A 450,932-nucleotide genomic window follows, 5' to 3' on the forward strand; every position below is an offset into this window, starting at 1 on the left:
CATCGAAACCGTTGCGCGCTTCTCGGGCGGCGATGTGATCAACCTGCTCGGCGTTCCCTTCGTCGCCACGGCGCCGACGACCTGGGCGGCCGCGGCGGTCCTGCTCGTCGGCGGCTTCCTGGTCGCGCGCATCACCTGGCGGCGCGTTGCGGAAGCCTGGGACCGCGCCGCGACGGTGGCCCGTGACCGGGGGTATCTCGCATGACCGCTGCCATCCAAGTCAACGCCGTCGAGAAGAGCTTCGGCAATGTCGCCATCATCCGCGATCTCAACCTGAGCGTCGCCAAGGGCGAGCGTCACGCCATCATCGGCCCGAACGGCGCCGGCAAGTCGACGACGTTCAACCTGATCAGCGGCCACATCAAGCCGACCTCCGGCGAGATCCGCCTCAACGGCGAGGTGACCTCGGGCTTGCGGCCCTTCGAGATCAACCGGCGCGGGCTGTCGCGCTCGTTCCAGGTCACCAACGTGTTCGCCCGCATGACGGTGTGGGAGAACGTCCGCTGCGCCGTGCTGTGGGCGACCGGCCACCGCTACGCGTTCTGGAAGAACGTCGACAATCTGCCCGAGGTGAAGCAGCGCACCGCGCAGATCCTCGACGACATCCATCTCAGCCACCGCCGCGACGTGCCGGCGGGCCTCTTGACCTATGCCGAGCAGCGCGAGCTCGAGATCGGCATCACGATCGCGGGCGGCGCCAGCGTCATCATGCTGGACGAACCGACCGCGGGCATGAGCCACGCCGAGACCGAGCGCGCCGTCGCGCTGATCCGCCGCCTCACCGAGGGACGCACGCTCGTCATCGTCGAGCACGACATGAGCGTGGTGTTCGGCCTCGCCGACCGCATCTCGGTCTTGGTCTACGGCCACATCATCGCCTCCGGCACACCGGAGGAGATCCGCGGCAACCCGAAGGTCAAGGAAGCCTATCTCGGCGAGGAGGTCGACTGATGCTCGAGGTCAGGAATCTTCACGCCTATTACGGCAAGAGCCACATCCTGCAGGGCGTCGATCTCGACATCGCGGCCGGCGAGGTGGTGAGCCTATTGGGGCGCAACGGCGTCGGCCGCTCGACCACCGTCAAGGCGATCATGGGCGAGGTGCCGCCGCAGGGCACCATCCGCTTCAAGGGCCAGGATATCGCGGGCCTGCCGAGCCACAAGATCGCACGCCTCGGGCTCGGCTATGTGCCGGAGCATCGCGACATCTTCCCGAGCCTGACGGTTCGCCAGAACCTGATCCTCGGCATCAAGGACCCGCGCCGCCCCGGCAAGTGGCGGCTGCAGGAGATGCTCGACATGTTCCCGAACCTCGCCGCGCGCGCCGACACGCCGGCGGGCGTGCTGTCAGGCGGCGAGAAGCAGATGCTGACCACCTGCCGCACGCTGCTCGGCGACCCCGAATTGATGATGATCGACGAGCCGACCGAAGGCCTGGCGCCACTGATCGTGCAGCAGGTCGGCGAGCTGATCGCGCGGATCGCGAAAGCCGGCGTCGCGATTCTCCTCGTCGAGCAGAAGCTGTCGATCGCGATGAAGATCTCCAACCGGGTCTACATCATGGGCCACGGCCGCGTGGTGTTCGAAGGCACCCCCGACCAGCTCAAGAGCAACGCCGCCGTTCGCGAGGAATGGCTCGAGGTGTAAGGCGGGTGACGGCGGATCGACGAAGCAATCGAACGTCGACGTAGCAGAGCCATCAGTCAGTTCGCGAACACGACCCAGACCAGCGCGACCAAGAGACTGTGGAAACAAATTATCGAAGCCAGGAATAGCCAGTCGTCCCCGGTCATGGGGCCGAAAACCACGGCCGAAGCGCGGCGACAGCGACACGCGAGCTGGGACAAGAGGTTCGACTGCATCGGACTGCCCTAGCGGAGTACACTCCGCCAGGTCTTGCTAGTCTGTGCCAGCTAGTTGAGAGCTGGTGTCAGCCCATCACCGATCGCCATTCGAGCTGCGATAGGCCCTCGGCGTGAGGCCGGTCCAGCGGACGAACGCATGCGTGAAGGAAGAGACCTCGCTGTAGCCCAATAGCCATGCGATCTTGGAAATCGGCAGCTCCTCATCTTCGAGGTAATGGCGGGCAAGGGCAATTCGAAACGCCTTGAGAACGTCTGAGAAGTCCACCCCCTCCGACGACAATGCGCGAGCGAGAGTTCTCCGGCTCATGCCAAGACGACGCGCGACCGCCTCGGCATTGGCTTTGCCGTGCGGAAGCAACTGGGCGATGTGTCCTTCGACGCGTGACTGCACGCTGCTTCGTCTCGGTGCCCGGTTACGAAGCGCTTCGTCGGCATATTGAAGCAGCATCCTGTTGAGATGCAAATCGGCCCCCACGACAGGCAATGCGCCGATCCGGGACGGAAACAAGAGCTCGTCGCTGTCCGCTGCAAATTCGATCTCGCATCCAAGAAGAGATCGCACATCCGACGGCGTTTCTCGTCTGGAGTGCTTCAACTTGATTTGCTTTGGGACCAGCCTGCCGTCAGTCAGTGCGCGGCAAATACGGATCAGCGCAACCAGCCAGAATTCCGCATGGTGACGATCCGACGACCGATCGATGTTGACATATTCGAACCCGATGGCGAAGCCGCGATCCAGAGAGCTTCGCAACCGCACACCCTCGTTGTTGATCGCGCAGTAGCGTCCGCCGATTTGCAAGGCGTCAACGAGATGCTCCGATGAAGCCATGACGTAGTACAGAAGCCCGATCTCGCCCAGCTCGAAGCCTTGAGCCAGATGGAGTCCGAAGCAGTCGTCCTGCAATTCCCTTGCGGCGAGTTCGAGCAGCCTGACCTGCGCTCGTGCATCGATGCGGCGCTTGTGGTCCTCGACGTCGTCGATTTCCAGGCCTGCAGCCGACACGATCGGGGCCGGATCAACCTGCGCATCGCGCAGCCGGGCACATGCGAGACGCGCGATTCCCCCGGCAGAGCTCGGTATCGACGGCAAGGCGCTAGCAACGCGTGTGGCGGCTTTCATTCGGCACCGAACTGTGTTCGTGGCTCAACGTCGGGAGCTTCCGGGATTGTATTTTGACCTATGTCAAACGAGCTCATGGGTACGAGGCATCCGGTCTGACACCATCTCGCAATTTAACGACCCAGGATCACAAGACGCAACGGGCGCAAATCGTCTAGCCGATTGCTCCGCGGCCACTCCATTTCTGCCTTGAAACGACGGCAGTCAGCTTCCAATGGGCCCGCGCAGGGGCGAACGCGTCATGGGCTTGGTCAACCATGCAAATTCGCTGGGGCAGGCGATTGGCGCCGAAGCGAACAGCTGTATGAGCTAGGTCGTGGTTGGACAAACACCTGCCCAGCATAGCGGCATTCATCGTTCAATTCATTACACGATCATTGAAGGCGAGACCGCCGGCACCTGGCGTTACTCGTTCTCCATCGGCGATCGCAACTATTCGGGAACGGTTCAGGCGGTCCTGGGATTGCTGGCGGCACGCCGCGTGAGGATGAAGATCGATCGGATGTTAAGGCAAAACGCGTCAATTGATCATCAAGGCCGGCAGCGGGTGGAGAAAGAAGTCGAGACGCCCACTCCGCTCGTCCCACCGGCCGATCCCAAGGACTAAGCGCGGCTGTAGCCGCGCTAGCCCGGCCGGAGCAACGCCACCACGTCGCCCGCGCGCAGCGTCTGGCCGGGCTTCACCGGCACCGAGGCGATGCGGCCCGCCGCGGGTGCGTGCACGGAGATCTCCATCTTCATGGACTCGATGATGGCCAGCACGTCGCCGGCCGCGACCTTGGCGCCTTCCTCGACCAGCACCTTCCAGATGTTGCCGGGCACTTCGGAGAACGCGCCGATCTGACCGTCGGGAATCCCCGTCGCGGCGGCTGCCGCATCGATCGTTTCAGCCGGCGCCTCGTCGAGCTTCATCTCGCGCCAGCGCTGGCGCTCGGCGTCGAACGCAGCCTGCTGCGTTGCCTTGAACGTGGCGATTGACGGCTTGGCGTCGGCCAGTGTCCTGGCGTAGTCGGCGTAGGAGAACTCGCCCTCTTCGATCATGATGTCATACTGCCCGTGCGGGAACGCGGCGCGGGCGTCGAGCAGTTCATCGGCGTCGACCGGGAAGAAGCGGATCTTGTCGAAGAACCGCAGCAGCCAGGGATGGCCCGGCTCGAACACCCGCGTGGTGCGCCAGGTGTTCCAGACCTGGATGGTACGGCCGAACAGCTGGTAGCCGCCCGGCCCTTCCATGCCGTAGATGCACATATAGGCGCCGCCGATGCCGACCGCGTTCTCCGGCGTCCAAGTCCGCGCCGGGTTGTACTTCGTGGTCACCAGCCGATGCCGCGGGTCGAGCGGCGTCGCCACCGGTGCGCCGAGATAGACGTCGCCGAGGCCGAGCACGAAATAATCCGCGTCGAACACGATGCGGCGGACATCGTCCTCGCTCGCAAGTCCATTGATGCGCCGGATGAACTCGACATTCGACGGACACCATGGCGCATCGGCGCGCACCAACTCCTGATATTTGCGCATCGCAAGCTCAGCCTCCGGATCGCGCCACGACAGCGGCAGATGCACGGTGCGGCTCGGCACCCGCATCGCGTCGACCGGCGGCAATTCGCGCTCGATCCGCCTGAGCACGTCGAGCAGCTTCGTTCGCGACAACGCCGTGCCGTCATAATGGATCTGCAGCGAGCGGATGCCGGGCGTCAGATCGATCAGGCCACTGAGCTTCGCCTCTTCCAGCGCCTGCGCCAGCACATGCACGCGCAGCCGCAGCGCGATGTCGAGCTCCATCGGACCATACTCGACCAGCAGATTGTCGTCGCCGGCGCGGCGATAGACCACCGGAATCGGGCCGTCGTCATTCCGACCGACGATCGCCGATCCGAGCTCAGGCGCGCGCAGCACCGTGGGGCCGGCCACCGGATCGTCGCGTTTGACCGGCACGAAGCGGACGGTGTCGCCCGGCCGGAGCTGGCCGACCTTCCATAGCTCGTCGCGGGCGACCACGGCCGGACAGACGAAGCCGCCGAGGCTCGGTCCGTCGGGCCCGAGAATGATCGGCATGTCGCCGGTGAAGTCGATCGAGCCGACCGCATAGGCGTTGTCATGGATGTTCGACGGATGCAGCCCGGCCTCGCCGCCGTCGGCGCGCGCCCAGCGCGGCTTCGGCCCGATCAGCCGCACGCCGGTGCGGGCGCTGTTGAAATGCACCTCGTAGCTCGCCGCGAACAGCGTCTCGATATCCTCGTCGAGGAAGAAATCCGGCGCGCCGTGCGGGCCGTAGACGACGCCGATCTGCCACGCCGATGTGAGTTGCGGCCGCTCGTGTTCCGTGGCGCGCCGCGGCGCCGCAAGGCCCGATGGCTCGGCACCGATATGCAAGACGTCGCCGGCCTTCAGCGATCCCGTCGCATGGCCGCCGAACGCGCCGAGCGCAAACACGGCACGCGACCCGAGAGTTTCGGGCACGTCGATGCCGCCGCGCACGGCGAGATAGGTGCGCTGGCCCGGGCCCTTGATGCTGCCGATCGCGAGCGTCTGGCCGGCGCGTACCGCGAGCGGCTGATCGTAGGCGACATCAGCGCCGTCGAGCGATGCCTTCATCTGCGCGCCCGACAGCGCGACGATCGTATCGGTGTTGAAGCGCAAGGTCGGCCCGTTGACCGTCAGCTCCAGTGCGGTCGTTACTTCCGGATTGCCGACCAGGCGATTGGCGAGGCGGAACGACCGCTCATCCATCGGGCCGCTCGGCGGTACGCCGACATGCCAGAGATGCAGCCGGCCGGGCAATTCCTGCACTCCGCTTTGCGCGCCCGGCGCGACAACGTCGATGGTGCGGGGGCGATAGCCGAATTCGCCAAGCACACTCGTCGCCACTTGCCCGCTGCGGAACACGTCGGACGCCGCGATCGCACGCAGATAGTCCAGATTGGTCTCGATGCCGGCGACGACCGTATCGTCCAGCGCTTTCGAAAGCCGGGCGATCGCGGCCTCGCGCGTCTCGGCTGAAACGATGATCTTGGCCAGCATCGGATCGTAGAACGGCGACACCTCGGTGCCGGTCTCGATCCAGCCGTCGATCCGCGCATCCGGCGAAAAGCTGACCTGCGTCAGGCGGCCCGCGCTCGGGCGAAAGCCCGCGCCCGGATTCTCGGCATAGAGCCGCACCTCGATCGCAGCTCCCTTTGGCGTGAGCGCGCCCGCCTGGCCGAGCACGTCCTCGCCGGCCGCCTGCCGGATCATCCATTCGACGAGGTCGACGCCGGTGACCTGCTCGGTGACGGGATGCTCGACCTGCAGGCGGGTGTTCACCTCGAGGAAATAGAAATCGTCGCGCTCGACGTCGTAGATGAACTCCACCGTGCCGGCAGATTCATAAGACACGGCCTTGCCGAGCGACACCGCGGCCGCATGCAGCCGCCGGCGGATGTCGGCGGACAGCCCCGGCGCGGGCGTCTCCTCAAAGACCTTCTGGTTGCGCCGCTGCAGCGAGCAATCGCGTTCGCCGAGGGCCACCACGCCGCCCTTGCCGTTGCCGAAGATCTGCACCTCGATATGGCGGGCACTGGCGACGAACCGCTCGAGATAGACCCGGGCATCGCCGAAGCTGGCCCGCGCCGTGCGCTGCACTGATTCGAAGCGCTCGCGCAGTGTCGCCATGTCGTGGCACAGCTGCATCCCGATGCCGCCGCCGCCCGCCGTGCTCTTCAGCATCACCGGGAAGCCGATCGTTTCGGCCTGCTGCACCGCCTCGTCGATGGTCTCCAGCAGGCCCGAGCCCGGCAGCAGCGGCACGCCGCTGCGCTCGGCGATCTCCCGCGCCTTGTGCTTGAGACCGAAGGCGTCGAGATGCTCAGGCCGCGGCCCGATGAATTTGATGCCGTGCCCGGCGAGCCGCTCGGCAAAGCGGCGGTTCTCCGACAGGAAGCCGTAGCCGGGATGCACCGCCTGCGCGCCGGTGGCAAGGCACGCCGCCATGATCGCATCGACATTGAGGTAGCTCTCCGCGGCGGGCGCAGGACCGATCCGCACCGCCTCGTCGGCGTCGAGCACCGGCCGGGTGAAACGGTCGGCGTCGGAATAGACCGCGACCGAAGAGATGCCCATGCGACGCAATGTTCTGCCGATCCGCCCGGCGATCTCGCCGCGGTTGGCAATCAGGACCTTGCTGAACATGCCTCACGCCTCCGGCTCGAAGATCGTCACCTGAACCGGCGTCGGAAAGAATCCGTTGCAGGGGTTGTTGATCTGCGGACAGTTCGAGATCAGGCACAGCACGTCCATCTCGGCGACCAGCTCGATGGCGTCGCGCGGCTTGGAGACGCCATCGACCACGGTGAAATTGCCGGCGGGATCGATCGGCACGTTCATGAAGAAGTTGAGATTCGGCACGATGTCGCGCTTCGACATGCCGTATTTCGCGGCCTCGATCACGAAATTCTCGCGGCAGGCGTGCTGGTAGCGGGTCTGGTGCCCGAACCGCACGGTGTTGCTTTCGCACGAGCAGGCGCCCGCCGAGGTGTCGTGCAGGCCGCAGCTGTCGGCCGTCACACGCAGCATCACGCGGCCTTCGTTGGACATGATCCTGGTGCCCAGCCCGACATAGGCCGAGCCCTGCGCGCGCAGGGTATCCTGGCCGCTGTAGCGCTCGCCGAAATCACTGGCGCAATAGAACAGCGTGTCGACCGCCTGCTGGCCATGGCTATCGGTGATCCGCAGCGTCTGCCCCTTGCGGATGATCGCCGACCACGGCTTGCGCGCGGGAATTTCGACATCGAGAACGATGCGGCCGGCGGTGCGAACAGGTTGCATGGTCATCGCACGGCTCCTTCCAGGGCTTCGCCGAGATACAGCGCATTGTTCTCGTAGGCGCGGGCCGCTTCCGCGGTCGCAGTCCGGCACAGATCGTCGGCCGCCGGCGCGGCCGCGCGGTAGCGCACGATCTCCACGCTCGCCTGCGGATAGGCTTTCGCGGGATCGAGCGGATGCGGGCAGTTCGACAGCGCGATCAGAAGCTCCATCTCCGCGCGCAGATCGACGAAATCGCCCTGCTGCCGCCGCTGCTCCGACCAGACAAACTTGCCGTCGGCGTCGATCGCGACCGGTGCGAAGAAGCTGACGCAGGGATGCACGTCGCGGCGATCAAGGCCAAGCTTGGCTGCGGCGAGAATGAAATTGTCGCGCGTGTTGCGGAAATTCCCGTCGCCGTATTTGGCCACGTTGGTCGCCGCGGTCGAGCCGCCGACCACGGCATCATGTGCAGCGCTGCTGTCCTCGGTGATCCCGAGCAGCGCGCGCCCCATGTCGGACAACAGCACCCGCCCCTTCTGCAACCGCGCCGCCCACTGCACCTTGATGGTGTCGGCGTGGTTGAGCCGCTCGGTTGTGTCGGCACTGTTCCAGGCGAGCAGGCTGACGGTCGACGTCCCCGACGTGTTGACGATGCGCAGCGTGTCGCCGCGATTCAGCCGCGTGGTCCAGTACCAGCCGGATGGGATCGTCTCGCGGTGAATGACCGTGTCGGCATCGATCGACGCGGCGTCGCGCGCAGTCGGCGCCGGCAGTGCCCGCGGCGCGTGCTCCTGCCCCGCCGCCTTCAGCTCGTTATACCGCCGGGTATGCGCCGCGATCTCGGCCTTTTGTTCCTCTGACAGGATCATGGTTGCTCCTTCAAGACGAGAGCGCCGGGCCGTCCCGGCTGATGCTCCTTGCCTGACCGGGTCGTCCCGGTCGGAGCTGGTTGAACTGACGACCGCAGCTCCGCACTGCGGCGCGGAAAGATCTCGAGGTCGCGCGACACCGTGGCGCCGTAGCGCTCGCGCTCCTCGGGGCGGTTGCGCTGCCGCTCCAGCGCGATCACGCGCGTCGCGAGTCCGAAGGCCTCGCTGAGGTCATGCGTCACCATCACGACCGTCAGATGGGTCTCGTTCCAGAGCCGCTTCATCAGGAGGTGAATGTCGGCGCGGATTCCGGGATCGAGCGCACCGAACGGCTCGTCGAGCAGCAGGATCTTCGGGCCGCGCATGATCGCCTGTGCCAGCGCGAGCCGCTGCTGCATGCCGCCCGACAGCGCCGACGGATATTTGCTCTCCTGGCCGGCGAGCCCGACCTCGGCGAGCAGCTTCATCGCTTCGTCGGCGGCGGCGCGGCGCGCGGCGCCGAACAGCCGGCCGGTGAATTTGGCGTCGCGCAGTTCGCGCCCGAGCATGACGTTCTGCAAAACCGTCAGATGCGGAAACACCGAGTAGCGCTGGAACACCACGCCGCGGTCAGCGTCCGGCTCGCCAGGCAACGGCTTGCCGTCGACCAGGATCTGGCCGCGGGTCGGCTGCTCCTCGCCGAGCAGCATACGCAGCAGCGTGGTCTTGCCGCAGCCGGACGGGCCGACCAGCGCAATGAAGGCGCGCGGCTCGACCTCCATCGTGATGCGCTCGAGCACGATGTGGTCGCCATATTCCTTCCAGACGTCGTCGAAGCGGATCGCGCTCATTCCGCCCTCACCGAGGCAAACCAGGGAAACAGTTTTCGCTGCGTGACGCGTAGGCCGACATCGATCAGGAACGCCAGCAGCGTGATCCAGGCGACGTAGGGAATGATGACGTCCATCGCGAGATAGCGGCGCACCAGGAAGATCCGGTAGCCGAGCCCGGAATCGGAGGCGATCGCCTCCGCCGCGATCAGGAACAGCCACGCCGGCCCGAGCTGCAGGCGCAGCACGTCGATCAGCCGCGGCAGGGTTTGCGGCATCGCGACGCGCAGCGCGATCTGCCAAGTCGAGGCGCCGAGCGTCTGTGCCTTGACGATCTGCTCGCGCGGCAGCTCCTGCACCTTCATGGCGAGATCGCGGATCATGCAAGGCAGCGTCCCGATCACGATCAGCGCAATCTTGGAATTCTCCCCGAGCCCCATCACGATGAACAGGATCGGCAACAGCGCCAGCGGCGGCACCATCGAGGTGACAGACACGAACGGCCCGAGCAGGGCGTTGGCGCCCGGCAACAGCCCGATCACGATCCCGAGCACCAGCGCAGCCGCCGTCGAGATCGCCAGCGCCGAGCCCAGTCGCCCCAGGCTGGCGACGGTGTCGGAGGCCATCAGATAGCCGCCGGTGCGCGGGTCGACCTCGAACGCCATCTGCTTGACGGCCTGCACCATGCTCGGCAGCGCCGGCAGCAGCTTGTCGTTCGGGTTCTGCGCGAGCCGCGCGCTGGAGCCGGCGAAGTAGGCGATTGCGACCAATACGAACGGCAGCGCGAGCAGATAGAATCGCGTCTGCCGTCCCGGCCGTATGTTCACAAGTCGCATGGGCAGCTCCTGCTTGGGGCGACGCGCTGCGCGTCAGAGCTTGGCGTCAGAGCTTGCCCTTGGCGGCCTCGTCCATGTAGGTCGGGTCGAAGCGCAGCTTGACGTTCGACTTGTCGCCCAGCACCGATTTGTCGGCGAGCTCGATGCCGACGGCGTCGGCCGACTTCGCGCCCTTGCCGAGCAGGTCCTTCTCGAACAGGAACTTGCGCACGCGATCCATGGTCGCGCCGACGGTCTGGCTGCGCGTGAAGGCTTCGGCGTCGGTTGCCTTGTCGAACAGTTTTGTGGTCGAGAGCTGGCTGTCGAAGCCGGCGAGGTCGGTGCCGGAGGCCTTGGCCATCGCCTCCTTGGCGGCCTTCGCCGCGGCATCGTTCGCCGTCATCTTGGACAGCGTCTCGTACCAGATGCCGACCAGCGCCTTGGCGAAATCCGGATTGTCCTTGGCGACTGCGGTGTTCACCACCATCAGGTCCATGATCTCGCCGGGGATCTGCGAGGAATCGAACACCTTCTTCGCATCGGGCGAGCCGAGGATTTCGGTTACGATCGGATTCCAGGTCACCACCGCGCTGACGTCAGGCGTCTTGTAGGCGGCCGCGATATCGGCGTCGGAGGTGTTGATGACCTTGACGTCCTTCTCGCTCAGCTTGCTGGTCTCGAGCGCGCGCGCCAGCAGATAATGCGACACCGAGAACTCGACCAGATTGACGGTCTGACCCTTGATCGCGGCGAGATCAGACTTGTTCTTCAGGATCACCGCGTCGTTGCCGTTGGAGAAATCGCCCATCACGACCGCGGTGGTGTCGACGCCGCCGGCTGCCGGAATCGACAGTGCGTCCATGTTGGTGATGGTGACGGCGTCATAGCCGCCGGCGGTGTACTGGTTGATCGATTCGACGTAGTCGTTGAACTGCTTGACCTCGATCGCGATGCCGTATTTGTCGGCCCATTTCTTGACGATGCCGGTGTCGGCCGCATAGCCCCACGGCATCCATCCGACATAGATCGACCAGGCGACCTTGAAGCTTTTCTTCGGCGCGGCGTCGGCCGCAGGCGCAGCCGCCAGCACGACCGCGCAGCCGATGACAACAGAGCGAAGGAAGAAAACGAATTTGTTCATTGCCGATCCCTCTTGCGAAATTTCACAAAAAGGGACTGGCGAAAAGACCATCGCTCCGCCAATCCCTTGGCTGACGAGGTCTCCCGGGCTTTTATCCCGCCGTGCACCTGCGGGGATGTCTCCCCCGCAAGCGGCTGCTCTCGGACCAGCACCTTGCTTCGCAAGATCGGAACCCTAGCGGCCAACTCGACGCCATTGATGCACGAGGCGTGCCAGCGGGCCGGCAATTGAATCTCATGAGATTTTTCCGCGCGCGCGGCGCGGCCACGACAGTGTCTTGCTTAAAGATTGCGCAGATCTGCTCAGAATTGGCTCTGTCCTTTCGCCACCGGCATCAGCAGGATCGCACGATGGCTGATGTCGAGGGAGTTCGATGCGCAAGCTTCTGAGCGTTCTGTGCGCCGGCCTCTGGCGCGGATTGCACGGCCGGTTCGGCCTGGTGCCGAATTCCGAACTAAAAGACTGATCGCAAGATCGCAAAAAAAGGAGCCCCGCTCTGCAGCGGGGCTCCTGCACAGAGATCCTATTTCCGATCGGAGTTTTGCGCCGGCGTCTGCGGGCTCTGGCCTGAGCCTGACGACGGCGGGTTGTTGTTCTGGTTGGGCTGGCTGGACTGCGTGTCCCGGCCGGCATTTGACTGATTGCCGCTACCCTGACCGACGGTCGACTGGTTCTGCGGTGCAGCCTGGCCCGTCGTATTCTGCTGCGGGGCCTGCTGCTGAGCGGACGGCTGATTTCCGCTCTGGCCGGTTGTCGACTGGTTCTGCGGCGAGTTCGCCTGACCCGTGGTCTGCCCGGTCGTGTTCTGCTGGGCAGGCTGCTGAGTGCCGGTCTGGCCGGTCGACTGGTTCTGCGGCGCGTTGGTCTGACCGGTCGTCTGTCCAGTCGTGTTCTGCTGGGTGCGGCTCTGGCCGACCGTCGACGATGCGCCCGCGCCCTGACCGATCCGATCCGACAGGCCGAGTGCGGTCACCGTGCGCGTGTCGACGCTGCCGCTGGTCGTGATGCCCTCCTGACGCTGGAAGGTGATCAGCGCCTCGCGGGTCCGCGATCCCAATACACCGTCAGCCTCGCCGACCAGCAGGCCGCGGTCGATCAGCACCTGCTGCACCTCGCGGATCTGCTGCGGGTTCAGGTCCATCATCGCAACGCTACCGCCACCACCGCCACCGCCGCGATGGCTGAAGCGCGTCCGCGGTCCGACCGGGACGACGTCGACGACACGGCGCTCGCGATCGAGGAACACGACTTCATCCTCGACGACGAAGAAGCTGTCGTCGCGATAATACGGGAACGCATCGATCAGCGCCGGGAAGGCGGCAACCGACACCGCGTTGAACCTCCGCGGCACCACCACGCCCGGATTGACCGCGAAGTTGATCGTACTGACATTGACACGCGGTGCGTTATGCGCCGACAGCACCGAGCGCTGGATCGTGCTCTGCTGCTGCGCGGTCACGGTGCGCCCGGCCTCGGTCTGGACCGTGGCGTTCGACTGCGCCTGGGTCTGAGCGGTTGTCCCGGCTTGTCCCTGAGCCTGACCGGTGGTCTGTCCGGAGTTCATCCGGTTTTGCGTCGTACCGGACTGCGGAGCGGCCGCGCCCGTGGTCTGGCCGGCTCGCGTATTCGGGGCTGCCGTTGTGCCCTGGCCGGTGGTCGTGTTCGCGCCCTTTGCCTGGCCCGTGGTCGTGCTCTGGCCGGTCGTCATGCCCGGCTTGCCTTGAGTCTTGCCTTGAGCCTTGTCCTGAGCCGTCCCCTGGCCGGTCGTGGTGCCCTGGCCGCGGTTCGCGGTGTTGGCGCGATTCTCCTGCTGCTGCTGGCTTTGCCGCGTCGTGGCGCTGCCGCGTTCGCGGGATTCAGATCGCCCCATCTGCTCGCGCTGGTCTCGGCCCTGGCCGACGGTCTGCTCTTGCTTGCTCTGGCTGCGCTGACCCTGCTCGGCGCGGCCGCTCTCGCGGGCCTGGCCGGTGGTCTGGCTGCGCTCGGCGGCACCGCGGCCCATCTGTCCTTCAGCCCTGCCGGTTTCTCGTGCGCCGCCCTGGCCGCGACCGACCGTCATGCCTTCGCTTCGCGATGCCCCGGGACTGCCATGCATTGCGCCGCCGGAACTGCCGGCCGACGAGCCTGCGGAGCGGCCGTGTTCACCACCGCCGCCACCGCCCGCACCGACGCTTCCGCCGCCGCCCGGGCCGCCACCACCCATGCCGCCCCCGCCACCCTCGCGCATGCCCTGCGCCGATGCGAGGCTGACGCCTGCCAACAGCACGGCCGTCGTCAGCAGAAATTTGCTCTTCATCATCTTGCTCTGCATTACCGATTCCTCCTGCAGTTTGGCGGCTATCCGGATCGCGAAGCTGGCGCCGATGGCTGGCACGCTCCGCGCCGGGGCCGCGTTCCAACAAAGCCGGCGAGCGACGCGACGCAACGGTACGCGCGTCTCGCCGGTGAACTCTGAGAAAACAGCGGCGCCGCCCGCACCGTTCCTAGACACCGCCGCGACGCGACATTTCGCGCCAAGGGAACAGCACACGTTCATCTTGAGTTCATCTTGAGCCAGCGGCCTGATGTCTGGTCACGCTTCAGGAACCGATGGCCACGCTTTCCCGTTTTCAATCGAAGTGTGCGTTCGTCGTCATGACGATGCTCAGCGAGCTCACGCGGATCATCGTCCGCTGCGACTGGCGGTGGATCGAAACAGGCTCCGTTCGGCTTTGAACATTTGCTTCGCCGTCAACGGCAGCACCACTGCGCCCACCTCGCCGCCGGGCCCGGATCCCTTGCAGGCGCGCGGCCATTCGCAACCAATGCCACTCTCCTCCGTTGACCGGCTGGGCATCATCATCGAGGAGGATCACATGCGGAAAACAGGGCTTGTTCTTGCAACCGTCGGTACGCTTGGGGTGAGCGCCATCGCGGCCCCGGCGCCCGCCGAAGCACGGTGGGGACACGGAGGGTGGGGGTGGGGTCCGGCGGTCGCGGGCGGATTGATTGCCGGCGCAGTCGTCGGCGGCCTCGCCTCGTCAGCCTACGGCTATCCCGGCTATTCCTATGGTTACGGCTACCCCGGCTACGGCTACGGCTACGGTTATGGCTATTCGCCCGCCTATTACGGCAGCTATGCCTATGACGACGGCTATTACGCTGCGCCGTATCGTTGGGGCGGCGGCTACACGACGACATATTATAGCGGATACCGGCCGGCCTATTACGGCTACGGCTACCGCTATCGTCACGTGGTGCGGCCGGCATACGCCTATTATCGCGGCGGCTATCCGCGCTGGCGTCATTGGTGAGATCGGCCAGAGCAACCCGGCGCGGCCAGCCGAGCTGACTGGCGCCGGCAAGAGGCCGACAAGGGTCGACCGGGTTGAGCGGCAGCGTTACCCGGCGACCCGCAGCGCGGTCACGGCGACGCAGGCGTTGCCTAACGGAATCAGCACCACCTGCGCGCCGTTCGGCAGCGCCATCGTCGCGAGATCACCGAGCGTGCCGGTCTGTCCGTTGAGCTTGGCGAGTTCGGCGGCCGGTGCTCAAGCCTGCACGCGCGCGGACTTCCTGTACTGCGCGGTTTCGGCGCGCAGCAGATCGCAGAATTGAAGTGCGAGACGGCTTCGCGGCCGCTGCGAAGGAAGCAGCAACATGGTGGCGATCTCCAGCCGTGGCACGAACGGCTTGAGTACAATTTTGGAGCTTGCAAAATCCCGGGCCACGATCGGGTCGACGATGGAGAAACCCAGTCCCTGCGCAACCAGGGCACAACGCTGCATGCTGTACTGGATCTCCGCGACCGTCTTGATCTCGACCTTGGCCTCATCGAGGACGCGCTCAAAGCGGGATCGATGCGGTGCGCTCGGGGAAGCTGCGATCATGGGCTCTCCCCGCAGATCTTGCGCTGCGATGGATCGCTTCGAGCGTAACCGGTGCTGGCGGGGCAGGACGCAGACCGCCTCCGTTGTCATGAGGAGCTCGTCGTCGACCGCGGCAAACCCCGCCTGCGGCCGCGCCAGCCCGACGTCGCATTGTCCCGAGGCCACCAGGCTCCAGACGCGCTCGGGGCTGTGGACGGCCACCGATACGACGATGTCGGGATTCTTCCTCAGGAAGCTGCTGACGATCTGCGGCATCAAGGAATAGGTGAACGCCGGAAGACATGCGATCCTGAGCGTCCCGCTGCCGCGCTCGCGAATGCCGCGCGCGGCGCGCGCCAGATACTCGAGGCCGGCCTGGTTTCTCTCGACCTCGCGCAGGAATATCTCGCCTTCCGGAGTCAGCGTGACGCCGCCTCGCCCGCGTTCGAACAACGCAAAGCCGATCTCGCGCTCGAGACGTGCGATCGCGCGGCTGATGAAAGGCTGTCCCACCCGAAGGCTCAAGGCGGCCTTGGTGATTCCGTTGTGGCGCACGACCTCTCGAAACAGGTCAACATGTCTTGGATTCAAGGGCATGACTAATTTGCATATGAACTGGCTTTCCGGTCATTTGACGGCATGCGCATCGGGTGCGTCAATACGGCATGTACCCGTCGAGCAACCATGCAGGCTTCGCCACCGACCGCATCCTGTTGACCAGGATCACCGGCCCGGAGTCTTCGCGCGCACAGCAGCTTCGCGAGGCAGCGATGCTGCGGCGGCTCGATCGCGGCACATCGGATCGGCCGAATGCCGCACGCCCGGCGGCGGCACGGGACCAGGTCGACACCGCGGCCGCGTTCGCAATCGAGGCCGCGGGATCGGGAGACCTGCTCGGCGTGTCCGGGTTCGGCACGATCGACCGGCACGAGAAGCGGGCTACGTTCGCTCCAATCTGGAGCATCGGACGACTGGACGAGGCCGTGCTCGTCAGTCACGTTGCGCATCTGATGACGCGGTATGCGTTCGAAGTGCTCATGGTCGAGCGGGCCGAGGTGCATCTGGACTGGCGCCTGAGGCACGTGCTTGATCTCTACGCCGACCTCGGTTTCCGCCGCGAAGGCAGGCTTCGCGCATATTTCGCTGCCGATGAAGAGCCGTCCGCCGATGCTGCGGTCCTCAGCGTGGTTCGCTCCGAATGGCCCTCCGTTGTGCGTCGGCAGCGCGGGGTTCTCGCCGGCGAAACGTGGCGCTACCGGCTTCCATCCGACCGCCCTCCATAGCGGCGGCCAAGCTCGGACAAAACGATGTCACGAGAATGCGGGCGTATGACTCAACGGTCGAGCCACCCACTCAGTGTCGTCCCCGCGAAAGCAGGGACCCATAACCACGAATGGTCATTGTTGCCCGATGGCTGAACGACGAATCCCTTCAACAGCATCCGCCGCGGAGTATGGGTCCCTGCTTTCGCGGGGACGACGTGTGGAGGGAGCCGCGGTCCCTCGGTTCAAACACTGCTGTCTCTGGAATACTGGGTCACCCGCATGCGACGGGTGATGACACCAACAAGACAGGAAACCAACCACGTCATTGCGAGCGAAGCGAAGCTATCCATCCCACCCGCATATGCCGAGCGATGGATTGCTCGTCGCTTCGCTTTTCGCAATGACGGGTCGAAAGATTTATGGAGGTATCAAGAAACGGCTTGCCGAGCCGCAGCTCGCGGCCAAGGGCCCGCCTCCGCCCATTGGGCTTCGGCGCGGCATCCTTCTCTCGCTGCGCGAGCGAAGGATGGTGGGTGCGACAGGGATCGAACCTGTGACCCCTACCATGTCAAGGTAGTGCTCTCCCGCTGAGCTACGCACCCAAAGCGTATTTGGATCGGGTCCCTATAACGGACGGCGGCGGGGCAGGCAAGGATACAAAGTGAAGGTTTTTTGGCGAATCAGGCCGCCAGCAACTTGTTCACTTCGCTGACCAATTCCCTGAGGTGCACGGGCTTGGCCAGCACTTTGGCGTTTTTCGGCGCCTCCGAATCGGAATTGAGGGCCACCGCGGCGAAGCCGGTGATGAACATGATCTTGATATCGGGATCGAGTTCCGAGGCACGGCGCGCCAGCTCGATACCGTCCATCTCGGGCATCACGATGTCGGTGAGCAGCATTTCGAACGGCTCCTCGCGCAGCCGCTGGTAGGCCGACATGCCGTTGTCGTGCGGCGAGACCTTGAAACCCGCGTTTTCGAGCGCCTTGACCAGGAAGCGGCGCATATCGGTGTCGTCTTCGGCGAGAAGTATTTTCGGCATGGCAGGAATCGTCGAATCCGGCTTGAGGAGCAGTCCGAACAGTAAGCCCGACAGACGGTAAATTTCGGGTGAAATTTGCGTCAAGCCAGCGGCAAATGCGCGCCACCCATTTGTGGACCGGACCGGACATCGAATCAACCGGGTGCCGCATTTGCTGCTTTTAAGACGCATTCCAGCTGAAACCACGCTCTTTTCACTTGGCAGAATGATCGCGATTACCGACAATGCGTGCCCATAAATCTCCGCTTTTCCGGCAGACTCAGTTGCTGCGGGGCGAGGCGGACGCAAGGGACGGCGCCAAGGGAATGACCGAATTTGCTGGCGAGTTGTCGCCCCCGTTCGAGATCGTTGAGCCGCAGGCCTGGCGCGCGCCGATCATCTTCAATTCCCCGCATTCGGGCTCGGTCTATCCGGCCGAATTCCTCGACGCGTCGCGAATCGATGTGGTGTCGCTGCGGCGCTCCGAAGACTCTTTCATGGACGAGCTGATCGCGGGCCTCAGCGATCGCGGCTTTCCGATCGTGCGGGTCAACTTCCCGCGCTCCTATGTCGACGTGAACCGCGAGCCCTACGAGCTCGACCCGCGCATGTTCACCGGGCGGCTGCCGAGCTTTGCCAATACGCGTTCGATGCGGGTGGCCGGCGGGCTCGGCACCATCCCGCGCGTGGTCGGCGACGGCCAGGAGATCTATCGCGAGCGGCTCGACGTCGACGAGGCGCTGCGCCGGATCGAGGTGCTCTACAAGCCCTATCACCGCGCGCTGCGCCGGCTGATCAACAAGGCGCACCAGGCGTTCGGCGCCGTGATCGTGGTCGACTGCCATTCAATGCCGTCGGTCGGCGTGTCGCGCGACGAGCCGCGCCGGCCCGACGTCGTGATCGGCGACCGCTACGGCACGAGCTGTGCGGCGCTATTGCCCGACCTCGTCGAGGAGATCATGAGCTCGCTCGGCTATTCGATCGGCCGCAACAAGCCCTATGCCGGCGGCTTCATCACCGAGCATTACGGCAATCCGGCGAGCGGCCTGCACACCGTGCAGATCGAGCTCAACCGCGCGGTCTATATGGATGAGCGCCGCCGCGAGCGCGGCCCTCGCTTCGCGCAGGTGACCGCCGACTTTGCGACCCTGGCGGATGCGCTCGCGAAAATCCCGTTCGGCGATCTCGGCCCGTTCCAGGCGGCGGCGGAGTAATCAATCCTTCGTCGGGCACTGCGATCCCGACGAAGTCATGAACCAGGAATTCAAGTTGGCGGCGCGATAAGCGCCGAACTGAATTCTCAGTTCACTTGCGGAAACGACGGCCCAAGAAAAAAGGGCCGCTTGAATGAACAAGCGGCCCAAGTCTAGGGAGGAAACGCCCAAGGAGGGCAGCGATAGCGCGAGGCGCTACCGCACCGCAACAATATGCGACCGCGCTGCACAAAACGCAAGAACTTTCGAAACATTTCTTGGGTAATGTTGGAAAGTCTGGCGAAACTGCAACAGGCCGGCAGGAGCGGCTTTCCGTATGTAGGATCAATATCTTACAAGGAAAGCCCCCGGGCGGGCAGCGCTCTGCGCATAGCTTGTATACCAGAATTCGCAACTTCGTGATCGAGACCGGGACCCGGGGCGCTTTCGAATCCGAAGCCAAATCGAAAGTCCGGAACCGCGTCATCGGGTTGGATAACACTCCGTTAATCGTGCGCGCCGCGCCGGATTGAGCTAGGCAAGACCGCATCCGATTTCTACCGCGTCGTTTGCGCAGTTCAGGGACATGCCGTGACGGTCATCGACTTTACCGCCTTCATCGGCCGCCTTGCGACCGCATCCGGCGAAACCATCCTGCCCTTCTTCCGCACCTCGCTCTCGGTCGACAACAAGAGCTCGAACGATTTCGATCCGGTCACCGAGGCCGACCGGGCGGCGGAAGCCGTGATGCGGCGGCTGATCAAGTCGAACTTCCCCCAACACGGCATCGTCGGCGAGGAGTTCGGCAATGAGCGCGAGGACGCCGACTATGTCTGGGTGCTCGATCCGATCGACGGCACGAAATCCTTCATCGCCGGCTTTCCGATCTGGGGCACGCTGATCGCGCTGCTGCACAAAGGTACGCCGGTATTCGGCATGATGCACCAGCCCTATATCGGCGAGCGCTTCTCCGGCGACAACGGCTCGGCGCATTACTCCGGCCCGTCGGGCGAACGGCGGCTCTCGGTACGGCGCTGCGCCTCGCTGAAGGAGGCGACCGTCTTCACCACGAGCCCGCTGCTGATGAATCCGGATGACCGCGCCCGCTTCGGCCGCATCGAGAATGCAGCGCGCCTGTCGCGCTATGGCGGCGACTGCTACTCCTATTGCATGCTCGCCGCCGGTCATCTCGACCTCGTGGTCGAGACCGAGCTGAAGCCTTACGACATTGCCGGCCTGATCCCGATCATCACCGGCGCCGGCGGCGTCGTCACCACCTGGGACGGCAAGCCGGCGCAAAGCGGCGGCCGAATCATCGCGGCCGGCGACCCGCGCGTGCACGAAGCGGCGATGAAGCTTTTGAACGCCTGAGTTCCCTGCCTGATTCTTGAGTTGCCGGGCGTCTGATCTGCGCCCATCCTGACCGCAACCAGAAAAGCCAGGGATGGGCGACATGACGATGCGCGGCAGGCTGCTGGCAGCCCTTCTCCTGCTTCTCGCGCCCGTCACGGCTTTCGCCCAGGATTTCCCGACCAAGCCGCTCCGGCTGATCGTGCCGTTCCCGCCCGGCGGGCCGAACGACATCATCGCGCGGGTGATCGGGCAGAAGATCTCGGAGCTCGCAAGGCAGCCCGTGATCGTCGACAACCGCGCCGGCCAGGGCGGCGTGCTCGGCACCGACGCGGTCGCGAAGGCGGCGCCCGACGGCTACACGGTGGCGATCGCGAGCGCCGGCGCGCTGGCGATCAGCCCCAGCATGGAGAGGGTTGCCTACGACACGCTGACGGATCTCGCGCCGGTGACGCTGGTCGCGACCGTGCCGGAGATGCTGGTGGTCGCCGCCAACGTGCCGGCGAGGAACATGAACGAACTGGTCGCGCTCGCCAGGGCGCAGCCGGGTAAGCTCAACTTCGCCTCCTCCGGCCCCGGCAGCCTGCCGCATCTCGCCTGCGAATTGTTCAAGCTGACGGCCAAGATCGACATCGTGCACGTGCCCTATCGCGGCGCCGCGCCGGCGGTGAACGACATGTTGGGTCAGCAGGTGCAGGACCTTCCTCGACCTGCCGCAGATCAAGGCGGGCGCGCTGCGGCCAATCGCGCTCGGTGGGCGCGAACGCGCGCCGACCGCACCCGACGTGCCGACCACCGCCGAGGCCGGCATGCCCGAACTGGTCATCGAGAACTGGTACGGCGTGGTCGCGCCCGCACGCACGCCGCCCGCGATCGTCGCAAGGCTGAACCAGCTCGCCACCGCGGCGATGGCCGATCCGATGGTCAAGCAGAAGCTCGCCGAGCAAGGCCTGACGCTGGCCGGCGACACGCCGGAGCATTTCCGCGACTTCATCGCCGCCGACATCAGGAAATGGGCGAAGGTGATCCAGGACGCCGGCGTGGTGACGACGAAATGAGCCAGCCGTCAGCGCTGCGCTTCGGCGCGCAGATAGTCCACAAGTTGCTTGGCCGCCCGCGGCAGCGCCTTGAAGCTGCGCGCGCAGATCGTCAGCCGGCGGTTGGCCCAGGCGTCGCGGATCCTTATCGTCGTGATCGGCATCGACGCCGCGCAGCGCCGCGCCGCGGTCTCCGGGATCACGGCGATGCCGACATCGGCGGCGACCATCTGGCAGATCGCGTCGAAGCCGCGCAGGCGGGCGCGGAAGCGCAGCCGCGCCCCGAGCTTTGCGGCATGCCGCGAGATATGAACCTGCAGCGCGGATGTTGCCGTGAGGCCGACGAAATCGCGGCCGACCACTTCCTGGAAGTCTATCTGGCGGCGGCCGCCGAGATCGCCGCGCCGCGACGCCACCAGCATCAAGCGGTCCTCGCTGAACAGGAAGCGCTCGACGCTGTCGGGCAGCGCGTGCTCCGCGGCGAAGCCGAGATCGGCGGCGCCGCTGGCGATCGCGGTCGCGATATCGGTGCTCTCGCGCTCCTCGACATCGACGCTGATATCGGGATGCTCGTGCAGGAAGGCCGCGAGCGCGCGCGGCAGATGCTCCGACAGGCCCGAGGTGTTGGCGAGCAGCAGCACGTTGGCGCGCACGCCGCTGGCATAGGCGGCGAGATCGCTTTGCAGCGCCTCGACATTGTGGATCACGATGCGGGCGTGGCCGAGCAAGCTCTCGCCCGCCGCAGTAAGTTCGACGCCGCGGCGGCCGCGCTTGAGCAGCGCGACGCCGAGCGCTTCCTCGAGGCCCTTGATCCGCTCGCTGGCCGAAGCCAGCGCAAGGTTCGCGCGCGCCGCGCCCTGGGTGATGCTGCGCGCATCGGAAACCGCGATGAACAATTGCAAATCGGTCAGGTCGAACCGCATGACGTTTCCCACCCCATACCTTCGGGTCGTCCGAAGGCTAACTCCGTAACCTCCAGATTGTGCCGTTCGCATCGATCGGTCAATGTGCCGCCATGGTCGACCATCTCCTGATCTTCATCGCTTTCGCCTTCCTGCTCGCCGGCTTCGTCAAGGGGACGCTCGGCCTCGGCCTGCCGACGGTCGCGATGGGGCTGCTCGCAACCACGATGGCGCCGGGCCAGGCGATTGCTATCGTGATCGTGCCGGCGATCGTCACCAATATCTGGCAGACCTTCGTCGGCCCCTATCTGCGCGACATCATCAAGCGGCTGTGGCCGTTGATGCTCGGCACCGTGGCGGGCATCTGGATCAATGCCGGGCTGCTGACCGGGCCTTACGCGGCCTACGGCACCGTCGTGCTGGGCGTGCTGCTGGTGATCTACGCGATCGTCGGCCTGAGCAGGTTCAGCTTCAAGATCGCGCAGCGCGACGAGAAATGGATCGGCGGCATCGTCGGCGTCATCACCGGGCTGATCTCGGCGGCGACCGGCGTTCAGGTCATCCCCTCGATGCCGTTCATGCAGGCGATCGGCATGGAGAAGGACGAACTGGTGCAGGCGCTCGGCGTGTTCTTCACCACTGCGACCGTGGCGCTCGCGTTCAACCTCACGGCATCGGGCCTGCTGACGGCAGCCACCGCACTGCCCGGCGCGGTCGCGATGGCGGCGTCGTTCACCGGCATGTTCATCGGCCAGGCGGTTCGCACACGGATGCACCCCGAGGTGTTCCGCCGCTGGTTCCTGATCGCGATGATCCTGCTCGGCATCTATCTCGCCGGCAGCGCACTGCTCAAGATCCACGGCTAGAGCGGCAAAGCGAGAGCCTCAAGGCGCGAGCTAGCGCGCCTCCAGCGTCGCGACGCGGACGCCGAGATAGATGAAGAGCGCGCCGAGCGAGCGGTTGATCCACGCGATTACGCCGGCCGATTGCCTGATACGGCCGGCAGCCCGCGCCGCGAAGGCCGCAAGACCAAGGCACCACAGCGTGCCGCCGGTGATGAAGATCAGCCCGAGCACCAGGAAGGCGAGCGTCTTGTGCGGCGAATCGGCCGCCACGAATTGCGGCAGGAAAGCCAGGAAGAACAGCGCCACCTTGGGGTTGAGGATATTGGTCAGCGCCCCCTGCCAGAACACACGCGAGATCGAGGTCTCGCCGCCCTGCCCCGTGATGTCAGCGACTGGCCTGGCGCGCGCCAGCAGCATCTGCAGACCGGTCAGCACCAGATAGGCCGCGCCGACCAGCTTGACGGCCAGGAACGCGGTCGACGACGCCATCAGCAGCGCCGACAGCCCGATCGCCGCACCCAGCACATGAACCAGGCAGCCGCAGCTGATTCCCATCGCCGCAGCGGCTCCGCCGCGCCATCCGAGCTGAATCGTGCGCCCGATGATATAGGCGGTATCCGGCCCCGGTGTGACGTTGAGCAGCAGGCCGGACAGGACAAACAGCCAAAGTTCGTGAATTCCCAGCATGGCAGTGAGATTAACCTATGCAAGTAACCGCCCGGAAAGGATGATCAGCCAGCCGGCGCCATCCCAGCGACACACGAATTCAGTAGAGAAACCACTGTACGATCCGTTGGTCGCATGCCAATTCCTGCTACTATGCATTATAGGTGCCTGCAAACCGGGCTTCCGCCGGACCCGGCCTGTCTTGTAAGTATCGGATTCGGTCACCTCGGCTAAGTGGCCATTCCAGGGCACAGGAGACATGGAAAGACGGCTCGCTGCCATTCTTTGCGCTGACATCGCCGGCTATTCCCGCATGATGGGTGCCGACGAGGCGGGGACGCATGCCTCGTTCAAGGCGCACCGCAGCGCGATTTACCCGATCATCCTCAACCATGGCGGCCGAATCGTCAAAAACACCGGCGATGGCTTCCTCTTGGAATTTCCGAGCATCATCGGCGCGATCGAGGCCGCCGTCGCGATGCAGACCCTGATGGCCGAGCGCAACGAACATTTGCCGGCCGACCGCGCCATGCACTTCCGGATGGGCGTCCACATGGGCGACGTGATGGCCGACGAGGACGAGGTGTTCGGCGACGACGTCAACATCGCAGTCCGTCTCGAGACGGTCGCAACGCCCGGCGGCATCGCGGTGTCGGACAAGGCCCGCACCGAAGCGGGACGGCGGCTTGCCGTCACCCTCGTCGACGCCGGCCCGCACCGCTTCAAGAACATCGCCGAGCCGGTCAATGTCTGGACCTGGGCGCCGGCCGGATCCGATGCCCAGGAGCAGGTTCCGGACGACGGCCCGCATCTGCCGGGGCAATACCGGACCGCAATCGTCGGCGTGCTGCCGTTCGACAATCTGAGCGGCGGCGCCGACGAATATTTCTCGGACGGCCTGACCGAGGACCTGATCCACGCGCTGTCGCTGCAATCCTTCTACCGCGTGCTGAGCCGCAACTCGACCTTCGCCTACAAGGGCAAGAACGTCTCGACGCGGCTGATCGCGCGCGAGATCGACGCGACCTATCTGATCCAGGGTTCGGTACGGCGCGCCGGCAACAAGATCCGCGTCTCCGCCGAGCTGATCGCGCCCGAGAAGGGCGAGCAGCTGTGGACCGGCCGCTATGACCGCGACATGGGCGACCTGTTCGCGATGCAGGACGAGATCACCGCGAATCTCTCCGCCGCCGTCGCGCAGGAGATCTATCGCGCCGAAGCATCGGCACCGGCGCGCTCGCCGAACGCCGAACTGACGGCGTGGGATCGCTTCCTGAAGGGGCTGTCGCACTACTACCAGCAGACCAAGGACGATTGCGAAACCGCGATCGCGCTGTTCAAGGAAGCGATCGAGCTCGACCCCGCGCTGTCGATCGCGCGCGCCTATCTGGCGCTGATTCAGATCCAGAGCATCCAGTTCGGCTGGATTCCGAGCACGCGCGAATTGTGGGCCTCGTCGGTCAGCCTGGCCGAGAGCAGCGTGCGGCTCGACCCGCGCTCCTCGTTCGCGTTTTCGCTGCTGGCCTATCTGCACGCGATGCAGGGCCATTACGAAGCCGCGATGGACGCCATCAAGCGGGCGATCGAGCTCAACCCCTACGACATGGGCGCGCGCGGCGTGCTGGGAATCTGCCACATGGTGATCGGCGATCATCGCAAGGCGGTCGATCTGTTCTCGACGGCGGTCCAGCGCGGCAACAGCGACCCGCGCTACCAATGGGCCGCGCTGAACGCATTCAGCCATTATCTGCTCGGGCAATATGACGCGTCGCTGTCGTGGTCGCGCGAGGGGCTGTATCTGAACCCGAACCATCTGCAGTGCCTTGCGGTGCGCACCGCAGCGCTCGCCCAGCTCGGCCGCGCCGACGAGGCCGCGCAGGCGGCCGAGGCCCTGCTCGCCAACCATCCCGAGCTGACGGTCGAGCGTCACTTGCGCAATTTCCACTGGAAGAACCCGGCCGACATCGCGCATTATCGCGACGGCCTCTTGAAAGCCGGGCTGCCGTTCGGCAAACTCGCTCTGGTTGCATCCACCTCGAAATTCGCCATCGACTCCTGAGCGAATTCATCCACCGGTAATGGATGCTTTTTAAGCTGACGCTTTTCAGGATGTGGTTTGATGTCCGATACGGCTGCAAGCGCGGCGCCCGCCCCGCAGATTTCTCCTGACAATCCCTGCCCGTTCCTGCGGGCGCTCGTCGCCGGCAACTATGTCGGCGGCCATATCGTGCCGCTGCCTGAACTGACCGGGACCATCGGGCGCGCAACCGGCAAGACCGGGTTCGAGGGATTCACCGCGCGGGCGAAGATCTTCATGGTGGCGCAGATCGCCAACGGCCTCGGTCCTTTCAGCCAGCTGCGCAGCCTGTTCCAGGGCGCCATTCTCGACGCGTTACGCAACGGCCCGCTCGACAAGCACGGCGCCGGCTCGCGCATCCTCGACCAGCACGCGGTGGTCCATGAGGACGAGATCGCGCGGCTCGCGACCTTCGGCAGCGACCACAAGGCACCCGACGGCAGCGTCGAACGCGGGCTGTCGGCCGCCGAGATCAAGACCTTCATGGCGGCGAACTTCCAGCGCGCCAAGGACGAGCATCCGCCGTCCTACGGCATCCTGCACTGCTACTATCCGCTCCTGATGCTAGGCGAGTGGCCGGTGCTGCTCGACATCATGGGCAAGGGCGAAGGCAAGGACCGCTATCTCAGCGTCGCCGAGGTCAGGACGCTGTTCGTGGACAAGCGCTTTCCTGACCGGATCGTCGCGCTGCTACAACGCTAGATTTTTGTTGGACGCGTTTTCTTCACGCGAACCGGTTTCCCCTTCGCTCGAAACGCCATGTTTCACTTGAACAGCGGCGTGCCCGGCACGAACGCATCGAACGCCGCCCAGAATTGGCCGCGGTAGCGGTCCTGCTCCTGCAGGATTTCGTGCTTGGAGCCGGCGATCACGAGATGCGAGCCGGCGCGCAAGTGATAGGCGAACTCCTCGATCGCGGCCGTCGACACCACCTCGTCATTGCTCGCCGCCAGCATCAGAATCGGCTGGCGGATTTCGGACGGATACGAAGTGCCGCGGAAGGTGCGCATCGCGGTGAACGCGGTGTCGGCCCAAGCGATCGTCGGCGCCGCGATGCCGAGCGTCGGGTCTTCTTCCAGGATCGCGGCGTTGCGGGCATGGCGCACCGGATCGCTGGTGACGGGATTGCCGATGAAGGGCGCGAGGCCGACCAGTTCGTCGCTGCCGCCGGGAACATAGCGGCCGCCCTGCCCGGCCAGCCGCATGATCCGAAGCAGCGCGCTCGGGAAGAACGACACGCGGCGGCGCGGCAGGTCGATCATCGGCGCCGACAGCACCATGCGGTCGAACCAGCGCTTGCCGGCATGCGCGAGGCGCAGCATCACCGCACCGCCCATCGAATGCGCCAGCGCGAAATAGGGCGGCGGGCAATCCGGCAGCACCACCTGCTGCACGAAGGTCTCGACGTCGACCTCGTAGTCGGCGAAGTCGCGCACATAGCCCTTGCGGGGATCGCGCAGCCGGCGCGACGAGTGGCCCTGCCCGCGCCAGTCGATCATCGCCACCGCAAAGCCACGGTCGCGCAGATCGCGCACGGTCTCGAAATATTTTTCGATCATCTCGCCGCGCCCGCCGAACACGCAGACCGTGCCCTTGCGGCCGGGCGGCGGCGCCCAGCGCGCAAAGCGCAGCTCGGCCCCGTCTGGTGTCTTGATGGTACCACTGACAACGTCGTCCGGAACCGGGTTGGCGGGAATCGAGACGAGCGTCATGAAGGGGACCGGAGTGGTGAGACAGGGTGGAGATCAAGGACGCCGGCGCCGAAAAATGCGACGCGGTTTCCGCCTCTTGAACGCGACGTGACCCCTCCCATATCATTTCCGTGCAGGCCGCTACCAGTGCTTCGGAACCGAAACATCAGGCTGCACACATCTAAGCCCGGCCCGATGGCGGGCGGGTAACTGAAACAGTCGCTCAATGGAGGACTATTCCTATGCGTAGCTACGACCTCACTCCGTTCTATCGTTCCACCGTCGGCTTCGACCGCCTCTTCAACCTGCTCGATCAGGTGACCTCGGACGGCAGCCCCGGCTATCCCCCCTACAACATCGAGCGCACCGGCGAGAATGCTTACCGGATCAGCGTTGCGGTCTCCGGCTTCTCGCAGGCCGAGCTTTCGATCGTCGCGAAGGAGAACACGCTGACGATCAAGGGCGAGAAAACCGCCAACGAGAACTCCGGCAACGGCGCCGAAGTGCTCTATCGCGGCATCGCCTCCCGCGCCTTCGAGCGCGTCTTCCAGCTTGCCGACTTCGTGCAGGTGAAGAACGCTTCACTCGAGAACGGTCTGCTCCACGTCGATCTCGTCCGCGAGATTCCCGAGGCCAAGAAGCCCCGCAGCATTCCGATCGGCGGCGGCGAGAAGGCTCCGCAGGTCGTTGACGGCTCGGCCGGCAAGGTCGCCGCCTAAGCAACAAACCCCGCGTCAGCAGATATTGGCTGATCGCGAAAACGCCCCGGGAAACCGGGGCGTTTTTTGTTGCCGGTAACCGCTACTCCAATCCCTGCACCTTGGGCATTGCCTGGGTCGGCAGGATCGCGGGAGCGGGCGCCGGCGGCGGCGCACCCTGACCGACGGTCGGAGCCTCGGCTTGCTGGACGGCTTGCTGCGCAGCCTGGGCCTCGGCCGGCTTCGGGGCTGCGGCCTGCTCGGCCGTCGCGGGTGCAGCTGCCTGGGCAGGCTGCGGCGTGGCCGCCTGCGGGACGGCGACCTGGGCCGCCGGGGCGGGAGCCTGGGCTGCCGCCGGCGCTTGGGCTGCCGCCGGAGCCTGGGTCGCCGGAACCTGAGCCGCCGGAATATGGGCTTTGGCCCCCAGCGGGTTCCGCTTCGGCACCGGCACGCGGCTGGCGACATGCGGGATGGGGAGTGGCGGGCGCGGCACCCGGGCCTGGATCGGCCGCGGCATCGGCCCGACGGGACCGTCGGTCGCGCTCATTTCCTCTTCGTAATTGTCGCCGAGCCGGGAGGCCGGCGTGAAGCGGATGATGTGGCCGTCGCGGGCATCGATCACCAGCCTGCCGTCGTCGCCGCCCTGGTCGATCACCGAGATCGTGTAGACGAACCCGCGCTGTCGGGGCGCGCCAAGCGGCAGATAGCCGTTCTCGCGGAGCACGGTATAGACCTCGACCGGCGGCAACAGGCTCGGGACCCGGCCAAAGCGCGGCGGCGGCGGAACCTCGGGCATGGCGGCATAGGGCCCGTCCATGTCGGATACCCTGACCAGAAGCGGGCTGCCGATCCGGGCGGACGTCGCCAGCTGGGCCTCGGCCGAGGCTGCGCTGAGCGCGAGGGCGGCGGCAGCAACCGAACCTGTGAACAACTTCATCGCCGTAACTCCTGTCTGCCCCGCCCTGGAGCGTTTCCGCTCTCTTGCCGGCTTGCCCGGGGCAAAACTTCAGTTTCAAATTCGGCGGTCCTTGGTCCCTCCTTGGGCCAGATCACGGCGTGTTTGCTTCGAATCGGGGGCGCCCCATGCCCGCCGAGCCGTTCGATCCGAGCATGCGGGCGAGGACTTCCTCGCGCTTGTGTGATAGACAAAAATTTGGCAAGGTCTAAGTTAGGACAGTAAAGCTGTCTCAATTTCGAGGCCATCCCGGCATAGGGATTGCAACGAGACCTCGGCGCCCCGAGCTCCGAGAATGCTGCAGGCAGGGCCGTCCCTCAGGGGACGTTGAAACGCCCGTCGTCTGAATTTAGGAAAATGCGGCTCGCGGCGGACGAGCGGTGGCCCGGTGGGTGCCGCAACGTCCAAGGTGCGCCAAATACGGTGGGGCCCTTACGAAAGGGAGAGGACACATGAGCGGGTCGGAATTCGAGCGCGAAAACATCGTGGCAGGAACGCTGTCGGCGACCGCGGACTCGAAAGCCGCCGAGCCCGCGCGTGAGTTGCATACTTGGCGCCCCGAAGCCGAGGGCCTGTACGATCCCAGCTTGGAAAAGGACTCCTGCGGCGTCGGCTTCATCGCCAACATCAAGGGCCAGAAGTCGCACCAGATCGTCTCCGACGCGCTAAACATCCTGTGCAACCTCGAGCATCGCGGCGCCGTCGGCGCCGACCCGCGCGCCGGTGACGGCGCCGGCATCCTGGTGCAGATCCCGCACGCCTTCTTCGCGCGCAAGACCGCGGAGCTCGGCTTCAAGCTGCCGCAGCCCGGCGAATACGCCATCGGCGCGCTGTTCATGCCGCGCGATGCCGCGTGGCGGAACGTGATCAAGAGCATCATCGCCGACGAGATCAAGAACGAGGGCTTCAAGCTGCTCGGCTGGCGCGATGTGCCCAGTGACAATTCATCGCTCGGCGTCACCGTGAAGCCGACCGAGCCCTACCACATGCAGGTCTTCATCGGCCGCAATGGTGCGGCCAAGACCGAGGACGATTTCGAGCGCCACCTCTACATCCTGCGCAAGTCGATCTCGCAGGCGATCTATCAGCGCCGCGACCGCGGCATGGCGGGCTACTATCCGTGCTCGCTGTCGTGCCGCACCGTGATCTACAAGGGCATGTTCCTCGCCGACCAGCTCGGCAAGTACTATCCCGACCTGCATGAGGCCGACTTCGACAGCGCGCTGGCGCTGGTGCATCAACGCTTCTCGACCAACACCTTCCCGACCTGGTCGCTGGCGCATCCCTACCGGATGATCGCCCATAACGGCGAGATCAACACGCTGCGCGGCAACGTCAACTGGATGGCGGCGCGGCAGGCTTCGGTGCATTCGGAGCTCTACGGCAAGGACATCAGCCGCCTGTGGCCGATCTCCTATGAAGGCCAGAGCGACACCGCCTGCTTCGACAACGCGCTCGAATTCCTGGTGCAGGGCGGCTACTCGCTGCCGCACGCCGTGATGATGATGATTCCGGAAGCGTGGGCCGGCAATCCCCTGATGGATGAGCAACGCCGCGCGTTCTACGAATATCATGCCGCGCTGATGGAGCCGTGGGACGGCCCGGCCGCAATCGCCTTCACCGACGGCCGCAAGATCGGCGCCACGCTCGATCGCAACGGCCTGCGCCCGGCGCGCTACCTCGTCACCAAGGACGACCGCATCGTGATGGCGTCCGAAATGGGCGTGCTGAAGATTCCGGAGGACCAGATCGTCACCAAGTGGCGGCTGCAACCCGGCAAGATGCTGCTCGTCGACCTCGAGCAGGGCCGCCTGATTCCCGACGACGAGATCAAGGCCGACCTCGCCAAGAGCCATCCCTACAGCGACTGGCTGCATCGCACCCAGATCCAGCTCGAGGAGCTGCCGGATGCGCCGGCCAAGGGCGTGCGCTCCAACCTGCCGCTGCTCGATCGGCAGCAGGCGTTCGGCTACAGCCAGGAAGACATCGCGATCCTGATGACGCCGATGGCGGCCACCGGCGAGGAAGCCGCCGGCTCGATGGGCAACGACACGCCGATCTCGGCGCTGTCGGACAGGCCGAAGCAGTTGTTCACCTACTTCAAGCAGAACTTCGCGCAGGTGACGAACCCGCCGATCGACCCGATCCGCGAGGAAATCGTCATGAGCCTCGTCTCGATCATCGGGCCGCGGCCGAACCTGTTCGACCTGCAGGGCGTCGCCTCGACCAAGCGCCTCGAGGTGCGGCAGCCGATCCTGACCGACGCGGATCTCGAAAAGATCCGTTCGATCTCCGACGTCGCCGAGACCCACTTCAAGTCGCGCACGCTCGACACCACCTTCCACGCCGGCTTCGGCGCGGCGGGCATGGAGCAGGTGCTCGACGAGCTCTGCGCACGCGCCGAGGGCGCGGTGCGCGAGGGCATCAACATCATCATCCTGTCGGACCGCATGACCGGCACCGACCGGATTCCGATCCCGTCGCTGCTGGCCTGCGCCGCCGTGCATCATCACCTGATCCGCACCGGCCTGCGCACCTCGGTCGGCCTCGTCGTGGAATCCGGTGAGCCGCGCGAGGTGCATCACTTCGCCTGCCTCGCCGGCTACGGCGCCGAAGCGATCAACCCCTATCTCGCGTTCGAAACCATCCTCGCGATGAAGGACCGGCTGCCCGGCGCGCTCGACGATTACGAGATCGTCAAGCGCTACATCAAGTCGATCGGCAAGGGCCTGCTCAAGGTGATGTCCAAGATGGGCATCTCGACCTACCAGTCCTATTGCGGCGCGCAGATTTTCGACGCGGTCGGCCTGAAGGCGGACTTCGTCGCCAAGTATTTCGCCGGCACCCACACCCGAATCGAGGGCGTCGGCCTCGGCGAAATCGCCGAGGAGACCGTGCGGCGTCATACCGACGCGTTCGGCGACGGCCAGATCTACAAAAGCGCGCTCGATGTCGGCGGCGAATATGCCTACCGCACCCGTGGCGAGGACCACGCCTGGACCGCGGAATCGGTCTCGACGCTGCAGCATGCCGTGCGTGGCAATTCGCAGGAGCGCTACCGGGCGTTCGCCAAGATCCTCAACGAGCAGTCCGAGCGTCTCTTGACGCTGCGCGGCCTGTTCCGGATCAAGAGCGCCGAGGACGACAAGCGCAAGCCGGTCAAGCTCGAGGACGTCGAGCCGGCCAAGGACATCGTCAAGCGGTTCTCGACCGGCGCGATGTCGTTCGGCTCGATCTCGCGCGAGGCGCACACCACGCTCGCGATCGCGATGAACCGGATCGGCGGCAAGTCGAACACCGGCGAAGGCGGCGAGGAGTCCGACCGCTTCAAGCCGATGCCCAACGGCGACAGCATGCGCTCGGCGATCAAGCAGGTCGCCTCGGGCCGGTTCGGCGTGACGACGGAATACCTCGTCAACTCCGACATGATGCAGATCAAGATGGCGCAGGGCGCGAAGCCCGGCGAAGGCGGCCAGTTGCCCGGCCACAAGGTCGACGCGACGATCGCCCGCGTCCGGCATTCGACGCCGGGCGTCGGCCTGATCTCGCCGCCGCCGCATCACGACATCTACTCGATCGAAGACCTCGCCCAGCTGATCTACGACCTCAAGAACGTCAATCCGGACGGCCAGGTCTCGGTGAAGCTGGTGTCCGAGGTCGGCGTCGGCACGGTTGCCGCCGGTGTCGCCAAGGCGCGCGCCGACCATGTCACGATCGCGGGCTTCGAGGGCGGCACCGGTGCCTCGCCGCTGACCTCGATCAAGCATGCCGGCTCGCCGTGGGAGATCGGTCTTGCCGAGACCCATCAGACGCTGGTGCGCCAGCAGCTGCGCAGCCGCATCGCGGTCCAGGTCGATGGCGGCTTCCGCACCGGCCGTGACGTCGTGATCGGCGCGCTGCTCGGGGCCGACGAGTTCGGCTTCGCCACCGCCCCCCTGATCGCGGCGGGCTGCATCATGATGCGCAAGTGCCACCTCAACACCTGCCCGGTCGGCGTCGCGACCCAGGATCCGGTGCTGCGCAAGCGCTTCACCGGCCAGCCCGAGCACGTCATCAACTACTTCTTCTTCGTCGCCGAGGAAGTCCGCGAGATCATGGCGCAGCTCGGCTACAAGACGTTCGACGAGATGGTCGGCCAGGTCCAGATGCTGGACCAGACCGCGCTGGTCTCGCATTGGAAGGCCAAGGGCCTCGATTTCTCCAAGCTGTTCGTGCGGCAGAAGGAGGAGAAGGGCCAGACGATCTATCACTCGGAGAGCCAGAACCATCATCTGGAAGCCGTGCTCGACCGCCGGCTGATCGAGAAGGCGCAGGCCGCGCTCGATCGCGGCGCCCCGGTCAAGATCGAGGAAGAGATCAACAACACCGACCGTTCCGCCGGCGCGATGCTGTCGGGCGCGGTGGCCAAGATCTACGGCCATGCCGGCCTGCCGCTCGACACCATCCATGTCGGCCTGAAGGGCACGGCGGGACAGGCGTTCGGCGCCTGGCTCGCCAAGGGCGTCACCTTCGAGCTCGAGGGTGAAGGCAACGACTATGTCGGCAAGGGCCTCTCGGGCGGCTGCATCATCGTCAAGCCGCCGAAGATCTCCGGCATCGTGCCGGAAGAGTCGATCATCGTCGGCAACACCGTGATGTACGGCGCGATCGCGGGCGAGTGCTACTTCCGCGGCATCGCCGGCGAGCGCTTCGCGGTGCGCAACTCCGGCGCGGTCGCGGTCGTCGAGGGCGCCGGCGATCATTGCTGCGAATACATGACCGGCGGCATCGTCGTGGTGCTCGGCAAGACCGGACGCAACTTCGCGGCCGGCATGTCCGGCGGCATCGCCTATGTGCTGGACGAGGCCGGCGACTTCGACAAGCTGTGCAATCTTTCGATGGTCGAACTCGAGCCGGTGCTGTCGGAGGAGATGATCAACGCCGACACCTACCACCACTCCGGCGATCTCGAGGCGCATGGCCGGGTCGACGTGTTCCAGAACCTGCTCGACTCCGACGTGGAGCGGCTGCACGTCCTGATCACGCGTCACGCCAAGCTGACGGGTTCGAAGAAGGCGGCGGAGATCCTCGCCGACTGGAAGAGCTGGCTGCCGAAATTCCGCAAGGTGATGCCGGTGGAGTACCGCCGCGCGCTGAAGGAAATGAAGGCGAACGCCGACGCCGAGCCGAAGATCGCGATCGGCGCGTAGGGTTCATCACGCGTCATTCCGGGGCGCGCAAGGCGCGAACCCGGAATCTCGCAAGGCAACTTCAAGGTTCCGGGTCTGCGCCTTCGGCGCAGCCCGGAATGACGGAACAACTGAGATGCAGGGGCATCGGGTTTCAATGGGTAAGATCACAGGTTTTCTCGAGATCGAGCGGCATGACCGCAAGTACGAGCCGGTCGCCGATCGACTCAAGAACTTCAGGGAATTCGTCATTCCGCTGAGCGAGAAGGACACGCGCGACCAGGCTGCGCGCTGCATGAATTGCGGCATCCCCTATTGCCACGGCACCGGCTCGACCGCGCCGGGCACGCCGGGCTGCCCGGTCAACAACCAGATCCCCGATTTCAACGATCTCGTCTATCAGGGCAACTGGGAAGAAGCCTCGCGCAACCTGCACTCGACCAACAATTTCCCCGAATTCACCGGCCGCATCTGCCCGGCGCCGTGCGAGGCGTCCTGCACGCTCAACATCGACGACAACCCAGTCACCATCAAGACCATCGAATGCGCGATCGTCGACCGCGCCTGGGACAATGGCTGGCTGAAGCCGGAGATCGCTGCCGTTAAGACTGGCAAGAAGGTCGCCGTGATCGGCTCGGGTCCCGCCGGCATGGCCGCCGCGCAGCAGCTCGCGCGCGCCGGCCACGAGGTGCATGTCTACGAGAAGTTCGCCAAGGCCGGCGGCCTGCTGCGCTACGGCATTCCCGACTTCAAGATGGAGAAGGGCATCATCGATCGCCGCGTGGCGCAGATGGAAGCCGAGGGCGTCACCTTCCACTACGGCAAGGCCGTGGGCGGCTCGACGCCCGGTGCGATCGATCCGCAAGAGCTCGCCAAGCAGTATGACGCCGTGGCGCTGACCGGCGGCGCGGAAGCTCCGCGCGACCTGCCGATTCCCGGCCGCGAGCTTTCCGGCATCCACTTCGCGATGGACTTCCTGCCGCAGCAGAACCGCCGCGTCTCCGGCGAGCCGCTGAACGGTGCCGCCGACATCCTCGCCGGCGGCAAGCATGTCGTCGTGATCGGCGGCGGCGATACCGGCTCGGACTGCATCGGCACCTCCTTCCGGCAAGGCGCAAAGTCGGTGACCCAGCTCGAGATCATGCCGGCGCCGCCCGAGCACGAGAACAAGGGCGTGACCTGGCCGAACTGGCCGCTGAAGATGCGCACGTCGTCGAGCCAGGCCGAAGGCGCGGTGCGCGAATTCGCCGTGCTGACGACCAAGTTCGAAGGCGTCGACGGCAAGGTGACGAAGCTGCATTGCGTCAAGGTCGACGATAAGTTCAAGCCGCTGCCCGGCACCGAGTTCACGCTCGACGCCGAGCTCGTGCTGCTGGCGATGGGCTTCGTCCATCCGGTGCACGAAGGGCTGCTCAAGACGCTGGGCGTCGAGCTCGATCAGCGAGGCAACGTCCGCGCCTCTCTGCACGACTACCAGACCTCGCGCGCGAAGATCTTCTCAGCCGGCGACATGCGCCGCGGCCAGTCGCTGGTGGTCTGGGCGATCCGCGAAGGCCGCCTGTGCGCGCGCTCGATCGACACCTTCCTGATGGGGAAGACCGATCTGCCGGGGTAAGCGCGTCAACCGCCACGCCACTGCACCCACACACTGAACTGTCATCGCCCGCGAAAGCGGGCGATCCAGTATTCCAGAGACGTCAAGGCTTGAACGGACAGGCCGCGGCGTACTGGGTGCCCCGCGTTCGCGGAGCACGACACCTCATTTGAGATGCGACTCGCGCATCCTCACCGCTAATTCTGCACCCGCACGCCGAGCATCACCACCGTCGACGCCGAGCTCTGTCCCGGCTGATTGGAATCCAGCCAGTTCCGGCTCAGCGTGCCCTTGATCCATAGGCTGCGGCTCAGCTTGTAGATCAGGTCGCCCGACAACGCGTAGATCTTGTCGGTGCGGTTATCGCCCTGGTAATCGAGCGTGCCGTAGGTGAACTTGCCGATGCCGGTCAGCCAGCGGCGGAAGTCGTGATCGACCTCGACGGTGTAGGTGCGTGACAGCACGCCCGAGGTGCCGGGCAGCGTGGTCTCGCCGATCTGGGTGTCGGAATAGAACTTTGCCGTGGTCAGCGGCGTCGCGGTCCAGGTCAGCGAGGCCGTTGTGAGCAGGCCTTCGAGTCGGCTAAGCCGCGGGTCGACATAGTCGCGCATGGCATAGCCGATCGAGATCTCACCGAACAACAGCCGGGTGAACTCAAACGACGTACCGACCTTCGCGTAACCGCCCGACGAATTGCGCGCGTAACCGTTGCGGTCGAGATAGAGATCGTGGAAGCGGCTGTCGCCCTCGACTTCGACAAAGGGCTTCACGGCCGGATTGAGCTCATAGCTGACGCGGCCGACGCCACCGTATTGGGTGAAGTTGCGGTCGTCGTTCGACGAAGAGGTGCCGTCGGTGAGCTTCGACCATTGGTAGTCGGTGCGGTCGACGGTGCCGCCGAGCGAAACCTGCATGCGGTTGAAATGCTGGTCGATGCCGAAGGTGCCGCCGACCGTGGTGTAGATCGGATATCTGGCGAGGCCGGCCTGCACGTTCGGGCTGCCGGGATTGTCGGTCGAGACCAGCAGGCGGGCCTGCCCCAGCAGATGCGTGTCCTTGGTGACGTCGAGACGGCCGTCGATATGGCCGGTGAAGTTCGGACGGTCGATGTCGAGCGGCGCCGACAGCGGCGTGCCGTCGGCGTTCGGCGTCAGCCCGGAGCCATAGCCGTTGAAGGAGCCGCGCAAATCGGCGACGACGGCGTGACGCTCCCAGTCGGAGACCGCGAGGAATTCCGGCGCGACCATGTAGAACGCCCTGCCCTGCGGCGAGTAGAGCCGGCCCGGATTGGTGTCGTAGCCGGCCATCGCCTCGACCGCGGTCTTGACCATGAACGAGCCGGCGTAGTCGCCGACCGCGCCGAACGGATCGTCGTCGATCTTGAGCCGCTTGCGCGGCGGCTGGCCGACGATGGTGCCGGCCATCGCCGGCGGCAGCGGCGTCTTGTTGGCGGTCTCCGAGGGCGGGATCGACAGCCGCAGCTGCCCCGTGGCGTTCAATGGCACCGGCGTCGGCGGCGGCGAGCCGGGTCCCGCCGGCGGCTTCGGTTTGGCCTGACCCGGGTAGTATTTCGGCTTCTGGCGTTTGCGGTTGAGCGAGTCATAGCCCGACGTCGAGGCGCCGTTCGCCGCGGGGAGCCCGTAGGTCGGGACCTGCCCGATCCGCGTCGTCGATGTTGATGTCGATGAGGACGAGGAGGAACGGCGTTCGCGATCGGCGTCGGGCAGCCTCAGGCCGTTGAGCGGATCCATGGCGTCGGCCGTGGTCCGGCGCAGCGGCGAATCCTGCGTGATCACCTGGCTCTGGCGATTGGGGCTGAACAGATCGGGCGTCACGGTCTGGGCCGCGGCGAACCCGGTGGTCACGGTCAGCGCCAGGACGGTCACGGCAGGGCATGGCAAAACCGCGCGGACGAGGCGTCCACGCCGGTCTTGGCCGCTTGCTGGCCGCCGCAACACGATGGAAAAACTCCAACGAATTCACATACTTGTCGGACGAACTCCACCGGGCGGCGGAAAACGTCGTTAATGGAGTTAAAACAATTATGGTTAATGAGCCGTTGAGGATCGGCCGCCGCGCGTCGCATCGCGGAATCGAACGTGCTAAGGGAGACGCCCGGGTGCAAAACCCTCCCTTGGAATCCTAAATGGCCAAACCGAAACCGCTGATGACCAAATCATCCGGCCCCGATGACGGCGCCGCTCAATCGGCGCTCCGCACCCTTGATGCCGAAGCAAGCGGCGTCGCAGCCCTCTCCGCGGCACTGAAGTCCGACCTCGGCGCGCCGTTCGCCGCCGCGTCCGAGTTGATCGGCAATGCCAAGGGACGGCTGATCGTCACCGGGCTCGGCAAGTCCGGCCATATCGGGCGCAAGATCGCCGCGACCTTTGCCTCGACCGGCACGCCGGCGTTCTTCGTGCACGCCGCCGAAGCGAGTCATGGCGATCTCGGCATGATCACGATCGATGACGTGATCCTGGCGCTGTCATGGTCCGGCGAGCAGCCGGAGATGCGCAACCTGATCGCCTATGCCGCCCGCTTCGGCATTCCGCTGATCGCGATGACGGCCGACAAGGACTCGACGCTGAGCAAGGCCGCCGACGTGCAGCTGACGCTGCCGAAGGCCCGCGAGGCCTGCCCGCACAATCTGGCGCCGACCACGTCCTCGCTGATGATGCTGGCGCTCGGCGATGCGCTGGCGATCGCGCTGCTCGAGGGCCGCGGCTTCACCTCGACCGATTTCAGCGTGCTGCATCCGGGCGGCAAGCTCGGCGCGCTCCTGAAATATGCCCGCGACCTGATGCATGGCGGCGACGCGCTGCCGCTGAAGCCGCTCGGCACCAAGATGTCGGATGCGCTGGTCGAGATGACCTCCAAGGGTTTTGGCTGCGTCGGCATCGTCGACCGCCACGGCCATCTCGTCGGCATCGTCACCGACGGCGATCTGCGCCGGCAGATGCGCCCCGACCTTTTGACGCTGTCGGTCGACGAGGTCATGACGAGGACGCCGAAGACGATCAGCCGCGACACGCTGGCCGGCGAAGTGCTGGAACTGCTCAACGCCTCGAAGATCACGACGCTGATCGTGACCGATGCGAAGAAGCCGGTCGGCATCATCCATCTGCACGATCTGCTGCGGGCGGGCGTGGCGTAGAGCCGCGCTTTCTTCCGTCATTGCGAGCGAAGCGAAGCAATCCATCTCTCCTCGCGCGGAGACATGGATTGCTTCGTCGCTTTGCTCCTCGCAATGACAACTATGCTGGAAATCTTGCCGCGGTTTCCTCCAGCGGCAGGGCCAGCGCGTTGCCGAGGTAGGAGACCGTGCGGTAGAAGCCGCACAAGAGGATGATCTCCAGGATCTGGTCCTCATCGTAATGCGCCAACAGCGCCGCGAATTCCGCGTCATCCAGCGTCGCGCGGACATGCAGCGCGTCGACTGCCGCGATCATTGCCTGTTCGGCCTGCGACCAGCAGCCGGCATCGGCCGCACCGCGCACGGTGGCGTGGACCTGCTGCTCCGTCAGTTCGGCGGCCGCGCCGAACGCCGTGACGTGGACGCCCCATTCATATTCGCAGGCATTGAGCGCACAGGTGCGGTCGATCACGATCTCCCGCGCCCGCAAGGGAAGCGGCCCGCGGTCCAATAAGCTGCCGCCGCGAAACTTCTCCCAGGCGCGCGGATGGCCGGCCATCACGCGGAACAGTACCAGCGGTGGCTTGCCGCGCATGATGCGATCGAAATGCTGTTGAACGTCCACCGGATAGGGCGGATCGAGCGGCGCGAGGCGTGACATGGGCTGATCCCGTTGCTACATTTAATGTAGCGACATGCTACAATATCTGTAGCGATTCGCAAGAGGAATTCGAAAGGAATTCGCGACATGCCGAAGCAGGGCCCAGTCACAAGACCCGGCGTCCGCGGCTCGCGGACCGGCCGCCCGATCATGGCGCTGCTCGATCTATTGGGACGGCGCTGGACCTTGCGCATCATCTGGGAGCTGCGCGAGGGCGCGCTGACCTCGCGCGCGCTGCGCACGGCCTGCGACGAGGCCTCGCCGACGATCCTGCAGACGCGATTGACGGAGCTGCGCGAGGCCGGCTTCGTCGAGCTGACGGAGGATGGTTACGGCCTCACCGCGCTCGGCCGCGAGCTATTTGCGACATTCACGCCGCTCAACCGCTTCGCCGAGCGCTGGAGCAAGCAGGGCGGCAGCTAGACCTCGGCGGCCGTCAGTGTGTAGCCCGCATGAGCGGAGCGACATGCGGGACCGGTTTCCCCGGGTATCGCGGAGCCTGTCATCGGGCGCGCATGCGCGCGACCCGTTGGCTCACCCGGGCTACGGATTACTCGCCCGAAGCAGCATCCGACGCTCGGGGCCGAGTCGTCGTCGATGGCTCAGGCCAGACTAAGCGATCGCCACCGTCAGGCTGGCGCCGTCGGCGCGGACGACCTTCACCCGGCTGCCGGCCGGCGCATCGGGGCCGGCGACGCGCCACACCGTATCGTCGATCCGCACCGTGCCTGAACCGTCAACGATCGGCTTCTCCAGCGTGAATTCGCGGCCGACCAGGGCTTCGTTGCGGCGGTTGAGGAAGGGATTGGTCTTGCTTGCCGCCGTCGCGCCCTTCGCGAAATGCCGCCATGCCGGCACCGCCAGGGCGGCAAACACTGCGAACATCAAGAGCTGTATCTGCCAGGACGGCGTGAAGGCGAACGACAGCAGGCCGACCAGCAGTGCCGCGAGCCCGAGCCAGAACAGGAACACCCCGGGCGCCACAAGCTCCAGCGCCATCAGGATGAAGCCGAAGATCAGCCAGTTCCAGGTACCCAATGTCGAAAACATCTCGGCCATGACGTGACCTCTACCATTGCGGGCGCGACGCCGTCACGCCCTCACCGCTGCGGCGGCACCGGAGGCGGCGCCGTCGGGCCGGCCGGCGGCACCGAACCGCCGCGCCGTGCTGCGGCCGTAGCGGACGCCGCGCTCTCGCCGAAGGTGGCGCGGGCGATCTCGCCGATGCCAGCCAGAGAGCCGAGCACACTCGAGGTCTCGATCGGCAGCATGAGGACCTTCTGGTTCGGCGATTCCGCGAGCTGGCCGAACGCCTTGATATACTTGTCGGCGATGAAATAGTTCAGCGCGGCGACGTCGCCCTTGGCGATCGATTCCGACACCATCTGGGTCGCCTTGGCCTCGGCCTCGGCAAGCCGTTCGCGCGCCTCGGCGTCGCGGAAGGCGGCCTCGCGGCGGCCCTCGGCCTGCAGGATCTGACCCTGCTTGGCGCCCTCGGCGCGCAGGATTTCGGATTGCCGCTGGCCCTCGGCCTGCAAAATGTCGGCGCGCTTGACGCGCTCGGCCTTCATCTGCCGGCCCATCGCCTCGACGAGGTCGGCCGGCGGCACGATGTCCTTGATCTCGATGCGGTTGACCTTGACGCCCCACGGCGACACCGCGGCGTCGACCACGCGCAGCAGCCGCTCGTTGATCTCGTCGCGATGCGACAGCACCTGATCGAGATCCATCGAGCCCATCACCGAGCGGATATTGGTCATGGTCAGGACGGTGATCGCCTGGTTGAGATTGGCGACCTCGTAGCTCGCCTTGGCGGCATCGAACACCTGGTAGAACGCGACACCGTCCACCGTCACGGTGGCGTTGTCCTTGGTGATCACCTCCTGCTCGGGGATGTCGATCACCTGCTCCATCATGTTGATCTTGCGCCCGATGCGATCGAAATAGGGCACGATCAGATTGAGGCCGGGCGACAGCGTGCGGGTGTATTTGCCGAACCGCTCGATGGTCCAGTCAAAACCCTGCGGAACGGTCTTGATCCCGGCGAACAGCGTAACGATGACGAGAAGAACAAACGCGATCGCGAAAACGTCGAAGCCAGTCATAAAGTCCTCCAGGGCCGGCGAGACCGTCGCCAGTCACGGCGTGCATTGGTCGGCAGGACCGCTCCGCCGGTTCAGCCGGCTGTTGTTCTCCCTAGCACATAGGAAGCTGCTGTCGGATGACCAGATGCCAACGAATGCCCGTGCCCGGTGTCACGGATCGTTAACAATCAGATCCAGCCTTGTTAAATTCAGCCTTGTTAGATCCAACCTTGCAGCTCGCGCAGCACGAGCTGGCGGATCACGTCCATGCCGCCGTCGCTGTCGTTGAGGCAGGGGATTGCCGCAAACTGCTCGCCGCCATTGTGCCGGAAGATCTCGGCATTCTCCTGCGCGATCTCCTCTAGGGTCTCCAGGCAATCGGCGGAGAAGCCGGGCGTGACCACGGCAATGCGCCGCACGCCGTCCCTGGCCAGCTTCTCGACCGTCTTGTCGGTATAGGGCTGCAGCCACTCGGCCTTGCCGAAGCGTGACTGGAAGGTGAGGATCAGCTTGTCGGCATCGAGCCCGAGCCGCTTGCGCAGCGCATTGGTCGTGGCGATGCATTGCGCCTGATACGGATCGCCCTTGTCGACATACTCCTTCGGCATGCCGTGGAACGACGCGACGATGATCTCGGGGTGGAACGGCAATGTCGCGAGGTGCGCATTGATCGAGACCGCAAGCGCCTCGATGTAGTCGGGATCGTCGTAGTAAGGCGGCGTCACCCGCAGGATCGGCTGCGCGCGCATGCCGGCCAGCACGCGAAACGCCTCATCGCAGACCGTCGCCGACGTCGCGGCGGAATATTGCGGATAGAGCGGCACCACCAGCAGCCGGCCGCAGCCCTGCGCCGCCAGCGCCTCGATGCGCTGCTTGATCGAGGGGTTGCCGTAGCGCATCGCCCAGTCGACCACGACGTGGTCGTGATCGGCGATCGCCTCCGCCAGCTTGTCGGCCTGCGAGCGCGTGATGGTCTTCAGCGGCGACTCGTTCTTCTCGGTGTTCCAGATCTTCAGATAGTCGCGCGCCTTGCGGGCCGGACGGACCCGCAGGATGATGCCGTTGAGGATCAGCTTCCAGAGCAGGCCCTGATCCTCGATCACCCGCGGATCGGACAGAAATTCCTTGAGATAGACCCGCACGCCGGCGGCATCCGCCGTATCGGGCGTGCCGAGATTGACCAGCAGCACGCCGACGCGTTCCGGCTTCGGCGCCGCGGCAGACTTCGCGCTCTCGAAGGGGATCACCGTGCTCATGATGGCCTTGCGCTTGATATCCTTCGCCTGGGAGCTTTGGGCTTCGCGCGTTGCTCCAACCTTGTCAAGCCGAGTGCGGGTTGGCTACGTTCCCCTGCGGAATAAGGGGGAACCATGACGATCGCCGAATGGTGCGTCTTCGGGACGCTGATGCTCTCGCTGCTGACGATCGTGTCGGTGAAGTGGACCGGCTTCCGCAGCTTCGACAATGCCAGGCCGCGCGATCCCGACTTCTACGACGACCCGATCCGCTCGCGGGCGCTCGGCGCGCACCAGAACGGCATCGAGGCCTTCCCGTTCTTCGCCTTCGCCGTGCTGCTCGCCGAATTCCGCGTCGGCCCGCTGCGACTGATCGACGAGCTCGCCGTGCTGTTCCTGATCGTGCGGATCGCCTACGTCTTCACCTATATTGGCAATCGCCCGACGCTGCGCTCGATCCTCTGGAGCATCGGTTTCGCGATCAACATCGCGATCTTCCTGCTGCCGGCGATCAGGGGCTATCTGACGAGTTGAGCCTGTTTCTTCTCCCTCTCCCCGTTCTTACGGGGAGAGGGCTGGGGTGAGGGACCGTCTCCGCAAATTCGATGGAAGCGAGCGTGCGGAGACTCCCCCTCACCCGAAATTCGCGCACGCGAATTTCGACCTCTCCCCGCAAGCGGACGCAAGCGGGGCGAGGTGACTTCAAAGGCACGTCGCGCGCTCGGCCGCGATGTAGCCGAACAGCAGCCCGAGCCCGAACAGCAGCACAAGGCCCGCGGCGGCGAACTCCAGGCCGCGCATGATGACCATGCCGCCGCCGTCGCGCGCCGCGCTCAGCCGCTCCGCCACGCCGCGCGCCGACACCGCGACCAGCGCGATCGCCGCCACCGTGATGGCGGTGCCGAGCCCCATCACGAAGGTCGCGGCAATGCCGGCCCAGAACAGGCCCTGCGCCAGCGCGAACACCAGCACCAGGATCGCGCCCGAGCAGGGCCGGATCCCGACCGTGAGGATCGCGCCGAGCCCCCGCCGCCAGCCGCCAGGACCGGCGAGCTCGGCCGGCGTCGGCCCGTGCGAATGGCCGCAATGCTCGTCATGGACGTGCTGCGCGTCATGCCCGTGATCGTGACCGTGATCATGATGATGCCCGTGATCGTCATGCGCGTGACGGTGATGGTGATCATGGCGGTGGTCGTGGTGATCGTGATCATGGTGGTCGTGATGATGCGCGCCGGCCATCGCCAGCGCCGGCCGCGGCGCCTGCAGGGCGCGGAAGAAGCTGCCGCCCTTGACCCAGACCAGCCGGGCGCCAAACGCCGCGATCAGCGCGTAGCTTGCGATCTCGATCGCCTTCTCCGCCCCGCACATGGTCTTCGCGGTCGCGTTGAGCAGCCAGGCACAGATGCCCACGATGAGAACGGCGACCACCGACTGCATCAGCGCTGAGGCGAACGACAGCGCGATGCCGCGCCGCGCGGTCTCGCGATTGGCGACCATGTAGGACGAGATCACCGCCTTGCCGTGGCCGGGGCCGGCGGCATGGAAAATCCCGTAGGCAAAGGAGATCGCAAGCAGGGTCCAGACCGCCGAACCGTCGGATTTCGCGGCGCGGATGGTCTGGGAGATCTCACGGTAAAACTCCGACTGTTTCGCCAATAGCCAACCGACCAACCCGCCCTGCGGCTCCGCCGCGCGCGGCGCGCCGAACGGATTCTGTGCCAGCAGCGCATGAACGGCGCCATCGAGCAGCGCAAACGCCGTCAGTACGGCCGCGGCCACGGCGAGGCCGCGCGTCATGCGCGAGACGATCGGCGTCATGGGCACTCCACCGAGACCTTGTTGGCGAACATCATGCCGAAATTGCCGTTGCCGCCGTCGAGAAAGGTCTGCTCGCCGAGCTTCTGCGCGGCGGCGGTGCCGTCGCTATTCGGCCGCTCGAACTGCATCTTGCAGTTCGCCGCGGCGCCGACCAGCTTGACCGGCTCCTTCTCGGCATACTGGAAGTCGATGAAATAGGTCGGGTCGAACACTTCGAGCGAGAGCTGCCTGGCCTTGAACGGCGTCTTCACCGGCAAGGTGAAGTGCAGCGTCAGCGCCGAATCCTTGTATTCGAGGAAATAGTCGACCGGCTCGGTGAACTTCTGCTTCTTGCCGTCGCCCTTGGCGAAGGTGAAGTAGGCGTATTCCTTCAGCGATTCGACATTGGTCTGCGCCAGCGGCGCCAGCTCCTCGCGGCTGTAGGCGCCCTTCACCTTGGTCTCGATGCCCTGCAGCGCGTAGGTCGAGAACATGTCGTCAAACGTCCAGGCGTGCCGGACCCCCGTGATGGTGCCGTCGGGCGCGTAGATCAGCTCGCTCCTGGCGACGATCCAGACATGCGGATGAGCCTCGGCGGCCGCCGTGCCGAGCACGACGGACACCGCGACCACGAGCCAGCCGATCAGCCGGTTCAACGACGGCCGCACCTCAGGCCGCCTCAGGCGTCTCGAGCAGGCCGCGACGGCGCAGCAGCGCGTCCGGCTCGGGCTCGCGGCCACGGAAGGCGACATAGGCCTCCTCCGGATCGCGCGAGCCGCCCGACGAATAGATGTCGTCATGCAGCCGCTTGGCGGTCGCGGGATCGAAGATGTCGCCGGCCTCCTCGAAGGCGCCGAAGGCGTCAGCATCCATCACCTCCGACCACATGTAGCTGTAGTAGCCGGAGGCATAGTGGTCGCCGGAGAAGATGTGGCCGAACTGCGTCGGCCGGTGCCGCAGCGAGATTTCGGCGGGCATGCCGATCTTCTCCAGCTCCTTCTGTTCGAAGGCGCGGACATCCCAGCTCGCCGCTGCCGGCTGGGTGTGGAATTCGAGGTCGATCAGCGCAGAGGAGACGAACTCCACGGTGGCAAAGCCCTGGTTGAACTTGCGCGCGGCAAGGAAGCGCTTGAGCAGGTCGTCCGGCAGTGCCTCCCCGGTCTCGTAGTGGCGGGCGAAGCGCTGCAGCACCTCGGGCCGCTCCTGCCAGTGCTCATAGAGCTGCGAGGGCAGCTCGACGAAGTCGGTGAACACGCTGGTTCCGGACAGTGACGGATAGGTCACGTTGGACAGCATGCCGTGCAGGCCATGGCCGAACTCGTGGAACAGGGTCCGCGCGTCGTCGGGCGACAGCAGCGACGGCGCGCCATCGGCGCCCTTGGCGAAGTTGCAGACATTGATGACCAGCGGCGCGACGTCGCCGTCGAGCTTCTGCTGGTCGCGCAGCGAGGTCATCCAGGCGCCGGAGCGCTTCGAGGGTCGCGCGAAGTAGTCGCCGTAGAACAGCGCCTTGTGCTGGCCGTCGCGGCCCCTGACCTCCCAGACCCGGACGTCCGGATGCCAGACCGGGATATCCTTGCGCTCCTCGAAGGTGACGCCGAACAGGCGGGTGGCGCAGTCGAACGCGGCCTCGATCATGTGGTCGAGCACCAGATAGGGCTTGATCGCGGAATCGTCGAAATTGGCGCGGCGCTGGCGCAGCTTCTCAGCGTAATAGCGCCAGTCCCAGGACGCCAGGGTGAAATTGCCGCCCTCCTCCGCGATCAGCGCCTGCAGCGCGTCGCGGTCGGCGAGCGCCCGGGCCCGCGCCGGCTTCCAGACCCGCTCCAGGAGGCCACGCACGGCCTCCGGCGTCTTCGCCATGGAATCCTCGAGGCGGTAGGCGGCGTAGGTCGGGAAGCCCAGGATCTTGGCGGTCTCCTCGCGCAGCCTGAGGATCTCCACGATGGTCGCGTTGTTGTCGTTGGCGTTGCCATTGTCGCCGCGCGCCGTGAAGGCCTTGTAGACCTTCTCGCGCAGGTCGCGCCGCGACGAGCTCTGCAGGAACGGCTCGACCGAGGAGCGCGACAGCGTCACGATCGCCTTGCCCGGCATGCCGCGCTCTTCCGCCGCAGCCTTGGCGGCCGCCACAAATGTGTCGGAAAGGCCGGCGCGGTCGGCCTCGCCGAGCTCCATGAACCACTCCTGCTCGTCGCCGAGCAGATGATGGCTGAATGAGGTGCCGAGATGGGCGAGGCGCTCGTTAATCTCGGCCATGCGGGCCTTTGCCGCATCGTCGAGGCCGGCGCCGGAGCGGCGGAAGCGGGTGTAGGTGCGTTCCAGCAGCCGCATCTGCTCGCCGGTCAGGCCGAGGGAGGCGCGCTTCTCGTGCAGCATGGCGATGCGGCCAAACAGCACAGCGTTCATCATGATCGGATTCCAGTGCCGCGCCATCCGGGGCGACACCTCCTTGTCGATCTCCAGGATCGCCGGGCTCGAATGCGCCGAGACCAGGTCGTAGAACACCGCCGAGACCTTCGACAGCAGTTTGCCGGAGCGCTCCAGCGCGGTGATGGTGTTGTCGAAGTCGGGCAGCGCCGGATCGTGGGTGATCGCAGTCACTTCCGCGGAATGATCGGCGAAGGCCTGCTCGAAGGCGGGCAGGAAATGCTCCGGCTTGATCTCGGCGAACGGCGGCGTCTCGAGCGGCGTCCGCCATGCCTTCAGGAGGGGGTTGGCAAGAGCCTGAGCCTTGGCGTCTGCGCTGGTTTCTGACATCGAATGTCCCGTTTTTCGCCTTGAAAATGCTGCCCAATCTATATCACGCGATACGGCATTTTTGGGCCTTTTGCGCTTGATAGATGGGCACTTTTCGGAGAGATTGCGCCCCCTGAACAGGACCTATTTCATGACCATGCAGCCCTCCACCTCAGGCAACCGCACCATCGCCTGGCCAAGCGTCATCACCGTGATCTCGGCGGCGATCCTGATCGGCGCGGAAGTGTTCGGCGCGGCGTTCGCCGGCGGCTGGGCGCTCGCGATTCTGCTCGGGCTCGACGACGTCGCCGCACACATCCTGCAGGCGGTGCTGTTCGGCATCGGCGTGCTGATCATGATCGCCTTCATCCGCGCAGCTCAGCGCGTCGAGCCGTTCACGCGTCGCGCGTGAGTTTGAGCGATTCAAGAAAGCACTGCGGCACAAGGCTAAAACGCACACACGCTTCGTTAGTCATTCTTAACAGCCGTTCATCTTCAGCGCGTCCGACGCGTGCTGCGCGCGACATCGCGAGCACGCGTTAGGGAAATTTGCCGCTATCGCAAAAAAATTCTTGCGCCACGAAGTCAAAAGACTTATTTCCTGCCTTGCCCAATTTCGCACGTGCCTGTGGTCGTGTGTCAGTCGGTAGGTATCCGGACAAGAGGCCGGACAGCCGCCAAGGGGTGGAAGAACCGAGGGTCGCTTACGTCCATCAGGACACGAGGCGGCCAGCATCTCTCTCCAGGGATGCCGTTGAAGGTCTCACCACTCTTTGCAACCGTGACTGGCAGCCGGAGGCGAACCGGCGCACCCCGCTCTCAACGGGGGACGCGACTTAAAGCAACGACGGATCGGGCTTTTTTGGTCTCTACCGGCGGTCCAACGCCGGCCCGGGCTACTGAAAAGGCTTGTCCTTCATTGCCAGGTGATCGGGCGGGAAACTCTCCCAACCAATCCACGGCAGCACAGTCTGGTTTGAGTCTCTTGGCCTCAACGCGCCTCCATCGCGCGATGTGGCCGAAGCGCTCTTACCCGACGTCACGTTGATGCGGATCCCGTCGCTGGGGCCGTTGGAGAGTGCCATGACTGAACGTATCCAGGAATTCCTGCGCCACCGCCGCCAGGATGGTCTCGACACCGAGCCGTGCCTCGTCGTCGACCTCGAAGTCGTGCGCGACAACTACCAGACCTTCGCCAAGGCGCTGCCGGACAGCCGCGTGTTCTACGCGGTGAAAGCCAACCCGGCGCCCGAAGTGCTGTCGCTGCTGGCCTCGCTCGGCTCCTGCTTCGACACCGCGACGGTTGCGGAAATCGAGATGGCGCTGGCCGCCGGTGCGACGCCGGACCGCATCTCCTATGGCAACACGATCAAGAAGGAGCGCGACATCGCGCGTGCCTTCGCGCTCGGCATTCGCCTGTTCGCGGTCGATTGCGCCGCCGAGGTCGAGAAGATCGCCCGCGCCGCCCCCGGCGCCAAGGTGTTCTGCCGCATCCTCTATGACTGCGCCGGCGCCGAGTGGCCGCTGTCGCGCAAGTTCGGCTGCGACCCGGAGATGGCGGTCGACGTGCTCGACCTCGCCAAGCGCCTGGGCCTGGAGCCGTGCGGCATCTCGTTCCATGTCGGCTCGCAGCAGCGCAAGGTGAAGGCGTGGGACCGCGCGCTCGCGATGGCGTCGACCGTGTTCCGTGACTGCGCCGAGCGCGGGATCAACCTCACCATGGTCAACATGGGCGGCGGCTTTCCGACCAAGTACCTCAAGGACGTTCCTCCGGTCCTGCAATATGGCCGGTCGATCTTCCGCGCGCTGCGCAAGCATTTCGGCAACCAGATTCCGGAGACGATCATCGAGCCGGGCCGCGGCATGGTCGGCAATGCTGGAATCATCGAGACCGAAGTCGTTCTGATCTCGAAGAAGAGCGACGAGGACGAGGTGCGCTGGGTCTATCTCGACATCGGCAAGTTCGGCGGTCTCGCCGAGACGATGGACGAGTCGATCCGCTACGCCATCCGCACCCCGCATGACGGGGCGGACATGACGCCGTGCGTGCTCGCGGGCCCGACCTGCGACAGCGCCGACGTGCTGTACGAGAAGCTGCCGTATCCGCTCCCGGTGACGCTCGAGATCGGCGACAAGCTGCTGATCGAAGGCACCGGCGCCTATACGTCGACCTACTCGTCGGTGGCGTTCAACGGCATTCCGCCGCTGAAGACCTACCACATCTGACCCGCCTCCTTTTCGAGGCCCGATAAACCGGGAGCCGGCCCCGCCGGCTCCTCCCCGATCATTTTTGATTTTCCTGAACGACGCTTGCCGCGGCGTACGACATGCCGTTGCAAGCGGGGACTGACGTGCCATGACTGCAAAACGGAACACCCCCGTTGCCCTCATCCGAGATGCCGCCCCGTTCGCGATCCGTGCGGAGCGTGGCTCGGACGTCGTCGCACGCGAAGCGCTGCTGGATGCCTGCTTTGGCTGTAATCGCCATACGCGCACCTGCCAGCGCCTGCGCGACGGACGCGCGCCCGCCGAAGGCCTGAGCCTTGCGGCCGTGCGCCAGGACGGCCGGCTGGTTGGAACCGTGCGGTTGTGGCACGTCAGCGCGGGGGGCCGCAGCGCGCTGATGCTGGGGCCGCTGGCAGTCGATGACGACTGCCGCGGCCTCGGCGTCGGCGCCGCGCTGATGCGGCGTGCGCTGGCGGTGGCCAAGGCGCGCGGCCACGGCGCCGTGATCCTGCTTGGCGATGCGCCCTACTACGCCCGCTTCGGCTTCACGGTGGCCAAGACCGGCGAGCTGTCGCTGCCGGGCACGTTCGAGCGCGAGCGGCTGCTCGGCGTCGAGCTTGTCGCAGGCGCGTTGGATGGCGCCTGGGGCATGATCACGCCGACCGGCGCGCCGCTGCCCGAGGCCAAGGCACCGCGGACGCGATCCCGGACCCGGAAGGCACCGCTCGCCGTGCCGCACGCGGCGTAAGGCGGGCCGCCATGTCGGAGCACCTTCCCATCACCGATGGCGCGCGCCCGCGTTGGCGCGGCCTCGTCACCACGGTCATGCTGATTCTGATCTCGGTGATGATCGTCAGGGATATCCTGGGCCGGCGCTGGACCGGCACGCCGCCATCGCCGCCGGACAGCACGCTGCAGTCCCACTAGTGCCGGCCGCACCAGGCCTGAACCAAGGGGTTGCGCGGGCGCCAAAAATGTCCGTAAACCCCGCCAAAGCCATTTTCAGTCGAGGTCCAACATGTCCCGCCGCCTGATTTCTACCGGCTCGCCCTTTGAGAAGACCGCCGGCTACAGCCGTGCCGTGATCGATGGCGACTTCGCCTTCGTCGCAGGAACCACCGGCTATGACTACGCCACGATGACCATGCCGGCAGATGTCACGAGCCAGTCACGGAACTGCTTCAAGACCATCGAGGCCGCCCTCAAAGAGGGAGGCTTTGCGATGGCCGACATCGTCCGCGCGACCTACTACCTCACCGACGCCCGTGACGTGGATGCCCATTTCGCGGTCTGCGGCGAGGTCCTCGGCGACATCCGCCCGGCCGCAACGATGCTGATCGTCGCGGGGCTCTACAAGCCCGAGATGAAGGTCGAGATCGAAGTCACCGCGAAGCGTCGCAACCCCTGATCCACCCTATCCGCCGCTAGGCACTCTCCTGGAGAAAATGATGAGCCCCGCCTCGCAGATCTACGCGAAGATCACAGGTCCCATTGTTATGATCGGCTTCGGCTCGATCGGCAAAGGCACGCTGCCTTTGATCGAGCGGCATCTCGATTACGACAAGTCGCGCGTCACCGTGATCGACCCCAAGGACGAGGGCCGCAAGGCGCATTGCGAGAAGCACAACGTCAAATTCATCCAGAAGGCCGTGACCAAGGACAATTATCGCGACCTGCTGAGCCCGCTGCTCACTGAAGGCGGCGGCCAGGGCTTTTGCGTCAATCTGTCGGTCGATACCGGCTCGACCGACATCATGGAGCTGTGCAACGAACTCGGCGCTCTCTACATCGACACCGTCAACGAGCCCTGGCTCGGCTTCTATTTCGATTCCTCGAAGGGCCCGGAAGCGCGCTCCAACTACGCCCTTCGCGAAGTGACGCTGGCCGCCAAGAAGGCGCGCCCCGCGGGCTCGACGACGGCCGTCTCCTGCTGTGGCGCCAATCCCGGCATGGTCTCGTTCTTCGTCAAGCAGGCGCTGCTCAACGTCGCCGCCGATCTGAAGCTCAATGCCCCGAAGCCGAAGACCAAGGCCGAATGGGCGGACTTGATGCGGCAGGCCGGCGTGAAGGGCATCCACATCGCCGAACGCGACACCCAGCGCTCCAAGTCGCCGAAAGAGCCTGACGTCTTCGTCAACACCTGGTCGGTGGAAGGTTTCCTGTCGGAAGGCGTGCAGCCGTCCGAACTCGGCTGGGGCACCCATGAGAAATGGATGCCCGAGAATGCGCATACCCACGAAGCCGGCTGCGGCGCCGCCATCTATCTGATGCAGCCCGGCGCCAACACGCGCGTACGCACCTGGTGCCCGACCCGCGGCGCGCAGTATGGCTTCCTCGTCACCCACAACGAGTCGATCTCGATCGCCGATTACTTCACGGTGCGTGACGCATCGGGCACGGCGATCTATCGGCCGACCTGCCACTATGCCTATCACCCGGCCGACGACGCCGTGCTGTCGCTGCATGAAATGTTCGGCCGCGCAGCGAAGATGCAGGAAAAGCATCACATCCTCGACGAGAACGAGATCGTCGACGGCATCGACGAGCTCGGCGTGCTGCTGTTCGGCCATGACAACAATGCCTACTGGTACGGCTCGCAGCTCTCCATCGAGGAGACCCGCAAGCTCGCGCCCTATCAGAACGCCACCGGCCTGCAAGTGACCTCCGCCGTGCTCGGCGGCATGGTGTGGGCGCTGGAAAACCCGAACGAAGGCATCGTCGAGGCCGACGAGATGGACTTCGATCGTCTGCTGGAAATCCAGCTACCCTATCTCGGCCCCGTGAAGGGTTTCTACACCGACTGGACCCCGCTGACGGATCGTCCGGGACTGTTTCCGGAAGATATCGACACCAGCGATCCCTGGCAGTTCAAGAATATTCTGGTGCGCTGACAGGGTCATCCCGGGATGCGCACTTAGGCGCGCAGACCCGGGATCTCGAAATCGTGGCGCGAGATTCGCAGGTGCGCGAGTGCGCACCATGGTCCATCGCCGACGCGATGCCCCGGAATGACTTCGTCATCTCGCCATGTAGTCGAACGCGACCGAGCCGAGGCCGAGCGTCAGGTCTGCCTTGAAATGCAGCGCCGAGACCACCTCGCGCACCGGCAGGCGGGCGACGTCGCACAGCGCGTGCGGAAACAGGCCGAGCGCGGCGGGGCCGGTCCAGGCCTCCTTCAGCGTGATGTCTTCCAGATGAAACCGCACCAGCTCGCAGATCCGCGGGCTGCCGTCGACATGCGGGATGATCTTCAGAATGAAGTTCGGCGCCGTCATCGACTTCAAGACGGTGTCGTGGTCGACCTTGCGATGCTTGTAGCCCATGGTGGCGGAGGCGCAGAGCACCGAGCCGTAATGCAGCGAGCCGACCAGCACGTCGCTCTCGACCTCGATCCTGGGCTTTGCCAGCTTCTTCGGAAATCCCCACAGCTCGCGGCCGCCGGCGATCGGGCCTTCATCGTCGAGATACATCGCGTGGGTGTAGGCGCCCTCCTCGCCCCTGAAGCGAACCGGGATCACCTGCCCGGTCTCGGTGTAGTCGCCGAAACCGGTCGAGTCCGGCATGCGGATGAACTCGTACTTCACCACCGGCTCGGCGACCTCGAGCGGCTCCGGCACCACGGCGGCGAGCGCTTCCGGGTCGGTCTTGTAGGTGATGATGAAATATTCGCGGTCGAAGAACCGGTAGGGCCCCGGCGGAAACGACGGGTTGGTGAGCGGCATCGAATAGGCGGTGCGCCGGACGTCCTCGATCTTCATGGCAGGCCCCATCTGTCGTTGGCGAGACGACAGATTATGGAGTGTGCCGGTGGCGGAGGCGAGACCGTATAATCGGCAGCGTCCGTCAAATCCGCGTCACAATGCGGGCCGCGGCGCGCTTACTTTTTCTCGATCGGCGGCGCGGTCTTCTCCGCGGGCGCGGGCGGCAGCACCGGCTTGGCGCCGGCCTTCCGTGCCTCATCGTCGGGACGCGCGGGCTGCGGCGCCGGCGTGGTCGGCCGCTCGCCGCCCGGCTTCGACTCGGCCGGCGGCGCCGTCTGCTGCGGCTCGGGCGTCGGCGTCGGTTGCAGCGGCTGGGTCGCCTGCGCGATCTCCTGCGGCGGAGCGGCATAGATCGCGTGCAGCGAAAGCACCGCGATCGCAACGCCCGCTGCCACCAGCGTCGAGGCGATCAGCATGTCGATTCGCAACCTGGTCCGATCCACAGCCATCTCGTTCACCTGCGCCTTGTCCACGGGGTCAACGATCCCGCCACGGCATGGTTCCGAAGCGGTGCCTGCGGGAACCTCGGCTCAATCCGTGGTGCTGACCTCCCAGGTCGCGTGCCGCACGCCGGGCTGATGCTGCAGGTCGACCACCACGGCGTTCAACTCGTTGGGCTCGACCGCGGTCGAGACCAGCGTCGCCACGATCTCGAGGAAGTCGTCGCCGGCCTCGACCATGTCGACATCGGCAACCGGGTAGTTCGCTGCCTCCAGCTTCTCGACCAGGCGGTCGCGCATGTCGGGCAATGCCTCGGGAGTGACCGCGAGCTTGAAGTAGTAGGTCGCCTCCGAGGCCTTCTCGTTCAGCGGGATGCGGTTGATGGCGTTGACCAGCGGACGCAACAGCGTGTTGCCGGCGATCACGAACACGGTCAGCGCCGCCGCCTGCGCCACGAGGTCGGCACCGGCGCAGGAGCCGACCGCGGCCGAGGCCCACAGCGTGGCCGCGGTGTTGAGGCCGCGCACATCCATGCCCTGCTTCATGATGACGCCGGCGCCGAGGAAGCCGATCCCCGACACCACATAGGCGATCACCCGCACCGCGCCGTCGGCGCCGGCCAGATGCATCGCGAGGTCGACGAAGGCGGCAGCGCCGACCGCGACCAGCACATTGGTGCGCAGACCCGCGGTGCGCTGCCGGTACTGCCGCTCGGCACCGATCAGGGTGCCGAACACAAAGGCCGTGGTCAGGCTGACCAGCGTGTCGATGAAGTCGGCGAGCTGGAACGTGGTGAGAAATCGCATGACGCTGCGGCCCCGGCGCGAGCTTCGTCTTTTGACCGCGTTTTCTTCACGCGAACCGGTACCCACTTCGCTCGAAAACGCTTCGTCTGCCGCGATCTCTTACATTTCCACGATGCCCGCGTCACCATCTTCCGTGCCGAAGGCGAGCAGCGTGCCCTTGGCATTCCATCCGAGCGCCGACACCGCAGTGCCGGCGTTCCGGCGCACCAGGATCTCGGCGCCGTCCTCGAGCCGGACCATCAGCACAGTGCCGTCGGCATAGCCGACCGCCATGATGTCGTTCTTCGGATGGCAGGCGACCACGGCGACCCGCGCCGGCATCGGCGCCAGCATCGCCGGCTCCTTGCCCATCGGGCCGTCCTTGCTGGTGAACGGCCAGACGATCACGGTATCGGCGCCCGAGGTCGCGAGCCCCTTACCGCCGACGCTCCATGACATCGAGCGCACCCGGCCGGGATAGCCGCTCATCCGCATATGCCGGTTGTCGGCGAGCCGCCAGCCATGCATCGCGGGCTCGTGCATCGCGGTGACGAGGAATTTGTTGTCCGGGCTGAACATGACGGCGAGATGCGAGCCGGCCCATTCCAGAAACTCCGGATTGGCCGCCATGTTGGGAAACCACAAGGTCACGCCGTTGTAATGCGCGATCGCAAGCCGCAGGCCCTTCGGCGCAAAAGCAAGCCCGCCGACGGTCGACGGCACCTCGAAGGTTTTCTCCTCGCCCTTGGGATTGCGCACGAAAGCGGTCTTGCCCGCCGACCATGCCAGCGTGCCGTCGCTGTGCAAGGCGACATTGTCGATCCAGCGCCGCTTGGCGTCGGTCGCAATGACAGCGGTCTCGCCCTTGGCGTCGATCGCGACCAGCTTGCCGTCGTCACCGCCGGTGACGAGCCGCTTGCCGTCGGAGGCGGCGCACAGGATGGCGCCGAAATGCGTCTGCGTCCGTGTGATCTCGCCTTCGGCGGTCGCGATCGCAACACCCTCCTCGGCGCCGACGAAGAACGCGCGGTCGCCGAGGAAATGTACCGAGCTCACCGCCGCGCCGAGCGGCAGCGGCTTGACGCGGTCGGTGATCGAAACGATGGAAGAAGGGGCCTCGCCCGGATCGAACTCTTTCATCACGTGGTGATGCACTGCTCGAAGCCGTCGCGGATCGCCTGCTCGGGCAGTTCACGACCGATGAACACGACGCGGCTCTCGCGCTTCTCGCCGTCCTTCCATTTCCGCTGATGGTCGCCCTCCAGCATCATGTGGACGCCCTGGAACACGTAGCGGTCGTCATCGCCGGTGAAAGCGAGGATGCCCTTCGAGCGCAGGATCTTCTGGCCCTCGGTGGCGACGAGCTGCTGCAGCCAGGGCATGAACTTGGTCGGGTCGAGCGGCTTCTCGGAACGCAGCGACAGCGATTGCATGTCCTCGTCGTGATAATGCTTCAACCCGCCATGGCCATGGTCGTGATCATGATGGTGGTGGTGATCATGGTCATGGTGATGATGATCGTGATCGTGATCATGGTCCTGATCGTCGCCGGCCTCGAGGAAATCGGGCTCGATCTCCAGGATGCGGTCGAGATCGAACGCGCCGCGCTCCAGCACGTCGGTCAGCCCGACCTGGCAACGCTCGGTGCGGTGCAGCTTGGCATAGGGATTGATGCCGCGGATGCGGGCTTCGACCTCGGCGAGTTCGGGCTTTGAGACCAGGTCGGTCTTGTTCAGCACGATGACGTCGGCGAACGCGATCTGGTTCTTGGCTTCCGGCGCGTCCTTGAGGCGGTCGCTCAGCCATTTGGCATCGGCGACGGTCACGACCGCGTCGAGCCGGGCGTTCTTCTGCACGTCCTCGTCGACGAAGAAGGTCTGCGCGACCGGCGCCGGATCGGCAAGGCCGGTGGTCTCGACGATGATGGCGTCGAACTTGCCCTTGCGCTTCATCAGGCCGTCCATGATGCGGACGAGGTCGCCGCGCACCGTGCAGCACACGCAGCCATTGTTCATCTCGAACACTTCCTCATCGGCGCCGATGATGAGGTCGTTGTCGATGCCGATCTCGCCGAATTCGTTGACGATGACGGCGTATTTCTTGCCGTGGTTTTCCGACAGGATGCGGTTCAACAGCGTGGTCTTGCCGGCGCCGAGATAGCCCGTCAGCACGGTCACAGGAATTTTTTGCGAAGCTTCAGCCATAACAACTCCGAAGGAACTCTTTGTTTGAACATGATCTTATCGGAAAACCCGACCCCACTTTTCCGGATCATGCTGGTCCGCGCTCAACCCAGACAGGGAGGCCCCTGCCCTACTCGGCGAGCGCGCTGGTCAGGGCCTTTATATTGTGCCTGACCATATCAATGTAAGTGGGTGCATCGCCCTTTTCGGCCGTCAAACCGTCCGAATACAGGGTGCCGCCGACCCGGGCGCCGGTCTCGGCCGCGATCCGCTCGATCAGGCGGGGATCGCTGATATTTTCGAGAAAAACTGCCGGAATTTTCGCAACCTTGATCTGGGCGATGATGGCGGCGATATCGCGCGCGCTGGGCTCGGAATCCGTGGACACGCTGAGCGGCGAGAAGAACGTGACGCCGTAGGCGTCAGCGAAATAGCCGAAGGCGCCATGGGTCGAGATCACCTTGCGCCGCGCCTCCGGCACTTTCGCCACCGCCTCATGCACCTCGCGGTCGAGCGCCTCGAGCTTGGCCAGATAGGCGTCGGCATTGGCCTTGAAGATGGCTGTCTGGTCGGGGGCCGCGGCGATCAGCCCGTCGCGAATATTGACGACGTAGATCTTCGCATTGGCCACGGATTGCCAGGCATGCGGATCGTCATGGCCGCCCATCTTCCGTGGCATGATCCCCTTGGTCGCCACCGCGACCGGTGCCTTGCTGCCCGAGGCCTGCAGCAGCCGCGGCATCCAGCCCTCGAAGCCGAGACCATTAATCACCACGAGCTTGGCGTCGGCGACCTTCTTGGCATCCGCCGGCGTCGGCGCGTAGACATGCGCGTCGCCGTCGGGCCCGACCAGCGCCGTCACGTCGACATTATTGCCGCCGACATTGCGCACCATGTCGGCGAGGATCGAGAAGCTCGCGACGACATTGATGCGTTCGGCGGTGCGCGCCGGTCCACTCGCCAGCAGCAGCGCCAGACCAATCAAACCAAACAATCGCCGCATCGTACTCACGCCTCGAGATGGCGGCCGGGAAACAGCTGCCGCACCAAGCCGCTGACATTGCCGAACAGCAGCGACACAATATAGAGCCCCGCCGCAACCAGGATGATCGCGGGGCCTGAGGGAATCCGGGTCTGGTACGACAGCACGAGTCCGGCATAGCCCGACAGCATCGCGCTCGCCACCGCGATGCAGATCATGGTGGTGATGTCGCGCGACCAGAACCGCGCAATGCCCGCGGGCAGGATCATCAGTCCGACGCCGAGCAGCGTGCCGAGCGCGTGGAAGCCGTTGACGAGGTTGACCACGACCAGCGCGAGGAAGGCGAGATGCGCCGGCGCGCCGGCCCGGCTCACGGTGCGCAAAAACACCGGATCGACGCATTCGATCACCAGCGGGCGATAGATCACCGCGAGCACCAGGAGCGTGAGGGTGGCGTTGAACGCGATCACCAGCAGCGTCTGGTCGTCCATCGCCAGGATGTTGCCGAACAGCACGTGCAGCAGGTCGATATTGGTGCCCTTGATGGACACGATGGTGACGCCGAGCGCGAGCGAGACCAGATAGAAGGTCGCAAGCGAGGCGTCCTCCTTCAATTCGGTGGTGCGGGCGACGAGGCCGGCGAGCAGCGCCACGGCAAAGCCCGCGATCAGGCCGCCGGTCGTCATCGCGAACAGGTTGAGCCCGGACAGCAGGAAGCCGATCGCCGCCCCCGGCAGGATCGCATGCGCCATGGCGTCGCCGACCAGGCTCATCCGCCGCAGCATCAGGAAAACGCCGATCGGCGCACCGCCGAGCGACAGCGCGATCACCGCCGCCAGCGCGCGGCGCATGAATTCGAATTCGGTGAAGGGCGTGACCAGCGCGTCGGATAGCATCGGCGTCAGGCGGCCCGCGAGCGTGGATCGGCGGCGCAGGCCGCGGCGCTATCGTCGAACGCCTCGCACATCCGCATTGCGACCATCAGATTGTCCGCCGTCAGCGCCTCGGCGGTCGGTCCCCATTCGACCGGGCCGCGCGCCAGCAGCAGCGTCTCCGGGAAATTGTTGCGCACCATGTCGAGGTCATGCAGCGCCGCCAGCACGGTGCGCCCCTCGCCGTTCCACCGCTTCACCAGCGCCAGCAGGTCGGCGGTGGTCTTGGCGTCGATGGCGTTGAACGGCTCGTCGAGCACGATCAGCCGGGCGTCCTGCAACAGCACGCGCGCGAACAGCATGCGCTGGGTCTGGCCGCCGGACAGCGTGCCGATCGGGCGGTTCTCGAATCCGTTGAGGCCGACGGCGGCGAGCGCCGCCAAGATCTTCTCGCGCGCGGCCTTGCCGATGCCGCCGAAGAACCCGGTGGAGCGCCACAGCCCGGTGCCGACGAAATCGAACACCGAGATCGGGAAGCTGCGGTCGATGTCGGCAGACTGCGGCAGATAGGCGATGTCGCGATGATCCAGCCCGTCGAGATCGATCACGCCGGACAGCGGCTTGAGCACGCCGGCGATGCCGCGCAGCAGGGTCGACTTGCCGGCGCCGTTCGGGCCGATCACGGCGAGCAGCGCACCGGCCTCGACGGCGCCATTGAGATGATGCACCGCCGGGTGGCGGTCATAGCCGAGCGTGACGTCACGGAAGGTAACAAGAGCAACCACTGGTCTCACCTCATCGCCAGCCAGACGACAGCCCACAGGCAGGCACTGACCGCGAGCGCCGCGAGCAGTCGGCCCGGCACGGGCATGCGCAGGATCGACCAGTGCGCGGCCTGCGCCGGATGCGCGTGCGGGGCGTGGCTGTGCCCGTGGGGGGCGTGGCCGTGATGGTGGTCCTCGTGGGTGTGCGTATGCGCCATGGAACGACTGTTATATTATAACATAACGCGAGTCTACAAAGGAGGAACTCATGGCGGACCCGCAAAACCGGGGAGATTTGAGCCGCGCCGGCAGAGTGACGTCCCGGTCGACAGCTTTGCCGGAAACCTGCCTGGATGGGAACCGTTGGCTACCTGCGCCGGAGCGAAGGCAGACCCGTGCGCAGTTCTCTCCGCGTCGTCCTGGCGAAGGCCGAGACAACGGCGAATCCGTGGTGCAGATTGCGAGGCCCGCCTGCGCGCCTCAAATTCAGTGTCGTCCCGGCGCAGGCCGGGACCCATACGCCGCGGCGGGTGTTGTTGACGGGACTCGTTATTCCAACGGTGCGTAACAATCGGCATTTGTGGTTATGGGTCCCGGCTTTCGCCGGGACGACACTGAGTGTGTGGAGCCGCGAGTAAGACAAACTTCTGCGCTCTCGCGATATGAATTGCCCGAGCTTTGACTTGTCAATCCGCCCTCTCTTGAACTGAGGCCGGGTGTCGATCGCACCCATGGGCTCCGTGCGGGGACTTGACACGTTTTGCTGAGTTGTCCGTCGGCAAATCACCGATTGGCGTGGGGAAAATACCGGCGGAACGCCTTCGGCGACGGAGAGGCTGCCCTATGCGAAGAGGCAGCCCTATGCGACCAGCACATAGACCAGCATGGCAGCGGTGATCGCCATCCAGACGAGCGAGAGGCGGAAATACAGCAGGTCCCAATTCATGGGCGCGAGCGTACACGCCCGCGCTGACGTCAACCTTTCACCAGGTTAAGGCATCGCGGATTTAGTAACTAAGCACGCCAGCGGAATGGATCAGTGGTTGGCGCGCCGAAAGACACAGCCTTGGCCCTCAATTTATGAACATGGCAATCGCCACGAGGATGACCGGGCTTAGCCCCATCAGTACGACAAACACGCTGTAAAGTAGGTTACCCATAACGCCGCCCTACGTTGGAAGGGGAAGCTATGCCGGGCGGAACTCGGCAAGCCAGTGCAGCTTGTGCCAGCGGTGTTCGAGCTTTGGGAATTACCCAGTTATCTCCGGGGCCTAGCTGGACATCCCCGTAACACTACGGGGGCGACACAGCTCAGGCAGAGAAAAGGGCGACGAGCGCCACCACCGCCAAAGCGGTAGCGACGCACCCTGCGATCATGACCCAGTCCTGACGCTTCGCCATGCCGGACACGCTCACCCGGCCAGCGCAGGTCGCGTTGACCTAGGTCAACCGGCCAAAATCATTCATCGGCCGTCGAGGCATCACGCAACGAGGCAGCCTCACGCCTCGCGCGCGTAACTCTTCAACCTTGCCTCGAGCACCGCGATCACTTGGTCGCGGACCGGATCGCGGGAGCCTTTCAGCCAGGCGGCGGCGAGCGGCAGGCGGCCGGCGCTGCTGCCGCGCGTCAGGCGGAGCGGCACAAAGCGAACGCCTGATATCGCCATTCGTGCGGTCCAGCGCGGCACGATGGCGACGCCGAGCCTTGCTGCGACCATGTTGACGATGGTCTGCTTCTCGTCGGCGATCTCCTGGATATGCGGCGTCAGCCCGGCCTCGTCGAACAGCTTTGTCGTCAGATCGTGGCTGTGCGGCCGCGAGCGGCGCTCCGGCACGATCAGGGGCTGATCCGCGATGTCGGGCAGCACGATCTGCTTGCGCCGCGCCAGCGCGTGCTTGTGCGACAGCGCCACCACGGCGGTCTCCTGCAGCAGCGGGACAAACTCGATGCGGCGGTCGGGCCGCTCCGGCGGGCGCACGAACGCAAGGTCGAGCGCGCCCGACAGCAGCTTCGGCAGCAGCCGGATGGTCTTCTCCTCGAGCAGTTGCACGGCAACATCAGGATGGGCGGCGCGGAGGTCGCGCAGCAGCGGCGGCAGCAGGCCGGCCGCCGCGCTGTCGATCGCGCCGATCCGGAAGCGGCGCGCCTGTGGCTTGCGCAGCCGACGGCGAAAGCCGTTCTCGATCGCCAGCAGCTTGATGTGGCGGCCCAGCGCCGAGGGCATCATCTGCAGGCGCAGCGCCGCGCGCCCGAAACGCAGTTCTCAGCAGCCGCCACGAAGCAGCGAAGCTGGTGCAGATCCAAGACGCGGGCTTCCTTTCGGCTCAGCGTTCGTCATGGCCGGGCTCGTCCCGGCCGTCCAGGTCTTCCCTTTATGCAGCCAAGACGTGAATGCCCGGCGCAAGGCCGGGCATAACGCGTTGTGGGGGAAGCGATCGAGCTCGTGTGCTCTCCGGCAAGAGCCGGGCGCATCGTCACAGTGCGGGGGTCCACCTGTTGCGATGACGGTAGAGCTTTGACAGGCTGAAGTTTCCGACCTCTTGTTCGCCCTTGCGGAAAATGGCTATCGCCTTCTGAACGCTCATTTCCGAAATGATATCGGGCCGGCTCCCACAGAGCATGACGAGCTCGAAGATCAGATTGGTGAGGGCGGGCATATCGGTCCATTGCTGCGTCTGATAGGGCTCCTCCCAATGAGCCCAGGCCCAATCTTCGATCAGATAGAGACCATCGCTCTTGAGATAATGGAAGGACGCCTCGAAGCTTGCTCGCGAGAGCTCGTATTGATGCGAGGCGTCGTCGATAATCATATCTATTCGCTGGCCGGGGAATTCCGTCCTGATGATGGTCTGGACGCGCGCGGTGTCGCCTTGCGACGTATTGTAGTATAATTTGACGCGGTCCGTCAGACCGTGGTCGCGGATCAGGCCAAGCACCGCTGGGCTCGCAGGTCTGATATCGATCCCGACGAACTTGATACGTTCCTCGATCGCGGCAAGAAGCAAAGCCGAACCACCTTCGAAGATGCCGAATTCCAGGATATTGGTAACCCCGTTCTCGCGAATGAGGCTTTTGTAGCGATCAATCATCCCGCGGTTCTTGATGATCGCGATGGAATCCTTCGTCGTCCTGGCATCATTGAAGTTCTGCCTGATCAGGCCAAACTTCATGTTGTTGATCACGAAGGTATTCTCATCACTCCAGACTTCATCCATTGGGAACCCCTGTCGATATTGACTCAATTAACTGATCGCTGTTGTTTGCCCTGTGGCGTGCAGAGCCTCTCCTGCCAGATAAGCGGTATTTTTTCTCCATCCTCCGACGGTGCTTGGCGCAATTCCTCGCCTGCAATCTGCATGCCTGGCGGACATGGCCACGCAGTTGTCATCGAGTCACTGGCCGATTTGCATCCGGCGCCAGCCGTTGTAGTTGAGATCGATGACGAACCGACGGCACACGCCTTCGGATCGATCCGCGTCGGCCACACCAGCTTGAACGGCGGAAGTGTCGGGCGTCGGCCCGCCGCGTTGGCGATCACTTTGAGACGCCGCACGCCTTCAGACAGCGTCGGCTGAATCCAGCCGCCTTCGGAGCTCTCGTTCCAGGCATAGATCACAACGCTCTTGAAGCGATCGTTGCGCGGATTGTTGGCCGCCTGACTGATTGCAGCACGGATTTGCCGTGTCCATTCCTCATCGGTGGCAGGTTGACACCAGTCCGGATTCGGCTTGCGAGTTTTCAGTTCCTGAGGATCGCGCAAAGCCGGTCGATAATCCCAGCCAAGCGTCACGGTTGGCAGGAAGCCTCCAGAACCATTCTGGGCTTCGGCTTGCCAGGCTTTCTGTGCAAGAGCCGCGCAACTGGCGTACGGCAGGGATTTTCCATTCGACCCAAGGGCGGTCGCATATGTACTCGCCGCATCAAATCCTATCCTGTGAGCAACGGGCTCCGTCTCGGACAGGTTGAAGAGCAAGGCAACCAGGTAGAGATCTCGGCCGGTCGCGGCCTTGACCCGATCCCTCATATCCTTCAGGGCCGCCTTTGTACCCTCTTCACCCCCAAGCCCCTTTATCCACGGGGTCATCGTACCAAGCAGGAAGAACACAGGCGCCGAGCCGTCGCTCGCCCGCATGTAATCCGGCCCGGCTACCGCTTTGCTGATTGCATCACTCACCATCGGCACATCACGAGGGGGGAATGACAGGTTGAAATTCAGCGCGTATTTGATGCCGAGCTTGTCTGGAAGCCGAAGAAAATTTCCCAACGCCCGATTGAGCGCCACGGCTCGACTGGGATCGCGTCCCCAGGACGAACTCTCCAGGTAGTAGCCGAAGATGAAATAATCCAAGCCTGCGGACTTCGCGTAATGCACGTCCGCATTCAGTGCTCGTTCGGTGTTTCCGGGAAAACCGAGATTTCCGTTCGGCAGACGCTCTGTGTAATACGGAGCGCGCGCGCGCAATCCAGGGTCGGCCAGGACCTGCCCATAGGGACTGTCGAGACTCCAATTGTCCCACCGAATGGCACCTAATGAGACCTTGCTCGACGAGGCCGGTGCCGCAGTTGGTGCGGCGGGCGCTGCGGGTGCCACGGCGGAAGGACTGCCCTTGCTCGCCTGAGCCATGGCTGGGAGTGAGGAGACTGCCGTCGCAAGCACAACAAGCAGACGGATCGAGCAGTGTCGGGCTGTCCACATCATCACTTTCCCTTGGTCCAAAGCCGCCATGATGCGGCTCGGGATTTCGGTTGTTACTCGACATGCATTCAAGAAGTAACAAAGGGCGCTTATGTGGCGGCGCACTGCAATCGTATCCGTTGAAGCGGAACATCGATGCAACAGCGTGAGATCAAACTGCTTTGGTTCTTGCAAGCATCGCGCCGCGATTCACATTAGGTCGAAGCAGAACGGGATCGGTGGAACTTTCCGCACCATGCGTTTCAGTTGATCGAGGAACTTTCTGCCGCCGAAATGGGCACAGGCGTTACCGCGCTCCATGCCTCGCGACGACACGGTTGAAAAATCGAATGATCCTTCCATTGGTTGAAGACAGAGGCTCCGCGTTTTGCAACACAGGTCCCGAATCCATCGATCCGCAAAACGCGTGGTGGAATGGATTCCGAGCTCGCGCTTCGCACGCCCCGGAATGAAGAGAGAGAGAGAGAGAGACGTGTTCACGCCTCGCGCGCGTAACTCTTCAACCGTGCCTCGAGCACCGCGATCACCTGGTCGCGGACCGGATCGCGGGAGCCTTTCAGCCAGGCGGCGGCGAGCGGCAGGCGGCCGGCGCTGCTGCCGCGCTTCAGGCGGAGCGGCACAAAGCGGACGCCGGGGATCGCCATCCGTGCGGTCCAGCGCGGCACGATGGCAACGCCGAGCCTTGCTGCGACCATGTTGACGATGGTCTGCTTCTCGTCGGCGATCTCCTGGATACGCGGCGTCAGCCCGGCCTCGTCGAACAGCTTTGTCGTCAGATCGTGGCTGTGCGGCCGCGAGCGGCGCTCCGGCACGATCAGGGGCTGATCCGCGATGTCGGGCAGCACGATCTGCTTGCGCCGCGCCAGCGCGTGCTTGTGCGACAGCGCCACCACGGCGGTCTCCTGCAGCAGCGGGACAAACTCGATGCGGCGGTCGGGCCGCTCCGGCGGGCGCACGAACGCAAGGTCGAGCGCGCCCGACAGCAGCTTCGGCAGCAACCGGATGGTCTTCTCCTCGAGCAGTTGCACGGCAACATCAGGATGGGCGGCGCGGAGGTCGCGCAGCAGCGGCGGCAGCAGGCCGGCCGCCGCGCTGTCGATCGCGCCGATCCGGAAGCGGCGCGCCTGCGGCTTGCGCAGCCGACGGCGAAAGCCGTTCTCGATCGCCTCAGCGCGGCCGAGCAGCGCGCGGCCCTCGCGCAGCAGCACAGCGCCGTCCTCGGTCAGCGACACCGCGCGCGTGGTGCGCGCGAACAGCCGCACCCCGAGATCCTCTTCCAGCAGCTTGATGTGGCGGCCCAGCGCCGACGGCATCATCTGCAGGCGCTGCGCCGCGCGGCCGAAATGCAGTTCCTCGGCAGCCGCAACGAAGCAGCGAAGCTGGTGCAGTTCCAAGACGTCGCTTCCTTATGCCCCGCGTTCGTCATGGCCGGGCTTGTCCCGGCCATCCACGTCTTTCTTTGCCGCCAAGACGTGGATGCCCCGCACAAGGCCGGGCACGACGCCAAGTGAGACCGGGTCCGATTATATCATTTTTTTGTATAAACCGGCGTGGGTTGAAGCGGAAGGGCGCGAGCTTCTAGGCTTTCCGATGGCGCGCGACAGGCGCCGTCCCAACAAACAAGACGAACCCGGGGGAAGAAGCCCATGGAAAGCCAGCTTGGCGCGCGCGTATTGCGCAAGATCTCACTGCGCATCGTGCCGTTCATCATGCTGCTGTACTTCGTGGCGTTCATCGACCGCGTCAATATCGGCTTCGCCTCGCTGACCATGAACAAGGACATCGGCCTGTCGCCGACCGTCTATGGCTTCGGCGCCGGTATCTTCTTCTGGGGCTACTTCCTGTTCGAAGTGCCCTCCAACATCATCCTGCACAAGATCGGCGCGCGGATCTGGATCGCGCGGGTGATGATCACCTGGGGCCTGGTCTCGGCGGCGATGGCGCTGGTGCAGGGCGCGACTAGCTTCTACGTGCTGCGCTTCCTGCTCGGCGCCGCCGAAGCCGGCTTCTTCCCCGGCATCATCCTCTATCTCTCCTACTGGTTCCCGGCGCGGCAGCGCGCCGCCGTCACCGCGCTGTTCATGGCGGCGGCGCCGCTGTCGACCGTGCTCGGCTCGCCGCTCTCCGGTGCGCTGCTGGAGATGGACGGACTGCTCGGCTTCAAGGGCTGGCAATGGCTGTTCGTGCTGGAGGCCGTGCCCGCCGTGCTGCTCGGCTTCGTCGTGCTGGGCTTCCTGACCGACCGGCCGGAGCGGGCCAGATGGCTGGCCGACGACGAGCGCGCCTGGCTGGTCAAGACCATGAAGGCCGAGAACGACGGCAAGGCCACGACCGCAAGCCACAGCATCTGGCGCGGCCTCGCCGACCCGCGGGTGCTGGCGCTGGCTCTGGTCTATTTCGGCACCTCGGCCGGGCTCTACACACTTGGGGTGTGGGCGCCGCAGATCATCAAGGCGTTCGGCCTGTCGTCGATCCAGGTCGGCTTCCTCAACGCCGTACCGGCGACGGTTGCCGTCATCGCAATGGTGCTATGGGCGCGGCATTCCGACCGCACCGGCGAGCGCACCTGGCACGTGGTGCTGGCCTGCCTGATGGCCGCGGCGGGACTTGCGCTCGCCGGGCTGTGGACCGGCCTTGCCGCCGTGATCGCGGCGCTGACCCTGGTCAATATCGGCATCTCCTCGTCGAAGCCGCCGCTATGGAGCATGCCGACCATGTTCCTGTCCGGCTCGGCCGCCGCGGCCGGGATCGCCACCATCAACTCGATCGGCAATCTCGGCGGCTTCGTCGGGCCGGCGATGATCGGCTGGATCAAGGAACGCACCGGCAGTTTCGACGGCGGTCTTTATTTCGTCGCCGGCCTCCTGGTGCTCTCGGCCGTGCTCACGCTGCTGCTGTCGCGCGCGCAGAGCGCGCCCGCGCAAACCGAACCGCAACCCAATCCCGTGCGAACCCGCTAACCATCGATCGGAGAGATCCCATGCGTGCCCATTCCATCGCCGCCATTCCCGCCGACGGCATCGGCCCCGAAGTGATCTCCGCGGGTGTCCGCGTGCTGGAGGCTCTCGCAAAACGCAGCGGCGACATCAGCTTCAACGTCAAGACCTTCGACTGGGGCTCGGACTATTACAAGAAGCACGGCGTGATGATGCCGGCCGACGGGCTCGCGGAGCTGAAGAAATTCGACGCGATCTATTTCGGCGCGGTCGGCGCACCCGATGTGCCCGACCACATCACGCTGTGGGGCCTGCGGCTGCCGATCTGCCAGGGCTTTGACCAATACGCCAATGTGCGGCCGACCAAGATCCTGCCCGGCGTCGCCTCGCCGCTGCGCAATGTCGGCGTCGGCGATCTCGACTGGGTGATCGTGCGCGAGAATTCCGAAGGCGAATATGCCGGCATGGGCGGCCGCGCACATAAGGGCCTGCCGGAAGAGGTCGGCACCGAAGTCGCTGTCTTCACCCGGGTCGGCGTGACGCGGATCATGCGCTATGCGTTCCTGCTCGCGCAGTCGCGGCCGCGCAAATTCCTCACCGTGGTGACCAAGTCGAACGCGCAGCGCCACGGCATGGTGATGTGGGACGAGATCGCGGCCGAGGTAGCGAAGGACTTCCCCGACGTCACCTGGGACAAGATGCTGGTCGACGCCATGACGGTGCGGATGACGCTCAATCCGAAGAGCCTCGACACCATCGTCGCGACCAATCTGCACGCCGATATCCTCTCCGACCTCGCCGGCGCGCTGGCCGGCAGCCTCGGCGTGGCGCCGACCGGCAACATCGACCCGCAACGCCGCTTCCCCTCGATGTTCGAACCGATCCACGGCTCGGCCTTCGACATCACCGGCAAGGGCATCGCCAACCCGGTCGCGACGTTCTGGACCGGTGCGCAGATGCTGGAGCATCTCGGCGAGAAGGACGCCGCGGCGCGCCTGATGGCCGCGGTCGAGAAGGTGTGCGCGGCCGGCGTGCTGACGCCCGACGTCGGCGGCAAGGCGACGACGAAGGAAGTCACCGATGCGGTGATTGACGCGATCCATGGGTCGAATGTTTAAGGCGGCGACGGTCCCGTCGCATCACGCAGTGAGGCGAGCGCGCTAGTCGGACTCCCTTCCCCCTTGTGGGGGAGGATTGGGGAGAGGGGTACCGCTTGCTCCGCTCTCCATGAGGATTAGCGACTCCCGCTGCGCACGCTGATCAACGATTGCCCTATCTCTCGCCGTCTCGCCCGGGGCCACCCCTCACCCCACCCTCTCCCACAAGGGGAGAGGGTGCCTGAGAGGGGTGCTCACCTCACGAAAGCGTGCCCGCCTCCGCGCAATTGGTCAGCCGCGCGGGCACGCCGATGGCGGTGCAGCCGGCGGGCACATCCGTCGTCACCAGCGCGCCGGCGCCGATCCTGGCGAAATCGCCGATCGAGAGATGTCCGATCACCGTGGCGCCGGCGCTGAGCAGCACGCCGTGGCCGATCTTCGGCGCGCGGCGCGGATCATCCTGATGCCGCGCAATGGTGACGTTCTGCAAAATCGTGACCTCGTCGCCGACCGAGGCCAGCGCGCCGATGATGATGCCGGTGCCGTGATCGAGGAAAACCGCCGTTCCAATCCGGGCCGACGGGTGAATGCTGATCTGCAATTGGTCCGCCGTCGCGCTTTGCATCATGAGCGCAAGGTCGGGGCGGTCCTGGCGCCACAGCCAGTTCGACACCCGCCAGGCCTGCAGCGCGACGAAGCCCTTGAAGTTGAGCAGCGGCGGCAGGAAGCCCGTGATCGCGGGATCACGGCGCACGATGGCCGTGAGATCGGTGGCCGCGGCATCGACCAGCACGGGCTCGGCCGCATAGGCTTCGCGGGCGGTCCGCGCGAACTGTGCGCGATCCTCTTCCGCGCGGCTGATATGCCGGCCGATCAGAAAAGCGAGCGCCCCGCCGAGGTCGCCCTGATCGAGAATGAAGGCGGCCGACGCCTCGAGGAACGGATCGGCAGCGATCGCCGCCTCCGCCTCGCGCCGGATCGCAAGCCAGAGCTCGCCGGCCGTCACTGTCGCTGATCCCGCCATAGTCTTCACCTCATCGTCCGGATCCCAAACGATAGAGTGGGCGTCACCATCCCAAAATGCAAACCGCCCGCTTGCTCATCGCAAACGGGCGGCTCAGGGCCATCAGGTTCTATGGGGGCACATCGCCTGAAGGCTAGCGCTTGCCTCGCGCGATCAGCTCTGCGGCGGCTGGTCGGTCGGCGGGGTCGGACGGGTCTTGTGCTGCGCCATGAAGGCGTCGAACTCTTCCTTGTCCTTGGCGTGGCGCAGGCGATCGAGGAAGTTCTTGAACTCGACCTGCTCCTCCTCGAGACGGCGCAGCGTATCCTGGCGGTACTCGTCGAAGGCGCGGTTGCCGCTGGAGGGCGGACCGAAGCCGCCGAACGGGAAGCCGCGGCGCTCCATGCGGCTCTTCATCCGCTCCATCTTGTCCTGCATCCGCTCCATCTTGTTCTGCCAGCGATCCATGTCGTTGTGACTCCAACAGGCCATCTTTCTGCTCCCGAGTGTGAAAAAGAGAAGGGCGAGGCCGATCGGCCACCAGATCATGAAGCCGAGGATGATCCCGGCGATCTTCAGGGGATGCCACGGCGTCGCGTAGAAGTAGGGACGGTAGGGCTCTTCGACGGGGCCGCGCCAGCGATTGACATCAGCGGTGTAGGCCATTTCCTTCTCCATCACGGCATCACGCGGTTGTGAATGTAAATAACATTTACATAGGTAGCCGATCCCTTGGGAAAGTCAAGCAGCGCGGGTGACGCACCCCTCGGATTATTTTTGGCTTGGCCGTTGAACCTTATTTCGGCTTGCCCCAGGGACCAGACCTTTCGCCGGCCGGCTTGTCGGCGGCGGCCGCGGTTCCAGGCCGGCGGTCGGTCGGGAAGCCGAGGCCGCGCAGATAGATCAGCACTTCGGCCTCGAGCAGATCCTCCGGCGACATCGGCAGCTTGCGCCGCGCGGCATCGCCGCGGCCGAACAGCGAGGCGACGCCGTGCGACATCGCCCAGATGTGCAGCGCCATCATCATCGCCGGCGGACGCGGCATGCCGGGCGGCGCCAGTGCCGCGAGCCGCTCGGCGGCGGCGCGGATGATCGCGAAGGCGCGCTCGCTTGCCGCCATCAAGGTCGGATTGGAATCGACCGGCAGGCCGGATTCGAACATCGCCGAATAGAACGCGGGCTCCTCGCGGGCGAAGGCGAGATAGGCCTTGCCGACCCGCTCGAACGCCGTGACGGTGTCGGGGCGGCCGTCGTTCCAAGCCTGCGTCAGCAGCGATTCGAACTGCTCGAAGCCGCGCTGCGCGATGCTGGCGATCAACTCGTCGCGGTCGCGGAAGTGGCGGTACGGCGCGGCCGGGCTGACGCCGGCCATCCGCGCGGCATCGGCGAAGGTGAAGCCGGCCGGCCCCTTCTTCGAGATCAGGTCGAGCGCGGCCTGCAGCAACGCCTCTTTGAGATTGCCGTGATGATAGCCGCGCTCGGCGCGGCCTTGGTCCTTGCGCCAGCTCATGTGAACGGCTTTTACATGAGCCCGCGGTAAAGGTCACTAGCGGGGCGGCGCCGCGTCAATCAAGATTAACGGGTGTGACGCGGCCTCGCTGCACGCGCTTGACGGCAGTAGCCCGGCTCAAGCATGGATCGATCTTCTCCTTCCCCCTGAAAGGGGGAAGGTCGGGATGGGGGTCAGCCGCAGTCGACGCTGTATGCGGGGAGAGCAGATCCCCACCCGCTTTGCTCTGGCGAGCAAAGCGCCCCCCTTTTCAAGGGGAGGTGAATTCTCCTGCCTTAGCGCCCCGGGATCGGCAGCACCGGCATGATCTCCACGGCTTCGCCCGGAAAGATCGAAAAATGCGGATGGTTCTCGAACAGCTTTGCCGCCGCTTCATGCGAGGGCGCGCGCACCACCGTGAAGCCGGTCATCAGATTGGCGATGTCGGTGACGCCGCCCTGCCCGACCTTCTTGGTCTTGCCGAGCGGTCCGCCCATCTCGACGATCACGTCATGGTGCTTTTCGACCCAGGCGCCCCAGGCTGCCATGCCCTGCTGCTCCTTGGCGCGCCGTTCGGCGTCGGGCAGCGCGTTCCAGGCGGCCATGCGCGAGCCGGTGCTGCCGCCACCGAGATAGACGGCGAGGAAAGTGTTGGTGCTCATCTTGCGTCTCCGTTGTGGTCGTTGCTGGTGGACGATGGTTCGGTGATGCGATGACGCTTTGAAGCGGCATCGCATCTTGTTGAAGGTTCAGCGCAGCGCCTTGCCCCAGCCGCCCTGCGGATGCTCGAAGGTCGCGGCGGCCTGCTGCACCTCCTCGGAGAAATCGGCCATCTCCTGCACCTGGCGGATCTCGATCATCTCGTTGGCGGTGGCCGGGCACTTGCTGGCCCATTCGATGGCCTCGGCGCGCGAGGCGACCTCGATCATCCAGAAGCCGCCGATCACTTCCTTGGCCTCGGTGAACGGGCCGTCGATCACGACCGGCACGCCGGTGTCGAACTTGACGCGCGCGCCGGCAGCCGGCGGATGCAGGCCTTCCAGCGTGATCAGCACGCCGGCGTCCTTCAGCGCCTGATTGTACCGCATCATCGCGGCGACCCGTTCGGGGTCGAGCTCGAGCTTGGCCGGCGCGGACTCGTAGCCGAGCGGGATCATCAGCATCATGAAACGCATTGGTCGGATTTCCTTGCCTGTTGAGTAACTCGCAATCTTCACCCTCGTCATGCCGGGAAGCCCCACGCGGCGCCGGCCCGGAATCCACGACTTGCGACGATGATCATGTATTCCGGGCGCATCGCCGGTGCGATATCGCGGAATGACGTCGGGTGTCATTTCTTGCCCACCTGCGCGCGCAGGCGCTCTCCCCGCTCGCGCAGCTCGGGCGTCAGCGCCTCGCCGAAATCCTCCGCGGCAAACACCTGGCGGATTTCGATCTCGGAGCCGCCGTCGAACGGCGCGCGCTTCATCCAGTCGATCGCTTCATCGAGCGACTTGGTCTCGATCAGCCAGAAGCCGGCGACCAGATCGCTGCTCAGGCCGAACGGGCCGCGCGACACCGTGCTCTGCCCGCCGGCATATTTGACGCGGGCACCCCTGCTGGTCGGATGCAGCCCCTCGCCGGCCTGCATCACGCCGGCCTTGACCATCTCCTCGTTGAACTTGCCCATCGCCGCGAGCAGCTCGGTGCTCGGCATCACGCCGGCCTCGGTGTCCCTGTTCGCCTTCACGATCACCATGAACTTCATCGTCCTGCTCCGTTGTCTTGTTCAGCTGCTTTGCCGGTATCTCCGGTGCTCGTCTCAAGGACGACGCGGGGCTTGCCACGCCGACAGGCCAAGCAAAATTATTTGGGAGGTCATTGCATCGCTCGCCACAGCCCTCAGCGGTCTTGCCTGACAAGTTCGCCGTCCTGGTGCGACGGGCCGAAATAGACGTCGATGCGCGACACCTTGTCGCCGTCGAACACGAAGAACTCGGTGTTGCGAAAGCTCTTGCCGTCGCGGGCGACGCAGCGATAGGTGACGAAGGCCTCGACGCCGTCGACCATGATGCGCTCGATCTCGTGGCGGCCGATCCAGCCGGAGTCGCGCCAGCACTCGGCGAAATAGGTCGGCTTGTCGATGTTCTCGCCATAGGGCGTCGAGAAGCGGAAATCCTCCGCGAACGCCGCCTCGACGCTCGCGCGGTCATTGGCGAGGTAGGCGGCGAAGAGGGAGCGGATGATCTCCGCCCTGTTGCCAGCTGCAGCCATGTCGTCTCCCACACGTATTCGCCCGGGGCCCCGGAGCGACCAGCGCTCCGGAAACCCGGGCCTCAGCGAGATGACGAACGGGGCGGCGCGAAAGCGACATCCCGCCACGATTTATTTTTGGAACCGGGTCGGAGGCCGGCTTGCGTCAGGTTTCCCGCGGGAACATGCCGAAATAGGGCTCGGCCTCCCTCAGCACGCGCGCGAAGGACGGCCGCGCCATCAGCCGCTCGAGATAGGCGGCCAGATGCCGATGGCCATCTCCGAACGGCTCGACCTTGTTGCCGTAGAACATCGTCGGCGCGGCCGCGCAATCGGCCAACGAGAAATGCTCGCCCATCATCCAGCCGCCACGCGCGCGTTGCGGATCGAGCTGCTGATCCAGGATCGCATAGGAGGTGCGGAGTTGCGCCCGCGCCTCGGCGACGCCATGCGGATCCTTGCTGTCCGCAGGCCGCAGCCGGTCGCTGACGACCTTCTGCATCGGCAGGTGGACATAGAGATCGAGGAAGCGATCGCGCAGCCGGATTTGCAGCGCGAGGTCCGGGTCCTCGGGGATCAGCCTGACGGCACCGGGATAATGCCGGTCGAGATATTCGATGACGATGCTCGATTCCGGCACCGTCTCATCCCGCGTCTCGTCGCGGAGCACCGGAAATCGGCCGATCGGCGACAGCGCGAGCAGCGCCGCGCGCTCGGCGGGATCGCCGAGATTGACCATGTGCGGCGTGAACGGCGTGCCGTTCTCATAGAGCGCAATCAGCGCCTTCCAGCAGAACGAGGACAGCGGGTGGTAATGCAGGGTAAGCGACATCGGAACTCCATCATGGAATGAGTGACCGGAGGACGAGCCCGGGACCGCCCTTCCGACATCTCGTGCCGTGATATTTTTATGGCGATTCTTATTGCGGTCGGCGGGCGTGGACCAAGCATCGAACGCGACGCACATTCATCGAGGACGCGAATCACGTCGCGGCATCGATCGGTGAAAAGTGGCCGGCGATATCAGGCTTCGTAATAGGTCCATCAGCATCGCTGAACTAGCCGCGTTTCAATCACCCCGCATCAGACGAAAGTCATCATCGATTTTCGTCCGTATGATTACGGTGAACATCGCGTGCTGCCCGTGGATGATAACGTGCACTCTGAAAAAAACCTTTGCGAATTGAGGCGGATGCATGCGCGGAACTTGGCGTTATGCAGTTCGTGCCAAGCGCGCGCGAGCAACAGGCTTTACCGATGCTAAACGGCTCGCTGCAACCTTTCCGTGAGTTGCCGCGATCCGCTTTTCCCCATCCCTTTTATTTGGACCTTCACGGAGCCCTGATGTTCAGTTTCAGCAACAAGGCCAAGATCGAGAATGCGCTGGCGCAGACTGCCGCGATCGGCAAGTCGCAGGCGGTGATCGAGTTCAAGCTCGACGGCACGATCGTCGACGCCAACGAGAACTTCCTCAATGCGATGGACTACACGCTCGATGAGATCAAGGGCAAGCACCACAGCATGTTCGTCGATCCGGCCACGCGCGACAGCCAGGACTATCGCGCGTTCTGGGCCGACCTGAACCGCGGCGAATTCCAGGCCGCGCAATACAAGCGCATCGCCAAGGGCGGCCGCGAGATCTGGATCCAGGCCTCCTACAACCCGATCCTTGACAAGGGTGGCAAGCCGGTCGGCGTGATCAAGTTCGCCACCGACATCACCGCGCAGAAGATCCACAGCATGGAGGATGCCGGCAAGATCGCCGCGATCGGCCGGGCGCAGGCGGTGATCGAGTTCGACATGGACGGCACCATCGTCAATGCCAACGAGAACTTCCTCGGCGCTATGGGCTATTCGCTCGCCGAGATCCGGGGCAAGCACCACAGCATGTTCGTGCCGCCCGCCGATCGCGACAGCGTGGCCTATCGCGATTTCTGGGCGCGGCTGAACCGGGGCGCGTTCGAGGCCGGCGAATTCAAGCGGCTCGGCAAGGGCGGCAAGGAAATCTGGATCCTCGCCACCTACAACCCGATCCTCGACGACCGCGGCAAGCCGTTCAAGGTCGTCAAGTTCGCCACCGACGTCACGCAGCAGAAGGTGAAAACTGCCGACAATGACGGCCAGATCGATGCGATCGGCAAGTCGCAGGCCGTGATCGAGTTCAACATGGACGGCACGATCCGCACCGCGAATCCGAACTTCCTCGCCGCGATGGGCTATTCGCTTGCCGAGATCCAGGGCAAGCATCACAGCATGTTTGTCGAGCCCACTGAGGCGAGCGCGGCCGGCTACCGCGAGTTCTGGGGGGCGCTGAACCGCGGCGAATTTCAGGCCGCCGAATACAAGCGTATCGCCAAGGGCGGCCGCGAGATCTGGATCCAAGCCTCCTACAACCCGATCCTCGATCTCAACGGCAAGCCCTACAAGGTGGTGAAGTACGCCACCGACATCACCGCGCAGGCGATCGGCCGCAAGAAGGCCGACAGCGCGCGCGGCCTGATCGAGGCGGTCGCCGCCGGCAGCGAGGAGATGAGCGCCTCGATCCGCGAGATCTCGGAAACCATGACCAAGTCGAAGCAGAACGCCGCGGTCGCCACCGGCCGGGTCGAGGCTGCCGACGGACAGGCGCAGAAGCTCAACGCCGCAGCGCAGGCGATGAGCGGCATCGTCGAGATGATCTCGAGCATCACCGGGCAGATCAACCTGCTGGCGCTCAACGCCACGATCGAGTCGGCGCGCGCCGGCGAAGCCGGCCGCGGCTTCGCGGTGGTTGCCTCCGAGGTGAAGAGCCTCGCCAATCAGGCCAAGCAGGCGACCGACACGATCTCCTCGGAAATCGACGCGCTGAACTCGATCGCCGCCGAAGTCGTGAGCTCGCTGTCCGAGATCAAGGCGGCGATCGCCGGCGTCAACGAATACATCACCTCCACCGCCGCCGCGGTCGAGGAGCAGAGCATCGTGACGCAGGACATGTCCACCAACATGCAGCGCGCCTCTGCCGAACTCGCAGCGTAAGCCACGGTGCGATCCTCGAAGGATGGGCGGCCCGGGCTGGGGGCCGTGCATCCTTCGAGACGCGCCGCTTTGCGGGCTCTTCAGGATTGCGGCGAGAGGGTCGGCGTGCCGTAGGAAGCCGATACTCCACACTCCCCGGCTGGTGGGCCGTGCACCCTTCGAGGCTCGCTACGCTCGCGCCTCAGGGTGACGGAGAGACAGAGAGCAGGCCGCGTGTCGCCGTCGGGTTGACACGTCTGAGTAAAGGTCGCAGACGGTCGGGACTTCCTGCCCGGACCGATGGACCATCCGATGAATTCCGCTTCCCCCAAAGTCGCACTCGTGACCGGCGCCGCGCGTGGCATCGGGCTTGCCGCGGCGAAACGCTTTCTCGCCGACGGCTGGCGCGTCGCGCTGCTCGACATCGAGGGTGAATTGCTGCGCGCGGCGGTCGCGGCGCTGAAGCAGCCCGACGACACGCTGGCGCTGACCTGCGACGTATCGGACGCCGCTGGCGTGGCAGCCGCGATCTCTGCGATCACGGACCGGTTCGGCCGGCTCGACGCGCTGGTCAACAATGCCGGCATTGCCGTGTTCACGCCGGTGCTGGAGACCTCGGACGCCGACTGGAGCCGGATCATGGCGGTCAACCTCACCGGCCCGTTCCTGTGCACCAAGGCGGCCGCGCCGTTAATGCGGGAGCATGGCGGCGGTGCAATCGTCAACATCACCTCGATCTCGGCGGTGCGCGCCTCGACGCTGCGCTCGGCTTACGGCACCAGCAAGGCCGGCCTCGCGCATCTCACCAAGCAGCTCGCGGTCGAACTCGCCTCGCTCGGCATCCGCGTCAACGGCGTCGCGCCCGGGCCGGTCGAGACCGCGATGGCCAAGGCCGTCCACACGCCGGAGATCCGCGCCGACTATCATGACGCCATCCCGCTCAACCGCTATGGGCTGGAGGAGGAGCTGGCGGAAGCGATCTTCTTCCTGTGCTCGGATCGCGCCAGCTACATCACCGGACAGATCCTCGCCGTCGACGGCGGCTTCGACGCCGCCGGCATCGGCCTGCCGACCCTGCGCGGCGCGCGACGGAATGGGTAACGGTTGATCGAACGAACTAATGTCACACCGCGACGGGACTGCACTCCCTCGCCCCGTTCTTACGGGGAGAGGGTTGGGGTGAGGGGCCCTCTCCGCGCGCGCAGTACCAGTTAGTCTCGCGGAGACTCCCCCTCGCCCGGAACGCATCTGTCGATGCGTTCCGACCCCGCACGCGGGGCGAGGTAAAGCAGAGTCACTGCGCTATCAGCGCTCGTTCACCGCGACCACGCGCCATGCATTCGGCAGCCGGTCGATCCGCGTCAATGACAGCGGATCGATGACGAAGCGCAGCGCGAGCTCCGGGGCAAGCTCGAGCGCGATCGCAAGGATCGCGCGAATGGTGCCGGAATGCACGACCAGTACGACGTCGCCGGACGGCAGACGCGCGAGCCCTGCCCGCGCCCGCGCGATCTGATCGGCAAAGCTTTCGCCGCGCGGCGGCCGGTTGCTGCCCGGCGATTGCCAGAACGCGCGATAGGCCGCGCCGAGCTCGGCTTCGATCTCGCTGTGACGCCGGCCGGTCCAATCGCCAAAATCCTGCTCGCGAAAGGCGTCGTCCTCCGTTGCCGTGAGACCGAGCTTTGCTGCGGTCTCACGGGTGCGCCGCGCCGGACTGCAGACCGCGCGAGCGTGGGCCGGCAGCCTCGCCTGCAACGACGCGAATGCCGCGGCATCGCCGAGGTCGGCGGGCGCATCCGGCGCGTGGATCACGCCGCGCGGACCGTCCACCGGCGCATGACGGATCAGCCAGAAACGCGTTTCGCGATCCATGTTCCGCTCACGCTTTCATTTTGACGCGTTTTCTTCACGCGAACCGGTCTCCACTTCGCTCGAAAACGCTCTAACCTAACCGCGCCGCGAGCAGTACCAGGATCGTGGTTTCCGCGACCTGCTCCGCACCGCCAAGCACATCGCCGGTCTGGCCGCCGATCTGCCGCTTTGCCACGAGCGCCATGACCAGCGCGCTCACAGCGGCCGCGATCGCCGCCAGCAGCGCGCTGCTGAACGGCAAGGCGAGGATTGCGATCAGCAGCGCGATGCCGGCCGCGACCACGGCAATGGTCCCATCAGGCCTTCCGGCATTGGCGGCGAGCCCGTCCTTGCGCGCGTAAGGCTGGCTGATCGCAATCCATGGCAGCACGCCGCGGCCCAGCGCGTGCGCCGCGATCAGGCTCTGCACCACGAGACCATTCGGAATTGCCGCGAGAGCCGCGAGCTTGGCGGCAAAGCTCACCACCAGCGCCAGCGCGCCGTAAGTGCCAAGCCGGCTGTCACGCATGATCTCGAGCTTGGTCGCGACATCGCGGCCGCCGCCGAACCCGTCGGCGACATCGGCGAGCCCGTCCTCATGCAGCGCGCCGGTGAGCAGCGCACCGCCGCCGAGCGCGAGCGCCGCCGCGGCGAGATCCGGCACACCGATCGCCCGCAGCAGCAGGCAAAACAGGCCGATCGCCGCCCCGATGGCGGCCCCGACCAGGGGAAACAGCCGCTGCGCCCGCGCAAAGCTCTCCGTCCGCGCGCCGTCCGGATGCGGCATCGGCAGGCGGGTCAGGAAGGCGGTCGCGGTCCGGAGATCGTCGAGCCATTGATTCATGGTGAAGGCCTGGAAATTGGGCTAAAGCGCGACGAGATCGGGCTCGATCTGATCGCGCTTTAGCTTCTTGTTAGGGCATGATCTCCGCGCAAATGCTACGCATTTGTCGCGAGGGAAAACCGCTTCACACGTTTCCGGATCATGCATTAGCTTGCGGCCCGCTCGACGAGGGAATCGCATGCAGTTCAGTACTCTAGACGACATCCGCGGCTTTTGTCGCGACCTGCCGCAGGGCGACGAGGCCAGTGCCGCGGCCGCCACGCAGCGCCAGCAGAACCTGACCAAGCCGCCGGGAAGCCTCGGCCGCCTGGAGGAGGTTGCGATCTGGCTGGCGCGCTGGCAGCGGCGTGAGATGCCCCGGCTCGACCACGTCACGATCGCCGTGTTCGCCGGCAATCACGGCATCGCCGAGCGCGGCGTTTCAGCCTATCCCTCCGAGGTCACCGCGCAGATGGTGGCGAACTTCGCCGCCGGCGGCGCTGCGATCAACCAGATCGCCAGGCTTGCCGGCGCCGAGCTGCGCGTCGAGCCGCTCGAGCTGGCGCGCCCGACCCGCGATTTCACGACCGGACCGGCGATGGACGCCGCCGATTTCCTCGTCGCGCTCGATACCGGCTGGCGCACGGTGCCCGAGCAATGCGATCTGCTCGTGGTCGGCGAGATGGGCATCGCCAACACCACGGTCGCCGCGACGCTGTGCGCCGCCTTGATGGGCGGGCGCGGAGTGCGCTGGGCCGGCCGCGGCACCGGCGTCGACGATGCCGGGCTGATACGCAAGCGCACCACGATCGATGCGGCGCTCAAGCTGCATCGCGGCGCGATCGACGATCCGCTCGCCACCGCAATGTCGCTCGGCGGACGCGAGCTGGCGGCGATCGCGGGCGCCGTGCTGGCGGCGCGCGCACGCTGCATTCCGGTGCTGCTCGACGGCTTCGTGGCGACAGCGGCGGTGCTGCCGCTGGCGCGGCTTCAACCCGACAGCCTCGCGCATTGCCGCGCCGGACATGTGTCGGCCGAGCTCGGCCACCGCGAATTGCTGCGCGAGCTCGAGCTCGCCCCCTTGCTCGACCTTAACATGCGGCTCGGCGAAGGCTCCGGCGCGGGGGTTGCGATCCTGCTGTTGCGCGCGGCGCTCGCCTGTCATGGCGGCATGGCGACCTTTGCCGAGGCCGGCGTCTCCGGCGCGGACTGAGGCTCCCGGGAGAGCCGGAGGGTTCCCTCAAAAAAGCCGGTGCATAGCGTCGGCGCGGGTTGACAATCTTCGCGTGTGTAGCATGACCTCTGCGCGTTGGAGGCCTAACCTTCGTGGCGGTGGGACGCCGGCTGGCGTCTCAGCCGTGCTGAACCAGATACCGGGGAGAAATCACCTCATGTCGGGCGTTCTCATCAATCTGATTATTCAGGTCATCAGCGGAGCCGTCGGCGGCAATGTCGCGGCGGGAGCGGCCAAGAACATCGATCTCGGCACGCTCGGTAACACCATCGCAGGCGCCATCGGCGGCGGTGCGGGCGGACAGCTTCTGGGCATGCTGATCCCGCTGCTCGCCAATTCCGGCGCGACGCCTGACATCGGCAGCATCATCGGCCAGGTCGCCGGCGGCGGCGTTGCCGGCGCCGTGCTCACTGCGATCGTGGGGGTCGCTCAAGAACCGCGCGGCCTGAGCCACGTGCTGTCGCGACCGGGACATCGGTCTTGACGATGCCCCATTCCGGCGCGAGCCTTCCAGCTTCAGATGCGGCGGCACCTCGATCGCATCGTGGCAGGGATTGCGCGCATGAAAATACTTGTCGCGGCGGCAGCTCTCTGCGCAACGGTTAGCTGCGCGCAAGCCGATGTTCGTATCCTCGCCAGCCCCGGCGGGCAGGTCGGCCCGTTCATCGAGCTGTTCGACAAGGTGCGCGAGTCGGGCGAGCGCGTCGTGATCGACGGGCCCTGCCTGTCCGCCTGCACCCTGGTACTCTCGATGGTGCCGGGCGACCGCATCTGCGTGACGCGGCGCGCCGTGCTCGGCTTCCACGCCGCGCGCTCGATCGACCAGCGCGGCCGCACCTATGCAGAGCCGGAAGCGTCCGTGGCGGTGCTGCAAGCCTATCCGGCGCCGGTGCGCGGCTGGATCGCCCGCCGCGGCGGCCTGACTTCGCGCCTGCTATTGCTGCGCGGCCGCGAGCTCGCGGCGATCTATCCGCGGTGCAGGTGAGATTTGCAGCCTGTAAAGTGTCGTAGCCCGGATGAAGCGAAGCGCAATCCGGGGGACTGCCGGCGCGGATTGGGTGCCCCGGATTTCGCTGCGCTCCATCCGGGCTACGGCTCCCATCCCGTCATCCTGAGGTGCGAGCCTTGCGGTGCACTTGCACCGCTGGGCGAGCCTCGAAGGATGCACGGCCACAGCCGGGCCGTCGTGCTTCGAGACGGCCGCTACGCGGCCTCCTCAGCATGACGGGTAGGGAATGAGCTCGGCGGAATAAGCCGCCAGCCTACATCCCCTGCGGGCAGTTCACCATCCAGGGGATGCCGAACTGATCGACGCACATGCCGAAGCCGTTGGAGAAGAAGGTCTTGCCGAACGGCATCGTCACCGTGCCGCCCTCGGACAGCGCCTTGAAGCGGCGTTCGGCTTCCGCGGGATCCTCGACCTGCAACGCGACGTGGAAGCCCTGCGGCTTCTGGAAGTGGCCGGGCGGGGCGTCGGAGGCCATGATGATCTCGCCGTCGATCGTGAGGCGGGCGTGCATGATCTTGTCTTTCCAGCCGGGCGGCGTCTGCATCTCCGCACTGCCCTCGCCGTAGGGGAAGGTGTCCTCGATCCGGGCGCCGAGAACCTTCTCGTAGAATTTCAGCGCGGCGCCGCAATTGCCGTCGTAGGAGAGATAGGGGTTGACCTGCATCGCATGCTCCCTTGGGTCATTCGAGCCTCGCCCCGGTGGTACCGGAACGAGGGCTCCGGATTGTCATCTTGACGCGTTTTCCCGACACGAACCGGTAACCACCTCGTTCGAAAACGCGCTACTTCTCAGTCAGTTTCTTCAGATTGGCGAGACCGGCCTCGAAATCCCTGCCGATCATGCGATCCAGGTTCATGAACACCTGCATCACCTTCGACATGAAGACGGCCGGACCATACATGGTCCATGTGACGCTGGTCGCATTTCCCTGCGGCAGCATTGTGAACTCGGCGGTGTTGTGGCCTTCGAACGGCTTGATGAAGTCGAGCTTGATGACGATCTTCGACGGCGCGGAGGATTGCAGGATCTCCATGCGGCCGGCGCCGACATTCTTGTTGCCGTCCCAGGCATAGGCCGCACCCTGCCCGCGCCCGGCGCCGCCATAGATCCGCTTCATGGCCGGATCCCGGTTCTCGTAGGGCGACCACAGCGTCCACTGATGGAAATCGTCGATCAATGGAAATATCCGCTCGGCCGGCGCGTTGATGCTGATCGCACGCGTGACGCGGAGCGTGCCCGGCTTGGTCGCCGCGAGGATGAGGATGACGGCGATCGCGACGCCGAGGACAATCGCGATGATGGCAATGGTCTCCAACATGACAGTCTCCACAAGGATGGATTGAACAATACCTCACCGGCGAAATGGAAGCATTGCGCGCAGATTGCCGTCGCGCAGATAGAGCCCGCCCCACAGCATCAGGCCGAGATAGAGCCCGAACAGCGTGTGGGTGAAAAGCGGGCTGCCGATCCGCACATGCGATGCGATCGCGCCGCCGAGATAGCCGGTGAGCAGGATGGCGCCGAGGATCGAGGTCGGCGGCACCGAGTAGAGCAGCGTGCAGACGATGGTGATGATGCCGAGGCTGCGCGCCAGCGCATCGCTCGCGCCGAAGCCCATCCTGTCCATGGTCTCGGTGACGACCGACAACGGCACCAGCTTGATCGCGCCGTCGAACAGCAGGAACAAGACGACCATGCCGCTCATGACACGGCCGGTGATGCGGGCGGGCTTTGAGACTTCGGTGTCGACGGTCGTCGGCATGACAGGCTCCGTAACGCTTGGTGATGCTCTCTGCCTTCATGACGAACGGCGGAGTACGGGGCCGACAAGGCGGGCGAAGATTTTTTCGGAAGTCAGGCAGAGTCGATTGAGAGCTGCGACAAGCTCCCTCTCCCGAACCAAGACGTGGATACCCGGCACAAGGCCGGGCATGACGAGTTTGTGGAGCTATCGAGCCCATATGCGATTGCCCTGCACTCGCGGGGGAGGCGCGTTGCCAAAATATCGAAAACAACCCCATGCAAAGTAGCCGGCGGTGGCCGGCGGCCGACCGGGCTGCTTGACACGTCGGGCAACTCAGGGATATTTTTCCAATATTCCGAAATCACGCAGACTCGCGCTCGCCCCCGGGGGCATATGGCCTTCGCGCGCTTCTGTACGCGACGTTTCCACGTCGTCATGACCGCCAGCCATATGCGATAGCCCTGCGCTTGCGGGGGAGGTGCAGCGAGTATGCCGGTGCGCTGTTGCTGACCGCTACTTCGCCTTCGCGTTGTGCGGCTGGCTGTCGCGCATCAGGCGGTCGATATGCATGCGGATGTGGGCGGCTTCGGCTGTGGTGTTGGCGAGCGCGATGGCGCGGTCGAAGGCGATGCGGGCGTCCTCGTTGCGGCCGAGCTGCATCAGGAAGGCGCCGCGGACGCCGAAATAGTGGAAGTAGTTGGCAAGCCGCGGCGCCAAGGGCTCGATCATCTCGAGCGCGGCTTCCGGCCCCTTTACCTTGGAGACCGCAACGGCGCGGTTGAGCGTGATCACCGGCGACGGCTGCATGACCTCGAGCGCGCCGTACAGCAGATCGATCTGGGTCCAGTCGGTATCCTCGGGCTTTTCCGCACGGGCGTGCAGCGCTGCGATCGCCGCCTGCACCTGATACGGCCCGCTGCGGCGGTGGCGCATCGCCTTGTCGATCAGCGCGAGGCCCTCGGCAATCTGCTTCTGATTCCACAGGCTGCGGTCCTGGTCGTCGAGCAGGATCACCTGGCCATCGGCATCGAAGCGCGCCTCGGCGCGGGCATGCTGCAGCAACAACAACGCCGTCAGCCCCATGATCTCCGGCTCGCTCTGGAACAGCCGCAGCAGCAGGCGGGCGAGACGAATCGCCTCCTCGCACAGTGGCGCGCGGATTTCGGCGGTGTCGCCGCTCGCCGAATAGCCCTCGTTGAAGATCAGATAGATCATCGCCGCGACCGAGGCGAGCCGCTCGCTGCGCTCGACCGCGCCAGGCGTCTCGAACGGCACGTCGGCATCGGCGACGCGCGCCTTGGCCCGCGTAATGCGCTGCTCCATCGCGGCTTCCGAGACCAGGAAGGCGCGCGCGATCTGCTTCACCGTAAGACCTGAGACGATGCGCAGCGCGAGCGCGATCTGCTGCGTCGCCGGCAGATCCTTGTGACAGCAGATGAACAGCAGCCGCAAGATGTCGTCGCGGTAATGCGAGCCGTCGAGCCGCTCGGCGATCTCGTCCTCTGCGTCGTCGAGGTCGGAGATCGCCTGGTCGTCGTCGGGCAGCGGCTGCTGCTTCTTGTTGCGGCGGACCTCGTCGATCGCGACGTTGCGGCCGACCATGATCAGCCACGCCGCGGGATCGCGCGGCGGGCCGTTCTGCGGCCAGCTCTTGAGCGCCCGCAGGCAGGCGTTCTGGAACGCCTCCTCGGCGGTGTCGAGATTGCGGAAGTAGCGCAGCAGTGCGCCGACCGCCTGGGGACGCGCGGACGTCAACGCAGCATCGATCCAGGCGGTGTCGGTCACGCTCACGCCTTGGTACCTCCCTGATTGAAGTAGCCGACCGGGCGGATCTCATAGGTGCCGCCGGGATTGGCCTCGCCGAGGTCGCGCGCGATGTCGAGCACCTCGTCGAGGTTCTTGCCCTCGACCAGATAGAAGCCGAGCAGCTGTTCCTTGGTTTCGGCGAACGGGCCGTCCAGCACCAGCGGCGGGTTTTCCTTGCGCAGCGTGGTGGCCGCGGTGGTCGGCAACAGCCGCGCCACCGGGCCGAGCTTGCCCTGCTTAGCGAGCTTGTCCTGCACGACGGACAGTTTCTGCATGACGGAGGCGTCGTGTTCCTTGCTCCAGGAGCCGACCATGTCTTCGTCATGATAGCAGAGGATGGCGTACAGCATCGAAAAGGCATCTCCGTTCATTGCAAGAACGAACGATTATGCCCGCTGCCGACAGGGGGCGCGAAAGAAATTTAGGTTCCGGATGCCAACGGTGGATCTTGATCGCGGCTCCATGGCGCGCTTCGACGGACGGGACGTTTGTCGCGGCGGCGATGAACGTGCGGTTGCCGATAGACGCCGTAGCGGGCGGCGATCCAGCGCGCCTTGGCTTCATCGCTCTCGCGATGGCGGACGTGGCTCCTCGTCATCGGACGGGACGCCTGCTGCCGCGGAGACGCCACGGGTTGCGCCTGAGCCTGCGATCGGGCCGACCGGGCCTCGCCCTGCGTTGGAGCAACGGTCGGTTGAGCCTCAGCCGGCGTGTCAGCGTTTACGAGCACGGGCGTGGGCCGTGGCGCCCGGCGGCGCGGATGAAAGCCGACGCCCGGATCAGTTTGCGCATGGAAGTTCTCCCCTGTTGATGGCAGGACATATGAGCGGGCCGGACCCGCTCTGTGACATGCATCACATAGACGTTGGAGGTATCGGGATGGGTAAGGGCGCGCTCGCGCTGCTGATCAATGGCGGCTCGGAAAACTGGTCGTCGGGGCGCTGGAAGGCGCGGTTCGACGCGGTCTGCCCGGACCGCCGCGTGGTGCTGCTGCCGGACGGCGCGCTCGATCCCGCCGAGGTGCATTACGCCGCGGTGTGGAAGCCGAAGCCGGGCGAGCTGGCGGCATTCAAGAACCTGCGCGTCATCTTCAATCTCGGCGCCGGGGTCGACGCGCTGATGGCTGATCGCTCGCTGCCCGACGTGCCGCTGGTGCGGGTCGCGGTCTCCGATCTCACCGACCGCATGACCGAATATGTCGTGCTGCACGTTCTGATGCATCACCGCCAGGAGCTCTATTTGCGCGAGTCGCAGCGGGTGAAGCGCTGGGCGCCGGACTATCAGTGGGCGGCGAGCGCGATCACCGTCGGCATCATGGGGCTCGGCACGCTCGGCGCCGCCGCGGCGCAGGCACTGCGCGCGCTCGGCTTCCGCGTCGTCGGCTGGAGCCGCAGCGAGAAGCGGATCGACGGCATCGCCTGCTATCACGGCGCGGACGGGCTCGACGCATTCCTGCGCGAGACCAACATCCTGGTCTGCCTGCTGCCGCTGACGCCGGACACAAGGCACGTGCTCAACCGCGACGCGTTCGCGAAGCTGAACCGCAACAGCCCGCTCGGCGCGGCCGTCATCATCAATGCCGGCCGCGGCGGCCTGCAGAACGAGGCCGACATCCTGCGCGCGCTCGATGAAGGCACGCTGGGCGCCGCCTCGCTCGACGTCTTCGAGACCGAGCCGCTGCCCGAGGCGAGCCCGTTCTGGAGCCATCCGAAGGTGGTGCTGACGCCGCACAACGCCGCCGACACCGACGCCGACGAGATCTCGAAATATGTCGCGCAGCAGATCGCGCGCTTCGAGGCCGGCGGCGCGCTGGAGAACCTCGTCGATCGCAAGCGGGGGTATTAGCACCGGCGCGTAGCCCGGATGCAGCGAAGCGAAATCCGGGGTTCTTTGCGCCGGACAAACCGCTCCCGGATTGCGCTACGCTCCATCCGGGCTTCTGTAACGGGCCTTGGTTAGTCAATCCCTTTTCGCGTCATCCACTCGCCGGGCACTTGCTTCTGTACGGGATCGGCGCGAAGGCCGTCGCCTGATGGGGTGCATTGAGGAGCCGGCCGGCCAATCTACGGATTGCGTGGTCGTGAGCCACTTCCCGGATGGCGGCCTGACCGGATCCATCGTCCCAGCGGAGGGACTTCGCTCGGGGAGAGCCTGGTGTCGTGGCCCGCCCGGAACCGATTGCTGCTCCTGGCTAGATGGCCTTGGTCATCGGGTTGAACGGTTTGGTGTCGGCGAGCATGCGATGCAGGATCACGGCGAGCTTGCGAGCCAGCGCTACCTTGGCCTTGCGCATGCCTGCGCGCCGGGCGATCCGCATCGCCCAGCTCTTCAATGCCGAGCAATTCTTGACCGGCTTGGTCAGCATGACGTGAGCTGCCTGGTAGAGTGCCTCGCGCACGGAGGCATCCCCGATCTTGCTGATGCGGCCGGTGTAGTCGGTCTCACCGGACTGGTACTTCTTCGGGGTGAGCCCAAAGTGGGCTCCCGTGGCCTTCGAGGAGCGGAAACGCTTCGGGTCGTCGATCGCCGCGGCATAGGTGAGCGCCACGATCGGACCAACGGACGGCGTTGTCATCAGGAGCTTGGCGGATGGATGCGTCCTGGCGAGCTTCTGGGTGTGCTTGTCCAGGCTCTTGAACTCCCGCAGCAGCACCGCATGGGCTTGGAGCAGCGCCGCCGCGACCAACTCCAGTCCGGGATGGCCGGTCACGAGCTCGCGGATGCGTCCGGCGAACGTGCGCTCGGTGGTCGCACCGACCTTCAGGCCAAAACCGCGAAGTATGCCGCGCAGGCTGTTCTCGACATCGCGAAGCTTGGATTGCAGCAGCTTGCGCGCCGTCAGGATGGCGCGGGTCTCCTGCGCCGCGACCGACTTGCAGTGCACCGGCCGGAACCAGCCGAGCCGCATCAACTGCGCGATCCGGCGGGCATCGTTGCGGTCCGTCTTCACCGGCATCGACTTGAAGGCTTCGCGAACGTGCCGCGTTTCCAGCAGCTCGACCGCAAGCCCTGCGTCTCGCAGACCCGCATACAGCCATTGCGACAAGGGGCCTGCCTCCAGCCCGATCCGTTCCAGTACCAGACCCAGCGACCGGAACCAGGCGATCAGCGCCGCCGGCTCGCTCGCAACCTTCGTCTCGCGCAAAATCTTGCCTGTCCCATCGACAAGGCAAACGCTCGAGCATTCCAAAGACACGTCAATTCCTGCATAGTGGTACATGGTCGTCCCTTAATGATGCTTGGAGCGGGCTTGCCCGACTCCGTTGAACACCATCAGTTTGAGGGACGACCGCCTTCCAACCAACAGGCCGCTCGCGAGCGCGCTTCCAAATTGCGCCGTAGCGAGCGGGCGGCCGGCCCGTTACCCCATCTACGAAACCGGCGATGCGGAATCACGCCTGAGCGTCATTGCGAGGAGCGAAGCGACGAAGCAATCCATCCTTCCGCATACGCGGGGACATGGATTGCTTCGCTTCGTTCGCAATGACGGACAAGATGCACGGATGACTAAGACGCCTTGCGCGCGAAGGTGACGTGGGTCGCGTGCGGGCTCGCGACATGCGAGACGACGGCGTAGCCGAGGGCAGGCAGATCGAGGCCCGCGAACAAACTCTCACCGGCGCCGAGCACGACCGGCGGCAGCACCAATTGCAGCTCGTCGAGCAGACGCGCCTGCAGGAATTGATGCACCACCGAGACGCCGCCGCCGACGCGGATGTCCTTGTCACCGGCAACCGCGCGCGCCCGCTCCAGCGCCGCGAGCATGCCGTCGGTCACGAAGTGAAACGTCGTGCCGCCTTCCATCTCGATGTCGGGCCGCGCGTGATGGGTCAGCACGAACACCGGCGTGTGGTACGGCGGATTGTCGCCCCACCAGCCTTTCCAGGCATGATCCGGCCACGGCCCGCGGATCGGGCCGAACATGTTGCGGCCCAGGATCCAGGCGCCGATCCCCTCCATCGACTTGCGCGCGATCTCGTCGTCGAGGCCGGTGGTGCCGCCGTCCTGGCCGAATGTCTGGCGGAACGTCCGTGTCTGGAGGAACCAGCCGGGCAACACCATGCCGCCTTCGCCGAATGGATTTTCGAGACTCTGACGCGGCGCCGCGCCGAATCCGTCGATCGATACCGAGAATGCTGAAGTCCTGACTTTTCCCATGATGTTCCGCTTCCGTGAGTGGGGGGACCTTACGGAAGACGGGCGGGAAAGCCAGCGCCCGACATTTGCCCGGCGAGAAAATTTGGACGGCTATTTCGCGCCGCACAGCACGTCGATGGCGCCCTTCACGATCGCCTCGAGCTCCTTGCGCGGCACGCGGGCGCGGGCGCGGATCGCGATGGTGTGGATGGTGGCGGACGCCAGATGCGCCAGCGACGCCGGATCGGTCTCCTCAGGCAGTTCCCCGCGTTCCCTGGCATGGCGGAAGCAGATGCCGAACGCCTTGTCGAGCTCGGTCAGGCCCTCGACCACCATGGTGCGGATGTCCGGATCCGACACCGCCTCGGACGCCGCCGTCATCACGGTGAAGCAACCGCGCGGGCCGGACTCGCCGGACAGATAGATGTCGAGCGCGATGCGATAGATGCGCTCGAGCCGCTCGCGCAGCGGCGCGTCGGCGCGGAAGATATCGACCATCGCGGCGCGCGCGTCGTCGCGATAGCGCTGGTAGCTCTTGATGTAGAGCTCGCGCTTGTCACCGAACGCGCCATAGAGGCTCGGCCGGTTCATGCCGGTCGCAGCGCTCAGATCATCGAGCGAGGTCGCGGCGAAGCCGTCGCGCCGGAACAGATCGAGCGCCTTGCCGAGCGCGACATCGGGCTCATACGCGCGCGGCCGCCCGCGGCGCTTCGGCGTGACCGGCCCCGCGATTTTGGCAGCAGTTGGCGGCCTCTTACTTTTTTGTACCATTTCGCATTTAATTCCTTGACGCCGCCAATATTATCCAAGACAGTACAAAAATCAACAACGGCCGGACCCCCGCGCCGGACACTGGAGGCACCCATGGACCTTTATTTCTCGCCCCTCGCCTGCTCGATGGCGACCCGCGTCGCGCTCTATGAAGCGGGCCAGCCGGCCAACTATCTCGAGGTCGATCCGAAGACCAAGGCGGTGCGCAACGACGGCTCCGACTTCAACAAGGTTAACCCGCTCGGCCTGGTGCCGACGCTGCGCACCGACGACGGCGTCGTGCTGACCGAGAACGCCGCGATCCTGCAATATGTCGCCGACCAGTTTCCGCGCGCCGGCATCGGCACCGCGTCGAACGCCGAGCGTTCAAAGCTGCATCAATGGCTGTGCTTCATCGGCACCGAGCTGCACAAGGGCCTGTTCCTGCCGCTGCTCGACAAGAAGGCGCCGCCGGAGGCCAAGACCTATGCCGTGGAGAAATACGTCTCGCGGCTCGACTATGTCGAGGAGCACCTGAAGGGCCGCGACTATCTGCTCGATCATTTCAGCGTCGCCGACGCCTATCTCGTCACAGTCATCAACTGGACCATGGCAACGCCGCCGATCGAGCTCGCGAAATGGCCGGCGCTGAAGGCCTATTACGAACGCCTGCGCGCCCGTCCCTCGGTCGCGAAGGCGATCGCGGAGGAGTTCGAACTCTACAAGGCCGAGATCGCGCGGCATAAGGCGGCGGCGTAAGGATTGACGCACAAGGTGTGGCGGCTCCCGGACGGGGGCCGTTCATCCTTCGAGGCTCGCTACGCTCGCACCTCAGGATGACGGGGGCTGCGCTCGCAGCAAGTCGAGCAGCTTGCGTATATCTATCACCGTCATGCTGAGGTGCGAGCGGAGCGAGCCTCGAAGCACGACGGCCCGAGTGTCTCATCATCCACCTAGAACGGGCTGTTCCCCAGGCCTGGCACGTCGGCCGGACGCGGGCCCGGGGCGGGCCAGTGGAAGCGGCGGTCCTTCTCCGAGATCGCGATGTCGTTGATCGAGGCCTCGCGGCGGCGCATCAGGCCGTGCTCGTCGAACTCCCACTGCTCGTTGCCGTAGGAGCGAAACCAGTTGCCGCCGGCATCGTGCCATTCGTACTGGAAGCGCACCGCGATGCGGTTGCCGTCGAATGCCCAGAGATCCTTGATCAGGCGATACTCCTGCTCCTTTTCCCATTTGCGGGTCAGGAAGGCCACGATCGCCTCGCGGCCCTGAAACACCTCGGAGCGGTTACGCCAGCGGCTGTCCTCGGTATAGGCGCCGGCAACCCGAACGGGGTCGCGCGAATTCCAGGCGTCCTCCGCCATGCGCGCCTTCTGCACGGCGGTCTCGCGGATGAAGGGTGGCAGCGGCGGGCGTGACATTGGCGATCCCTCGTTGTTGAAGCATGATCCGGAAAAGTGTGAAGCGGTTTTCCGAAAAGATCATGCTCGAAATGTAAGACAAACGCGATCAATCTGATCGCGCTTTGTCAGCCGCAAATCTATCGCCGCGCCGCGCAGAGTCGATGGGTCGGTTCTTATCGCCCGATAGCTGGAGCCTATTCCGTTCCGATCGCATCGGAACGGGGCTCCAGCTTCTTGTTTTGACGCGTTTTCTTCACGCGAACCGGTGCCCACTTCGCTCGAAAACGCTCTAAGCCAGATCGGCCTTCATCAGCGCGCGAATAGCCTTCGGAATCGGCTGCGCGCGGCCGCCGCTGATGAAGGCGACGCGGACCTCGGCCTTCACAAGCACGTCATCGCCGCGCCGGACTTCCTGAGCGAGCATGATGGAGGCGCCCTTCACAGCGATCGGCCAGGTCACGACGTCGAGCACGTCATCCATCCGCGCCGGCTTGAGGAAGTCGAGCGTCATCGAGCGCACGACAAAGGCGAAGCCGCCGGTCTCCTCCTGCGCTTCATCGAACAGCGCCTGCTGCTCGGCGCCCATCAGGCGGAGATGATTGGTGCGGCCGCGCTCCATGAAGCGCAGGTAATTGGCGTGATAGACGATGCCGGAAAAATCGGTGTCTTCGTAATAGACGCGGACCTGCATATGGTGGCGGCCGTCGCGGATCTGGCCGTCGAGAATGGGTGAGGTCATTTGCAGCCCCCGATTGCGCAAGACTTTGGTTCGTATTGCGCAAAATCGCCGGCCGACGCAAGCACGGTCGGGAAATCTTGGGATCGGCTGGCGATCTGGATCAGGCGACCTTCTGGAATACCTTGTTTCTGACGACCTCTTGGTACCGATGATCTGTTCTGACCAGGTCGTCAACGATCATCTTGACTTGAAAAGCGTCGATCTGCTCATCGGTATATTGATCGCCGATTGCCGGAATTTTCGTCGGATCGAGTGACGATCCCCTCAGACGCCATTCATAGTCGTCGAAATCCATGTAACCGCCAATCTTGAGCAGTTTGTCGCACAAGAAGTAGTTCAAAGCGTCGACTGCGACCGTGTGCGCGCCGTCGAGAAAGCAATAATCATAGATCGGAGCGCCCTCATACTGCCTGATCAGCTTCATGAGAGACCAGTTGTAGGAATCGTTGAACTTCTGGGTGTTGCCGAAATATGAGATCTTGTTGGGGTAGGCGCTGAGCTTTGTCTCCGCGCGCTGGACCGCATCGTTGAAATCGAAAAGATGCAGCTCACACTCGGGAAACAGCTGGCAGACGTTTCTTGCGGTATCCGCCATGTAGATTCCAAATTCGGCGTAACGGAACGGCTGCTCCCGGCCGAAAACGGTTTTCATGAACTCGTAGGTGCCTGTCGTCCCCTGAACGCCGACGACGAGATTCTTGGGATACCAATCCTGCATTTTGCGCAATCCCTCCCGCTACCTTAGGGTGAAGGGTACCGCCCACAGAAATATGCGGCAACTTACCATCCTTCATCGCGGCCATGTCGAAAGGCGCCACTCCGGAACCGGAACGGATACAGCAGTTACTTTCGACGGAACCGCCGTCGGCCCGCATCCGATGCGCAGCTCTCGCCCACGCAAGCGCGCTCAGGACACCACTGGCCCCTTTGCGCCGAGCGTGACCTGCACGATCTCGGGCGGCACGCCGAGGCGGAACGGCATGATGCTGCAGCCGAGGCCGCCGGAGACGACGACGTCGCATTTCAGCTTGATATGGCCATAGGCGAGCCGCATGCCGTGCTTCACCGGCACCGCCGGCGACCAGCCGAGCAACCTGACCTGCCCACCATGGGTGTGGCCGGACAGCTGCAACGCGACGCGCGAGGGCACCCGGAGCGCGACGTCGGGCTCATGCGCGAGCAGGATCACCGGCGCGTCGTCCGTGACCTTGGCAAGCGTCGCGTTGAGATCGTCGACGCCGATGCGCGAGACCTGGCGATAGGGCCGCGCCGCCATGAAGGCGAGCTGGTCGCCGAGACCGGCGAGCCAGAACGGACGACCGTCCTTGGCGAGCCGCACCGCGTCGTTCTCGTAGACCGGAATCCCCGCCCCTTCCAGCGCGCGGCGCGCGAGCGGGATGCCGCGCCCCAGGCGCTGTACCGCCTTGTCTTCCCAGTAGTCGTGGTTGCCGAGCACGGCGTGTACGCCGAGCGGCGCCTTCAGGCCCTTCAGCACCGCGGCCCAGTCGGAGGCCGGAATGAAGCGGGTGACGCGGCGCAGCCCGGCGACATAGTCGCCGAGCAGCACGATGATGTCGGGGTTCAGACCGTTCGTCCGCTCGACGATCTCAGCGATGCGATCGAGCGACATCCAGGGATCGCAGGCGTGGATGTCGGCGAGCGCGGCGATCTTGAGCGGAAAATCCGCCGGCCATTGCCGCGGTGACAGATCGTAGCGCGTGAGCGCGAGGCGGACGACCGGCTCGCTCAAGCCATAGGCCGCGGTCGAAGCGGTGGCGGCGGTCAATCCGCCGAACCCGCGCAGAAAATGACGACGTGAAATCATGGACGTGTGATCGGTGATGCCTGGCGCTTGTCGAAAACACTCTGGGCTATCATAGGCCCTTTGATTGGAGCGAAATTGGGCCGTGCTTGTGCAGACAGCCTGCAGAGATGCCGCAATGGTTAGCAGGCAAGGTTACCGGCGGCGCGACGCGCCGCATCAACACGTCTCTTCACGTCTTCGAGAGCGGAGGGCTTTTGTTCAAGCATGAAAACCGCTTCGCCCTCTTCCGGATCATGCGTCAGTCCTCGTCGCCATTGCTGCCGAACAGGCCGAACTGCGAGGGATCGCGGTTCGGCTCGGCGAGGCCGAGATGGCGGAAGGCGTGCGAGGTCAGAAGCCGGCCACGCGGAGTACGCTGCAGATAGCCGCACTGGATCAGATAGGGCTCGATGATGTCCTCGATCGCATCGCGCGGCTCCGACAACGCCGCCGCCATGGTCTCGACGCCGACCGGCCCGCCGCCATAGTTCAAGGCAATGGTGGTGAGATAGCGCCGGTCCATCGCGTCTAACCCGGCGCTGTCCACCTCGAGCGCGCTCAACGCCCGGTCGGCGATGCCGCGGTCGACGGAATCGGCGTCCGCCGCGGAGGCAAAGTCGCGCACCCGGCGCAGCAGGCGGCCGGCGATGCGCGGCGTGCCGCGGGCGCGGCGCGCGATCTCGTTGGCGCCGTCGGCCGTCATGCCGATGTTGAGCACGCGGGCACCGCGGGTGACGATCTTCTCGAGCTCTTCCTCGGTGTAGAAGTTGAGCCGGATCGGAATGCCGAAGCGGTCGCGCAACGGATTGGTGAGCAGGCCTGCGCGCGTCGTCGCGCCGACCAGCGTGAACTTCGACAATTCGATCTTGACCGAGCGCGCCGCCGGACCCTCGCCGATGATCAGGTCGAGCTGAAAGTCCTCCATCGCGGGATAGAGCACTTCCTCGACCGCTGGGCTGAGGCGATGGATCTCGTCGATGAACAGCACGTCGCGTTCTTCGAGATTGGTCAGCAGCGCCGCGAGATCGCCGGCCTTCGCAATGACAGGGCCGGACGTGGCACGAAAGCCGACGCCGAGCTCACGCGCGACGATCTGCGCCAGCGTGGTCTTGCCGAGGCCGGGGGGACCGACGAACAGCACGTGATCGAGCGCCTCGCCGCGTTTCTTCGCAGCCTCGATGAAGATCGAGAGATTCTTGCGCGCCTGGGCCTGACCGACGAACTCCGTCAGCGACTGCGGCCGCAGCGCGGTGTCACCGACATCGTCGGAGCGGCGTTCAGGCGAGACCATGCGCGAGGGCGTATTCATGATGCGAGACTAACACGAGATTGTTCTCCCTCTCCCCGCTCTTGCGGGGAGAGGGTTGGGGTGAGGGCTGCTTCCGCGAGCGCAATGTGTGTCGAGACCTGTACCCACTCACCCGGATCGCATCTGCGATGCGATCCGACCTCTCCCCGCAAGCGGGGCGAGGTGAAGAACAGAGGCGCTCCAATCCACTGATCACTTCGACAGTTCCTTCAACCCCAGCCGGATCAGCTGCGCGGTCTCGGCCTTCTCACCGGCGCTGCGCGAGGCGGCGGCGATGGCGGCGGCGGCCTGCGGCTGGCCGTAGCCGAGATTGACCAGCGCCGAGATCGCGTCGGTGACCGGACGTGGCGCGCGGTTGTTGTCGATCGCGCCTGACAGTTGCACCACCGCGGGATCGACATCGGCAAAGCCTGGCGCCTTGTCCTTCAATTCGCTGACGATGCGCTCGGCGACCTTCGGCCCGACTCCCGGCGTCCGCGCCACCGCCGCCTTGTCGCGCAGCGCGATGGCGTTGGCGAGATCGGTCGGCGGCAGCGTGCCGAGCACCGCGAGCGCGACCTTGGCGCCGACCCCCTGCACGGTCTGCAGCAGGCGAAACCATTCGCGCTCATGATCGGTGCGAAATCCGAACAGTTTGATCTGATCCTCGCGGACATAGGTCTCGATCGAGAGCACGGCGGCGCCGCCTGGCGACGGCAACGCCTGCAACGTGCGGCCCGCGCAGTGCACCTGATAGCCGACGCCGCCGACGTCGAGGATCACATAGTCCTCGCCATAGGAATCGATCAGGCCCTTCAGCTTGCCGATCATAGGTTCGCCACCCTGAGCCGCAGCGCGGTGCTCTGGCGGTGATGCGCGTGGGTGATCGCGACCGCGAGCGCGTCCGCGGCGTCGGCGGACGGCGGCTCGGCTTTCGGCAGCAGGATCTTCAGCATCACCTGGATCTGGTTCTTCTCGGCATGTCCGGCGCCGACCACCGTCTTCTTGACCTGGTTCGGCGCGTATTCGGCGACCGAGATACCGAACATTGCGGGCGCCAGCATGGCGACGCCGCGCGCCTGGCCGAGCTTCAAGGTGGCAACGCCGTCTTTGTTGACGAAGGTCTGCTCGACGGCCGCCTCCACCGGTCGGTGGTCGGCGAGCACGGCGGCCAGCCCCTCATGGATCGCGAGCAGCCGGTTCGCCAGCGGCAGATCGTCCGGCGGTTCGACCGAACCGCAGGCGATATAGACGAGACGATTGCCTTCGGTCTCGATCACCCCCCAGCCGGTGCGGCGGAGACCCGGATCGATACCGATGATGCGGACGGGAGAGCGAATCGGCTGGGATGTCATGGGCTAGTGATACCGCCTGCGCCGGGAGAACGAAACACAAACGGAGCCTCATACCCGGGAAAGCACAATAGCCGCAATCGTCATGCGCGGGCTTGACCCGCGCATCCATCGATCAGAGAAGCCTTTGCTTTTTGATGGATTGCCGGGTCAAGCCCGGCAATGACAAAGCAAACTACCCGCCCATCTTCGCGATCAGTGCGTCGGACACCTCGAAATTGGCGAACACGTTCTGCACGTCGTCATGCTCGTTGAGCAGGTCCATCAGCTTCAGCAGTTTTTCGCCGGTCTCGTCGTCGACCGCGACGGTGTTCTGCGGCTTCCAGGTCAGCGCCGCCTTGCGCGGCTCGCCGAACTTCGCTTCCAGCGCTTTTGCGACTTCGCGGAAAGTGTCCTGCGAGGCGTAGACCTCGTGGCCGCCTTCGCTGGAGACCACGTCGTCGGCGCCGGCCTCGATCGCGGCGTCCAGCATGGCGTCGTCGGAGGCGACCTTGGCGTCGTATTCGATGATGCCGGTGCGGTCGAACATGAAGGCGACCGAGCCGGTTTCGCCGAGATTGCCGCCCGACTTGGTGAAGAAGGAGCGGATATCGGAAGCGGCGCGGTTGCGGTTGTCGGTCAGCGCCTCGACGATGACGGCGACGCCGCCGGGGCCATAACCCTCGTAGCGGATCTCGTCATAGTTCTCGCCCTCATTGCCCGCGGCCTTCTTGATGGCGCGGTCGATATTGTCCTTGGGCATGTTCTCGGCGCGGGCCGCGACCACGGCGGCGCGCAGCCGCGGATTCATCGCCGGGTCCGGGGTGCCGAGCTTGGCCGCCACGGTGATTTCGCGGGCCAGCTTGCCGAAAAGCTTCGACTTCTGGGCATCCTGCCGGCCCTTGCGGTGCATGATGTTCTTGAATTGGGAATGGCCGGCCATGCGACGTCTCTTCGGAGCTTAGGGTCTGAACAGGGATGGAAAACGCGGCCTTATAGGCCCCTCACGGTCAAAATCAAAGGATCGGCGGGGCCCTCCGGCGGAGGAATACTACCGCAAGCCGGAATATGAGGCACTTGTTAACCATGACTTCATGCCCGGGTGCGAGGATCGCCCCGTCCCGCCGCAACTTTCCACAGCCCCAAAGAGCCCACATGGCGTTCGGTTTGTTTCGAAAGCAAGTGCCGGAGCCGGCTGCGCCGGCCGTCGCGCCGCAGGTTCCAACCGCGGCCGCAGCCCCTGAGGTCTCGACCGAGACTGATTCGGCCAAGGATTCCTCCAAGGAGATCCTGGAATTGCTGGAACTCGAGCTCGGCGCGATGATCCGCCAGCTCGAACGCGCCGCGAGCTCGGTCGCCGACGGCGCCGAGGCAACGGCTGCCAAGCTCGCTACGATCCGCGCCCGCACCGACGCGCTGACCGGCCGCAGCAGCGATGCGCAGAGCACCGCGACGACGTTCTCGCAAGCCGCCGACCGCTTCACCCACTCCGCCGAGGGCATCGGGGCACAGGTGCGCAGCGCGAGCCAGCTCGCCGACGACGCCGCGGCCGCGGCGCGCGAGGCCACCGCCAATGTCGATCGCCTGCGCGAATCCTCGGCCGCGATCGGCAACGTCGTCAATCTGATCGCACAGATCGCGCGGCAGACCACGCTGCTCGCGCTGAACTCGACGATCGAGGCGGCGCGCGCCGGTGCCGCCGGCAAGGGCTTTGCGGTGGTCGCAACCGAGGTCAAGGCGCTGGCGGTGCAGACCCAGAGCGCGACCGAGGAGATCACCCGCAAGATCGAGGCGCTGCAGAAGGACGCCACCGGATCGGCGGACGCGGTGCACCGCATCTCCCAGGCGATCGAAAAGATCCGCCCGGTGTTCGAGAACGTCAACGGCGCGGTCGCCGAGCAGAATGAAATCACCGGCGAGATGGGCCAGAACGCCGCCTCCGCCTCGCACTTCATCGTCTCGGTCGGCACCAGCGCCGGCGAGATCGACAGTGCAACGCGCGAAGCCGCCGCGCATGGCGACAATGTCGCCAGGGCCGGCAAGGCGGTGACCGCCTTCGCCCAGAAGCTGAAAGCGCGCTGCGCGGTGCTGCTGCGCCAGGACGAGCGCGGCGATCCGCGCAAGAACGAGCGCCTGCCCTGCAGCCTCAAGATCGAGATCACGACCGCGCGCGGCATCGTCACCGCACCGGTCTACGAAATCGCGATGGACGGCATCCTGATCGGCGGACCCGATGCCGGGAAGCTGCCGGCGCAGGAGACCCTGAACGCGACATTGCAGGAGATCGGCGCGTGCCGGATCCGGATCGGTGAGCGCTCCAAGGCAGGCAGCCAGGCCCGCTTCGAGGCGGCAACCGCCGAGCTGCGCGAAAAAATCGAAGACCGGATGTGGGCGATCCACGAGGAGAACGCCGAGCTCGTCACCCGCGCGATCGAAGCCGGCAGCACGCTGAGCAAGATGTTCGAGAACGGGCTAGCGAGCGGCGCGATTACGATCGCCGACATGTTCGACACCGACTATGTCGAGATCGCAGGCACCAACCCGGTGCAGTACCGCACCAAAATGCTGGACTGGGCGGAGCGCACGCTGCCGGCGTTCCAGGAGGCGTTCCTCGCCAGGGACAAGCGGATGGCATTCTGCGTGATGATCGACCAGAACGGCTATCTGCCGGTCCACAACAAGCTCTACTCGCAGCCGCAGCGGCCGGGCGACGTGGCTTACAACACCGCCAACAGCCGCAACCGCCGCATCTTCAACGACGCCGCGGGCCTCGCCGCCGGCCGCAACCAGCGCGCCTATCTGATCCAGACCTATGCGCGCGACATGGGAGGCGGCAACACGGTGATGATGCGCGAGATCGACGTACCGATCCGCGTGCGCGGCCGGCACTGGGGCGGGTTCCGCACCGCCTACAAGCTTTGAACGCTTCGTAGCGACAAAAGGCCCGAGTGCGCGCTCAGGCAAGACCGGCAGCGCGAATCACGCTTTAGGGTTGGAATGGGGAATGCTGCGGCGGCCGACGGGCCGCTGTAACGGAGGAAGCGTCGACATGTCGGCCGCGCAGCTTGCAGTTCTGGATACGTCATCGGACCGAACGCTGGCCGAGCGGCTGGTGGACCAGCTCGCCGACCGCATCGGCGGCCTGGGGGTGGAACTCGCCGACATCGCCGGCAACGTCCAGGAGGTCGCGAACCGCGTCAGCAGCCAATCCGAGCGCTTCCATCATTTGCAGACGACGGCCGAGACGATGGTCGCCGCCAATCACGACATCGCCAACGCATCGCAGGCGGTGCAGACGACCGCATCCGCCGCGGTCGGCCAGATCGCGGAGTCGCGTCATGTGGTCGAGACCGCGGTCAGCCATATCGCAGAGCTCGTCGCGGCGGTCGGACGGATCGAGGCGCGGCTCGCCGCGGTCGGCTCCGCGCTGAGCCAGGTCGCCAAGGTTTCCGGTTCGATCGAAGCGATCGCCAAGCAGACCAATCTGCTGGCGCTCAACGCCACCATCGAGGCGGCGCGCGCCGGCAATGCCGGCCGCGGCTTTGCCGTGGTCGCGAGCGAGGTCAAGAACCTTGCGGAAGCAACCCGCCAGGCGACGCATCAGATTTCCGACACCGTGCGCGATCTCGACGGCCAGATCGGCAGCCTGATCGGCGAGAGCAGCGATGCCTCGTTGCGCGCCAAGAGCGCCGGCGAAGGCGCCCAGCAGATTTCGGGCATCATCATGCGCGTGCAGGAAGGCTTCTCATCCGTCGGCGCCGAGATCGGCAGCGTGGCGCGCGCCGCGACCTCCAATCTCGGCCATTGCGACAGCGTGATCGCGGAGCTGAACGAGCTGGCCAAGGGCGTCGATCTCTCCTCGCGCGACCTCAAGCACGCCGACAGCCGCGTCGCGAAACTGCTCGAGCTCTGCGAGAGCCTGATCGTGACCATCGCCGACAGCGGCGTGGAGACCAGCGACACGCCGCTGATCCGCGTCGTGATCGACACCGCAAGGCAGATCTCGGAGCTATTCGAGAATGCCGTGGCGCGCGGCGAGGTCACGCTCGCGCAATTGATGGACGAGAATTATCGCGAGATCGCCGGCACCAATCCGAAGCAGTACCTGACCGACTACGTCGCGTTTACCGACCGCGTGCTGCCCGCGATCCAGGATCCGATCCAGAAGAGCGATCCGCGCATCGTGTTCTGCGTCGCCTGGGCGCGCAGCGGCTATCTGCCGACCCACAATCCGAACTACCGGCAGCCACAGGGGCCGGACCCGGTCTGGAACAACGCCAATTGCCGCAACCGCCGCCTGTTCAACGACCGCGCGGTGAGCAAGGTCGCAGCCAACACAAAACCGTTCCTGCTGCAGACCTATCGCCGCGACATGGGCGGCGGCAATTTCGTGCTGATGAAGGACCTGTCATCGCCGATCGTCGTGAACGGCCGCCACTGGGGCGCATTCCGGATGGGTTTTCGGCAGTCGTAGTTCGTAGCCCGGATGCAGCGAAGCGCAATCCGGATCAATGCGACCGCGGAGAGATTCCCGGATTTCGTTTCGCTGCATCCGGGCTACGGCAACCTCACTTCACCCAAAACCCCGGCACCGCAGGCTCGAGCCGCCCGCCGGCGCGCACCGGCGCGACCTTCACCGCGAGGCCGGTCGCATCGTCGGTCTCGACCGCGATGCCGCTCAGTGTTGCCACGCCGCCCGCCGGCTCGAAACGGCCGGAGGGAATGCCGGTGAGGAAGCGCTGCAGCGGCTCCTCCTTCTGCATGCCGATCACCGAGTCATAGTCGCCGGTCATGCCGGCATCGCTCATATAGGCGGTGCCGCCCGGCAGCACCTGATGATCGGCGGTCGGCACGTGGGTATGGGTACCGACCACGAGGCTGACGCGGCCGTCGCAGAAGAAGCCGACGCCCTGCTTCTCGCTGGTCGCCTCGGCATGGAAATCGAGCACGATGGCATCACAGCCCTCGCGCAGCGGGCAGGCCTCGAGCTCGCGCTCGATGGCGCTGAACGGATCGTTCGAGGACGGCTCCATGAAGACGCGGCCGATCGCGTTGAGGACCAGCGCGCGCTTGCCGCTCTTGGTATCGACCAGCGTGGCGCCGCGGCCGGGCGAATGGCGCGGAAAATTCAGCGGGCGGATCAGGCGCGGCGCGCGCTCGATGAAGACCAGCGCCTCCTTCTGATTCCAGGCGTGGTTGCCGAGCGTGATCGCATCGGCGCCGGCGTCGAGCAGCTCCTGATAGATCGCCTCGGTGATGCCGAAGCCGCCGGCGGAATTCTCGCCATTGACGACCACGAGATCGAGCGACCAGTCCCTGATCATGCCGGGAAGGTGGTCGGCGATGGCGGTGCGGCCGGTCCTGCCGACGACGTCACCAACGAAGAGAATTCGCAAGGCTAGCTACTCCGGAAATCGAACGTCTTGCGCTCCGTTAGCACAAAATCGAGCGGGACGTCGTGCGACAGCGCCGGAATCGCCTTGGTTTCCTGTGCAGCAAAGGCAAGTCCGACCCCGATCACATGCTTGGCCTTGCGCAGATGCGCGAAGGTATAGTCGTAATAACCGGCGCCGTAGCCGATGCGGTGACCGAGCTTGTCGAATGCCGCGAGCGGCACCAGCATCACGTCCGGATGCACCTCGGCGGCGGCCGGCGACGGCTCGGGAATGCCGAGCGGCCCGAGCATCAGCCGGTCCTGCGGCGACCAGCTGCGGAAGGTCAGCGACTGGCCGCGCGCATTGATGCAGGGCAGCGCGAGCCGCGCGCCCCTGTCGGCAAGCTTCTTCATCAACGGCGCCGGATCGAGCTCGCTGCGGATCGGCGCATAGCCCGAGACGATCATGCCCGGCGCGATCTCGAACGGCGCGCCGCGCTTGGCGAGTGCTTCGGCAGCCGTCGCGCGCTGCTCGTCGCTCAGCGCATCGCGCTTGGCGAGAGCAAGTGCCCGGAGCTCGGCCTTCGATGGAGATGCGTGCATGATCCATCTTCCGCTGTCGTCGTCCGCGACAACGGACGATCCATCATCCCAGAGACGCTAGCTTTCGTTAAGGCCAGGCCGCGGCGCGCTGGACGCCCCGTATCGCGGGGCACAACACTGCTAGACAATTCAACCGCCGCAGCGCGACGACAAGGCAACAGCAAAAATCAGTGCGAAGCCGCAGAGGCCGTTGGAGCGCTCGATCCCGGAGTTCCCTACGAAAGTAGGTGGGCACCATATGTCCGGGTCCACGGACCCGGCCAGGGACAGTTCCCTAAAGGATCGATAAGGCCCCGGGGATATATGGCTCCTGACGCACGACGCAGCTTCGCGGGGGCTAATCTAGCCATCGTTGCCCCAATCCGCCAGCGGTAAGGAAGACGCAGCCGAGACTCATGCACTTCTCTCCACCCTCCCCTGGAGGGGGAGGGTCGGTACGCATGAAGCGTAGCGGAATGCGAACCGGGGTGGGGTGATCTCTCAACGCGGGCGCTACACGTGTGGAAAGACCGTCACCCCACCTCGCCGCTCATTTCATGAGCGTCGATCCTCCCCCTCCAGGGGAGGATAAGATCACCCGATGCCGGAAAATATAGATCACCCGATCGCGATGCCGCCGCCGATGGTGCGGTTGAGCACCTGCGTGGTGCGCTCGATCCGCTCCGCGGCGGCGTTGAGCGCGTTGGAGACCGCGGTCTGGGTCGCGCGGGCGCGGTCGATGGCGGCAACGCGCGCGTTGCGCAGCTGCTCGACCTCTTCCTCGAGGCTGCGGATGCGTGCGCTGGCGTCAACCAGTTCGTCGCAGGCGGTGAGCGCCGCCATCACCGTCAGCCGCGCATCGCCGATTTCGCCGAACTTGCCGCGCAGCGATTCCACGCGCTGCTGGAGATTTTCCGCGAGCTTCAGGAGCCGCACCTCCTGGCCCTCCTCGCAGGCCATCCGGTATTGCCGGCCATTGATGGTGACGTTGATGTGGCTCATCTGCTGTCTCCGCCGTCGAGCACGGCGCGAATGCTGCCGATTGCCGCGTCGAGTTTTTCCGCGATCTCGCGATTGGCGCGCTCGAGCTTGCGCGTCTTCACCAGCGATCCGTCGAGTTCGTCGGCAAGCCTGGAGCGATCGGCGCCGAGCGCCTGGATGCGGCTCGCCAATTCGTTCTCGTCGCGGTCGGCCTCGCGGCGCCGCTCCACCGAGCTCTCCAGCGCATCAAGCGCAGCCATCAGCCGCTTTGTCGCAGCATCGATATCGGCAAGCGGTGCCTCGGTATTGCCAGACCCGTTGGCGAGACGATCACTCATGACACGCGGCGTGGACCTTTCAAGTCGGTTGGCTTGGTAGCCTGCGGAAGACAGGCCTGCCGCACGGCAAAACAGGCGGTTCGGCAAGCGTTTACGGGACGAAATTTACGTGGCAAGCGAGCCCAGCGCAACGGCGGCGGAGAACTATGCACCGTTGAATGAAATAGGCGATTTCGGGCAACTTTTCCCCGTTTTGAGGCGTTCCATCGCCTTGGACTTGCGGAATTGAGGTGCTAATCCACCCCCCAACCCGTAAGGCCATCCACGCGCGTATCGCGGCTGCCCGCCCGATGCGTCCAGCATCAGCTCCTCATTTTAGGCGGACTTTTCATCATGACGCAGGTCGATCACACCCGTATGGCCAATGCGATCCGTGGCCTTGCCATGGACGCCGTCGAAAAGGCGAATTCCGGCCATCCCGGCCTGCCGATGGGCGCCGCCGACATCGCGACCGTCCTGTTCAGAAAATTCCTGAAATTCGATGCGGCCGACACGGCGTGGCCCGATCGCGACCGCTTCGTGCTCTCGGCCGGCCATGGCTCGATGCTGCTCTATTCGTTGCTGTACCTCACCGGCAACAAGGACATGACGCTCGACCAGCTCAAGCATTTCCGCCAGCTCGGATCGCTGACGCCGGGACACCCCGAGAACTTCCACACCAAGGGTATCGAGACCACCACCGGTCCGCTCGGCCAGGGCATCGCGACCGCGGTCGGCATGGCGCTCGCCGAGAAGATGCTGGCCGCCGAGTTCGGCAAGAAGATCGTCAACCACCACACCTATGTGCTCGCCTCCGACGGCGACCTGATGGAGGGCATCTCGCAGGAAGCGATCGCGCTCGCCGGTGTCTGGCGGCTCAACAAGATGATCGTGCTGTACGACGACAACGGCATCTCGATCGACGGCCCGACCTCGATCTCCGATTCCGTCGATCAGGTGAAGCGCTTCAAGTCCGCAGGTTGGGCCGCCGAATTGATCGACGGCCAGGATCCGCAGGCGATCGCCGCTGCAATCACCCGCGCGCAGAAATCCAACAAGCCCTCGATGATCGCCTGCAAGACCACGATCGGGTACGGCGCGCCGCACAAGGCCGGCACCGCCAAGGCGCATGGCGAAGCGCTCGGCGCCGACGAGCTCAAGGCGGCAAAGGAGAAGCTCGGCATCTCGCTCGAGCCGTTCTCGGTGCCCGACGACGTGCTGAACGCCTGGCGCGAGGCAGGCGCCCGCGGCGCCGCCGAGCACAAGGCGTGGGACGAGCAGTTCGCGCAGCTCGGCAGCCGCAAGCGCGCCGAGTTCGAACGCCGCATTCGCCACGAGCGGCCGCAGTCGCTCGCCAAGGGGCTGCGCGCCTTCAAGAAGGGGCTCCTGGAAAATCCGCTCAACGTCGCGACCCGCAAATCGTCGGAAGCCGCGATCGAGGTGATTGCGGCCGCGATGCCGATGGAATTCGTCGCCGGCTCCGCCGACCTCACCGGCTCCAACAACAACAAGGCGAAGTCGGCGACGGCGTTCGGCGCCAAGACGCCGAAGGGCCGCTTCATCCATTACGGCGTCCGCGAGCACGGCATGGCGGCGTGCCTCAACGGCATCTTCCTGCATGGCGGCTTCGCGCCGAACGGCGCCACCTTCCTGGTATTCACCGACTACGCGCGCGGCGCGATGCGGCTGTCGGCGCTGATGGGCACCGGCGTCGTCTATGTCATGACCCATGACTCGATCGGCCTCGGCGAGGACGGCCCGACGCACCAGCCGGTCGAGCATCTCTCCGCGCTCCGCGCGATGCCCAACATGCGCGTGTTCCGTCCCTGTGACGCGGTCGAGACCGCCGAGTGCTGGGAACTGGCGCTCAACCGCGTCGACGGACCGACGGTGCTGGCGCTGACTCGCCAGAACCTGCCGCAGCTCCGCACCACGGCGCCGAACGACAACCCGTGCAGCCACGGCGCCTATGAGCTGGTCGCGGCGCAGGGTGACGCAAAAGTGTCATTGTTCGCGTCGGGTTCCGAGGTCCAGATCGCGGTCGAGGCGCAGAAGCAGCTCGCCGGACGCGGCATCGCGACGCGGGTGGTCTCGGTCCCGTCGCTGGAATTGCTGCTGGCACAGCCCGCCGAACGGCAAAATGCCATTATCGGCAACGCCCCGGTCAAGATCGCGATCGAGGCCGCGGTGCGCTGGGGCTGGGACAGCGTGATCGGCCATGACGGCGAATTCATCGGCATGCACGGATTCGGCGCCAGCGCCCCGGCGAAGGACCTTTTCCGGCATTTCGGCATTACTGCTGAAGCCGTCGTTAACGCTGCCACGAAGCGCGTCTGACGCTGGCCTGACACCTGTCGGCCAAGGTTGAGCTTGTCGCAAAAAAGGATTACCTAAGCTCCATCTTTTCCGTACGCGCCCGGCCGAACCGGGCGTTCCGCCGTAAAAACCTCGTGGGAGCGCTCCCGCGGGGCTGACAACAGCATTAGAGGAGACGAGCATGGCAATCCGCGTCGCGATCAACGGGTTTGGGCGTATCGGCCGCAACATTCTGCGCGCCATCGCCGAGTCCGGCCGCAAGGACATCGAGGTGGTCGGCATCAACGACCTCGGCCCGGTCGAGACCAACGCACACCTGCTGCGCTTCGATTCCGTGCACGGCCGCTTCCCCGGCACTGTCACGGTCGACGGCGACACGATCAGCCTCGGCGACAACAAGATCAAGGTTTCGGCCGAGCGCGATCCCTCCAAGCTGCCGTGGAAGGCGCTCGGCGTCGACGTCGCGCTGGAATGCACCGGCATCTTCACCGCGAAGGACAAGGCCTCCGCGCACCTCACAGCCGGCGCCAAGCGCGTGCTGGTCTCGGCGCCCGCCGACGGTGCTGACGCCACCATCGTCTACGGCGTCAACCACGACACGCTGACCAAGGATCACCTGGTGATCTCGAACGGCTCCTGCACCACCAACTGCCTCGCGCCGGTCGCCAAGGTCCTGAACGACACCGTCGGCATCGAGACCGGCTTCATGACCACGATCCATGCCTATACCGGCGACCAGCCGACGCTCGACACCCTGCACAAGGATCTCTATCGCGGCCGCGCTGCGGCGATGTCGATGATCCCGACCTCGACCGGTGCCGCGAAGGCGATCGGCCTCGTGCTGCCCGAGCTGAAGGGCAAGCTCGACGGCGTCTCGGTCCGCGTTCCGACCCCGAACGTTTCCGTGATCGACCTCAAGATCGTCGCCAAGCGCGCGACCGACGTCAAGGAGATCAACGAGGCGATGAAGCGTGCGTCCGAGCAGCAGCTCAAGGGCATCCTCGGCTACACCAACGCGCCGAACGTCTCGATCGACTTCAACCACGATCCGCACTCGTCGACCTTCCACATGGACCAGACCAAGGTGCAGAACGGCAACTTCGTGCGCGTGATGTCCTGGTACGACAATGAGTGGGGCTTCTCGAACCGTATGGCGGACACCGCCGTCGCGATCGGCAAGCTGGTTTAAGTTCGACTGTTCGCGATGCCCGGCTCACCGCCGGGCATCTGCGTGTTTGCCGCTCCGTCATTCCGGGATGGTCCGCAGGACCAGACCCGGAATCTCGAGATTCCCCGATGCGCAATTGCGCATCTGAGGTTCGATGCTCCGCATCGCCCCGGAATGACCCCAGGAGTTCGACACCCCCCATGACAAAATCGTTCCGCACCCTCGACGACGTCAACGTGAAGGGCAAGCGCGTGCTGCTGCGCGTCGACCTCAACGTCCCCATGGAAAATGGCCGCGTCACCGACGCCACCCGGCTCGAGCGCGTGGCCCCCACCATCACCGAAATATCCGACAAGGGCGGCAAGGTGATCCTGCTCGCCCATTTCGGCCGCCCCAAGGGACGCGATCCCAAGGAATCGCTGAAGCCGGTCGCCGAAGCGCTGTCGAAAGTGATCAAGCGCCCGGTCGGCTTCGCCGAGGACTGCATCGGCGAGCCTGCGGCCGCCGCTGTCGCGGCCCTCAAGGACGGCGACATCCTCTGCCTGGAAAACACCCGTTTCCATAAGGAAGAGGAGAAGAACGACGCCGGCTTCGTCGCTGAGCTCGCCAAGCTCGGCGACATCTGGGTCAACGACGCCTTCTCCGCCGCGCATCGCGCCCACGCCTCGACCGAAGGCCTCGGCCACAAGCTGCCCGCCTATGCCGGCCGCACCATGCAGGCCGAGCTCGATGCGCTCGGCAAGGCGCTGGAAGCGCCGACCAAGCCGGTGATCGCGATCATCGGCGGCGCCAAGGTCTCGACCAAGATCGACCTCCTGGAAAATCTCGTGAGCAAGGTCGACGCGCTGGTGATCGGCGGCGGCATGGCCAACACCTTCCTGCACGCGCAGGGCGTCGCCGTCGGCAAGTCGCTCGCCGAAAAGGATCTTGCCCCGACCGCGCTGCGGATCATGGAAAAGGCCAACGCCGCCAACTGCGCCATCATCCTCCCCGTCGACGCTGTCGTCGCCAACCAGTTTGCCGCCAACGCGCCGTCGCATGCCTATGGCCTCGATGCGATCCCGGCCGACGGCATGATCCTCGACGTCGGTCCGCAATCTATCGCGCGCATCCATGCCGCGATCGACGACGCGGCGACGCTGGTCTGGAACGGCCCGCTCGGCGCCTTCGAGCTGACGCCGTTCGACCGCGGCACCGTGGTGTCGGCCAAGCATGCCGCCGAACGCACCAAGGCCAGGAAGCTGATCTCGGTCGCCGGCGGCGGCGACACCGTCGCGGCGCTGAACCAGGCGGGCGTGGGCGGCGATTTTTCCTACGTCTCGACCGCGGGCGGCGCGTTTCTTGAATGGATGGAAGGCAAGCCGCTGCCGGGCGTCGAAGTTCTGAAAAACCGTTGATCCAGAGCATGATCCGGAAAAGTGTGAAGCGGTTTTCCGAAGAGATCATGCTTAAACAAAGAGCAAAAGCGCGATGAAAATGAGCTCATCGCGCTTCACATCCACGAACTTGCACTACAGGGAGAAATGGAATGGCTCGCATAACGTTGCGGCAACTGCTCGACCACGCGGCCGAGCATGATTACGGCGTACCTGCCTTCAACATTAACAACATGGAACAGGCGCTGTCGATCATGGCGGCAGCCTCCGAGGTCGACGCGCCCGTCATCATCCAGGCTTCGCGCGGCGCGCGGTCCTACGCCAACGACGTCATGCTCAAGCACATGATGGACGCCGTCACCGAGATCTACCCGCAGATCCCGGTCTGCGTGCATCTCGACCACGGCAACGAGCCCGCCACCTGCATGACCGCGATCCAGGCCGGCTTCACCTCGGTCATGATGGACGGCTCGCTGAAGGCCGACGGCAAGACCCCCGGCGACTGGGACTACAATGTCGGCGTCACCAAGACCGTGACCGGCATGGCCCATCTCGGCGGCATCTCGGTGGAAGGCGAGCTCGGCGTGCTCGGCTCGCTCGAGACCGGCATGGGCGACAAGGAAGACGGCCATGGCGCCGAGGGCAAGCTGTCGCACGACCAGCTGCTGACCAACCCGGACGAGGCCGTGAAGTTCGTCAAGGAGACCAAGGTCGACGCGTTGGCGATCGCGATGGGCACCTCGCACGGCGCCTACAAGTTCACCCGCAAGCCCGACGGCAACATCCTCGCCATGAACGTGATCGAGGAAATCCATCGCAAGCTGCCGAACACGCATCTGGTGATGCACGGCTCCTCGTCGGTGCCGCAGGAGCTGCAGGAGATCATCAACGCCAATGGCGGCAAGATGAAGCCGACCTGGGGCGTGCCGGTCGCCGAGATCCAGCGCGGCATCAAGAACGGCGTGCGCAAGATCAACATCGACACCGACAACCGGATGGCGATGACCGGCCAGATCCGCAAGGTGCTGAAGGACAATCCGGAAGAGTTCGATCCGCGTAAATACCTCAAGCCCGCAATGGAGGCGATGACCAAGCTGTGCAAGCAGCGCCTGCAGGAGTTCAACACCGCGGGCCAGGCCAGCAAGATCAAGAAGGTGCTGACCACGGCGGAAATGGCCAAGCGCTACGCCGCGGGCCAGCTCGACCCCAAGGTTGCCTGACGTATCTCTCCCTCTCCCCGCCCTTCGCGGGGAGAGGGTTGGGGTGAGGGGCTGCTTCCACGAGCGGCGAATGCGGTTAGACCTGTACCCCCTCACCCGGATTGCATCTAGCGATGCAACATAGCCGAAGCTCGACTTCGGCGTTCTTTGCCGACGGCCGCCGAAGGCGGCCTATGCCTCTCCCCGCAAGCGGGGCGAGGTGAACAGAACAAGCCAAATCTACGCGCGATCTCAGCCGCGACGAACGTTTTCTAGGCATTTGCCCGAGAACCGCCTATTTTGGTTTGCAAAGGCAATGGCTCTGGAGGACGCCCCGATGAACCTCTCCGACCTCAACAAAATCGCACTTGCCATGGTCACCCCGGGCAAGGGCATTCTCGCCGCAGACGAATCCTCCGGCACGATCAAGAAGCGGTTCGACGCCATCAAGGTCGATTCGACCGAGGACAATCGCCGTGACTATCGCGAGATGCTGTTCCGCTCGCAGGAGGCGATGAGCAAGTACATCTCCGGCGTCATCCTTTACGACGAGACGATCTGGCAGAATGCCAAGGACGGCACGCCGCTGGTCAAGCTGATCGAGCAGGCCGGCGCGATCCCCGGCATCAAGGTCGACGAGGGCACGCAGGCGCTGCCGAACTGCCCAGGCGAACTCGTCACCGTCGGCCTCGACAAGCTCGCCGAGCGGCTGAAGAAATATTACGAGCGCGGTGCGCGCTTTGCGAAGTGGCGCGCCGTGATCGATATCGGACCGCGAATCCCGACCCAGACCGCGATCCGTGCCAACGCCCATGCGCTGGCGCGCTACGCCGCGCTGTGCCAGGCCGCGCAGATCGTCCCGATCGTCGAGCCGGAGGTGCTGATGGACGGCGATCATGACATCGACCGCTGCTACGAGGTGACGCAGCGCGTGCTGAACCGCACCTTCCAGGAATTGCGGGTGCAGCGCGTCGCGCTCGAAGGCATGATCCTGAAGCCGAACATGGCGATCTCGGGCAAGAAGTGCCCGAAGCAAGCGCCGGTGCAGGAAGTCGCCGAGAAGACCATCCGCCTGCTCAAGAGCTGCGTGCCGGCCGCGGTGCCCGGCATCGCCTTCCTCTCCGGCGGCCAGAGCGACGAGGAAGCGACCGCGCATCTCGACGCCATGAACAAGATCGGCAATTTGCCCTGGCGGCTGACCTTCTCCTACGGCCGCGCGCTGCAGGCGGCGCCGCAGAAGGCGTGGTCCGGCAAGCCCGACAACGTCCCCGCGGGCCAGCGCGCCTTCTCGCATCGCGCCCGGATGAACGGGCTCGCGAGCACCGGCAATTGGGAAGCCGGCCTCGAGAAACAGGCGGCATAGTTGGCGACCAAGCCCGTTCCGCCGCGGCCGACGCCGCGCCTCTATCTGGCAACGCCGGCGGTCGATGAGCCTGCGCGGCTTGCGGCCGAGCTCACCGAGCTGCTTGCCGCGGCCGATGTCGCGGCCGTGCTGGTGCGGCTGCGCGAGAGCGATATGCGCAGCATGATCTCCACCATCAAGGCGCTGGCGCCCGCGATCCAGAACGCCGGCGCGGCGCTGCTGATCGACGGCTATCCCGATATCGTGGCTCGCGCCGGCGCCGACGGCGCGCATCTGACCGGCGTCGTCGCGATGGAAGAGGCGATGCCGTCGCTGAAACCCGACCGCATTGTCGGCGTCGGCGGGCTCGCGACCCGTCACGATTCCATGGCCGCGGGCGAAGCCGGCGCCGACTATGTACTGTTCGGCGAGCCCGACGCCAACGGACAGCGGCCCTCGCGCGAGGCCATCGCCGAGCGGCTGGAATGGTGGGACGAATTGTTCGAGCCGCCGTGCGTCGGCTTTGCAACCTCGCGCGAGGAAGCCGAGGCGTTTGCGGCGGCCGGTGCGGATTTCGTGCTGGTCGGAGACTCCATCTGGTCCGATCCGCGCAGCGCCAAGGCGGCGCTTGTCGAGATCGGAGAGGCGATTGCGCGGGCGCATGCCGGCACATTCGGCAAGGCCAAGGCCGAGGCCGAGGGATGACGCCGGAATGAAATGCCTGCGTCCGATAGCTGTTGCGCTCGGCTGCACGATGCTGGCGAGCGGCGCGATGGCGCAGCTCTCGATCACGCCGCCGGCACAGACGCCGCCTGCGAAGAAGGAGGCTCCGAAGCCGAAGGTGCATTCGCCGGTCGCGAAGAAGCCGACGCCGAAGCCCGCCGCCTCCGCGACGCCGAAGCCTGCCGCATCTCCGACGCCCTCGCCGACCCCGACCCAGGCCGTCGACGATCCCAATGTCGACCTCGTCTACGGCGCCTATCAGCGCGGCATGTACAAGACCGCGTTCGATCTCGCGACCGCGCGCGCGCAGAACAACAACGATGCCAAGGCCATGACGATGCTGGGCGAGCTCTATGCCAATGGGCTCGGCGTCAAGCGCGACTACGTCAAGGCCGACGAGTGGTACAAGCGCGCCTCCGATGCCGGCGACCGCGAGGCGATGTTCGCGCTCGCCATGATGAAGATCGCCGGCCGCGGCGGCGCCGTGGACAAGGATGCCGCGGTCAAGCTGCTGGCGTCGTCGGCCAAGCTCGGCGAGCCGAAGGCGGCCTATAATCTCGCGCTGCTCTATCTCGACGGCCAGACCCTGCCGCAGGACCTCCGCCGCTCCGCCGAGCTGTTGCGCATGGCCGCCGACGCCGGCAGCCCCGAGGCGCAATACGCGCTCGCGACCTTCTACAAGGAAGGCACCGGCGTGCCGAAGGACCTCGAGAAGGCGGCGCGGCTGCTGCAGGCCGCCTCGCTGGCCGACAATGTCGATGCCGAGGTCGAATATGCCATCGCGCTCTACAACGGCTCCGGCACCCCGCGGAACGTGCCGGCGGCGGTGGCGCTGCTGCGCAAGGCGGCCCGGCAGAACAGCGCGATCGCGCAAAACCGCCTCGCCCATGTGCTGGCGACCGGCGCCGGCGCCCCGGTGGACAAGGTCGAGGCGCTGAAATGGCACACGGTCGCCAAGACCGCCGGCAAGGGCGACCCCGATCTCGACGACATCCTCGCCGATATGAGCCCGGAAGACCGCGCCAAGGCCGAGGCAGCCGCGCGAAAATGGATCGGAAACAACGTCAAATGACGCCTTGACGGCGCCACTTCCAGAGGGCACCCAGTCCGAAACCCAGGGCGCCACAGGCCGTTTCCCGTCATCCTGAGGTGCGAGCGGAGCGAGCCTCGAAGGATGCACGGCCCCGGACCGGGCCGTCGATGCTTCGAGACGCGCGTTCCGCGCTCCTCAGGATGACGGGCAGGGTCTTGCTACGCTGCCCGATCGATTTCCAACGCTCGAAAGCCACCAGCTTCCATCATGCTCTATTCCGCTCTCATCAATGTCATGGTCAAGGCCGCGCGCCGCGCCGGCCGCAGCCTCAAGCGCGACCTCGGCGAGATCGAACATCTCCAGGTGTCGCTGAAGGGGCCGGCAAACTTCGTCTCGCTCGCCGACAAGCGCGCCGAGGAGATGCTCTACACCGACCTCGAGAAGGCCCGGCCCGGCTACGGGTTCGTCGGCGAGGAAGGCGGCAAGCGCGAAGGCTCTGACAAGAGCCACACCTGGATCGTCGATCCCCTGGACGGCACCACCAACTTCCTGCACGGCATCCCGCAATTCGCGATCTCGATCGGGCTGAAGCGCGAGGACACCGTGATCGCCGGCGTGATCTACAATCCCGCCAATGACGAGCTCTACATCGCCGAGCGCGGCAAAGGCGCGTTCCTCAACGACCAGCGCCTGCGCGTCGCCGGCCGCCGCCAGCTCAACGAATGCGTCGTGGCCTGCGGCCTGCCGCATATCGGCCGCGGTAGTCACCAGCTGGCGCTGCAGGAGATGGCGGCGCTGCAGACCAAGGTCGCGGGCTTCCGCCGCTTCGGCGCCGCCTCGCTCGACCTCGCCTTTGTCGCCGCCGGCCGGCTCGACGGCTATTGGGAGCGCAATCTGCAGGCCTGGGACGTCGCGGCCGGCCTGCTGATGGTCCGCGAAGCCGGCGGCACCGTCTCCGGCATCCAGGGCAATGACGACCCGCTGCAGACCGGCCACATCGTCTGCGGCAACGAGTTCGTGCACGGCGAGCTGATCAAGATCCTGAAGCCGCTCGGGCAGTAACGCGACGGCGCGATTTAATCGTCGTCATCCTCATCATCGTCGTCCTGCCCGTCACGAAATTCACCGCCCGCGGTCAGGCCCTCGATGGTGGTGGCGCCCTTCGTCTTGATCACCCGGCGCAGCGGCACCGCGCTCTCGCTGCGCAGCGCTTCCATCAGAGGCTCCGAATGGGTGACGATCCAGATGTCGGCACGGCGCGATGCCTTGGCGATCAGCCGCGCCAATGGCGCCAGCAGCGATGGATGCAGGCTGGTCTCGGGCTCGTTCAGCGCGATGAACGGCGGCAGCCGATAGCCCATGAACACGGCGAGCAGGCAGATATATTTCAGCGTGCCGTCGGATAGTTCGTGCGCCTTGAATGGCCGCGGCATGTCCTCCAGTTGCAACTGGAATTCACATAGCCCATTTTTTTCCCAAGCCCGCAGTTCGGCGCCCGGAAATGCGTCCTCGATCGCATCCTGCAGATCGCCGGCATCCTGCCTGATCGTGAACAGGGTTGCCAACACGGCAGCCAGATCGTGGCCATCGGCGCTCAGCGAAGGTGTCGTGATCGCGAGACACGGCTTTCGTATCGGCGACGCCGGATCGGTCCGGAAGTCGTGATAGAATCGCCAACTCAGCATTGCATTTCGGATCAGGTCGATCTCGGGACTTCCCTTACCATCCGAAAATCCGGCCAGTGCGGTTTCCGACGGCAGCACCGCATCATTGTGCTGGCTCCAGGTGCCGTTCTCATCGCGGACACTGACGAGTGAGTTGGTGCGCTCCAACATCAGTATTGTCTTCTTGCCGTGGGTCGCCTCGATCGTTTCGGACTTGATCATCGGCTCACCGGGAAATGCCGCCACGACCGGGCTCGGGAATCCGAGCTCGATGGAATATCTGACGTGGTCGAGCCTCACGGCCAACCGCAGCCTTGCATCCTCGCCGCGCTTGCGCAGGCCCGACCAATAGACCGAGTTCAGCCCGCCCTCGTCCGCGATCGTGCGGGTGATCCGGCCGGTGGCCGCGTCGCGCAGCAGCGACAGCGACTTGTAGAGGTTGGATTTGCCGACGCCGTTCTCGCCGACGAAGACGGACAGCGGCTGGATGGGCATGAAGAGCCGCCGGATCGAGCGATAATTCGAGATCGCAATATCGCTCGGCCGCATCGCATGCCCTCAATCCCCGGGTTGCCCAAACGCTTCCCGTTCAATCCAGAGCTGCAATCTGGATTGGTCAGCTTGCGAAAGCAAGCTGCTGATCTGAGCAGCACCGGTCCCTGATGTCAGTGACCGATCCTTGCCGGCGCGGGCGGGCCATATACCTCACCCTGCCCCGGCGCCGTTTCGCGATCGCCGGCCAGCACGCGCTGCACGCTGACGAAGAACACCGGCACCAGGAGCAGCGCGAGGATCACGACCGCGATCATGCCGCCCATCACCGATGTGCCGAGCGCCTGTTGGCTGGCGCCGCCGGCGCCGGTCGCGATCGCCATCGGCAGCACGCCGCAGACGAAGGCCAGACCGGTCATCAGGATCGGGCGGAATCTGAGGCTGCAGGCCTCGATTGTCGCCTCGACCAGCGGCTTGCCTTGCGCGCGCAGATCCTTGGCAAACTCGATGATCAGGATCGCGTCCTTGGCGGCAAGACCGATGATGGTGATCAAACCGACGGTGAAATAGACGTCGTTGGAGAGCCCGCGCATCGTCGCCGCCACCACCGCACCGAGAATGCCGAGCGGAATGGTGAGCAGCACCGCGAGCGGAATGGTCCAGCTCTCATAGAGCGCGGCCAGCAAGAGGAACACCACCAGCACCGACAGCGCGAGCAGGAACGGCGCCTGCGAGCCCGACAGCTTCTCCTGCAGCGACTGGCCGGTCCATTCATAGCCGAAGCCGCGCGGCAGCTTGTCGGCGAGCCGCTCCATTTCGGCGATCGCATCGCCCGAGGTGAAGCCCGGCCGCGCCTCGCCGGAGATGCGCACCGCCGGATAGTAGTTGAAGCCCGCGATCTGCGTCGGCCCCTTCGTCCACTCGATGGTGGCGAAGGCCGAGAACGGCACCAGCTGGCCGCGGCTGTTCTTGACGTTGTAGTTGAGGATGTCGTCCGCGTTCATGCGGCTGGTCTTGTCGGCCTGCACGATGACGCGCTGCATGCGCCCGCGGTTCGGGAAGTCGTTGATGTAGTTCGAGCCGAGATTGGTCGAGATCGTGTTGTTGATGTCCTCGAAGGTGAGGCCGAACGCGCCCGCCTTCTCGCGGTCGATCATCAGATTGACCTGCGGCGCGGGCGGCAGGCCTTCGACATAGACCTTCTGCAGGATCGGGCTGGCATTGGCCTCCGCGATCAGGCGATCGGACGCGGCGATCAGCGCCGAATAACCCTTCTGGCCGCGGTCCTGCAGGCGGAACGAGAAGCCCGAGGAATTGCCGAGGTTGTCGATCGGCGGCGGCTGCAACGCCGAGATCCTGGCGTCGCGGATCGACGACAAATCGCGGTTGATGTCGGCAACGATGGCGGCGGCGGAATCCTTCGGGCCGCGCTCCGACCAGTCCTTCAGGGTGATGAAGGCCTGCGCGGTGTTCATGCCCTGGCCGAGGAAGCTGAAGCCGGTGAGGAACGTGACGTTCTCGATGCCGGCGCGGTCCTTGAGGTACTTCTCGACCTGCTCGACCGCGGCTTCGGTCCGGGCATAGGACGACTCCGACGGCGTCTGCACGTCGGTCGTGATGAAGCCCTGGTCGTCGACCGGCAGGAAGCCGCCGGGCAACCGCACGAAGCCGTAGGCGACGCCTGCGAACAGCACCAGATAGATCAGCATCAGGCGGCCGGTGCGCTTCAGCCCGGCCTGCACCGTGCTGACATAGCCGGCGCGGCTGGTGTCGAGCACGCGGTTGAACCAGCCGAACACGCCCTTGCTGGCATGGCTGTGGCCCTTCTTGACCGGCTTGAGCAAGGTCGCGCACAGCGCCGGCGTCAGCGACAGCGCGAGCAGCGCCGAGAACGCGATCGCCGCCACCATGGTGACCGAGAACTGCCGATAGATGATGCCGACCGAGCCGGGGAAGAACGCCATCGGCACGAACACCGCCATCAGCACCAGCGTGATGCCGATGATGGCGCCGGTGATCTGCGACATCGCCTTCTTGGTGGCTTCCTTCGGCGGCAGGCCCTCCTCCGCCATGATGCGCTCGACGTTCTCGACCACGACGATGGCGTCGTCGACGAGGATGCCGACCGCCAGCACCATGCCGAACATCGTCAGCATGTTGATCGAAAAGCCCGCGATCATCAGCGTGGCGCAGGCGCCGAGCAGCGCCACCGGAACCACGATCGTCGGGATGATGGTGTAGCGGATGTTCTGCAGAAACAGGAACATCACGACGAACACCAGCACGACGGCCTCGACCAGCGTCGTCAACACCTTCTTGATCGAAGCCTCGACCACCGGCGTGATGTTGTAGGGGATTTCGTAGGAGATGTTGGCCGGGAAGAAGCGCGACAGCTCCTTCATCTTGGCTTCGACCGCGCTCGCGGTCGCCAGCGCATTGCCCTTCGGCGACAGCAGCACCGAGAGGCCGGCGGTCGGCTTGCCGTCGAGGCGGGTGTTGAACTGGTAGCTGAGGCCGCCGATCTCGATCCGCGCGACGTCGCGCAGGCGGACCGTCGAGCCGTCGGCGTTGGCGCGCAGGATGATGGCGCCGAACTCGTCGGGAGAGGACAGCTGGCCCTTCACCAGCACCTGCGCGGAAATCTTCTGGGTATCTGTGCTCGGCTCGGCGCCGATGCTGCCGGAGGCGACCTGGGCGTTCTGCGCCGTGATCGCCTTGTTGACGTCGTCGGCGGACAGGCCGTAGCCGACCAGCTTGGCCGGATCGATCCAGATCCGCAAGGACCGCTCGGTCGAATACAGCGTGGCGCGGCCGACGCCGGGGATGCGGCGCACCTCGCCCAGCACGTTGCGGATCATGAAGTCGCCGAGGCCCACTTCATCCAGCGAGCCGTCGGTCGAGTTCAGCGTGATGATCTGCAGCACGGCGGACGAGGCTTCCTCGACCAGGATGCCCTGCTGGATCACGGCGCGCGGCAGCCGCGCCTCGACGCGCTTGAGGCGGTTCTGCACCTCGACCGAAGCCTGGCTGGTGTCGGTGCCCGGCTTGAAGTTGGCGATGATCTCGACCTGGCCAAGCGAGTCGGAGGTCGATTCGAAGTTCAGGATGTTGGCGGCGCCGTTGAGCTCCTCCTCGATCAGCCGCGTCACGCTGTTGTAGAGGTTCTCCGGCGACGCGCCGGGATAGCTGGTCGAGATCGAGATCGAGGGCGGCGCGATGATCGGATATTGCGCGACCGCGAGCAGCGGAATCGAGATCGCGCCGATCAGACAGATGAACAGCGCGACGACCCAGGCGAAGATCGGCCTGTCGATGAAGAAGCTAGGCATATCGGATCACCGCACTGCGTGCGCGGTCTGGTGCGAATCCGTCGGTGCTGCAGCTGCGTCGACCTCGCGCCAGGCTTGCGGCCGGACCTTGTCGCCGGCGGCGAATTTCTGGAACCCCTCGACGACGACCTTGTCGCCGGCCTTCAGGCCATCGGTCACGAACCAGGAACCACCCTGCAGCGAGCCGGTGCGCACCGGCTGCACCGCGACGTGATTGTCGGCCTTGACGACGAACACCTCGCTGCCGCCGCCGCCATTGCGCTGGATCGCCTGCTGCGGCACGGCAATCGCATCGCTGTCGATGCCCTGCTCGATCAGCACGCGCACATACATGCCCGGCAGCAGGATGCGATGCGGGTTCGGGAACTCGCCGCGCAACGTCACCTGCCCGGTATAGGCGTCGACCTTGGCGTCGGAGAACAGCAGCTTGCCCGGCAGCGGGTAGATCGAGCCGTCGTCGAGCACGAGGCGCACCTTCATCGCGTCGGGCGCGATGCGGTCGAGATCGCCGCTCTCGAAGGCACGGCGGAGCTGGTTCATCTCGGTCACCGACTGCTGGAAGTCGGCGTAGATCGGATCGAGCTGCTGGATGGTCGCAAGGCTCGCGGCGTCGTTCTGCACGACGAGCGCGCCCTCGCTGACCAGCGCCGCGCCGATGGTGCCGTCGATCGGCGCGCGGATCGTCGCATAATCCAGATTGAGCTTGGCGCGCGCAACTTCGGCCTCGCGTCCCTGCACATCGGCTTCGGCCTGCTTCAGCGTCGCGATCGCCTTTTCGTTCTCGGCTTCCGGCGCCGCGCGCTGGCTGGTCAAGGTGGCGATACGGCGGGCCTGCAGCGCGGCCTGTTCGAGCACGGCCTTGGCGCGCGCCAGCGCCGCCTCGGTCGACTGCAATTCGACTTCGAACGGGCGCGGATCGATCTGGTACAGGGGATCGCCGACCTTCACCTCGCTGCCCTGATGGAACATGCGGTTGACCACGATGCCCGAGACGCGCGGGCGTACCTCGGAAACACGGGTCGGCGCGATGCGGCCCGGCAGCTCGCGCAGCATCGCGCGCGCCTGCGGCTTCACGGTGACGACACTGACGTCCGGCTCGGGTGCTTGCACGGCGGCGGTTGCGGTGTTCGGCTCGTCGCAGCCTGCAAGCAGTGGCGCCGTCACGGCCAGCATCAGAGCAATGCATGCCGATTGCGCGCGAAGTCCAGACATTGAGATAATCGCCCCTGAAAGGTTTGAACAAACGAACGGCGGTGTCACGGCGACACCGCTCGCGTTGCTGCGATGAAAATAAAATCTGCTTGCTGCGACGCAATGCGTTTTTGGGCGGCTCAATGTCACAGAATGCTATCACTCTGATTTCGCGGCATCTTTTGTCTTGTCACCGCATTGTGAGCGGGTTCCATCGCAGGCTGTGGGAATGCATTAAGGTCTGCGTGAGCGGGAACCCCGCCATTTTGCCTGCGCGGAATGCCGCACCTCGCAACACCGAGACCATCGGACCGAATCACCATCGTCGCGTTCGCCTCACCGAACGACGCGTGCAAGCCGACCTCATTTCGCGGTCTGCGGGTGGGGTGTGCAGTTCAGCGGATGGTGATGCGCCGAGCGGTCGGAAAGCCGTGCAAAGCGGCAACGGCCCACGAGATTCCAACTCAAGGTCCTGTTTGCTGCCCCTGGAATCGGCTTTCCTCACTCCGCCGCTGTGCCATATTGCTCGCAGATGCGGCCTCGCGAACGGATGACCCGGCAATGCCTCCTTCCCGCTCCGACATGGAGATCGAATTGAGCAAGCTGTCCTCGCCTCGTATCTTCCTGGTGCGGATGCTGGTGTTCCTGGTGCTCTGCGGCCTGGTCGGGGTCGTGCTGTACAAGCAGATCGTCACCGCCTTCTTTGCCAATCCGGGGCTGAACGCCCTGATCGGGGCGGTGCTGCTGATCGGCATCATCCTGGCGTTCCGCCAGGTGATCCGGCTCTATCCCGAGGTCGCCTGGGTCAACAATTTCCGCATCGCCGATCCCGGCCTTGCGATCGAGCGCCGCCCGACGCTGCTTGCCCCGATGGCCGCGATCCTCGGCGGCGAACGCTCGGGGCGGATGTCGATCTCGCAGCAGACCATGCGACATCTGCTCGATTCGATCGCAACCCGCCTCGATGAAGCCCGCGACATCTCGCGCTACATGACCGGCCTGTTGGTGTTCCTCGGCCTGCTCGGCACCTTCTGGGGCCTGATCGAGACGGTGGGCTCGGTCGGCAAGGTGATCGACGGGCTCAAGGTCGGCGGCGACTCCGGCGCGCTGTTCGATACGCTGAAGGAGGGCCTCGCCGCGCCGCTCGGCGGCATGGGCATCTCGTTCTCGTCCTCGCTGTTCGGCCTCGCCGGCTCGCTGATCCTCGGCTTCCTCGACCTGCAGTCGAGCCAGGCCCAGAACCGCTTCTACACCGACCTCGAGGACTGGCTCGCCGGCACCGTGCGCGGCATTTCCGGCGATGAAGCCGGCGACTCCGGCGACATGCAGGGCGCGATCGATCGGCTCCGCACCGCGCTCGAGGAAGGCGGCGGCGGCCGCAGCACCACGGCCGCGATGGCCAATCTTGCCGAGGCGATCCAGGGACTGGTTGCGCATATGCGCACCGAGCAGCAGATGATCCGGGAATGGGCCGACGGCCAGGGCGAGCAGAACCGCGAGATCAAGCGGCTGCTCGAACGCCTCGCCCGCCAGCCCGAGAAAAGCTAGCCGGGGAGCAAGCCCAAGGAGACACCCATGGCCCTCGCCCGCTCGCGCCGCAGCGAATCCGGCTTCAACTACTGGCCCGGCTTTGTCGACGCATTGTCGACGCTGGTGCTGTCGATCGTGTTCCTGCTGTCGGTGTTCCTCGTCGTGCAGTTCTTCCTGTCGCAGGAGGTCACCGGCAAGGACAAGGCGCTGGAACAGCTCACCGCCAAGATCGCTCAGCTCAACGACCTGCTATCGCTGGAGAAGCTCTCCAAGCTGACGCTCGACGACCAGGTAGCGCAGCTGCGCGCCGGGCTCGCTTCCGCCGAAGGCGAGCGTGACCGCATGAAGGGACTCTATGAGGGGCTCGCGAGTTCCGGCAGCGACGCGCAGGGCCGCGCCAACGAACTCAACAAGGCGCTGGAGTCCGAGAAGGCCGTATCGTCGCGCGCACTTGCGCAGATCGAGCTGCTGAACCAGCAGATCAGCGCGCTGCGCCGCCAGCTCGCCGCGCTCGAGGAGGCGCTCGACGCCTCCGAGAAACGCGACAAGGAATCGCAGAACCGCATCGCCGATCTCGGCCAGCGCCTCAATGTCGCGCTGGCGCAGCGGGTGCAGGAACTGTCGAAATACCGCTCGGAATTCTTCGGCCGGCTGCGTGCGATCCTCGGCAACCGTCCCGATATCCGCGTCGTCGGCGACCGCTTCGTGTTCCAGTCGGAAGTGTTCTTCGACACCGGCCAGGCGACGCTGCTGCCCGAGGGCAAGACCGAACTCGAAACGGTCGCGAGCGCGCTGATCGATCTCGACAAGCAGATTCCGCCCGAGATCGCCTGGGTGCTGCGCGTCGACGGCCACACCGACGTGCGGCCGATCAACAGCCCGCTGTTCAAGTCCAACTGGGAGCTGTCCTCGGCGCGCGCGATCTCGGTGGTGCAGTACCTGGTCTCGCTCGGCGTGCCGGCGCAGCGCCTGGTCGCCGCCGGCTTTGCCGAATTCCAGCCGCTCGACACCGCGCAGACCGAAGAGGCCTACAAGCGCAACCGCCGCATCGAGCTGAAGCTGACGGAACGCTAGGGCGACGGCGCCTGGCCAACCAGTCGTCATTGCCGGGCTCGACTGTGTTTGCGTCAACCCGTGGGACGGGCACACGGCACTATCCGTTCGTCGTCCTGGCGAAAGCCAGGACCTATAACCACCGCACTTGATCCTGGACGGGATCGTGGCCCCAGCATCGCGCAACAATTGAGATTTGGGGTAATGGGTCCGGCTTTCGCCAGGACGACATTGAGTGTGTGGCGAGGTCTGTGAGTCACACATCCGCATTCTCGCGACATGAATGTCCAAACTTCATGTCGAAAGATCCGCAACACCGGCGAGGCGTCGCCGCGATCGGTGGAGACCGTTCATTACACGGATATTTGCTTCGCCCTGGCGAGGCGTCCGGGAACGCATCAAATGCGGCTGACGTTATGTTGGTATCGCAATCTCGCGGGCTTGGCGGATCTCTCGTCTCCGTCGCGGCTGTGCCTGTCGCTCAAGCCTCACCGCGCCATCTCGGACCAGCACATGTTCAAGACCAAATTTGCCATCGTCGTCGCCGCCGGCCTCATCCTCGCACCGGCCCCGCTTCTCGCGCAGAACACCGGCGGCACCCCGCTGCCGCCGAGGCCTGGCGACCGCGCCGCACCGTCGAACGGCGTCGGCGGCACTGCGCTCCCGACCCAGTCCGGCCAGCGCGTCGCACCGTCTTCGGGCACCGGCGGCGGCAGCGCCGCACCGGCGCTTCCGGGAGGCCCGACGGGCACCACCACCGGCAATGCCGACAATCCGCAGCGGCGATGACGCGAGCGACGCTTGCGCGGGAAGTCCTGCGTGAACAATTGAACGCGCGGCCGATGTGATCGGCGATGGCCTGCGCCGAACGTCCATTCGATCATTGATTGATGAACGCCGCGCTAGGTCGCGCCGGCCGGCTCCGCGGCCGGTTCAACCGGCTCGGCTTCGGCCGTCACGAATTTGAGCCCGTAGGTCTTGCCGCGACGCCAGACCACCTCGCACGGATAGCGCTTGGCATGATCAGCGAGTAGCGTCAGCGCGAGGCGGTCATTCACCTCGAACTCGACCTCGGTGGTGATCTTGGCGCCGCCCGGCGAAATGTCGACCACGGCGCATTCGCTCTCGGTCGCGCCGTTGTCGACCGTGATCCAGGCCGCACGATTGTTGAGCTGGCGCCGCGGCTCGCGACTGACCTTGGTCCGTGCTCCATTGCTCGCCATCGTCGCCGTCCTTGAAGCCATTGGTCATTGAAAGACATTGCACGCCGTGCACGTCGCTCGACGCGCCCGGCACAGAACCGCAACGGCCACAATGACGGCCCCCCGTAAAGCCTGGCTTAGCGCGATCGCTTGAACTTTACCGGAATCTTGACGGGGCTTTTAGCGAACAGGGATTCTGCAATTCCATCAGCGGGATACCGGCCGCGTCGGCAGCCATCGGCTTGACACGGAGACCGCACTGTTGGTGAAGTGGCGGCCGTGGTCTTGACCACATCCCTTCAACAAGAGCGCTTCAAGCCGCCTTTTCCGACGGAAACGACCATGCTGATCCCCCTCGCCGACGTGCCGCGCTGGTATGCCGAACGCAAGCCCACGGATGCGATCGCCATCAGTCATGGCGCGGATGCGCTGACCTGGCTCGAGCTCGAGCGCCGCGCCAATGCACGGGCGCGCGCCTTCGCCGCCAAGGGCGTCAAGCCCGGCGACTTCGTCGCGATCGGGCTGCCCAACAGCAACGCGTTCTTCGAGACGACCTTCGCGGTGTGGAAGTGCGGCGCGACGCCGACCTCGCTGTCATGGCGGCTGCCGCGCGGCGAGGCCGCTGCCGTGCTCGAGATTCTGAAACCGTCGCTGGTGGTCGGCGGCGAGGCCGACTGGAATGCGCCGAATTCGCTGCCGGTGAATTTCGTGCCGGACGGATTCTCCGAGGAGCCGCTCGATGCGCCGGTCGCGCGCTACTGGAAGGCGATGACGAGCGGCGGCTCGACCGGGCGGCCGAAGGTGATCCTCGATCACAACCCCGCGGTGATCGAGACCACGGCCGAGGCGACGCTTGGCATTGCGCGCGACACCTCGCTGCTCAATCCGGGGCCGCTCTATCACAATGCGCCATTCATCCTCTCGCACTTTGCGCTGTTCGGGGGCGGAAGGGTCACCGGCATGGTGAAGTTCGACGCCGAGGAGACGCTGCGGCTGATCGAGCGCGAGCGCGTGCAATGGGTGAACTTCGTGCCGACCATGATGCACCGGATCTGGGCGCTGCCCGAGGAGGTGCGCAGCCGCTACGACGTCTCCAGCCTGAAAATCGTGTTTCACATGGCAGCGCCGATGCCGCCCTGGCTGAAGGAGAAATGGATCGAATGGCTCGGCCCCGAGCGGATCTGGGAGCTCTATGGCGGCACCGAGCGGCAGGGCGCCTGCGTAATCTCAGGCACCGAATGGATGGCGCACAAGGGCTCGGTCGGCAAGATCGGCGAGACCGCGAAACTGCGCATCATCGGCGAGGACGGCAACGACGTCGCGCCCGGCGAGACCGGCGAAATCTATTTCCTGCCCAATGACGGCGCCGGCTCGACCTATCACTATCTCGGCGCAACGCCGAAGCGGCGGCCGGATGGCTGGGAGTCGCTCGGCGACATCGGCCGACTCGATGAAGAAGGCTATCTCTATCTCGGCGACCGGCTCGCCGACATGGTTCTGCGCGGCGGCGCCAACATCTATCCGGCCGAGGTCGAGGCCGCGGTCAGCGAGCATCCCGAGGTGCGCTCCTGCGTCGTGGTCGGACTGCCCGATCCGGAATTCGGCCAGCGCGTGCATGCAATCCTCGAGCTCGCCGACAGCGCCGATGCGCAAGCGATCGCCGACGGCATGGGCGATTTCCTGAAGGACCGGCTCAGCCGCTACAAGCATCCGGAAAGTTTCGAGCGCGTCGGCACCGCGCCGCGCGACGATTCCGGAAAGGTTCGCCGCACCATGCTGCGCGACGAGCGCGCCGCGTGGATCAAGGACAACCGTGCCTTCCGCATCATGCCGGCGCGTGCGGCAAAAACCGAATAGGTTCAATTATCTTGCGAGGGGCAGGTCTGCACGCCACATGAGCTGTGCAGGCTGCCCTGCAAGGTATATCATTCCATCTTCCCTGCCGGCAGAACCTCGGTCTACCTTGAGGTTCCAGCGCCCTGCACGCCAGGAGATCCCTTGATGCCCTCCACGACCGAATGGAAAGTGCCCGCGGCCTTTCAGCCTCGCCCCGAAGATTACCGCTACGATCTCGATCGCGCGCTGATGAGTGTGGTCGGGCTGCACTCGATCATTCCGCCGGATGCTTTCAGCGCCGAGACGCTCGGCACCGAGCGCGCCGGCAATGGCGTCCTGATCGACGACGGGCTGGTGCTGACGATCGGCTATCTGATCACTGAAGCCGCCACGGTGTGGCTGCATCTCGGCGACGGCCGCGCGGTCGAGGGCCACGCGCTCGGCTTCGATTTCGAATCCGGCTTCGGCCTGGTGCAGGCGCTCGGCCGGGTCGATCTCGAGCCGCTGCGGATCGGCTCGTCCGCGGCGACGCAGGTCGGCGACAATGTGGTGCTCGGCGGCGCCGGCGGCCGCACGCGCTCGGTCGCAAGCCAGATCGCGGCGAAGCAGGAATTCGCCGGCTACTGGGAGTATCTGCTGGACGAGGCGATCTTCACTTCTCCGTCGCATCCGAACTGGGGCGGCACCGGGCTGATCAACAATGCCGGCGAGCTGATCGGCATCGGCTCGCTGCAGCTCGAACGCGAGCGCTCGGGCCACGCCGAGCATGTCAACATGATCGTGCCGATCGATCTGCTCAATCCGGTGCTGGACGATTTGCGCAAGTTCGGCCGGGTCGACAAGCCGGCGCGGCCGTGGCTCGGCATGTTCACGACCGAGATCGACAACCGCCTCGTGGTGGTCGGCGTCGCCAGCAAGGGACCGGCGGCGCGCGCCGAACTGAAGACCGGCGACGTGATCCTCGCGGTCGACGGCGACAAGGTGACGAGCCAGGCCGGCTTCTACCGCAAGCTCTGGTCGCTCGGCGCGGCCGGCGTCGACGTGCCGCTGACCATCTATCACGAGGGCGTCACCTTCGACGTCACGCTGACCTCGATCGACCGCATAAAGCTGTTGAAGGCGCCGCGGCTTCATTGAGGCAAAGGGAAGAGGCAGCGGCGATGAGCGAGGCGGTGGTTGACGACATCGTGGCCGTGCTGCCGCCGCTGTTGCAGACGCTGGAATCGCTGTCCTTCGTCGCGCGCAACCTCAATCCGCCGGACTTCGATCGCGTGATGCAGATTGCGGGCGAGCCGGAGGAGGCCTTGCAGGCGGTGCGGCCGCGGCTCGCCGACTGGCCGGAGAAATTCGCGCACATCAAGACCGCGCTGGAAGCCGCGATCGAACCAGCGCTCGCCGGCTACGCAGGGCTGCGCGCCGTGCAGAACGGCGAAGGCGATCTGGTCAACGTATTCCGCGCGCTGCGCTATCTGCCGCGGGCGCAGGAGGCGCTCTATCCCTTGACCGAGTTGCCGCCGGTCAGCGGCTTCTTCATCGCGCCCGATCTGCGCGAGGATACCGAGCTGCAGGCGAAGCTCGCGGCCAAGCCCAACGCCGACACCGGCATCTTCCACGAGCGCAACGAGCCGGGCAGCCGCGGCGGCTTCTCGATGTACGTGCCGGAGTATTACACGCCCGACCGCGCCTGGCCGCTGGTGATGGCGCTGCATGGCGGCAGCGGCAATGGCCGCGGCTTCCTGTGGAGCTGGCTGCGCGATGCGCGCAGCCGCGGCGCCATCCTGGTGGCGCCGACCGCGACCGGCCAGACCTGGGCGCTGATGGGCGAGGACACCGACACGCCGAACCTGAACCGCATCATCGACCAGGTGCGCGCGCACTGGACGATCGACGAGACGCGCACGCTGCTCACCGGCATGAGCGACGGCGGCACCTTCAGCTATGTGAGCGGGCTCGACGGCGCCTCGCGCTTCACGCATCTGGCGCCCGTTGCCGCGACCTTCCATCCGCTGATGGCGGAAATCGCCGACGCGGAGCGGCTGCGCGGCTTGCCGATCTTCATCACCCACGGCCGGCTCGACTGGATGTTCCCGGTGCAGACCGCGCGGCAGACCCAAGGCCTGCTGTCGGCCGCCGGCGCGAGGGTGACCTATCGCGAGATCGACGATCTCAGCCACACCTATCCGCGCGAGATCAATGCGGAGATCATGCAGTGGATGAATGGTGAGCGAGCCGACAGCACCTGAGGGATCGTATCCCGTCATTGCGAGCCAAGCGAAGCCATCCATTGTCACCGAGCACGCGGGCAGATGGATTGCTTCGTCGCTGTCGCTCCTCGCAATGACGTTGCGGGGAGAAGATTACCCGTTCACTCGCGGCTTGAGCAGGTCGGAGAAGCCGACCCGGTGCAGCATCTCGTTGCGGACGCGGTCGATCACGCCGAATGCGACTTCGGCGCCATCTTGCGTCGGATCGATGTGGACGCGGAACGGCCGCTTGCCGAACGGCGTATCGACGACCTTGACGATCGCGTCGGCGACCGACGAGGCGTCGGCATCCTCGGGCACGATCGCCGCGAACGCCTTCATGATCTCCTCGCCGAAGCCGGCATAGGGACCAGCCTCATATTCGGCGACGCGGGCCTCGTCGGCGGGACGGCCGGAATGCGCAAAGTGGTTGGTGCCGCCGGTGAAGGCGCCGGGCACGATGATCGAGGTCTCGATGCCCCAGCGCGTAAGCTCCCGGGCATAGATCACGGCCATCGCATCCATGCCGGCCTTGGCCGCGAAATACGGCGCGAGATAGGGCGGCGTGCCGCCGGCCGAAGAGCTGCTCGACACCCAGACCACGAGTCCCCTGCCCTGCTTGCGCAGTTGCGGCAGCGCCGCGCGATTGACGCGCTGTGTCGACAGCACGTTGACGTCGTAGAGCTCGGCAAGCTGCTCGGGCGTGAACGCCTCCGCCGGGCCGAACACCATGTGGCCGGCATTGTGCATCACGACGTCGAGGCGGCCTTCCTCGGCGACGATCTGCGCAATCGCCGCATCGACCGACGCCTGCGAGCCGACATCGAGCTCGAGCGCGCGCAGGTCGACCTTGTTGTCGCGCGCGAACTCCTCGATATCGGCGACCGCGGAGGCGTTGCGGCCGGTGGTGTGGCGCATCGAGGCGTAGACGGTGTGGCCGGCCTTGGCGAGCGCGTTGGCGGTGAGGCGGCCGAAGCCGCTCGAAGCGCCGGTGATGACGATGACCTGTTTCATGACACGTATCCTTGTGAAGTCGGTTGAATGCGAGTTGGGTTGGAGATGTGCGGGTGTCAGACCAGGCCGCCATTGGCGCGGAGCGCCTGGCCGTTGATCCAGGAGCCGTCGGGGCCGGCGAGGAACGACACGACATTGGCGATGTCATCGGGCGTGCCGAGCCGCTCCAGCGGCACCATCTTGGCGAAGCGGTCGATCAATTCGTCCGACTTGCCGTGCAGGAACAGGTCGGTCGCGGTCGGCCCGGGCGCGACCGCATTCACCGTGATGCCGCGGCCGCGCAACTCCTTGGACAGGATCGCGGTCAACGACTCGATCGCGGCCTTGGTCGCGACATAGATGCCGTAGGTCTCGAGCTTGGTGCCGACGACGCTGGTTGAGAAGTTGACGATGCGTCCGCCGTTGCGCAGGCGGCGCGCCGCCTCGCGCATGGTGTTGAAGCTGCCCTTCAAATTGACCGCGACCTGCTGGTCGAACGCGGCATCGTCGCTGTCGGCGATCTTGCCGAGCTTCATGATGCCGGCATTGTTGACCAGCACGTCGACGCCGCCGAAGGCGGCTTCCGCCGCGTCGAACATGCCGCGCACCGCGTGGGCATCGCTGACATCGGCCTTCGCGGTCGGTGCCCGGCCGCCGGCGGCCTCGATCCTGTCGGCCACCGCCTGGGCGGACTTGGCGTCGCCGGAGTAGTTGATGACGACGGTGAAGCCGTCCTTGGCGAGGCGTTCGGCCACCGCCGCGCCGATCCCGCGCGAGGCACCCGTCACCAGAGCTACCTTGTTGGTTTGGTTGGTCATTTTCAGTCTCCCATCAGGTTGTGCGGCCGCGCCGCGTTCGATGGGAGGACACTATGTCTTGGCGTCTTCCGGATAATCATGCATCATCCGACATCACTATTCGTTATTTCCGGACAATAGATGGACCGTTTCGACGCGATGCGCGTGTTCACCCGGGTGGTCGAGCGGCGCAGCTTTTCGCTCGCCGCCGAGGATCTGGGGCTGCCGCGCTCGACGGTGACGGACGCGGTGAAGGGGCTGGAGGCGCGGCTCGGCGTGCGGCTGCTCGAGCGCACCACGCGCACGGTGCGCCCGACGCTCGATGGCGAGGCGCACTACCGCCGCTGCCTGTCGCTGATCGCGGATCTCGAAGACGCCGAGGGCGCGTTCGGCGGCGCGCGGCCGAAGGGGCTGCTGCGGCTCGACGTGCAGGGCACGCTGGCGCGGCACTTCCTGCTGCCGAACCTGCCGGGCTTCCTCGCCGAATATCCTGATATCGAGATCAACATGAGCGAGAGCGACCGCTGGGTCGATCTGATCCGCGAAGGCGTCGACTGCGTGCTGCGCTTCGGCAAGCTGCCCGACAGCGACATGATCGCGCGGCAGGTCACGATGCTGGAGCGGTTGACCTGCGCGACGCCGGATTACCTTGCGCGTTTCGGCACACCGGTCGACCCGTTCGCACTCGATGGCCATCGCATGATCGGCATCCGCTCGCTGACCACCGGACGCCTGCGGCCGATGGAGTTCGTGATCGACGGCGCGCTGAAGCAATTTCCGCTGCCGGCGCCGATGTCGGTGACCGGCCCCGAGAGTTACCTGGCGAGCGCCAAGCTCGGCCTCGGCCTCGTGCAGGTGCCGCGCTTCCATGCCGAAACCGATCTGGCAAACGGAACGCTGGTCGCGGTGCTGCAGCAATGCCCGCCGCCATCGGTGCCGGTAAACCTGCTCTATCCGCGCAACCGCCAGCTCTCGCCGCGCGTGCGCGTGTTCATCGATTACGTGATGCGGGCGTTCGCGCGCAGTTGATCGATCGCCGGAACCACAGCGAGCCCCGCAACGTTATGCTTCCGACACCGGAGGGATTGAGCGATGCGGACCTTTTTCGGCATGATTTTGGGCGCGCTGCTGCTGACATGCGGCGTCTACGTCTACGATTCCATGCGGACATCGAGCGTCGCCAATGGCGAGGTGGCGCAGGACACGCGCACCATCGTCAATTGGGACGTCGCAGCGCGTGACTGGAACCTGCTGAAGACGCGCACCCGCGAGCAGTGGGACAAGATCGCGGCGAAGTAACGAATGTTTTCAAGCCGACATAAAAGCAGATGGCCTCTCCAGCGCCGGAGAGGCCATTTTCGTCACAGGAAGCGCGATCAATTCTGCTCGGTCTTGCGGCCCATATTGGCCTTGCGGGCGTCGGCGATCACCTGCTCGAACTGATCCATGCTGAGCACGCCCGGTACGCGGTACTTGCCGACGATGAATGACGGCGTGCCGTTGAAGCCGAACGCCAGCGCCTGCTCGTTGTTGCGGGAAAGGATCGCATCGATCGCCTTGGCGTTGGCGTCGTGATCCTTCTTCAGGCGGTCCATGTCGAGGCCGGCGCCCGAGAGCAACTCGGCGATGCGCGGCTCGGTGATGCGCGAATTGACCGAGATCATCGCCTCATGCGCGACGTCGAACTTGTTCTGGTACTTCGCCGCCAGCGCCATCCGCGCCGCGACCTTGGAGACCGGCCCGAGGATCGGCCAATCCTTCAGCACGAGGCGGACCTTGCCGTCGTCCTGCACCACCTGGCGCAGCTCCGGCGCGAGCTTGCGGCAATAGGGGCAGTTGTAATCGAACCATTCGACGATGGTGATGTCGCCCTTGGGGTTGCCTATCACCGGAATATCCGGATCGCGCAGCACCTGCTCCTCGGTCAGGACATTGTCGTCCTCGGCGCGCGCGGCGCCCGCGGCCATGAGCGCGATGCCGGCACCGATCAGGCCGAGCGCGCCGCGGCGGGTGGCACCGGCGTTGATCAGGGGCGATTTCGTCATTTGGTTCATGGCTGGCTTTCGCAAGAGCTCTTCGCCCTTCTACGTTCAGGACACATTGATGGTACGCAGCAGCATATAGATCGCCACCACGATAATCACAGTCGCAAACACGATATTAAGCGCGCCGCGCCGTTCCGACAGGTGGCGGGCGCTGCTTGTGCCGAGCAGGCCGCCCGCGATGCCGCCGGCGACGAATAGCCCCGCCAGGCCCCACGACACCAGCCCGGACCACGCATAGCTCAGGGCCGTGGTCATGCCGAAGGCGGTGACGGCAACCAGCGAGGAACTGACCGCGTTCATGATCGGCATCCCGGTCGCCAGCATCAGGGCCGGCACGATCAAAAAGCCGCCGCCGATGCCGAAGAAGCCGGACATGGTTCCGGTGGCAAGTCCGAGGCCGATGATCGCGGGCATGTTGGACATCGAGATCTTGACGTCGGTCAGCCCGACCCGCGCGCGGTTCTTCAGCATCAGGCCCGCGATGACCAGCATCACCAGCGAGAACAGCGCGAGCAGCTTCTGCCCCTCCAGCATCTTGCCGAGGATGGAGCCGCCGAATGCGCCCAGCATGCCCGACAGCGCGAACACCAGCGCGCAGGACCAGATCACGGTGCCGCCGCGGGCGTGGTTGGAGAGATTGACCGCGGCGTTGGCGGCGACCGCGATCGCCGAGGTGCCGATCGCGACATGCGGCTCCGGCACGCCGACCACGTAGACCATCAACGGCACGGCAAGGATCGAGCCGCCGCCGCCGACCAGGCCCAGCGAAAAACCGACCAGCATGCCCGATGCCAGCCCAAGCACGCTTTGAGTTGCGGAGAAGACCAAGGGGAACAGACTCGCGTTTGAGCCGGCGACCCTAGAAGGATTTGCTGCTCAACGCCATACCAATAGCACAAAACTGCCCTGCAGCCGAACTCTCTATATCAGCATGATCTCCACGCAAACGCGTTGCGTTTGTCGCGAGGGAAAACCGGTTCCCACTTTTCCGGATCACGCTCAGCGCAGCAGATATGTCACAGCCAGCGGCACCAGCAGCGAGGTGACCAGCGCATTCAGGCTCATCGCGATCCCGGCGAAGACGCCGGCGACCTCGTCGACCTGGAAGGCGCGCGCGGTGCCGATGCCATGGGCGGCGATGCCCGCCGCAAAGCCACGGGCACGGAAGTCCGTGATGCCGGTGAAGTTCATCAGGGGCGTGACGATGATCGCCCCCATGATGCCGGTGAGGATCACCGACACCGCGGTCAGCGAGGGATCGGCATGCAGGGATTCGCTGATGCCCATCGCGATGCCGGCGGTGACCGATTTCGGCGCCAGCGACAGGATGACGTCGCGCGGCAGCCCGAACGCCTGCGCCAGCAGCACCACCGAGACGATCGCCGTCAGCGAGCCGATCGCGAGCGCAACCAGCATCGGCAGGATCGCCGCCGCGACCCGCCGGCGATTCTCGTAGAGCGGCACCGCGAGCGCCACCGTCGCCGGCCCGAGCAGGAAGTGCACGAACTGCGCACCGGCAAAATAGGTGGTGTAGGAGGTCCCGGTCAGCAGCAGGAATACGCCGATGATCCACACCGAATGCAGCACGGGATTGGCGAGCGGGTGCCGCCTCGTCTTCAGCGACACCGCGTCGGCCGCCGCATAGGTCAACAGCGTCACCGTCAGCCAGAGCAGCGGCGACTGCGAGAGATAGACCCAGAGCGAGAACGAATTGTCGTTCACGGCCTCCCCTCCTCGCTCGAAAGCAGGCTGCTCGCCGCAACGAAGGTCGCAACCGTCGCCAGCAGGGTGACGATGACGGACACCGCGAGAATCACCAGGACCGCGATACCGTGCTCGGCGAGCAGATCGAGCTTCTGCACCACGCCGACGCCGGCCGGAATGAACAGCAGCGAGAGATTGGCAAGCATGCCGCGGCTCGCGCTCTCGACGCCGTCATCGCCGAGCGGCCCGCGCGCCAGCGCCGGAAAGCGGTCGCGCGCCAACAGCAGCAACAGCAGCAGCACGAGGCCAACCACCGGGCCCGGCACCGGTACCGCCAGCGCGCGCACGGCGACCTCGCCGACCAGCTGGCAGAGCAGGATCAGGCTGAGGCTGGCGATCATGGCAGGAAGCTCACGCGAGACATCCGCCTATCAGGTCGGTGTGGCAGGAGCTTGTCAATGCGCGGGTCTTGGATGCGTGCGCAGATCTTGGGCGCCGCCGCTCTCAAATCCGTCACACTTTCTCAGACCGTCAGCCCCGCTTGTCGTCCATGCGAAAGCAGGGACCCATAACCACCGCATTCGGTGACGACCGGGATCGTGGCCCCAGCCAGCGCAACAATTGAGATTCGGGGTAATGGGTCCTGGCTTTCGCCAGGACGACAGGGGGTGTGTGGCGCGGCCTGCATCCACAATCGTCGTCCCTGCGAAAGCAACACGCGCTTCGACCAGCTCTGTCCTCCCGAGGTGTGTGCCTTGCGCCGCAAGGCTCGCACCTCAGGGTGACGGGGAGAGAGTTAGCCTTCTACGACTCCCGCCGTGCCAGCGCCATCAGCGTGCCGCTCATAGTCGCGACCAACGTCTCGGCGCCGTCCTGGATCGCATAGGCGCGGCCGTCGCAGACGGTCAGCGTGCGGCCGGGCTTGACCACGACGCCGCGGAACACGAACCGCTCGCCGCGCGCCGGCGCCAGCAGGTTGGTCTTGAACTCCACGGTGAGGATGTCGGAGCCTTCGGGCATCAGCGTGAAGGCGGCGATGCCGCAGGCATTGTCGAGGCCCGCGGTGATGATTCCGGCATGCACGAAGCCGTTCTGCTGGCAGAATTCCGGCGCGTAGGGCATCGCGAGATCGACCTCGCCGGGCTCCATCCGCGCGATCGAGATACCAAGCGTCTGCATCGCGCGCTGGCGTGCGAATGTATCGGTCGCGACCGCACGGTAATCGGGATTCTTTGGCTCGAAGCGGGGCATGGCGGTTACGCGATTGCGGGCTCGGACGGCACAAGATGCGGCATCGCCGCGTAGCGGATCGCCGGCGCAAACGGCGTCGATCTGCGCGCGGCACGGTCGATATGCACGGCCGCGATCTCGCAGGTCGCTGCGATCTCGCCGGTCTCCGCATTGCGCATCTCGTGCAGGATACGGATCGACTTGTCGCGGAACTCGACCAGCCGGCTCTTGACCTCGACGAGGTCGCCGGCGAGCAGCTCGCGCTTGTAGGAGATGTTCTGCTGCACGGCGGCCATGCCGCGGCCGGACTCGCGCAGATAGCTCGGCGTCAGGCCGAGCCGCGCGAACATGTTCCAGCTCGCCTCGTCGAACTTGCCGACATACCACATGACGTTCATGTGGCCGATATGGTCGCAGTGCCAGGGATAGACCGTGCCGCGATAGGTCGCCTCGCCCTCCATCGGATCCCTCCTTCGATTTTTGATACGGTAGCGTATCAGGGACGAAGCAGGCTAGCAATACGGTACCGTATCAAAGCATGATCCGGAAAAGTGCGAAGCTGTTTTCCCTCGCGACAAACGCAACGCGTTTGCGCGGAGATCATGCACAAACAAGCGATTAATGCGCGATGACGATCCCATCGCGCATTAGGATGCGCGGAGATCGCATGACTGAAAGCAAAGGCGACGTCTGGGTCGCGGCCGGCTTCGCCGAACTCGCGCATAGCGGCGTCGACGGCGTGCGGGTCGAGGTGCTGGCGAAGAATCTCGGCGTCACCAAGGGCGGCTTCTACCGCCGCTTCAGGGATCGCGCCGCGCTCCTCGAGGCCATGCTGACGCGCTGGCGCGACGGCCGCATCGCATCGATCGAGAAGCACACCGCGCTCGACGGCGCCAGCGCGCGCGAGCGGCTGAAGGCGATCATCACGCTGTATTCGGAGCGCATGAACACCGAGGCGATGGCGGTCGAGCTCGCGATCCGGCAATGGGCGCGCACCGATGAGGCCGCTGCCGCCGCCGCCGCGAGCGTCGATGCCGCGCGGCTGAAGAATGTCGCCCAGCTCTATCGCGCCACCGGGCTGCCGACTGAAGAGGCCGATGCGCAGGCCTTCCTGTTCTACTGCTTCATCTTCGGCCAGAGCCTGCTGTTTCTCGAGCGCGGCCCGCGCAAGCGCGCGCAATTGCTGGCGCAGTCGGCGGACAAGCTGCTCACGGAAAACCCGTAGAGAGAGCTGCAGCCAATAGAGCCGGTGCAAACAGAAAGCGGCCGGCTTACGCCGGCCGCTCGCCAAACTCGGTCGGCTCGCTCAGGCGCCCTTCAGGCGCTTGTTGCATTCGCTGTAATAGCCGCCGCCCTTCTGGATCCACTTCAGGCCGCCATTGCCGCCGGTGGCCTTATTGGCGTTGTACTGGTCGACGCAGGTGTGCATGCGTCCCTTGCCTTCGGACTCCTTGGCGTATTTGGGATCGATGGCGTTCGGAAATACGGCGGGTCCTGCCGGCGCCGCCGGTGCCGCGGCGGGCGCCTGCTTGGCTTCTTTCGGCGCGGCCGGAGCGGGCGCGGCGGCTGCCGGCGGCGGAGCGGCGGGCGCCGCAGCCGGGGTCGCGTCGGCGCCGCACTGCGCCTTGCGGAAATCATTCCACTTCTGGCCGCCGAGGGTGCCGGCCGACTTGGCCGCCTGGTACTTGGCGCTGCATTCCTGCGCGGTCAGGGCCTGCGCCGGCGCGCTCGCCGCAAAGGCTGCAAAGCCCGACACCGCAAGCACGCACAACAATCTGGTCTGAATGGTCATCCCTGGTCTCCCGTCATCCCTGGTTTCCCGTTGGTTTCCCGTGGGGAGCATTGGCGTAAGACCATTATCCTAGCTCAACCCCGACTTGCGACAACGCGCCAGCGCGCCTGTGCGTTAAAATATTGTGGCGGCGGGACCGCTGCATGTTCATCCACGGTTCAGCATCGTCGCGCGACGTTTCGGCCCTCTTTCCCTCACGAGGTGCCCCATGAAGACGATTTCCACGCTCGCGTCCGCAACCGCCCTGGCCTCCCTGCTGCTGATGGGCGGAGCTTTCGCGCAAACGGCCGCGCCCGCCGCCAAGGACGCCGCTCCGAAGGCCGAGACCAAGGCGCCGGCCGAGAAGAAGCCGCGCACCGCCCAGTCGCTGGAATGCTCGAAGGAAGCCGACGCCAAGGGGCTGCACGGCAAGGAGCGCAAGAAATTCCGCTCCGAGTGCAAAAAGGAGAAGTCGGACGGCGCCGCCGCTGCGCCCGCGGCGACGAAGTAACGTCCGGACAGGCTTGATGCGATTCGCTCTCCCCATCGGGGAGGGCAGTCGCAACTGCGCTCGATCCCTCGACGAACCCGTGGTGCCCGGCCTTGTGCCGGGCACCTACGTGTTGGATTGCGCGCGGGAAAGGCGTGGATGGCCGGGACACCTGCGCGAAGACGCGCTTCGCGCTTCTGCCCCGTCATGACGAATTTGTGGCGATACTGATCGCAATCCCCGGCCCATTTCGAAGGGTGAAAATCTGTGCGCCGGGCAAGCCGCGGCGCAATGCTGCAATCGCGAGATGCATTTGTCGCGTTCACGCGAATTTGCCATAAGGCGGCGTGACCCTGATCCGCGCTTCGATGGCAACGGCCATTCCCGACCGCAGCAAAGTCCTGAACGGGCTCGAGACCCTCGTCATCGGCACCGTCGGCGGCTTGCTGTTTCTGTGGGCAGAATTGCCGGGCGGCCTGATCTCGGGGGCGATGGTCGCGGTCGCGATCGCCGCATTGGCCGGACGGCCGCTCGCGGTGCCGGCGGTGCTGACGCAATCGGTGCTGCTGTTGCTCGGCATCTCCCTCGGCTCGCTGATGTCGCAGCAATTGCTGCAGCACATGAGCTCCTATCCGCTCACCATCGGCCTGCTGGCGCTGGCGACGTTCTGCTCGACCTTCGGCTCGAGCCTCTATCTGCAACGCATCCATGGCTGGGACCAGACCTCGGCTTTCCTTGCCGGCAGCCCGGGCGCGCTGTCGCAGATCACGATCCTCGCCGCGGAAAAGGGCGCCGACGTCGCGGCGATCGCGGTGGTGCAGACCATGCGCGTGATCATCTTGACCGCGGCGCTGCCGCTGGTGCTGGCGCTGACCGGGGTGACGCATGCAGCGCCGCCGCCATTGCCGACCTCAGTCGCCTCGCCGTTCGGCCTCGTCGCGCTGGTCGCCTTGTCGATCGGCGTCTCGCTGCTGCTGCGCTGGATCAAATTCCCCGCCAGCTGGATGTTCGGCGCGATGCTCGCCTCCAGCCTGCTGCACGGCTCCGGGCTGGTCGATGGCGGGCTGCCGCCCTGGCTCCGCAACGTCGCGCTGGTCGGCATCGGCGCCATCATCGGCACCCGCTTCGCGCGGATGAAGACCTCGACGCTGCTCAGTCACGTCAATGCCGGGCTCGGCTCGTTTGCGATCGCCATCCTGATCTCGGCCGTGTTCGTCGCGGTGATCGGCTTCACCACCCATGTGCGGCTCGCCGACGTCGTGGTCGCCTTCGCGCCGGGCGCGATGGACGCGATGCTGGCGCTGGCGTTGACGCTGCACATCGACCCGATCTTCGTCGGCGCGCATCATCTGTCGCGCTTCCTGTTCGTCACCATCTCGACGCCAGGCATCATCCATCTGTTCGGCCGGCCGCAGGACGACGTCGACGATTAGCTCTACCAACCGTCATCCTGAGGAGCGCCACCGGGTCCGCGCGAAGCGCGGCCCGATGACAGGCTCCGCGCGTCTCGAAGGATGAACGGCCCGGCTGGTGCCCGTCCATGCTTCGAGAGGGCCGCTTCGCGGCCTCCTCCAGCGGCAAAGGCGAAGCCTTTGCGCGGGCATGACGGATAACGCGAAAACCTTATACGGCTCGACTCAGGCCTTCGCGGCTCGCATCACGCCCCAACCGGCGATCGCGGCCATCAGCAGCGAAATCAGCACGTTGTAGCCGGCGAGCGAAATGCCGAGGAAGCGCCACTGCACCTCGTCGCAGCGCACCACCTTGACCTTGTCGAGCTGGTCCAGCAGCGAGCCGGCCTTGCCGAAATCCACCATCGGGCCGGTGCAATCGGTCGGCCCCGGCCAGAACCCCCATTCGACACCGGCGTGATAGGTGCCGAGCCCGGCATTGGCGAGCGCGGCGAGGCCGAGGATCACAAGGCCCGCGAGCAGCACCGGACGCGGCGCGTCGCGGGCGGCCGTGAGCGCCACCACGGCGCCGAGCGGCACCGCGAGGTAATAGGCATAGCGCTGCTCGAGGCAGAGCGGACAGGGCATGATCTCCAGCACGAGCTGGAAGAACCAGGCGCCGGCCAGGGTCGCCGCCGCGATCACGGCAATCGCCAGCGCCGAGGTCAGCGCCGGATTGCCGGCGGCGGAAGCATGCGACGGATGGGCGGTGGCAATCGTCACGTCGGTCCTCCGGGGAGCATCGTTCGGGAGGGTCATGGGCCCTGCTCCAAGGTCGTCGATTGCGGTCGTATCGCGTGAAAATACCGCTGTCGAGGCGCGGGACAATCACATCCGCGCGGGTTGACCGTGACGGCCGCCGTCCGCCGCGGTCAGATCGCGTTCAGTCGGTGATGCGTGGGAACGCGCAGGCCCCACTGGGTCATCGCCGCCTGCAGCTCATCGGAAAAGAAAAGGCTCGGATTGAGCAGCCTGCGTTCATGTACGTCATCGAGATCGACGAACCGGACAATACCGTTACGCTCGCGCCTCCGTCTCGAAGTAGGTTGCCGCAGCCGCGGCCAGGCTTGGGGACGGTGGCAGCGGCTGCCGCCGCCGGGCAAACTCGTCCGTGACCGCCATACGGACGGCAACGGCCTTGCGTCGTCCTCGGGGTCACACCCACCGGAAATTCCGCTGCCGGGGCGCGGGACATCCCGCCCGTGCGGGTTGACCATGACGGGCCGCCCGCTATAGTCCGCCGCGCTTCGCGACCCGGCCTTCCCGGCCGGGACCGTTGCGAATGCCCCTGTGGCGGAACTGGTAGACGCGCTCGACTCAAAATCGAGTTCCGCAAGGAGTGCTGGTTCGATTCCGGCCAGGGGCACCAACTAGGCTGTTCGCTCCCATTCGCAAGCGTTCGCAGCCGTCCGCGCGGCGCTTCAAACCCTTGAAAAATAGGCACTTCTGCATAACTCGGTGATCGTCACCGTTTGTTCTCATCCGATCCCGGCCGTTCGATTTGTTGGTATTTCTGTTGGTATCGGGAGAACAGATGTTCACGGCAACTTCCGTTATTCCTGACTAAAGGAATTGAGCAGATGGCCCGCAAGAGCGACGGCGCGCACGCAAATCCAAAGCAGATCAGGACTGACGTTGACTGCCGAGTTGCCCGCCCGAAATTCGGCGGGGACGCGTGGTAGCGCGCTCCGCGCCGCTTCATCTCGGCCTCAGCATTATAGGGCATGTATTTCGCAACTCCGGCCAGCACTTCTTCGCGCCACGAAAAACCGGTGATGCGCTTGCCGGCGACCAGCAGCTTGCCATCCGAGAGTTTTGTGTTGAGCAGGCCGCAATAGCCGTGGCAGACGGCGGAGACGATGCCGCCACGCTCCCAGATGACGCGAGTGATCTCTTGCAGCCCTTCGCTGTCCGGAAAATCCCACATGACTGCGTGACCGCCGGTGAAATAGATCACATCGTAATCCGCTGGGTCGATCTCATCAGGCCGCGCCGTCGCCGACAGAAGCGCCATGCGGCTCTTGTTCGCCAGCCACGCCTTTCCCGAGGCGTCCAGGAGCGGCCATTTGAGCGCGCGAGGTTCGAGCGGAGACGATCCGCCCTTCGGGCTCACGATCCTCTGTTCGTAACCTTTTTCCGCGAAGACATCGAAGGCGTGCGTCAGTTCGGACAGCCACAACCCGGTCGGGTGCGACCGATCGTCATAGTAGGCGACGTTGCTGACGACATGGAGAACACGCCTACTCATTGTTGCAATACCTTCGAAAAGCCCGAAGAAAGGAGCGCGCCGGAGATAGTCCGGCGCGCGTCATTCATCCACGGATGAACGCGAGAAGATCGGCGTTGATCACATCTGCGTTGACCGTGAGCATCCCGTGCGAGAAACCGGGATAAATGATCAATTTGCTGTTTTGCAGCAGCTTGTCCTGCATGAGCGCTGCCGCCTTGTAGGGGACCATAGGGGACCACCTGGTCGTCGTCGCCCTGCATCACGAGAGTCGGGACGGTGATCGCCTTCAAATCCGCGGTCTGGTCGGTTTCCGAGAACGCCTTGATGCCTTCGTAGTGAGCCTTCGCGCTTCCCATCATGCCTTGCCGCCACCAGTTCTCGATGACCCCCTGCGAGGGCTTGGCGCCCGGCCGGTTATATCCGTAGAAGGGACCGGCGGGCACATCGAGGAAGAACTGAGCGCGGTTGGCGGCAAGCGCCGCGCGGAAACCATCGAACACGGCGATTGGCGTCCCCTCGGGATTCGCGTCGGTTTTGACCATCAGGGGTGGCACTGAGCTGACCAGCACCGCCTTGGCGACGCGCCCTTGTGGTTGGCCATGCTGCGCAACATAGCGCGCAACCTGCCCGCCACCTGTCGAGTGGCCGATATGGATGGCGTTTCGAAGATCAAGATGCTCGGCGACCGCCGACGCATCGGCGGCATAGTGGTCCATGTCGTGGCCTTCGCTGACCTGGCTTGACCGTCCATGGCCGCGCCGGTCGTGCGCGACGACGCGAAAACCCTGCTTGAGAAAGAACAGCATCTGGTTGTCCCAGTCGTCGGCGCTGAGCGGCCAGCCGTGGTGGAAATGGATAGGCTGCGCGTCCTTTGGCCCCCAATCCTTGTAAAAGATGTCGGTCCCGTCCTTTGTTTTAACGAATGCCATGACGACTTCTCCTTTGTTGACAGGCCCAATCCGGTGATGTCGCTTTCAAATCGCGGGCAGAGCGTTCAATGAACGCGGCAGGTACAAGACCATCTGCGCGTCTTTGACGACATCGAACCGCAAGATGGTGCCCACGCCTAACCCGTTCAGCAACTGGCTGATCGGACCGCCGGCGCGCGACAGTTTAACATCGCGCGGAAACAGCGTCTGTGCGAGTTCGATAGGGTTGGTAACAAACTGTGTCTGCCGCCACTCGCCATCCACCAGCCCGATCGAAGTGTTAGTTGAGAGGCGCGACTGCGATGTTATCCGGCGAAGCGTCGGCAGTGGTGCGGTCAACGTCACGTCCGATTTTCCGTCGGTCGCTGCGATGCTGGCCGTGATGCCGTTCGACGAGACATCAAGCCTTATATCGGTCAGCCATTTCGGTAGTTGATAGCCATAGACTCCGCGCACGCGGGCGATCTCGGTATCTACCGGCAACGCCAGCACATGCGCGAAGAAGCTCTGCCGCCGTATCGAATCGAGCAGTTCCAGCACGTGTGGTCCACGCGCGCCTGGCCGGCGGATGACGATGGCGACCGATACCTCGTTATAAGGATCGTTGTCACAGACCGCGTAGGAGAAGAAAGTGAGCGCTACGAGTCCGTATCCGGGCAGCGCATGCAGCGGCTCAAGCGGCGACGGCAACATCGAACGCAGCTTCTTGAGCGGCGCGAGCATCAAAGCCTGCACGTTGCTGGTGCGGTAGTAGAAGTTGGGCGCCCACGTCGGGCCGATCCGCGACGGAACCATCACTTTCGGGATGCGCCGGAAGAAATCGATATTGCCGGCGGTTGGATGCCACCTCGTCGAGCTCGGGATTGGAGCGAAAGCGGTCATAGTAGCCGCCTTTCGGCACCATGACCTTGTGACCGGCGAACTCGACTTCCGTTAGGTCTTTAGCCATGAACGATGACTTTCGTCGATAAGCGAGGCCGGCGGACGGCCCATGGTATGCCGCTCGTCCCGCCAGCGGACGGGATGGTAACGTTGTAGTCCAGTTTAAGCTCAAGCATTAATTGCGGTTCCCTCCGCTGGTTGCGATCCCGGCGATCTGCCATCAAGCCGCCGCCTTTCGTTCCGTCACCCAGCGGCGATATTGGCGCGCGCTGCGCTTTGCCTGCATCTGCGAGGTAAGCAACGCCCAGACCGGCGATACGTTAGGCGCGCTGCGCCGGTTTCGGCTAAGGCGGACTAACTGGTAGCGGACGGCGGCCATATACGCCGAAGACGCGACCGGCTTGTTCTTCCAGGTGATCGGCTTGAGCTTTGGAGCGTCCGATTTGCCGAGCCGCCAGTTGTGCGGCAGGTTCGGCTCGATCGCGAGTGCGGTCGCGATTCCTGCCATGGCCACCCCACTCTTGATCACGTTTTCCGCCACTTCACGGCGCCGGATGCCGCCCGTGACCATCAACGGCATCGTTGCGACCGCGGCGATCTCGCGCGCGAATTCGAGAAAATAGGCTTCGCGCGCCAGTGTGCGTTCGTCGCGCGCCGAGCCTATCATGGCAGGCGCCTCGTAGCTGCCGCCCGATAGCTCCACGAGATCGACGCCGAGCGGCGCAAGCATCGCAACCACGGCCTGAGCATCCTCCGGCGAGAAGCCACCGCGTTGGAAGTCGGCCGAGTTCAACTTGACCGACACCGCAAAGCCAGACGACACCGTCGCCCGCACGCCGCGCACGATATCGAGCAGCAAGCGTGCGCGATTCTCCAGATTGCCGCCCCATTGATCCGTGCGGTGGTTCGCGAGCGGCGACAGGAACTGGCTCAGCAAATAGCCATGCGCCGCGTGGATCTCGACACCGGTGAAGCCCGCGCGTTCCGCGAGGGCTGCGGTGGCCACGAAGCGGCGTTCCACCTCGGCAATGTCGGCCGCTGTCATCGCACGCGGCATCGGGAAGACCTTGGACTGCGCGCCAAGGTCGAGCGGAATCGCGGATGGCGCCAACGTCTCCTGTCCGAGTCCCGCCGGCATCTGGCGGCCGGGATGATTGATCTGCATCCAGACCTGGCCGCCGCCCGAGCGTGCGGTGTTCGCCCACGTCTTGAAGCGATCGAGGAAGCGATCGTCCTCCAGCACGACCCCGGCCGGACCGGTCATCGCGCGCGCATCGACCATCACATTGCCGGTGATGATCAGGCCCGACCCGCCCGCGGCCCAGGCCTGGTACAGGCGGATCAGTTCGGCCGATGGCGCATGATCGGCATCGGCCATGTTCTCTTCCATCGCCGCCTTGGCGACGCGGTTCGGGATCACGGCGCCACTAGGCAGCGCCAGTGGGGAAAACAGCGACATTATGGATCTCCAAGCAGAAAGTTGGACAGACCATAACCTTTAAGTTAAGTTGAAGGTCAACCCTTTTTCGAGGATTGTTCGCGGTGAATATCGGGGAACTGGCGAAGCGAACCGGGCTGACCAACTCGCGGATCCGCTTCTATGAGCGCGCCGGGCTTTTGAAGACGGTCGAACGGCTGCCGAACGGCTATCGGACCTATCCTCCGGAGGCGGTGCTGATGCTCGAATTGATCACAACTGCGCAGAACGCTGGATTCAGCCTCGACGAAATTCGTTCGCTGCTGCCGTCCGATCTCGAGCAGTGGGATCATCCTGTGCTAATCGACACACTCCGTCGCAAGGTGGCGGATATCGGGAGATTGGAGGCGCGGCTCGCGCAGAGCAAGGAGCAACTGGTTGCGCTTATCAAGGACATCGAAGCGAGGCCTGACGACATCGACTGCGCTGCCAACGCACGGCGGGTGCTGTCGCAATTGCTAGGCAAGGAGATGGAGAGACCAACAGTGACGGTCGGTGACGTGAAGCTTTTCGGCAAAACAAGGCGTCGTCGACGTCCCAGAGCCGGCTAAATGCACTGGAATCATCATCGACCGCGCGGGCGGCGATGTGCGCCTTTTTGAACTGAGCTAACATCGTTGGCTGTTGGCCCATCGCGATATTTTCTGCGGTTGCGCAAAGGAGGTCCGTATTGAAGCCACGCGGACTTCGCCGCCGGTTTATGAGTACACGGCCTAGCACTACTTTGGCAGATTGTGTTTTCGCCGCTGTTTTTCACGGATTTGCTTTCGGCAATATGGGCACTGCTGAGACGGCGGCCGAAGGATGAGATCGACGATGGCGTGACGTACGGCTGGCATGGTTGGCTGAGGCGGAGGCCCGTTGATTCTTTTTTTTCCGCCCCGCGTATGCGAGGCGACGATGTTGCAGGAAGGCGTAGGCAATCATTGTCATCAAGGCGTGGCGATGAAGACCTTGCCATGATCGCCCTTCGAAGTGATCAAGTCCAAGTTCCTCCTTCAACTGCTGATGCGCCTGCTCACAAATCCACCGTGCCTTGATGGTGGCGGCCAGCGTGCGCAGATCCGTCGCCGCCGGAAGGTTGGCCAGATAGTATTTCTTCTCCCCGGACGCACGTTGCTCGCCAATGAGCCAGGCTTCGTCGCCTGGGAGATGCTGCTGACCTTTATCCCATATCCGCTGCGGAGAGCCGTCGGCGGTCCGGACACGGAGAGCAGCAAATTGGGCTTTAAGCCGACCTTTCGTCCCGCTACGCCAACTCACGGTTTTCCATTTGGCGCTGGCGAGCATTTGTTCTGCGGCAATCGATAAGATATCGGGCACGTGGTGCTTTCGTGGTTTTCCGCGGACTTTGGTAATCGGCCAAATGAGCTTCACATCGACCGGATACACTTTCTGGTGCCGAGGGATGCCGACAGCCCAGGTCAGCCCGCGCTCTGTTAGCCCTTGTCGAAACGGTGCGCTGAGGCCGTATCCTGCATCCGCCAGCACACATCCAAAGCGCACGTTGGCTGCCATCGCGCGGTCAATCTCGGCTAGAGCAATCTCGGGCTTGGACCGTGCCGTTCGATGTTCGACTGGCACGCGAGCGCGCTTCAAACGAGATATGTCGCTTGTCCAACTGTCAGGCAGAAAGAGACGTAACGCGACCATCACGGGCACTTCGCCGCGAGCAAGCGTCAAAGACACCAGCGTTTGGCAATTTGCCGTTTTACCGAGAGCCGACGCGTATTGAGCCGCAACACCGACCGAGCGCTCACCCTTCTTAGGAAGTGAGGTGTCATCAATAACCAGCACCGCATCCCTGCCGCCGACAAGTCGGTCCGCCTGGTTGAGCAGTTCTGTCTCCAGCGGCGTCGCGTCCCAGACACCGTCCGCAATGAAATGGTGCAACTGGTCGTAGTTGCCCGAGGCAAGGCGTTCCGCCATCGGCTGAACGCTCTTGCGATCGCCCGGACCGATCAATCCCGCAACATACAGAGGACACATCCGCTGCCGGGTCTTATGACCCAGCCGGTCCAAGAACGGCATCAGCCAGCGTTCGAGTTCGTCTTCCCATCCGGGCATGGTCAGCCCTCCCAGAGCCGACCACCCATGAATCATTGAAAAATTGATTCGGGAATCCTATAAAACGCGGCAAAATCAACAATCTGCCAAAGTAGTGCTAGCACTACTTTGGCAGATTGTGTTTTCGCCGCTGTTTTTCACGGATTTGCTTTCGGCAATATGGGCACTGCTGAGACGGCGGCCGAAGGATGAGATCGACGATGGCGTGACGTACGGCTGGCATGGTTGGCTGAGGCGGAGGCCCGTTGATTCTTTTTTTTCCGCCCCGCGTATGCGAGGCGACGATGTTGCAGGAAGGCGTAGGCAATCATTGTCATCAAGGCGTGGCGATGAAGACCTTGCCATGATCGCCCTTCGAAGTGATCAAGTCCAAGTTCCTCCTTCAACTGCTGATGCGCCTGCTCACAAATCCACCGTGCCTTGATGGTGGCGGCCAGCGTGCGCAGATCCGTCGCCGCCGGAAGGTTGGCCAGATAGTATTTCTTCTCCCCGGACGCACGTTGCTCGCCAATGAGCCAGGCTTCGTCGCCTGGGAGATGCTGCTGACCTTTATCCCATATCCGCTGCGGAGAGCCGTCGGCGGTCCGGACACGGAGAGCAGCAAATTGGGCTTTAAGCCGACCTTTCGTCCCGCTACGCCAACTCACGGTTTTCCATTTGGCGCTGGCGAGCATTTGTTCTGCGGCAATCGATAAGATATCGGGCACGTGGTGCTTTCGTGGTTTTCCGCGGACTTTGGTAATCGGCCAAATGAGCTTCACATCGACCGGATACACTTTCTGGTGCCGAGGGATGCCGACAGCCCAGGTCAGCCCGCGCTCTGTTAGCCCTTGTCGAAACGGTGCGCTGAGGCCGTATCCTGCATCCGCCAGCACACATCCAAAGCGCACGTTGGCTGCCATCGCGCGGTCAATCTCGGCTAGAGCAATCTCGGGCTTGGACCGTGCCGTTCGATGTTCGACTGGCACGCGAGCGCGCTTCAAACGAGATATGTCGCTTGTCCAACTGTCAGGCAGAAAGAGACGTAACGCGACCATCACGGGCACTTCGCCGCGAGCAAGCGTCAAAGACACCAGCGTTTGGCAATTTGCCGTTTTACCGAGAGCCGACGCGTATTGAGCCGCAACACCGACCGAGCGCTCACCCTTCTTAGGAAGTGAGGTGTCATCAATAACCAGCACCGCATCCCTGCCGCCGACAAGTCGGTCCGCCTGGTTGAGCAGTTCTGTCTCCAGCGGCGTCGCGTCCCAGACACCGTCCGCAATGAAATGGTGCAACTGGTCGTAGTTGCCCGAGGCAAGGCGTTCCGCCATCGGCTGAACGCTCTTGCGATCGCCCGGACCGATCAATCCCGCAACATACAGAGGACACATCCGCTGCCGGGTCTTATGACCCAGCCGGTCCAAGAACGGCATCAGCCAGCGTTCGAGTTCGTCTTCCCATCCGGGCATGGTCAGCCCTCCCAGAGCCGACCACCCATGAATCATTGAAAAATTGATTCGGGAATCCTATAAAACGCGGCAAAATCAACAATCTGCCAAAGTAGTGCTAGTAGGAGGGGCGCGTCCGATCACGAAGTGCCCAGCCACCCCGGTGACGTGCATCTCCCAGATACCCCACTCACCGATGGAAAGGCTGGATTCCGGAGGGCTGGATGCAACTCTGATACTGTCTCTGTTGTCATCGGGTCACGCCATAAGCGGCGCTGGTCGCGGTTTCGCTCATGGAGATACCATGCCGGCCACTCGCCAAGTTGGTATGCCCAGGATTCGGCACGAGCGTAACACCTACTCGCGATGGCCAAGCATTCTGAAGCGGGTGGAACTGCTATTGAGATACGGAAGTTGGGGCCTGGCTGATCTTCGGGTGGTATGAGATATGCGTAGTTCTTTGTCTGCTTGACCAGCGTCCATCCCCGCCTGGGAAGAACCACGCTTAGCGTGAGGGAAGCTCCGAACCGATAGGCGTTCGGTCCAAATTTCTTTGGCGCCTTTCCACTCGCACTGAACTCGATCACTTCGATCGGCCAGCCTACAGGGGTGTGAGAGCGTGCCCTGGCGCGCGCGAGGGGCAGCGCCCCTGAGATCTCAACTATGAGGATGGCGGGCAGCTTGAGAGAGAAGAATCACAAGGCAACAGTGAGAAAGATCAAGAAGGCAGCCGCCGGGCCAGGTTGTCCATTGATTGCTAACTCCTTGTCTACCTGACATGGCCAGCAGGACTCGTTATTTCAACATTTGCTTCTCGGCTGCGGCGAGTACCACCGAAGCTTCAGTGGTCAGCACCCGGAAGGTAAAAGCCTCCTGGAAATAGAGATCGACCGTTGTGTCGGTGTGGTTGAGGTAGCCGATCGAGAGGTCCTGGCCGATATCCAGTTCGAAATCACCTCCTCGCGTCGTCAGGACAAAGGCGCCGCTGATGGCAGGCGCCCAGACAACGCCGCCGTCGACGATCCGTTCGAGGTGGTGAAAAACGGGGTATCCTTCGTCACTTCCGCCGCTGGCGCCCGTGTACGCCTCTGCCCCAAGGACGAGGGCATATGGCCCATTGCAGCCGGCAAGTCTGAGTTCACTGACCGCTTGCGCGACGGCACTGGGATAGGCTTTCGCATTTGTCGGAAGAATGCATCCTGCATTGCTGCTGGCCTGGCGAATGCCCTCGATCCCTGCAGCCGCATATCCATCGAAAATCGCGCGGTCTTCGGCAAATGCGATTCTGCGGGCAGCATCCTTGACCGGCGTCCAGTCGGCGTCCAGGGCGCCACGCTCAACGTCATCGATCTGCCGACGCGAGAGCTGGAATGGAACGCGCAGTTCGACGAGCGCCCTCGCCTCGCGCTGTTGCGCCATCATTCCCTCGCCTGGAGCCGGAAGTTGTTTGACATGGCCAGTGCCCACCGCCGAGAAGCCACTCCCCTTGGCTTCGGGGACGTCGACCACGCGCCGCCCGGCAAGGTGCCGCTTCAGGGTACGGGAAGCCTCCTCCTCGATTTGAGCCCAGGCCGCGTCGGATATGGGAGCGAGTTGGCGGTGAAGATTATTCATGGTTCGCCTTCTTGTTTTAAAGACCCAATTCCAAGCGACCCGTCGTTGACGGGCGGATATGTGCGAGCTGTATCTGACGAGCCTGCTCCACGCTGCTCAGCGCAAACCGGCGCTTCCCCGCTGGCTGCCGCGGCGTCATTGTCTTCAGGCGAAACGTCGTCAAGAAATGTCGCTGACGGTACGAAGAACAGCGCCCCCGTAACGGCGCGGCTGACATCCAGCAGCCGGTCGTAGTTGCCGGGCGGCCGACCGACAAACATGTTCTCTAGCATCTGCTCGATCCGGTGGGGCGAGCGCGCATAGCCTATGAAGTACGTGCCAAATTCACCCTTGCCGATCTCACCGAAAGGCATGTTGTCGCGCACGATCTCAAGCTGCTCGCCGTCTTCGACGACCGTCGTCAGAACATTATGTGCATAGGGCGCCTTGGCCGCATCGTCCTGCTCGATGTCCGACAGTTTGTGACGACCGATGATATTTTCCTGCTCCGAGGTTGATATCGCATTCCAGCGCTGCAGATCGTGCAGATACTTCTGGGTGATGACGTAGCTTCCGCCGGCGAATGCAGGGTCCTCCTGTCCGATGGTCGTCGCGTCAACCGCGTCCTGATCGGACGGGTTCTCGGTTCCATCGACAAATCCAAGCAAATCGCGATCGTCAAAATATTTGAACCCATGAACCTCGTCGATCGCCGTCACAGCCTTGCCCAGCCGGGACATGATCTGTGAGGCGAGCTCGAAGCATAGATCCATGCGGACAGACCGGATATGAAAAAGGATGTCGCCCGGCGTGGAGACTGCGTGATGCACCCCATGGATTTCCCTGAAAGGATGAAGATACTTGGGCCGCGGATCACCGAACAGTCGGTCCCAGGCATCGGAGCCGAGAGCCATCACACATGATAGCCGCGCTTCCGGATCGCGAAATCCGACGGCTCGCAGGAGTGCCGACAGAAGGGCACATAGACCGCGCACCGCATTCTCGCTGTCCTTTCCGGGATTGATCCGGACGACGAGAAATATCGCGGCACGCGTCAGTCTTGCGACGACGGGTTGTGGGACGACAGCTGACACAATCACTCCTTGGCGGCCTGCTCGGCGCACTTGATGCTCCGGGCTGGCCCGTCCGGCTGAACACGGCCCGCGCGTTCGGCGCGGCCAGCGGTCGTTGGCATCGACGAGCTTCTCGAACGAGGCGTCGTGCGGAAATCACCGGCAGGGCGATCGGGATAACGAACACACAAGGCCGCTGGCATCCCTTGAGATGTTCACTCCGACCAATCAGGCCGAGGGCCGGTCAATCCATGTCCCGAAAGGCATGGCCATCGGCCTTGACACCTTCGATCACGCTCGGCGGCAAAAGATCCTGAGCGGAGGTCCCGTCAAAAACCCAGTCGCCCTTGTCCGCGAGGTCCGGGAGCTGCGCGCCCTTGCGGACGTAGATCCCGATCGCCGGCTTCTTCACATTGATGTAGAGATCGTATTCTTCCATCGCGTCGATGCTTTCCCTCTTGCTCTATCGAGCCATTCATCGGCTACGGAGCAACCGCCATGCCAATTTGGGTGCATCGAGATATCAAGAGCTTACGCCGACCTGACCGACCGGATCTGACAAACTGTCCGATCGAGCATGGACAAATTGTCCACGCTGCGGGCGCAACGGGCTCGCGCAGCGTCGAGCCCGTTGTCGCCTCTGTGAAATCGAAACGTCTTGCCCCAGACAACAGCGGCCGCAGCGGTCCCGCTGCACTATCCCGGCTATCCAAGATCGACAGGACGTCCTGACGGCTCTTCTTCCAGTGTCACCGCAATGTCTGCGTTGGCGGACAAGCGCACCTTGTTACCCTCGACGCCGGCGACGAATCCCAGCTCGATATAGTGCTGATGTCCTTTGTGGTGCCCGAAACTGTCGCTCTTCCTGAGCCTGATACGATCACCTTCGACCTGATCGACCGTGCCGACATGCACTCCGTCAGCGCCGATTACTTCCATACCGCCGTTGATCTTGTTCATGGCCATACCTTTCTCCCTGAAATCCATTGCAGCGGTCACGCGAGCCATAATCCATATCGACTGCGTAACCGCGGACCACGCGCAACCAAATCACTTGACCGGGCGGCCCGACTTTTCTTCCTCAAAGAGTTCGACGATATCGGCGTCAGAGCAGAGCCGCACCTTGTGATCCGTGACGCTGTCGACGAAATCCATGCCGATATAGTGGTGATGTCGTCTGTGCCGGCCGCCGCCAGTTTCGCTTTTCTTCAGCCTGATACGGTCGCCCTCGGTGCTATCGACGACACCGATCTGCACACCGTCAAACCCGACGACCTCCATGCCTTCCTTGATCCGATGCTTCTTCAAGAATTGCACCTGCTCGTTCCATGTCTTTCTCAAGCCTGACGCTCAGATCGCTTCGTCCTCATCCGGAGGCTTCACTGTCTTCCCGTTGAATGTCAGACCGTCTTTCCCCGACGAGATCTGCATGGTCGAGCCGTCGCGGACGTCGCCCGCGAGCAGCATTTCGGCCAGCGGATCCTGTACATATCGCTGGATGACCCGCTTTAATGGCCTGGCGCCATAGGCGGGGTCCCAGCCCTTCTCGGCGAGCCAGGCTTGGGCCTTGGCGTCGAGCGACAGTGTAATTTTGCGATCGTCGAGGAGCTTGCGGAGACGCGCGAACTGAATGTCGACGATTCGGCCCATGTCGTTCTTCTGCAGCCGCTGAAACAAGATGATCGCATCGATGCGGTTGAGAAATTCCGGCCGGAAATGCGCGCGGACCATCTCCATCACCTTGTCGCGAACGGCACTCGTCTTTTCGCCTTCCACCTGATTGACGAGGTATTCCGCTCCGAGGTTTGAGGTCATGATGATGAGCGTGTTGCGGAAATCCACTGTCCGCCCTTGGCCGTCGGTCAGGCGTCCGTCGTCCAGCACCTGCAGCAGCACGTTGAACACATCCGGATGCGCCTTCTCGATCTCGTCGAACAAGACGACCTGATAGGGTCGTCGCCGCACGGCTTCCGTGAGCACGCCGCCCTCGTCATAACCGACATAGCCCGGAGGCGCACCGATGAGCCGTGCGACCGAGTGCTTCTCCATGAACTCCGACATGTCGATGCGAAGGATGGCGTGCTCATCGTCGAACAGGAATTCCGCAAGGGCCTTGGCCAGTTCCGTCTTGCCGACGCCGGTCGGGCCAAGGAACATGAATGAGCCCATCGGCCGGTTCGGGTCCTGCAATCCCGCGCGGGCCCGTCGCACGGCCGTTGACACGGCACGAACCGCTTGTGTCTGTCCGACAACGCGTTTGGCGATCATCTCCTCCATCTGGAGGAGTTTCTCCCGCTCGCCCTCGAGCATCTTGTCGACGGGAACGCCGGTCCAGCGCGAAACTACCTGGGCGATATTGTCGGCCGTGACCGTCTCGCTGATCGAACTGCTCTCGCTGGCCTCGACGGCAGCCAGTTTTTTCTCCAGTTCGGGAATCGTGCTGTAAGACAGCTCGCCTGCCCGCTGGTATTCACCTTTTCGCTGCGCGTTCGCCAGTTCCGTACGAAGCTGCTCGAGTTGCGCTTTCATCTTCTGGGCGTCCGAGAGCTTGCTCTTTTCGGCCTGCCATTTCGTCGTCATGTCGGCGGAGCGCTTCTCGAGATCGACCAGATCCCCGTCGAGCGTCTTCAGACGGCTCTTCGACCCGGCATCGCTTTCCTTCTTGAGTGCCTCCTGCTCGATCCTGAGACGCACGATTTCGCGGTCGAGCGAATCCAGTTCCTCCGGCTTGGAGTCGACCTGCATCTTGAGCCGTGCGGCAGCTTCGTCGACGAGATCGATGGCCTTGTCGGGAAGGAAGCGGTCGGTGATGTAGCGGTTGGATAACGTTGCGGCGGCGACCAGCGCGGCGTCCGAAATCCGTACGCCATGATGCTGCTCGTACTTGTCCTTGAGGCCGCGCAGGATCGAGATCGTGTCCTCCACCGTGGGCTGCGACACGAAGACCGGCTGGAAACGGCGGGCAAGCGCGGCGTCCTTCTCGACATGCTTGCGGTACTCGTCGAGCGTGGTCGCACCCACACAGTGCAACTCGCCGCGAGCCAGCGCGGGTTTGAGGAGATTGGAAGCATCCATCGCACCGTCTGTCTTGCCAGCACCGATGAGCGTGTGCATCTCGTCGATAAAGAGGATGATACCACCATCCGCGGATGTCACCTCGGAGAGCACGGCCTTCAATCGTTCCTCGAACTCGCCGCGATACTTGGCACCGGCAATCAGCGCGCCCATGTCGAGCGCGAGCAGCTTTTTGTCTTGCAGGCTCTCGGGAACATCGCCGTTCACGATCCGCAAGGCGAGCCCCTCGACGATGGCGGTCTTTCCGACACCCGGTTCACCGATCAGGACCGGATTGTTCTTGGTGCGGCGCGACAGCACCTGGATTGTGCGACGTATCTCCTCGTCGCGACCGATCACCGGGTCGAGTTTGCCGTCACGCGCGGCCTGCGTCAGATCGCGGGCGTACTTCTTCAGTGCGTCATATGCATTCTCGGCTGACGCGCTGTCTGCGGTGCGGCCCTTCCGGAGCAAATCGATCGCGGTGCCAAGAGCCTGGGCATTGACGCCGCCTTGCGCCAGGATCTTCGCCGCGTCGCTGCTCTTGTCCGTGGACAAGGCCTGCAGCAGGCGTTCGACGGTGACGAAACTGTCGCCCGCCTTTTCCGCTAGCTCCTCCGCAGCGGTGAACAGGCGCGCGGTGTCGGGCGCCATATAAACTTGTCCCGCACCCGAACCGGACACCTTCGGCAGTTTTGCCAAAGCCGCTTCCGTCGCGTGCAGGATCGCCCGCGAGTTTCCACCCGCCCGATCAATCAGACCGGCGGCCAAGCCTTCGTTGTCGTCGAGCAACACCTTGAGCACATGGAGAGGCGTGAACTGTTGGTTACCCTCCCGTGTTGCCAGAGACTGCGCCGACTGGATAAAGCCCCTCGCGCGGTCGGTATATTTTTCGGAATTCATGGAGCCCCTTTCAAACGCGCGGTCTGTCGTCAATGGTCAGGAACGGAATTACGATCCGGCCGGCGTCGGCGCAGCGTGTTGCGCGCCTGGAAGCTTCTGCCTGATCCCTTCGGCTTTGCCCTCGGTGGGATGGACGATGAGGTCGAACATGGCTATTGCCCATGGTTGATGATCAATTCCGGCTCTGGACGACTGCAGTATGAAGCGCCCCGGTCTCAGCGCGGCGTGGCGCGGGTGGCCGCGGATCGCGCGACCTTTTCGTCAAGGCGTTTTCGCAGTTTGGCGAGCTCAACGACCATCCGCTCGTGAGTCCCCTTGCCAATTTCCTCGATTTCATCGGAGGCGCGGACGGAAAATGCGATCCGGCGGCCGTCGACCGCTGTGACTTCGGCCATGGCGGTAACCGTCTGTCCAACCACAGTCGCAGCAAGATGCTGCACGTTGACCATGGTGCCGACCACGCTCTCGCCCGGCTCGAGATAATCACGAACGGCATTGAGGGCAGCATTCTCCATCGCCATGATCATGACCGGTGTCGCCAACACCGGCGGCAGGATGCTGTCCTTGAACCGGTTGGCCAGATGTTCGGGCTTCACGACGAGCGTGAAGCGTCCGGTTGTGCCAGTCGATATGCGCTTCATCGGTCACGCTGCCCTCTTGAAGAGATCCTCGACATACTCCCAGTTCACGAGGTGCTCGAGAAACGCCCGAATGTAGTCGGCCCTTCGATTGCGGTAATCGATATAGTAGGAGTGTTCCCAAACGTCACAGCCCAGTATGGGCTTTGCACCATAAACGAGCGGATTCTCGCCGTTGGGCGTTCTCATAACAATTATCTTGCCGTTCTGCACTGCAAGCCAACACCAGCCAGAGCCAAACTGCCCGACGCCGGCGGCGATGAACTCCTCTTTCATCTTCTCGATCGAACCGAAGTCCGCCTTGATTTGCCGCTCCAGGATTCCCGGCAGCGCGCTTCCGGCATGCGGCTTCATCCATTTCCAGAAGTAGGTATGGTTCAGGTCCTGGCTCGCATTGTTGAATACAGGAACGTTGCTTCCAAAGGAGCCGATGACGACATCCTCCAGGCTCATTCCCTCCCATTCGGTGCCTTTGATAAGGGCATTGAGCGCATTGACATACGCGGCGTGGTGCTTGTCGTGGTGATATTCCAGCGTTTCCCCGGACATGTAGGGAGCGAGCGCGTCATGCGCGTAGGGCAGATCAGGAAGCGTGAAGGACATGGACATCTCCTCTGGAGAGAACATTCGCGACGGTGCACCGCCTGGTGCTTGCGACAAACGCGCGTCGCCGTGGATCTCGTGGTTCAGATGTCACCGGCTGTTTTCTCTTCGACCTCGGTTCTTCCGAGCAGAATGCAGTCATGCAACGGATGAAACGCCATGGGGTCCTCTCTCGGGGGTGAACGGCGGTGCCAAAATGCGATCCTTGCCGATATCGGGCCGGAGGCCGGCAGTACGTGACGGATAGTCGTTGCCGCTGCGGCCCCCAATCCTGATCCTGAGCAACTCATGTGCCACATCGGAAGCTCTACGATATCAATCAGTTGCGTCGTAGGAGGGAAGCGCTATCGGACAACTTGTCGAAAGCAAAACGGACAAAATGTCCTGCGTGTCGCTTTGGGGCACTACTCACCAAACTGAGGGTGAAAGATTGCCTGTCAAAACTACCGTCCGATATGGTCGAAATCGATGAGGGCGATCGGCGATAACCCTCGAGAACGTCTAGCCTTCCAAGAACCGGCACGCCCAGATCAGGCTGCGTCGATCATTCACCTACGTCAGCCATGGCCGGCTATTTCGCTAGATTGGGCTAAGGGACGCAAAGTTCCGGTATGAGCTCTCTAAGCGAGCTCTGGAAGCGTTTCGGAACAACACATCGAGACGACGGCGCGGCTAGTCGGCCTCATCGAGTGACGGCCGGGCTGCACGAAATCCGTGCGCGTCCGCAAAACGTAGCGCCTCGACGATCATCGTCTTCACGACCTTGGGCTCATCATCGTGATTGAGCTCGTACTCCAACAGCATTGAGGCAAACGCCTCCTCGTCAACCTTTTCCAGCGCATCAGCCAGTTCATTCAGCGTCATCACGCATCCCCTCGTTCGCGATCTCGCCCTGCCGCTGGTACAGCGGGGCGCCCAGCTCGCCTAGTTCCCCTGACCATACATGATCGCGAGGGCGGCAAGGGCAAGCAGGATGTACTCGCCATTGTAGTCGGCGTCATCGTCGGTAGAGAGATCGAATTGCTTCCACACGCCGTCCAGCTTTCCAGCGTCATGCTCAGCAACGACTTTGACGGCGACCTCGCGGATGGCATCGAATTGCGAAAAGTCGAAGTGCAGCCCCTGATCGTCCATGAACAGCCCGTGGTTTTGCAAAAAGGCCGCCATCGGCATCGTCGTCTCACTGATATAAAAGAGCAGGTCGTCCGCTTCCAACGGCCGATCCTGTGCCTGCGGCATGAGACCGACCTGATTGATGAGCAGATGCGCCTTGGCCTGCATATCTTTCGATAGCTGCTGGTTGGACACAACGGTCATTTCTGGAGCTCCTCGCTCTTCACACCAGGCTGGGAGGTGTCACCAACGGCCGGAAAACATCGGCCTGCCTGGCATCATTTGATGCGGCGTCCCTGGAAGTAGCCCTCGTTGGTGGTGTTCTCGCGGATGTTTGCTGTATCACCCTGTTCCGCGTAGTTGTCTTCGCGCTTCTTCGACGACGTATCTTTCTTGACTTCGGGGTCACCGCCGGTGCCCTTCGGGCTACGGTTGGCCGGCGGAACAGGGGGCATCTTCCCATGATGACGTGGCATCGCTGCGTCTCCTTGACCTCAGACTCATTGTTGCACGCGGTTGAAGCTCCTGCCGCCCTTGGCGATTCCAGCAACAGCCATGCCAAGCGAGGCTTCACGCGATATCAATCGCTTGATGACCGCGGCCAGGGGCCGATGGACAATTTGTCTTTGCAGCGGGACGAAATGTCACCGGCTCTTCGGTCGCCATCAGTCCTCCGCAGGCAGCCAGACCGTAAATGTCGTACCCTTGCCGGGTTCGCTCTCAACGGAAATCTTACCACCCTGGCGGGTTACAAGCATCTGGCTGATGGACAGCCCCAAGCCGGTTCCCTCCCGCCTCTTGGTGGTGAAGAATGGATCGAAGATCCGCTGAATTACGTCCGGCGTCATACCGCCGCCGGTGTCCGTCACATCGATCATGACGCCACGGCGCCTGCCCTCATCCCGATCAAAGGTTCGAATCGTCAAACGCCCGCCTCCGGACGTCGCGTGAATTGCGTTGACAAGGAGATTGACCAGCACCTGCTGCAATTCAGTGCGATTCATTGAGACCAGGCGTGAGGCGTGATATTCCGTTTCGATGCTGATCGTTGTCTTGTTCAGCAGATGTTGAACGAGTGGCAACGTGTCGGTGACGACGACGGCTGGATCATATTGATCGGTAAAGCCGGCATACTCCTGCGGCTTGGCGAATTGCAGAAGCCTCGTCACAATTTCACTGACGCGATGCATCTGCTCGTCGATGAGCCGAAACTCCGTTTTTGCTTCGTCGGCCTTGGCGCCCATCATATCCCTGATGATCTCCAGGTTGCCCTGCATCACCGCGATGGGATTGTTGATCTCATGGGCTACACCAGCGGTGATTTCGCCAATTGCAGCGAGCTTTTCGGACATGATCAACTGCCTGGTTGTTGCTTCGAGCTGCTGGTTCGCATGCAGGAGCTTGTTTGTGCGCTCCTCGACGCGCTGGTTGAGCTCCTGGTTCCATTGCCGCAGCTGGGCGTCGCGCTCGTGGATCTGATCGAGCAGTCGATCCAGATGAACCGCAACCTGCTCGATCTCGTCGCGCCCATCGACGGGTCCCGTTCGTGCGCCTAGTTCGCCGCTTTCCACTTTCGAAATCGTCGTCGTCATCCGCTCAAGAGGCCGGAAGATACTTGCCGCCCACGTCAAGAACAGTGGAACAGTCAGTGCAACCGCGACGGCAAATGCCAGCGCGATTTCCAGAACCGTACCGCGCTTCGCTGCGGTGAACGGTTGCCGAAGATAGCCGGCGTAGAGCATTCCGACGCGACGATCATAGCTGTCACGGATCGGCTCATAGGCAGAGATGTACCAGTCGTTGACGACGAATGCGCCATCGAGCCAGGTCTGGCCACGATCGAGAACCGCATCTCGAACTTCCGCAGAGACGCGCGTGCCAATTGCACGCTGCCCCTCGAACATCCTCACATTGGTACTGACACGCACATCATCGAGGAAGAGCGTCACGGTCCCGCGACTGCCTTCCGGCAAACCCGCCCCGAAGTAGATCAGATCATTGATCGTGTCGACAAAGGCGAGGTTCTGATTGAGCAGCATTCCACCGACCAACGCGGCCTTTCGTCCGTTCGGCAGCGAAACCGGCGTCGCCGATTGCAGTACCAGCCCCCGGCTCTCCTGCGTCCGCGTGGTCGGCGCGCTTCCGGGTGTCGCGACGATGTCGATCTGAGCGCGCTTCGCAAGATCGGCGGAGATCGCCGCGAGCTCCATGGATTGAAACACATCAATCGCGGTTCGTGCCCGTCCCTCAAGCGCCGAGCTGATGACGGGCCAATTCCATCGTGGCGCGGCCGCCATCTGATATTCACTCGCGATCACCGCGCCATCGTCAGCGATAATGTAGAGAAAATCGAAGCCGCGCGCCTGTGCGATGTCCTTGAGATAATCGCTCAGGGCACCACGCTCATAGCCCGGGGTTTGCACAATCGACTGAAAGAGCGCGGAATTCACCGACGATACCAGATAGTCCTCCGTGTTCTCGAAAATTCGTCCGAGATATTGCCTGGCGATCGTCAGGTCGTCATGGACCTTGGACGTCAATACTGCGTCGAACCTCACGTTCCAGCGATAAATGCTGATCGCAAGAAGCAACGGAAGAATGACGAGCATCGGCAAGAGTGCCATCGCCAGCAGGCGATACCGCACGGAGGCCCTTGGAGAAAAACTCGTTATCAGAGTTGCCAACTTGCGCATTTGCGATCGATCGTTTTGCGCGAGATGCCGAGACGGCGTGCCGCTTCCTCACGGTCGCCTCTCGACTCGCGAAGCACAAAAAGGATGTGTCGCCGCTCCACATCGGCGAGTGTGACATCACTGGTCGATCTTTCGGCTCGTGACTTGAGATAGTCCTCCCGGAATTCACCGAGGATCACCGTCCGCTCAATCAGATTGCGCAGCTCCCGTATGTTGCCTGGCCAATCGTACTGCAAAAGGAAGGTACGCATTCCGACGTCGATTGGAACGCGCGGCATACCAAGCTGATCGGAAATCTCACGCATGAAGATATCGGCGAGCTCGAGCACATCCTGATCGCGCTCCCGAAGGGACGGAAGATCGATCTGCATGACGTTGATGCGAAAATAGAGATCCGCGCGAAAGGTGCCGGCTGCAACCCGCTTCTGCAGATCGGCGTTGGTCGCGAAGACATACCGGGCGTCGATCGGCACCTCTCGCTCCGAGCCGACGGGACGCACCCGACGATCCTCAAGCACACGCAACAGCTTGCTTTGCAGATGGTAGGGGAGCTCGCCAATCTCGTCCAGGAAAAGAGTGCCGCCTTGCGCGAACATAAAAAGACCCTCTCGGGTCTTCCCTGCGCCGGTGAATGCCCCCCTCACATGGCCGAAGAGTTCGCTTTCGATCATTTCTGAAGGGATTGCGCCGCAGTTGACCGGCACGAACAGCTTGTCCGCTCGGTTGGACAGCGAATGGAGCGATCGAGCGGCAACCTCCTTGCCTGTTCCGGACTCGCCAGTAAACAGAACCGGCGTCGGCAACGGCGCCACCCGGGCGATAGTCTCCCGTGCCTTTTGAATTGCTGCGGATGCTCCGAGGAGCTTGTTTCGCAGATACAGCTGCTGCGAGGACGACTTCAGCTCATGGCGCAGTACGAAATTCTCCCGCTGCAGTCTCGCCCGGTCAAGGCAACGCGCAACCGCATTCAGCAATTGATTGGATCGAAATGGCTTGATCACAAAATCGATGACGCCGATGCGCAGTGCGCCAATTGCTGTATCCAGATCAGCATAGGCTGTCATAAGGATGACATCGGTGAAGAACCCGATCGCTCGCTGCTCCGCAAGCCAGTCCAGGCCACTCTTTCCAGGCATGACATTGTCAAGGATGACGACGTCGAAATGCTGCCCATCGAGTTTCCGCGACGCATCCCTGGCGTCCGCGGACTCCTCGATCAGCCTGCAGCGAGGTCGCAGGAGCTTGACGAGGAAATTGCGTATGCCGGGTTCGTCGTCAACGACAAGAATCGAGGCTTGCGCAAGCCAAGGTCCAAATTCCGGGTCGACCACCGGTTCGGCAACGTCACGCGGGGTTTCCTCAGACATTCATATCTCTCCCGACACCGCTCTTGACGACCACCATCTCAACGCAGGGCGATGGCCTTCTCCAGCGCCATGAAAAAAGCGAAGGCAAAACAATATGCCTACCACAGGCCACGCCAGGCCATAAGCCATTCCGCTCCTCGGCTGGATCGCGAACATCGCAGGATGCCCAAGCCAGCGCTTGAAGCCGTTGTCGGCGACCGTCAATTCGGCGATAGAGAAAACGCCCTGACGTTGGCATAGTGTTCCCCACCCATCGCTGGGGTTGTTCTCCAAGGCGACGGCGCGCTCGCGTTAACGCTCGCGCGCGGGTTACTTTTCTTCGGTCGGTGTCGAGATGAACGAGGACTTCCCGAAGTGCGGATCGATCGACGCTTTCTTGTCGTCACCAAGGAAGACGGGTGCCAGATCCTCATCGACCATGATCTTCGCTGCCTGCGGCGTTTGCGGGTCCCCGTCAACGTCAAGGCACGTCGCCGCCTCAAAGAGCAAGGCCCACACGTCATCGGACGACAAGACGTTCTTCACGAGGAGCGTGCGGACCAGGGCCCCAAGCACCAAGCCAACAATCGGTCCGTTGCCGAGCGTGCGTTCCATCGAATAGCTGCTCCCTAATGCCTGTCCCCCGATCGACCGTGGTCACCCGTTCTGTCAAACCGTTCGTGAATCGTCGTCAAGTGCGGTACGCATCAGCGCGAAAGCCTGTCGAACACCATGCAGCTGATCGATGAGATGGAGGATGACGTGGATCCCCTCATCGTTGACACCTAGATCGCTCTTGAGATCGCGGATCAGGTGCGCGCGGGCGACGTCCGCGTCAGAGAATTGCGCGCCTGAAGCCGCCTCGGTTGGAATCAGCCAACGTTGCTCCAGCCAGAACTCGAGTGTCTGCACCCGCAGTCCCGACGAGATCAGAAATTCCTGTTTGTTGAGGGTCATCACAAGGTGCCTTCGCGCGGATCGAACTCTCTCCCCTTGGCCCAGTTCTCGACGAACGCTTCCAATTCCGGATCCGGCGATTTCGGCAGGACGATCGTCAGCTTCACCAATTCGTCTCCGGCACTTCCCCCTCGGCGCGGGGCGCCCTTTCCTCTGAGGCGCAGTGTCGTGCCTGTGTTCGATCCCTTCGGCACCGCCATCGTAACATCACCGGTCGGTGTCGGCACCCGGATTTGACCGCCCAGAACCGCCTCGGTCAACGAGATCGGCACTTCGAGCAGAATGTTGTCGCCGTCCCGCATGAAGCGCCGATCCGGCATGACCTCGACTTCGATGAGGGCATCGCCTGGTCCGCCTTTGCCGGCACCGGGAGCTCCCTTGCCCTTCAAGCGCAAAACCTGCCCATCTACCAGGCCCGGGGGAATTTTCACTTCCAGCGTCCCGCCATCCGGCAGTGTGATTCGCTTGGTTGCACCGCTGATCGATTCGACGAACTCGATAGGCAGGCGATAGTGCAGATCTTCGCCGCGTCGGTTTGCGCGTGCGCGCTGCCCGCGTCTTAGCAGATCGGCGAACGCATCGTCCGAATCCATGAAGTCGGCAAAGCCGGCCCCGCTCGTGTAAGCATGCGGGTCTCCAGCATCGGCGTAGTCGCGATAGAAGTGATGCTGCGGCCGCCCAGCTCCCGTCGGATCGATCTCACCATTATCGAAGCGCTTGCGCTTGTCGGCATCGCTAAGCAGGTCATAGGCGCCGGCCGCCTCTTTGAACTTTTCCTCCGCAGCCTTGTCGCCGGGGTTGAGGTCAGGATGCAGCTTCATCGCAAGCTTGCGATAGGCCTTTTGTATCTCGGCAGCCGAAGCTGAGGAGGACACTCCCAACACATCGTACGGGTTCTTAGCCAATTGCCGCTCCCGACTTGAAGATGGCAGAGATCGGCCTTTCCCGTAGCGGGGAACGGCCGCGAGCCGGGTCCCGATTATTCAACATGACCGGGATCCACGTATTTGGGGTAATTCTTCAGTTGCTGAGGCGTCATTCGTGCGGGATCCGGTGCTCCAGGAACACCGCGCGGACCTAGCTGCGCCCGCACGATGTCGTCTTCCGTCAGACGCGGCTTGCCGTCGTCGAGTTGTCCATTGCCTCCGAGACTCGTTGTCATCGCCTTCCAACCTCTGCACGCCTTTCTTAACGATGTTCCAGGCACCGCGCTTGCCTGACAAGAATCGTCCGCGTCACGCCTAGCGTTGCTCGGGCCGCCGCTCCTCGGGTCTTTCACCGGAACGCTGCTGTTCCGGGGGCCCGCGGCGCGGAGGCGCTCCCATTTCCTCCCTCTGCGGTTCTGTTCTCGCAGCGGGTGCGGCAGGTCTGGCTTCGATTTCCGGCCGCGCCGCCGGACGAGCCATGGGTTCGGGGCGAGGCTCCGGCCTCGGTGTGGACTCTGGCCGTGCTTCCGGCACGCGGATGTCCTCACGCTTTCGTTCTTCCGGAGGAAGATGTCCTGGGGCCGCCTCGGGCCGCGGCGTTCGTTCACGCTCAAGTTCGCGAGGTGCGGCTTTTCCGGCTTCATCCGCTGGCGACTTGCGCGCCGGCGCGGACCCCTCCGCTGGACGTCGAGCGTCTTCGAGCCGCTGCCGCGAGGGGTCCTGGGGACGCGCGCCCTTCAGCTCTTCGGGTCGATGTTTTTCCGTATTCGACGGCATCACCTCGGCGGGCGCGTGTGGTCGAACAATGTCCCGCCCGTTCAGGATCGATGGGCGTGGCGTAGCCATCACGGGCGGTGCGCCAGCGTTTGCTCTGTTAAACAGACGGGTGTCGTGGCTCGCGACCTCGACGTGTTTGCGTTGCAACGGCGTGGGTGCGAAATGTTGTTCCTTGGCGACGGCTCTGTCCGCAGCGGTCGGACGAGCCTCGACGCCGCCTCGTCCGCCATTGTAGCTGACGTTGTTCACCGTCTCATTGACGACGACGGTTTTCTGATAGACGTTTCTAATCGCCACACTCCGCACGTTGTTGACCGTGCTGTTGTAGAAGAATTGGCCACGATCCCAGCGGCCACCTTCGTAGCCAATGCCCGAATAGCCGAAGCCATAGTTGACGCCGCCATAAAAGCCGACGCGCTCACCCCAATAGCCCGGGTGGAAAATGTAGGCTCCCGCAAGCCGCCCCCAGTAGCCCGGGGTCCATAACAGGCCCGGTCGCGGTGGTTGCACCCAGGTTCCCGGCACCCAATAGTAGTCACCGGCATCCTCATCCCACGACCAATATCCCGGAGACCAGAGATAGCCCGGCGCAGGCACAGGGGGCTGTTCGTATCGAGGCAACGGCGGCGGCGGCGTTTCCACCGCCGTGACTTGAGAGCAAGCTGCTTCCTGGGACAACGCGGCCGCCGGCATTACGCATGCGCTTCCAAGCAGCAATACGGCGAGAACTACGGGAGATGTCGTCGTCAACAGTCGCTTCAACATATGAGAACCTTCGCGAGAAAGCGTTGCTATTCGCGTGATGACGACACCGTTCGCAGCGGCGAACGGTGTCAATTTCGGTACCCCTAGCGACCCGGCTGCAGCGTCATGCTCTCCAATCCTGCTGCAACGATCAGGCCGGTTTCCGCCTGCACGCTCAGGGGTTGCAGCGCGATGCTGTTGTTCGAACCGCCCAGCAGCACATTGCCGCCCACACCGACGATTGCCGCAGCCATCGCGTCGACGCCGACATAAGTCCCGGCGATATCGCCGCGGCCAGGCTGGGCAACGGGCGCGAACACCGACCAGGCAAGCGCGGTGCTCTCGGTAATGCCGATATCGAGACCAACCTTCTGAATCGTGGCGATATAGTAGTCCTCGGGCAGTCCGTTGATCCGCAAGACGCACGCCAGATTGGTTACCGCGCCGACGATAAAGCCGATGCTCGGTCCACCCTTGCATTCAAGTACGCCGACTTGCACCTTTTGGGCCGGCTGCTGGCCTTGCGCGCTTGATACCAGGGCGGCCAGCATTGCTCCGGCAAAGCCAGTGAGGACCGTCGAACGTCGTCGCATAAGAAAGCTCCTACAAAATGAAGGCGGGATGCCTTCAAGACTTCTGCTGATGGAGTAAAAGGAAGCCACCGGGATTGCATCCCAGCACTTGAGAGCCGGAGTTTCGTCCCGACGGCGGCGCAAAGCACGACTGGTAGCCGCGAGCTCGCGCCCGCGCTTGCAGGGGGCGTGCTATTTCGAATTCTTCTTGTCGTCGTCGATTTCCGTGAATTCGGCGTCGACGACATTGTCGCCGCCTGAACTCGGTGCAGAACCAGGAGCCGCGTGCGAGGAACTCTGCATGGCTTCCGCAAGCTTCATCGAGTGCTGCTGCAAGGCATTCACTTTCGTGTTGATCGTCGTGGCATCGTCGCCCTTCAACGCTTCGCGCAAATCGGACATGGCACTCTCGACTGCGCTACGATCTGATGCCGCGAGTTTTGAGCCATGCTCGGCAACCGTTTTCTCCGTTGCATGCAGCAGCGCCTCGGCGGCGTTCTTCGCCTCGACTGCTTCCTTTCTCTTCTTGTCCTCCGCAGTATGCGCCTCGGCATCCTTGACCATCTTTTCGATGTCGCTCTCGGACAGGCCGCCGGATGCCTGAATCTGAATGTTCTGTTCCTTGCCGGTGCCCTTGTCCTTGGCCGAAACGTTGACGATGCCGTTGGCATCGATATCGAACGTCACCTCGATCTGCGGCACGCCGCGCGGTGCCGGAGCAATGCCGACGAGATCGAACTGGCCGAGAAACTTGTTGTCGGAGGCCATCTCGCGCTCGCCCTGGAAGACGCGGATCGTCACCGCGCTCTGGTTGTCCTCGGCGGTGGAGAAGACCTGGCTCTTCTTCGCCGGAACCGTCGTATTCCGCTCGATTAGCCGGGTGAACACGCCGCCCAGCGTCTCGAGGCCGAGTGAAAGCGGCGTCACGTCGAGCAGCAGCACGTCCTTGACGTCGCCCTGCAGGACGCCGGCCTGGATTGCCGCGCCGATGGCGACGACCTCGTCGGGATTGACGCCCTTGTGCGGCTCCTTGCCGAAGATCTTCTGCACGACTTCCTGGATCTTCGGCATGCGGGTCTGACCACCGACGAGCACGACTTCGTCAATGTCCTTGGCCGTGAGCCCGGCGTCCTTCAGGGCGTTGAGGCACGGCTCGATCGTCCGCTGAACGAGGTCCTCGACCAGGGACTCGAATTTGGCGCGCGTGATCTTGACCTGAAGATGCTTTGGGCCGGAGGCATCCGCCGTGATGAACGGCAGGTTGACCTCCGTCTGGGTGACGGTGGAAAGCTCGATCTTCGCCTTTTCGGCCGCTTCCTTGAGGCGCTGAAGGGCGAGCTTGTCGTTGCGCAGATCAATGCCTTGTTGCTTCTGGAACTCGTCGGCGAGGTAGTTGACCAGCCGCATGTCGAAGTCTTCGCCACCCAGGAAAGTGTCGCCGTTGGTCGCCTTCACCTCAAACACTCCATCGCCGATATCGAGAACGGAGATATCGAAGGTGCCGCCGCCGAGATCGTAGACGGCGATCTTGGCCTGCTTCTTCTTGTCGAGACCGTAGGCAAGTGCCGCCGCGGTGGGTTCGTTGATAATGCGCAGAACCTCGAGACCAGCGATCTTGCCGGCGTCCTTGGTAGCCTGGCGCTGCGCATCGTTGAAATAGGCGGGAACAGTGATGACGGCCTGCGTGATCTTCTCACCGAGATTGGCCTCGGCTGTTTCCTTCATCTTCTGCAGGATAAAAGCCGATATCTGGGAGGGCGAATACGGCTTGCCCTCAGCCTCGACCCAGGCGTCGCCATTGGACGCCCTGATGATCTTGTAGGGTACGAGCGTCTTGTCTTTCTCGACCGTCGGATCATCGTAGCGGCGGCCGATCAGGCGCTTCACGGCAAAAATGGTGTTGGTCGGGTTGGTCACCGCCTGCCGCCGGGCCGGCTGCCCGACCAGACGTTCGCCATCGGACGTGAACGCCACGACGGAAGGTGTGGTGCGCGCCCCCTCCGCGTTCTCGATGATGCGCGTGTTCTTGCCGTCCATGACCGCGACGCAAGAATTGGTCGTTCCGAGGTCGATTCCGATCACCTTTGCCACGTCGCGCTCCTCTACTTTTTAATTGATCGACAATGTGCGGTTTGCGTCCCTGCGCCAATACCGTTGAGCAACAGATGTGCCACATCACAGCTCGCGTGATTTCAACGACTTACGCCGCGAGATCACGACACGTCGGACATTTTGTCCGGAGCGCCTCGGACAAAGTGTCTATTGGCTTAGGCACGCGTGACGGGCCTCGGTCTGCCCTGCTGCAACCGACGCTATGGAAAGATTGTCGATTATCGCTGGACAAATTGTTCGTCGATCCACCGAAGCCACGTCGTAAGCTACTGACGTCGTTCAGTCGGCCGGGTGGCACGCATGTTGCGACGGGACTTCCGATAACGTTCACCCGAACGGTCCAGATCGTCGGCTAGCGCGAGCAATGACATGACCAACCAAACCCTGAGCATTTCGGCACGACGCCTTGCGTTCAACGATCGCAATGACGGCGATCTCGTTCGTGCTGTTCCCGTTGAAACGCCCGTCGCAATCGAGGTCTGTGGGATAGGCTATGCCGTGATGATGGCAACGCCGTCCGACCTTCGCGACTACGCGGCGGGATTCGCGTTGGCCGAGGGCCTTGTCAAGCATGTCCAGGACCTCAGCGACATCATCGTCCACGAGACGGAAGGCGGCTGGATCATCCGGCTCACCTTGCCTGCAGAAGGCACGGCAATCGCACTGGAGCGCGCTCGCAGGCGCGTTTCGGAGAGCAGCTGCGGGCTGTGCGGATTGGAAAATATCCAGCAGGTGCTCCGCCCGTTGCCGCCGATACGTGGGCGCATCACCACGAGCCGGGAAGCCATCGCTGACGCGCTAAACGCCCTGCAACACCATCAGACGCTCGGCCGATCCACCGGCGGAACACATGCGGCGGCATTCTGCCGCCCCGACGGATCAATCCTGTGTGTTCGGGAGGACGTCGGTCGACATAATGCGCTCGACAAACTGATCGGCGCGCTGGCGCTGTCCGACATCCCGGCGTCCGGTGGTTTTCTGCTGCTCTCTGCCAGATGCAGCTATGAACTTGTTGAGAAGGCCGTTCGCGCGGGCTGTCCGATGCTCGTCACCATTTCAGCGCCTACGAGCCTTGCGGTCGAACGCGCAGGGCAAGCGGGACTCACGCTCGTCGCACTGGCTCGCCCGGACTCCGCCCTGATCGTTTGCGACGTGCACCGAAACATCTCGTAAGGAAGCCTGTGCACATCCATGGACAATGCATCCGCCTTCGGGCATGCAGCCATCGGAGATCTACTCCGGACGACCGCTGCCCAGCAGGGCGGAATCCCAGCCCGCCGCGGTCGCACCGGCGTTGTAGGTCGATTCCAGGAAGGCAAGCAGATCGCCGTCAGGATCGCCGGACAGGCGCAGGTCGTCGTAATCGAGGAGAAACTCGCCCAGGCCGGCATCCCATCGCGCAGCGCTTGGCCCGATCTTCGCACTCTCGATACTTTGCGGCTGCGGATAGGTGAAGGAGTAGAATGCGGGTCTGGGACACGAGGGATCACCCGGCCACCACCCCATCTCCATCAACTCCGCATTCATTGCATTGCGCCGGACAAAACCGGCGTTCGGCGCCGGTGAAGCAGGTTTGCCGTTATAGAATGGCAGACGAATGTCGAACGTCCCCCACATCAGACCGATGGGTTGCGTCTTGCCCGTGAACCTTCCCTGAAAGACCTGCATGACGCGTTGCGTATTGAGAAGAATGCGCCACCAGGCGTTGACCATGTCGCGTTCGTATGGGCGTTGTTGCCTATCCTCGTCGAACGGGATCGCGTTGGACACTTCCTGCGGCATGAGCGTGATGGCAGCATCTATGCCCGCATGACGTAGCCGGTCGAGGAATGTGTCGACCAGCACTGCGACCGACGTCGGGCCCAGCGGCAGTTGTCCCGATCCGCCCGAACTCGTGAACCACTGCAACTCGTGCGAGACGAAGTCGGCGCGCACCTCGTAGACGCCGCCAGCGCAAGGGATCGGACCTGTGGTCGGGCCTCTCGCGCCGAGCCACAGTGGAACCCCAGCCCATTGCGCCTGGAAAGGTCCGGCCAGCTTGAGCTTGCCAACCGCCTGCAACACCATGTGGAGAAGATGTCGCGTCTGCTCGAAGGCCTGGCAGGACAGAGCCGGCCAAAGATCGCCAGAAGGAGCATTGGAAGATGACTTGCCGGTATTCATGGCATGTCCTCGCACAGTTGTTGGCGGGGGAGAATTTGCGCCTTGGCTTCAAGACAAGATCTGATCATGGCGGGCTCGATCAACCGTTCAACGCATGGAAAGCCGAAAGCCATCATTCGCCTATTGCAAGCCACGCCAAGGCTTGACGACCCCCGCTTCGAGAGCTCTTCGACGAACTGAAACCGCTGTGTATAGCTGCGGAATCCTGATCACGTTCGATCGATCAAATACCATTTCTTGGTCTAGATCCTGAATTGCACGCTCGAAGCGCTTCCGTCGCCACGCCTCAACGCGACGCAATCGCTCCACAAGAAGTCGGACGTCAGCGATCTCAGACGCGGCCTGATCGATGTTGCTCGACACTCGACACCTCCCCAGCCTGCATGATCAATGCTAGCGCCATTTTTGGAGACGTCCAGAGCGTACAAGTGGCGATCGCGCCAGACTTGCATCAGACAACTTGTCCGATCGACTTTGACAAAGTGTCTGCGGGCTCACTGATCAACACCTTAAGCCGTTGATATGACTTGCCGCGCGGATGGCACGCGTATTGCTGCCGGTTGATCCGGTCGATGGGCTACGCCGTCGCATGTACGACCAGGATGGTTCACGATGCTGAATGTTGACGTGAACGAGACAGATCACGAACTACAAATCGTTGCAGAGCTGCATGGTCTAACGGCAAACGACATAGACGTGTCCGTTGAGCGTGGTGTACTCACCATCATCGCTGAGCGGCAGGTGAGCGACGGCCGTGGTGCCGAACGGACAATCAGAGTCTTGAGCTCGATGCTATTACCCAGTTCGGTCGATGCTCATAAGATAAACGCGTATTTCGACGACGGCGTGATGACCGTGACGTTTCCCAAGCACAGGTAGTCGATCCGAGCCGACACTGCTAAAGCCATCGAGGCCATCGCGCGGCACGCCCGGAGGCGAGCGGGCATTTCAGCTCGCGACGCCGACGTTCGCGGACCTCAACGAACGCGATCCGATCGCGTAACCGGGCTGCACGACCGTCGTGACGGTGCCGCTTGGCACTGACGGATCTTTGACCTGGAACATGGCCTCGTGAAAGTGAGGATCAAACCGGCTTCCGGCCGGATCGAGCCTCTTGACGCCGTGCGCTTCCAGCGATCGCAACAGCTCCTTTTCGGTAAGCTCCACACCCTCGACAAACGTCTTGAAGGGGCCGGCACTGTCGCGCAGCTCCGCAGGAAGACTGGACATCGCACGTTCCAGATTGTCCGCGACATTGACCATATCGCCCGCGAACTTGGTTACGGCGTATTGCCGCATGTCGTTCAACTCACGCTCGGAGCGCCGGCGTACATTTTCGGCATCCGCGAGCGCCCGAAGCAGCCGGTCTTTGAGATCGACATTCTCCGCCACGAGCCGCGCAATGGCCTCATGCACGTCTTCTGCGGCGCTTGGCGGCGTGTCCGCAGCATCTGGCGATCCGGAGGTTGTTTCCCTTGCAGAGTCCTCAGGCATCACCTTCTCTAGACCTTGCTCCGCCTGATGAGTCCCTCCTTGAGGGCGGTGTGAGTGAATCTGTCTGCTGTGATGAGGATCGTTGGGCGGGCCGTTATTAGTCATGGCAGCTCTCTTATCTCGCCGTTGATATGACGTTTGAAGGTCGGCCGGACAAGCGGCGTTCTTCGCTCGCCCGAGCCGGCCGTCTACCGCGTACCGCGGAGCTGCAGGCCCAGACCAAGCAGCGTGCAGCCCTGGAAAACCAGGTCGATCGACAACAACAGGCCAAGCAGCCAGAGACTGTTGAGTGGCCAACCTAACAGAAACGCCAATCCTGCGATCGCGGTGAGCAGTCCAGAGGCAAATAGCCAGCCCCAGCCGCGATCTCCCTTTGCTCTAAAGCTGAGCAACAGGCGCATGACGCCGGACGCGATCGTGCAAACGGCCAATATGAGAGTCAAAACAAGTGAAGCGATTGCTGGATCCAGAACGATTGTCGTACCGGCCGCAGCATAGAAAAAGGCTCCCAGGCCCCAAAGAAAGAACCCGCGCCAGTTTTTGACCCTAAACGCATGGACGATCTGAAAGGCGCCCGCGATGATCATCAAGACGCCGATGTAGAAGATCGTTGCGATGGTCGCCAACAGCAGATTGCTGAGAGCTCCGAAGCCCAGCACAATAAAGAGAATGCCCAGGGCGACGAACCAACCCCACTTCCCTCGCGCTTCGGTCATCAATCCCGTGAACGCCCGCCTCGGTTCCGGCATTCCAATTGTTTGCGCCATGATGAATTGCCCAGAGATTGAGTTGTTGGTGACTCGCTGCACATGGGCCGTGCCCCGCGATGCAGACGACGACATTCTTGCAACTGACGACAACGCAATCGACGTGCCAGACCGCAATCGACGTGATTTCAATCAGTTATGGCAATCGATGTCGATGAAAGGTCATTTTGTCCGGAATCGTTGGGACAAAATGACCGAAGCGCCGAAAGGCTAACTCGCCGGCACGAGCGTCCACGAAGCAAGAATGTTGCTGGGATTCATGCCACGCCGCCTTTCGGAACGGCCTTGCCCACCACCCCCGTCCCGTTCGTCGGATCACTGCTCGGCGCCGTATTGTGAGGAAAAAGCTCGATCCCTGTCGGGACGGCCTCCACGTAGAGCGACTGACTTGGAAAGGCGAAATCAGATCCCGCCTTTTTCACGATCGCCTTGATGGCATACGCCAGCTCCTCCTTGATCTTCAGCCAGTCACCCCAGACCGTGGTGCGGGTGAAGCAATAGACCATGACATCGATCGACGATTCATTGAACTTGTCGACACGTACGAACGCGACGGCTTCAGGAGGATGAACGAAATCTTGACTGCCGAGGATGTACGCCTCGATTGCATCACGGACATCGCGGAGCTGGCCGATCGTCGTGCTGTAATCGAGGCCGATGATCCAGGAAATGCGGCGAAACCTCATCTGCGAGAAGTTGGTGACGGCATTGTCCGCCAAATACGAATTCGGAACGAATACGGGTGCTTGATCGAATCGGCGGACTTTCGTTGTCCGCAGACCAATGGTTTCCACCGTTCCCTCGACGATGCCCTCGGCGAGGATCCAATCGCCGTTTCGAAAGCGCTGCTCGCCAATGATGAAGATCCCGGAGATCAGATTCTTGAACAGATTCTGGGCGCCCAGCGCCACCGCGACGCCGACGAGGCCGAAGCTCGCCAGTACAGGCCCGACGTGAATGCCCCAGACCTCCAGGACGGCGGTCGCACCGAGCGCAACGATGATGGCGCGCCCGACCCTGACCGTCCGGCCGATCATGGCCTGACTGAAGATCGGCGTCCGGCCATCCAGAACCGCGCATAGGGGCCCGATCACCTCGAACAGTGCCCAGAAGATTGTGAATGCGGTCAACGAACGATCAATCTGGAGGAGCCCCTCCTTGAGCCTCTGATTGGTCAGCACGCATTCGCCGATAATAAATACGGCCAGGACGATCGGAATAAACTGAATCGGCGGAGCAAGTGCCTCGACGATCGTGCGGTTGAGGCCGACCTTGCTCGACGACCAGGAGTGGATACGGGAGACGATAAAGCGGCTGAAAAGCCGCCGGATCAGCACTGCGATCGCGAGAATGACGATCGAAACGATGAAGTGTCCAACGGTTAGGTCCAAGACGCTTCGCTGCCAGAACGAAAGCACGATTGTCCAGAGCGCGGTCAGTTCGCTATTCGGAGCATGTGTCATGCAGGAACGTGCCAGAGACTGCGGTGCTTTCCGCCGGAACCTGCGGCTCCGCGACAAACGAGGCGGTCAAATGACCGGGCTGACCGGAACTGAATTAACGTAACCACATTCTGATCACGCCCGAGACCAAGCCGACCGCCACAACGCTTGCGATCCAGATCGCGGCCATCCACACGAGCCGTTGCCATAGCGGAATCCGCGCCTGCATCAGTGATACCCTGCGGTGCCGGCCTTGCCGCGAAACACCCAGTACGCCCAGCCTGTGTATGCGAGGATGAGCGGAATAATCACGCAGGCGCCCACCAGCATGAACAACTGGCTTTCGACCGGTGCCGCGGCATCCCAGATCGTAATCGCGCGTGGAACAGCGTAAGGATAGATGCTGATTCCGAGCCCGATGAAGCTCAGCAGGAAGAGTGCCAGCGCCATGAGGAACGGCAACCGCTCGAACTCTCGCTTCAGACTCCAGAAGAAGGTTACCGCGCAGATCAGCACCAACAGCGGCACCTGGGCCGTCAACAAGACGCCGGGCATTGCGAACCACCGCCGCCAGTAGTCATAATCGAGAAACGGCGTCACCGCGCTGACGGCCCCCAGCGCCAGAAGCGTACCGGCGCCGAGCCAGAAGGCGGCACGGCGCGCGTGACGTTGGCTCGTCCCCTCCGTCTTCCAGATCAGCCACGTTGCGCCGAGCAGCGCATAGCCGATCACAACCGCGACGCCGGTCAGGATGCTGAATTGGCTTAGCCAGTCGAGCCAGCCGCCGGCATAGGCATCATTGACAACGTGGATACCCTGCAGAACTGCCCCAAGCGTCACGCCTTGCGCGAACGCCGCAATCAAGGACCCCAACCAGAAGGCGATGTCCCACAATGGCCGATGCCCTGGATCGCGCCAGCGGAACTCAAAGGCGACGCCGCGGAAGACGAGCCCAAGCAGCATGGCGATCATCAACGGATAGGTGGCCGGAAGGATGATCGCATAGGCGAGCGGAAACGCCGCCAGCAGACCGCCGCCGCCCATCACCAGCCACGTCTCGTTGCCATCCCAGACCGGCGCGATCGAATTCATGGCCTGGTCGCGCTCGTCGCCGACCGCAAAGCTCGGGAACAGAATTCCGATGCCAAGGTCGAACCCGTCCATGACGACGTAGGCCATCACCGCAAGTCCGATAATCGCAGCCCAGAAGGTCGTAAGGTCGATGCTGGACATGGCCTCACTCCGCCGCAGTCAGAGGCACGCCGACACTGCCCGCCGGCGTAATGCCTGCGGCGCGCTGCGGCACCTTGGGCGGCTCCTTCTCACCCGGCGCGGGCGGCTTCGCCATCAGGCGCAGGAGATAATAGGTGCCAGCGCCGAACGCTGCGAAATACACCAGCACGAAAGCGACAAGGGAGGCCGCCACAGCCGGCGCAGCCAGCGGCGAATGTGATTCCGCCGTTCGTAACAGTCCATAGACCGTGAAAGGTTGCCGACCGACCTCCGTCGTCACCCATCCAGCGATCACAGCGACAAAGCCGGCCGGTCCGAGAACGACGCACGCGCGATGCAACCAGGCCCAGTCGTAGAGCATTCCCCGGAAACGCGCGAGCAGGCTCCAGATACCGACAGCGAGCATCGCAAATCCAAGGCCGACCATGATCCGGAACGACCAGAACACAATCGGTACCGGCGGCCATTGATCCCGCGGAAAGTCGCTGAGTCCCGGTAAAGGTGCATCCGGATCGTGTTTGAGGATCAGTGACCCCAGGCGAGGCACTTCGAGCTTATGATGGACCTGCGCTGTCTCGTTGCTGGGGAAGCCGAAGAGGATAAGCGACGCGCCATCGGGGCTGGGTTCGTAGTGCCCTTCCATGGCGAGAACCTTGGCGGGCTGGTGTTCCAGCGTGTTGAGGCCATGGGCATCACCCGCGAGAATTTGGATCGGAGTCACGATCGCGGCCATCCACATCGCCATCGAAAACATCTTGCGTGCGCCGGCATTGCTGCGGTCTCGCAGCAGATGCCAGGCGCCCACACCGCCAACCACGAACGCCGTCGTCAGATAGGCCGCGATCACGGTATGAACGAGGCGATACGGAAAACTGGCGGTGAAGATGATCGGGATCCAGGATCCGGCGGGCACAAACTGGTCCTTCGCATTGATCGCGAAACCCGCCGGCGTCTGCATCCAGCTGTTCACGGCAATGATCCAGGTTGCCGAGATCAGTGTGCCAAGCGCGACCATGCACGTTGCGAAGAAATGAAGGCCTTTTCCGACCTTGCTCATGCCGAACAGCATGACGCCGAGGAAGCCGGCCTCCAGAAAGAAGGCCGTCATCACCTCATACGCCATCAGCGGCCCGATGATCGGCCCGGCTCGCGTGGAGAATACCGACCAATTCGTACCGAATTGATATGAGAGCACCACCCCCGAGACGACGCCCATGCCGAACACAACGGCGAAGATCTTCAGCCAGTAGCGGAACAGGTTGGCATAAACGCCTTGCCCCGTCTTGAGCCACAACGCCTCGAGCACCATCAGATAACTCGCAAGCCCGATCGAGAAAGATGGAAATATGAAATGGAACGAGACGGTGAACGCAAACTGGGCACGTGCCAGAATCACCGCATCGAGATTGTCCAGCAATGTCCCCTCCTTGCCTCAGGATATGCGTCCCGGCACTTCGTCTCCGGCATCCGGCCGACAAGCGGCAACAACTCGCACCGGAATGGACTTGGCTGCCGGCGTCCCGCTGATCTTGTCGTAGTAGTCGAGAGGCAGCAGCGGATTGAGCTCGGGGTAATATCCCGCAACCGATCCGCGCGGCATCGGATAGTCCAACACCCTCAGTCCGCTCACGCGCCGCTGTATGCCATCATCGCTGATCGTCTCGAGCGCAATGCCCGAGCCGTCCTCGAGCCCTCGCGCCGCGCGGTCCTCGGCGTTCATGAACAGAACCATTCGGTCATTGTAGACACCGCGATAGCGGTCGTTGTTGCTGTAGATCGTCGTGTTGAATTGATCGTGCGAGCGAATGGTTGCCAGTCGCAGCATGTCGGGATCTGAAACGGATGCGTTCACTTCCAGACCCGGCAGAAGCAGAAAGTTCGCCTTGCCGTTCGGCGTCGGCCAGACCAGTTCGCGCGGCGGCACGTCGAGGTGAAAGCCTCTCGGGCTTTCGATCCGCTCGGAGAAGTCGCTGTAGATCTCCGGATAGACCTCCGCGATCTTGTCGCGGATCAAGCAGTAATCCTCGCTGTAGCTCCTCCAGTCGACCTTGCTGTTCGGCAACGTCGCTTGCGCGATCCGGCAGACGATTTCCACCTCGGGCAGGAGATGCGGGCTCGCCGGTTGCAACACGCCGCGAGACGCGGTGACGTTCGACATCGAGTCCTCGATCGTCACGAACTGCTCACCGGCTGCCGTCCGGATGATCTCCGAACGCGCGATGACGGGCAGCATCAAGGCGTCACGACCATGAACCAAATGTCCGCGATTCAGCTTGGTGGTAATGGCGACCGTCAGCGCGAGCTTTCGCATCGCCGCGTACGACCGTTCGGTATCGGGCACGGCACGAACGAAATTGCCGCCGAGGCCGATGAAGACCTTCGCCGTCCCCGTCTGCATCGCGGCGACGGACTCAATGGTATGATGACCATGTTCGCGCGGGGGCTCGAACCCAAAGACGTCGCGAACGCGATCGAGATAGTCCTGGCTCGGCTGTTCGTCGATCCCGACGGTACGGTCTCCCTGCACATTGGAATGACCGCGAATGGGCGATATTCCGGCGCCCGGCTTGCCGAAATTGCCCTTGAGCAGGAGCAGATTGACCAGCTGCTGCACCAGCCGCGACCCCTCCTGGTGCTGCGTGATCCCCATCCCGTAGCAAATGATCGTCGCGCGCGAGCGAATGTAGATTTCGGCGCATCGCCGGATCTGCGATTCCTCAAGCCCGGAGGCCCTCTCCAATTCCGGCCATGTCTGCGCCATCGCGTCGTCCCGGACCGCATCGAGGCCGACGGTATGCTCGCGGATAAACTTCCAGTCGACGATCTTCTCGCCGAATTCCTCGCGTTCGAAAATGACCTTCATGACCCCCTTGAGGAAGGCGAGGTCACCGCCGATGCGGACATGAACGAACTCGCTGGCAATCTTGGTCGAACCGAACGTTGCCATCTGAATGACATCCTGCGGATCGGCGAAGCGCACCAACGCACGTTCGGGCATCGGATTGACGGCCACGATCGGAACCCCGCGCTTGCTCGCTTCGACCAGATTGCTCATCATCCGCGGCGAATTCGTTCCGGTGTTCTGCCCGATGACGAAAATCGCTTCGGCGTGCTCGAAATCATCGAGGATAACGGTGCCCTTCCCGACACCGATCGAGGGCGGCAAGCCCCGGCTGGTCGGCTCGTGGCACATGTTCGAGCAGTCGGGGAAATTGTTGGTTCCGAACTCCCGGACAAATATCGAGTAGAGAAACGCCGCTTCGTTGGGTGTGCGGCCGGATGTATAGAATTCGGCCTGGTGCGGACTTTCAAGAGCCCGCAAATGCTTGCCGATCAGGGCGAACGCGTCGTCCCAGCTGCAAGGCACGTAGCGATCCGACGATGAATCATAGCGCATCGGCTCCGTCAAACGTCCTTGCATCTCGAGCCAGTGATCCGGCCGCTCCATGAGTTCGGACACGGTGTGCCGTTCAAAGAACTCTCGTGTGACCCGAAACTTCGTTGCCTCAAACGCCAACGCCTTGGCGCCGTTCTCGCAGAAATCGAGCGTTTTCTTGCATTCCGCGTCGGGAAACGCGCAACTCGAGCACTTGAATCCGCCGGGCTGGTTCATCGACAGAAGCGCGCGCGATCCCTTCGTCACCACACTCTGCTCGAGAAGAATCTTTGCAGTCGCTGCGGCGGCACCCCAACCGCCGGCGGGATGATGATACGTCTTGAAGCGCGGCTTACCGTCCAACATAAATCAACTCCGCAATTGCCAGATCTTCAGTAGGGTCTTCAGCTGAGTGACCTGAATAAGATCACCCGCAGCACGCTGGGCCGCGTTTCCGGCTCGCTTTATCGATCCTGATTGAGGTTGGCGACGATCACCTTGTCGATCAGACCTTCGTTGTGCCGGATGAAGTCGTCGCGCGTCATGCCGGAAGCACGCCACGCATCCTGAAGGCCCGCGTCTCTGTGAAGCCACTCGTTTCGCGTTTGATGATCGATCTTGTGACGTCGCGCGTCCTGCGATCCGTGCGACGCCTTGTCGTGGTCCTTCGACATTGTATCTCCTCATGTATCCTGTCGTAGCTTGGCACACTCGTCGAGGCGCAGATCTCCGCAGTCCAAGAGAGTCTTGAAGCCGCACTCCGCCGATCAGCGCTGCGCAGCGACCTGTTGTGATGGCGTTCGGCGTCCAATTTCGCGCGAGCTCTACGAACAATCGGGCATCGATACTGCTTCGCAGCAGCCATGGATCCGCCGGGGTCAATCAATCGGGATCAATCCCAATTTGCTTCCTTGGCCCACTTGTCGACCTCTTTGCGGACCTGGTTTTTGTCAATGCCGTAGAGATCTTGCAGCTTGCCCTCCAACCGCTCTCTGTCACCGTTGATGACATCAATGTCGTTGTCGGTCAGCTTCCCCCATGTTGCCTTGAGCGCACCCTTTGCAGCCTTCCAGTCTCCTTCGATGCGATCCCAGTTCATTTTCATCTCCTTCTTTTCCCAACCGTGAAACGTGCATCGAGGAAAGGTTAGCAACAGGCGTGCCAGTCTGAGCGCATCGTCATATCAATGAGTTAGGCGGTCTTGGCTACCGGCAATGGACAATTTGTCACGACAGACTTGGCCAAGTTGTCCGCCGACAACGGCCGCGCCGGCGCCGCGCCGACGCCAACCAGCCTGAACGCGTTACTATTGGGCGTGGGATGGGTTCAGCGCCGACAGACATTTGCCTGACGCAATGAACGACGTGAGCCACGTGATGACAAATGACTTCAACGCCGCTTTCGTTTAACCTCACGTGAGTGGAAACTCGTTGATTGTTCGCGCCAATGAGGAAATCGAGATGAAGCGCGCCTTGAGAGATCGGCGACCAATCCATCATTCTCCCATTTTCTGGATCGGTATCGCCTTATGTCTGGCAGCCATAGCCATCTACGTCTGGTCCAATGATCTTTCCTGGCGACCCGCCGCCACCCCACACTGAATCGTTGGAGTGATTAGAGCGCACTTCGCCCTTTCCGGCGGGAGCGTTACTTTCGGCACCTTCCGTGCCGTTGAGCATTGAATGACATTCGGTACGCCAGCGCGGAGTAAGCGCGGCCCCGGCCACCCTTAGACTACCCCAGGCCGGGGTCGCGCCCTCCACGCGAGGCATGTCGCGTCCGTCTGCGCGACAAGCCCTGACGCCACCGCGCCGTCAGCATGCGCTATGCCACTTGTTTTGCATTACATCAGCACATTCTGAACAGGCTCCATGGGAGCGGGCAGATCGCGCTCACCGAGCAGAGCGAGCAGCTCGCGCTCAAGGGCTCGTCTCATTGCGTCAAGCGGGAGCGCATTCGGCTCCAACCCGAAGGGTGCCTCAAGCTGATGGCCAAGCGCGTCGAGACCGAAGAAGGTGTAGGCGACGAGCAGGACGGGCAGCAGCGTCCACCAATCGAGCGATCCGGCAAGCGCGAACGGCAACGTCACGCAGAAGATCAGCGCGGTCCGATGCAGTAGCAGCGAATAGGCGAATGGCACCGGGGTGGACGCGATGCGCTCGCAACCGCCCTGGACGTCGGAAAGCGCGGTGAGTTGCCCTTCCAGAACGGCGTAGTGGATCGGCTCGATCCGATCCCGCTTCATCAGCATCAAACAATGCAGCCCGATCTGGTTGAGCACGGCATTGGTGGGGTTGGGACCGCCTGAAGCAGCGTCGATCTCACTCCACGGTTTGATTGCCGCCACTTCGTCTTCACCCCGAAGGCGTGCCGTTAGCCCGCAGCAAAAGCCGCACAGGCCGCGGAGCAGGACGCGCCGGTCGTCGTCTTCGAGGGTGGAGATCTGACGCGCGAACGAGCGGCTGGCGATGATCAGCTTGCCCCAGAGTTCGCGTCCCTCCCACCAGCGGGCGTAACATGTGCTGTTTCGGAAGCTCATGAAGACCGACAGCGCTATGCCGATCAGCGTGAACGGAACCGCACTGATGCGCGCGAAGATGCCCGGATGCTCCATGGCAGCAAAAATCGCCAACACACTGATCAGAGCAATCGCGACCAGATGCGGCGCGATCCGCGGCAAGATCGATCCATTGACGGCAAACGCAACGTCCCAGAAGCCGGGCTTGGAGCGCACGATCATTGCAGCCTCCCCGACATCCGGGGCTGCTTCTCATGCCCGGACTGCAAAGCTGCGCTAGTCCGAGTTTCGCTGCCTCGGGCAGGCCGGAGCAGATACTTTGACCATCGAACAATTGGATTGGCTCGGGAAATGCCCGAGAGCACGCCGAGTGTCCAACAACCGGACCTGATCGCTGTGGACATCGATGCTTTGTATCCGGGAGGACTTCCCTGTGACGGAGCAGGGAACGCGGCCGCTTTGTCGAGTTGTAGCATCATTTATAAAGCTGAGTTTGGCTCAGAAATCCACGTCGAACCGATCGAGCGAAACCACGCGGGTGGCGCTGGACTGACGGTTTTCAAACTTGTCGCTGGCGGCGCGTTCGATTCGCGCTCGACGCATAAGGAAGAATTCCTCCGCGCTTGGAATGGGATGAAACCGAACGCGCATCACGTTGAGAGCTCGGCGCGCGATCATGCACGTGACCTCGGAATTATCCTTGCACATCACGAAAAAGATTCCATGACGGTGAACCTCATACTGACCATCGGGATCTCGCGCGAGCGCCATTTGACAGTCCTCAAACGATGGTCGCGCCCGGATCAACCCGGACCGAGCGGCCATACGATCATTGACCCGATCACTCCCAGAGCAAAGAGCACGCCAAATCCCAAGACGACGCAAATTCAATGAATTAGAGCGCTATGGCCGCCTTTAAGGCAGACATTTTGTCCCTTGCGGCGGACAAGTTGGGACCAGGGGCCTCTCCGAGGCACCTACCGTCGGCGGATTGTCGATGCCTCGAGGAGGGTGGCGCGACTGCCGAACCCAAAGCCCGTGAGGTCGCTTCATATATCTCGAACCATGAGAGTTGCATCGACGCCCCTCCAATTGGTGCGATCGGCGGTCGACCATCCGAGCCGCGCATAGAAGCCGGTTGCCTCTGACGTATAGAGGTTTAGCCGCGAAAATCCGCGCTGCCGCGCTTGATCCTCAATCGCCCGCACCAAGATGGTGCCCACTCCTTCATTGCGATGTTCGGGGACAACGAACAGACCTGTGAGCCATGGTGCGACATCGTGATTCGGCTCGAACTCGGACTCAACCAAAAGGCAGGCGCCTATCGGCGCACCATCTGCTTTCACGACGAGCAGCACGCCAAGGCTCCGATCGGCAGCAAATTGTTGCAATGATCTTAGCTCTTCCTCGAAGGAAGTACGAAGCATTGAAAATGAATTGACGCGCCAACGCGCGCAGATAGCCACTTCGATCGCTCCTGGCTCTGCGGTGAGTATTCGAATATCTGTCATCGCAAAACAATCAACTTCGTGACGCGATCGAAAGCGTTCCGAGCAATAGATGGACCATTTCCGGTGTGCAACAATGCCGGCGATCCAGAAGGAGCATCGAACGACAACGGACAATCTGTCTGTGTTGTTATGGACAACTTTTCTATCACCTTTGCGTGGAGCACCCTGCTCGCCGCACTCAGTGAGTCAAGGCACGATTGCGCGACATGAGATGTTCCGCCAGATTGGAGCAAGCGGCTGATCTGCGGACGAAGTCCGGACAGATACTGCGCCAAGCGACACATTGCTTATGCAACGGACTTGAAGAGACGATCCTGGTTCGACGAGGGAGGGGCCGCCGCCGGTCACGTCGGAAATCTTGGCAGGACTTCAGGCGACACGTTCGAATCTTCGAGTTTTCGCTGTTCCGAAGGCTGGAAGCGTCTGGGAAAAAATCCAGACGATCCTGTCTCGACGCCATGCCAAACCGCCAAGGCTCAACGGTCCGCCACGGCAGGATCGCCTTGAAGTTCGCCGAAACCTGCGGGCGCGAGCGAGCCGGCCAATCCCGGATCGCGAATACGATTTCCGACGCTGATCCGTTGTCGCGCGCCCACATTCACGCACTTGCATAAATGGCCATGCCATTGAATATTCGTTGCGCGACTTGCAACGATCAGGACCATGCCGATGAATGCGAAGCTGGAGCCGCGCCGACTGCACTATTTCATGGAAGTGCTCAATAGCGGCTCCGTGCGCGGCGCCGCCGGCGCGCTCGGCATGGACGCCTCTGCGGTCAGCCGGGCGCTAGGCCTGCTCGAGAAGGAATGTGGCGCGCGCCTGCTCGAACGACGGGGCCGCGGCGTCGCGCCGACCGACGCCGGCCAACTGCTGGCCGCCTACCTGCAGCGCCAGCAGGGCGAACGACGGGCGCTGCTGGCGCAGATAGACAGCATTCGCAAAGTTGAGTCGGGTCATATCGATCTCGTGACGGGCGAAGGTTATGTCGACTGGCTGGCCAAGAGCAGCCTGTGCCGCTTCATGCAAAGCCACCCGAAGATCACGATCAGCCTCGACATCGGCAGTACCGACGAGATCGTCCAGCAAGTCGTGGGAGAACGCGCGCATATCGGCGTCCTGTTCAATCCGCCTCGCGACGATCGGCTGCGCTCGCATCATTCGCAGCCGCACCCGATCAAGGCTATCGTACCGCGCGGGCACCCGCTGACCCAGCTGGGCCGGCCGCTCAGGCTCGCCGACCTCGCGCCTTACCCAGGCGCCGCGATGCATCCGAATTTCGGCCTGCGCCAGCATGTCCAGGCCGCCGAGATCAGCGAAGGCGTTCGCCTCAATTTCGCGTTCACGACCGCCTCGTTCGATGCGCTCGCCCATTACGTGACCGCCGGACTTGGTTATGCGCTGGCGTCGCGCCTTGCGATGACGGAGGCTGATGCCGCCAAGGTGGTGGCGCTCCCGATGAAGAACGCGCTGCTGCATCGTGGCCGCACCCACGTGGTCTCCCGTCAGGGACGCACGCTGCCGCCCGCCGCAATGCAGCTGCTGCGGATGATGGTCGCCGAGATGCGGTCACCGGGAAGCGCTGCGCGGTAGCCTCAGGCAGCTGCGCCCTTTCGATCTCAATCGCGGCGCGTCGCTGTCGGAAACCAGATTCCGACCTGCGGAGGCGCACGAAACGGCTTCCAGGTTCCCGCCGGCTGGGCGAGGCGATCGGCAATCACCCACAGCGCCGGCGCGTGAAAGCCAAGCCCCAAATGCGTCGTGTTCACTTCGACGTTCTCGCGCTCTCCGCCCTCCTGCTCCAGGCAGGCGCGCCACGCCACCACGCCATCGGTGCGGGTATAGATCGATGTTGACGGCACGGGAATCGGTTGCGCGAGGCGGCTGATCCGTTCGGCCGTCGGCGGCTGGTATTTCTGGCCGGTCAGAAGCCGCCAGATCGCGCGAACATTGCTCGCCCCCGGCGCCGCGAATGGACTGCCGAGCGTGATGACCATCCGCACCGCCGCCGGGATTTGCCGGGCAACCTCGCGCGCAATGATGCCGCCACGGCTCCAGCCGACCAGGCTGACCTTCGAGCCGCCCTGCTTTTCGAGTTCGAGGACTCGCGCCACCACGGCGGCAAGGTCGGCGTCTGGCGCGCGCACATTGCGGCCGCGGCCCCATCCATGAACCTGATAGCCGAGGAACTCGAGGAATGAGCGGATGGCCAAGGTCGACCGGTCATCGGCGCCCAACCCGGGCAGAACCATCACCGGATGGCGTTGCCCCCGCGGCGCGGTCGCCAGAAGCGGCGCCGCCACGGCAATCAGCGCCGGGATGTCGAGAAAGCCGCGCCCTTCCGCGGCAAGCAGCGCGAGCGAGGGTGGTTCGACGGTCTGCTCGTCACTTCCCATGGGTAGCGTCCGTTGTTGATGGTCAAGAATGGCCCGTGCAGCCGTGCATTGCCGGCGAGCACGAGACGTCAGTTCGGCGGCGCGGCCTTTCCGAACACACCGCCGATGGCCCGCAACAGCCAACTCGGCTGATACTTGATCCATTGGACCGCCAGTTCGTTGGCAAGCCCTGCGACATGCACCGGCTTGCCTGCCATGCAGGCGCGGTAGCCCTCCTGTGCGACGGTCTTCGCATCCATGATCATCATGCTCGGCATGTTGCCGAGATTGGTGCCCTGGACCATTCCGGTGTTCGTCACGCCGGGACACAACGTCGTCAGCGTGATCTTGCTGCCACTTAATTCCTGCGACAACGCCTCGCCGAACGACAGCACATAGGCCTTTGACGCGGCATAGACCGCAAGATTCGGCACCGGCATGAAGGCCGCGACCGACCCAACGTTCAGGATCCGTCCACTGTTGCGCTCGAGCATCGGCGCGAGGAACAGACGGGTCAATGCCGTCATGGCGACGACATTGACCTGCAGCAGCCGCAACTGATCGTCGAGGCCGATTGCGCCGACGCGTCCTTCGAGCAAGAGACCGGCATTGTTCACCAGCAGGTCGACCCGCACGCCGGCGTCGTCAAGCGAATCGAACACCGCCTGCGGCGCCGCCGGCTCGCTCAGATCGGCGGCCACGATGGTCACCTTGGCGCCATGACTTGCCTTGAGCTCGCGCGCGAGCTCCTGGAGCTTGTCGCGGCTACGCGCCAGCAGCACGAGGCTGAGGCGATTGGCCGCGAGCACGCGCGCGAGCTCGAGCCCAATGCCGCCCGATGCTCCGGTCACCAGCGCGCATTGACCTTCATCTCCGCTCACCGACATGAGGCGCCTCCCTTCGTTGCCAGAACGGTTCTGCGCAATCCACGAACGGCGCGTGCGACAAGCCGCCGCCGCGCCAGCTCGGCGGGTGCACCGCCGCAGTTCCGGTCGGCAGCATATCTGCGCGAGAACCGTTCGATCGCCCGCAACAACAGCTGGGCCTGCTCGAACTGGTCGGCCGTCTCCTTCACCTCGCCAAGCGACTTGCGCAATGGCTCCAGCACCTCGATCCGGTCGGGATAGCCGGACAGCCGAGGGTCGCGACTTTGCGTCGCCGGCATCACATCACCGACCGATCCTGGCCGATCGCCTTGACGACGGCGAAGGCGACCGCATCGACCGGCTGCAGTCCGTCGACGGTTCGAAGGATGTTTCGCGATCGGTAGTAGTCGACCAGCGGCGCGGTCTGCTCGTTATAGGCATCGATACGCAGTTTGAGCGTCTCGTGATTGTCGTCGGCGCGCACCGCGCCACCTTGCGCTCTCGCCTCGCGGGCCCGCGTCTCGATCCGGTCCAGCAACACCGTCTCGTCGGCCTTGAGCTCGACGACATGGTCGATCGCAAGACCCTCGGTATCGAGCAGATCGTCGAGGCCGACCGCCTGGGCCATCGTTCGCGGGAAGCCGTCGAGCACAAAGCCATGCTTGGCATCGGCTTGCGAGATGCGTTCGATCACCGCGGCGATCACGAGCTGATCGGGAACGAGCCCACCCCTCACCATGGTATCCTTGACTTTCCGTCCGATACTGGTGTCCGCGTCAACCGCAGCACGCAGCATGTCGCCGGTCGAAAGGTGCGGTATGTCGTACTCCTCGACCAGGCGCTTCGCCTGTGTTCCCTTGCCCGCGCCAGGCGGCCCCAGCAGAACGATCCTCATCGCATGTGTCCCAATATTCGCTCGATCACCGGCAGCATTCCCGCGGAGCGTCGAGCGACCCGGCTCCGTGCGGGCCGGGCCGCTCGTTTCGTCCTCACGCCATCGCCAGGCGCGCACTGGGCGCAGGCCGCATCGACAGCAGCAACAGCAATCCCGACAGCACGTAGAGCGCCATCACGAAGTACATGCTGTAGATGTTGTCGCCGGTACTCCGCACGATCAGGCCGTTGATCGAGGGGCTGATGGCCGGGCCTAGGTTTCCAAGGCTGCTGATCAGTGCAAGCCCGCCGGCGGCGGCACCGGTGGAGAGGTATTCGCTGGTCAGCGCGAAGAACAGCGGCGTCGCCGACGCAATGCCGATCACCGCAAAGGACAGCGCAAGGATCGATCCGACGAGGTTGCCCTGCAGCATCGTCGTGACGAACAGGCCGAACGCGGCGATCGCGACGCAGGCGGCATAGTGCCAGCGGCGCTCGTGCCACCTGTCGGAGTGACGGCCGATCAGGATCATGCCGATGACGCCGGCGGCATTCGGGATCGCGGCATAAACACCGACAAGGAACAAATCCTTGACGCCCCAGCTCTGGATCAGGGTCGGCATCCAGAACACCATCGTGTAGGTCGCGCCGAGCAGCAGCAGATAGACGAACGACAACACATAGACCTTGGGGTCCTTGAGCATCTGCCCGAACGTTCCCGAGGGTTCGCTCTCGATGTCCTTCTCATCGTGCTGGAAGGTGTCCTCGAGCAGGGCTTTCTCGTCCTTCGAGAGCCACGCGGCCTGCGCGGGCTTGTCCTCGAGCAGGACGTAGACCAGGATGCCGAGTGTCAGCGCCGGCAGACCCTGGACGAGGAACAGCCACTGCCAGCCATGAAGGCCGCCGGCACCGTCGAAATACTTCAGGATCGAGCCGCACAAGGGACCGGCGATCACGGACACGATCGTTGTCGCCGACATGAAGGTGGCGATCACCTGCCCGCGCCGCGCCGACGGATACCAATAGGTGAAGTACAGGATTACGCCGGGAAAGAAGCCGGCCTCGAACACGCCGAGCAGGAACCGGACGACATAGAACTGGAACGGCGTCGACACGAACATCATGGCGGATGCCGCGAGTCCCCACAGCACCATGATGCGCAGCAGGGTCTTGCGCGCGCCGATCCTCTCCAGCAGCAGGTTGCTCGGCACCTCGAACAGAAAATATCCGACGAAGAAGATGCCCGCGCCGAGACCGTAGACCGCATCGTCGAACGGTAATGTCTGCTTCATCTGCAGCTGCGCGTAGCCGATATTGATGCGATCGAGATAGGCGATCATGTAGGCGATCAGCAGAAGCGGGATCAGGCGCCTATCGATCTTCGAGAACAGGGATTTATGCGCCGGACTTTCCAGTACCGACAGCGATCCCTTTGCGGCGGGTGGGTGCATCCTAGTTTCCTCCAAATGTTCTTTTGATTCCGGCGCCGGGCGGGAGACCGCGGTGGCGTCCCGACTCCGGCGATGTGAAGCGTTGAAGGCCTCCGCGCCTAGCTGGCCCGGCTCGCCTTGTCGTTTGCGGCGGCCGGTGGCACCTCGTCGGTCTGGATGACCGTCACCGACGCCGCGGTCGCGGATGGCGCCTTCGCTTGAGCCGCAGGTTGCAGCTCGACGATCTCGGCCTCGACCGACGGCAGAGCCTCGATCTCGCGCAGGGCGGCGCGCAGGTGCTCGATCATCTCGTAGGACTCGTCCTGCGAGAGCACGCGCCGGCATGCGGTCAAACCGAACTCAAGCAGTCCCGCATAGCTGTGCACCGTGATGTTCAGCGCGCTGCCGTGATAGGGGATCGAAACCGGGAAATAATGCACCATCCGTGCGCCGGCCATGTAGAGGTGCTGCCCCGGTCCCGGCACGTTGGAGATCAGCACGTTGCCCGCTGCCGGCATGCGGCTGGCGAGGTTGGAGCGGCCAAGCAGCGAGGCGAGCCCCGTCATCAGCCACGGCGACCCCGTGATCGGCACATCGACGCCGAGCACCGGCTTGAGCTCGCGCACGACTGCCTTGGCCGCCTCGGATGACGCGTGGATTGCCTTGAACCGGGTCGGCAGGTCATCGATATCGGTCGCCAGGTCGACGCGTACCGCGGAGACCTGGTTGTTCATCGCCTTGTCGCCTTCGGCACGCAGGCTGACTGGCACCATCGCGATCAGGGCTTCCTTGGGCAGCAGGCCGCGCTCGGCGAGAAAGCGTTGCAGCGCGATGCTGCACATCGCCATGACGATGGTGTTGACGGTGCCGCCGACACGTTTGCCCAGCACCTTGATGTCGGCAAGCGGCAGCGACATCGTGCTGTAGGAGCGCTGGTTGGTGATGGAATCGTTGAACACCGTCTTCGGAGCCAGTCCAAGGCTGAGCGAGCGCTCCCCCTTCTGTGAGCGCTGGCTGGCCATCACGGTGGCGGCGGTGCCGAGCGCCTTGGCCGCCGTCGGCAGCAGCTCCGCGAGCTTGCGGTATTGCTGGGCCGCATTGTTGGCCGCCGCCTGCAGTAGCTCGGTCACGCCGAGCTGGTATTGCCCGGAGGCGCGCTTGCGCCGTGGCGGCGGCACCTCGCGCATCTTGGGCGAGACATCATAGAGCACCTTGGCGAGCTCCACACCGGCCTTGCCGTCGACGCCGCTGTGATGCGCCTTGGTGTAGAACGCGACCTGGCCGTTCTCGAGGCCATCGATGACATACATCTCCCACAGCGGACGGCTGCGATCGAGCAGCGAGGCATGCAGCCGCGCGACCAGTTGCTCGAGCTGCGCCATGGTGCCTGGACGCCGCAAGGTGACGGTCCGCACGTGATAATCGAGCTCGATATCATCGTCCTCGGTCCAGACCGGCTCGGCGAGCTGGAACGGCATCTGCGCCAGTTTGCGGTTCAGCAATGCCGAGAGATGGAGACGCTTGCCGAGCATCTCCTTGACATCCTCGTAGTAGTCGCCCTGATAACCCTCGGGGAGATCGAAGATCATCAGGCTGCCGACATGCATCGGCGTCTCCGGCGTTTCGAGATGCAGGAACGATGCATCCATGCTGCTGAGTTGATCCATTCTTCCCTCCCTTGACGTTGTGACGGCGATCGCCGTCTTGATGACGGCGTGCCGATATCTGGCGCGTCGCGGTCATTGCCCAGGCGCGACACCTGTCCGCCGCTGCCGATCCGGTTCGCGCAGGCGATCTCAGGCCTGCGCCCGGGCGGCGCGCTCCTCCTCGTCGTACAGCTCCTTCTTCGATAGCTTTCCGACCGCGGTCTTCGGCAGTTCGGCGCGGATTTCGAGCGCCTGCACCATCTCGTGCTTGCCGAGCTTGTCCTTCAGGAACGCCTGCAGCTCTTCCAGCTTGAACGGCTTGGCATCCGCCTTCAACTTGATGAAGGCCTTCGGCGACTGGCCGCGATACTCGTCGCGGATGCCGATCACGGCGACCTCCTCGACCGCCGGATATTTGTAGATCGCCTCTTCGAGCACGCGCGGATACACGTTGTAGCCGCTGCACAGCAGCATGTCCTTGGTGCGGTCCACGATGAAGATGAAGCCATCCTCATCCATGTAGCCGACGTCGCCCGTGCGCATGTAGCCGTCTGCAGTAGTCACCTCGGCCGTCGCGTCCGGCTTGTTCCAGTAGCCCTTCATCACATTCGGGCCCTTGATGCAGATCTCGCCGCGTTCGCCGAGCGGCACATAGCTGCTGCTGTCGTCGACATTGAGGAACTTGATGACGATTCCGGGCATCGGCATGCCGCAGGAGCCGGCCTTGCGCATGGCGCCATGCTGCGCCGGCGTGTAGGTGCCGCTCGGCGAGGTCTCGGTCATGCCCCAGCCTTCGCTCAAATTGCAGCCGGTGATCGAGGCGAATTGCTGCGCCACCTCGAGCGGCAACGGCGCGCCGCCGGATCCGCAATATTTCAGCGCGCGCAAGCTATGCTTCGGCGTCTCCGGATGGTTGATCAGCGCGGTGAACATGGTTGGCACCCCGCAGAAGACACTGACCGACTTGGTCGAGATTTCCTCCAGCGCGGCCTTCGGATCGAAGCGGACATGCTGGATGATTTCCGCGCCCATCAGGACGCCGAACAGCACATTCACAGAAAGCGCATAGATGTGGAACGGCGGCAACACTGCCAGGAAGCGCTCCTGCCCGTCGACCAGAACCGGCGGCGAGCCGGCCGTCGTCGCCCGGTACTGCTGGCACGCGCTGGTCAGATTGGCGTGGGTGAGCATCGCCCCCTTCGGCAGCCCGGTCGTCCCGCCGGTGTATTGCAGCACGGCGATGGTCTCGCGCGGATTATCGATCGGATAGGCCTGGTAGACACCATCATTGTGCGTCAGCTGGCCGAAGCTGATGTGATGATCGTCCCAGGTGACGTCGCTCAGCTGCTTGGCCGCCTTCATCTGGTTGACGACGGTGTCGGGGTCAGCCGTGATCTCGCCGAGCGACCCGACCACCAGCTTCTTCAATCTTGTCTTGCCCAGCATCGCCGCCATCTGCGGATAGAGCGAAACCATGTCGAGCGTGATCAGGATATCGGTCTTGCTGTCCTCGATCTTGTGTTCGAGCACCTTGGCAGCGTCCAGCGGCGAATAGTTCACCGCCGTGCCGCCTGCCTTGAGGATGCCGAAAAACGAGATGATGTAGTGCGGCGTGTTGGGCAGATAGAGGCCGACATGGACGCCCGGCTTGACGCCGAGGAGCTGCAGGCCCTTGGCCACACGATCGGTGAGCCGCCCGAGCTCGGCATAGGTGATCCGCTTGCCCATGAAATCGATCGCGGGACGATCCGGCCATTTGGCAACGGCGTCGCCCAATATCTTCTGCACTGGTCCGGGAGCTATCTCGACGTCCCAACGCACGCCGTCGGGATAGGATCGGATCCAGGGCATATCGTTCATGAGATCTCTCCCTTCTATGGTCTTGCGGATCAGACGGCGGTCACGCCGCCATCGACCGCAATGGTCTGGCCGGTGATGAATGCACAGGCATCGGAGGCGAGCAGCGCGGCGACGCCCTTGAGGTCCTCCGGGCCACCCTCGCGATTCATCGGCGCCATATGCGCGGTCGCGCTCTGGTCGAGCTGTGCGGTCATCTTGGTCGGGAAATAACCTGGCGCGATCGCGTTGACGTTGATGCCGAGCGGCGCCCATTCATTGGCAAGCGTGCGGGTCAGGTTGACGACCGCGCCCTTGCTCGCGTTGTAGGCCAGCGTCGGGGTGCCTTCCGGATAGCAGCCGGTGAGGCCCTGGATCGAGGCGATGTTGATCACTTTTCCGCTCCGCCGCGGTACCATGCAGCGCCGGCCGACCTCCTGGGTGGCGACGAAGATCGCGGTCACATTCAGGTTGATCACCTTGTTCCAGCCGTCGAGCGTATGCTCGATCGTGGCGGCGCCCCAGGACGTACCGGCATTGTTGACGAGGATGTCGATCGGGCCCAGCGCGGCCACGACCTGCTCGATCATCGGCGGGATTGTCTCCAGCCTGCCCATATCGCACACCACCGGAAGCGCCTCGACGCCAAGCCTCTTGAGGTGAGCAGCCGCGGCATCAAGCTCATCCCGCTTTCGCGCGGTGATCGCGACCTTGGCGCCGAGTTCGCCCAGCACCTCGGCGATCTGAAGACCGAGACCCCGCGATCCGCCCGTGACGAGCGCAACGCGCCCCGTCAAGTCCTGCAACTTGGCCAGACTCATGGCTTTCCCCCGATGGTTTACGCCTCACACGCGCAGCGCTATTTCGGCTGCAACAGCTTCTGAAGGTTCGCGAAGTTCTCCTGCATGCGGTCCTGCATGACCTTCCAGGCGTTGTTGCGCGCCTGCGCTTCCAGCTGCGACAGCTCGCGGAAATCCGCGACCGCCTTCTCGACCTGCTGCTTGGCAGTCTCCGTCTGCTTCGTCATAGCTTCACCGCTTGCGAAGCCCTGCATCGCCGCCTGCCACTGCGCGAGCGTCTCTTGCAGGATCTCGTTGCGCCGGCTGACCAGCGCCTGGACGCCTTCGTAGGCCTGTCTGTTGGCCTCGACCAAAGCCTCCATGTCCTTGCGCTGCCACTCGACCAGGGCAGCAATATCGAACCCGGGCAGCGTGAACTTTTCGGCCATTTTCTTCAGGTCCCCGAGCCACGGCATCGCTCCCGTGCCGGCTGTGTCGGATTGCCTGTCATCGGTCCCCATCGACGTCCTCCTTGCGGTACTTGGCTGGCGGCGGCGAAACGCCGTCCCGTGGACTGCGCGTCAGGCGGCCGCCCAGCGCGGCCGGAACAGGGCGGCGCTGTCATCGGCTCGATCCGGATCCGGGTACACCATGCCGCGAAGACCGCTGCGGTCGAATGGCGACCATTCATCCTCCCCGAGCGCGAGGCGGTCCGCGATCGCATAGAGCACGGCCGGATTGTGCCCGAGCCCGCAATGACTGCCTTCGACCTCGATGTTCTGTGTCCGCTCGGCATGCTGCTCGCGGCACCCCCACCACGAGACGATGCCGTCGGTGCGTGAGTAGATCGCCGTGCTCGGTACCGGCGGCGGCAACTTCATGATGTCCCTGTCGGGCCAGTCGTCGACCTGGCGCTCGCTCAGGATCTCGTAGAGACGCCAGGCATTGCTTGCCTTCGGCTCATTGGCGAACGGGCTGCCGAGCGTGATCACCTGGCGGACCAGATCGGGCGCGCGCCGTGCAATCTCGCGCGCAAACACACCGCCGAGGCTCCAGCCGATCAGGCTGACCTTGCGACCGTATCGCTCGGCGAGCTCGGCCAGCCTTGCGTCCATGGCAGCCTCGACGCCGGGACGCGGTCCGCGATTGGGTCCGAGCTTCCAGCCGTGGACCGCATAGCCTTGCGCCTTCAGGTAGGCGCGCAACGGCCGCGTCGAGATATCGCTGGCGGAGAGCCCCGGCAAGACGAGGACCGGATGTCCGTCCCCGCGCGGCGCGCGGCGAAGCAGCGGATAGCTTGCGAAGAACGCCTGCAGCTCCCAGATCCCGCGCACCTCGAGCGCGAGCAGCAATTGCGACGGCGGCGCAGAGCGGTCGACGACCATATTCATGTCAGAATGTCCCCTCCCGGATCACGCGGTGTGTCCCGCACGACCCGACATTTTATGATTACTGCCCGGCGCCGCGAGCGGCGCCATGCAGACCCCGATCGCGCAACCGCGCATCTTCTTGGTCTCAAAACGCTATCGAGCAGGTCAGACCCGTAAAAGGTGCAATTGGCCCGCTTGACCGGTTAGTTTGGGACATCCGCCAATGAATCTTGCGCGCCTGCTGCGATGCCTGGCGCCCGGCCGTCGCGGAAGTCCGACGGGCTTTTGCCGGTCCAGCGGACAAAGGCGTGGCGAAAGTTCGCCGCGTCGCTGTAGTCAAGCCGCGCGGCGATCTCGTCATTGGTCATTTGCGTGTTGCGCAGATAACCGACCGCGAGCTGCATGCGGACCTCGGAGACGATCTGCCGGTAGGTTTTCCGCTGCAGCTGCAGCCTGCGGCGGAACGTCCGTGGATGGATTGCAAGCTCCGCCGCCATCGCCTCGATACTCGGGAAGCGGCCGGGATGCTCGACGAGCCGTCGCCGGATGTCGGCAGCAAGACCGTCGTCCCGCGCGACAGGATCGAGAAGCTGATCATAGATTCGGCCGGCCATCGCCCTGGTCATCTCGTCGGGGCAGACCGCCGGACGGTCGATCCAGGCAGTGTCGAATTCCAGCGCGTTCCTGCGCTGGCCGAACTCGACCGGACACTGGAAGATGCGGTCGTAGGTCCCGGCGTGCGGCGGCGACGCATAGGCGGCGCTCAGCTTCGAGAAGCGGAACGAGTTGCCATAGACGTCGCGGCTCAGCGTCTGATAGGTCGCAAAGGCGAACTCGAGCGCGAACCGATAGACGTCATCGGCCGGATCGCGCGAAAGCAACGGCTCGAGCAGACAGCTCACCGTATCGCCCTTGCGGGTGAAGTCGATGTCGGCGACCGTTCCGAGGATCCGACCATACTTGGCCGCAAAGTCAATGACTCCGGCCCGCGTCGGGCTGCTCAGCATGGCATAGCCGTACATGCCGTAAGCCATGACATGCATTCGTTCTCCGGCGCGAAACGCGATCGCCGGATTCCGTGACAGCCGCATCGCATTGCGAAATACCGTCTCGACCTGCCGGTAGGAGACACGTACCGACGAATCCCTGAGGTCAGCACGCCTCAAATTGGTCGCGCCGAGCGCGCGCGACGCTGAGATCCCCTCCTCGGCCAGGACGTGCACCACCGCCGCGATCCGTTGCGGCGAATAGAGACACTGCAGGAGATTTGGTGACGGGTGATACACGAGCGTCCTCGTCCGCCTTCCGCGCCTGCTTCGGGTCCCGCAATCCGGTGCCCGCAAGCTGAAGTGAGGCTAGTCAGCCGGACCGGGCAGCAGAAGGTTCGATTGGTCGCGTTTGCAGGTGAGTTCCGGACAAGACCGGCCAAAAGAAAGACCGCCGAGGGAGGGCGGTCCAGGTTGGGAGAACGCGATCGCGAGCGCAACCACGGTGCCGAGCTTACGCGCGCTTCGGTCGCACAAAAGGTTCGATTGAACCAATTTGGCGGTGAACTCCGGACACAGCTGGCGAAGCCCCCCAGATATCTCGGGGTCAAAGACCCTCCTCGCCGCGGAATTCGGATGGATTCCTGCCGGTCCAGCGCGAGAAGGCGTGGCGGAAGTTAGCCGCGTCGCTGTAGCCGAGGCGGCTTGCGATCTCCTCATTGGTCATGCGCGTCTTGCGCAGATACTCGATCGCGAGCCGCATGCGCACCTCGGAAAGCAGGCTGCGATATGAGGTTCCCTCCGCCTCGAGCCTGCGCCGCAGCGCGCGGGGATAGATATCGAGCTGTTCGGCGATCGCCTCGATGCTTGGGTAACGACCCGGCTGCTCGATCAGTATCCGGCGGATATCGGCAGCAACGCCACCGGCGCGATTCACCTCGCCGAGGATCTCCTCGCACATCTCCCGCGCCATGGCGTGGGTTCGCGGATTCGCCAGCGCCCGTGGGCCGTCATTGCGTATGTATTCGTATCCACAATGATGCTGATTGAACAAAACCGGGCACCCGAAGAGATCACGATACGCCGCGGCGGACGGCGGCGGCGCATAGTCGAGCAGCACGCGCGAGAAGCCGAAGCCCTGGCCCGAGCGGTCGCGAATCGTCGTCAGATGCGCGGCCAGTGCGAACTCGACCGCGAAGCGATGCACACTCTCGGTCGGATTCGGCCAGTGCATGGGCTGGAACGTCGCCACCACCGTCTCTCGATCGTATGAGAGGTCGAAATCGCAGAACGGCCCCACCACACGGATGTATCGCGCAGCGAAGTCGCGCGCCTCCGCGTGCGTTGCACTGCTCAGCAGCGCGTACCCGTACATGCCATAGGCGGTGACATGCATTCGCGCTCCCGAGCGCAGCGCGATAGCCGGGTCGCCTGCCAGCCGCAGCGCGTTGCGGATCACCGTGTCGAGCTGCCGATACGATATGCGCGTCGTATGGGATTCGAGCTGGCCGATCGCGAGCCCGGTGCCCTCCAGAACCTCAGATGGATCAATGCCCTGCTCACGAAGCTCGGCCGCGATGGCTGCGATCGAATGCGGCGGGAATATTCGCTGCGCGAAGCCGGGGAGCATTCGACCCGGCGATTGGCGTAGGTGCGGCTCTTGCCTAGTCATTGCAACCGCATGTCCCTGGCATTCCGCGCATTCCTGCTCCACGATTGACGATCGATCGAACGTAAGCCCGATCCCGTACGCGACGCAATAATCGCGTATCCACGCGCGCGCGCCGCAACCCGCGTCCGGAAGTCACCCGGTCGGCGGTCCAATCGCACCTTTCTCCGTTTGCCGAGATCGCTAGGCTCGCGACGCCTTGCTCGACAACCGGCACGCAGCCGGAGGCGGTACGGACCACGGCAAGCGCCAACAAGGGAGGAGCGGATGCGACGGGAAGACGTTCTCAAGCAGCTGACGACACCGATCGGTGCCCCGGCATTTCCCCGCGGACCGTTCCGCTTCAACAACCGCGAATACCTCAACATCCTGTATCGCACCGACATCGAGGCGTTGCGCGCAGTCGTTCCCGAGCCGCTGGAGATTGACGATCCACTGGTTCGCTGGGAGATCATGCGGATGCCCGACACCTCCGGTCTCGGCGACTACACCGAATGCGGCCAGGCCGTCCAGGTGCGCTATGGCGACGAGAAGGGCGAGTACCTTCACGCGATGTACCTCGACAACCTGCCGGCGCTGGCATCGGGGCGCGAGATCAGCGGTTATCCCAAGGTGATCGGCAAGCCGAAGCTCTATGTCGATTCCGACACCCTGGTCGGCACCATGGACTACGGCAGCTTGCGCGTGGCCACCGCGACGATGGGTTACAAGCACCGCGCGCTGGACCTCGAAAAGGCAAAGGCCGAGATCTGCGTACCGACCTTCATGCTGAAGATCCTGTGGACCTATGACAGTCCGAAGCCGGCGGGCGAGCCGCGCATCTGCGAACTGCTGCGCTCCGAGATCACCGACATCACCGTCAAGGGCGCCTGGACCGGCCCGGCCCGGCTGGAGCTGTTCGCCCACGCATTGGCCCCGATGGCCGATTTTCCGGTGCGCGAGATCGTCGCGTGCAGCCACATCATGACCAACTTGACGCTGTCCCGCGCCAAGCGCTGCCACAACTATCTCGATCAGCCGCGATAAGCGGGCACGTCGGAGGAAGCCATGCCATCATCCGCAGATCGCGCCGCGGCGCTCAACCGCTATCGCAATGTGTGCGTCATCGGGGCCGGTGTCATCGGCTCCTCCTGGGCGGCGCTGTTTCTCGCACACGGGCTCAATGTCGTGATCAACGATCCGCAGCCCGGCATCGAGGCCACGGTCAAGGACGCCCTGATCAAGATCGGGCCGACATTGCTGAAGCTCGGCCTGCCGCATGAGGGATTGGAGCGCAACCTGCGCTTCGAGCCGGACCTCGCGCGCGCCGTCGCCGGCGCCGACCTGGTGCAGGAGAACGGGCCGGAGAAGCCCGAGTGGAAGCAGCAGCTCTGGGCACGAATCGAGGCAACGGTGCCGAAACATGCATTGCTGCTGTCGTCGAGCTCGGCGCGGCCAGCCACCGAACAGGCGAAAGAGATGAAGGATGCAAGCCGGCTGCTGGTCGGCCATCCTTTCAACCCGCCGCATCTGATCCCGCTCGTCGAAATCGTTCCCGGCGAGCGCACCGATCCAGAGGCCACCGCCGACGCCGTGGCGTTCTACGAGGCGCTCGGCAAGGTGCCGCGCGTGCTCAAGAAGGAAATCCAGGGCTTCGTCGCCAACCGGCTGCAGCGCGCGATCATGCGCGAGGCCTGCTATCTCGTGCAGGAAGGCGTCGTCACGGTCGACGAGCTGGACGACGTCGTCACCAGCTCGATCGGGTTGCGCTGGGCGGTGAACGGGCCGTTCAGCTCGTTCCACATGGGTGGTGGACCGAACGGGCTGGAATCGTTCTTCCAGCACCTCGGCAAGAACATGGCCGCGTCGTTCAAGGTGATTCCGCAGGTCGATCTCGACGAGGCGCTGCAGCGCAAGATCATCGACCAGGCCGCGGCATCTTTCGGCAAGACGCCGATCCCGCGGATGGAGCGCGAACGCGACGACACGCAGGTGGCGCTGCTGCACGTGCTGGCGGCACGCAACGGCAGGAACGGGACATGACCGGCTCACCCGCAGGCCTGCGCGCATTCGCAGACAGAGGCGGCCGCCACGTTTCGGAATAGGCCAACCTGGCCGACGGACAACAGCTGATCCCGGGCATCAAGCGGAGACGAACTCACATGAGCATCTTCGAAGGTTTGAAGGTCATCGACTGCGGCAGCTTCATCGCCGCGCCAACCGCCGCGACGCTACTCGGCGACTTCGGCGCCGACGTGATCAAGATCGAACCGCCCGGTGCAGGCGACGCGTTCCGTCAGGTGCCGAAGCTGCCGGGCATGCCGAGATCCGACCAGCCCTATGGCTGGCTGCTCGACAATCGCAACAAGCGCGGCCTTGCGCTCGACCTGTCGAAGCCCGAGGGCCAGGCGGTGCTGCATCGCCTCGCCTCCACCGCCGACGCCTTCATCACGAACTATCCGCTCGCGGTCCGCAGGAAGCTCGCGATCAGCTACGAGCGGCTTGCCGCGGCGAACGACCGGCTGATCTACGCCTCCTTCACCGGCTATGGCGAGACCGGTGACGAGGCGGGCAAGCCCGGCTTCGATGTCACGGCCTACTGGGCGCGCTCAGGCCTGATGGACATGGTGAGGAGCGACGCCAGCACGCCGCCGGCGCGGGCGCTGGCCGGCATGGGCGATCACCCGTCGGGCGTTTCGCTGTTCGCGGCCGTCGCGGTGGCGCTGTATCAGCGCGAGCGCACGGGACGCGGCACCCAGGTCGGCTCCTCGCTGCTCGCCAACGGCGTCTGGTCGAACGGCATCATGGCGCAGGCGGCGTTGTGCGGGGCGACGTTCACGCCGCGGCCGCCGCGCGAGAATCTGTTCAATGCGCTCGGCTGCTACTACCGCTGCCGCGACGGCCGCTGGCTGCTGCTCGCGATCGTCAACGAGCAGCGCGACTTTCCGACCGTGGCGAAATGCCTCGGCCTCAACGACCTGCTCACTGATCCGCGCTTTGCCAAGCAGGCCGATCGCTTCGCCCGTTCCTCCGAATTGATCGCCCTGTTCGACGCGGCATTCGCGACGCGTGACCGGGACGAATGGCGGGCCCGCCTCGATGAAGCAGGCATCGTCTTCGAATGCGTTGCCGAGATGGGCGACCTGTCCGCCGACCGGCAAATGCTGTCGGCCGGCGTGCTGGTGCCGTTCGAGAACGACGAGATGCTGACCATCGACAGCCCGTTCTTTGTCGACGGTGCAACCAAGGTGAAGCCGCGCAAGGCGCCCGCGGTCGGTGAGCACAGCACGCAGATCCTGCGCGAGGCCGGCTACGATGACGCGGCCATCGCCGAGATGCGCGAAAGCAAGGTCCTGGCGTGATGCGCTGACCGCAAGGCGGCGCCTGCCGCCCTCACCGCACGCACGAGAAAAGGCCGCGCCTCGAATGAGAGGCGCGGCCAGTCTCGAGGCGCCCGAACCGGGGGGCACCACAGCGGCGGTGTGGCGCAGCTGAGGTTCGGAGGACGCCCCCGAGCAGAAGCGATCAGCGCCCGACACGCTTCCAACTCCCTGACGAGCCATCGCATTTGCCGTCGATGGCCAATCTATGCATCGAGTTCGACCACGAGGAGGTTCGACGAGGCCGGTTCGGAGGTGACTTATGGACAGCGTGGAGTAACGAGCGGTCACATACAGCGCTGCGCCGCCCGCACGGCCTTCACACCGGCGAAGAGACCCGGAAATCGGACGGGCTCTTGCCGGTCCAGCGGATGAAGGCATGCCGGAAGTTGGCGGCGTCGCTATAGCCCAGCCGGCTCGCGATCTCCTCGTTGGTCATCGCGGTCTTGCGCAGATATTCCATCGCTAGCCGCGTCCGCACCTCGGCGAGCAGCTCACGATACGATGTATCTTCCGCTTCGAGCCTCCGCCGCAGGGCACGCGGATGCATCGACAGCCGCTCGGCGATCGCTTCGATGTTCGGATACCTGCCGGGCTGCTCGATCAGGACCCGCCGGACATCGGCGGCGATGCCGCCTGCATGATTGACCTCGGACAGCACCTGCTCGCACATCTCGCGCGCCATTCCGTGGGTGCGGGAATCCGCCAGCGCCACCGGACCGTCGGCCTGAGACAGCTGATATCTGTACTCGTTGCCGCGCTGGCGAAACTGGACCGGGCAGTCGAAGAACATCTGGTAGGCGTCCGCATGCGCCGGTTCACCATAGGCAAGGGAAATCCGCGAGAAGCAGAACGACTCGCCCGCCAGGTCCTTCATCGTCGTCAAATGCGACGACAGGGCGAACTCGGCCGCGAAGCGATGCACGTCTTGCGTCGGATTCGGCCAGTGCAACGGCTCGAACGCACAGACGACCGCCGCGCCGTCATACGAGTATTTCGCATCGCACAGCGGGCCGACGACCCGAAGGTATCGATTGGCGAAGGCGCGCGCATCGTCATAGGTCGCGCTGCTCAGCAAAGCATATCCGTACATTCCGTGCGCGGTCACGCGCATGCGCTGTCCGGCGCGGAGCGCAACCGTCGGTTCGTTCGACAGCCGCAGTGCATTGCGAACCACGATGTCGATCTGCCGGTACGAGATACGCGTCGTATGAGCTTCGAGCTGATCCTCGGTCAAGCCGGTGCCCGCCAGCGCCACGGACGATCGAACCTGTTGCCTGCCGAGCTCGGCGATGATGGCAGCAATCAACTGCGCCGAATATACATGCTGGTCGAAATCCGGCGGCAATTGGCATTCCGGCACAGCGTCTCGCAGGCGCCTTCCAGCGCTCATGGTCGTCTACCTCCTTGGACCTAAAGTCTTGCTCAAATCGAAATCATTCGCAATGCCGGCAGCAACTGGCCGGCTTCCCCTATCCCCAACCTTGGGACGGCGCGCGGATCGTATCCAATCATGCCGAGTTCGCTATCGAGGTAATTCGCCGGCACCGCCGTGCTTCAGCATTCCACGACGTTCACCGCGAGCCCGCCCAGCGATGTCTCCTTGTATTTGGACTTCATATCCTCGCCGGTCTGCAGCATCGTCTTGATGACGGCATCAAGCGATACATAGTGCTTGCCGTCACCACGCAGCGCCATTCGGGCGGCGTTGATGGCCTTGACGGCGCCCATCGCGTTGCGCTCGATGCAAGGAATCTGCACCAGGCCCCCGACGGGATCGCAAGTGAGTCCGAGATTGTGCTCCATCCCGATCTCGGCGGCGTTCTCGACCTGGGCCGGCGCACCGCCGAGCACGGCCGTCAGGCCGCCTGCGGCCATCGAACAGGCGACGCCGACCTCGCCCTGACAGCCAACTTCCGCGCCGGAAATCGAGGCATTCGCCTTGTACAGCATGCCGATCGCGGCCGCGGTGAGCAGGAACGTCACGACGCCGTCGTCGGTCGCGCCCGGACAGAACTTGACGTAGTAGTGCAGCACGGCCGGGATCACGCCGGCGGCGCCGTTGGTCGGCGCAGTCACGATCCGTCCGCGTGCTGCATTCTCCTCATTCACCGCCATCGCGAAGGCGTTGACCCAGTCCATCGCCGCCAGCGGATCGACGCTCTCGGTGTCGCTATTGCGGGCCGACAGTTCGCGGTAGAGCGCCGGTGCGCGACGGCGAATGCCCAGCGGCCCGGGCAACGGTTCGGCCGCGCCGGCATTGTCGATTCCGAAGCCGCGGTCGACGCATTGCTTCATCGTCTCCCAGATCCTCAGGAGGCCGGCGCGGACGTCCGCGTCGGTGCGATGGACGCACTCGTTGGCGAGCACCACGTCGGCGATCGAGCGGCCGCTCGACTGCGCACGTGCAACCAGCTCGGCGCCGGTGCCGAACGGATACGGCCAGACCGGGAGCTCGGCGCCTGCGCCGCCAGCCGCGTCGCCAAGGCCACGCTCGATCACGAATCCGCCGCCGATCGAGAAGTAGTAGCGTTCCGCCAGCAGACTGCCGTCGGCCGCGAACGCCACGAGGCGGATTCCGTTGGGATGTTCCGGGAGTGCGCTGTCGGGCTTGAACACGATATCGTGCCCGCGCCGAAACGGGACCGGATGAACGTTGAGCAGCCGCAGCTCGCCGGAGCGCCGGATGTCCGCAAGCTGCGGAGCCACCTCGGCCGGATCAACCGTATCGGGCTTTTCGCCGAGCAGGCCGAGGATCACGCCGAGATCGGTCGCATGCCCTCGCCCGGTCGCGCCCAGCGAGCCATAGAAATCGGCGCGGACCCGTACCGTTCTGGAAAGCAGGCCATCGCGCTCGAGCGCGCGGACGAATTGGCCGGCCGCGCGCATCGGCCCCACCGTGTGCGAACTCGAGGGGCCGATGCCGATCTTGAATATGTCGAAGACCGAAAGCATCAGGCAGCAGGCAGTTGTTGCTTGACGAGCTCGACCCAATACGCGGCGCCCATCGGCAGGATGGCGTCATTGAAATCATAGTACGGGTTGTGCAACGGCGGATCATTGGCGGTCTCGCCCGCGCCGATACAGATGTAAGCGCCTGGGCACTCCTGCAGCATGAACGCAAAGTCCTCCGATCCCATCGCCGGCTTGATGTCGGTTTGCACCTGTTCGACGCCGACGAGGTTTGCGGCGGCCGACGCCGCGGCATTCGCTTCGGCGGGCGTGTTGATCACTCCCGGATAACCTCGCATGTAGCTCAGATCGATCTTTCCGCCATGGGTTTGCGCCACGCCGGCGCAGACCTGCTTCATGGCAGCCTCGACCTGATCCTGTATCTCGGCGTCCAGCGTTCTGACCGTACCGCGCAATGTGACGGTTTCGGGCACCACGTTCCAGGTGTCGCCGCCATGGATCTGTGTGACGCTCACGACGGCGGCGTCCATGGCACCGATGCGGCGGCTCACGATGCCTTGTAGCGCGGAGACGAGATCGGCCGACACCAGGATCGGGTCGATGCCCTTCTCCGGCGTCGCGGCATGACAACCGCTCCCGGTCACGACGATCTCGAACGTATCGAGGAAGGCCGTCGCAATGCCGGTCCGGATCGCGAATTTTCCTCGCGGGATATTCGGAATGTTGTGCATCCCGTAGACCGCGTCGGCGGGAAACATCTTGAACAACCCCTCCTCAACCATCCTCTTGCCGCCGCCTTCATTCTCCTCGGCGGGCTGGAACACGAAGTGAACAGTGCCGCGGAACGGCCGGCGGCGGGCGAGCTGTACGGCGGCGCCAAGCAGCATTGTGGTGTGGCCGTCGTGGCCACAGCCGTGCATTTTGCCGGCCCGGGTTGATTTGTGGGCGCGGTCCCCCAGTTCCTGTAGATCAAGCGCGTCCATGTCGGCGCGCAGCGCGATCGTCGGGCCTTCGCCATTCTTCAGCGTTCCGACCACGCCGGTGCCGCCGAGGCCGCGATGGACCGGAATCTGCATCTCCATCAGCGCATCGGCCACGAGCTGGGCGGTGCGGTGCTCTTGGAACGCGGTTTCCGGGTTGGCATGGATGTCATGGCGCCAATCCAGCATGCGGGCACAGACATCGTCGGCGATTCCAAACTTCTCTGACATGCGTTGGTCCATCTGTTCGCGGGTTAGCGATGGAAGAATTCGGCGATCAATGTCGCACCGAAAAACGTGCCCGCCGCAGCCGTCAGCGAGACCACCACGATACGCCAGCTCAGCTTCCTGAAGATCGGAAGATCCTTGGCGACCGAGAAGCCGGCGAGCGTCAGCACAGGGGTCGTGAAAGCCAGGAAGTTCAGCTTGTCGACCGAGCCGATCATCGCGTTGGAAAACGGCAGCAGGCCGGGAATGCCGAGCACAGTCGTGACCACGACCAGGACAAGGATGTGCGGCACTTTCGGCAACAGACGGGCAACGACGTCGACCAGCAGGACGACCGCGAGCACCACCAGGAGACCTGCGCACGATTCCAGCAGGGGAACCTTGTAGGTGAGCGAGTTGCCGATCAGGACGCCGCCCGCAACAGTAATCCACGCGAGCAGCGAGTCGGAGAAGCCGAACGTGCCGTGCTTTGTCTCGCTGGCGCTGGCGATCGAGGGCCCGAGGTCTTCCGACGTGAAGTTCGAACGGGCTCCAGCCTGTCATACAGCCAGGAGCACACCGGTAGCGAGAAGAACAGGGCGAAATAGAAGCCGAGCACGGCGGTCATCAGGTTCGCCGCCGAGGCGATCGCGATCAGTTCCTTCGCCATCTCGGGCGGATTGTGGCCGTTGATGGTGCCGATCGCGGCCGCCATCATGCTGCCCGAGCCGACGCCAGCGCCCATCGCGAGCGACCGCGGATCGAAGATGTGCAGGCTGGCGACAAAGCCGGCCAACAGCGCGATGAACAACGCACCGAGCACGGTGCCCGTGATGTACTCGGCCAGCACGCCGCGCCCCTCGGCGGAGTTCATGCCGTATTTCTCGCCGATGATCACCATGTTGCCTTCACGGCCGATCGAAAACGTCGCGCCGACCGCTTCGCGCTTGACGCCGAGCAGGAGCGCAATCGGCAGGCCGAGGACGAGCGTGCCGAAGGTGTGCCCGAGCTCCTGGAAGATCAACGCCCAGCCTGCCTTCTGCACCTCCGGCAGCGCGCCGCCGACCGTGAATGCCATCTTGATCACGAACAGCAACAGGCCCGCGTTGAGCAGTTGTCCCGCATAGGTCTGCAGGCTCGGCCCGATCCGCGCGGCGGTAGGTAGATAACGCGCTGAGAGGCTCCATGCGGCCGCAATCAGCAGCGCCCACACCATCGGTTGGAGCAGCACCTTGCCCGGTCCGATCTGGAACTGGACGATCCCGACCGTCTCAGCGACGGCAACGATGATCAGAACCGCAACGAACAGCGTGAGCTTGCCGGTGCTTGCGGGATTGACCGCCGGGGCGGCCAGGTCTGCGGAAGGCGAAGAGGTCGATGTCATGATGCTGGACACCTCCGGAAAATGATTGCGAGGCAATGCGGTGAACGGTGAACAACCTGCCCGCGCAGCATCAGGGAGAAAGCAGCTTGCATCAATGATCGTGTCATCCTATTTCCGTTGCATTTTTTGCAACGTTGGCAGAACTCAGATCCGACCGGCGAAAGCCGGCATGACCGCGACCGTTGCCGTCATGGATGCAAACGGTACGAGGACGGCGAAGCGATTCCTCGGCCAGTCCTCGTGCTACTCGATCGCACCGGGCGCATCGCCCGGTTCGAGCTTCTGCACGTCCGCCACATTGACGCCAAGCACGACGATGTCGTGCGTCTTGCCCTGAAGGTCTTTCACCTGATCGCGCAACAGCGCCTCGGCTCGGAAGCCGAGTGCCTCGAAGATCGTGATCGCGCGGGTCTGGTCCGACGTCATCTGCACGGTCAGGCGTTCCAGGCCCATCGACAACGCGAGGTCAAAGGCCTCATTGGAAAGTGCCCGTCCGATGCCGGTGCCGCGTACATGCGAGGAGATCACGGTCCTGATCTCGCCGACATGAGCCGACCACGACACGGGGTCCCGCACGATTGTGCCGCACCCCACCACGATGTCGTCCTTCACCACCAGCAGGCTGACGATCGAGCCGCGCTCGATCTCCTTGATCCAAGCCGATAGCACCTTCGGCTCACGGATATTCCGCGGCAGGAAAAGCATGTCGTGCACGGCAAGCGCGTTGGCAAATTTCCCGACGGCAGCTTCGTCGGCAGGCCCCATCAACCGAAACTCGACGTCCCCACTCTCGAAGTTGACGCGACGCGGATAGGATCGCATCTTGATGGTCCTCATGCAGATCACTCGCTCAATCGAAATCCAGACTTCGCCGCAACCAATTTGCGGGCTCTGCGGCGTTTCTTCCTGCAGTCCTGCACGCGAGAGCCAGATCAAGCAAGCCGAGCGCACCGATGTCCGAATATAACCCCTGAGACGGCCTGTTTGCACCTTTCCGAACGACGATGAGCACAAGAGCTTGTTGCCAATGACCAATACAAACCCTTCCAGGGACGTCGACGAACGTCCGCTTCACGAGATGCTCCGCAGCCATGCCCGCGAGCGGCCGGAAAAGCCGGCCTGCATCTGGTATGGCCGTGCCATCACGTTCCTCGAGCTCGATCGCGCGAGTGATGCATTCGCGGCGCGCCTGCAGCAGCTCGGCGTCGCCAAGGGCGAGCCGGTCGCGCTGTTCATGAACAACTGTCCGCAATACCTGATGGCGCAATACGGCATCCAGAAGATCGGCGCCATTGCCTCGCCCTGCGGGGCGCTGAACAAGGAGCACGAGCTCGCCTACCAGCTCGACGATCTCGGCGCGCGCGTGATCGTCGCGGCCGAACCGCTCTTGCCGATCGTGGCTCAGGTCCGTGACAAGACCAGGCTCGAGCATGTCTTCGTGGTCCGCTACCCGGACCTGCTGCCCGAGCGGCCGCCGATCGGCGTTCCCGACGAGCTGTTCGCATCCGGCTCCGGGCCGGCCGGTACGGCCGGCGAGATCGAGGACTTCCTCGCCGTCACCGCAAGCGGCGCGTCGCCCCGCGATGTCGCGATCGACATGAACGATACGGCGCTGATGATCTACACGTCGGGCAGCACGGGTCGGCCCAAGGGGGCGATGCTGTCCTATCGCAACGTCATCTTCAAGACGGCCGCGACCGTGACGTGCAACGGGATCGGCGCCGAGGACGTGCTGCTCTCGATCGCGCCGCTTTATCACATCGCCGGCATGGTGATGGGCGTCAATGCACCGGTCTATGCCGGCGCGACGTCCGTGCTGCTGTACCGGTTCGATCCGCTCGTAACAGCCCAGGCGATCGACCGCTATCAGGTGAGCTGGTGGTACAGCGTCGCGCCGATGAACGTCGCGGTCACGCAGCTCCCGAACATTTCCGACTTCAGGCTGAAAAGCCTCCGCGTCAATCCCGTGACCAGTTTCGGCATCGACTGGACCGAAGCGCTTGCGGGGCAATGGCAGGCCGTCGCGTCGAACTGCGAGAGCTTCGAGGCGGCGTACGGGCTGACCGAGACCCACACGGTCGACACTTTCATGCCGCGCAACGCAATCCGCTGGGGCACGCATGGCAGGCCGGTGCCCGGCAACGAGATCCGGATCGTCGATCCCGACTCCGGCACGGACATGCCGGCCGGCGTCCCCGGCGAAATCGTGATCCACGGCCCGGGCGTATTCAAGGGTTACCGCAATCGTCCCGACGCGACCGCGGAAGCGCTGCGCAATGGCTGGCTACACACCGGCGACATGGGCCGCCTCGATGCCGACGGCTATCTGACCTTCATGGGGCGCTTCAAGGAGATGATTAAGGTCTCCGGCTACAGCGTCTTCCCGGAAGAGGTCGAGTCGATCCTGAACAAGCACCCCGACGTGGCGGCGTCGGCCGTGATCGGCGTGCCCGACGCAACCAAGGGCGAAGTGGTCAAGGCCTTCATCGTCCTGGCGCCGCGCGCCGAGCTGGACACCGCCCAGCTCGCGGCATGGGCGCGCCAGAACATGGCGCCTTACAAGGTGCCGCGCGATGTCAGCTTCGTGACCGAGTTGCCGCGCTCACCGGCCGGCAAGCTGTTGCGGCGGCTGCTCAAGGACTGACGCAAAGCTGCCCGACCGGCCGATGGCGCGCGCTGGAAATCCCGATCAGCTCATGTCCTAAAATCACTCCCAACCTGGTCCGACGGCACCTTTTCGGGGCTCGATACCCATGTTTGGCATGCCTCTTTGACCCGACGATTCATCGGCAAAGACCAAATTGCAGCCTGCGACATGTTCAGTCACGACGACGAAAGCTCGAGCATCAAGTACCGGCGACGTATGAAACGGATGATCGAAGCGCTCGGCAGAACTGACGCTGCAAGGCATTATCGGTCAGGGGACGACCACGGATCTGCGGGTGGACATTATCAGCCTGGCCGAAACCGCACTCATGGTGTGTGACTTCGATAAGGTCGCGGACTGACGCGTCTCCTGGACAGAATGAAAGACTTTCGTGCGCCGAGCGACCTTGGCGGCCGCCAAAGAACCGGCACACAGACCCTCGGCAGATAGGCACTTCGAAGACTGAAAGCTGTCATCTTGTTGGTATTGCTGTTGGTATCCGCAGCAATCGGCGGTTAAAGCTATTGCAAATTCAATTCGTTATGCCATTAGGCGATTGCCGGCCAGGGGCACCATTCAGCGCAGCCGTAGCCGACAAGCCATCCGCACGAAGTCTCGTCCCGGCGTAGCCCGAAGGGCGAAGCCGGATGGTTCGATCCCGCCCTGGGCACTATTCGCGTGCGATCCAGGCCGTAAACAAAGACCTCCCCTTTAGCTAGAGGGGGCCGGTTTCCTGCCGCGCCCGAGCGCGAATTGACCGACCGGGCCCTCCACGTGGAATTCAAGCCCCGTCATTTTTGCAAACAGATCGATGTTGCAGGTGCCGATTGCGCAGCCACCAAGGCCCATGTCGGTCGCCGTCAGATAGAACGTCTGGATCAGGTTGCCGACGTCCTTCAGGATCAGCGAATATGCGATTGAGCTGTATTTCCAGGAGATCCGCCCAAAGCGCGCGGCGATCGTGATCAAGACCTGCGGTGGACCGGATGCGTCCATGGCAAACTCGGCCGCCGTAGAAAGCGCTTGGAGTTGTTGGGCGGAGGTGTCGATCGCGACAAGCGCGTGGCTGCCCGCGTCATAGTGGTAAAGTCCACGTGCAAGCTCCCCGCAGTTCAAGACCGCCAAGTATAGTTCCAGCTCATACGCGCCGCCTGCCGACGGATAGGGTCTTGCGCTGTAGGTGACCTCGGGACCGCCGTCAAAATCTGCGCCGATCTTCCATTCCGACAGCACGCGGGCTGTCGTGTCGAGAAACTGCGCGAGCTCGGCGAGCGTGACCGGATGCTGGTCGTCGAAATCTCGTATTGAATGGCGTTCGCGCAACAGCTTCGCGAAGTGCGAGACCGACCCCGACGTGGAGAATTTGCCGAGGTCGATCTTCTTGCCGGGCCAAGGCGGGCGCACCGCGGGTAGCGGTGGAACGACGCCCGCATGGGTGAACGCGCCGCCAACTGGATTGGTGTGCCGGCCCTCCGTGCTCCTCGTATGAAACACGAGATCGTGGAAGTCCCAGAGAACGAGATTGCCGTCGCCTTCATTCACCCGAAGGCCGTCGCCGTCTTTCGCATTGAGCCTAATCAGCATCTTGCTGTCGAGCAGCAATCCGAGCAGATCGAGGTTCGCGGAGGCCGCATGGCGGCGAAGCTCGCTGATCTTCTGAGGCCGCGACAGGGCAGCGAGGGTGGCAGCGATGGCGGGATCGAAAATCCGAAACAGCGCGCCGGCGCGCGGTGATTCCAGCACCATCTCGCTGTCGCGCCGGCGCAGATAGGCGAAGCGCGACAACACAATGGTATCACCGCTCCCCAGCTTTGCGCGTTGTGGCCAGTATTCGGCGACCTGCGGCTCGATGACCACGAGGTCTTGCTCGTCACGCGGAGAGCATAAGCGGTATTCGAGAAGTCCATGCCCTGCCAGTCGCCGCACGAGGGCATGAACCTGCCTCGCGAGGACGCCTTTGCCCGCAAAGGAGGCGAGCGGCAGGCCGCTGGTGAGATGTCCCGCACGGTCGACCGCTGCCGCGCTGAATTGTCCCAGATTGATCGAGTAGCCGCCCAAACCTGCAGCGATGCTTCCGTCCGCCTGCATGTGAAGGGAGCAACGACCGTTCAATCGGGCGACGATGACGGGTGCGATCTTCCTGAGCTTCGTTTTCCGGAAGTTGCGCAACGAGCCAGCCTTCAGGTGTGTGGAAGGAATGGCGTGAGCTCGCTTTCCAGTCGCGGACGATTCAGCAATCCGAGCTTCATCGGAACATCGTAAAGTCGGCCGGGTGCGAAGCGGCGATAGAAATGTCGCAACCCCGGAACGAGCACTCTGACGACGGGCACCTGGACATCGGGCCGCGTCTGGTCGAGCACGAGGAAATCAAATCCCGCGCCGGTGGCAATCTCGATGCAGGCATTGACCTGGTCGCGCGCGTTGTCGTGAACCTTGAGGCTCGGCGCCGACGGCACGATCGGATTGTCGCTGGGGATCAGGAACGGATAATCGTCCAGTCGCAGCGGCGTGACACCGTCCAGCGTCGGCTTCTCGCCACTTCCGCCGCCCATCATGCCAATCGACATGAACTGGGTCAGTTCGGTGAGGGAACGCAGCAGGGCTATGCGGCGATCGAAATGCGAGCCGGAACCGAATTCGATATTTTCGTGTCCGTTCTGCATCCAATGAATGATCGCCACGTAAGAGGGAATGCCGAGATCGCTGGTGATGTCGAGCACCCAAAGCCTGCGCCCCGCATCGGCAAGCTGGGCTTGCAGATCCCGCACATAGGGATCTTCGAATTGCGCGAGGTCGACTTCTGCACGTTGTAGCCGGTTGTACCACCAGATCGCGTAGGCGTCGCGCTCGACCAGTTCGAGGAAGCCTTGAACGATGGCTTCCTCCCGGGTGTTGCCGGCCGCGCATCCGTTGGAATCGGTGTGGAAGCCGCCATAGAAGAAGTACAAGAGGCCCGTTGGAAGATGTTTGAAACGCTTGTCGCGTAACGACCAGACCGGCGACCACTCCGTCTTGGTCGAGGGATCGAGCGGCTCAGGCACCAGATGTGAATCGTCCGGCTGCGAGGTATGTCTGTTTTGAAACTGCGCGTCGCTGAAAAGCTGTACTTCGTTGGGAAGAAGAGCGTCGCCGGGAGCGAAATCGACAAAGCGGCGCTTCGTCCTGATCTCGTCCCCCTGGAAAATACCCGAATAGCGCTCGATCGCCTCCATCAACGCGCTTGCCTCGCCCTGCTCGGCTGTGGAGCCCTTGCCGAAGCTGCCGCCGCTCAATCCGGATCTGAGCTGGTCGACGTTCCAGGCCGGCGCCGAGAAATTGTGGTAGGCGAAAAAGTTCGTGTTCATCGGCAGATCGGCCTCGATCCGCTCGAGCCGCGAGACGACGCCGGTCAGCGGACTGACGTGCTTGCGGAACCGTGCTACGGTGGCTCGCGACGTCACGGCGCGGTAACCGCCGCTGGTCATGACGAGCTTTCCGCCCTCCGCGATCTCGATCGGCGCTGCCGCCCGGCGCGGACTCTGCAGCTTCCTGCTACCGCAGGTACGACACTGCGGGCGTCGCGCGACGTAATGCTTGGCAATGACGGCACCGGTCAGGTCGAAGCTTGCGATGTGATCGCGCAGATCGGTACGAAATCCCGAGGCAATCGCTTTTGCGATTTCAACAGCAGCGAAGTGGATGCCGATTTGTCCGACGGCGTCGCCGACCAGGGGCGATACGGCGACCACCTGCGCCGCTCTGCGATCGAGAAATCCCTTGATCTCCCGATTGCGTATCATGCGATCGAACAGGCAAGTCCAGCAGGCGCTCTCGCCCGCCTTGAACACGGGTCCCACCAGCGGAAACACGCCGGACGGCTGCGCCAGCAGCCAGGGCGTCCCATCGCCAAAGCGCTTTCCGTTCAATTCGACGAGCCGCCGGTCAAGATAGTCGTTCACCAGTGTGATCGTGAGCTTGGGCGACCGCTTGGTGATCCGAACACCGAGATTGCTCAAGGCCGCGGCAAGTTCGTTGGCGCCTTTGACATCGATCGCTTCGACCCGCACTGGGCAATCGCGGAGATTCTGTTCTGCGACCTCGGGGGGGAGGCCGAGACTCGCCCAATATCCATCGACGGCGCCTGCGAACGCGTGCGGCGCTCCGCTTACGACATATCGGCGCTCCAGCAGCCGCCTGATCGCTTCCTCGATCTTGTCGGCGGGAAAATTCTTTGAGAGCTGCCGAACGATCTCTGGTGCAGCCTTACCATTTTTGCCGATCGCCGCGGCCACCGCACAATAGAGATCACCATGCAGGAAGAATTTGCGGTTCTCGGAGTAGAGGCAGACCACATCGGGAGGAATCACATAAGCGGTAAAGTTCGGCGCGAATCGCAAAATGCCCTTGCGGCTCTGCCTCGCGGTGCGGCTCTTGCCATTGACTGTCATCGGGGCGGCACGCTGATCCTGTTGCTGTCACTTCCGATCGCCGGCGCGCGGCGAACCATTGGCATTGCGCGACTTGTGCGCCGCGTTCGGCCACCGGCATTCTGCGAGCAATTTGGATCACACTCGCCCACCGTCGGCAAGCTGATCAGCCAGGCGCGGCGAATGTATAACGAAAGCAAAAAATTGGCCGGGTCGTTCGGGCGCCCGGCCAATGAAATCGCGACGTGTCGACGCCCAGTCAGTGAGCGCTAGCACCAGCGGCAGCGGCCCCAGGATGCACAGCAGCCTGCGCATGTGACCAATGGCACGCCTACGCCGATCCAACCAACGCCGCAGCCGCCACATCCACCGCAACCGACACCGCAGCGGCAGCCTCTGCAGGCCCTGCATCCTCCGCAACCCCTGCAGCCTCCGCAACCTCTGGCGCCTCCGCAGCCACGGCAACCACCGCATCCCCGCGCGAGCAGCACGCGGCCTCCGACGCTTTCATCGTCGATGAGATTGAGGTGGAAGGTGGCGAGACTGACGTCGGCGAGTTCTTCCTCACTGAGCGTCGTCATATGGCCCGGCGCGAAGTTCGGCTTGTGTTGAACGTCGTCGGAGGGCACGGCGGAGGCATATGCGCTGCCCGCGAGCGAAAAAGTCAGACCGGCTAATCCCAGCGCCGGTACCGCGGCGTTGGTCGTTCGCTTCTTTCTCGAAGCTTGCTTCGCCCGCTGCATGGCCGCATCCTCCCAGTTTGGAAGAAAGGACTTCCGAAGCACGATCTTACGCCGAGCGAACGAGGCAGACAAGAATTACGGTATACACAAAATGTAATAGAGCTCGTTCTGATTGCATTCATCTTCATGAACGATATCGCGCAATTTGGTCGATTAAATCGACAATCCGCGCCCGTGGAGCGGATTGCAACGGGTGCAATTTGATGCAGTGCGCAATCGTCGGCCCGCTTGAACGGGGAAATTAGCTTGGTCGATCAACTCGGACGCTTCGCCTGGTATGAGTTGCTGACGACGGACATGCCGGCAGCAGCTGATTTTTATGGCAAGGTCATCGGCTGGGCGGTGGAAGATGCGTCGACTCCGGAATTCGCCTATACGCTGCTTACTGCAGGCGACGCCCCGGCAGTTGGACTCATGCATCTCCCGGAAGAGGGGCTGCGATTGGGAGCGAGGCCGAGATGGATCGGCTACATCGCCGTCGATGACGTGGATGCGAAAGCCGTGCAGATCCGCCGTCGTGGGGGCGCCATTCTGGTAACGCCGACCGCCAGCAATATTGGCCGAATTTCGGTGGTCGCCGATCCGCAAGGAGCGACGTTTGCACTGGTTTCCGGGCTGACATATGGCCAACGGCAACCCAGCGGATTGGACGAGCCTGGACGCGTGGGCTGGCACGAGTTGCTGGCTGAAGACCGGAACAAGATCTTCCCGTTTTACGGCGAGCTTCTTGGCTGGCAGAAGGCTCACGCTGAAACCGGGCCGGCCGACCTGTACGAATTGTTTTCGGCGGCCGGCCAGACGATCGGCGGAATGCTCACCAAACTTCCGAGCGTATCGCAACCCTGCTGGCTCTATTACTTCAATGTCGATGACATCGGTGCGGCTGCCAAGCGCGTTGATGCTGGCGGGGGCCGGGTCCTCCAAGGTCCAATCGAGTTGCCCGACGGTTGCTGGATCTTGCGATGTGCCGATCCCCAAGGGGCTCTATTTGCGCTACAGGGAGCTTGGGATCAGAAAGGCACTGAGCGACCCTCCGCCTCGGAACTCAATTGGTCCGCCAGGTGGGGTGATGTCGCTTCGCAGGGCAAATTGGTCCTTCACAAGACCAAGCGATAGGTCGGAAACGTGTCGACCTTGTCCGCAGCAGAATTATACAGGTATTTAAATTAGGTAGATTGCGCATTTGTATTCTGAATGGTGCACCACGCTTCGCCTTTGCAGGCTTCGCGTGGCGCGGCCGCGAAGCCTGCAAAGGCGAAGCGTGTCCGGCGAAGCTCGAGCAACGCGAAAGCGAAGACGGACTGTTTACAATCACCACACCGCACTGACTCAAGATCGGCAGCCGATCCTAGGCTGGCCGGCTCGACAACGCGTCGCTGTCCGAGAGCACAACCGCGGTGATCAAATTAGCAGCCATTGCGCGGACCAAGCCTGACGTCTTCGGCAGTGTCGCGGCCGCCTGACGGGACGTACCGGCCATATTTTGGCCATAGCCCGTTTCTTAAACGCCTGCGCGGGCCATGCCCCGCCTTCGTTATGCGTCGCCTGACCGATGCGGTCGCTTCGCAAGCCAATCGCAGATCATCGCTGCGCTTCCCCCCACAACATGGATGGTCTGCCAACAGCAAGAAGGACTTTGTAATGCGTAAACTTCTCGCCGCTGTGGCGGTTCTTTTGGCGTTCGCTTCAACTGCCGAAGCCCGCGGCCGTCACCATCACCATCGGCACTCTGCACATTCCGGTCGCCCAGCTGCGTGGTGCGGCTGGTTCATGCGCACCCAGGTCGGCAGCGATCCCGGTCCGCAATTCAATCTGGCCCGATCCTGGGCAAGCTACGGCACCAATGCCGGCGGCCCCTCGGTCGGCACCATCGTGGTTTGGCGTCACCACGTCGGCAAGATCGTGGGTCAGGAGAACGGCCAGTGGATCGTGCAGAGCGGCAACGACGGGCATGCCGTGCGCACGCGGCCGCGCTCGCTGGCTGGCGCCATCGCATTTCGAAATGCCTACGCTTCGTTCTAAAGCGCGATGAGATTGGGTCGAATCGTCATCGCGCTTTGGCCTCTTGTTTGAGCATGATCTTTTTCGGAAGACCGCTGCGCACTTTTCCGGATGATGCTTTAGGGAACCTCGACGCTTCAGCTGACATGCGAGCTTGCGACAGCCGGGCGGTATACGAACCGTTCATGATCGCACCTTACGCTGCAGCAGGGTTTCGCCCTGAAGCCCTCAGACGGGCGCCGTCATCTGTGTTGACCAGATGGCGGCGCCTTTTTCAGGAGCCAATTGGCTTGCCCCAGAAGTCGAAAAAAGTTGCGACGGCCGCTCAGACTGTTTCTTACTGGTCGGCCGCTTACGTCAGTCTCTGCAATGGCGTGACGGTTTTCGCTGTGACCGGCGGCGTGCTCGGGTTTCTGCTGGTCGCCAAGCACTATCTGTGAACTTCAGCGCTTTCCGAGACTCCTCAGATCGCGCAGAACATGTCGACCATGGCGTCGGCATAGGTCGCGATCTCGGCGGGCGTTCGCGGGCTCTCGGAAAAATCCTTGCCCACCGTACTTAGCGTCGTCGTGATCAGATCGCCCGCCGTCGCGCACCGCGCCGGACGCTTTCGGCAACGCCTCGCGCATGAACGCTTCGACGATGCGCTCGCCGGATGCCCGCGCCTCGCGCGCCTCGGGGGCATCGCGATAGAGCGGCGCGGCATCGCTCAGCGCGACGCGTACCGCGGCTTCCTCGCATTCGGAGCGGATGAAGGCGTGCACCGTAAGCGTGGCGTTGAGGCCCTTGAGAATTTTTGTACTCAGTCCTGAGAGGACCGCTAGAAGAGTCATCTTCTGCAAGGGTGCTCACAATGGACGACCATTCGGACGACATAAGACGACCGTTGTCACCGCGTATCGAAGTGTACGCAGGCGCAGGTCGAAAGCGCTGGCCGGACGATTTGAAGGCACAGATTGCCGCGGAAAGCCTTGAGCCGGGGGCGATTGTCACAGATGTCGCGCGTCGCCATGGGTGCCGGCCCCAACAGGTGCACGACTGGCGGCGCCGGGCGCGTTTGGGCCAGTTGGTGCTGCCGGCTTCGGCGGACACGCTGTCGTTCGTGCCGGTGGTATCGGAATCGGCGCTACCGGCGGCCGCAGAGCCCACCGGGTCGCCGGAAGCAGCCGTTGTGACGGTTGAACTCCAGGGGGCACGCGTGGAGGTGCGAGGGACGCCTGGCCTTGCTGTGTTGAGTGATGTGTTCTTGGCGCTTCGACGGACACGTTCATGCTGACGCCGCCCGCGAGCCTCATGATTTACGTGGCGACGCAACCTGTGGACTTCAGAAAAGGTGCGGAGGGCTTGGCGCTGTTGGCGAAGGAGACGCTGGGCCATGACCCGATGAAGGGCGTGGCGGTGGTGTTCCGTGCGAAGCGCGCCGATCGGGTGAAGATTGTCGTCTGGGATGGCAGCGGCCTTGTGATGTATTGGAAGCGGCTCGATGGCAGCGGCTTCAAATGGCCTCCTATCGTGGCCGGCGTGATGCGGATGAATGCCGCCCAGCTGTCCGCGCTTCTGGCCGGCATGGATTGGACGCGGATGCACGCGCCTCGGATCCTGCAGCCGAAAGCGCTTGCGTAGGACATAAAATCTTCGCTGCATCGAGGCGCGAAGCATGGCAGACTCGGGCCCGTGAGTGATTTGCCTGATGAGCTGCCGAGCGATCCCGCCGAGTTGCGTGCCTTTGCCGCGGCTCTGCTGGATCGCTGCGCCAGGCTCGAGCGGTTGCTCAAGCTTGCGAAGGATGCGCAGTTCGGTCGGTCCTCGGAAAAGCTGGACGCTGATCAGCTACAGCTTGTTCTGGAGGACATCGAAGAGGCCGTCGCGGCTCTCGAAGCAGCTGAGGATCGCGCCAATCCCAGAGCCCGCGAGAAGAGAACTGCCAAGCGCAGAGCCAACCGTGGTCAGCTTCCGGAGCATTTGCCACGCATTGTCGAAACGCTGATGCCGGCTGCAACCTGCTGCCCGTGCTGCAAAGGCGATCTCGTTGAGATTGGTCACGATGAGAGCCAGAGGCTCGACGTCGTTCCGGTGCAATACAGGGTGATCGTCACCCGCCGGCCCAAGCTTGCCTGCCGCGCCTGTCATGGCGTCGTCCTCCAGCACGCTGCGCCCGAGCGATTGATCAAGGGGGGACTGCCCACCGAGCGTCTCGTCGCGCATGTAATTGACGCCAAGTATCATTGGCATTTGCCGCTCTATCGTCAGGCGCAGATGCTGGCGACCCACGGTATCGCCATCGACCGTTCCACGCTCGCCTTTTGGGTCGGCTACGCCGCCCAGGAATTGAAGCCCTTGTGGCATCGTCTGCGCCAGCTTCTGCTCGCCTCTTCGAAGCTCTGTGTCGATGAGACCCCGGCGCCGGTGCTGGATCCAGGGCGCGGCAGGACCAAAACCGGCTACTTCTGGGCGCTGTCACGCGATGACAGGCCCTGGGCCGGACCTGATCCACCTGGCGTGGTTTACGCCTATGCACCGGGCCGTGGGGCCGTTCATGGCTTGAGGCTGCTCGAGGGCTATCGCGGCATCATCCACTGCGACGGCTATCAGGCTTACAAGACCATGACCCGAGAGACGCGTGCGGACGCCCTGTCCGGGACGCTCGCCTTCTGCTGGTCGCATCTGCGGCGCCAGTTTGTGAAGATCGAGCGGGAGGCTGCGCCGGCGCCAGCTCCGGTTGCCCGCGAGGCCCTTGAGCGCATCGCCCTGCTTTACGCGGTCGAGAAGGCACTCCGCGGCCGATCTGCGGACGAGCGCCGCGCGGGGCGACAAGCGCATGCCCGGCCTCTGGCTACAGCCTTGAAGCAGTGGTTTGAGGCCAAGCTTGCTCACCTTGCGCAGAAGAGCGACACGGCGAAGGCCCTGCGTTACGCGCTGCGTCATTGGGACGGCCTAACGTTCTACCTTGATGACGGGCGCATCGAGATGGACACCAATGCGGTCGAGCGAGCGATGCGGCCAATCAAGCTCAATGCCAAGAACTCCCTTTTTGCCGGTTGCGACGAAGGTGCCGAGAATTGGGCATTGCTGGCTTCGCTCATTGAGACCTGTAAGCTCAATGGCGTCAGTGCCGAGCACTGGCTCGCTGACGTTCTCGCCAAGCTCGTCAATGGTTGGCCTGCGGCGCGACTGGACGAACTGCTTCCCTGGGCGTCGACCTATACGATGCATACACACGATCCGAGGCTGGCGGCATGAGCCTGAACACGACCGCGGTCCGGATCAAGGTGACCCTCAAGGATGTGAAGCCGGAGGTGATGCGTCGCCTTGTCGTACCCGTCACCCTGCGCCTTGATCGGCTGCATCTGACGCTTCAGGCGGCGTTTGGCTGGACGAACAGCCATCTCTTCGAGTTCCTGGCCGGCGAAGGACGTTGGGGTATACCTGATCCCGATGGAGATTTTGGCCCTCAGCCCATCGATGCCCGCAAGACGCGGCTCTCTAATATCGTTCAGGAGACCGGCGCGAAGACGATCCATTATCTCTACGACTTCGGCGACAGCTGGGATCACGTGATCAAGCTTGAAAAGTGGTTCGACAACACGACAACGGAGGGACTTCCGTTCTTGCTCGAGGCCGCCGGCCGTTGTCCTCCGGAAGATGTCGGCGGTGCGCCAGGCTATGCTGAATACCTCGACGCCGTCAGCGACCCCACCCATCCGGAGCACGAACATATGCGCCTCTGGGGCCCGGAGCAGTTCGATCCCAACGTCGTCGACCGGAAGGCGCTTGAGGCCGCTGTCAATGCGTTGTCCGACATATGGAAGCCGCGCCGGCGCACCACGCGCTCAAAATAGACGTCAAGCGCCAATCAAATGGGCCTCAGAGCTACGCTTACCGTGCACCAGCGAACGCAGCCGATCCAATGGCGGCCAAGTCGGCGATCAACATTTCCGACGATGCGCTGCTGAAGGAGATGTTCAAGGATTGGGGGACGTTTCAGACCCGGCTGGCGCAAGCCATCGAGAAGAAGTCGCCAAGCGACGTCAGGCAGACGCTCGAGCCCTGGCTGAAGCGCAACAAGGACTTCATGAAACAGCTGCTCGTCGAAACCCAGGGTAAGGTGGAGAAGCTGCGGCCGCTGGAGGCCCGCTAGAGCACAAGGAGCGCAGATCCGCTTCGGCCGGACCCTGCCGCTCAGATCATCGCAGCGACACGTTCGAGGCCAATCAGGCGCGCCAGCGAACGGACCTCGTTCTTCTGATCCTCGCGGAGCTGGAACAGCAGCGGCATCGCCGCCGACTTCAGCTGCTGGACCTCCTCGGAGTCCGGATCGATCGGCATGCTGCCGGATGCGGGATCGCCCTGGCGCTTGGCGTGGATCTTGCGGGCGACGGCGCGCAATGCGGTCTCGACCGCCGGCCAGTAATATTCCTGCGACGACGACAGCTTCAGCCGGTCCTTGATGCCGGCGATCTGGGCGTCGCTCAGCAGCGCGTAGCTCTTCTGCGGCGCCGGCTTGGCCGCAGCCTTGGGCTTCGGCGGCGCCGGGGCGACCGGCGCGGGTTCGGCGATCTTCGGCTGAGCCGCATCGACGGGGTCGGTGATCTTCGGCAGGCCGACATCGGTCGGCTCGACGGAGGCATAGGCCTGGCGCACCGTGTCAGTCGCGCCCGGAATCGCGGCTTGGGCCCGTAACAAGAGCGGAGACGGATTGGCGGGAGGCTCAATCGGCTGGGGCGCCTCAAACGCGGCCGCGGCAAGCGTCGAGACGGCGAGCTTGTCCTGCTTGCTGGCACGATTGGCGACCGGTCCAATGTCGGCCTGCGCCGCCGGCAGGCTGTCACGGCCCAAAATGGCTGTTACCGCGGCGCCTGCGAGGAGGAAGCATGTCAGCGCGGCGAGGGTGATGGCTCTGGTCAAAAACTACTCCATTGCCGGCCGGTGTCACCGCAAACTGCGCGCGAAATGCGGCGGTAGCGTGCCGTGACGGCGCCAAATAGGTGAAATTGTCCCGAAACGGCCGGAAAATCAGGCCGCGACGTCAAGCTCATAGGCTTCCTGGATGTCGGCGACGATCTCATGCGCCGTCCAGAGCGCGCCGGGCTGGACCGTGTGCATGCTGACCGTCCAGTTGGTGCGGCGGGTGCGCGGCGTGCTGACAATGTCGAATTCGACCTGACGGCACAGCGGATGCCGCTGCAGGGCGTAAAACACCCGGGTCCGGAGCTCGTCGAGCGATGCCGGGGTCTTGGAGAGCGCCTCAAAGGCCATGTCGCATTCCCACAAACTGCCGGGCGACCAGCCGTGGCGGCCCGTGACGCTATTGTTGGGACTGGCATGGTTAATGCCGCGTTAAGCGGATGGGCGGGATTTGAGTGCTGCTATTTCGCGAACCAGCGGGCCTTCGGGCACCAGTTGGCGCGAAGGGAACGCGTCAAAGCAGCGACTCTAGAGCCGCACCCGCGCGCTCGCCGCGTCATACTCCGCGATCGTCTGCGCCACGAGTTCGTCGACGCCGAGCACCCCGGTCACCCCTGAGGTGGAATGACCGCCGCTCCAGATATCGCGCCAGCGTTTGGGGCGGCTTTCGCGGGCGCCGATGTCGATGTCCTTGCCGATGTCGATCGCGCCGCGCGCCGGCAGATCGTCGGGATCGAGACCGGCGGCCTCGATCGAGGGCCGCAGCATGTTGGTCTGCAGGCCTGTGAACGCCGTCGTGAGCAGGATGTCGTCGGCGGTGGAAGAGACCAGCATCTGCTTGTACCTGCCGTCCGCCATGCTCTCGCGCGTCGCGATGAACTTGGTGCCCATATAGGCGAGGTCGCAGCCGAGCGCCTCTGCGGCGCGGAGCGCGTGGCCGTCGCTGATGCCGCCGGCAAGCACGATCGGTCCATCGAAGAAGCCGCGCACAGCGCGGACGAACACGAACGGATTGAGCCAGCCGGTCTGGCCGCCTGCACCCGCAGTGAGCAGCACGAGCCCGTCGGCGCCGGCTGCTGCCGCGCGCTCGGCATGGCGGATCGAGGCGACATCGGCGAACACCAGCGCGCCCGCATCGTGCAGAGGGCCAAGCACCGGCGCGGGCGAGCCGACCGAGGTGATCACAAGCTCGGGCTTGTGCCGCAGCAGCACGGCGAGATCCTGGGCCAGCCGCGTATTGGAGCGATGCACGATCAGGTTCGGGCAAATCGGCGCGGCTGCTTGGCCGCTTGCATCGGCATGTGCCTGCAGGCGGCGCGCGATGTCGTCGAGCCAGGCATCGAGCTGTTCCGTCTCACGGCAATTCACCGTCGGAAACGAACCGATCACGCCGGTGCGGCAGGCGGCTACCACCAGCTCGACACCGGAGACCAGGAACATCGGTGCTGCAATCAGCGGCAGCCGGAGGCGATCGCGAAAACGCGCGAGAAGATCGGCGGACAAGTTGTTCCTTCCCATCATCATTGTGTTAGCGTTGCCGCCAACATTGGCACGACAAAAGCCAAAGACAAAGGCGGGAGGGACAACCAGATGAGCAATCCGCTCTATGCATTTCCGGCGGTGTGCGAACAGACCCTGCGGGCGCTGGCGCGCTATCCATCGCGCACCGCCTTCGCATGGCCGGGCGGCTCGCTCACCTATCAGGGCGCGACCGATCTGATCGGACGAATGCAAAGCGTGTTCATGCGGCTCGGCTTTGCGCCCGGCACCCGCGTCGCGCTGCTTACCGCCAACCGCGCCGACAGCTGGTGCGCCGGCGTCGCCGCGCAATTGTCGCGGCTCGCGATTACCTGGCTGCATCCGCTGGGCTCGCTCGACGACCAGCTGTTCCAGATCGAGGATTCCGAAGCGCAGATGCTGATCGTCGACGGCATCACGTTTCGCGATCGCGGCGGCGAGCTCACGGCGAAGGCGCAGGGCCTGAAGACCGTGTTCACGCTCGGCCCGGCGGATTACGGCGCCGACCTGTTGCAGGTGGCCGGGGACGCCGGCAGCGCAAGCGCGAAGAATTTCGCCCGCGCCGACGACATCTCGACCTTGAACTACACCGGCGGCACGACCGGCAAATCCAAGGGCGCGCTGCGCTATCACCGCGAATATGGCGGCTTCGCCGCGGCGATCCTCGCCGATTTCGAGATTCCGGAGACGCCGCGCTACCTCACCGTGGCCCCCATCAGCCATGTCGCGGGCACCAAAGTGCTGCCGACGCTGATGCGCGGCGGCACCGTGCACATGCTGAAAGGGTTCGATCCGGAGGCCGTGTTCACGACCATCGCGCGCGAGAAGATCAACTTCACGCTGTTCGTGCCGACCATGATCTATGTGATGCTGGATCATCCCGCGCTCGACAGGTCCGATCTCTCCTCGCTCGAGCTCCTGCTCTACGGCGCGTCCGCGATGTCGCCGAGCCGGCTGGTCGAGGGTATCGAGCGGATCGGACCGGTGTTCTCCCAGCTTTACGGCCAGACCGAATGCTATCCGGTCTCGGTGCTGCGCAAGGCGGATCATGACCCGAAAACGCCGGACCTGTTCCTGTCCTGCGGCTTCCCGATCGCCGCCTGCCAGGTCAAGATCCTCGATCAGGACGACGAGGAGGTCGCGACCGGCGAGGCCGGCGAGATCTGCGTGCGCGCCACGCATGTGATGGCCGAATACTGGAAACGGCCCGACATCACGGCGGAGACGCTGAAGAGCGGCTGGCTGCACACCGGCGACATCGCGCGCATGGACGAGCGCGGCTACATGTTCATCCTCGACCGCAAGAAGGACATGATCGTCTCCGGCGGCTTCAATATCTTCCCGCGCGAAGTCGAGGATGTCTTGTCGCAACACGCCGACGTCGCGATGGTCGCCGTGGTCGGCGTGCCCGACGACAAATGGGGCGAGGCCGTCACCGCCGTCGTGGTCGCGCGCGAGGGCGCTGTGCCCGACGCCGACGAGCTGATCGGACTGGTGAAGGCGAAGAAGGGCTCGGCGCACGCGCCGAAGCAGATCCAGTTCGTCAAGGAACTGCCGATGACCGGCGTCGGCAAGGTCGACAAGAAGGTGCTGAAGGCACGCTTCTGGACCGGCCGCGACCGCATGGTGGGGTAGGATGCTCGCGCGACGATTGCTGGTCCCGTCATCCTGAGAGGTTGTGACGCTTTTGCTCCGCCGTCATTGCGAGGAGCGAAGCGACGAAGCAATCCATCTATCCGACCTGCCGGGCTATGGATTGCTTCGCTTCGCTCGCAATGACGCGGATGGAGCTGTGCGCACCGTCACCCTGAGGCGCGAGCGGAGCGAGCCTCGAAGGATGCACGGCCCCGATGTTTCAGCTTGCGCTATCTCCGCTTGCGGCAGCAGCCGGGCCGGCGCCCTTCGAGACGCCGCTTCGCGGCTCCTCAGGGTGACGGGGACAGAGTGGAAGGCGTGGCGAGACTGTCGGCGCTGGCGGCAGCAGCTTGCTGACCGGTGCCCTGCCCGAGCAACTGGTCGAGTCGGTCGCGCAGCTGATCCTGGTGGTAGGGCTTGGCCAGCCGCGGCAGGTCGACCTGGGTGCCGTCGGGCAGTTCGGCATAGCCGGTGGCGAGCAGCACCAGAAGCTGCGGCCGCACCTTGCGCGCAACCGCGGCGAGTTCGATGCCGGTCATGCCGGGCATCACGTGATCGGTCATCATCAGGTCGATCTCCTGGTCGCTCCTGAGGATTTCGAGCGCCTGCGGTCCGGAATTGACGCCGATCACGCGGTGACCGAGGTCTTCCAGCATTTCCATGGTGGACATCGCGATCAACGGATCATCGTCAACCAGCAGGATCACCGCCGAGCGCTTGACCGTCTGCGCCGCAGGCGCGGGGCTGTCGACCTCCGGCACCGCCGTTGCGACCGGCAGCACCAGCGCAGCCGTGGTGCCCTTGCCGACCGCGCTCGACAACTCCAGCTCGCCGCCGAGCTGCACGGCGAGTCCATGCACCATCGACAGGCCGAGCCCGGTGCCCTTGCCCACCGGCTTCGACGAGAAGAACGGCTCGATCGCGCGCTTCAGCACGTCCGGCGACATGCCGGTGCCGCTGTCGATCACCGAGAGCTTCAAATAGTCGCCAGGCTGCAGCGCCGGATCATTCTTCGCCTGCCAGGTCGCGAGGCGGATCTCGATCACGCCGCCATCCGGCATCGCGTCGCGCGCATTGATCGCAAGGTTGAGGACCGCAAGCTCAAGCTGGTTGCTGTCGACGCAGGCGAGCGGCAGCCCCTCGGGAATGTCGAGCCGCAACATGATGCGCGGTCCGAGCGAGCGCTCGAGCAGATTGCTCATATCGCGCACCAGCGCGCCGAGATCGACCGGCACCGCGCGCAGATCCTGCTGCCGCGCGAATGCCAGCAGCCGCTGCGTCAACGACGCGCCGCGCTCGGCGCCCTGCAATGCGCCGTCGACCAGCCGACGCAGGCGTGGGTCCTCCGGCAAGCGCTTGCGCAGCAGATCGAGATTGCCCATCACCGCCATCAGCAGATTGTTGAAGTCGTGCGCGACGCCGCCGGTGAGCTGGCCGATCGCCTCCATCTTCTGGGCATGGCGGAGCTGTTCCTGCGCCCGCTCGCGCGCCGCGACCTCCTTCATCAGGTCGGCGGTGCGCTGCTCGACCCGCTGCTCGAGCGTCGCGGTGAGTTCGGCGAGTGCGGTGCGCTCGGCGGCAAGCTGCGCCAGCAATGCCTCGCGCTCGATCTCCGCGGTCTTGCGTGCGCTGATGTCGGAGCAAACGCCGACCAGCGAGCGGATGCCGCCGTCGGGCCGACGCACCGCACGCGCGCGCACGTCAACCCAGTGCTCGGTGCCGTCGGGCCAGATGTTGCGGTATTCGATCTGATAATCCGAGCCGGTGCGCAACGTTTGTTCGACGATCTCGCTCCGGCGCGCGCGGTCGTCGGGATGCACCGCGTCCAGGAGATCCTGATAGGTGAAGGGATCGCCCGGCCTGCGCCCGAAATAGGTCTTGCAGGTCGGCGACGCCTCGAGCTCGAAATCCGGCAGATGAAGCTCGAGCGCGCCGAGATGACCGGCATTGAGCGCGGTCTGCAGCAGACCTTCGCTCTCGGTCAGATCCTCGAGGATCTGACGGGTCTGGTATTGGCGGCGGCGGCCGCGCACCGTCGCGGCGACCAGGCTTACCAGCGTGGTCGGATGAAACGGCCGCTCGATGAAGGTGACATTGCCGAGCGCCCGGCCGAGCCGCGCTGCTTCGGGATTGCGCTCGGGTCCCCCCTTCTCGCTGATCAGCACGATAGGAAAGTCCGACCATGACGGCTGCTCGTTCAGCCAGTGCGTCAGGCCGGCGAGATCGGCGGCCCTGATCACCTCGTCGGCAATGATGGCAAGGCCCGCCCCGCTTGCGATCTGGCGTTCGAGCTCGGCGAGATCACCGCAGATGTTGGCGTAATAGCCGGCTTCCTTGATCAGGTGAGCAGTCTTGACGGCGTCCCGCTCGCTCGCGGCGAGGATGACCGCGCGTTCCGAGGACGGACCAGGCTTCATCGCGTCTGTCCCCGCGGCGGCCGGGCGTCGACACCGTCCGGCACATCACACAACCGCCGGACGGCCATGGCCACGATGCCGGCGGCGGGATCAATACGCATCATGGGACCCCCTAACGGGAGCGAAACTCGCACGTGCGCCCAACCGTTCCCGGGAAGCCGAGTTATTTTTGCCGCAGGGGCAGCCGGTTGGCGCGGCTCCCGCACCGCGAATCGGTGAAACAACCCCATGCACAGTACGTGATCGGTCTTCGCCAGCCCCTGAAACGGGGGAAGGTCGGGATTGGGGTCAGCTGATCCCCACCCGCTTTGCTCTGGCGAGCAAAGCCACCTCCCCTTTTTCGAGGGGAGATGGAAGAAGCGCAGCGCGTCCTAGCGCCGCTCGATGACCAGGCTCTGGACCGCCTGGCCGAAATAGCCGCGCTGATCGGCGAGCCGCGACATTGCAAGCCCGGCGCCGTCGGGCCCGATCCAGGACTGGCCGTCGAGCAGGATCCAGTCGCCGACCGGCTCGCGCGCCAGGCTCACCGAGAGATCAGCGTTGATGAAGGTCCATTGGCTGAAATCGAGCGCCGGCGAGGTGCCGTTGGAGAAGTCCGAGGCAACCACTGCCCGCATCGCCTGCGAGACGGCGGCGCCCGCAATCAGCGGGCGGTCGACGCGGAACCATATCGCGCCAGGTCCCGTCACGCCGAAGCGGCCGCGCGCGGCCCGCATCGAGATGCATTTCACGAACGGACTGTTCGCAAGATTGCCCGGCTCGATCATACTTTCGTCGGGGCCCGGCAGATCGACGGCAAGCGCTGTGATGTCAGGCGGCAATTCGGCCGTCTGTTGCTTGATCTTGAGCACGGTGGCCGAAACCACGAGAACGCCGTCGGCAAGCAGCCTGACGCCACAGAGCTGGATCTTGCGGCCGTCGCGCAGGATCTCGCTCGAAACGGTCAGCGGCGCCACCGGCACCGGGCGCATCAGGTCGATGGTGACGCGCGCGATCCGCATCGGCACCGGCGTCGGAAGGGCTTCGGCCGCCCACACCACCAGCGCTGCCGGTGCGGAGCCATGCTGCATCCGCGGATCCCACGGACCCGCGGCGTCGGGACTGGTGACGACGCGGTCGCCGTCGACGCGAAAGATCGGTTCCATCACAGCATGATCCGGAAAAGTGGGACGCAGTTTTCCCCGCGACAAACGCGAAGCGTTTGCGCGTGGATCATGCTGAAATGAAGAGCTGAAGCGCGATGACGATTCATCATGATCTCATCGCGCTTCAGGCAAGCGCCGGATCGACGGCTTCGTCGTACTCCTTCTTGAACCGGCCAATCAGCTCGGCCGCGGGCACCACCTTGGAGATGCTGCCGACGCCCTGGCCGGAGCCCCAGATCTCTTTCCACGCCTTCGGCTTGGCGCGCTCGCCGGATGCATCGGTGCCGAAGCTCATCTTGGAGGGATCGGAGATCGGCAGGTTTTCCGGATCCATGCCGGCCGCGACGATCGACGGCTTCAAATAATTGCCGTGCACGCCGGTGAACAGGTTGGAGTAGACGATGTCCTCGGCGGACGAATTGGTGATCATGTCCTTGTAGCCCTCGACCGCGTTTGCCTCCTTGGTCGCGATGAAGGCGGAGCCGATATAGGCGAAGTCGGCGCCGATGATGCGCGCGGCGCGGATGGCGCGGCCGTTGGAAATGGTGCCCGACAGCGCGATCGGCCCGTCGAACCATTGCCGCGTCTCCGCTACGAACGGGAACGGCGACAGCGTGCCGGCATGACCGCCGGCGCCGGCCGCGACCAGGATCAGGCCGTCGGCGCCCTTCTCGATCGCCTTGTGCGCGAACTTCTGGTTGATCACGTCGTGGAAGACGATGCCGCCCCAGCCGTGGACGGCCTGGTTGAGCTCCTCGCGCGCGCCGAGCGAGGAGATGATCATCGGCACCTTGTGCTTCTCGCAAAGCGCCATGTCGTGATCGAGCCGGTTGTTCGACTTGTGCACGATCTGGTTCACCGCGAACGGCGCCGACGGCCGTTCCGGATGCGCCTTGTCATAGGCGGCGAGCTCTTCCTTGATCCGGTACAGCCATTCGTCGAGCAACTCCGGCGGCCGCGCGTTCAACGCCGGAAACGAGCCGACCACGCCGGCCTTGCACTGCGCGATAACGAGGTCGGGCACGGAGATGATGAACAGCGGCGCCCCGATCACGGGAAGAGACAGGCGGCCCTTGAACAGAGCAGGCATGGACATTTGAAGCGGATCCTCAAGCGTTGGTCGTTGATTGGTCTCGAATGCTGACCGTCATACCAACAAGGCAATCTTTCCAGTGTCAAGTATTGCGTTTTGGCGCTGCAAAAAAGATGACAAATCCTCATCCTGAAACCGTGTTTTCGCGGGCGCCTGGCATCCCAGACGCAAAGCCTGGCCGCCGCTATTGGCAGACCGCCCGTGTCACGAAATTTTCCGTCCTGCAGTCGTTCGGGCCGCGCTTGTGGCCCGGCAGATAGACCAGCGGCGAGCATTTCTCGGAGGCGTCGGTATCGATGCCCTTACCTTCCCGAAACCCCTTGCTCTGGCACAGCCGGTCGGCGCCGATCTTGCAGTCCGGCGCACCGTTCGAGGCCACCACGCAGGCCGCGCGTCCGGTCACCACCGTCGAGGGGCGCGCGATGTTCGACAAATCGTTGATGGTCTCGCCGGGGCTCTTCAGCGGCGGCAGCGCCGATTTCGACTTCTCGAACAGCTTTCCGATTTCGTTGATCAGCCCGGGATTCTCGCGCTCGACCGGCGCCGGCGGCAGCTCGATCTGTTGCTGCTGGGATTCAACGGGCTGCGGCGACGGCGACTGCACGCCGAGCGCGGGCGGCGCGGATTGCGCCCATCCTCCGTCGACCGCAGGCAGCGCCATCGACAGTGCAAGGCCCGCCATCGCAACGCGCGCCCTGGCGGGATTGAGTCTCGCAGGATTCACCGGTCGTCGATTCCATCGGCCATCGCAGCGAGCGTAGTCCGAAGCCGTCCGTGGACAAAGACGCGAACGACTAGAACTTTGGTCAGATCAGCTTGAATGCGACGACAAAGCCCAGCACCAGCACGATCGCGCCGATCGCGACCCACAGGCCGAGCCGCTTCTCGAGTTCGGCGCGGATGAAATCGCCATAGCGGTTGAGCAGCACCGCGACGAAGAAGAAGCGGCCGCCGCGCGCGACGATCGAGCACAGGATGAACAGCCAGATGTTGTAGCCGGCAAAGCCCGAGGTGATCGTCACGAGCTTGTAGGGGATCGGCGTCAGTCCCTTCAGCAGGATGATCACGGCGCCCCATTCGGCGTAGGAGGCGCGGAACGCGTCGACCTTGTCGGAGAGACCGTAGAGATGGATGAGCCACTGCCCGAGCGAGTCGTAGAGCAGTGCGCCGATCGCGTAACCGAGCACGCCGCCGGCAACCGACGCCACCGTGCAGACCGCGGCGAACCACCACGCGCGCTTCGGCCGCGCCAGCGACATCGGCAGCAGCATGATGTCGGGAGGGATCGGGAAGAAGGAGCTCTCGGCGAAGGCGACGGCCGCGAGAATCCACAGCGCATAGGGCTTGTCGGCCGCCTCGACGCACCAGTCGTAAGTCCGTTTCAACATGGGCGCGATGAACCATCATGGAGCGGATTTGTCCATGCCGGGATTGAGCTGAAATTTGGTTGATTTACGGCTACCGTTTGCGCAGCCGGTTCTCCAGCGCGACAATTCGGCGCCGAACCACCGGGACCGGCCCCGGTTTGGGCAGCTTGACCGGCGACTTCGGCAGCTTCTCGGCGATCCCGAGCAGCCGTTCGCGCCGCTCCATCTCGCGCCAGACATCCTCCGGCTTCACGCCGGCCGACGCCCAGAGAACGGCGAGGTTGTAGAACAGGTCGGCGCTTTCGCGAATGACGGCATCCGACTTGCCGCTGACGGCGTCGATCACCACTTCGATCGCTTCCTCGGCGAGCTTCTTGGCCATCTTGGCCGGCCCGCGCTGGAACAGCCGTGCCGTGCGCGACGTAGCCGGATCAAGCTCCTTGGCCGCGATCACCGCTTGGTAAAGCCGCTCGATCGAATCACTCATGCTTCGAGCCTAATCGAAACGCGTCGCCAGCGTGTTAACGGCGACGACGAAAAAATCCACCGGGCCGCGGCCGGTGGATTGGATGCTTTGTGACAGTTCTGAGAACCGCCGACGGCCGTCAGTACGGCTGATACGGCAGTTGCGACCGCCGCCCGTAATAGCCGCGGTAACCATAGTACGGTCCGCCGCCGTAGTAGACCGGGCCGCCACCATAGTAGACGGGACCACCGTAGTAGCCCGGGCCACCATAGTAGCCGTAGGAGTCGTAATAGTCGCGACGGCTCTGGGCTGCGGCGATCGCGAGGCCCGTGCCGACGATCCCGGCGAACGCAGCCGCAGCCGCTGCGCCACCGCCGCCATAGTAGCGATGGCGGGCACTGATGTCGGTCGCGCCGCTCGTGCCTTGTGACGTCGTCACAGCGGTCGCCTTGCCTGCCGAAGCGGAGCCTGCGAACGCCATCGTCGGCTCGACGGCCGTCAACGTCACTGCAGCAACCGTTGCCAATGTGGCTGCGCGGCCAATGGACGAAAAAACACCTTTTCGCGCAAACATTGCAGTCATCCTTTGTGGAAGCTGGCCCGACGGGCCTTGGTTAGCTAACCCACTGCCTCCAGATTAGGTTCCCCAAACCGAATGCAAGCTGAACGACCTGAGGTGAAAACATGGCAAGCCGAAGCCTGGCAGTCATCGACCGTTCACCTTGCCTGGGGCAAAATGCCTGCAAATAACGCTTGAAATTGACGCTTGCTCTGGCGCATTCGATGTCATGAAGCAGGCGCGCCGGCGCGGCACTTTGTCTCGCCTCCCGGATGTCATGATGCAGGTAAGTCGGACCACCGTTCTCCGCTGGATGCTGGCCGGCATGATCGGCCTCGCAGGAGGCGTGTGGCCGGCGCTGACGCCGCTGCGCGCCAGCGATCCGCCGCCGCCGCTCACCATCCAGTTCACGCTCGACCGTCCGCTTGATGCCGCCGCAGCGCCATTTGTGATGGCGTTATCCGGCGGCCTGTTCAGCGCCGAGGGCCTCAGCGTCGGCACCAACGTCGCGACCAGCTCGGCGGATGCCATCGCGCGCGTCGCCGACGGCTCGAGCGATTTCGCCCTCGTCGACATCAACTCGCTGATCCGCTTTCGCGACGAGCCCGGTGCTGCGCCCGTCAAGGCGGTGTTCGTGCTGTTCAACCAGGCGCCTTATGCGATCATCGCGCGCAAGAGCCGCGGCATCAGGACGCTGACCGACATGCAGGGCAAGAGCCTCGGCGTCGCCGAGGGCGACCTCTCGATCCGGCTATGGCCCGCGGTCGCGAAGCAGAACGGCATCAAGCTGTCGAGCGTGAAGCAGAGCACGATCAGCGCCGCGGTGCGCGAGCCGATGCTCTCCGCCGGCCAGGTCGATGCCGTCACCGGCTTCTCCTATCTCTCGGCGATCAATTTGCGCGATCGCGGCGTGCCCGCCGACGATCTCGCGGTGCTGCGCTTCGCCGACTATGGCTGCGAGGCCTACGGCTTTGCCGTGATCGTCAGCCCGCGCCTTGCCGCCGCGAAGCCGGATGCGGTGAAAGGATTCGTGCGCGCGGCAATCCGCGGCACCAACCTCGCGATCAAGGATCCGGCCCGCGCCGCCGGCGAGGTCGCGAGCCGCATGGATGGCGGCTCGCGCGATCTGGAGCTGGAGCGGCTGAACGCCATCATCCGCGACAACATCCTGACCAGCGAGGTGAAGCGCGACGGCATCGGCGGCATCGAAGCGGAGCGCTTCGAGCGCTCGGTCGACCAGCTCGCGGAGGACTTCAAATTCCAGAAGCGGCCGCACGCCGCCGACATCTTCGACGAGGCTTTCCTGCCGCCGATCGACGGCCGGCTGGTGAATTGACGGCTCCGCTCTGCTCGTCATGCCCGGGCTTGACCCGGGCATCCACGTCTTCGATGACCGCCTGCAAGAAAGGCATGGATGGCCGGGTCAAGCCCGGCCATGACGGAGTGCGATGCACCGCCGGCCGCTGGCCCTGCATCGCGAACACTGATTAAATTGCATTCTCGCCTGATCGGGCGCCCACCGCTGACGAGTGCCGCCGGCATGTCCATGCTTCGCCTCTATACCCGCGTCCTCGAACTGCTCGGCAAGGAGGCGCGGCTCGGCTGGATCCTGGCCATCGCCAACGTGCTACTCGCCGGCGCGCAATTCGCCGAGCCGGTGCTGTTCGGCAAGATCGTCGACGTGCTGTCGGGCCGGCCGGTCACCGGGCTGTTCGCGACCTCCTCGGCATGGCCGCTGCTCGTCGCCTGGGCGGTGTTCGGCCTGTTCACGATCGGCTGCAGCGCGATCGTGGCGCTGCAGGCCGACCGGCTGGCGCACCGCCAGCGCCAGGCGGTGCTGACCGATTATTTCGAGCACATCCTGCAGCTGCCGCTGACCTTCCATTCCGGCACCCATTCCGGGCGGCTGATGAAGGTGATGCTGAACGGCACCGACGCGCTGTGGCGGCTCTGGCTCGGCTTCTTCCGCGAGCATTTCGCCGCGATCATGTCGCTGATCGTGCTGCTACCGCTTTCGCTCTACATCAACTGGCGGCTGGCGATCCTGCTGTTCGGGCTCTGCGTCGTGTTCACCGTGCTGACCACGCTGGTGGTGCGCAAGACCTACGGCATGCAGAGCGAGGTCGAGGCCTATTACAGCGACCTCTCGGCACGCGCCTCGGACGCGCTCGGCAATGTCGCGCTGGTGCAGAGCTTCGTGCGGATCGATTCCGAGGTGCAGGGCCTGCGCTACGTCGCCGACAAGCTGCTCGCGGTGCAGATGCCGGTGCTGTCATGGTGGGCGCTGGTCACCGTGATCACACGCGCCTCGACCACGATCACGGTGCTCGCGATCTTCACCGTCGGCATCGCGCTGCATAACCAGGACCTCACCACGGTCGGCGAGATCGTGATGTTCGTCTCGTTCGCCACCATGCTGATCCAGAAGCTCGAGCAGGTGGTCAGCTTCATCAACAACGTGTTCATGGAAGCGCCGCGCCTGCAGGAGTTCTTCGACGTGCTCGACGCAGTGCCGGCGGTGCGCGACCGGCCCGGCGCGGTCGATCCCGGACGGCTGTCCGGCCTCGTCGAGTTCGACGACGTCTCGTTCTCCTATGACGGCAAGCGGCCGGCGATCGAGGATCTCAGCTTCACCGCTCTGCCGGGCCAGACCATCGCGCTGGTCGGCTCGACCGGCGCCGGCAAGTCCACCGCGATCGCGCTGCTGCATCGCGCGTTCGATCCGCAATCGGGCATCATCAGGATCGACGGTATGGACATACGCGCACTGAAGCTGACGGCGCTGCGGCGAAACATCGGCGTGGTGTTCCAGGAGGCGCTGCTGTTCAACCGCTCGCTCGCCGACAATCTGCGCGTCGGCAAGCCCGACGCCACCGACGAGGAGCTGCGCATCGCCGCGGCGCGCGCGCAGGCGCTGGATTTCATCGAGCGCAGCGAAAAGAAGTTCGATACCCATGCCGGCGAACGCGGCCGCATGCTGTCCGGCGGCGAACGCCAGCGGCTGTCGATCGCGCGTGCGCTGCTGAAGGATCCGCCGATCCTGATCCTCGACGAGGCCACCAGCGCCCTCGACGCCGTCACCGAGGCCAAGGTGAATGCCGCTCTCGACGAAGTGATGAAGGGCCGTACCACCTTCGTGATCGCGCACCGCCTGTCCACCATCCGCCACGCCACCCGCATCCTGCTGTTCGACCAGGGGCGGGTGATCGAAAGCGGAACTTTCGATGAACTGGTGGCGAAAGGCGGGCGTTTTGCCGAGCTGGCGCGGGCCCAGTTCATGGTCCAGGAACAGGCGCGCGCCGGCATCGAGACACCATAATTCCCGCCTTTCCAATTGAGGCGGCTGCCGAAATTCAGCCGATTTCGTCCACGATATAATTCCCCAGCCTCTGTTCTCTGCTGGCAAGCCGGTATAGGGTTTGCATCGCCGCAATGCGGCGCCGGACACGCTTGAAACCCGTACGTCACAATCGCAAGACCTCCTTTTTTCAAGGCGGGTCTCAAAGGACCGGAACCGGATTCGTGCACCTTCCTCGCCCGTCATTGAAATGGATTCTGGCCGTCGCGATGCTCGCCATCGCCGCGCCGCAAATGGCGCAAGCCGAGGCACTGCTGGTTGTCGAGGCCGATTCCGGAAAGGTGCTGCAGGCCGACAATGCGACGATGCCGTGGTACCCGGCTTCGCTCAGCAAGATGATGACGGCCTATGTGACGCTGAAGGCGGTCAAGGACGGCCGCGTCTCGCTCGACACGCTGCTCACGGTGTCGCCGACCGCGTCGTCGCAGTCGCCATCGAAGATGGGCTTCCGGCCCGGCACCCAGGTCACCGTCGACAACGCGCTGAAGATGATGCTGGTGAAGTCGGCCAACGACATGGCCGTGGTGCTGGCCGAGGGCATCGGCGGTTCGATCGACGGCTTTGCCGGGATGATGAACCAGACCGCGCAAAGGCTCGGCATGACGCAAACGAGCTACGTCAATCCGAATGGCCTGCCCGCCGACGGCCAGATCACCTCGGCGCGCGACATGGCGATCCTCGCCCGCGCCATCATCCGCGACCTGCCGGAATACGAGTATTTCGTCCACATCCCGTCGATCCGCTTCGGCCGCCGCATCACCCAGAACTTCAACAAGCTGATCGGCCGCTATCCCGGCGCCGACGGCTTCAAGACCGGCTTCATCTGCGCCTCCGGCTATAATCTCGTGGCGTCGGCGACGCGCGACGGCAAGCGGCTGATCGCCGTGGTGCTCGGCGCCTCCTCGGGCCGCATGCGCGCGATCCGCGCCGCGCAGCTCCTGGACCGCGGCTTTGCCAACAATGGGATGGCGTGGCTGCGGCCCTCGCTCGGCACCGTCGACAATCTGGTGCCGATTGATTCCACGCCGCCGAACCTGCGCGAGGAGATGTGCGGTCCCAAGCACAAGCGGCCCGCCAGCGACGAGGACGCAGAAGACACCGTCGCCAGCGCCGGAAGCTCCAGCACCAATGGCGACGGCGGCGTCAGCTTCTTCGCCTCGGGCCTGCAGGCTGCGATGCCGACCAAGCCGGCCGACATGCTGGCGCAGCCGGCCGCGGCCTCCGAGCCGGTCGTGGTTTATACGGGGCCGACCAAGACCGGTGCTGCGTTGATCGCCGCGGTCGAGGCCGACACCGAGAAGATGCAGCCGGTCAAGCGCGCCAAGGGCAAGCACAGCCGCGTCGCGCGCAAGAAGCCCGATGCGGCCGATGACGCGAAGGCCGACACCAAGGGTGCCTCCAAGTCGGACAGCAAGCCGGCGGCGGCCAAGCCCGCGCGTCACGCCAACGCCAAGCCGGATGCCGCAGCTGCGAAGACGGCCGCGGCGGACAAGCCCGCCGCCGCAAAGCCGGCCGGCAAGCCGGCGGCGGCAAAGCCGGCCGCCAAGCCCAAGACTGCGGCCGACAAACCCAAGGCTGCCGACAAGCCGAAAGCCGACGCCAAGCCGGCCGGCTAGCACAGCGCCCGCCCGTCATTTCCGACCGTCATTTTCTCCAATGCGTCGATAACGCGCAGCGGCTTGCCATTGGCCGCGGCATCGCTCAATACTGACTGAAATAACGCGGCCAAAAGTCGGAAAACCCGGAAGCAATCCGGGACATCAGCCAAATTTGAGAGAGGGGATTGACCATCATGGAGCGCATCTGGCTCAAGCATTATCCGGCCGGCGTGCCCGCGGATATCGACGTCACGCAATATTCGTCGCTGGTCGAATTGCTGGAAGAAAGCTTCAAGAAATTCGCCGATCGCAAGGCGTTCATCTGCATGGACAAGGCGATCACCTATCGCGAGCTCGACGGGATGTCGACGGCGCTCGGCGCCTACCTGCAGAGCAAGGGCCTGCAGAAGGGCGCGCGGGTCGCGCTGATGATGCCGAACGTGCTGCAATATCCGATCGCGACCGCCGCCGTGCTCCGCGCCGGCTTTGCCGTGGTCAACGTCAATCCGCTCTACACCCCGCGCGAACTCGAGCACCAGCTCAAGGATTCCGGCGCCGAGGCGATCATCGTGCTGGAGAACTTTGCCACCACCGTGCAGAAGGTGCTTCCCAATACCGCGGTCAAGCACGTGATCGTCGGCAGCATGGGCGACCTGCTCGGCCTCAAGGGCGTGATCGTCAATCTGGTGGTGCGCCGGGTGAAGAAGATGGTGCCGGCCTGGTCGATCCCCGGCGCCGTCGGCTTCAACGAGGCGCTGTCGGCCGGCCGCGCCGCCAAGCTCAACAAACCGACGCTGACGCTCGATGACGTCGCCTTCCTGCAATATACCGGCGGCACCACCGGCGTCTCCAAGGGCGCGACCCTGCTCCACCGCAACATCCTGGCCAACGTGTTGCAGAACGACGCCTGGCTGCAGCCGGCGCTGGCGAAGCCGCCGATCGTCGAACAGATGGTCATCGTCTGCGCGCTGCCGCTCTATCACGTCTTCGCGCTCACCGCCTGCTATCTGCTGGGCATGCGGGCCGGCGGCACCAATCTGCTGATTCCGAATCCGCGCGACATGGCGGGCTTCGTCAAGGAGCTGTCGAAGTACCAGGTCAGCTTCTTCCCGGCGGTCAACACCCTCTACAATGGCCTGCTGAACACGCCCGGATTCGACAAGCTCGACTTCTCCAAGCTGAAGATCGCCAACGGCGGCGGCATGGCGACGCAAAGGCCGGTCGCCGAGAAATGGTTGAAGGTTACGGGCATCTCGTTGTCGGAAGGCTATGGCCTGTCGGAGACGTCGCCGACCCTGACATGCAATCCTGCCACGATCGAGGAGTTCTCCGGGACGATCGGCCTTCCCGTCCCCTCGACCTGGCTCTCGATCCGCGACGATGACGGCAATGAGTTGCCGATCGGCGAGGCCGGCGAAATCTGCGCCAAGGGCCCGCAGGTGATGGCGGGCTACTGGAACAGGCCCGACGAGACCGCGCGCGTGATGACCGCGGACGGCTATTTCCGCACCGGCGACATCGGCGTGATGGACGAGAAGGGCTACACCAAGATCGTCGATCGCAAGAAGGACATGATCCTGGTCTCCGGCTTCAACGTCTATCCGAACGAGATCGAGGAAGTGATCGCAAGCCATCCTGGCGTGCTCGAATGCGCCGTGATCGGGGTGCCCGACGCGAAGTCCGGCGAAGCGGTGAAGGCCTTCGTGGTCAAGAAGGACCCGAACATCACCGCCGAGGACATCATCAAGTTCAGCGCCACCCAGCTCACCGCCTACAAGGTGCCGAAGCAGATCGAGTTCAGGACCGACCTGCCGAAGACCAATGTCGGCAAGATCCTGCGCCGCGAGCTGCGCGACGAGAAGAAGGCCGCGGCCTAAGGCGTGAGTGGACTGACGTTCGATGTCTGACGCAAGCCTCGCGACGCCGGCTGACGTGCTTGGCTTCTGGCGGAATGCCGGCCGCGACCGCTGGTACAAGCACGACGACGCCTTCGATGCCGAGATCCGCAGCCGCTTCCTTGCCACCTGGCAGAAGGCGGCTGCCGGCGAATTGTCGTCATGGGAGGCGAGCGATGAGGGCGCGCTGGCGCTGACCATCGTGCTCGACCAGTTTCCGCGAAACCTGTTTCGAGGCGACGCCAGGACCTTTTCAAGCGATGCGCTGGCGCGTGAAGTGGCAAGGCGCGCCATCGACCGCGGCGTCGATGCGCGGACCGCCCCCGTGCTGCGCGAATTCCTCTATCTGCCGTTCGAGCATTCGGAGGACCTCGACGACCAGCAGCGCTGCGTGACGCTGTTCGGGCAATATGACTGCCATCCCGACAACCTGAAATACGCCGAGGACCACGCCGACATCATCCGCCGGTTCGGCCGCTTCCCGCACCGGAATCGCGTGCTGGGCCGGCAGACCACGGCCGAGGAGCAGGCCTTTCTCGACGCCGGCGGGTTTTCCGGCTGATGACGGAACGGTGACCAGAGGTTCCGATTGAATCGGAACGGGGCTCTAGATTCTTGTTTTGACGCGTTTTCTTCACGCGAACCGGTATCCACTTCGCTCGAAAACGCTTTGGCCTCCGGCATTGCCGTTCTTCGGCGAGCCCGTATTGTGCCGTGCTGTAGCCGGGTTTAAGACAGTTCCGCTTCACCGAGGGAGAACAACGATGACGATCAATGTTGGCGACAAGCTGCCGGAGGCCAAGTTTCGCGTGATGACCGCCGAGGGTCCGCAGGTCAAAACCACCGACGACATTTTCAAGGGCAAGAAGGTCGCCCTGTTCGCCGTGCCCGGCGCCTACACCGGCACCTGCCACAAGATGCATCTGCCGAGCATCTTCCTCAACGCCTATGCCATGAAGAACAAGGGCGTCGACACCATCGCGATCGTCTCGGTCAACGACGCCTTCGTGATGAACGCCTGGAAGCGCGACACCGACCAGCGCGACGAAGCCGTCTTCCTCGCCGACGGCAACGCCGACTTCGCCAAGGCGATCGGCATGGAGCTCGACGCCTCCGGCAACGGCCTCGGCATCCGCTCCAAGCGCTACTCGATGCTGGTCGAGGACGGCGTGGTGAAGAAGCTCAACCTCGAGCCCGCCCCGGGCAAGGTCGAGGTCTCCGGCGGCGACACGCTGCTCGGTCAGTTGTAGTTTTCTGTCGTTCCGGGGCGGTGCGAAGCGCCGAACCCGGAACCTCGAGATTCCGGGGGTCGATGCTGACGCATCGCTCCGGAATGACGAGGTGACGATCGTAGCGTCGTAGGGTTGGCAAAGCGCAAGCGTGCCCAACCTACGATCGAGCACCTCTGGAATACTGGATCGACCGCCTTCGCGGGCGATGACGGTTTTGAGGACTGGCGGTGGCCGCGATCGCGGACGCGACGGCGCGCCCTACCCCTTCAGCCGCGCCATCGCCACGCCTTCGCGCGCCAGCTCGTCGGCGCGTTCGTTCTCAGTGTGGCCGGCGTGGCCCTTGATCCAGTGCCAGCGCACCTCATGCGGCTTCAGCGCGGCGTCCAGACGCTGCCACAGCTCGACATTCTTGACCGGCTTCTTGTCGGCGGTGCGCCAGCCGTTGCGCTTCCAGCCATGGATCCAGCCGGTGATGCCCTGGCGGACATACTGGCTGTCGGTGGTGAGATCGACCACACAGGGCTTCTTCAAGGCTTCGAGCGCCGAGATCGCCGCCATCAGCTCCATGCGATTATTGGTCGTGTGCGCCTCGCCGCCCTTCAATTCCTTCTCGACCTCGCCGAATCTGAGGATCGCGCCCCAGCCGCCCGGCCCCGGATTTCCGGAGCAGGCACCATCGGTGAAAACAGTCACATGCGGCTTTTCGCTCACGCCGCGCACCCGGCCGGCGTGACGCCGTAGTCGTTGATAGCAGCGACGCTCTGCTGGAAGCGCAGCTTGCGGACATATTCCAGCGGGTCCTTCGGCTGCACCAGCGCGCCTTCGGGCACGTTGAGGAAATCGACCAGGCGCGTCAGCAGGAAGCGCATCGCGGCACCGCGCGCGAGCAGCGGCAGCGCGGCCTCTTCCGCCGCCGACAGCGGACGCTCGCGGCCATAGGCGTTGAGCAATGCGCGCGCCTTGGTGACGTTGAAGGAATGATCCGGCTCGAAGCACCAAGCGTTGAGGCAGATCGCGACGTCGTAGGCCAGGATGTCGTTGCAGGCGAACGGGAAGTCGATCAGGCCCGAGAGCCTGTCGCCCAGAAAAAACACGTTGTCGGGAAACAGGTCGGCATGGATCACGCCGACCGGCAGATCGGTCGGCCAGGCGGCTTCGAGATGATCGAGCTCGCGCGCGATGAAGTCGTGCAAGCCCGGCTGCACGCTGTCGGCCCGCGCGGCGGCGAGATCGAACAGCGGCCGCCAGCCGGAGACCGACAGCGGATTGTTGCGGACCAGCGGAAAATCCCGGCCGGCAACGTGCATTTTGGCCAGCGCCTCGCCGACGCCGGAGCAATGCGCCACGTTCGGCCGCCGCGGCCACACGCCCTCGAGGAAGTTGATGATCGCGGCGGGCCGGCCGGCGAGCCGGCTAGTGACCTCGCCCTTGCGGTTGCGCGCCGGCTGCGGGCACGACACGCCGCGCTCGGCGAGATGGGCCATCAGCGACAGGAAATACGGCAGGTCGTCCTCCGCCACGCGCTTTTCATAGAGCGTGAGGATGTAGGCGCCCTGGCTGGTGTGCAGCAGGAAGTTCGAATTCTCGACGCCCTCGGCGATGCCCTTGTAGGAGAGCAGTTCGCCGATGTCGTAGCTTTTGAGGAATTCCGCGAGGTCTTCGGCGGCAACGTCGGTGTAGACCGCCATATGGTCTATTCCGCCGCGGCAGCGTCAGGCCGCAGCGAACGCGGCAGCGGGAAGAACTCGTTCTCCTCCGCGGCCGAGACCGTCTCCACGTGCAGTTCATAGCGCTCGGCGAAGGCGCCCATGATCTCCTCGACGATCACTTCCGGCGCAGAGGCGCCCGCGGTGATGCCGAGGCTCGTGATGCCTTCGAACCTGCTCCAGTCGATGTCGCTGGCGCGCTGGGCGAGCACGGCGATCGGACAGCCCTCGCGCTCGGCGACCTCGCGCAGGCGCTGCGAGTTCGACGAGTTCGGCGCGCCGACCACGATCAGGGCGTCGACCACCGGCGCCACCTTCTTGACCGCGAGCTGACGGTTGGTGGTCGCGTAGCAGATGTCCTCCTTGTGCGGACCATTGACGTTCGGGAAGCGCTGCTTGAGCAGCGTCACGATCTCCGCGGTGTCGTCGATCGACAGCGTGGTCTGGGTCACGAAGGCGAGGTTGTTGGGGTCCTTCGGAACAAAGGTCTTGGCGTCCTCGGCGGTCTCGATCAGGGTCACGGCGCCCGCCGGCAGCTGCCCCAGCGTGCCGACCACCTCGGGGTGGTGGGAATGGCCGATCAGCAAGATCTCGCGGCCGCGCTTGAAATGGATCGCCGCCTCGCGGTGGACCTTGGTCACCAGCGGGCAGGTCGCGTCCAACGAGAAGAAATTGCGGGATTTGGCCTCGGCGGGAACCGATTTCGGAACGCCGTGGGCCGAAAACACCACCGGCGCGTTGGTATCGTCGGGAATTTCGGCCAATTCCTCGACGAAAATGGCGCCTTTGGTCTTCAGGCTGTCGACCACATACTTGTTATGGACGATTTCGTGCCGGACATAGACCGGCGCACCATAAATGGTGAGGGCACGTTCGACCGTGTCGATGGCACGGACCACCCCGGCACAAAAGCCGCGGGGGGAACAAAGCACGATTCTAAGGTCGGGTTTTTTAGCTGACATCGGGCTGTCTCGGGGCAATCTCGGGACCGAATCACCCCTCGCCGGCGGGCGGGGAACGGCCAATTTGAGTAAGGACTTGGGACTGCTTTCGGGCGCTGTCAAGGCGATTTTGCTGGCCCATTGCGCCATTCCCCCCGGAGGGCTTATATAGGCCCTATAATTCCCGTCATCGCCGATGACTACCAGCTTCGCCTCGACAGAGGTGGGCGAAGCACAAAGGAGATTTGCCATGAGCAACGCACCGCTGATGCCGAAGGCGACTGCCGTGTGGTTGGTCGACAATACCGCCCTGACCTTCGATCAGGTGGCCGATTTTACCAAAATGCACCCCCTCGAGGTCCGCGCCATCGCCGACGGCGACGCCGCCCAGGGCATCAAGGGCATGGACCCGATTTCCAACGGCCAGCTGACCCGCGAGGAGATCGAGCGCGGCGAGCGCGACCAGAACTACCGCCTCAGGCTCCAGGAGAGCAAGGTGGTGCTGCCCTCCGCCGCCAAGAAGAAGGGCCCGCGCTACACCCCGGTGTCGCGCCGCCATGAGCGTCCGAGCGCGATCCTCTGGCTGGTCCGCAACCATCCCGAGCTGAAGGACGCCCAGATCATGCGTCTGGTCGGCACCACCAAGACCACGATCGCCAGCGTACGCGACCGCACCCACTGGAACGCCTCGACCCTGACCCCGATGGACCCGGTGACGCTCGGCCTGTGCTCGCAGATCGAGCTCGATTTCGAGGTGCAGCGCGCCGCCAAGGAGAAGCCGACCACCACGGTCTACGGCGGCGCCACGCTGCTGCCGGCCTCCGAGACCACGCGCAAGGACGAGCTGGACGATCAGCCGATCGAGCGCCACGACGATCTCAACGTCGATGCCGTGTTCGCCAAGCTGAAGACGATCGGCGGCAAGAAGCCCGCCGACGACGAAGAGTAAGCGCGGATCGCGCAACTCGAAGCGCAGAATACGAAACGCGGCAGGGCAACCTGCCGCGTTTTTGCTTGGAAGCGCATGCGATGGGCGTGACGGCGACCGTCGGCGCGGCTCAATGCCGGTCGGGATTGTTCATCATGTATTCGCCGAGATCGCGCTGCCGCCGATCGGTGCGGGCTTCGGCGTTCTGGCGCTGCACGTCGCGGTTCTTGCGGCAGGCGACGTAATCAGGCGAGCCGACCGCCACCTTGCCGCCGGCCTGGCAGTACTGATCGTCGTCGCCCATGCTCTCCGCGATCGGCGATCGGCCGCGTTCGAGGCAGCCTGCAAGCAGCGGCAGCGCGAGCAGCAAGGCGAGAGGCGCGCGTGCGGAAATGGATCGCATCCGTGGGTCCGTATCTCGTGGCATATGACAGGGAGGCCGGGATGACCCGGCAATCCATCAAAATCAAGGCCGTTTTGCTTCCGAATGCGGAAGTCTTGTTCCACAGGTGCCGACCTCAGGCGCGGGAGGTGCCAGCACTCCCTCGCCCGCTCTTGCGGGGTCGAGACGAGCGCTGCTCGCTCTTAGAGGGTTGGGGTGAGGGGCCGCCTCCGCAGAATGAAGCAGCGAGCGCGCGGAGCCCCCCTCACCCGGATCGCATTGCCATGCGACCCGGCCTCTCCCCGCAAGCGGGGCGAGGCAACAAGAGCTACGCCTTCCCCTTCAGCGCCTCGCCGATTTCGTCGAGCACCTTCGGGTCCTCGATCGTCGCCGGCATGGTCCAGGGCTCGCCGTCGGCGATCTTCTTGATGGTGCCGCGCAGGATCTTGCCGGAGCGGGTCTTCGGCAGCCGCGCCACCGTGATCGCGAGCTTGAACGCGGCGACCGGCCCGAGCTTGTCGCGCACCAGCGCCACGACGTCCTTCTCGACCTCGGCGGGCTGCTTGGTCACGCCGGCCTTCAGCACCAGGAAGCCGCAGGGCACCTCGCCCTTGATCGCGTCCTTGACGCCGAGCACGGCGCATTCGGCAACGTCGGGATGCGAGGCGAGGATCTCCTCCATGCCGCCGGTGGAGAGCCGGTGGCCGGCGACATTGATGATGTCATCGGTGCGGCCCATCACCCAGACATAGCCGCCCTCATCCTTGTAGCCGGCATCCGAGGTCTTGTAGTAGCCGGGGAATTCCGAGAGATAGGCGTCCCTGAAGCGATCGTCCTGCTGCCACAGCGTCGGCAGGCAGCCCGGCGGCATCGGCAGCTTGATGACGATCGAGCCCATCGTGCCAGCCGCCACCGGCTTCGCCGCCTCGTCGACGATGTCGACCTGATAGCCCGGCATCGGCACCGTGGGCGAGCCGTGCTTGACCGGCAGCTGGCCGAGCCCGACCGGATTGCCGGCGATGCACCAGCCGGTCTCGGTCTGCCACCAGTGGTCGATGACCGGCACCTTCAGCTGCTGCTCGGCCCACTCCACGGTCGGCGGATCGGCGCGCTCGCCGGCGAGGAACAGGGTGCGGAAGCTCGAGAGATCGTAATTCCGGATGAACTTGCCTTCGGGGTCTTCCTTCTTGATCGCGCGGAACGCGGTCGGCGCGGTGAAGAAGGCGACCGCCTTGTGCTCGCTGATCACGCGCCAGAACGCGCCGGCATCCGGCGTGCCGATCGGCTTGCCCTCGTACATGATGGTGGTCGCGCCGTGGATCAGCGGGCCATAGACGATGTAGGAATGGCCGACCACCCAGCCGATGTCGGAGCCGCACCACCAGATCTCGCCGGGCTTCACGCCGTAGAGATTGTGCATCGACCATTTCAGCGCGACGAGATGACCACCATTGTCGCGCACCACGCCCTTCGGGATTCCGGTCGTGCCCGACGTGTAGAGGATGTAGAGCGGATCGGTGGCGGCTACCGGCACGCACGGCGCGGCCTTGCCGGCGTCGAATGCGGCGCGGCGCAGCGTCGCCCAGTCATGATCGCGGCCCGCGGTGAGCTCGCAAGCCTGCTGCGGCCGCTGCAGGATGATGCAGGTCTCGGGCTTGCTGCCGGCCAGGCGGATCGCCTCGTCGAGCAGCGGCTTGTATTGCACGATGCGCCCGGGCTCGATGCCGCAGCTCGCCGAGAAGATCAGCTTCGGCTTGGCGTCATCGATGCGGGTCGCAAGCTCCTTGGCCGCGAAGCCGCCGAACACCACGCTGTGCACCGCGCCGATCCGCGCGCAGGCGAGCATCGCGACGACGGCCTCCGGCACCATCGGCATATAGAGGATGACGCGATCGCCCTTCGCCACGCCGAAATCCTGCATCACCGCAGCCAGCGTCTGCACCTCCTCCAACAATTCGGAATAGGTGAACTTGGTGATCGTGTTGGTGAGCGGCGAATCGTGGATCAGCGCGACCTGGCTGGCGCGGCCGCCGGCGACATGGCGATCCAGCGCGTTGTAGCAGGTGTTGACCACGGCGCCGGCGAACCAGCGCCCGTAGGCGCCCATGGAGGGATCGAAGATCTTCTTGGCCGGCTCGATCCAGTCGATCTCGCGCGCCGCTTCCGCCCAAAAGCCCTCGGGGTCCCGGAGCGAGCGGGCATACACCTCATGATACCGGCTCTGCTGGATATTCATCGCGTTTCTCCCTCGCGCGGTCGCGCGTCATTTGCCGACCATTGTCACGGGAAGGGGCGCCGTTTCAAGCCGAAATGACCGCGACCTTCGGCCGGGTCGGAGCAAAGCGTTTTCGAGCGAGGTGGGTCCCGGTTCGCGTGAAGAAAACGCGTCAAAACAAGAATCTAGAGCTCATTCCGCTTCGATCGGAACGGAGCACTAGTAGCCGTCGACGCCGTTGATCCGCTGCAGCCGCTCGCGCATCGCCCTTTCCAGGTCGTAGCCCGGCTTGCCGAAATCGGCATTGCGGTGGGCGATGAACTGATCCTGCGCGCGCTGCAGCTCACGCGCCTGGCGCGGATTCTGCGTCTCGCGCACCGTGCGGAAGGTGGATGCGACGATCTCGCGATCGAGATCGGCAAGCGTGGGATTGGCGCAGATTGCCTTCTCCACCGGCCGGCGCGCCTTGCGGCAATCGAAGCTCGGCTTGCCGGCGACCGCCATCATGGCGCCGATCCGCTCCAGCTCCAGCGACAGCGATTTGTAGTTGGCCCTGGCGGCGGCGTGATTGGGGTCGAGCTTGACGGCAGCACCAAAATCCAGGATCGCCTTCGGCCGGTCGCCCTTGCGGCGCCACAGTTCGCCGCGCGCATTTTGCGCATCGGCGAGCGATGGATCGAGCTTGAGCACGGTGTCATAGTCCGCGATCGCACGATCGATCATCTGCTTGCGGTCATAGGCGCCCGCCCGCGCCATCAGCGCCTTGACGCGATCGGGCCTCGTCGCCTTCTCATTGTCGATCAGCGCGCCGCAGACATCGATGGTCTTGTCGTCATCGGCGGCCGCTGCCGCCGCGATGCAGGGGCCGGCGTTGGCTTGCACATCCTCGCCCGGTTCGCTGCCGGTGGCGCGCGCAACGCCCGTCATCAGCGCGCCCGACAGGCCGACACAGACCAGCATCGCGGCCAGATTTGCAGGTTTGCGTCGCATCCCGATCGCCGACAAGACATCCCTCTCTTGCGCCCGAACCGCCGGCCCCTGATGGCCGGCAGCGCGCCATTTGCCGCAAAACCACACGCTGGATTATACGTCAATTGCGACGATCGGCTGCATCGGGGGTTCGGCTTGCTCACATTCGAATGGATCATCGGGCTGTTGCTCGCGGCGGTGGCGCTATCGGCGTTGGCGCGGCGGATCAAGGTGCCCTACCCGACCTTCCTGGCGCTCGGCGGCGTGCTGCTGACGCTGCTGCCGTGGGCCCCGACCTGGGCGCTGGAACCGAAACTGGCGCTGGCGCTGTTCGTCGCACCGGTGCTGCTCGATGCCGCGTTCGACACTTCGCTGCGCGATCTCCGCAACAACTGGCTGCCGGTCTCGACGCTGGTGGTGGTCGCGGTCGGCGTCACCACGGCGGCGGTCGCGGTGGTCGCACATTGGCTGCGCCCGGACATGCCATGGGCGGTTGCAATCGCGCTCGGCGCCATCGTGGCGCCGCCGGATGCGGCCGCAGCCACCGCGATCCTGCGCCAGGTCAACCTGCCCTATCGGATCCAGAAGATCCTCGAAGGAGAAAGCCTGCTCAACGATGCCAGCGCGCTGCTCATCTATCGCGTCGCGGTCGGCCTCGTCGCCGCCGAGCACATGAAGATCCGCGAGTTCGTGCCGTCCATCACGATTGCGCTGGTCGGCAGCCTCGCCGCCGGCTTCCTGTTCGCGCAACTCTGGATGATGATCACGCGTCGCATCACCGAGGCACCGAGCGCGATCATCACGCAGTTCGGCGGCACTTTCATGGTGTGGATCATTGCCGAGCATCTCGGGCTGTCCGGCATCCTCACCATCATCGCCTATGCGATCACCATCTCGCGCACCGCGCCGGCCCGCACATCGGCGCGGCTGCGCGTGTCGTCCTACGCGGTGTGGGAAACCGTCGTGTTCGTGCTCAACGTGCTCGCCTTCATGCTGATCGGCCTGCAGTTGCGCCCGATCTGGTCCGGACTCGACGACGAGGTGCGGTGGAAATATTGCAGCTTTGCCGCCGCGATCCTCGCCGTCGTGATCCTCGCTCGCATCCTCTGGGTGATGCCCTACGGCGCGCTGCTGCGCACACTGAAGGCGCGCAACCTGCTGCCGGCCCACGTGGTGGACGCCGTGCCGACCTTGAAGCGCGGCTTCATCGTGTCCTGGTGCGGAATGCGCGGCATCGTCACGCTGGCGGCGGCGTTTGCGCTCCCTGAATGGTTTCCGTATCGCGATCTGATCCTGCTGACGGCGTTTGCCGTAGTGCTCGGTTCGCTCGTGATCCAGGGACTGACGCTGCGGCCGTTGATCCTGGCGTTGAATTTCGCGGACGACGATCCGGTCGGACGCGAGGCGGCCCATGCCCGCGGCGTGGTGTTTCGCGCCGCGCTCGACGAGATCGACGCCGACCCGTCGGAAGAGGCCGAGATCCTGCGGCTCGAATATCGCGCCGTGCTGCTGCGCGCGGAGAATGATCCCGACGGCGGCCTGACCTCACGCGAGCTGCCGTCGGATCCGCTGCGCCGCCGCGCCATCGCCGCGGCGCGTCAGGCATTGCTCAATCTGCGCCGCACCGAAGCGATCGGCGACGACGCATTCCATCTGGTCGAGGAAGAGCTCGACCGCGCCGAGCTCAGCGTGGAGGCCTAAAGCGCCATGAGGTTCGGATGAATAGCCGCCGCGACAGCACTGCGCTCCCTCTCCCCGTTCTTTACGGGGAGAGGGTTGGGGTGAGGGGCTGTCTCCGCGTAACCGGCGATAGTTGCGCTTGTGGAGACTCCCCCTCACCCGGAACGCATCTGACGATGCGTTCCGACCTCTCCCCGCACGCGCAGGGGTGTCCGGGGAATGATTCACTGTGTCGCGGTGCATGCTCGGCAGGACCGAGGCAAATCGGTCTTTTCTGGTTGTCGAGACACAGAGGGCCGAGCATGCGATATCGCGGTAGCATTTTTGGAAGGCTGCTTGAACCGATCAATCGACGGCAGTTTCAGACGGTTGTGGATCGTCTGGACGGGGATGCCTACGACAAGTCGTTCAGGAGCTGGGATCATCTGGTGGCGCTGATCTATGCCCAGCTTAGCGGCAACAGCAGTCTGCGCGGGGTGGTGACTGGCTTCAACGCCAATTCGCAGCATCACTATCACTTGGGAACCGGCAAGCTGTCGCGCTCGACGTTGTCCGATGCCAATGCCCGCCGTCCGATCGGCATTTTCGCGCAAACCTTTGCGGCGCTGTCGGCGATGGCGCGTCGCCAGCTGCGGAGTGAAGGCATGGAGATGGTGCGTCTGATCGACGCCAGTCCGATCCCGCTCGGCAAGGTCTGCAGTTGGGCGACGTGGAACGGCCGCATCCGCGGCATGAAGCTGCATGTCGTCTACGACCCAAGGAGCGATGTCCCGACCTGCGTCGAGATGACGGCCGCGAACGTCAATGACATCGAGATCGGCCGACAGACCCCAATCCAGCCCGCCACCACCTATGTGTTTGACAAGGGCTATTGCCGTTTCGACTGGTGGCAGAAGATCAATGATAGCAAGGCTTTCTTCGTTACCCGGGCGAAGACGAGCATCCGTCTTCGCTCGCTCAGGCATCGCGCCATCCGCAAGCGTAACGGGGATGGCTTCGAAATCCTTGCCGATGACGAGGTGAAGCTCACCAGCAAGGGCGATTCGCGCCTTCCAATCCCGCTCCGCCGCATCAAGATCAGACGCGAGAAAGGCGGCAAGATCACACTCCTGACCAACGACCTTGCCCGTAGCGCCGTCGAGATCGCCGCCCTCTACAAGAGCCGATGGCAAATCGAGCTGCTGTTCCGCTGGATCAAGCAGCATCTCGATATTCGCAAGTTCCTCGGCGCCAACGACAACGCGATCCGCCTTCAGGTGCTCGCTGCGATGATTGCCTACCTGCTGCTGCGCATCGCCGCTCACACCAACTGCATCAAAATGCTCCCGCTCAGGTTCGCCGAACTCGTCGGCCAGCTCCTGCTCACGCGTCGATCCCTCGCTGCCATCGACAAACCTCCGCCCATCAACCCCGGCCGTCGGAAATCAACCATCTCACCTGACCAGATGGAGCTCCACTATGCCTGAATTTCCCCGGACACCCCTGCCGCACGCGGGGCGAGGTAAAGCGAAGTTCGCTGCTCAGGCGCCCGACTTCAAGCACCCGACTTGGAGGTAATGCCGCCGTCGACCACGAGCTCGATGCCGGTGACATACTTCGATTCGTCCGACGCCAGGAACAGCGCGGCATTGGCGACGTCCCAGGCGTCGCCCATGTGCCCCATCGGCACCTGTGCGTCGCGGGCCCGCCACATCGCCTCGACATCACCCTTGGCGTAGCTCTGCGCCAGCCCGGCCGAATGCGCGACCATCGGCGTCTTCATCAGTCCCGGCAGGATCGCGTTGACGCGCACATGCTTCGAGGCGAACTCGACGGCTGTCGACCGCGTCATCTGGTTCATCGCGGCCTTGCTCGCGTTGTAGCTGACATAGGAAATGCCGACATGGCGGATCGAGGCGATCGAGGAGATGTTGATGATCGAGCCGCCGCCCTGCTTGATCATGACGGGAATGACGTGCTTCATCGACAGATAGGCGCTCTTGAGGTTGACCGCGAAGACGCGGTCCCACTCCGCTTCCCCAACTTCCACCACGCTGCCGACCTCGGCGATGCCGACATTGTTGTCGAGCACGTCGATGCGGCCATAGGCCTTGAGGCAGGCCGCGACCATCGCCTCCACCTCGCCGGCACGCGAGACATCGGCGGTGAATGCGACAGCCTTGCCGCCCTCGCCGGTGATGATGCCGACGGTCTCCTCCGCCGCGGCGCCGTTGCGATCGACGCAGAAAACGCTGGCGCCCTCGCGCGCAAAGGTGACGGCGGTCGCCTTGCCATTGCCCCAGCCGGGCCCGATCGAGCCCGCACCGACCACCATCGCAACCTTGCCCTTGAGCCGATCCATCGGTCTTTCTCCCTTGTTGTTCTTGTCGTGACTGTAGCCCGGATGAGCGAAGCGATATCCGGGAGCGCTATCCCCCGCATATCGCTCCGCTCATGCGGGCTACGGATACTTACTACGGATTCTCGCAAACACTCATCGTCGTGACATTAGCACCGATCGGATGCCCGATAATCTCCGATAAGGTCTGGCAGCGTCCCTCCTGGCACAGGTGCCATTCACCCGCGGCGCCGGAATTGCCGAGCACGACCTCCGCCCTTGGCATCGGCGGGGGCGACCATTGAAACCAGCCATCGACAAGGCGCGCCTCCGGCGGCGGCTCCATGCCGGCGCCCGTGCCCTTGACGCGCGCCTGTTGCAGCGTGAGCCCGGCCGGCGTGACCAGCCAGTCCTCCTGCCAGACGCTCTTCTCGATCGAATGCGTCCAGGCGAGCGTGAAGGCCGCGATCGACAGCGCCTTCACGACTCCCGCGGAAGCGAGGCAGAGGCTCAAGCCGCCGCCACCGCATTGCGCGGACGCTGCCGCCATTGCCATAGCACGACAGCAGCAGCGAGCGTGAAGCCCGCTGTATCCGAGAACGGGAAATCGCCGAGCAGGCAGAGCGCGGCGCCGAACGCGACCAGGATCTCGATGAAAGTCAGCCGCGTGAACAGGAAGCCGATCGCGACGATGCCGAACAATCCGATCGCCACCAGCGCCTTGAAGGTCGCCAGCGCCACCGCGCCGTAGAAGCCGAGTTGCGCCTGCATCGGATCCCCGGTCTGCAGCATCAGCGCCGGCGAATAGACGAAGATGAACGGAATGACGTAGCCGGCAAGCGCGATCCGCATCGCCTCCCAGCCGATCTTGTCCGGGTTCTCCTTGGCGATCGGCGCCGCCGCCAGGGCCGCGAGCGCAACCGGCGGCGAGAGGTCGGCCATGATGCCGTAGTAGAACGCAAACATGTGGCTTGCGATCAGCGGCACGCCGAGCTTGGCGAGCGCCGGTGCAGCCAGCGCCGCGGTGATGATGTAGGTCGGGATCGTCGGGATGCCGGTGCCGAGCAGGATCGACAGCAGCATGGTCATGATCAGCGCCAGGAACAGGCTCTTGGCGCCGAGCCCGATGATCCAGCTGCCGAAGATGGTGCCGACGCCGGTCTGCGTCATCATGCCGATGATGGTGCCGACAATGGCGCAGGCCATGCCGACCGTCAGCGCCGATTTGGCGCTGTCGGCGAGCGAGTCGCGGCAGGCTTTCAGGGTGGCGCGGCCGCCGCGGGTGATCGCCGCGATCACGATGAGACCGGCGACGACGCTGGCGACCGGAACGATCTCGATGCCGTGGCGCGACACCGCGGCAACCACCAGCGCGAGGCCGATCCAGAAGATGTAGCGCACGATGGTGTTGGAGAAGCCGAGCGTGATGCTGGCGCCGAGGATCAGCGCGACCGTGAGCGCAAGGCCCATGCTGCCGGCATAGAGCGGCGTGAAGCCCTCGAACAGCATGTAGACCAGCGCCGCGAGCGGCAGCACCAGATACCAGCGCGCCACCAGCGCCTTCCAGGCGCTCGGGATCTCCGAGCGCTTCATGCCGACGAGGCCGTGCTTGCCGGCCTCCAGATGCACCATCCAGAACGCCGAGGCGAAATAGAGGATCGCCGGGATCACCGCGGCCTTGACGATCTCCGAATAGGGCACGCCGAGCGTCTCGGCCATGATGAAGGCGACCGCTCCCATGACGGGCGGCATAATCTGGCCGCCCATCGAAGCGGTGGCCTCGACGCCGGCGGCGAAGGCGCGGCGATAGCCGAACTTGATCATCAGGGGGATCGTGAACTGGCCGACGGTGACGACGTTGGCGACGCCCGAACCCGAGATCGTGCCCATCATGCCCGAAGCGAACACCGCGACCTTGGCGGGGCCGCCGCGGGTGCGGCCGAACAGGCCGAGCGAGACGTCGGTGAACAGCTGGATCATGCCGGCGCGTTCCAGGAATGAGCCGAACAGGATGAACAGGAAGATGTAGGTCGCCGAGACATAGATCGGCACGCCGTAGAAGCCTTCGGTCCCGAACGAGAGATGGGTGACGATCTGGTCGAAGTCATAGCCGCGGTGATTGAACGGCGACGGCAGATATTGGCCGAAGAACCAGTAGAGCAGACAGGCGCCGCACATCAGCGGCAGCGCCGCCCCCATCAGCCGCCGCGTGCCCTCGAAGATCAGGACCGCGAGCAGCGTGCCGACCGCGAGGTCCATGTTGGTCGGATCGCCATCGCGGGCGATCAGGTCGGCATAGAAGATCCACTGGTAGAGCCCGCAGAGGAACCCGGCGGCGCCGACGATCCAACTCACCGTGCGGCCGAAATCGGTCCTGGCGGTGAAATTGCCGATCAGGCCGAAGGTCAGGAGGATCAGGAAGCCGACATGGACGCCGCGCACCACCTGGCTCGGCAGGTAGTTGAAAGCCGCGACATAGAGCTGGAACACCGCAAAGGCGAGACCGATGGCATAGGCCAGATGCCCCCAGGCACCCGGGCCGAAGCCTTCCGGAAAGCCATGCTCGAAATTGTCGAATTCAACCTTGACGGGCTGCTCGCCCTCAACCTGCTGCTGCATATGATCAGTCCCCCGCCGTGCCAACGGCGCTTATATCCACTGAGTCCGCCCACCGAAAGCCGGGACAGGAAAAACGCGCCACGTCATTGCGAGCGAAGCGAAGCAATCCATCGCGCCACAAGGGAAGAGATGGATTGCTTCGTCGCTTCGCTCCTCGCAATGACGGCAAGGAGCAGACGTTCCGGCCTTACTTGATCAGGCCCTTCTCCTTGTAATAGCGGATCGCGCCGGGATGCAGCGGAACCGGGCTGCCGGTCGCGGCGGCCTCGAGCTTGATCTCCTTACCCGCGGCGTGGGCATTGGCGAGTTCCGGCAGCGATTCGTAGACCAGCTTGGTCATCTGATAGGCGAGATCGTCCGACACCGCGCTCGAGGTCACGAGGTAGTTCACGACCGCGGCGGTCGGCACGTCCTTGTCCTGGCCGGTATAGGTATTAGCCGGGATGATCACGGAGACAAACGGCGGGCCGATCTTGTCGACGGTCTCCTTCGGCACGGCGACCACGGTGATCTCGCTCGAGGTCGAGAGGTCCTTCAGCGAGGCGACGCCGAGGCCGGCGGACTGCAGCGTGGCGTTGAGCTGGCGGTTCTTCATCAGATCCACCGATTCGGCGAACGGCAGGTACTCGACCTTGCCGAGATCCTTGTAGCTCATGCCGGCGGCCGCGAGGATCGCGCGCGAGTTGAGCTCGGTGCCCGACTTCGGCGCGCCGACCGACAGGCTCTTGCCCTTGAGATCGGCGAGCGTCTTGATGCCGCTCTCGGCGGTCGCGACGATCTGGATGTAGTTCGGATAGATCGCGCCGATGGTGCGCAGCTTGTCGAGCTTGTTCTTGAAGCCGGCCTCGGCGTCGCCTTCCCAGGCGGCTTTGAGCGAATCGCCGAGCGTGAAGGCGATCTCGCCGCGGCCCTGCTGCAGCAGCACCAGGTTCTCGACCGAGGCCTTGGTCGCCTGCACCTGGGTTTTCACGCCGGGGATCTTGTCGCCGTAGATCTTCCCCATCGCGACACCGAGCGGATAGTAGACGCCGGAGGTGCCGCCGGTGAGCACGTTAATGAACTGCTCGGCCTGTGCGACAGGCGCGGACAAAACGCTGGCTGCCACGATCGCGGCAGCCATCAACTTGGAATTCATGAGTATTATTCTCCCCTTAAGCCGGCCGGAAATTGGCCGGACACCCCCGCCGGGTCAACCCATCCAAATGACGCATGCGCGGCGGAAATCCCCGATAGCAACACCACCTTACCTGCGCGGGAACTCTCCGCGCGACCGGGCGACCGCTTCGAGTTGGTCGCCGCGACCCAGCCGCTGGCGGCCGCTAGCGGCCCGGTGTTCGCGCCGGCGATCGCCGCGGGACACTTGGCATTGTCGGACCCAGGGCGTTCGCGGCGCGGACCGGCCGCAACGAAGCAGCGAAGATCGGCTTGCGGCCCCGGATGTCGGCTTGAGCACCGCTATCGCCGGATTCATTGTCGTCCATGCCGGTTGCAGCGCTGCATTCCTGTTGCTTGCAGCCGTCGCTTGTGCCGCGCTGATCGGCTACTGCGCGTTGATGCGGGAGACGTTGCGAACAGCAGCGACGACGTCACGCACATCTGCATTGGCATCACAAAACGGGTGATCTGATTCGCCGTCGGCGCTCCGCGCAGCACTCTGCATGATGCGATCTGATGTCCGACAATGACGCAGTTCCGCGTCGGCGTCGACGCGACAACACAGTCATTAACGCCGTCTCTCGATGACACACGCGCACAGTGTTTCTGCCGATGTGCAAAGTCGGGACGCGATCGCGCTCATGAATGTCAGATGACGCATTTGTTGCAGGTGTAACAGCGGTGAGACGCCGCGATTCCAGCGCCATTTGAATCGAATTGAATCCTTTAAGGTTAGCGGGGCAATCAATGTATGATCCAGAAATTTCCATGATTGCCGCCGCTCTAGGATGTACGAGTCAAGCCGGGGTAACTACGGACAAGGCGGGGCATGAATCACATCAGTCACATCGAACGCACGCGAGCCGGCTGGTTCGGACATCGCAAGCTGACCCCACGCGCATGCATTGCGGACAGCAAAAAACACCTTCGGACCTTCCTCGCCGAGGCGCTGGAAGACCTCGGCTTCATCACCAGTGAATGCAGCCAGGCTTTGGAACTCGACACCGTTCTGGACGCGGAACGGCCCGATCTCCTGGTGCTCGGCGTGTCCGTGGACGGCATCGAAGTCAGTAAAATTCTTGAGACTTTGGTGAGAAAGGACTATGGCGGCAAGGTCCTCGTCATCGGGCAGCCGGACTCGATCATCGTCAAGGCGGTCCGGCAAATCGGCGACGAGTACGGCATCGCCATGCTGCCGGCGCTGTCGACGCCGTTCAGCGCCGGGACCCTTCGCGACAGTCTTGCGTCGTTGATGCCGCTTGAACCCGCGCCGAGCCCGGCGGTGGACGTGCCCGAAGCGCTGAAGGCCGGCTGGCTCGAGCTGTGGTATCAGCAGAAAATTCATCTCCGGACGCTGGTCCCGAGCGGCGCCGAGGCGCTGATCCGGATGCGCCACCCTGCCTGGGGCGTCGTGCCGCCGGCCTACTTCATCCCGGACGAAAGCGATCCGCATTTTCATGCGCTGTCCGAGTTCGTGATCGAGCGCGCAATCGAGGACTGGCGCTATCTCATCGAGCAGATCGGGCCGGTCAATCTCTCGATCAATCTGCCGATCTCCTTCCTCGCCGACGATCATGCCGTGCGCGAGCTCTGTTACCGGATGCCGGATCATGCGGCCTTCGCGGGCCTCTTGATCGAGATCGACAGCACCGAGGTGGTCGACAATCTGGATCTGGCGATCGATGTCGCCCGGCGCGTTCGACTGCACAATATCGGCATCTCGATCGACAATGTCGGCGCGAACTGGCCGTCTTTGCTGGGACTGCCGAACTTTCCGTTCGTCCAGCTCAAGGTCGACCATCAATTCGTCACCGGCTGCGCGGATCAGCGCCTGAAGCAGACGGTGTGCCGGCGTGTCGTGGAGCTGGCCCACGACAACGACGCGCAGGTCGTGGCCCAGGGAGTCGAGACGCGTGCGGACTTTCTCGCCGCGCACGAAATGGATTTCGATCAGGTCCAGGGCTACCTGTTCGGCAAGCCGATGGGCGTCAAGAAGTTCGCCCGCTCACGCATGCATTTCTCTGAGAAAGAGCCAGCCTCCTGAGGCATCGCCTCTGGTCAGGCTCATGTGTCGCGATCGATCGCGCGCAGCGCTTCGCCGCGCGCGATCAGGCGTTTTGCATTGGAATAGGTCGGCACCTCGAGCAGCGAGTCGTCGAGTTCGACGCGCCCAAAGCCCTTTGTCCGCGCCGCTTCGAACGCCGCGACGATCCTGCCCGCCCGGCGCATCTCCTCCTCGCCCGGCGTCAGGACCCCGTTGACGATCGAGGCATGCGCGGGATCGACCAGGCTCTTTGCGGCGTAACCCAGCCGCCGCGCCCAGATCGTGTCGCGTTCGACGCCTTCAGCGTCGCTCCAGGTGTAGGGACAATCGACCGCGACGACATCAGCGGCACGACATTCGACGATGAAGCGCTGCCGCGCGTAAGCGAGCTCCAGGCCATCGCTGCCGCGCTCGGCACCAAGATCGGCGGCGAGGTCTTCGGAGGCCATCAGGCAACCGATGACGCGCCGGCTCGCCATGGCGATCGCACCGGTCTGCACCAGACCGCGCGCGAACTCGATATTCGGCAGCAGCGATGTCGATCCCTCGGCGATACCGCAGTCGCGCTCGAACCGCGTCACCGCCTCGTCAAGCCTGACGACATGGTGCGGCTCGGCGACCTTCGGCAGCGCGACGATATCCGGACGTCCGCGCATCACGGCGGCGAGATCGTCCATGCCGTCCTGGTCCAGCGGATTGACGCGGACCGCGACCATCACGCCCTGGTCGCGCCAGGCGGCGTAGAGCTCGGCCGCCAAGGCCCGCGCCTTCGGGCGCAGCGGCGGCGGGGTAAAATCCTCGAGCTCGTGGATCAGCACGTCGGCGCCGCTGGCGGCCGCGTGCTGCAGCACGTCCTCGTTGGCGCCTTCGAGAAACAGCCAGGAGCGGCACAGCGGGGCCGGGCGCAGCTTGCGCATCACGCGGCCCGCGCCGACGTCACTGGAACGTCATGTCGAGGCATTTCGAGATGTCGGAGCCGAGGCCGGACGAGATGGTGATGCAGCCGCGGATCTTCTGGGTGTTGACGTCGTTCGCCCAGATCGCATAGCCGCCGGGACCGAAGAACGAGTTGGTGTTCGGCGGCTCGGTCTCGGTGGCGTCGAACGTGTAATTGCCGTCGGTCTCGAAAATGCGCGGCTTCTTGGTGCAGCCGCCGTCGGCCTGCACGTTGATGACCTCCTTGTTGTCCCGCGTCAGCGCCAGCGAGACCTGGCAGCGGAAATATTCCGAGGTCTTGGCATTGAACAGATAGGCGTAGGACTTGCAGGTCGCGGTATTGAGCTTGCCGGCGGACAGGCCGCGGCTGCAGGAGATCCGCTGGTTGTTGGAGAGCCTGAACTCGTCCGCCTGCGCGACTGACGCCAGCGTCATGAACGACAGAGCGACACCGATTCCGATCTTCATGACGTGGTTCATCCTGATCATCCCAAGGTCGTGTTTCCGGCAATCAAAGCGTTTGTAAACGGTAACGCGAAAATAGTCGCCAAGCTTGATGCGGGAATTCACAAAGTCGCCGATCCGGCGAGCGGTCGCGCCGATTGTCGTATTGACGCGCGAACATCGTTCGTGATTTGTTCAAAAACGTGGGGACGACGCCGTTTTCTCGGCCGGAGGTGGATCATGACGCATTTTTTGACCAAGACTTTTATTGCGACTGCGGCGTTTGCCGCGCTGACGACCTGCGCATTCGCGCAGGAGGCTGCGCCCTGGGAACTGAAGCCCGACATGGGCTACGCCTATGACAAGGACGGCAAGACCTGGTCCTACAAGATGGGCACCAACAACGCCGGCACGCTGCTGAAGGGCGCCAAGAAGGTGCCGAAGGGGACGCTGTTCTTCATCGGCCAGAACGGCCAGCTCTACATGCGCTCCGGGCCCTATCTCGAGGGCGACGGCAAGTTCAAGTTCGGCTCGAATTAGAGCGTTTTCGAGCGAAGTGGACGCCGGTTCGCGTAAAGAAAACGCGTCAAGAAGAGTCCAGGGCTTCGGTTCTGATTCAATCAGAACCGAAAATGCCCTAGGTGGTGTGGACTCTAAGGATTCCCTTTTAGGCGCAAATCAGATTCAAGGCTGCTTTTGGGGAGGCCGCCTTGGGTGTGATGGACCGCTTGGTATTGAGCGACGCGACATGGGAGCGGATGGCGCCGCTGATCATCGGCCGGCCTGACCAGAAGGGTTCGACCGGACGGGACAACCGGATGTTTGTGGAGGGCGTACTTTGGATCGTGCGCACTGGCTCTCCCTGGCGTGATCTTCCGGAGGTGTTTGGAGACTGGAACAGCGTGTTTCGGCGCTTCAGTCGATGGAGCATCAAGGGGGTCTGGTGGCGCATATTCGAAGCGATGTCCGGTGATCCGGACTTCGAGTATCTGATCGTCGACTCCACCATCGTCCGGGCGCACCAGCACGCCGCTGGGGCGAAAAAAGGGGGTCTGAAGATCAGGCGATCGGTCGCTCGCGCGGTGGCCTGAGCACCAAGATACATATGGCCGTTCGCGGCCTGGGATGTCCCGTACGGTTCAAGCTCACCGCAGGTCAGAAGAGCGACGTACCGCAAGCCGCCGAATTGATCGAGGGATTACCTGCCCAGGTCGTCATGGCGGATACGGCTTATGACGCCGATCACTTGCGCCAGGCGATCGCTGCCAAAGGCGCGCTCGCCGTCATCCCCAACAACCCGTCACGTGCGCTCAAATATCCGCTGGACAAGCATCTCTATGCCCAGCGTCATCTCGTCGAATGCTGCTTCTCAAAACTCAAGCAGTTCCGCCGCGTCGCAACCCGCTTCGAAAAGACCGCCCGAAATTACCTGGCCGTCGTTACTCTCGCAGCCATCGTCTTATGGATGCGATAAATGTCCACACCACCTAGCGGTTTTCGGCAGGCGTCAGAACGTCGCGGCCAATTCCTTCGCGCCCGGCTTGTTGCTGTTGAAATCCATCCGCTCATTGGTGACGGCAAGCAGCCTGGCCACCGTGTTGTGGCGGATGGCGACCGGGTTGCGCTCGTAGCCGGAGCGCTGGAAGAAGTTCGCGGTCGGCACCTGCTCGCGCATCGCCTGCGGCATGGTCACCATGTCGAGCCCGGTGCCGTCGCCGGTCAGGTTCATCATCTCGAGCTCGGCCGCGGTCAGCGGCCGGCTGTAGCCCTTGTTGCGGGCGAAGATCACCGAGGTCAGCAGCTTGTGGGTCTGCAGCATCGGGCCGACATCGATGTCGAGCACCATGGCATGGCACGCCCAGCCCTGCGGCGTATCGGCGAGGCGCGCATGCGCCGACCAGTCGTCGGGCACGGTGCGGGTGAACGCGACCATCTTCTTCAGCACTGCGAGCTTGTGCTCCATCGCCTTGCGCGCGGGCCCCTGCGTCCTCGCAACCCGCTCGGTCAGATCCCGCACGAATTCATGGCCCTGCTCGGCCAATAGCTCGACGGTGTTGGTGGTGAGCAGCTGGTTGTAGCCCATCGCGGTGGAGATGGCGCGCTTGCCGCCGTGCTCGATGCCCGCCTGTACGTCGTAAGTGCCGGTGCCGCCGGTCTCGAACGAATAGACCCGCACCGCCTGTTCCGGCGTCAGCCCCGCGGCGCGCGCGTAGCGCGCATAGGCGCGCTTGAACTCGACCTCGCTGGCCGGCCGCTGCGGCGTGAACTGGAATTGCTCGGCCGCCGCCCTGACCAGATCGGAGGCCACCGGAAGCGTCTTGGGCGGACGCGGCGGCTTGCCTTCCTCCTCTTCCGGAGCCGGATTGACCGGCCGCTTCGGACCCTCATAGACCGGCGGCTGCTGCAGCACGTAATCGTCCAGCGAGATCTGCACGCGGTCGCGCCGCTTGGCATTGCGGCCGCGCCTCTTCTCGGCGATCGCGTTCCAATAGGCGCTCGCGTCCTGCTCGAAGGCGGCGCGCGCCTCCTGATATTCCTGCAGCTTGCGGCGATACTCCATGATCGCCTGCGGCGATGCCTGCGCCATCGCATTGGCGACGGAAGGCGGCAGCGCGTCGGCCTCGCCGGCAAAAACGGACGGCGCGCCGGCGGCGAGCGCGAGCGCGACAAATCCAGGGCACAGGCGAATCAATTGCGGGCGCATGGCCTCGTTGTAGCAAGCACGGCCGCGAAGTCAGCCCGGAATTGTCCGGATCGCAGCGGCCGGATGCCGCGATCGATGCAGAATATTCGCCACAATGCGGTGTTCTCCGAACGAAAGCCTTGGAGAAAGCCCTGGAGATTGCGATGAGAATGGCACTCTGGCTCGTAGCCGCCTGCGCGTTGACGCTCGCCGCATCGGCGCGCGCCGAGCGTCCGGACTGCGGAACGTTTCCGGATACGCGTTCACGCCTCACCTGTTACGAGAATGTGTCGCGGGCGCCTCAGGAACCCGAGGCCGCGGCGCATTCGTCTGGTGCGCAGGGGAAATCATAAAGATGAACGCCCGCAAGCGGCGTCACAAATAGCATCATCGTCGCTACTTCCACGCGAACACAGGCTGCTCCAGTTCGGCGACGCGGGTGTTGCGGCCGGCCAGCACCTCGCGAAATTGATAGATCAGCGCGGCGGTCGGCGCATGGATCTGCTGGCCACCGAGGCGGAAGCGGATCACACGGCGCGAGCTTTCAGGGATCGTGGCGAAGCTGAACGCGTCCTCCAGCTCGATCGCATCGAGGCCGATGCGATGGACGGAGGCGACCTCGTCCGGGTTCGGCGTGATCGCCGCATGCGCGCCGGCCCAGACCACGACCGGCGTGATCAGATAGCCGGACCGCGTCGGATAGTCGTCGAGCATGCCGAGCACGTCGCTCGGGCCAAGCGCGAGCCCGAGCTCCTCATGCAGTTCGCGCAGCGCGGCCTCGGCCTGCGTCTCGCCGGCATCGCAGCGCCCGCCCGGCAGCGCCCATTGCGCGCTGTGGGCGCGCAGGCGCGCGCTGCGGCGGGTCAACAGGAACGCCGTGCCGCTGCCAGCGTCGCCTTCGGTCAGCGCGATCGCGACTGCCGCGCGCTTCAGCGTCGGCGCGGCGTCCGCCGGCGCCAGGCGTGCAAATGCGGCACAGAGCTCTGCGATATTCCGCCGGGTGGCATCGTCAAATGTGCGGGCCATTGACCTTGACTACAACACAACAGCGTTTGATGAAATGACTGCGAGCACATGCCTCCTGCGATCAATCATCAGCAAGCAACGGACCCCACCTCATGACGGCCAAGGCCGCGGACAAACTCAAATCCGACGGCTGGAAGATCGCCGAAACCACGGGATTCCTGACGCTGATCGGCCCATTGTGGGAACGGTTGAAGGACGGCGCGCTTGAACTCGCGCTGATCACCGAAGACAAGCACCACAATCGCCGCGGCCTCGTGCAGGGCGGCGTGATCATGACCTTCGCCGATCGCGCCTGCGGCATGGCCGCCCGCTTCGTCTCGGGCAAGCCGACGCTTGCGACCGTGCAGCTCGACACCCATTTCGTCGAGGCCGGCAAGATCGGCGAGATCCTGACGACGCGGCCGCGTGTGGTACGCTCGACCCGCAGCCTGATCTTCATCACGGCCGAGGTAACCGTCGACAAGCGCTGTATCGCGATGGCCAACGGCGTGTTCAAGATTTTGAAGAACGAGAGTTGATCCTTTGTCATTCCGGGATGGTCCGAAGGACCAGACCCGGAATCTCGAGATTCCGGGCTCGATGCTTGCGCATCGCCCCGGAATGACCGCAGGAAAGGAAAGTCCGATGCAATATCGCCAGCTCGGCCGCAGCGGCCTGAAGGTCTCGCCGATTTGCCTCGGCACCATGATGTTCGGCGGACCGACCGACGAGGCGACCTCGGCGCGGATCGTGGCGAAGGCGCGCGAGGCCGGCATCAACTTCATCGACAGCGCCGACGCCTATAATGGCGGCAAGTCCGAGGAGGTCGTCGGACGCGCGATCTCGAACAGCCGGTCGAACTGGGTGCTCTCGACAAAACTCGCCAATCCAATCGGCGACGATCCTAACCACGGCGGGCTGTCGCGTCGCTGGGTGTTCCAGGCCGCCGACGAGAGCCTGAAGCGGCTCGGCACCGACTACATCGACGTCTACTATCTGCACAAGGAAGACCACGCGACGCCGCTCGACGAGACGGTGCGCGCGATGGGCGACCTGATCCGCGCCGGCAAGGTGCGCTATTTCGGCGTCTCCAACTACCGCGCCTGGCGCGTCGCCGAGATCTGCAACATCTGCGACCGGCTCGGCATCGACCGTCCGGTCGCGAGCCAGCCCTATTACAATGCGATGAACCGGATGCCGGAGGTCGAGCATTTCCCGGCCTGCGCCTATTACGGGCTCGGCATCGTGCCCTATAGCCCGCTGGCGCGCGGCGTGCTTACCGGCAAATACGCGCCCGACGCGGCGCCACCCGCGGACACGCGTGCGGGGCGCAACGACAAGCGCATGATGCAGACCGAGTGGCGGCCGGAATCGCTCGAGCTCGCGCAGGAAATCAAGCGCCACGCCGAGAGCAAAGGCATCACCGCCGGGCAGTTCGCGGTGTCCTGGGTACTGAACTCGTCGTTCGTCAGCGCCGTGATCGCGGGGCCGCGCACCGAAGCGCAATGGGACGACTACATCCGCGCGCTCGACTATCGCTTCACCGCCGAGGACGAAGCCCTGATCGACCGCCTCGTCGTCACCGGCCATCCCTCGACGCCGGGCTTCAACGACCCCGCCTATCCGATCGAGGGGCGCCGCGCGCGGAGCGGATAGCAGCTGTAACGGCAACCGTGCGGGCTGGCCCTCAATCCCATCCGCCGTCATTGCGAGGAGCAATAGCGACGAAGCAATCCACGTCTCCGCAAGCGGCACGATGGACTGCTTCGCTTCGCTCGCAATGACGGCGTCTTGCATTCGCGTGGTACGGATAACCCGCTCGGCAACGCCGAAGTTACGTTTCGTAGCTTCCGAATTGCGCGAAGCTCGAGTCGGCTGCAGCATCAGGGCATGGAAATGCTGATGCTGGTGCTGCAATGACGGCATCCAATGTACTGGACTGGATCGTGGCCCTCCTCGTCTGCTGGGCGAGCCTGACCGCAATCTTTGAACCTTCGCGCGGTGCCTCGCAGTGCGACGTATCCACCGCGACGAGCAGCGCGCCGCAGGCCTCACTGGCGACCCCGACGCAGGCGGAGTTCGAGGAGATGATCCGCGACATGAAGCTGCATGATTGAACGGGATCGGCAAACCGCGAAAATCCTTCCGCATCGTCCCCCAAATGAAACAGGGCGGCGCCGAAGCGCCGCCCTGCCCTGATTGCCGTTTGCTTGCCGCTTACTTCACGAGGTCGAAGCGGTCGGCGTTCATCACCTTGGTCCAGGCCGCGACGAAGTCCTTCACGAACTGCTCCTTGGAGTCGGACTGGCCGTAGACCTCGGCGAACGCCCGCAGCTGCGAGTGCGAGCCGAAGATCAGATCGACGCGGGTGCCGGTCCACTTCACCGCCTTGGTCTTGCGGTCGCGGCCCTCATAGACGCCCTGGCCGGCATCGCTCCACACCGTGCCCATGTCGAGCAAGTTGAGGAAGAAGTCGTTGGTGAGCGTCCCCGGCTTGCCGGTGAAGACGCCGTGCTTCGACTTCTTGGCATTGGCGCCGAGCACGCGCAGGCCGCCGACGAGGACCGTCAGCTCCGGTCCGGTCAGCCGCAGGAGTTGCGCACGGTCGACCAACGCCTCCTCGGGCTGCAGGAACTGATGCTTGCCGCCGACATAGTTGCGGAAGCCGTCAGCCCGCGGCTCGAGCGGAGCGAAGGACTCGACGTCGGTCTGGTCCTGCGTCGCATCGGTGCGGCCCGGCGTGAAGGGCACCTTCACATTGGTGCCGCCGTCCTTGGCCGCCTTCTCGATCGCAGCGGCGCCGCCGAGCACGATCAAATCGGCCAGCGAGACCTTCTTGCCGAACTCCTTCTGGATGGCTTCGAGCTTGCTCAGAACACCCTTGAGCTGCGCCGGCTCGTTGACATCCCAGTCCTTCTGCGGCGCAAGGCGGATGCGTGCACCATTGGCACCGCCGCGCTTGTCGGAGCCGCGGAACGTCGAGGCCGAGGCCCAGGCGGTCGACACCAGTTCGGACACCGACAGACCCGAGGCGAGGATCTTCGCCTTGAGCACCTCGATGTCCTTGTCGTCGATCACGGCGTGATCGAGCGCCGGCACCGGGTCCTGCCAGATCAGCGTTTCCTTCGGCACCAGCGGGCCGAGGTAGCGCTGGATCGGACCCATGTCGCGGTGCGTGAGCTTGAACCAGGCGCGGGCGAAGGCGTCCGCGAACTGATCCGGATGCTCATAGAACCGGCGCGAGATCTTCTCATAGGCCGGATCGAAGCGCAGCGACAGGTCGGTGGTCAGCATCGTCGGGACATGCTTCTTCGACGGATCGAACGCGTCCGGAATGACGGCGTCCGCGCCCTTTGCCTTCCACTGCTTCGCACCCGCCGGGCTCTTCGTCAGCTCCCATTCGTACTTGAACAGGTTCTCGAAGAAGTGGTTGCTCCACTTGGTCGGGGTCTGGGTCCAGGTGACCTCGGGACCGCCGGTGATCGCGTCAGCGCCGACGCCGGTGCCGAACTTGCTCTTCCAGCCGAGACCCTGATCCTCGATCGCGCCACCTTCCGGCTCCGGACCGATCAACGATGGATCGCCCGCACCGTGGGTCTTGCCGAAGGTGTGGCCACCGGCAATCAGCGCGACGGTCTCCTCGTCGTTCATCGCCATGCGGAAGAACGTCTCGCGGATGTCCTTCGCGGCGGCGACCGGGTCCGGATTGCCGTTCGGACCTTCCGGGTTGACGTAGATCAGGCCCATCTGCACCGCGCCGAGCGGCTCGGAGAGCTGGCGCTCGCCGCTGTAGCGCTCGTCGCCGAGCCAGGTGCCTTCCGGACCCCAGTACAGCTCTTCCGGCTCCCACACGTCGGCGCGGCCACCCGCAAAACCAAACGTCTTGAAGCCCATCGATTCCAGCGCGACGTTGCCGGCGAGGACCATCAGGTCGGCCCACGAGATCTTGCGGCCGTACTTCTGCTTGATCGGCCACAGCAGCCGGCGCGCCTTGTCGAGGTTGGCGTTGTCAGGCCAGCTGTTGAGCGGGGCGAAACGCTGCTGACCGGCACCGGCGCCGCCGCGGCCGTCGGTGATGCGATAGGTGCCCGCCGAGTGCCAGGCCATGCGGATCATCAGGCCGCCGTAATGGCCGAAGTCGGCCGGCCACCATTCTTGCGACGTCGTCATCAGGGCCGTGAGGTCCTTGATCACGGCGTTGAGATCGAGGCTCTTGAATTCCTTGGCGTAGTCGAAGCCCTTGCCCATCGGATCGGACAGGCTGGAGTTGCGATGCAGCACCTGAACGTCGAGCGTCTCCGGCCACCAGTCACGATTCGAGTGCCCGCGAGGCCCGCCTGTGAATGGGCATTTGCCCGCGCCTTCGTCGGTTTTTGCGTCCATGTTTCTTCTCCGAGGTGATGGATTCTGGAATGCGCTGGAGCTCTTCCAAGAACGATTCTACGCAACCCAATCCATCAGAGGAAATTGACTTTAGTGATCGCGTCGATAAGATTATCTGATGATAAATGTCACACTCCGGCAACTCAGGTATTTTGATGCTCTGGCCCACCACCGCCATTTCGGGCGCGCCGCGGATGCCTGCGCGGTGTCGCAGCCGGCGCTGTCGATGCAGATCCGCGAAATGGAACAGGCGGTCGGCGGCGTGCTGATCGAACGCAATGCGCGGCAGGTGACGCTGACGACCTTCGGCGAGGACCTGCTGCGCCGCGTGCGCGACATCCTGCGCTCGGTCGATGAGCTCGGCGACTTCGCGCGCGCCTCGCGCGACAAGCTTGCCGGGCGGCTGCGGGTCGGCATGATCCCGACCGTCGCGCCGTATCTGCTGCCGAAGGTGATCGAGAACCTGGCGCGGCTGCATCCCGAGCTCGACATCCATGTCCGCGAGACGCTGACGCCGAAGCTGATCAAGGAAGTCGCCGAGGGCCGGCTCGACACCGCGATCGTGGCGCTGCCGGTATCGGAACCGTCGCTGACCGAGGTCGCGCTGTTCTCGGAAAACTTCCTGCTGGTGCGGCCGGGCGAGGACGCCAAGACGCCGGTGCCGAGCGCCGAGATGCTGCGCGAGATGCGGCTGTTGCTGCTCGAGGAGGGCCACTGCTTCCGCGACCAGGCATTGTCGTTCTGCAACATGCAGTCCTCGCCGCCGCGCGAGGTGCTGGACGCGAGTTCGCTGTCGACGCTGGTGCAGATGGTCGGCGCCGGTATCGGCGTCACCTTGATCCCCGAGATGGCGGTGACGGTGGAGACGCGCTCGGCGCCGGTCACGGTCTCGCGCTTCAAGCACCCGCAGCCCTCGCGCACCATCGGCATGGTCTGGCGCAAGACCTCTCCGCTTGCCGCGCAGCTCCAGCAGATCTCCGAGGTCGTCAGCCTCGCTGCCCGCGCCCTGCGTGCGCCGAAACAGGACGGCGCCAAGGAGCCGGCGAAGCGCGCGGGGCGCAGGAAGGTGGCGTGACTGCCGAGACGCTGCGGCGAAGATGTAGTTCTCGTTTGACGCACACGTCTCGCCACCCCCACAACCGTCGTCCTGGCGAAAGCCAGGACCCATAACCACCGCGTTTGATTGTGAACGGGATCGTGGCTCCAGCTTCGCTCAACAACTGATGGTCGGGGTAATGGGTCCTGGCTTTCGCCAGGACGACATCGAATATGTTGCGCGGTCCGGGAATCATACGTCCGCATTCTCGCGGCGAATGACGAGATGAGGCGGCGCCCCTACTTCTCCAGATACTTCTTCATCTCGGCGATCAGGCCGTCGCGCAGTTCGGGGCGCTTGAGGCCGAAGGCGATGTTGGCGCGGAGGAAGCCGGGCTTGGAGCCGCAATCGTGGCGCTCACCCTCGAACTCCACGCCGTAGAACTTCTGCGTCTTCGCAAGACCGATCATCGCATCGGTGAGCTGGATCTCGCCGCCGGCGCCGCGCTCCTGCGTGGCCAGGATGTTGAAGATCTCGGGCTGCAGGATGTAGCGGCCGGTGATCGACAGGTTGGACGGCGCGGTGCCCTGCGGCGGCTTCTCGACCATGCGGTCGACCTCGAAGATGTTGCCGGTGCGTTTGCCGACGCTGCAGATGCCGTATTGATGGGTGAGTTCGTCGGGCACCGCCTCGACCGCGATCAGGTTCGACTTGTCACCAAGCCTGCTCGCGGCATCGATCATCTGCTTGAGGCAGCCCGGCGTGTTCAGCACCAGTTCGTCCGGCAGCACCACCGCGAACGGCTCGTTGCCGATGATATCGCGCGCGCACCACACCGCGTGGCCGAGCCCGAGCGGCGCCTGCTGCCGGGTGAAGCTCATCGCGCCGGCCTCCGGCTGGTTCTGCGCCAGGATATCCTGCTCGGTCTTCTTGCCGCGCTGCGCCAGCGTGGTGTCGAGCTCGAACATGCGGTCGAAGTGATCCTCGATGACACCCTTGTTGCGGCCGGTGACGAACACGAAATGCTCGATGCCGGCTTCCCGGGCCTCGTCGACCACGTACTGGATCAGGGGCTTGTCGACGATCGTCAGCATCTCCTTCGGCATCGCCTTGGTGGCGGGCAGCACGCGGGTACCGAGACCGGCGACGGGGAATACGGCTTTGCGGATCTTCATGGGATTATCGGAAGCCTTGAAATGGGTGGGACGGCGGCACGAAATGAATCATGCCTTTGGTACCCCGTTTTGCAGCCGCCAACAAAGGCGGATGTGTGGTGCGGCTTAATTCCGCCGTTCCCGTCAGCCAAATGCGGGCCGCAACAAAATCTCGCCCTTGTTAAGTTATTGGAAACCGTGCCGGGGCCTTCTGGAACAGCACGATTTTGACAGGCACACGACAAATGCGCGCGTTGGGAACATCAAGGACCAAGCTTTTCGGCGCGAGCCTGATCGCGCTGGCCCTGCTGCTGCCCGGCAGCACGCAAGCCCAGTCGGCGGGCAACGGCCTGACCAACCTGATCGACAGCATCTTTTCCGGACCGAACGCGACGCCGCCGCAGGCCGCAACCGGACAGGACGGCGCGGCACCGCCGTGGAGCGGTGAAGACGGCGCCTCCGGCCATCCGCTGATGACCGCAGCGGCGATCCGCCAGGCCGCGTCGGACTTCCCGAACTGCGTCGCAGCGATGTGGCCAGATGCCGCACGGCGCAACATCACCCAAGAGAATTTCGAGCGCTTCACCGCCGGCCTGACGCCCGATCTGCGCATCATGGATCTCATGGATTCGCAGCCGGAGTTCACCAAGGCGATCTGGGATTATCTCGACATCCTGGTCAGCGACACCAGGCTCGCCAAGGGCCGCGAGATCCTTGCGAAATACAAGCCGCAGTTCGATGCCACCGAGAAGGCCTATGGCGTCGACCGCTACATCATTGCGGCGATCTGGGGCATCGAGTCGAACTACTCGACCCAGATGGGCGATCGCAACGTGGTGCAGTCGACCGCGACGCTCGCCTGCATCGGCCGCCGTCAGGCCTATTTCAAGGACGAGTTCCTGTCGGCGCTGGAAATCCTCAACCGCGGCGACCTCAGGCCCGAGCAGATGCGCGGCTCCTGGGCCGGCGCCTTCGGCCCGACCCAGTTCATGCCGACCGCGTTCAAGCGCTATGCCGTCGATGGCGACGGCGACGGCCGCCGCGACGTCGTCGACAATCCGAGCGACCTGATCGCCTCGACCGCCAACAATCTGAAGAAGGACGGCTGGCAGACCGGCGCGAGCTGGGGCTACGAGGTCGTGCTGCCGCAAGGCCTCAATTACATGCTGGCCGACCGCGCCAAGGCCATGCCGCTGTCGCAATGGGAGCATCTCGGCCTCAAGCGGCCGAACGGCCAGCCGTTCCCGCGGTCGTCCGACAAGGCCTATCTGCTGGCGCCGGCCGGCGCCGAGGGGCCGGGCTTCCTGATGCTGCAGAATTTCCGGGTGATCATGAAGTACAACCCGGCCGAGGCCTATGCGCTCGCCATCGGCCATTTCGCCGACCGCCTGCGCGGCGGCCAGCCCTTCGCGCAGCCCTGGCCGCGCCAGGAGCGGGTGCTGTCGCGCGCCGAGCGGCTGGAACTGCAGCAGCTGCTGGCCCAGCGCGGCTTCTACAAGGGTACGCCCGACGGCCAGTTCGGCGGCCAGACCCGCGAGGCGCTGCGCGGCTTCCAGGTGTCGATCGGGGCACCGGCCGACGGTTTTGCCACCGCCGAGGTGCTGGAGCGGCTCAGGGGGCGGTAGGGCTGAAACCGGAGGCTGCCCCGTAGCCCGGATGCAGCGCAGCGAAATCCGGGGTTCTCGCCGTGCGACTGGTCTGGTCCCGGATTACGCTTCGCTCCATCCGGGCTACGGCTGTGCGAAGCTTCTTCACCTCCCCTTGAAAAGGGGAGGTCGCTTTGCTCGAGAGAGCAAAGCGGGTGGGGATCGGGTCTCTCCACGAGCGACGGCGCGTGTGGCTGACCCCCATCCCGACCTTCCCCCTTTCAGGGGGAAGGAGAAGGCTTCTGGTCCCGGATTACGCTTCGCTCCATCCGGGCTACGGCTCTTGCCCCTCCCGCAAGCGGGAGAGGAGGCACGGTTCCGTCGCCGCGACGGCTGGGCCCTCCACCCCAAAAGTAACCGTGAAATCCGATATTTGCCGCCTGCCTTGACGGCGGCCGGAGGCACCCGATTTATGGTGGAAAAGCTGCCCGCTTGCGGCCCGATTCCGCTAGTATGCTCACGTACTTCCAGATCATTTGCGACCGAACGCGATGCGAGAGCCAAAGTCCTTTTTGCGCATATTCACCGAAGCCGGTCCGCTGGTCGCGCTTACGGTAGCGCTTGCGCTGTTGATCGGCATCGCCCAGCCCGCCTCGGCGCAATTCTTCGGCTTCCCCGGCTTTGGTGGCGGACCGCCGCAACCACAGCGCCGCGCTCCGCCGCAGCACGGCGGCGGCGGCTGGTTCGGCGGCGATTTCTTCGCGCCGTTCCAGCAGCAGCAACCGCAATCATCGCAGCCGCAGCGGCCGCGCGAGGATTTCTCGCGCGCTCCGGCACCGGCCAAGCGCGAGGCGGCCGCCGAGCGCAACGTGCTCGTCATCGGCGACGCCATGGCCGACTGGCTCGGCTATGGCCTGGAAGATGCCTATTCCGACCAGCCCGACATGGGCGTGATCCGCAAGCACAAGACGGTCTCCGGCCTGATCCGCTATCAGCCCAAGGGCGATCCGGCGGATTGGGCCGCGGCCGCGAAGGGCATTCTCGCCACCGAGAACCCCGACGCCATCGTCGTGATGCTCGGCCTCAACGACCGCACCGCGATCCGAGAATCTGTCGTGGAGAAGAAGGTCGACAAGAAGGACGAGAAAAAGGACGCGCGCGGCAAGCCCGAAGCCAAGCCGGGCGACAAGCCCGATGCCGCCGCCAAAACTGATGGCAAGCCGGTCGAGGCCGAGCCGCCGGCCGACGACGCCGACAATGACTCGCAGGCCGCGCCGGAAAAGACCGCGCGTTCGCCGAACGGCCTCTATGAATTCCGCGACGACCGCTGGGTCGAGCTCTACGGCAAGAAGATCGAGGAGTTGATCAACGTGCTGAAGAGCAAGGGCGTGCCGGTGCTGTGGGTCGGCCTGCCCGCGATCCGCGGCCAGAAGGGCACGTCGGACATGCTGTTCCTCGACGCGCTCTACCGCGACGGCGCCGGCAAGGCCGGCATCACCTATGTTGACGTCTGGGACGGCTTTGTCGACGAGGCCGGCCGCTTCATGCAGAAGGGCCCGGACTTCGAAGGCCAGCCCCGCAAGCTGCGTACCGATGACGGCGTGTTCTTCACCAAGGCCGGCGCGCGCAAGCTCGCGCATTATGTCGAGCGCGAGGTGACGCGCCTGCTCGCGGTGCGCTCCGGGCCGATCGCGCTGCCGAGCGAACCCGCGACGCCGGATACCAGCGCGGAGCCCGGCAAGCCCGCGCCGCGGCCGCTGGCGGGCCCGGTGCTGCCGCTGGTCGCCTCCACCGTCGGCACCGATCAATTGCTCGGCGGACCGGGCTCGCGGCCCGCCGCCGTCGATGCGCTCGCCGCGCGCACGCTGGTGAAGGGGGAGGCGCTGGCGCCACCCGCCGGCCGCGCCGATGATTTCGTCTGGCCGCGCCGCGAGATGGGCCGCGAGCAAGCCAAGGGCGATGTGCCGGTTGCCGCGACCACGCCCGCCGCGCCGGCGGGCGGACCGGCCAATCCGCCGCCCTCGACCACGGCGATCGCGCCCGACGGCTCGATCATCACCGCACCGAAGCCGCCAAGGCGCGTGTTCCGTCCGGCCCAGACCCAGGCCCAGCCGCAACAGCAGCCGCAGACACAGCCTTGGCTGCGCGATCTGTTCGGGTTCGGCGCGCCGCAGCAGCGCCCGTTGGTCGCTCCGCCGCCGCGCCCGCCGCGCGGTGTCGGACAGCGGGCCGCAGTGCCGGGGAGTCCGTGGCAGTAGGCCGCGCGTCTTCCGATAGAATTGACGCTACATCCACGTCATTGCGAGCCAACGGGTCGCGCGAACGCGCGCCCGATGACAGGCTCCGCAAAGCAATCCATCGATCCGCACGCGCGGACGGCTGGATTGCTTCGTGGCTTCAGCGCAAAATTGCTTTGCAATTTTGTCGCGAGCTCCTCGCAATGACGGTGGGCGAGAAGGTATCAACCGTAGTAGCGCCAGCGCGACGGCGGCGGGCGGCGCGGCTGGCGCGTCATCAGGAGCGCGAGCGCAAAGCCGATGCCGCCGGCGATCAGCAGCGATCCCAGCGGGTTCTCCTGCACCGCATGCGCCATCGCCTTTTGTCCGCTGCGAACGGTCTCGCCGCGATGCTCATAGGCGTCCTTGGCGTAGTTGACCGCGGTGTCGGCGGCGTCGCGCGCGGCGTCCTTGGCCTGGCCGTAGAGATCCTGCACCGAGCCCGCGGCTTCGCGCGCGCGGCCCGAGGCCTGGGTCTGCGCATCGCCGGTCGCGTCGCCCACCGCGCCTTCGGCCTTGCCCGCGAACTCCTTCGCCGTTCCGAAAATCCGATCCTTGTCCATCGTCACGCTCCCTGATCTGTCCGGGAGCTAACCGGGAAACGGCGCGCAGGTTCCTGCGGTTACAGGATCAACCCGCCGTCGACGACGATGGTCTGGCCGACGATGTAGGAGGCAAGCGGCGAGGCCAGGAACAGCGCGGCGCCGGCCATGTCGGCGGGCGTGCCGAGACGCTTCAGCGGAATGCGCTCGAGCGCGCCTTCGAGACGCTTCGGATTGGCCGTCGTCGCCTTGGTCATCTTGGTGTCGACGAGGCCGGGCGCGATGCCGTTGACCCGGATGCCGTTCTCCGCCCAGGCCTCGCCGAGCGTGCGCGTCAGCCCGACGGCACCGGTCTTCGAGGCGTTGTAGGCCGGATTGCCCATGGTCGAATGATAGGCCGCGGTCGAGCTCACGATGATCAGCGAGCCCTTGGCTGCGCTCAGCATCGCCTGGAATTTGGTCGCGCAGGCCATCAGGCTCATCAGGTTGACCTCGAGCACCTTGCGAAAACCCTCCATCTCGAATTCCCCGCGGCGGTAAATCACCGCGCCCTGCGCCAGCACCAGCACGTCGAGCCGGTCGAACGACGGCCTGAAGGCCTCGATCGCCTGCGGGTTGCTGACATCGAGCTGCGCGTAGGCGAGGCCCTCGAGATGCGAGCCTTCCTCGGCGGAATAGTCGCTCGCCTGCGCGCGGGTGCCGCAGATCGCGACGCGCGCGCCCTTGGCGCGGAACGCCTGCGCGATGCCGTTGCCGATGCCGCTGGAGCCGCCGACCACCAATACTTGCTTGCCGCCGAAATCGAGCTCGTTCATCGCGCGTTCCTCTCTCGTGCTGTTGTCTTGATTGAGCATGATCCTTCTCGGAAAGCCAACCGGGAAACTTGCGTTAACGCGCTGCGCGCATGCCGATATGGGATCAGTGGTTTGACGTATCTTGCGATCGGTGCCAGCGTTGCCGTCTCTCACAACGCAGAAAATCAACGGGGGTCCGTCATGTCCGAATACAAGCAGCTCAGCCGTTCGGTGAAGGGCCTCACCGTTCTCGTCACCGGCGCCGCCAGCGGCATGGGCCGCGCCACCGCGCGGGTGTTTGCCGATGAAGGCGCCAATGTCGCGGTCACCGACCTGACCGAAGAAGGCACGCAGGCGGTGACGAAGGAGATTTCGGCAAGCGGCGGCTCGGCGAAGGCCTGGACGCTCGACGTCGGCGATCGCGACGCCATCACCAAAGTCGTCAACGACGTCGCCGCGCATTTCGGCGGGCTCGACATCATCGTCAACAATGCCGGCATCTCGGTGCGGGTGCCGATCGACGATCCCGCGTACGAGGACGCCTGGGCCAAGGGCATCGCGGTGATGCTGACGGCGCATCCGCGCATCATCCGCGCGGCACTGCCATACCTGCGCAAGTCGCGCTCGCCGCGCATCGTCAACATCGCCTCGACCGAGGCGCTCGGCGCGACCGCGCTGCACAGCCCCTACTCCGCGGCCAAGGGCGGCGTCACCAGCCTGACCCGCTCGCTCGCGGTGGAACTGGGACGCGAGGGCATCACCGTGAACTGCATCTGCCCGGGCCCGATCCGCACCGCCATCACCGACCGCATCTCCGAGGAGCACAAGACGCTCTACGCCAAGCGCCGCACCGCGCTCGCCCGTTACGGCGATCCGGAAGAGGTCGCGCACATGACGCTGAGCCTGTGCCTGCCCGCCGCATCGTTCCTGACCGGCGCCGTGATTCCGGTCGACGGCGGGTTGATGGCGCGGAATGCCTGACCCGCGCACGGCCCGCGAGCGTTGACAGCGCGCGCGCGTCGAGTAGCCTTCCCGTCAAATGAAGCGGGAAAACCGCCCGCGATAGACGGGGAGATACGCCAATGACGGTCCTGATCCGGCAGCTTCACAAGCATTTCGTCGGCGAGGTTTCCGGCGTCGATCTGCGTAAGCCGCTGACGAAGCAGGAAGCGATCGACATCGAGGCCGGCATGGACAAATACGCCGTGCTCGTGTTCCACGGCCAGGACATCTCCGACGAGCAGCAGATGGCGTTCGCGCTGAATTTCGGCGAGCGCGAAGATGCGCGCGGCGGCACGGTGACGAAGAAGCAGGACTACCGCCTCGCCTCCGGGCTGAACGACGTCAGCAATCTCGGCAAGGACGGCAAGCCGCTGCCGAAGGACCACCGCACCCATCTGTTCAACCTCGGCAACTGCCTGTGGCATTCCGACAGCTCGTTCCGGCCGATCCCGGCGAAATTCTCGCTGCTGTCGGCGCGCGTGGTGAACCCGAAGGGCGGCAACACCGAATTCGCCGACATGCGCGCCGCCTATGACGCGCTCGACGACGAGACCAAGGCCGAGATCGAGGACATGATCTGCGAGCACTCGCTGATGTATTCGCGCGGCTCGCTCGGTTTCCTCGACTACACCGACGAGGAGAAGCAGATGTTCAAGCCGGTGCTGCAGCGCCTGGTGCGCACGCATTCGGTGCACGGCCGCAAGTCGCTGTATCTGTCGTCGCACGCCGGCGCCATCAGGGGCATGAGCATGCCGGAGGCACGGCTGTTGCTGCGCGACCTGACCGAGCACGCGACGCAGCCCGAATTCGTCTATGTGCACAAATGGACGGTGCATGACCTCGTGATGTGGGACAACCGCCAGACCGTGCACCGCGTCCGCCGCTACGACCAGTCGCAGCCCCGCGACATGCGCCGCGCCACGGTCGCGGGCACCCAGCCGACGGTCGCGCAGGAGGCGGCGGAGTAGGCAGAACTACTGGTGTCGTCCCGGCGAAAGCCGGGACCCATAACCACAGAGCGCTGTTATTGCACGACGCTGTGGCCCCAGCGCGGCATCACAACTGCATGCGGTGGTTATGGGTCCCGGCTTTCGCCGGGACGACACTGAGAATGCGTTGGGATCGTCGACGACCTCAGCGACAGCCTACGCGTGGCCCGCGTCGTTCGACAGCATGCCGGCCTCGATGCCGATCTTGCGCAAGGCGCGCGCGTATTTCTCGTCGACGTCGGTACCGAAGATCAATTCCGGATCGGCGTCGCAATGCAGCCAGCCATTGTGCTGGATCTCGTTCTCGAGCTGGCCCGGCGCCCAGCCGGCATAGCCGAGCGCGAGGATCGCGTGCTTCGGCCCGGCGCCCTTGGCGATCGCCTTCAGGATATCGACGGTCGCGGTGAGCGAGATGCCGTCGTCGATGTTCAGCGTCGCATCCTGAATGTAGAAGTCGCTGGAATGCAGCACGAAGCCGCGGCCGGTATCGACCGGGCCGCCCTTCATCACCTTCATCATCTCGGCATTCTCGGGCAGCTGAATCTGGTCCGACTTCTCGATGATGTCGAGCTGCACCAGTAGCCCGGGGAAATCGATGCTGCCGGCGGGACGGTTGACGATGATGCCCATCGCGCCCTCGGAGGAATGCGCGCACATGTAGATCACGGAGCGTTCGAAGCGGGGGTCGTTCATGACAGGCATCGCGATCAGCATCTGGCCGTCGAGATAGCCACCTTCGGCGGCATGGGCACCGACGGCCGGGCTTCTGCCGGCGGCGGTTTTGCGAGTCTTGCCTGTTTTGCCTTCAGGGCGCATCCGCAAAGGCCTTTCCTGCTGATTTGGCATCCTGATATCGGGTGGCGGTTCTGTCAATCAACCATCGACCGCCGTGCGGCGATGCATCACAAGCAATTCAATGGTTTGCACCGAAAGTTGCGGGTAAAGACGTCTCATGATCGTCATAGTTCCCTTGCGTGCCGCATTTGGCGTTGCCGCCCTGTTTTCCATCGCATGTATGGCAACGGAGGTCCGCGCCGACGACGCCTCGCCGTGGCAACAGGACACGCATTCGGCGGTGCGGCTGCTCGCCGGATCGCGCAGCGGCGCGGTGCTGCTTGGCGGCATTGCGTTCCAATTGCAGGACGGCTGGAAGACCTATTGGCGGACGCCCGGCGATTCCGGCGTGCCGCCGCGGTTCGATTTCTCCAGGTCGGATAACGTCGAGGCGGTCACCGTGATGTGGCCGGCGCCGCGGCAATTCGACGACGGCGCCGGCGGCACCTCGCTCGGCTACAAGCACCAGGTGGTGCTGCCGCTGCGCATCGTGGCGAAGAATCCCGACAAGCCGCTGGTGCTGCGCGCCGACATCAACTACGCGGTGTGCGAGAAGCTGTGCGTACCGGTGGAGGCGAAGGCCGAGCTGGCGTTCGCGAGCGTCGCCTCGACCGAGGACGCCGCGCTTTCGGAAGCGCTCAACGCGGTGCCGAAGCCCGCCAATATCGGCGACCCGATCCCGTTCTCGATCCGCGACGTCAAGCGCGACGGCAAGAACAACGTGCTGGTCGATGTCAGCGCGCCCGAGAGCCGCGACCTCAGCCTGTTCGTCGAGGGGCCGACGCCCGACTGGGCGCTGCCGGTGCCCAAGCTCGTTGCGCAGGCGCCGCCGGGCGTGAAGCGTTTCTCTTTCGAGCTCGACGGCCTGCCGCCCGGCGCCAAGGCCGACGGCGCCGCGCTGAAGCTGACGCTGGTCGGCGGCGACAAAAGCTACGAATTCAATATCAATTTGAATTGAGCCGTAGGGTCATTCCGGGGTGAAGCAGCGCATCGAACCCGGAATCTCGAGCTCCCGGTTTCAGTGCTTCGCACTGCCCCGGGACGCCCCCGAAGAGGTGCGCCACCGAACCCAATCTTAACGTTTCGTTGATAGATCGGAGGCCATTGCCGCCACGCGGCGCTTTAGGAATTTTCCGCCTTGGCTGTGATGGAGACACAATCGGCAACCTCCGCGCCATTGGGCCGGGCCGCACGCCTGCGCGGCCTCGCAGCGCGCGCGCTCGGCGGCACCAACGAGGCGTCGGTCACCAAGCGCCTCGCCGGCATGATCTTCGCCATCCGCGTCATCAGCGCCGGCATCGCCTATCTCGCGCAGATCCTGCTGGCGCGCTGGATGAGCGGCTCGGATTACGGCATCTACGTCTATGTCTGGACCTGGGTGCTGCTGCTCGGCAGCACCATGGATTTCGGCATCGCGCCCTCCGCGCAGAAGATCATTCCGGAATACCGCGCGCGCGGCGACCTTGCGGCGCTGCGCGGCTTCCTCTCCGGCGGCCGCTGGGTGGTGCTGGCGACGTCCAGCACGGTCGCGCTGCTGCTCGCCGGCGTGATCCACCTCGCCTCGCCCTGGATCGATCCCAACGCCGTGGTGCCGCTCTATATCGGCTGCCTGACGTTGCCGCCCTTCGTCGTCGCCAACACCCAGGACGGCATCTCCCGCGCGCATGACTGGATGCAGCTCGGCCTGATGCCGCAGTTCATCGTTCGGCAGGGGCTGATCATCGCGCTGACCGCCGGCGCGCTGGCGCTCGGCCTCAATCTCGGCGCCACCGCGGCGATGATCGCGAGCGCCGCCGCGGTATACATCGCGGCGATCGGCCAGATGGTCGTGCTCAACCGCCGCCTCACCGCCCATCTCGGGGTGGGCGAGAAGAGCTACGACGTCAAGGGCTGGTTCGCGATCTCGCTGCCGATCATGCTGGTCGAGAGCTTCTATCTGCTGCTCGGCTACACCGACGTGCTGATGCTGCAGCAGTTCCGCTCGTCCGAGGAGGTCGGCATCTATTTCGCCGTGGTGAAGACGCTGGCGCTGGTGTCGTTCGTGCACTACGCGATGGCGGCGACCACGGCGCACCGCTTCGCCGAATACAACGCGCTCGGCGACAAGGAGCGGCTGTCGGCCTATGTCGCGCACGCCATCAGCTGGACGTTCTGGCCCTCGCTGCTCGCGACCGTCGCCCTGCTGGTGTTCGGCAAGCCGCTGCTGTGGCTGTTCGGCCCGAAATTCGTCGACGGCTACAGCATCATGTTCGTCGCCGCGATCGGCCTCGTGGTCCGCTCGGCGATCGGGCCGGTGGAGCGGCTGTTGAACATGCTCGGCCACCAGAGCATCTGCGCCACCGCCTATGCGGTGTCGTTCCTGATGAATGTCGGGCTCTGCATCGCCCTCGTCCCCCGCTACGGCGGGATGGGCGCCGCCGCCTCGACCTCGCTGTCGCTGACCTTCGAGACGATCCTCTTGTTCTATGTCGTGCGCTCGCGCCTCGGGCTGCACGTGCTGGCGTTCGGCAAGCGGCGGACGGCGCCGTAGCATTCGGCCGGCGCGGCATCATGCGATGCATGAGCGCCGCCGGACTGGAAAACCTGCCTAACGGCGTTCAGCCTTGCGCCGGTCAGGCGCGCCTGATGTCCGCCTGCTTCCAAGAGTGGCCGGCAACCATGCGTCGGAAGAACCACAGAACGGCCGGGCAAGCCAGCAGCACGGCGGCGCCGAAGTCGAGCGCCGCGCTCGCGGAGCCGACCGCGGTGGAGAGCTTTCCTCCGATCGCAGGTCCAGCCAGCATGCCGGCGTAAAAGACGGTGTAGAATATTCCCATTCCGATCGGCCGCGTCCTCTGCTCGAGCACGCGCGCAGGCAGGCTCATGATTGGACCGGCAGGCAGGCCGCAGAGGATTCCAAGAGCAATGACGACGGGAAGCACCGTGCCGCTGCGCGACAAGAGCAGTGTCAGAAGCGCGAAGGCGATGCAGCCCGTGATCAGGATGACCTCGCCGCGCCTGGTCCGATCGGCGAGGAAGCCGCCCAACGGCACCGAAAGGGCGGCGAGCCAGAGCACGATACTGATGGTTGATCCGGCTGCGGCGCCGGACCAGCCTTGCTCGACCAGCATCGATGGACCGAAACTGAAGATCATCGCAAAACCGATGTTGTAGAGACACCAGATCAGCCCAGCGGCAATCACGGCGCAGATCGTGTCGGCGGTCAGGCTGCTAGGCTCGCCTTCAACCGCGACGGCCGCATCCGGCGCGCGATAAACCAGAGCTATGAGGCCGAGACCGATCAGGATCACCCCGGCGACGGCAAGATTGACGGCATGGAGTCCGAGCGTGGCTCCGATTGCCGGCAACAGCATGAGAGCGACTGCGATGCCGGCCGGCCATGAGTTGATGAAAATGGCCATCGCGGTGGCGATTTCCCGGCCGGCAAACCAGTCCGCGACCATCTTGGTCATCAGGACGTTCAGGAGGACGCCGCCGATGCCGGCAGTCAGCCGGCCTGCGATCTGCACGCTCCACGACGTCGACGTGGTCATCAGCAGTTCGCCTGCCAGCATCATCAGGAGACCGGCAAGGACCACCACCTTGTCGCCATAGCGGCGGCCGATCGCGCCGCCAGGCAAGGCAAGCAAGGCGCCCGGCGCAAAGTAGAGCCCGATCAGAACGCCGATATCGGCCAGGCTCGCGCCCAGACCCTGGCTGAGCTGTGGCGCGATGGCCGCGACGCTCTGAAACTGAAAGGCGATGGTGGCACGAGCGACGAACAGAGCAGCAAGAATGGTCCAGCGGCTTCGCATTTGGATTTTCTCCGATGCCCAGAACTATGTCGTCGGCTTGATGTTCTGGTTCAGGCGGAAGAAATTCGTCGGATCGTATTTGTTCTTGAGCGCGACAAGACGTGCGTAATTTTCACCATAGGCATCGCGCACGCGGTCTTCGCCCTCATCCCCCAGGTTGTTGGCATAGACGCCGCCGGTCGAATAGGGCCTGACGGCACTCCACAGCTCGCGCGCCCAACGCATGTTCGCTTCGTCACCGGCCGGATCGTCCCAGATCGCGACCGGAAAGCAGTCGAACGCCGCATCGCGGTTTGCGTAAGGCGAGCTCGATACCGGAACCCGTGCAATTGCGCCGCCGACATGCTGGAGAACCAGCAAGGACGAGGTGTTGGGGGCTCTCGCATAGGCGTCGAGCAGCGCGTCGATCGCGCCGGCACCGATCTCGCGCAGGAATTGCGCCTTCCAGTAATAGCGACGTCCCCGCGGAAACAGGGCATCGCCGCCTGACTGAATCTCGAGATAGGGAACGGTTGCGAGGCGCGTCTCGACGGGCGAGCTGAACTTGACGATCGGCGAAAGGGCGCGCTCACCGTCATGATGCGAGCCGACATAACAACCGGAGATGTTGAAGAACCGGTCGCCCGACGGCAGCGTCACAAGGGCCGCATCGACGTTGACCTCATCGGCAGCGTTGCGGGCGAATTCATCGTAGAACTGCATTGCCTCGCGCGCCTGATCGTAAGGATAAAGCGTTGACGCGACGGGCAACGACGTGCCGATCGCATGCAACTGGTATTCGAACGCAGTCACGATGCCGAAATTGCCGCCGCCTCCTCTCAAGCCCCAGAGCAGGTCGGGGTGTTCGGTCGCGCTGGCCCTTAAAACCCGTCCCTCGGCTGTCACCACTTCGGCGGCAATCAGGTTGTCGCAGGTCAACCCGTATTTTCGCCCGAGCTTGCCGAAGCCGCCGCCAAGCGTGAGCCCGGCGATGCCGGTGTCGCTATTGACCCCCATGGTGGTCGCCAGGCCGTGCGCCTGCGTGGCACGATCGAATTCGCCGAGATCGAGGCCGGCTTCCGCGCGCGCGGTGCGCCGGACCGGATCGACATCGATGCGCTTCATCCGGGACAGGTCGATGACCATGCCGCCGTCACAGACCGAGAGGCCAGCGACATTGTGGCCTCCGCTGCGAACGGCCACCGGGAACGTGCGGGACCTCGCGAATGTCACAGCCTCGACCACATCCCGGGTATCCGCGCAGTAGGCGATCATGGCCGGCCGCCTGTCGACGGCGCCGTTCCAGACCTTGCGCGCCTCGTCGTAACCGGCGCTCCCGTCGAGGACCACTTGGCCCTTGAGCCGTAGCTGGGAGCTGGGCCGAAGCTCGGAATGCGGCTCGCCCATCACCTCGTTATTTGCCTGCCGCTGCTCCATCCGATTTGCTCCTCGTCAGGAATGCCCATGCCATCATCCCACGGCGTGCCAAATCGTCCTGAATCCGATCGGAAAAAGTTGCAAAATTTCGCCAAAAGCGATGGCTCCAGGCGATGGCGACGCTTGCAGCCCCAAAACAAAAGCCGGCCCTGATCCAATCAGAGCCGGCTTGTTCTGAGGCCGCCAAATCCCGCCGGAAAATTACTCCGCGGTCCAGCCGCCGTCGATCGAGTAGTTGGAGCCGGTGATCTGCGCGGCATCGTCGCTGCACAGGAACAGCGCAAGCGCCGCAACCTGATCGGAGGTCACGAACTCCTTGGTCGGCTGCGCGGCGAGCAGCACGTCCTTGATGACCTGCTCCTTGGTCATGTTGCGCGCCTTCATGGTCTCCGGGATCTGGTGCTCGACCAGCGGGGTCCAGACATAGCCCGGGCTGATGCAGTTGCAGGTGATCTTGTGCTGCGCGAGCTCCAGCGCCACCGTCTTGGTGAGGCCGGCGATGCCGTGCTTGGCCGAGACATAGGCCGACTTGAACGGCGAAGCGACCAGCGAGTGCGCCGAGGCGGTGTTGATGATGCGGCCCCAGCCGCGCTTCTTCATGCCGGGCACCGCGGCGCGGATGCCGTAGAACGCGGACGACAGATTGATCGCGATGATCGCTTCCCACTTCTCCGGCGGGAATTCCTCGATCGGCGCAACGAACTGAATGCCGGCATTGTTGACCAGGATATCGACCGAACCGAAGATCTTCTCGCCGAGCGCAACCATCTCGGCGATCTCGGCCGGCTTGGTCATGTCGGCCGGCGAATGCACGGCCTTGACCTTGAAGTCGGTCTCGATGCCGGAACGCTCCTTCTCGATATCGGCCGGAACGCCCATGCCGTTGAGAACGATATTGGCGCCGGCGCCGGCGAAGGCGCGCGCGATCGCCAATCCGATGCCGCTGGTCGAGCCGGTCACAACGGCGGTCTTGCCTGTCAACGTACCCATTGTCGGTCGCTCCTATTTGCTTGCGGGGGGTGTGGGTTCATCCCCCGTGAGGTCGTAAGTCACCATGGTCTCCCCGGACTGCGGCCGTTCTAGCCATTCTTTGTGACGCATCGACAAATGCACGTCGCGGACGCCCGCGCCCCAGTGCTCGACCATCGCAACATGGGAGAAGTCGTAGTCCTTCGAGGAGCTCTCGTAGTTCTTGCTCTTGTAGATCAGGTGAACCACCGTGACGGTGTTCTCCTTGGACGCCTTGCGCAGCAGCTCGACCGACGGATCGTTCTTCAGGTAATCGGGCAGCTTGCCGATCAGGTCGCGTACCGCCATGCGGGCGTTGTGGATCTGCCTGTTCTTGTCGGTGTTCATCCGCGTCCGGCTGGAATAGCGGATATCCTTTTCGCGTTCGGCGGCCTCCAGCAGCGTCTCCGGCAACGGCCCGCGCGCGCTGAACAGATCGACCTGGAAGATCAGAAGATCGCGGCTGGTCTCCTCGTCGAGCACGAAGTCGAGCGGGGTGTTGGAGGCGATGCCGCCGTCCCAATAATGCTCGCCCTCGATGACGACGGACGGAAAGCCCGGCGGCAGCGCGCCCGAGGCCATGATGTGCTCGGGGCCTATCTTCTTGCCGAGCTTCCTGAACTCGTAATTGTCAAAATAGCGGAAATTGCCCGAGGTGACGCTGACCGCGCCGACCGACAGGCGCGTCTTCAGATCGTTGATCCGGTCGAAATCAACGAGGCGCTCCAGCGTCTTCTTCAGCGGCGCGGTGTCGTAATAGCTCAGCGATTGCGAGCTGCCGGGCGGCCACAGCGGCGCCGGCGGAATCCGCGGCGTGAAGAAGCCGGGCACGCCGAAGGTCGCGATGATGGCGGCGCTGGTCTCGTTGAACAGCGAGCGGGCGCGTTCATGCTTCGAGACCGGATTCCACGGCACCGGCGCCGATACCATCTCCCAGAATTCCTTCAGCCGCGGCACGCGCTCGGCCGGCTCGTTGCCGGCGATGATCGCGGCGTTGATGGCGCCGATCGAGATGCCGGCGATCCATTCCGGCTCGAAGCCTGCGTGACAGAGGGCCTGAAAGGCGCCGGCCTGATAGGAGCCGAGCGCGCCGCCGCCTTGAAGAACCAGCACGCGCTGCGCTTGCGCCGGCGTCGAGGCAGGCGCGGTGTCGGAAGTATCCATTCGTAACCGTTCGCTCAAAAACGACTTGGGCCGCAACCGTGGCGACAGTTCGCCGCGGCGTCAATCAGCGAGATTATGGGGTTAGATCACGCGGAATTTATCGAGATCAGGTTGCCGCCAAAATGAGCGTCCAGAACACCTTGTACTTGGTGTTGGGAGCATAGACCGCCGCGATGCCCATTTTTGTGACACCGCTCTTCAGCATATTGGCCTTGTGCGGCGGTGAATCACGCCAGCCCGAAAAGGCTTCCGCCAGCGTGTGATAGCCGGCCGAGATGTTCTCGACCGCGACGGTGGCGGGATAGCCTCCGGCCTGCAGCCGCTTGCCGAGCGGGGCCTTTACGTCATGGTCCATCTTGTTGCGGGCGGCCATCGCCTGCGACTGCTGCTCAGCGAGCTTGGTCAGGTCCGGATCGACCACCACGGTGCCAAGACCATTGTTCTGGCGATACTGCGAAAACATGATCGCGGCCGCCTGGCTATCCAGGACAGCGCCGGGTTGGGCCATGTTGAGATACATGGTCGGTTCTTCCGGGATTTTGGTGTCCGTGCCGCAGCCGGCAAGCAGCAGAAGCCCGAACAGGGCGACCGTCGTCCGTTTCACTGTAAGAAAACCCCCAAAGATTGGCCCGCCGTTGTTGCATACCAACCGTGGCTGAATGGTGAACAGGGGCTAACTTTTGGCTGCGAAATGCCGTCATTCCGGGGCGCGAAGCGAGCCCGGAATCTCGAGATTCCGGGCTCGGTCCTACGGACCGCCCCGGAATGACGGTGGATGTGGTCAGGAACCGTCGCCCGGATGCCTACTCCTGGGCGGCAAAGATCCGGTAGCGGCGGGGCTGCAGCGAGACGATTTCGCCGGCCTGGAGCTCGCGGTCGCGGGGGGCGTCGATCTCGATCACGGTCTTGCCCTCGCTCCCCGACAGGGCCACCTCGGCGCGCTGGATCGGACCGAACGAGCGGACGTGCCGGATGGCGCCTTCCAGGGCGCCGGTTCCGGCCGGGCCGACCGCCATGTCGTGGCGGCGGACGAACAGTTTTGCCGCGCCCGACGCCGCGCCCAAAGCCGGAATGTTCAGGGGACGGCCGTCCAGCCGCACCGCATCGCCGGCGACGTCGACCGGCAGCACGATGGATTCGCCGATGAAGCCATGCACGAAGGCGGTCGCCGGATTGTCATAGACCTCGCCGGGCGAGCCGATCTGCTCGATCTTGCCCTTGTCCATCACCACGACGCGGTTGGCGACTTCGAGCGCTTCTTCCTGGTCATGGGTGACGAAGATCGAGGTGACGTGGATCTCGTTGTGCAGCGAGCGCAGCCATTGCCTGAGCTCCTTGCGCACCTTGGCATCGAGCGCGCCGAACGGCTCGTCGAGCAACAGGATCCGCGGCTCGATCGCGAGCGCGCGCGCCAGCGCGATGCGCTGGCGCTGGCCGCCGGACAATTGGCTGGGATAGCGATTGGCCAGCCAATCGAGCTGCACCAGGTCGAGCAACTCCTTGACGCGGGCACGGATCGTCGCCTCGTCCTTGCGGATCGCGCGCGGCTGCACGCGCAGGCCGAAGGCGACGTTCTCGAACACCGTCATGTGGCGGAACAGCGCGTAGTGCTGGAACACGAAGCCGACCTGGCGCTCGCTGGCGCCGCGCGAGAGCGCATTCTCGCCGTCGATCGCGACCTCGCCCGAGTCGGGCCAGTCCAGGCCCGCGATGATGCGCAGCAGCGTCGTCTTGCCGGAACCGGACGGACCGAGCAGCGCCAGCAACTCGCCGTCGGCGACCTTGAGGTCGACATTATCGAGCGCGGCAAAGCTGCCGAACGTCTTTACGATATTCTTGACTTCAATCGCCATCGGGCACCTCTGCCTCGTCGAGCCGCCGTTCGAGAACGGTTTTCGCCACCAGGGTGATCAGCGCCAGCATCGCGAGCAGCGATGCGATCGCGAACGAGGCGACGAACTGGTACTCGTTGTAAAGAATTTCGACCAGCAGCGGCATCGTGTTGGTCTCGCCGCGGATGTGGCCGGAGACGACCGACACCGCGCCGAACTCGCCCATCGCGCGCGCGTTGCAGAGCAGTACGCCGTACAGCAGGCCCCATTTGATGTTGGGCAGCGTGACGCGGAAGAAGGTCTGCAGGCCGGAGGCGCCGAGCGAGATCGCCGCCTCCTCTTCCTGGGTGCCCTGCTCCTGCATCAGCGGGATCAGCGCGCGCGCCACGAAGGGGAAAGTGACGAAGATCGTCGCCAGCGCGATGCCCGGCACCGCGAACAGGATGTGGACGTTATGCGCCTGCAGCCACGGCCCGAAATAGCCCTGCGCGCCAAACAGCAGCACGTAGACCAGGCCCGAAATCACTGGCGAGACCGAGAACGGCAGGTCGATCAGCGTGATAAGGAAGGTCTTGCCGGTGAACTCGAACTTCGAGATCGCCCAGGCCGCGATCACCCCGAACACGAGGTTGAGCGTGACCGAGATCGCGGCGATCAAGAGCGTCAGCTTGATGGCGGCGAGTGCCTCAGGCTCCGCCAGCGCCGCGAGATACGCGCCGACACCTTTCGAGAACGCCGACGCAAACACCACGACCAGCGGCAGCACGACGAAGACGCTGAGGAAGGTGATCGCGAGTGCGATGATGATGAAGCGGATCGGCCCGGGCTCGGTGCGCAGATTGTGCTGCGCCGTCCCCGGCTCCGCGCGCGCGATCTCGAGCCGCGGCGCCGGCGCCGCGACGCTGACATCGGTCGCGGGTGCGTAGGTCCGCAGTTGCGTGGTCGAGGTCACCAATCCCGTCTGCATCGACATCGCAAGACCTCAATGCACGGGGATGCGGGCTTGCGCCCAGCGCTGCAGCCGGTTGATCAGGAAGATGATCAGGAACGAGGCCACCAGCATCACGACCGCGATCGCGGTGGCATCGGCGTAGCGGAATTCGGACAGCCGGATCACGATCAACAGCGGCGCGATCTCGGAGACATTGGGCAGATTGCCGGCGATGAAGATCACCGAGCCGTATTCACCGATGGCGCGGGCAAAGGCCAGCGCAAAGCCGGTGAGCAGCGCCGGGATCAAACTCGGCAGGATGACGCGAAACACCGTGTGCCAGCGATTGGCGCCCAGGCTCGCCGCCGCCTCCTCGATCTCGGGATCGAGATCGATCAGCACCGGCTGCACCGTGCGCACCACGAACGGAATGCCGATGAAGATCATCGCGATGAAGATGCCGATCGGCGTGAACGCGACCTTGATGCCGAGCTCGGCGAGCGGCGCGCCGAGCCAGCCCTTCTGGGCGAACAGCTGCGTCAGCGCGACGCCGGCGACCGCCGTCGGCAAGGCAAACGGAACATCGACGATGGCGTCGAACAGCCGCCGGCCCGGAAAGCGATAACGCACCAGCGCCCAGACGATGACGGTGCCCATCACCAGGTTGACGCATGCGGCCGCAAACGAAAGCCCAAACGAAATCTTCAGGGCGTTCAGGGTGCGGCGGCTGGTGAGGATGCCCCAGAACTGGTCGAGGCTTAGCTCGAACGTCTTGAGGAACAGCGCGGCCAGCGGAATCAGGATGATAACGGACAGCCATGTCAGGGTCAGTCCCATGGTGAGACCGAACCCCGGCAGGGTACTGCGCCGTGCAACCGCTGTGCTCACATATCCCCCTGATAATCCGATCAGTTCTTGTAGATCTGATCGAAGATGCCGCCCTCGGCGAAGTGCTCCTTCTGGGCCTTGGTCCAACCACCAAAAACGTCGTCGATGGTGAAAAGTTCAACCTTGGCGAAGGATTTTTCGTACTCCTTGGCGATCTCGGGATCGCGCGGTCGGTACGAGTTGCGCGCGGCGATCTCCTGGCCTTCCTTGGTGTACCAGTACTTCAGATAGGCCTCGGCGACGGCGCGGGTGCCCTTCTTGTCGGCGACCTTGTCGACCACGGCGACCGGCGGCTCGGCCAGGATCGACTGCGCCGGGGCCACGATCTCGAACTTGTCCGCGCCGAATTCGCGAAGCGCCAGAAAGGCTTCGTTCTCCCACGCCAGCAGCACGTCGCCGACGCCGCGCTCGACGAAAGTCACGGTCGAGCCGCGCGCGCCGGTGTCGAGCACCGGCACGTTCTGATAGAGATCGGCGACGAACTTCTTCGCCTTGTCCGCGGAGCCGAACTTCTTCTGCGCATAGCCCCAGGCGGCGAGATAGTTCCAGCGCGCGCCGCCCGAGGTCTTCGGGTTCGGCGTGATGACGCTGACGCCGGGTTTAATCAAATCGTCCCAATCCTTGATGCCTTTGGGATTGCCCTTGCGCACCAGGAACACGATGGTCGAGGTGTAGGGCGAGGCGTTGAGCGGCAGCCGCTTCTGCCAGTCGGCCGCGATCAGGCCCTTGCCCGCGATCGCATCGATGTCATAGGCGAGCGCCAGCGTGACGACATCGGCCTGCAATCCGTCGATCACCGAGCGCGCCTGCGAGCCGGAGCCGCCATGCGACTGCTTGATCTCGACGCTCTTGCTGGTTTCCTTCTGATAGGCCGCGGCGAACGCCTTGTTGAAATCGACATAGAGCTCGCGGGTCGGATCATACGACACGTTCAGCAGCGAATAGTCGGCCGCAAAGGCCGAGCTCGCCCACAACAGTCCCGCGACCAGCGGCAGGATACGACGGATCATTTCGCTCTCCATTCAACCTGAGAAATGTCAGGGAACACGCAAGACATAACTCACGGCGAAGTGGTCTTAAGTCAACGAAACCGGTTTTCTTTGTTTTCGGCGGCGCAGCGCGCTTGTGCTACGAAGTTGCCGCACTGCGAAGGCTTTGTCGCGTCGCCAAATCGCGACGAAGGCTCATCGCGATCGAGCGCCCTGCTCCATACCCTATGACATCTTCATCGTATGGATGCCGCATTCCGTCTTGGCCCGGCCGCGCCAGCGGCCGTCGCGCGCATCCTCGCCGGCAGCGGACCGGCTGCTGCAAGGCATACACCCGACCGACTGATATCCCGATGCGACAAGTGGATGCGGCGGCAGCTTGCCGAGCGTGTAGATCGCCTCGATCTCCTCGCGCGAGACGTTGGCGAACGGATTGAATTTCAGCCTGACGCCGTCATCCTCGACAACCGGGATGTCGGCGCGGGCACCGCCCTGGAAACGCTTGCGGCCGTTGATCCAGCCGGCGAACGGCTTCAGCGCACGCGCCAGCGGCTCGACCTTGCGGATGCGGCAGCATGCGTCGGGATCGGTGAACCACAATTCGCGGTCCGGATCCTGGCGCGACAGCGCCTCCTCATCGGGCTTGATCGAACGCACGTCGGTGAGGCCGAGCGTTTCGACCAGCGTGTCACGATAAGCCAGCGTCTCCTCGAACAGCCAGCCGGTATCGAGAAACACCACCGGGATCGCCGGATCGACGTCCGCCATCACCTTGAGCAGCGCGGCGGACTCGGTGCCGAACGACGACACCAGCGCCACCTTCTCGCGGCCGAGCGTCTTGACCGCGGCTGCGATCACCTCGGCGGGTGATGCCGTGCGCAGCGCGCGATCGAGCGCATCGGCCGCTGGCAATGCGGCCGGCGCCACTGCGAGCTCTGGTGCGAGCGTGCTCACTGGCCGGCGCTCTCCGAGTGACGCAGCTGCATGCGGCGGTTGAGTGCGGTGACGCGGCCGTCGCCGGTCGGCTGGTAGAACACCGAATAGCGCTTCATGGTCGCGGCGAACGCGTCGGCGTCGGCGTCCTTCTTCACCTCGAAGGCGTCGAAGCCGGCGCGCGTCATGAACACGAACTGGTCGCGCAGGATCTGGCCGGTGGCGCGCAGTTCGCCGTCATAGCCGTAACGCTCGCGCAGCAGGCGCGCCTGGCTGTAGGCGCGGCCGTCGCGGAAGGTCGGAAACACCAGCGCGACCGAGGCCAGCCGATCGAGATGCGGCACGAGATCGTCGAGGTTGCGGTTGTTCGGCCAGATCACCCCTAGCTTGCCGGGACGGCGCAGCAGCGCCTCCGGATCGGCGAGAAAACGCTCGGCGCTCACCAGCACCGCGCCGTCGCCCGGCAGCTCGGCGCCGTCGGCGACATGCACGAACAGATCGGTGGTGATTCTTCCCTGCTTAACGAGTGGCATAGACCCGCTCCCTGATAGGCTCGACGCCCAGACGCTTCACCGTATCGACGAACAATTCCTCGGGACGGTCGCGCAGCGCGAGATAGGCTTCGACAATGTCTTCGATCACGTCGGCGACTTCCGCATAGGGAACGGCCGGGCCGATCAGCGTGCCCAACTGCGCGTTCTCGTCCGCGCGGCCGCCGATCGTGATCTGGTAGAATTCCTCGCCGTTCTTCTCGACGCCGAGAATGCCGATGTGGCCGACATGGTGATGGCCGCAGGCATTGATGCAGCCGGAGATGTTGATGTGCAGCCGGCCGATCAGGTCGGCGGTGTCGTGGTTGGCGAAACGGCGCGTCAGCTCCTGCGCGATCGGGATCGAGCGCGCGTTGGCCAGCGAGCAGTAATCCAGCCCGGGGCAAGCGATGATGTCGGTGACGAGGTTGACGTTCGGCGTCGCGAGGCCGAGGCGGTCGAGCGCCTTGAACAGCTGCGGCAGGTCGCGCTTGGCGACGTGCGGCAGCGCCAGATTCTGCTCGTGGCCGACACGGATCTCGCCGAACGAATATTTGTCGGCGAGGTCGGCGACTGCGTCCATCTGCTCCGCGGTGGCGTCGCCCGGAGGGCCACCGACCGGCTTCAGCGACAGCGTCACGATCGAATAGCCCTGCACCTTGTGCGGCGCCACCGAGTTCTTGCGCCAGCGCTCGAACAGCGGATCATGCGCGGCCTGCTTCAGCTCGTCCGGCATGTGCGGCAGCTTCTCGTAAGGCGGATAGGAGAAGCGCGAGCGGACCTCCTCGATGGCGGCGTGATCGAGCGTCAGCCCGACATCGCCCATCGCCTTCCACTCCTCCTCGACTTCCTTGGCGAACTTCTCGATGCCGAGCTCGTGCACCAGGATCTTGATGCGCGCCTTGTAGATGTTGTCGCGGCGGCCGTACTGGTTGTAGACGCGCAGGATCGCCTCGACATAGCTCAGGATGTCGCGGCCGTGCACGAACGGCTTGATGGTCTTGGCGATGAACGGCGTGCGGCCGAGGCCGCCGCCGACCAGCACCTCGAAACCGGTCTCGCCGTCGGCGTTCTTGTGCAGCCGCAAGCCGATGTCGTGGATCTTGATCGCGGCGCGGTCGTTCTCGGAGGCGGTGATCGCGATCTTGAACTTGCGCGGCAGGAACGAGAATTCCGGATGCAGCGTGGTGTGCTGGCGCAGGATCTCCGACCAGATCCGCGGATCCTCGATCTCGCCGGGCGCCACCCCTGCCCACTGGTCCGAGGTGACGTTGCGCATGTTGTTGCCGGAGGTCTGCATCGCGTGGATGCCGACTTCGGCGAGATCGGCGAGCGCATCGGGCAGCTCGGCGAGCTTGATCCAGTTGAACTGGATGTTCTGCCGCGTGGTGAAGTGGCCGTAGCCGCGATCGTAGCGGCGCGCGACATGGGCGAGCCGGCGCAACTGCTTCGACGACAGCGTGCCGTAGGGGATCGCGACGCGGAACATGTAGGCGTGCAGCTGCAGGTACACGCCGTTCTGCAAGCGCAGGATCTTGAATTCGTCCTCGGTGAGTTCGCCGGAAAGGCGGCGCTTCACCTGGTCGCGGAATTCCGAAACACGCTCGTTGATCAGCGTGCGGTCGAGTTCGTCATATGCATACATGATGGATGAGCCTTACGCCGGCACCTGAAGATCGATCGTGACGCCCTTGGCGCGGATGTGTTCGCGAAGATTGCCCGGCTTGAGCTTGCCGCCGTCCTTGAGCTCGACCGGCGCGATGTAGGGGCCGACCGCGCCGACATCGTCAGCGGTGGCTTCGGCCAAGAGAGCGCGCGCGTCGTCGGAGGTGCTGACGACGGCGGAATCGGACAGTTCGGTGGACCAGCCTTGCTTGGCGGTCCGGTACACCACGGCACCATCCCAGGTGCGGTTGGCGGTCACCACCGAGGGGCCCGTGATCCTGATTTTCTTCTGTTCAAGCGGAGAGGTCATTCGGCAGCTTTCAGCAGTTCGGAGAACATCTGGTTGGAGAAGAGTTGGGTGACGTTGGACCGGCTCCACGGCGCGGAATGCGCGACCACGTCGCCGATGATGAGAATGGCCGGACCGCCGTCGACCTGTTTGACCAGTTCGGGCAGCCGCGCCAGCGTGCCGACCGCGGCCTTGGCATCCGGCCGCGTCACGCGCGCGAACACGCCGACCGGCGTCTCCGGCGAGCGGCCCGCGGCAAGCATGCCTTCGCGGATCGAAGGCGCCGCGGTCATGCCCATATAGACGACGACGGTCATCTTCTTGTCTGTCAGCACCGACCAGTCGACAACCTCGGCATCGCGCGCCTTGTGCGCAGTGAGGAAAGTGATGCGCAGCGCCTCGTGCCTGAAGGTCAGCGGCACTTCGAATTGCGCGGCCGCGCCCAGACCGGCGGAGACGCCCGGAATGATGGAGTAAGCGACGCCGGCGTCGCGCAGCGCCTCGATTTCCTCGCCGCCGCGGCCAAAGATAAAGGGATCGCCGCCCTTCAGCCGCACCGCGCGCTGGCCCGACTGCGCGGCCTCGATCATCAGCGCATTGATGGCGTCCTGGCCGATGCCGGGCTTGCCGACACGGCGGCCGACCGGGATCCGCGTGGCATCGCGCCGGATGCGGTCGAGAACTTCGGATGACACCAATTCGTCATAGAACACGACGTCGGCATCCTGCAGCGCGCGCAACGCCTTCACCGTGAGCAGATCCGGATCGCCGGGACCGGCGCCGACCAGCGTCACGTGACCGATGGCCTTGCCTTCCGCGCTCGCGCCGGCGAATGCGGCGGGATCGGCGATCGCGTTCAGCGCCTGCTCGGCCTCGTCCTTGCGGCCGGCCAGCACCAGCGCGCCAATCGGGCCGTCGACAATGCGCTCCCAGAAGCGGCGACGCAGCGGAAACTCCTCGATGCGGGCGTGGATCGATTTGCGGACGCCGCCGATGAAGCCGGCGAGATCGCCGATCCGCGCCGGCAGCACCGCCTCGATCTTCTCGCGGATGCGGCGCGCGACCACCGGCGACGTGCCGCCGGTGCCGACCGCGACCACGACATCGCCGCGATCGACGATCGCCGGCATGATGAAGGTGGAATGCACGAGGTCGTCCATCACGTTGACCGGCACGCCGATCGCCTTGGCGCGCACCGACATCGCAACACCGATCTCGCCTGCGCCGGCACAGAGGACGGCGATGACATCGGAGAGGTCGGCGGCGAGCGGATCGCCTTCGGCGCGCTCGATCCGCGCGGCGTCCTCCGCCGCGAGACCGGCAATGTCATGATCGCTGTCGGTCGCGTACCAGCGCACCGCGGCGCCGGCGGCTGCGAGCAGCCGCAACTTGGCGCGCGCGAGGTCGCCCGCTCCAACGAGCAGCACCTTGCCGCTTTGCAGATCCAGAAACACCGGCAGATATCGCATCAGACACTCGCTTCCCCAACTTGGGGGTTGACTGAAATTATTTTCTATTTATCTCTCGATCAAGGCCAGCAAAGAGAAAATTATTTCTTCTCTATTGCAGCGCAACTTTAGAATTTTCAACTCCACAGGCCAAGGCCAAGAGATGCATCTTCTCGACAACGAATCCGTCGCCGCCAGGACGCGGTCCGCAGCGCTTAGCAATGCATCTTCCGTGCCGGGGATTCCCGCCAATCAGGCGCCTCCGTCGATGGATCATCTCGACGAGCTGGAGGCGCAGAGCATCTACATTCTGCGCGAAGCGTTCGCCCGGCTGAAAAAGCTCGCGTTGCTGTGGTCGCTCGGCAAGGATTCCAACGTGATGATCTGGCTGGCGCGCAAGGCGTTCTTCGGCCGCGTCCCGTTCCCGGCATTGCACGTCGACACCGGCAAGAAATTTCCGGAGATGTACGCGTTCCGCGACCGCTTCGGAAAGGAGTGGGATCTCGACCTGCGCGTCGAGCCCTGCCCGCCGATCGACAGCGTCGACCCGACCCTGCCGCCGGCCGCGCGTTCTGCCGCGCGCAAGACCGAGGGGCTGAAGCTCGCGCTCAACAAGTTCGGCTTTGACGGATTGATCGCCGGCATCCGCCGCGACGAGGAGGCGACCCGCGCCAAGGAGCGCGTGTTCTCGCCGCGCGGCCTCGAGGGCGAATGGGACGTCCGCGACCAGCCGCCGGAGTTCTGGGACCAGTTCAACGCCTCGCCGCCGCAAGGCGCGCACTTGCGCATCCATCCGATCCTGCATTGGACCGAGGCCGACATCTGGGCCTACACCAAGCGCGAAGGCATTCCGATCATCCCGCTCTATCTCGCCAAGGACGGCAAGCGCTACCGCTCGCTGGGCGATTCCGACATCACCTTCCCGGTCGCCTCCACCGCCTCCAACATAGACGAGATCCTCACCGAGCTCGACGGCACCAAGGTCCCGGAGCGCGCCGGCCGCGCGCTCGACCACGAGACCGAGGATGCGTTCGAGCGGCTGCGCGTCGCCGGCTATCTCTGATCAACACTTCAAGCAACACCAAGCTTCGTGCGAGCGTTCCGATGAACATGATCCTTCCCACTGCCTCGATCTCGGCAACGCCCAACGGCACGACGCGGCCGCAGGTGCGCATCGTCATCGTCGGCCATGTCGATCACGGCAAGTCGACGCTGGTCGGGCGCCTGCTGCACGAGACCGGCAGCCTGCCCGACGGCAAGCTGGAAATGCTGAAGGCGGTGAGCGCGCGGCGCGGCATGCCGTTCGAGTGGTCGTTCCTGCTCGATGCGCTGCAGACCGAGCGCGACCAGGGCATCACCATCGACACCACCCAGATCCGCTTCCGCACCCGCTCGCGCGACGTCGTGCTGATCGACGCGCCCGGCCACGCAGAGTTCTTGCGCAACATGATCACCGGCGCCTCGCAGGCCGACGGCGCGGTGCTGATCATCGATGCGCTGGAAGGAGTGCGCGACCAGACCAGGCGGCACGGCTATCTCCTGCATCTGCTCGGCGTGAAGCAGGTCGCGGTCGTGGTCAACAAGATGGACCGCGTCGAGTTCAGCGCCGACCGCTTCAAGGAGATCAGCGACGAGATTTCCGCGCATCTGATCGGCCTCGGCGTGACCCCCACAGCCGTGATCCCGATCTCGGCGCGCGACGGCGACGGCGTTGCCGAACGCACGCCGCGGATCGACTGGTACAAGGGCGCGACCGTGGTCGAGGCGCTCGATGCGCTCGAGCCGGCACGCCCGCTGGCCGAACTGCCGCTGCGGCTGCCGGTGCAGGCGATCTACAAGTTCGACGACCGCCGCATCGTGGCGGGCCGCATCGAGTCCGGCAGCCTGAAGGCCGGCGACGAGATCGTGATCATGCCGACCGGCAAGATCGCGCGGATCAAGACCGTCGAGAGCTGGCCGGTGACGCCGGTGAACGCCCCACAGGGCGCTGGGCGCTCGGTCGGCATCACGCTCGACCGCGAGCTGTTCCTTGAGCGCGGCGACATCATCGGACATTCCGGGCAGAGCCCGCGCGACACCCGCCGCATCCGCGCCCGGATCTTCTGGCTGCATGACAAGCCGCTGACCAAGGGCGAGCAGATCCTGATCCGGCTCGGCACCAAGGAAAGCCGCGCCACCGTGGTCGCGATCGAGAAGGCGGTCGATCCCGGCGCGCTGTCCAACGAAGAGAACACCGCGATCGCGCGCAACCATGTCGGCGAGATCGACATCTCGCTGGCGCAGCCGGTTGCAACCGATCCCTACACCGACAATCCGCGCACCGGCCGCCTCGTGATCGAGGTCAACGGCCGTATCGCCGGCGGCGGTCTCGTGCTGTCGGTCGACGCCGGCCGGCCGGCGGTGCCGGTCGATATCGTGCCGGTGGAGTCCGCGCTGCGGCCGGACGAGCGCTCGGCGCGCTACCACCACAACGGCGCAGTGGTCTGGCTGACCGGCCTGCCCGGCTCGGGCAAGTCGACCCTGGCGCGGGCGCTGGAACGGCGCCTGTTCGGCAATGGCGGCTCGCCGATCCTGCTCGATGGCGACACGCTGCGTGCCGGGCTGAACGGCGATCTCGGCTTCTCGCCGCAGGACCGCGCTGAAAACATCCGCCGCCTCGCCGAAGTCGCGACCCATCTGGCGCGCAACGGCCATATCGCCATCGTCGCCGCGGTGTCGCCATCGAGCGCCGACCGTGCGGCAGCTCGCCGCATCGCCGACAGCGCATTCCGCGAGATCTATGTCGCAACGCCTGCCGAGGTCTGCGAGACCCGCGATCCGAAGGGCCATTACGCCAAGGCGCGCTCCGGCGGATTGCCGTCTTTCACCGGCATCACCAATGACTACCAGCCGCCGACCGGCAACGAACTGACCATCGACACCTCGAACCGCTCGGTCAGCGATGCCACCGACGAGATCGAGCGGATGCTGGCCACGACTGGCATCCTGTTCGACGAACTGACCGACCTCGCGGCGAATATTTAGCTTCTCTTGCTGTCATCGCGCGGCTTGTTGTCCAGGCGATCCAGTATTCCAGAGACAGCAATTATCGAGCCGATAGGCCGCGGCGTACCGGATGCCCCACTTGCAGCGGGGCATCCGGCGGTGTTGAGGCCTATTCGGCCGCGCGGCTTGCGGCCCCGTGCCGTACCATCCCAGGCGATTGCCCGGTAACACGCTTGAACGCGCGGCTGAACGCCGCCTGTGACGCATAGCCAAGCCGCTGCGCGATCACATCGATCGGCTGGCGTTCATGCTTGATCCACTGTGTCGCGAGACGCATGCGCAGCTCGGCAAGATAGCGCAGCGGCGATTGCCCGGTCATGGCCTGGAAGCGCTCGGCGAACAGCGAACGCGAGCAACCCGCCTCCGCCGCCAATTCAGCAACAGTCCAGTTGCGGCCGGGCGCGCGATGCAGCGCGCCGATCGCGCGGCCGAGACGCGGATCACGCAAGGCCTCGAACCAGCCCATGGCGTTGTCGCCGCCGCATTCGACCCAGCCACGCACGATCGACGCGGCGAGCACATCGGCGAGCCGCGCCATCACGCCGACGGAGCCGGCCCGCGGCGTGCAGGTCTCCCGCTCCATGGCCTTCAGCATCGGTTCGATTTCCGGCTGGCGCGCAAGCAACGTGTCGGCCCGCATCACCTCCGGCATCAGCGCGATCAGCGGGCGCATGCCGCCAAGATCGAAATTCATGCAGGCGCTGAAGACCAGGACCGACTCGTCCTGCGGGCATCCTTCAGGGCAGGCCGATGTCACATCGACATTGCCGCACAGCGTCTCGGTCTCGAAACGCTCGACGTCGCAACTCGGCTCATCCGGGGCCGAGACAAGATCATGCGCGCCGCCGCGCGGCAGGAAAATCGCGTCACCGCATCCAAGGGGAAGCAGCGTCGCATCAGCGTAGCGCAGAAGTGCCGTGCCATGTGCAACGAAGTGGAATTGCGCGCGTCCGTACGGCGTTTCGAACCGAAACCCGAAGGGCGCCCGCGTCTCGATCCGACGGTAGTGAACGCCCTCAAGCCGCATGCCGAGCAGCAACTCGCTCACCAGATCGACGGCGGCGTCGGTCGTATCGGCGGTGGACGATCTGGACGAATGATCAAACATTGAAGCGTTTATGGCATAGATCGTCCAAAACCTCCAGCCTATGTCTGCGGCGGTGCAACATAGATGGAAGGTTCGGCCAATGGATCAAGAAGTGGACCCCGCTCTGGCGCACGCCGATGCCCTTGCGCTGATGCCGGGCGACGCCGCGCTCAAGGTTGGTGACAAGCCGGCCTCACCGGAAAGGCCCGCCTGGGGCGCCGTCGCGGCCATGATGCTGGGCGTCACCGCACTTCTGACGGCCGAGTTCCTGCCGTCCGGTCTGTTGACGCCGATGGCGCGCGATCTCGGTGTGAGTCCGGGCCTCGCCGGTCAGGCCGTGACCGCGACCTCGCTGGCCGGGCTGGTCGGAGCATTGTTCACGCCGACACTGACGCGCAGGTTCAATCGAAAGCCGGTGCTGCTCAGCTTTTCGATTCTCCTGGTGATCTCCAATCTGCTGGTGGCGCTGGCGCCGAGCATCACGTTCCTGCTGGCGGCGCGGATCGTGCTCGGCCTTGCCATCGGCGGGTTTTGGGCGATGGCGGCAGCGACGACGATCAGGCTGGTGCCGCCGTCGCTGGTTGCCCGGGCCTTGTCGATCGTGATGAGCGGCATTCCCGCCGCGATGATCATTGCCGTTCCGCTCGGCAGCTATCTCGGCGAGGTGGCGAGCTGGCGCTCCGTGTTCCTGCTCGCGACGGCATTGGGCGCAGCGGTATTCGTCATCCAGGCACTCGCTCTGCCGCGTTTGGCCCCAAGGGGAGAAGCCGGGCTCGACACCCTGATCGACATCCTGACACGGCCGGGGATCGGCGCCGGCATCTTGGCGGCAACGTTGGTCTTCACCGGACACTTCGGCTATTTCGGCTATATCCGTCCATTCCTCGAGAGCGTGACCGGGCTGGGCGCTGCCGGCGTCGCGGCGACCTTGCTTGCCTTCGGCGTCGCGAACTACCTCGGCTCGTTCGCGAGCGGGCTGATGGCTGAGCGCAAACTCAAGCTCACGCTGATCGCGATGCCGCTGGCGATCGGCGTGATCGGTCTGTTGCTCTCGGTCTTTGGCAAGGACGTCATTCCGGCTCTGGTGCTGGTCGCACTCTGGGGCTTCGCCTTCAGCGGCGTACCGGTCGCGACCACGACATGGATCACCCGCATGGTGCCCGACGAGACCGAGAGCGGGACCGGACTGACCGTGGCCTCGATCTTCCTCGGCATCACCATGGGCGCGGCCGGCGGCGGGCTGGTGCTTGATCTGATGGGCGCATCCGCTGTGTTCGTAGCGGGCGCAATTCCCCTGGTGCTCGCTGCATTGCTCATCGCCAGCAAGGTACGCACCGGGGCGCCCTGACGGGTCTTTCCGGGAGCGGACCCCGGCGTTTGGAAGATTCAGGGTGGCCGCCCGCGTGACGATGCAGCGTGGGGCCGGAAAGGGGGCCTTCTCAGAACCGGGACTTTAGGGCTAAAAGGGCCGTGAACGCGGCCCTTTGGCGCGTTTTTTGCTGATTTCTCTCGAAAACAGCTCCTAAACGCCCCATTCCTTTGAGAAAGCCCATCATGACTCGTGTCGATGCCCATGGATTGAAGATTGCCCCTGTCCTGTTCGATTTCATCGCCAAGGAGGCGACGCCGAAAACCGGGATCGCCCCGGATGCGTTCTGGGCCGGACTTGCCGCCATCATCCAGAAGCTCGGACCGAAGAACCGCGAGTTGCTCGCGGTCCGCGACACGCTGCAGGCCAAGATCGACGACTGGCATCGCGCCAACAGGGGCAAGGCGTTCGACATCAACGCCTACACCGCGTTCCTCAAGGACATCGGCTACCTGCTGCCCGAGCCCGCGACCCACAAGGTCGAGACATCAAATGTCGATGAGGAAATCGGCAAGATCTGCGGCCCGCAGCTGGTGGTGCCGCTCACCAACGCCCGCTACGCGCTGAACGCCGCCAACGCGCGCTGGGGTTCGCTGTACGACGCGTTCTACGGCACCGACGCGATCCCGCACGATCCGAGCGAGGCTGGCCGTGGCTACAACAAGGCCCGCGGCGACAAGGTGATCGCGAAGGCGAAGGCGTTCCTCGACGCCGCCGTGCCGCTTGCGACCGGAAGCCACACCGACGTCACCTCCTACGCCGTGATCGCGGGCAAGCTCTCGGTCAAGCTGAAGAGCGGCAACTCGACCGCGCTGAAGAACGCCGCCCAGTTCGCCGGCTATCAGGGCGACGCCGCTCAGCCTTCCGCGATCCTGCTCGTCAACAACGGCATGCATGTCGAGGTCAAGATCGACCGCAACAACGTGATCGGCAAGGATGACCCGGCCGGCGTCGCCGACATGATCCTGGAATCGGCGGTCTCCACCATTCTCGACATGGAGGACTCGGTCGCTGCCGTCGACGCCGAGGACAAGGTGCTGGTCTATCGCAACACGCTCGGCCTGATGAACGGCACGCTGTCGGCCGATTTCGAGAAGGGCGGCAAGACGCTGACCCGCTCGCTCAATGCCGACCGCGTCTACAAGAAGCCCGACGGCAGCGAGCTGAAGCTGCACGGCCGCAGCCTGCTCCTGATGCGCAATGTCGGCCACCACATGTTCACCGACGCCGTGCTCGACGCCAAGGGCGAGGAAATCCCGGAAGGCATCCTGGATGCCGCGGTCGCCGGCCTGCTCGCGATCCACGACCTCAAGGGCAATTCCAAGGTCAGGAACAGCCGCACCGGCTCGGCCTATATCGTCAAGCCGAAGATGCACGGGCCCGACGAGGTGACGCTGACCTGCGACCTGTTCGCCGAGGTGGAAAAGATGCTCGGCCTGCCGGAGAACACGCTGAAGGTCGGCATCATGGACGAGGAGCGCCGCACCACGGTCAACCTCAAGGCCTGCATCCAGCGCGCCTCCAAGCGCATCATGTTCATCAACACCGGCTTCCTCGACCGTACCGGCGACGAGATCCACACCTCGATGGAAGCGGGTCCGATGATCCGCAAGAACGACATGAAGGCGCAGCCGTGGATCAAGGCCTATGAGGACTGGAACGTCGACAACGGCCTGATCGACGGCCTGCCCGGCCATGCCCAGATCGGCAAGGGCATGTGGGCCGCCCCCGACAAGATGGCCGACATGCTGGTGCAGAAGATCGGCCATCCGCAGGCCGGTGCCACCACCGCCTGGGTGCCGTCGCCGACCGCGGCCACGCTGCACGCGCTGCACTATCACCAGGTCAATGTGATCGCCCGCCAGCAGGAGCTCGCCAAGGGTGGGCCGCGTGCCAAGCTCTCCGACATCCTCACCATTCCGGTGTCGCAGTCGAACTGGGCGCCCGACGATGTGAAGCAGGAGATCGACAACAACTGCCAGGGCATCCTGGGCTACGTCGTGCGCTGGATCGACCAGGGCGTCGGCTGCTCCAAGGTGCCCGACATCCACGATGTCGGCCTGATGGAAGACCGCGCCACGCTGCGCATCTCGAGCCAGCACCTCGCGAACTGGCTGCATCAGGGCGTCATCACCAGGGACCAGGTGATGGAGTCGCTGAAGCGCATGGCCGTCGTCGTCGACAAGCAGAACGCCGGCGATTCGCTCTACAAGCCGATGGCGCCCGCGTTCGATGGCACCGCCTTCAAGGCCGCCTGCGACCTGATCTTTGAGGGCCGCACGCAGCCGAACGGCTATACCGAATACATCCTCACCGCGCGCCGCCGCGAGGCCAAGGCCGCGGGCTGATCTGCAAGCGATCGCAACGACAAGCAAAAGCCCCGGCGATAAGCCGGGGCTTTTTTGTTGGCGCCGCAAGTAACGCCGGGAAGAGCCGGACGCGATCACCTGCCGTCGCAGGGCGCACTGCCAAATTATCGAAAACAACCCCATGCAAAGGTGCCGGCGGATACGGCGACTTGACTCGTCGGGCAAATCAGCTCTACATTTCCATTATCCCGAAATCGTGCAGACGCCCTCGCCGTGTCACCCCCCGCTCATGCATGCGCGGGTGACGACACCGAGAAGCTTGTTTGACAACTTGAATCACGACCGCCGCCATTGTCGTCCTTGCCTGGTGCGCAATTGCGCACCAGGCAGGGACGACGATGAGGATGGTCGCGCTTCGCTCCTCGCAATGACGGATCTAGAACACCGCCAGATACTTCAGCAGCGAGATGATGCCGATGATGATGACGACGGCGCGCGCGATCTGCTTGGCGCGGCCGTCGAGCGGCAGCATGTTGATGAGATAAAGAACGAGAATAACGACAAGGAAGGTGACGAGTACGCCGACGAGCATGCGGAGCCCCCTGATGGCATCGGTGAATGTGCTGTTCGCCCTTTGCTAACGTGCAGGAGGCAGGCCGGTTCCGCGCCAGGAACCGAAGGCGGCCGCCCGCATGTGATCGACGCTACTCGCGCGCCACCACCGCCGGCCGGCCATATTTGGCGCGGATGCGATCCGGCGCCGGCGTGAAGTTGAGCTGCGCGCCGCGCCGGTCCGGACGGCTCACCGACATCAGCCCGTCCTTGCCGGCGACGATGTCGCCCTTGCGCAAGGTCGGATCGTCCTCGATTTTCACCGCGGCGAGGCCGACAGAGTCCTTGCCGTTGCAGGTGCAGCCCGAGACCAGCTCGTCGCGATAGCGGAACGCGTTCGGCAGCTCGGAATACGGCTTGCCGTCTTCCGTCGCGGCGTTGTCGATATTGCCGCCATAGACCACTTCGGTCGCGCTCGCCGGACAGAAGCTGTTGCAGCTTTCCGCCTTGCTCTGGTTGCCGGTCGACGCAAGCGGGAAATAGCGGCCGTCGCAGGTCCGCACGCAATAGGCCTGGCCGACGTCATAGCGTGGACGGCGCTCGACCCGCGGCATCATAGGCGGCCCATCGTCGAACGGCATCCGAATCATCGGCGGGCGGCCATGCATGAAGCCGCCGAACAGTTGCGAGAAGAAATCCTGGGCTTGCGCCGCAGGCGCAAGGGACAGGCCAAGCACTGCCGCGGTCCCGAACGCCCACCGCCTGGAGTATCGCGTCACCATCACCGGCCCTCAGTACAACATCGATCGTCAGTACAACGAGGAAGCCGTCGGGATGTTCATCGCCTGACGCCCGGACGGCAGCGTCGCCGCCGCGGGGCGCGGCCGCGACGCGGCCGGCCGGACCGAGATCTGCGTCGTGGTCGGGCCGATCTCGCGCGCGGCGAGGTGCGGCGCGTTCTTCGGCAGCACCACGACCCTGGTGCCGACATCGACCCGGCTGAACAGGTCGGAAACGTCTTCATTGGTCAGGCGGATGCAGCCGGACGAGACGAACTTGCCGATCGTCGAGGGATCGTTGGTGCCGTGGATGCGGTATTCGCTGGAGCCGAGATACATCGCGCGCGCACCGAGCGGGTTGCCCGGGCCGCCGGCCATGAAGCGCGGCAGATAGGGCTGGCGCCTGATCATCTCGGCCGGCGGATGCCAGTCCGGCCATTCGGCCTTGCGGCTGATGGTCTGCGTGCCGGCCCAGGTGAAGCCCTCGCGGCCGACGCCGACGCCGTAGCGGATCGCCCGGCCGCCGCCGAGCACGTAATAGAGTGCGGTGTTGCCGGTATCGATGATGATGGTGCCGGGCGCCTCAGTCGTATTGAGCGCGACGGTGGTCCGGCGCAGCCGCTCCGGCAGCGCGCCGTCCTCGCCGGCCCCACTCGAGGGGTCGTTCATCACCTCGTCGGCGGGAAATGCGCCCGGCTGCGTCGGCGCATAGCCGAGCGCGGAAGAACGGACCTGGGCGCTGGCCGATGTGGCGACAACAAACGGCGTCGCAAACAGGACGCTGGCGAAGGCAAGGGTGCGCGCGGCGCGCGACGCAAGCCGGCGGCTGGAAACAGACTGCTGTGTCATGTGCTGCCCCTGGACGGGATGCGCATCGTGGTGATGCGATGCCGGGCCAACGCGCATAGCCGCGAGTCGGTTCCGCCGCGAATCGTCCCGAAGCCGCGACTGTCAACCCGTCACGTCTCACGAACGCGCGACGGAACTTTCCGAGGAGCGGCCCGTTGTCATCGCGCCATTCGACGCGCGGGGCGACCACGCGGCGGGTTTGTTCGTCCTCACGCGGGAGGAGTTCGGTGCGCGCCTTTCCAAGTGAAGACCTGCTTGGCAAAGCGCCCGAAGGCACGCCAGTCCCCGACAGCAAGATCGAACTGCCGCCGGTTGTCAGCCGCGCCGAGGCCGTCGCTTTCGCATTGATGGCCCTGCTGGTTATTGTCATTGTCGCGGTGCTCTATTTCGCACGCGCCTTCTTCCTCCCGATCACCATGGCCTTCATCGTCGGCACCATGCTGTCGCCGGCGGCGAGCATGCTCGAGCGCTATCGGATTCCGCGCGCGCTCGGCGCGGTCGTCATCGTGATCGCGGTCGGCGCCGCCGTCAGCTTCATGGTCGGGCTGATTGCCTCGCCGGTGATGGAGTGGAGCTCGCGGCTGCCCGAGCTCGGCGCGATCCTGAAGGAGAAGCTGCACGTGTTCGACCGGCCGCTCGCGCTGTGGCAGGAATTGCAGACCATGGTCGGCGGCTCCGATACGCTGGCCACGCTCCAGCTGCCGAAATTCGAATGGGTGCAGCCGACGCTGGAATTCCTGTCGCCGACCTTCGCCGAATTCCTGCTGTTCATCGCGACCCTGATCCTGTTCATCGCAAGCTGGAAGGATCTGCGCCGCGCACTGGTGATGGCATTCAGCGAACGCACGGCGCGGCTGCGTACGCTGCGCATCCTCAACGAGGTCGAGACCCATCTCGGCAATTATCTTCTGATGGTGACCATGATCAATGTCGGCGTCGGCATCGTCACCGGCGCGATCTGCGCAGCAACGGGCATGCCAAATCCGGCTGGGCTCGGTGCGCTCGCCGCCACGCTGAACTTCGTTCCGATCATCGGGCCGATCGCGATGTTTGTCGTGCTGGTCGCGGTCGGCATCATCGCCTCGCCGACCATCGGCGCCGGGCTGATCGCGCCGGCCTGCTTTACCGTCGTGACCTTCATGGAAGGACATTTCGTCACGCCGACGATCGTCGGCCGCAGACTGTCGCTGAACGCGCTCGCAGTCTTCCTGGCGCTGGCGTTCTGGACCTGGCTATGGGGCCCGATGGGCGCCTTCCTGTCGTCGCCGCTCCTGATCGTGGCACTGATCGTCAAGGAGCATTTGATGCCGGTCAATTCGCCGCAGCTGCCGGAGGACTAGTGTCCCGAATCCGAAGTTCGCATCATTTGCCGTACCTTCGGAGCGAACTTCGGATTCGATAAGGACACTAGCAAACTTATGATTCTAGTGTGCTTTATGAATGCGAAGTTCGTGAAAGTGGCTGCCGCGAAATCGCACGAACTTCGCATTCAGCACACTAGCAAGGCGTTCTCGAGCGAAGCCGGCACCGTTTGAAAGCCCGGTTTCACGGCTGGAACCATGCACCGCGCGGCGCGTTTTTGCTCCAGCACGCAAGTTCTCCGGGAGCTTTTCGATGTCGAGCACGGACAGCGCATTTGGGATCAAGAACATGACGGACAAAGCGACCTACGAACGCCTTGAAAAGGATGTCACCGCCGTGAAGAACGATATCGCCGCCCTCACCGAACAGATCACCGACGCGCTGAACTCGTTTGCCAACAACGCGGGCAAGCAGGCCCGCCGCCGCTACAAGGATGCGCGCGCCAGTGCGGAAGATACACTCGACGACATGTCGGAGCGCGGCAGCGCGATGATGGGCGCGGCGCAGGATGCCGCATCCTCGATCGAGGAATCGCTGGAAGATATGATCACGCAGCGGCCGCTGGCGACGGTCGGCCTTGCGCTCGGTCTCGGCTTCCTGATCGGCGTCACCTGGCGTCGCTAGGCAATCTGCGGTCAGCCCCATGGTGGCGATCACGCGGAAACCACCCCTCTGGATGCGATGGCGGCGCTGGCGCGCCGCCGCCGCGTTTGTCGACGCGCTCTTCAGGGCAAGGTTCGAGGCAAGATTCAGGACAAGATTCAGGGCAGGGCTGGTCGATGCTTCAGCGGCTGATCAATGACGTCAAGGATACCACCGGCAACGCGCTGCGGCTGACGTCGCTGGCCGCGGCCGCCGCGATCGCGCTGTTCATCACCATCGGCTTTCTGTGCGCGGCCGCCTTCGTCTACGTGCTGCAGCACTACGGGCCGGTGGAAGCGTGCCTCGCCGGCGCCGCGCTGTTCCTTGTCGTCACGCTGATCACCGCCAGCGTCTACATCGTGCGCAAGCGCGAGATGCGGCGCCGTGCCGAGAAGGCGGCAAAGGCCGCCGCGGCCAATGTGTTTGCCGATCCGGTGGTGGTCGCCACCGGCCTGCAGATCGTGCGGGCCATCGGGGCGAAGCGGCTCATCCCGATCCTGGCGATCGGCGGCCTCGCACTTGGCCTGATGGCAGGCCGCAGCGCTGCCAGCAACGGCGAGGCGGACGAGGAGGAATAGCCTGCGTTGCCCGGTAAGGTGCAAACCGCAACCGACGACGTCATCGCCCCGGGCTGAACATCAAAAGCCAGGCGATGACGCCGTCGATATTAGACGACTGTGCGCCCTTTTCAGGTCACGCAGCGGCCGGGCTGCAGCAGCTTGGCCACTTCGGTCAGCACGCTGACCACGGGCTCGCAGGCCACCTTGCGGGTGTCGCCGGGCCGTGCCCGAGCCGGCACCGCGGGGCGATGGCGCGCCTCTTCCTTGGCCACGGGGACGCGGACCAGCACCGACGTATCGGGAAGCCGCTCGACCTTCAGCGCAACGGTCCGGCTCGGCAGGCCGGTGACCGGAACCGTGGAACGGTCGGTCTTGGCGGCCCGATTGACGGCGCTCTCCGGCGCCAGTGCGGTGGTGACCTGCTGGCGGCCGATGAGATCGTGGCCAGATGCCAGCTGGACGGCGCCAAGCGTCAGCCCAGCCGCCAGCGCAGCGAAAATTCCCATCTGAATCTTTGACATGGTGATGTCCCTCGCCCCATGGAAATTCGCTCGACGATCCCTTGGCGATCCCGGACACAACGCGAACGAAACCCGCGGGGTTCTCGCGTCCGGCCATCACTTAACCGTGTACGAAAATATTTTCGCTTGTACGGAACGACTCAGGGGGTCTGCGAGTCTTTGGAAGAGCCGGTTATTCCCCCTGCCCCATTGACCGGCGACGTAGGGCGCGACCGTGGTGATGCCGGTCGCGCCCTGCTCTTTTCTGGTGTGCCGCAAACGATGCGTCAGCCGGCCTGTCGCTCACCGGTCGCAATCGAAAAATCTGAAACCAATGGCCCGGTCCTGCCACTCGCGAGAGGACCGTCCGCGTCAGGCATTGTCGTTCGATGGCATGTCCTGGGATCGAACAACCGTCACTTCACGGCAGGACGGGCAACGACCGACGTGAAACTTGATTCCGGTTGTCTGGTCGTCGACGAGCATCAATTCGCTCAAGGGCTCACCGCATTTGCAGGTGACCGTTTTCTGATCGGCAAAGTACATCTGACGTCCTCCATAAGCCTGGAGATTTCTCGTCTTCGGGGCGAGCTTGTTTGCGCCGTGCTCGCCCCCTCGCTTCCGCTCCTTCTCGGTCGATCAGATCCGGGCCATCCGGATTGGTGGGTGTGACTCCAAGCGCTTATTTCGAAGCGGATTTCGTCTTCCGTAACTCCGCAGCTTCGCGCGCCTGCCGTTCGGCCTTGAGGCGCTGGAAGTTGTCGTAGAACGCCTTCTCGTTGGCGCGATGCTCCTTCATCGCCTGCGATGCATCTTGCTGACGCTGCGCATCACGGTCCTTGCGCTGCTGGGGAGTAAGATTCATGCGACCTCCGACTAAGCTCTTGAATCAACGCTGGATTCAACGCACGAGGCCGGAAAAGGTTGCACCTTGGCAAGCAACTGGATCTATTTGCGCAGGCTCGCCCAGACGCCGCCGAGGATCAAAAGGCCGCCAACCAGATGGATCAGCTTCGGCGGCTCGCCAAGGATGATCCAGGACAGCAGCGCGCTCGCGATCGGTGCGACGTAGAGCACCAGCGAGCTCCGCACCGAGCCGAATCGCGCGCCGAGCCAGGCGAAGCCGGCATAGGCGATCAGGCCGGGCACGAGGCCGGCGAAGACATAGGCCTCGAACGCCCGGGTGTTGAACACCTCCGCCGGCATGGCCCACATCTCCCGGAGCGCCTGCGGCAGCGAGCACAGCGCGCCGGCCGCCGAGAACAGGCTGACCCGAGCCAGCAGCGAGGCGCGCGGCGCGACGCGCGACTGCAGCAGCGTGTAGCCGGACCAGCCGAGCATCGCGCACACCACCAGGAGATCGCCCCAGGCCGCGCTCGATTGCGTCAGCGTTTCCAGATGACCGCCCGAGACGATCAGGAGCGCGCCGCCGAGCGCCAGCGCCGTGCCGAGCCATTGCAGCGGACCAATATGCTCGATGCCGAGCGCCGCCGAGATCAGCAGCACCATGATCGGCGACAGCGCGAAGATCAGCGCGATGTGGATCGCCGTGGTCGTGATGCCGGCGATGTAGACCGGGCCGCCGCACAGGAACATGCCGAGGAAGCCGGCGGCGAAGATCGGCCAGAGGTTCTGCGCCAGCGGGATCTTGCCGTCGCGGATCGCTGCGATCGCAAACGGCGCGAGGCCGATGGCGATGATGCTCCAGCGGAAGAAGGCCAGCGAAAACGGCGGCACCGAGCCGGCAAGCCCGCGCGCCAGAACCTGGTTGGAGGCCTGCCCGACCGCGACCAGGATGAAGCCGGTCAGCGCGACCGCGTCCTCCCAGCCTTTGGCGGGGCGGCTGACCTGCGCTTTCGGCAGCTCCGCATCCATGACACCGCCCCCTCAACCGGCGCGCGATCGGCTCACACGTCCGCTACTGCTCGGCCGCCTCGCGCTCCATGTCGCGGCCGGCGAGATCCTCGCCCTGCATGTCGGCGTATTCGCGCGCCATCTCGCGCATCAGGAATTTGGCGGGGACGTCGTGATAGCTGCCGTGGTCGTTGACATACTGCATGTAGGCGCGCCCTTCGCCGTCGAAGGGATGCAGCAGCGCGTCGGCGTGGCCGTCGAAATCGAGCGGCTTGACGCCGAGCTTGGCGCACAGCGTGTCGTTGAAGGTCGGCGTCGCCTTGCGCCAGGCGCCATCGACGAACACTTCGGTGAAGCCGTGCCAGGTGAACAGGTCCGAGCCCATGCTCTGGCGCAGCTTCTCGGTGGTGAGATGGTTGCGCACATCGGCGAAGCCGACACGCGCCGGGATGCCGTGGACCCGGCAGGCCGCGGCATAGAGCGCAGCCTTGCCGACGCAGTAGCCGTCGCCGGCGGCGAGCACGCTCGAGGCCCGGTAGCTCTCGGGCGAGCGCATGCTGACATAGGGGTTGTAGCGGATGCCGTCGCGCACCGCGGTGTAGAGCCGGCGCGCCTTGTCGCGCGCGTTGGCGTCGGACGGAACGGCGGCGCGGGCGAACGCCTCGACGGCGGGATGGTCGCTGTCGACATATTCGCCAGGGTCGGTGTAGAGGCGACTGATCGTTTCCGGGAGATGCTCGGTCATGGCGCAAGCTTAGCAAGCCATGTGGGCCGTTCAATGCAGCACGTGCAGCCCTGCCCCGCTCCGATTGAATCGAAACGGGGGCCTGGATTTCAGTTTTGACACGCGTTTTCTTCACGCGAACCGGTGCCCACGTCGCTCGAAAACACGCTAAAGCGCGATGAGATTAGGTTGAATCATCATCGCGTTTTAGCTCCTTGTTTGAGCATGATCTTCTCGGAAAACCGCTTCGCACTTTTCCGGATCATGCTTTAGTTCTTGAAGTGTTCGTCCAACTGCGGCGGCGGGTAGCTGCGCCGCCTCGCCTTGAAATATTCACGTGCGAAATGGATGCCGATCCCGATCAGGAACGGCGGCGCAAGCGCGGCGGCGATCATCAGCGCGGTGAGCGACTTCGGCGTCAGGATGTCCAGCACCATCGACGCCAGCAGCCACAGCGTGGCAGCAATCACCGCGACGTCGATATGCTTCATTCCCCGGTCTTTCCCTTGGTTCCTGGCTGCCATCCGGGTTCCATCCTACCGGCTGGTCCCGGACGCGCCAAGGATTCCGGGCGGCGGACGGTACCTCCCGCCCTTCACTTTCATGTTTGGAACGGCGCTTGCGCCGGCCACGTTGGTGCAGAAGTCCTGGATCCAGGATCAAATCTTGATCCGGATCCGCCGAGCACGGAGGCCGCGATGGGCAACTCCAGTGACATCCACAGCGGCGTCGACCATCCCGCCAGCCGGAACGGCGTCAACGATCCCGTCGACGGCGTCGATGTGAAGCGAACCTTCAACGACAACCAGACGCCGCACGAACGTGCGCAATGGGCCGCCGATGTGCGCGCCGACGCCACGCCGAAGCGCGGCGAGCCGTTCCTGCCCGAAGCGCTGCGACGGCCGCCGACCGCACCGCTCAATCCACGCACCGGCCGCCGCGCGACTGACTAGGCTGTGAACGCCCGCACCAGCAGCAGGCCGCCGAACAGCGCGAGAATCGAAAGCGCAACTGAGGCTGCCATGTAGGCGCCGGCCAACCATAGCTCGCCGCGCTGCATCAGCACGATCACATCGAGCGAGAAGGTCGAGAAGGTGGTGAAGCCGCCGCAAATGCCGACGGTGAGAAACACCCGCATCGCCTGGCTGGCATTCCAGCTCAGCGCGAACGCTTCCGCGAAGACGCCGATCAGGAATGAACCCACGATGTTGATCACCAGCGTGCCCCAGGGAAATTCCGCGCCGACCAGGCGCCCCGCGCCGATCGCCACCAGATAGCGCGCGACCGATCCCAGCGAACCGCCGATCGCGACCGCCGCCAACAACTGAACGTTCAATGCTCCACCTTTCCGGCTCGCCATTCGACGAAGCCCGCCACCAACCCAAGCACGAAGGTCGCCGCGACCAGCTCGCCCGGCGCGCCGACCAGCAGGGCGACGACACCGACGAGCCAGATCGACCCGACCAGCGACAATGCGATTGAGAGTGAACCAGGAAGACCCGCCATGCGCTGTCCCTTCTCATTCGCGGGACACGGCGGGTCGGCGGTGGCGCATGCTCCTACCGACGCTGTCGCGCCCGGTAGGAGTCATCAGCCTTGCGGCGGTTATCGGGGAACTCCATCCCCATCAACATGGGAATGGTAGGCGGGCGGAGCGGCGGGAGCAAGTGGGCCGTTCCGCCGTTTCGCTTCTCGGCTCAGCCGGCCGTCGACAGCATCGCGTTCAATTCGACGGCTGTCCGCAGTTGCTCGATGCGCGCGACGATCTGCTCGCGTTCGGCACCGCGCGGCAATTGCGCGAGCCGGCTTTCAAGTCGCACGCGGTGTTCCTCGAGGCGCTGCTCGAATGTGTGGGGTTCAGATCGCTTCCGCTTTTGAATCGTCCTCTGCATTATCGACCTTTGGCGGTTGAAGACCGGGGCTGTTGGCCCAGCGGTCCAGTTGCTCGATGACTTTCGCGTGGCTCGGACGCCGCGGTTTCGGGGCTTCCGGCTCCTCGGATAGCTTGCGGGGAAGCTTGACGTGGTTGGTCATGGCATCTCTCCAGCAGCATAACGAGATGGGTGGTCGGACCGTTCCTTTATTTTTATCTAAACTATTGATTTCATTTGGAAAATTTACTCAATCAACGTTTTTAACTCAACCGATGGAACCCCACGCGAGTTTGGCGGTTTAGCAAATCACTCAACAAGCTAAGTTTGGGTGTTTTGCGATGAATGAGCTTCGCGCCGAACGGCTTCAGGTCATGCTGTCGCCAGAGGAGTTGGCAGCCCTCGACGATTTCCGCTTCAAGCACCGCATGCCGACCCGCGCCGCGGCGGTCCGCGAGTTGCTCAAGCTCGGTCTGGCCGGCGGTGGCACCGATGGGGCGGCAGGAGTGAAATCGAGCGATTACGGGGTATTCAACCGGGGGCCGGATGGACATATCCAGAGCGATGCCCCGCTAGAGGCGGAAGAGGATTGACGGCGCGTTGGCGCAGACGTGGCGGTTCAGCCTGCGGCGAACAGGTCGACAATCGCCTGCAGGATGCACACCACGAGGGCCGACGTGAACATCGCCGTGCCGAGATCTGCGAGATAAAGCAGTTGCGCCCTCTGCTCCGCATCAAGCCGCGCGATCGCCTTGCGCATGGCCAAGCTCCCTTTTCGGGAGAACGCGATGCACCGATGTCCGTTCCCTCGCCTGCATCAGGCTCGCTGCAGCGCCAGCGTCACGCCGCCGAGCGTCAGTGCCATGGCGCCGATCTCGCGCAGGCCCAGCGGCTCACCGAGAATGATCGCGGCCGACACCACGCCGATGACCGGCACCAGCAGCATGCCCGTTGACGCCGATGTCGGCGGCAGGCGGCGCAGCGTCTCAGCCGAACGCCGTCACACCACTAGGTAGAGAAAGCCCACCGTTCGATCGCGCTGCGTCGTATCCATGGGCGGCGCTTAGCAGGCGAACGCACGGGATTCCACATCGCTTCGCGTATGAGGGGCGTGTAGCGTATGCGGGGACGCGCGGCACGCTCCGTCAGGCGAAGGTGCCGATCGTGATCCGCGGCCAGCCGTCGTTTTTCCGAGCGGCGGCAAGCCTGGCCGTCCAGGCATCGATCAGGCTTGCGATGAGCAGGCGGCCGGTGCCGCGCATGTCGGGCAGTTTCATGGTCGGGGTGCCGAGCGTGAGCGCGACCACGCCGTGGGTCGCCGCCAGCAGCGCGGTCGCGAGCCGCTGCGGCAGGCCAGGCGCCGGCTCGGCGCCGTGTGCCGCCAGAAATTCCCGCACCGAGATCACGAACAATTCGTAGCTGCGGCGCGCGATCTCGGTCTCGCCGAAATAGACGCCGTCGGGAAAACGGCGGTCCTCGGTCGTACCGGACATCGAGAACAGTGAGCGGAAGTGATCGGGATTGTCGGCCCAGTAATCGAGATAGGTTTCCATCACGCGCCGCAGCCGCAGATCGCTGTCGGCCGTCTCCGCGCGGACCCGCTCGAGGCGTTCGGCGACCGCCTCGAGATTCTGCTGCTTCACCGCGAGCAGCAGCAGCAGCTTGGTCGGGTAATATTTGAGAACGGTGCCCTTCGAGTAGCCGATCGCGTCGGCGATCTTCTGGATCGATACGGTCTCGAGCGTGCCGGCGGCGAACTCCTTGCGCGCGGTCTTAAGGATCAGCGCCTTCAGCGCCTCCTTGTCGGCCTCCTGGCGCGCCCTGCGCTGAAAGCGCCGTGCGTCTTTGGCTCGCTCCACGATCGACATCCCCATCTGCCTCGCGCCTCCATGCCGCGCACCCGCCCCGATGGCAACCCCGCCCTTGCAATATGCAAGTTAATTGACTATGGTCAATTAACTAATGACAAGACGGGAGGATCCGATGAGCACCCATGCGAGCCCCTTTGCCGGCGAAATGGCCCGCAGCGATTTCGATCCGTTCAGCGCGGCGACGCGGGCCGATCCCTACGGCACCTATGCGGAGCTGCGTGCCGCGGCGCCGGTCATCCGCCTGACCAGATATGACATCTGGGCGGTGCCGCGCTTTGCCGAGGTCAAGACGATCTTCGGAGACCATGTCAATTTCAGCAACGCCGGCGGCGCGGGACTTGCGAACCACTTCACGGAAAAGCCGTGGCGGCCGCCAAGCATCGTGCTGGAAGCCGATCCGCCGCTGCACACCCGAACCCGTGCGGTGCTGGCGCGGATCCTCTCACCCGGCGCGATGCGGCGGCTTGCAGATGATTTCAAGTCAACGGCGACGCGGCTGATCGACGGGCTGGTCGAGCGCGGATCGTTTGACGCCATCAAGGACATCGCGGAGGTGTTTCCGGTCAGCGTGTTTCCCGACGCGCTCGGCATCGACCAGGAGGGCCGCGAGAACTTCCTGACCTATGGCGCGATGGTGTTCGCCGGCTTCGGGCCCGAGAACGACTATTTTCGCGATCTGATGCAGCAGGCGCCCCGCGTGCTGCCCTGGGTCGCGGCGCGCTGCCAGCGCGAGGCGCTGCGCCCGGGCAGCTTTGGCGCGCAGGTCTATGAAGCGGCCGACGCCGGCGAGATCAGCGCGGAGGAAGCACCATTGCTGGTGCGCTCGCTGCTCTCGGCCGGGCTCGACACCACGATCAGCGCGATCGGCATGGCGCTGTACACGCTTGCGCGCCATCCCGAGCAATGGTCGCTGGTTGCAGCCGATCCGTCGTTGTCGCGCGCGGCATTCGACGAGACGCTGCGCTTCGATTCACCGGCGCCGTTCGTGTTCCGCACCACGCCGCATGACACCGAGATCGCAGGCGTCAAGATCGGCAAGCACGAGAAGGTGCTGCTGCTGCTCGCCTCCGCCAACCGCGACGAAACGCGCTGGGAGCATGCCGACCAATTCGACGTCAGACGGCGGCTCTCCGGACACATGGGCTTCGGCGTCGGCATCCACGGCTGTGTCGGGCAGATGGTGGCGCGGCTGGAAGCCGAGGCCGTGATCGCAGCGCTCGCCAGCCGCGTCAAGCAGCTCGAGATTGCAGGCCTCACAGCCTTCCGCGACAGCTCGGGCCTGCGGGCGCTCAGCACAATGCCGGTCCGCGTGACGCCGAAGTAACGTCGCTATCGAAGGCTCAAAAAAAGCCGGCGTACCTTTCGGCACGCCGGTCTGGATTTTGCTCCCTTGCGTAAATTCAGATCATGCCGATGCCGCGCGCGGCGTGCGGTTGCGCGAGTTGCGCTGGAAGAACAGCGCCTGGCTCGCCACCGCCGACACCATCGCCGGCTGGAACGGCTTTGAGATCAGGAATGCCGGCTCCGGCCGCTCGCCGGTCAGGAAGCGCTCGGGATAGGCGGTGATGAACACCACCGGCACCTCGAAGGTCCGCAGCAACTCGTTCACGGCATCGAGGCCCGACGAGCCATCGGCGAGCTGGATATCGGCGAGGATCAGGCCGGGCTTCTTGTTCTTGGCGAGCGCCACGGCGTCGGAATGCGTGCGGGCAACGCCGATGACGTTGTGACCGAGATTCTTCACCAGGCTCTCGAGGTCCATGGCGATGAAGGTCTCGTCCTCAATGATCAGGACGTCGGTGGCGATCTCGGCGGCCATCTCGCGGCCGGCGGCATCGGTGAGCTTGCGCGTCTCGGCGATATCGGTGCCGAGAATGTAGCCGACCTCCTCCTCCGAGAAGCCCTCGAGCGACAGCAGCAGGAAGGCCTGGCGAGGCAGCGGCGTGATGTTGGACAGCCGACGCTCCGGCGGCAGCGACAGCGTCGCCACGTCGGCATTTTCGTTGTTGTTCACCGACACCGAATTCCAGATCTGGGTGAACAGCCGAAACAGGCCGGCGCGCGGCCCGTGGGTCTGATCCAGCAACGATCCATCCTGCAACAGGGCCTCGAGCATGGCCCCGACATAGGCGTCCCCCGACGCCTGATTTCCGGTCAGTGCGCGAGCGTAACGGCGCAACAGCGGAAGGTGTTCGGCAACGATCTGCGATCGGGACATTCCCACTCCATCCTTGTTCGTGAGGCCTGGCGGCCTGAAACCCGTTGTCTGGGGGCGGCAGAATCCAGTTCTGGGACGACCCCGGTTCCCCTGCATGGCCGACTACGCGCGAAAGCCGAAAAAGTTCCACGAAATAGTTCCAGCATTCCGGAACTTTCTGCGCAACTTTGCATTAGCTCCTAACCGACGAGGCAACGCGGCCAGCCTCTTTTTTCGAGAAAACGACTTGGAAATCAGAGACTTAACTCCCGGGGAAGCGTGGATCACATCATGAAGGAAGTAAAGAAGCAGGGCGGTCTCAACGCCGAGATTCAATCGAGAATCGGCCACCAGCTTCGCGCCATGTACGATGACGTGGTGCGACAGGGCGTACCCGACCGCTTTGCGGAGCTGATCCGCAAACTCGACGGGCCGGAGGCTGCGGCGGCGGCCGTCGCCGGGGGCGATACCGACAAGAACAATGGAGGGGACTGATGCCTCTCACGAATGAACTTCGCGACGATATCCTTGCGTCGGTCCCGAGCCTGCGCGCGTTCGCGATCTCGCTGTCCGGTAATGGTGACCGCGCCGACGATCTGGTGCAGGAGACCCTGCTGCGCGCGATCGCCAACATCGACTCGTTCCAGCCCGGCTCGAACCTCCCCGCGTGGCTGTTCACCATCCTGCGCAACCTGTTTCGCTCCGACTACCGGAAGCGGCGGCGCGAGGTCGAGGATGCCGAGGGCAATTATGCCAAGACGCTGAAGAGCCAGCCTTCGCAGGCGGCGCATCTGGAATTCGAGGAATTCCGCGCCGCGCTTGAAAAGCTGCCGCAGGACCAGCGCGAGGCGCTGATTTTGGTCGGCGCGTCCGGCTTCTCCTACGAGGATGCCGCGGCAATCTGCGGCTGCGCGGTCGGCACCATCAAGAGCCGCGTCAACCGCGCGCGATCGAAGCTCTCCGCGCTGCTCTATGTCGACAGCGCCGAGGATTTCGGCCCCGACAACACCGTGCGTGCCGTGATCGGCGGCAATGGCGGCTAAGCGCGGCCACGGCGATAAATGAGAAAAGGCGGCCCGCGGGCCGCCTTTTTTCATGTTGGCCTGCAAGGCCACGCTCTGCGCGCCGTCAGCTGGCCATCGCCTTGACGGACGCCGGCTTGAAGCCGTTTCTCAATTCGAGGATCTTGGCTGCGATTTCGGTCACCGGGACCGGGTGACTGAATAGGAAGCCCTGCGCCTCGTTGCAGCCTTCGGCCCGCATATGATCCAGCTGCTCGACGGTCTCGATGCCCTCCGCGATCGTGGTCATGCCGAGGCTTCTGCCGAGGCTGATGACGGCGCGGACGATCGACTTCGATCCATGCGTCGCGGTCGCATCGCGCACGAAGGATTTGTCGATCTTGAGCTTGTCGAACGGGAAGCTGCGCAGATAGCTCAGCGACGAATAGCCGGTGCCGAAATCATCCAGCGCGATGCGCACTCCCTGCGCCTTCAGCTTGTGCAGCGTTGCGAGCGTCTCGTTGCTGTTCGCTAGGAACACGGACTCGGTGATTTCGAGCTCCAGCCGGCGCGGCGACAATTTTGACGTCGCGAGCGCGCCGACGACGACGTCGGTGAAGTCGGCATCGCGAAACTGGACCGCGGATACGTTGACCGCGAGCTTCATCTCGCTGGGCCAGGTCGTCGCCTGTTCGCAGGCGCGATTGAGCACCCATTCTCCCAGCGGGCCGATCAGGCCGATCTCTTCCGCGATCGGGATGAACTGGTCCGGCGGCACCAGCCCGCGCTTGGGGTGATGCCAGCGCAGCAGCGCCTCGAAGCCGCAGATGCGGTCGAGATGGAGATCGTAGAGCGGCTGGTAGAACAACGAGAACTCGTCCTTGACCATCGCCTCGCGAAGGTCGAGCTCGATCGCCCGACGCCGCTGCAGGCTGGCGTCCATCGCAGGCTCGAAGAAGCGCCAGGTGCCGCGGCCTTCCATCTTGGCGCGGTACAAGGCGACGTCGGCGTTCTTCAGCAGCTTCTCGCCGGTGGTGCCGTCGCCCGGCGACATCGAGATGCCGACGCTGCATCCGACGACGACGCGATGCCCGTTCAGCTCGTACGGCGCACCCACGCATTCCACGATGCGGCGCGCGAGGCGTTCGGCCTCGTCGCCGCCCTGGACGCCACACTGGATGACCGCGAACTCGTCGCCGCCCAAACGCGCGACGGTGTCGACCTCGCGGACGCAGGCGTTGAGCCGGTCCGCGACCGCGCACAGCAGTTCGTCGCCGACCGGATGCCCGAGCGTGTCGTTGACCTGCTTGAAATTATCGAGATCGAGGCAGAACACCGCGAAGCCGAGCCCGCGGCCGACCTGCGCAACCGCCAGCTCGATCCGCTCGGCCAACAACGTCCGGTTCGGCAGCTTGGTCAGGGCATCGTGCCGGGCCATGAACGCGATCTGCGATTCCGCCCGTTGCTGTTCGGTGACGTCCTCGCAGGTGACGAGCCAGCCGCCATCGGATGTCGGCCGTTGCGCGATCGCAATGATCCGTCCATCGCTGAGATGCTGCAGATAATTGCCGTCGTGCAGGGCCATCGAGCGCTCGCGCTCCGCCAGCAGGTCGGTGACGGTCCGCTCGCCGTGATTGCCCGCGGCGATGCTCAGGTCGAGCACCTCCTCCATGGTCATTCCGGGAACGACAAGCTCCGGCGATATATCGAAGATCTCGCAGAACCGGCGGTTGGCGACTTGCAGCCGCGCCTCGCTGTTATAGAGGCACAATCCTTGCGACATGTGCGTGAGCGCCGCGTCGAGCCGCAGATTGGTTTCATGCAGCTCGGCCTTCTGCTGCTTCAGCGCGGAGATGTCGCTGTAGACGAGGACGACGCCGCCCTCCTGCGTCTCGCTGCGGCTGACGCGCAGCCAGCGTCCATCCGCAAGCTGCGCCTCGCTCGCAAAGCCATCGATGTCACCGTCGGCAGGCGCCAGCCTGGCGGCATCGAGCGGATTCGACTGCAGGAGCTGCGGCGAGAGACGGATGAATTCACTCGCGCGCGAGTTGGCCAGCGCGACCTGGCCATCCGCGTCGAGCAGCACGACGCCCTCACGCGACGTTTCGAGCGCATCGGAAAGCCGTGCCTGCGCCGAGCGGCGTTGCGATACTTCTTGATTGACCATCCGCCGGATGTTGTCGCGCATCGTTTCCATTGCGGTCAGAAGCGTGCCAAGCTCGTCGGTCCCGCCCTTGGGGATGGTCGCGTCGAGGTCGCCGCCGGCGATGCTTCGCGCGGCCCGCGATGCGATCGCGACCGGCCCGATAATGCGGCGCGCCAGCAGCCACGAAAACAGCGCCGACAGAAACAGCGCGACGGTCAGCCCGGCCACGTTGAGCTGCAGGTCCCGCTTGATCGTCGAGAGCGCCTTTTGCCTGAACAGGAAGCCATCGCCGGCCGTATAATTGACCAGCAGCTCGACCTGCTGACTGACAATCTTGGAGTAGCGATCGACATCGCCGACCGTCGCACCCGGTGCGCGCGGATCGGCCGCCGCGCTGCCCTCCGTGGACGATCCGATCGCGCGCCGGTGCAGCGCCATCCAGGCGTCGGCGGCTTCCTGAACCTTAGCGGCGGCTTGCGCAGCGCGCGAGGATTGCGACCGATCGGCAGCAATCGCCAGGTCTTCCGAGAGCGTCTTCGCGAGCTTTTCAATCTGGCCATCGAGATTGGCGCGAATCTCCGGATCCGTGGTCAGCAGGCGTTGCGACGAGGCGACCCGCATCGCGGCGAAATCCGCACCGGCCGCGCGCGCATAGTTGATCGACATAAGGGATTCGTCGAACGTCTTGGCCACCAGATCGCCGGCATGGCGGATGCCGAGGATGGAGTACCCGCCGAGGGCGACCGCAACGGCGCTCATCGCAAGGCAAAAAATCAGAATCTGGCTGCGGATCGAACCCTTGGTCAGGGCAAGACGCGAAAGGCGGACGGTTGCGAACCGAAAGGCCGCACCGCTCTTTACCTTGAGGTTGCCAAATAGGCTGTCCATGCCCGCGTTTCGCCGTAGTGCTCGATACTCAAGCTACGCAGAAACGCGCAGCACTGCGGAAAATAACTGTCTGCTCAAAATTGCTTTAGTAGTGACTGGAACTCATGCTGAAATCGTTAAGATCAGCTGGCGATAATCACCCTTACAGGTGATCCGGGAGCCACATTTGCAGCCCGGGATAGCCGATATTTGGTGTTCGAGGTTCAGCGGGGGTCTCATGCAGTCAGGCTTGTTGCGCGCCTTGCGCCTGGGCCAGTTCGGCCGCCTGCCGTTTGCGGCGGCGATCGTCACTGGAGCGCTTATTGGAGCAGCTTTGGGCGCAGCCCCTTATGTCATTTCGCAGAAGGATCGTGAATTCAAACCCGCGCAGATCTCGATCAAGCGGGGTGAGGTTTTACGGTTCGTTAACGATGACGGCGAACTGCTGCATCACGCTTATTTGAGCACTGATACGTTCAGTTTCGACTCGGGTGACCAGCAGCCGGGCAGCAAGTTCGACGTCACCTTCTCGGTGCCCGGCGACTACACCGTGCTGTGCGGCATTCACCCGAAGATGAAGCTTGCCGTCCACGTCGCCAAATAGCCGCCCCAGGCGGCGGCGATCTACAGGACCGACGTCTTGAAGATCGCAGCGTGGCCGAAATAATAGACAAACAAGGTCACCGACAGCGCGGCACAGAGCGCGACCGGGGCGAGCCACGGCGCACGACGGTCGCGCGACAACACCTTGTTGTCGGCGACAATCGCTAGCAGGACAGCGATGATTGCCGAGTGTCCGATCGTGTCGATCTTGCCGAATTCGAAGCACGCGCTGATGAACATCCCCGTCAGCACGGTTGCGGCGCAGCGCCGGATCAGCGGCGTCCAGATCAAGGCAAAGGCAAGCGTGAATTCCACCATGCCGGCGGCGCGCATGTAGAACTCGTTGTCGAAGCCCAGCGTCATCGCGGAATGCTCGATCAGCAGCGGGAAGCTCCACTCCGGATAGGCCCATTTTTCGACCGAGGCCCACATCAACGTCACCGCGGCGGCGTAGCGCATCACGTCGATCGGCCGGATTCCGAACAAATCCTTGTTCAGCCCAACCAGCGCAAAATAGGCGGCAACACCGAGAAAGATCGGGTAATCGGCGAGGTGAAAGACACCGTAGTCGCGTACACCGATCCCGAACAGGACCACCATCCCCGCCGCCGACAGCGGCAGCGTGCGTCGTGACAGCATCCCGGCAGCGATCGCAAGCTGCAACGCGCCGACATACGGCGACGTCGTCTTCAACTCGGGCGTCAGCAGGATGCCGCCCACGGCCCAGATCGAGATGAAGAAGAACCCGCACACGGCGCGCATCATCAATTCGGTGCGCAGCCGCAGCCCCTCGGTGACGCGGTCCATCACCCGGATCGTGGCGTCACCCAGCGAGGTGGGCTCGATCAGGCAACCCGCAAACAGCCAGAAGATGGCGACACCGAGCAGCAGCTCGAAATCCAGGCAAAGGACATTCTCGAGTCCGCGGGGCTGGCCGGCGACATCGTAGGCACAAAACCATTTGACATGTGCCTCGGCACTGCGCGCGGCGACGACACAAAACAGAACCGCTGCAAGGCACGTGGCGAAAAAGGAGCGCACCGCCGAGACGGTATCTCGCGCCCATCCACTAAACATTGAACCAACCGCCCACACACTTAAGGACTTGTTTAACTTATATCAAATTTTAAGCTTTGCGCCTGCCGGGACATCCCGTGGTTGCATTGTGGTTAATCGTGGCGGGCGAGCCCCCGGCCTGTCCCTTAGTGCAATCTTTACAGCCGGTTGCCTCAAATTTTAGCTAATTCCGGCACGGGAGCTCAATTCAACTGTCGTAGTGAAATCCGGACAAATCGGATCGGGAGGCCGGTACAGTGTTCGGAGCGTTGAGCGTCGTAAGTATCGGGGTGGGGTCGGCCCTCGCCTATGTGACAAGGTCGTCCGCTGCGCGCACAGCGACCCTCGAGACCTGCGCGGGCGCATTCGTGATCGTGGGGCTCGGCCTCCTGGGCGCGGCGCTGCCGCACCTGTCCTGAAACGAACCTCGTTCTGAACCGCGTTGAGCCGAGGTCAGCGCGGCAGTTTGGGGACGCCTGCCACCGGCGGGGCCGTCGCGGTCAGGGTTTGCAGGAAGGCGATGAGGTCGTTCTTCTCGTCTGCCGTCAGGGACAGCGGCTTGATGTCGGGCGATCGGCTCGGCCGATCGATCCCACCCTTGTTGTAAAGCTCGATGACATCTTCCAGCGTTGCCACCGATCCGTCGTGCATATAGGGCGCGCGGCGCGCGACGTCGCGCAATGTCGGCGTCTTGAACGCATATTTCAGCTTCGCCGAGGTCGGAAAGAAACGGCCGCGCCCGATGTCATGGCCCTTGGCGGTGCCGATATCCTGGAAGGATCCGTCGGAAAACGACGGGCCGCTGTGGCAAGCCGAGCAACGTGCTTTGCCGTTGAAAAGCTCAAAGCCGTGCTGGGCTGATTTGCTGATGGCGGTGTCGTCGCCCTTGATCCAACGGTCGAACGGAGCCTCGCCTGCGACGATGGAGCGCTCGAAGGTCGCCAATGACGCCTCGATCCTCGGCCGCGTGATCGCGCCGTCTCCGAATGCGTGGGCGAAGGCATCGACATAGCCGGGGATCGCCGAAAGTCGCGCGATCAATTCCGGCTCGGTCATGTTCAGGTTCGCCGGACTGAGGATCGGCCCGAACGCAACGGATTCCAGATCCCTGAACTTGCCGTCCCATCCCAGCGGCTCGAAGAAGGCCACATCGATCAATGTAGGCGAGCGGATCGGCAGGCCCTTGGGATCCTCACCGATGGCGCGCGGAAGGCCGTCGGCCCATGAAAGGGATGGCCTGTGGCAGCTCGCGCAGGAGTGTGTCTTTGACCTCGACAGCAGCGGATCGAAGAACAGCAGCTGCCCAAGCGCGGATTTCGCCTCCGAATAGGGATTGCTGCTCGGGAACGGAACGACGTCCGGCCTCCGATAGCTGGCACGGATTGTCGCAGGGTCGCCGGGCGGCGCTGCCGGAGTCAAGGCAAGCGACAGCCCTACCGGCAAAACTGCCGCGAGCAAGGTCAGGCTGACCCAAAGCCTCATCGGGGTCCTCAGACGGTATCCTGCTCGGTATATGCCCAAGCATGTTCAACGAAGTTTTAACAATCGGTTGCGGTCTATTACTGATAGTGGGCATTGGTCACGATGACGCCGGCGCATGCTTGCGCGCGTGATTTCGATCAATCCGTGCGTCGATCCGATCACACAACCTGAGGCAGTCGCTACTTCTTCACCGGGCGCAGCGGCGCGGAGAACTGCTCGGTGCGGTCGCGCTCGGTCATGTCGACGACGGTGTCCATCGGCGCGGTCAATTCATAGACATAGGAGACGTCGGTGAAATAGCGCTTCGCGGTGCCGCCGAGCGCCTCGGGCGCGACGCGGTCGAGCAGGATCAGGCCGAAATCACTGTCGGCTCGCCGCGTCGCCTGGCTGGTGTTGAACTCTTCCCAGCGGAAATGAAAGACCGAGTCCGCATCCTCGCCGACGACCTCCCAATTGGCGACGATGTGCGGGTGCTTGCCGACCAGCGACAGCCCTTCGTCGGAATGCGAGGCGAGCTCGAAGAACAGCAGCGACAGCGATTGGGCGGCGCGGGCGCTGACCGTGATGTCGGGACCGTTCACCGCGATCCGGTCGGCATGCGGGATCGCGCGCGATTCGAACAGGCCCTTCAGCTTGACGCCCTGCCACTGGCTCTCGCTGAGCAGCGTGACGACGTTCGACATCGCGTGGATGCGCCCGATCAAGAGCTCGCGCGCGACATCGATATCGGCGCCGTGCCGCAGCGTGCGGGTCACGATCGACTGGATCACCGCGAGGATGTTCTTGACGCGATGGTTGAGCTCGTCGATCACGGCGGTCAACCGGCGCTCGAATCCGATGCGGACCTCGATCTCGCGGCTGAGGCGCAAATTGTTATAGGCGACATAGCCGAACAGGCCGCAGACGATGCCGGTCAGCGCGAGGCCGATCGCCGCGACGATGGTCGCGGTCTGCTGCGCACGCACCGTGGCGTTGCTCTTGGCGTAATAGTCGAGCGACCAGTCACGGCCGCCGAACGTCACCGTGCGCACCATCGACGGCAGCGGGCCGTCCTGGCGCACCGCGCGCGAGGTGACGATGCCCTGCTCGTTGGCGGTGAACTCGTCGTTGGAGTCGCGCGGATCCTTCAACGCCACCGCGAATAGCGAGCTATCGTCGTTGGTCAGCATCAGCGACGACAGCTCATAGGAGAAGGTGATGAAGCCGGCCGGCTCGGATGCGCCCTCCTGGAACACCGGCGCGGCGAGCACGACGCCGACCGGGCCGTTCTGCCGCAACAGCGGCACCGGGTCGGAGGCCACAGGCTTGGCGTTGGCCATCGCCCGCGCCAGCATCGGGCCCACCACCGAGTGGCGGTCGAAGGCGCGGCCCGGAATGCTCAAGGTCTCCGGATTGCGCGGCTCGACGTCCATCAGCACGTTGATCGGCTTGTCGAGCGCCTTGAGGTCGAGCGCCTGGTCGTCGAAATCCCGGATCGTCGGATTGGTGAAGCCGTTGGCCTTCAGCTCGGCCTCCGCCGCGGCGAGCTCGTCCGGCTTGAGCCGCGCGATCCAGGCGGCGACGACGAAATCGGTCTTGAAGGCGTAGATCGCCGAGCGCAGCGGCTGCAGCATGTTGGCCTTCACCATCGACGGCGCCCGGAACAGCCCCGAGGCGACCCGCGCCAGCAGCTCGCGCTCGGTCAGGCGGTCCTGCACCAGGCTGGCGTGGACGTCGATCGCCCGCGCCAGCGCGATGCCGTCGATCGCGAGCTCCTGATCGTGCACCCGATAGGCGGCAAGACCGGAGAGCAGAACTCCGATCAGTGCAATCAAGGCAACGATGAAGCCCAGTCGAACCACACGCTTACTCGGCAATCAGGGGGTGGCGAAAGGGGACGGAAGTCATCTGGCTTCTGCAAGGGCGGCGACAAATCAGGATGCGATGAAGGCCCGCCGCAAAGGAATATGGAATAGCGATCATCGGTCCGCAACAGGAGCCGGTCGGCAGCATTAACGACGACGCCACCCGGCGGTCTTTGGCGGCGCCAAAGGTTGCTAATCGGCAAAGTTGGAAATTGTTCCGGCGATTGCGCAGCTTTTTTGCGGCGGTTGCGCGCACTCGCTCGTTCACCGTCACCCTGAGGAGCGCGGCACGCGCGTCTCGAAGGGTGAACGGCCCCACCCGTGGCCGTACATCCTTCGAGGCTCGCTCCGCTCGCACCTCCAGCGACAAAGGCGAAGCCTTTGCGCGGGGATGACGGGACTGGCCGACCCTGCCACAATGATTAACGTCTAGCTGGTCCTAACCTGCCTTGACCTTGCGCTGCGACCGAAGGCCGCCCTTGGTCTCGATGAAGCTGATGATGCGATCGAGGCCGTCGCTCTTCTTCAGGTTGGTCATCACGAAGGGCCGCTCGCCGCGCATCCGCCTGGCGTCGGTGTCCATCTTCTCGAGTGACGCACCGACATGGGGTGCGAGATCGGTCTTGTTGATCACCAGGAGGTCGGATCGCGTGATGCCGGGGCCGCCCTTGGAGGGGATCTTGTCGCCGGCGGCAACGTCGATGACGTAGATCGTCAGATCGGCCAATTCCGGCGAGAAGGTCGCCGCCAGATTGTCGCCGCCGGATTCGATCAGCACCAGATCGAGGTCGGGGAATTTTGCCCGCATGTCGGCGACCGCGGCGAGATTCATCGAAGCGTCCTCGCGGATCGCAGTATGCGGACAGCCGCCGGTCTCGACACCGGCGATGCGGTCCGGCGTCAGCGAACCGGAGCGCACCAGAAACTCGGCATCCCATTTGGTGTAGATGTCGTTGGTGATCGCGGCGATGTCGTAGCGCTCGCGCATCGACTTGCAGAGCAGGTCCATCAGCGCGGTCTTGCCGGAGCCGACCGGGCCGCCGACGCCTACACGAAGTGGGCCGTGGGAAGTGGGCATATCAACAAGTCCCTCTATTGTCGTCCCGGCGAAAGCCGGGACCCATACCGCGTGATCCCTCAACCGGGTCCAGTGGCCGACACCATCCGCAACAACCACCCCCTGTGGTTATGGGTCCCTGCTTTCGCAGGGACGACAGCGGAAGATGCATCATGACCGGAACAGCCTCGTGTATTGCGTCTCGTGACGCAGGCTTGCGAGATCGGCGCGAAAAGTCGCGCCGCCGAGATCGTCGAGCGAGGCCGCATTGGCCCGCGCCGCGGTCGCAGCAACGACCAGCTCGAGACCGGCCAACACGCGCTGACTGTCGGTCTGCCCGAGCGGGATCAGCCGGCTGCCCGCGGAAATCCAGTTCGAGGTCACTGCATGCAGGAAGGCGTGCAGCGCCGGCGCAAGCCGAATGCCGTGTGCAGCGCTGACGATGCCGACCGCGACGGGGTAGACGACAGGGCCGTTGCAAGCCGCAATCATCGCGTCGAGGCCGGGCGAATTCCACGCGGCACGGGCGATCTCGATGAAGGCGCGCCCCTGCGTCGTGGTCTCGAGCTGCCGCTCGCGCGACGGCACGAAGGCCGCGGCAAGCTCGGCGACCTGCTCCAGCCCGGCATGATTGGGCTGCAACGCCGCACGAAAACTCTGCGCGAGAAACACAGCGTCGCAAAATCCGCTGCCGTCGGAAAGCATCGCGGCGAGCCAGCCGCGCAGCGACGCGGCATCCGTGATGTCGCCGGCCTCGACCGCCCATTCGATGCCGCTGGAATAGGCGAACGCCCCCACCGGAAAGGACGGCGACAGCCATGTCATCAGCCGGTACAGCGCGGCCGCCTCGTCCTCCGCCATCCCGCCGCGCAGCGCGGCGGGATCAGGCTCATTTGTGGTCATGAGCATGGGAGTGATCGTGGTGATGATGAGCATGCTCGCAATGCTCATCATGATGATGGTCGTGGTCATGGGCATGGCTGTGGGCATGATCGTGCCCGGTGTGACCATGCGCGTGCTCGTCGGCATGCGCATGCTCGGCATAGGCGCCGCCCTCGGGATCGAACGGCGCCTCAATCTCGATCACACGGGCCCCTAACCCCTTCACCATCGCCTCGATCACGTGATCCCTGCGGATGCGCAATCCCTTCGGCATGATCTGCGTCGGCAGATGACGGTTGCCGAGATGCCAGGCGACCCGGATCAGATGATGCGGATCGCTGCCCCGGATTTCCGCCAGCGGCTCGGGAGCTGCGACCACCTCGACGAGGCGGCCGTCCTCCAGCACCAGCGCATCGCCGCCGCGCAGCGCGACGGCGTTTTCGAGATCAAGCAGGAATTCGAGCCCGCGCGTCCCTGACATCACCATCCGCCGCCGGTGCCGGTCGTCGAAATCTAGCACGACGGTATCGGCTGGCGCTTCCTTCCAGCGGTGCTGTCCCAGGAGTTTGGTGGCGCGGATCATCGATGCCTCAGAGCTTCTCGACCTTGGCGTCGCTGATGATCTCGATCACCGTCGGCCCGGTCTTCATGTTAGCGGAATATTCGCGCCATACCTTCATGTGCGGCGCCCTGGCATGGCCGTTGAGATCCTCGCGGCTCTCCCAGCGCTCGACCACCACATAGAGGTTGGGATCGTTGACGCTGACATTGCCGTCATAGGAGATGCAACCCTTCTCCTTGCGGGTCTCGACCGTGCAGGCCTTGTGCCCCTTGATGAAGTCGTCCTTGTTCTCCGGCTTCATCGGCGTGGTGGCGATGACATAGATCATGGATTATCTCCCTTCTTTTTCTCGTTAGCGGACGTCGACCTTCTCGGGCGTGATCACCTCGATCTTCGGCGGCGCGGCCATGCATTTCACCGCGACCCGGCCGAACGTCTTCATGTGCTCGGCGGTGCGATGCGGCACCAGCGCCTCCGCGTTCTCCCACTGCTCGACGAACACCATCTTGCTGTGGTCGGTGACGCTCTCATGCAAATCGTAAGCGATGTTGCCGGGCTCCTTGCGGGTTTCCTTGATGCAGGCCGTCGCCGCAGCAATGAATTCGGCGCGGGTCTCGGGCTTGATGGTCAGCGTAGCAACGACGTAAATCACGGAAGTTCCTCCCGGTTTTCTGTTTTGGCTTGAGTCTTGTTTTGACGCGTTTTCTTTCCGCGAACCGGAAATCCACTTCGCTCGAAAACGCTCTGGTTACCGGGATGGGTTTTAGAACATAAAATAGCGCTGTGCCATGGGCAGCACCTCGGCCGGCGCGCAGGTCAGCAGCTCGCCGTCTGCGCGTACCTCATAGGTCTCGGGATCGACCTCGATCTCGGGCGTCGCGTCGTTGTGGATCATGCTCTTCTTGGAGATCTTGCCGCGGGTGTTCTGCACCGCATAGAGCTTCTTGGCTGTGCCGAGCTTGCGGGCGAGACCGCCGCTCGCCGCGGCCTTCGAGGTGAACACCACCGAGGATGCGGTGAGCGATTTGCCGAAGGCGGCGAACATCGGCTGGTAATGCACCGGCTGCGGCGTCGGGATCGAGGCGTTGGGATCGCCCATCGGCGCCGCCACGATCGAGCCGCCCTTGATGATGCAATCCGGCTTGACGCCGAAGAACGCCGGCGACCACAGCACGAGGTCGGCCATCTTGCCCTTCTCGACGGAGCCGATCAGCTTCGACACGCCGTGCGCAATCGCGGGGTTGATAGTGTATTTGGCGATGTAGCGCTTGACGCGGAAATTGTCGTTGTCGTTGCCCTTGTCCTGCGGCAGCGAACCGCGCTGCTTCTTCATCTTGTCGGCGGTCTGCCAGGTGCGGATGATGACCTCGCCGAGCCGGCCCATCGCCTGCGAGTCCGACGACATCATCGAGAGCGCGCCGAGGTCGTGCAGGATGTCCTCGGCGGCGATGGTCTCCTTGCGGATCCGGCTCTCGGCGAAGGCGAGGTCTTCGGCGATCGACGGATCGAGGTGATGGCACACCATCAGCATGTCGAGATGCTCGTCGATGGTGTTGCGGGTGAACGGCCGGGTCGGATTGGTCGAGGACGGCAGCACGTTCTTCAGCCCGGCAATCTTGATGATGTCCGGCGCATGGCCGCCGCCGGCGCCCTCGGTGTGGAAGGCATGGATGGTGCGGCCCTTGAACGCCTTCACCGTATCCTCGACGAAGCCGGATTCGTTCAGCGTGTCCGAATGCAGCATCACCTGGACGTCGTAGTCGTCGGCAACCGAGAGACAGGTGTCGATCGCCGACGGCGTGGTACCCCAATCCTCATGCAGCTTCAGCGCGCAGGCGCCGCCCTTGATCATCTCGACCAGCGCCGCCGGACGCGAGGCGTTGCCCTTGCCGGAGATGCCGAGGTTGACCGGGAAGGCGTCGAACGACTGGATCATCCGCCCCATGTGCCAAGGGCCAGGCGTGCAGGTGGTGGCGAAGGTGCCGTGCGACGGACCGGTGCCGCCCCCTAGCATCGAGGTGACGCCAGACATCAGCGCGTGCTCGATCTGCTGCGGGCAGATGAAATGGATGTGGCTGTCGAAACCGCCGGCGGTGAGGATCTTGCCTTCGCCGGCGATCACGTCGGTGCCGGGGCCGATGATGATGGTCACATTGGGCTGGATGTCCGGATTGCCGGCCTTGCCGATCGCCGCGATCATGCCCTCCTTGATCGCGACGTCGGCCTTCACGATGCCCCAGTGATCGACGATCAGCGCATTGGTGATCACGGTATCCGCCGCGCCTTGCGCGTTGGTCACCTGCGACTGCCCCATGCCGTCGCGGATCACCTTGCCGCCGCCGAACTTCACCTCCTCGCCATAGGTGGTGAGATCCTTCTCGACCTCGATGATCAGATCGGTGTCGGCAAGCCGAACCCTGTCGCCGGTGGTCGGGCCGAACATGTCGGCATAGACGGAACGCTTGATATTCACGGACATGTCAGCCCCCAGTTTCAGCCAGCGCGGCCTTGGCGCGCGCAATCGTGTCATCGAAAATGCGGTCGAGCCGCGGATTGATGCCCCGGCAACCGGCAACGACCTTGTCGGCCCAGGCCGCATAGTCGGCGAGATCGTCGCGCTCGTCCTTGCTTGGATGCGGCACGATCCGCGCGCCGATATTGCTGATCTTGTCGGCGATCTTGATCAGCTTTGCACCGGGAGATTTGTGCGGAGCATCCTCGATCTGCTTTTGCCGGCGGGCAGGCTTTGGCAGGCTCATGTCATCGGTGCACTCGACAACGAGATCGGCAACGCGCGCGCTGAACTTCTGCGCGAGCTCCTCGCGCGTGGTCTCGGTGTCCTCGATGGTGTCGTGCAGCCAGCCGGCAGCCACCAGTTCGGCATCGGTGCCGTTAGTGACCTGCGCGAGCAGATTCGCGACCTCGGCGAGATGGTTGATGTAAGGCTCACTCCCCCGCCCCTTGCGCGCCATCCCGTTATGACGGTGCGCGGCAAGCTCGGCAGCTTCGGAGACCATGCGGACAGCAGGAAGCATGGCGCTACAGCTTCCCCTTCACCTCGGCGCGAAAGCCGTAGATCACGCGCTTGCCGGCGAGTGCGACGAGCTGGACGTCGCGGGTCTGGCCGGGTTCGAAGCGGACGGCGGTGCCGGCGGCGATGTCGAGGCGCATGCCGCGGGCTTTCTTGCGGTCGAATTTCAGCGCCGGGTTGGTCTCGAAGAAGTGGTAATGCGAGCCGACCTGGATCGGACGATCGCCGGTGTTGGCGACCGAGAGCGTCACGGTCTTGCGGCCGGCATTGAGCTCGATCTCGCCGTCCTTGATGAAGAGTTCGCCGGGGATCATTCGTCTCTCCTGTCATTCCGGGGCACGCGAAGCGTGAATCCGGAATCTCGATCAACAATCTCTGGATTCCGGGTTCTGCCTTCGGCCGCCCCGGAATGACAATGACGCTATCGGATCGGCTCGTGCACGGTGACGAGCTTGGTGCCGTCGGGGAATGTCGCCTCGACCTGGATGTCGTGGATCATCTCCGGGATGCCATCCATCACCTGCGCGCGGGTCAGGACCTTGGCGCCGGCCTGCATCAGCTCGGCGACGGTGCGGCCGTCGCGCGCGCCCTCGACGATGAAGTCGGTGATCAACGCGACGGCTTCGGGATGGTTCAGCTTGACGCCGCGCTCGAGCCGGCGCCGCGCCACCATGGCCGCCATCGAAACCAGGAGCTTGTCCTTTTCGCGGGGAGACAAATTCATGCGAGCACTCTGAAAGCGTTGAAAGGATTAGTTGAGCCAAAGCCGCGGCAGCGGGACAGTGGAGGCGCGGCCGAGCACCGTCATCATGTCAGCGCGCAGCCGGGCCGCATCTTGGGCACAGAAGCGGGCCATTGCAAAGCCATTCCAGGCGGAGATGCCGACCTCGCCGCCGAAGCTTTCCGACGCCTCGCGGATGCGCTCGACCAAGGCTTCGTCACCCGGCACGATCAGCGCCGTGCCGATCGCGCAGCCGCCGCCCGCGATCGCGGGTCGCGCGAGCTTCTCGCCGATCTCGCCGTCGAGCCTGACGGTCTCGGCGAACACCAGCTTGCCGCCACGGCGCATCCGCCAGCGGTCGACGAACTCGCCGTGGCGCATGGTCTCGCCCATCGCGGCGCGGCCGAACACCACGATCTCGCAGAGCAGGAGCGAGGCACCCTCGGCAAGGTCGATGTCGAAGCCGCGGTGAATGCGGGCACGGTCGAACAGGATGGTTTCCTGCGGCAGCCAGGCGAGATGCGCGCCTGCGGCAACGGTCAGCGCGATGTCGAGCCGTGCCGCCGCTGCCGGTGCACGGTAGACTTTCTCAGCCGCCGCCGTGGTCAGCGTCAAACGCGCGCCCTCGCCGGCCGCGATCGCGATCTCGAAGCCATCCCCGCCGGCAATGCCGCCGGCGGTGTTGACGAACATGGCCGAGAGACCGTCGTCCTCCGGCGATGGGAAGCGGACGCGCAGCGAGCCGGACTCATGCAGGTCGCCGCGGCGCGTGGCGCCGTCTTTCAGATGCACGCCGAGCCGGACCGCACCCTGGGCGCGGTTTGCCGCAAACGTCGCCGCTGCCGCGCCTGCGATCCCGGTCCGCATTCCCCCAACGCTCCCTTCGCGCGCCACGACAGGCGGCGTCACATCCTGTTCACAGCGCCATCTGGCGGCTGATCTCGGCGGGATCGAGGCTTGCGCGGTCGCAGGCATATTTCACCGCACCCCGGTCCATCACGGCAAAACTGTCGCCGAGTTCGCAGGCAAAGTCGAGATATTGTTCGACCAGCACGATGGCGATGTTGCCGAGATTGCGCAGATAGGAGATGGCGCGGCCGATATCCTTGATGATCGAGGGCTGGATGCCCTCGGTCGGCTCGTCGAGCAGCAGGAGCTTTGGCCGCATCACCAGCGCGCGGCCGATCGCAAGCTGCTGCTGCTGGCCGCCGGAAAGGTCGCCGCCACGGCGGCCCAGCATGGTCTCCAACACCGGAAACAGCGAGAACACGTCGTTGGGAATGTTGCGGTCTTCGCGCTTGAGCGGACCGAAGCCAGTCTTGAGGTTCTCTTCCACCGTCAGCAGCGGAAAGATCTCGCGGCCCTGCGGCACGAAGCCGATGCCGCGCCGCGCCCGCTCATAGGGCTTTAGCGCGGTGATGTCCTTGCCGTCGAAATTGATCGTGCCGGAAGCGATCGGATACTGGCCGACCATGGCGCGGAGCAGCGAAGTCTTGCCGACGCCGTTGCGGCCGAGCACACAGGTGACCTTGCCCGGTTCGGCGGTCAGCGACACGCCGCGCAGCGCCTGCGCCGCACCGTAATAGAGATTGATGTTGTCGATCTTCAGCATCGCCCTAGCGCCCCAGATACACTTCGACCACCCGCTCGTTCGACGACACCTGGTCAATCGAACCTTCGGCGAGCACCGAGCCCTCATGCAGGCAGGTCACCTTGACGCCAAGCTCGCGCACGAAGGTCATGTCGTGCTCGACCACCATGATGGTGTGGTTCCTGTTGATCTCCTTGAGGAGCTCGGCCGTGAGATGGGTCTCGACATCGGTCATGCCGGCGACCGGCTCGTCGACCAGCAGCACCTTCGGGTCCTGCGCCAGCAGCATGCCGATCTCGAGCCACTGCTTCTGGCCGTGCGACAGGCTGCCGGCGAGGCGGTTGCGCGCATCGGTCAGGCGGATGGTCTCGAGCACCTTGTCGATGCGCTCGGACTCAGCCTTGCTGCCGCGCCAGAACAGCGTGCCGCGCACGGAATGATCGACATTGAGCGCGAGCAGGAGATTGTCCTGCACGGTCTGGCTCTCGAACACCGTCGGCTTCTGGAATTTGCGGCCGATGCCGAGCTCGGCGATACGGGTCTCGTCGAGGCGGGTCAGGTCGACGGTGCCGTCGAACAGCACGGTGCCCTCGTCCGGCTTGGTCTTGCCGGTGATGATGTCCATCATCGTGGTCTTGCCGGCGCCGTTCGGGCCGATGATGGCCCGCATCTCGCCGGGTTCGAGCGCCAGCGACAGATTGTTGATGGCGTGGAAGCCGTCGAACGAGACATGCACGCCGTCGAGGTAGAGCATGGCCGAGGTGGCGCGGGTGTCCATGACGTTCATCTGCCTACTCCGCCGGGTTCGGTGCGCCGATGCCGTCTTCGCGCGCGGCACTCTCGGCGTCGGGTGAGTTGCGCCGCGCTTTCAGCGGCTCCCACCAGGCGTTGAAGGTACCGACGATGCCCTTGGGCAACAGCAGCGTGACCAGGATGAACAGCGCGCCCAGCATGAACAGCCAGTACGGTGCAAGCGGCCCCGAGGTGAAGAACGTCTTGGCATAGTTGACGACGACGGCGCCGAGCGCCGCGCCGATCAGCGTGCCGCGGCCGCCGACCGCGACCCAGATCACCGCCTCGATCGAGTTGGCGGGCGCGAACTCGCTGGGATTGATGATGCCGACCTGCGGCACGTACAGCGCACCGGCGACGCCGGCCATGCAGGCCGACAGCGTGAACACGAACAGCTTGTAGGATTCGACACGATAGCCAAGGAAACGGGTCCGGCTTTCGGCGTCACGTACTGCGATCAGGACCTTGCCGAGCTTCGAGGTCACGATCGCGCGGCAGATCAGGAACGCGATGATCAGCGCAAGGCAGCTCAGCAGGAACAGCGCCGCGCGGGTGCCTTCGGCCTGCACGTTGAAGCCGATGATGTCCTTGAAGTCGGTCAGCCCGTTATTGCCGCCGAAGCCGAAATCGTTGCGGAAGAACGCCAGCAGCAGCGCATAGGTCATCGCCTGCGTGATGATCGACAAATACACGCCGGTGACGCGCGAGCGGAAGGCGAGCCAGCCGAAGCAGAAGGCGAGCAGACCCGGCACCAGCAGCACCATCAGCGCGGCGAACCAGAACTTGTCGAAGCCGTACCAATACCAGGGCAGCTTGCTCCAGTTCAGGAACACCATGAAGTCGGGCAGGATCGGGTTGCCGTAGACGCCGCGGCTGCCGATCTGGCGCATCAGGTACATCCCCATCGCGTAGCCGCCCAGCGCGAAGAACGCACCGTGGCCGAGCGAGAGGATGCCGCAATAGCCCCAGATCAGATCGATCGAGAGCGCGAGGATGGCGTAGCAGACATATTTGCCCCACAGCGCGACCAGATAGGTCGGCACCTGGAACATCGAGCCCTGCGGCAGCAGCAGGTTCGACAGCGGGATCAGCACGCCGATCGCGGCGACGATCAGGACGAACGCGGTCGCCGCGCGGTCGAGCGAACGGGTGAGGATGTGCGGCGTCATGCTTCCACCGCCCGACCCTTGAGCGCGAACAGGCCGCGCGGCCGCTTCTGGATGAACAGGATGATCAGCACCAGGATCGCGATCTTGCCGAGCACCGCGCCCGCGACAGGCTCGAGGAACTTGTTGGCGATGCCGAGCGTGAAGGCGCCGACCAGCGTGCCCCAGAGATTGCCGACGCCGCCGAACACCACGACCATGAAGCTGTCGATGATGTAGCTCTGGCCGAGATTCGGGCTGACATTGTCGATCTGCGACAGCGCCACGCCGGCAATGCCGGCGATCCCCGAGCCGAGACCGAAGGTCAGCGCGTCGACGCGCGAGGTGGCGATCCCCATCGAGGCCGCCATGCGGCGGTTCTGGGTCACCGCGCGCATCTCGAGTCCGAGCGCGGTGTAGCGCAGCATCGCCAGCAGGATGGCAAACACCGCGAGCGTGAAGCAGAGGATCCAGAGCCGGTTATAGGTGATCGTGATCTGGCCGAGCTCGAAGGCACCGCTCATCCAGGAGGGGTTGCCGACCTCGCGGTTGGTCGGACCGAACGCGGTGCGCACCGCCTGCTGCAACACCAGCGACAGGCCCCAAGTCGCGAGCAGCGTCTCCAGCGGGCGGCCGTAGAGGAAGCGGATGATGGTGCGTTCGATCACGACACCGATCAAGCCGGCGACCAGGAAGGCGAGCGGCACCGCGATCAGCAGCGAATAGTCGAACAGCGCAGGATAGCGGCTTCGGATCACCTCCTGCACCACGAAGGTGGTGTAGGCCCCGAGCATCACCATCTCGCCATGCGCCATGTTGATGACGCCCATCACGCCGAAGGTGATGGCAAGCCCGATCGCGGCGAGCAGCAGCACCGAGCCGAGCGACAGGCCGTACCAGGCATTCTGCACCATCGACCACATCGCCAGATTGCTCTGGATCGAGGACACCGCACTCGCGGCCGCGTTGGCGACCAGCGGTGGCTGGTCGGCGCCGAGGCCGGTGAGCAGCGCCAGCGCCTCCTGATCGCCGCGCGCCTTGACCACGGCGACGGCGTCGAGCTTGTCGCTGTCGGATGCGTCCGACTTGAACAGGATGATGGCGGCGCGCGCCTCGGCGAAGGCCTGCTTGACCGACTTGACGTTCTCCTTGGCGAGCGCAGCCTCCACCGTCGGCAGCAAATTCTCCTCGTGGCTCTTGAACACCGACTGCGCGGCGGCGAGGCGTTTGGCCGGATCCGGCGACAGCAGCGTCAGGCCGCCGAGCGCAGCCTCCACGGTGCGGCGCAGGCGGTTGTTGAGGCGGACGGCGGCGGCGTTGTCGGGCAGCTTGTCGACCGCAGCACCGGTGGTGGCGTCGACAATCTTGCCGTCGGTCCGCGTGATGAAGACCTTCTTGCTGTCGGGATCGGCCGAGAGCCGGCCGTCCTGCAGCGCGCTGATGATGGGCGAGGCCAGCACATTGCCCGACGCGGCGACCTCGCCGATCGCCGCCTCGGTGTCGGAGAACTCGTCATTGGCGAATTTGGCGACTGAATCCTCGAACGGACCAGCCAGCGCCGGCACTGTGAGGCAGCTCAGCAGCAGGATCGAGAGAAACAGCGCACGAAAACGATCAATACAATTGGCGAACACGTCAGTACCCCGGCAGGAGTGTGAGGAGAAGGCGGCGAGCTGTGCCGCCTTCTCCAGGTTCTTGGATGGTTGCGTTGTGTCGTTGTTCAGGTCAGGAGCTCAGGAGCCCTGTTGTCAGGAACCCTGGCCGCCGCACTTGTTGGTCTTGGTGTTGAAGTTGCCGCACTTCTTGCCGACCCAATCGCCGATCAGGTCCTTGGAGCCCTCGAGCTCCTTCGACCAGGCGTCGCCGGCCACCAGGCCCGGGGTCTTCCAGACCACGTCGAACTGGCCGTTGCCCTTGATCTCGCCGATGAACACCGGCTTGGTGATGTGGTGGTTCGGCAGCATCTGCGACACGCCGCCGGTCAGGTTCGGCGCCTCGATGCCGGGAAGCGCATCGATCACCTTGTCCGGATCGGTCGACTTCACCTTCTCGACCGCCTTCACCCACATGTTGAAGCCGATGTAGTGCGCTTCCATCGGATCGTTGGTCACGCGCTTCGGGTTCTTGGTGTAGGCCTGCCACTCCTTGATGAACTTCTCGTTCGCCGGGGTCTTGATCGACTCGAAGTAGTTCCAGGCGGCGAGATGGCCGAGCAGCGGCTTGGTGTCGATGCCGGCGAGCTCTTCCTCGCCGACCGAGAACGCGACCACCGGGATCTCGGTCGCCTTGATACCCTGGTTGCCGAGTTCCTTGTAGAACGGAACGTTGGCGTCGCCGTTGATGGTGGAGACCACCGCGGTCTTCTTGCCGGCCGAGCCGAACTTCTTGATGTCGGCCACGATCGTCTGCCAGTCGGAGTGACCGAACGGCGTGTAGTTGATCATGATGTCGTCCTGGGCGACGCCCTTCGACTTCAGATAGGCTTCCAGGATCTTGTTGGTGGTGCGCGGATAGACGTAGTCGGTGCCGGCCAGCACCCAGCGCTTCACCTTCTCTTCCTTCATCAGATAGTCGACCGCCGGGATCGCCTGCTGGTTCGGCGCCGCGCCGGTGTAGAACACGTTGCGCTCGGACTCCTCGCCCTCATACTGTACCGGGTAGAACAGGATGTTGTTCAGCTCCTTGAACACCGGGAGCACGGATTTGCGCGACACCGAGGTCCAGCAGCCGAACACGACCGCGACCTTGTCCTTGGTGATCAGCTCGCGGGCCTTTTCGGCGAACAGCGGCCAGTTCGAAGCGGGGTCGACCACGACGGGCTCGAGCTTCTTGCCGAGCACGCCGCCCTTCTTGTTCTGCTCGTCGATCAGGAAAAGGATCGTGTCCTTCAGCGTGGTTTCGCTGATGGCCATGGTGCCCGACAGCGAGTGAAGGATGCCAACCTTGATGGTGTCGTCGGCCGCTTGCGCGGGCGCGAGGGACGAGGACGCAGCCAGACCCAAAACCAGGCCGGCCGTCGCCGCGAGCGCGCGGCGGCGGGTCATCGTCGTTATTTTGTGAGAAAGCTGAGTAAGCATGAAATGTCGTCTCCCTGACGCAGGCGTGGAACGCTGCGAACGGCCGCTTGGCCGCCTGCGGTTAAGGGAATCGCAAGAACTGTGCCACGGTGCGCAGCCCCTGTAAGCCGATGAACCGGTTAGATAATTTCATCGGTTCCGGGCAAATACGGAAGCCGACTGCTCAATCATTGAGCCGCCAACTTGACTGCCGAAAGAGCAGTCAGATTATTCTGTAGGCAAAATCGCCGCGTTGGCTAAATTTCCGGCATCGATTTGTGACAGTTTGCGCGATGGTTCAGCGAACTCCGGGCACCAAAGACGGCAATCTCATCTTGAAACCGCCCAGTTCCTGGTCCATATCCTCGCCATGCCCGCGAGAGTCGCGGTGCCTTCGCGAGCTGCGTGTTCAAGCTGCCCCAAGCGGCTTCTGGCTCGCCTTTCAGCTAACCCAGCTTGACGCCCCAGACACGCGGGTGTCCCCGAATGCCTTCACACGCTTCCGGCCGATATGGGCCGGGACGACGACGGCTTTTATGGAAAGAACCACCTTTTGACCTCCTTTCAGGATTTCGGCCTCGCCGATCTCATCGCCCGCGCGCTCCGAGAAGAAAATTATCTCACGCCGACCCCCATCCAGGCCCAGACCATCCCGCTAGCCCTTGCCGGCCGCGACGTCGTCGGCATCGCCCAGACCGGTACCGGCAAGACCGCCTCCTTCGCGCTGCCGATCCTGCACCGGCTGCTCGAGAACCGCGTCCGCCCGCAGCCCAAGAGCTGCCGCGTGCTGGTGCTCTCGCCGACCCGCGAACTGTCCGGGCAGATCCTCGACAGTTTCAACACCTATGGCCGCCACATCCGGCTGTCCTCGGCGCTCGCCATCGGCGGCGTGCCGATGGGCCGCCAGGTCCGCTCCCTGATGCAGGGCGTCGAGGTGCTGGTCGCCACCCCCGGCCGCCTGCTCGATCTCGTGCAGAGCAACGGGCTGAAGCTCAACCAGGTCGAGTTCCTGGTGCTCGATGAAGCCGACCGCATGCTCGACATGGGGTTCATCAACGACATCCGGAAAATCATCGCCAAGCTGCCGATCCGGCGCCAGACGCTGTTCTTCTCGGCCACCATGCCCAAGGACATCGCCGAGCTCGCCGAGGCGATGCTGCGCGACCCGGCCCGCGTGGCGGTGACGCCGGTGGCCTCGACGGTGGATCGCATCGCCCAGCGCGCGATCCAGGTCGATTTCGCGGCCAAGCCGACGGTTCTCGCCCAGTTGCTGAAGCAGGAGCCGGTCAACCGCGCCCTGGTCTTCACCCGCACCAAGCACGGCGCCGACAAGGTGGTGAAAAGCCTTGCCAAGGCCGGCATCGAGGCCAATGCGATCCACGGCAACAAGTCGCAGAACCACCGCGAGCGCACGCTGGCGGCGTTCCGTTCCGGCGAGATCCGCACGCTGGTGGCGACCGATATCGCCGCCCGCGGCATCGACGTCGACGGCGTCAGCCACGTGGTGAATTTCGACCTGCCCAATATCCCGGAGACCTACGTCCACCGCATCGGCCGCACGGCGCGCGCCGGCGCCGACGGCGTCGCGATCTCGCTGATCGCCGGTGCCGAGGAGATGGGCTATCTGCGCGATATCGAGCGGCTGATCCGGATTACCGTGCCGCGGGAAGACCGCCGCACGCAAGGCAGCTCCTCTGGCGGCCGCGAGGCCGCCGGGCCGGCGCAGGCCACCCACCCGCACCGGGGCGGCCGCTCTGCGCCCCGTGCGCACAATGTCCGTGGGAATGAGGCCGCTCCGGGCGCAAAAGGCCCTCGCCGCCGCCGCCGTCGAGGTGGTAATAATGGCGCGCCGCAGACGAGCCGGGGCGAGTCGCCGCGTCCGTCGCAGGCCGGCAACAGCGAAGGCATTCAGGGCGTCGCCTTCTTGCATCGCGAGAGCCGGCCGAATCCGCAATCCAACCACAAGAACCGACCGAAGCACTAGCCGTCGCTCGATCTGGAGAAACATATGGCTAAGGAAGAGCTGATCCAGTTCGAAGGACTGGTGACCGAAATCCTCCCCGACGCTCGTTACCGGGTGCAACTCGATGCCGGGCACGAGATCGTCGCCTACACCGCCGGCAAGATGAAGAAAAACCGCATCAAGACGCTGGCCGGCGACCGCGTTACGATCGAAATGTCGCCCTACGATCTCGAAAAGGGGCGCCTGATCTTCCGGCACAAGGACGAACGTCCGAGCGGCGCGCCCGGCGGCCCGCCGCGGGGCGGAGCCCAGCGCGGCGGCCAGTTCCGCCGCCGATAAGCGGGGTATTGCAACCGCTGCGGGCATGACGTCCTGATGTCCTGCGCACAATTGGCCGGCGGCTGCGCCGGCCAAAAAATCGCGCACGTCAGGATTGTTTTCAGGATTGTTTTGAAGCCTTCTATCGAATAATATCCTACCCATCGATTTTCGGCCGGACGACATTAGCCAATACCGGTACAGCCGGTTCAGACGCTGACGACCCTTCCAAAAATTCGATCTCACCACCCCGCCGATCAGCGGGTCTTGAACTTGTATATCTGAGAAGGGACTACCCACGTGAGCATGGGAACCGTGAAGTGGTTTAACGCGACCAAGGGCTACGGCTTCATCCAGCCGGATGAAGGCGGGAACGACGTGTTCGTGCACATCAGTGCAGTCGAGCGCGCCGGCCTTGGCACTCTGCGTGAAGGCCAGAAGATCTCCTACGAGATCGTGGCTGACCGCCGTTCCGGCAAATCCTCGGCCGACAATCTGCGCGCCGCCGGATAAGCCGATCTCCCGGGAGCGCGAAGCTCCAGGAAATTGTCGCTAAAGCATCAAGGGCCGCACCTTCGGGTGCGGCCCTTTTTGTCTGGATTGCCAACCGGCGTCCGCGTCGTTCGAAAGCTCTAATAGGTCGAGCAGGTCGTCGGCATGGTGGCGGACGTCGGGGCGTAGAACACGCAAACCGACTGCCGCGGCCTTGTGAAGGCGACATCGGTGAGATTGATGCCGCTCTTGGCCATCACATAGCCGACCGTCGGAACGTATTTGTAGCTGACTTCGCTGAAGATCAGATAGGTGCCCGCAACCAGCAGCGCCGCCGGAACGACGCTGGTCACGACATCACCCTGGCTGCGGCTCGAGGCCGTCAATGTGGCCTGCGTGGCGCCCGTGGCCATCACCCCCGCCTTGCTCCACTGGATCCGCGCGACCTTCGAGGCATCGACGTAGATCTCCGACAAGGTGACCTTGGTCGGCGTCGGATCGTACGGCGTCATGATGCCCACGCTGGCACTGAAGAAGTTCTGCAGGTCGGCATCCACCACCTGCGTCGACTGCGAGGTCAGGTCCGACGCGGCGCGCGCCATAAGCGTGACCTTGCGGTCGACCGCGACACCGGATGAAAACTCGACGGTGCCGAAGAACAGCACCAGCATCAGCGGCAGGACGAAAGCGAACTCGACGGCGGCAAGGCCCCGGCGGTCATTGCACAGGGCCGCGACGGAGCGCAGCAAGGCCGCTGCCTGGGTTTTCATGACGTTGCTCATGAGCATGTCGCCCCGGCAGTCCCGGATGGCTCATTCTTGAATGTCGCGGTCGCGGTCAGCAGCCGCTTGCCATTGGCGAGGTTGGCGACATTGAAGCCAAGCTTGGTGACGAACAGCGGCCACTGATAGAACAGCCGGACCACCACGACGTCGCCGTCCTTGCCGGGACACCATTTCATGGCCGGAATGAATGCGTTGTTGGAATCGATTGGAGGCGCGATGTTGACGCTGCTGAAGCCCGTCGCCGCGGGGTAGCTGCGCACGTCGACCGATATGCCATTGGCGCAATCGAACAGCGGGTTGACCTGGCCGCAGACGTAGTTCTTGAACTGCTGCTGGGTATAGCTTGCGCCCTGCGCCTGACCGGTCATGATCATGCGCGCAGAATCCTGCGTCACCGTCTCCAGCACCTGGCTCGCGAAGAAGATCATCGCCACTTCGATGATCGCAAACAGCAGTCCGAAAAACAGCGGCGCGACCATCGCGAATTCGACCGCGGTCGCGCCACGGCGGTTTCTGCGAAAGCGATGGAGGAGGCGCGTGAAAAAATGAGCGGGTAGCGGCATCAACGACCCCGGATCAACATGGCGGCAACAACTACCCAAGACTCATTGTCGAAGTATTTCGCCGGATCGAGACAGGGCCACCCGATCCGTCAGGCCTTTCTTAACCATGTCGGATGAACCGCCTGCGGCAGGCGGCTGCCCCGGCGTGCGAAGCGCCGGCGCGGACACGCGCTAGTTCTGCGGCTTCGCGGCCGCGCCCGAGCCGGAGGCCTGGCTGTTGAGCGAGCCGGCCTGATCCATGGTCGACTTGAAGTAGGTCTCGCCGTCGCCGAGGGTGATGCGACGCTGGCAGACCGGCATGCAGCTGTAGGTCTCGCGATCGACGCCGCGATAGACGGTGACAAGCTGGTCGGTCGGACCTTCGACCTGGATCTGGCGATCCACCAGCACCTGGCCGGTGCGGTCGAGTGCGATGAAGTTGGTCGCGCCGTAGCCCTTGCCGGTCACGACGACAACGCCGCCATTCTGCAGGGTGACGTCGGCGATCAGCGGGTTGCCGACCACGATGGTGGAAATGCCGCCGGGCAGCTTGACGAGCTTGGCCTGATCGACATTGACCGCAATCCGGTCCGGATCCGGCGCGGCCGTTGCGAATGCGGGCCACAGCAGAACGGCTGCGGCCAGCGAGATGAATCCAATGCGCGCGACGGCGCCAATACGCTGGAATTGAAACGACATACCTTACCCCGGGACGTTAACAAGCCGGCAAAAGCGATACGCAGCGGACCGGCGCCCGACGCAGGCAAATCTGACGGCAATTCATTTAAGAAGAGCAAAAATCGACCGCTGAATTGCGCGGATGTCACGACTTCTGGAACGGATCGACCAACGGCCCGGTGATCCCGCGGAAAAATGCCCCCGCGGGGACCGCCGCCTAGCCGGCACCACGCACATGCACCACCACGCGATCGTCGGCGTAGAGGCGCTGCCATCCATCGATGTGATCGAGAAACTTGGAGGCGGGCGTTGCCGGATCGAGCATCACCGCATCGATTCTGTAGGTCTTGAGCAGGTCGAGGAAGCCGTTGACGTCCTTGAGCTGGAGCGCACGGTAATACGCCATCTCGAATTTCTCGCCGTAAAGCTCGGCACGGCCGTCGACGAACACCGGCACCTGGCGCCAGATCAGATAGCCGCCGAACTGCAGATCATTGAGCACGCGCTGCACGTTGTGCGCCTTCAGCGCGTCGACGGCGGCAGCGGGCGAATGGATCGACGGCGGCGACATGTCCCGACGCGCCGCGATGAACCAGGTCGCGGCGCAGAGCACGGCGATCAGCATCACGGCCGGCGTGGCCTTCAGCCGGACCACGCTTGCGGCACGCAGGCCGAACTGGGTTGCCACCGGCGTCAGCACAGCCAGCGGCAACAGCAGGGCGAAGAGCTCGAGATTCCTGACATGGGATAGCGCCATGTGCAGCAGGCCCAGCGCCAGGGCGATCCGCGGCAGCGGCAGCTTCACCCCGCAATAGAGCGCCCCGCCGATCAGGCCGAGAATGGCCAGCTCGAACGCATCGACGTGGCTGAAACTCGCCGGCATCCACTCCGTGATGAGATGCAGCAGTTCACCGAGGCTGAGAATCCTGAGCGAGGCGAGGATCGTCCCCCAGCCATAGGGCGTCACGCTGCACGCGGCCACCGCGCCGAGGCCGAATGCGGCCCAGCGCAGCGCCAGCGGCAATCTTTGCGCCGGCGCGGCGTTCCACAGCGCATCGAGCGCGAAGGCGCCGGCCAGCACCAGGCCAAACAGAAAGCCGCCATGCAGATTGGCCCAGAGCGCGATCAGCGGCAGCAGCCAGAACGAGGGGGCCTCGCGGCGTTCGCTGGCGAACATCAGGCCGTTCGCCCAGACTATCATGATCGGCAGCGCAAGCACATGCGGACGGGCCAGCAGATGCCCGCATGTCAGCACCAGCGCCGCCAGCGCGATCAGGCTGGCGTAGATCGCCGGCAGCGCGCGGCCGAGGATGGCGGTGAGCAGCACGAAGGTGGCGGCACCGCAGGCCGCGGCCAGCACCGCAGGCCCGGTCCACCCGGCAAGGTCGTAGGCCTTCGCGAACAGGACCTGCGCCAGCCACGACGACGACACCCAAGGCTCACCCGCTTTGGTGAAGGAATAGATATCGACCGACGGCAATGCGCGGTGGTCGAGGATCCACCGACCGACGGTAATCTGCCAGTAGGTGTCGGAATCGGCGAGCAGCCTGTCGCCGACGACCAGCAGCAACGCATAGACGCCGCACGCCATCCAGAACCAGGCCGGGACTTCGGCGAACACCGAGGCCCGCGCCTGTGGGATGGTTGCGGTCTCAGCACTCATGCGCGCGCAGTCCGGTCAATGACGGAACGGATAGGCCAGCTGTCCGCCGATTTCGGCCGGCACGCCCTGCTCGGCGTCGACGCCGTAATCATCCGGAAGCTTGCCTTCGGGCATGCGGAATGTCCCGAAGAGAATGTCCCAGAGCGGAAACGTGCCGGCGAAATTGGTGTCGCCACCCTCCTCGAGCGCGGTGTGATGCCAGCGATGGAACACCGGCGTGGCGATCACATATTTGAACGGGCCGAGCGTCCAGTTCAGGTTGGCGTGCACGAAGGCGGAATGGAATGTGGTGAAGGGACCGACCCACAGCATGATGTTCGGCGAGATGCCGGCCATCAGCAGGATCACGTCGACCGAGATCGTGCCGATCAGCAGATTGACGGGATGGAAGCGCGCCGCCGAGATCCATTCGAGATCCTCGGAGGAATGATGAATGGCGTGGTACTTCCAGAAGCCGCCGCCGTGAAACATCCGGTGCAGCCAGTACAGCATGAAGTCGGAAGCGACCAGGAAGATGATCGATTGCAGCCAGAGCGGCAGCTGCGCCAGCGGGCCGTGTCCGTTCTCGTAGAACGAGATCAGCTCGTCGGCACCGTGCACATCGAACACCGCGGCCGCGCCCACCACCAGCAGCCCGATCCGCAGCACGCGGGCGAATACCGGCACGAAGAACCAGTAGCAGATGTCCGTGACCAGCTCGCGCTTCTGCCACCACGGCTTGCCGGGATTGCAGGCCCAGAAGTGGGTCAGCACCGTGAAGAACAGCGCGAGGCCGATCGTGATCGGCACCACCCTCATCATCGTCTGGCCGAGCATCTCGATGACTTCGATCGGGAGGGTGGACATGGCAGCCTCATACTACGGAAGCACCATGGGTATAGATGTGCGCTTAAGGAGCCGTGAATAGGCGCCGGATGTCTGGTCGCAGCAACAATCCGCAATTTTAGCGGACCGTTTAATGCCAAATTTACTGTGCGCAACATCAGCGGGTTCCCGCAGAGTTTATGCGATCAAATTAACTGCGCCGAAATCGTCCAACACTAGGGTGCCGCAATGGTCACGGTGCTGAGAACGCCGGCGAGACCAAATCTAGTTCGACCAGCCACGTGTACACAGGAGTGATTTTATGAAGAACCTCGTTTCGCGCTTCGTGAAGGACGAATCGGGCGCGACCGCCATCGAGTACGGCCTGATCGCCACCGGTATCGCCATCGCGATCATCGCTGCAGTCAACGGCGTCGGCACGAAGCTCTCGGGTACCTTCAACTCGATCTCGGGCTCGCTGAAGTAAGCCGGCTTCGACGAATTCGCATCAAAGGTCCCGGCAATCCCGGGACCTTTGCTATTTGTCGGGGGCCGATCGGCAGCCTCTGTTGAAGGTGCCGGTAATCCTTTTCCGATTGTTCACCATTGGCCGCTAGCGTCGGGTCTCGACCGCAGCTCCAGCTTGACGGCATGAATTCATGATCCTCGACATCGCACGCTTGATGCTGTTTCCGGCCCTGATGGCCTTTGCGGCGGCGAGCGATCTCCTGACCATGACGATCCCGAACCGGATTTCGCTGGCGCTGGTGGCGGGCTTCTTTGTCCTGGCGCCGCTGACCGGGATGGGCGTCCACGAGATCCTCACCCATGCCGGCGCAGGCGCGCTGGTTCTGGTGGTGGCGTTCGGCATGTTCGCGATGGGCTGGGTCGGCGGCGGAGACGCCAAGGTCGCGGCCGCGGCCAGCCTGTGGTTCGGGTTCGAGCACCTGCTGCCCTATCTGGTCTTTGCCTCGCTGTTCGGCGGTGCGCTGACCGTGCTCTTGCTGCAGCTGCGGCAATGGCCATTGCCCTACCCGCTCGCGTCCCAGGCCTGGCTCAGCCGCCTGCACGACAAGCAGACCGGAATTCCCTACGGCATCGCACTCGCTCTCGGCGCCCTCCTGATTTATCCCGAGACGGACTGGATCAAGACGATCGATCTCGCGCACTTCGCCATGCGCTGAGAAAGCAGCGGTAACCGCCCGTTAAGGCGATTTAGATACGCCTCATTAACCATGCTTTGACGAATAGCTGGTCAACTCCCATCACGGCGGCGGCAGCGTCGCGGCGTCATGTGGAAAGTGAAGCGTAATGGATAAGGCCCGCATTCTGGTCCTGGCAATTGCAGGCTGCGCCGGCCTTGCGGCGCTTTATTTGGCGAGCGGAAGCGACGACAAGCCGGCGGCTCCTCCGCCAGTTGCGCAGCTGCCGACCGTCGACATCCTGGTCGCGCGCTCCGACATCGGCCTCGGCCAGGCAGTGAAGGCCGAAGACCTGCAGTGGCAGACCTGGCCGGCGGCGACCGCCAGCGCCAGCTTCATGCGCAAGGACAGCCACGCCGACGCCATCAAGGACGTCACCGGCTCGATCGCGCGCGCCCCGTTCATCCAGGGCGAGCCGATCCGCGAGCAGAAGCTCGTCAAGGCCGACGGAAGCGGCTTCATGGCCGCGATCCTGCCGACGGGCATGCGGGCGGTATCGACCGAAATCTCTCCCGAGACCGGTGCCGGCGGCTTCATCCTGCCGAACGACCGGGTCGACGTCCTGCTGTCGAAGCGGGACAAGAATCCCGACCGCAACGGCGCCGACATCGTCAATTCCGAGGTCATCCTGACCAATATCCGCGTCCTTGCGATCGACCAGGCGCCGAAGGAGAAGGACGGCACCAACGCACTGATCGGCAAGACAGTGACGCTGGAGCTGAAGCCTGACCAGACCGAGACGCTGGCGCGGGCGCGCCAGAGCGGCGTCCTGTCGCTGGCGCTGCGCAGCATCGCCGATAACAACGGGACCGACGTCAGGATCGAGGACAACCACCAGAGACGCGGTGAGACGATCAACGTCATCCGCTTTGGCGTTGCCAACCAGGCAACGATGCAGAAGTGACCATGAGGACACAGGTGATGAAGGGTGGGGCAACTCAACGGACGATGCGGGCCTTCATGGTCCGCGCATTGTCGTTCTCGGCCGTCGCGGCGCTCACGCTCAACCCGGCACTGACGCCGGTGGTGGCGGGCGACTACCGCGCCGCTCCCGCCGCGGCCGACGGCCAGATGAATGCCCGCTTCCTCTCACTCGGCGTCGGCAAATCGGTGGTGATCGATCTGCCGAGGGACATCAAGGACGTGCTGGTCGCCGATCCCAAGATCGCCAATGCCGTGGTCCGCTCGGCGCAACGCGCCTACATCATCGGCGCGACGGTCGGCCAGACCAACATCGTGTTCTTCGACGCCGCCGGCCAGCAGATCGCGGCCTATGACATCGCGGTCAAGCGCGACCTCAACGGCGTGCGCGCGGCCCTGCGTGCAGCGCTGCCGAACGCCGATATCCAGATCGAGGGTGTCGGCGAGGGCGTCATGCTGACCGGAAGCGCGGCGAGCCCGATCGAAGCGCAGCAGGCCGGCGAGATCGCCACGCGGCTGGTCGGCAGCGCCGACAAGGTTGTGAACTCCATCACGGTTCGCGGCCGCGACCAGGTGATGCTGAAGGTGACGGTCGCCGAAGTCTCGCGCAGCCTGATCAAGCAACTCGGCATCGACCTCACCGCGAACCTCAACTACGGCACCACCGTGGTGAAGTTCACCAACAACAACCCGTTCACGGCGAACAACGCACCGCTGGTGCCCGGCAACGCCCTCACCACTTCGTTCGGCGCGGCCCCATCGGTGTCGGCGACGCTCCGCGCCATGGAAAGCGCAGGCGTGGTGCGGACACTCGCCGAGCCGAACCTGACCGCGATCTCCGGCGAATCGGCGACCTTCATCTCGGGCGGCGAGTTTCCAATTCCGACCGGCGTGACCTGTCAGACGACGACGGGAGGCGCGATCGGGAATTGCGTTCAGACCGTCAGCTTCAAGAAGTTCGGCATTTCGCTCAACTTCACGCCCGTGGTGCTGACCGAGGGACGGATCAGCCTGCGCGTGATGACGGAAGTGTCGGAAGTCTCGACCGAGAATTCGCTGACCGGCGGCGCCGGCGGAACGACGATCCCCTCGATCAAGACCCGGCGCGCCGAGACCACGCTGGAAATTCCTTCGGGCGGCTCGATGGCGATGGCCGGCCTGATCCAGGACCAGACCAAGCAGGCGATCAACGGCCTTCCCGGGCTGGCGTCGCTGCCGGTGCTCGGAACGCTGTTCCGCAGCCGGGACTTCGTCAACAACCAGACCGAAATGATGGTGCTGGTGACGCCCTATGTCGTTCGCGCGGTGGCGCAGAAGGACCTGTCGCGTCCGGATGACGGCTTCGCCAACGCGTCCGACCCGCAGGCCGACCTGCTCGGCAGCATCAATCGCGTCTACGGCGTGCCCGGCCGCACCGAGCCGGCGCGGAATTACCGCGGCACTTACGGCTTCATTACGGACTGAGGCGGACGATGACACAGACCACATCCAGGACATCCGCCGGTTACCAGCGCGGCATCGCTCTCGCCGGAGCGCTCGTCAGCCTCGCGATGACGCTCGGCGCCTGCCAGCACGCCGCCGACAACAGTTTCGCGATGGTGAACGCACCGGCCGACTATCGCCAGCGCCATCCGATCGCGGTCACCGAGGCTGATCGCTCGATCGTGGTCTTCGTCGGCCGCAGCCGCGGCGGCCTGACTGCGGAGCAGCGCGCCGAGGTGATGGGGATGGCGCAGGACTGGATGCGCGAGGGGACCGGCGCCGTCACCATCGACGTTCCCGCCGACACGCCGAACGCACGGACCGCCCAGGAATCGCTGCGCGAGATCCAGGCCACGTTCGCCGCCGCCGGCGTGCCGCCGCGCGGGATCCTCGTTCGCAAATACCATCCCGAGGATCCGCGCCAGATGCCCGCGATCCGCGTGAACTATCCAAAGATGAAAGCGGTCGCCGGGCCGTGCGGTCTCTGGCCGGAAGATCTCGGCCCGTCGATCCACAACGGGTCCTACATCGAGAACAAGCAGTACTACAATTTCGGCTGCGCCAATCAGCGCAACCTCGCAGCCATGGTCGAAGACCCGACCGACCTCGTGCAGCCGCGCGCGGAGACCCCTGCCTATACGTCGCGTCGTAACATCGCCTTCGACAAGTATCGCAAGGGCACCACCACCGCCACGAGTTATCCCGAGTCCGACAGGGCCAAGCTAAGCGACACAGGAAAATGATCACCTACGCGCAGCAAAACTCCGAAGAGCAGACGGACGCCCCGCCGCAGGCCGTGGACGACCATATTGCTCCGGCGCCACGGGTTTCGGTCCAGGCGTTCTGCGAAACGGTCGAGACCGCTGCCGCCGTGCAGTCGGCGGGCGAGGATCGCCGGCTGGCCAAGGCTCACCTCAAGATCCAGATGGGCGGCATGGCGGCCGCCATCGAGGCCTATCGCTCGGCGCCGACGCCCAACGTCATCATCCTCGAGACCGAGGGCCGCGGCGACATCCTGGCCGGCCTCGATCAGCTCGCAACGGTGTGCGACGCCGGCACCCGCGTGGTCGTGATCGGCCGCGTCAACGACGTGACCCTGTATCGCGAGCTGGTGCGCCGTGGCGTCAGCGATTACGTGATCGCGCCGGCCCATGCGATCGACGTGGTGCGCGCGGTCTGTAACCTGTTCTCGGCACCGGAAGCCAAGGCGGTCGGCCGCATCGTCGCCGTTGTCGGTGCCAAGGGCGGTGTCGGCGCCTCGACCATCGCCCACAATGTCGCCTGGGCGATTGCCCGCGACCTGGCGCTTGATTCCGTGGTCGCCGACCTCGACCTCGCTTTCGGCACCGCCGGCCTCAACTACAACCAGGATCCCGCGCAGGGCATCGCCGATGCCGTGTTCTCGCCGGACCGCGTCGATACCGCCTTCGTCGACCGCCTGCTGTCGAAATGCACCGACCATCTGAGCCTGCTGGCGGCGCCGGCGACACTGGACAAGGTCTACGATTTCGGCGCCGAGGCATTCGATGCGATCTTCGATACGCTGCGGACCACGATGCCCTGCATCGTGCTCGACGTGCCGCATCAATGGTCCGGCTGGACCAAGCGCGCATTGATCGCGGCCGACGACATCCTGATCGTGGCGGCGCCCGACCTCGCCAATCTGCGCAATGCCAAGAACATGTTCGACCTGCTGAAGGCCTCGCGGCCCAACGACCGCGCGCCGCTGTACTGCCTGAACCAGGTCGGCGTGCCGAAGCGTCCCGAGATCGCGGCCGGCGAGTTCGCCAAGGCGATCGAAAGCCAGCCGATCGCCGCCATCCCGTTCGATCCGCAGATCTTCGGTTCGGCGGCCAACAACGGCCAGATGATCGCCGAGATTTCCGCCAACCACCGCGCGGTCGAGATGTTTCTACAGATGGCGCAGCGGCTGACAGGCCGCGGCGAGACCAAGAAGCCGAGGGGGTCCTTCCTGTCGCCCCTGCTCGAAAAGCTGCGGTCCAAATAGTGGTCCGCGTGGAGTCAAGACGTCGTGTTTGGTAAGCGTAGCGGAAACGATGGGGACGTGCGGGCACCCAAGCCCGCGTTTCAGGCGCCGGAGCCAGCCGGCGCGCCGGCGATGTCGCGCGAGTCCGTCGCACCGGCGATCTCGTCGCCGCCGCTGGCACCCAGCAAGCCACCGCCTGCCCCCGCCGTCGAAGCCCGCCGCTCCGACAACTACTACCAGGTCAAGGCGACGATCTTCGGCGCCCTGATCGAGGCGATCGACCTTGCCCAGCTCGCCAAGCTGGACAGCGAATCGGCGCGCGAGGAAATCCGCGACATCGTCAACGAGATCATCGCGATCAAGAACATCGTGATGTCGATCGCCGAGCAGGAGGAGTTGCTCGACGACATCTGCAACGACGTGCTCGGCTACGGCCCGCTGGAGCCGCTGCTGTCGCGCGACGACATCGCCGACATCATGGTCAACGGCGCAGGCACCGTGTTCATCGAAGTCGCCGGCAAGATCCAGCGCACCGGCATCCGCTTTCGCGACAACCAGCAGCTGCTCAACATCTGCCAGCGCATCGTCAGCCAGGTCGGCCGGCGCGTCGACGAATCCTCGCCGATCTGCGACGCCCGCCTCGCCGACGGTTCGCGCGTCAACGCCATCGTGCCGCCGCTGGCGATCGACGGGCCCGCGCTCACCATCCGCAAATTCAAGAAGGACAAGCTGACGCTGGAGCAGCTCGTCAAGTTCGGCGCGATCACCCCCGAAGGGGCGACCATCCTGCAGATCATCGGCCGCGTCCGCTGCAACGTGATCATTTCCGGCGGCACCGGCTCGGGCAAGACCACGCTGCTGAACTGCCTGACCAACTATATCGAGCACGACGAACGCATCATCACCTGCGAAGACGCCGCCGAGCTTCAGCTGCAGCAGCCGCATGTGGTGCGGCTGGAAACCCGGCCGCCGAACATCGAGGGCGAGGGCCAGGTGACGATGCGCGAACTGGTCCGCAACTGCCTGCGTATGCGCCCGGAGCGCATCATCGTCGGCGAAGTCCGCGGACCCGAAGCGTTCGATCTGTTGCAGGCCATGAACACCGGCCACGACGGCTCGATGGGCACGCTGCACGCCAACAATCCGCGCGAAGCACTGTCGCGCTGCGAATCCATGATCACCATGGGCGGCTTCTCGCTTCCGTCACGCACCATTCGCGAGATGATCTGCGCCTCGGTCGACATCATCGTGCAAGCGGCGCGCCTGCGCGACGGTTCGCGCCGCATCACGCACATCACCGAGGTGATGGGCATGGAAGGCGACACCATCATCACCCAGGATATCTTCCTCTACGACGTGGTCGGGGAAGACGCCAACGGCAAGATCATCGGCAAGCACCGCTCGACCGGCATCGGCCGGCCGCGCTTCTGGGAGCGTGCGCGCTACTACAATGAAGAGAAGCGGCTTGCGGCGGCGCTGGACGCTTCCGACGCCCCGGCGCCGGTCTAGGGGAACGCAGGATGCAGGCGCAAACTCTGGCTCTCGCCTTCCTCGCCGCCACGACGGTCGGCGGCATCGCTTGGGTCTTCCTGTACCCCTACCTTTCGGGGGAGAAGAAGGCCGAGTCGCGGCGCGCGTCGGTGGCGCGCAGCGAACCCACGACGACACGAAACGCCGACCGCACGCAACGCTCCCGCCGCGAGCAGGTAGAGGGATCGCTGAAGGAGCTCGAGGCGCGTCGGCAGAAGGACAAGAAAGTCCCGCTCGGCGTGCGCATCTCGCAGGCCGGACTGGAGTGGTCGGAGCAGAAATTCTGGATGATCTCCGGCGCCCTTGGCCTGTTCGGGTTCGGCGTGGCCTTCATGGTTGGCGGAGGCCTGCTCGGCGCGGCCGGCATCGGCTTTGCCATGGGTCTCGGCCTGCCGCGCTGGGTGCTCGGCTTCCTGAAGAAGCGGCGGGAAAAGGCGTTCCTGAAGTCGCTGCCTGACGCCGTCGACGTCATCGTGCGCGGCATCAAGGCCGGCCTGCCGCTGTTCGAATCGCTCAAGGCGGTCGTCAACGACGCGCCGGAGCCGCTGCGCAGCGAATTTCTCGCCATCATCGAGACCCAGGCGATCGGCATGCCGCTCGGCGAAGCCTGTGCCCGGCTCTACGAGCGGATGCCGCTGCCGGAGGCCAACTTCTTCGGCATCGTGATCGCGATCCAGCAGAAGTCCGGCGGCAATTTGTCGGAAGCGCTCGGCAACCTGTCGCGGGTGCTGCGCGACCGCAAGAAGATGGCCGAGAAGATTCAGGCGATGTCGATGGAAGCGAAGGCCTCCGCCGCCATCATCGGCTCGCTGCCGCCGATCGTGATGATCCTCGTGTTCCTGACGACGCCGGACTACATCGCCCTGCTGTGGACCAATTCGATGGGCCAGCTCATGCTGGTGGCCTGCGCGATCTGGATGTCGATGGGCGTGCTGGTGATGAAGAAGATGATCAACTTCGATTTCTGACGGTGCAGCATGATTGATATTCTGGTCGCCAAGCTCCACGACGTCAGGTTCATGACCATGCTGCTTGCCTTCTTCGCGGCAAGCGCGACGGTCTACACGCTGGTGATGCCGCTGCTCGCCGGCGGCGATCTCAACAAGCGCATGAAGGCGGTCGCCAGCGAGCGCGAGCGCCTGCGGCAGCGCGAGCGCGACCGTCTCTCCAAGTCGGAAAAGGTGACGCTGCGCCAGACGCCGAAGCAGGCCGTCTCCAAGATGGTGGATGACCTGAACCTCACCAAATGGCTGGCCCAGGAAGCGGCGATCGAGAAGCTGGTGATGGCGGGCTATCGCGGCCACGCTCCGTATGTCTATTTCCTGGCAGCGCGGGCGGTCACGCCGATCCTGATGCTGATCGGCGCGATCATCTATACGTTCTTCATTGCCGGCGCGAACTGGTCGCTCACGCTCAAGATCGGCATTTGCGTCGGCGCGGCCTATGCCGGCCTGCAGGCGCCGATGCTGTTCCTGAAGAACGCGATCTCCAAGCGCCAGCTCCAGATCAAGCGCGCGTTCCCGGATTCGCTCGACCTGCTGCTGATCTGCATCGAGTCGGGCATGTCGGTCGAGGTCGCGTTCCGGAAAGTGGCCAACGAGATCGCCGGGCAATCGGTCGCGCTGTCGGAGGAGTTTGCGCTGACGACCGCGGAACTGTCCTATTTGCAGGATCGCAAGACCGCCTACGAGAACCTGGCGCGCCGCACCGGCCTCGAAGGCGTGAAGTCGGTGTGCATGGCCTTGCAGCAGTCCGAACGCTACGGCACGCCGCTCGGCCAGAGCCTCCGCGTGATGGCGCAGGAAAACCGCGACATGCGGATGAACGAGGCCGAGAAGAAGGCCGCGGCACTGCCGCCCAAGCTGACGGTACCGATGATCCTGTTCTTCCTGCCCTGCCTGTTCATCGTGATCCTCGGCCCGTCCTACATCAAGATCGCCACGATGCATTGAGTTGCCTCGCCTGCGCCGGCTGCCTCTCTCCTTCCCTCTGAAAGGGGGAAGGCCGGGATGGGAGTCAGCCGCAGACACCGCTCCTCGTGGAGAGATGATCCCCACCCGCTTTGCTCTCACGAGCAAAGCGACCTCCCCTTTTCAAGGGGCGGTGGAGCTGCCGCGTTTGGTTTAGTCGTCCTTGGCGACGACCGGCGCCGCACGCGACGCGGTCCGCGGGCCGTCCTTGCGGTTCAGCATGTCGCGGAGATAAGCGACGTTGGCCGCGGCCTCATCCGACGGCAGGTCGGCCTTGACGATCGTTTCCGCCTCCGCGAAGCGGCCCTGCAGGCCGACGACCAGCGCAAGGTTCTGCCGGATCCGGGTGTCGGCGCGAGCGCTGGCGTAGGCCTGGCGCAGCGTCTCTTCCGCTTTCGGCAAATCCTTGGTCAGCATGTAGGACAAGCCTAGATTGGACAGCACCGACGGCTCGTCCGGAGCCAGCCTGAGCGCACTGGCGTAATAGCGCCGCGCCTCCTCGTGCCGGTTCATCTTGTCGAGCGTGGTGCCCTGCACGGACAGGATCCGCCAGTCCGGATTGTCCGGGCTGTGCGCGCGGCTCAGCACGTCGAATGCAGCCTGCGAATTGCCGTTGTCGGCCAGCGCGCGGCCATAGGCGGCGAGCAGCGCCTTGTTGCCGGGGTTGGCGATCGTGGCCTGCTCGAGCACGGCGCAGGCCTGCGAGCGCTGGCCGGTCATGCGCAGGGCCTGGCCGTAGGCGACCGCGGCAGCGACATCCTTGGGATTCTTGCGATAGCGCTCGCCATAGGCATCGACGGCCCGGCGCGGATCATCGGGCGTGGGATCGGACCGCGACGTGATCGATCCCGCCACGTCGGACATGGTCTGGCAACCGCCAAGCCCTGCGGCCAGGACCGCCAGAAGGGCTGCGGAAGCAAGATGCCGGGTCAGATTGGACTGTCGACACATGGCACTGTGACTCACGAAATCGGGCGAACGGTTCCAGCCGAGCGTGCCAGCAATAGACTGTTAACCCTAACGTCTGGTTAACTGGCGGCGCCGGCAGCCGACGCTCCGGTTCCGGCCTGCACGGCGCGTGAACCGTTGGCGCGCTACCATCCGTGGCGAAAGGCGTGTAGTAGCCCACCAACGACGCCAGAACCGAGAGCCGCATGCCATCCGTGTTCGAGACCGCCACGACCGCCGCCACGCCGATCACCTTCGTCACCAAGGCGACATGGGATGCGATTCAGGGCGAGCTGCCGGCGCCGGCGCGCCAGTTCGCGGCGGCCAATGGCTTCGTGGCCAAGGCGGGAAAATTGCTCGTCCTGCCGGCGGCAGACGGCGGCATCGCGCAGGTGCTGTTCGGTCTCGAGGACGACGACCACAAGGCGCGCGATCCGTTCCGGCCCGGCGCCCTGCCCGGCCTGCTGCCGCCCGGCGTCTACCGCTTCGCCAATGCGCCGCACGACACCAGACTTGCCGCGCTCGCCTTCGCGCTCGGCTGCTACCGCTTCGGCCGGTATCGCACCAACAAGGCTCCCGAAGTCCGGCTGGTGCCGCCCGACGGCGTCGACACGGCGGAGATCACCCGGATGGCGGATGCCGCGGCGCTGGCGCGCGATCTCATCAACACGCCGTCCAACGACATGGGACCGGCCGAGCTCGCTGAGGTGGCGCGCGACCTCGCGACGCGGTTCGGCGCTGCCTTCAATTGCATCGACGGCGACGAGCTCGCCCAGAACTTCCCGCTGATCCACGCCGTCGGCATGGCGTCGACGCGGTCGCCGCGATTGATCGAGCTGAGCTGGGGCGACCCCGCCCATCCGAAGGTGACGCTGGTCGGCAAGGGTGTCTGCTTCGACACCGGCGGGCTCGATCTCAAGCCTTCGAGCGGCATGCTCATCATGAAGAAGGACATGGGCGGCGCCGCCAACGTGCTGGCGCTGGCCCAGATGGTGATGGACGCGAAGCTCAAGCTGCGGCTGCGCGTGCTGATCCCGGCGGTCGAGAACGCAGTTGCCGGCAACTCGTTCCGCCCGCTCGACATCTTCAAGTCGCGCAAGGGCATCACCGTCGAGATCGGCAACACCGACGCCGAAGGGCGGCTGGTGCTCGCCGACGCGCTGGCGCTCGCCGACGAGGAGACGCCCGATCTTTTGGTCGATCTGGGCACGCTGACCGGCGCCGCGCGGGTGGCGCTGGGCCCGGATCTGCCGCCGTTCTACACCAATGACGAGGCGCTCGCCGGCGACGTCGCATCTTGTGCGAAGAGCGAGAACGACCCGCTCTGGCGGATGCCGCTGTGGCCGGCCTACGACGCCTGGCTCGACTCCAAGACCGCCGACATCACCAACGCACCGTCAGGCGGTTTCGCGGGCTCGATCACCTGCGCGCTGTTCCTGCAGCGCTTCGTCGAGCACGCGAGGAGCTGGCTGCACGTCGACATCTACGGCTGGACGCCGTCGGCAAAGCCCGGCCGTCCCGAAGGCGGCGAGTGCCAGGCGGCGCGCGCGATCTACAAATTGCTGAGCCAGCGCTATGCATGACCCCCGTCTGACACCGGCCCGCGACGACCTCGCGGCGAAGTATCTGGAGGGCAAGGTCCAGGCGTTGCGCTTCGTCGAAGGCGAAGTGCTCGAGGTCGGCGACGCCATCGCGCCGCTACGCCAGGCGCCGGCGAGCGATGCCGAACAGATGACGCAGGCGCTCCGGGGCGAGCGCGTCACGGTGTACGATCGCAACGGCGAAGGCTGGGCCTGGGGCCAGCTCGCCGATGACGGCTATGTCGGCTGGATTCCCGAGGCCGCGCTGGCCAAGCCCGGCGCCGCGCCGACGCACAAGGTGACGGCGCTGCGCACGCTCGCGTTTCCGGGCCCGTCGATCAAGCTGCCGCCGGTCGAGGCACTGGCGATGGGGACAAAGCTCGCCATCGTCCGCGAGGACGGTGCGTTCGCGGTGACCCGCGAGGGCTGGCATCTGCCACGCCGGCATCTCGCGCCGCTCGACACGATGGCAGGTGATTTCGTTGCGATCGCCGAGCAATTCGTCGGCTCACCCTATCTGTGGGGCGGCAAATCGAGCCTCGGGATCGATTGCTCTGGCCTGGTGCAGATCGCGCTGACCGCCGCCGGCACCGGCTGCCCGCGCGACAGCGACATGCAGCAGGAAGGCCTCGGCCGCGAATTGACGGTCGCGGAATCCAAGCAGCTGCAGCGCGGCGACCTGATGTTCTGGAAGGGCCATGTCGCCATCGTGCGCGACGCGACAACGATCGTGCACGCCAACGCGCATCACATGGCAACGGTGGTGGAGAACACGCAGGCTGCGATCGCGCGGATCAAGACCGCCGGCAGCGAAGTCCTGGCGATCAAGCGGCTTTGAGCAATATACATTCCCGTCATCCTGAGGAGCGCGAAGCGCGTCTCGAAGGATGGACGGCCCCAGTCCGGCCACGCCACCCTTCGAGGCTCGCCCAGCGGCGCAATTGCGCCGCAAGGCTCGCACCTCCAGCGACAACGGCAAAGCCGTTGCGCGGGGATGACGTGGAACGACGAGGATAGCTACGTCGCTACCGCCCCGTCGCCGGCCGCTTCGATGCGGAACGCGGCGGCGAACAGCGCGCGGGTGTAGTCGCTCTTCGGATTCTTGAACAGCTCAGAGGCCGGTCCCTCCTCCTCCACCTTGCCCGATTTCATCACGATCAGATGGCTCGCCAGCGAGGCGACCACGCGCAGATCGTGCGAGATGAACATGTAGGTGAGATCGCGCTTGCGCTGCAGGTCGCGCAACAGGTCGACCATCTGAGCCTGCAGCAGCATGTCGAGCGCGCTGGTCGGCTCGTCCAGCACGATGAAGTTCGGCTCCAGCACGACCGCGCGCGCGATCGAGATGCGCTGGCGCTGGCCGCCGGAGAATTCGTGCGGATAGCGGAAGCGCCAGTCCGGATCGAGCCCGACATCCTTCATTGCCTTGATCACCCGCGCCTCGCGCTCCTCGCGCGACAGCTGCTTCTGGTGCACCTCAAGGCCCTCGGCAATGATGTCGGCCACCGACATGCGCGGGCTGAGCGAGCCGAACGGGTCCTGGAACACGATCTGCATGTCGCGGCGGAACGGCCGCATCTGCTTGAAGCGCAGACCCTGGATGTCGTTGCCGAGGAAAACGATCGGACCATCGGACGAAATCAGCCGGAGCAGCGCGAGCCCGAGTGTGGTCTTGCCGGAGCCGGATTCGCCGACCACGCCGAGCGTCTCGCCCTTGCGCACCGCGAGGCTGACGCCATCGACCGCCTTGATGTGGCCGACGGTCGAGCGCAACAGCCCGCGCTTGATCGGAAACCAGACCTTGAGATTGTCCGCCGACATCACGACCGCTGCGCCCGGCTGCGGCGGCGCCGGATCGGGCTTCGGCTCGGCCGCGAGCAGCGCTTGGGTATAGGCGTGCTTCGGCGCGGTGAAGACCTGCTCGACCGGCCCCTGCTCGACGATCTTGCCGTTGTTCATCACGCAGACCGTGTCGGCGATGCGGCGGACGATGCCGAGATCGTGGGTGATGAACAACAGGCTCATGCCGAGCCGCGCGCGGATCTCGGCCAGCAGCGCCAGGATCTGCGCCTGCACGGTGACGTCGAGCGCGGTGGTCGGCTCGTCCGCGATCAACAGATCGGGCTCGTTGGCGAGCGCCATCGCGATCATCACGCGTTGGCGCTGGCCGCCGGACAATTGGTGCGGATAGCTCTTGAGCCGGGTCTCCGGCTCGGGGATGCCGACCTGGCCCAATAGCTCCAGCGTCCGCGCCCGTGCCGCCGCGCCACTGACGCCCCTGTGCAGGGACAGGATCTCGCCGATCTGGGTCTCGATGGTCTGGAGCGGATTGAGCGAGGTCATCGGCTCCTGGAAGATGATCGAGATGTCGTTGCCGCGAACCTCGCGCATCTGCTGATCGGACGCGGTCAGGAGGTCGCGGCCGCGGAAGCGGATCGCGCCTGAGGGATGCGAGGCCGTCGGATAGGGCAGCAGCTTCAGCACCGACAGCGCGCTGACGGATTTTCCCGAGCCGGATTCGCCGACCAGCGCGACGCACTCGCCGCGCTTGATCGAGAACGAGATGCCGTCGACCGCAAGCGCGCGGCCGAAGGCGACCGAGAGGTCGCGGACATCGAGCAAAGGCTGGTTGATCGCGTCCATGCCTCAGCCCTTCGAGAACGTCTTGCGTGGATCGAAGGCGTCGCGCGCGGCTTCGCCGATGAAGATCAGCAGCGACAGCATGATCGCGACCGAGAAGAAGCCGGTGAGGCCGAGCCACGGCGCCTGCACGTTGGCCTTGCCCTGCGACAGCAACTCGCCGAGCGAGGGCGAGCCGGGCGGCAGGCCGAAGCCGAGGAAATCCAGCGCCGTCAGCGTCATCACCGAGGACGAGACGATGAAGGGCAGGAAGGTCATGGTCGCGACCATCGCGTTCGGCAGCAGATGGCGGAACATGATCACGCCGTTGGAGACGCCGAGCGCGCGCGCCGCCTGGATGTATTCGAAATTGCGGCCGCGCAGGAACTCGGCGCGCACCAGCCCGACCAGCGAGACCCAGGAGAATAGCAGGAGGATGCCGAGCAGGATGAAGAAGCCCGGCGGCAGCACCGCCGAGATGATCAGCAGCAGATAGAGCGAGGGGATCGCGGTCCAGATCTCGATCAGCCGCTGGAAGATGAGATCGGTCCAGCCGCCGAAATAGCCCTGCACGCCGCCCGCGGCGATGCCGATGATCGAGGACAGGATGGTCAGCGTCAGGCCGAACAGCACCGAGATGCGGAAGCCGTAGATCAGCCGCGCGACCACGTCGCGGCCCTGATCGTCGGTGCCGAGCCAGTTGTATTCGAGGTCGCGGCAGCCGGTCAGGCCCTTGCGCTTGACCACGTCCTTGCACTGCTCTTCGGTCAAGAGCCAGGTCGGCTTCGACGGCACCGCCGTCGGCGGGTCTAGGTTGCGGCTGTCGTAGGAGTAGCGGATCGGCGGCCAGATCATGCTGCCGCCCTTGGCGGCGATCTGCTTCTGCAGGTAGGGATCGCGATAATCGGCCGCGGTCTCGAAGTCGCCGCCGAATGTGGTCTCGGCATAGGTGAACACCACCGGCCAGTAGAGACGGCCGTCATATTTGACGACCAGCGGCTTGTCGTTGGCGATGAAATTGGCAAACAGCGACGCCACGAACAGCACGAGGAAGATCCAGAACGACCAGTAGCCGCGGCGATTGGCCTTGAAGTTCTGCCAGCGTCGCCTGTTCAGCGGCGACGGCGAAAAGGCGTGGTGCGTGGCGGGCACCGTTTCGCCGAGCGGCGATTGCGTCGTGGTCTCGACCGGCTGGGGCGCGAGCATCGTCATCAGACCTCCCGCGCTTCGAAGTCGATCCTGGGATCGATCCACATATAGGCGAGATCGGAGAGCAGATTGACCACCAGTCCGACCAGCGAGAAGATGAACAACGTCCCGAACACCACCGGATAGTCGCGATTCAACACGCTCTCGAAGCCAAGCAGGCCGAGCCCGTCGAGCGAGAAGATGGTTTCGATCAAGAGCGAGCCGGAGAAGAACGCGTGAATGAACGCGCCCGGGAAGCCTGCGATCACGATCAGCATGGCGTTGCGGAAGATGTGGCCGTACAGCACCTGGCGCTCGCTGCAACCCTTGGCGCGCGCGGTCATCACATATTGCTTGCGTATCTCGTCGAGAAACGAATTCTTGGTCAGCAGGGTCATGGTGGCGAAGGCGCCGAGCGCCATCGACACCAGCGGCAGCGTCAGGTGCCAGAAATAGTCAATAATCTTCCAGTACCAGGGGAATTGCGACCAGCCGTCCGAGGTCAGGCCGCGCAGCGGGAAGATGTTGAGGAACGAGCCGCCGGCAAACAGCACGATCAGGAGGATCGCGAACAGGAAGCCCGGGATCGCAAAGCCGATGATGATCACCGCCGAGGTCCAGGTATCGAACCGCGAGCCGTCCTGTACCGCCTTGCGGATGCCGAGCGGGATCGAGATAAGATAGGTCAGCAGCGTCATCCAGATGCCGAGCGACATCGAGACCGGCAGCTTCTCCTTGATCAACTGCAGCACGCTGACACTGCGGAAATAGCTGTTGCCGAAATCGAACCGCGCGAAATTCCAGACCATCAACGCGAACCGCTCGGGCGCCGGCTTGTCGAAGCCGAACTGCACCTCGAGCTTCTTGATGAAATCCGGGTCGAGCCCCTGCGCGCCGCGGTATTTCGAATTGATGGCCGCGCTTGCGCCCGCGCCCTGGCCGCGCTGCGCGCCGAAATCGCCGCCGCCTCCCGACACGCGCGATGTGCCGCCGGTGTCGGCGCCGTTGATCTGCGCGATGACGCGCTCGACCGGACCGCCGGGAGCAAACTGCACGACCACGAAGGAGACGAACAGGATGCCAAGCAGCGTCGGCAGCATCAGGAAGATACGTCGGGCGATATAGGCGCTCATCGGCTACTTCGCCTGCTCGAGCTTCGTGGCCTTGGCCGCATCATACCACCAGTTCTCCGGGGCGCCGACGCCCGCATATTTCGCCGGCTTCTCCGGATGCCCGAACTGGTCCCAATAGGCGACACGGTGCTTGTTAGAATACCATTGTGGCACCCAATAGCGGCCGGCACGGAAGACGCGATCGAGCGCGCGGCAGGCAAAGGTTAAGTCCGCCCGCGTCTCGGCAGCGATAGCTTTTTCGATCAATGCGTCGATCGCCGGGTTGGCAACGCCCGCCAGATTGTAGGAGCCCTTGGTGGTCGCAGCCTGGGACGAGAAGTAAGGCCTCAGGCTGTCACCCGGCGTCGCCGACATGGATATACGCTGGGTCGTCACCTCAAAATCGAAAGCCTCAACACGCGCACGATACTGCACTGCGTCGATCTGCCTGATGTTGGCATCGATGCCAAGCGGCTTGAGATTCTTGATGAAGCTGGCGTGATGCGGCTGGAAAGTCGGCTCATCTAGCAGGAACTCGATCGTAAGCGGGTCGCCGTTAGGCAATCGCCGCTTGCCATCCTTGACGACGCATCCTGCATCGTTGAGCAACTGCGTCGCCTTTCGCAGCAGTGCGCGGTCCTGTCCCGATCCATCCGACACCGGCGGCACAAAGGGCTCGCCGAACACCTCATCCGGCACTTGGCCGCGGAATGGTTCGAGCAGTTTCAATTCCTCGGGCGAAGGTAGTCCACTAGCCACCATGTCCGAATTCTGGAAAGGCGAGACGCTGCGCGCGTAAGCGTCGTACATGATGGTCTTGTTGGTCCATTCGAAATCGAAGGCATAGATTAGCGCTTCGCGAACGCGCGGGTCTTTGAACTTGTCGAGACGGGTGTTAATGAACCAACCCTGCCCACCGGACGGTGTTTCGTCCGGCAATGTCTCGCGCTTGACCCGCCCGTCCTTGATAGCCGGGAAATCGTACCGCGTCGCCCAGACACGGGACGTGAATTCCTCGCGAAACAGATAATTTTTGCCTGTGAAGCCTTCGAACGCGACATCGCGATCACGGTAGAACTCGTAGCGCACGGTGTCGAAATTGTAACTGCCGCGATTGACCGGCAAGTCGGCTGCCCACCAATCCTTGAGGCGGTTATACTCGACGTAACGATTGACCTCGAACTTGCCGACCATGTACGGCCCGGAGCCCAGCGGAACTTCGAGCGTGGACTCATCAAACTGCCGCTTCGCGTAATAGGCCTTCGAGAAGATCGGCAGACCCGCAACATAAAGCGGCACGTCGCGCGCGCGATTAGGCGCGAAGGTCACGATCACGGTGCCGTCGTCGGCCGCCTCGGCCTTCACGAAATCGCGCAGTTGCACCACGATCAACGGATGCCCCTTCTCCTTCAGCGTATTGAGCGAGAACGCGACATCCTGCGCAGTCAGCTTCGAGCCGTCGTGAAAGCGAGCCTCGGGCCGCATCGTGAAGCGGTAGGTGAGCTTGTCGGGAGAAATCGAGACCGATCTTGCGGCCAGGCCGTACATCGCGTCAGGCTCATCACCCGCGCGTGCCATCAACGAATCGAAGGTCATCTCCATGCCCTTCGCGCCTTCACCCTTGAGGATGAACGCGTTGAACGAACTGAACGTAAAGAAGGACTGGTTGTAGGCACGGGTCGAAGGGATCATTGAGAACGCCCCGCCCTTCGGCGCCTTCGGATTGACGTAGTCGAAGATCTTGAAATCCGCCGGATATTTCAGGTCGCCGAACACCGACATGCCGTGCATCTCGGTTCCGTTGTCGGCCACTGCCGGCGCAGCACGCAAGCCTGCAGCACTCAACGCACCGATGCCGAGGCCGAGTGCGTGCCGACGGGAGAATAGCGCCATGCGCGAATCCTTGAGTTTTATGAACGCTTGAGCTTGGCCGCCTTGTCGGCGTCGTACCACCAAAGATTTGGGAATCCCGAAACAGCGTATTTCGGCAGCGGGTCGGGATGGCTGAAGCGATCCCAATAGACATAGCGCTGCTTGTCGTAATTGAAGTGTGGAACGCAATAGAAGTTCCAGAGCAAGACCCGATCCAGCGCCTTGGCGGCGGCGATCTGATCGGCGCGGCTGTTGGCGAAGATGATGCGCTCGATGATGGCGTCGACGGCCGGATTCTTGATGCCGGGGAGATTGTTCGAGCCCGGACGATCGGCAGCCTGTGAGCCGAAATTGTCGCGTTGCTCGTTGCCGGGAGAGATCGATTGTCCCCACACCTGGGTGACCATCTCGAAATCGAAATCGCGCACCCGGTTCTGGTACTGCACGGTGTCGACGGCGCGCAGGTTGACGGTGATGCCGAGGCGCTCCAGGCTCGGCTTGTAGAACAGTGCGATCCGCTCCATGCCGGAATCGCCACTATTGCCGAGGATCTCGACTGTGAACGGCTGGCCTGAGGAATCCACCAGTTTGCGGTCGCGGATCTCGAAGCCGGCTTCCTTCAACAGCCGCGTCGCCTCGCGCAGATTGGCGCGCACGTTTTCCGGCGTGCCTCCGACCGGATCCTTGTAGGGCGCCGTGAAGACTTCCGGCGGCACCTTGTCGCGTAGCGTCTCCAGGATCTCGAGCTCCTTGCCCTCCGGCAGGCCGGTCGCCATCAAATCGGGGATGCCGTCGAAATAGCTTGAATCGCGATGATAGTCGCCGGTCGAAAGCACGCGGTTCATCTCTTCGAAATCGAACGCATAGTTGAAGGCGCGGCGCAGCCTGGGGTCGGCGAATTTCGGGCGCCTCAGGTTGAACACCCAGCCCTGCATCCGGCCTTGATTGCGGACGGTGAAGAGCTCCTTGAGCAGCCGTTTCTCACGCACCGGCGGAACGTCGTAGGCCGACGCCCACTCCTTCGCGCTGCGCTCGCCGTACCAATCGAACTGGTCGGCCTTCAGCGCCTCGCGCGCGACGGTGTCGTCGCGGAAATATTCGTAGCGCAGCTCGTCGAAATTGTTCTGTCCGATCGCGATCGGAATATCCTTGCCCCAGTAGTCCTTGACGCGCTCGAGCACCACCGATCGTCCGGCAACGAACTCCTTGATCCGGTAGGGACCCGAGCCAAGCGGCGGCTCCAGCGTGCTCGCGGTGATGTCACGCTTCTTGCCCTGCGCGTCGGTGCCTTCCCACCAATGCTTGGGCAGGATGACGAGCTGACCGGTGATCATCGGCAGCTCGCGGTTGCCCGGGCTGTCGAAGGTGAACTTGATGTCGCGATCGCCGACCTTCTCGGCCTTTTCGATGTGCCGGTAGTAGGCGCTGAACATCGGGCTGTTCGCCTTCCACGCCTCGAACGAGAAGATCACGTCCTCCGGCGTGACCGGCTTGCCGTCGTGCCAGCGTGAGCCGGGCCGCAGGCGGTAGATCACGTAGGAGAAATCGTCGGGGAAGGCTGCCGCCTCGGCGAGTTCGCCGTAATACGTATCGGGCTCGTCGAGCGAGGCCTCCATCAGCGAATCGTAGATGCGGGTGACGGAAGAGGCGACCGTGCCCTTCAACCCCGCAACGACCAGGTTGAAGCTGTCATAGGTGCCGGGCTGGAACAGCCGCACCACGCCGCCCTTCGGCGCGTCCGGCTTGACGTAGTCGTAGCGCTTGAAGTCGGCGGGATATTTGATTTCGCCGTAGGTCGAGAGGCCGTGCCGCCATTTCAGCCCGTTGGGGGCTTCGTCGGCGAAGGCCGGCGTGATCGCCGACAGGCCGGGGGTGAGTCCGAGCGCCGGAGCCATTGCCGCCAGTGCGCTGCCTTGAAGGAGGTGTCGTCGGGTGATCGCCAAATTCGGTCTTCCTGCTTGCGGCCCCGCTTACATGGGACCCAATATAAGGCAACGGTTCGACAAATTACGTTGCTTTTTCCTCATGATATTGGCCCGGGAACAATATCGGTGCGGCGAAACGTCCCGATAACAACCCCGCGACAGCGGATTCCCCATGCGAAAACGGCCAGGCATTGCCTGGCCGTTTCATCCGCATGCTTGCGCGAAGCAAATCGTTACTTCGAGGCGGTCGGGAGCGGAGCCGGGTGCTCCGAGTTCGAATTCAGATAGGCGATGATGTCGGCGCGCTCGCTGTCCTTCGGCACGCCGGCAAAGCCCATCGCGGTGCCCGGGATGAAGCCTTTAGGGTTGGTCAGGAACTTGTTGAGGTCGTCGAACGACCATTCGCCGCCCTTGCCCTTCATCGCGGCCGAGAAATTGAAGCCACGGCCCTCGCCCTTCTTCTCGCCGACGACGCCGAACAGGTTCGGACCGACGCGGTTGGGACCGCCCTTCTCGAAGGTGTGGCAGGCCTGGCACTTCTTGGCGGCCGCCGCGCCCTTCTCGACGGAAGCGGTCTGCAGCAGCTTCTCGATCGGCTCGGATGCGGCCGCAGCGGCCTCGCCGCCACCGCCATGGGACTCTTCCTTCACAGCGATCTCAAAACCCGGCTTCTCCGGCAGCTTCGGCGCGAATTTCGCGCTGGCGGCAAAGCTCATCACCAGGACGACGATGCAGGTGCCGAGAACCGCACCGAGGATTTTGTTGAGTTCGAAGGAGTCCATTTTGGGTCAGGCTCCGGGCCTTGAATGTCGACTTCAGGCCGGGAATACGGCCGCGGGGAAAGACCTGGGAATCGGCCTTATCGCACCGCCCCAAGCAGGGTTGAGATATCGGTTTGCCCGCGCTCTGGCAACCCGTATAAACGCGCCGAATTCAACCTCCTCCCCGGCAATTTCCGCAGGCCGGACGGGCTCCGACACGAATGACCCAACCCCGTACCCTGGTGCTGATTCCGGCCCGCATGGCCGCCACTCGCCTTCCGGGAAAGCCGCTGCTCGAGATCGCCGGCGTGCCGATGATCGTCCATGTGCTGCGGCGGGCCGAGGCGGCGGGCATCGGCCGGGTTGCGGTTGCGACCGACACGGCCGAGATCGCTGCAGCGGTGAAGGCTGCGGGCGGCGAGGTCGTAATGACCCGTCCCGACCATCCGTCCGGCTCGGACCGGATTTATGAAGCGATGACGACCCTCGACCCCGACGGCCATGCCGAGATCGTGGTCAATCTGCAGGGCGATTTCCCGACCATCAGCCCCGAGACCATCCGCAGCGTGATGCCGGCGCTCGACGATCCCGCAGTCGACATCTCGACCCTGGCCTCGCGCATCCATACCGAGGAGGAGGATCAGGCCCCCAGCGTCGTCAAGGCAGTCGGCTCGCCGATCGGGCCGAACCGGTTGCGCGCGCTGTATTTCACCCGCGCCACCGCGCCTTATGGCGACGGGCCGCGCTACCATCATATCGGCCTCTACGCCTACCGCCGCGCCGCGCTGGAGCGGTTCGTGGCGCTGCCGCCCTCGCCGCTGGAGCAGCAGGAAAAGCTCGAGCAACTCCGCGCGCTGGAGGCCGGGATGCGGATCGACGTCACCATCGTCGATACCGTCCCGCGCGGCGTCGACACCCCGGCCGATCTCGAAACCGCCCGCAGAATACTTTCCAAAGCCTGACCGGCTGGTAAAAGGCCACCCATGACCAAGAAGCTGAAAATCGCGTTCCAGGGCGAGCCTGGCGCCAATTCCCATATCGCGATCGTCGAGGCCTATCCCGATGCCGAGCCGATGCCCTGCCCGACCTTCGAGGACGCGCTGGCCGCGATTTCCTCGGGCGAGGCCGATCTCGGCATGATCCCGATCGAGAATTCGGTCGCCGGCCGCGTCGCCGACATCCATCATCTGTTGCCCGCCTCGGGCCTGTTCATCGTCGGCGAATGGTTCTTGCCGATCCGCCACCAGCTGATGGCGATCAAGGGCACCAAGCTCGCCGACATCAAGAGTGTGGAGAGCCATGTCCACGCGCTCGGCCAGTGCCGCCGCGTCATCCGCAAGCTCGGCATCAAGCCGATCGTCGCCGCCGACACCGCCGGCAGCGCCCGCGACATCTCCGAGCGCGGCGACAAGAGCGTGGCGGCGATCGCCTCCCGCCTCGCCGCCGACATCTACGGTCTCGACATTCTCGCCGAGGACATCGAGGACGAGGCCCACAACACCACCCGCTTCGTGGTGCTGGCGCGCGAGGCCAAGTGGGCCACGCAGGGTTCGGGGCCGCTGGTCACGACTTTCGTGTTCCGGGTGCGCAATTTGCCCGCCGCGCTGTACAAGGCGCTGGGCGGCTTTGCCACCAACGGCGTCAACATGACCAAGCTCGAAAGCTACATGGTCGACGGCAATTTCTTCGCCACGCAATTCTATGCCGATGTCGACGGTCACCCCGATGAGCGCGGCCTCGCGTTCGCGATCGAGGAATTGAAATTCTTCTCGCGCGAATTCCGCATCGTCGGCGTCTATCCCGGCCATCCGTTCCGCGCGACTTTCAGCGAGACGCAGGATTGACGCAGTCATTCCGGGGCACGCGAAGCGTGAACCCGGAATCTCGAGATTCCGGGTTCGATGCTGCGCATCGCCCCGGAATGACGGGGTCAAGCCGCCGCCGTCTTGGCAAGCCCGAACGCCTCGGCGAGCAGGCTGTACGACTTCTTCCGCGCGGCATGGTCGTAGACCGCTGATATCACCATCAGCTCGTCGGCCAGGGTCGCCGCGATCAGCGGCTCCAGCTTCGTCATCACGGTTGCGGGGCTGCCGACGAAGAGGCGGGCGCGGTTGCGCGCGATCGAGGCGCGCTCGGCGTCGGTATAGGGATAGGCCTCTGCCTCCTCGACGCTCGGCAGCGGCAGATACTGGCCGCGGTCGCGGCGCAGCCGGTTGAGATCCATCGACAGCGCAAGCCGCTCGGCTCCAGCGTCGGTCTCCGCCGCAACAACCGCAACCGCCAGAATCGCCTGCGGCGTCGCACGCCAGCCCGACGGCTTGAAATGCGCGCGGTAGTTCGTCATCGCCGCAATTGCATCGTGAGTGGCAAAATGATGCGCGAATGCAAAGCCCATCCCGACCTGGGCCGCGAGTTCGGCGGAATAGTCGCTCGAGCCGAGCAACCAGATCGGCGGCAGCGGCGAATCATCCGGCATCGCCACCACATTGTTGTAGGGATGGCCGGGCGGGAAATCGCGCGTCTCCCACAAGGTCAGCTCGTGCAGCCGCTCGAGGAAATCATCGCCTTCGCGGCGATCGAGCCGGCTGCGCAGTGCGTAGGCGGTGGCGCCGTCGGTGCCGGGCGCGCGGCCGAGGCCGAGATCGATGCGGCCGGGAAACAGCGCCTCCAGCATCTTGAAGCGCTCGGCGACGACCAGCGGCGCGTGGTTGGGCAGCATCACGCCGCCGGAACCGACACGGATATGCTCCGTCACCGCCGCGATCTGCCCGATCATCAGATCAGGCGCCGGGCTCGCGACTGAAGCGAGGTTGTGGTGCTCGGCGAGCCAGTAGCGGACGTAGCCAAGGCCATCGACATGGCGCGCCAGATCGATGCTGTTGCGGAGCGCAGCGGCCGGCCTGGTGCCGGTGGTGACGACGGACAGGTCGAGGACGGAGAGCGGAATCATGGCCGTCAACCTAGTGTGGCGCCACGAGGCGACAAAGGCCCCGGCCGCGCAGACCAGTCCCGCGGCGGAACGCCGGCGCCGGCAGCCGTCGGCTTTGGGACGATACGCAATGATTCATCATTGTACCACGCTACCCACAATCGATTTCGCTCTCCAATCAATTGCAAGCCATTTTCTTTATTTATATTTTTCAATATTTTAATGTCATTTTCGGCGAAGTCGACGACTGCCCACCGAACGTTCCAGATAGTCAATTTTTGCCGAATCCGCGCCTTGAATGGGCAATTTCCCATATCCGATGGGCTGTTTGATCCGACGCGTTTGGCTTATCTTGGGGCCTTCATATCCAGGCCGGATGTCTGCCCTCCAGTTGCGGAGCCTTTGCGTATCATGACCGAGACCATTTCCTCCGTGCCGAACGCACCACGTGCGCCCAAAGCGCCGAAAATCTCCTTCGAGTTCTTCCCGCCGAAGACCGAGGAGATGGAGCGCAATCTCTGGGAGACCATCAATCGCCTGGCGCCGCTGACGCCGAACTTCGTCTCGGTCACCTACGGCGCCGGCGGCTCGACCCGCGAGCGCACCCATTCGACCATCACCCGCATCCTGCGCGAGACCGATCTGCTGCCGGCCGCGCATCTGACCTGCGTCAGCGCCTCGCGCGGCGAGATCGACGACATCGTCGACCGCTATCATGAGGTCGGCGTCCGTCACATCGTCGCGCTGCGCGGCGATCCGCCCGGCGGCATCGGCACGCCCTACTTCACCCATCCGGACGGCTACCAGAGTTCGGCCGAACTCGTCACCGGGATCAAGAGGCGCCACGCCGACATCGAGATCTCGGTGTCCGCCTATCCCGAGAAGCATCCGGAAGCGAAGGATTTCGACGCCGACATCGACACGCTGAAGGCCAAGGTCGACGCCGGCGCGACGCGCGCGATCACCCAGGTGTTCTTCGACAACGACCTCTACCACCGCTATGTCGACCGGGTGCGCGCGCGCGGCATCGAGATTCCGATCGTGCCGGGCATCATGCCGATGCACAATTTCAAGCAGGCGCGCAATTTCGTGACGCGCGCCGGCACCAGCGTGCCGGACTGGCTCGCCGAGAAGTTCGAGGGCCTCGACAACGACGCCGAGACTCGCAAGCTGGTTGCCGCCACCGTCGCCGCCGGCCAAGTGCAGAAGCTGTTCAAGCACGGCGTCGACACCTTCCACTTCTACACCATGAACCGCGCGGACCTCGTGTTCGCGATCAGCCACCTGCTCGGCATCCGGCCGAACGGTGCCCAGAAAGCTGCCTGACACATGTCCGTTCCCGTTTCCCCCAAGCGTAACGCTTTGCTCGCGGCTGCCCGCGAGCGCATCCTGGTGCTCGACGGCGCCATGGGCACGATGATCCAGGGCCTGCAGTTCGACGAAGCCGCCTTCCGCGGCGCGCGGTTTGCGGACTTCCACCGCGACATCAAGGGCAACAACGATCTACTGATCCTGACCCAGCCCGATGCGATCACGGACATCCACGCCGCATATCTGCGCGCCGGTGCCGACATCGTCGCGACCAACACCTTCTCCTCGACCTCGATCGCGCAGGCCGACTACGACATGTCGGACCTCGCCTATGAGCTGAACCTGCAGGGCGCCCGGCTGGCGCGCACCGCCGCCGAGCGGGTGAGCGCCGAGGACGGCAAGCCGCGCTTTGTCGCCGGCGCACTCGGCCCGACCAACCGCACCGCCTCGATCTCGCCCGACGTTTCCAATCCCGGCTATCGCGCGGTGACCTTCGACGATCTGCGCAAGGCCTATGGCGAACAGGCCAAGGGCCTGCTCGACGGCGGCGCCGATCTGCTGCTGGTCGAGACCATCTTCGACACGCTGAACGCCAAGGCGGCGCTGTACGCGATTTCCGAGATCATCGAGGAGCGCGGCATCGACGTGCCCGTGATGATTTCCGGCACCATCACTGACAAGTCCGGCCGCCTGCTCTCCGGCCAGTTGCCGGAGGCGTTCTGGCATTCGGTGCGGCACGCAAGGCCGATCACGATCGGCTTCAACTGCGCGCTCGGCGCCGAGGATCTGCGCGCGCATATCGCCGATATCGGCCGCGTCGCCGACACGCTCGTGTGTGCATACCCGAACGCCGGCCTGCCCAACGAATTCGGCCAGTATGACGAGACGCCGGACTACATGGCGCGGCTGATCGGCGAATTCGCGGCCGCCGGCCTCGTCAACATCGTCGGCGGCTGCTGCGGCACCACGCCCGACCATATCGCGGCGATCGCCAAGGCGGTCGCCCCGCACAAGCCGCGCGTGGTGCCCGAGATCGCGCCGCGGCTCAGGCTCTCCGGCCTCGAGCCGTTCACGCTGACCGACGCGATCCCGTTCGTGAATGTCGGCGAGCGCACTAACGTCACCGGCTCGGCGCGCTTCCGCAAGCTGATCACCGCCGGCGACTACACCGCCGCGCTGCAGGTCGCGCGCGACCAGGTCGAGAACGGCGCCCAGGTCATCGACGTCAACATGGACGAGGGCCTGCTCGATTCCGAAGCGGCGATGGTGACGTTCCTCAACCTCGTCGCCGCCGAGCCCGACATCGCGCGCGTGCCCGTGATGGTCGATTCCTCGAAATTCCACGTCATCGAGGCCGGCCTGAAATGCATCCAGGGCAAGCCGATCGTGAACTCGGTCTCGCTTAAGGAAGGCGAGGAGAAGTTCATCCATGAGGCGACCGTCGCCAAGCGCCACGGCGCCGCCGTGGTGGTGATGGCGTTCGACGAGACCGGCCAGGCCGACACGTTCAAGCGCAAGACCGAGATCAGCAAGCGCGCCTACGACATCCTGGTCGGCCGGCTCGACTTCCCGCCCGAGGACATCATCTTCGATCCGAATATTTTTGCGATCGCGACCGGCCTCGAGGAGCACAACAATTACGGCGTCGACTTCATCGAAGCGACGCGCTGGATCCGGGCGAACCTGCCGGGCGCCCACATCTCCGGCGGCGTCTCCAACCTGTCGTTCTCGTTCCGCGGCAACGAGCCGGTGCGAGAGGCGATGCACTCGGTGTTCCTGTATCACGCGATCCATGCCGGCATGGACATGGGCATCGTCAATGCCGGGCAGATGATCGTCTATGACGACATCGACCCCGAGCTGCGCCAGACCTGCGAGGACGTGATCCTCAACCGCGATCCCGGCGCCTCCGAGCGGCTCCTGGCGCTGGCCGAGAAATTCCGCGGCAAGGAGAAGCAGACCAAGGAGCAAGATCTCGCCTGGCGCGAATGGCCGGTCGAGAAGCGGCTGTCCCACGCGTTGGTGCACGGCATCACCGAGTTCATCGAGCAGGATACCGAGGCCGCCCGCCAGAACGCGTCCCGTCCGCTCGACGTCATCGAGGGGCCGCTGATGGCCGGCATGAACGTGGTCGGCGACCTGTTCGGCGACGGCAAGATGTTCCTGCCGCAAGTCGTGAAGTCGGCCCGCGTGATGAAGCAGGCGGTCGCCTATCTGATGCCGTTCATGGAGGAGGAGAAGGCCCGCAATCTCGCCAACGGCATCACCGGCGGCCGCAACGCCGCGGGCAAGATCGTGCTCGCGACGGTGAAGGGCGACGTCCACGACATCGGCAAGAACATCGTCGGCATCGTGCTCCAATGCAACAATTTCGAGGTCATCGACCTCGGCGTCATGGTGCCTGCCAACAAGATCATCGAGACCGCGAAGGCCGAAGGCGCCGACATCATCGGCCTGTCCGGCCTGATCACGCCCTCGCTCGACGAGATGAGCTTCCTCGCCGGCGAGTTGCAACGGCAGGGCATGAACCTGCCGCTTTTGATCGGCGGCGCCACCACGAGCCGCGTGCACACCGCCGTGAAGATCGACCCGAACTATCCGGGCGGCCCGGTCGTGCACGTCAATGACGCGAGCCGTGCCGTCGGCGTTGCCTCCTCGCTGCTGTCGGCCGAGAAGAGGCAGGCCTACGCCGCCGAGGTACGCGCCGAATACGCAAAAATCTCGACGGCGCATTTCCGCGCCCAGGCCGACAAGAAGCGGCTGAAGCTTGGCGAGGCCCGCGCCAACAAGGTCGCGATCGATTTTGCGGCGGCGCCGCCGAAAAAGCCGGCCTTCTTCGGGCTGAAGAGCTTCGACGCCTACGATCTTGCCGAGCTCGCCGACTACATCGACTGGACGCCGTTCTTCCAGACCTGGGAGCTGACCGGCCGCTTCCCGGCGATCCTCGACGACCCCAAGGTCGGCGAGGTCGCGCGCTCGCTCTATGCCGACGCGCGCAAGATGCTGAACACCATCATCAAGGAGAAGTGGTTCACCGCCCGCGCCACCGTCGGCTTCTGGCCGGCGAACGCCGTCGGCGACGACATCGAGGCCTATGCCGACGAGACGCGGAAGCAGAAGATCGCGACCTTCCATACGCTGCGCCAGCAGCTCGAGAAGCGCGAGGGCCGCTTCAACGCCGCGCTGTCCGACTTCATCGCGCCGAAAGAAACCGGCATCGCCGACTATATCGGCGGCTTCGTCGTCACCGCGGGGATCGGCGAGGATGCGGTCGCCGACCGCTTCAAGAACGCCAATGACGACTACTCCTCGATCCTGTGCAAGGCGCTGGCCGATCGCCTGGCCGAAGCCTTCGCCGAACGCATGCACCAGCGCGTGCGCAAGGAGTTCTGGGCCTATGCGCCCGATGAGACCTGGTCGGCGGACGAACTGATCCTCGAGAAATATGACGGCATCCGCCCGGCGCCGGGCTATCCGGCGCAGCCCGACCACACCGAGAAGCTGACGCTGTTCGCGCTGCTCGATGCCGAGAACACCGCCGGCGTGAAGCTGACCGAGAGCTTTGCGATGTGGCCGGGCTCGTCGGTCTCGGGCCTGTACTTCTCGCATCCCGAAAGCTTCTACTTCGGCGTCGGCAAGATCGAGCGCGACCAGGTCGAGGACTACGCCACGCGCAAGGCCATGACGGTCGCCGAGATCGAGCGCTGGCTGGCGCCGGTCTTGAACTACATCCCCTCGCAGGACGGCGCCAAGGGATCGGCAATCGCGCCCGCCGCAACGCCCGCCAACGACGCGGAGCTGGCCTCGCATCCGCAGGGCTGCACCTGCGCCGTGCATCTCGCCTGGCGCAAGAAGAAGGTGGGGGCTGGGTAGGCCTCCTCGACACGTGTCATCGCCGGAGTTGACCCGGCGATCCATCTTCAAAAACACTTCTGAAGATTGATGGATGCCCGGGTCAAGCCCGGGCATGACGTATTGGAGTGCCGTAGCCCGGATGCAGCGAAGCGTAATCCGGGATAGACTGCGACGGAACGACGGACCGGCCCCGGATTTCGCTTGCGCTTCATCCGGGCTTCTGTAACGGGCCTTGGTTAGTCAATCCCTTTTCGCGTCATCCACTCGCCGGGCACTTGCTTCTGTACGGGATCGGCGCGAAGGCCGTCGCCTGATGGGGTGCATTGAGGAGCCGGCCGGCCAATCTACGGATTGCGTGGTCGTGAGCCACTTCCCGGATGGCGGCCTGACCGGATCCATCGTCCCAGCGGAGGGACTTCGCTCGGGGAGAGCCTGGTGTCGTGGCCCGCCCGGAACCGATTGCTGCTCCTGGCTAGATGGCCTTGGTCATCGGGTTGAACGGTTTGGTGTCGGCGAGCATGCGATGCAGGATCACGGCGAGCTTGCGAGCCAGCGCTACCTTGGCCTTGCGCATGCCTGCGCGCCGGGCGATCCGCATCGCCCAGCTCTTCAATGCCGAGCAATTCTTGACCGGCTTGGTCAGCATGACGTGAGCTGCCTGGTAGAGTGCCTCGCGCACGGAGGCATCCCCGATCTTGCTGATGCGGCCGGTGTAGTCGGTCTCACCGGACTGGTACTTCTTCGGGGTGAGCCCAAAGTGGCTCCCGTGGCCTTCGAGGAGCGGAAGCGCTTCGGGTCGTCGATCGCCGCAGCATAGGTGAGCGCCACGATCGGACCAACGGACGGCGTTGTCATCAGGAGCTTGGCGGATGGATGCGTCCTGGCGAGCTTCTGGGTGTGCTTGTCCAGGCTCTTGAACTCCCGCAGCAGCACCGCATGGGCTTGGAGCAGCGCCGCCGCGACCAACTCCAGTCCGGGATGGCCGGTCACGAGCTCGCGGATGCGTCCGGCGAACGTGCGCTCGGTGGTCGCACCGACCTTCAGGCCAAAACCGCGAAGTATGCCGCGCAGGCTGTTCTCGACATCGCGAAGCTTGGATTGCAGCAGCTTGCGCGCCGTCAGGATGGCGCGGGTCTCCGCCGCGACCGACTTGCAGTGCACCGGCCGGAACCAGCCGAGCCGCATCAACTGCGCGATCCGGCGGGCATCGTTGCGGTCCGTCTTCACCGGCATCGACTTGAAGGCTTCGCGAACGTGCCGCGTTTCCAGCAGCTCGACCGCAAGCCCTGCGTCTCGCAGACCCGCATACAGCCATTGCGACAAGGGGCCTGCCTCCAGCCCGATCCGTTCCAGTACCAGACCCAGCGACCGGAACCAGGCGATCAGCGCCGCCGGCTCGCTCGCAACCTTCGTCTCGCGCAAAATCTTGCCTGTCCCATCGACAAGGCAAACGCTCGAGCATTCCAAAGACACGTCAATTCCTGCATAGTGGTACATGGTCGTCCCTTAATGATGCTTGGAGCGGGCTTGCCCGACTCCGTTGAACACCATCAGTTTGAGGGACGACCGCCTTCCAACCAACAGGCCGCTCGCGAGCGCGCTTCCAAATTGCGCCGTAGCGAGCGGGCGGCCGGCCCGTTACCCCATCTACGGGTCTGGATAGACCTTTCTTCCCTTCTCCCCTTGTGGGAGAAGGTGTCGCGGACAAAGTCCGCGACGGATGAGGGGTCTCTATCCCCGGAGACAGACCCCTCACCCGTCCGCGATGCCTTGCATCGCGTCCACCCTCTCCCACAAGGGGAGAGGGAGAAGAAATGCGGGGTGCACTCCATGCAGTTCTTCTCGTTCTGGCGCTCGCTGGCGAGCTTTCGGGTGCGGGTCGCGCTCAACCTCAAGGGCGTCGCCGCCGACGTCGTCTTCGTCGATCTCGATGCGGACGCGCATCGCACTGATGCCTACCGCAAGATCAATCCGCAGATGGCGCTGCCGGCGCTGGTGACCGACGACGGCACGGTGCTGTTCCAGTCGCTCGCGATCATCGACTGGCTCGACGAGACTTTTCCGACGCCGCCGCTGCTGCCGGCGGATGCGCTCGGCCGCGCCCGGGTGCGCGGGCTGGCGCTGATCGTCGCCTGCGAGGGCCATCCGCTGCTGACGCCGCGGGTGCGGCGCTATCTCGACCGCGAGCTCGATCTGCGCGACAGCCAGCAGAACGCGTGGCGGCGGCACTGGACGGTCGAGACGCTGGCGGCGCTCGAGGGCCACCTCGCCGGCCACAAGGCGACCGGCCGGTTCTGTCACGGCGATGCGCCCACCCTTGCCGACATCTGCCTGGTCGGCCATGTCACGGCGGCGATCAACCAGCAGATCAGCCTGTCGCCCTGGCCGACCGTGAAGCGCATCCACGAGACCGCCATGGCGCTGCCGGCGTTCGCCAAGGCGCATCCGTCCGCGCAACCGGATACACCGGAAGCGATGCGGGCGAAGTAGTTTGCGGACGCGCTGCAAAGGACAGGCAGAGGCGCAAACGTGTGCGCGGTTCTCTCGATCGTCGTCCCGGCGAAGGCCGGGACCCATACTCCGCGGCGGATGTTGTGGATGGGACTCGTCGTTGCAGCACTGCTCAACAATGACCATCGGTGGTTCTGGGTCCCTGCTTTCGCAGTGACGACACCGAATGTGTGGCGTCGTCTGTGACACACTTCCGCGTTCTCGCGACATGATTTGTCCGAGCTTTGTCTTTTGCTCCGCCCTCTCTTGAACGGAGGGCGCAGGGAAAGCCGGGTGCCGATCGCACCCATGGGCCCCGAGCAATGAGTAGAAAGAGGAAGCCTGCAGGGCGTGCTCACCTCACGCTCGCCATGTTCCGACCGATGCGATCCCTGACCGTCTGCGCGATCGCCGCCGGCGCTTCGTCGGGGATCGCGAAGCACGAGCTCGCGTTGATCTCGCAGAGCACGTAGGTGTCGGCGCCATCAGCATCGCGTGGACCGTAGAGGAAATCGGCATCCCAGATCACCGGCAGCGACGTCTCATCGATCGTCAGCGCGGCCATCATTTGCGGGATCCATTCGTCCTCCATCAACCTTCGCAGTGCCTGGAATTGCGGCGCATCGGGGCCGTGCATGATGCGCGGTCCGGGTTGGGCTTCCGGAGAATCCGGGCCTTGCGGGGGCGGCGGGATCAGGGCCTTGATCAATTGGTGCCCGAAGCCTGCGACCTTCGCTGCGCTGACATAGCAACGGATCATGCCCTCGGGCAGGCGCGGCTGGAAAGCCTGATCGATGATGCAGCCGCCCCAGCCGAAATATTGCTCGCAGCGCGCCATGAAGTCTGCCAGCGGCATCTCCTCCGGCTGGCTGCCGCGCAGCGCATGCAGCACGCGAATCGTCGCGTCGGTCTTTGGCACGGTTTCCACCTTCCAGACGCCCTGCCCGCCATTACCGCGGTTCTGTTTGAGCACGCGCGGACCACCCGCGCGCAAGCGCGAGGGAAATTCGGCGCGGAACGCATCGACCGTCGCGTATCGATGGGTGTCGGCGCCCCAGCCGAGGTGTCGCGTCCGGTACAGCACGTCCTTGACGCCCATCTTGAGGATGACGTCGGGATGCGCGCTGACCCATGGTCCCGCCGCCGCGACCTCGCGCAGCAGCGGATCGAGGGCGGCGCGCGTCTTGCCCTGATGGATCGGATCGACCCAGACCAGAACGCCGTCCATCGTCAGCAATTGGTCGCGAACGGCATCGGCGAATGTCTCGTCATAGACGACGGGAACGGCCGCGATGCCCGAAGCGGCGAGCGCTTCGAAGACGCGGACGAAACGGCTGTTTTGTGGGGCCGCCTCCCGGCGGGACGCGGCGTCGCCACGCGACAGGATAGCGATTTTGCAACGACGATTTTCGGAACGAAGACGTGTGTGTGGTTGGGTGTCCATGTGAAAGCTCCACGACGGTGAGTGTCGCGCAGAGCTTGGACCGAGGTCTCACGGGGAGTCTGCCTTGTCCCCTTGGGGCAAATCTAGACCACCGCGCGCAGGTTTCAAGATGGAAGTGGGGCGAAGCGGATCAGGCCACGATCCCGGATCACGCCGTGATCCCGGATCAGGCCGTGATCCCGTGCAACCCGAGCCAGCCCGTGTAGAGGCCGACGAGCACGATCAGCGCGGCCGACACGTAGGGGGCGCGATGGGCAAAGCGGCTGAAACCGGCCCAATGACGTTCGACATGACGCAGGCTGAGCGCGGCCGCAACACCGGCAGAGACCATGGTGAGCGCAAGCCCGATGCCGAAGCAAAGCACCAGCACGAAGCCGAGGCTGAACTGCTTGAGCTGGAGACAGAGCAGCAGCACGGTGATCGCCGCCGGACACGGAATCAGCCCGCCGGTCAGGCCGAACAGGATAATCTGCCATGTCGTGACGGTGCGTCCGGCAAAGCGCTTGCGGATGTCGGCGGCGTGCGCGCGCGCATGCGCGTCGTCCTCGTCGCCGAGATTCATGTGCGCATGGTCATGCTCCTCGAACAGGACTTCCACCATGTCCGCGCGCACCGAGACGCGCGCCTTGAAGGCATGCGGCTCCGGAATTTCGTCTATGCTTTCCAGATAGCCGTCCCTGTCGGCGAAGCGAAAGCGTTGCTCGCTGCCGTCGGGGCGGATCGTCACGACGTCAACGTCGCCGGCCGCCGGCAGCGCTCCGGCCTCGCTTCGCAACCGCCAGCGCGGCGGCACGCCGTCCTCGAAGACCTCGAGCGACAGCGATTGTCCGGCCAGGACCAGCTGGCGCGTTTCGTCGTGATGATGGTGATGATCGTGTTCGGCAGCCTGCTCGCGCCAGGTGCGCCAGGCCATCCAGGCCGCGATCGCGATGATGATCACCGCCGAGGCCAGTTGCAGCCAGGCTTCGCTGCGTTCTCCGGACCATTGCTGGCCGAAGTGAAGCCCGGCGAGCGCGACCAGCCAGACGATGGCGGTGTGCGAGATCGTCGCCGCCACGCCGAGCAGCGCCGCCTGCACCACCGTGCCGCGGATCGCGATGATGAAGGCCGCCATCATCGTCTTGGAGTGGCCGGGCTCGAGCCCGTGCAACGCGCCGAGCAGGATCGCACTGGGCACGAACAGCCATGCATGGGCACTGCTCTGCTGGAGCAGCTGAGACAGGTCGGTCATGGCGTTCACTTCAAATAGGTACGAACGACGTCGATCAGGTCCGCGGCGCCCTGCGCCTTCTCCGGATCCTTTTCCCGGGCAGGATCCACGACGTGGTGGCGGATGTGATCCTCGAGCAATTCCGCGGTTAGCCCGTTGATGGCGCCGCGGACCGAGGCCACCAGCATCAGCACGTCGGCACAACCAATCTCGGACTCCAGTGCGCGCTCGACGGCCTCCAGCTGGCCCTTGATGCGGCGAACCCGGCCGACGAGCTTGGACTTGTGCTTGATGGTATGCGACATGACAGTAATATAGGGGGGTATCCTATATTGGTCAACCATGCTGTCGGCCAACCGGGGCGCGCATCGAGACATGGCGGCGGGATGTCAGCGGCGGGCGTCAGCCCATGCTGCCAGGCATGAAGCAGCGCGCCTTCGGATGACCGTCTATGTAATAGGGCCACACGATGGGTCGGCCGGACAGGTTCGGCCCTGGCACGACGGCTTCGTTGGGTACGTCAACCCACTCGCCATCGATGCGCACCCGATAATGGCCGTTCCTGGTTTCCCAGTCGACGTCGTCGATGTGCTGCGCATCCGTGCCATCGCAGCAGGGACCCTTGCTGCTATGCAAGCCCTCATACCAACCGTTCAATTCGGGGTGCTGGTGATCGTGGGCGAGAGCGCCGCCGGTTGTTGTGATGAGCAGCATAACGAGGGCAACAGGCGTCGCATGCCAACAATGACTGTCCATCAATCGGCATTGCTCCAATGAATGCAGGCGGGAGCGCGACACGTTCGCGGTGTCGGCATCTACCTGAGTTGGTCCCTGCCACCGCGCAACTCGGCAGCGAATTGTATGTTCCTATTCGCAACTCGCCGGAGATGGAGAGGTGAGCCATCGGCGCGAGCCCACGGATGTTCGTTCCATGCTGCGCGATGAAGTTTTCGTGACTGTCGATCGGCGATTGCTGCGGGATTTGGCAAAGTCAGGTTGACAGCCCGGAGATCAGGGTTTTTGATGCCGCTACGGGGATGTGCGATCTCCCCGCGAGGCGACATGCCCAAGAATCGCGTCCTGTCACCAAGGGCGCACCATGTCGTCATACACATCGATCTCATCAGAAAAATTGTCCCGTCTCATCGGTACGGCGAAGGCGCCGACGCTTGTCGACGTTCGTCTCGATGAAGACTTCGCCGCCGATCCGCGCTTGATTCCGGGCGCGGTCCGCTACTCCCATCTCGACGTCCAGGACTGGGCTTCCCGTTTCACCGGGCAGTCCGTGGTCGTGATCTGCCAGAAGGGACAAAAGCTTTCGGAAGGCACCGCCGCCTGGCTCCGCTGCAGCAACATCGCGGCCGAGATTCTCGAGGGCGGCCACCTCGGCTGGCGGGAAGCGGAGCTACCGACCGTTCCCGCCGACAAGATTCCGAAACGCGACGGGCGGGGCCGCACCGCCTGGGTGACGCGATCGCGGCCGAAGATCGACCGCATCGCCTGTCCATGGCTGATCCGCCGCTTCGTCGATCCCGCGGCCGTGTTCCTGTTCGTCACATCGGCGGAGGTCGAGGCGGTCGCCGAACGGTTCGACGCCACGCCGTTCGACATCGAGAACGTGTTCTGGAGCCATCGCGACGAGCTCTGCACCTTCGACGTGATGGTCAAGGAATTCGGCCTCGCGACGCCGGCGCTGGAGCGGCTCGCGACGATGGTGCGGGCGGCCGATACCGCGCGGCTCGAGCTTTCGCCGGAGGCGCCCGGGCTGCTCGCCGCCTCGCTCGGCCTGTCGCGCATGTTCGACGACGACCTCGAACAGTTGAGCGCCGGGCTGCTGCTCTACGACGCCTTCTACCGATGGTGCCGCGATGCGACCAGGGAGACGCACAACTGGCCGACCAGCAAGGTCAAGCCATGACCGACGTCGCAACGACAGCGAAGGCGCGCGGGCATGAGCCCGCGCACGGCATCTCCTTCAACGAGGCGCTGCTGGTCTGGATACGCGTCGCCATCCTGAGCTTTGGCGGACCGGCCGGCCAGATCGCGGTGATGCATCGCATCCTGGTCGAAGAGAAGAACTGGATATCCGAGGGGCGTTTCCTGCACGCCCTCAATTACTGCATGCTGCTGCCGGGGCCGGAGGCGCAGCAGCTGGCGACCTATATCGGCTGGCTGCTGCATCGGACGCTCGGCGGCATCGTGGCGGGCGGGCTGTTCATCCTGCCCGGCATCTTCGCCATCATGGGCCTCAGCTATATCTACGCGGCGTATGGCAATGTCGGGTTTGTCGAAGCGCTGTTCTTCGGCCTGAAGGCCGCGGTGCTCGCCATCGTCATCCAGGCCGTGGTGCGGGTCGGCAAGCGCGCGCTGCGCAACCGGGTGATGATCGCGCTCGCGGCGATCGCCTTTGTCGCGATCTTCTTCTTCGCCGTGCCGTTTCCGCTGATCATCGGCGCCGCCGCGGTCACAGGGTTGGTGGGCGCACGTCTCGGCCGGAGCGAATTTGCGGCGATCGAGCATGGCGGCAAGAATTCCGCCGTGATCGACAGCATGCTCGGTGAAGCGGTGCCGGACCATGTCCGTCCCAACGCATCGCGCACTTTGCGGGTCGGCGCCATCTGGCTCGCGCTCTGGCTGATGCCGGTGTTCGCCCTGCTGATTGCGCTCGGGCCCGGCGACGTGTTCACCCAGATCGCGATCTTCTTCAGCAAGATGGCGATGGTGACGTTCGGCGGCGCCTACGCCGTGCTCGCCTATGTCGCGCAACAGGCCGCCGACTATTATCACTGGGTCAGCCCGCGCGAGATGCTGGACGGACTCGGCATGGCCGAGACCACGCCCGGACCGCTGATCATGGTGGTGCAGTTCGTGGGCTTCATGGCCGCGTTCCGCGAAGCAAGCGGGCTGTCGCCGATGTTGGCCGCCACGCTCGGCGGCTTGCTCGCGACCTGGGTGACGTTCACGCCGTGCTTCCTGTGGATCTTCGTCGGGGCGCCCTACATCGAGGCGCTGCGCGGCAACAAGGCGCTGGCGGGCGCGCTTTCGGCGATCACCGCCGCCGTGGTCGGCGTGATCCTCAATCTGTCGATCTGGTTCGCGCTGCACACGCTGTTTCGGCAAACATTCCCGGTGCACGGGCTAGGCCTGTCGTTCGACGCGCCGGTGCCTGCCAGCCTCGACTGGCCGGCGCTGGCGCTGTCGATCGCCGCCGCGATCGCGATCTTCCGCTTCAATGCGGGGATGCTCAGCGTCCTCGCCGCCTCCTGCATCACGGGCGTACTGCTGCGCCTTGTCGGCATCATCTGAGCGGAACGGCGCGCAGCTTGAGAACCTGGGGCAGCACAACACAACCAGGAGAACAACCATGCAGACACGACGACTCTCCCGTTTGATTCTCGTCCTGACAATCGCGGGCGCGGTCATGCCGGCCCATGCCCTGACGCAGGACGAACTCGTCGCAAAACTTCGCGCCGCCGGCTACGCCGAGATCAGCGAGGTCAAGTCGACGGCCGAAGGCACGACGGCGAAGGCGATGAAGAACGGCAAGCCGGTGCGGCTCGTGATCGACAGCAGCGGCCAGGTCAAGGAGCGGGACTGAGTGCCCGCGCGCGCGAAAGCCGTCAACTAATCGATGGAGTGATAATCATGATGAGAGCAATTGTGACCCTGTGCATGGCGGTGCTGGGGCCGGGCGCAACCCTGGCAGCGCCGGCCGCCCTCGATGAGCGGCAGGACGCGGCCGTTACAATGCAAGCGGCGATGGTCCACCCGCAAGCGAGCGAGACGCTGCGCGGCGTCGTCGATCGCGTCGATGAACGCAACGACACGCTGCTCATCCGGTTATCTCCGGACCGGACCGAACCGTTCAAGGTCCAGGACGGCCTGATCTTCAATGCCGTCCGCTTCGGCGATCCCGTCGAAATCGCGGTGCAGAACATCGCCGGGTTCCGCACCATTGTCGGGCTCTCGAAGCAATAGAGCCACGATCCGAAGCATCGAAAGAGGTTCAAGGGAGCAATCCAATGCGACATACGATTTCGGCGCTGATCGGCGTCGGTGCCTGCCTCTTCGCCACCGGCGGGAGCGCGCAAAAGATCGACTGGCAGGTGTTCACCGAGCCGTTCGTCTCGTCGGCACATGCGCAGGCGATCGATTGGCAGAAGGTCGACGACATGCTGGGCAGAAAGCCCGCGGTCACCGGTGACGTGCATCGCTACGGCTTTCCGCGGAGCGATCTGACGGTGACGCTCGACGGCATCACCATCAAGCCGGCGCTGGCGCTCGGCGGTTGGGTCGCCTTCAAACCCATGCACGACGACGTCATGGCGATGGGCGACCTGGTGCTGCTCGAATCCGAAATCAACCCCGTCATGCTGAAGATGATCGGCAACGGCCTGCAGATCACGGCCGTGCACAACCATTTGCTCGGCGCTAGCCCGGCCACCTTCTACATGCACGTCGCCGGTCACGGCGACCCGGTCAAGATCGCCGCCGCGATCCGGGATGGCCTCGCCGAAAGCAAGACGCCGCTCAAGGCCGCGGCGCCGGCCGCGCCGCCGCCGGCCATCGATCTCGATACTACACAGCTCGATCAGATCATCGGCGTCAAGGGCCAGGCCAATGGCGGCGTCTATCAGTTCAACGTGCCCCGTCGCGATCCGATCACCGAACAGGGCATGGCGTTAAGCCCGGTTGGCCCGATGGGCGTCGCCATCGGCATCAACTTCCAACCGACCGGCGGCGGCAAGGCGGCGATCACCGGCGATTTCGTGCTGACAAATGACGAGGTCAACCCCGTCATCATGGCGTTGCGGACGCACGGCATCGACATCACCGCGCTGCACAGCCACATGCTGGACGAACAGCCGCGCCTGTTCTTCATGCATTTCTGGGCCAATGACGACGCCGTCAAGCTCGCCAAGGGCCTGCGTGCCGCGCTCGATAAGACGGCCACGACAAAAAGTTGACCCTGGTCTCGGAGGGATCAACGATGCGAAGCCTCACGGTCATGTCCATGTGGCGCACGCTGCTCAGAGTGCCCACGTGATGCTGCGCATTGCCGCCACGGTGCTTGCGATCGCGCTGACATCGGCTCGGCCGGCGCCGGCGGACGATGGCAAGATCGTTGTCTTTGTCTGCCTGCACGGCGTGGTGAACAGCCAGATGGCGGCGGCCTATTTCAACAAGGCTGCCCAGGAGCGCGGATCGCGGATAAGGGCGGTCTCACGCGGCATCGACCTTTATCGGTCGGTGCCGGTCAAGGTGCAGGACGGCCTTGCACTCGATGGTCTGGAGGCGGCCAACACGCCGCAACAGCTGACCATCGACGACATGGCCGCGGCAGACCAGGTGGTGGCGTTCGATCAGATCCCCGCCGAGCGGCACGGACGGGCCGACGTGACCTACTGGTCCGGCATTCCCTTGGGTATCGATGATTATGAGTCGGCCCGGGATCAGATCGTCCGGCGCATCGACGCCCTTATTCCGACGCTGGCAGCGGCAACTGAACCGGCAGGAGACAAGACGCCCCTTCAGCTCGAAACGAAGATCCTGCTCGGCGATGTCCGCGGTCGGATTGATCACCTGGCGGTCGACCTGAAGCGGCAGCGACTGTTCGTGGCCGAGTTCGGCAATGACAGCGTCGGCGTCGTCGATCTGGCTGCGCGCAGTTTGCTTCGAACCATTACCGGATTGAGCGAACCCCAAGGCGTCGGCTATGAGCCGTCGACCGACACCCTCTACGTCGCCAACGCCCGCGACGGATCGGTGCAGCTGTACGAAGCCAACGAGTACAAGGCGGCCGGGCGAATCGAACTCGGCAGCGATGCCGACAATATCCGGGTCGACGCGGCGGCCAAGCGCGTCATCGTCGGCTATGGCGATGGTGGCCTGGCAGTCGTCGACCCATCCACCCGGACCAAGGTTCGGGGCCTACCTCTTTGGGCACATCCGGAAAGCTTCCAGCTTCAGCCCGATAGTGGGCGCATCTTTGTCAATCTGCCTGACGCGCGAGCCGTCGCGGTGGTGGACGTTGCTTCCGGGAAACAACTCACCAGCTGGCCGTTGGATAAGGGCGGTAATTTCGCGATGGCCATCGATCACGAACGAAGTCGCGTTCTCCTGGCGTATCGCAACCCAGCCGAGCTTGCAGCCTTTTCGACCGACGGCAAGGCGATTGCGGCCACCGGCACTTGCGGCGATGCCGACGACCTCTTTGTAGATGCAAAGCGCGGACGCATCTATGTGAGCTGCGGCGGTGGATATGTCGACGTTTTTGAGATTGATGGAGCGGCCTATCGACTGATCGCACGCTTGCCGACAGCGACGGGCGCGCGAACGTCGCTCTTTGTGCCGGAGATGGATCGTTTGTTTGTTGCGGTCCGCGCGGGACCCGCGGGACCGGCGGCAATCTGGGTGTTCAAGCCAATGCCTTGAGATCGACTTTGTGGGGAGACGGCGCATGTGCAAACGTAGCCGGGGCTTTCGCAGCTGCTCGATGGGCCTTGCGCCGAGCTTCATGGTCGCCTTGGGACTGACTGCGTGGTCTGCCCCCGCCTCGGCCTATCGCCCCTTCGATGGCACCGATGCCGCCGTTGCCAAGAAGGGGGAGATGGAGGTCGAGCTGCAGCCGGCGGGACGTTTGCGCGACGAGAGCGGAACAAGCCTGATCGCGCCGGCCTGGGTTCTCAACTACGGTCTGAGCGAGGATTGGGAAGCCGTCTTCGAAGGCCAGGGACAAACGTCGCTTTCTCCGTCCGGCCCAACCAGCCTGACCGCAGCCGGGGCGTTCCTCAAACACGTGGTCGTACCCGGTAGCCTGCAGGACAAGACCGGTCCGAGCATTGCGACCGAATTTGGCGTTCTTCTTCCTGACAGTACCGGCAATTCGGGCGTTGGCGTAAGCTTGGCCGGCATTGTCTCGCAGCGCTGGGATTGGGGCACCATTCACTTGAATGCCGAGACCGCCATCACCCGCGACCATCATGGCGACGTGTTCGTGGGTGCCATCGTCGAGGGGCCGATGACGTGGACGGTGCGCCCCGTCGCCGAGATATTCTACGAGAACGAGTTCGGCAAAGAGGAGACGTTCTCGGGGCTGGTCGGGCTGATCTATCGTGTGCGCGACGACCTCAGCTTCGACATCGCGGTTCGGCATGCGCTCACAGGTGGCCATCCGGTGAACGAGATACGTGCGGGTTTGACCTTCGGCTTTCCGCTTTCCTTCTTCGAAGGTCACGCCATGCGCCAGGCGCAGCCAATTCCGCCTCGATAGCTACTGGCGATCCCGGCTCTCTGGATGGGCGCGCCAGTCGCGGCCGACCGTTTGATGTTCGTCGGGGGTGGATGCCTGGCCGGTGTGGTCCTTCTCGCCGCCTTGAGCCTTCCAGTCGCGCCCGATCTTGACGTCCTCGGCGCGACTGCGATCCTGCTCGCGGGTTTGCTCCGACTGCTGAGGCGGCTGGGCCTGTTGGACAGGCGTGGACTGCGCTCTTGCATCGCTTCCGGCGAATGCGAAGGTCATTGCCACTACGGAGATGAACGCAACCGATGTAGAATTTTTCATGGTGTTGTCCCTTCCTCTTGCTCTGCACTAACGCTCCGTCATCGCCTTTGTTCGGAAACAACCGGGCTTTTGGCTGCACGTGGCGGTCGGAACCGGATGCTCTGCACGCGAACCGTGACGGTCAATATTTCGGCCGGTGCGAAGTGGCCCATTTGCGCGCGTGTTCGATCGGAACGCGCTCAACGGCCGCGCGAACTTTCTGCGTTGCGGGCAGATTGTCCATGCGTTCCCGCCAGCGGCAGAATGCCGGGAATTTCGGATACATCGACTGCCCTTCGGCGGTGAGGCTGAAGGCGAACGTGCTCGGCAGCAGATAGAAATCCGCAATCGAGAGCTCGCCCCCAAGCAAAAAATCCTTGCCGTGCGCAAGCTGGCGCTCGGCCACCGCAAGCCCGGTCTCGACCTTGGGTAGCGCGTGTGCCACGACCTTCTCGTCGGGGGCAATGCCGAGCTCCGGGAAAACCAGACGCTCATGCGTCACGTGATAGATCATGTAGGGGTAGTAATAGTTGTTAACAGCGCTGATCCACTGGTTCATGTGCGCCCGCGCCTTGATGTCTTTCGGCGTCAGCGACACGCCGCCAAAGGCTTCGTCGACATAAGCGACAATCGCACTCGTCTCGTAGACGGTGAGATCGCCGTGTTTCAGAATTGGGACACGGTTGAACGGGTGCAGCGCCAGGTGATCGGGCTTGCCCATGACCGGTTCAAGGTCGTGGAATTGGTAAGCTACGTCCTTGTGCGTCAGGATCAAGCGGACGATGTTGACAAAACTGCTGCGTGGGAAACCGTAGACGATCGGATCGGACATCCGTTTTCTCCTTTCTGATTTGGTCTCAGCGCCAGAACGGCTTGGAGGCCTCGCGCAGCGCCTGCTCGCGCGTCAAGCCGAGATCGCAAAGCAGATGCGGGTCATCGGCAATCGCGCGAAGCGCGATGCGCTGAAACGGCCGGTCAAGCAAGCTCCACCATACGGGGCGCGGAGCGCCAGGCGACCTTCCTGAGCTGAATTGATGAAGTGGTGTGGCCGGGTCGGCGGCGGGCACCGGCGGGATCGACCGAGATGTATCGGTTAAAAGGACGGACACGACAGGCTCCAAATCGCTTGAAATGCTTCGCTGGAGCTGTTCAATAATAGTGCGGGGCGGTTTCCCGCAAAGCATCGTTTCTCGTGCCTGCCCTAATTTTTCTCATGAAGTTGTGCGATGCGCCCACGCCTGCCGCCGCTCAATGCCCTGAAGGCCTTCGAGGCGGCCGCGCGCCATGAGAGTTTTACGCGCGCGGCCGAAGAGCTTTGCGTCACGCAGGGCGCGGTCAGCCATCAAGTGAAAGCGCTGGAAGCGGAGCTCGCGATAAAGCTGTTTAACCGCGAGCGCCAGCGCCTGATCATCACCGAGGCCGGGCGCGACTATCTCGCTGTCGTGCGCGACGCGCTCGACCGCATCGCCATCGGCACCGAGCGGCTGTTGCAGCGGCAGAATACCGGTGTGCTGACCGTATCAACGTCACCGGACTTTGCCGCGAAATGGCTCGTGCACCGGCTCGGCCACTTTGTTGAGGCGCATAGCGGCATCGACCTGCGCGTCTCCGCCACGCTGCACCACGTCGACTTCGCGCGCGAGGAAGTGGATCTCGCGGTGCGCCATGGCGACGGCAACTGGCCGGGGCTTGACGCGGTGCGGCTGAGCCCGGAGCGGCTATTTGCGGTGTGCAGCCCAAAGCTGTTGTCCGGCAAGCGACGCCTCAACAACCCCGCTGACATCCTGAAATTTCCGCTGATCCATATGGACAGTCGCGCCGACTGGAAGAACTGGCTTCAGGATGCGGGACTTGACGATGCTGCCGCCACGCATGGCCCGGTCCTCAATCGCGCCAGCATGGTGATTGATGCCGCCATCAATGGGCAAGGCATTGCGCTCGCGCGCACCACGCTGGCGGCGTGGGACCTCATCAACGGCCATCTGGCGCGGCCGTTTCCGCAGTCGCTGCCATTGTCGAAGACCTACTGGATCCTCTGCCCGAAGGCGACCGCAAGCCTGCCGAAGATCGTGACGTTTCGCGATTGGTTGCTCTCGGAGGCCGCAAGCGACCTGCGCCGGCTTAGAAAGCTCGGCGGAACCTCTCATCGATTGAAGTGAGGGCCGGCAGGCTTCCAAATACAGGGAACGGTCCTGCGGCCCTCGCGATTGTCGTGGGACGCACCACCCACCATGCATGGAGCCCGATCATTGCTGCAGCTGTACAGGTCGGCGACCTCCGATTGGCGGAGCATCGGCGCCGAAGTGCCACCCGAGGTCATCTGGATCGATCTGCTCGATCCCACGGAGGACGAAAAGCAGTTCGTCGAGCACGCGCTCGACATCCGCGTCCCGTCCGAGCGATCGTTGGGCGAGATCGAGGCGTCGAGCCGACTGATCACCGATCATGACCGGCTCTATCTGAGCTCGCCGGCGGTGCGGCTCGACGACAACAATGAAGCCGAGATCACCAATATCGGCTTCGTGATCGGCCCAAAGGTGCTGGTCACGGTGCGGTTCGCGCAGCTGACCACCTTCGACGACGTCATGAAGCGGATCGGCACCGACAAGAGCCTGCAAAACGGCATGTGCGTGTTCACCGCGCTGCTCGAGGCCATGATCGATCGCGGCGCCGACGTGCTGGAGCATCTCGGCGCCAAGACCGACAGGCTGTCGCGGGGCGTCTTCAAGGGCGGCCTGGTGCGGAGCAAGCGTCCGGTGCGCTCCAGCCGCAGGTTGCGCGAGGCGCTGGAGAACATCGGCGAGCTCGCCGATCGCCTGGCGAAGGCGCGCGACGTGCTGCTCGGCGTCGGCCGGGTCGCGGGCTTCGCCGATGACGTCGGCAATGAATGGATCACGTCGGCATCGAAGCGCCGGCTCGAGGCCGTCACCAAGGACGTCGCCTCGCTCGGCGACTACGAGACCCGGCTGTCGGATAAGATCCAGCTGCTGCTGGACGCCGTGCTCGGCTTCATCAACATCCAGCAGAACGACCTGTTCAAGATCCTGACCATCGTGTCGGTGGTCGGCGTTCCCCCGACCATCCTGGTCGGGGTCTGGGGTATGAATTTCAAGGAAATGCCGGAGCTGAGCTGGACCTTCGGCTATCCCTTGGCCTGGGCCGCGATCATCGCCAGCGGCATCCTGCCGGTGCTCTGGTTCAAGCGGCACGGCTGGTTCGATTAAAACAAGCGAAGTTGAAACGCCGCCGCGTTATCCGCGTTGAGAACCTGCCTGCGCGTCTATAAATCTGAAGCTGCCCCACCCGCCCCTGTGGCGCGGTCATCCCCCACCGAAGAGTTCAGCCTATGCGCCCCCACATCATCTGCCACATGGGCACGTCGATCGACGGCCGGCTTCATCCCAGCCGCTTCACCAAGGCCGCCGCCGGCATCCCGGCCGACGTGCTGCGCGGCCACTACGAACGGATCCATGACGGCTTCGATGCCGATGGATGGATCATCGGCCGCGTCACCATGAACGAGATGGCCAAGGGAGCCGAGCGGCATATCGCCAACCCACTGAGGCTGCCGCGCGAGGCGCATCTCGGCAACCGCAACGGCCGCAAGCTTGCTGTCGGCATCGATCCGTCGGGCCGCGTGCATTTCGGCAAGGACAATGTCGGCGGCGATCACGCCGTCGCGGTGCTCGGCGAACAGGTATCCGATGCGCATCTCGCCGAACTGCGCGAGGACGGTGCGTCCTACATCTTTGCAGGCACCAAGGGCGACGATCTGCCGGGCGCGATGGCGCAGCTGGCGTCGCTGTTCGGCGCCAGGACGCTGCTGCTCGAAGGCGGCGGCGGGATCAACGGCGCCTTCCTCAAGCATGGGCTGATCGACGAATTCAGCACATTGATCTTTCCGGCGGTCGACGGCGTCGCCGGCTCGCAAAGCATCGTCGACTATCACGGCCCCGACGGCGACCGCCCCGGCGCCGGACAATCGCTCCGGCTCACTCATTGCGAGACACTGGAAGGCGGCATGGTCTGGCTGCGTCACGCGGTGGAGCGCGCGCCGGATTAAGCGCGCCTATGGCTTGGGATTCTCCACCCAGCCGGTCCGGCATGCAGCAACGAAAAACGCGACGCCGCGCGCGACATGGGCGTCGATCTCGGGATCGAGCGCCTTCAGGTCGACCTCAAACAGCGCCCGGAGCAGCATCGGCACCGCGATGATGTCGAGGAACATCCGCGCCGTGGTCGGCAGGTGTTCGGGCGCGAAGGCCGGCAGCTTGCCGAGCTGGTCGGATTGCGTCAGGTCGCGCAGCAGGTGAATGCCGAGCTCGGTGCTGAGCGCGCGCGCCCTGCGGTTGACGTTGGCGGCGAGATCCGGGAAGCGGTGCGCTTCCGCGATGGCGAGCCGCATCAGGCCGATCCGGTCGGCATCGAAGCCCCAATGCAACAGGGTCGAGGCAACGCTGGTGAGGCGCTCCTCGATGGTCGCGCCGACCGGCGGATCGGCCTTGAACTCGGCGATGCGTGCTAGGATGTCCCGCGTCACCACTTCCGTGAACAGCGCCCGCTTGTCGCGGAAGCGCGCATAAATCGTCCGCTTGCCGGAGCGCGCGACTTCCGCGATCTCGTCGATGCTCGCGCCCTCGAACCCGCGCTGCAGGAAGACCTGGCGCGCGGCATCGAGAATCCGCGCATCAACCTCGCCGGCGAGTTCCTTCGGCGGCCGGCCGGCGCGCACCTCGACCGGCCTGGTTTTCGGTACGCGCGGCTTCTTCAGGGTGCTGGTGGTCATCGCATCGACCCGGGTTCGATGGGCCGGTCAGGCCGGCAATATTAGGCAATATAGCCTTATCACATCTGGTTGTAAATAGAACGATACAGTTTCGTTTCTATTGACGGCGCACCGCGGCGGGACTATTTGCCGCATAGAACGGAACGGTTCCGTTCCTTTTGCGAAGGCCTTGCAGACCTCGCCTGACAGCAGGAGCCGCCATCATGTTTGAAGACACTGTTTTGGAGCGCGACCAACCGGGGCATGAGGGTATCGAGGGGGCGTCCTCGGCTCCGGCCTCCCATGAGCCTGACCTGCCCGCGGTCACCGCGCGGGCTCCGGCGCAGGAGCATCCCGCGGGCAAGCAGCCCGCCCCGCCGGCAACAATCCCGCCCGAGGTCATCGGCAAGACAACACGGCGCAGCTTTCTCCGCCGCCGTCCGGTCGTCTCCGCGATCGGCGCCGTGCTGCTCGCCGCAGCGATCGGCGGCGGCTATCTCTACATGGACTACAGCGCGCATTTCGAATCCACCGACGACGCCTTCATCGCCGCGCGGCAGTCGGCGCTCGCGCCGAAGATCTCCGGCTACATCACCGCCGTCCCGGTCACCGACAACCAGCATGTCGCGGCCAGCGACGTGATCGCCCGGCTCGACGACCGCGACTATCGCGTCGCGCTGGCGCAGGCCGAGGCGCAGGTCGCGGCCGCGCGCGCCAGCATCGAGAATGTCGATGCGCAGCTCGACGTGCAGCAGGCGCAGATTGCTGCCAACCAGGCGCAGGTCGACCAGGCGCAGGCGGCGCTGGTGTTCGCCCAGCAGCAGGCGACGCGCTACCAGCATCTGGAGCAATCCGGCTACGGCACCGTGCAGAATTCCGAGCAGTTCACCTCGCAGCTGCATCAGCAGCAGGCTGCGCTGTTGAGCGCGCAGGCGACGCTCAACCTCGCGCAGCGCCAGGTCGAGTCGCTGAAGGCGCAGCGCAAGAGCGCGGTCGCCAACCTCGCCCAGGCCGAGGCGCAACGCGACCAGGCCAAGCTCAATCTGTCCTATACGACGGTCACCGCCGCCCAGCCGGGCCGCGTCGTCAGCCTGTCGGCCGCGGTCGGCCAGTTCGCGCAGGCCGGCACCAACCTCACGATGTTCGTGCCCGACCAGACCTGGGTCACCGCGAACTTCAAGGAGATCCAGCTCGACAAGATGCGGCCGGGCGAGAAGGTGACGATGAAGATCGACGCCTATCCCGGACGCACCATCCAGGGCCATGTCGAGAGCGTGCAGCCGGGCTCCGGCACCGCGTTCTCGCTGCTGCCGGCGCAGAACGCCACCGGCAACTACGTCAAGATCGTGCAGCGCGTGCCGGTGAAGATCGTGATGGACAACCCACCGGCCGACGTCGCGCTCGGCCCGGGCATGTCCGTGGTGCCGACGGTGCGGATCAATCCCGCGCCGTCCCTGTTCGAGCGCCTTGAGAAGTCGAGCCTCGGGAGGCTGTGATGAGTGCCGCCGCCATCGACGCCAAAGGCTTTTCGACTCCGAGCGTCACCGTCAATCCCTGGCTGATCGCCATCGTGGTCGCGCTCGCGAGCTTCATGGAGGTGCTCGACACCACCATCGCCAACGTCGCGCTGCCCTATATCGCCGGCGGCATGGGCGTGAGCGAGGACGAGGCCTCCTGGGTGGTCACCACCTATCTGGTGTCCAACGCCATCATCCTGACCGCCTCCGGCTTTCTCGCCCGCACGCTCGGGCGCAAGACCTTCTTCCTGATCTGCCTCGGCATCTTCACGGTCAGCTCGATCCTGTGCGGTTTTGCACCCAATCTGAACGCGCTGCTGCTGTTCCGTGTCCTGCAGGGTCTCGGCGGCGGCGGCATGGTGCCGGTTGCGCAATCGATTCTCGCCGACGCCTTCCCGCCGGCCAAGCGCGGGCAGGCGTTCGCGGTGTTCGGCATTGCCGTCGTGGTGGCGCCGGTGGTCGGGCCGACGCTCGGCGGCTGGCTGTCCGACAACCTCTCCTGGCACTGGTGCTTCCTGATCAACGCGCCGGTCGGCGTGTTCGCGATCGCGCTGATCGCGACCGTGCTGCAGGAGCCCGCGACCGCGAAAGCCAAGGGAGCGCAGCCCCAGGACAACAGGTTCGACTTCATCGGCTTCGGGCTGGTCGCGACCTTCCTCGGCGCGCTCGAGGTAGTGCTCGACCGCGGCCTCGAGGACGACTGGTTCGCCTCGCCCTTCATCATCGCCTTTGCAGCGATTTGCGCCGCGGCGTTCGTGCTGATGATCCCGTGGGAGATGACCCGGCGCAATCCGATGATCGACCTGCGCATGGTCGCAACCCGGCAGTTCGGCGCCTGCTTCCTGGTGATGCTGGCAACCGGCGCCATCCTGCTCGCCACCACGCAATTCTTGCCGCAACTGGTGCAGCAGGATTTCGGCTACACCGCGACCTGGGCCGGCCTCGTGCTCTCGCCCGGCGGCGTCGTCACCATGATGATGATGTTCGCGGTCGGCCGGCTCGCCGCCAGGGTGCAGCCGAAATACCTGATCGTTGCCGGCGCGCTGGTGATCGCCGCCTCGATGTACAGCATGACCAACGTCTACGGCGATCTCGGCTTCTGGTTCATGGCGCGCTCGCGCATGCTGATCGGCGTCGGCCTGCCGCTGATCTTCGTGCCGATCATGGCGGCGTCCTATGACGGCATTCCCGCTGGGAAGACCGACCAGGCCTCCGCGCTGATCAACGCGGCGCGCAACACCGGTGGCTCGATCGGCGTCTCGATCGTGTCCAACGTGCTGACGCATCGCCAGCAATTCCACCAGAGCCGGCTGGTCGAGCAGGTGACGCCGTCGAGCCCGCAATACCAGGACACGCTGCACCAGGTCACCGACTTCTTCGTCGCCCAGGGCAGTTCGCTGGCGCAGGCGCACAGTCAGGCGATCCAGTGGATCGGACAGCAGGTGCAGACCCAGGCCTCGTTCCTGTCCTACATGGATGCGTTCTGGGTCCTGATGCTGATCTCGCTGTCGGCGATCCCGCTGGCGCTGACCTTGCGCAAGGTCAAGCTCGGCGGCCCCGCCCCCATGGGTCATTGATCCCGGCGCGGGCATGGATGCGTTACGGCAGAATGCAAGCGTGGCGCGGCCGCGCTATCGACCGGACAGGTTCGCGCGCCACGCGCGGGCCTTCGCGGTCGTCTCCTCGACGAAACGCGTTTTGCCGTTGCGATAGGCCGCGATGTCCTCTCTCGCGGAGGCAGCAAGGGCCTGCTTGATCTCGGCGTAGGCACGGGACACCTCGGGGTGCGCGCGAAGATAGTCGCGAAACACCAGCAGCGTTTCCCAGCGCGGATTGGATGGCTCCATCACATGCAGATGATGGGTCCACGGCCCCGGAGGACCCTTGCGGAAGAACAACTCGCCAGGCAGCCACGCCGCGTATTCCGGTATGTAGGTGCAACCGAGCGCCTCGATCGGCTCGATGCAGCGCTCCCGTGCCTCCGCGAGGCTGGGGACACCGACCATCAGGTCGATGATCGGCTTCGACGGCAAGCCCGGAACCGCGGTGCTGCCGACATGCTCGACGGCCAGGGCCTGCGAGCCGAGCGCGTGCGCGATCCTCGCGCGCTCCGTCTCGAACATGGCTGGCCAGTTGGGGTCATAGTCCAGGACAACGATTGGCCCGGCGCCGTATTTCTCCATGGCACACCCTGATTACTTGCCGCGAAGTCCCCTTCGCGAGTCAATCAAACCATGATGGGGCTAGGTTCGACCAGAGGCACGCTGCCGGTGGCCGCGCCACCACAGGCCGAAGGCGATCGTGACCGCAGCGGCCAGCGAGAACCAGGTGATGGCGTACTGCATGTGGTCGTCCTTGAGCCGCACCTTGAGCGGTCCGGGCTTCGGCGTGCCGCTGTCGGGCACCGGCGCCTCGAGGTCGATATAGAACGGTGCGACCTGGCCCCAGCCGAGCGCCTGCGCCATCGCGCGATGGTCGCGCACGAACCACAGCCGCTTCGAGATATCTTCCTTCGGCGTCAGCCGGCCCGGTGGCTCGGGAAAGCGGATATAGCCCGTGAGCTCAACCGGCGCGCCGGTGACGAGGCGGCCGACGACGCGGTCCTCGAAGGCACGATCCTGCATCGTGTTCTGGACAAAGCCGGTGTTGATCACGACGGTCTCGCCGCTGGCGAGCTTCGCCGGCAGCAACGCCCAGGTGCCGGGACCCGAAATGTCGTCGCGCACGGCGGAGCCGGAGCTGAACACCATCGCGTCAGGCTGCTTCGCATAGGTCGCGGTCAGGGTCACGCGGCGGAATTCATCCTTGGCGGAGGTCAGCGTCGGCCATGCCGACGGCGGCGGCAGCGCCTCGGTCGGCGCGGCCAGCCGCGCCTCGAGCGCTGCGATCAGCGCGTGCTTCTCGACCCGGCGCTGCAATTGCCAGAAACCGAGGGCGATAAACACCGCGATCAGGATCAACGTGAAAATGCCGAAGCCGGCCGCGCTCGGCCGGCGCGTCGTCACATCATTCATTTCGGGTCGCGCTCGATCAATTGGCCTTCGGCGGCCTTGTGGTGGAATTGCAGCGCGATCAGAAGTGCCTTCATCGATCGTAGCGGCAGGATCGTGGTAACCAGGATCAATGGCAGCCACAGCGCGGCATGCACCCAGAACGGCGGCTGGTACTTCGCCTCGACGATCAGCGCCGCCGCGACCACGATGGCGCCGGCCAGCATGATCACGAAGATCGCCGGCCCGTCGCCGGAATCGATGAAGGCGAAGTCGAGGCCGCAGGCCTGGCAGCGCGGCGCCAGCGTCAGGAAGCCGGAATAGAGCTTGCCCTTGCCGCAGCGCGGGCAGCGGCAGGCGATGCCGCGCAATGCGCTCTCAGTGACGGTCGGCGGGGTATCGGTCATTTGGCTCCTTCCCCTCTCCCCTTGTGGGAGAGGGTGGCGAAATCGAGCGGAGCGAGATGTAGCCGGGTGAGGGGTCTGTCTCCGCGGATGGAGACCCCTCATCCGGCGCGGATTACATCCGCGCCACCTTCTCCCACAAGGGCAGAAGGGAAACAAAAAGGGGCGGCCATTCGGCCGCCCCTTTTTAGCACGTCGGCCGGCAATTAGTGTGCGCCGTGGGCCATCGTCTCGGCGCCATGGCCCCAGACGTAGATGCAGATGAACAGGAACAGCCAGACCACGTCGACGAAGTGCCAGTACCAGGCGGCAAACTCGAAGCCGAGGTGCTGCTTCGGCGTGAAGTGGCCGGCGTAGGCGCGGATCAGGCAGACCAGCAGGAAGATGGTGCCGACCAGCACGTGGAAGCCGTGGAACCCGGTCGCCATGAAGAAGGTCGCGCCATAGACGTTGCCGCCGAACGAGAACGTCGCATGTGCGTACTCATAGGCCTGCACGCAGGTGAAGAGAGCGCCGAGGATAACGGTAAGGATCAGGCCCTGCTTGAGGCCCTGGCGGTCGTTCTCGAGCAGCGCATGGTGCGCCCAGGTGACGGTGGTGCCGGAGGTCAGGAGCAGCAGCGTGTTGAGCAGCGGCAGATGCCAGGGATCGAAGGTCTCGATGCCGTGCGGCGGCCAGGTACCGGGAACGGAGCAGGCGCCCATCGCCGTGCCGGCGCCGCAGCCGAACACCGCATCGCGGGTGGCATGCACCGCGTCAGCCGGGAACAGCGCCGCATTGAAGAAGGCCCAGAACCAGGCGACGAAGAACATCACCTCGGAGGCGATGAACAGGATCATGCCGTAGCGGTGGCTGATCTGCACCACGCGGGTGTGGTCGCCCTTGTACTGGGCTTCCTTGATCACGTCGCCCCACCAGCTCGCCATCGTGTAGAGCACGCCGATGGTGCCGACGCCGAACACGATCGGGGCGGCGGAGAACATGTGGTGCATCCAGCCGATCGCGCCGAACGCCATGATGAAGGCCGAGATCGAGCCGACCACCGGCCATGGGCTCGGGTCGACGAGATGATAGTCGTGATGCTTGACTTGCGCCTCAGCCATTGCCGTCTCTCCATTCGCGTGCCGCAAGGCACGTCTTAAATCTTAAATTCCAAAACTAGCCGCCCTTGCGCTGTTCCGCCTCGCCCGCCGCCACGGGCTTCGGCGCGGCGTCGCGCACGGGGAAGAAGGTGTAGGACAGGGTGATCGTCTTCAGCGTGTCGTTCTCGCTGTCCTTGGCCAGCGCCGGATCGACATAGAACACCACGGCCATCTCGCGCTTTTCGCCCGGCGCCATGGTCTGTTCGGTGAAGCAGAAGCAGTTGATCTTCTGGAAATAGGCGCCGACCGTCAACGGCGCGACATTGTAGGACGCCTGGCCGGTGGTGGTGCGCGCCGACTGGTTGGTGACAGTGTAGTAGACCGTGACCACCTGGCCGATCTTGACGTCGATCGTGTTCTGCTCCGGCTCGAACTTCCAGGGCAGGCCCGGCGCGACGTTGGAATCGAAGCTGACCGAAATAGTGCGCTCGAGCGGCGCATCCGAAGGCACCGAGGTCGCGACCTGGGTGGTGCCGTTGAAGCCGGTGGTGCGGCAGAACCAGTTGTAGAACGGCACGGCTGCGTAGGACGCGCCGACCATCAGCACCACGACGAAGCCGCAGATCGAGGCAACCACGGCGTCGCGCGTCAGCGTGCGGCGCGTGACCTTGGCGCCCTCACCCTGCTGCGGTCCCTGGTTGGCCATCTCACTCACAGCGGCCGCACCAGCACGGCCGGCCCCTTGACGAGGGTGACGGCGAAGAACAGCACGACCAGGATGCCGAGCGCGAGCGCGATGGCGATCGAGCGCTGGCGGCGGCTCTTGAGCTGCGCCTCGGTGAGGACGATGCCTTCTGGTTCGCGTTTCTCGTCCATTGATATCCCATGCGCCCCCATCTCGCCCCCCGGCTCCCTATCCGATGAAGACAGGCGCAATCGCGCGGACCACGACCTCGGCGAGGAGGACGGCAAACAGCGCGAACAGATAGAGGATCGAGAAGGCAAACAGCCGGCGCGTGGCGCGGTTGGCAGCCGTACCCTCGCGGCGGCGATAGACTTCGATGGCCAGCCACAGCATGCCGGCGCCGAGCACCAGCGAGGTGACGCCGTAGATCGCGTCGAAATAGCCGAGCGGCCACGGCGCCAGCGCGATCGCGACCAGCACGATGGTGTAGAGCAGAATCTGCAGCCGGGTCGCGTCGGGACCGGCGACGACCGGCAGCATCGGGATGCCGGCGCGGGCATAGTCGTCGCTGCGGAACAGCGCCAGCGCCCAGAAGTGCGGCGGAGTCCAGAAGAAGATGATCAGGAACAGGAGGATCGGCTCGACCGAGAGCGATCCGGTCGCGGCGGCCCAAGCCACCACCGGCGGCAAGGCACCGGCGGCGCCGCCGATCACGATGTTCTGCGCGGTCCAGCGCTTCAGCCACATCGTGTAGACCACGGCATAGAAGAAGATGGTGAAGGCAAGCAGCGCACCCGCCACCCAGTTGACCAGAATGCCGAGTGTCATCACCGAGAAGAAGGCGAGCGTGATGCCGAACGCGGCCGCCTCGGTCTGCGTGATGCGGCCGCGCGGAATCGGCCGGTTGGCGGTGCGCGTCATCAGCGCGTCGACGTCGCCCTCATAGGCCATGTTGAGCGCGCCGGAGGCGCCGGCGCCAACCGCGATGCACAGGATCGAGGTGAATGCCAGCACCGGATGCACGTGCACCGGCGCGATCATCAGCCCGACCAGCGCGGTGAAGATCACCAGCGACATCACGCGCGGCTTCAACAGCGCGATGTAGTCGCCCACTTCGGCCTCGGAGATCCGGGGCAGCTCGATGGCGTTGTGATCGACAACCGACAAGATCAGGTCTCGCTTCTCTCAAAAGGCGCGGCGCACCCTTAAAGTGCGCCGCGTTGTCGTGGACTTACTGCACGCGGGGCAGCACTTCGAACTGGTGGAATGGCGGCGGCGAGGTCAGCGTCCACTCCAGCGTGGTCGCACCGGCGCCCCACGGATTGTTCGCGGCCTGCTCCTTGCGGACGAAGGCATCGATCACGCCGTAGATGAAGATCAGGACGCCGATGCCGGAGATGTACGAGCCCCAGGAGGAGATCAGGTTCCAGCCGGCGAACGCATCCGGATAGTCGACATAACGGCGCGGCATGCCCGACAGGCCGAGGAAGTGCTGCGGGAAGAACACCAGGTTGACGCCGACGAAGGTAAACCAGAAGTGCGCCTTGGCGATCCGCTCCGAGTACATGTAGCCGAACATCTTCGGGAACCAGTAGTACCAGCCGGCGAAGATGCCGAACACGGCGCCGAGCGACAGCACGTAGTGGAAGTGCGCCACCACGTAGTAGGTGTCCTGCAGCACGCGGTCGACGCCGGCATTGGCCAGCACGACGCCGGTGACGCCGCCGACGGTGAACAGGAAGATGAAGCCGATCGCCCAGATCATCGGCGCCTTGAACTCGATCGAGCCGCCCCACATCGTGGCGATCCACGAGAAGATCTTCACGCCGGTCGGCACCGCGATCACCATCGTGGCGGCGACGAAATAGGCCTGCGTCGCCGAGGACATGCCGACGGTGTACATGTGGTGCGCCCACACCACGAAGCCGATGCCGCCGATCGCCACCATGGCGTAGGCCATGCCGAGATAGCCGAACACGGGCTTGCGCGAGAAGGTGGAGACGATCTGGCTGATCATGCCGAAGGCGGGCAGGATCAGGATGTACACTTCGGGGTGACCGAAGAACCAGAACAGATGCTGGAACAGCACCGGGTCGCCGCCGCCGTCAGCCGCAAAGAAGGTGGTGCCGAAATTGCGGTCGGTCAGCAGCATGGTGATCGCACCGGCGAGCACCGGCAGCGACAGCAGCAGCAGGAACACGGTGACCAGGATCGACCACACGAACAGCGGCATCTTGTGCAGGGTCATGCCCGGCGCGCGCATGTTGAAGATCGTGGTGATGAAGTTGATGGCGCCGAGGATCGACGAGGCACCCGCGAGATGGAGCGAGAGAATCGCGAAATCGACCGCCGGTCCCGGATGGCCCGAGGTCGACAGTGGCGCATACATGGTCCAGCCCGCGCCGACGCCGTTGGCGCCCGGCTCACCCTCGACGAAGGTGGACATCACCAGCAGCGCGAACGAGGCCGGCAGCAGCCAGAACGAGATGTTGTTCATGCGCGGGAACGCCATGTCCGGCGCGCCGATCATCAGTGGCACCATCCAGTTGCCGAAGCCGCCGATCATCGCCGGCATGACCATGAAGAAGATCATGATCAGGCCGTGCGAGGTCACGAACACGTTATAGGTGTGCGTCTCGTGGAATATCTGGACGCCCGGATACATCAACTCGGCACGGATCGCGATCGACATCGCCGCGCCGATGATGCCCGCGATCACCGCAAAGATCAGGTACATCGTACCGATGTCCTTGTGGTTCGTGGAGTAGAGATAACGCCGCCATCCGGTCGGATGGTGGGCGTGATCGTCATGGGCGTGATCGTCGTGTGTCGCTGCGCCTGTCGCCATGTTCAAAATCCTGCCTTGCAGTCCCTCTTGGACCTTGCGGTCCCGTCGCCCTTATTCCATCCGCGCCGTAAGCCGTGAGGCTTACTGCGCCGCCTGACCAGCCGAGGCGTAGGAATTCGCCGGGTTGGTCGCAAACTTCTTCTTCGCGCCTTCGACCCAGGTCGCGAATTCCTGGTCGCTCACGACCCTGACCGCGATCGGCATGAAGGCATGGTCCTTGCCGCACAGTTCCGAGCACTGGCCGTAGAACACGCCGGTCTTGGTGGCCTTGAACCAGCTCTCGTTGAGGCGGCCGGGGATCGAGTCGATCTTCACGCCGAAGGCCGGCACCGCGAAGGAGTGGATCACGTCGGCGCCGGTGGTCTGGATCCGCACCACCTTGTTGACCGGGACCACCATCTCGTTGTCGACGCCGAGCAGGCGCGGCTGCTTGTCCTTGTCGAGCAGCGAGTCGAACTCGAACTTGCCGTTATCCGGATAGGCGTAGGACCAGTACCACTGCTTGCCGGTGACCTTCACCGTGAGATCCGGCTTCGGCACGTCGAGCTCCAGGAACAGCAGGCGGAACGACGGCACCGCGATGCCGACCAGGATCAGCACCGGGATCAGCGTCCAGGCCACCTCGATCAGCGTGTTGTGGGTGGTCCTGGAGGGGACCGGGTTGGCCCTGGCGTTGAACTTCACCACCACGATGATGAGCAACGCGAGCACGAACAGCGTGATCAGGGTGATCAGTACCAGCAGGAAATTGTGAAACCAGATGATGTTTTCCATCACCGGGGTCACGCCTTCCTGCAGCGTGTGCTCCCACGGCGCCGGCTGCCCCATTTCGGCGAAGGCCGATCCCGCGGCGACAGACGCCACACCCGCCACCGCCAACCCCAGCAATTGCCTGCCCAACCGGCCAATCGACATCTTCATGCCGCTCGCGCTCCCTTGCATTATTCCCCAAAGCACCCCCGGCATGTAGCCGAAAATGCAGCACGATCCGCCCTGACAAATGGCCTTCCGGACATACCCGTCTCTGAGTCAAGGTGGGTACGGGAGCCAGATCGCTAGAACGCGTCGAAATCCAGCCTCTCAAACCATAATTCTCCGGCGCTCGCAATGCAGTAGTGGGGCCGAAAGCCATGCGCCTGCGATGAAGCTGCCGCTTGCGATTTTTCCCGCAAAATCAAGCGAAAGCACTTGGACCAATTGTCCATGCCGCTTGACAGGGGGATTACCGGATGTACCCACAGACAGGGCAGCGCACAGGAACCTGATTCGCTGCGGGCTGCCCCAATCCGGCGCGAGAATGGCTTCACGATCGCCTTCAAGGCGCCGTCATTGCGGTATCAGTCGACGCCTGAGCATGATCCGGAAGAGTGGAAACCGGTTTTCCGAAAGATCATGCTCAAACAAGAAGATGAGATCATGATTCGCTTCCGGGAAGCGCATCGTGGCGCGCGTGCTACCGGCGGACGGCCGGACCGACCGAACATCTATAAGGATCGACCCGGATGGGCGCTTCGAACATTCGTTTGACGATGGCCAGCCGACTCGGCGGCCTCGCGATTCTGGCCCTCTGCCTCGGCCTTTCTCTTGGCCTGACCCAGCCGGCGAACGCGCAAGGCGCGGTGCGCTCGGTCCACGGCGACTGGCAGATCCGCTGCGACACTCCGCCCGGCGCCCAGGCCGAGCAATGCGCGCTGATCCAGAGCGTGGTAGCGGAAGACCGCTCCAATGCCGGCCTGACCGTGATCGTGCTGAAGACCGCCGACCAGAAGAGCCGCCTGATGCGCGTGGTCGCGCCGCTCGGCGTGCTGCTGCCCTCCGGCCTCGGCCTCAAGCTCGACAATCAGGACGTCGGCCGCGCCGGTTTCGTCAGATGCCTGCCCAATGGCTGCGTCGCCGAGGTCGTGATGGACGACAAGCTGCTCGGCCAGCTCAAGAACGCCAAGACCGCGACCTTCATCATCTTCGAGACGCCCGAGGAAGGGATTGGCTTTCCGCTCAGCCTGAATGGCCTGGCGGAGGGGTATGACAAATTGCCCTAGCGGCGCCGAGCGGCACAGGAAAGCGTAGCCCGGATGGAGCGCAGCGCAATCCGGGGCCGCCATCATCGCGGATTGACCAGTCCCGGATTGCGCTGCGCTTCATCCGGGCTACGCCATCTCAACGGACGCCGGCGTAATAGTCGAACAACGCGATCGCCTCCGTGGACAGCCAGTCCGCCTCACCCGTCATGTAGCCTTCGACCTGCCCGGTGATGCCGATCAAAAATGAGATCGGCATGCCGTAGAGCGCGAACGGCGTATCGACCTCGGCGGCGTCGACGCGCGAGACGAGACCACCGGGATCGAAGCCGATCGCGAGGTGGCGCAGCTTGAGCTGCTTGACGTAGGGCGCGACCGGCGCGCGGTTGCGATCGGTGCTGATAGCGACGACCACGAGATCGCGACGGCCGCTGGCGGCAAGGCGGTCCAGCATCGGCAGCTCGGTCCGGCACGCCGCGCACCAGGTGGCCCAGAAGTTCACCAGCACCATCTTGCCTTTGAACGCCGTGAGATCGAGCGCGCCGCCGGCGAGCGCCGGGATCGCGACCGGCGGCACCGGGCGGGCGCCTTCGACCTGCGTGAACTGATGCCGGATGGTGCCGAATTGCGGCGGTCCCGACGCTGCGCGCGCAGCTCCGGTGGGCATTGCGAGCGAGGCGCCGGCGCCAATCATGCCGGCAACGACCGCGCGGCGCGTCGGTGCGAGAGCTGACGTCATGACAAGTTCTCCGCTTGGCTTGATGGCCACATCGCTCAGGACCGGATGTAGGACCAGCCGGCTTCCTGCAATTCGATGATGCGCCCGGGCCCGTTCGGCACCAGGTCGACATGATCGAGCAGCACCAGCGGATGTCCCTCGGCGCGCTCCATGCCGAGCTTGGTGGCTTCGCAGACAACCAAGCGGATGTCGGGCGTGAGCCCCCGCACCACCCGCAGCAGATCCTTCACCGGCGAGGTATCGGCGCGCAGCATGTGGACGCCAGCATTGTAGGCGACGACCTCGATCTCGAACGGCTCGTTGCGCTCCCGATAATATTTCGGGAGGTTGAGCGCGGTCGAGATCAGCGCCCGCATCGTGGTCGGGTCGTCGCTGTTGATCGGCAGCACAACGTGGTGCACGCGCGGCTCGGGCTTCTTCGGCTCGGGCTTCGAGACCGCCGCGACCGAACCGGTGAGCAGCATTGTCGCGGCGAACGGCACCGCGAAGGCCAGCACCAGCCCGGTCACGACCGTCAGCGTGCGGCGAGAGATGCGCATCGCGCTCGCCTCACGGCGCGCTCGCGAGCAGGGCGAACTGGCTACGCTTGGCGTAGGCGACGATCACACTCAATGTCAGCAGCACGAGGGCGGGCACCGGCGAGCCGCCGATCACGAACAGATGCGTGATGGTGGCGCCGACCATGATGCAGCTCAGCAGCACGCCGCCGAACGCCGCGACCGGGGGCAGCAGGATCAGGACCGCGCCGAGCAGCTCCAGCGATCCGGTGAAATAGCGGAACCACTGACCGAGCCCAATATGCTCGAATTCCTCGACCAGCATAGGCACACCGTAGAGCTTGGCGGCGCCAGCGGCGGCAAAGGCCAAAGCGAGCAGTCCCCTGACGACCCAGAGGCTGACGGATTTCCAGCGCGACGGCGCCGCGGCAACTGCAACTGACATTGATGACTCCCGAGTTGTTCGTAAGGCCGGACCGCGGCCACCCGACCGATCGGCGGCTGGCCCGCGGCTTTCGGTGGTCTAAATTCGGGAGTAAGATGAAAAGAACAAGTAGGATGCTTTTTGTGAGGTAGTATGAAAAAACTGACTATTGAGCCCGCCGAGCCTCCGATGGCGTCCGAGCCGTGCAACGGCGACCTGTCCGCGCAATTTCATCGCGCGCTGTCGGTGCTGGCCGGGAAATGGAAGGGCGACATCCTCTGGCAATTGGTCGAGCGCAAGCGGCGATTCGGCGAGCTGCGCCAGTCGATCCCCGGCGTAACCCAGCACATGCTGACCACGCAGCTGCGCGATCTCGAGGCCAACGGTCTCGTCAAGCGCACGGTCTATCCCGAGGTGCCGCCTCGGGTTGAGTACGAGATGACGCCGTCCGCCAAGGCGCTCAAGCCGGTGTTCGACGAGCTGTACCGGTGGGCGCAGGAGCATGGCTTTCCGACCTCGGCACAAGGCACCGCGCAGCCGAAGCCGCAATCGGCCGATGCAGCCGAGCGCGAAAGCCAGCCGCGGAAGGCGGATCGGCGCTCAAGGTGATGACGACAAGGTGACGAGCCCGACGGGGCACTGTGATCGACCGCATAGCCGCAGGCACTCCCGGTTTGCCACCCCAACCACTATCTTTGATGATCGCCGTCCGGGCCTGAACCGGGACCGGTACAGGTTTCCGGGTTGTAAGATGAGTTTTCCGCTCGTCTCTGCTTCAATCCCCCGAAATCCTTGGCTTCCGGGTTCCCCACTGGCAATCAGTTGCGCTTCAGGCAAGGATGACGAGGAATCGCCAAGCAATCGCATTGCGTCGGAGTGACCATGACCAATCCCGCCACGACCTCCCTGCTCGACCGCGCCAATCTGGACCGCGATGCTGTCCGCCGCGAGGTGTCCCGCGGCCTTGAAGGCGCCGACGACGGCGAGCTGTTCCTGGAGTTCGGGCAGACCGAGGCGCTGGTGTTCGACAACGGAAGGCTGAAGCAGGCGACCTATGACACCTCGCAGGGCTTCGGCCTGCGCGCGGTCAAGGACGACGCGGTCGGCTATGCGCATTCCTCCGACGTCTCGATCCCGGCGCTGATCCGCGCCGCGGATGCGGTCGCGGCCGTGCGCGGCGGCTATGCCGGCACTTTCGCCGCGGCGCCCGCCCACACCAACATCAAGCTCTATGGCGACGAGAACCCGCTGGACGGGCCGGCATTCGAGGCCAAGGTCAAGCTGCTCGGCGAGATCGACGCCTATGTCAGGGACAAGGACCCGCGGGTGCGTCAGGTCTCGGCCAGCCTCACCGCGACTTGGCAGGTGGTCGAGATCCTGCGGCCCGACGGCGAGAGCTATCGCGACATCCGCCCGCTGGTGCGCGTTAACATCTCCGTCGTCGCCGGCCAGGGCGACCGCCAGGAGAGCGGCAGCAAGGGCTATGGCGGCCGCGAGGGCTATGCCCGCTTCATCGAGACCAAGGCCTGGCGCGACGCCGCCGACGGCGCGCTGCGCGAGGCGCTGGTCAATCTCGAATCGGTGCCGGCGCCCGCCGGCGAGATGGACGTGGTGCTCGGCGCCGGCTGGCCCGGCGTGATGCTGCATGAGGCCGTCGGCCACGGGCTCGAGGGCGACTTCAACCGCAAGCAGACCTCCGCCTTTGCCGGCCTGATGGGCCAGCAGGTCGCCGCCAAGGGCGTCACCGTGGTCGACGATGGCACCATGGCCTCGCGCCGCGGCTCGCTCTCGATCGACGACGAGGGCACGCCGACCAACCGCACCGTGCTGATCGAGGATGGCATTCTGGTCGGCTACATGCAGGACCGCCAGAACGCCCGGCTGATGGGCATGAAGCCGACCGGCAACGGTCGTCGGCAGAGCTATGCCCATGTGCCGATGCCGCGCATGACCAACACCTACATGCTGTCGGGCGACCGCGACCCGGCCGAGATCATCGCCTCGGTGAGGAACGGCATGTACGCCGCCAATTTCGGCGGCGGCCAGGTCGACATCACCTCGGGCAAGTACGTGTTCCAGTGCACCGAGGCCTACAAGATCGAGAACGGCAAGCTCGGCGCGCCGCTGAAGGGCGCCATGCTGATCGGCAACGGACCGACCGATCTCCACAGGATCACCATGATCGGCAACGATCTTGCGCTGGATACGGGAATCGGCACCTGCGGCAAGAACGGCCAGGGCGTGCCGGTCGGCGTTGGCCAACCGACGCTCAGGATGGAACGGATTACGGTCGGAGGAACGGGCTAGTGAGCAGCGGAAACGAAGTCGTGACGGCCAAGCCGACCAGCTGGCGCGGGCAGGCCGTGCAACTGGCCGCGATCGTGGCCGTCGTGTTCCTCGCCAAGGGCGCGATCGCCGAGCCGTTCTACGTGCCGTCGGGATCGATGGAGCCGACGCTGCTGATCGGCGACGCGCTGGTCGCCTCGAAATATCCCTATGGCTACGGCGCGGCCTCACTGCCGATCCAGATCACGCTGCCTGAAACCGGCCGCGTGTTCGGCGAGACGCCGAAGCGCGGCGACGTCGTCGTGTTCCGCTGGCCGGGCGACCGCTCGCAGGCCTGGGTCAAGCGCGTGGTCGGGCTGCCCGGCGACCGCATCCAGATGCGGCAGGGTCAGCTCTTCATCAACGATCATGCGGCGACGCTGAAGCCCGACGGCACCGGCTTCGCCGAAGACGATCGCGGCGGCGGCGAGGAGGCGTATCGCTATATCGAGACGCTGCCGAACGGCGTCAACCACGCGATCTTCAAGATTCGCGACAACGGCCGGCTCGACAACACCCAAGAGGTGACGGTGCCGCCGGGCAAACTGTTCGTGCTCGGCGACAATCGGGACAATTCCGCCGATAGCCGCGTGCCGGTGCGCGACGGCGGCGTCGGCCTCTTGCCGATCGACAATCTGATCGGCCGCGCCGACGCCGTGGTCGGCTCCTGGGACCTCGGCATCCGCAGCCAGCCGGTCTGGACCTGGCTCTCAGGCTTCCGCCTCGCGCGCTTCTTCACCTCGGTGCAGTAGACGCGTAGCCTGGATGGAGCGCAGCGCAATCCGGGATCTCCCACTCTGCAAGATGTCCCGGATTTCGCTTCGCTCCATCCGGGCTACATTCCTTGCGGGATGATAGTCGTGACCTTCGACGACATCAGGCACATCGCGCTGGCATGGCCGGAGGTCGAGGACGGCTCTTCCTACGGCACGCCGGCGCTGAAGGTGCGCAACAGGATGCTGGTGCGGCTCAAGGAGGACGGCGACAGCCTGGTGATGCCGGGCGTTCCGGCGGAGGAGCGCGACATGCTGGTCGAGCATCAGCCCAAGGTGTTCTACTTCACTGATCACTACCGCGACTACCCGATGGTCCTGATCCGCCTGTCGAAGGTCAAACGCGCCACCGTCGAGCCCTTGCTGCGCCGGCACTGGCGCACGCTGGCATCGAAGAAGGCGGTCCGCGACTACGACGCGACCGCCTCGTCGTGACGCAGGACGAATTCCTCGCAGCCGCGCTGCGCAACCCGGCCAATCAAGCCATCACCGACGAGCTGCACCGCCTCGGCCTGCCCGATGCGTGGCTGGTCGCCGGCTGCCTGGTGCAGACCGTCTGGAACGTGTTGACCAGCCGGCCGCTCGATCATGGCATCAGCGACCACGACATCTTCTATTTCGATCCGGATACCTCATGGGAGGCCGAGGACGCGGTGATCCGCGAGCTGAAGGCACGGCTTGCGCATCTCGGTGTCGCGATCGAGGTGCGCAACCAGGCCCGCGTCCATCTCTGGTATCCCGACAAGCACGGCCTGCCCTACCCGGCGCTGTCGCGTTCGATCGACGGCATCGATCGCTTCCTCACCGAAAACACGCAGATCGGCATCCGCCGCACCACGCGCGGCTACGACGTCTATGCGCCGAACGGTTTCGATGATGTCGCCGGCATGATCGTGCGGCCGAACCGAACCGCGAACTTTTCGCCGGCGAACTATGCGACGAAGTCGGCGCGCTGGAAGGCGCTCTGGCCCGAGATCACGGTGCTGGCGGCGGAGTAGCCTGTCGTCGCTTCGTAGCCCGGATGAAGCGCAGCGAAATCCGGGGCAGACCCGTCCGCGGTGAGCGCGGTCCCGGATTGCGCTTCGCTCCATCCGGGCTACAGAATCAACGCACCACGCCCGACGTGAACCCCGCCTTGCGGCGCGGCGGCTTGATATCTTTCTTCAGGAAGCAATGCGCGTCGCGGCCGGCATAGCCGGGCCGGGCGTAGGTCCAGGCGCGGCACTTGTTGTCGGCGGTGCAGGCGGCCTGGCAGGCCTCGTCGCCGTCGCTGCTCTTCAGCTCGAAATTCTTGTAGTCGCCGCCGAGCCGGTCGATCGAGGTTTCGATGGCGCCGTTGCGCGGCTCGACCACACCCGCGCCGCGCACCCCGGAGACGCAGCAGACGTTCTGCACCCGTGGCGGCACGGTGCTCTTCAGCCAGCACACCGCCCCATTATTGGCGTCGGTCGGATAGTTGAAGCTCCAGGCGCGGCAACGGCGGTCACGCTCGCAGGTCAGCGCGCAATCGGCCGGATCGCCCGTCGTCACCGGCGCGTTGAGATAGTCGCCGCCGGGGCGGTCGAAATTGGTCTGCGCCAATGCCGGGCGCGCGACGACCGCGGCCGCAAGGACCGCAAACATCACCACACACGCCCTAAAGTGGCGGCCTATCCCCATGAGATTGCTTTCAAATTCGCGCAGCCCCGCGCGTTTAGCGGGGCGTCATTTGAACGCCATGAACCTGTACGGCGGATGAACGGCGGGTGCGACGCCACCGCCGTTCGCGCGCGCCTCACGCCCGGATCGGATCCAAGAGGGGACTAAAAGGCGTATTCCTGATAGGCCGGTTCCACCGAGCCCTTCCAGGGACCGTTGAACTTCTCCAGCATCTCCTCGGCCGGCGAGCGGCCGGCCTCGATGATGCGCTCGAGCGGTTCGAGGAAGCGGCTCTCGTCGCGTCCGAGATGATCGATCCGGCCGCGCCGCCGCAATCCGGCATGCGACAGGATCAGGCACTCCTTGGCGATCTCGAACAGATAGCGATCCTTGATCCGCGACTTGAAGCCGAAACGCGGCACGTCGTCACGCAGCGCCTGCCGCTCCGGCGCGGTCCAGTGGCGGACGATGTCCCAGGCGGCGTCGAGGCTGTCATTGTCGTAGAGCAGCCCGACCCAGAACGCCGGCAGCGCCGGCAGCCGGCCCCACGGCACGCCGTCGGCGCCGCGCATTTCGAGGTAACGCTTCAACCGCACCTCGGGGAAGATCGTCGAGAGGTGATTGGCCCAGTCCGACAAGGTCGGGCGCTCGCCCGGGAAGGCGGCATTCTTGCCGGCGAAGAAATCCCGGAACGAGGAGCCGGAGACGTCGATATATTCCTCGCCGCGCTTGACGAAATACATCGGAACGTCGAGCGCGTAATCGACATAGCGCTCGAAGCCCATGCCGTCCTCGAATGCGAACGGCACCATGCCGCTGCGCGCGTTGTCGGTGTCACGCCAGATCTCGGAACGGAACGACAGGAAGCCGTTGGGCTTGCCTTCGGTGAACGGCGAATTGGCGAACAAGGCGGTCGCGATCGGCTGCAGCGCCAGCGACACCCGCAGCTTCTTCACCATGTCGGCTTCGGAGGAGAAGTCGAGATTGGTCTGCACCGTGCAGGTCCGGAACATCATGTCGAGGCCGTATTTGCCGACCTTCGGCATGTAGTTTCGCATGATCTTGTAACGCCCCTTGGGCATCATGGGGATCTGCGCGCGCGACCAGGACGGCGTCATGCCGAGGCCGAGGAAGCCGATGCCGAGCGGGGTTGCGATCTCCCGCACCTGCGCCAGATGCGCCATCAATTCCGACTGCGTCTGATGCACGGTTTCGACCGGCGCGCCCGACAGTTCGAACTGCCCGCCGGGCTCGAGCGAAATCGCGCCGCCGCCGGTGACGTCATAGAGGCCGATGATGTTGCCGCGCTCCATGATCGGCTCCCAGCCGAGCAAGAGCTTCATGCCCTCGAGCAGCGCGCCGATGCCCTTGGCGCCTTCATAGGGCACGGGCTGATGGCCCTCCAGCGTGAACGGAGTCTTCTCGTGCTCGGTGCCGATCCGGAATTCGGACTCAGGCTTCACGCCGGCTTCAAGCCACGCCACGAGTTCGTCGCGCGACTGCAGCGGCGTCATGTCGATCTGGTCACGCGCCATAGATAATCCAACTCAAGGGCGCTTCGATCGAAGGCGCGCGGTGGCAGGGACAGCCGCGAGCCACAACGGCTGCGGATGATGGAATCAGCAATATCATCGGGCAGGCACGCCGTCTCGCGCAGGCGCAGCCTTGCTGTCAGCCTTGGTCTCGTTCTTGACGTCGCCTTTGGCGTCGCCGCAGGCGCAGCCGAGCCGGTCGAGCAGGCCGCACAGCCTGGTTGCGTCGGCGTCGGATAATTTCGAGCCGACATGCTTGTCGATCGCGGCGGAATAGGCGTTCCACATCCGCTTCTGCAGCTCGCGTCCAGCCTCGGTGATCTCGACGAACTGGCCGCGCTTGTCGATCTTGCATTCGCGGCGGGCGGCGAGCCCCTCGTCGACCAGCTTGTCTATGAGCCGCGAGGTCGAATATTGCGGGATCAGCATCTGGCGCTCGAGCTCGACCGGGCGCAGCTCGCCCGACGGCGCGCGGGACAGCTCGAGCAAAGCGTCATACCAGGCGAGCGGCGGAAAACCGGCCTTCTTCAAATCCTGCTCGACGCAGTCCAGCACCCGGCTCGGCACCCGCATCAGGCGGATCCAGGCGGCCGTCGCCTCGCTCGATAGCTTGCGTTTCATGGTCTAGCTCATAGGGTCCCGGCACCGACTGTACCGCACTGAATGCATCTGCATCAATCTTGACTATTTCATGCAGGCGCATGTAGGCAATCCCTCTCCGGACGCCAAGAACAAGGGAAGGAATACCCCTATGAAGCTTTATTACACCCCCGGTGCCTGCTCCCTCTCCCCCCATATCGCCCTGCTCGAGGCCGGGCTGCCCTACGACCTGGTCAAGGTCGATCTCCGCGCCAAGAAGCTCGAAAACGGCGACGATTTCCTCCAGGTGAACCCCAAGGGCCAGGTGCCGGCGCTGGCGCTGGATACCGGCGAGATGGTCACCGAGGGGCCGATCATCATCCAGATGATCGCCGACAAGGCCGCCGACAAGAAGCTGGCGCCGGCGCGGGACTCCAACGAGCGCTACAAGCTGCTCGAATGGCTGAACTACACCACGACCGAGCTGCACAAGAATCTCGGCCCGATGTTTTCGCCCGTGCTCGCCGACGACGCCAAGGCCTTCTTCAAGGACCGCGCCATGGGCAAGTTCAAATATGTCGAGAGCCAGCTCGCCGGACGCGACTATTTGATGGGCAACCAGTTCACGGTCGCCGACGGCTACCTCTTCACCATGATCATGTGGGCGCAGGATCGGCTCGGCTTCGACTTCTCCGGCCTGCCGAACGTGACCGCCTACAAGGCCCGCGTCGCGGCGCGCCCGAAGGTGCAGGAGGCGCTGAAGAAGGAAGGCCTGCTCAAGGCGGCCTGAGCTCGCTCACAGCGACCGCGATAGAGCCGGGTCGGCCGATCCGGCTCTTTTTTGTTGTGGGTTCGCCGATCCTCTCTCTCGACACCGGAGGCGGAACGTCTCAATTTAACCTGCATTAAAGCGATTAATACTAAGTCGGTGTAGTTCCGGCTGAGGGCGTGGCCGTCCTTGTTCGCGCGATCCAACTGACCGACTATGACCTGCGGCGCGCCCTCCGCTCCAACTGGTCTAAAAATGTGACGATCGCCTTTACCCTTTTATTGACCAGCACCCTGGTTGGGCTGGCAACCAGTTTGTACTTTCGGGTTTGGACATTGATGCTGGAGTCGCCGCTGGTCGCGGTGCTCGCGGCGATCGTGCTCCAATCCGACGGCTTCTCCTTTGCCACCGGCGCTCCGATCGTCGTCGCCTGTCTCGCGTTCAACCAGTTCGCCTATCTCGCTGGCGCCTTGCTCTCTCCGGAGACTGACGGCTCAATGGCGGAAGAAATTGACGGCCTGCCAGACCGTCGCGGCGAGCACAATATCCGCGGCCAGAACGAGTAGCGCGAGGCCGGCCCATGACGGGCCTTTGCCCCGCAGACGCAGCGGCTTCCGCCACCGCGATGACCGCAAGGAAAACAAGGAATCCTTCGCCGCGATCTCCGCGGCACCTTCCTTGAACGCAGAACTCATCGCACGACACCCTCACGCTGATCGTCGCCCCGGCGATCGACGAGCAAGAGTGATGCCAGCAGCGTGGTGCCAGTGGGGAACGAGCGTGGCGGGACTTTGACGCGCATGACCGTCGCGCAACAGGATCAAGTCGGATCGATGACCGGCTTGATCCTGCGCGAGTTCGCCCCAGAAGTTTACGCCGCCTGCTTCTTCGGCGGGAAGCGGCCGTAGAAGGTTTCGCCCTTGGCGGCCATCTCCTCGAGCAGCTTCGGCGGCGTGAAGCGCGAGCCGTACTTCTTCTCGAAGCTGTGGCAGAGTGCGACGAAGTTCTTGGTGCCCATGAAGTCGATGTAGGACAGCGCGCCGCCGGTGAACGGCGCGAAGCCGAAGCCGAGGATCGAGCCGACATCGGCCTCGCGCACGTCGGTGATGACGTGATCCTCGACGGTGCGCGCGGCCTCCACCGCCTGCACCACCAGGAAGCGCTGCTTCAACTCGTCGACGCTGAGCGTGTCGGGATCGAGCTGCTTGGGCTGCAGATTGGCGAGCCCCGGCCACAGGCTCTTCTGGCCCTTGCCCTTCTCGGGATAGTCGTAGAAGCCCTTGCCGTTCTTGCGGCCGAAGCGGCCCTGCTTCTCGACCATCTCGACCATCAGCTTCTTCTGCGCCTGGTCGATCGCGTTGGGGCCGAGATCGGCCTCGGTCGCCTTGGTGATCTTCAGGCCGAGATCGAGCGCGACCTCGTCCTGCAGCGACAGCGGCCCGACCGGCATGCCGGCCATCTTGGCGGTGTTCTCGATCATCGCCGGCGGCACGCCCTCGAGCAGCATCTCGTTGCCCTCGGAGATGTAACGCATCACGCAGCGGTTGGCGAAGAAGCCACGGGAGTCGTTCACCACGATGGGCGTCTTGCCGATCGCGCGGACATAGTCGAGTGCGGTCGCCAGCGCGACGTCGCCGGTGTTCTTGCCGAGGATGATCTCGACCAGCATCATCTTCTCGACCGGCGAGAAGAAGTGGATGCCGATGAACTTGCCCTGATCCTTGAACTCCTCGGCCAGCGAATTGATCGGCAGGGTCGAGGTGTTGGAGGCGAAGATCGCGCCCGGCTTCAGCAGCGGCTGGGCCTTGGCATAGGTATCCGCCTTGACCTTGCGATCCTCGAACACCGCCTCGATGACGAGGTCGCAGTCCGAGATCACGTTGTAGTCTGATGTGGCCGAGATCCGCGCCAAGATGGCATCGGCCGCGTCCTGCTTCATCCGTCCCTTGGCGATCAGGCCGTCGACCACGGTCTTGGCGTGGCCCTTGCCCTTGTCGGCGCTTTCCTGGTCGCGATCGACCAGCACGACGTCGATGCCGGCCTGCGCCGAGACATAGCCGACACTGGCGCCCATGAAGCCGGCGCCGATCACGGCGAGCTTCTTGACCTTGGTCGGCGGCACGCCCGCCGGGCGGCGGGCGCCCTTGTTCAGTTCCTGCATCGACAGGAACAGCGACCGGATCATCGCCGCCGCTTCCTTCGAGCGCAGCACCTTGGTGAAGTAGCGCGACTCGACCCGCAGCGCGGCGTCGATCGGAAGCTGCAGGCCCTCATAGACGCAGCTCATGATGGCGCGCGCGGCCGGATAATTGTCGTAGGTCTCGCGGCGATAGATCGCGTTGCCGGCCGGGAACATCTGCATGCCCATCTTGGAGAAGACGGGGCCGCCGGGCAGCTTGAAGCCCTTCTCGTCCCACGGCGCGACCGCCTTGCCGCCGCCCTTGATCCAGTCCTTCGCGGCCTTGATCAGGTCGGCTGCCGGCACCACCGCGTGAATCAGGTTGAGTGCCTTGGCGCGGGTGAGATTGACCGCCTCACCCTTGAGCAGCAATTGCATCGCGTCCGCCGGCTGCACAAGACGCGGCACGCGCTGGGTGCCGCCGGCGCCGGGGAACAGGCCGACCTTGATCTCGGGCAGGCCGAGCCGGGTCTTCGGGTTCTCGGCCGCGACGCGGTAGTGGCAGGCCAGCGTGATCTCGAAGCCGCCGCCGAGCGCAAGGCCGTTGATCGCGGCGACCCACGGCTTGCCCGAGGTCTCGATCGCGCGGAACGACTGCGACATCTGGCGGCTCTGCTCGAACAGCATCTGGTTCGCGGCTTCCTCGCCCTTCTCCTTGAAGAGCTGCGCGTAAGAGTGGTTCATGCCCTCGAGCATCGAGAGGTCGGCGCCGGCGCAGAACGCCTCCTTCGCCGAGGTGATCACGACACCCTTGATCGCAGGATCGCTGGTCGTCTGCTTGATGATCTCGCCGATCTCCTGGGTCGAGATCTCGTCGAACACGTTCATCGAACGATCAGGGATGTCCCAGGTGACGAGCGCAATGCCGTCGGCGTCGACGTCGAACTTGAAATTCTTGTAAGCCATGTTGCTCGCTCCCCTCGCCTCAGACGCGCTCGATAATGGTGGCGGTGCCCATGCCGCCGCCGATGCACAGCGTCACGAGCGCGGTTTCCTTGTTGGTGCGCTCGAGCTCGTCGAGCACGGTGCCGAGGATCATCGCGCCGGTCGCCCCTAACGGATGGCCGAGCGCGATCGCGCCGCCATTGACGTTGATCTTGGCGTTGTCGATGTCGAACGCCTGGATGTAGCGCAGCACCACCGAGGCGAAGGCCTCGTTGAGCTCGAACAGGTCGATGTCCGACTTCTTCATGCCGGAGCGCTCGAACAGCTTTTCGGTGACGTCGACCGGGCCGGTCAGCATCATCGCGGGCTCCGAGCCGATATTGGCGAATGCGCGGATCTTCGCCCGCGGCTTCAACCCGTGCTTGGCGCCCGCCTCCTTGCTGCCGAGCAGCACGGCGCCGGCGCCGTCGACGATGCCGGAGGAATTACCGGCGTGATGCACGTAATTGACCTTCTCGACCTCGGGATGCGACTGGATCGCCACCGCGTCGAAGCCGGCCATCGCCGCCATCGCCGCGAAGGACGGCTGCAGCTGCGCCAGCGACTGCATCGTCGTGGTCGGGCGCATGTGCTCGTCCTTGGCGAGGATGGTCAGGCCGTTGACGTCCTTGACCGGCACCACCGACTTGCCGAAGCGGCCCTCGTCCCAGGCCTTGGCCGCGCGCTGCTGGCTCTGCACCGCGTAAGCGTCGACGTCGTCACGCGAGAAACCGTATTTGGTCGCGATCAGATCGGCCGAGATGCCCTGCGGCATGAAATAGGCCGGCACCGCCATCGAGGGATCCATCGGCCAGGCGCCGCCGGAGGCGCCGATGCCGACGCGGCTCATCGATTCCGCGCCGCCACCGATCACGAGCTCATGCTGGCCGCTCATGATCTGGGCTGCGGCGAAGTTCACGGCATCGAGGCCGGAGGCGCAGAAGCGGCTGATCTGCACGCCCGGCACCTTCTCGCCGAGGCCGGCGTTCAGCGCCGCGAAACGGGCGATGTCCGAGCCGGCCTCGCCGACCGGGTCGACCACGCCGAGCACGACGTCGTCGACGGAGTCCTCGGGAAGACTGTTGCGCTCCTTGAGCGACTTCAGCGGCACCGTGGCGAGCGCCAGCGCGGTGACCTCGTGCAGTGCGCCGTCGGCCTTGCCGCGGCCGCGCGGGGTACGAACGTGATCGTAGATGTATGCCTCAGGCATGACGCCCTCCTTGATATGAGGATCATAATATATACGGAAGGACACGCCGCCGCAGCAGTGCGGCGGCAATTTTTCAAGGCTTTCTTGTTTGACGCGTTTTCTTCACGCGAACCGGTCTCCACTTCGCTGGAAAACGCTTCAGAACGCTTCCGCGGCCAATTCCATCGTGGTGGCGCTGCCGCTCTGGATCCGGGCCAGATGCACGGCGGTCTCCGGCAGCAACTTCTCCATGAAGAAGCGGCCGGTCACGAGCTTGGTGTTGAGGTACGGCGTGGTGCCGGCGGCGGCCTTGTCCTGCGCCACCTTGGCCATCTTCGCCCACATGTAGCCGAGCGCGACGAGGCCGAACAATTTCATGTAGTCGGTCGCCGCGGCGCCGGCATTGTCGGGCTTGGCCAGCGCGTTCTGCATCAGCCAGCCGGTGGCCTGCTGCAGATGGCCGAGCGCGGTGGAGAGCGGGGTGATGAACGGCTTCATAGCCTCGTCGGCACCATGCTCCTTGGCGAAAGCGCCGACCTCGCCGAAGAACGCCATCGCGGCACGGCCGCCGTCGCGCGGCAGCTTGCGGCCGACCAGGTCGAGCGCCTGGATGCCGTTGGCGCCTTCATAGATCATCGCGATGCGCGCATCGCGCACGAACTGCTCCATGCCGTGCTCGGCGATGTAGCCGTGGCCGCCGAACATCTGCTGCGCCGAGACCGTGTTGGCGAACCCGGTGTCGGTCAGGACGCCCTTCAGCACCGGCGTCATCAGGCCCATGTGATCGTCGGCAGCCTGGCGATCCCCAGCGTCGTTGGAGCGGTGCGCGACGTCGCTCTTCAGCGCGGTCCACACCACCATGGCGCGCGCTGCCTCGTTGAAGGCGCGGATGGTGAGCAGCGTGCGGCGCACGTCGGGATGCACGATGATCGGATCGGCCGGCTTCTCGGGTTCCTTCACGCCGGTCAGCGAGCGGCCCTGCAGGCGCTCGCGGGCATAGGCGACCGCGTTCTGATAGGCGACCTCGGACTGCGCGAGGCCCTGCACGGCGACGCCGAGGCGAGCCTCGTTCATCATCACGAACATGCCCTGCATGCCCTTGTTCTCTTCGCCGATCAGCCAGCCGGTGGCGTTGTCGTAGTTCATCACACAGGTGGAATTGCCGTGGATGCCCATCTTGTGCTCGATCGAACCGCAGCTGACGCCGTTGCGAGCCCCGAGCGAGCCGTCGGCATTGACCAGCACCTTCGGCACCACGAACAGCGAGACGCCCTTGATGCCGGCCGGCGCGCCTTCGATGCGCGCCAGCACCAGATGGATGATGTTCTCAGTGAGGTCGTGCTCGCCGGCGGAGATGAATATCTTGGTGCCCGTGATCTTGAAGCTGCCGTCGGCCTGGCGCACCGCCTTGGTGCGGAGCAGGCCGAGATCGGTGCCGCACTGCGGCTCGGTCAGGTTCATGGTGCCGGTCCACTGGCCGGCGACCATCTTCGGCACATAGGTCTGCTTCTGCTCGGGGGTGCCATGCACCAGGAGCGCCGCGGTCGCGCCCATGGTCAGCCCGCCATACATCGAGAACGCCATGTTGGCGGAGATCTGGAATTCGTTGACCGCCTGCGAGAGCGTCACCGGCAGGCCCTGGCCGCCGAATTCCGTCGGCGCCGAGAGGCCGAGCCAGCCGCCTTCGGCGACCTGCTTGAAGGCGTCCTTGAAGCCCTTCGGCGTGGCGACGCTGCCGTCGTCATTGCGCTTGCAGCCTTCGAGATCGCCTGTGCGATTGAGCGGCTGCAGCACCTCTTCGCTGAGCTTGGCGGCCTCGCCGAGGATCGCCTCGCGTACATCGGCCGAGGCATCGGTGAAGCCGGGAAGATTGCCGTAGCGGTCGATCTGGAAAACGTCGTTGAGCAGGAAGCTGACGTCTTCGACGGGGGCTTTGTAGGTTGGCATGCTGGTCTCCCGGCTGGCACGTGGCCGCATATGCGACGGACGCTGCGCAGCGTGTCCTTGGGTTGTTGGAGCGGACCTTATCCGGTTCCGGAGGTCCGCGGCAGATGCTATCGCGACTGTGATTGCGAAGTTGCGCCGCTTTGCTTCATCAACTCCTCGCCCATCATCCGATGCAGCAGGTTGATCGCCTTGAGCGGACGCACCATCACCTTGAAATGCGTGATCCGGCCGTCACCATCGAATGTGATGATGTCGACGCCGTTGAGCTTGATGCCGTCGATCTCGTTCTCGAATTCGAGCACCGCGCCGGCGTCATTGCGCCACTCGCCGAGATACTTGAAGGTCGGGCCGCCGAGCACCTTGGCGGCGCTGGTGAGATATTTGAAGGTGATGTCGCGGCCGCGCTGCGGCGTGTGCACGACCGGGCTTTCGAACACCGCGTCGGGATGCAGCAGGTCCCACAGGGCGGCGGTGTCGTGGGACTTCATGTAGGCGTACCACTTGTCGAGGCCCGGCTTGCTCATTCGGACGTCTCCTGCGGCGGGGTTAAGAAGCCTGGACATCGGCGCACGCGACAGCGGCACGCCGATCACCATATGCATATTGACGCATATGCACACTAACGCATAAAGTCAAGCGAACTTCAGAATGACCTTTTGGGGAACTGAGATGGAGGTGGGCGTTGGCACTCGGTGACGCAATCCTTGCCTGCCTCACGGAACGTCCGATGACGGGCTATGAGCTCGCCAAGACGTTCGATGCGTCGATCGGCTTCTTCTGGAAGGCCGACCATCAGCAGATCTACCGGGAGCTCTCGCGGCTGCGCGACAAGGGGCACGTCCAGGGCCGCGAGGTGGTGCAGTCCGGCAAGCCCAACAAGCTGGTCTATACCCTGACCGCCGAAGGCCGCGCGGCGCTGAAGCACTGGGCAGCGCGCCCGAGCGTGCCGCCCTCGATCAAGGACGACCTTCTGGTCCGGCTCTATGCGCTCGACTGCGTCGATATCGAGCCGCTGCGCAACGACCTGATGGCGCGGCTGGAGCATCACCGCGACCGCTATGAGCGCTATGAGCGCCTGCTCAACAAGCGCTTCCCCGACGGCACCGCGCCGCCGGCCGATGTCGGCAAGATGCTCAGTCTGCGCCTCGGCATGCGCCATGAGCGCATGGTGGTGGAATGGTGCGAGGAGGCGCTCGACGCGCTCTCGGCCATGTCCGGCCGCAGCAATGTGCTGCCGCTCGACGACGGCAAGCGCGAAAGCAACGGCTAGAAACAAATCTCCAACCTCCCCTTGAAAAGGGGAGGTTGCTTTGCTCGAAGAGCAAAGCGGGTGGGGATCATCGCTCTCCACACGCAGCAGTGTGTGCGGCAAACCCCCATCCCGACCTTCCCCCTTTCAGGGGGAAGGAGAAGAGGAGCAGCACCGCAGGGCATTGTCCTGATCCGGCGCAACAGGTTCCCGGATTCCCTAACTTTAGCGCCCGTCGGCCGCATTCCTTAACCCGTTATTTACCGTGACGGGAAAAAGTCAGCAGCTGAGGCAGACGCCCGGCGCAGAATTCGATTGTCTCTTAACGAGAATGCGCGGGGAGGCTGCGGGCGCAGGGTGTAGCGCCGGAGTCGGGACCGGACGGAATCATGAATTCGCGCGTATCGTGGAGTGTTGACGGCATCGATCCCTCCGTCCGCGACAGGGCCGAGGCGGCTGCGCGCCGCGCCGGGATGTCGCTGAACGACTGGCTCAACTCCACCGTCGGTGAACCGAGCCCGCCGGATTGGCGCATGGAGCAACGGCAGCCGATGCCGAGCCGGGAAAGCCGCGAGGTCGCCGATATCCACCAGCGGCTCGACGCCATCACCCGCCAGATCGAACAGATTGCAAAGCCTCTGACGCGCGCCGAAGCGGTGCGCGCCGAAGTGCCGCGCGGCCAGCCCGCCGTCGCGCGGCAGCTGAACGACGCGATTTCGCGCCTCGATGCCCGGCTGTCGCAAATTTCGCGGCCGCAACCGGCGCGCGAGCCGCAGCCACAGCCGATGCGTGAGTCGCAGATGCATGACCGGCAACTGGAGGAGAGGCTGCGCCAGGCGGAGGCGGTCGAGCGCGCCGCAGCCCAGGTCTATCGCCCCTCGCCGCCACTGAGCCCGGCCTCGTTCGATTTCGCGATCGCGGAGATCGCCGCGCGCCAGAACGAACTCGACGTATCAGCGCAACGCCAGATGCCGCCGCGCGGCGCGCCGCCGATGCCGCAATCGGCGCCGCCGATGGCCGCCTATGCGCCACCGCCGCCTGCCGGGCCCGACTTCTCCTCGCTCGAGCGTCAGCTGCTCAAGATCACGAGCCAGATCGAGGCGCTGCAGCGGCCCGACCATATTGAACAGTCGATCGCGGCCTTCCGCGGCGAGCTTGCGGAAATCCGCCAGGCGATCACCGAGGCGATGCCGCGCCGGGCGATCGAGTCGATCGAGAACGAGATCCGCTCGCTGCATCACCGGATCGACGAGCTCCGCCAGGAGGGCCGCAACGGCCAGGGCCAGGCGATCGCCGGCATCGAACGCGCGCTGTCGGAGATCCGCGAGTCGCTGCGCACGCTCACGCCCGCCGAGCAGCTCACCGGCTACGACGAGGCAATCCGCAATCTCGGCGCCAAGCTCGACATGATCCTGCGCGCCAACGACGATCCGTCGACGGTGCATCAGCTCGAGAGCGCGATCGCCGCGCTGCGCGCCATCGTCTCCAACGTCGCCTCCAACGACGCGCTGCTGCACCTCTCCGGGGACGTGCATGCGCTGGCCGCGAAGGTCGACCAGCTGTCGCAGATGTCGCGCGCCGAGACCCATGGCGATGCCTTCGCCGGGATCGAGCAGCGCATTGCCGCATTGGCCTCGACGCTGGAGACCCGCGAGCGGCCAGCCGGCTACGACAACACCGATGCCATCGAAGGCGCCCTGCGCTCGCTGTCGGAGCGGATCGACCGTCTGCAGGTCGGCAACGACAGTTCGTCGGCATTCACCCATCTCGAGCAGCGCGTCTCGTATCTGCTCGAGCGCCTGGAGTCCGCCGACCAGCGCTCCGGCAATCTCGGCCGGGTCGAGGAAGCGCTGCATGACATCATGCGGCACCTCGAGGCGCAGCACGCCCACATCGCCTCGCTCGCCGACGCCGCCCGCAACGTCAACACCTCCTCGCCGCAGCCGATGATGGACAGCGGCATCGTCGACATGGTGAAGCGCGAGCTGTCCGACATCCGCTTCAGCCAGTCGGAGACCGACCGCCGCACCCAGGATTCGCTGGAGACCGTTCACAACACGCTCGGCCATGTCGTCGATCGTCTCGCGATGATCGAGAACGATCTGCGTACGGTGCGCACCGCTCCGCCTGCTCCCGCGCCGGCCGAACCGCGGATGGAAGCTCCGCGGATGGAGATGCCGCGCGCGGCGATGTCGCAGCCGATCGCGCAGCCCAAAGCTGAAGCGTACAAGCCTGAATCGTACAGGCCCGAATTGCCCAATCCTGCGCTGGCGCAGGAGCACTTCATGTCCGCGCCGCGCGAATTCCATGCCGCGCAGCCGGTCGAGAGCGCGCCGTCGCCGCTGCCGCCGCGCGCGATCAGCGAGATCCTCGAGCCGCATGCGGCGTCCGCACGCGCCGCGATCGCGCCGGACCTGCCACCGGATCATCCGCTCGAACCGGGCACACGCCCCTCCGGCCGCGTCGCTTCGCCGTCGGAGCGGATCGCGGATTCCGAGCGCGCGATCTCTGATCTTCCCGCCGGCAAGAAGGAGCCGGTCTCGACATCGAGCTTCATCGCCGCCGCACGCCGCGCCGCGCAGGCCGCTGCCGCGCAACCCGTCAACGAGAAGGCGGCGCGCGCCGCGAGCAAGGCTGCAGCCAAGGCCAAGGAGAAGGCCGACAAGGCCGCGAAGGCGGCTGCCGCCAAGGCCGGCACGGCCGCGGCCGGCGCGACGGCGACTGGCGCGCCGGAGGCGCAGCCTTCGACCATCACCTCCAAGATCCGTTCGCTGCTGGTCGGCGCGAGCGTGGTCGTGATCCTGCTCTCGACCGCCAAGATGGCGATGAACCTGCTCGACACCAGCTCCGCGCCGCAGGGGCCGACGATCGAGCACAGCGAGCCGGCCACGCCGCCCATGCAGCCGCCTGCCGAGAATTCCTTCGCGCCCGCCCCGGCTGCGCCGTCCGGCGGACCCGGAGCGTCAGTGCCCGGGCCGTCGATGACCTCGCCGACCCCGCTCGGCCGCCAGTCCAACAATACTCCGGCGCCGAACACGCTCGACAGCGCGCAGGTGACGATCCCACCGGCAATCGCGCCCGCACCCGCCGCCGCGCCTGAGCCGACCGCGGCGCCAACAGCCGCCGCCAACGACGTCACCGGCACGATTCCGACCGCGCCGCCGCTCGGCGGCAAGCTCGCCATGGTCCAGATCCCGGCGGGCGAGAAGCTGCCCGATGCGATCGGTGGTCCGGCGCTGCGCAGCGCCGCGATCAAGGGCGATGCGGCCGCGGCCTATGAAGTCGGCGTCCGCTTTGCCGAGGGCAAGGGCGTGACCACCAATGTCGACGAAGCCGCCAAATGGTATGCCCGCGCAGCGCAGGCCGGCGTGGTGCCCGCGATGTTCCGGCTCGGCACCTTCTACGAGAAGGGCCTCAGCGTGAAGCGCGACTTCGATGTGGCACGACGCTACTACGTGCAGGCCGCCGAGCGCGGCAACGCCAAGGCGATGCACAATCTCGCCGTGCTCGACGCCGATGGCGGCGGCAAGGGCGCCGACTACAAGAGCGCCGCGCAATGGTTCCGCAAGGCGGCCGATCGCGGCGTTGCCGACAGCCAGGTCAATCTCGGCATCCTCTATGCCCGCGGCATCGGTGTCGAACAGAACCTCGCCGAGTCCTTCAAGTGGTTCAGCCTCGCGGCCGCGCAGGGCGACGCCGACGCCGGCCACAAGCGCGACGATATTGCCAAGCGGCTCGACCCGCAGTCGCTGGCCGCAGCGAAGCTGGCGATCCAGACCTTCACCGCCGAGCCGCAGCCGAGCGATGCGGTCAACGTGCCGGCGCCTGCCGGCGGCTGGGACGGCGCGGCCGCGCAGCCCGCCGCGGTGAAGCCGGTCAAGCAACCCTCGAAGCGGACCGCGGCGCTCGCCGCTCCAGCTCACTAGGTTCGAGACGGCTGCGGCGCCCTGACGGCGCCGCTGTCCTATACCTCAGGCCTTCGGCCGTGTAGACAGGCGCGCAGTTCCGCGCCGTCGGGGCGCGCGTTCCGGAGGGTCAGGCTTGTCTGTCGACGATCGCCAGGATGATGGAACGGGCCACCGTTCGTCGCCGACCGGTCCCCGCGTTGCGCCGCCGCGGCAGGCGCCGTCTCCATTCGCCCCGCGCCCTTCGGCCTCGCCTCCGCCGACGCCGCAAGGGAACGTGGCATCGCCGCCCCGCGCGTTCCGGTTCTCGCTCTGGTCCATCATCATCTTCGTGCTGCTGCTGTCGAGCGTCGCCATCCAGGCTTACCGGGACCTGTCGACGCCGGGCGCCTGGGACTTCTGGCGCGAGACCTACATCGCGGCCAGCATGACGTCCGCGGTGATTCCCGACGTCGACATCGACGGATCAGGCCGCGGCCGGCGGGCGCTTGCGATCAGCGGCAAGATCGGCTCGGCCAGCGCGAGCTGGTTCCGCGACCGGCTCAGCGAGGCGCGTCTCGCACCGGGCGACGTCGTGCTGCTGTCGTCGCCGGGCGGCGCGCTGAACCAGGCCGCGATCATGGGCGAGGTCATCCGCACGCGCGGGCTGGTCACCGCGGTCGCCACATCAGATGCCTCGGGCAAGCTCCGCCCCGCGTCCTGCGCCAGCGCTTGCGTCCTGGTCTATGCCGGCGGCCAGACCCGCTATGGCATCGCGGGCTCGCGGCTTGGCGTGCATCGCTTCACGACGAGCACGCCCGTCAGCGATCCCCTCGCCGAGGCCCAACGCATCCAGGGCATGGTGCTGGGCTACGTGACCAAGATGGGCGTCTCTTCCGGGATCGTCGAGGCGATGTCGCAAACCTCCGATATCCGCTGGCTGAACCCGAAAGAAGCGCTCGCGCTGAACCTGATCACCAAGCCGGTCGATCGGCCGTGAGGCGACACAGGCGTCATTAATCTGAATTATCAACCACGTCCGCAGACGGCGGCCAGGTGCGGCGAAAAATGCCCCCGGGAGCGGATTCTTTAGTCCCTCCCCCCGCCGATTTCAGTTATGCAAGAACGCGGCAATCGACCCGCGTTCGCCTGCGTCTTGCGCGCCGACCGGATTCGTTCAGCCGGAGAATGCCCGACCAGAACGACATCACGCCGTGATGCGGCCTTGTGCCGAACTCGCGGCGAACCGACAAGAAGCGACGCGCGTGCAGCTCTACCTCCCGATCGCCGACATTCCGGTCAATGTCTTCCTCATCCTGGCGATGGGCGCGGCGGTTGGATTCGTCTCCGGCATGTTCGGCATCGGCGGCGGCTTCCTGATGACGCCGCTGCTGATCTTCGTCGGCATCGCGCCCGCGGTCGCGGTCGCCTCCGTCGCCAGCCATATCGCGGCCTCCTCGTTCTCCGGTGCCATTTCCTATTGGCGCAGACGCGCGATCGATCCGCTGCTGGCGGCGGTGCTGCTGGTCGGAGGCACGCTCGGCACCACGTTCGGGGTGTGGACCTTCACCTTCCTGCGCTCGCTCGGCCAGCTCGACCTGATGATTGCGCTGTCCTACGTCATCCTGCTGACGACGGTCGGCGGGCTGATGTTCTGGGAAGGTTTGCGCGCGATGCTGCGCGTCCGCCGCGGCGGTCCGATCGCGCTGCGCAAGCCTGGCAGCCATGGCTGGATCCACGGCCTGCCCCTGAAGCTGCGCTTCAAGCGCTCCAAGATCTATCTCTCCGTCATCCCGGTGGTCGTGGTCGGACTCGCGATCGGCTTCATCGGCGCCGTGATGGGAATCGGCGGCGGCTTCATCCTGGTGCCGCTGATGATCTATGTGCTGCGGGTGCCGACCTCGACCGTGATCGGCACCTCGATGGTGCTCACCCTCGTCACCATGGTGTTCGCAACCATGCTGCACGCGGTGACCAACCATCTGGTCGACGCCGTGCTGGCGCTGATCCTGATGGTCGGCGGCGTCACCGGCGCGCAGTTCGGCGCCCGCGCCGGCCAGAAGATCCGCGGCGAGCATCTGCGCCTGCTGCTCGGCCTGCTCGTGCTCGCGGTCGGCATCCGCTTTGCGGTGGAGCTGGTGATCCGGCCGCAGGACCTCTACAGCATCCGCGAAACCGGCGGAGCCCCGCCATGAGGCTGCGCGCGGCGCTCGCGATCATCAGTCTCGCCGCCGCCAGCCTGGCGGCCGCGCCCGCTCATGCCGAGCGGCTGATCGTGTCGGTCTCCAACCACCGCGTCACAGTGACGCCGAACTATTCCGGCGGCGAGCTCGTGCTGTTCGGCTCGGTCGAGAAGGACGACAAGACGCCGGCCAATCGCAACAATTACGATCTCGTCGTCACGGTGTCCGGCCCGCGCGCCGACATGGTGACGCGGCGCAAGGAGCGCAAATTCGGCATCTGGATCAACACCGACTCGCGCCAATTCCTGCAGGTGCCGGGCTATCTCGCGCTGTTCTCGAATCGCCCGTTCGACCAGATCGCCTCGCCCGAGGTGCAGCGGCGGCAGCAGCTCGGGCTCAACAACGTGCTGCTGATGCAGCGGGTCGGGCCCGACTATGCCGACGTGGTGCCGAACGACCCGTTCCGCAGCGCCTTCGTGCGGCTGCGCTCCGAGCACGGGCTGTACCGTGAGGCGACCTCGGCGGTGACCTTCCTGACCCCGACCCTGTTCCGCACCGGCATTCCGCTGCCGGCGGAGGTGCCGATCGGCACCTATAATGTCGAGATCAAGCTGTTTTCCGACGGCGCGCTGGTGACCAAGGCCGAGACCGCGTTCGAGATCGTCAAGGTCGGCTTCGAGCAATTCGTCGCCACCACCGCGCGGCATAACGGCCTCGTCTACGGCCTGATCACCGCGTTCATGGCGCTGATGACCGGCTGGATGGCCTCGATCGTGTTCCGCAAGGATTGACTTAGCCAGCCCTGCTTTGCAATGCGCTTTCGAACGCGTCGCTGAGGATCGAGAGGCCAAGATCGATCTCGTCGTCGCTGATCGTCAGCGGCGGTGCAATGCGGAATACGCTGCCCATGCCGGGCAACCGAACGATGTTGGTGCTCAGTCCAAGCTGCATGCAGCGCTGAGAGACACGCGTTCCGAGCGCTTCGTCAGACTCCTTGCTGTAACGGTCGCGCACGATCTCGATGCCCTGCATCAGCCCCCTGCCGCGCACGTCACCGATGCATTCGAGCCGGTTCTGAAGTGCGAGGAGCCCGTCCCTCAGCCGCGCGCCCGCTATCCTGGCGCGCTCGACCAATCTGTCGCGAAGGATGATCTCGATGACCTTCAGCCCGACCGCGGCCGGCATCGGGTCCGACACATGCGTCGTGTAGAACAGGAAACCGCGTTCGTGACACCGCTCTTCGATCTCGGCGGAGGTGATGACCGCAGCCAGAGGCAGCCCGGCACCGAGCGTCTTCGACAAGGTCAGGATATCAGGCACGATGCCGTCGCGCTCGAAAGCGAACATGGCGCCGGTTCTGCCGAGGCCGGTCTGCGCCTCGTCGATGATCAACAGCATGCCGCGTGCCCGGCACAGCTCCTTCAACTCAGCAAGGTAGCCTTCAGGCAGATCGATCAGGCCGCCGGAGCTGAGGATCGGCTCGGCGATCATGCAGGCAAGCGAGCCGGTCGATTGGCGATCGATCAGATCGAAGGCGTAGGCCAGCTCGGCCCGCCAGTCGGCTGCGTTGCCGAAGCGCGGGCGATAGGGGTTCGGCGTCGGGATCGCGAGCGAGCCGACCGGCGCCGGACCGTAGCCCTTGCGGCCGGCCGCATAGGTCGTTCCGGCCGCGCCAGACGTCATTCCGTGCAGGACTGTGCGAACGCGACGGTCTCGAAGCCGCCGGTGGCGAGCTTGGCCATCTTGATCGCAGCTTCATTCGACTCGCCGCCGGTGCTCAGCAGCATGACGCGATCAAGCCCCGGCGGCAGCAGGCCCGCGAGCTGTTCGGCCAGCGCGACGACCGGGCGCGTCAGCATGCCGCTGAAGAGATGGTCGAGCCGTTCGGCATGCTCGCTGATGGTCTGGACGATCTCCGGGTGACCGTGACCGAGCACGGCGCTCATCTGCCCGGACGTGAAATCCAGGATGGCCCGGCCGTCGGCGTCATAGACGAAGGACCCGGAGGCACGCTCGATGATCAAGGGAGCGAACGTCCCGCCATAGCGAATGAGGTGCCGCCGCGCGCGATCCCAAAAGGATTTGTCGTCATTTCCGGCCATGCCCGCTCCTTGCTGCTCGGTTGCAGCGATCAAAGAACCCTCGCACCACATCTTATGCGCGCGCGAGGGCAATGACGTTGCGATTTGAGATGCATTTCAGCCCTTCTTCTGCAAACAATTGCGCAAAAGATGGAGAATGCGAAAGAAATGGGAACCGCGATCGTGATTGACGAGATCGACCGAAAAATCCTCGACGTGCTGCAGGTCGAGGGGCGGATCACGAATATCGAGCTGGCCGAGCGGATCGGCCTCTCGTCCGCCCCCTGCATGCGACGCGTTCGCACGCTCGAAGAGGCCGGCGTCATCAATTCCTATGTGGCGCTGGTGGACCCGACGCGGGTTGGACTCGGATTCGACGTGATCGTCGAGGTCCGTCTCAAGCAACAGAACAGGGAATCCTTCACGCGCTTCGAGCGGAAGGTGATCGACCTTCCGGAGGTCGTCGAATGTTGCATGATTGCCGGCGATTGGGATTACTCGCTACGAATCGTGTCCTCGGACCTTGCGCGCTACCAATCGTTCATCCTCGACCGCCTTATGCATCCGGATAGCGACGTCGCGAGCTACCGCACGACGATCATCCTGCGAAAGGTCAAATCGACGACCAAGATCGATAGCTCGCTGTTCGGCGAGGGTTGAGGAGTTCGAACAAGCTACAGCAGGAAGCCGATCCCCATCGCGATCACGCTGAGCGCCATCGCGCCGGTCGAGAGCCAGCCGAGCCGGTACAGCCATCCGCGGACCACAAAGCGGTCCATGACGTCCCGGCGGCGGGCCATGAACATCAGCAGCACCATCACGGGCACCGCGAGCACGCCGTTGACGACCGCACTCCAGTACAACGCCGCGATCGGATCGATCGGCGTGAAGTTGAGCGCGATGCCGATGCCGCCCGACAGCGCCAGCACCGAATAGAACGCGATCGCCTCCTTCGGCCTGCGCGTCAGCCCGACCCGCCATCGCCGGCCCTCGCCGACCGCATAAGCCGTCGCACCCGCGAGCACCGGAATCGCCAGAAGGCCGGTGCCGACGATGCCGAGCGCGAAGATCACCTCGGCAAACGGCCCGGCGATCGGGCGCAGCGCCTCGGCGGCCTGCGCCGAGGTCTGGATGTCGGTCTTGCCGGTGGCGTGCAGCGATGCGGCGGCGGTGACGATGATCGACAATGCGATCAGGTTCGAAAACGCCATGCCGGTGATGGTATCGGCGCGGATGCGCGAGAATTCGTGCTGGGCGCCGTAATGCCGTTCGATCAGCGGATGCTTGGTGGCGTCGACCCGCTGCTCCTCCGCCTCCTGCGAGGCCTGCCAGAAGAACAGATAGGGCGAGATCGTGGTGCCGAGGATCGCAACGATGGTCGTGAAATAGTCGGCGCTCCAGCTGATGCGCGGCAGCAGCACGCCGGCCAGGGCCTCCATCCACGACACCTTGGCAAAGGCGAGCGCCGCGACATAGGCGAACAGGCTGAGCGTCAGCCATTTCAGGATCGTGACGTAGCGCCGGTAGTTCATGAAGATCTGCGCGGCCACCGAGGTCACGCCGAACAGCACCACATAGAGAATGGCCGGACCGCCGATCAGAAGCTTTGTGGCATCGGCCATGGCCGAGAGGTCGGCCGCGATGTTGATGGTGTTGGCAATCGACAGCAGCGCCACCACGACGGCGAGCAGCCAGCCAGGATAATGCCGGCATACATTGCCCGCGATGCCATGCCCGGTGACACGGCCGACCCGCGCCGAGATCTCCTGGATCGCGCTCATCAGCGGAAACGTCAGCAGCATGGTCCAGCCAATGCCGTAGCCGAGTTGCGCGCCGGCCTGGCTGTAGGTGCCGATCCCCGAAGGGTCGTCGTCGGAAGCGCCGGTGATCAGCCCGGGTCCGAGCGTCTTCAGGACACGGCTGAAACTGAACGGCTGGCGCCGGGGCTTCGCCGCCGGCGCATCGTCATGTTTGTCGTGTGGTGGGATCGTCCCTTGCCGCGTCATGTCCGGTTCCAGCCGTCTGACAACGAGCCGGATACCGGCAAGGTTCCTGAGGCGAACCTACGGCTCGATGACCGTGGCGACGCCGGGCTCGAGGATGCGCAGACGGCGGCCGAAGCCGAGCGTATCGAAGCTCGCGCGCAGGTCGCTCGCGCTCTGCCGGAAATGCGCCCAGCCGTCGGTATGAACCGGCACGATCACCGCGTCCGCAAAGGCGTGCGCGGTTTCGATCGCGTCATTGGTGTCCATGGTGAGATGGAAGGGGCCGCGGGTTTGCGCCGCGCCTGCGAACGGCAGCACCACGCCGCAGTCGAAGCGCCGCGCGACCTCGGCGACGCCGTCGAACCAGGTGGTGTCGCCGCTGACATAGACCGGACGGCCGGGCTTCGCCGGCTCGACCACGAAACCGATGACGTCGCCGGACAATGGCTCGATCCCCGCCGGCCCGTGCCGCGCCGGCGTCGCAGTGATGGTGAGCGTCCTGCCGCCTTTCGTCAGTGTGGTCCTGGCCCAGGGCGCAAAGCCCTCGGCGTTGCCGCCAAGCCGCCTGGCGCCGGCCTCCGTCGTCAGCACGCGCTTCACGCCTTTAAGGAAATCCCGGCCGGAATGGTCGAGATTATCGGAATGCTGGTCGTGGCTCAGCAGCACCGCATCGATCGCGCCGACATCGCGCGCGCCGAGCGCGGGGCCCGTCAGCTTCTCCAGTTTCACATGCGGCAATTGATACTCGCCGGGCGCATCGAAGGTCGGATCGGTGAGCAGGCGGAACCCGTCGATCTCGATCAGGGCGGTGGGACCTCCGATCAGCGTGATGGTGATGCTCACGTCCTACTCCTGTTGGCCGCCGCTGCCGCCGGGCGGGTCACCAGGTAAATGCCGAGCGCCACCGGAACGATCCCGAGCAGGTCGCGAAATTCGACATGCTCGCCGAGCACGAGATAGGCGAACAGCATGCCGAGCGGCGGCATCAGGAAGTGATAGGCGCTTGCGGCGGTCGCACCACACACTTTCAGGAGATGAAACCAGAGCAGATAGGCAAGGATCGAGCCGCCGAGTACGAGGAAGGCGAAGGCGCCGGCAAGCCGCATGCTGGGCACGATGTCGCTGACGCTGGAGAGCGTGAAGGCAAACGGCATCACCGCAAGGCCGCCGGCCATGTTCTGGATGCCGTTGCCGATCCACAGGCTGCCCTTCGGCGCCAGCAGCTTGAACAGCACGGTGCCGGCGACGATCGAGGCGAGCGAGGCCAGCGTGAACAGGATGCCATGCGGGCTGTCCGATCCGACCGACATGCGATGCCAGACGATGAAGGCGACGCCGACGATGCCGAGCACGAGACCAATCACCTTGCGCAAGGTCATGCTCTCGCCGAGGAACAGCGCCGCCAGCATGGCGGTGAACACCGGATTGGCCGAGACGATCAGCGCGCCAAGTCCGGCGGAGACCGTCTTCAGGCCGGTATAGCCGAGGCCGAGATAGAGCGCGTTGTTGGCGACGCCGAGCACGGCGAACACCGCCGCATCGCGCCAGGTGAGATCCCATTGGTCGCGGCGCAGCCAGGAGATGGCGAGGATCAGAACCCCGGCGAGCGAAAACCGCGCGGCCAGCAGGATCAGCGGCGGGCAATCGGTGACGCCGATCTTGCCGGCGACGAAGGCGTAGCTCCAGAGCAGGCAGAACAGGGCAATCAGCAGCGGCAGGGTGTTGAAGCGGGCGCGGGGGGCGGCCATCGAGGTTGCGGCGGACATGGGCGAATTCTCCTTCGGCCATGATCTAGGCCCGCGCCTTGATATTTGGAAATTAAATGATAAACTGGCATGCAGTGGATTTATAAATGGAGGCTGCGATGCTCGACCTGGAGCTGTTGCGCAGTTTCGTCTCGGTGGTCGATGCCGGCGGCTTCACCCGCGCCGGAGAGCGCGTCCACCGCACGCAGTCGACGGTGAGCCAGCAGATCAAGCGCCTGGAGGAGGATGTCGGCCAGCCGCTGTTGATCCGCAGCGGCAAGGACGTCACCCCGACGGAAGCCGGCGAGCGGCTGTTGACCTATGCGCGGCGGCTATTGTCGCTCGCCGAAGAGGCCCGTGACGTGCTCTCGCGCCCCGGCAGCGAAGGCGCGATCCGGATCGGCATCACCGAGGATTTTGCCGCCTACCGGCTGACAAAGCTGCTCGCCACCTTCGCGCGCAGCCATCCGAATCTGCGGCTCGATGTGCGCTCCGGGCAGAGCCTGTTCCTGTACCGCGATCTCGAACGCGGCGATCTCGATCTGGCGCTGATCAAGCGCGCCGCCAATGAGAAGGGCGGCATCGCGGTCTGGCCTGAACGGGTGCACTGGGTCACCAGCAAGGGCCACCCGCGCGATACGACGGCCGGCTCGGTTCCGCTGATCGGTTTCGCCTCGGGCTGTCTCTACCGCGCCCGCGCCATCCATGCGCTGGAGAGCGCCGGCCGCAACTGGCACATGGCCTACACCTCCTCCAGCCTCGCCGGCATCCAGGCCGCGGTCGCCGCGGGCCTCGGGCTCAGCATTTTGTCTGAGATGTCGATCCAGCCCGAGCATCGCGTGCTGACCGCAAAGGACGGCTTTGCGCCGATCGACCGCACCGAGGTCGCCCTCGTCGCCGCCCCCGAGGCCAGCCCGGCGACATTGCGGCTGGCGGATCGGCTCGCGGAGTATTGCGAGAGCGTGCAGGCGAAGGCGGCTTAGGCGAGGTCGCGCAACAATCTCTGCTGTCGTCCCTGCGAAATCAGGGACCCATAACCACAGGGCTGTGTTGCTGAAGCAAGCTGTGGCCCAATCGTCGCACAACAACGACGATCGGTGGTTATGGGTCCCGGGTCGCGCTTCGCTTGCCCGGGACGACACCGAGAATGATGGCAGCTTGGAATAAGCTGGTCGGCGATCGCTAATAACACCGCGACGCCACGAACGCGTGGACGCGGTTGTCGCCGAGCACATGGGCCATGAAGCCGGGCGATCCGAAAATCCGTGTGAACGCGGCGTCGCGGATGCTCAAGCCGCCGGTGTAGGCGCCGAACGCCGGCATCACCGCGCGCTCGCCGTCACAGGCGAAGCAGCGGCGCTCGATCGAGCGGCCGCGGGTCGGCACCCGCGCCTTGGGGTGCAGGTGTCCGGCGATCTCGCCGGCGGCGCCGGTCGGCTCATGGCGGAACACGATCGGACCGATCGCGACTTCGGTCGCGACCACGCCGCCGAGATCGGACGGCAGCGCCGGATCGTGATTGCCCGAGATCCAGATCCAGTTGCGCCGCAGCTGCAACGCCGCGAGCGCCTCGCGGTCCGGATTCGACAGGCGTTCATGCGCATCGCGATCGTGAAAGCTGTCGCCGAGCGCGATCACCTGCCGCGGATCGTGCCGCGCGATGACAGCAGCGAGCCGGCTCAGTGTCGCGACCGTGTCGTAGGGCGGCAGCAGCACGCCGCGGCTGGCGAAGCTCGAGCCTTTTTCCAGATGCAGGTCGGAGACCACGAGCAGGCGCTGCGCTTCCCAGAACAGCGCGCCGGAGAAATCCGCCACGAAGCGGACATCCGCCACCGTGACCCTCGAAACGCGCATGTCGTCACCGTCTCGCAAAGCTAGCGCGCTTGCCGTCACGTCCCGTTCCCCAGAGTAGCAGCGTTACGTCGTCGCCTCCCGCACGAGTTCCTCGGCTGCCTCGGCCAGGAGCTCGTCGGATGCTTCGCCATAAACTGACTCGCGGCCGATTTCCAGCAGCGCGGGGACGGCAAGCGGAGAAACGTGGTCGAGGTCCTTGTGGGTGATTCGGCCGTGGATGCGCGAAAGCATGTCGCTGAGACGGCGAAGATCGAGCAATCCCGTGGCGGCATCGCCGCGCGCGGCGCGCAGCAGCACATGATCGGCCTGGTGCTTGCGCAGCACGTCGTAGATCAGGTCGGTCGAGAACAGCACCTGGCGGCGCGACTTCTCCTCGTCGGTGAAGCGGCGCGCGATCAGGCCGGAGATGATGGCGCAGTTGCGGAAGGTGCGCTTCATCAGCGCCGATTCCGCAAGCCACGCCTCGAGGTCATCGCCGAGCATGTCGGGATCGAACAGCGCGTTGAGATCGAGCTTGCCGTGCCGGATCATGAAGGAGAGATCGCCGACACCCCAGACCGCAAGCGCATACTCGTTGGCGACGAAGCCGAGCGGACGGGCGCGGGCGCGCTCCAGCCGGCGGGTCAGCAGCATGCCGAGCGTCTGATGCGCGAGCCGGCCCTCGAAGGGATAGCAGACCAGATAATGGCTGCCGCCGCGCGGAAAGGTCTCGACCAAGAGCTCGCGCACCGCCGGCACACGCGAGAATTTTCGCTGCAGCGACAGCCAGTCGTGCACCTGATCCGGCAATCCGTTCCAGGCGCGGCTGTTGTCCAGCAGCTTGCGGACGCGTTCGGCAAGATAGGTCGAGAGCGGGAACTTGCCGCCCATATAGGACGGCACTTTTGCATCTTTATCATTGGTGCGGGAGACATAGACCTGGTCTTCAACCAAGGCCTCGTAGCGCACCACCTCACCGCCAAAGACAAAAGTGTCGCCGGGCACGAGGCCCTCGATGAAGACCTCCTCGATCTCGCCGAGCATCCGGCCGCCGCGCGCGATCGCGCCGGTCGATCCGCTACCGCCGGCGCGCGAGCGCACCAGCCGCACCTTCAGCATGGTCTCCTCGACAATGGTGCCGACGTTGAGACGATAGCTCTGCCGCACCTTGGGATTGGTGACGCGCCAGCGGCCCTGCTTGTCCTGCTTGATGCGCGCGAAACGCTCATAGGTCTTCAGTGCGTAGCCGCCGGTGGCGACGAAATCGACGACATCGTCGAAATCGGTGCGTGCGAGCGATGCATAGGGCGCTGCGGTCCGGACCTCGTCATAGAGTTCATCGGACAGAAACGGCTTGCCGCAGGCGCAGCCGAGCACGTGCTGGGCCAGCACGTCGAGCGCGCCCGAGCGCAGCGGCGGCGTGTCCTGCGCATTCTCGGCGATGGCGTCGATCGCGACACGGCATTCCAGCACCTCGAAGCGGTTGGCCGGCACCAGCACTGCGCGGGAGGCCTCGTCGAAGCGGTGGTTGGCGCGGCCGATCCGCTGCATCAGCCGCGAGGAGCCTTTCGGCGCGCCGATATTGATGACGAGGTCGACATCGCCCCAATCGACGCCGAGATCGAGCGAGGAGGTGCAGACCACGCCGCGCAGCTTTCCGGCGGCCATCGCGTCCTCGACCTTGCGGCGCTGCGCGACGTCGAGCGAGCCGTGATGCAGCGCGATCGCCAGCCCATCGTCATTCATGCGCCAGAGATCCTGGAACAGCATCTCGGCCTGGCTGCGGGTGTTGACGAACACCAGCGTGGTTTTGTTGCGCTTGATCAGCTCGTAGACCTCGGGCAGCGCGTGGCGCGCGCTGTGGCCGGACCACGGCAACCGTTCTCTGGTGTCGAGCATCTCGACCACCGGCGGTGCGGCGCCGCTGGCGGTGACGACGTCGGCGGATGCATTCTGGCCACCGGGCTGCGGCACCAGGAAGCGCGCGAGCTGCTCCGGCTCGGCGACCGTCGCCGAGAGGCCAATAGCGCGTGTCTGCGGCGCGATGGTCCAGAGCCGCGCAAGTCCGAGCGACAGCAGATCGCCGCGCTTGGAGGTGACGAGCGCATGCAGTTCGTCGAGCACGATGCGCTTCAGCGAAGAGAACAGGAACGGCGCGTCGTCGGACGCCAGCAGCAGCGCCAGCTGCTCCGGCGTGGTGAGCAGGATGTCCGGCGGATAGCGCCGCTGCCGCTGCCGCCGCGACACCGGCGTGTCGCCGGTGCGGGTCTCGATCCTGATCGGCAGCCCCATCTCGGCGACCGGCGTCTCCAGATTGCGCGCGATATCGACCGCAAGCGCTTTCAGCGGCGAGATGTAGAGCGTGTGCAGCCCGCCGCTGCGGCGAACACCGCGGCCGGTGGAGATAAGGGCTGGGCGAACCGTCCTCGATTCAATTTCGTCGCTTGCGAGATCGTCGGGCTCCCTCCCCCTGAAAGGGGGAGGGTTGGGGTGGGGGTCAGCCGCTCGCTCCGTGCCCGCGGCTGACCCCCACCCGTCGCGCTCGGTTGCGCTAGTGCGCCCCCGAGGGTGCCGACCTCCCCCTTTCAGGGGGAGGTAAGAGTTCTTGCCCTGCCCCTCTCCACTCAACTCCACCAGTGTCGGCAAGAACCCCGCCAGAGTCTTGCCCGCTCCCGTGGGCGCGATCAGCAGCGCGGAGCGCTGCTCGCGCGCTTTCGCCAGCAGCGCGAGCTGATGCTCGCGCGGCGACCAGCCGCGTGAGGCAAACCAGTCGCGAAACCGGCGCGACAGGCCGGCCGTTTCCGACGGCGGAACGGAAAAGAGATCGAGCGTCGACACGCCCAAGAGGTAGGTGGTTCAGGCGGCTTCGTCGAGGGCGGAGCGGAAATGGCGGCAGGTGGCAGGACTACCAGCGCGCTCCGTGCGCTGCGAAGCGCCTGGATGTCACCTCGCCCCGCATAGGCCGCTCTTGGCGGCCGTTCAAAGAAACGCCGAAGCGAAGCTTCGGCTATGTCGCATCGCCAGATGCGATCCGGGTGAGGGGGTAAAGGTCTTTCGACACACACCGCCTCGCGGAGGGAAGCCCCTCACCCCGCCCTCTCCCCGCAAGAGCGGGGCGAGGGGGACGAGAGAGCGAGGCTTACCCAACTACTCCGTCATCGGCTGGTCGGAAAGGTCCCAATCCTTGCCGTTGAAGATCGAGACATAGAGCGTCTTCATCGGCGTGTAGTCGTCGGGCGTGTAGCTGTAATTGATGCCGTCAAGGAAATAGGGCGAGTGGAAGCCGGCGAGCGTCGTGGCGTGCTTCAGCACGTTGGCGCGGGTCAGGTCCTCGCCGCAGCGGCGCAGGATTTCGCCCATCGTCGCCGCCTGGCCGTAGCCGGCGAAGGCGATGGTGTTATCGGGGTCGATGTTCGGCAGGTACTTCTTGCGCAGCTCCTCGAACGCGATCACGTCCAGATCCTTCTCGTAGCGCGGCACGCCGACTTCCTTGTTATAGCGGATCGCGACGATCTCCTTGGCGTTCTCGAGGCCCGCGGCGCTCAGGATCGAGCGACCGGTCGAGCCCGCCGACAGCAATTGCAGCGGCTTCCAGCCGAGCTCGGTCACCTTGCGGATCGACTGCGACGTCGCCTTGCCGGTGGTGATGTTGTAGAAGACGTCGGCGCCCGACTTCGAGAGATTGATGAGCTGCGAATCGACCGTCGGATCGGTGAGATCATAGGTCTGCTCCATGATCACCTTTGCCTTGCCGCCGGCATCGGCCAGCACCTTCTTGAACGGCCCGAGGAAGTCGCGGCCGAAATCATCGTTCTGGTAGAGGATGCCGACCTTGGCGTTCGGCTTCACGCTGACGACGTGCTTGGCGAGAACGCGTGCCTCGGTCGGATAGAGCGGCAGGCCCGCCATGGTCCATTTGAAATTCTTCGGATCGTTCCACTTCGAGGCGCCGGTGTTCAACAGCAGTTGGGGAACGCCCTTGGAATTGAGATATTTGTGCACGGAGGTCTGCGGCGCGGTGCCGAGCGAGCCATACAGCGCCAGCACCTCCTCCTGCTCGACCAGACGGCGCGTCGCCTCGACGCATTTCGGCGCGCTGTAGGCATCGTCCATGGTGAGGAATTTCACCTTGCGGCCGTTGATGCCGCCCTTGTCGTTCAGCATCTGGAAATAGGCTTCGCCGACGCGGCCCAGCACACCATAGAGCGAGCCGGGGCCGGAATGCGGAACGGTCTGGCCGAGCTTGATCTCGGTATCGCTCGCACCCGGATCGTACTTCTTGTCGGCGGCCCGCACAAAAGGCGCGGGCAGCACGGACACGGCGATCACAGACAATGCGGTGGCGCCGAACTCGCGCCGTGTATGCTTTTTCATTATTTCTCTCCCTGAGGCGAAAAGCTCTCGCATTCCGCCCTGCGCCGGGCAAGCGCGAAGTCACAGCTTTGCGGCGCAATGCCGCGTCACGGCAAATGCGTAGCGTGTAGACTCAAGTTTGAGTGCGAGGCGGTGCTCTCTTCCCTTCTCCCCTTGTGGGAGAAGGTGGCTCGCATCGAAGATGCGAGCCGGATGAGGGATCTCTATCCGCGGAGAGAGACCCCTCACCCCGCTTCGCTGCGCGAAGCGACCCTCTCCCACAGGGGGAGAGGGTGAAAAGCGTCACGGCTTCACAGCCACGGCGACGAGTCCGGGTGCCGGGATATTGTCTTCATTGCGCGCCGAGAGATCGTCGAGCTGGGCCAGCGTCAGCCCCGCGGCAGCGACGGAGTCGCGCACGTAAGCTGCACTGTGGGCGTAGCGCAGTCCCTCGCCGATGATGACGCCTTCGCCGTCATGGGTCTCGGCCGTGAAGGCGAGCACGCCGCCTGCCACCAGCACACGGCTGGCCTCGGCGAGCACCGGCGCGAGATCGGCGACATAGACCATTGCATCCGCGGCCAGGATCAATTCGGCGCTGGCCTCGCGCCTGGCCGAAATGGCCTTCAACATGTCGTCGACCTCGAGCTCGGCATAGAGGCCGGTGGCGCGCGCCTTGTCGATCATGCGCGGCGACAGGTCGATGCCGATGAAGCGATCGACATGCCGGGCGAATGCGCCGGCCGCCAGCCCGGTGCCGCAGCCGAGATCGATCGCACGCTTGAAGAAGGCCGGCTTCTTTGCGCCCGCACGCACCGACAGCACCGCCTTGAACAGCAGTGCCGGGCCGCGATAGCCGAGATCGCCGACCAGCGCGGCCTCGAAGCGCGGCGCATATTGATCGAACAGCGTCTGCACATAGCCCGGCGGCATCGCGCTGACGGCCTCGACGCCGAGCTGCATCAGGCGAAGGCCGGCGCCATGCCGGTCTTCGGGATCGGCGTCGCGCGCGCCGCGGAACGCTGCGATCGCGGCCTCGCGCTGACCGAGCTCCAGGCGGATCTTGCCCAGCGTGTACCAGGCCGACGGGAATTTCGGCACAAGCTCGATTGCCTGTTCGAGCAGCTCGGCGGCAGCCGGCAGATCGCCCTTCAATTGCAGGTCGCGCGCGAACTCGTAGCGGCGGTCGGCGACGAGATCGCCGGAGGACAGAAACAGGCGGGGGGCCATTCGCTTTAAGGAACCAATCTCGGCCGGGTCCGGCCATCCATCAAAGCACGGACTTTTTCCGGAGATGGATGCACGGGTCAAGCCCGCGGATCCGGCTAAACATCGCGGATCGAGCGCCTATATAGTGGCGATGCGCCCGCAAGACATCCTGATGCCCGTCCCGGCCGGGCTTTGCTGCAAGCCCGGCGGCTTCCACATCGATCCTGTCAGGCCGGTCGAGCGGGCACTGATCACCCATGGCCATTCCGACCATGCGCGGGCGGGCCACGGCGCTGTGCTCGCGACCCAGGAAACGCTCGACATGATGCGGCTGCGCTACGGCGAGAACTTCGCCGGCTCTGTGCAGGCGATCGCCTATGGCGAGGAGATCAGGCTCGGCGACGTCACGGTGACGTTTCATCCCGCTGGCCACGTGCTGGGCTCCGCCCAGATATCGGTGACCTGCAAGGACACCCGAATCGTCGCCTCCGGCGACTACAAGGATGCGCGCGATCCGACCTGCGCGCCGTTCGAGCTGGTGCCCTGCGACGTCTTCATATCGGAGGCGACGTTTGGATTGCCGGTGTTCCGCCATGGCGATGCCGCCGGCGAAGTAAACAAGCTGCTGGCCTCGGTCAAACTGTTCCCGGAGCGCGCGCATCTGGTCGGCGCCTATTCGCTCGGCAAGGCGCAGCGCGTGATCGCGCTGCTGCGCGAGGCCGGCTACGACGCGCCGATCTACCTGCATGGCGCGATGGAGAAGATCACCTACTACTATCAGGAGCGCGGCATTGCGCTCGGCGAGCTCCGGCCCGCGCGCGGCATGAAGAAGGCTGAGCTTGCTGGCACCATCACGCTGGCACCGCCAAGCGCGACATCCGATGTCTGGACGCGCCGCTTTCCCGATCCAGTCACCGCATTCGCCTCGGGCTGGATGCGCGTGCGCGCCCGGGCCAGGCAAGGCGGCGTCGAGCTGCCGCTGGTGATCTCGGATCATGCCGATTGGGACGGGCTGACGGCGACGATCGCCGCCACTGGTGCAGGCGAGATCTGGGTCACCCACGGCCAGGAAGATGCGCTGGTGCATTGGTGCAAGACCAGGGGCCTTGCCGCGCGGCCGCTCGATCTGGTCGGCTATGGCGACGAGGATGAAGGCGAGACGGCCGCACTGACCGGCGAGGCCCAGCCCGCCGGCGAGGCGGAAACATGAACCGTTTTGCCGAGCTGCTCGACCGCCTCGCCTACGAGCCCGGCCGCAACAACAAGATCAAGCTGCTGGTCGCCTATTTCCGCGAGACCGAGGACCCCGACCGCGGCTACGCGCTGGCGGCGCTGACCGGCGCGCTGTCGTTCAAGCACGCCAAGCCGGGCCTGATCCGCGACCTGATCACCGAACGCGCCGATCCGGTGCTGTTCGGCTACTCCTATGATTACGTCGGCGACCTCTCGGAGACGGTCGCGCTAATGTGGCCGAAGGCGGAGCTGCCGGGCCACAACAACCCGCCTCCCCCGACGCTGACTGATGTCGTCATCACGCTGCGCACGCTCGGCAAGGCCGAGCTGCCGGCGCAGCTGGCGCGCTGGCTGGACGAGCTCGACGAGACCGGGCGCTGGGCGCTCTTGAAGCTCGTCACCGGCGCGATGCGGATCGGGATCTCGGCGCGGCTGGCGAAGACCGCGGCGGCGGCGCTCGGCGACAAAGACCCGCACGAGATCGAGCTGCTGTGGCCGGGCTTGTCGCCGCCCTATCTCGAGCTGTTCGCCTGGCTCGAGGGCCGCGGAGACAAACCGGTCAACCGCGACCCTGCGCCGTTCCGCCCGGTGATGCTGGCGCATGCGATCGAGGATGGCGATTTCGCCAACCTCGACGCCGCCGATTTCAGCGCGGAATGGAAATGGGACGGCATCCGGGTGCAGGCGGTGTCCGGCCGCGATGCGCGCGGCCACGTCCAGGCGCGGCTCTATTCGCGCACCGGCGAGGATATCACCGGCAGCTTTCCGGATCTGGTGCCGTCGCTGTATCTGCCCGGCGCGATCGACGGCGAGTTGCTGGTGCTGCGCGACGGCCGCGTGCAGACCTTCAACGTGTTGCAACAGCGGCTGAACCGCAAGGTCGTTTCGCCGAAGCTGATCAAGGAATTTCCGATCCACCTGCGCGCCTACGACCTGCTCGGCGACGACGAGAACGATCTGCGCGAGCTGCCCTTCACCGAACGCCGCGCGCATCTCGAAGGCTTCATCGCCAAGCTGAATGATCCGCGCATCGATCTGTCGCCAACCGTCCCGTTCGCGAGCTGGGAAGAGCTGGCCGCGGCGCGCGCCGATCCCAAGAGCGCCGGCGCCGGCGACGATGCCGACGCGGTCGAAGGCGTGATGCTGAAGCGGCGCGACGCGCCCTATCTGCCCGGACGGCCGAAGGGCCCGTGGTGGAAGTGGAAGCGCGATCCGCACATCATCGACGCCGTGCTGATGTATGCCCAGCGCGGCCACGGCAAGCGCTCGTCCTATTACTCCGACTATACGTTCGGGGTCTGGACTCATGGCGATGATGGCGACGAGCTGGTGCCGGTCGGCAAGGCCTATTTCGGCTTCACCGACGAGGAGTTGTTGCAGATCGACCGTTTCGTCCGCCGCAACACCACCGAGAAGTTCGGCCCGGTGCGGCATGTCGTGCACGAGCCGGATCAGGGGCTGGTGCTGGAGGTCGCCTTCGAGGGCTTGCAGCGCTCGCCGCGTCACAAATCCGGCGTCGCAATGCGCTTCCCCCGGATCAGCCGCCTGCGCTGGGACAAGCCGCCGCGCGAAGCCGACCGGCTGGAGACGCTTGAACGGATGTTAATCTCCATGACAGGAAGTTAAATCCCAAGCGCGCATGACAGCCATTGATCGCGGTGCGCGGGTTTCCCATGTGCACCGCCGTGACCTATAATGCGGGCGATTCCGTTAGACCTCGGTTCTGATGGGATCAGAATCGAGGTTTAGGTTTTGTTTTGACGCGCTTTCTTCACGCGAACCGGTGCCCACTTCGCGCGAAAACGCTATTGGAGACAGCAATGCCAAACGACATCCGGGACTTGCCGGCCGGCCGGAGTGACGGCCTGTACCGCTTTCTCGGCGGATCGCCGCTCTCTGTGGCGTTCCGGTTGATTTTGCTGTCGATTCTGGTCGGTGTCGTGCTCGCCGCGATCGGCCTCGATCCATGGAACATCCTCAACAGCATCCGCAGGCTGTTCCAGAGCATCTGGGATTTCGGCTTCGATGCGATCAACTGGGCCTGGCGCTACTTCCTGCTCGGCGCCGTCATCGTGATTCCGATCTGGCTGTTGTCGCGGCTGTTCGGCGCGCCGCGCGGCCGCTGATCTCAGGGAGTTCGCAGCCGATGCAATTGCGATTTGTCGGCTGCGGCGATGCATTCGGCTCCGGCGGCCGCTTCAACACCTGTTTCCACGTCAGCGGTGCGCGCAGCAATTTCCTGATCGATTGCGGTGCCTCATCGCTGCCGGCGATGAAGCGGCTCGAGATCGACCGCGACGCGATCGACCTGATCCTGATCACGCATTTCCATGGCGACCATTTTGCCGGCCTGCCGTTCTTCCTGCTCGACGCGCAGTTCTCCCGCCGCACCCGGCCGCTGGTGATCGCAGGGCCCGAAGGCATCGAAATGAAACTGCCTGCGGTGATGGAGGTGATGTTCGAGCATTCCTCCAAAACCAAACAACGCTTCGATCTATCCGTCGTTACGCTGGCGCCGCGCGAAACGCGCAGCTTCGGCGAGGTGACCGTGACGCCCTACCCTGTCGTGCATGGCGAGTCCGGCGGGCCGTTCCTCGCGTACCGCGTCGAGGCGGAAGGCCGCATCATCAGCTACAGCGCCGACACCGAATGGACCGACGCGCTGATCCCGGCGGCGCAGGACGCCGACCTCTTCATCGCCGAAGCCTATACCTACGACAAGATGGTCAAGAACCATCTCAGCCTGAAGACGCTGGAAGCGCATTTGCCCGCCATCAACGCCAGGCGCGTGGTGCTGACCCATATGAGCGACGACATGCTCGGCCGCATCGACGATTTGCCCTACACGGCGGCGAGCGACGGCATGGTCGTGGCGCTCTGACCAAGCAATGCCTTGCCCGCCGATCTTCCGCCATCGCCTTGCTCTGAGAACAATTCCGGCATGGCCGCACGACGGTCGACGCGATAGAAACGGATATTCCTTGCAACTGTAGCCATGCACGCACCCATCCACCCGAAGATCACGACGCGCCAGGTGTTCGCCATCGCCGGCCCCGCGATGGTCGCCAACCTGACCACGCCGCTGATCGGCATCGTCTCGACCACCGCGATCGGCCGCCTCGACGACGCCGCGCTGCTCGGCGGCGTGGCGATGGCCTCGGTGATCTTCGACTGCCTGTTCTGGCTGTTCGCCTTCCTGCGCATGAGCACGCTGGCCTTCACCGCACAGGCGCAGGGCGCCGGCGAGATCAAGGAATATGCCGCCATCCTGGTGCGCGGCTTCATCGTCGCCGGCCTGATCGGCGCGGCGCTGATCGCGCTGCAGGTGCCGCTCGCCGCGGTCACGTTCCAGCTGATGGGCGGCAGCGAAGGCGTCACGCGCGCGGCCAAGAGCTATTTCATGATCCGGATCTGGTCGGCGCCGCTGGCGCTCGCCAACTACGTCATCCTGGGGTGGCTGGTCGGCCAGGCCCGCGCCAATCTGGCGCTGGCGCTGCAGATCGTGATCAATTTGATCAACATGGCCGCGACCGTGCTGCTGGTGCAGGTCTACGGCGCCGGCATTGCCGGTGCCGCGATCGCCGCCGTGCTCGCCGAGACCGCCGGTTTCGCCGCCGGCATCGTGGTGGCGTGGCGGATCTCGCAAGGCGGCTTCGCCGTTCCCGCGGCGACGCTGTTCGACCGCGCCAAGCTGATGCGCATGCTGGCGGTCAATCGCGACATCATGGTCCGCACCGCGGCGCTGATCGTCGTGTTCCTGTTTTTCACCGCCAAGGGCGCGCGCGAAGGCGACGTGACGCTGGCGGCGAATTCGGTGCTGAACAATTTCCTGCTGGTCAGCGCCTTCTTCCTCGACGGTCTCGCCAATGCCGCCCAACAGCTGTGCGGCCGCGCCTTCGGCGCGCGCGATCCACGCGGCTTTTCCGATTCGACCCGGCTGGTGCTGCTGTGGGGCATCGGCTTTGCGCTGGCGGTGTCGGTGCTGTTCGCGCTGTTCGGACCGGCGCTGATCAATCTGATGACGACCAGCGACGACGTGCGCCGCTATGCGCGCGAGTTCCTGCCGTTCGTGATCCTGGCACCCCTGCCCGGCGTGTTCGCGTTCGGCTTCGACGGCATCTATGTCGGCGCCACCTGGGCGCGCGAGATGCGCAATCTGATGCTGGCCTCGCTTGCGATCTTCCTCGCCACCTGGTGGGCGCTCAGCTCGTTCGGCAACACCGGCCTGTGGATCGCGCTGCTCGGCTTCTACGTCGCGCGCGGCGGCCTGCAGGGCCTGCGCTATCCGGCGCTGCTCAGGAAGACGTTCAAGACGGCGTAAGTCCGTAACCCGGATGCAGCGAAGCGAAATCCGGGGTCTGCATCCGCGGGAAGTCCGTCCCGGATTTCGCTTCGCTTCATCCGGGCTACGAAGTTCTCTTCCCCTTCCCCCTGAAAGGGGGAAGGTCGGGATGGGGGTCAGCCGCAGGCGACGCAGCTCATGGAGAGAGCTGATCCCCACCCGCTTTGCTCTGGCGAGCAAAGCGACCTCCCCTTTTCAAGGGGAGGTTAAAGCGCAGCCGGATTTCGCTTCATCCGGGCGACGGACAACTACCTCACCGGCCAGTCCTCGGCCGTAATCGTCGCAGCATCGGCGCCGACGATTTCCGACAGCGAGTCGCGGCCGGTGCGCAGCAGGGTCGAGGACAGATCGCGCTTGATGTCGTCGACGAGGCCGAGGCCCTTGTAGACCAGCGAGGAATAGAGCTGGATCAGGCTGGCCCCGGCGCGGATCTTGGTCAGTGCCGCGCCGCCGCTATCGATGCCGCCGACGCCGATCAGCGGAAACGCGCCTTCGACACGGACATAGGTCTCGGCCACCATCCGCGTCGACAGCCGGAACAGCGGACGGCCCGACAGGCCACCCTGCTCCTTGGCGCGATTCTCCTCGCGCAAGGTCGAGGGACGCGCCAGCGTGGTGTTGGCGACGATCATGCCGTCGACGCGCCGCGAGCGGGCGATGTGCACGACGTCGTCGAGCTCGGCGAGGCTGAGATCCGGCGCGATCTTGAGCAGGACCGGCGAGTCGCCGGCGTTCTTGCGCACGCGCTCGCGGGTGTCGATGACCCGCGCCAGCAGATCGTCGAGCGCCGCCGATTGCTGCAGATTGCGCAGGCCCGGCGTGTTCGGCGAGGAGACATTGACGGTGAAATAGCTGGCGACCGGCGCAAACGTCTCGATCAGCTTCACATAATCGGCGGCGCGGTCGGGCGAATCCTTGTTGGCCCCGACATTGACCCCGACGATGCCGCCGACGCTGGCGCGCGCGGCGAGCCGCCGCAGCACGACCTCCGCGCCGTCATTGTTGAAGCCCATGCGGTTGATGACGGCCTCGTCGCGCTCCAGGCGAAACAGCCGCGGCCGCGGGTTGCCGCCTTGCGGCTTCGGCGTCACCGAGCCGATCTCGACAAAGCCGAAGCCGAGCCGCAGCAGCGCGTCGGGCACCTCCGCGCTCTTGTCGAAGCCCGCCGCCATGCCGATCGGATTTGGAAAGTTGAGTCCGAAGGCGCGCACCGCGAGCTTGGGATCATCCGGCCGCTGCCGGATCGGCGGCAGCAGCTTCAGGCCCTGGATCGCCATGCGATGGGCATCCTCGGGATCGAACCAACGCAGCAGCGGCAGCGAGAAGGCGTCGAAGGCACGGATCACGGCTTGAGCTCCGGAACGTCGTGGCCACCGTCGGAGCGCGCGCGCAGGTCGAGGATCTCGATGACCGCGCCGAGGTCGAGCTCGCCATAGAGATGCGGGAACAGCTCGTCGTTGCGCGACCGCTCCCAGCGCAGGGCATCACCCAGCGCATCGGCATCGACCGCGACCAGGAACAGGCCAGTTTGCCCCTGGTAGTGCTTGCGCGCGGTCTCGGCCACTTGGGAGGCGGTGGAAAAATGGATGAAGCCGTCGCGTTTGTCGTCGGCACTGCCCCGGTACACGCCCTGCCGCTCAGCCTCGCGCCAGGCCGAAGCGGGGGTGATTTTGTAGATCATCGGCACGGGCCGGCCTTCCCTTTGTCCTTGAGTCTCTTGGGGTTTTATCCGGATTTGAGGGGAAATGCCCCAGACGCCATCTGGCGAGCGAGGGACCGTATCGGCGGCGGCGGCGCAACTCAAGCGGTGCCGGGGCACATCGGCCGACAGATTTGCGAAAACGCCAAGTTTCAGGCAATAATTCCTACCATCCGGGATACCCTCGATGGCCAAACAGCCCAAAGCCACCCGACCGCTGACCCACGCGCAGGTCTGGGCCGCGCTCGACCGGCTCGCCGAACGCGCCGGGCTGTCGCCGTCGGGCCTTGCCAAGCAGTCCGGCCTCGACCCCACCACCTTCAACAAATCCAAGCGCGTGACCGGCGACGGGCGCGAGCGCTGGCCTTCGACCGAATCGCTCTCCAAGGCGCTGGCCGCGAGCAATGCCAGCATGGAGACCTTCGTGCAGTTGCTCGGCGATGGCGCGCGCGGCGGACAGTCGGTGCCGCTGATCGGCTTCGCGCAGGCCGGAGCCGGCGGCTATTTCGACGACAGCGGCTTTCCCGCCGGCAAGGGCTGGGACGAAGTGGCGCTACCGGCGACATCAGACGAACACGCCTATGCGCTGGAGATCGAGGGCGACTCGATGAAGCCGGCCTATCGCGAAGGTGACATCATCGTGGTGTCACCCGCGACCGCGATCCGCCGCGGCGACCGCGTGGTGGTGCGCACGACCGGCGGCGAGGTGATGGTAAAAGAATTGAGACGCCGCACCGCCAAGATGCTCGAACTCGCATCGCTCAATCCGGAGCACCCCGACCGCATGCTCGATGCCGAGGAAGTCGCGTGGATCGCACGCGTGGTGTGGGCGAGCCAGTAATCGGCTGAATTAGTAGCCACAAAACCGGCGTCGTCCCGGGCAAGCGAAGCGCGACCCGACACCCATAACCACCACTGGGCCACGGCTGGCTTCGACAACATGCCCCTGTGGTAATGGGTCCCGGCGTTCGCCGGGACGACGGTGAAATTTGCGGCGCTGCCATCGCCTACGTCGCGTAGTCCGGCTCCTTGCGATCCAGCATCCGCTTCAGCGCATCGAAATGCCGCTGCGCCGGAGACGGGCCGTTGTAGAGATGGTCGTCGCGGAAATCGCGTTTGGTCTTCTCCACCACATGCTGCGGCAATTGCTTGAGCGGCTGCTGGGTCCACATCGCGTAGATCTGCACCTGTGCGGCGCGCTCGATGTAATAGAGCCGGTCAAAGGCATCGGCGACCGTCTCGCCGACGGTCGAGATGCCGTGATTGGCCATGAACAGGATGGTCTTGTTGCCGATCACCCTGGCGAGCCGCGCGCCTTCCTCGGGATCGAGCGCAGGGCCGGTATAGAGATCGTCATAGGCGATCGCCTCCGACAGCCCGACCTCGGTCTGGCCGATCTCCTTGATGCGCGGATCCTCGAGCCGCGTCAGCGCGCTCGCATACGGCATGTGGGTGTGGAACACCGCCTTGGCCTGCGGCAGCGCCTTGTGGATCGGCGCATGGATGCAATAGCAGGAGCGCTCGACCTCACCCTCGCCGCGCTTCACCTCGGCATCGTCGATGCCGACCTCCATGAAGGAGGATGCTGTCACCTCCGACCAGTGCATGCCGAACGGGATCTGGTAGTAGCGGTCGGTGCGGCCGGGCACCACCAAGGTGAGGTGGTTGAAGATACCTTCCGAAAAGCCGTGGATGTAGGCGAGCCGATGCGCCGCCGCGAGATCGACCCGCGCCTGCCATTCCTCGGCGCTCGAACTGTCCTGCAGCGATGTCGGCGAAACCCTGAACTGCATGCGCATGCTCCCATCTGTGCCGGCCTCTCGGCGGAGACCGTGCTGATTTTATGGATGCGAGTGTAGCGCAATCCGGCGCCAGGCTCCGGTGAAATTGCCGATGGCCTGCTATCCGAATTTTGCGGGCTCGGCGTCATTATGTGATGATGCGCTGCGAAGACCGCGGATCGGCGGCTTTGTTGGCTGCGGCGGAAAGCCACATGAGCGGCCTGACTTTCCAACCCAACGCAACACACTCCGCAAAGCCCAGAGTTACGCAATGACAGGACCATCCGACCGCAAGACCATCGCCATCGTCGGCCTCGGCAGCATCGGCGGCATCATCACCGGCCTGCTGCGGGCGGTCGACAAGCATGACGTGATCGCCTGTGCCCGGCGGCCGCTCGATCGGCTCACGGTCGAGCGGGCGGAAGGCACGGTGGAGGTGCCGCTGCGCGCCCTCACCGATCCGGCAGCGGCTACGCCAGTCGACTGGGTGTTGTTGTCAACCAAGGCGCAGGACACGGAATCGAGCGCGCCCTGGCTGCAGAGGCTGTGCGGGCCGCGGACGCGTGTCGCGGTGCTGCAGAATGGCATCGGCCACGCGGAGCGGCTGGCGCCATTGGTCGGCGCCGCCACCGTCGTGCCGACCATCGTCTATTACAACGGCGAGCGGCTGGCGCCGGATCGCGTCCGTTTCCGCCGCGCCGGCGAGCATGAATTCGCGGTTGCCGATGACACAGACGGACGCGCGTTCGAAGCGCTGCTGGATGGCACGGCGATGCGCGTGCGGCGCTCCGCCGATTTCACCACGCTGGCGTGGCGCAAGCTTCTGCTCAATGCGGTCGCCAATCCGATCACCGCGCTCACCTTGCAGCGGCAGGCGGTGTTCCGCCGAGCGGACGTCAAGGCGTTGTGCCGCGCCATCCTCGAGGAGGCCGCGAATGTCGGCCGCGCCGACGGCGCCCAGCTCGCGCCCGACGAGGCCGAGCTGATGCTGGCGACGTTGTTGACCTATCCGCCGGACGCCGGCACCTCGATGTATTTCGATCGTGTCGCGGGACGCCCGTTCGAAGCCGACGCTCTCACCGGCGCGATCGTCGCGGCCGGCGAACGGCACGGCGTGCCGACGCCGCTCAACGGCCTGCTGCTGACGCTGTTGCGCGCCACCAGCGACGGCCTGCGCGACGCGGCGCAGGCCGAGCGGCGATGAGCGGCGCGATCCCTACGACGACCGCGCCAGCGCGCCGTCGATCATGTTGACCGCGTTCTGCACGCCGTAGACCGCGACGAAGGAGCCGAAGCGCGGGCCCTTCTCCTGGCCGAGCAGCACCTGGTAGAGCATGTTGAACCAGTCGAGCGAGACGCCCGGACGGCCGTCCTTGCCCTTCTTGACCATGTCGAGGAACGGCTCGCGGCGGCCGATCTCATAGACCACGTTCTGGATGTCTTCCGCGCTCGCGTCCGCCGGCATGTTGGCGAGAGCATCGCGCAGATCCTGCAGCGCGGCGCGCTCTCCCTCGGTCGGCTCGAGGAACTGCTTGGTCGGCGCCACGAAGTCGCGATAGTAGTTGATGGCGTAGCCGACCATCGCATCTAACTTCGGATGGGTCTGCGGCGTCACGCCCGGACGATAACGGCCGATGAAACCCCACAGCGTCTCGGCATTCTCCGCGTTCGACGACGACACCAGCGTCAGCAGCAGCTGGAAGGTGACCGGCATGTCGGCCTGCGGCGGCTTGCCGGAATGGATGTGCCAGACCGGATTCTGCAGCTGCTGCCGCGCTTCCTGCCGCGTGAAGCCGTCGAGGAATTGCTGGTAATCGTCGACATTGCGCGGGATGACGTCGAAATAGAGCCGCTTCGCCGCCTTGGGCTCGCGATACATGAACAGCGACAGCGATTCCGGCGAGGCATAGCGCAGCCACTCGTCGATCGTCAGGCCGTTGCCCTTCGACTTCGAGATCTTCTGGCCCTTCTCGTCGAGGAACAGTTCGTAGTTGAAACCTTCCGGCGGCGTGCCGCCGAGCGCCGAGCAGATCTTGCCCGACAGCTTCACCGAGTCGATCAGGTCCTTGCCGGCCATTTCATAGTCGACACCGAGCGCGTACCAGCGCATCGCCCAGTCCGGCTTCCATTGCAGCTTGCAGCGGCCGCCGGTGACAGGAACCGTGACGTTCTCCTTGGTATCGGGATCCTCGTAGGAGATCGTGCCGGCTTTGGCGTCGTGCGCCGTCACCGGCACGTAGAGCACGAGGCCGGTGCGCGGGCAGATCGGCAGGAACGGCGAGTAGCTCGCCGCGCGCTCCTCGCGCAGCGACGGCAGCATGATCGCCATCACCTTCTCGATCCGCTCCAGCATGCGTAGCAGCGCGGCGTCGAAGCGGCCGGAGGTGTAGTACTCGGTCGAACTCGCGAACTCGTAGTCGAAGCCGAACTGGTCGAGAAAGGCGCGCAGCCGCGCATTGTTGTGCTGGCCAAAGCTCGGATGGGTGCCGAACGGATCGGGCACCTTGGTCAGCGGCTTGCCTAGATGCTGCTCCAGCAGCTCCTTGTTCGGCACGTTGTCCGGCACCTTGCGCAGGCCGTCCATGTCGTCGGAGAAGGCGAGCAGGCGCGTCTTGATCTTGTCCTCGGTGAGCACGCGGAAGGCGTGACGCACCATCGTGGTGCGCGCGACCTCGCCGAACGTGCCGATATGCGGCAGGCCCGACGGGCCGTAACCGGTCTCGAACAGCACCTCGTCCTTGGGATTTTTCTTCAGCCGCGCCACAATCGCTTTCGCCTGCTCGAACGGCCAGGCGTTGGATTGTTCGGCGAGCGCCCGCAGGTCGCTCGGGCTGGCAGAAGGATCAATCACGGACATTCCTCAGGTTCTCTCCAAAAAGGCCGCGAAAACTAACGCTTTCGCGGCAAAATGCAAAACGACGGGACGTTTGTCGTCATTCCGGGGCGATGCGCAGCATCGGACCCGGAATCTCGAGATTCCCCGGGGTGCAATTGCACCCCTGAGGTCTGGTCCTACGGACCATCCCGGAATGACGAACTCAGAACGGGCTGACCGAGAAATAGCGCAGCCACAGATCGGTGAAGCGGCCTTTTTCCCAGATCCGGAACAGCGCCCAGTTCAGCGACTGCCGGAGCAGGTCGTTGCCCTTGCGGACGGCGATGCCGACGCCCTCGCCGAAATAGCGGCTCTCGACAAAGGGGCCGCCGGCAAAGGCGCAGCATTCGGCGGAATCGGTGCCGTTGATCCAGAACGCGAGCGAGATCGCATCGCCGAAGATGAAGTCAACCTCGCCGCGACGCAGCGCCGCGCGCAGCGCGTCGTTATCCGGATAGGAATGGATCTCGGCGTCGGTGAACATCGCCTTGAGGTAGGCCTCGTGCGAGGTCCCGGCGATGACGCCGACCTTCTTGCCCTCGAGATATTCCGGGCGGATTTCCGGCATCGCGTTGTCACGGCGCGACACGAAGCGGGCCGGCGCGCGGTAATAGGGATCGGTGAAATCGACCTTGGCGCGCAGCTGCGGCGTCACGGCCATCGACGCGATGATGGCGTCGCCCCGGTTGGTCGCCAGGGCATCGATCAGGGTCTCGAAGCGGCGCATCTGGATGGTGCAGGTGACCTTGATCTCGTCGCAGAGCGCGCGCGCCAGGTCGACGTTGAAACCGGCCGGATTGCCGTCGGGACCGGTGAAATTGAACGGCGGATAGTCGGTCTCGGTCAGAAAGCGGATCACGGTGAGGCGCGACAGGTCCGGGCGGTCCGGCCGGCGCCGCGGGTCCCAGAAACCCGGCACCGCCTGCGGCGCGGCCTCGGCGGCGGCCTTGGGCGGCAGGGTCGGGGCCGCCTGGGTTGCCGCGGGGGCCGCAGGCGCTGCCTGCGGTGCAGCCGGCGCCGAAGGTGTCGCTTGTGCGGGGGCCGCCTTGGTGGGCGGAGCCGGAGCAGGAGCCGTCTTGGCTGCCGGCGCCTGTGCGGGGGGTGTCTGTGCAATTGCAGGGTACGCCAAGGCCAGCAAGGCAGCCGCGATCATGCCCGCGGCCAGGCGAAGCTGGCGCGAACGGACGGCAAAGGGCTGGACAGGCGGATTTGGCATAACCGGCAATTTCAGGAAATTGAACGGCTTATAGCCGAATCGGCGCCTGAAGCGAGCGCCGATTGGGTTAATTCTGAACCGGAAATGGCGATCAGAGGTACCGTTTGAGATCGGCCGCCGCTTCTTCCGGCGTCCGTTTCAGATTGAACGGCGCGACGAAATGACCGTCGCGGTCCATCAGATAGATCAGCGCGGTGTGGTCCATCGTGTAGTCGCCATCCTTCAGCGGCACTTTCTTGGCGTAGACACGATAGCTCGACAGGACCTTGGCGATCGCGGCGGGATCGCCGGTCAGGCCCTTGAGGTGCGGATCGAAGCTCGACAGGTAATCCTTCATTGCGGTGGCGGTGTCGCGTTCCGGATCGACCGAGACGAAATAGGCATTCACGCGATCGGCGTCCTTGCCCATCGCCTTCAGGACCTCCGAGATCTCGAACAGCGAGGTCGGGCAGATATCCGGGCAATGGGTGAATCCGAAGAAAATCAGGGTCGGCTTGCCCTGGAGGTTCTTGTCGGTAACGGTCTGGCCGGACTGGTCGGTGAGCTGGAACGCCCCGCCGATCGCGGCCGGCGCGGCAACGGTGCGCAAGCCGCCGATCGCCCACAGCATGAGGAACAGGCCGACCGCCAGACTGCCCGCGAAGGCAGCGAAGATCACCAATGGGCGCGTGGTCCGGGGCATGATGCGAGGGCGTCCTTGTCAGAAGCAGGCGGAGATGCCGGCCGTGATCATTTCGAAAAACACCGCGGTCCCGTAGTGGAACCAGAGCGCGGCAGCGGCAAGCAGGGCCAATCCGCCGATACCGGCCGCACCCCACAGGATCGCAGACGCCACCCGGGTCTGTGGAGCCGTTACGAGCTCGGATCGGGTGGAGATCGGCTGAACCATGAGGCTGAGATAAGCCGGGTTCCGGCAGGCAGCAAGCGCAATGGCGGTCGCAGGCCGTCAAATGATGGCGAGCTAATCCGGTGCCGGCGCGTTCATGCCCCGGCGTCTGCCGAGGCCAATGGCCGACGAGGGTCAAACAGAGAAGCAGCCGGAGCTTAGTGCGCGGGCTTCGGCGCCGAGGCCTGGGCGTTGAGATAGCACGGCTTGTACAGCGCCTGCAGTTGCTTGCCGCGCAGGAAGATCATGCGCCGGGTCAGGCCACCACGCCCCGAAATCCATCTGCGTACCGCCGGCGGATACATCAGGTACAGCATATGGGTGGCTTCGGGATTAGGGACCGGACGGCCGTTATCGCCGTAATCCCAGGCTGCGTGGAAGCCGAGGCTGGCGTGAGAGGTCACACAGATCCGGTCGTGAGGAACCTTGCCGAGCACGATGGTGCAGGCCGAGGCACACAGCCCGTCGATGATGACCGTCTCGCCCGAAGTCCGCAGGTCCTGATACCTGTCGACATAGACGCCGATCTTGCCGCCGCGATCGTCGGCGATCCTGACTACAGCTTGAGACACCCCCATTCCCGCCAGCAGGAGAACCGCAGCGAGCAACCCCGTCATCAACTTCATTTTGGCCAGCCCCAGTCGAAACCGAATCTGTTTGGTCTGTGATGCAAGACAATCGTGAGCGTGTTGCGCGCGCGGATTTTTGTCCAGACGAGTGAAGCCGGTCAAAACAAATTCAAATTGGGTGTTGCGCGCACGCTGCAGTGAAAGTGGGGAAAGGTCCCAAACTGGAACAGCGCGGCGCACGTGCTTGGTGCTCCGCCGCCACAGGCAAGGTCCATTTGGCGTTGACCGCACGCAATGAGGCGGTCTTGAATCTCGGCGGGACGGGGGACCTGAACATGGCTGACGATGCAGATGTGATCGTGATTGGCGCGGGGCTTGCCGGCCTCGTGGCAGCAACCGAGATCGCCGACGCAGGCAAGCGCGTCATCGTGCTCGACCAGGAAGGGGAACAAAGCATCGGCGGCCAGGCCTTCTGGTCGTTTGGCGGCCTGTTCCTGGTCGATTCGCCGGAGCAGCGCCGGCTCGGCATCAAGGATTCGGTCGAGCTCGCGCTGCAGGACTGGATGGGCACCGCGGGTTTCGATCGCGAGGAGGATTACTGGCCGCGCAAATGGGCCGAGGCCTATGTCGCATTCGCAGCCGGCGAGAAACGCGACTGGCTGCGCGCGATGGGCCATCGCATCTTCCCTGTGGTCGGCTGGGCCGAGCGCGGCGGTTACGACGCGATGGGCCATGGCAATTCGGTGCCGCGCTTCCACGTCACCTGGGGCACCGGCCCCGGCATCGTCGAGCCGTTCGAGCGCCGCGCGCGCGAGGCCGCGAAAAGCGGACGGCTGGTGTTCAAGTTCCGCCACCGCGTCGATGCGCTCAGTGTCACCAACGGTGTGGTCGACGGCGTCAGCGGCGCGATCCTGGAACCGACCTCAGTCCAGCGCGGCAAGAGTTCCTCGCGCAACGCCGTCGGCGATTTTTCCTTCCGTGCGCCTGCGGTAATCGTCGCGTCCGGCGGCATCGGCGGCAATCATGACCTGGTGCGGCAGAACTGGCCGAAGCGGCTCGGCGAGCCGCCCAGATTCATGATCTCCGGCGTGCCCGAACATGTCGACGGCCGCATGATCGGCATCACCGAGGCGGCGGGCGGCCGGCTGATCAACCGCGACCGCATGTGGCACTATGTCGAGGGCATCCGGAACTGGAACCCGATCTGGCCGCGTCACGGCATCCGGATCCTACCGGGTCCGTCGTCGCTGTGGTTCGACGCGACGGGCAAGCGGCTGCCGGCACCGCTGTTCCCGGGCTCCGACACGCTCGGGCAACTGCACTACATTATGGGCACCGGCTACGATTATTCGTGGTTCATCCTGACCCAGAGCATCATCAAGAAGGAGTTCGCGCTGTCGGGCTCGGAGCAGAACCCGGACCTTACCGGCAAGAGCTGGCGCATGACGATCAAGCGCGCCACCAACAAGGGCGCGCCGGGGCCGGTGGAGGCGTTCAAGCAGCACGGCGCCGACTTCATCGTGCGCGACAATCTCGCCGATCTGGTCGGCGCCATGAACAAGCTCGCCGGCAACGACCTGTTGCAGCTCGACGCCATCAAAAACCAGATCGAGGCGCGCGATCGCGAGATCACCAACCCCTACGTCAAAGATGCGCAGGTGATGAACCTGCACAATGCGCGGCGCTATATCGGCGACAAATTGATCCGCACCGCCAAGCCGCACCGCATCCTCGATCCCGAGCACGGCCCGCTGATCGCGGTGAAGCTCAACATCCTCACCCGCAAGACGCTCGGCGGGTTCGAGACCGATCTCGATTCGCGCGTGTTCAGCAACGATCACCAGATCATCCGCGGCCTCTACGCGGCTGGCGAAGCCGCCGGCTTCGGCGGCGGCGGCGTGCACGGCTATCGCTCGCTGGAAGGCACGTTCCTCGGCGGCTGCCTGTTCTCGGGCCGCAACGCGGGACGTGCGGCGGCGAAGGCGGCGAACTGAGGCGTGCTACTCCGAGATCCAGTCGTTGGCCCGCCGGCGTGAACCGGCGGGCTTTTCAGCGGAAGTTCCCCGAGCCGTGTTGCGATCAGGCCGTCTTGGTGAAAAGCGTCAGGATGCCGTTGGTGAGATTGACCGCGACAACTTGTGCCGAGCTGAGGCCCTTCGCCTTCAGCGCGGATACCGCTTCTTCAGACGCGTCGATGGAACCGCGAAGGTTCCGCAGGTCGTCTTCGCTTGCCTTTGCCACGACAGCCTCGACCTTCGACCGGGCGTCGGGCTTGAGTTCCTTGATGTCCACGACCTGTATGCTCCGGATGGCATTGGGCTGGTCAGATTGAGCCTGCGGCATCGCCTTCGGTTGCGTTCCCTGCACCTGCGCCCAGGCAGGTGTTCCAAGCGAGAGCGCCGCAACGATGACGGATGCCGTAGAGATACGGATGCGCATGAGCATTCCTTGTGTTGATTGCCCCCAACATCCCGCGAGAACGCGCTCTCCTCGCTTAAGGT

The 450,932-nt window shown here is 64.5% G+C and carries 436 protein-coding genes, 2 tRNA genes, 1 other RNA gene, 7 pseudogenes and 2 riboswitches (1 of these 448 cut by a window edge); of the genes and pseudogenes, 165 read left to right on the forward strand and 281 right to left on the reverse strand.

The window, feature by feature from the left end; all coding sequences use genetic code 11:
* The 3 genes in view from J2R76_RS22125 to J2R76_RS22135 are tightly spaced (each overlapping or abutting the next) and all read left to right on the forward strand, a layout consistent with a single transcriptional unit that may run on beyond the window.
* On the forward strand, positions 1-205 hold the 3' portion of the coding sequence (locus J2R76_RS22125) for a branched-chain amino acid ABC transporter permease (RefSeq protein ID WP_076827658.1). Its footprint begins 1,088 nt before the window's first position; 205 of the gene's 1,293 nt are visible here — the last part of the coding sequence; its start codon lies beyond the left edge, outside the window; its stop codon occupies positions 203-205.
* Positions 202-951, forward strand: coding sequence for an ABC transporter ATP-binding protein (locus tag J2R76_RS22130; RefSeq protein ID WP_028332917.1), 750 nt, complete (start codon positions 202-204; stop codon positions 949-951). Before J2R76_RS22125 ends, J2R76_RS22130 begins: the two co-directional genes overlap by 4 nt.
* Positions 951-1,646, forward strand: a complete 696-nt coding sequence (locus tag J2R76_RS22135) for an ABC transporter ATP-binding protein (protein ID WP_050385202.1) — start codon at positions 951-953, stop codon at positions 1,644-1,646. Before J2R76_RS22130 ends, J2R76_RS22135 begins: the two co-directional genes overlap by 1 nt.
* Positions 1,647-1,937: 291 nt before the next feature.
* On the opposite strand, the gene J2R76_RS22140 is transcribed toward J2R76_RS22135, so the two are convergent.
* Positions 1,938-2,984, reverse strand: coding sequence for an AraC family transcriptional regulator (locus J2R76_RS22140; RefSeq protein ID WP_253624937.1), 1,047 nt, complete (start codon positions 2,982-2,984; stop codon positions 1,938-1,940).
* A 316-nt stretch (positions 2,985-3,300) separates the two neighbouring features.
* On the opposite strand from J2R76_RS22140, the gene J2R76_RS22145 reads away from it, so the two are divergent.
* Positions 3,301-3,591 (forward strand): hypothetical protein, encoded by a 291-nt coding sequence (locus J2R76_RS22145; protein ID WP_076827661.1) that lies wholly within the window; start codon positions 3,301-3,303, stop codon positions 3,589-3,591.
* Positions 3,592-3,608: 17 nt separating this feature from the next.
* On the opposite strand, the gene uca is transcribed toward J2R76_RS22145, so the two are convergent.
* The 7 genes from uca to J2R76_RS22180 form a co-directional block, all read right to left on the reverse strand.
* Complete coding sequence (gene uca / locus J2R76_RS22150; protein ID WP_253624938.1) at positions 3,609-7,151, reverse strand: urea carboxylase; 3,543 nt, start codon at positions 7,149-7,151, stop codon at positions 3,609-3,611.
* A gap of 3 nt (positions 7,152-7,154) precedes the next feature.
* The gene (locus tag J2R76_RS22155) at positions 7,155-7,793 is read right to left on the reverse strand and encodes an urea amidolyase associated protein UAAP2 (protein ID WP_253624939.1); all 639 of its coding nucleotides are present in this window, start codon (positions 7,791-7,793) and stop codon (positions 7,155-7,157) included.
* Positions 7,790-8,635: an urea amidolyase associated protein UAAP1 gene (locus J2R76_RS22160; RefSeq protein WP_253624940.1), complete on the reverse strand. Its 846-nt coding sequence runs from the start codon at positions 8,633-8,635 to the stop codon at positions 7,790-7,792. The genes J2R76_RS22155 and J2R76_RS22160 overlap by 4 nt, the downstream gene beginning before the upstream one ends.
* A complete protein-coding gene (locus J2R76_RS22165; RefSeq protein ID WP_168858506.1) occupies positions 8,632-9,465 on the reverse strand; it encodes an ABC transporter ATP-binding protein in 834 nt (277 codons plus the stop codon). The genes J2R76_RS22160 and J2R76_RS22165 overlap by 4 nt, the downstream gene beginning before the upstream one ends.
* Entirely contained in the window at positions 9,462-10,280 is an 819-nt protein-coding gene (locus J2R76_RS22170; RefSeq protein ID WP_076827666.1) for an ABC transporter permease, read from the reverse strand. The genes J2R76_RS22165 and J2R76_RS22170 overlap by 4 nt, the downstream gene beginning before the upstream one ends.
* Before the next feature lie 46 nt (positions 10,281-10,326).
* Entirely contained in the window at positions 10,327-11,400 is a 1,074-nt protein-coding gene (locus J2R76_RS22175; protein WP_057017922.1) for a putative urea ABC transporter substrate-binding protein, read from the reverse strand.
* Between the two features lie 78 nt (positions 11,401-11,478).
* A riboswitch (guanidine-I (ykkC/yxkD leader) is annotated at positions 11,479-11,589 on the reverse strand.
* Between the two features lie 334 nt (positions 11,590-11,923).
* Entirely contained in the window at positions 11,924-13,711 is a 1,788-nt protein-coding gene (locus tag J2R76_RS22180) for a peptidoglycan-binding protein (RefSeq protein ID WP_253624941.1), read from the reverse strand.
* 544 nt (positions 13,712-14,255) lie between these two features.
* Here J2R76_RS22180 and J2R76_RS22185 point away from each other — a divergent pair.
* Complete coding sequence (locus J2R76_RS22185) at positions 14,256-14,693, forward strand: hypothetical protein (protein ID WP_253624942.1); 438 nt, start codon at positions 14,256-14,258, stop codon at positions 14,691-14,693.
* Positions 14,694-14,930: 237 nt separating this feature from the next.
* Here J2R76_RS22185 and J2R76_RS22190 read toward each other — a convergent pair whose 3' ends face one another.
* A complete protein-coding gene (locus J2R76_RS22190; protein WP_076827668.1) occupies positions 14,931-15,845 on the reverse strand; it encodes a LysR substrate-binding domain-containing protein in 915 nt (304 codons plus the stop codon).
* Positions 15,846-15,898: 53 nt separating this feature from the next.
* Between J2R76_RS22190 and J2R76_RS22195 the strand changes: the two genes are divergently transcribed.
* A complete protein-coding gene (locus J2R76_RS22195) occupies positions 15,899-16,531 on the forward strand; it encodes an N-acetyltransferase (RefSeq protein ID WP_253624943.1) in 633 nt (210 codons plus the stop codon).
* A gap of 509 nt (positions 16,532-17,040) precedes the next feature.
* Here J2R76_RS22195 and J2R76_RS22200 read toward each other — a convergent pair.
* Both J2R76_RS22200 and cpdR read right to left on the reverse strand, forming a co-directional pair.
* A tRNA-Val gene (locus J2R76_RS22200) sits at positions 17,041-17,115 on the reverse strand.
* A 78-nt stretch (positions 17,116-17,193) separates the two neighbouring features.
* Entirely contained in the window at positions 17,194-17,553 is a 360-nt protein-coding gene (gene cpdR, locus J2R76_RS22205; protein WP_016843340.1) for a cell cycle two-component system response regulator CpdR, read from the reverse strand.
* Between the two features lie 305 nt (positions 17,554-17,858).
* Here cpdR and J2R76_RS22210 point away from each other — a divergent pair, with 305 nt between their 5' ends.
* The 3 genes and pseudogenes from J2R76_RS22210 to J2R76_RS22220 all read left to right on the forward strand — a co-directional run bounded on the left by J2R76_RS22210 (position 17,859) and on the right by J2R76_RS22220 (position 21,133).
* Complete coding sequence (locus J2R76_RS22210) at positions 17,859-18,746, forward strand: N-formylglutamate amidohydrolase (protein ID WP_253624944.1); 888 nt, start codon at positions 17,859-17,861, stop codon at positions 18,744-18,746.
* 570 nt (positions 18,747-19,316) lie between these two features.
* Positions 19,317-20,096: a histidinol-phosphatase gene (hisN, locus tag J2R76_RS22215; RefSeq protein WP_076827670.1), complete on the forward strand. Its 780-nt coding sequence runs from the start codon at positions 19,317-19,319 to the stop codon at positions 20,094-20,096.
* 82 nt (positions 20,097-20,178) lie between these two features.
* Positions 20,179-21,133: pseudogene (locus J2R76_RS22220) on the forward strand (tripartite tricarboxylate transporter substrate binding protein).
* A gap of 8 nt (positions 21,134-21,141) precedes the next feature.
* Here the strand turns inward: J2R76_RS22220 and J2R76_RS22225 are convergent.
* Positions 21,142-22,035, reverse strand: a complete 894-nt coding sequence (locus J2R76_RS22225) for a LysR family transcriptional regulator (RefSeq protein ID WP_076827672.1) — start codon at positions 22,033-22,035, stop codon at positions 21,142-21,144.
* Positions 22,036-22,127: 92 nt separating this feature from the next.
* Between J2R76_RS22225 and J2R76_RS22230 the strand changes: the two genes are divergently transcribed.
* Positions 22,128-22,880, forward strand: a complete 753-nt coding sequence (locus J2R76_RS22230) for a sulfite exporter TauE/SafE family protein (RefSeq protein WP_057016255.1) — start codon at positions 22,128-22,130, stop codon at positions 22,878-22,880.
* Positions 22,881-22,910: 30 nt separating this feature from the next.
* Here J2R76_RS22230 and J2R76_RS22235 read toward each other — a convergent pair whose 3' ends face one another.
* On the reverse strand, positions 22,911-23,546 hold the full coding sequence (locus tag J2R76_RS22235; RefSeq protein WP_253624945.1) for a LysE family translocator: 636 nt from the start codon (positions 23,544-23,546) through the stop codon (positions 22,911-22,913).
* 238 nt (positions 23,547-23,784) lie between these two features.
* On the opposite strand from J2R76_RS22235, the gene J2R76_RS22240 reads away from it, so the two are divergent.
* On the forward strand, positions 23,785-25,584 hold the full coding sequence (locus J2R76_RS22240; RefSeq protein ID WP_028341341.1) for an adenylate/guanylate cyclase domain-containing protein: 1,800 nt from the start codon (positions 23,785-23,787) through the stop codon (positions 25,582-25,584).
* Positions 25,585-25,644: 60 nt separating this feature from the next.
* Positions 25,645-26,304, forward strand: a complete 660-nt coding sequence (locus J2R76_RS22245; RefSeq protein WP_168857879.1) for a hypothetical protein — start codon at positions 25,645-25,647, stop codon at positions 26,302-26,304.
* Positions 26,305-26,366: 62 nt separating this feature from the next.
* On the opposite strand, the gene J2R76_RS22250 is transcribed toward J2R76_RS22245, so the two are convergent.
* Positions 26,367-27,314, reverse strand: coding sequence for an alpha/beta fold hydrolase (locus tag J2R76_RS22250; RefSeq protein ID WP_057016251.1), 948 nt, complete (start codon positions 27,312-27,314; stop codon positions 26,367-26,369).
* 221 nt (positions 27,315-27,535) lie between these two features.
* Here J2R76_RS22250 and J2R76_RS22255 point away from each other — a divergent pair, with 221 nt between their 5' ends.
* On the forward strand, positions 27,536-28,012 hold the full coding sequence (locus J2R76_RS22255; RefSeq protein ID WP_076827682.1) for an Hsp20 family protein: 477 nt from the start codon (positions 27,536-27,538) through the stop codon (positions 28,010-28,012).
* Between the two features lie 82 nt (positions 28,013-28,094).
* On the opposite strand, the gene J2R76_RS22260 is transcribed toward J2R76_RS22255, so the two are convergent.
* Positions 28,095-28,928 (reverse strand): hypothetical protein, encoded by an 834-nt coding sequence (locus J2R76_RS22260; RefSeq protein WP_253624946.1) that lies wholly within the window; start codon positions 28,926-28,928, stop codon positions 28,095-28,097.
* A 470-nt stretch (positions 28,929-29,398) separates the two neighbouring features.
* Here J2R76_RS22260 and gltB point away from each other — a divergent pair, with 470 nt between their 5' ends.
* Together gltB and J2R76_RS22270 are read left to right on the forward strand one after the other, a co-directional pair.
* The gene (gltB, locus tag J2R76_RS22265; RefSeq protein WP_057016248.1) at positions 29,399-34,135 is read left to right on the forward strand and encodes a glutamate synthase large subunit; all 4,737 of its coding nucleotides are present in this window, start codon (positions 29,399-29,401) and stop codon (positions 34,133-34,135) included.
* 136 nt (positions 34,136-34,271) lie between these two features.
* Complete coding sequence (locus tag J2R76_RS22270; RefSeq protein ID WP_168857876.1) at positions 34,272-35,729, forward strand: glutamate synthase subunit beta; 1,458 nt, start codon at positions 34,272-34,274, stop codon at positions 35,727-35,729.
* Positions 35,730-35,905: 176 nt separating this feature from the next.
* Here J2R76_RS22270 and J2R76_RS22275 read toward each other — a convergent pair whose 3' ends face one another.
* Complete coding sequence (locus tag J2R76_RS22275) at positions 35,906-37,609, reverse strand: outer membrane beta-barrel protein (protein WP_256521236.1); 1,704 nt, start codon at positions 37,607-37,609, stop codon at positions 35,906-35,908.
* Between the two features lie 245 nt (positions 37,610-37,854).
* Here J2R76_RS22275 and J2R76_RS22280 point away from each other — a divergent pair, with 245 nt between their 5' ends.
* Complete coding sequence (locus J2R76_RS22280; RefSeq protein WP_253624948.1) at positions 37,855-38,862, forward strand: SIS domain-containing protein; 1,008 nt, start codon at positions 37,855-37,857, stop codon at positions 38,860-38,862.
* A gap of 100 nt (positions 38,863-38,962) precedes the next feature.
* Here the strand turns inward: J2R76_RS22280 and J2R76_RS22285 are convergent, their stop codons facing one another.
* Positions 38,963-39,502: a carboxymuconolactone decarboxylase family protein gene (locus tag J2R76_RS22285; RefSeq protein ID WP_253624949.1), complete on the reverse strand. Its 540-nt coding sequence runs from the start codon at positions 39,500-39,502 to the stop codon at positions 38,963-38,965.
* 87 nt (positions 39,503-39,589) lie between these two features.
* Between J2R76_RS22285 and J2R76_RS22290 the strand changes: the two genes are divergently transcribed.
* On the forward strand, positions 39,590-39,925 hold the full coding sequence (locus J2R76_RS22290; RefSeq protein WP_168857872.1) for a helix-turn-helix domain-containing protein: 336 nt from the start codon (positions 39,590-39,592) through the stop codon (positions 39,923-39,925).
* A gap of 189 nt (positions 39,926-40,114) precedes the next feature.
* Here J2R76_RS22290 and J2R76_RS22295 read toward each other — a convergent pair whose 3' ends face one another.
* From J2R76_RS22295 to hemH, 3 genes are all read right to left on the reverse strand, one after another.
* Positions 40,115-40,561, reverse strand: a complete 447-nt coding sequence (locus tag J2R76_RS22295; RefSeq protein WP_057016243.1) for an NfeD family protein — start codon at positions 40,559-40,561, stop codon at positions 40,115-40,117.
* A gap of 41 nt (positions 40,562-40,602) precedes the next feature.
* A complete protein-coding gene (locus J2R76_RS22300) occupies positions 40,603-41,607 on the reverse strand; it encodes an SPFH domain-containing protein (protein WP_076827695.1) in 1,005 nt (334 codons plus the stop codon).
* Positions 41,608-41,804: 197 nt separating this feature from the next.
* Positions 41,805-42,842, reverse strand: coding sequence for a ferrochelatase (gene hemH / locus J2R76_RS22305; protein WP_253624950.1), 1,038 nt, complete (start codon positions 42,840-42,842; stop codon positions 41,805-41,807).
* 114 nt (positions 42,843-42,956) lie between these two features.
* Between hemH and J2R76_RS22310 the strand changes: the two genes are divergently transcribed.
* Entirely contained in the window at positions 42,957-43,355 is a 399-nt protein-coding gene (locus J2R76_RS22310; protein ID WP_016842609.1) for an MAPEG family protein, read from the forward strand.
* Between the two features lie 168 nt (positions 43,356-43,523).
* Here the strand turns inward: J2R76_RS22310 and J2R76_RS22315 are convergent, their stop codons facing one another.
* From J2R76_RS22315 to J2R76_RS22325, 3 genes are read right to left on the reverse strand one after another with little or no spacing between them, the layout of a single operon-like run.
* Positions 43,524-44,639: a nickel/cobalt transporter gene (locus tag J2R76_RS22315; RefSeq protein ID WP_253624951.1), complete on the reverse strand. Its 1,116-nt coding sequence runs from the start codon at positions 44,637-44,639 to the stop codon at positions 43,524-43,526.
* Entirely contained in the window at positions 44,636-45,274 is a 639-nt protein-coding gene (locus J2R76_RS22320; RefSeq protein WP_168857883.1) for a DUF1007 family protein, read from the reverse strand. The genes J2R76_RS22315 and J2R76_RS22320 overlap by 4 nt, the downstream gene beginning before the upstream one ends.
* 13 nt (positions 45,275-45,287) lie before the next feature.
* The gene (locus J2R76_RS22325) at positions 45,288-47,375 is read right to left on the reverse strand and encodes a M3 family metallopeptidase (RefSeq protein ID WP_253624952.1); all 2,088 of its coding nucleotides are present in this window, start codon (positions 47,373-47,375) and stop codon (positions 45,288-45,290) included.
* Positions 47,376-47,505: 130 nt separating this feature from the next.
* Between J2R76_RS22325 and J2R76_RS22330 the strand changes: the two genes are divergently transcribed.
* From J2R76_RS22330 to J2R76_RS22355, 6 genes are all read left to right on the forward strand, one after another.
* Entirely contained in the window at positions 47,506-47,766 is a 261-nt protein-coding gene (locus J2R76_RS22330) for a hypothetical protein (RefSeq protein ID WP_028332864.1), read from the forward strand.
* A gap of 671 nt (positions 47,767-48,437) precedes the next feature.
* Positions 48,438-49,580 (forward strand): type III PLP-dependent enzyme, encoded by a 1,143-nt coding sequence (locus tag J2R76_RS22335; protein WP_229192892.1) that lies wholly within the window; start codon positions 48,438-48,440, stop codon positions 49,578-49,580.
* A 130-nt stretch (positions 49,581-49,710) separates the two neighbouring features.
* Positions 49,711-50,328, forward strand: coding sequence for a GNAT family N-acetyltransferase (locus J2R76_RS22340; protein ID WP_076827701.1), 618 nt, complete (start codon positions 49,711-49,713; stop codon positions 50,326-50,328).
* 11 nt (positions 50,329-50,339) lie between these two features.
* The gene (locus tag J2R76_RS22345) at positions 50,340-50,507 is read left to right on the forward strand and encodes a hypothetical protein (RefSeq protein ID WP_194295351.1); all 168 of its coding nucleotides are present in this window, start codon (positions 50,340-50,342) and stop codon (positions 50,505-50,507) included.
* 91 nt (positions 50,508-50,598) lie between these two features.
* Positions 50,599-50,988 carry a RidA family protein gene (locus J2R76_RS22350; protein ID WP_076827703.1) on the forward strand — a complete coding sequence of 130 codons (390 nt, stop codon included), beginning with the start codon at positions 50,599-50,601 and terminating at the stop codon, positions 50,986-50,988.
* A gap of 40 nt (positions 50,989-51,028) precedes the next feature.
* Positions 51,029-52,471, forward strand: a complete 1,443-nt coding sequence (locus J2R76_RS22355; protein ID WP_028341360.1) for a homospermidine synthase — start codon at positions 51,029-51,031, stop codon at positions 52,469-52,471.
* 126 nt (positions 52,472-52,597) lie between these two features.
* On the opposite strand, the gene J2R76_RS22360 is transcribed toward J2R76_RS22355, so the two are convergent.
* The 13 genes and pseudogenes from J2R76_RS22360 to J2R76_RS22420 form a co-directional block, all read right to left on the reverse strand.
* Positions 52,598-53,338, reverse strand: a complete 741-nt coding sequence (locus J2R76_RS22360) for an acetoacetate decarboxylase (protein WP_076827705.1) — start codon at positions 53,336-53,338, stop codon at positions 52,598-52,600.
* 119 nt (positions 53,339-53,457) lie between these two features.
* Positions 53,458-53,790 (reverse strand): hypothetical protein, encoded by a 333-nt coding sequence (locus J2R76_RS22365; RefSeq protein WP_168857865.1) that lies wholly within the window; start codon positions 53,788-53,790, stop codon positions 53,458-53,460.
* An 81-nt stretch (positions 53,791-53,871) separates the two neighbouring features.
* Positions 53,872-54,588, reverse strand: coding sequence for an MgtC/SapB family protein (locus J2R76_RS22370; RefSeq protein ID WP_253624953.1), 717 nt, complete (start codon positions 54,586-54,588; stop codon positions 53,872-53,874).
* A 99-nt stretch (positions 54,589-54,687) separates the two neighbouring features.
* Positions 54,688-55,707 carry a WD40 repeat domain-containing protein gene (locus J2R76_RS22375; RefSeq protein WP_057016236.1) on the reverse strand — a complete coding sequence of 340 codons (1,020 nt, stop codon included), beginning with the start codon at positions 55,705-55,707 and terminating at the stop codon, positions 54,688-54,690.
* Entirely contained in the window at positions 55,707-56,771 is a 1,065-nt protein-coding gene (locus tag J2R76_RS22380; protein ID WP_253624954.1) for a GTP-binding protein, read from the reverse strand. Before J2R76_RS22380 ends, J2R76_RS22375 begins: the two co-directional genes overlap by 1 nt.
* A 109-nt stretch (positions 56,772-56,880) precedes the next feature.
* A complete protein-coding gene (locus J2R76_RS22385; protein WP_253624955.1) occupies positions 56,881-57,753 on the reverse strand; it encodes a metal ABC transporter substrate-binding protein in 873 nt (290 codons plus the stop codon).
* A gap of 5 nt (positions 57,754-57,758) precedes the next feature.
* Positions 57,759-58,628: a metal ABC transporter permease gene (locus tag J2R76_RS22390; RefSeq protein ID WP_016842589.1), complete on the reverse strand. Its 870-nt coding sequence runs from the start codon at positions 58,626-58,628 to the stop codon at positions 57,759-57,761.
* A gap of 5 nt (positions 58,629-58,633) precedes the next feature.
* A complete protein-coding gene (locus J2R76_RS22395) occupies positions 58,634-59,389 on the reverse strand; it encodes a metal ABC transporter ATP-binding protein (RefSeq protein ID WP_253624956.1) in 756 nt (251 codons plus the stop codon).
* Positions 59,390-59,394: 5 nt separating this feature from the next.
* On the reverse strand, positions 59,395-59,586 hold the full coding sequence (locus tag J2R76_RS22400; protein ID WP_057016232.1) for a hypothetical protein: 192 nt from the start codon (positions 59,584-59,586) through the stop codon (positions 59,395-59,397).
* Positions 59,587-60,867: 1,281 nt separating this feature from the next.
* Positions 60,868-61,673: pseudogene (locus J2R76_RS22405) on the reverse strand (LysR family transcriptional regulator).
* 170 nt (positions 61,674-61,843) lie between these two features.
* A complete protein-coding gene (locus J2R76_RS22410; protein ID WP_057016230.1) occupies positions 61,844-62,584 on the reverse strand; it encodes a class I SAM-dependent methyltransferase in 741 nt (246 codons plus the stop codon).
* Positions 62,585-62,607: 23 nt separating this feature from the next.
* A complete protein-coding gene (locus J2R76_RS22415) occupies positions 62,608-64,095 on the reverse strand; it encodes a hypothetical protein (RefSeq protein WP_253624957.1) in 1,488 nt (495 codons plus the stop codon).
* 446 nt (positions 64,096-64,541) lie between these two features.
* Entirely contained in the window at positions 64,542-65,459 is a 918-nt protein-coding gene (locus J2R76_RS22420) for a LysR family transcriptional regulator (protein WP_092087561.1), read from the reverse strand.
* Between the two features lie 252 nt (positions 65,460-65,711).
* On the opposite strand from J2R76_RS22420, the gene J2R76_RS22425 reads away from it, so the two are divergent.
* Both J2R76_RS22425 and J2R76_RS22430 read left to right on the forward strand, forming a co-directional pair.
* Complete coding sequence (locus tag J2R76_RS22425) at positions 65,712-67,025, forward strand: MFS transporter (RefSeq protein WP_253624958.1); 1,314 nt, start codon at positions 65,712-65,714, stop codon at positions 67,023-67,025.
* 20 nt (positions 67,026-67,045) lie between these two features.
* Positions 67,046-68,119: a tartrate dehydrogenase gene (locus J2R76_RS22430; RefSeq protein WP_253624959.1), complete on the forward strand. Its 1,074-nt coding sequence runs from the start codon at positions 67,046-67,048 to the stop codon at positions 68,117-68,119.
* 238 nt (positions 68,120-68,357) lie between these two features.
* Here J2R76_RS22430 and J2R76_RS22435 read toward each other — a convergent pair whose 3' ends face one another.
* From J2R76_RS22435 to J2R76_RS22470, 8 genes are all read right to left on the reverse strand, one after another.
* Positions 68,358-69,122 carry a serine acetyltransferase gene (locus tag J2R76_RS22435; protein ID WP_057016225.1) on the reverse strand — a complete coding sequence of 255 codons (765 nt, stop codon included), beginning with the start codon at positions 69,120-69,122 and terminating at the stop codon, positions 68,358-68,360.
* A gap of 153 nt (positions 69,123-69,275) precedes the next feature.
* The gene (locus J2R76_RS22440) at positions 69,276-69,767 is read right to left on the reverse strand and encodes a DUF2852 domain-containing protein (protein ID WP_076827785.1); all 492 of its coding nucleotides are present in this window, start codon (positions 69,765-69,767) and stop codon (positions 69,276-69,278) included.
* Between the two features lie 130 nt (positions 69,768-69,897).
* On the reverse strand, positions 69,898-70,611 hold the full coding sequence (locus J2R76_RS22445; RefSeq protein ID WP_253624960.1) for a TetR/AcrR family transcriptional regulator: 714 nt from the start codon (positions 70,609-70,611) through the stop codon (positions 69,898-69,900).
* A gap of 275 nt (positions 70,612-70,886) precedes the next feature.
* Complete coding sequence (locus tag J2R76_RS22450) at positions 70,887-71,252, reverse strand: hypothetical protein (protein ID WP_253624961.1); 366 nt, start codon at positions 71,250-71,252, stop codon at positions 70,887-70,889.
* Between the two features lie 87 nt (positions 71,253-71,339).
* The gene (locus J2R76_RS22455) at positions 71,340-71,765 is read right to left on the reverse strand and encodes a YciI family protein (RefSeq protein ID WP_092087574.1); all 426 of its coding nucleotides are present in this window, start codon (positions 71,763-71,765) and stop codon (positions 71,340-71,342) included.
* 155 nt (positions 71,766-71,920) lie between these two features.
* On the reverse strand, positions 71,921-72,337 hold the full coding sequence (locus tag J2R76_RS22460) for a YciI family protein (RefSeq protein ID WP_253624962.1): 417 nt from the start codon (positions 72,335-72,337) through the stop codon (positions 71,921-71,923).
* A gap of 134 nt (positions 72,338-72,471) precedes the next feature.
* Positions 72,472-72,843: a nuclear transport factor 2 family protein gene (locus J2R76_RS22465; protein ID WP_057016222.1), complete on the reverse strand. Its 372-nt coding sequence runs from the start codon at positions 72,841-72,843 to the stop codon at positions 72,472-72,474.
* Between the two features lie 145 nt (positions 72,844-72,988).
* Positions 72,989-73,654 carry a glutathione S-transferase family protein gene (locus tag J2R76_RS22470; protein WP_253624963.1) on the reverse strand — a complete coding sequence of 222 codons (666 nt, stop codon included), beginning with the start codon at positions 73,652-73,654 and terminating at the stop codon, positions 72,989-72,991.
* Positions 73,655-74,166: 512 nt separating this feature from the next.
* On the opposite strand from J2R76_RS22470, the gene J2R76_RS22475 reads away from it, so the two are divergent.
* Together J2R76_RS22475 and J2R76_RS22480 are read left to right on the forward strand one after the other, a co-directional pair.
* Entirely contained in the window at positions 74,167-75,837 is a 1,671-nt protein-coding gene (locus J2R76_RS22475; protein ID WP_253624964.1) for a PAS domain-containing methyl-accepting chemotaxis protein, read from the forward strand.
* Positions 75,838-76,128: 291 nt separating this feature from the next.
* Positions 76,129-76,917 carry an SDR family NAD(P)-dependent oxidoreductase gene (locus tag J2R76_RS22480; RefSeq protein WP_028341382.1) on the forward strand — a complete coding sequence of 263 codons (789 nt, stop codon included), beginning with the start codon at positions 76,129-76,131 and terminating at the stop codon, positions 76,915-76,917.
* A gap of 204 nt (positions 76,918-77,121) precedes the next feature.
* Here the strand turns inward: J2R76_RS22480 and J2R76_RS22485 are convergent, their stop codons facing one another.
* Together J2R76_RS22485 and cobS are read right to left on the reverse strand one after the other, a co-directional pair.
* Positions 77,122-77,688, reverse strand: coding sequence for a histidine phosphatase family protein (locus J2R76_RS22485; protein ID WP_253624965.1), 567 nt, complete (start codon positions 77,686-77,688; stop codon positions 77,122-77,124).
* A 70-nt stretch (positions 77,689-77,758) separates the two neighbouring features.
* Positions 77,759-78,511 (reverse strand): adenosylcobinamide-GDP ribazoletransferase, encoded by a 753-nt coding sequence (gene cobS, locus J2R76_RS22490; RefSeq protein WP_253624966.1) that lies wholly within the window; start codon positions 78,509-78,511, stop codon positions 77,759-77,761.
* A gap of 178 nt (positions 78,512-78,689) precedes the next feature.
* On the opposite strand from cobS, the gene cobT reads away from it, so the two are divergent.
* From cobT to J2R76_RS22505, 3 genes are all read left to right on the forward strand, one after another.
* On the forward strand, positions 78,690-79,703 hold the full coding sequence (gene cobT / locus J2R76_RS22495; protein ID WP_092087585.1) for a nicotinate-nucleotide--dimethylbenzimidazole phosphoribosyltransferase: 1,014 nt from the start codon (positions 78,690-78,692) through the stop codon (positions 79,701-79,703).
* A gap of 178 nt (positions 79,704-79,881) precedes the next feature.
* On the forward strand, positions 79,882-80,208 hold the full coding sequence (locus J2R76_RS22500; RefSeq protein ID WP_229192765.1) for a hypothetical protein: 327 nt from the start codon (positions 79,882-79,884) through the stop codon (positions 80,206-80,208).
* Positions 80,209-80,286: 78 nt separating this feature from the next.
* Positions 80,287-80,709, forward strand: coding sequence for a hypothetical protein (locus J2R76_RS22505; protein ID WP_057016263.1), 423 nt, complete (start codon positions 80,287-80,289; stop codon positions 80,707-80,709).
* 277 nt (positions 80,710-80,986) lie between these two features.
* Here J2R76_RS22505 and J2R76_RS22510 read toward each other — a convergent pair whose 3' ends face one another.
* From J2R76_RS22510 to J2R76_RS22530, 5 genes are all read right to left on the reverse strand, one after another.
* The gene (locus J2R76_RS22510) at positions 80,987-81,397 is read right to left on the reverse strand and encodes a VOC family protein (protein ID WP_028343957.1); all 411 of its coding nucleotides are present in this window, start codon (positions 81,395-81,397) and stop codon (positions 80,987-80,989) included.
* A 118-nt stretch (positions 81,398-81,515) separates the two neighbouring features.
* Positions 81,516-82,052 carry an SRPBCC family protein gene (locus tag J2R76_RS22515; protein ID WP_253624967.1) on the reverse strand — a complete coding sequence of 179 codons (537 nt, stop codon included), beginning with the start codon at positions 82,050-82,052 and terminating at the stop codon, positions 81,516-81,518.
* 33 nt (positions 82,053-82,085) lie between these two features.
* Positions 82,086-82,496, reverse strand: coding sequence for a DoxX family protein (locus J2R76_RS22520; RefSeq protein ID WP_076827733.1), 411 nt, complete (start codon positions 82,494-82,496; stop codon positions 82,086-82,088).
* A 495-nt stretch (positions 82,497-82,991) separates the two neighbouring features.
* On the reverse strand, positions 82,992-84,269 hold the full coding sequence (locus tag J2R76_RS22525; protein WP_253624968.1) for an RNA polymerase sigma factor: 1,278 nt from the start codon (positions 84,267-84,269) through the stop codon (positions 82,992-82,994).
* Entirely contained in the window at positions 84,266-84,634 is a 369-nt protein-coding gene (locus J2R76_RS22530; protein ID WP_028332829.1) for a YciI family protein, read from the reverse strand. The genes J2R76_RS22525 and J2R76_RS22530 overlap by 4 nt, the downstream gene beginning before the upstream one ends.
* Positions 84,635-85,163: 529 nt before the next feature.
* Here J2R76_RS22530 and J2R76_RS22535 point away from each other — a divergent pair.
* Positions 85,164-86,129 (forward strand): glyoxylate/hydroxypyruvate reductase A, encoded by a 966-nt coding sequence (locus J2R76_RS22535; protein ID WP_253624969.1) that lies wholly within the window; start codon positions 85,164-85,166, stop codon positions 86,127-86,129.
* Positions 86,130-86,475: 346 nt separating this feature from the next.
* Here J2R76_RS22535 and J2R76_RS22540 read toward each other — a convergent pair whose 3' ends face one another.
* The 3 genes from J2R76_RS22540 to J2R76_RS22550 form a co-directional block, all read right to left on the reverse strand.
* Entirely contained in the window at positions 86,476-87,504 is a 1,029-nt protein-coding gene (locus J2R76_RS22540; protein WP_057016162.1) for an IS110 family transposase, read from the reverse strand.
* A 287-nt stretch (positions 87,505-87,791) separates the two neighbouring features.
* Positions 87,792-88,442, reverse strand: a complete 651-nt coding sequence (locus J2R76_RS22545) for a dihydrofolate reductase family protein (protein ID WP_253624970.1) — start codon at positions 88,440-88,442, stop codon at positions 87,792-87,794.
* A gap of 90 nt (positions 88,443-88,532) precedes the next feature.
* Entirely contained in the window at positions 88,533-89,192 is a 660-nt protein-coding gene (locus J2R76_RS22550) for a TetR/AcrR family transcriptional regulator (protein ID WP_057016212.1), read from the reverse strand.
* Positions 89,193-89,285: 93 nt separating this feature from the next.
* Here J2R76_RS22550 and J2R76_RS22555 point away from each other — a divergent pair, with 93 nt between their 5' ends.
* A complete protein-coding gene (locus J2R76_RS22555) occupies positions 89,286-89,930 on the forward strand; it encodes a glutathione binding-like protein (protein ID WP_253624971.1) in 645 nt (214 codons plus the stop codon).
* Positions 89,931-90,124: 194 nt separating this feature from the next.
* On the opposite strand, the gene J2R76_RS22560 is transcribed toward J2R76_RS22555, so the two are convergent.
* The 8 genes from J2R76_RS22560 to J2R76_RS22595 form a co-directional block, all read right to left on the reverse strand.
* Positions 90,125-90,592: a nuclear transport factor 2 family protein gene (locus J2R76_RS22560; RefSeq protein WP_253624972.1), complete on the reverse strand. Its 468-nt coding sequence runs from the start codon at positions 90,590-90,592 to the stop codon at positions 90,125-90,127.
* Between the two features lie 271 nt (positions 90,593-90,863).
* A complete protein-coding gene (gene ybgC / locus J2R76_RS22565) occupies positions 90,864-91,313 on the reverse strand; it encodes a tol-pal system-associated acyl-CoA thioesterase (protein ID WP_028332822.1) in 450 nt (149 codons plus the stop codon).
* Between the two features lie 100 nt (positions 91,314-91,413).
* Positions 91,414-92,031, reverse strand: coding sequence for a hypothetical protein (locus J2R76_RS22570; RefSeq protein ID WP_253624973.1), 618 nt, complete (start codon positions 92,029-92,031; stop codon positions 91,414-91,416).
* A 189-nt stretch (positions 92,032-92,220) separates the two neighbouring features.
* The gene (locus tag J2R76_RS22575) at positions 92,221-93,138 is read right to left on the reverse strand and encodes a metallophosphoesterase (protein WP_253624974.1); all 918 of its coding nucleotides are present in this window, start codon (positions 93,136-93,138) and stop codon (positions 92,221-92,223) included.
* 238 nt (positions 93,139-93,376) lie between these two features.
* Positions 93,377-94,426: a Holliday junction branch migration DNA helicase RuvB gene (gene ruvB / locus J2R76_RS22580; protein WP_305884411.1), complete on the reverse strand. Its 1,050-nt coding sequence runs from the start codon at positions 94,424-94,426 to the stop codon at positions 93,377-93,379.
* A gap of 192 nt (positions 94,427-94,618) precedes the next feature.
* Entirely contained in the window at positions 94,619-95,236 is a 618-nt protein-coding gene (gene ruvA / locus J2R76_RS22585) for a Holliday junction branch migration protein RuvA (protein ID WP_057016205.1), read from the reverse strand.
* The gene (gene ruvC / locus J2R76_RS22590) at positions 95,233-95,760 is read right to left on the reverse strand and encodes a crossover junction endodeoxyribonuclease RuvC (RefSeq protein WP_253624975.1); all 528 of its coding nucleotides are present in this window, start codon (positions 95,758-95,760) and stop codon (positions 95,233-95,235) included. Before ruvC ends, ruvA begins: the two co-directional genes overlap by 4 nt.
* 172 nt (positions 95,761-95,932) lie before the next feature.
* Positions 95,933-96,679 carry a YebC/PmpR family DNA-binding transcriptional regulator gene (locus tag J2R76_RS22595; RefSeq protein WP_016842553.1) on the reverse strand — a complete coding sequence of 249 codons (747 nt, stop codon included), beginning with the start codon at positions 96,677-96,679 and terminating at the stop codon, positions 95,933-95,935.
* A 212-nt stretch (positions 96,680-96,891) separates the two neighbouring features.
* Here J2R76_RS22595 and J2R76_RS22600 point away from each other — a divergent pair, with 212 nt between their 5' ends.
* The gene (locus J2R76_RS22600; protein WP_253624976.1) at positions 96,892-98,658 is read left to right on the forward strand and encodes a methyl-accepting chemotaxis protein; all 1,767 of its coding nucleotides are present in this window, start codon (positions 96,892-96,894) and stop codon (positions 98,656-98,658) included.
* 127 nt (positions 98,659-98,785) lie between these two features.
* Positions 98,786-100,210, forward strand: a complete 1,425-nt coding sequence (locus tag J2R76_RS22605) for a methyl-accepting chemotaxis protein (protein WP_253624977.1) — start codon at positions 98,786-98,788, stop codon at positions 100,208-100,210.
* A gap of 94 nt (positions 100,211-100,304) precedes the next feature.
* On the opposite strand, the gene J2R76_RS22610 is transcribed toward J2R76_RS22605, so the two are convergent.
* The 5 genes from J2R76_RS22610 to J2R76_RS22630 form a co-directional block, all read right to left on the reverse strand.
* Entirely contained in the window at positions 100,305-101,132 is an 828-nt protein-coding gene (locus tag J2R76_RS22610; RefSeq protein ID WP_253624978.1) for a TIGR00282 family metallophosphoesterase, read from the reverse strand.
* Positions 101,133-101,134: 2 nt separating this feature from the next.
* On the reverse strand, positions 101,135-101,713 hold the full coding sequence (locus J2R76_RS22615) for a 5-formyltetrahydrofolate cyclo-ligase (RefSeq protein ID WP_057016202.1): 579 nt from the start codon (positions 101,711-101,713) through the stop codon (positions 101,135-101,137).
* A 171-nt stretch (positions 101,714-101,884) separates the two neighbouring features.
* Positions 101,885-102,045: non-coding RNA, 6S RNA (ssrS, locus tag J2R76_RS22620), on the reverse strand.
* Positions 102,046-102,310: 265 nt separating this feature from the next.
* On the reverse strand, positions 102,311-102,694 hold the full coding sequence (locus J2R76_RS22625) for a cell division protein ZapA (protein ID WP_028332812.1): 384 nt from the start codon (positions 102,692-102,694) through the stop codon (positions 102,311-102,313).
* Positions 102,691-103,011: a DUF4164 domain-containing protein gene (locus J2R76_RS22630; protein ID WP_018269681.1), complete on the reverse strand. Its 321-nt coding sequence runs from the start codon at positions 103,009-103,011 to the stop codon at positions 102,691-102,693. The genes J2R76_RS22625 and J2R76_RS22630 overlap by 4 nt, the downstream gene beginning before the upstream one ends.
* 333 nt (positions 103,012-103,344) lie before the next feature.
* On the opposite strand from J2R76_RS22630, the gene tkt reads away from it, so the two are divergent.
* The 8 genes from tkt to J2R76_RS22670 all read left to right on the forward strand — a co-directional run bounded on the left by tkt (position 103,345) and on the right by J2R76_RS22670 (position 113,209).
* Positions 103,345-105,327 (forward strand): transketolase, encoded by a 1,983-nt coding sequence (gene tkt / locus J2R76_RS22635; protein WP_253624979.1) that lies wholly within the window; start codon positions 103,345-103,347, stop codon positions 105,325-105,327.
* Between the two features lie 160 nt (positions 105,328-105,487).
* On the forward strand, positions 105,488-106,495 hold the full coding sequence (gene gap / locus J2R76_RS22640) for a type I glyceraldehyde-3-phosphate dehydrogenase (protein WP_016842563.1): 1,008 nt from the start codon (positions 105,488-105,490) through the stop codon (positions 106,493-106,495).
* A 179-nt stretch (positions 106,496-106,674) separates the two neighbouring features.
* On the forward strand, positions 106,675-107,871 hold the full coding sequence (locus tag J2R76_RS22645) for a phosphoglycerate kinase (RefSeq protein ID WP_057016200.1): 1,197 nt from the start codon (positions 106,675-106,677) through the stop codon (positions 107,869-107,871).
* Positions 107,872-108,002: 131 nt separating this feature from the next.
* Entirely contained in the window at positions 108,003-109,070 is a 1,068-nt protein-coding gene (gene fba / locus J2R76_RS22650) for a class II fructose-bisphosphate aldolase (protein ID WP_057016199.1), read from the forward strand.
* Between the two features lie 316 nt (positions 109,071-109,386).
* Complete coding sequence (locus tag J2R76_RS22655; RefSeq protein ID WP_076825042.1) at positions 109,387-110,412, forward strand: class I fructose-bisphosphate aldolase; 1,026 nt, start codon at positions 109,387-109,389, stop codon at positions 110,410-110,412.
* Entirely contained in the window at positions 110,413-111,096 is a 684-nt protein-coding gene (locus J2R76_RS22660; RefSeq protein WP_253624980.1) for a thiamine phosphate synthase, read from the forward strand.
* Positions 111,097-111,103: 7 nt separating this feature from the next.
* Positions 111,104-112,186, forward strand: a complete 1,083-nt coding sequence (locus J2R76_RS22665; RefSeq protein WP_057016198.1) for an SEL1-like repeat protein — start codon at positions 111,104-111,106, stop codon at positions 112,184-112,186.
* 228 nt (positions 112,187-112,414) lie between these two features.
* Positions 112,415-113,209 carry an inositol monophosphatase family protein gene (locus J2R76_RS22670; RefSeq protein WP_253624981.1) on the forward strand — a complete coding sequence of 265 codons (795 nt, stop codon included), beginning with the start codon at positions 112,415-112,417 and terminating at the stop codon, positions 113,207-113,209.
* A 14-nt stretch (positions 113,210-113,223) separates the two neighbouring features.
* Here the strand turns inward: J2R76_RS22670 and J2R76_RS22675 are convergent, their stop codons facing one another.
* The 3 genes from J2R76_RS22675 to J2R76_RS22685 all read right to left on the reverse strand — a co-directional run bounded on the left by J2R76_RS22675 (position 113,224) and on the right by J2R76_RS22685 (position 118,844).
* The gene (locus J2R76_RS22675; RefSeq protein WP_253624982.1) at positions 113,224-114,360 is read right to left on the reverse strand and encodes an AAA family ATPase; all 1,137 of its coding nucleotides are present in this window, start codon (positions 114,358-114,360) and stop codon (positions 113,224-113,226) included.
* A gap of 116 nt (positions 114,361-114,476) precedes the next feature.
* Positions 114,477-117,632 (reverse strand): multidrug efflux RND transporter permease subunit, encoded by a 3,156-nt coding sequence (locus J2R76_RS22680; protein WP_253624983.1) that lies wholly within the window; start codon positions 117,630-117,632, stop codon positions 114,477-114,479.
* 6 nt (positions 117,633-117,638) lie between these two features.
* A complete protein-coding gene (locus J2R76_RS22685; protein WP_253604559.1) occupies positions 117,639-118,844 on the reverse strand; it encodes an efflux RND transporter periplasmic adaptor subunit in 1,206 nt (401 codons plus the stop codon).
* A gap of 540 nt (positions 118,845-119,384) precedes the next feature.
* Here J2R76_RS22685 and J2R76_RS22690 point away from each other — a divergent pair.
* From J2R76_RS22690 to J2R76_RS22700, 3 genes are all read left to right on the forward strand, one after another.
* Complete coding sequence (locus J2R76_RS22690) at positions 119,385-120,371, forward strand: flagellar motor protein MotA (protein ID WP_253624984.1); 987 nt, start codon at positions 119,385-119,387, stop codon at positions 120,369-120,371.
* 27 nt (positions 120,372-120,398) lie between these two features.
* Positions 120,399-121,427: a peptidoglycan -binding protein gene (locus J2R76_RS22695; RefSeq protein ID WP_057016193.1), complete on the forward strand. Its 1,029-nt coding sequence runs from the start codon at positions 120,399-120,401 to the stop codon at positions 121,425-121,427.
* Positions 121,428-121,808: 381 nt separating this feature from the next.
* Entirely contained in the window at positions 121,809-122,195 is a 387-nt protein-coding gene (locus tag J2R76_RS22700; protein ID WP_253624985.1) for a hypothetical protein, read from the forward strand.
* 113 nt (positions 122,196-122,308) lie between these two features.
* On the opposite strand, the gene J2R76_RS22705 is transcribed toward J2R76_RS22700, so the two are convergent.
* Positions 122,309-122,629, reverse strand: coding sequence for a PilZ domain-containing protein (locus tag J2R76_RS22705; RefSeq protein WP_076825009.1), 321 nt, complete (start codon positions 122,627-122,629; stop codon positions 122,309-122,311).
* 321 nt (positions 122,630-122,950) lie between these two features.
* On the opposite strand from J2R76_RS22705, the gene J2R76_RS22710 reads away from it, so the two are divergent.
* From J2R76_RS22710 to J2R76_RS22720, 3 genes are all read left to right on the forward strand, one after another.
* Positions 122,951-124,465 (forward strand): AMP-binding protein, encoded by a 1,515-nt coding sequence (locus J2R76_RS22710; RefSeq protein ID WP_229192663.1) that lies wholly within the window; start codon positions 122,951-122,953, stop codon positions 124,463-124,465.
* Positions 124,466-124,609: 144 nt separating this feature from the next.
* Positions 124,610-125,581, forward strand: coding sequence for a S1C family serine protease (locus J2R76_RS22715; RefSeq protein WP_057016190.1), 972 nt, complete (start codon positions 124,610-124,612; stop codon positions 125,579-125,581).
* A 23-nt stretch (positions 125,582-125,604) separates the two neighbouring features.
* On the forward strand, positions 125,605-126,687 hold the full coding sequence (locus J2R76_RS22720; protein WP_168859135.1) for a phospholipase: 1,083 nt from the start codon (positions 125,605-125,607) through the stop codon (positions 126,685-126,687).
* Between the two features lie 114 nt (positions 126,688-126,801).
* On the opposite strand, the gene J2R76_RS22725 is transcribed toward J2R76_RS22720, so the two are convergent.
* Together J2R76_RS22725 and J2R76_RS22730 are read right to left on the reverse strand one after the other, a co-directional pair.
* Entirely contained in the window at positions 126,802-127,701 is a 900-nt protein-coding gene (locus tag J2R76_RS22725; RefSeq protein ID WP_057016188.1) for an SDR family oxidoreductase, read from the reverse strand.
* 56 nt (positions 127,702-127,757) lie between these two features.
* Positions 127,758-128,498 (reverse strand): SDR family oxidoreductase, encoded by a 741-nt coding sequence (locus tag J2R76_RS22730; protein WP_057016187.1) that lies wholly within the window; start codon positions 128,496-128,498, stop codon positions 127,758-127,760.
* Positions 128,499-128,618: 120 nt separating this feature from the next.
* Between J2R76_RS22730 and J2R76_RS22735 the strand changes: the two genes are divergently transcribed.
* Both J2R76_RS22735 and J2R76_RS22740 read left to right on the forward strand, forming a co-directional pair.
* The gene (locus tag J2R76_RS22735; RefSeq protein ID WP_253624986.1) at positions 128,619-129,506 is read left to right on the forward strand and encodes a LysR family transcriptional regulator; all 888 of its coding nucleotides are present in this window, start codon (positions 128,619-128,621) and stop codon (positions 129,504-129,506) included.
* Positions 129,507-129,569: 63 nt separating this feature from the next.
* Positions 129,570-129,776: a hypothetical protein gene (locus J2R76_RS22740; RefSeq protein ID WP_253624987.1), complete on the forward strand. Its 207-nt coding sequence runs from the start codon at positions 129,570-129,572 to the stop codon at positions 129,774-129,776.
* Between the two features lie 77 nt (positions 129,777-129,853).
* Here J2R76_RS22740 and J2R76_RS22745 read toward each other — a convergent pair whose 3' ends face one another.
* The 6 genes from J2R76_RS22745 to J2R76_RS22770 form a co-directional block, all read right to left on the reverse strand.
* Entirely contained in the window at positions 129,854-130,531 is a 678-nt protein-coding gene (locus tag J2R76_RS22745) for a DsbA family protein (protein ID WP_229192658.1), read from the reverse strand.
* Between the two features lie 36 nt (positions 130,532-130,567).
* Entirely contained in the window at positions 130,568-131,305 is a 738-nt protein-coding gene (locus tag J2R76_RS22750; RefSeq protein ID WP_253624988.1) for a sulfite exporter TauE/SafE family protein, read from the reverse strand.
* A 216-nt stretch (positions 131,306-131,521) separates the two neighbouring features.
* Positions 131,522-132,244, reverse strand: coding sequence for an LrgB family protein (locus J2R76_RS22755; RefSeq protein WP_253624989.1), 723 nt, complete (start codon positions 132,242-132,244; stop codon positions 131,522-131,524).
* Positions 132,241-132,627: a CidA/LrgA family protein gene (locus J2R76_RS22760; protein WP_253624990.1), complete on the reverse strand. Its 387-nt coding sequence runs from the start codon at positions 132,625-132,627 to the stop codon at positions 132,241-132,243. The genes J2R76_RS22755 and J2R76_RS22760 overlap by 4 nt, the downstream gene beginning before the upstream one ends.
* Before the next feature lie 403 nt (positions 132,628-133,030).
* Positions 133,031-133,477, reverse strand: coding sequence for a PaaI family thioesterase (locus tag J2R76_RS22765; RefSeq protein ID WP_076824994.1), 447 nt, complete (start codon positions 133,475-133,477; stop codon positions 133,031-133,033).
* Positions 133,478-133,482: 5 nt separating this feature from the next.
* On the reverse strand, positions 133,483-133,917 hold the full coding sequence (locus J2R76_RS22770; RefSeq protein WP_057016296.1) for a thioesterase family protein: 435 nt from the start codon (positions 133,915-133,917) through the stop codon (positions 133,483-133,485).
* 206 nt (positions 133,918-134,123) lie between these two features.
* On the opposite strand from J2R76_RS22770, the gene J2R76_RS22775 reads away from it, so the two are divergent.
* The gene (locus J2R76_RS22775) at positions 134,124-134,681 is read left to right on the forward strand and encodes a TetR/AcrR family transcriptional regulator (protein ID WP_028342569.1); all 558 of its coding nucleotides are present in this window, start codon (positions 134,124-134,126) and stop codon (positions 134,679-134,681) included.
* Between the two features lie 81 nt (positions 134,682-134,762).
* On the opposite strand, the gene J2R76_RS22780 is transcribed toward J2R76_RS22775, so the two are convergent.
* Positions 134,763-135,248, reverse strand: coding sequence for a hypothetical protein (locus tag J2R76_RS22780; protein WP_076824984.1), 486 nt, complete (start codon positions 135,246-135,248; stop codon positions 134,763-134,765).
* A gap of 208 nt (positions 135,249-135,456) precedes the next feature.
* Here J2R76_RS22780 and J2R76_RS22785 point away from each other — a divergent pair, with 208 nt between their 5' ends.
* Together J2R76_RS22785 and J2R76_RS22790 are read left to right on the forward strand one after the other, a co-directional pair.
* Positions 135,457-135,738, forward strand: a complete 282-nt coding sequence (locus tag J2R76_RS22785) for a PsiF family protein (RefSeq protein ID WP_076824983.1) — start codon at positions 135,457-135,459, stop codon at positions 135,736-135,738.
* Between the two features lie 326 nt (positions 135,739-136,064).
* Positions 136,065-137,150: an AbrB family transcriptional regulator gene (locus J2R76_RS22790; protein WP_016844891.1), complete on the forward strand. Its 1,086-nt coding sequence runs from the start codon at positions 136,065-136,067 to the stop codon at positions 137,148-137,150.
* A 204-nt stretch (positions 137,151-137,354) separates the two neighbouring features.
* Here J2R76_RS22790 and J2R76_RS22795 read toward each other — a convergent pair whose 3' ends face one another.
* The gene (locus J2R76_RS22795; RefSeq protein ID WP_253624991.1) at positions 137,355-137,927 is read right to left on the reverse strand and encodes a disulfide bond formation protein B; all 573 of its coding nucleotides are present in this window, start codon (positions 137,925-137,927) and stop codon (positions 137,355-137,357) included.
* A gap of 525 nt (positions 137,928-138,452) precedes the next feature.
* Between J2R76_RS22795 and J2R76_RS22800 the strand changes: the two genes are divergently transcribed.
* Positions 138,453-138,537, forward strand: a tRNA-Leu gene (locus J2R76_RS22800).
* A gap of 96 nt (positions 138,538-138,633) precedes the next feature.
* On the opposite strand, the gene J2R76_RS22805 is transcribed toward J2R76_RS22800, so the two are convergent.
* The 4 genes and pseudogenes from J2R76_RS22805 to J2R76_RS22820 all read right to left on the reverse strand — a co-directional run bounded on the left by J2R76_RS22805 (position 138,634) and on the right by J2R76_RS22820 (position 142,668).
* On the reverse strand, positions 138,634-139,416 hold the full coding sequence (locus J2R76_RS22805; protein WP_309143552.1) for a type 1 glutamine amidotransferase domain-containing protein: 783 nt from the start codon (positions 139,414-139,416) through the stop codon (positions 138,634-138,636).
* Between the two features lie 64 nt (positions 139,417-139,480).
* Positions 139,481-140,327, reverse strand: a pseudogene (locus J2R76_RS22810) (alpha/beta fold hydrolase).
* 45 nt (positions 140,328-140,372) lie between these two features.
* Positions 140,373-141,209, reverse strand: coding sequence for an acetoacetate decarboxylase family protein (locus tag J2R76_RS22815; RefSeq protein WP_253624992.1), 837 nt, complete (start codon positions 141,207-141,209; stop codon positions 140,373-140,375).
* A 220-nt stretch (positions 141,210-141,429) separates the two neighbouring features.
* The gene (locus J2R76_RS22820) at positions 141,430-142,668 is read right to left on the reverse strand and encodes an NADH:flavin oxidoreductase/NADH oxidase family protein (protein ID WP_253588163.1); all 1,239 of its coding nucleotides are present in this window, start codon (positions 142,666-142,668) and stop codon (positions 141,430-141,432) included.
* A gap of 83 nt (positions 142,669-142,751) precedes the next feature.
* Between J2R76_RS22820 and J2R76_RS22825 the strand changes: the two genes are divergently transcribed.
* Entirely contained in the window at positions 142,752-143,237 is a 486-nt protein-coding gene (locus tag J2R76_RS22825) for a MerR family transcriptional regulator (protein WP_076824976.1), read from the forward strand.
* Positions 143,238-143,439: 202 nt separating this feature from the next.
* On the opposite strand, the gene J2R76_RS22830 is transcribed toward J2R76_RS22825, so the two are convergent.
* From J2R76_RS22830 to dnaK, 22 genes are all read right to left on the reverse strand, one after another.
* On the reverse strand, positions 143,440-144,789 hold the full coding sequence (locus J2R76_RS22830) for an IS701 family transposase (RefSeq protein WP_253624993.1): 1,350 nt from the start codon (positions 144,787-144,789) through the stop codon (positions 143,440-143,442).
* Positions 144,790-144,890: 101 nt separating this feature from the next.
* A complete protein-coding gene (locus J2R76_RS22835; RefSeq protein WP_253624993.1) occupies positions 144,891-146,240 on the reverse strand; it encodes an IS701 family transposase in 1,350 nt (449 codons plus the stop codon).
* Positions 146,241-146,978: 738 nt separating this feature from the next.
* Positions 146,979-147,797 carry a family 1 encapsulin nanocompartment shell protein gene (locus J2R76_RS22840; protein WP_076825110.1) on the reverse strand — a complete coding sequence of 273 codons (819 nt, stop codon included), beginning with the start codon at positions 147,795-147,797 and terminating at the stop codon, positions 146,979-146,981.
* Positions 147,794-148,870 (reverse strand): Dyp-type peroxidase, encoded by a 1,077-nt coding sequence (locus tag J2R76_RS22845; protein WP_076825231.1) that lies wholly within the window; start codon positions 148,868-148,870, stop codon positions 147,794-147,796. The genes J2R76_RS22840 and J2R76_RS22845 overlap by 4 nt, the downstream gene beginning before the upstream one ends.
* Before the next feature lie 223 nt (positions 148,871-149,093).
* Complete coding sequence (locus J2R76_RS22850; protein ID WP_038387850.1) at positions 149,094-149,288, reverse strand: hypothetical protein; 195 nt, start codon at positions 149,286-149,288, stop codon at positions 149,094-149,096.
* Between the two features lie 266 nt (positions 149,289-149,554).
* A complete protein-coding gene (locus J2R76_RS22855) occupies positions 149,555-149,815 on the reverse strand; it encodes a DUF2171 domain-containing protein (RefSeq protein ID WP_233475597.1) in 261 nt (86 codons plus the stop codon).
* 84 nt (positions 149,816-149,899) lie between these two features.
* A complete protein-coding gene (locus tag J2R76_RS22860; RefSeq protein WP_244558670.1) occupies positions 149,900-150,157 on the reverse strand; it encodes a DUF2171 domain-containing protein in 258 nt (85 codons plus the stop codon).
* Between the two features lie 42 nt (positions 150,158-150,199).
* Positions 150,200-152,806, reverse strand: coding sequence for an ATP-dependent chaperone ClpB (gene clpB / locus J2R76_RS22865; protein WP_076825114.1), 2,607 nt, complete (start codon positions 152,804-152,806; stop codon positions 150,200-150,202).
* A 215-nt stretch (positions 152,807-153,021) separates the two neighbouring features.
* Entirely contained in the window at positions 153,022-153,447 is a 426-nt protein-coding gene (locus J2R76_RS22870; RefSeq protein ID WP_057016348.1) for a thioesterase family protein, read from the reverse strand.
* 3 nt (positions 153,448-153,450) lie between these two features.
* A complete protein-coding gene (locus J2R76_RS22875; RefSeq protein WP_076825237.1) occupies positions 153,451-154,047 on the reverse strand; it encodes a superoxide dismutase in 597 nt (198 codons plus the stop codon).
* A gap of 672 nt (positions 154,048-154,719) precedes the next feature.
* Positions 154,720-154,911, reverse strand: a complete 192-nt coding sequence (locus J2R76_RS22880; RefSeq protein ID WP_057016349.1) for a hypothetical protein — start codon at positions 154,909-154,911, stop codon at positions 154,720-154,722.
* A 60-nt stretch (positions 154,912-154,971) separates the two neighbouring features.
* Complete coding sequence (locus tag J2R76_RS22885; protein WP_141340224.1) at positions 154,972-155,364, reverse strand: hypothetical protein; 393 nt, start codon at positions 155,362-155,364, stop codon at positions 154,972-154,974.
* Positions 155,365-155,438: 74 nt separating this feature from the next.
* Positions 155,439-155,636, reverse strand: coding sequence for a hypothetical protein (locus J2R76_RS22890; RefSeq protein ID WP_057016351.1), 198 nt, complete (start codon positions 155,634-155,636; stop codon positions 155,439-155,441).
* A 189-nt stretch (positions 155,637-155,825) separates the two neighbouring features.
* On the reverse strand, positions 155,826-157,853 hold the full coding sequence (locus J2R76_RS22895; RefSeq protein WP_253624994.1) for a cache domain-containing protein: 2,028 nt from the start codon (positions 157,851-157,853) through the stop codon (positions 155,826-155,828).
* Complete coding sequence (locus J2R76_RS22900) at positions 157,832-159,220, reverse strand: sigma-54 dependent transcriptional regulator (RefSeq protein ID WP_076825120.1); 1,389 nt, start codon at positions 159,218-159,220, stop codon at positions 157,832-157,834. The genes J2R76_RS22895 and J2R76_RS22900 overlap by 22 nt, the downstream gene beginning before the upstream one ends.
* A 309-nt stretch (positions 159,221-159,529) precedes the next feature.
* Positions 159,530-159,814: a hypothetical protein gene (locus tag J2R76_RS22905; RefSeq protein WP_253624995.1), complete on the reverse strand. Its 285-nt coding sequence runs from the start codon at positions 159,812-159,814 to the stop codon at positions 159,530-159,532.
* A gap of 54 nt (positions 159,815-159,868) precedes the next feature.
* Complete coding sequence (locus J2R76_RS22910) at positions 159,869-160,156, reverse strand: chaperone modulator CbpM (RefSeq protein ID WP_076825123.1); 288 nt, start codon at positions 160,154-160,156, stop codon at positions 159,869-159,871.
* A complete protein-coding gene (locus J2R76_RS22915; RefSeq protein WP_253624996.1) occupies positions 160,156-161,061 on the reverse strand; it encodes a DnaJ C-terminal domain-containing protein in 906 nt (301 codons plus the stop codon). The genes J2R76_RS22910 and J2R76_RS22915 overlap by 1 nt, the downstream gene beginning before the upstream one ends.
* A 74-nt stretch (positions 161,062-161,135) precedes the next feature.
* A complete protein-coding gene (locus tag J2R76_RS22920) occupies positions 161,136-161,318 on the reverse strand; it encodes a hypothetical protein (protein ID WP_076825127.1) in 183 nt (60 codons plus the stop codon).
* Positions 161,319-161,397: 79 nt separating this feature from the next.
* Complete coding sequence (locus J2R76_RS22925; RefSeq protein ID WP_253624997.1) at positions 161,398-162,624, reverse strand: hypothetical protein; 1,227 nt, start codon at positions 162,622-162,624, stop codon at positions 161,398-161,400.
* A gap of 83 nt (positions 162,625-162,707) precedes the next feature.
* Complete coding sequence (locus J2R76_RS22930) at positions 162,708-163,196, reverse strand: DUF992 domain-containing protein (protein WP_375166524.1); 489 nt, start codon at positions 163,194-163,196, stop codon at positions 162,708-162,710.
* Positions 163,197-163,367: 171 nt separating this feature from the next.
* Positions 163,368-165,266 carry a molecular chaperone DnaK gene (gene dnaK, locus J2R76_RS22935; protein WP_253624998.1) on the reverse strand — a complete coding sequence of 633 codons (1,899 nt, stop codon included), beginning with the start codon at positions 165,264-165,266 and terminating at the stop codon, positions 163,368-163,370.
* A 390-nt stretch (positions 165,267-165,656) separates the two neighbouring features.
* On the opposite strand from dnaK, the gene fdhD reads away from it, so the two are divergent.
* Entirely contained in the window at positions 165,657-166,460 is an 804-nt protein-coding gene (gene fdhD / locus J2R76_RS22940; protein WP_253624999.1) for a formate dehydrogenase accessory sulfurtransferase FdhD, read from the forward strand.
* A 60-nt stretch (positions 166,461-166,520) separates the two neighbouring features.
* Here fdhD and J2R76_RS22945 read toward each other — a convergent pair whose 3' ends face one another.
* Entirely contained in the window at positions 166,521-167,450 is a 930-nt protein-coding gene (locus J2R76_RS22945; protein ID WP_253625000.1) for a DUF5996 family protein, read from the reverse strand.
* Between the two features lie 612 nt (positions 167,451-168,062).
* Between J2R76_RS22945 and J2R76_RS22950 the strand changes: the two genes are divergently transcribed.
* Entirely contained in the window at positions 168,063-168,329 is a 267-nt protein-coding gene (locus J2R76_RS22950; protein WP_253625001.1) for an Hsp20/alpha crystallin family protein, read from the forward strand.
* A gap of 69 nt (positions 168,330-168,398) precedes the next feature.
* Here J2R76_RS22950 and grpE read toward each other — a convergent pair whose 3' ends face one another.
* Positions 168,399-168,944 carry a nucleotide exchange factor GrpE gene (grpE, locus tag J2R76_RS22955; protein WP_253625002.1) on the reverse strand — a complete coding sequence of 182 codons (546 nt, stop codon included), beginning with the start codon at positions 168,942-168,944 and terminating at the stop codon, positions 168,399-168,401.
* Positions 168,945-169,132: 188 nt separating this feature from the next.
* The gene (locus tag J2R76_RS22960; protein ID WP_168857356.1) at positions 169,133-169,660 is read right to left on the reverse strand and encodes an HdeD family acid-resistance protein; all 528 of its coding nucleotides are present in this window, start codon (positions 169,658-169,660) and stop codon (positions 169,133-169,135) included.
* Between the two features lie 7 nt (positions 169,661-169,667).
* Between J2R76_RS22960 and J2R76_RS22965 the strand changes: the two genes are divergently transcribed.
* On the forward strand, positions 169,668-169,925 hold the full coding sequence (locus J2R76_RS22965) for a hypothetical protein (protein ID WP_168857355.1): 258 nt from the start codon (positions 169,668-169,670) through the stop codon (positions 169,923-169,925).
* A gap of 43 nt (positions 169,926-169,968) precedes the next feature.
* Here J2R76_RS22965 and J2R76_RS22970 read toward each other — a convergent pair whose 3' ends face one another.
* The 11 genes from J2R76_RS22970 to J2R76_RS23020 form a co-directional block, all read right to left on the reverse strand.
* Complete coding sequence (locus J2R76_RS22970) at positions 169,969-171,174, reverse strand: mechanosensitive ion channel family protein (protein WP_253625003.1); 1,206 nt, start codon at positions 171,172-171,174, stop codon at positions 169,969-169,971.
* A 94-nt stretch (positions 171,175-171,268) separates the two neighbouring features.
* On the reverse strand, positions 171,269-171,382 hold the full coding sequence (locus J2R76_RS22975) for a DUF2474 family protein (protein ID WP_057016363.1): 114 nt from the start codon (positions 171,380-171,382) through the stop codon (positions 171,269-171,271).
* Positions 171,382-172,386, reverse strand: a complete 1,005-nt coding sequence (cydB, locus tag J2R76_RS22980) for a cytochrome d ubiquinol oxidase subunit II (RefSeq protein WP_057016364.1) — start codon at positions 172,384-172,386, stop codon at positions 171,382-171,384. Before cydB ends, J2R76_RS22975 begins: the two co-directional genes overlap by 1 nt.
* A gap of 4 nt (positions 172,387-172,390) precedes the next feature.
* Positions 172,391-173,803, reverse strand: coding sequence for a cytochrome ubiquinol oxidase subunit I (locus J2R76_RS22985; RefSeq protein ID WP_057016365.1), 1,413 nt, complete (start codon positions 173,801-173,803; stop codon positions 172,391-172,393).
* A 15-nt stretch (positions 173,804-173,818) separates the two neighbouring features.
* Positions 173,819-176,128 carry an FdhF/YdeP family oxidoreductase gene (locus tag J2R76_RS22990; protein ID WP_253625004.1) on the reverse strand — a complete coding sequence of 770 codons (2,310 nt, stop codon included), beginning with the start codon at positions 176,126-176,128 and terminating at the stop codon, positions 173,819-173,821.
* A 98-nt stretch (positions 176,129-176,226) separates the two neighbouring features.
* Entirely contained in the window at positions 176,227-176,436 is a 210-nt protein-coding gene (locus tag J2R76_RS22995; protein WP_057016367.1) for a hypothetical protein, read from the reverse strand.
* Between the two features lie 218 nt (positions 176,437-176,654).
* Positions 176,655-176,861 (reverse strand): CsbD family protein, encoded by a 207-nt coding sequence (locus tag J2R76_RS23000; RefSeq protein WP_057016368.1) that lies wholly within the window; start codon positions 176,859-176,861, stop codon positions 176,655-176,657.
* Between the two features lie 744 nt (positions 176,862-177,605).
* Complete coding sequence (locus tag J2R76_RS23005) at positions 177,606-178,502, reverse strand: bestrophin family protein (RefSeq protein WP_057016369.1); 897 nt, start codon at positions 178,500-178,502, stop codon at positions 177,606-177,608.
* A 276-nt stretch (positions 178,503-178,778) separates the two neighbouring features.
* A complete protein-coding gene (locus J2R76_RS41105; RefSeq protein WP_375166525.1) occupies positions 178,779-179,105 on the reverse strand; it encodes a DUF1488 family protein in 327 nt (108 codons plus the stop codon).
* Positions 179,106-179,329: 224 nt separating this feature from the next.
* A complete protein-coding gene (locus J2R76_RS23015; protein WP_082653720.1) occupies positions 179,330-179,791 on the reverse strand; it encodes a GNAT family N-acetyltransferase in 462 nt (153 codons plus the stop codon).
* A gap of 476 nt (positions 179,792-180,267) precedes the next feature.
* On the reverse strand, positions 180,268-180,456 hold the full coding sequence (locus J2R76_RS23020) for a hypothetical protein (RefSeq protein WP_156436135.1): 189 nt from the start codon (positions 180,454-180,456) through the stop codon (positions 180,268-180,270).
* Positions 180,457-180,460: 4 nt separating this feature from the next.
* Here J2R76_RS23020 and J2R76_RS23025 point away from each other — a divergent pair, with 4 nt between their 5' ends.
* A complete protein-coding gene (locus tag J2R76_RS23025) occupies positions 180,461-181,381 on the forward strand; it encodes a LysR family transcriptional regulator (RefSeq protein ID WP_256521237.1) in 921 nt (306 codons plus the stop codon).
* A 26-nt stretch (positions 181,382-181,407) separates the two neighbouring features.
* Here the strand turns inward: J2R76_RS23025 and J2R76_RS23030 are convergent, their stop codons facing one another.
* From J2R76_RS23030 to J2R76_RS23085, 12 genes are all read right to left on the reverse strand, one after another.
* On the reverse strand, positions 181,408-182,307 hold the full coding sequence (locus tag J2R76_RS23030; protein ID WP_253625007.1) for a triacylglycerol lipase: 900 nt from the start codon (positions 182,305-182,307) through the stop codon (positions 181,408-181,410).
* Positions 182,253-183,050, reverse strand: a complete 798-nt coding sequence (locus tag J2R76_RS23035; protein ID WP_253625008.1) for an SDR family oxidoreductase — start codon at positions 183,048-183,050, stop codon at positions 182,253-182,255. Before J2R76_RS23035 ends, J2R76_RS23030 begins: the two co-directional genes overlap by 55 nt.
* Positions 183,041-183,328 carry a hypothetical protein gene (locus J2R76_RS23040; RefSeq protein WP_253625009.1) on the reverse strand — a complete coding sequence of 96 codons (288 nt, stop codon included), beginning with the start codon at positions 183,326-183,328 and terminating at the stop codon, positions 183,041-183,043. The genes J2R76_RS23035 and J2R76_RS23040 overlap by 10 nt, the downstream gene beginning before the upstream one ends.
* A complete protein-coding gene (locus tag J2R76_RS23045) occupies positions 183,328-183,924 on the reverse strand; it encodes an adenylate kinase (protein WP_253625010.1) in 597 nt (198 codons plus the stop codon). Before J2R76_RS23045 ends, J2R76_RS23040 begins: the two co-directional genes overlap by 1 nt.
* A 94-nt stretch (positions 183,925-184,018) precedes the next feature.
* Positions 184,019-185,353: an MFS transporter gene (locus J2R76_RS23050; protein ID WP_253625011.1), complete on the reverse strand. Its 1,335-nt coding sequence runs from the start codon at positions 185,351-185,353 to the stop codon at positions 184,019-184,021.
* A 98-nt stretch (positions 185,354-185,451) separates the two neighbouring features.
* Entirely contained in the window at positions 185,452-186,999 is a 1,548-nt protein-coding gene (locus tag J2R76_RS23055) for a wax ester/triacylglycerol synthase family O-acyltransferase (protein ID WP_083714891.1), read from the reverse strand.
* Positions 187,000-187,128: 129 nt separating this feature from the next.
* On the reverse strand, positions 187,129-188,838 hold the full coding sequence (locus tag J2R76_RS23060) for a long-chain fatty acid--CoA ligase (protein ID WP_253625012.1): 1,710 nt from the start codon (positions 188,836-188,838) through the stop codon (positions 187,129-187,131).
* 29 nt (positions 188,839-188,867) lie between these two features.
* A complete protein-coding gene (locus J2R76_RS23065) occupies positions 188,868-189,635 on the reverse strand; it encodes an SDR family oxidoreductase (RefSeq protein WP_253625013.1) in 768 nt (255 codons plus the stop codon).
* 38 nt (positions 189,636-189,673) lie between these two features.
* Positions 189,674-190,114 carry a phasin family protein gene (gene phaP / locus J2R76_RS23070; protein ID WP_229189854.1) on the reverse strand — a complete coding sequence of 147 codons (441 nt, stop codon included), beginning with the start codon at positions 190,112-190,114 and terminating at the stop codon, positions 189,674-189,676.
* Positions 190,115-190,174: 60 nt separating this feature from the next.
* On the reverse strand, positions 190,175-190,984 hold the full coding sequence (locus J2R76_RS23075; protein ID WP_057016379.1) for a triacylglycerol lipase: 810 nt from the start codon (positions 190,982-190,984) through the stop codon (positions 190,175-190,177).
* A 182-nt stretch (positions 190,985-191,166) separates the two neighbouring features.
* Positions 191,167-192,249 carry an AraC family transcriptional regulator gene (locus J2R76_RS23080; protein WP_229189855.1) on the reverse strand — a complete coding sequence of 361 codons (1,083 nt, stop codon included), beginning with the start codon at positions 192,247-192,249 and terminating at the stop codon, positions 191,167-191,169.
* Positions 192,250-192,556: 307 nt separating this feature from the next.
* On the reverse strand, positions 192,557-193,579 hold the full coding sequence (locus tag J2R76_RS23085) for an AraC family transcriptional regulator (protein ID WP_253625014.1): 1,023 nt from the start codon (positions 193,577-193,579) through the stop codon (positions 192,557-192,559).
* A gap of 306 nt (positions 193,580-193,885) precedes the next feature.
* Here J2R76_RS23085 and J2R76_RS23090 point away from each other — a divergent pair, with 306 nt between their 5' ends.
* The 3 genes from J2R76_RS23090 (at position 193,886) to J2R76_RS23100 (ending at position 196,959) form a co-directional block, all read left to right on the forward strand.
* Positions 193,886-194,644: an acetoacetate decarboxylase gene (locus J2R76_RS23090; RefSeq protein ID WP_253625015.1), complete on the forward strand. Its 759-nt coding sequence runs from the start codon at positions 193,886-193,888 to the stop codon at positions 194,642-194,644.
* Between the two features lie 21 nt (positions 194,645-194,665).
* Positions 194,666-195,640 carry a 3-hydroxyacyl-CoA dehydrogenase NAD-binding domain-containing protein gene (locus J2R76_RS23095; protein ID WP_253625016.1) on the forward strand — a complete coding sequence of 325 codons (975 nt, stop codon included), beginning with the start codon at positions 194,666-194,668 and terminating at the stop codon, positions 195,638-195,640.
* A 119-nt stretch (positions 195,641-195,759) separates the two neighbouring features.
* Positions 195,760-196,959, forward strand: a complete 1,200-nt coding sequence (locus tag J2R76_RS23100; protein ID WP_057016381.1) for a CaiB/BaiF CoA-transferase family protein — start codon at positions 195,760-195,762, stop codon at positions 196,957-196,959.
* 337 nt (positions 196,960-197,296) lie between these two features.
* Here the strand turns inward: J2R76_RS23100 and J2R76_RS23105 are convergent, their stop codons facing one another.
* The 6 genes from J2R76_RS23105 to J2R76_RS23130 form a co-directional block, all read right to left on the reverse strand.
* Positions 197,297-198,370 carry an AraC family transcriptional regulator gene (locus J2R76_RS23105; protein ID WP_082653722.1) on the reverse strand — a complete coding sequence of 358 codons (1,074 nt, stop codon included), beginning with the start codon at positions 198,368-198,370 and terminating at the stop codon, positions 197,297-197,299.
* 164 nt (positions 198,371-198,534) lie between these two features.
* The gene (locus tag J2R76_RS23110; RefSeq protein WP_305884429.1) at positions 198,535-199,935 is read right to left on the reverse strand and encodes an L-serine ammonia-lyase; all 1,401 of its coding nucleotides are present in this window, start codon (positions 199,933-199,935) and stop codon (positions 198,535-198,537) included.
* Complete coding sequence (locus J2R76_RS23115; RefSeq protein ID WP_076825248.1) at positions 199,932-201,101, reverse strand: M20 aminoacylase family protein; 1,170 nt, start codon at positions 201,099-201,101, stop codon at positions 199,932-199,934. Before J2R76_RS23115 ends, J2R76_RS23110 begins: the two co-directional genes overlap by 4 nt.
* Before the next feature lie 23 nt (positions 201,102-201,124).
* A complete protein-coding gene (locus J2R76_RS23120) occupies positions 201,125-201,445 on the reverse strand; it encodes a hypothetical protein (RefSeq protein ID WP_253625018.1) in 321 nt (106 codons plus the stop codon).
* Between the two features lie 56 nt (positions 201,446-201,501).
* Positions 201,502-202,461: a DUF3100 domain-containing protein gene (locus J2R76_RS23125; RefSeq protein WP_253625019.1), complete on the reverse strand. Its 960-nt coding sequence runs from the start codon at positions 202,459-202,461 to the stop codon at positions 201,502-201,504.
* 243 nt (positions 202,462-202,704) lie between these two features.
* Positions 202,705-203,298: a GNAT family N-acetyltransferase gene (locus J2R76_RS23130; RefSeq protein ID WP_253625020.1), complete on the reverse strand. Its 594-nt coding sequence runs from the start codon at positions 203,296-203,298 to the stop codon at positions 202,705-202,707.
* A gap of 190 nt (positions 203,299-203,488) precedes the next feature.
* Between J2R76_RS23130 and J2R76_RS23135 the strand changes: the two genes are divergently transcribed.
* Complete coding sequence (locus J2R76_RS23135; protein WP_253625021.1) at positions 203,489-205,105, forward strand: AMP-binding protein; 1,617 nt, start codon at positions 203,489-203,491, stop codon at positions 205,103-205,105.
* A 714-nt stretch (positions 205,106-205,819) separates the two neighbouring features.
* Here the strand turns inward: J2R76_RS23135 and J2R76_RS23140 are convergent.
* A complete protein-coding gene (locus J2R76_RS23140) occupies positions 205,820-207,196 on the reverse strand; it encodes a SagB family peptide dehydrogenase (protein WP_076825178.1) in 1,377 nt (458 codons plus the stop codon).
* A 92-nt stretch (positions 207,197-207,288) separates the two neighbouring features.
* The gene (locus tag J2R76_RS23145; protein WP_253625022.1) at positions 207,289-209,379 is read right to left on the reverse strand and encodes a TOMM precursor leader peptide-binding protein; all 2,091 of its coding nucleotides are present in this window, start codon (positions 209,377-209,379) and stop codon (positions 207,289-207,291) included.
* 18 nt (positions 209,380-209,397) lie between these two features.
* Between J2R76_RS23145 and J2R76_RS23150 the strand changes: the two genes are divergently transcribed.
* From J2R76_RS23150 to J2R76_RS23165, 4 genes are all read left to right on the forward strand, one after another.
* A complete protein-coding gene (locus tag J2R76_RS23150) occupies positions 209,398-209,787 on the forward strand; it encodes a hypothetical protein (RefSeq protein WP_229190279.1) in 390 nt (129 codons plus the stop codon).
* A 716-nt stretch (positions 209,788-210,503) separates the two neighbouring features.
* Complete coding sequence (locus tag J2R76_RS23155; RefSeq protein ID WP_309143553.1) at positions 210,504-211,373, forward strand: VOC family protein; 870 nt, start codon at positions 210,504-210,506, stop codon at positions 211,371-211,373.
* A gap of 654 nt (positions 211,374-212,027) precedes the next feature.
* Positions 212,028-212,279, forward strand: coding sequence for a hypothetical protein (locus tag J2R76_RS23160; protein ID WP_057016389.1), 252 nt, complete (start codon positions 212,028-212,030; stop codon positions 212,277-212,279).
* A 164-nt stretch (positions 212,280-212,443) separates the two neighbouring features.
* Positions 212,444-212,698, forward strand: a complete 255-nt coding sequence (locus J2R76_RS23165) for a hypothetical protein (protein ID WP_141340215.1) — start codon at positions 212,444-212,446, stop codon at positions 212,696-212,698.
* 23 nt (positions 212,699-212,721) lie between these two features.
* On the opposite strand, the pseudogene J2R76_RS23170 reads toward J2R76_RS23165, so the two are convergent.
* A pseudogene (locus J2R76_RS23170) lies at positions 212,722-213,022 on the reverse strand (TetR/AcrR family transcriptional regulator); the annotation flags it as partial.
* Between the two features lie 89 nt (positions 213,023-213,111).
* On the opposite strand from J2R76_RS23170, the gene J2R76_RS23175 reads away from it, so the two are divergent.
* The 5 genes from J2R76_RS23175 to J2R76_RS23195 all read left to right on the forward strand — a co-directional run bounded on the left by J2R76_RS23175 (position 213,112) and on the right by J2R76_RS23195 (position 216,396).
* Positions 213,112-213,534: a transposase gene (locus J2R76_RS23175; protein WP_247280258.1), complete on the forward strand. Its 423-nt coding sequence runs from the start codon at positions 213,112-213,114 to the stop codon at positions 213,532-213,534.
* Complete coding sequence (gene tnpB / locus J2R76_RS23180; protein ID WP_091878593.1) at positions 213,528-213,881, forward strand: IS66 family insertion sequence element accessory protein TnpB; 354 nt, start codon at positions 213,528-213,530, stop codon at positions 213,879-213,881. Before J2R76_RS23175 ends, tnpB begins: the two co-directional genes overlap by 7 nt.
* Before the next feature lie 51 nt (positions 213,882-213,932).
* Positions 213,933-215,498 carry an IS66 family transposase gene (locus J2R76_RS23185; protein WP_253625024.1) on the forward strand — a complete coding sequence of 522 codons (1,566 nt, stop codon included), beginning with the start codon at positions 213,933-213,935 and terminating at the stop codon, positions 215,496-215,498.
* Positions 215,495-216,097 (forward strand): plasmid pRiA4b ORF-3 family protein, encoded by a 603-nt coding sequence (locus J2R76_RS23190; protein WP_253625025.1) that lies wholly within the window; start codon positions 215,495-215,497, stop codon positions 216,095-216,097. The genes J2R76_RS23185 and J2R76_RS23190 overlap by 4 nt, the downstream gene beginning before the upstream one ends.
* Positions 216,098-216,165: 68 nt before the next feature.
* Positions 216,166-216,396, forward strand: a complete 231-nt coding sequence (locus tag J2R76_RS23195) for a hypothetical protein (protein WP_253625026.1) — start codon at positions 216,166-216,168, stop codon at positions 216,394-216,396.
* 41 nt (positions 216,397-216,437) lie between these two features.
* Here J2R76_RS23195 and J2R76_RS23200 read toward each other — a convergent pair whose 3' ends face one another.
* The 3 genes from J2R76_RS23200 to J2R76_RS23210 form a co-directional block, all read right to left on the reverse strand.
* Positions 216,438-217,163 (reverse strand): hypothetical protein, encoded by a 726-nt coding sequence (locus J2R76_RS23200; RefSeq protein ID WP_057016392.1) that lies wholly within the window; start codon positions 217,161-217,163, stop codon positions 216,438-216,440.
* 108 nt (positions 217,164-217,271) lie between these two features.
* Complete coding sequence (locus J2R76_RS23205) at positions 217,272-217,514, reverse strand: hypothetical protein (RefSeq protein WP_076825188.1); 243 nt, start codon at positions 217,512-217,514, stop codon at positions 217,272-217,274.
* Positions 217,515-217,691: 177 nt separating this feature from the next.
* Positions 217,692-218,687 (reverse strand): NAD(P)H-dependent flavin oxidoreductase, encoded by a 996-nt coding sequence (locus J2R76_RS23210; protein WP_375166526.1) that lies wholly within the window; start codon positions 218,685-218,687, stop codon positions 217,692-217,694.
* Between the two features lie 66 nt (positions 218,688-218,753).
* On the opposite strand from J2R76_RS23210, the gene J2R76_RS23215 reads away from it, so the two are divergent.
* Positions 218,754-220,316, forward strand: a complete 1,563-nt coding sequence (locus J2R76_RS23215) for an AMP-binding protein (RefSeq protein ID WP_057016394.1) — start codon at positions 218,754-218,756, stop codon at positions 220,314-220,316.
* Positions 220,317-220,606: 290 nt separating this feature from the next.
* Here the strand turns inward: J2R76_RS23215 and J2R76_RS23220 are convergent, their stop codons facing one another.
* From J2R76_RS23220 to J2R76_RS23250, 7 genes are all read right to left on the reverse strand, one after another.
* Positions 220,607-222,733: an ATP-binding protein gene (locus tag J2R76_RS23220; RefSeq protein ID WP_076825192.1), complete on the reverse strand. Its 2,127-nt coding sequence runs from the start codon at positions 222,731-222,733 to the stop codon at positions 220,607-220,609.
* Positions 222,734-223,104: 371 nt separating this feature from the next.
* On the reverse strand, positions 223,105-223,878 hold the full coding sequence (locus J2R76_RS23225) for a thioesterase family protein (protein WP_076825194.1): 774 nt from the start codon (positions 223,876-223,878) through the stop codon (positions 223,105-223,107).
* Positions 223,879-224,002: 124 nt separating this feature from the next.
* A complete protein-coding gene (locus J2R76_RS23230) occupies positions 224,003-224,974 on the reverse strand; it encodes a nitronate monooxygenase family protein (RefSeq protein ID WP_057016396.1) in 972 nt (323 codons plus the stop codon).
* Between the two features lie 181 nt (positions 224,975-225,155).
* Positions 225,156-225,695, reverse strand: coding sequence for a hypothetical protein (locus J2R76_RS23235; RefSeq protein ID WP_375166527.1), 540 nt, complete (start codon positions 225,693-225,695; stop codon positions 225,156-225,158).
* 82 nt (positions 225,696-225,777) lie between these two features.
* On the reverse strand, positions 225,778-226,359 hold the full coding sequence (locus tag J2R76_RS23240) for a YqaA family protein (protein ID WP_028334775.1): 582 nt from the start codon (positions 226,357-226,359) through the stop codon (positions 225,778-225,780).
* A 70-nt stretch (positions 226,360-226,429) separates the two neighbouring features.
* The gene (gene hisE / locus J2R76_RS23245; RefSeq protein WP_229190266.1) at positions 226,430-226,825 is read right to left on the reverse strand and encodes a phosphoribosyl-ATP diphosphatase; all 396 of its coding nucleotides are present in this window, start codon (positions 226,823-226,825) and stop codon (positions 226,430-226,432) included.
* Positions 226,826-226,943: 118 nt separating this feature from the next.
* Positions 226,944-227,378, reverse strand: a complete 435-nt coding sequence (locus J2R76_RS23250) for a hypothetical protein (protein ID WP_253625028.1) — start codon at positions 227,376-227,378, stop codon at positions 226,944-226,946.
* 265 nt (positions 227,379-227,643) lie between these two features.
* On the opposite strand from J2R76_RS23250, the gene J2R76_RS23255 reads away from it, so the two are divergent.
* The 6 genes from J2R76_RS23255 to J2R76_RS23280 all read left to right on the forward strand — a co-directional run bounded on the left by J2R76_RS23255 (position 227,644) and on the right by J2R76_RS23280 (position 235,464).
* On the forward strand, positions 227,644-228,699 hold the full coding sequence (locus tag J2R76_RS23255) for an ABC transporter substrate-binding protein (protein ID WP_057016434.1): 1,056 nt from the start codon (positions 227,644-227,646) through the stop codon (positions 228,697-228,699).
* Between the two features lie 204 nt (positions 228,700-228,903).
* Complete coding sequence (locus J2R76_RS23260) at positions 228,904-230,682, forward strand: glucan ABC transporter ATP-binding protein/ permease (protein WP_253625029.1); 1,779 nt, start codon at positions 228,904-228,906, stop codon at positions 230,680-230,682.
* A gap of 203 nt (positions 230,683-230,885) precedes the next feature.
* Positions 230,886-232,337, forward strand: coding sequence for a D-alanyl-D-alanine carboxypeptidase family protein (locus J2R76_RS23265; protein WP_375166528.1), 1,452 nt, complete (start codon positions 230,886-230,888; stop codon positions 232,335-232,337).
* Positions 232,338-232,513: 176 nt separating this feature from the next.
* Positions 232,514-234,196, forward strand: coding sequence for a long-chain fatty acid--CoA ligase (locus J2R76_RS23270; RefSeq protein ID WP_092087920.1), 1,683 nt, complete (start codon positions 232,514-232,516; stop codon positions 234,194-234,196).
* A gap of 22 nt (positions 234,197-234,218) precedes the next feature.
* Positions 234,219-234,776, forward strand: a complete 558-nt coding sequence (locus tag J2R76_RS23275; RefSeq protein ID WP_057016402.1) for a DUF924 family protein — start codon at positions 234,219-234,221, stop codon at positions 234,774-234,776.
* 202 nt (positions 234,777-234,978) lie between these two features.
* Positions 234,979-235,464: a peroxiredoxin gene (locus tag J2R76_RS23280; protein WP_018269652.1), complete on the forward strand. Its 486-nt coding sequence runs from the start codon at positions 234,979-234,981 to the stop codon at positions 235,462-235,464.
* A gap of 240 nt (positions 235,465-235,704) precedes the next feature.
* Here J2R76_RS23280 and rnhA read toward each other — a convergent pair whose 3' ends face one another.
* From rnhA to ispH, 3 genes are read right to left on the reverse strand one after another with little or no spacing between them, the layout of a single operon-like run.
* Positions 235,705-236,157, reverse strand: a complete 453-nt coding sequence (gene rnhA / locus J2R76_RS23285) for a ribonuclease HI (protein ID WP_057016435.1) — start codon at positions 236,155-236,157, stop codon at positions 235,705-235,707.
* Positions 236,154-237,134: a homoserine kinase gene (locus J2R76_RS23290; RefSeq protein WP_057016403.1), complete on the reverse strand. Its 981-nt coding sequence runs from the start codon at positions 237,132-237,134 to the stop codon at positions 236,154-236,156. Before J2R76_RS23290 ends, rnhA begins: the two co-directional genes overlap by 4 nt.
* Positions 237,135-237,139: 5 nt before the next feature.
* The gene (gene ispH, locus J2R76_RS23295) at positions 237,140-238,114 is read right to left on the reverse strand and encodes a 4-hydroxy-3-methylbut-2-enyl diphosphate reductase (protein ID WP_057016404.1); all 975 of its coding nucleotides are present in this window, start codon (positions 238,112-238,114) and stop codon (positions 237,140-237,142) included.
* Positions 238,115-238,343: 229 nt separating this feature from the next.
* Here ispH and J2R76_RS23300 point away from each other — a divergent pair, with 229 nt between their 5' ends.
* A complete protein-coding gene (locus tag J2R76_RS23300; RefSeq protein WP_057016405.1) occupies positions 238,344-239,042 on the forward strand; it encodes a DUF1013 domain-containing protein in 699 nt (232 codons plus the stop codon).
* Positions 239,043-239,151: 109 nt separating this feature from the next.
* On the opposite strand, the gene J2R76_RS23305 is transcribed toward J2R76_RS23300, so the two are convergent.
* The 3 genes from J2R76_RS23305 to J2R76_RS23315 form a co-directional block, all read right to left on the reverse strand.
* Entirely contained in the window at positions 239,152-239,424 is a 273-nt protein-coding gene (locus J2R76_RS23305; RefSeq protein WP_075969207.1) for a hypothetical protein, read from the reverse strand.
* Positions 239,425-239,731: 307 nt separating this feature from the next.
* Entirely contained in the window at positions 239,732-241,639 is a 1,908-nt protein-coding gene (locus J2R76_RS23310; RefSeq protein ID WP_253625030.1) for a propionyl-CoA synthetase, read from the reverse strand.
* A gap of 198 nt (positions 241,640-241,837) precedes the next feature.
* Positions 241,838-242,608, reverse strand: a complete 771-nt coding sequence (locus J2R76_RS23315; RefSeq protein ID WP_253625031.1) for a hypothetical protein — start codon at positions 242,606-242,608, stop codon at positions 241,838-241,840.
* Positions 242,609-242,743: 135 nt separating this feature from the next.
* Between J2R76_RS23315 and J2R76_RS23320 the strand changes: the two genes are divergently transcribed.
* Together J2R76_RS23320 and J2R76_RS23325 are read left to right on the forward strand one after the other, a co-directional pair.
* On the forward strand, positions 242,744-244,288 hold the full coding sequence (locus J2R76_RS23320; protein WP_253625032.1) for a sodium:proton antiporter: 1,545 nt from the start codon (positions 242,744-242,746) through the stop codon (positions 244,286-244,288).
* A gap of 281 nt (positions 244,289-244,569) precedes the next feature.
* Positions 244,570-245,733: an IS4 family transposase gene (locus tag J2R76_RS23325; protein WP_253626080.1), complete on the forward strand. Its 1,164-nt coding sequence runs from the start codon at positions 244,570-244,572 to the stop codon at positions 245,731-245,733.
* 68 nt (positions 245,734-245,801) lie between these two features.
* Here J2R76_RS23325 and J2R76_RS23330 read toward each other — a convergent pair whose 3' ends face one another.
* From J2R76_RS23330 to J2R76_RS23345, 4 genes are all read right to left on the reverse strand, one after another.
* The gene (locus J2R76_RS23330) at positions 245,802-246,608 is read right to left on the reverse strand and encodes an SDR family NAD(P)-dependent oxidoreductase (RefSeq protein WP_018269644.1); all 807 of its coding nucleotides are present in this window, start codon (positions 246,606-246,608) and stop codon (positions 245,802-245,804) included.
* A gap of 112 nt (positions 246,609-246,720) precedes the next feature.
* On the reverse strand, positions 246,721-247,134 hold the full coding sequence (locus J2R76_RS23335; protein WP_253625033.1) for a DUF1850 domain-containing protein: 414 nt from the start codon (positions 247,132-247,134) through the stop codon (positions 246,721-246,723).
* The gene (locus J2R76_RS23340) at positions 247,095-249,203 is read right to left on the reverse strand and encodes a TRAP transporter permease (protein ID WP_253625034.1); all 2,109 of its coding nucleotides are present in this window, start codon (positions 249,201-249,203) and stop codon (positions 247,095-247,097) included. Before J2R76_RS23340 ends, J2R76_RS23335 begins: the two co-directional genes overlap by 40 nt.
* A 187-nt stretch (positions 249,204-249,390) precedes the next feature.
* Complete coding sequence (locus tag J2R76_RS23345) at positions 249,391-250,338, reverse strand: TAXI family TRAP transporter solute-binding subunit (protein ID WP_018269641.1); 948 nt, start codon at positions 250,336-250,338, stop codon at positions 249,391-249,393.
* 310 nt (positions 250,339-250,648) lie between these two features.
* On the opposite strand from J2R76_RS23345, the gene J2R76_RS23355 reads away from it, so the two are divergent.
* Together J2R76_RS23355 and J2R76_RS23360 are read left to right on the forward strand one after the other, a co-directional pair.
* Positions 250,649-250,825, forward strand: coding sequence for a hypothetical protein (locus tag J2R76_RS23355; RefSeq protein WP_156436140.1), 177 nt, complete (start codon positions 250,649-250,651; stop codon positions 250,823-250,825).
* Between the two features lie 362 nt (positions 250,826-251,187).
* A complete protein-coding gene (locus J2R76_RS23360) occupies positions 251,188-252,402 on the forward strand; it encodes an EAL domain-containing protein (RefSeq protein ID WP_057016410.1) in 1,215 nt (404 codons plus the stop codon).
* Between the two features lie 20 nt (positions 252,403-252,422).
* On the opposite strand, the gene J2R76_RS23365 is transcribed toward J2R76_RS23360, so the two are convergent.
* Together J2R76_RS23365 and J2R76_RS23370 are read right to left on the reverse strand one after the other, a co-directional pair.
* Positions 252,423-253,319 carry a CoA ester lyase gene (locus J2R76_RS23365; RefSeq protein WP_063790072.1) on the reverse strand — a complete coding sequence of 299 codons (897 nt, stop codon included), beginning with the start codon at positions 253,317-253,319 and terminating at the stop codon, positions 252,423-252,425.
* A gap of 19 nt (positions 253,320-253,338) precedes the next feature.
* Entirely contained in the window at positions 253,339-253,818 is a 480-nt protein-coding gene (locus J2R76_RS23370; protein ID WP_028334752.1) for a hypothetical protein, read from the reverse strand.
* A gap of 204 nt (positions 253,819-254,022) precedes the next feature.
* Between J2R76_RS23370 and J2R76_RS23375 the strand changes: the two genes are divergently transcribed.
* The gene (locus J2R76_RS23375; protein ID WP_016845604.1) at positions 254,023-254,322 is read left to right on the forward strand and encodes a hypothetical protein; all 300 of its coding nucleotides are present in this window, start codon (positions 254,023-254,025) and stop codon (positions 254,320-254,322) included.
* A 170-nt stretch (positions 254,323-254,492) separates the two neighbouring features.
* Positions 254,493-255,256, forward strand: a protein-coding gene (locus tag J2R76_RS23380) for an IS5 family transposase (RefSeq protein ID WP_139481326.1) whose coding sequence is annotated in 2 segments (ribosomal slippage) — positions 254,493-254,828 and positions 254,831-255,256 — 762 coding nt in all. Because the reading frame shifts where the segments join, the coding sequence is not laid out codon by codon here.
* A gap of 33 nt (positions 255,257-255,289) precedes the next feature.
* Here the strand turns inward: J2R76_RS23380 and J2R76_RS23385 are convergent.
* Together J2R76_RS23385 and J2R76_RS23390 are read right to left on the reverse strand one after the other, a co-directional pair.
* The gene (locus tag J2R76_RS23385; RefSeq protein ID WP_057016412.1) at positions 255,290-256,486 is read right to left on the reverse strand and encodes a hypothetical protein; all 1,197 of its coding nucleotides are present in this window, start codon (positions 256,484-256,486) and stop codon (positions 255,290-255,292) included.
* Positions 256,487-256,861: 375 nt separating this feature from the next.
* Positions 256,862-257,491, reverse strand: a complete 630-nt coding sequence (locus J2R76_RS23390) for a CoA pyrophosphatase (RefSeq protein WP_253625035.1) — start codon at positions 257,489-257,491, stop codon at positions 256,862-256,864.
* A gap of 92 nt (positions 257,492-257,583) precedes the next feature.
* Here J2R76_RS23390 and J2R76_RS23395 point away from each other — a divergent pair, with 92 nt between their 5' ends.
* The 3 genes from J2R76_RS23395 to J2R76_RS23405 all read left to right on the forward strand — a co-directional run bounded on the left by J2R76_RS23395 (position 257,584) and on the right by J2R76_RS23405 (position 259,587).
* A complete protein-coding gene (locus J2R76_RS23395; protein ID WP_016845608.1) occupies positions 257,584-258,009 on the forward strand; it encodes a PaaI family thioesterase in 426 nt (141 codons plus the stop codon).
* A 106-nt stretch (positions 258,010-258,115) separates the two neighbouring features.
* A complete protein-coding gene (locus J2R76_RS23400; protein ID WP_253625036.1) occupies positions 258,116-259,126 on the forward strand; it encodes an aldo/keto reductase in 1,011 nt (336 codons plus the stop codon).
* Positions 259,127-259,386: 260 nt separating this feature from the next.
* Positions 259,387-259,587 carry a hypothetical protein gene (locus tag J2R76_RS23405; RefSeq protein ID WP_057016417.1) on the forward strand — a complete coding sequence of 67 codons (201 nt, stop codon included), beginning with the start codon at positions 259,387-259,389 and terminating at the stop codon, positions 259,585-259,587.
* A gap of 100 nt (positions 259,588-259,687) precedes the next feature.
* Here the strand turns inward: J2R76_RS23405 and katG are convergent, their stop codons facing one another.
* A complete protein-coding gene (gene katG, locus J2R76_RS23410) occupies positions 259,688-261,853 on the reverse strand; it encodes a catalase/peroxidase HPI (RefSeq protein WP_253625037.1) in 2,166 nt (721 codons plus the stop codon).
* A 118-nt stretch (positions 261,854-261,971) separates the two neighbouring features.
* Between katG and J2R76_RS23415 the strand changes: the two genes are divergently transcribed.
* Positions 261,972-262,928, forward strand: coding sequence for a hydrogen peroxide-inducible genes activator (locus tag J2R76_RS23415; protein ID WP_076825224.1), 957 nt, complete (start codon positions 261,972-261,974; stop codon positions 262,926-262,928).
* A 260-nt stretch (positions 262,929-263,188) separates the two neighbouring features.
* Here J2R76_RS23415 and galU read toward each other — a convergent pair whose 3' ends face one another.
* Positions 263,189-264,064 carry a UTP--glucose-1-phosphate uridylyltransferase GalU gene (gene galU, locus J2R76_RS23420; protein WP_028334743.1) on the reverse strand — a complete coding sequence of 292 codons (876 nt, stop codon included), beginning with the start codon at positions 264,062-264,064 and terminating at the stop codon, positions 263,189-263,191.
* Between the two features lie 224 nt (positions 264,065-264,288).
* Between galU and J2R76_RS23425 the strand changes: the two genes are divergently transcribed.
* Complete coding sequence (locus J2R76_RS23425; RefSeq protein WP_253625038.1) at positions 264,289-265,668, forward strand: lytic murein transglycosylase; 1,380 nt, start codon at positions 264,289-264,291, stop codon at positions 265,666-265,668.
* A 512-nt stretch (positions 265,669-266,180) separates the two neighbouring features.
* Positions 266,181-267,887: an SGNH family hydrolase gene (locus J2R76_RS23430; protein ID WP_076825226.1), complete on the forward strand. Its 1,707-nt coding sequence runs from the start codon at positions 266,181-266,183 to the stop codon at positions 267,885-267,887.
* Positions 267,888-268,090: 203 nt separating this feature from the next.
* Here J2R76_RS23430 and J2R76_RS23435 read toward each other — a convergent pair whose 3' ends face one another.
* Together J2R76_RS23435 and J2R76_RS23440 are read right to left on the reverse strand one after the other, a co-directional pair.
* The gene (locus J2R76_RS23435) at positions 268,091-268,468 is read right to left on the reverse strand and encodes a CsbD family protein (RefSeq protein ID WP_050387227.1); all 378 of its coding nucleotides are present in this window, start codon (positions 268,466-268,468) and stop codon (positions 268,091-268,093) included.
* 59 nt (positions 268,469-268,527) lie between these two features.
* Complete coding sequence (locus J2R76_RS23440; RefSeq protein WP_168858375.1) at positions 268,528-269,262, reverse strand: SDR family NAD(P)-dependent oxidoreductase; 735 nt, start codon at positions 269,260-269,262, stop codon at positions 268,528-268,530.
* A 180-nt stretch (positions 269,263-269,442) separates the two neighbouring features.
* Between J2R76_RS23440 and J2R76_RS23445 the strand changes: the two genes are divergently transcribed.
* Both J2R76_RS23445 and J2R76_RS23450 read left to right on the forward strand, forming a co-directional pair.
* Positions 269,443-270,222, forward strand: coding sequence for an SDR family NAD(P)-dependent oxidoreductase (locus tag J2R76_RS23445; RefSeq protein WP_076825229.1), 780 nt, complete (start codon positions 269,443-269,445; stop codon positions 270,220-270,222).
* A 101-nt stretch (positions 270,223-270,323) separates the two neighbouring features.
* Entirely contained in the window at positions 270,324-271,211 is an 888-nt protein-coding gene (locus J2R76_RS23450) for a TauD/TfdA family dioxygenase (RefSeq protein ID WP_253625039.1), read from the forward strand.
* A gap of 177 nt (positions 271,212-271,388) precedes the next feature.
* Here J2R76_RS23450 and J2R76_RS23455 read toward each other — a convergent pair whose 3' ends face one another.
* Positions 271,389-272,048, reverse strand: coding sequence for a YqgE/AlgH family protein (locus J2R76_RS23455; RefSeq protein ID WP_076824945.1), 660 nt, complete (start codon positions 272,046-272,048; stop codon positions 271,389-271,391).
* A 136-nt stretch (positions 272,049-272,184) separates the two neighbouring features.
* On the opposite strand from J2R76_RS23455, the gene J2R76_RS23460 reads away from it, so the two are divergent.
* Both J2R76_RS23460 and J2R76_RS23465 read left to right on the forward strand, forming a co-directional pair.
* Positions 272,185-273,024 (forward strand): protein-disulfide reductase DsbD domain-containing protein, encoded by an 840-nt coding sequence (locus J2R76_RS23460; protein ID WP_253625040.1) that lies wholly within the window; start codon positions 272,185-272,187, stop codon positions 273,022-273,024.
* A gap of 189 nt (positions 273,025-273,213) precedes the next feature.
* Positions 273,214-274,596, forward strand: coding sequence for an oligosaccharide flippase family protein (locus J2R76_RS23465; protein WP_156436122.1), 1,383 nt, complete (start codon positions 273,214-273,216; stop codon positions 274,594-274,596).
* An 82-nt stretch (positions 274,597-274,678) separates the two neighbouring features.
* Here J2R76_RS23465 and J2R76_RS23470 read toward each other — a convergent pair whose 3' ends face one another.
* From J2R76_RS23470 to cysG, 14 genes are all read right to left on the reverse strand, one after another.
* Positions 274,679-275,860 (reverse strand): CynX/NimT family MFS transporter, encoded by a 1,182-nt coding sequence (locus tag J2R76_RS23470; RefSeq protein ID WP_076824940.1) that lies wholly within the window; start codon positions 275,858-275,860, stop codon positions 274,679-274,681.
* Positions 275,861-275,884: 24 nt separating this feature from the next.
* Positions 275,885-277,276 carry an FAD-binding oxidoreductase gene (locus tag J2R76_RS23475; RefSeq protein ID WP_253625041.1) on the reverse strand — a complete coding sequence of 464 codons (1,392 nt, stop codon included), beginning with the start codon at positions 277,274-277,276 and terminating at the stop codon, positions 275,885-275,887.
* Positions 277,277-277,477: 201 nt separating this feature from the next.
* The gene (locus tag J2R76_RS23480) at positions 277,478-278,266 is read right to left on the reverse strand and encodes a 3-hydroxybutyrate dehydrogenase (RefSeq protein ID WP_253625042.1); all 789 of its coding nucleotides are present in this window, start codon (positions 278,264-278,266) and stop codon (positions 277,478-277,480) included.
* Between the two features lie 12 nt (positions 278,267-278,278).
* The gene (locus J2R76_RS23485) at positions 278,279-279,448 is read right to left on the reverse strand and encodes a DUF3734 domain-containing protein (RefSeq protein WP_057016154.1); all 1,170 of its coding nucleotides are present in this window, start codon (positions 279,446-279,448) and stop codon (positions 278,279-278,281) included.
* A gap of 106 nt (positions 279,449-279,554) precedes the next feature.
* Positions 279,555-280,052: a CAP domain-containing protein gene (locus tag J2R76_RS23490; RefSeq protein ID WP_028334729.1), complete on the reverse strand. Its 498-nt coding sequence runs from the start codon at positions 280,050-280,052 to the stop codon at positions 279,555-279,557.
* 199 nt (positions 280,053-280,251) lie between these two features.
* A complete protein-coding gene (locus J2R76_RS23495; RefSeq protein WP_028342240.1) occupies positions 280,252-281,301 on the reverse strand; it encodes a sulfate/molybdate ABC transporter ATP-binding protein in 1,050 nt (349 codons plus the stop codon).
* On the reverse strand, positions 281,291-282,253 hold the full coding sequence (cysW, locus tag J2R76_RS23500; RefSeq protein ID WP_375166529.1) for a sulfate ABC transporter permease subunit CysW: 963 nt from the start codon (positions 282,251-282,253) through the stop codon (positions 281,291-281,293). Before cysW ends, J2R76_RS23495 begins: the two co-directional genes overlap by 11 nt.
* 9 nt (positions 282,254-282,262) lie before the next feature.
* The gene (gene cysT / locus J2R76_RS23505; RefSeq protein WP_076824967.1) at positions 282,263-283,069 is read right to left on the reverse strand and encodes a sulfate ABC transporter permease subunit CysT; all 807 of its coding nucleotides are present in this window, start codon (positions 283,067-283,069) and stop codon (positions 282,263-282,265) included.
* Positions 283,070-283,119: 50 nt separating this feature from the next.
* Positions 283,120-284,109 (reverse strand): sulfate ABC transporter substrate-binding protein, encoded by a 990-nt coding sequence (locus J2R76_RS23510; protein ID WP_057016182.1) that lies wholly within the window; start codon positions 284,107-284,109, stop codon positions 283,120-283,122.
* Between the two features lie 204 nt (positions 284,110-284,313).
* Entirely contained in the window at positions 284,314-285,042 is a 729-nt protein-coding gene (locus J2R76_RS23515) for a phosphoadenylyl-sulfate reductase (protein ID WP_057016152.1), read from the reverse strand.
* Positions 285,039-285,554, reverse strand: a complete 516-nt coding sequence (locus J2R76_RS23520) for a DUF934 domain-containing protein (RefSeq protein WP_016845212.1) — start codon at positions 285,552-285,554, stop codon at positions 285,039-285,041. The genes J2R76_RS23515 and J2R76_RS23520 overlap by 4 nt, the downstream gene beginning before the upstream one ends.
* Entirely contained in the window at positions 285,541-287,196 is a 1,656-nt protein-coding gene (locus J2R76_RS23525; protein WP_253625043.1) for a nitrite/sulfite reductase, read from the reverse strand. The genes J2R76_RS23520 and J2R76_RS23525 overlap by 14 nt, the downstream gene beginning before the upstream one ends.
* 12 nt (positions 287,197-287,208) lie before the next feature.
* Complete coding sequence (locus J2R76_RS23530) at positions 287,209-287,526, reverse strand: DUF2849 domain-containing protein (protein WP_028334721.1); 318 nt, start codon at positions 287,524-287,526, stop codon at positions 287,209-287,211.
* On the reverse strand, positions 287,523-288,974 hold the full coding sequence (gene cysG, locus J2R76_RS23535) for a siroheme synthase CysG (RefSeq protein WP_253625044.1): 1,452 nt from the start codon (positions 288,972-288,974) through the stop codon (positions 287,523-287,525). The genes J2R76_RS23530 and cysG overlap by 4 nt, the downstream gene beginning before the upstream one ends.
* 247 nt (positions 288,975-289,221) lie before the next feature.
* Between cysG and cysD the strand changes: the two genes are divergently transcribed.
* Both cysD and cysC read left to right on the forward strand, forming a co-directional pair.
* The gene (cysD, locus tag J2R76_RS23540; RefSeq protein ID WP_076824965.1) at positions 289,222-290,016 is read left to right on the forward strand and encodes a sulfate adenylyltransferase subunit CysD; all 795 of its coding nucleotides are present in this window, start codon (positions 289,222-289,224) and stop codon (positions 290,014-290,016) included.
* Positions 290,017-290,057: 41 nt separating this feature from the next.
* Entirely contained in the window at positions 290,058-291,977 is a 1,920-nt protein-coding gene (cysC, locus tag J2R76_RS23545) for an adenylyl-sulfate kinase (protein WP_253625045.1), read from the forward strand.
* Positions 291,978-292,107: 130 nt separating this feature from the next.
* Here cysC and J2R76_RS23550 read toward each other — a convergent pair whose 3' ends face one another.
* Positions 292,108-293,046: an AraC family transcriptional regulator gene (locus tag J2R76_RS23550; RefSeq protein ID WP_375166580.1), complete on the reverse strand. Its 939-nt coding sequence runs from the start codon at positions 293,044-293,046 to the stop codon at positions 292,108-292,110.
* A gap of 139 nt (positions 293,047-293,185) precedes the next feature.
* Between J2R76_RS23550 and J2R76_RS23555 the strand changes: the two genes are divergently transcribed.
* Complete coding sequence (locus J2R76_RS23555) at positions 293,186-294,433, forward strand: MFS transporter (protein WP_253625047.1); 1,248 nt, start codon at positions 293,186-293,188, stop codon at positions 294,431-294,433.
* A gap of 206 nt (positions 294,434-294,639) precedes the next feature.
* Positions 294,640-296,802 (forward strand): malate synthase G, encoded by a 2,163-nt coding sequence (locus J2R76_RS23560; RefSeq protein ID WP_057016147.1) that lies wholly within the window; start codon positions 294,640-294,642, stop codon positions 296,800-296,802.
* A gap of 397 nt (positions 296,803-297,199) precedes the next feature.
* Here J2R76_RS23560 and J2R76_RS23565 read toward each other — a convergent pair whose 3' ends face one another.
* The 3 genes from J2R76_RS23565 to J2R76_RS23575 form a co-directional block, all read right to left on the reverse strand.
* Positions 297,200-297,355, reverse strand: coding sequence for a Thivi_2564 family membrane protein (locus tag J2R76_RS23565; RefSeq protein ID WP_085970696.1), 156 nt, complete (start codon positions 297,353-297,355; stop codon positions 297,200-297,202).
* A gap of 112 nt (positions 297,356-297,467) precedes the next feature.
* Positions 297,468-298,097, reverse strand: a complete 630-nt coding sequence (locus tag J2R76_RS23570; RefSeq protein ID WP_057016146.1) for a DUF2865 domain-containing protein — start codon at positions 298,095-298,097, stop codon at positions 297,468-297,470.
* 27 nt (positions 298,098-298,124) lie between these two features.
* On the reverse strand, positions 298,125-298,943 hold the full coding sequence (locus J2R76_RS23575) for a L,D-transpeptidase (protein ID WP_057016180.1): 819 nt from the start codon (positions 298,941-298,943) through the stop codon (positions 298,125-298,127).
* Positions 298,944-299,170: 227 nt separating this feature from the next.
* Here J2R76_RS23575 and J2R76_RS23580 point away from each other — a divergent pair, with 227 nt between their 5' ends.
* On the forward strand, positions 299,171-300,283 hold the full coding sequence (locus J2R76_RS23580) for an AI-2E family transporter (protein WP_057016145.1): 1,113 nt from the start codon (positions 299,171-299,173) through the stop codon (positions 300,281-300,283).
* A gap of 84 nt (positions 300,284-300,367) precedes the next feature.
* Here J2R76_RS23580 and J2R76_RS23585 read toward each other — a convergent pair whose 3' ends face one another.
* A complete protein-coding gene (locus J2R76_RS23585) occupies positions 300,368-300,568 on the reverse strand; it encodes a hypothetical protein (RefSeq protein WP_253625048.1) in 201 nt (66 codons plus the stop codon).
* Here J2R76_RS23585 and J2R76_RS23590 point away from each other — a divergent pair.
* Both J2R76_RS23590 and J2R76_RS23595 read left to right on the forward strand, forming a co-directional pair.
* Entirely contained in the window at positions 300,558-300,929 is a 372-nt protein-coding gene (locus tag J2R76_RS23590; protein WP_016842979.1) for a YqjD family protein, read from the forward strand. The two genes, J2R76_RS23585 and J2R76_RS23590, sit on opposite strands and share 11 nt — an antisense overlap.
* Positions 300,930-301,084: 155 nt before the next feature.
* Positions 301,085-301,525: a hypothetical protein gene (locus J2R76_RS23595; RefSeq protein ID WP_057016144.1), complete on the forward strand. Its 441-nt coding sequence runs from the start codon at positions 301,085-301,087 to the stop codon at positions 301,523-301,525.
* Positions 301,526-301,635: 110 nt separating this feature from the next.
* Here the strand turns inward: J2R76_RS23595 and J2R76_RS23600 are convergent, their stop codons facing one another.
* The 6 genes from J2R76_RS23600 to J2R76_RS23625 form a co-directional block, all read right to left on the reverse strand.
* Positions 301,636-302,028, reverse strand: a complete 393-nt coding sequence (locus J2R76_RS23600) for a hypothetical protein (RefSeq protein ID WP_057016143.1) — start codon at positions 302,026-302,028, stop codon at positions 301,636-301,638.
* 351 nt (positions 302,029-302,379) lie between these two features.
* Entirely contained in the window at positions 302,380-302,553 is a 174-nt protein-coding gene (locus J2R76_RS23605) for a hypothetical protein (protein WP_168857994.1), read from the reverse strand.
* 136 nt (positions 302,554-302,689) lie between these two features.
* Complete coding sequence (locus J2R76_RS23610) at positions 302,690-302,872, reverse strand: hypothetical protein (RefSeq protein WP_057016142.1); 183 nt, start codon at positions 302,870-302,872, stop codon at positions 302,690-302,692.
* 83 nt (positions 302,873-302,955) lie between these two features.
* The gene (locus tag J2R76_RS23615) at positions 302,956-303,882 is read right to left on the reverse strand and encodes a DMT family transporter (RefSeq protein WP_057016141.1); all 927 of its coding nucleotides are present in this window, start codon (positions 303,880-303,882) and stop codon (positions 302,956-302,958) included.
* A gap of 43 nt (positions 303,883-303,925) precedes the next feature.
* Positions 303,926-304,606, reverse strand: a complete 681-nt coding sequence (locus J2R76_RS23620; protein WP_057016140.1) for a transglutaminase family protein — start codon at positions 304,604-304,606, stop codon at positions 303,926-303,928.
* A gap of 248 nt (positions 304,607-304,854) precedes the next feature.
* The gene (locus J2R76_RS23625) at positions 304,855-305,076 is read right to left on the reverse strand and encodes a hypothetical protein (protein ID WP_057016139.1); all 222 of its coding nucleotides are present in this window, start codon (positions 305,074-305,076) and stop codon (positions 304,855-304,857) included.
* A 207-nt stretch (positions 305,077-305,283) separates the two neighbouring features.
* Between J2R76_RS23625 and J2R76_RS23630 the strand changes: the two genes are divergently transcribed.
* Positions 305,284-305,538, forward strand: coding sequence for a hypothetical protein (locus tag J2R76_RS23630; RefSeq protein ID WP_057016138.1), 255 nt, complete (start codon positions 305,284-305,286; stop codon positions 305,536-305,538).
* On the opposite strand, the gene crcB is transcribed toward J2R76_RS23630, so the two are convergent.
* The 4 genes from crcB to J2R76_RS23645 all read right to left on the reverse strand — a co-directional run bounded on the left by crcB (position 305,535) and on the right by J2R76_RS23645 (position 306,619).
* Positions 305,535-305,921 (reverse strand): fluoride efflux transporter CrcB, encoded by a 387-nt coding sequence (gene crcB / locus J2R76_RS23635; protein WP_057016137.1) that lies wholly within the window; start codon positions 305,919-305,921, stop codon positions 305,535-305,537. The genes J2R76_RS23630 and crcB overlap by 4 nt on opposite strands.
* On the reverse strand, positions 305,918-306,091 hold the full coding sequence (locus tag J2R76_RS23640) for a hypothetical protein (protein WP_156436118.1): 174 nt from the start codon (positions 306,089-306,091) through the stop codon (positions 305,918-305,920). The genes crcB and J2R76_RS23640 overlap by 4 nt, the downstream gene beginning before the upstream one ends.
* A gap of 68 nt (positions 306,092-306,159) precedes the next feature.
* Positions 306,160-306,220: riboswitch (Fluoride riboswitch) on the reverse strand.
* Positions 306,221-306,282: 62 nt separating this feature from the next.
* Positions 306,283-306,405 carry a hypothetical protein gene (locus J2R76_RS40685; RefSeq protein ID WP_256521238.1) on the reverse strand — a complete coding sequence of 41 codons (123 nt, stop codon included), beginning with the start codon at positions 306,403-306,405 and terminating at the stop codon, positions 306,283-306,285.
* Positions 306,406-306,442: 37 nt separating this feature from the next.
* Positions 306,443-306,619: a hypothetical protein gene (locus J2R76_RS23645; RefSeq protein ID WP_194295308.1), complete on the reverse strand. Its 177-nt coding sequence runs from the start codon at positions 306,617-306,619 to the stop codon at positions 306,443-306,445.
* A gap of 178 nt (positions 306,620-306,797) precedes the next feature.
* On the opposite strand from J2R76_RS23645, the gene J2R76_RS23650 reads away from it, so the two are divergent.
* Positions 306,798-307,049: a hypothetical protein gene (locus tag J2R76_RS23650; protein WP_057016136.1), complete on the forward strand. Its 252-nt coding sequence runs from the start codon at positions 306,798-306,800 to the stop codon at positions 307,047-307,049.
* 26 nt (positions 307,050-307,075) lie between these two features.
* Here the strand turns inward: J2R76_RS23650 and J2R76_RS23655 are convergent, their stop codons facing one another.
* The 3 genes and pseudogenes from J2R76_RS23655 to J2R76_RS23665 all read right to left on the reverse strand — a co-directional run bounded on the left by J2R76_RS23655 (position 307,076) and on the right by J2R76_RS23665 (position 308,324).
* Positions 307,076-307,216, reverse strand: coding sequence for a hypothetical protein (locus tag J2R76_RS23655; RefSeq protein ID WP_245311324.1), 141 nt, complete (start codon positions 307,214-307,216; stop codon positions 307,076-307,078).
* Positions 307,217-307,273: 57 nt separating this feature from the next.
* Positions 307,274-307,444, reverse strand: a pseudogene (locus J2R76_RS23660) (EamA family transporter); the annotation flags it as partial.
* A gap of 157 nt (positions 307,445-307,601) precedes the next feature.
* A complete protein-coding gene (locus tag J2R76_RS23665; RefSeq protein WP_229191703.1) occupies positions 307,602-308,324 on the reverse strand; it encodes a TetR/AcrR family transcriptional regulator in 723 nt (240 codons plus the stop codon).
* 115 nt (positions 308,325-308,439) lie between these two features.
* On the opposite strand from J2R76_RS23665, the gene J2R76_RS23670 reads away from it, so the two are divergent.
* Positions 308,440-309,651 (forward strand): cytochrome P450, encoded by a 1,212-nt coding sequence (locus J2R76_RS23670; protein WP_082653704.1) that lies wholly within the window; start codon positions 308,440-308,442, stop codon positions 309,649-309,651.
* A gap of 81 nt (positions 309,652-309,732) precedes the next feature.
* Here J2R76_RS23670 and J2R76_RS23675 read toward each other — a convergent pair whose 3' ends face one another.
* Positions 309,733-310,545 carry a response regulator gene (locus J2R76_RS23675; protein ID WP_057016134.1) on the reverse strand — a complete coding sequence of 271 codons (813 nt, stop codon included), beginning with the start codon at positions 310,543-310,545 and terminating at the stop codon, positions 309,733-309,735.
* A gap of 270 nt (positions 310,546-310,815) precedes the next feature.
* On the opposite strand from J2R76_RS23675, the gene J2R76_RS23680 reads away from it, so the two are divergent.
* Positions 310,816-311,019, forward strand: coding sequence for a NepR family anti-sigma factor (locus J2R76_RS23680; protein ID WP_018269610.1), 204 nt, complete (start codon positions 310,816-310,818; stop codon positions 311,017-311,019).
* Positions 311,019-311,567 carry a sigma-70 family RNA polymerase sigma factor gene (locus J2R76_RS23685; protein ID WP_016847265.1) on the forward strand — a complete coding sequence of 183 codons (549 nt, stop codon included), beginning with the start codon at positions 311,019-311,021 and terminating at the stop codon, positions 311,565-311,567. The genes J2R76_RS23680 and J2R76_RS23685 overlap by 1 nt, the downstream gene beginning before the upstream one ends.
* Before the next feature lie 85 nt (positions 311,568-311,652).
* Here the strand turns inward: J2R76_RS23685 and J2R76_RS23690 are convergent, their stop codons facing one another.
* Positions 311,653-314,559 (reverse strand): EAL domain-containing protein, encoded by a 2,907-nt coding sequence (locus tag J2R76_RS23690; RefSeq protein WP_141342493.1) that lies wholly within the window; start codon positions 314,557-314,559, stop codon positions 311,653-311,655.
* A 217-nt stretch (positions 314,560-314,776) separates the two neighbouring features.
* Between J2R76_RS23690 and J2R76_RS23695 the strand changes: the two genes are divergently transcribed.
* Complete coding sequence (locus J2R76_RS23695; protein ID WP_076824951.1) at positions 314,777-315,142, forward strand: methylamine utilization protein; 366 nt, start codon at positions 314,777-314,779, stop codon at positions 315,140-315,142.
* Between the two features lie 20 nt (positions 315,143-315,162).
* On the opposite strand, the gene J2R76_RS23700 is transcribed toward J2R76_RS23695, so the two are convergent.
* The 18 genes from J2R76_RS23700 to urtA form a co-directional block, all read right to left on the reverse strand.
* Positions 315,163-316,146 carry a hypothetical protein gene (locus J2R76_RS23700; protein ID WP_057016179.1) on the reverse strand — a complete coding sequence of 328 codons (984 nt, stop codon included), beginning with the start codon at positions 316,144-316,146 and terminating at the stop codon, positions 315,163-315,165.
* Positions 316,147-316,650: 504 nt separating this feature from the next.
* Positions 316,651-317,679, reverse strand: coding sequence for a cytochrome-c peroxidase (locus J2R76_RS23705; protein WP_057016131.1), 1,029 nt, complete (start codon positions 317,677-317,679; stop codon positions 316,651-316,653).
* A gap of 179 nt (positions 317,680-317,858) precedes the next feature.
* A complete protein-coding gene (locus tag J2R76_RS23710; RefSeq protein WP_050387210.1) occupies positions 317,859-319,520 on the reverse strand; it encodes an HWE histidine kinase domain-containing protein in 1,662 nt (553 codons plus the stop codon).
* A gap of 442 nt (positions 319,521-319,962) precedes the next feature.
* Entirely contained in the window at positions 319,963-320,601 is a 639-nt protein-coding gene (ureG, locus tag J2R76_RS23715; RefSeq protein WP_253625049.1) for an urease accessory protein UreG, read from the reverse strand.
* A gap of 150 nt (positions 320,602-320,751) precedes the next feature.
* Positions 320,752-321,489 carry an urease accessory protein UreF gene (locus J2R76_RS23720; protein WP_057016129.1) on the reverse strand — a complete coding sequence of 246 codons (738 nt, stop codon included), beginning with the start codon at positions 321,487-321,489 and terminating at the stop codon, positions 320,752-320,754.
* Positions 321,470-322,045, reverse strand: a complete 576-nt coding sequence (gene ureE, locus J2R76_RS23725; RefSeq protein WP_253625050.1) for an urease accessory protein UreE — start codon at positions 322,043-322,045, stop codon at positions 321,470-321,472. Before ureE ends, J2R76_RS23720 begins: the two co-directional genes overlap by 20 nt.
* A gap of 7 nt (positions 322,046-322,052) precedes the next feature.
* Positions 322,053-322,352, reverse strand: a complete 300-nt coding sequence (locus J2R76_RS23730; RefSeq protein WP_028342270.1) for a putative quinol monooxygenase — start codon at positions 322,350-322,352, stop codon at positions 322,053-322,055.
* 24 nt (positions 322,353-322,376) lie between these two features.
* Positions 322,377-322,676: a putative quinol monooxygenase gene (locus J2R76_RS23735; RefSeq protein ID WP_024581875.1), complete on the reverse strand. Its 300-nt coding sequence runs from the start codon at positions 322,674-322,676 to the stop codon at positions 322,377-322,379.
* A gap of 111 nt (positions 322,677-322,787) precedes the next feature.
* Entirely contained in the window at positions 322,788-324,503 is a 1,716-nt protein-coding gene (ureC, locus tag J2R76_RS23740; protein ID WP_253625051.1) for an urease subunit alpha, read from the reverse strand.
* Position 324,504: 1 nt separating this feature from the next.
* Positions 324,505-325,059 carry an HD domain-containing protein gene (locus tag J2R76_RS23745; RefSeq protein ID WP_253604702.1) on the reverse strand — a complete coding sequence of 185 codons (555 nt, stop codon included), beginning with the start codon at positions 325,057-325,059 and terminating at the stop codon, positions 324,505-324,507.
* Positions 325,060-325,063: 4 nt separating this feature from the next.
* A complete protein-coding gene (locus J2R76_RS23750; protein WP_028334688.1) occupies positions 325,064-325,369 on the reverse strand; it encodes an urease subunit beta in 306 nt (101 codons plus the stop codon).
* A gap of 107 nt (positions 325,370-325,476) precedes the next feature.
* Positions 325,477-325,779 carry an urease subunit gamma gene (locus tag J2R76_RS23755; RefSeq protein ID WP_028334687.1) on the reverse strand — a complete coding sequence of 101 codons (303 nt, stop codon included), beginning with the start codon at positions 325,777-325,779 and terminating at the stop codon, positions 325,477-325,479.
* Between the two features lie 27 nt (positions 325,780-325,806).
* Complete coding sequence (locus J2R76_RS23760; protein WP_253625052.1) at positions 325,807-326,643, reverse strand: urease accessory protein UreD; 837 nt, start codon at positions 326,641-326,643, stop codon at positions 325,807-325,809.
* A gap of 49 nt (positions 326,644-326,692) precedes the next feature.
* Positions 326,693-327,388: an urea ABC transporter ATP-binding subunit UrtE gene (gene urtE / locus J2R76_RS23765; RefSeq protein WP_057016124.1), complete on the reverse strand. Its 696-nt coding sequence runs from the start codon at positions 327,386-327,388 to the stop codon at positions 326,693-326,695.
* A gap of 4 nt (positions 327,389-327,392) precedes the next feature.
* Complete coding sequence (urtD, locus tag J2R76_RS23770) at positions 327,393-328,154, reverse strand: urea ABC transporter ATP-binding protein UrtD (RefSeq protein WP_016842654.1); 762 nt, start codon at positions 328,152-328,154, stop codon at positions 327,393-327,395.
* Positions 328,155-328,158: 4 nt separating this feature from the next.
* Positions 328,159-329,328: an urea ABC transporter permease subunit UrtC gene (gene urtC / locus J2R76_RS23775; RefSeq protein WP_168858008.1), complete on the reverse strand. Its 1,170-nt coding sequence runs from the start codon at positions 329,326-329,328 to the stop codon at positions 328,159-328,161.
* Entirely contained in the window at positions 329,325-330,923 is a 1,599-nt protein-coding gene (gene urtB, locus J2R76_RS23780) for an urea ABC transporter permease subunit UrtB (RefSeq protein WP_371852090.1), read from the reverse strand. Before urtB ends, urtC begins: the two co-directional genes overlap by 4 nt.
* Positions 330,924-331,052: 129 nt before the next feature.
* Complete coding sequence (gene urtA, locus J2R76_RS23785; RefSeq protein WP_371852088.1) at positions 331,053-332,348, reverse strand: urea ABC transporter substrate-binding protein; 1,296 nt, start codon at positions 332,346-332,348, stop codon at positions 331,053-331,055.
* A gap of 565 nt (positions 332,349-332,913) precedes the next feature.
* On the opposite strand from urtA, the gene J2R76_RS23790 reads away from it, so the two are divergent.
* The 3 genes from J2R76_RS23790 to J2R76_RS23800 all read left to right on the forward strand — a co-directional run bounded on the left by J2R76_RS23790 (position 332,914) and on the right by J2R76_RS23800 (position 335,154).
* Positions 332,914-334,344: a DEAD/DEAH box helicase gene (locus tag J2R76_RS23790; protein WP_253625053.1), complete on the forward strand. Its 1,431-nt coding sequence runs from the start codon at positions 332,914-332,916 to the stop codon at positions 334,342-334,344.
* 24 nt (positions 334,345-334,368) lie between these two features.
* Complete coding sequence (gene infA, locus J2R76_RS23795) at positions 334,369-334,662, forward strand: translation initiation factor IF-1 (protein WP_016842649.1); 294 nt, start codon at positions 334,369-334,371, stop codon at positions 334,660-334,662.
* A 279-nt stretch (positions 334,663-334,941) separates the two neighbouring features.
* Positions 334,942-335,154: a cold-shock protein gene (locus J2R76_RS23800; protein WP_016842648.1), complete on the forward strand. Its 213-nt coding sequence runs from the start codon at positions 334,942-334,944 to the stop codon at positions 335,152-335,154.
* A gap of 119 nt (positions 335,155-335,273) precedes the next feature.
* On the opposite strand, the gene J2R76_RS23805 is transcribed toward J2R76_RS23800, so the two are convergent.
* The 5 genes from J2R76_RS23805 to J2R76_RS23825 all read right to left on the reverse strand — a co-directional run bounded on the left by J2R76_RS23805 (position 335,274) and on the right by J2R76_RS23825 (position 339,647).
* Complete coding sequence (locus J2R76_RS23805) at positions 335,274-335,903, reverse strand: TadE/TadG family type IV pilus assembly protein (protein ID WP_168858009.1); 630 nt, start codon at positions 335,901-335,903, stop codon at positions 335,274-335,276.
* A gap of 8 nt (positions 335,904-335,911) precedes the next feature.
* A complete protein-coding gene (locus tag J2R76_RS23810) occupies positions 335,912-336,481 on the reverse strand; it encodes a TadE/TadG family type IV pilus assembly protein (RefSeq protein WP_057016119.1) in 570 nt (189 codons plus the stop codon).
* Between the two features lie 171 nt (positions 336,482-336,652).
* A complete protein-coding gene (locus J2R76_RS23815) occupies positions 336,653-337,159 on the reverse strand; it encodes a pilus assembly protein N-terminal domain-containing protein (protein ID WP_057016118.1) in 507 nt (168 codons plus the stop codon).
* A gap of 196 nt (positions 337,160-337,355) precedes the next feature.
* Positions 337,356-338,801 (reverse strand): hypothetical protein, encoded by a 1,446-nt coding sequence (locus J2R76_RS23820; RefSeq protein WP_057016117.1) that lies wholly within the window; start codon positions 338,799-338,801, stop codon positions 337,356-337,358.
* Positions 338,802-338,816: 15 nt separating this feature from the next.
* On the reverse strand, positions 338,817-339,647 hold the full coding sequence (locus J2R76_RS23825) for a sterol desaturase family protein (RefSeq protein WP_026192176.1): 831 nt from the start codon (positions 339,645-339,647) through the stop codon (positions 338,817-338,819).
* A gap of 280 nt (positions 339,648-339,927) precedes the next feature.
* On the opposite strand from J2R76_RS23825, the gene J2R76_RS23830 reads away from it, so the two are divergent.
* From J2R76_RS23830 to J2R76_RS23870, 9 genes are all read left to right on the forward strand, one after another.
* Positions 339,928-340,092: a Flp family type IVb pilin gene (locus J2R76_RS23830; RefSeq protein ID WP_016842642.1), complete on the forward strand. Its 165-nt coding sequence runs from the start codon at positions 339,928-339,930 to the stop codon at positions 340,090-340,092.
* 172 nt (positions 340,093-340,264) lie between these two features.
* The gene (locus J2R76_RS23835) at positions 340,265-340,789 is read left to right on the forward strand and encodes a prepilin peptidase (RefSeq protein WP_028334676.1); all 525 of its coding nucleotides are present in this window, start codon (positions 340,265-340,267) and stop codon (positions 340,787-340,789) included.
* Positions 340,790-340,916: 127 nt separating this feature from the next.
* Positions 340,917-341,711, forward strand: coding sequence for a Flp pilus assembly protein CpaB (gene cpaB / locus J2R76_RS23840; protein ID WP_076824885.1), 795 nt, complete (start codon positions 340,917-340,919; stop codon positions 341,709-341,711).
* 2 nt (positions 341,712-341,713) lie between these two features.
* Positions 341,714-343,192, forward strand: a complete 1,479-nt coding sequence (locus J2R76_RS23845; protein ID WP_141341582.1) for a type II and III secretion system protein family protein — start codon at positions 341,714-341,716, stop codon at positions 343,190-343,192.
* 8 nt (positions 343,193-343,200) lie between these two features.
* Entirely contained in the window at positions 343,201-343,953 is a 753-nt protein-coding gene (locus J2R76_RS23850; protein WP_057016115.1) for a CpaD family pilus assembly protein, read from the forward strand.
* Positions 343,950-345,218, forward strand: a complete 1,269-nt coding sequence (locus tag J2R76_RS23855; protein ID WP_018269598.1) for an AAA family ATPase — start codon at positions 343,950-343,952, stop codon at positions 345,216-345,218. Before J2R76_RS23850 ends, J2R76_RS23855 begins: the two co-directional genes overlap by 4 nt.
* A gap of 24 nt (positions 345,219-345,242) precedes the next feature.
* Positions 345,243-346,706 (forward strand): CpaF family protein, encoded by a 1,464-nt coding sequence (locus J2R76_RS23860; RefSeq protein WP_057016114.1) that lies wholly within the window; start codon positions 345,243-345,245, stop codon positions 346,704-346,706.
* 11 nt (positions 346,707-346,717) lie between these two features.
* The gene (locus tag J2R76_RS23865) at positions 346,718-347,695 is read left to right on the forward strand and encodes a type II secretion system F family protein (protein WP_057016113.1); all 978 of its coding nucleotides are present in this window, start codon (positions 346,718-346,720) and stop codon (positions 347,693-347,695) included.
* A gap of 9 nt (positions 347,696-347,704) precedes the next feature.
* Positions 347,705-348,679 carry a type II secretion system F family protein gene (locus J2R76_RS23870; RefSeq protein ID WP_038387579.1) on the forward strand — a complete coding sequence of 325 codons (975 nt, stop codon included), beginning with the start codon at positions 347,705-347,707 and terminating at the stop codon, positions 348,677-348,679.
* Positions 348,680-348,850: 171 nt separating this feature from the next.
* Here J2R76_RS23870 and J2R76_RS23875 read toward each other — a convergent pair whose 3' ends face one another.
* Positions 348,851-349,648, reverse strand: coding sequence for a tetratricopeptide repeat protein (locus tag J2R76_RS23875; RefSeq protein WP_253625054.1), 798 nt, complete (start codon positions 349,646-349,648; stop codon positions 348,851-348,853).
* 203 nt (positions 349,649-349,851) lie between these two features.
* Here J2R76_RS23875 and J2R76_RS23880 point away from each other — a divergent pair, with 203 nt between their 5' ends.
* Together J2R76_RS23880 and J2R76_RS23885 are read left to right on the forward strand one after the other, a co-directional pair.
* Positions 349,852-351,228 carry a M17 family metallopeptidase gene (locus tag J2R76_RS23880; protein ID WP_076824877.1) on the forward strand — a complete coding sequence of 459 codons (1,377 nt, stop codon included), beginning with the start codon at positions 349,852-349,854 and terminating at the stop codon, positions 351,226-351,228.
* On the forward strand, positions 351,221-352,063 hold the full coding sequence (locus J2R76_RS23885; protein ID WP_253625055.1) for a C40 family peptidase: 843 nt from the start codon (positions 351,221-351,223) through the stop codon (positions 352,061-352,063). Before J2R76_RS23880 ends, J2R76_RS23885 begins: the two co-directional genes overlap by 8 nt.
* A 179-nt stretch (positions 352,064-352,242) precedes the next feature.
* Here J2R76_RS23885 and J2R76_RS23890 read toward each other — a convergent pair whose 3' ends face one another.
* From J2R76_RS23890 to J2R76_RS23915, 6 genes are all read right to left on the reverse strand, one after another.
* Positions 352,243-353,868 carry an ABC transporter ATP-binding protein gene (locus J2R76_RS23890; RefSeq protein WP_253625056.1) on the reverse strand — a complete coding sequence of 542 codons (1,626 nt, stop codon included), beginning with the start codon at positions 353,866-353,868 and terminating at the stop codon, positions 352,243-352,245.
* Positions 353,869-353,871: 3 nt separating this feature from the next.
* A complete protein-coding gene (locus tag J2R76_RS23895; protein ID WP_253625057.1) occupies positions 353,872-355,056 on the reverse strand; it encodes an ABC transporter permease in 1,185 nt (394 codons plus the stop codon).
* Entirely contained in the window at positions 355,056-356,165 is a 1,110-nt protein-coding gene (locus J2R76_RS23900; RefSeq protein ID WP_253625058.1) for a microcin C ABC transporter permease YejB, read from the reverse strand. The genes J2R76_RS23895 and J2R76_RS23900 overlap by 1 nt, the downstream gene beginning before the upstream one ends.
* A gap of 3 nt (positions 356,166-356,168) precedes the next feature.
* Positions 356,169-358,037, reverse strand: a complete 1,869-nt coding sequence (locus J2R76_RS23905; RefSeq protein WP_253626082.1) for an extracellular solute-binding protein — start codon at positions 358,035-358,037, stop codon at positions 356,169-356,171.
* Between the two features lie 17 nt (positions 358,038-358,054).
* The gene (locus tag J2R76_RS23910; RefSeq protein ID WP_253625059.1) at positions 358,055-359,911 is read right to left on the reverse strand and encodes an extracellular solute-binding protein; all 1,857 of its coding nucleotides are present in this window, start codon (positions 359,909-359,911) and stop codon (positions 358,055-358,057) included.
* A gap of 263 nt (positions 359,912-360,174) precedes the next feature.
* On the reverse strand, positions 360,175-360,723 hold the full coding sequence (locus tag J2R76_RS23915) for a cytochrome c family protein (RefSeq protein ID WP_028342300.1): 549 nt from the start codon (positions 360,721-360,723) through the stop codon (positions 360,175-360,177).
* Between the two features lie 200 nt (positions 360,724-360,923).
* On the opposite strand from J2R76_RS23915, the gene J2R76_RS23920 reads away from it, so the two are divergent.
* Positions 360,924-361,664, forward strand: a complete 741-nt coding sequence (locus tag J2R76_RS23920) for a 3-deoxy-manno-octulosonate cytidylyltransferase (protein ID WP_229190896.1) — start codon at positions 360,924-360,926, stop codon at positions 361,662-361,664.
* Positions 361,665-361,685: 21 nt separating this feature from the next.
* Positions 361,686-362,546 (forward strand): prephenate dehydratase, encoded by an 861-nt coding sequence (locus J2R76_RS23925; protein ID WP_076824865.1) that lies wholly within the window; start codon positions 361,686-361,688, stop codon positions 362,544-362,546.
* An 86-nt stretch (positions 362,547-362,632) separates the two neighbouring features.
* Here the strand turns inward: J2R76_RS23925 and J2R76_RS23930 are convergent, their stop codons facing one another.
* A complete protein-coding gene (locus tag J2R76_RS23930; RefSeq protein ID WP_253625060.1) occupies positions 362,633-363,652 on the reverse strand; it encodes an LLM class flavin-dependent oxidoreductase in 1,020 nt (339 codons plus the stop codon).
* Positions 363,653-364,042: 390 nt separating this feature from the next.
* Between J2R76_RS23930 and metF the strand changes: the two genes are divergently transcribed.
* Together metF and metH are read left to right on the forward strand one after the other, a co-directional pair.
* Positions 364,043-364,957, forward strand: coding sequence for a methylenetetrahydrofolate reductase [NAD(P)H] (metF, locus tag J2R76_RS23935; protein ID WP_057016102.1), 915 nt, complete (start codon positions 364,043-364,045; stop codon positions 364,955-364,957).
* Positions 364,958-364,960: 3 nt separating this feature from the next.
* Positions 364,961-368,815, forward strand: a complete 3,855-nt coding sequence (metH, locus tag J2R76_RS23940; protein WP_253625061.1) for a methionine synthase — start codon at positions 364,961-364,963, stop codon at positions 368,813-368,815.
* Between the two features lie 454 nt (positions 368,816-369,269).
* On the opposite strand, the pseudogene J2R76_RS23945 reads toward metH, so the two are convergent.
* Positions 369,270-370,294, reverse strand: a pseudogene (locus J2R76_RS23945) (IS110 family transposase).
* Between the two features lie 333 nt (positions 370,295-370,627).
* Here J2R76_RS23945 and maiA point away from each other — a divergent pair.
* Entirely contained in the window at positions 370,628-371,287 is a 660-nt protein-coding gene (maiA, locus tag J2R76_RS23950; protein ID WP_057016100.1) for a maleylacetoacetate isomerase, read from the forward strand.
* A 355-nt stretch (positions 371,288-371,642) separates the two neighbouring features.
* Here the strand turns inward: maiA and J2R76_RS23955 are convergent, their stop codons facing one another.
* The 4 genes from J2R76_RS23955 to J2R76_RS23970 form a co-directional block, all read right to left on the reverse strand.
* Positions 371,643-372,731 carry a Cj0069 family protein gene (locus J2R76_RS23955; protein WP_253625062.1) on the reverse strand — a complete coding sequence of 363 codons (1,089 nt, stop codon included), beginning with the start codon at positions 372,729-372,731 and terminating at the stop codon, positions 371,643-371,645.
* 166 nt (positions 372,732-372,897) lie between these two features.
* Positions 372,898-373,962: a nickel/cobalt efflux transporter gene (locus J2R76_RS23960; RefSeq protein WP_229191810.1), complete on the reverse strand. Its 1,065-nt coding sequence runs from the start codon at positions 373,960-373,962 to the stop codon at positions 372,898-372,900.
* A gap of 5 nt (positions 373,963-373,967) precedes the next feature.
* Complete coding sequence (locus tag J2R76_RS23965) at positions 373,968-374,246, reverse strand: metal/formaldehyde-sensitive transcriptional repressor (RefSeq protein WP_016847064.1); 279 nt, start codon at positions 374,244-374,246, stop codon at positions 373,968-373,970.
* 97 nt (positions 374,247-374,343) lie between these two features.
* Complete coding sequence (locus tag J2R76_RS23970; RefSeq protein WP_233475790.1) at positions 374,344-374,697, reverse strand: hypothetical protein; 354 nt, start codon at positions 374,695-374,697, stop codon at positions 374,344-374,346.
* Positions 374,698-375,040: 343 nt separating this feature from the next.
* Here J2R76_RS23970 and J2R76_RS23975 point away from each other — a divergent pair, with 343 nt between their 5' ends.
* The 7 genes from J2R76_RS23975 to J2R76_RS24005 all read left to right on the forward strand — a co-directional run bounded on the left by J2R76_RS23975 (position 375,041) and on the right by J2R76_RS24005 (position 381,214).
* On the forward strand, positions 375,041-375,859 hold the full coding sequence (locus J2R76_RS23975) for a sulfurtransferase/chromate resistance protein (RefSeq protein WP_057016097.1): 819 nt from the start codon (positions 375,041-375,043) through the stop codon (positions 375,857-375,859).
* Entirely contained in the window at positions 375,856-377,247 is a 1,392-nt protein-coding gene (gene chrA / locus J2R76_RS23980) for a chromate efflux transporter (RefSeq protein ID WP_057016096.1), read from the forward strand. Before J2R76_RS23975 ends, chrA begins: the two co-directional genes overlap by 4 nt.
* A 58-nt stretch (positions 377,248-377,305) precedes the next feature.
* Positions 377,306-377,539, forward strand: coding sequence for a hypothetical protein (locus J2R76_RS23985; RefSeq protein ID WP_057016095.1), 234 nt, complete (start codon positions 377,306-377,308; stop codon positions 377,537-377,539).
* Between the two features lie 74 nt (positions 377,540-377,613).
* Positions 377,614-377,919: a hypothetical protein gene (locus J2R76_RS23990; protein ID WP_057016094.1), complete on the forward strand. Its 306-nt coding sequence runs from the start codon at positions 377,614-377,616 to the stop codon at positions 377,917-377,919.
* 44 nt (positions 377,920-377,963) lie between these two features.
* Positions 377,964-378,908, forward strand: coding sequence for a DUF1259 domain-containing protein (locus J2R76_RS23995; RefSeq protein ID WP_253625063.1), 945 nt, complete (start codon positions 377,964-377,966; stop codon positions 378,906-378,908).
* 79 nt (positions 378,909-378,987) lie between these two features.
* A complete protein-coding gene (locus J2R76_RS24000; RefSeq protein WP_253625064.1) occupies positions 378,988-380,376 on the forward strand; it encodes a hypothetical protein in 1,389 nt (462 codons plus the stop codon).
* A gap of 25 nt (positions 380,377-380,401) precedes the next feature.
* Positions 380,402-381,214 carry a hypothetical protein gene (locus tag J2R76_RS24005; protein WP_244558946.1) on the forward strand — a complete coding sequence of 271 codons (813 nt, stop codon included), beginning with the start codon at positions 380,402-380,404 and terminating at the stop codon, positions 381,212-381,214.
* Here J2R76_RS24005 and J2R76_RS24010 read toward each other — a convergent pair whose 3' ends face one another.
* The 3 genes from J2R76_RS24010 to J2R76_RS40690 all read right to left on the reverse strand — a co-directional run bounded on the left by J2R76_RS24010 (position 381,215) and on the right by J2R76_RS40690 (position 382,467).
* Entirely contained in the window at positions 381,215-381,463 is a 249-nt protein-coding gene (locus tag J2R76_RS24010) for a hypothetical protein (RefSeq protein ID WP_244558947.1), read from the reverse strand. It abuts the gene before it with no gap.
* A gap of 163 nt (positions 381,464-381,626) precedes the next feature.
* Positions 381,627-382,316 carry a glutathione S-transferase family protein gene (locus tag J2R76_RS24015; protein ID WP_076832330.1) on the reverse strand — a complete coding sequence of 230 codons (690 nt, stop codon included), beginning with the start codon at positions 382,314-382,316 and terminating at the stop codon, positions 381,627-381,629.
* 25 nt (positions 382,317-382,341) lie between these two features.
* Positions 382,342-382,467 (reverse strand): hypothetical protein, encoded by a 126-nt coding sequence (locus J2R76_RS40690; protein WP_256521239.1) that lies wholly within the window; start codon positions 382,465-382,467, stop codon positions 382,342-382,344.
* 243 nt (positions 382,468-382,710) lie between these two features.
* Between J2R76_RS40690 and J2R76_RS24020 the strand changes: the two genes are divergently transcribed.
* The 3 genes from J2R76_RS24020 (at position 382,711) to J2R76_RS24030 (ending at position 385,547) form a co-directional block, all read left to right on the forward strand.
* Positions 382,711-383,643 (forward strand): transcriptional regulator GcvA, encoded by a 933-nt coding sequence (locus J2R76_RS24020; RefSeq protein WP_076832333.1) that lies wholly within the window; start codon positions 382,711-382,713, stop codon positions 383,641-383,643.
* Between the two features lie 90 nt (positions 383,644-383,733).
* Positions 383,734-384,708, forward strand: a complete 975-nt coding sequence (locus J2R76_RS24025) for a magnesium transporter CorA family protein (RefSeq protein ID WP_076832335.1) — start codon at positions 383,734-383,736, stop codon at positions 384,706-384,708.
* Positions 384,709-384,830: 122 nt separating this feature from the next.
* Positions 384,831-385,547, forward strand: coding sequence for a dihydrofolate reductase family protein (locus J2R76_RS24030; protein ID WP_063790063.1), 717 nt, complete (start codon positions 384,831-384,833; stop codon positions 385,545-385,547).
* Positions 385,548-385,553: 6 nt separating this feature from the next.
* On the opposite strand, the gene J2R76_RS24035 is transcribed toward J2R76_RS24030, so the two are convergent.
* Complete coding sequence (locus tag J2R76_RS24035; RefSeq protein ID WP_076832338.1) at positions 385,554-386,270, reverse strand: TetR/AcrR family transcriptional regulator; 717 nt, start codon at positions 386,268-386,270, stop codon at positions 385,554-385,556.
* Between the two features lie 203 nt (positions 386,271-386,473).
* On the opposite strand from J2R76_RS24035, the gene J2R76_RS24040 reads away from it, so the two are divergent.
* On the forward strand, positions 386,474-387,745 hold the full coding sequence (locus J2R76_RS24040) for a biotin/lipoyl-binding protein (protein WP_375166530.1): 1,272 nt from the start codon (positions 386,474-386,476) through the stop codon (positions 387,743-387,745).
* Positions 387,745-389,343, forward strand: coding sequence for a DHA2 family efflux MFS transporter permease subunit (locus J2R76_RS24045; protein WP_253625065.1), 1,599 nt, complete (start codon positions 387,745-387,747; stop codon positions 389,341-389,343). Before J2R76_RS24040 ends, J2R76_RS24045 begins: the two co-directional genes overlap by 1 nt.
* Before the next feature lie 54 nt (positions 389,344-389,397).
* Here the strand turns inward: J2R76_RS24045 and J2R76_RS24050 are convergent, their stop codons facing one another.
* The 9 genes from J2R76_RS24050 to coxB all read right to left on the reverse strand — a co-directional run bounded on the left by J2R76_RS24050 (position 389,398) and on the right by coxB (position 396,696).
* The gene (locus J2R76_RS24050) at positions 389,398-389,949 is read right to left on the reverse strand and encodes a GrpB family protein (protein WP_253625066.1); all 552 of its coding nucleotides are present in this window, start codon (positions 389,947-389,949) and stop codon (positions 389,398-389,400) included.
* A 60-nt stretch (positions 389,950-390,009) separates the two neighbouring features.
* On the reverse strand, positions 390,010-390,780 hold the full coding sequence (locus J2R76_RS24055) for an SURF1 family protein (protein ID WP_253625067.1): 771 nt from the start codon (positions 390,778-390,780) through the stop codon (positions 390,010-390,012).
* A complete protein-coding gene (locus J2R76_RS24060) occupies positions 390,777-391,163 on the reverse strand; it encodes a DUF983 domain-containing protein (RefSeq protein WP_253625068.1) in 387 nt (128 codons plus the stop codon). Before J2R76_RS24060 ends, J2R76_RS24055 begins: the two co-directional genes overlap by 4 nt.
* Positions 391,164-391,366: 203 nt before the next feature.
* Positions 391,367-392,263 (reverse strand): cytochrome c oxidase subunit 3, encoded by an 897-nt coding sequence (locus tag J2R76_RS24065; protein ID WP_057016083.1) that lies wholly within the window; start codon positions 392,261-392,263, stop codon positions 391,367-391,369.
* A 55-nt stretch (positions 392,264-392,318) separates the two neighbouring features.
* Entirely contained in the window at positions 392,319-392,948 is a 630-nt protein-coding gene (locus tag J2R76_RS24070) for a cytochrome c oxidase assembly protein (protein WP_076832349.1), read from the reverse strand.
* A 5-nt stretch (positions 392,949-392,953) separates the two neighbouring features.
* A complete protein-coding gene (locus J2R76_RS24075) occupies positions 392,954-393,118 on the reverse strand; it encodes a hypothetical protein (protein ID WP_028334632.1) in 165 nt (54 codons plus the stop codon).
* A 37-nt stretch (positions 393,119-393,155) separates the two neighbouring features.
* Positions 393,156-394,094 carry a heme o synthase gene (locus J2R76_RS24080; protein ID WP_028334631.1) on the reverse strand — a complete coding sequence of 313 codons (939 nt, stop codon included), beginning with the start codon at positions 394,092-394,094 and terminating at the stop codon, positions 393,156-393,158.
* Between the two features lie 64 nt (positions 394,095-394,158).
* Complete coding sequence (gene ctaD / locus J2R76_RS24085) at positions 394,159-395,775, reverse strand: cytochrome c oxidase subunit I (RefSeq protein WP_057016079.1); 1,617 nt, start codon at positions 395,773-395,775, stop codon at positions 394,159-394,161.
* 81 nt (positions 395,776-395,856) lie between these two features.
* Entirely contained in the window at positions 395,857-396,696 is an 840-nt protein-coding gene (gene coxB, locus J2R76_RS24090) for a cytochrome c oxidase subunit II (protein WP_026191935.1), read from the reverse strand.
* Positions 396,697-396,978: 282 nt separating this feature from the next.
* On the opposite strand from coxB, the gene J2R76_RS24095 reads away from it, so the two are divergent.
* Both J2R76_RS24095 and J2R76_RS24100 read left to right on the forward strand, forming a co-directional pair.
* The gene (locus J2R76_RS24095; protein ID WP_141341606.1) at positions 396,979-397,302 is read left to right on the forward strand and encodes a hypothetical protein; all 324 of its coding nucleotides are present in this window, start codon (positions 396,979-396,981) and stop codon (positions 397,300-397,302) included.
* Complete coding sequence (locus tag J2R76_RS24100; protein WP_253625069.1) at positions 397,278-397,814, forward strand: invasion associated locus B family protein; 537 nt, start codon at positions 397,278-397,280, stop codon at positions 397,812-397,814. The genes J2R76_RS24095 and J2R76_RS24100 overlap by 25 nt, the downstream gene beginning before the upstream one ends.
* Positions 397,815-397,932: 118 nt before the next feature.
* Here J2R76_RS24100 and J2R76_RS24105 read toward each other — a convergent pair whose 3' ends face one another.
* From J2R76_RS24105 to J2R76_RS24115, 3 genes are read right to left on the reverse strand one after another with little or no spacing between them, the layout of a single operon-like run.
* Positions 397,933-398,532, reverse strand: coding sequence for a TlpA disulfide reductase family protein (locus J2R76_RS24105; protein ID WP_253625070.1), 600 nt, complete (start codon positions 398,530-398,532; stop codon positions 397,933-397,935).
* A 35-nt stretch (positions 398,533-398,567) separates the two neighbouring features.
* Positions 398,568-399,071 carry a hypothetical protein gene (locus tag J2R76_RS24110; RefSeq protein ID WP_229191376.1) on the reverse strand — a complete coding sequence of 168 codons (504 nt, stop codon included), beginning with the start codon at positions 399,069-399,071 and terminating at the stop codon, positions 398,568-398,570.
* 10 nt (positions 399,072-399,081) lie between these two features.
* Positions 399,082-399,474 carry a DoxX family protein gene (locus J2R76_RS24115; RefSeq protein ID WP_057016074.1) on the reverse strand — a complete coding sequence of 131 codons (393 nt, stop codon included), beginning with the start codon at positions 399,472-399,474 and terminating at the stop codon, positions 399,082-399,084.
* 132 nt (positions 399,475-399,606) lie between these two features.
* On the opposite strand from J2R76_RS24115, the gene J2R76_RS24120 reads away from it, so the two are divergent.
* The 5 genes from J2R76_RS24120 (at position 399,607) to J2R76_RS24140 (ending at position 403,549) form a co-directional block, all read left to right on the forward strand.
* Positions 399,607-400,062 (forward strand): helix-turn-helix domain-containing protein, encoded by a 456-nt coding sequence (locus J2R76_RS24120; protein WP_082653702.1) that lies wholly within the window; start codon positions 399,607-399,609, stop codon positions 400,060-400,062.
* Positions 400,063-400,335: 273 nt separating this feature from the next.
* Positions 400,336-401,760 (forward strand): metalloprotease TldD, encoded by a 1,425-nt coding sequence (gene tldD, locus J2R76_RS24125; protein WP_253625071.1) that lies wholly within the window; start codon positions 400,336-400,338, stop codon positions 401,758-401,760.
* A complete protein-coding gene (gene lepB / locus J2R76_RS24130; protein ID WP_016847099.1) occupies positions 401,760-402,530 on the forward strand; it encodes a signal peptidase I in 771 nt (256 codons plus the stop codon). Before tldD ends, lepB begins: the two co-directional genes overlap by 1 nt.
* Positions 402,531-402,638: 108 nt before the next feature.
* Positions 402,639-402,986 carry an MmcQ/YjbR family DNA-binding protein gene (locus J2R76_RS24135; RefSeq protein WP_253625072.1) on the forward strand — a complete coding sequence of 116 codons (348 nt, stop codon included), beginning with the start codon at positions 402,639-402,641 and terminating at the stop codon, positions 402,984-402,986.
* A complete protein-coding gene (locus J2R76_RS24140; RefSeq protein WP_253625073.1) occupies positions 402,983-403,549 on the forward strand; it encodes a nucleotidyltransferase family protein in 567 nt (188 codons plus the stop codon). The genes J2R76_RS24135 and J2R76_RS24140 overlap by 4 nt, the downstream gene beginning before the upstream one ends.
* A gap of 106 nt (positions 403,550-403,655) precedes the next feature.
* Here the strand turns inward: J2R76_RS24140 and J2R76_RS24145 are convergent, their stop codons facing one another.
* From J2R76_RS24145 to J2R76_RS24155, 3 genes are all read right to left on the reverse strand, one after another.
* On the reverse strand, positions 403,656-404,210 hold the full coding sequence (locus J2R76_RS24145; RefSeq protein ID WP_375166531.1) for a PAN domain-containing protein: 555 nt from the start codon (positions 404,208-404,210) through the stop codon (positions 403,656-403,658).
* 143 nt (positions 404,211-404,353) lie between these two features.
* Positions 404,354-405,724: a glutamate--cysteine ligase gene (locus tag J2R76_RS24150; protein ID WP_076832366.1), complete on the reverse strand. Its 1,371-nt coding sequence runs from the start codon at positions 405,722-405,724 to the stop codon at positions 404,354-404,356.
* Between the two features lie 93 nt (positions 405,725-405,817).
* The gene (locus tag J2R76_RS24155) at positions 405,818-406,342 is read right to left on the reverse strand and encodes a MarR family winged helix-turn-helix transcriptional regulator (RefSeq protein ID WP_016847103.1); all 525 of its coding nucleotides are present in this window, start codon (positions 406,340-406,342) and stop codon (positions 405,818-405,820) included.
* Positions 406,343-406,472: 130 nt separating this feature from the next.
* Here J2R76_RS24155 and gstA point away from each other — a divergent pair, with 130 nt between their 5' ends.
* A complete protein-coding gene (gene gstA / locus J2R76_RS24160) occupies positions 406,473-407,090 on the forward strand; it encodes a glutathione transferase GstA (RefSeq protein WP_057016067.1) in 618 nt (205 codons plus the stop codon).
* Positions 407,091-407,248: 158 nt separating this feature from the next.
* The gene (locus tag J2R76_RS24165) at positions 407,249-407,635 is read left to right on the forward strand and encodes a hypothetical protein (RefSeq protein WP_229191373.1); all 387 of its coding nucleotides are present in this window, start codon (positions 407,249-407,251) and stop codon (positions 407,633-407,635) included.
* A 305-nt stretch (positions 407,636-407,940) separates the two neighbouring features.
* On the opposite strand, the gene J2R76_RS24170 is transcribed toward J2R76_RS24165, so the two are convergent.
* From J2R76_RS24170 to J2R76_RS24185, 4 genes are all read right to left on the reverse strand, one after another.
* Positions 407,941-410,154: a 3-hydroxyacyl-CoA dehydrogenase NAD-binding domain-containing protein gene (locus J2R76_RS24170; protein ID WP_253625074.1), complete on the reverse strand. Its 2,214-nt coding sequence runs from the start codon at positions 410,152-410,154 to the stop codon at positions 407,941-407,943.
* A 19-nt stretch (positions 410,155-410,173) separates the two neighbouring features.
* Positions 410,174-411,382, reverse strand: coding sequence for an acetyl-CoA C-acetyltransferase (locus tag J2R76_RS24175; RefSeq protein WP_057016171.1), 1,209 nt, complete (start codon positions 411,380-411,382; stop codon positions 410,174-410,176).
* A gap of 138 nt (positions 411,383-411,520) precedes the next feature.
* Positions 411,521-413,308: an acyl-CoA dehydrogenase C-terminal domain-containing protein gene (locus J2R76_RS24180; RefSeq protein ID WP_057016064.1), complete on the reverse strand. Its 1,788-nt coding sequence runs from the start codon at positions 413,306-413,308 to the stop codon at positions 411,521-411,523.
* A 107-nt stretch (positions 413,309-413,415) separates the two neighbouring features.
* Positions 413,416-413,832: a nuclear transport factor 2 family protein gene (locus J2R76_RS24185; protein WP_076832836.1), complete on the reverse strand. Its 417-nt coding sequence runs from the start codon at positions 413,830-413,832 to the stop codon at positions 413,416-413,418.
* Between the two features lie 158 nt (positions 413,833-413,990).
* Between J2R76_RS24185 and J2R76_RS24190 the strand changes: the two genes are divergently transcribed.
* The 5 genes from J2R76_RS24190 (at position 413,991) to J2R76_RS24210 (ending at position 421,415) form a co-directional block, all read left to right on the forward strand.
* Positions 413,991-414,578, forward strand: coding sequence for a PadR family transcriptional regulator (locus J2R76_RS24190; RefSeq protein WP_057016062.1), 588 nt, complete (start codon positions 413,991-413,993; stop codon positions 414,576-414,578).
* A 368-nt stretch (positions 414,579-414,946) separates the two neighbouring features.
* The gene (locus J2R76_RS24195) at positions 414,947-418,483 is read left to right on the forward strand and encodes a hypothetical protein (RefSeq protein WP_253625075.1); all 3,537 of its coding nucleotides are present in this window, start codon (positions 414,947-414,949) and stop codon (positions 418,481-418,483) included.
* Positions 418,484-418,598: 115 nt separating this feature from the next.
* Positions 418,599-419,441 carry a hypothetical protein gene (locus tag J2R76_RS24200; RefSeq protein ID WP_076832373.1) on the forward strand — a complete coding sequence of 281 codons (843 nt, stop codon included), beginning with the start codon at positions 418,599-418,601 and terminating at the stop codon, positions 419,439-419,441.
* A 265-nt stretch (positions 419,442-419,706) separates the two neighbouring features.
* Positions 419,707-420,636 (forward strand): sulfite exporter TauE/SafE family protein, encoded by a 930-nt coding sequence (locus J2R76_RS24205; protein ID WP_076832838.1) that lies wholly within the window; start codon positions 419,707-419,709, stop codon positions 420,634-420,636.
* Positions 420,633-421,415, forward strand: a complete 783-nt coding sequence (locus J2R76_RS24210) for a TIGR02186 family protein (protein WP_253625076.1) — start codon at positions 420,633-420,635, stop codon at positions 421,413-421,415. The genes J2R76_RS24205 and J2R76_RS24210 overlap by 4 nt, the downstream gene beginning before the upstream one ends.
* 1 nt (position 421,416) lies before the next feature.
* Here J2R76_RS24210 and J2R76_RS24215 read toward each other — a convergent pair.
* Positions 421,417-422,726: pseudogene (locus J2R76_RS24215) on the reverse strand (aspartate aminotransferase family protein).
* A 147-nt stretch (positions 422,727-422,873) separates the two neighbouring features.
* Between J2R76_RS24215 and J2R76_RS24220 the strand changes: the two are divergent.
* Positions 422,874-423,365 carry an Lrp/AsnC family transcriptional regulator gene (locus J2R76_RS24220; RefSeq protein WP_253625077.1) on the forward strand — a complete coding sequence of 164 codons (492 nt, stop codon included), beginning with the start codon at positions 422,874-422,876 and terminating at the stop codon, positions 423,363-423,365.
* Between the two features lie 14 nt (positions 423,366-423,379).
* On the opposite strand, the gene J2R76_RS24225 is transcribed toward J2R76_RS24220, so the two are convergent.
* The 3 genes from J2R76_RS24225 to J2R76_RS24235 are packed head-to-tail and all read right to left on the reverse strand — an operon-like array spanning position 423,380 to position 426,456.
* The gene (locus J2R76_RS24225; RefSeq protein WP_253625078.1) at positions 423,380-424,711 is read right to left on the reverse strand and encodes an NRAMP family divalent metal transporter; all 1,332 of its coding nucleotides are present in this window, start codon (positions 424,709-424,711) and stop codon (positions 423,380-423,382) included.
* A gap of 57 nt (positions 424,712-424,768) precedes the next feature.
* Positions 424,769-425,533, reverse strand: a complete 765-nt coding sequence (locus J2R76_RS24230) for an MBL fold metallo-hydrolase (protein WP_253625079.1) — start codon at positions 425,531-425,533, stop codon at positions 424,769-424,771.
* A complete protein-coding gene (locus J2R76_RS24235) occupies positions 425,530-426,456 on the reverse strand; it encodes a DMT family transporter (RefSeq protein WP_253625080.1) in 927 nt (308 codons plus the stop codon). Before J2R76_RS24235 ends, J2R76_RS24230 begins: the two co-directional genes overlap by 4 nt.
* Positions 426,457-426,554: 98 nt before the next feature.
* Here J2R76_RS24235 and J2R76_RS24240 point away from each other — a divergent pair, with 98 nt between their 5' ends.
* Positions 426,555-427,418 (forward strand): LysR family transcriptional regulator, encoded by an 864-nt coding sequence (locus tag J2R76_RS24240; protein ID WP_076832845.1) that lies wholly within the window; start codon positions 426,555-426,557, stop codon positions 427,416-427,418.
* A gap of 199 nt (positions 427,419-427,617) precedes the next feature.
* Here J2R76_RS24240 and pdeM read toward each other — a convergent pair whose 3' ends face one another.
* The 4 genes from pdeM to J2R76_RS24260 all read right to left on the reverse strand — a co-directional run bounded on the left by pdeM (position 427,618) and on the right by J2R76_RS24260 (position 433,851).
* Positions 427,618-428,289, reverse strand: a complete 672-nt coding sequence (pdeM, locus tag J2R76_RS24245; RefSeq protein WP_253625081.1) for a ligase-associated DNA damage response endonuclease PdeM — start codon at positions 428,287-428,289, stop codon at positions 427,618-427,620.
* Between the two features lie 63 nt (positions 428,290-428,352).
* Positions 428,353-431,106: a ligase-associated DNA damage response DEXH box helicase gene (locus J2R76_RS24250; protein WP_253626085.1), complete on the reverse strand. Its 2,754-nt coding sequence runs from the start codon at positions 431,104-431,106 to the stop codon at positions 428,353-428,355.
* Positions 431,107-431,415: 309 nt separating this feature from the next.
* Positions 431,416-432,642, reverse strand: a complete 1,227-nt coding sequence (locus J2R76_RS24255; RefSeq protein ID WP_253625082.1) for an ABC transporter substrate-binding protein — start codon at positions 432,640-432,642, stop codon at positions 431,416-431,418.
* Between the two features lie 282 nt (positions 432,643-432,924).
* A complete protein-coding gene (locus J2R76_RS24260) occupies positions 432,925-433,851 on the reverse strand; it encodes a class I SAM-dependent methyltransferase (protein WP_076832394.1) in 927 nt (308 codons plus the stop codon).
* A gap of 130 nt (positions 433,852-433,981) precedes the next feature.
* Here J2R76_RS24260 and J2R76_RS24265 point away from each other — a divergent pair, with 130 nt between their 5' ends.
* The 5 genes from J2R76_RS24265 to J2R76_RS24285 all read left to right on the forward strand — a co-directional run bounded on the left by J2R76_RS24265 (position 433,982) and on the right by J2R76_RS24285 (position 439,384).
* Positions 433,982-435,040, forward strand: coding sequence for a ligase-associated DNA damage response exonuclease (locus tag J2R76_RS24265; protein WP_253625083.1), 1,059 nt, complete (start codon positions 433,982-433,984; stop codon positions 435,038-435,040).
* Complete coding sequence (locus tag J2R76_RS24270; protein WP_253625084.1) at positions 435,037-436,689, forward strand: cisplatin damage response ATP-dependent DNA ligase; 1,653 nt, start codon at positions 435,037-435,039, stop codon at positions 436,687-436,689. Before J2R76_RS24265 ends, J2R76_RS24270 begins: the two co-directional genes overlap by 4 nt.
* Positions 436,690-436,883: 194 nt before the next feature.
* Positions 436,884-437,189, forward strand: coding sequence for a DUF6460 domain-containing protein (locus tag J2R76_RS24275; RefSeq protein WP_028334595.1), 306 nt, complete (start codon positions 436,884-436,886; stop codon positions 437,187-437,189).
* Positions 437,190-437,209: 20 nt separating this feature from the next.
* Positions 437,210-437,944 carry an MBL fold metallo-hydrolase gene (locus J2R76_RS24280; RefSeq protein WP_253625085.1) on the forward strand — a complete coding sequence of 245 codons (735 nt, stop codon included), beginning with the start codon at positions 437,210-437,212 and terminating at the stop codon, positions 437,942-437,944.
* A gap of 114 nt (positions 437,945-438,058) precedes the next feature.
* Positions 438,059-439,384, forward strand: coding sequence for an MATE family efflux transporter (locus J2R76_RS24285; protein ID WP_253625086.1), 1,326 nt, complete (start codon positions 438,059-438,061; stop codon positions 439,382-439,384).
* Between the two features lie 269 nt (positions 439,385-439,653).
* On the opposite strand, the gene J2R76_RS24290 is transcribed toward J2R76_RS24285, so the two are convergent.
* Both J2R76_RS24290 and J2R76_RS24295 read right to left on the reverse strand, forming a co-directional pair.
* The gene (locus tag J2R76_RS24290) at positions 439,654-440,751 is read right to left on the reverse strand and encodes a quinone-dependent dihydroorotate dehydrogenase (RefSeq protein ID WP_168858458.1); all 1,098 of its coding nucleotides are present in this window, start codon (positions 440,749-440,751) and stop codon (positions 439,654-439,656) included.
* A complete protein-coding gene (locus J2R76_RS24295; RefSeq protein WP_199805200.1) occupies positions 440,748-441,092 on the reverse strand; it encodes a DUF952 domain-containing protein in 345 nt (114 codons plus the stop codon). The genes J2R76_RS24290 and J2R76_RS24295 overlap by 4 nt, the downstream gene beginning before the upstream one ends.
* A 199-nt stretch (positions 441,093-441,291) precedes the next feature.
* Here J2R76_RS24295 and J2R76_RS24300 point away from each other — a divergent pair, with 199 nt between their 5' ends.
* Positions 441,292-441,945 (forward strand): helix-turn-helix transcriptional regulator, encoded by a 654-nt coding sequence (locus J2R76_RS24300; RefSeq protein WP_016844853.1) that lies wholly within the window; start codon positions 441,292-441,294, stop codon positions 441,943-441,945.
* A gap of 166 nt (positions 441,946-442,111) precedes the next feature.
* Here the strand turns inward: J2R76_RS24300 and J2R76_RS24305 are convergent, their stop codons facing one another.
* Positions 442,112-442,897, reverse strand: coding sequence for a class II aldolase/adducin family protein (locus J2R76_RS24305; protein ID WP_253625087.1), 786 nt, complete (start codon positions 442,895-442,897; stop codon positions 442,112-442,114).
* 259 nt (positions 442,898-443,156) lie between these two features.
* Here J2R76_RS24305 and J2R76_RS24310 point away from each other — a divergent pair, with 259 nt between their 5' ends.
* Positions 443,157-444,089 carry a 2-dehydropantoate 2-reductase gene (locus J2R76_RS24310; RefSeq protein ID WP_253625088.1) on the forward strand — a complete coding sequence of 311 codons (933 nt, stop codon included), beginning with the start codon at positions 443,157-443,159 and terminating at the stop codon, positions 444,087-444,089.
* 12 nt (positions 444,090-444,101) lie between these two features.
* On the opposite strand, the gene J2R76_RS24315 is transcribed toward J2R76_RS24310, so the two are convergent.
* The 5 genes from J2R76_RS24315 to J2R76_RS24335 form a co-directional block, all read right to left on the reverse strand.
* Entirely contained in the window at positions 444,102-445,742 is a 1,641-nt protein-coding gene (locus J2R76_RS24315; RefSeq protein ID WP_253625089.1) for a lysine--tRNA ligase, read from the reverse strand.
* Between the two features lie 181 nt (positions 445,743-445,923).
* Positions 445,924-446,976, reverse strand: coding sequence for a transporter substrate-binding domain-containing protein (locus tag J2R76_RS24320; protein WP_253625090.1), 1,053 nt, complete (start codon positions 446,974-446,976; stop codon positions 445,924-445,926).
* 91 nt (positions 446,977-447,067) lie between these two features.
* Positions 447,068-447,658, reverse strand: a complete 591-nt coding sequence (locus J2R76_RS24325) for an SCO family protein (RefSeq protein WP_057016042.1) — start codon at positions 447,656-447,658, stop codon at positions 447,068-447,070.
* Between the two features lie 18 nt (positions 447,659-447,676).
* Positions 447,677-447,811 carry a hypothetical protein gene (locus J2R76_RS24330; RefSeq protein ID WP_276486903.1) on the reverse strand — a complete coding sequence of 45 codons (135 nt, stop codon included), beginning with the start codon at positions 447,809-447,811 and terminating at the stop codon, positions 447,677-447,679.
* 209 nt (positions 447,812-448,020) lie between these two features.
* On the reverse strand, positions 448,021-448,488 hold the full coding sequence (locus tag J2R76_RS24335) for a hypothetical protein (RefSeq protein WP_057016040.1): 468 nt from the start codon (positions 448,486-448,488) through the stop codon (positions 448,021-448,023).
* A 278-nt stretch (positions 448,489-448,766) separates the two neighbouring features.
* On the opposite strand from J2R76_RS24335, the gene J2R76_RS24340 reads away from it, so the two are divergent.
* Positions 448,767-450,425: an FAD-binding dehydrogenase gene (locus tag J2R76_RS24340; protein ID WP_253625091.1), complete on the forward strand. Its 1,659-nt coding sequence runs from the start codon at positions 448,767-448,769 to the stop codon at positions 450,423-450,425.
* Between the two features lie 85 nt (positions 450,426-450,510).
* On the opposite strand, the gene J2R76_RS24345 is transcribed toward J2R76_RS24340, so the two are convergent.
* Entirely contained in the window at positions 450,511-450,870 is a 360-nt protein-coding gene (locus tag J2R76_RS24345) for a hypothetical protein (protein ID WP_057016166.1), read from the reverse strand.
* Positions 450,871-450,932 lie beyond the last annotated feature (62 nt).

Origin of the sequence: Bradyrhizobium sp. USDA 4532 (assembly GCF_024171315.1) — a bacterium.
In the GTDB taxonomy this organism is placed as follows: Bacteria; Pseudomonadota; Alphaproteobacteria; order Rhizobiales; family Xanthobacteraceae; genus Bradyrhizobium; species Bradyrhizobium australafricanum.

Bases quoted from the DNA above. Each gene is read 5' to 3' on its own strand.
- J2R76_RS23215 (WP_057016394.1), top strand. From the start codon at position 218,754: ATGAGCAATCCGCTCTATGCATTTCCGGCGGTGTGCGAACAGACCCTG.
- ruvA (WP_057016205.1), bottom strand. From the start codon at position 95,236: ATGATCGGCAAGCTGAAGGGCCTGATCGATTCCTATGGCGAGGACTAT.
- galU (WP_028334743.1), bottom strand. From the start codon at position 264,064: ATGAAGATCCGCAAAGCCGTATTCCCCGTCGCCGGTCTCGGTACCCGC.
- J2R76_RS24005 (WP_244558946.1), top strand. From the start codon at position 380,402: ATGTGCAAACGTAGCCGGGGCTTTCGCAGCTGCTCGATGGGCCTTGCG.
- J2R76_RS24185 (WP_076832836.1), bottom strand. From the start codon at position 413,832: ATGAGCAAGCCGGGCCTCGACAAGTGGTACGCCTACATGAAGTCCCAC.
- J2R76_RS22225 (WP_076827672.1), bottom strand. From the start codon at position 22,035: ATGCGGTTCGACCTGACCGATTTGCAATTGTTCATCGCGGTTTCCGAT.
- J2R76_RS23970 (WP_233475790.1), bottom strand. From the start codon at position 374,697: ATGGACAGTCATTGTTGGCATGCGACGCCTGTTGCCCTCGTTATGCTG.
- J2R76_RS24235 (WP_253625080.1), bottom strand. From the start codon at position 426,456: ATGTCCGCCGCAACCTCGATGGCCGCCCCCCGCGCCCGCTTCAACACC.
- J2R76_RS22840 (WP_076825110.1), bottom strand. From the start codon at position 147,797: ATGAATAATCTTCACCGCCAACTCGCTCCCATATCCGACGCGGCCTGG.
- J2R76_RS22710 (WP_229192663.1), top strand. From the start codon at position 122,951: ATGCTGATCCCCCTCGCCGACGTGCCGCGCTGGTATGCCGAACGCAAG.
- J2R76_RS23555 (WP_253625047.1), top strand. From the start codon at position 293,186: ATGGATCAAGAAGTGGACCCCGCTCTGGCGCACGCCGATGCCCTTGCG.
- J2R76_RS24265 (WP_253625083.1), top strand. From the start codon at position 433,982: ATGCGCCCGCAAGACATCCTGATGCCCGTCCCGGCCGGGCTTTGCTGC.
- J2R76_RS23655 (WP_245311324.1), bottom strand. From the start codon at position 307,216: ATGCGCAAGGCGATCGCGCGGCTTGATGCGGAGCAGAGGGCGCAACTG.
- J2R76_RS23340 (WP_253625034.1), bottom strand. From the start codon at position 249,203: ATGCAGCAGCAGGTTGAGGGCGAGCAGCCCGTCAAGGTTGAATTCGAC.
- J2R76_RS22775 (WP_028342569.1), top strand. From the start codon at position 134,124: ATGACTGAAAGCAAAGGCGACGTCTGGGTCGCGGCCGGCTTCGCCGAA.
- J2R76_RS23630 (WP_057016138.1), top strand. From the start codon at position 305,284: ATGGGCAACTCCAGTGACATCCACAGCGGCGTCGACCATCCCGCCAGC.
- J2R76_RS22695 (WP_057016193.1), top strand. From the start codon at position 120,399: ATGGCCCTCGCCCGCTCGCGCCGCAGCGAATCCGGCTTCAACTACTGG.
- J2R76_RS22300 (WP_076827695.1), bottom strand. From the start codon at position 41,607: ATGACTGGCTTCGACGTTTTCGCGATCGCGTTTGTTCTTCTCGTCATC.
- J2R76_RS22295 (WP_057016243.1), bottom strand. From the start codon at position 40,561: ATGGCCGAGATGTTTTCGACATTGGGTACCTGGAACTGGCTGATCTTC.
- J2R76_RS22500 (WP_229192765.1), top strand. From the start codon at position 79,882: ATGTCGGGCGTTCTCATCAATCTGATTATTCAGGTCATCAGCGGAGCC.
- J2R76_RS23905 (WP_253626082.1), bottom strand. From the start codon at position 358,037: ATGGCGCTATTCTCCCGTCGGCACGCACTCGGCCTCGGCATCGGTGCG.
- J2R76_RS22950 (WP_253625001.1), top strand. From the start codon at position 168,063: ATGCTGAATGTTGACGTGAACGAGACAGATCACGAACTACAAATCGTT.
- J2R76_RS22210 (WP_253624944.1), top strand. From the start codon at position 17,859: ATGACCGAATTTGCTGGCGAGTTGTCGCCCCCGTTCGAGATCGTTGAG.
- J2R76_RS22625 (WP_028332812.1), bottom strand. From the start codon at position 102,694: ATGAGCCACATCAACGTCACCATCAATGGCCGGCAATACCGGATGGCC.
- J2R76_RS24150 (WP_076832366.1), bottom strand. From the start codon at position 405,724: ATGGCGCGTGACCAGATCGACATGACGCCGCTGCAGTCGCGCGACGAA.
- J2R76_RS23965 (WP_016847064.1), bottom strand. From the start codon at position 374,246: ATGTCGCATACCATCAAGCACAAGTCCAAGCTCGTCGGCCGGGTTCGC.
- J2R76_RS23875 (WP_253625054.1), bottom strand. From the start codon at position 349,648: ATGTGTCGACAGTCCAATCTGACCCGGCATCTTGCTTCCGCAGCCCTT.
- pdeM (WP_253625081.1), bottom strand. From the start codon at position 428,289: ATGCGCGTTTCGAGGGTCACGGTGGCGGATGTCCGCTTCGTGGCGGAT.
- J2R76_RS23640 (WP_156436118.1), bottom strand. From the start codon at position 306,091: ATGGCGGGTCTTCCTGGTTCACTCTCAATCGCATTGTCGCTGGTCGGG.
- J2R76_RS22355 (WP_028341360.1), top strand. From the start codon at position 51,029: ATGAGCCCCGCCTCGCAGATCTACGCGAAGATCACAGGTCCCATTGTT.
- ybgC (WP_028332822.1), bottom strand. From the start codon at position 91,313: ATGACCTCACCCATTCTCGACGGCCAGATCCGCGACGGCCGCCACCAT.
- J2R76_RS22515 (WP_253624967.1), bottom strand. From the start codon at position 82,052: ATGTTGGAGACCATTGCCATCATCGCGATTGTCCTCGGCGTCGCGATC.
- J2R76_RS23300 (WP_057016405.1), top strand. From the start codon at position 238,344: ATGAGCAACGCACCGCTGATGCCGAAGGCGACTGCCGTGTGGTTGGTC.
- J2R76_RS22360 (WP_076827705.1), bottom strand. From the start codon at position 53,338: ATGAAGATCGAGGACGTCCGGCGCACCGCCTATTCGATGCCGCTCACC.
- J2R76_RS23100 (WP_057016381.1), top strand. From the start codon at position 195,760: ATGAGCATCTTCGAAGGTTTGAAGGTCATCGACTGCGGCAGCTTCATC.
- J2R76_RS22440 (WP_076827785.1), bottom strand. From the start codon at position 69,767: ATGGCCTACACCGCTGATGTCAATCGCTGGCGCGGCCCCGTCGAAGAG.
- J2R76_RS22280 (WP_253624948.1), top strand. From the start codon at position 37,855: ATGGCCAAACCGAAACCGCTGATGACCAAATCATCCGGCCCCGATGAC.
- J2R76_RS23105 (WP_082653722.1), bottom strand. From the start codon at position 198,370: ATGAGCGCTGGAAGGCGCCTGCGAGACGCTGTGCCGGAATGCCAATTG.
- J2R76_RS22885 (WP_141340224.1), bottom strand. From the start codon at position 155,364: ATGACCGTTGTGTCCAACCAGCAGCTATCGAAAGATATGCAGGCCAAG.
- J2R76_RS22425 (WP_253624958.1), top strand. From the start codon at position 65,712: ATGGAAAGCCAGCTTGGCGCGCGCGTATTGCGCAAGATCTCACTGCGC.
- J2R76_RS23600 (WP_057016143.1), bottom strand. From the start codon at position 302,028: ATGTCAAAGATTCAGATGGGAATTTTCGCTGCGCTGGCGGCTGGGCTG.
- J2R76_RS23925 (WP_076824865.1), top strand. From the start codon at position 361,686: ATGACCAAGAAGCTGAAAATCGCGTTCCAGGGCGAGCCTGGCGCCAAT.
- J2R76_RS23365 (WP_063790072.1), bottom strand. From the start codon at position 253,319: ATGCGCAAGCTGCGCCCGGCCCCGCTGTGCCGCTCCTGGCTGTTTCTC.
- J2R76_RS22740 (WP_253624987.1), top strand. From the start codon at position 129,570: ATGCGGACCTTTTTCGGCATGATTTTGGGCGCGCTGCTGCTGACATGC.
- J2R76_RS23165 (WP_141340215.1), top strand. From the start codon at position 212,444: ATGATCGCACCTTACGCTGCAGCAGGGTTTCGCCCTGAAGCCCTCAGA.
- J2R76_RS22705 (WP_076825009.1), bottom strand. From the start codon at position 122,629: ATGGCGAGCAATGGAGCACGGACCAAGGTCAGTCGCGAGCCGCGGCGC.
- J2R76_RS23370 (WP_028334752.1), bottom strand. From the start codon at position 253,818: ATGAACCACGTCATGAAGATCGGAATCGGTGTCGCTCTGTCGTTCATG.
- J2R76_RS24095 (WP_141341606.1), top strand. From the start codon at position 396,979: ATGCCGCTTGACAGGGGGATTACCGGATGTACCCACAGACAGGGCAGC.
- J2R76_RS22645 (WP_057016200.1), top strand. From the start codon at position 106,675: ATGACAAAATCGTTCCGCACCCTCGACGACGTCAACGTGAAGGGCAAG.
- J2R76_RS23335 (WP_253625033.1), bottom strand. From the start codon at position 247,134: ATGGCGGCAGCGTCCGCGCAATGCGGTGGCGGCGGCTTGAGCCTCTGC.
- J2R76_RS22655 (WP_076825042.1), top strand. From the start codon at position 109,387: ATGAACCTCTCCGACCTCAACAAAATCGCACTTGCCATGGTCACCCCG.
- J2R76_RS22260 (WP_253624946.1), bottom strand. From the start codon at position 28,928: ATGAAGTTGTTCACAGGTTCGGTTGCTGCCGCCGCCCTCGCGCTCAGC.
- J2R76_RS23405 (WP_057016417.1), top strand. From the start codon at position 259,387: ATGACGGCATCCAATGTACTGGACTGGATCGTGGCCCTCCTCGTCTGC.
- J2R76_RS23440 (WP_168858375.1), bottom strand. From the start codon at position 269,262: ATGAACGAGCTCGATTTCGGCGGCAAGCAAGTATTGGTGGTCGGCGGC.
- J2R76_RS23760 (WP_253625052.1), bottom strand. From the start codon at position 326,643: ATGCGGACCGGGATCGCAGGCGCGGCAGCGGCGACGTTTGCGGCAAAC.
- J2R76_RS22365 (WP_168857865.1), bottom strand. From the start codon at position 53,790: ATGGCTGTGGATCGGACCAGGTTGCGAATCGACATGCTGATCGCCTCG.
- J2R76_RS24225 (WP_253625078.1), bottom strand. From the start codon at position 424,711: ATGACGCGGCAAGGGACGATCCCACCACACGACAAACATGACGATGCG.
- J2R76_RS22735 (WP_253624986.1), top strand. From the start codon at position 128,619: ATGGACCGTTTCGACGCGATGCGCGTGTTCACCCGGGTGGTCGAGCGG.
- J2R76_RS22375 (WP_057016236.1), bottom strand. From the start codon at position 55,707: ATGAAAGAGTTCGATCCGGGCGAGGCCCCTTCTTCCATCGTTTCGATC.
- J2R76_RS24210 (WP_253625076.1), top strand. From the start codon at position 420,633: ATGAGGCTGCGCGCGGCGCTCGCGATCATCAGTCTCGCCGCCGCCAGC.
- J2R76_RS23390 (WP_253625035.1), bottom strand. From the start codon at position 257,491: ATGGCCCGCACATTTGACGATGCCACCCGGCGGAATATCGCAGAGCTC.
- J2R76_RS23310 (WP_253625030.1), bottom strand. From the start codon at position 241,639: ATGAATATCCAGCAGAGCCGGTATCATGAGGTGTATGCCCGCTCGCTC.
- J2R76_RS24175 (WP_057016171.1), bottom strand. From the start codon at position 411,382: ATGCCTGAGGCATACATCTACGATCACGTTCGTACCCCGCGCGGCCGC.
- tnpB (WP_091878593.1), top strand. From the start codon at position 213,528: ATGCTGACGCCGCCCGCGAGCCTCATGATTTACGTGGCGACGCAACCT.
- J2R76_RS23035 (WP_253625008.1), bottom strand. From the start codon at position 183,050: ATGTCGGTGAGCGGAGATGAAGGTCAATGCGCGCTGGTGACCGGAGCA.
- J2R76_RS23210 (WP_375166526.1), bottom strand. From the start codon at position 218,687: ATGATGATGGGAAGGAACAACTTGTCCGCCGATCTTCTCGCGCGTTTT.
- J2R76_RS22135 (WP_050385202.1), top strand. From the start codon at position 951: ATGCTCGAGGTCAGGAATCTTCACGCCTATTACGGCAAGAGCCACATC.
- ruvC (WP_253624975.1), bottom strand. From the start codon at position 95,760: ATGACATCCCAGCCGATTCGCTCTCCCGTCCGCATCATCGGTATCGAT.
- J2R76_RS22540 (WP_057016162.1), bottom strand. From the start codon at position 87,504: ATGTACCACTATGCAGGAATTGACGTGTCTTTGGAATGCTCGAGCGTT.
- J2R76_RS23610 (WP_057016142.1), bottom strand. From the start codon at position 302,872: ATGAATCTTACTCCCCAGCAGCGCAAGGACCGTGATGCGCAGCGTCAG.
- J2R76_RS23065 (WP_253625013.1), bottom strand. From the start codon at position 189,635: ATGAGTCTGGCCAAGTTGCAGGACTTGACGGGGCGCGTTGCGCTCGTC.
- J2R76_RS22850 (WP_038387850.1), bottom strand. From the start codon at position 149,288: ATGGAAGAATACGATCTCTACATCAATGTGAAGAAGCCGGCGATCGGG.
- gltB (WP_057016248.1), top strand. From the start codon at position 29,399: ATGAGCGGGTCGGAATTCGAGCGCGAAAACATCGTGGCAGGAACGCTG.
- J2R76_RS23690 (WP_141342493.1), bottom strand. From the start codon at position 314,559: ATGGACAGCCTATTTGGCAACCTCAAGGTAAAGAGCGGTGCGGCCTTT.
- J2R76_RS24060 (WP_253625068.1), bottom strand. From the start codon at position 391,163: ATGACCGATACCCCGCCGACCGTCACTGAGAGCGCATTGCGCGGCATC.
- J2R76_RS23745 (WP_253604702.1), bottom strand. From the start codon at position 325,059: ATGCTTCCTGCTGTCCGCATGGTCTCCGAAGCTGCCGAGCTTGCCGCG.
- J2R76_RS23160 (WP_057016389.1), top strand. From the start codon at position 212,028: ATGCGCACCCAGGTCGGCAGCGATCCCGGTCCGCAATTCAATCTGGCC.
- J2R76_RS22390 (WP_016842589.1), bottom strand. From the start codon at position 58,628: ATGCTATCCGACGCGCTGGTCACGCCCTTCACCGAATTCGAATTCATG.
- J2R76_RS24055 (WP_253625067.1), bottom strand. From the start codon at position 390,780: ATGAATGATGTGACGACGCGCCGGCCGAGCGCGGCCGGCTTCGGCATT.
- J2R76_RS22765 (WP_076824994.1), bottom strand. From the start codon at position 133,477: ATGCCCCGCTTCGAGCCAAAGAATCCCGATTACCGTGCGGTCGCGACC.
- J2R76_RS23645 (WP_194295308.1), bottom strand. From the start codon at position 306,619: ATGACCAACCACGTCAAGCTTCCCCGCAAGCTATCCGAGGAGCCGGAA.
- urtC (WP_168858008.1), bottom strand. From the start codon at position 329,328: ATGACGCCGCACATCCTCACCCGTTCGCTCGACCGCGCGGCGACCGCG.
- J2R76_RS22770 (WP_057016296.1), bottom strand. From the start codon at position 133,917: ATGGAGGGCGAGGCGACCTATCGCGGCACGGTCTATCCCTGGCACTGC.
- J2R76_RS22465 (WP_057016222.1), bottom strand. From the start codon at position 72,843: ATGGCTGCAGCTGGCAACAGGGCGGAGATCATCCGCTCCCTCTTCGCC.
- J2R76_RS22550 (WP_057016212.1), bottom strand. From the start codon at position 89,192: ATGGTACAAAAAAGTAAGAGGCCGCCAACTGCTGCCAAAATCGCGGGG.
- J2R76_RS22140 (WP_253624937.1), bottom strand. From the start codon at position 2,984: ATGAAAGCCGCCACACGCGTTGCTAGCGCCTTGCCGTCGATACCGAGC.
- J2R76_RS24015 (WP_076832330.1), bottom strand. From the start codon at position 382,316: ATGTCCGATCCGATCGTCTACGGTTTCCCACGCAGCAGTTTTGTCAAC.
- J2R76_RS22910 (WP_076825123.1), bottom strand. From the start codon at position 160,156: ATGACCCTCAACAAACAGGAATTTCTGATCTCGTCGGGACTGCGGGTG.
- J2R76_RS24045 (WP_253625065.1), top strand. From the start codon at position 387,745: ATGAGTGCCGCCGCCATCGACGCCAAAGGCTTTTCGACTCCGAGCGTC.
- J2R76_RS24300 (WP_016844853.1), top strand. From the start codon at position 441,292: ATGGCCAAACAGCCCAAAGCCACCCGACCGCTGACCCACGCGCAGGTC.
- J2R76_RS24180 (WP_057016064.1), bottom strand. From the start codon at position 413,308: ATGCCAACCTACAAAGCCCCCGTCGAAGACGTCAGCTTCCTGCTCAAC.
- J2R76_RS23835 (WP_028334676.1), top strand. From the start codon at position 340,265: ATGATCCTCGACATCGCACGCTTGATGCTGTTTCCGGCCCTGATGGCC.
- J2R76_RS22745 (WP_229192658.1), bottom strand. From the start codon at position 130,531: ATGAACCAAATGACGAAATCGCCCCTGATCAACGCCGGTGCCACCCGC.
- J2R76_RS22450 (WP_253624961.1), bottom strand. From the start codon at position 71,252: ATGAGCACCAACACTTTCCTCGCCGTCTATCTCGGTGGCGGCAGCACC.
- J2R76_RS22720 (WP_168859135.1), top strand. From the start codon at position 125,605: ATGAGCGAGGCGGTGGTTGACGACATCGTGGCCGTGCTGCCGCCGCTG.
- J2R76_RS24035 (WP_076832338.1), bottom strand. From the start codon at position 386,270: ATGACCACCAGCACCCTGAAGAAGCCGCGCGTACCGAAAACCAGGCCG.
- J2R76_RS24065 (WP_057016083.1), bottom strand. From the start codon at position 392,263: ATGGCTGAGGCGCAAGTCAAGCATCACGACTATCATCTCGTCGACCCG.
- maiA (WP_057016100.1), top strand. From the start codon at position 370,628: ATGCAGTTCTTCTCGTTCTGGCGCTCGCTGGCGAGCTTTCGGGTGCGG.
- J2R76_RS23675 (WP_057016134.1), bottom strand. From the start codon at position 310,545: ATGTCCCGATCGCAGATCGTTGCCGAACACCTTCCGCTGTTGCGCCGT.
- J2R76_RS22170 (WP_076827666.1), bottom strand. From the start codon at position 10,280: ATGCGACTTGTGAACATACGGCCGGGACGGCAGACGCGATTCTATCTG.
- J2R76_RS23195 (WP_253625026.1), top strand. From the start codon at position 216,166: ATGGCGGCCAAGTCGGCGATCAACATTTCCGACGATGCGCTGCTGAAG.
- J2R76_RS22335 (WP_229192892.1), top strand. From the start codon at position 48,438: ATGACTGAACGTATCCAGGAATTCCTGCGCCACCGCCGCCAGGATGGT.
- J2R76_RS22480 (WP_028341382.1), top strand. From the start codon at position 76,129: ATGAATTCCGCTTCCCCCAAAGTCGCACTCGTGACCGGCGCCGCGCGT.
- urtE (WP_057016124.1), bottom strand. From the start codon at position 327,388: ATGCTGAAGATCGACAACATCAATCTCTATTACGGTGCGGCGCAGGCG.
- J2R76_RS24260 (WP_076832394.1), bottom strand. From the start codon at position 433,851: ATGGCCCCCCGCCTGTTTCTGTCCTCCGGCGATCTCGTCGCCGACCGC.
- grpE (WP_253625002.1), bottom strand. From the start codon at position 168,944: ATGCCTGAGGACTCTGCAAGGGAAACAACCTCCGGATCGCCAGATGCT.
- J2R76_RS23810 (WP_057016119.1), bottom strand. From the start codon at position 336,481: ATGCCGCTACCCGCTCATTTTTTCACGCGCCTCCTCCATCGCTTTCGC.
- fba (WP_057016199.1), top strand. From the start codon at position 108,003: ATGGCTCGCATAACGTTGCGGCAACTGCTCGACCACGCGGCCGAGCAT.
- J2R76_RS22780 (WP_076824984.1), bottom strand. From the start codon at position 135,248: ATGACCATTCAGACCAGATTGTTGTGCGTGCTTGCGGTGTCGGGCTTT.
- J2R76_RS23915 (WP_028342300.1), bottom strand. From the start codon at position 360,723: ATGGACTCCTTCGAACTCAACAAAATCCTCGGTGCGGTTCTCGGCACC.
- J2R76_RS22905 (WP_253624995.1), bottom strand. From the start codon at position 159,814: ATGGAACGCACGCTCGGCAACGGACCGATTGTTGGCTTGGTGCTTGGG.
- J2R76_RS23470 (WP_076824940.1), bottom strand. From the start codon at position 275,860: ATGCGAAGCCGCTGGACCATTCTTGCTGCTCTGTTCGTCGCTCGTGCC.
- J2R76_RS23895 (WP_253625057.1), bottom strand. From the start codon at position 355,056: ATGACGATGCTCGCGCCCCAGCCGGTCGAGACCACGACGCAATCGCCG.
- J2R76_RS24275 (WP_028334595.1), top strand. From the start codon at position 436,884: ATGCCAAACGACATCCGGGACTTGCCGGCCGGCCGGAGTGACGGCCTG.
- J2R76_RS24340 (WP_253625091.1), top strand. From the start codon at position 448,767: ATGGCTGACGATGCAGATGTGATCGTGATTGGCGCGGGGCTTGCCGGC.
- J2R76_RS22470 (WP_253624963.1), bottom strand. From the start codon at position 73,654: ATGTCGCTTACCCTGCATTACCACCCGCTGTCCTCGTTCTGCTGGAAG.
- J2R76_RS22670 (WP_253624981.1), top strand. From the start codon at position 112,415: ATGCTCTATTCCGCTCTCATCAATGTCATGGTCAAGGCCGCGCGCCGC.
- J2R76_RS23885 (WP_253625055.1), top strand. From the start codon at position 351,221: ATGCATGACCCCCGTCTGACACCGGCCCGCGACGACCTCGCGGCGAAG.
- J2R76_RS23280 (WP_018269652.1), top strand. From the start codon at position 234,979: ATGACGATCAATGTTGGCGACAAGCTGCCGGAGGCCAAGTTTCGCGTG.
- ureC (WP_253625051.1), bottom strand. From the start codon at position 324,503: ATGTCCGTGAATATCAAGCGTTCCGTCTATGCCGACATGTTCGGCCCG.
- J2R76_RS23240 (WP_028334775.1), bottom strand. From the start codon at position 226,359: ATGTTGAAACGGACTTACGACTGGTGCGTCGAGGCGGCCGACAAGCCC.
- J2R76_RS22835 (WP_253624993.1), bottom strand. From the start codon at position 146,240: ATGATTCATGGGTGGTCGGCTCTGGGAGGGCTGACCATGCCCGGATGG.
- J2R76_RS23825 (WP_026192176.1), bottom strand. From the start codon at position 339,647: ATGTCCACCCTCCCGATCGAAGTCATCGAGATGCTCGGCCAGACGATG.
- J2R76_RS23400 (WP_253625036.1), top strand. From the start codon at position 258,116: ATGCAATATCGCCAGCTCGGCCGCAGCGGCCTGAAGGTCTCGCCGATT.
- J2R76_RS22350 (WP_076827703.1), top strand. From the start codon at position 50,599: ATGTCCCGCCGCCTGATTTCTACCGGCTCGCCCTTTGAGAAGACCGCC.
- J2R76_RS24220 (WP_253625077.1), top strand. From the start codon at position 422,874: ATGGGAACCGCGATCGTGATTGACGAGATCGACCGAAAAATCCTCGAC.
- J2R76_RS23900 (WP_253625058.1), bottom strand. From the start codon at position 356,165: ATGAGCGCCTATATCGCCCGACGTATCTTCCTGATGCTGCCGACGCTG.
- J2R76_RS24075 (WP_028334632.1), bottom strand. From the start codon at position 393,118: ATGGACGAGAAACGCGAACCAGAAGGCATCGTCCTCACCGAGGCGCAG.
- J2R76_RS23050 (WP_253625011.1), bottom strand. From the start codon at position 185,353: ATGCACCCACCCGCCGCAAAGGGATCGCTGTCGGTACTGGAAAGTCCG.
- J2R76_RS24195 (WP_253625075.1), top strand. From the start codon at position 414,947: ATGAATTCGCGCGTATCGTGGAGTGTTGACGGCATCGATCCCTCCGTC.
- J2R76_RS22760 (WP_253624990.1), bottom strand. From the start codon at position 132,627: ATGATCGCCAGCCTCAGCCTGATCCTGCTCTGCCAGCTGGTCGGCGAG.
- J2R76_RS22750 (WP_253624988.1), bottom strand. From the start codon at position 131,305: ATGCTGGTCGGTTTTTCGCTGGGCCTGGTCGGCGGCGGCGGCTCGATC.
- J2R76_RS23695 (WP_076824951.1), top strand. From the start codon at position 314,777: ATGCAGTCAGGCTTGTTGCGCGCCTTGCGCCTGGGCCAGTTCGGCCGC.
- J2R76_RS23920 (WP_229190896.1), top strand. From the start codon at position 360,924: ATGACCCAACCCCGTACCCTGGTGCTGATTCCGGCCCGCATGGCCGCC.
- J2R76_RS23575 (WP_057016180.1), bottom strand. From the start codon at position 298,943: ATGACACAGCAGTCTGTTTCCAGCCGCCGGCTTGCGTCGCGCGCCGCG.
- J2R76_RS23530 (WP_028334721.1), bottom strand. From the start codon at position 287,526: ATGACCTCTCCGCTTGAACAGAAGAAAATCAGGATCACGGGCCCCTCG.
- J2R76_RS22615 (WP_057016202.1), bottom strand. From the start codon at position 101,713: ATGCACGCATCTCCATCGAAGGCCGAGCTCCGGGCACTTGCTCTCGCC.
- J2R76_RS23720 (WP_057016129.1), bottom strand. From the start codon at position 321,489: ATGCTCATGACCACAAATGAGCCTGATCCCGCCGCGCTGCGCGGCGGG.
- J2R76_RS23605 (WP_168857994.1), bottom strand. From the start codon at position 302,553: ATGTACTTTGCCGATCAGAAAACGGTCACCTGCAAATGCGGTGAGCCC.
- J2R76_RS24315 (WP_253625089.1), bottom strand. From the start codon at position 445,742: ATGTCCGTGATTGATCCTTCTGCCAGCCCGAGCGACCTGCGGGCGCTC.
- J2R76_RS22400 (WP_057016232.1), bottom strand. From the start codon at position 59,586: ATGGCGCATACGCACACCCACGAGGACCACCATCACGGCCACGCCCCC.
- J2R76_RS23020 (WP_156436135.1), bottom strand. From the start codon at position 180,456: ATGGTCCTGATCGTTGCAAGTCGCGCAACGAATATTCAATGGCATGGC.
- J2R76_RS24100 (WP_253625069.1), top strand. From the start codon at position 397,278: ATGGGCGCTTCGAACATTCGTTTGACGATGGCCAGCCGACTCGGCGGC.
- J2R76_RS23805 (WP_168858009.1), bottom strand. From the start codon at position 335,903: ATGAAAACCCAGGCAGCGGCCTTGCTGCGCTCCGTCGCGGCCCTGTGC.
- ureE (WP_253625050.1), bottom strand. From the start codon at position 322,045: ATGATCCGCGCCACCAAACTCCTGGGACAGCACCGCTGGAAGGAAGCG.
- J2R76_RS22900 (WP_076825120.1), bottom strand. From the start codon at position 159,220: ATGTCTGAGGAAACCCCGCGTGACGTTGCCGAACCGGTGGTCGACCCG.
- J2R76_RS22130 (WP_028332917.1), top strand. From the start codon at position 202: ATGACCGCTGCCATCCAAGTCAACGCCGTCGAGAAGAGCTTCGGCAAT.
- J2R76_RS22460 (WP_253624962.1), bottom strand. From the start codon at position 72,337: ATGAAGTTCATGGTGATCGTGAAGGCGAACAGGGACACCGAGGCCGGC.
- J2R76_RS23225 (WP_076825194.1), bottom strand. From the start codon at position 223,878: ATGGAACCGATCTTTCGCGTCGACGGCGACCGCGTCGTCACCAGTCCC.
- J2R76_RS23075 (WP_057016379.1), bottom strand. From the start codon at position 190,984: ATGAATATGGTCGTCGACCGCTCTGCGCCGCCGTCGCAATTGCTGCTC.
- cobT (WP_092087585.1), top strand. From the start codon at position 78,690: ATGCAGTTCAGTACTCTAGACGACATCCGCGGCTTTTGTCGCGACCTG.
- J2R76_RS22960 (WP_168857356.1), bottom strand. From the start codon at position 169,660: ATGACCGAAGCGCGAGGGAAGTGGGGTTGGTTCGTCGCCCTGGGCATT.
- J2R76_RS22250 (WP_057016251.1), bottom strand. From the start codon at position 27,314: ATGACGCTCGTCTCGATTCCCGCCAACCCGGTTCCGGACGACGTTGTC.
- J2R76_RS22230 (WP_057016255.1), top strand. From the start codon at position 22,128: ATGGTCGACCATCTCCTGATCTTCATCGCTTTCGCCTTCCTGCTCGCC.
- J2R76_RS22325 (WP_253624952.1), bottom strand. From the start codon at position 47,375: ATGTCAGAAACCAGCGCAGACGCCAAGGCTCAGGCTCTTGCCAACCCC.
- J2R76_RS23190 (WP_253625025.1), top strand. From the start codon at position 215,495: ATGAGCCTGAACACGACCGCGGTCCGGATCAAGGTGACCCTCAAGGAT.
- J2R76_RS23140 (WP_076825178.1), bottom strand. From the start codon at position 207,196: ATGCAGGCGGACGGAAGCATCGCTGCAGGTTTGGGCGGCTACTCGATC.
- J2R76_RS22930 (WP_375166524.1), bottom strand. From the start codon at position 163,196: ATGCGACGACGTTCGACGGTCCTCACTGGCTTTGCCGGAGCAATGCTG.
- J2R76_RS23625 (WP_057016139.1), bottom strand. From the start codon at position 305,076: ATGAAGCATATCGACGTCGCGGTGATTGCTGCCACGCTGTGGCTGCTG.
- J2R76_RS23150 (WP_229190279.1), top strand. From the start codon at position 209,398: ATGCAGGAAGAATTTGCGGTTCTCGGAGTAGAGGCAGACCACATCGGG.
- J2R76_RS22175 (WP_057017922.1), bottom strand. From the start codon at position 11,400: ATGAACAAATTCGTTTTCTTCCTTCGCTCTGTTGTCATCGGCTGCGCG.
- J2R76_RS24020 (WP_076832333.1), top strand. From the start codon at position 382,711: ATGCGCCCACGCCTGCCGCCGCTCAATGCCCTGAAGGCCTTCGAGGCG.
- cysD (WP_076824965.1), top strand. From the start codon at position 289,222: ATGGATCATCTCGACGAGCTGGAGGCGCAGAGCATCTACATTCTGCGC.
- ruvB (WP_305884411.1), bottom strand. From the start codon at position 94,426: ATGAATACGCCCTCGCGCATGGTCTCGCCTGAACGCCGCTCCGACGAT.
- J2R76_RS23375 (WP_016845604.1), top strand. From the start codon at position 254,023: ATGACGCATTTTTTGACCAAGACTTTTATTGCGACTGCGGCGTTTGCC.
- cpdR (WP_016843340.1), bottom strand. From the start codon at position 17,553: ATGCCGAAAATACTTCTCGCCGAAGACGACACCGATATGCGCCGCTTC.
- uca (WP_253624938.1), bottom strand. From the start codon at position 7,151: ATGTTCAGCAAGGTCCTGATTGCCAACCGCGGCGAGATCGCCGGGCGG.
- J2R76_RS22475 (WP_253624964.1), top strand. From the start codon at position 74,167: ATGTTCAGTTTCAGCAACAAGGCCAAGATCGAGAATGCGCTGGCGCAG.
- J2R76_RS23985 (WP_057016095.1), top strand. From the start codon at position 377,306: ATGCAGACACGACGACTCTCCCGTTTGATTCTCGTCCTGACAATCGCG.
- J2R76_RS23325 (WP_253626080.1), top strand. From the start codon at position 244,570: ATGCGATATCGCGGTAGCATTTTTGGAAGGCTGCTTGAACCGATCAAT.
- J2R76_RS23305 (WP_075969207.1), bottom strand. From the start codon at position 239,424: ATGCGATCCATTTCCGCACGCGCGCCTCTCGCCTTGCTGCTCGCGCTG.
- J2R76_RS23845 (WP_141341582.1), top strand. From the start codon at position 341,714: ATGAGGACACAGGTGATGAAGGGTGGGGCAACTCAACGGACGATGCGG.
- J2R76_RS24050 (WP_253625066.1), bottom strand. From the start codon at position 389,949: ATGGAGAAATACGGCGCCGGGCCAATCGTTGTCCTGGACTATGACCCC.
- J2R76_RS22820 (WP_253588163.1), bottom strand. From the start codon at position 142,668: ATGTCGCTGTTTTCCCCACTGGCGCTGCCTAGTGGCGCCGTGATCCCG.
- J2R76_RS23450 (WP_253625039.1), top strand. From the start codon at position 270,324: ATGACGGTCCTGATCCGGCAGCTTCACAAGCATTTCGTCGGCGAGGTT.
- ctaD (WP_057016079.1), bottom strand. From the start codon at position 395,775: ATGGCGACAGGCGCAGCGACACACGACGATCACGCCCATGACGATCAC.
- J2R76_RS23465 (WP_156436122.1), top strand. From the start codon at position 273,214: ATGGAGACACAATCGGCAACCTCCGCGCCATTGGGCCGGGCCGCACGC.
- J2R76_RS23955 (WP_253625062.1), bottom strand. From the start codon at position 372,731: ATGGACACCCAACCACACACACGTCTTCGTTCCGAAAATCGTCGTTGC.
- J2R76_RS22240 (WP_028341341.1), top strand. From the start codon at position 23,785: ATGGAAAGACGGCTCGCTGCCATTCTTTGCGCTGACATCGCCGGCTAT.
- fdhD (WP_253624999.1), top strand. From the start codon at position 165,657: ATGACCAACCAAACCCTGAGCATTTCGGCACGACGCCTTGCGTTCAAC.
- J2R76_RS22895 (WP_253624994.1), bottom strand. From the start codon at position 157,853: ATGCGCAAGTTGGCAACTCTGATAACGAGTTTTTCTCCAAGGGCCTCC.
- J2R76_RS23990 (WP_057016094.1), top strand. From the start codon at position 377,614: ATGGCGGTGCTGGGGCCGGGCGCAACCCTGGCAGCGCCGGCCGCCCTC.
- J2R76_RS23890 (WP_253625056.1), bottom strand. From the start codon at position 353,868: ATGGACGCGATCAACCAGCCTTTGCTCGATGTCCGCGACCTCTCGGTC.
- J2R76_RS23060 (WP_253625012.1), bottom strand. From the start codon at position 188,838: ATGAACGATATGCCCTGGATCCGATCCTATCCCGACGGCGTGCGTTGG.
- J2R76_RS22165 (WP_168858506.1), bottom strand. From the start codon at position 9,465: ATGAGCGCGATCCGCTTCGACGACGTCTGGAAGGAATATGGCGACCAC.
- J2R76_RS23960 (WP_229191810.1), bottom strand. From the start codon at position 373,962: ATGACCGACCTGTCTCAGCTGCTCCAGCAGAGCAGTGCCCATGCATGG.
- J2R76_RS23045 (WP_253625010.1), bottom strand. From the start codon at position 183,924: ATGAGGATCGTTCTGCTGGGGCCGCCTGGCGCGGGCAAGGGAACACAG.
- J2R76_RS22285 (WP_253624949.1), bottom strand. From the start codon at position 39,502: ATGTCACGCCTCGCGCCGCTCGATCCGCCCTATCCGGTGGACGTTCAA.
- hemH (WP_253624950.1), bottom strand. From the start codon at position 42,842: ATGAGCACGGTGATCCCCTTCGAGAGCGCGAAGTCTGCCGCGGCGCCG.
- J2R76_RS22155 (WP_253624939.1), bottom strand. From the start codon at position 7,793: ATGACCATGCAACCTGTTCGCACCGCCGGCCGCATCGTTCTCGATGTC.
- J2R76_RS24000 (WP_253625064.1), top strand. From the start codon at position 378,988: ATGCTGCGCATTGCCGCCACGGTGCTTGCGATCGCGCTGACATCGGCT.
- J2R76_RS22970 (WP_253625003.1), bottom strand. From the start codon at position 171,174: ATGACACATGCTCCGAATAGCGAACTGACCGCGCTCTGGACAATCGTG.
- J2R76_RS23290 (WP_057016403.1), bottom strand. From the start codon at position 237,134: ATGGCGGTCTACACCGACGTTGCCGCCGAAGACCTCGCGGAATTCCTC.
- J2R76_RS23435 (WP_050387227.1), bottom strand. From the start codon at position 268,468: ATGGACAAGGATCGGATTTTCGGAACGGCGAAGGAGTTCGCGGGCAAG.
- J2R76_RS22680 (WP_253624983.1), bottom strand. From the start codon at position 117,632: ATGCCTAGCTTCTTCATCGACAGGCCGATCTTCGCCTGGGTCGTCGCG.
- chrA (WP_057016096.1), top strand. From the start codon at position 375,856: ATGACCGACGTCGCAACGACAGCGAAGGCGCGCGGGCATGAGCCCGCG.
- J2R76_RS22410 (WP_057016230.1), bottom strand. From the start codon at position 62,584: ATGGATGAAGTCTGGAGTGATGAGAATACCTTCGTGATCAACAACATG.
- J2R76_RS23430 (WP_076825226.1), top strand. From the start codon at position 266,181: ATGCGAGAGCCAAAGTCCTTTTTGCGCATATTCACCGAAGCCGGTCCG.
- infA (WP_016842649.1), top strand. From the start codon at position 334,369: ATGGCTAAGGAAGAGCTGATCCAGTTCGAAGGACTGGTGACCGAAATC.
- J2R76_RS23595 (WP_057016144.1), top strand. From the start codon at position 301,085: ATGCTTCAGCGGCTGATCAATGACGTCAAGGATACCACCGGCAACGCG.
- J2R76_RS23520 (WP_016845212.1), bottom strand. From the start codon at position 285,554: ATGCCACTCGTTAAGCAGGGAAGAATCACCACCGATCTGTTCGTGCAT.
- J2R76_RS22815 (WP_253624992.1), bottom strand. From the start codon at position 141,209: ATGACCGCTTTCGCTCCAATCCCGAGCTCGACGAGGTGGCATCCAACC.
- J2R76_RS22785 (WP_076824983.1), top strand. From the start codon at position 135,457: ATGAAGACGATTTCCACGCTCGCGTCCGCAACCGCCCTGGCCTCCCTG.
- J2R76_RS22435 (WP_057016225.1), bottom strand. From the start codon at position 69,122: ATGGCGGGATCAGCGACAGTGACGGCCGGCGAGCTCTGGCTTGCGATC.
- J2R76_RS23425 (WP_253625038.1), top strand. From the start codon at position 264,289: ATGCGCGCGTTGGGAACATCAAGGACCAAGCTTTTCGGCGCGAGCCTG.
- J2R76_RS23615 (WP_057016141.1), bottom strand. From the start codon at position 303,882: ATGGATGCGGAGCTGCCGAAAGCGCAGGTCAGCCGCCCCGCCAAAGGC.
- cysC (WP_253625045.1), top strand. From the start codon at position 290,058: ATGAACATGATCCTTCCCACTGCCTCGATCTCGGCAACGCCCAACGGC.
- J2R76_RS23830 (WP_016842642.1), top strand. From the start codon at position 339,928: ATGAAGAACCTCGTTTCGCGCTTCGTGAAGGACGAATCGGGCGCGACC.
- J2R76_RS24285 (WP_253625086.1), top strand. From the start codon at position 438,059: ATGCACGCACCCATCCACCCGAAGATCACGACGCGCCAGGTGTTCGCC.
- J2R76_RS23415 (WP_076825224.1), top strand. From the start codon at position 261,972: ATGATAAATGTCACACTCCGGCAACTCAGGTATTTTGATGCTCTGGCC.
- J2R76_RS23820 (WP_057016117.1), bottom strand. From the start codon at position 338,801: ATGAGTGCTGAGACCGCAACCATCCCACAGGCGCGGGCCTCGGTGTTC.
- J2R76_RS23730 (WP_028342270.1), bottom strand. From the start codon at position 322,352: ATGATCTATGTCATCGCCACCACGCCGATGAAGCCGGAGAACAAGGAC.
- J2R76_RS22725 (WP_057016188.1), bottom strand. From the start codon at position 127,701: ATGAAACAGGTCATCGTCATCACCGGCGCTTCGAGCGGCTTCGGCCGC.
- J2R76_RS22975 (WP_057016363.1), bottom strand. From the start codon at position 171,382: ATGCAGGCGCGGATTCCGCTATGGCAACGGCTCGTGTGGATGGCCGCG.
- J2R76_RS22190 (WP_076827668.1), bottom strand. From the start codon at position 15,845: ATGCCCTTGAATCCAAGACATGTTGACCTGTTTCGAGAGGTCGTGCGC.
- J2R76_RS24030 (WP_063790063.1), top strand. From the start codon at position 384,831: ATGCGCCCCCACATCATCTGCCACATGGGCACGTCGATCGACGGCCGG.
- J2R76_RS24070 (WP_076832349.1), bottom strand. From the start codon at position 392,948: ATGGCCAACCAGGGACCGCAGCAGGGTGAGGGCGCCAAGGTCACGCGC.
- hisE (WP_229190266.1), bottom strand. From the start codon at position 226,825: ATGAGTGATTCGATCGAGCGGCTTTACCAAGCGGTGATCGCGGCCAAG.
- J2R76_RS23025 (WP_256521237.1), top strand. From the start codon at position 180,461: ATGAATGCGAAGCTGGAGCCGCGCCGACTGCACTATTTCATGGAAGTG.
- J2R76_RS23685 (WP_016847265.1), top strand. From the start codon at position 311,019: ATGCCTCTCACGAATGAACTTCGCGACGATATCCTTGCGTCGGTCCCG.
- J2R76_RS24335 (WP_057016040.1), bottom strand. From the start codon at position 448,488: ATGAAGTTGATGACGGGGTTGCTCGCTGCGGTTCTCCTGCTGGCGGGA.
- J2R76_RS23460 (WP_253625040.1), top strand. From the start codon at position 272,185: ATGATCGTCATAGTTCCCTTGCGTGCCGCATTTGGCGTTGCCGCCCTG.
- J2R76_RS23395 (WP_016845608.1), top strand. From the start codon at position 257,584: ATGACGGCCAAGGCCGCGGACAAACTCAAATCCGACGGCTGGAAGATC.
- J2R76_RS23525 (WP_253625043.1), bottom strand. From the start codon at position 287,196: ATGTATGCATATGACGAACTCGACCGCACGCTGATCAACGAGCGTGTT.
- J2R76_RS22445 (WP_253624960.1), bottom strand. From the start codon at position 70,611: ATGAGCTGGCGCAAGGACCAAGGCCGCGCCGAGCGCGGCTATCATCAC.
- J2R76_RS23130 (WP_253625020.1), bottom strand. From the start codon at position 203,298: ATGAGGACCATCAAGATGCGATCCTATCCGCGTCGCGTCAACTTCGAG.
- J2R76_RS23055 (WP_083714891.1), bottom strand. From the start codon at position 186,999: ATGGATCAACTCAGCAGCATGGATGCATCGTTCCTGCATCTCGAAACG.
- J2R76_RS22310 (WP_016842609.1), top strand. From the start codon at position 42,957: ATGACGATCGCCGAATGGTGCGTCTTCGGGACGCTGATGCTCTCGCTG.
- tkt (WP_253624979.1), top strand. From the start codon at position 103,345: ATGACGCAGGTCGATCACACCCGTATGGCCAATGCGATCCGTGGCCTT.
- J2R76_RS23085 (WP_253625014.1), bottom strand. From the start codon at position 193,579: ATGCTCCCCGGCTTCGCGCAGCGAATATTCCCGCCGCATTCGATCGCA.
- J2R76_RS22795 (WP_253624991.1), bottom strand. From the start codon at position 137,927: ATGACCCTCCCGAACGATGCTCCCCGGAGGACCGACGTGACGATTGCC.
- ispH (WP_057016404.1), bottom strand. From the start codon at position 238,114: ATGTCAGCTAAAAAACCCGACCTTAGAATCGTGCTTTGTTCCCCCCGC.
- J2R76_RS23090 (WP_253625015.1), top strand. From the start codon at position 193,886: ATGCGACGGGAAGACGTTCTCAAGCAGCTGACGACACCGATCGGTGCC.
- J2R76_RS24310 (WP_253625088.1), top strand. From the start codon at position 443,157: ATGACAGGACCATCCGACCGCAAGACCATCGCCATCGTCGGCCTCGGC.
- J2R76_RS23220 (WP_076825192.1), bottom strand. From the start codon at position 222,733: ATGAAGCCTGGTCCGTCCTCGGAACGCGCGGTCATCCTCGCCGCGAGC.
- J2R76_RS24280 (WP_253625085.1), top strand. From the start codon at position 437,210: ATGCAATTGCGATTTGTCGGCTGCGGCGATGCATTCGGCTCCGGCGGC.
- J2R76_RS23345 (WP_018269641.1), bottom strand. From the start codon at position 250,338: ATGAATTCCAAGTTGATGGCTGCCGCGATCGTGGCAGCCAGCGTTTTG.
- J2R76_RS23565 (WP_085970696.1), bottom strand. From the start codon at position 297,355: ATGCTCGTCGGCGTACTCGTCACCTTCCTTGTCGTTATTCTCGTTCTT.
- clpB (WP_076825114.1), bottom strand. From the start codon at position 152,806: ATGAATTCCGAAAAATATACCGACCGCGCGAGGGGCTTTATCCAGTCG.
- J2R76_RS22245 (WP_168857879.1), top strand. From the start codon at position 25,645: ATGTCCGATACGGCTGCAAGCGCGGCGCCCGCCCCGCAGATTTCTCCT.
- J2R76_RS23015 (WP_082653720.1), bottom strand. From the start codon at position 179,791: ATGACAGATATTCGAATACTCACCGCAGAGCCAGGAGCGATCGAAGTG.
- J2R76_RS22505 (WP_057016263.1), top strand. From the start codon at position 80,287: ATGAAAATACTTGTCGCGGCGGCAGCTCTCTGCGCAACGGTTAGCTGC.
- J2R76_RS22555 (WP_253624971.1), top strand. From the start codon at position 89,286: ATGGACCTTTATTTCTCGCCCCTCGCCTGCTCGATGGCGACCCGCGTC.
- J2R76_RS23040 (WP_253625009.1), bottom strand. From the start codon at position 183,328: ATGCCGGCGACGCAAAGTCGCGACCCTCGGCTGTCCGGCTATCCCGAC.
- J2R76_RS22160 (WP_253624940.1), bottom strand. From the start codon at position 8,635: ATGATCCTGTCAGAGGAACAAAAGGCCGAGATCGCGGCGCATACCCGG.
- J2R76_RS22415 (WP_253624957.1), bottom strand. From the start codon at position 64,095: ATGGCGGCTTTGGACCAAGGGAAAGTGATGATGTGGACAGCCCGACAC.
- J2R76_RS22520 (WP_076827733.1), bottom strand. From the start codon at position 82,496: ATGCCGACGACCGTCGACACCGAAGTCTCAAAGCCCGCCCGCATCACC.
- J2R76_RS23495 (WP_028342240.1), bottom strand. From the start codon at position 281,301: ATGGCGATTGAAGTCAAGAATATCGTAAAGACGTTCGGCAGCTTTGCC.
- J2R76_RS22560 (WP_253624972.1), bottom strand. From the start codon at position 90,592: ATGTCACGCCCGCCGCTGCCACCCTTCATCCGCGAGACCGCCGTGCAG.
- J2R76_RS23205 (WP_076825188.1), bottom strand. From the start codon at position 217,514: ATGGCCTTTGAGGCGCTCTCCAAGACCCCGGCATCGCTCGACGAGCTC.
- J2R76_RS23815 (WP_057016118.1), bottom strand. From the start codon at position 337,159: ATGTCGTTTCAATTCCAGCGTATTGGCGCCGTCGCGCGCATTGGATTC.
- J2R76_RS22730 (WP_057016187.1), bottom strand. From the start codon at position 128,498: ATGACCAACCAAACCAACAAGGTAGCTCTGGTGACGGGTGCCTCGCGC.
- J2R76_RS22875 (WP_076825237.1), bottom strand. From the start codon at position 154,047: ATGTCCTTCACGCTTCCTGATCTGCCCTACGCGCATGACGCGCTCGCT.
- J2R76_RS23855 (WP_018269598.1), top strand. From the start codon at position 343,950: ATGATCACCTACGCGCAGCAAAACTCCGAAGAGCAGACGGACGCCCCG.
- J2R76_RS22535 (WP_253624969.1), top strand. From the start codon at position 85,164: ATGGGTAAGGGCGCGCTCGCGCTGCTGATCAATGGCGGCTCGGAAAAC.
- J2R76_RS22990 (WP_253625004.1), bottom strand. From the start codon at position 176,128: ATGTTGGACGGTAAGCCGCGCTTCAAGACGTATCATCATCCCGCCGGC.
- J2R76_RS22945 (WP_253625000.1), bottom strand. From the start codon at position 167,450: ATGAATACCGGCAAGTCATCTTCCAATGCTCCTTCTGGCGATCTTTGG.
- J2R76_RS23755 (WP_028334687.1), bottom strand. From the start codon at position 325,779: ATGAATTTGTCTCCCCGCGAAAAGGACAAGCTCCTGGTTTCGATGGCG.
- J2R76_RS23670 (WP_082653704.1), top strand. From the start codon at position 308,440: ATGAGCACCCATGCGAGCCCCTTTGCCGGCGAAATGGCCCGCAGCGAT.
- J2R76_RS23590 (WP_016842979.1), top strand. From the start codon at position 300,558: ATGTCGAGCACGGACAGCGCATTTGGGATCAAGAACATGACGGACAAA.
- J2R76_RS22665 (WP_057016198.1), top strand. From the start codon at position 111,104: ATGAAATGCCTGCGTCCGATAGCTGTTGCGCTCGGCTGCACGATGCTG.
- J2R76_RS23560 (WP_057016147.1), top strand. From the start codon at position 294,640: ATGACTCGTGTCGATGCCCATGGATTGAAGATTGCCCCTGTCCTGTTC.
- J2R76_RS23315 (WP_253625031.1), bottom strand. From the start codon at position 242,608: ATGCGACGCAAACCTGCAAATCTGGCCGCGATGCTGGTCTGTGTCGGC.
- J2R76_RS23230 (WP_057016396.1), bottom strand. From the start codon at position 224,974: ATGTCCATGCCTGCTCTGTTCAAGGGCCGCCTGTCTCTTCCCGTGATC.
- urtA (WP_371852088.1), bottom strand. From the start codon at position 332,348: ATGACCCGCCGCCGCGCGCTCGCGGCGACGGCCGGCCTGGTTTTGGGT.
- J2R76_RS22330 (WP_028332864.1), top strand. From the start codon at position 47,506: ATGACCATGCAGCCCTCCACCTCAGGCAACCGCACCATCGCCTGGCCA.
- J2R76_RS22180 (WP_253624941.1), bottom strand. From the start codon at position 13,711: ATGCAGAGCAAGATGATGAAGAGCAAATTTCTGCTGACGACGGCCGTG.
- J2R76_RS23135 (WP_253625021.1), top strand. From the start codon at position 203,489: ATGACCAATACAAACCCTTCCAGGGACGTCGACGAACGTCCGCTTCAC.
- J2R76_RS23850 (WP_057016115.1), top strand. From the start codon at position 343,201: ATGACACAGACCACATCCAGGACATCCGCCGGTTACCAGCGCGGCATC.
- J2R76_RS22575 (WP_253624974.1), bottom strand. From the start codon at position 93,138: ATGATTTCACGTCGTCATTTTCTGCGCGGGTTCGGCGGATTGACCGCC.
- J2R76_RS23910 (WP_253625059.1), bottom strand. From the start codon at position 359,911: ATGGCTCCGGCGCTCGGACTCACCCCCGGCCTGTCGGCGATCACGCCG.
- J2R76_RS23865 (WP_057016113.1), top strand. From the start codon at position 346,718: ATGCAGGCGCAAACTCTGGCTCTCGCCTTCCTCGCCGCCACGACGGTC.
- J2R76_RS22880 (WP_057016349.1), bottom strand. From the start codon at position 154,911: ATGACGCTGAATGAACTGGCTGATGCGCTGGAAAAGGTTGACGAGGAG.
- J2R76_RS23750 (WP_028334688.1), bottom strand. From the start codon at position 325,369: ATGATCCCCGGCGAACTCTTCATCAAGGACGGCGAGATCGAGCTCAAT.
- metF (WP_057016102.1), top strand. From the start codon at position 364,043: ATGACCGAGACCATTTCCTCCGTGCCGAACGCACCACGTGCGCCCAAA.
- J2R76_RS23705 (WP_057016131.1), bottom strand. From the start codon at position 317,679: ATGAGGCTTTGGGTCAGCCTGACCTTGCTCGCGGCAGTTTTGCCGGTA.
- J2R76_RS24270 (WP_253625084.1), top strand. From the start codon at position 435,037: ATGAACCGTTTTGCCGAGCTGCTCGACCGCCTCGCCTACGAGCCCGGC.
- J2R76_RS22340 (WP_076827701.1), top strand. From the start codon at position 49,711: ATGACTGCAAAACGGAACACCCCCGTTGCCCTCATCCGAGATGCCGCC.
- J2R76_RS24240 (WP_076832845.1), top strand. From the start codon at position 426,555: ATGCTCGACCTGGAGCTGTTGCGCAGTTTCGTCTCGGTGGTCGATGCC.
- J2R76_RS23455 (WP_076824945.1), bottom strand. From the start codon at position 272,048: ATGCGCCCTGAAGGCAAAACAGGCAAGACTCGCAAAACCGCCGCCGGC.
- J2R76_RS23975 (WP_057016097.1), top strand. From the start codon at position 375,041: ATGTCGTCATACACATCGATCTCATCAGAAAAATTGTCCCGTCTCATC.
- J2R76_RS22430 (WP_253624959.1), top strand. From the start codon at position 67,046: ATGCGTGCCCATTCCATCGCCGCCATTCCCGCCGACGGCATCGGCCCC.
- J2R76_RS24145 (WP_375166531.1), bottom strand. From the start codon at position 404,210: ATGGGGATAGGCCGCCACTTTAGGGCGTGTGTGGTGATGTTTGCGGTC.
- J2R76_RS23005 (WP_057016369.1), bottom strand. From the start codon at position 178,502: ATGATCGTGCGCTCCAAGCCCGGCTTCTGGGACGTTGCGTTTGCCGTC.
- J2R76_RS23000 (WP_057016368.1), bottom strand. From the start codon at position 176,861: ATGAACTGGGATCGCATCGAAGGAGACTGGAAGGCTGCAAAGGGTGCG.
- J2R76_RS23385 (WP_057016412.1), bottom strand. From the start codon at position 256,486: ATGCGCCCGCAATTGATTCGCCTGTGCCCTGGATTTGTCGCGCTCGCG.
- cobS (WP_253624966.1), bottom strand. From the start codon at position 78,511: ATGAATCAATGGCTCGACGATCTCCGGACCGCGACCGCCTTCCTGACC.
- J2R76_RS23095 (WP_253625016.1), top strand. From the start codon at position 194,666: ATGCCATCATCCGCAGATCGCGCCGCGGCGCTCAACCGCTATCGCAAT.
- J2R76_RS22545 (WP_253624970.1), bottom strand. From the start codon at position 88,442: ATGGGAAAAGTCAGGACTTCAGCATTCTCGGTATCGATCGACGGATTC.
- J2R76_RS22315 (WP_253624951.1), bottom strand. From the start codon at position 44,639: ATGACGCCGATCGTCTCGCGCATGACGCGCGGCCTCGCCGTGGCCGCG.
- J2R76_RS22920 (WP_076825127.1), bottom strand. From the start codon at position 161,318: ATGACAACGAGTCTCGGAGGCAATGGACAACTCGACGACGGCAAGCCG.
- J2R76_RS22675 (WP_253624982.1), bottom strand. From the start codon at position 114,360: ATGCGGCCGAGCGATATTGCGATCTCGAATTATCGCTCGATCCGGCGG.
- tldD (WP_253625071.1), top strand. From the start codon at position 400,336: ATGACCAATCCCGCCACGACCTCCCTGCTCGACCGCGCCAATCTGGAC.
- J2R76_RS22370 (WP_253624953.1), bottom strand. From the start codon at position 54,588: ATGCGATTTCTCACCACGTTCCAGCTCGCCGACTTCATCGACACGCTG.
- J2R76_RS23475 (WP_253625041.1), bottom strand. From the start codon at position 277,276: ATGGAGCAGCGGCAGGCAAATAACGAGGTGATGGGCGAGCCGCATTCC.
- J2R76_RS23275 (WP_057016402.1), top strand. From the start codon at position 234,219: ATGTCTGACGCAAGCCTCGCGACGCCGGCTGACGTGCTTGGCTTCTGG.
- J2R76_RS24115 (WP_057016074.1), bottom strand. From the start codon at position 399,474: ATGTCAGTTGCAGTTGCCGCGGCGCCGTCGCGCTGGAAATCCGTCAGC.
- J2R76_RS23480 (WP_253625042.1), bottom strand. From the start codon at position 278,266: ATGGGTACGTTGACAGGCAAGACCGCCGTTGTGACCGGCTCGACCAGC.
- J2R76_RS24170 (WP_253625074.1), bottom strand. From the start codon at position 410,154: ATGGCTTACAAGAATTTCAAGTTCGACGTCGACGCCGACGGCATTGCG.
- J2R76_RS23680 (WP_018269610.1), top strand. From the start codon at position 310,816: ATGAAGGAAGTAAAGAAGCAGGGCGGTCTCAACGCCGAGATTCAATCG.
- J2R76_RS23445 (WP_076825229.1), top strand. From the start codon at position 269,443: ATGTCCGAATACAAGCAGCTCAGCCGTTCGGTGAAGGGCCTCACCGTT.
- ureG (WP_253625049.1), bottom strand. From the start codon at position 320,601: ATGCCCACTTCCCACGGCCCACTTCGTGTAGGCGTCGGCGGCCCGGTC.
- J2R76_RS22600 (WP_253624976.1), top strand. From the start codon at position 96,892: ATGGCGTTCGGTTTGTTTCGAAAGCAAGTGCCGGAGCCGGCTGCGCCG.
- coxB (WP_026191935.1), bottom strand. From the start codon at position 396,696: ATGAAGATGTCGATTGGCCGGTTGGGCAGGCAATTGCTGGGGTTGGCG.
- J2R76_RS24010 (WP_244558947.1), bottom strand. From the start codon at position 381,463: ATGACCTTCGCATTCGCCGGAAGCGATGCAAGAGCGCAGTCCACGCCT.
- phaP (WP_229189854.1), bottom strand. From the start codon at position 190,114: ATGGGGACCGATGACAGGCAATCCGACACAGCCGGCACGGGAGCGATG.
- J2R76_RS22380 (WP_253624954.1), bottom strand. From the start codon at position 56,771: ATGGCTGAAGCTTCGCAAAAAATTCCTGTGACCGTGCTGACGGGCTAT.
- J2R76_RS23360 (WP_057016410.1), top strand. From the start codon at position 251,188: ATGAATCACATCAGTCACATCGAACGCACGCGAGCCGGCTGGTTCGGA.
- J2R76_RS22485 (WP_253624965.1), bottom strand. From the start codon at position 77,688: ATGGATCGCGAAACGCGTTTCTGGCTGATCCGTCATGCGCCGGTGGAC.
- J2R76_RS22690 (WP_253624984.1), top strand. From the start codon at position 119,385: ATGCCTCCTTCCCGCTCCGACATGGAGATCGAATTGAGCAAGCTGTCC.
- J2R76_RS24105 (WP_253625070.1), bottom strand. From the start codon at position 398,532: ATGACGTCAGCTCTCGCACCGACGCGCCGCGCGGTCGTTGCCGGCATG.
- J2R76_RS23880 (WP_076824877.1), top strand. From the start codon at position 349,852: ATGCCATCCGTGTTCGAGACCGCCACGACCGCCGCCACGCCGATCACC.
- katG (WP_253625037.1), bottom strand. From the start codon at position 261,853: ATGGACGCAAAAACCGACGAAGGCGCGGGCAAATGCCCATTCACAGGC.
- J2R76_RS24305 (WP_253625087.1), bottom strand. From the start codon at position 442,897: ATGCAGTTCAGGGTTTCGCCGACATCGCTGCAGGACAGTTCGAGCGCC.
- gstA (WP_057016067.1), top strand. From the start codon at position 406,473: ATGAAGCTTTATTACACCCCCGGTGCCTGCTCCCTCTCCCCCCATATC.
- J2R76_RS22830 (WP_253624993.1), bottom strand. From the start codon at position 144,789: ATGATTCATGGGTGGTCGGCTCTGGGAGGGCTGACCATGCCCGGATGG.
- J2R76_RS23115 (WP_076825248.1), bottom strand. From the start codon at position 201,101: ATGTCAGAGAAGTTTGGAATCGCCGACGATGTCTGTGCCCGCATGCTG.
- J2R76_RS22270 (WP_168857876.1), top strand. From the start codon at position 34,272: ATGGGTAAGATCACAGGTTTTCTCGAGATCGAGCGGCATGACCGCAAG.
- J2R76_RS22290 (WP_168857872.1), top strand. From the start codon at position 39,590: ATGCCGAAGCAGGGCCCAGTCACAAGACCCGGCGTCCGCGGCTCGCGG.
- J2R76_RS22595 (WP_016842553.1), bottom strand. From the start codon at position 96,679: ATGGCCGGCCATTCCCAATTCAAGAACATCATGCACCGCAAGGGCCGG.
- J2R76_RS22345 (WP_194295351.1), top strand. From the start codon at position 50,340: ATGTCGGAGCACCTTCCCATCACCGATGGCGCGCGCCCGCGTTGGCGC.
- J2R76_RS24325 (WP_057016042.1), bottom strand. From the start codon at position 447,658: ATGCCCCGGACCACGCGCCCATTGGTGATCTTCGCTGCCTTCGCGGGC.
- J2R76_RS22855 (WP_233475597.1), bottom strand. From the start codon at position 149,815: ATGGCCATGAACAAGATCAACGGCGGTATGGAAGTAATCGGCGCTGAC.
- J2R76_RS23650 (WP_057016136.1), top strand. From the start codon at position 306,798: ATGAATGAGCTTCGCGCCGAACGGCTTCAGGTCATGCTGTCGCCAGAG.
- J2R76_RS22995 (WP_057016367.1), bottom strand. From the start codon at position 176,436: ATGTCGAAGGACCACGACAAGGCGTCGCACGGATCGCAGGACGCGCGA.
- J2R76_RS22235 (WP_253624945.1), bottom strand. From the start codon at position 23,546: ATGCTGGGAATTCACGAACTTTGGCTGTTTGTCCTGTCCGGCCTGCTG.
- J2R76_RS23485 (WP_057016154.1), bottom strand. From the start codon at position 279,448: ATGGATACTTCCGACACCGCGCCTGCCTCGACGCCGGCGCAAGCGCAG.
- J2R76_RS23260 (WP_253625029.1), top strand. From the start codon at position 228,904: ATGTCCATGCTTCGCCTCTATACCCGCGTCCTCGAACTGCTCGGCAAG.
- J2R76_RS22455 (WP_092087574.1), bottom strand. From the start codon at position 71,765: ATGCGTTTCATGATGCTGATGATCCCGCTCGGCTACGAGTCCGCGCCG.
- urtD (WP_016842654.1), bottom strand. From the start codon at position 328,154: ATGAACGTCATGGACACCCGCGCCACCTCGGCCATGCTCTACCTCGAC.
- cysW (WP_375166529.1), bottom strand. From the start codon at position 282,253: ATGTCGATGCAGACGGGATTGGTGACCTCGACCACGCAACTGCGGACC.
- metH (WP_253625061.1), top strand. From the start codon at position 364,961: ATGTCCGTTCCCGTTTCCCCCAAGCGTAACGCTTTGCTCGCGGCTGCC.
- J2R76_RS23250 (WP_253625028.1), bottom strand. From the start codon at position 227,378: ATGTTTGCGCGAAAAGGTGTTTTTTCGTCCATTGGCCGCGCAGCCACA.
- J2R76_RS22530 (WP_028332829.1), bottom strand. From the start codon at position 84,634: ATGCTGTACGCCATCCTCTGCTATCATGACGAAGACATGGTCGGCTCC.
- J2R76_RS24155 (WP_016847103.1), bottom strand. From the start codon at position 406,342: ATGAAACGCAAGCTATCGAGCGAGGCGACGGCCGCCTGGATCCGCCTG.
- J2R76_RS24255 (WP_253625082.1), bottom strand. From the start codon at position 432,642: ATGAAAAAGCATACACGGCGCGAGTTCGGCGCCACCGCATTGTCTGTG.
- J2R76_RS22385 (WP_253624955.1), bottom strand. From the start codon at position 57,753: ATGCGGCGATTGTTTGGTTTGATTGGTCTGGCGCTGCTGCTGGCGAGT.
- J2R76_RS22185 (WP_253624942.1), top strand. From the start codon at position 14,256: ATGCGGAAAACAGGGCTTGTTCTTGCAACCGTCGGTACGCTTGGGGTG.
- J2R76_RS23570 (WP_057016146.1), bottom strand. From the start codon at position 298,097: ATGGTGACGCGATACTCCAGGCGGTGGGCGTTCGGGACCGCGGCAGTG.
- J2R76_RS22685 (WP_253604559.1), bottom strand. From the start codon at position 118,844: ATGTCTGGACTTCGCGCGCAATCGGCATGCATTGCTCTGATGCTGGCC.
- J2R76_RS23330 (WP_018269644.1), bottom strand. From the start codon at position 246,608: ATGGATCGGCTCAAGGGCAAGGTTGCGATGGTGGTCGGTGCGGGCTCG.
- J2R76_RS22700 (WP_253624985.1), top strand. From the start codon at position 121,809: ATGCGGCTGACGTTATGTTGGTATCGCAATCTCGCGGGCTTGGCGGAT.
- J2R76_RS22605 (WP_253624977.1), top strand. From the start codon at position 98,786: ATGTCGGCCGCGCAGCTTGCAGTTCTGGATACGTCATCGGACCGAACG.
- cpaB (WP_076824885.1), top strand. From the start codon at position 340,917: ATGGATAAGGCCCGCATTCTGGTCCTGGCAATTGCAGGCTGCGCCGGC.
- J2R76_RS22510 (WP_028343957.1), bottom strand. From the start codon at position 81,397: ATGCAGGTCAACCCCTATCTCTCCTACGACGGCAATTGCGGCGCCGCG.
- J2R76_RS23125 (WP_253625019.1), bottom strand. From the start codon at position 202,461: ATGACATCGACCTCTTCGCCTTCCGCAGACCTGGCCGCCCCGGCGGTC.
- J2R76_RS22805 (WP_309143552.1), bottom strand. From the start codon at position 139,416: ATGAGTAGGCGTGTTCTCCATGTCGTCAGCAACGTCGCCTACTATGAC.
- J2R76_RS22630 (WP_018269681.1), bottom strand. From the start codon at position 103,011: ATGAGTGATCGTCTCGCCAACGGGTCTGGCAATACCGAGGCACCGCTT.
- J2R76_RS23870 (WP_038387579.1), top strand. From the start codon at position 347,705: ATGATTGATATTCTGGTCGCCAAGCTCCACGACGTCAGGTTCATGACC.
- J2R76_RS23270 (WP_092087920.1), top strand. From the start codon at position 232,514: ATGGAGCGCATCTGGCTCAAGCATTATCCGGCCGGCGTGCCCGCGGAT.
- J2R76_RS24110 (WP_229191376.1), bottom strand. From the start codon at position 399,071: ATGCGCATCTCTCGCCGCACGCTGACGGTCGTGACCGGGCTGGTGCTG.
- J2R76_RS24345 (WP_057016166.1), bottom strand. From the start codon at position 450,870: ATGCGCATCCGTATCTCTACGGCATCCGTCATCGTTGCGGCGCTCTCG.
- J2R76_RS22570 (WP_253624973.1), bottom strand. From the start codon at position 92,031: ATGCAGGATTGGTATCCCAAGAATCTCGTCGTCGGCGTTCAGGGGACG.
- J2R76_RS24120 (WP_082653702.1), top strand. From the start codon at position 399,607: ATGAAAAAACTGACTATTGAGCCCGCCGAGCCTCCGATGGCGTCCGAG.
- J2R76_RS22925 (WP_253624997.1), bottom strand. From the start codon at position 162,624: ATGTTGAAGCGACTGTTGACGACGACATCTCCCGTAGTTCTCGCCGTA.
- J2R76_RS24320 (WP_253625090.1), bottom strand. From the start codon at position 446,976: ATGCCAAATCCGCCTGTCCAGCCCTTTGCCGTCCGTTCGCGCCAGCTT.
- J2R76_RS22870 (WP_057016348.1), bottom strand. From the start codon at position 153,447: ATGAAGCGCATATCGACTGGCACAACCGGACGCTTCACGCTCGTCGTG.
- J2R76_RS22890 (WP_057016351.1), bottom strand. From the start codon at position 155,636: ATGCCACGTCATCATGGGAAGATGCCCCCTGTTCCGCCGGCCAACCGT.
- J2R76_RS22715 (WP_057016190.1), top strand. From the start codon at position 124,610: ATGCCCTCCACGACCGAATGGAAAGTGCCCGCGGCCTTTCAGCCTCGC.
- J2R76_RS23665 (WP_229191703.1), bottom strand. From the start codon at position 308,324: ATGTCGATCGTGGAGCGAGCCAAAGACGCACGGCGCTTTCAGCGCAGG.
- J2R76_RS23510 (WP_057016182.1), bottom strand. From the start codon at position 284,109: ATGATCCGTCGTATCCTGCCGCTGGTCGCGGGACTGTTGTGGGCGAGC.
- J2R76_RS41105 (WP_375166525.1), bottom strand. From the start codon at position 179,105: ATGGCCGCTCGGTCCGGGTTGATCCGGGCGCGACCATCGTTTGAGGAC.
- J2R76_RS23930 (WP_253625060.1), bottom strand. From the start codon at position 363,652: ATGATTCCGCTCTCCGTCCTCGACCTGTCCGTCGTCACCACCGGCACC.
- J2R76_RS24040 (WP_375166530.1), top strand. From the start codon at position 386,474: ATGTTTGAAGACACTGTTTTGGAGCGCGACCAACCGGGGCATGAGGGT.
- J2R76_RS23620 (WP_057016140.1), bottom strand. From the start codon at position 304,606: ATGACCGAGCATCTCCCGGAAACGATCAGTCGCCTCTACACCGACCCT.
- gap (WP_016842563.1), top strand. From the start codon at position 105,488: ATGGCAATCCGCGTCGCGATCAACGGGTTTGGGCGTATCGGCCGCAAC.
- J2R76_RS23175 (WP_247280258.1), top strand. From the start codon at position 213,112: ATGGACGACCATTCGGACGACATAAGACGACCGTTGTCACCGCGTATC.
- cydB (WP_057016364.1), bottom strand. From the start codon at position 172,386: ATGTCCAGCATCGACCTTACGACCTTCTGGGCTGCGATTATCGGACTT.
- J2R76_RS23255 (WP_057016434.1), top strand. From the start codon at position 227,644: ATGCAGGTAAGTCGGACCACCGTTCTCCGCTGGATGCTGGCCGGCATG.
- cysG (WP_253625044.1), bottom strand. From the start codon at position 288,974: ATGCGATATCTGCCGGTGTTTCTGGATCTGCAAAGCGGCAAGGTGCTG.
- J2R76_RS23995 (WP_253625063.1), top strand. From the start codon at position 377,964: ATGCGACATACGATTTCGGCGCTGATCGGCGTCGGTGCCTGCCTCTTC.
- J2R76_RS22255 (WP_076827682.1), top strand. From the start codon at position 27,536: ATGCGTAGCTACGACCTCACTCCGTTCTATCGTTCCACCGTCGGCTTC.